The sequence below is a fragment of the Nostoc sp. DSM 114161 genome (assembly GCF_052692665.1).
On sequence record NZ_CP195141.1, the window covers coordinates 3,003,443 to 3,464,815 of the forward strand.

The window sequence follows — 461,373 nt, forward strand, 5'->3', positions numbered from 1 at the left end:
GACCAACGCTCTTTAGTAAAGCTCAATAAATCTCTAGACACTCCTCCCGAACCATCAAATTTAGAAATAACTACAGGAACTTCTTTAAACTGATAGCCAGCAACGTAAACCTTGGCCATAAAATCATGATCTGCACACCAAGTCAAGAAGGTATCAAAGGGATATTTAACTTGTAGTTCTCTTTTAACAAAAATACTTTGATGACAAGTAGGTATTTCACGCCATATTATAGCCAGATCGTATGGCTGGCGCTGATAGGTATGATATCCATATTTATCATTAACGACATATTCAAATTTTCCATAAACAACATCCACTGAATTATCAAGATATTCTGCAACTTTAGTCAGTGTATCTTCTGCAAAGAATTTATCGCCGCAATTCATAAAAATTAGCCAGTCTCCAGTAGCCGCTAAGGCTCCTTTGTTCATGGCATCATAAATTCCGGCATCTTTTTCACTAATCCAATAGGATATATCTGCACTATTTTCGTGCAGAAAATCTACCGTTCCATCTTGAGAACCACCATCAATGATGATATATTCTAGATTTGGATAAGTCTGAGAGATAATATTTGAAAATGTTTCTCTTAAATCTTGAAGTCTATTGTATGTAATTGTAATAATAGAAATACTGGGTAAGCTTTTGTCCCAAATTTTCGGTTTTTTGAATACTTTGGTTGTATTACTTGTTTCATTTAGCATACTTACTTTTAAATCACTTCAGCTATTTTTAATAATTCAGCTAATGCATTGATGTTAATTAATATATCTTCAGCCATGCAATGAGGATCGCAAAATTTTTCTGGTTCTTCTCCATCTCCGATTAGGTAATAATAATCAAGTTGTATATTATTTGAGAGAACCCAATAACAACCATTTACATAATTCGGTGAAAACAATTCAATAATTTTAGTTCCAGGTGAACAAAAAACGAGGTTTGATAAACCAGCACCATGAGGAGCCACAACGACGGACGCAGAAGATAGAACTGAAGCTTGTTCGACCACTGAGATTTTTTCTAGAAAAATAACTTCAAAGTTAAATTTATTTAAAAACTGAATTAATTCATCTTCATTGATAACCTTACGAAAGGCTGCGCGATCGCGACTTATATAAATAAATTTTCCTTTGCCTACTTTTTCAGTAGAGTCATTAACTAGAATTTTTGTTTTGAGAAAATCACAAGCCCATTTAGGGATATTACCTGTCTCTCCTGGTAGGGAAGGTATAACTAATTGTTTAGCTTTGATGTGAGGAAATTTACGACTTTCTATAATTTTTTCTTCAGGAATATTTAAAAGTGCTAATGTTTCTTTCTGGAAAGAAAGATATAAGCTATTAACTAAGAACTTGTCTATATGACTGAATGGAATTTCAGCTTGTTGGAGTAAATGAATGCGCGGTAAAACGTCAAACATCCAGTGAAAGTATCCTTCGCCTCCAGCAGCGGATAAAACAGCAACAGTTCCATCTACATAATTTATATTTGGTAATCTCCAAGATTTGAGTATTGAATGCTCGCTTATATCTGTACCAATTTCAAGAGACACATCACCCAGTAACTTATCATCTGGAGTTATAACAGTGCCGTTATGCCCCCATACACGGCCTTGTGGGATTACAGCAACAAATGTCTCTGGATATTCATGAGTACACTCTATCTCAAATTTCCAGTGAACTCCACTTTTTATAGTTTTAGGTAATTTTCTATGTATCGATTTTTGAGAATATATGCTAATAAAATTTACTTGACTTTCTTTGTTGTTTTCTTTTAGATTGAATAGATAGTAATCCTTAGTTTCTTTATAAAAGGATTTTGGAGGCCCTAAAATCTCAGAACTTATTGGTAGCTTACTAAGCAAATTTATCAATGAAAAATATATTAACTTGAGAGTTTTTTTTAGCATCTTCCAAAATAAAACTTAAGAAATATTTCTTTGACAGATTTTTTTGCTAAAAAACCTTTAGTTACCATGCCATCTACTGTCCTCAATATAACTTTATAAATTAAGCTATTCCACTAATCGCTAATCTCTTTGAGAGCTAGTCTTCTACCGCTTTGTCCAGCTTCATGGAAACGAGATATTCTTAAACCATATCTTAGACCTAAGTAGAGCGAATATATCTTTGACGATCGCCAAAAAGGTTGAGGTGAAATAGTACCTCGAAAATATGCCAGCATAGTTTGTGAGTAAGCTAACCCTTGTACTAAACGCAAGAGATAATCTTCTTTTAAACGGTTAGAAGGTATTATATGAGTCAGCTTGAGCGATGCAAACAGGCCTGTACCTAAACCGAGATCGCAGGCTGTAAATGCTAAGTCTGAGTCTCCACAGGAGGTAAGCATTTTACCCTTGCGATCCATATTTGCTCGTTGAGGATTTTCACGAACTAATTCGCTATACTTTTGTGCAACAACCTTACGGATGCAAAGCCCAGCGCCGCATGGGGTTGTTTCATATTGGTCTGTTAAATTAGACCAGCGATCGCCCTCAAATTCTCGAATTGCCAAATTCCCTAAATAAGGTTTTGCCCAAGATGGAGGTGGTACTTCAAATTCAGGTTTAATTTGTCCGCCCCAAGCACCAATAAATGGAAAATCTTTACTAATCCGCCATGCGGTTTCTAAATAATCTGAATCTAAAACGTTATCATCATCAACAAATACTATTACTCCAGCCGTAGCTTCTCGAATTCCTCTCAGCCGAGCCGCAGTCAGTCCTAGTTGTTCTTCTCGAATATGACGAGCGTAGGGATGCCAACTCAAATCAATTTCCAAAGCTAAAGGGCGATCGCTAGCATTATCAACTAACAAAAGTTCCCAAAAATCTTTAGATAATGTTTGGGATTTCAGCGCTTCTAAAACCCTCTCTAAATAATTTTGGCGAGGATTGTGGGCACAGATAATAATACTAAGGGGTAGTTCCATACAAAATGACTTTGGGATTTGTTTTAAAATGCTGAATGTTCAAATTCTAAACAACCTTTTTCTACTTTACGCAGCCAAAGAAGATTATCAACCTGCCCGCCAAATTTCCATTTACCACTAGCAAGAGCTTCACCAATTGTTCTAGCTACACCTTCAAAAGCAATACAATCATGAAATGCAAGTATACCTCCTCCTACAATCCAAGGAGTTGCTTTTTCGTAATCATTTTTGGCTCCTTTGTAACTATGATCGCCATCAATAAAGACAAGATTTAGAGGATTTTCCAGAAAATCTGAGGGTATAAGATCCTGGCTATTCTTTCTGATTAAAGTGATGCGATCGGCTACTGCTTTGGTATTATTTTTAAACTCCTTAAATGTATCTCTTTCACCCTCCGGCATAGTTTGATTTTCCCAAGTATCAACACAAAATAAGTGTCCCCCCTTTGGAGCCAAAGCAGCCGCAATATAACAACTAGATGCTCCTAAATAAGAGCCTATCTCTAAAGCTTTTGCAGATTCTCCAAGTTCCTTAGCTAATATGTAGAGCGTATTTAGCTCGCGAGCAGTCATGTGCGTGCTAATGTTTTTCTTATTTAAGCAACTTAATTTGCTAAGTTCCCTATTAATTGAAGAACTTTGGAAATCAGCTAATAATTGTTCTGCTCGCCAAATCAAGTGATATGATGCTCTATAAGAAAAATCACTTATTTGCATTTTCATTTTCTTAAATCTCCAAAAATCTGTTTTCACCAATCGATTCTAAATCAATATGAGTTACACTCACAACGAGTAACGAAAATTTATATTCGCTACTCTGCATTACGCGATCGCTTCCTAGTCTCTTATTTAAGTAAGCTGCTCAAAAATCGCATATCCATTACGTAGTTCCAGATTTTGAGTGAATACTAAATAATTGGAATCTAATAGTAGTTTTTGGTGATTTTTATAATTTTCAAATGTATTTATGTCATCCAATAAAACAAACTTATAGTCTTCCAATTCGTTATCTAATTCTTCAATACTTATGCTTAATTGAGAGCCATCGATTAAAACAATATCAAAAAGATTAACATTATTTTGTTCTTTAATATTTCTGATAACTTTACTAGTTTCTTTAGGTAAGTCTTCTGAAGAACTGGGCGGAATATCATAAAATTTAACAACAGACTCACTGATGAAACGCTTTTGTAACTTATCAAACTTAGGAGTAAAAATATTGATACAAAAGGCGGTTGGCTTGTTTGGGTTCTCTCTGATGCCTGTTAAAAGTGCTTCCGTAATTACCTCTCCACTAGATGCTCCAATTACTAAAGCTGTTTTGATATCTTCTTCCTTAACCATTTTGCGGATTGTCTGAAAAAATTCATCAGATTTTATAGTTGAAAATTCGTAAGGAAGGAAGTAACCAAATCTAGTTTCTAAACGAGATAGTGGCTCGCGTAGCATTGTTTTTAAATTTAAAATTAGCCACTGCTTTACCGAGGTTTTATAAGATTTTAAACTTATAAAATCAATCGATTTAGAAACCAAATTAGATGATTCTGTAAAAACTTTGGTTTGTTTGTTTAGCAATTGAGATTTTAAATAAGCCGGATCGCTCAACAATTTAGCAAATTCAAATTGTTGACATGCTGTAAGCAGCATACAGATTTGATTGAGCCAGTCTTGGAAATTTCGGCTAGGCAATCGGTGAGCGCTATAGCGGCATTTTAATGGGTCACTGTAGGGTAAAATGTCTCCACTTATGAGAGTATCAATAACCCAACGAGTCCGATTTAGTTCGGGATGGTAAAGAGAAGGAAACTTATTAGCATAGTTGACAGCATCATTTAATTTTCCTTGGCAAAGGAGAGTAATAATTAAATAAGCCCACTCTAATGGATCGGGATCTATAGCTTTTAGTAGATCGAGAGTCCATTCAATTGGCTGAATAATCCAATAATGTGCCGTTGCTGCATTGCCTTTGTAGAGGTTACATAATGCCAGTCGGAGTTTTGGTTGTGCTTGAGAGTCTACAAAGTTTAAGCATTTGAGATACAAAGCTTCTGCTTCATCATATTTACCCGCCCAGAGTTTTTCATCTCCTTGATGCAGCAAGGCTACATCCGATGCGTTCACAACAATATGTGAATTTTTAATTGCTGATGCACTGTCTACAACGGTCAAAGGCTCAAAAGGACTTTTTTGAACAATCCTTTGATTTGGTTTCAGAGCTTTGTGTAGATGAAACCATTGCAAAATTTGATCTCGTTGTTTCAATGTATGTTGAGAATGAACTAGTTGATAACCAGTATTAGTAATTTTCTCTAATTGTTCTCGGTTTTGAAATAGGTAATCTAGCTTATCTAATATCTCATCTCCATCGGCAAATACACAATTTTCCATATCAACAAATCCTGCTGCTTCAAGAGCTGCATTTTTTTCTGCGATCAAACAGGATTTAGAACCCGGAATTTCCAGAAATTTGCGAACAAATTCCCTTGCCATTGTGCCGCATGTAGGTGAAAACGAAGAAGCATTGAGCGTTCGAGCATACTGCTCGCCAAAAAGCATCCTTGATGTTTCTCGGTTTTGTATATATCCTAAGTGCGGACAAATTAGAGTGGGATAATACTTAGTAACAAGTCTATTAATTTTTTGTCGCCAAGGATATAGTGATGTTTGGCTGCCAGTAATCAGCACTGGGATATTTTTAGGCTGATTATAGTCTCTAAATATGTCAGGATCTATAAAATTTGGCCAGATAAATAAATTGTCAGCAATTTCTGGAAGATATTCAGCTAAAGGAATGGATATTGTAAAGACTGTCTCTATTCCCCAATGTTCGATATCAGAAAGAAAGGCTGAATGAAATCCACAAAAAGAATCTCCGTTATAAAAAGCTAACTTTGGTATTTCTGGATAATAATGAGTATTTTTAACTCGTCGTTTATCAGATGAGGCATTACCAGTTTCAAACAAAGTTAAATCTGGTTGATATTGTTCGCAAATTTGTTGATAGTCACTTTCATCGCTAATAACAACTACCTCAAAAAATTCCGATAGGCACTTAACATGTTCTTGTTTATGTACATTGTAGAACTTGGCTGAACCTTGATTATTCCATTGAAAGAAAACAAGTTTTGGTTTTTTAATGTTATTCATATTCATAAAAGTTTTTAATTTATATAAATTTATTTTAGCAAATAGCGATCGCTCAATTTTTCTGTATATTTTAGAATATTTCGCACGCTTTTAATACTAGTTAGTCTATTTTTTATGGCTTTGATTTTTTAGGAAGAAGCGAAGCGATTGCACGAAGGTTTGAATTCATGCGATCGCTTCTTGATAACTAACACCTATTCTCTAAAATTCGGTAACAGATTCAACCCTTGAAACCTGGATAAAATCTGAATTGATTAATTGCGTAGCTTGCTTTTCGCTGGAGGCTAGTATTGCGAATTGGTATAAACTTGTAATACTAGAGAGCGAACGTAAACTTTTCAGATTCAAAGTTCCTTACTCGCCCTAGCCTGCCGGTTTTCACGTCTACTGTAAATACGGCATTGCTTTTTCTATTAGTATCAGCAGCAACCGCATACAATTGACCAGAAGGAGAGAAACCCAAGTCTTTAAGATCGTTAGAAAGAGGGCGTCCTTCAAATATCAGTGGCGCCAATCTCTTAATTTTCGGCTTGCCAGTAATTAGGGCTTTCTCTTGTAAGTTGATTGAAATTAAAATCGGGATACCTTCTGAGCCGATCTCAGTTGCAAAAATATTTCCCTTGGCATCTTGGCAGAGGTTAGCGAATCGATGGTTGAGTGGTAGTGGAGGTAGATCCAAATCGTCTCGGTCAAGAACTTTACCTGTTGTGAAATCTATCGTTCTGAAACTAAAAGGTGGGACACCCTCAGTTCCCACCAAACACAGAAGTCGATTATTGGGAAGGCTCAGCAAACTTTCAACAGTTTGATTGGATTTCTTAAAGCCTAGTACTTTTTTCGCTTTAAATACAGGGACAGCAGCATTACCGACGGTAAAAAGCAGATGGTTGAAAAAACCATTTCTCGTGCTAGATACAGTAGAAATTACAAGACTCCCATCTTTAAGCGCGATCGCCTTTGTAACTCGCTTTGAGTTAGCAATATAGAAAGCTCTTTGTTTTTTCGGTACAGACAAAGGATTGTCAACGAACAGAGACAGGCGATTGAGCCTAGAAAGAACTTTCCCCGTTGCAAATTCGCCAGTACTTAACTCTATTGACGGAGTTTGGTCTTCCGGGTTTTCATTGTTGGATGTACTAAGAGGCTTTACTCCATAAAGAATTTCCTGTTTGAGTTCGCTCTTTTGAGCAACTGCCTTATTAGACAAACCAGCAACAACAGTAGAAGTCAAACTAGCAGCAGCCAGCTGGCCAAATTGTCGGCGTTTCAATGATGCCATTACGATACTCCTTGTGGGGTGCTTTAAGGAACAATCAAGCTTGCATTTGGGGCTTGGGGTTTAGCCCCCATATCTGCTAGGATATTGACGGTTATTTGCTTGGCGCGAATATCTTCCCGAAATGGGCTAACACCGTCACTGTCTAACCCCCATGCCCACTGAATGGTACCGGAGGCAAAAACTTTAGCCCCACTACTAGCTGTGTAGCGGGCTGAATGGGATTTGGTAAAATCCTGGTTGGCTGGGAGTGCTCTTTCTCCAACTGGTTCGTCGAAGTTTGGCAACACATCAGCGGGTGTCACTGGCGACTGAGACAACATCACCAGTCCCGGAGGAGTAGACCCATTATTAACGATAAAATCCCATTCATAACCTACTAACATAGCCAGCTGATCGCCATTCTTGAGTCCTGTGTTGGCATAGTAAGGATCGCTAGCGTTGGCAACGACAAAATTAAAACCGCCGTAGGTATCTAGGTCGCTACCATACATGACTCCTAACAAAGAATTTTCCGGCCTCTGGTTCTGAGCGCTGCGGAATTTATTAGTGGCTGCTGATGGCCCCTGCTGCTGGGCTACTGGATCTAATGCCCAATCAGGTTTGTAGCAGGCCATCACCCGGTTGGGCTTCACTTGTCCGGCAGCAAGAGTAGAATTTTCAAACCTCACTCGCCAATAACCAGTATTGGCTGAGAAAAATCCTAAATTAATTCCGGTATTGCGGGCAGCCTCGATGCGATCGCGCATTTCTTTAGACCAGTACTCATCGTGACCCACAGACAAGAATACTTTGTGATTGAGCAATTTTTGTCCGTTGGTGTGAACCTGCATACTGTCGGTGTAGGTAACATCGTAACCTAGAGATTCTAGCCACCGCACCATATTGTATTCCCATCGCAGAGGTGTGTCGGCCTCGTTGGAGTTTTGATAAGTTGCCTGAGCGAAAGGCCGGTCGTAGGAAACCTTAAAAGCCCGTTCCCCGCCAATGCTGTTAGAACTGTACAAGCTGTAACCCCCCGTTGAGCTATAGGCGAGGACAGTAGAAACCGCACTATTGAATAAAATATCAGCATTGCTGCTATCATCGCGGACGACAAACCACACATGAGCCACTACCCCAGTTGCTTTGTCAGTCAGTTTCGCTACATAAATACCACTAGTCCAGTTATTGCCTACCTGCAAGACGTAGGAAGTTGTCCAGTTGCACTCTACTAGGCGGGTATCAGGGTCTACGGTACAGGCGGCTTGGGTCGTGCCATTGAGTACCCCACTGCTTGCGATCAGCCTTCCTCCTGTACCGCCATAGTAGCCCAAACGGTACACATCGATGGTATACTGTCCGGCTTGTCCAAGAGAAACCTTAATGTCTAGCGATTCCCCTTTATTAACGCTGGTGGCCGAGGCATAACCAGCAATCTCGCCATTACCCCGGTTGTCAAGCTTCCAGTTAGTCGTGCCTGAATTGAGATTTTCCAAATACACGGGATTTGGGTTCGCCGGAATTGCTGTAGCCGAGAAGGTGGTACTGCCGATGCCTACTGCTGTGGCCCCTACTATCACCGCTCCAGGTGCGCTAGGAGCCTGTCCCAATGTCAAAATTGTACTTGCTTGACCGCTACCATTAGTTACTACGCTGGCAGGCGACACCGATCCCCCACCACTGATAATCTCAAAGTTTACCGTGACCCCTGATTGAGGATTGTTTTGAGCGTTTAGAACTTGCACAACTAGGGGGTTGCTCAGAGCTGCTCCCGTTTTTCCACTCTGATTGTCTCCACTGACTTTAATCAACCTGCTGCCACTGACAAAGGCTATGTCACGATAATAGTTAGCATTCCGGAAAGAAGCGGCTGGGAAAGAATTGGGATTTACATTAAATACCCCATTATTGCCGTCCGCTACTGAGCTAAGATCGCCATTAACTATGGGGTTGACCAGCTCGTCATATGTGGCAACGTAATAGGCGTTGACGTTGACAGAGACCACATAAATCGAATTGCCTTGAATGTTAACTGGCGTTTCTAGAAGCTGCTCCTGCCAGCCAGAAGCCGTCTCGTTAGTAAAAGTGACGCTTGCTATAAGAGTTCCCGCTGCCGTCCAGATTTTCCCAACATGAGTTCCTGTCTCACTAGCGGCTTTCCAAAAGCGAATGGCGGCAACCTGTCCGCCTCTACTACTGCGGAATTTCAAGCCTAATTCATAGGGGACGCTATCAGTAGAATTTGGAAAGCTGGGGACTTGAGTAGTCAATATTGTTTGGCTCGTCCCCGAAGGATTGGTAGTAGCAGAGAAGATAACGCTACCTATTTCTTGGGCGGTGGCACTTACAGTATTGGCGATCGAAGTTGTCGCACCGGGATTAGCTCCAAGGGTTAAGGTGGTACTAGCCTGTCCATTAGTACCAGTTACTGCGCTAGCAGGCGAAACCGACCCTCCACCACTGGTAACGGCAAAATTCACTGTGACCCCTGACTGAGGATTACCAGCAGCGTCTTTGACCTGAACAACCAAGGGGTTAGGTAAGGGAGTTGCACCTGCACCAGTCTGATTGTCGCCACCGATCTTTGTAATCGTAGGCAGGGAAACAGCTACAAAGTCGATGTCACGAAAATAGTTAGTATTGCGGTAAGAACCTGTTGGGAAGGCTCCTGGAGTCCCATTAAACACCCCATTGCTACCGTCTGCCACTGAGCTAAGATCCCCATTGACAATGGAGTTACCCAGTTCATCGTAAGTAGCGACGTAGTAGGCATTTATGTTGACAGAGACTACATATGTGGTATTAGCTTGAATGTTAACTGGCGCGGCCAGAGTCTGCTGCTGCCAGCCAGAAGCCGTCTCGTTAGTAAAAGTGACGCTTCCTAAAAGAGTTCCCGTTTCTGTCCAGATCTTGCCAACATGAGTTCCTGTCTCGCTAGGGGCTTTCCAAAAGCGAACGGCCAAAATCTTTCCCCCTTCGGCACTGCGGAATTTCAGGCCTAATTCGTAGGGAACGCTATCAGTGTAATTTCCAATGGTTGGAACTTGACTGCTAAAGAGGTTAGCCATAGTTGTTTGCCATAAAGTTATAGTTACTAGGGGCGATCGAAAGTAATTTCCCTAAATCTGACAAGCCATTTTCAAAACTTCCACCACATAGTCCTGTTCCTGTTCAGTCATCTGATGAAACAGGGGTAGCAGCACTGTGTGGTCTTGTGCCTGTTCGCTCTCAGAAAGGCGATCGCACTTTCCAACTCCACATTCACAAGCTTTCGGCTCAACTCCACACGACCAAGCTTCTTTTTCATAAGCAATTTCCCGGTGAGCGCACATAATTCCGCGTCGCGTAGCAATGCCAGCGTCTAACATTCGCTGCATTGCTTGTAGCTGGTCGTATCTCTCTGTAAGCCGTACACAAAAACTTTGCCAGTTACTCTTGGCCCAACTTGGCTCGGTGGGTAACTTTAATCCCGGCACATCTTGGAGTTTTTCCTGATATCGCTGTGCCAAATAACGCCGACGTTCTACAATCTCTGGAAGGCGTTTGAGTTGTTCTCGCCCTACTGCTGCTTGAATATCAGTCATGCGGTAGTTGTAACCCAGCATGGGGTATGACTCAAATATCACCTGTTTGGCACCGTGGCGTACAGTATCGGGAACGCTCATCCCATGTTGCCGCCAAAGCCGAAACTGCTTGTCCCATTGGGGATTATTTGTAGTCAGCATCCCACCGTCACCAGTGCTGATGATTTTCCGGGGGTGAAAAGAAAAGCAAGCGATATCTCCATGCGGCTTGCCAATTTTCTCCCACTGACCATTCCAGAGAATTTCACTACCGATGGCACAAGCCGCATCTTCAATTACTGGCAAACCGTGGCGGTGGGCAATATCCAAGATGGCTTTGAGGTCGCAAGGCATTCCGATCTGATGGACGATAAGAATAGCGCGAGTGCGATCGCTAATCACATCCTCAATTAACATTGGGTTGATGTTGTATGTCTGTGGTTCAATGTCCACAAACACTGGTATCGCCCCGCAGTAGCGAATGCTGTTGGCTGTGGCAATATAAGAATGGCTCACAGTAATCACTTCATCCCCTGGCTGCACGCCTACAGCTAAAAGCGCTAAATGTAATGCTGTGGTGCAGTTGGAGACGGCACAGGCGTAGTTTGCTCCGACATAAGTGGCAAATTCTCGTTCAAAAGCGGCGACTTCTGGCCCTTGTGTTACCCAGCCAGACATGATTGGACGTTTAGCCGCTTCAGCCTCCGCTTCGCCCATCCAAGGTTTGGTAATTGGGATATTGTGCATTTTTCTTAATAGTTATAATAGCTATTTCTTTGAACGCAATTTATGATTAGCTCGAATTTTTAAAACCGAACAATGTTCTAACTTTTTTACTGCCTAATGCTAAGTCGTCACGAATGTTTACGCGCAAGCACATACATATGACCATTCATCGGTACGCTTGGCAAACGTTTGGCAATACGAGCAAGCAAACCATCAACACGCCTTAAAGTCTGAAAAAACAGATTGGAAGGCAGAGATCGTTGCGGCTGAAGTCCAAGTAAGCGACCTAGTGCATTTGGTGTATACAATAGGTCATTGAAGTCATCATCATGGCGCGGACTTAAGAAATCTAGTTCATACACTAGGCTTGCAAAAAGTTTTTCCACTACTCCCCAAGACTGTTGTATTTCGATACGTTCTATATTGAAGCCAAAGCGTGACAGCAGACACATAAGTGCCTTCTTCGTAAACAAACTGATATGGCATGGTGCCGTGTAAGGTGCATCGGCATACCAGGGAAAGAAAAGACCAAGTAGGTTATCAACTGCGGGCGTAGCAATTAGTATGCATCCACCAGGTTTAACAAGACTTGCAATCTGTTTGAAGAAAACATCTGGTTGTGGAAGGTGCTCGATTACCTCAAGGAGTGTTACACAGTCATATAACTGATGCTGTAGCTCCTCAGGTGATAAGGTGATCGTCAAATCGTAATTCCGCTTAGCAATTATTACACTCTGGCGGTTCAGTTCGATACCTTCAACATTCAAAAAGTTGAACTTGTCACGCAAAAGTGACACAAACGTTCCTGGACCGCAGCCATAATCCAAGATTTTCAGCGATTTGTCATTTCCCAACCAAGTTGCGAGATGGTGCATTGTATCAGTACCAATGCTGATGCTGAAATGATGTCCTTGGGCTATTTGCTTTTCTTCAAGCTGCCTGTAATTACAATAGAAAGGGCTGTTATAGAAGGCACTAAGAACTTTGTCTGAAGGAACTGGATTTGCAAATCTAAAACCACAGGCGCGACAGCGGCTATATGGCATATGCCGTATTGTTGCGAACTTCGTAATAGAGCGCATCTGGCACGCAGGGCAGATATCGAGCTGACGCCACGATTTTATCTCTGTAACAAGCTCTTGATTAAACGCACTCAGAGTTGGCGTAGTAACGTAGCCTGGATTACTTACTGGTTGTGAAATATTGTTGTTTAGCATAACTTACTAGTAATTATTTTTACTTAAGTTTTCCTCTGTCTGCTTTTGAGAATGCCACCAACTAACCAATCTTTCTAATCCTTCTTCTAGAGATACCTGCGCTTTAAAACCCAAAAGCTCCTGTGCTTTACTCACATCAGCAAGTCGGCGTGCCACAGGGTTGACTTTGCGTTCTGGACCATATTCTGGCTGCAAATCTGAACCCATTACCTTAGCCAAGCTATAGGCTAGGTCGTTCAAGCTGGTTTCCACATTACTGGCAATATTAAACACCTCATCAGTGACATCAGCTTTAGCAGCCAAGATATTTGCTCTGGCAATGTCTTCGATATACACAAAGTCCATTGTCTGTTTGCCATCACCGAAAATCAGTGGTGGCTCACCTTTAGCGATGCGCTCCATCCAGCGAATCAGTACTTCAGTGTATACGCCGTAAATATCCATACGCGGGCCGTAGACGTTGAAATACCGTAATGCTACATAGTCCAGCCCATACATATCATAGAAACTGCGTAATAAACCTTCGTTAAAGACCTTTGCCGCACCGTAGAGAGTACGGTTATTGTAGGGGTGATGAGATTCGGTTGTTGGGAACTCCTCTGCCATACCGTATATTGAGGCTGATGAGGCAGCGACTACCTTTTTTACTCCAGCTTTCACTGCTGCTTCCAACACATTGAAAGTACCATCTGCTAAAACTTCCAAAGCTAGACGGGGTTCTTCGGCACATTGGGTAATGCGGATTGCTGCCTGATGAAAGACTATATCTACACCTTCCATGACTTCACTCAGGAGTTTTTGATCCCGGATATCACCTTCGACAATTACCAAAGGGCCGTGTTCCTTTGCCCAAGCAAGGTTTTTCAGTTGTCCGCGAGTGAAGTTATCTAGGATAATAATTTCGGAGACTCCCTCATTTACCAGTAAATCGGCAATATGGGAGCCAACTAAACCTGCACCACCTGTGATTAAAATTCGCTTATTTTGCATATTCTTCCTTTAATGTTTCATATCCTTCTCGCCAGCGCAAAAACTTAGCAGGAACGCCAGCAACGATCGCAAATGGCGCCACATCTTTAGTAACAACAGCCCCAGCACCAACGATACTGCCTTTGCCAATGGTCACACCTGGCAGAATTACCGCATTCATCCCAATATCGGCTCCTGTTTCCACTTTTACCGATTTAATTTCTAAATCGGTTTGGATAATCGGCACATCAATCGGCAAGCCAGTATGTGCTGAACCTAGTACTTTTGCACCCGGCCCCCATCCGACATAATCTTCAATAATTAAATTGCGGGCATCAAAATAACTCTGCGGCCCAATCCAAACATGGTTACCAATGATGCAAGTACCATCGAATCTTCCCTGAATGTAGCTTTGGGAACCAATAAATACCTGGTTCCCAATCTCAAAGGTTTCGAGATGTTTAAAGCCTACACCATTGCCAATGCGAACGTTGTGACCAAATTTGCGTGCTACCGCCCGCCAAATGGCTCGTCGCATTAGCCCATCAAAGTCGCCGTCACTTGTAACAAAGCGGGCGTATAATTCGATTAATGGTTTTTGTTCGTACTGAGTGCGTAAATATTCTGCTAGTTGAATTTCAAAGTCAGGGTCTAGCTTTTGAGCTTGTAAGCCGTGGACAGCTTTGACTATCTTAGTCTTACTTGGATCGGACATTGAACTCCTGGATTATGTGAAGCTAATTACCGCTTTGGCAACTTGAGTTTGTGACTCTTTGGTTAGTTCTGCATACATCGGCAGAGATAACACTTCTTTGGCTGCTGCTTCTGAGTGCGGAAAATCTCCAGCTTGATAACCCAATTCGGCGTATGCTTGCTGGAGATGAACCGGAATTGGGTAGTGAATGCCTGTTTGAATTTCCATTTCTTGGAGGCTTTGTTGCAGGGCATCTCTTTGAGGCGATCGCACTGCATAGACATGGTAAACGTGGCGGCTGTAAGGCATCACGGTGGGTGTACTAACACCAGATTCTCTTAAAAGTTCGTCGTAGTATGCTGCGTGACTTCTTCTAGCTTCTGTCCAGGCTTCGATGTAGCGTAACTTCACCCGCAAAATCGCTCCCTGGATGCCATCCATGCGATAGTTGTAACCTTTGAGGATATGGTGATACCTGCTTTCTTGACCCCAGTCGCGCAGCATTCCCATAGTACGGGCATATTCGGGATTGTTGGTGACTGCCATGCCTCCCTCACCGTAAGCCCCTAAATTTTTGCCAGGGTAAAAACTGAAACAACCAATATCGCCAATACTACCCACACGTTGTCCTTTGTACTCGGCGCCGTGAGCTTGGGCAGCATCTTCAATAACAGTTAAACCATAACGGCGAGCAATTTCCAAAATTGGCTCCATGTCTGCTGGTTGACCGTATAAATGTACGGGCAGAATGGCTTTTGTGCGCTCAGTTATCGCTTTTTCAATTTGGCTGACATCGATTGTGTAGGAAACAGGATCGATATCTACGAAAACGGGTGTGGCTCCGGTGTAACAAATTGCTGCTGTGGTGGCTACGAAGGTGAAAGGTACGGTAATTACTTCGTCTCCAGCACCTATGCCTGCTGCTAATAATGCTAAATGCAGCGCACTAGTACCTGTATTGACAGCAATGCCATAATCTGCATTGGAGTAATCTGCAAATTCTTGTTCTAATGCTTTGACTTCATTACCCAAAACGAATTGGGTACTTTCCAGGACTTTTAAGACGGCAGTATCAATTTCGTCTTTAATACTTAAATACTGAGCTTTTAAATCTACAAATGGAATCATGCTGCTACCTCTGCCACATTCAATTCAATTAATTGGCCTTGCTTTTTGAGAGACTGGGTTGCAGCTTCGAGAATTCTGACTACCCGCAGTCCTGCTTCTCCATCAGTCAGGGGGCGATCGCCTTTTTGAATACAATCAATGAAGTGTAATCCTTCTGTCTTGAGTGCCTCTGTCACATCCAACTTGGGCGACCACATATCTCCTGTGCGATAACCAATCATCATTTGGTAGACGCTTTCAGTATTGCCGTTGACTGTAATACCCTTGTCGTAAATCTTGAGTTTTTCACTCGGTTCTAAGTCATCGTAAACAATCATCCGTTGACTACCACCAATCAATGTGCGACGGATTTTCACTGGCGCCAACCAATTGACATTGATGTGAGCGATGAGATTTTTCTCAAAGAATAAGGTCAAGTAGGCAAGATTTTCTGGTTCTCCAGGAACGTGGCTGACGCCTGTAGCCGAGACAGCATAAGGCTGGGATGGCAATACGTAGTTCATAATCGATAAATCGTGGACTGCCAAATCCCAAATGACATTCACATCATGCTGAAAAAGTCCCAAGTTAACGCGTACAGAATCATAGTAGTAAATATCACCCAAAGAATTAGTGGCGATCAAATCGTGCATTTTGCGGACAGCACCCGTGTAAACAAAAGTATGATCGACCATTAACACTAAGTTGCGTTTTTCTGCCTCTTCAATTAGCCGCTTTGCTTGTTCGGAGGTAGTTGTCATCGGCTTTTCGACTAGCACGTGTTTGCCAGCCTGCAATGCAGCTAAAGCTAATTCAAAGTGAGTTGAAACTGGTGTGGCAATGGCTACAGCGTCAATTTTAGGATCTGTAAATATATCTTGACAATCTTGAGTAACTTGGATGGTGGGATATCGAGCTTGCACTTTTGCCAGTAGTTCTGCTTTAAAATCGCTGACTGTTCTTACCTGAACTCCTGGCATTTCGACAAAATTTCTGACTAAATTTGGCCCCCAATAACCATAACCAATGACACCGATATTAATCATATTTTTTGTTGCTTTTAATTAATCAGAATTTATTTTTGAGGCACTATCAACTACTACCAGACTGCCAATAATTGATAGCTGGATTGCAAGTTCTTGCTATTTTGAGCTAAAAAAGCTTTATGTTCGCAAACTTTAAGAATTCACTAAAAAGCTATCCAATGTCCAAAACTGAATTTGCTCAAACAGGACACAAGGAAGATTTTCACAAACTATTAACTGAGATTTGCAAGTTTTGGCGATCGCCTACGGCACGCACATCCCCTATAACACGAGCGGGGACTCCAACTACAATTGCATAATCAGGAACATCGCGAGTTACTGTAGCTCCAGAACCGATGATGGCTTTTTCACCAATAGTTACCCCCGGCAGGATGGTAGCGTTACTACCAATAGATGCACCATGCTTCACTAAAGTTTTGATTGTATACCAGTCATCAGCTGTTTTTAAACTACCATCTTCATTGGTTGCACGGGGATAAAGGTCATTAGTAAACATGACTCCATGACCAATAAACACTTCATCTTCTAGGACAACACCTTCACATAAGAAACTGTGGGATGAAATTTTACACCGACTTCCAATGGTGACATCTTTCTGAATTTCGACAAATGCCCCGATTTTCGTATCATCGCCGATAACGCAACCGTAAAGGTTTACAAGATCGGGATGAAAAATCTTGACGTTTGTGCCTAACTTGACATCATCTTTTACAGCCATTACTTAATCTGCCTTCAAATTAATACTTTTCTACTGTCTGCCAAATACCATCTTCTAAATAAGTGCACTCATCAGGTTGCCATTGATAATCTGGACGCTCGAAGTTGTGCATAGTCACTTCAAACGGGCAAATTTCTCTCAAGTTTTCTAGCAGAGTGTCGCTACGACGATTGGAGAACCATGTCGTCAATGTATATGAACCCATATACAGTCTCAATTTGGGAATCTCAAATCGCAGAATAAATGTTCCCGGCTCTCGACAAAAAGGAGCATCAGAATTAAAAAACCAGAAGATACAAATCCCTTGTTGTAAAAAATTGACTATCTGAAAGGAAAAACGCAGACTTTCATGAGGTTCGCTTACATGTAAGGCAAACTCAAAGGTAATGGGTTTTCCCCAACAGTGAATTCCTTGTTCTTCGGAGGTGTGTGCCTTTGCCCAAGCTACATAATTGCCAGTTTTATTGACAGGGGCTTGGTAATATGCTTGCGAGACAGAATCATCTTTCTGCCCAGCCATATATAGCTGTACTGCTTTGCTAGTATCGCCATCAAACTGAACGCTACCCTTAGAAAGTAGTATGCAACGTTTAGTGAGTTGAGCGATTGCTTGCATACTATGACTCACAAATAAAACTGTTCGTCCTTCTTTGGTGGCGACATCACCCATTTTGCCCAAGCACTTTTTCTGAAATGCTGAATCACCCACAGCCAAAACTTCATCGACAATTAAAATTTCTGGCTCTAAATGGGCTGCAACGGAAAAAGCAAGGCGCACATACATTCCTGAAGAATAGCGCTTAACTGGGGTATCTAAAAACTTTTCCACCTCAGCAAAGGCTACTATTTCATCAAATTTCTTTTTAATTTCGGCTTTGCTCATCCCCAAAACGGAGCCGTTGAGATAAATGTTCTCGCGTCCCGTTAGTTCTGGGTGAAATCCTGTTCCTACTTCTAATAAACTTGCCACCCGCCCTTTGATGGCGATACGTCCCCTCGTCGGTTCGGTAATTCGGCTGAGAACTTTTAATAAAGTAGATTTACCGGCGCCATTGCGGCCAATCACACCAATGGCTTCACCTTGTTGAATCTCAAAGGAAATATCTTTTAAAGCCCAAAATTCTTCCCGTGCTGGGTTGGGGATTTTTTTGCCACCAGGTTTAATAAATGTCTTGGCAAAAGATTTAGCACCATCGGCAATTACATCCCGCAGCGCTTTGTAGCGGCTTCTTCCCTCCTGTTGGTGAGCTATTATATATTTTTTGCTTAAATTTTCTACACTAATCATGTTCTCAGACATCTGCACAGCTCCTTGCTAAATTACGTCAGCAAATGTCCGTTCCACTTTGCGGAAGTACCAAATGCTACTTACCAGCAATAGAGCAACTAGTCCTAAAGATAAGGTGAATCCACTCCAATAAAGTTTGGATTCTCCTCCTAAAATAGCCCAGCGAAAGCCATCAATCACGCCCACCATTGGGTTTAAATAGTAAAGCAAACGCCATTGCTCTGGTATGATGCTGCTACTAAAACCGACTGGTGAGATATATAGACCAAACTGCACAATAAAGGGCACAATGTAACGGAAGTCTCGATATTCCACATTTAAAGCTGCCAACCACAGCCCTACTCCCAGTGAAGCCGCAAAGGCAATGGCAATAAATAACGGTAAGGATAATATCCGCCAACTAGGAACAAAGTTATACCAAGCCATTAGCCCTAAAAGGATCATCCCAGAAACGAGAAAGTCTACAAAGCTAACAATCACTGAACTAGCAGGCACAATTAAGCGGGGAAAGTACACTTTAGAAATTAAGTTGGCATTAATAATTAAGCTGTTACTACACTCGCTGAGGGCACTGGAAAAAAACTGCCAAGGTAGCAAGGCGGCAAATACCAATATTGGATACGGTGCTGTCCCTTCCGAAGGCAATTTCGCCAAGTTTCCAAAGATGACGCTGAACACAACCATCGTTAAAAATGGTCGAATCAGTGCCCAAAGCATACCAATTGCTGTTTGCTTGTAGCGTACTAAAATATCACGCCAAGACAGAAAATAAAATAGCTCTCGATAGCGCCATAGGTCTTTCCAATATTGCTGCTCTGTTTGTCCAGCTTCAATTATTAACTCTGGCTTTGACGTAATTCTTTTACTATTCATAATATTGATTAAAGACCACGCTTTTGAGCGTTAAGTGACAAACTGAAAATCTCGGATGCTGCGATAATTTAGCACTTTTGCCTGCCTGCGAGTGAATTCTCCGACGGAGGGGTTTCCCTGGGGATCGATCGCTCCTGTTACCTGTTGCCACAGTTCTTGTGGCGCTAGAGAAACTTTATAGGTGCCCTCGTCCGACTTGCAGACGTGATACCACTTTGTCTGCTGGCACTGTTCGCACCAAAAGGCCTCTAACCACTCTCCCTCTAGAGAAACTGCGGTTTGGTTGGCTACTAGCATCAACGCACTGCGGCGACTCATACCCCGCTGCTGCAACTGTCCTGCTTTATCGGCAAACAATTGATATTTTTGACTCCTACTTTCTAGGTAGCAACCATGATTTGGACAGTAGATAGCTCGCCGTTTTGAACGTTTCCGATTTCGGTCACACCTTCTCTGCAATTCGACCCCCCACTTGAATAAATACACAACAAATTCTGGAAGGTTACGTTGGAGGAACTGAGATCAAAAAGACCATCAAAGCTCATCTCCTGAAGTTACAAACTAAATACTATTTGATTAAAGTAAGCTGATTCAAAAAGATTATTAAATCGGGAATTTGTTTTTTGTAATGTGGCAACAGGTTAATCTTGTTTTTAGACAAGAATATTGATTGCCTATCTTTTTTAATTAAGTGATTATCGATCGCTGTCAATCTGTCTTAGAGCATAACATACTATGGTGGCTTCATATTATCTTAATCAAACTCATCACAATCCAAACACAAAACTATTTTTGCCATTACGTTATTTGGAGAATTTTAAGCACAAAAATAAGTAAGACTAATAAATTATTTATTGTTTATAAGTCTAACTGTTAGCTATTAGTATGAGTTGATTGTAAAAATTATTTTCTAGTTCAATTACGGATTAAACACAACCCTCCGAAAACTAAATTTTTATTGAATATGCAATTTTATTTAAGCAAGGTGTCGATCTAGCTTAAATAAAAAGGTAAACGTTTCTGGAAAAAAAGTATTTTGTACTTTGCCTATTGTGCCAGTGTTTCAAAATTGAGAAAGTACTGCCAAACTCAAAAGATGATGGCAAATCTTACCATAAAGTCGGGAGCTTGGACTGACCCTGCTAATAGGGTTTCACTGGTAGCAGCAGGAGCAAAGGACAAAGGAGAATACTTTGCACCCTGGATTTTTGAGGATTGGTATGAGGCTAAAGGCCTTTGCAGCCTACACCAATCTGTTGTCGATTATTTCTTCAAAAACTATTTTGTATGGCTTTGAGACATAGCGATCGCATCATCAGATAAGATTGCTTGCTGCAAAACATCAAGGTATTGTTGAGAGATAATCTTGGGTGTGAAATGCGATCGCAAGTATTGACGGCCTGATTTGCCCATACGCTCTCCCAATTTGCGATCGCGACTGAGTAAGCGAATAAATTGAGCTAAAGCATGACTATCTCCGTTGTCAAATGTGCCACCGCACTCAGCTTCAGCAACCAATTCTCTCAAGTATGAATACTTCGAACAAATCACTGCTATCGGTCGTCCCGATGCTAAAGCTGAGTAAAGCTTGCTAGGAACGACTAAGCTCTCGGTGGATGCGTCTACACTAACTAGTGAAAGATCGCAAGCCGTTAATGAATAAGGCAGCACTTTTTTGTCTTGATATGGTAAAAATGTAAAATTCAAGAGTCCTAATTCATTGACTTGTTGAATCAATTCATCGCGTTTGGCTCCACCACCAATGCAGACAAATTGAATTGGTTCATCTTGCAGTTCTTCAGCAGCTTCGAGGATAGTTGCCATATCATGGCAGCGTCCCATATTCCCAGAGTAGAGTACGGTAAATTTATCTACTAACTTATGCTCCAAGGCAAACCAATTTTCTTGCTTGGCGATTGGCACAATTAATTCCGGGTTCGCCCAACTGTGGATTACTGAAGTTTTATCAGCTACTTGCGGGCAATTTGCTAGCACTTGTTGTTTCATGGCTGGACTAAGAACCACAATTCCCTTGGCGTTTAGCCAAACCTGTCTGTTAATGCCACGCCATAACCTTGCTATCCAATTATCCTTTGAGATCACTCCCAAAGCGATCGCAATATCGGGATAAAGGTCATAGAGAATGCAAACATAGGGAATTTTAAACAACAAATAAGCCAGATATCCGATAACGGGCAAAAATGGTGGAGCCGTAGTTACCAACAATACATTGCTACGCTGCCTAGCTTTGAGTAGATAGAGCGCAGAACGTAAGGTATATAAGATCCCATTGACAGCTTTACCACGAATTCGACCCGGCCAAAGTTGGGCTGTGCGCGATCGTTGAACTCGGATTCTACCCATACGTTCAACCGGTAAAGCAGCCGTATGAGAGTCAAATGCATATCCTGGCTGACTTGTAAAAACCTCAATATCAACTCCTTGCTGTCCCAATTGTTTCACCAGTTCCTCAATCAACTGTCCCGTAGGAGCATAGTCTGGTGGAAAAAACTGCGTGATCACAGACAATTTGATAGATTGTTGGGTTTTTAGAGAATAGTCATTTTTTACGTCTATCCGTGTAGAAATGGATTGCAAAAGCTTTTGATTAATCCATTTATTCAGTTTCATCAGTTGTATCCTGTCTTATAAATCTTGTTCAATACACTACTGAAATGCTCAAGCCATTAATTACACACAAAACTTGTCTTAATTAAGAAATATTTTCATTTGCTTTAAGCAAGTTGATTAATTTACTGGTATACATAGAACCTCTTAATAAGCGGATCATACAGACATATATACGTTAACGCAGTGCTAATTTTAGCCGCTTAAGTATGTCTATATCTATACATATACTTTTTAACTTGTATACACGATCTTTTCGGAACACGGGAACACAACAAAAACTAAAAGTCTGAATCGGTATCGTTATATTAGACATGTAATATTGCTCTACAACAAAGCGTTTTACAGCTTTCTAAGCAACTTTACTTGATGTCTAGATAACTCTAAAAGCTACTATGCACTGGTTTAACCTAAAAAATAAAGCGTCTGCGGTCATTGGGTTTAGGATGTTTTGGTTTACTTAATTGCTTTTTGGGTTAGCAATATTTTTTACATATAAGTATTGAGTATTGTTTGAGATTCAATACTTTATTTTACATGTAACTTCCTACAAGAATACCATGACAAAAAAATGTTTCAAATCTACTGAGACACTTTACAAAAAATTTATGTTTTGACAATTTAGATAAACAAAGGCTTCACAAACTAGTTGATTTGTTGTAAAAATTTTGATAGGTAAAAATTTGTATATTTCTTCAATCTAAGTAGTCAGTTTTGCAATGTTACTGGTAAGACAAGCATCAATTTTTTTGGCGCTGAAGTAATCTAGAAACTTAAATTAGTATTAAATTTTACTCAAATAAAAGATAGTATAGTTTTGAGAATAACGATTGGCAACTGGCACAGCGACATTTAAATTACTTTAGCTACAATCGATGTCAAAGATTTGTCACCTGCTTTATGCAAACGACACTTTGGCGTAATTGGAGATTCATTTTGAGTTCAGCTACAATCTGGAACTAAAAAAATGTATACTTAAAAACAAAGATTTTGTCATCGTTGCTTACTCAGCGAGAATCTCAGAGAGTGAAAAACCTAAAATTATAACAATTTAAATCTAAGTAAGCGTTACCATAATAGAGGGCTAAAACTAAGCTAAAAGATGCATTGATATTTAAAAGTTATCAAAATCTTGATTTATGCCTCCCATTGATGACGGATTATACTAAGCAGTTTGCTAATTTTGGAGCTAATAATAAAACTTTGCATACTTATTCCTTTAACTCGGAAGTACCAAAGCTGTTATACACATTTTTTGTAACGTAAATTAATTAAGTATTTTTAAATAGATGGAGAATCATTCTTCTGAATCATCAAGTTATGGCCAGAATAGGAACTCTTTACCACCATTTCTTCAGTCTCAACCTTTACCGTGGTCGCAAGAGGAAGCAAATGATTCGAGTTTCGCACAAATTCTGAGTGTTATACGGCGACGAGCGCTAGTCGTTGCTGGGGTAACTATTACTGTAATGACAGTTGTTTTTGTCAATTTGATGCTAAATCGAGAGTTACCAGTGTATGAAGGCAACTTTCGCTTGTTAGTGGAGCCTGTAAATGATGACTCGAAAGCAGTAGATATTGTCAAAGACCCGAATGCAAACAAATCTGGTTTAGATTATCAAAGTCAAATTGAGGTTCTCAAAAGCCCTGAGTTGATGGGAGAGATTGTAAAACACTTACAAAGTACGTATCAAGATGTAAGCTACAGTTCGCTGATTGCAGATTTGACGATTTCTCGGTTTGGTGAAACCAAGATTATAGAAGTTCGTTATCGGAGTCACGATGCAAAGCAAGTTAAAATTGTACTCGACCAAATTGCTGAGGATTATCTAGATTATAGCCGAGAAAGGCGACAAACCAAGTTACGCCAAGGAATTCAATTCGTAGAAAAACAGCTGCCATCTATTCAAAATCGAGTCGATCAGCTTCAGAAAGAGCTGCAAACATTCCGACAAAAGTACGATTTTGTTGACCCAGACATCCAGTCCGAACAAGTTGCGAGTCGAATCAGTAGTTTGTCTGGGGAACGAGAAACCGTCAATCGGCAATTGGCAGAGGCTCGCGCCAATTTATCTTTCCTACAGGGGAAAGATGGTCAGGTGGCAACCCTCAAGGATGCTCCTTTGTATCAACAGTTGTTGGTTCAATTACAGCAACTAGACGTTCAAATCGCTACAGAGTCAACTCGTTTGCAAGATAGTAACCCAACTCTCCAAACATTGAAGCAGAAACGAGCAATGTTGTTACCATTGCTCAATAAAGAAGCACAACGTTTTCTGGGTACAAAAATAGCAGAAGTAACGACTCAGGTTCAAGCTCTAGAAGTGCAAAGCCAAGAGCTTGCTAAAGTAGAGCAGAAACTCGAACTACAGCGCAAGCAATGGCCAATTTTGGCACGACAATACACTGAGCTACAGCGAAAATTACAGGTTGCTACTGAGAGTTTGAATCGTTTTTTATCTACTCGCGAAAATCTGCAAATTCAGATATCTCAGACAGAACTTGGTTGGCAGTTACTTGAGGCACCAAGTGAGCCTAAGTTTCCGATCTCTGATTCGAGCATCAAACGTTATTTAATACCAGGAGTGTTTGGGAGTATAGCCTTAGCAATTGGTCTAGCCTTACTGCTGGAAAAGCTTGATAAGACCTACCATAGCATTCAGGCACTTAAAGAAGAAGTTAAACTACCGTTACTGGGAAATATTCCATTTGAAAAACAAGTCGAAAGCGCTCAAAAATACACAGCTACGGGGAAAGTTCCCATTATAAAAATACCAAGTCCGATTTTTAAAAGTATTTCCGGCTTAGATGGGTTCGGAAAAAAAGATCGTAGCAGCCATCGGGCAAAATTTTTAGAAGCTTTGCAGATGCTTTATACAAATCTTCAATTGCTCAGTGGCGATCGCTCTACTACTTCTCTTATTATTACCTCAGCTATGGATGGTGATGGTAAATCCACTATCGCCTTCCATCTAGCTCAAATAGCTACAGAAATGGGGCAACGAGTACTACTTGTAGATGCTGATTTACGCCAACCCAACATTCACACCTTATCAAATTTAAATAACTCACGGGGATTAAGCGATCTAATCTCGACAAACCTACCGATGAGTGAGGCGATCCGACAGCTGCCCTCGATGAATGGACTATCTGTAATCACTGCTGGGCCAATAACGTCCGATCCGATAAAGCTCCTCTCATCTGAAAAGATGAAGCGATTAATGATAGATTTTTATCATACCTTTGACTTAGTGATTTATGACGCTCCCCCTGTGTTAGAACTAGCTGATGTTAGCCTGCTGGCACCCCATACTGATGGCATATTGCTAGTAGTAAGAATTGACAAAACTGACTCATCAATCCTCAAGCGAACTTTAGAACATCTCAAAACTTACCGGATGAATGTCTTAGGTATGGTTAGTAACGGTCAGAGCAATATCAACGGTGATTAACCCAAGTTATATCAGCAAAGTAGGAAGGAAGCTACGCAATTCTCAATTAACAAATTCAAATTGTATTTAGGTTTAAAAGTTTGAATCTGTTGGTGAATTTTAGAGAATTGGTATTCCTAGTTAGCCATTTAGGTGGTTTAAAAGGACTAACTATTAAGTAATTAGTATGCTAAATCAACGTCAGTTCCAGGGATGGCCCCAATCCTCATTTACTGGGAGAATTGGGGAGAGAATATGTTATGGCATTCAATATATCCCTGATAAATTCCCCTGCCAAAATTAGCCGCCAATAGTTTTGCGTTCAGTTACAGAAGGTGCGCCAGAACCATTGCCCTGTGTCTGTCCAACGTTTGGCGTACCATGTAGTCGGAGGTCAGGCTGGGGTGGTTGTGGTTCTGGCCCCAGTGGTTGGGGATTTGCCACATATTGGAATTCACCTTTGCCATCTATCGATGGGCCTTTCGCCCAGCGACCTTCGGCGCTTTCGGTTCCTTCAGAATGATTCCAGAACTGATAAGAAAACTCGCGTTTCTCCAAGTCTAATGGGAAGGAACTAGGAACTGGAGTCTTTTCCAGTCCAGAACTTTCTAAATCTTCAATAGCTGCTAACCACAGGTTTTGATGCATCGTATCGCGGGCGATCATAAAGCTCAAGGTATCTTTCACACCAGGATCGTTGGTCATTTCATATAGTCGTATTGCCTGCAAACGCCCTTGACTTTCTGCGTGGAGATTAGAGCGAAAGTCTGCCAACAGGTTACCACTGGAAACAATAAAGCGACCGTTCCAAGGATAGCCAACGCTATCAGATGGTGTAGCACCCAAACCAGAGACAATAGCATGTTGGGGGTTCATAGCCGCAGCCATAATCGCATCTCGTGGATTACTACCACCCATCACTGCACCCACAACCGCATCTTTTACACTTTCTTCTTGCATTGTCAGCGGCGCTTTGTCTAAAAGATGGGCAATCATTGTAGCCAGCATCTCAATGTGGCCGATTTCCTCAGTACCAACATCTAGCAGCATATCCCGGTACTTGGCAGGCCCTCGACAATTCCAGCCCTGAAACAGGTACTGCATCATCACAGTCATTTCACCAAAAGTTCCGCCAATGAGTTCTTGAATTTTCATTGCGTAGACTGCATCTGGTTTTTCTGGTGGCTTAAAGTACTGTAGTTTCTTGGTGTGATAAAACATTTAGATTCCTTTTTAATTGCAGATAGTAGAAACACAAAATCAAATTATTGCCGAACTTTTATCCAATATTTGTGTTGCCTGTCTTTCTCTAGGAAACTAAGTAAATGCTCGATATTCATCAGCCTCTAGTCTGATAAAAATGTGACAGAATTTCAGTAAATTTAAAACTATAGATACATATAAAAAACACAGATAAAAAATTATCTGTGCTTAGTGGCGTTATTAATTTAATGTATCAAAATCATTGTAGAGAGTTGCGATTGTAATGTATCGAAATTTGGATTTCTACAACAATTCAGCAGCGCCTGTTTATCTAAAGTTTGATTTTCGATTTCTAATTTTCATCCCGCCCGTGAACTTGAGCGGGGGGGCTTGTTGCTTCAACAGCAGTGAATGGTTCTAGAATTTTATATGTGTGGCTAGCTCCTTTTGGTACTACCCAAGAACTCCCCGGCTCTAGTAAAATATTTTGTCCTTCAATGTGTAATTCTGCACGACCATTGATTACATAACCAACAGTTTCATATTCCCGTGCAGTTGGCTCTTTAGGTTCATTTGGTTGCTCATTCTCCCACAAACGCATGGAAATACTTTTGCCAGATGCCAGATATTTTTGACCTAGTTGACCTTTAGGAGAATAAGCAGAGTCTATTTTTGTAACGGTTTTATCAGGCATATTTTTTCCCTTCAATAATCTATGGTGTCTCTATCTGATTTGTGAATCTATTAAGTAGGCAATAGACAATATAAAATTGTCTATTGCCTACTCTGCCCTTACCTAAGGTGTAGATGCTTTTTTCACACAATCAAATCAGTATTGATATGTGAGTCGAAAATTAGACTGAAGACTTGCTAAAATTCTAGTCTGCGTCTCTGACTGGTGTGTTAGGAGAATATTGGTAATAGCCTTGTGTATCTCTCTGCGAGCGGCTAGTTTTGTCTGCGGCTTTGTTTTTTGTAGAATCAAAAAACTCTTTTGTAGCTCGTGGAGTTTCTTCATCCAAGTTTAACTTTTGGCGGACATTATCAACAGCATTTTTTTTCTTGTTCTGGCTGTTTCGGATTTGATTATCGTTTCTAATGTCACCTTGACCCTCTGGTACACCTTTATAATAAGTGCCTTCTGGAGTGATAACATCAGCTTGTGCTATATTACCGTAGCTAAAAGCTTGACCGAGCAAAAACATAAATCCTACCAGAAAGACCACAATGATCTGACGGATACGAATATTTTTTAGCGAAGAGATCAGTCGATTCATAAAAATCCTCATTACATTTATGTAGCGGGTAAAATTCACAAAATTGAATGAATATTTGCCATTCAATATTTGAGAACGATTTGGATCTAGTTGTCTTTCTTTGAAGAGGCAAAAGCCCCTATATCTGCATTTCCAGATTATTCCGAGAAAAGAGATTTGAAGAAAGTCTGTTTTATAGGGAAGCACAGCGGTGCTTCTCTACTAATGATTATTTACATCGATACAGCAGCGCCGGTAGTTGGTTTGGGAGGCTGAATTTGAGAAGCTGTTCGCGCTCGATACAACTCTAGTAATCGCTGTTCGTATTTCAATAAATCCTGGTAAATTTGTTTAAAAATAGCGGTTGCTACTGGGTCAGTGTACATTGCACACAAATTGCCAATATCACCAATACCCGTTTGCACATCTCCCAAAGCAGAACGTAATTGATAGATGTCGTCACTTCCTGTTAGGGCGCTTTTAACTTTGGCATACTGATTAGCGATATTTGCCCCTAAAGAAGGCTTTTCACCTAATGCTTGAAGATAGGTTTCTAATTTTTGAATATGGCGTTGTTTGTTGCCAATTATATCTTGGAAAACTGATTTTATTTCAGCATCAGATTCTTTTTCTGCGTATTTTTCTAAAGCTTCCAGCGAATAACGTTCTCCTGCAAGGGCAGTATTTAAACCTCTGCCGATTTCAGTTTTTGTCGAGCCACTCCAGGCATCGGCTAGTTTCCACCATTGGGCAGTTGTATCTTTTTCATTTGGTAGTGCAACATCTTTGCCACCATAACCCAACCGACTCAAAATGGCTGTGGTGAAAATTGCCAAGTCTCCAGGTTCGCGAGATGTAATTAAATTCCCATCTACTATTAAAGGTTCATCTAAATAATTTGCACCTGCATTAGTGATGTCTTTGCTAATAGCACTAAAGCCAGTAAGTTTTTTACCTTTAATTAAGTCGCCTTCAATCAAAACTTGTGGTCCGTGGCAAACCGCAGCAACTAATTTTCCTTGTTGTACAGCTTCTTGTACGAAGCGTACTGTATTGGGGTTGCGCCGCATTCTGTCGGGAGCCATACCGCCTGGAATTACTACTGCATCGAATTCGGCTGCGATCGCTTCTGTTGTTGTACCATCAGCTTGGATGCTTAATTTACCGCGTTTACCCTTATATTTTTCATTCATCCGGGAACCAAGGACTACTACCTCCATTCCCGCTTGTTTTAGACCATTATAAGGAACTATAAATTCTACATCCTCTACCGCTTGTTCAATGAGGATAGCAACTTTTTTATTACCAAAATGATTGTTATTCTGAGCCATAGTATGGTATCACCTGTTTCTTTCTAGTATTTAACTAGCTAGCATTTTCATTGAAAAGAACAATTAAACAACTAGGATTTCTCCCTTATAATGTTTGTTTAAATTGTCCGCTATGCAGGTACTTCGCCTGTTGGTGAAGTAGCAAACAATTCTTCATAATCATGAGACAAATAGGCATGAAGAGCAGCAAATGTTTGTGGATTGATAGCGTTTTGCAACACTGCAAATACAGCCCGGACATGAATCGCAGTCGTAGTTGGTTCTATATTTTCTTTTTGGCTCGCACGGACAATAAATTCTTGCAAGTTGAAAGAACGATCGCCATTTAGTTTTTGCCCTCGCAAATAATCGCCTAGTGGTTGAGGGAGGTTTGCAGCTAATTCTTCTGCCTCATCACTAGCTATGCGTTCTTTAAGAGTTTCTAATGTGGCACGGGTAGCGCGTTCTGCTTCTTCGCGAGAATCTGATTGAGCCAAGGTTTGTACGTGCGTAATAAACTCGTTGTATTCCACTTTGCTACCTCCGCCGTGCAAAATAATTGAGTGTATTATTGTTTAGCATTCAGGTAGTTAACAACATCAAAATGGGTAAATTAAATTCTATTTTTTGAGTAATAAAAAATAGTTACGAGCGAGAAGTTGACGGTCGAATAATTTCGGTTTTATAACTCCTAACTCATAACTAAAAACTTCAACTACAAGTTGCTTGACCATGAATTGATATTTCCAATTTACGCCGCGATCGCTAGTTTAGCTTCGTACTAAGGGGATAGATTATTTTACGACTAAAGCTATACATCTTTAGTAAGACAAATTTTTGGCGATAAAACGTTATTGTAAGAGTGCAGAAAATAACTAGTAATATGGCAAAAAAAAATCACAATGACGAAATAAAAACTGATGATTTGCCGCAAGAAATTACTGAATCTTACGGTACTGGTGTGAAAGACTTGCCAGGATACAATATTGGTGGGCGATCGCTGCGAGATGAAAGAAGCGAGTACACAGAAACTAGCCCGGAACTTACTGGCGGGGATGTTGATGCTTATTGGCAGGATGCAGATGCAGTTGGAGATGAAGCTGTCGGCGGTAGTGTTGCAACTCCCGATCAAAGTGTCACTGAAGATATAGAAGCAGCAGTAGGTCTGGAAATGGACGATTTCTCTTTTCTGCGTACCAACGATATTTTAGAGGAACGCGACGAGCGCCGTTGGGAGTTAGATCCCAAGTCTTCCGAAGATTATCAACAACGGCGAGAGTAAATTGAGTATGGGGCATAGGGCAAGCAGGAAGTGTGGGAGGTGTGGGAGGATAGGGAAGAAATCTTTCCTCCCACACCTCCCACACTTCCCCATCTCCCATCTACTTATTCTTCCTGGACATCAATCCAGATACTACCTTCTTCCACGCGAATTGGAAAAACTGGCAATGTTTTTTCCTGGGAAATCAAAGAGAATACTTTACCTACACCAGGTGGCCAGGGACACCATTGTTTTACCTCCCCAGTACTTAGATCAAAACTACTGCGATGGAAAGAACAAACAATCGCATTATCTTCAGTGATTTTTGCGCTTTTCAGCGGCAATTTTAAGTGGGGGCAGATGCCATCTACGGCATAAAGCTGATTTTCATGATTTAAAAGTAGGATTTTTCGGTTGCCAACTTTTACCACTTGTCGCGCACCTGGCGATAGTGCTTCGGCAGCAAGAACTTTAGTCCAGCTCATTAGGCTCTCCTTTCCTAACAGATCTGCTTTTAGTTTCTCGCAATTGTGACCAGTGCGATCGCTTTTTAGGAATCAAAAGGCGGGAGTGGAGAGTGAGAAGAAGACTCAAACCCAAGGTTTTGATTCAGAGCATAAGCAGTATCTGGATAGTCGCTAAATACCCCATCAATACCTAATTTGAAAAATAGATCGTATTCTCCTTGGGGGTTTCCTTGGAAATCCAATGGTAAAAAGTGGTCTTCATTGCGGAAAGTCCAGGCATGAACGAGCAAACCAGATGCATGAGCATTGATAATTAAAGATGTTGGTGAGAGCAATTTACCAGTGCTGTCTCTGGAAACTAAGAGGTTTTTATGAATTCCGATCGCCTGTGCATATTTAGCAATTTCTTCTAAACCTGAAGTCGTTATTAAATCTGTATAGGTACTACCATTGCCACTAACTATAAAATCATAAGGTTTACCACTATTATTCACCAATTGCACCAAAGGCAAATCAGTTTTTGTAGATAAATCTTGCAAATTACTCACTTCAAAAGACTGAATGAAAACAGGTGCATTAGCTCCTCGATAACCGTTTGCACTTAAAGTTGTTAATAAGGGTTTTTCTAGGGGCAATCCAATAGATTTAAAATAACTTGGGTGCTTAGTTTCTGGATAAATTCCGATCTGACGATTAATTTCGGCGCTTTTCTTTTTCACTAAATCGATGATTTCTTGAAATGTGGGAATTTCAAATAATCCATCATAAAAAATATTTTGTGGACGCAGTTGAGGAATTCGCTCTTTAGCTCGTAATGTTTTCAACTCTGCAAGAGTAAAGTCTTCAGTAAACCAACCTGTTTTTGGTTCTCCATCAATTATTTTGGTGGTTTTACGGCCAGCAAATTCTGTATGTCTGGCAACATCAGTAGTTTCAGAAATTTCATTTTCGTGACGAGCAATTAAAACACCGTCTTTTGTAGAAACTAAATCTGGTTCAATATAATCAGCCCCTAGTGCGATCGCTAATTCATAAGCCGCTAGAGTATGTTCTGGACGATAGCCGCTAGCGCCTCGATGTGCAATGATAATTGGGGGTTTGCCTGTGAATGTTTTTGTCACCTCAGTTTCAAAATCTTAATTTTTTTGCGATCGAGTTATCTTTTACAGCGTTTTTCAGGTAAATGAAGTACACGGGTAGGGGCTTTACAGCTGTAAGGCCCCTACTACGATCTGTACCTCACCAACTCGCAATCTGCTGTATGTAGTTTTTAATTCCCAATTAATTTCAAGCATTCCCAACTTTATTAGTTACAGCAAATTGCCATCACAAGCCAAATTTAGACATTTTTATCCTTCACCTACACTCCTTATTCTCCCAAAATAGTTACATCAGTATCTGCAAATTTAAGATTTAAAATTATTTATTACTCCTAAATCGATATATCTTAACATACCGGAAACTTTCCTCATTTTCTAAAGTATATAACTCGCTCATTTGCGTTTTAAACTTATCTTTTAATTCCCAGTAAAACTCGCGATTAATTATCAAAAATACTGTATTTGTATTATTGGTAGCTGTATTAATTTTTTCTCCTAAATTTTTTCCTTTTACTGTTTTGAGAATATATGGCGGTATATATAAAGTCGATGAATCTCCATAATATTTGAATAATCTAATCTGTCCTAAGAGTAATACAGATTTTGCAGATGCATCTCGATTTTTTATTAAATAGTGAACTGCCGAGCGATAGTCATCTTTTCCATATATTGGATCTAAATAGTAATTAAAGTTGGAATAAACATTCATAATTACCAGACAAATAGTAGCTATTTTGGCAAATTTAGATAGTATATCTATTTGACTTTGACCTTCTTCGTTTTGAGCTTGGTAATTATGCAAAAAGGCTGATGGTATCAAAATAAAAAGTGGAATACATAGATAAAAAGAATGACGCGGCAACCAATTAATTTTAGTAAAAATAGCAAATAGCAAATTTAGTAAAAATGATGAAGTCAAAATCAATGTAAAGAAATAGTCAGCACGTTGATAACTTCTTTTCTTTGACTGCCTTAAAAAACTCTTCACCAAAGCTATAATAATTACAGTAATGATAATAAAAAATATTAGGAAATGAGGCCAGTAACTAAGTAAAATGTCTATTTTATTATCACCGCGTAATTCTTCTAATGGGGGGCCATAGGATGTGCCGACTAATATGCCGTAGATCACAAACATAATATTCTGAATTATGGGCAACCCAGTACGAGTTACTGCTGTAGCTGTTGGATCTGATGCAGCAGGCGAAGACAAATAAAACCAAATCATTGGTAAGGAAAAAATTACTGAAGGTATCAACCATCTGAGCCATTCTTTGAAGTTTCTATAAACGATAGCATGAGATATATAAAAAGCTGATGTAAACATCATTGTTAAGACACTGCCAAAAGTTCCTATAGCAGTAAAAATCCCAAAAAACACTTGTGAAATAATCTTGTTATTTTTATCATCTTTGAGAGAATTGCTAAAGAAATATATCTGAAGCGAAGCTATGAATATTAATAATGAGTAGGGTCTAGCATCTTGGCTATAGAATACGCTAAAAGAACTCACTGCTAAGATAAGGGAAGACCAAAATGCATGTTTTTTGCCATAAATATTTAGGCAAGTAAAGTATACAATAATGACTGAACCTACTCCCAACAAAGCTGAGAGCGATCTAATCGCAAATTCACTCTCACCAAAAAACGAACGCCAATAGAATAATATTAAGTAATAAAGTGGTTGGTATTTATCACCAGCTTCTCGATTGACAATTTTATGAAAGTTTTCTTGCAAACTTGTAGCATCAGATAAAGCTAGGCTCCAGCCTTCATCAAACCAAAGACTTTGATTTTGCAATGAAAAGAAACGGGCAAAGATACTAATTGTAATAACTGCAAACAAGAAAAAATAATATTTTGATTGTTTCATACATATTTATCTCCAAAATATTAATCTACGCAATATCTAACTTTCCACTTATCAAAATTTCATCTATAGCGATACTAAACTGTTTGCGAACACCTTCTTTCTTATCTTCCTTTGTGTACTTAGCGACGGCAGTCGCTCATGGGGAGCCAGTGCGCCCTTGCGGCTCTGCCGACAGCCAAGCAACTGGCGTGGAGACCCCCTACGTACCCGTCGCTGCCTCTCCTTTGCGGTTGGTTATCATAACTTTTGTTCGTGACCTATTTGGGATGGCTGTAGACTCGACAAGATATCAAAATAAATATCTGTAATTTGGGGTAAGAGTAATTGGAGCTATGAAAGACTTTATCACATGAATGAGTATTATCTTTTGTTAATTCTTCTATTAAATAAAATAATTTATCGTCAATACATAAATAGAATAACCTATCGTCAATACAATTCGCAATTAATAATACTCGCCTTTGGCGATAAGTAAACTATGCAATTCACAATTATAATTAGGGAGCGCTTGAACCCAGCACTGATTAAAGAAAGACCACTGATTCTATAAAATCAGTGGGGCTTATACCCCTTAATTATCAATTAAAAAATTAGGAGAATTAGGAGATTTATTGTTTTTAATTGCAAATTGTGTAGCTTGGTTCCAGGTTTGCGGGTGCTGCGAATTGACAATTGTTGTGGTCAAATGATGCTCAAAATTGCTTGAGTTTAGACTCTTGTAAGCATTTATTATATGACGCTAAACCTTTAAAATCTTTAGCAGATGAGTCGGTATATTGCCATGAGTGAAAATACAGAAACGATTTTCAGTAAAATTATTCGTCGAGAAATTCCCGCTGATATTGTTTACGAGGATGATTTGGCGTTGGCATTTAAAGACATCCACCCCCAAGCGCCTACTCACATCCTTGTGATTCCCAAAAAACCTATTGCCACACTAGCTGATGCTGAATCTCAGCATCATGCACTGTTGGGGCACCTTTTATTGACTGCTAAACGGGTTGCCGAAGAAGCTGGACTGAAAAATGGTTATCGAGTTGTCATCAATACTGGTGATGATGGCGGGCAAACAGTCTCCCATCTTCATTTACATATCCTGGGAGGACGACAGTTCGATTGGCCGCCTGGTTGATAAAACCGGATGAATTGCACTTGCGAATGCAATTCATCTTTTAAATAAATCAGTTTCATAATTAATAGTTATTTAAACTATCTTTACAAATCTTAATTTTGAGTTTAGAGTACTAAGTATAGGTAAGTGAGTTTACTTACTGAAATCATAAATTATCAACCGCACTTATAAAACAATGACAGCAACCATTCAACGTCGCGAAAGCGCCAACGTATGGGAGCGGTTTGCAAACTGGATCACCAGCACCAACAACCGCCTCTACATCGGCTGGTTCGGCGTCCTAATGATCCCCACCCTGCTAGCCGCCACCGCCTGCTTCGTAATCGCCTTCATCGCAGCACCACCAGTAGACATCGATGGTATCCGCGAGCCAGTAGCAGGTTCCTTACTCTACGGAAACAACATCATCTCCGGTGCAGTAGTACCTTCTTCTAACGCAATTGGTTTGCACTTCTACCCAATTTGGGAAGCAGCATCCTTAGATGAATGGCTGTACAACGGCGGCCCTTACCAATTGGTAATTTTCCACTTCCTAATAGGCGTATTCTGCTACTTAGGTCGTGAGTGGGAACTATCTTACCGCTTGGGAATGCGTCCTTGGATCTGCCTAGCGTTCTCTGCGCCAGTAGCAGCAGCAACCGCAGTATTCTTGATTTACCCCATCGGACAAGGTTCCTTCTCTGACGGTATGCCCTTGGGAATCTCCGGAACCTTCAACTTCATGATTGTGTTCCAAGCAGAGCACAACATCCTGATGCACCCCTTCCACATGTTAGGTGTGGCTGGTGTATTCGGCGGAAGCTTATTCTCCGCAATGCACGGTTCCTTGGTAACTTCTTCCTTGGTTCGTGAAACAACCGAAAGCGAATCTCAAAACTACGGTTACAAGTTCGGTCAAGAAGAAGAAACCTACAACATTGTTGCTGCTCACGGTTACTTCGGTCGCTTGATCTTCCAATACGCTTCCTTCAACAACAGCCGTTCCTTGCACTTCTTCTTAGCTGCATGGCCTGTAATCGGCATCTGGTTCACCGCCTTGGGTGTAAGCACAATGGCGTTCAACCTCAATGGTTTCAACTTCAACCAATCCATCATCGACTCTCAAGGTCGTGTAATCAATACCTGGGCTGACATCATCAACCGCGCTAACCTGGGTATGGAAGTAATGCACGAGCGTAACGCTCACAACTTCCCCTTAGATTTGGCTGCTGCTGATGTTGCTCCTGTTGCTCTAACCGCTCCTGACATCAACGGTTAATTGCTAACCAAGTCAACTGAAAATTAAATAAAATTAAAAGCGCTCCCTCAAAAGGGGGGCGCTTTTACTAGCAACAGCACTTACGCAAAAATGACCAAAAAGCTTAATTTTAGGACTTATACCAATTCTGTATGAAGATGCATTTAATTTTTTTAACGAACCGCCAAGTACGCCAAGAGCGCCAAGGTAAGAGTTTGAAAGAGTTTGGCGCAGCTTCGCAAAGAAACGGTATTACACACTCAGATCCCCCAACCCCCTTTTTAAGGGGGCTTTAGACTTCCCCCCTTTTTAAGGCTACGGTGTATACACAAGTCTTCTAAAGTTGTGCTGCAGGCTTTTGATCCCCCCAACCCCCCTTAAAAAGCTACGGTGTATACACAAGTTAAAAAAACCATTACTACAAAAGATTTGAGTCCAGTAGGGTGCGTTATGGACGATAGTCCTAACCACCGCAAATTTCTGGCGGTGCGTTACGCTGGCGCGATAACTACAAAACAGGATTTGGGGTGATTAAATCAGTTGTGTATACACCGTAGCCTTAAAAAGGGGGGCAAAAAACTCTCAAAGTCCCCCTTTTTTAAGGGGATTTAGGGGGAGCTACGACGATTTTGGCTTTGTTCCACAGATGTGCGTACACCGTAGCCCTTTTTAGGGGGGATCGGGGTTTAAGGCTAGTGCGTAAGTCCTGAATTTATCGTAGACGCTTTGCGGCTTGCCGAAGGCGTAGCTTGCTCGTATTGTAGGGGTACGCGCAGCGTCTCGTAGAGAAGGATTAATTATTGATGGATATAAAATAAATCTCCAGCACAATTTTTCACTTCAGTGTGCGGTAGTGCAAGAATAACTCACTTCCAACTCGACGAGTTTCAATGAGTTCTAGTTTAGGCGCAGCACTCGGAAGAAAACCCTCGCCCTCTACAGGAGTAGGTGCACTTTTTCCTCCATAGATGACGGGCAAAATGGTCAACCACCAATCATCAACTCGCCCTGCTTGCACTAAAGAAGCTGTTAAAGAGCCACCTCCCAAAGCAAATATTTTCCGTATACCGCGCTGTGCTATTAATTCATAGGCTTTATCCCAATCCAAGTCTGTATCGCCCACTTCTATTAATTGAGCAAGCTTGTGTAGGGTTGTTGCATCAGAACTGCGCTCTATAGCAGTCCGTGTGGTAAATATCCAACGCTCAATGTCCTGGCGAAAAAAATCCATATCTGGCGATAGATTAAGTGAAGCTGTGACAACGCAGGTAATTGGTTGGGGAGGCTGACCTCGGAACTGACGTGCTGCCAATAATTCGGGATTTTCAATTGTAAAAGCTACTCCCTCGTTTCGAGCCGTCCCCGCTCCCATTAATACTAAATCGGCTAATGAAACTTGATATTCCAAGTGTTCTCCGTCTACTGGATAGGAATTACGAGGTGCTTTAGAATCTACAGGACTAATTTTCCCGTCAGCCGTCATCGCAAGAATTACAGTTGTTTGGATAGTTGACATAATTACGTTGTGAGAGTTGTGGCGCTTTTTAACTCAGTGGAATAATTATGAATATCATTTACTACAAGCATATCAAGTTCTTCTGCGATCGCTTGTTCTAAAAATTCTTGCGATCGCCGAACTTGAGGTTTTCATTTTGGGCAGCAGAACCAAATAAACCAGTAACAGGCTTTAGTGGCTGCTTTACAATGGTAGATCCCCAAAACTATAGAGCCAGAATACCTAATTAAAGTTATAACTTCGTTAACCTCTGCTAAGGTTGGCTTGGTTAGGCATCCTTAAATAACGCAATGTCATTGCCGTTGCATTTCTAGCTTTCTACTTGACCATTGTCTCAAAGTTCATGAGTGAAACTCCCTCGAAATCCATTGCAACAACCGCCTCTTTACCTGCAAATGAAGTAGAACGCTTAGAGGCGCTGCGACGATATAAGATTCTCGACACTCCACCGGAAGCTGCTTTCGATCGCATCACTTCCTTGGCAGCGCGTTTATTTAACGTGCCAATCGCCCTAGTTTCCCTAGTTGATGAATCCAGAGGCTGGTTTAAATCTTCCTATGGCTTAGATATGCGTGAGGTGCAGCGAGATGCAAGTATTTGCAGCTTGGTACTGTTATCTAACGAGGTACTGGTTATTTCTGACACTAAAGAAGACAATCGCCTCGCATCTAATCCATTTGTCCACAATGAACTAGGTTTGCGCTTTTATGCTGGTGCGCCATTGCTGACTCAAGATGGTTTCAACTTAGGCACTATTTGTTTGTTGGATACACAACCGCGCGATGCCTTAACAAATGAGCAAAAAGCTATGCTGGCGGATCTTGCTGCAATGGTGATGGATGAACTAGAACTGCGACTGGCAGCCCGTAAAATCGATCGAATCGATGCAGCGTTGCTAGAAATAAGTGGAGGCGTTTCTGCCGTTACGGGTGAAGCATTTTTCTTTGCTTTGGTGCAGTATATGAGCAAAGTGCTGGAGGTTGATTACACGTACATTGGTCTGGTGGACGGAGATAATCAACAAGCAATTCGGACGATCGCCGCCTGCGCCAAGGGGCAGATTATCGATAACTTTACATACCTGCTGGATGATACCCCCTGCCAGGAAGTACTCCAGCAACGAAAATTGTGCTGCTATCCCCATCGAGTCCGAGCCTTGTTTCCCAATGCGCCGCTTTTAGAACCTCTAAACGTGGAAAGCTACGTAGCGGTTCCATTTTTTGACACTACAGGTCTGCCCCTGGGTCTACTGGGCGTGATGGATGGCAAGGCTTTGACAAATGTTCAGCTTGTAGAATCTCTATTAACTATATTTGCCCTACGCATCGCCACGGAAGTGGAGCGACAGCAAGCACAATATGAGTTGCAGCGCTTAGTCGAACAACGAACGGCTGAATTATCCCAAGTAAACGAATTACTTTATTTGGAAATTGCAGAACGGCAGCAAGCCGAAGCAGCCTTGGAAAAAGAACAGGAGTTACTCAGAGTGCTGCTTGATAATGTCCAGGCAGGAATTGTAGCTTGTAATGCTCAAGGGATTTTGACTTTATTTAATCGAGCAGCACGAGAATTTCATGGCTTGCCGGAGCAACCATTACCGCCTGAAGAATGGGCACAGTACTACGATCTGTATTTGCCTGATGGTACGCGGATGTCTAAAAATGAGATTCCGCTATTTCGAGCGTTACAGGGGGAGACGTTGGAAAATGTTGAAATGGCGATCGCCCCCAAACAAGGAAAAGCGAAGACGCTGCTTGCCAGCGGCCAAGCAATTTGGGATACCCAGGGCAAAAAACAGGGGGCAGTGGTGGTGATGCATGACATTACCGAACGCAAACTCGCCGAAGCTGAGCTACAAATTTCAGATGTTGCCTTACAACAAATGCCCGATGCCGTATTTTTGACGGATTTGGCAGGTAAGATTCAACGTTGGTTGGGCAATGCCGAGCAAATCTTTGGCTATACAGCAAAAGAAGCGATCGCCAAACCGATGAACTTTCTCTATCGCTCAGACATGAAAACTGCAATGATGGCTAAAATCATTGAGTCTATTCAGGCAACAGGAGAGTTTTATGGAGAAATTCTTTGCGTGCGAAAAGATGGCTCGGCAGTACCCATCGAGACAACAGCCAAAACCGTGTCTGACAAAGTTGGGAATCCCATCTTTTTAATTTGTATCAACAAAGACATTAGCGAACGCAAACAAGCAGAAGCGGAACGCGCCCAATTGATGCAGCAGCAAGTCCAAGAACAAACTGCACGTAAAGAAGCAGAAGCCGACCAACAAAAATCCGCATTTCTGGCAGAAATCAGCACGGCGCTGGCATCTTCATTGGATTATGAATTGACTCTAGCTAGCGTTGCGAATCTGGTGGTGCCGTTCTTTGCAGATTGGTGTGCCATCGACCTATTACAAGACAATCAATTTATTCATCGGGTTGCTGTTGCTCACCGCGATCCTACAAAAGTAGAATTGGGCTGGGAAATTCATCGGCAATATCCCAGACAAATCGACGCGCCCCAGGGAGTGGGGAGAGTGCTGCGGACTGGTAAAGCCGAGATGGCGGCTGAAATTCCAGATGCTGCATTGGTGATGGCAGCTCAAGACGCCGAACATCTGCGAATCTTACGGGAGTTAGGGTTGAAGTCTGGCATTATTTCACCATTAATTGCCCGCGGACAGATTTTAGGCGCAATTTCCTTTATCACAGACCAAGACGATCGCCGTTATAGTCAGGCGGATCTCACCTTGGCAGAAGACATCGCTCATCGAGCTGCGATCGCCATTGATAATGCCCGCCTCTACTTAGAAGCACAGCAGTCGCAACAAGCCGCCATGCGCTCGGCAGATCGCATTACTCTGCTTCAGTCCGTCACGGCTGCTTTTTCGGAATCGCTAACTTTGCTGCAAGTGGCGGATGTAATTGTAGATCGAGGAATTGCGGCTCTGGGTGCTAACTTTGCCATGATTGCGCTACTCAACGAGACTAATACTGAACTCGAAATACTGCGAACTGTCGGCTGCGAACCCGACCAAATCAAGGATTGGCAGCGGTTTTCCTTGAATGAGGCTGTACCTTTGGCAGAAGCGGTGCGAACTGGAAAACCCATTTGGGCAGAAGCATCACAAACACGAGCAATCCGCTATCCGCACCTGGCTCAACAGTATAAGCAGTACAACTTCGATGCCTGGATTTCGATTCCCTTAATGGTTGAGGGTCGAGCAGTGGGAGGTATGTCCTTTGGTTTCATCGAATCGCAACAGTTAGATGAGGAGCAACAAGCGTTTATTTTATCGCTGGCACAACAATGTGCCCAGGCGATCGTCCGTACCCGCCTCTACGAAGCAGAACGCACGGCAAGAAACGCCGCAGAAGCCGCCAACCGAGTCAAAGATGAATTTTTGGCGATTCTGTCCCATGAGTTGCGTACACCCCTCAACCCAATTTTGGGGTGGTCGCGGTTACTCCAGTCCCAAAAGTTAGACTCGGCAAAAACAACTGAAGCTTTGAAAACTATCGAGCGTAACGCCAAGTTACAAGCCCAATTAATTGAAGATTTGTTGGATGTATCTCGAATTCTCCAAGGCAAACTGAATCTTAATGTTACTTCAGTCGATTTGACCTCGACAATTACAGACGCAATGGAAACAGTACGACTGGCGGCGGAAGCTAAGTTAATCAAAATACAGACTATGCTGCAACCAAATGTGGGGCAAATAGCTGGCGATGCTAGCCGCTTACAGCAAGTTGTGTGGAATTTGCTGACGAATGCGATTAAATTTACACCGTCAGGGGGGCAGGTAGAAATTAGGCTGGAACGGTGTGAGGGGTTAGCTCAAATTACGGTTAGCGATAATGGCAAAGGTATTCCTCCCCAGTTTCTTCCCTATGTATTTGATTACTTCCGTCAGGCTGATAGTACGATAACCAGAAAATTTGGTGGTTTAGGATTAGGACTAGCAATTGTCCGCCGCTTAGTCGAATTACATGGTGGTACTGTTGAGGCACAAAGCGCAGGAGAAGGATTAGGAGCAACTTTTGCGGTTAAACTACCACTAATGCTGACTCAAGGGCAAATTAATCAGGATGCTAAACAGACGGAGCAAACTTTAGATTTAAGTGGTATCAAGATTTTAGTAGTAGATGATGATGCTGACAGCCGCGAGTTTGTGGCTTTCGTACTAGAGCAGTCAGGTGCAAATGTGGTAATGGCGGATTCTGCAATTGAGGGGTTGAAAACTTTAGGACATTTTCAACCAGATGTTTTGTTAAGTGATATTGGAATGCCGCAGATAGATGGTTATATGTTCGTAAAGCAGGTGAGAAATTTACCACCAGAACAGGGAGGGAATATAAAAGCGATCGCCCTGACTGCCTATGCTGGCGAGATTAATCAAAAGCAGGCAATAGCAGCAGGATTCCAGTGGCATATTTCTAAACCTGTGGAACCAGAGGAGCTAATAAAAACTCTTACAAAATTACTTAAAAATTAGCATAAACAATTTGATTTATAGCACGTAAAATATTCTACTTTATCGCTATGGGCAAATTAGGTTTTAGATCGAGCAAACGTTATACAACTTGTCCAAAATTAAGCGACAAATGTAAACTATAAAGTTATTGCCGCATCTAACTTTATTATTTGGTTAGCTTGTTCCTGATGCAGCGGCTATTGCGAATTGGTATTCTTTCTAGTTTGGCGATCGCCAGAGTTTTCGCTAAACAATTATTAGCTCCAATTGCTTATTCAATATGAGAAATGAAAAGCGTAGATATAACAGCATAGCTAGCAATTATAGTGGCAAAAAGCAACATAAAAAGCTCCTTGTTCTCAAGTGTTACAAAGTATATTTTTAATTTAGAGTTATTGCTAAAAAGCAACATCTACTAATCAGACTATTCTCTAAAACATATTTTTTATACTTTTGATATTTATATACGTTTTTACCGACTACCATAAGATACTAGAGAGGTTAGCAAACATATCAGGTAATAATCTTGCTACTATCTAAAGATATACAATTTCAAAGATTTTATTTCATTCTTGGGGATGAGCTTGTTGGGAAAAAGATTTTATCTGTTATAAAACAATGACAAATGGTCATTATTGTCCGGCAAATCACTTGTAAATAATATGGATGCATGAATTAGTGAGATGTCTAAGGACAAGCCGCTTTGTATCTAGGCAACGCTAAAATACCAATATTTCGAGCTATAAGCTAGTTTATTTATTAACAATAACCAATAATTAGAGTATTATTTTTCAACTTCTTTAACAGACTGATAATTTGTGCCATAATAACTTTTAAATATTATTGACAATTGTTGTTACTGTAAGGAAAAAGTAAGGAGAAAAGTGACGTGAATCGCCAACGTACAACGCTTAACGTATCACTGACTCCTGATTTTAACGATTTTATAGCCTCGCTCTTAGGGTCAGGAAAGTATAAATCTTCAAGTGAAGTTGTTCGCCAAGGATTGCGATTACTTCAACAACAGATATCAACCTCAAAGCTGGGAAAAGAAACCACTTCACAAGAGCAATCCGTAATAAAAGATAGGCAATTAGATCCGTTTCCTGGTTCTGGTGAAATGAGGGAACGCATACGCAATTTTGACTGGGCAAGCACATCTGTTGGCTCTATAGAAACATGGCCGCAAAGTTTGAAATCAACGATACGTACTTTGTTAGGTTCGCGCTATCCGATGATTTTGCTATGGGGAGAGGATTTAATCCAAATTTATAATGACGCATACACTAGCCTAATTGGAGCGAAACATCCTCTGGCGTTGGGTCACTCCATCCGGAAAACCCAGTCAGAATCATGGGATGTAATTGGACCAATGATTACCGAAGTGATGACAACGGGTATTCCCAACTGGGTAGAAGACCAGATGCTGGTAGTGAACCGGGCTGATTATAACGAGGAAGCCCACTTTAGTCTGTCTTACAGTGCTGTGGAAGATGATGAAGGCGTAATTAAAGGTATGCTTTGCGTGTGTAGCGAAGTAACCCAGCAGGTATTAGGGGAACGTCGTTTGCGCTTGCAACGCGATTTGGCAGCAAAGGCTAGTGATACGCGCAGCATAGACACTACTTGTAAAGATATTCTGTCTGCCATAGCCGAATATCCTCTAGATGTGCCGTTTGCGCTGATGTACTTGGGCGAATCAGATAGTAAAACAGTACGATTATTTGGTAGCGTGGGTGTGGACGAAAGCGATCGCATTGCACCAACTACCGTCCTTATTCAAGAATTCAACGGTATATGGCCATTTGCAGAAGTGATGGCAGGTCAAACAATTCTAGTTGAAAATCTCAAAGGTCATATTACCATTGCTGGTGGCCCTTGGGGCGAAATTGTCGATCGCGCATTAGCACTGCCCATCCCCTCATCAAATATTACTGCGCCCCTTGGGGTACTGATTGCCGGCATCAGCCCTAGCCGCGCCCTAGATGAAGCCTATAAATCGTTTTACGAGCTGTTAGCAGGACAGGTTTCGGTTTCGCTCCGCAATGCTGGAGCTTATGAAGAAGAACGCAAAAAAGCCCAAGCCCTAGCTGAACTAGATCGAGCGAAGACAACATTTTTTAACAATGTTTCCCATGAATTCCGCACACCTTTGACATTGATGTTAGGGCCTTTGGAAGATGTCTTAAGTAGGGAAAACGGGTCGTTGACAACACAGGAACGCGGGCAATTGCAGCTAGTCCACCGCAACAGTCTGCGTTTACTTAAGCTAGTCAACACTTTATTAGATTTTTCCCGAATTGAAGCAAGCCGCATACAAGCAGTTTACGAGCCAACAGACTTAGCTGTGCTAACCGGCGAACTCGCCAGCGTCTTTCGCTCAGCGATGGAAAAAGCGGGTTTGCGTCTGGTGGTAGATTGTCCCCCGTTACCACAACCAATCTACGTAGACCGCGAAATGTGGGAAAAGATCGTCTTGAATCTATTGAGCAATGCCTTCAAGTTCACCTTTGTCGGAGAAATTACTGTTATCTTGCGGTGGTATGAGGAACGTGTGGAAATGGAAATTCGAGATACAGGTACAGGAATTCCCGCAGCAGAATTACCACACTTGTTCGATCGCTTTTACCGCGTCCAAGGATCGCGGGGTCGGACTTACGAAGGTTCTGGTATAGGGCTATCCCTAGTGCGGGATTTGGTTCAACTTCATGGTGGTGAGGTTCGTGTCACCAGCCAAGAAAACCAAGGAAGTTCTTTCGTAGTTGTACTGCCCACTGGTACCGCTCATTTGCCCCCAGAGCGTATTGGAGCAAGTCAGAATTTGCCTTCAACTGCTTTTGGAGCAGCAGCCTTTGTTGAGGAAGCATGGCGTTGGCTACCGGAAGAAAGTGTGGGGGGATGGGGGAGTGTGGGGAGAGAGGGGGGAAAGATTTCTTCACCATCTTCCCACACCTCCCACACCTCCCACACCTCCCACACCTCCCTCACCTCCCACACCTCCCACACCTCCCCTGCCCGCATCCTCCTGGCTGATGACAACGCGGATATGCGCGATTATCTCAAACACCTACTTCAGCCGTATTATGAAGTAGAAGCGGTAACAGATGGGGTAGCCGCCTTAGCAGCAGTCCGCAGACAACTACCGGATTTAGTACTGAGCGATATCATGATGCCAGGAATGGACGGCTTGCAGTTGCTACATGAGTTAAGAGCCGATTCCGCTACAAAAGAGATACCCATTATTTTGCTGTCTGCTCGTGCAGGTGAAGAGTCTCGTGTCGAAGGACTAGAAATGGGTGCAGATGATTACCTGATTAAACCTTTTTCTGCACGAGAACTGCTGGCGCGGGTACGAGCAAACTTGGAGTTGTCTCAACTGCGTAAAGATGCTTTAGCCCAACGAGCCGAACGAATACGGGAGCAGGCGGCACGGGTTGAAGCTGAGGCAGCAAACCGTATGAAAGATGAATTCTTGCAAGTGCTTTCTCATGAAATTCGCACGCCCCTCAATGGAATGCTCGGCTGGGTTAAGATGCTTAGTCAAGGCAAACTGGACTCGGCTATGACTGCTCGTGCTTTAGAAACTATTGAACGCAATGCCAAGGCACAAGCGAAATTAGTAGATGATTTGCTGGACGTGTCACGTATTATTCGGGGACAACTGCGACTGGAGAAGCGCCCACTTTCTCTAATCTCAGTAATTACAGAAGCCATTGAAACTGTAAGACCGCAAGCTGAGGCTAAAGATATTACTATCGAGTCCATGCTCGATCGCAGTGCCAGTTCTGTTTGTGCGGATGCTAGCCGTTTACAACAAGTGGTGTGGAATCTACTTACTAATGCAGTTAAGTTCACACCATCGGGAGGACGAGTAGAAGTTTGCCTAGAAGCCGCAGGTTCAGACGCGCTCCTATTGGTCAAAGATACGGGCATTGGTATTCAGGCTGACATATTATCATACATATTTGACCGCTTTCGTCAAGCAGATTCAAGTACGACTCGAACTTATGGAGGGCTTGGTTTGGGGCTAGCAATTGTCCGCCATCTAGTAGAAATGCATGATGGAACAGTACGCGCCGAAAGCCCAGGGCTTGGCCAAGGAGCAACCTTCAGCGTGCGCTTGCCCTTGATGAATAATTCAAATGTTTCTCATGGTGCAGAATCAATGTCTGCAAAAGCAAAGAATCAAGTTTTACTCAACGGTTTACAAATATTAGTAGTTGATGATGAAGCTGATGGGCGCGACCTTGTTAGTTTTATCTTGGAGCAACGTGGTGCTTTAGTAATTCAAGCAGCATCAGTAGCCCAGGCATGGTCAGCACTAGAGCGGGGAATGCCACACATACTGATTTCAGATCTGGGAATGCCAGAGGAAGATGGTTACAGCTTTATTCGTCAAATTAGGGCATTACCAGTAGATAAAGGTGGAAGAATCCCAGCGATCGCTCTTTCTGCTTATGCTAAGGAAGAAGACCGAAGACGAGCGCTGCTTACGGGTTTTCAAATGTACTTATCCAAACCATTCGATCCAGATGAATTATTAATAATGGTTGCGAGTTTGGCTGGTATATTTCAGCAGAGTTAACCTTTTAAGCTGATTTGACACTCCCTAACCTAATACCGTTTCACTTTCAGATTGATACATTTAGGCAAGCAGGGGAGCAGAGGAGCAGGGGAGCAGAGGGGAAAGAATTTGGGCGTTGCTGAATCATGGGATGAAACCCGAACTATTGAAATCTTAAACTCCTTATTCTCTCTGCGCCTCTGCGCCTCTGCGTGAGATAAACCCACATTCCGCTATTATGCAACGCCAGAATTTTTATCAGGATTTTAGTGAAATGGTATAACGAAAAATTAGGCTTTTTGCTCCCCTCTCGTTAAAGGCTACGGTGTACACACAAGTCTCTTGACCTGTAACTTTGTTGCATCGACTTACACCTTTGTTGCATCGACTTGCACCTTTGTTGCATCGGCTTGCACCTTTGTTGCATCGGCTTGCACCTTTGTTGCATCGACTTGCACCTTTGTTGCATCGACTTGCACCTTTGTTGCATCGGCTTGCACCTTTGTTGCATCGGCTTGCACCTTTGTTGCATCGGCTTGCACCTTTGTTGCATCGAAGAGCAAAAATTAACCTTCTGTGTCTAACACAACAGCTCTAAAAGACTTGTGTGTACGCGGTAGCTTATTAAAAGAGAGAGGCTGGGGGTGATACCGTTTCACTTTAAGCTTGATACATTTAGGCAAGCAGGGGAGCAGGGGAGCAGGGGAGCAGAGGAGCAGAGGAGCAGAGGGGAAAGAATTTGTATCAGGATTTTAGTGAAATGGTATGAGGTCAAAATCCCGTACAGCGAATTTACGTTAAATCCAAGTCTGTAACAGCGCCAACGCTGCTAGAGGAAACTAACTTAGAATATTTTGCTAAGACGCCTTTTGTATAACGGGGTGGACGGGGTTGCCATTTGGCGCGGCGACGGGCTAATTCTGCATCGTCTATGTTGATTTGTAATAACCGAGAATGAGCATCAATAGTGATAATATCGCCTTCTTCCACCAGAGCGATCGCACCACCAACCGCGGCTTCGGGAGCAACGTGTCCGACTACCATCCCGTAAGTCCCGCCGGAAAAGCGTCCATCGGTAATTAACCCGACTGTATCACCTAAACCCGCACCAATAATTGCTGAGGTGGGTGCAAGCATTTCCCGCATACCAGGGCCGCCTTTGGGGCCTTCGTAGCGGACGATAATTACATCACCGGCTTTAATCTTACCTGCAAGGATGGCATCTAAGCATTCTTCCTCGGAATCAAATACCCGTGCAGGGCCGGTAATGGTGGGATTTTTTACTCCAGTAATTTTTGCCACTGCTCCCTCTGGAGCGAGATTTCCTTTGAGGATGGCTAAGTGACCTTGGGGATACATAGGGTGATTCCAAGGACGAATCACATCTCCATCGCTTGGTGGTTCGTCGGGAACATCTGCTAGAATTTCAGCGATGGTTTTACCTGTGATGGTGATACAGTCACCGTGAAGTAATCCATGCACCAATAGCATTTTCATGACTTGGGGAATACCACCAGCTTGATGTAAGTCTGTGGCGACATATCTACCACTGGGTTTGAGATCGCATAAAACAGGGACGCGATCGCGGATTTTTTCAAAATCATCTAAATTAAGTTCTACACCAGCCGCGTGAGCGATCGCCAGAAAATGTAACACGGCGTTAGTTGAACCACCCACAGCCATGATTACAGAAATCGCATTTTCTATGGATTTGCGCGTGATAATTTGCCGGGGTAACAGTTGATTGCGAATTGCTTCTACTAATACCTTGGCTGATTCTTCGGTGCTATCGGCTTTTTCGTCATCTTGTGCCGCCATTGTGGAAGAATAGGGTAAACTCATGCCCATCGCTTCAAAGGCTGAGGACATAGTATTGGCTGTGTACATTCCACCGCAAGAACCAGCCCCAGGACAAGCGCGGCGTTCTACTTCCATCAGTTCGGTGTCGTCAATTTTGCCAGCGCTGTATTCACCCACAGCCTCAAAGGAACTCACAATAGTCAAGTCGCGGCCGTTGTAGTGTCCTGGTTTAATTGTCCCACCGTAAACAAAGATAGCCGGGATATTCATCCGGGCGATCGCAATCATCGCTCCTGGCATATTTTTATCACAGCCACCGATGGCAATCACACCATCCATATTTTGACCGTTACAGACGGTTTCAATGGAGTCAGCAATTACTTCTCGTGACACTAGGGAATATTTCATCCCCTCAGTTCCCATAGAAATCCCATCACTAATAGTAATTGTGCCGAATATTTGCGGCATTGCCCCAGCTAGTTTAATTCCGGCTTCAGCTCTTTGTGCTAGTTGATTAATCCCCATGTTACAGGGAGTGATGGTGCTGTAGGCATTAGCCACACCCACAATTGCTTTATTAAAATCTTCATCCCGAAAACCTACTCCACGGAGCATAGCGCGATTTGGCGATCGCTGCACCCCTTGTGTGACAACTTTACTTCTAAAATTCTCTGACATTGTTTTTTCACCCATTGCTTTGGCCTCGATAAAATCCCTGTACGAGCATCATAGGCAGACTTTTTTGAGATGTCCAATATATATTTGTTTAAATTTGATACTTATAAAGTATTAAAAAATCGAACTACGACACCTGCGCTAGTATCATGTCAGGAAAAATATCTAGTAAAACACCAAACAATTTGGCAGCAATGTATTTGATAAAAACTCTCTTGAGTTATGCACTTGTAATCTGCATAATTTGTATTTTCCCTATTAAGACATTAGCCGCAGAAAAACCCACGGCAATTGTTCATGCATTTAATTCACACTACAGCGATATTGAAAAGTTTGTATGTGAAATTGGCAAGCAAGGATATTCTCACATTCAAATTTCTCCAGCCCAAAAATCTAATCCCGCCCCAGAATGGTGGGCGCGTTATCAACCTGTAGACTACAGCATTATTGAAGGTAGAGGTTCGCTACTCAATTTAAAAAACCTTATTAATCAAGCTCACAGTTGTAATGTCAAAGTGATTGCTGACGTTGTTTTCAATCACATGGCTAATTTAAGTAGTGATGAGGATTTTGAAGATTTAACTCAATTTCCAGGTATTTCTGTAACTGACTTTAATTCAGATTCCAATCGATTAGGAAAAAAGCCTTGTAACATTAATTATAGTGATGGCAACAGAAATTCAGAAATTAATTGTTGGTTAGGTGGACTTCCCGATCTGATATTTACCAGTAACGTTAAAACAATTCAAAAAGCTCATTTAAAAAAATTACTAGATTTAGGAATTGATGGATTTCGGTTTGATGCTGCCAAACATATGCCAGCAGATGTTATTAAAGAGTACATCGACTATGTAGATTTATACAGTCAAGGAAAAGCATGGAATTATCTTGAGGTAATCACAGATAGCGACACCAGTGCAGAAAATTACAACTGGATTGCTGCTGTTACAGATTATGTTCTCTATAACTCAATGAAAAACGCCTTCAGCTTCGGTGGAGATTTGCGATCGCTGCGAGTTCCCACAAGCATAAACGATCCCCGTAGCGTCACCTTTGGCAGCAACCATGATACTATCCGCGAGATTAATTCTAATCCCATCAACCCCTATAGCGATTCTTCTGACTCTTTGCTAGCAACAGCCTATGTCTTGGCAAAAGAAAGTGGTATTCCTTTAATACTGAATATGGATAATACAGGAACTTCTTTTATTAAGTACGGTGTCAAATTCCGTCAAATTATGCATCAACGAGAAAATCAGGGAAAAAATATTAAAGAAAATGTTTTAGCAGCCATTGATAGTCCAACTGTATTGCTAATGGAACGAGGCAGCGAAGGATTTTTTGTTGTCAATAAAGGTGAAAATAAATTTAATATTCCAGCACTGGATTTAACTTTGACGAATTTAGATGGATGTTATCGGGAACTCCGTAACAATTTTACTGTTGCGATTGAACGTGGCGATCGCCAGAAAAAATTTATAACTCGTTGGGGAAGCTGGAATAGAGGCGGTATAGAAGTTGAAAAACGCGATGCACTCTATTTTATTCGAGAACCTTTTAATCAATGTCAAGTTTAGGAGAGCTAAATCATAAAATTGTATTAGCCTAGCTTTCCTGCTTTTACCCTACGAGCAAAAGCAACAAGGATACAATTTTTTAGCCACAATATCCCTGATACGGCTAGGCATTTTATTTTTTGGGTCGGCCTTAGAAAATGTTTGAAAAGTCCTATTATAAGTAGCAAAACGCAAAACATTTTAGATCTCCCTAAAACCCTATTAAAAAGAGGGACTTTGATTCTGGTTCCCCCCTTTTTAAGGCAGTAGGGGGGATCTAGAAGTACCTAAAATTACAACCAACCACTTTTCAAACAACCCCTTAGTTAAGTCCCATCATCTGATAAGCCACAAAAGCAGTATCGAATGATTTCATCGCACCTGTGTTTTGTGAGTAGTTTGGTAAAGTATAGTAATTATTTTCTGGTGCGCTGATAATTGTTTTATTACTACTGATGTTTGGATGTACTTTATTATCTGCCCTGAATAACAGAGTAATCTCAGCAATAATATTTCTATATGTGAGTAATGTAGGAAATTTCATAGTTCCTCTCATGTTTATTGCTCGATCGTAAAAAAATAACTACAACTGAAATCAGTTGTTGTAATACTGATGTTGATTTAACAGATGTTTTCTCAAGATTTATGCAATTTAACTAGAAAATCGCTTGTAAAACTCTGTAAAAGTCGTTTGCTGTTTGCTATTGTCCAGAACAGAAAAAATCACACTTTTAAATCTGCCCCAAAATTGACCGCTTGGTAATAAGAAATCTGCAAATATTTGGGCAACTATCGCTGGGTCATTTTTAAAGACCCCACATCCCCAAGCGCCTAAAATGAGAGCATCGCAACCACATTCAGACGCCAAGCTCAAAACTTTTGATGTACGATTCATAAGAACTTCAGGTATTTTTAGGCTTAACTGCTGTTGATTTTTTTGAATCATGCCTGCATTTGGCGCAGGACTGGTAATAAAATCTACAAAATACGGCTGTTCTAATAGCGTTCCATCATCGTCTTTAAAAACTGGACAACTCGGAGAATAAATCATCCAATTTGAGTAAAAAAGTGATTTTTCAGAGCGATGAAAATCATAATATTCACGACATTTCAACTGGCTTTTGTAGAGTGTGGAACTTCTAGCTAAACTCTCTTCTTGTGCTTGCGCTCCTTTGAGAAATCCACCCCCTGGATTTTTTGCTGAAGCAAAATTCAGAACACCAACTTTTTCAAATTTACCGCTTTTGGCTGTGCGTTCTGCTCCCATTAGAGTTGTTTCATTCCTAACTTCAAATTCAGTAGCTGAGAAGCGAGGAATGCTTTTGAGCGCTTGCGATTCAATTTGAGAAAGCTTGTCCGGACTGTAGCATTTTGTTGAATTCAAACAATGGTGTAATTCATGGGCGATATAAACTTGATTGCCATTAGAACAGATGTAGCCACCAATGTTAAGAATTTCTAGGGTATTTTCCGCAATAGCAATTCGTCTCATTGGTGTTATCTTTCTTACTTGTGTCTGATATGCCTTTTAAAGAGGCTGTAGTATTACACTACACAAATAATACAAAAGTGTCAAGCACATACTACAAACTTTGCAACTTGCCGCAGACATCGGCTGACAGCCGTTCAATAGACTTCTTGCTTTTATTGGGGAAAAGGATAAAACCAATTCAAAATTCGCGGATTATGTGGATTAGACCCTAAAATCCTTGGTTTATTATTATAGAGACGTTGCACTGCAACGTCTCTACAGGGCACACAATCCTTGATATTTCGTTGATTTGGATAATTCACATCAGACGTAATTCAGAAAAGTTTATCTTGTTTAATTTAAATAAATTGTTTGATTGGAATATAAGTATTTCTCGATATCGATAAAATATATATTTGACTGATTGTTCAAATATCGATTATTTAAAACTTCGACTCCTTCAAATTCTAGTTTATTTTTTTGATCTGGGACATATTTTATTAAATAGCCTTGAGAATCTAAAATTCTGTGAATTGGGTAATCATCAGCAGATGTTTTTTTCAAATATATAGGTATAGCTCTCATGTAACTATTATCTACACCAATTGCTTCAATTATTTGTTTATATGTTACTACCTTTCCTGATGGGACTTTGACTATAAAATCGAGAAAGCGTTCGTAAGGTTTTTCAGATAATGCTGGAAATTTATCGGTTTGAATCCGGACATTACTGCCGATATTAATTGTACCTGAATTGATAATTACGCCTAAAATGCCTCTTCGATATTGAATTTTTTTTAAAGAATCAACTAAATGAGCTACTCGCTTACATGGTTCGCAATAAAAAGTTAAACGAATAGTGCCACCATTATCAAAACTTATCAGAGAACCAGGAGTGAAATTTTCAGCTTTTATCCCCCCTATAACAATATTCTCTCGGAGTTCCCCTGGCGGAATTCCTAAGTCTACAATATCTTCATATCTAACAACTAAGACTTGCCTGGGGCTGATGGGATTAGCATTAATATCTCCTTCTATTCCATAACCCACTTTTAAGTTTAGTTCCTCAACTTCTCTCATTTTGGTACTATGGTTTTGTTTCTTGAAGAGATATGCGATCGAACCATCACTAGTAGACATAAACTAATAATTAATCTAAAAATAAATATTTTTTTAATATCAATTATATTAACTTGCCAACGGAAATGCAGATGCTAATACCCAACCAAAAAATAAACTACTACCAATTGCATAACCCCAAGGATTATTAAGCAGCCAAAAGCAAAAAGATAAAATAACCATAAATACAGGAAATAATGGTAGTAAAAGGTAAATAAAACCTAGTTGTGGCAAAAAAGCAAGCACTAAAATAAAACCACAAATTAAGGCTGTGCTTTGTCCTAGCCACCACAAAATTCGCTCACCAAAATTAAGATTTTGCTGTGCCACTCCAGAAGCTAAAAACCAAGGAAAACAAGCAACTGCCAGCATAGGAAAAATTTGCAAACGTGCCGGAATTAACCACCACTGCAACCATACTACTTGTGCCATTGCCCCGAAACCAACCCACAATATGATAAACAAAGTTATGCCAATGGCGAAAGATCTGGGTGATGGTAGTCGTAATGATGCCATAACAATCAGCCAACTTAAACCTGCTACCCCAAACCAAATACTAACTGCTCCACCTACTAATACTCCACCCAAGCCATTAATATCGCCTAGCCGATTGATTAGCACGAGTGTACCAGTAGCTACAAAAGGTGCTACTAATAAACCAATCCAGCTTTTTAACTGTGGTGTTTTGTTATTAATAAGAGGAGTAGCCAAAACAGGAGCGATCGCTCCTAGCATTGCTAACCATGCCAACAAGTGCAAAAAATACCACACCATTCGATAATCTGTATAACTATGGCCATTTATTCTGAAGGTACTATTAAGCCAATCTCTAGCAGCCTGATGACTAAAATTGCGAAATAAAATTGTAATATGTTCGGCATTGGGGATAATAAGAAACTTTCTTGCTTTACCCTGAGCAAAATTGGAATTTTCTCCACCACCGGCTTGGAGTAAACGCTTTGCATTAGCAACAAATCTACTTTCCCAACTTCCTGCTTGTAATAAAAGGTTTCGAGGAGCATTTGCTGTAATTGATGCGCCTGTAGGTGAAACTGCTACAGTTGCAGCATAACGCTCGACTCGATCGCTCGCAGCAGACATTACAGCACCACTACCCATTGAGTGCCCCAATACAGCCAAACGCGAGCGATCGACCTCTGGTTGCTCTATAAGTACTTTATATGCAACATTTAAATTCTGCTGGAGTGAATTTTTTTCTAGTGGTTTGGTGTTAGCCGCATGGCCATCAAAATCCCATAGCATGGTAGCATAACCCGCATGAGCCAAAGTGTAGGCATAACCGAGCATTAATTGTTTAGAGCCTGCATAACCATGCGCGATTAATACACCAGGAACATTTTGAGCATTCTTTGGCGCTACATATAATAACGGCACTTGTTGGCATTCCATCTGACGTACTATCAGAGAAGCCTGCACTCTCAGCACACCCCACCATGAAATGACAATTAATACTAATGCGATAAATGCTAAGACTAAACTTCGGTTTTTTTTCATATTTTAGCGTTTGAATAATTCCAAATATTCTGTCTGTTGCATTATCCCAAACATAAATATTTACTCAAACTAACTAAGGATATACACAGTTATGTTCAGTCCATTTCGCTAGTTATATTTTGCAATATCTCGTTAAAAGTTTGTGAAGTCATAGAACTAAGTCCCATTGACTCTAAATTTTCAATAGCTGCTTGATAAGCTTCTTGAGTTTCGTAATGCTCCTCAAAATATTGCTCGTCCGTACACCCATAAAGTATGTAGCTTGAGGCAATTTTATTGAAAAATTGTTGAGATGCTATTAGGAATTTTATACTATGAAAATAGCCTTCAAGATAACCATAAAAATAGCTAATAAAATTGTTGATTTCTTGACGAGAGAATTCTAGTTCAAAGGGTTCGCGTAAGATTTCGCGATCGTAACCTTCTATATCAACTTCCAAAATCCTGTACAAGCTGAAATAAAGTGTACCGCGATTGTCATATATATCCATTAAATAGAAGAATTTACCTTGAATTTTTTCTAGTATTAGTAATACAGGAAAATCAAAAGAACCTTTCCAATCATCAATTAAATCACCGCTTTCGCCAAACAAGTGTGTTAGAGCCACAAATATTTGAGCTAAGTTAAGCCGCTCTTGATTATTTTGTTCTGATAAATAAAATTGCATATAAAATATATAGTCATCTTTAATAGGAAGACTCTTTTGTCTGAGCTTTCTAAACTCAGTATCATCTAAACGCCAAAGCTCGTATTTAATTTCTTGACGTTTGAGTTCAACTTTCTTACGTTCTTTAATTTGCTTAACTACTTGTCTCATATATTTGAATTGACTTCATAAAAAATATTATAGTATTAATGTACTATTAAGGTGTTTTTACTTCCAGCCTTTTCAAAATGAGTGTTACATAGCAGTCCTAAATCATTCCCGAACAACAAGATCCCCGGCTTCTTAAAGAAGTCGGGGATCTGAAGCCCTTTGATTTTCACAAATCAAATAGGATTGCTATTAAGTAGAAACACTAAATTAAACTAAAAAAGAGGTTGCCGGGTTTCGAATCCGCGGAAGTTGAGCGTAGTCGAAACTCAACCCTCGTCTTCTCAGGGATCGGGCATTGAGCGAAGTCGAAATGCGTCTTCTAAATAATTGTATCCACTTACTTATCCGGTTCGGATGAATACTTATAACTAGGGCTGATGCAAAGACACGGAGATGCCGAGAATTTTTAATTATAAGTAATTAAGCGAACTTGATATTACCATAAATTTCAACAATAGAGGATGTGTAACAATTAAGAGCAATTTTGCAGCGTAGGAAACAGCCAGCATCATTGTAAGCTATGCTACCTGAAGGTATGGCAAACAACTATGCGTGCGATCGCATGTAGACTTATGCTCGTCGTATTAGCATTAAAGTAACCGTTATGCGATCGCCTGGTTTACCCCTACCAAACATCAGGATGGGCGATATTCCTGTGGTGCAAGAAAATCACTTATTAATCTCAACCAATCAATGCTTGTGATGATTTCGCATAGCTTTATGGATTTTCTTCCAGCGTTCTTTCTCGGCTAATTGCGCCCGTTGGTCTTGTTTGCGAACAAGATAGTTAAGTTCTTTTTGCAATTTTTGGTAGCTGAGAAATCTTGAAAAATCAAGTTCTCCCTCTAGTAATGCTTGTTGCACTGCACAATCGGGTTCATTGTTGTGTTGGCAATTACGAAAACGGCATTCTGCGGCTAAGGTTTCAATGTCTGCAAAGGTTTCTTGCAAACTTTCATCGCCTGCCCAAATTTGGATTTCTCGCATTCCCGGAGTGTCGATAATTAAGCCGCCTGTCGGCAGTAATATCAATTCTCGATTTGTAGTCGTGTGTTTACCTCGGTCGTCACCTCGACGCACTGGTTGGACAGCTTGTATTGATGCACCTTTGAGTTGGTTGGTGATGGTAGATTTACCTACACCAGAAGACCCAAGCAAAGCAACTGTTTGTCCTGGTTGGAGGTATGATTTCAAGGTATCCAACCCTTGATTAGTAGCCGCACTCAATATCAGAATTGGTACGCCAATGGCAACGGCTTCAACTTCAGATATACACTCATCTAAAGAGTTGCACAGGTCGGCTTTATTCAAAACTATAACTGGATTTGCGCCACTTTCCCAAGCCAGAATTAGATAGCGTTCAATTCTTCTGGGGTTAAAGTCGCCATCAAGCCCACAAACCAAGAACACAGTATCAATGTTAGCTGCAACAATTTGTTCTTCGGTTTTACTACCAACCGTTTTTCGTGAAAACTTGCTTTTTCTCGGCAAAATTCCGTGAATCGTAGCGCGTCCTTCTGACTCTCGCGCCTGAATGATAACCCAATCCCCAACAGCAGGAAAGCCTTGCCCTTGAGCAGCTTGATGCCGTAGTTTACCTGTAACTTCTGCTGTTAGTTCGCCCCGATCGCTATAAACTATGTAAGTATTTCTGTATTCAATAGCAACCCTACCAACACTAAAACCTTGTTGGCTATAAGGTGCAAAACTGTGAGTAAAAAAGTCACTCCAGCCTAAAAAATCCAAATTCATTGATGTTTCCTCGATGTGTGTTGCTTGCTGTGAACAAGGCGCACAGAGGTGGACACTTTTGTAGAGCGATTACTCTAGTGTCTGCAAATTCGAGTATCATTCCTGTAAATGAAGGACTTAACGAAAATCTCTGCGCCTTGTGGTGGTTGAGTTTTTGAAGGGAACCCGGACGGCTAGCAATTGAGTCATGATTGTTCCTCCCTGATGTAATACAGATATAATCTATATTATTACACTTATGTCATTCCAGCAAAACTGGGATCGAAACTGCGCGGTCTGGGTTCTATTGCCAATCTGGGCATCTCAGCAGCGATCGCCAGTATTTCTACCTTGGTGTTGTGGGTGGGTGCAGTTGTGTGGTTTCTAAAGTCAATTACATATAGAACTTAAAAATGCATTACATTACTTAGAAATAATCCGATGGCAATAAAACCTTTCGCCTCAAATGCGAGATTCTCTAGACTCTTAAGCAAGTAGAATTCCCTAGCAAATTAAGGAGATGAGTCAATTGCAAATTCGTGAAGATGACCTGACAGCTAAAAAGATCGCAGACCTTCTTTGGGAACATCTCGAAAATATGCATGAGATTACCCCGTCCGAAAGCGTTCATGCTCTTGATTTAGAGGCATTGCGATCGCCTGATATTACTTTCTGGACAGCTTGGGAGGGCGATGAATTACTCGGATGTGGAGCGCTCAAAGAAATAGATCCCAGAACTGGTGAAGTTAAATCAATGCGTACCGTCAAGGCTCACCTTCGTAGGAGCGTCGCCTCAAAGATTCTTGAACACATCATCAAAGAAGCCGAACGACGTGGTTACGATTGCCTGAATTTGGAAACAGGGTCTTTTCCTGAGTTCGCCCCAGCACGAGCGTTGTACGCACGGTATGGGTTCGAGTACCGAGACCCCTTCGCTGATTACATTGATGACCCGAACAGCGTATTTATGACGAAAAAGCTCAGTTGATTCGCTACTCGAAATTAGCCCATTTCTTGAAATGGCTGTGACATAAACAAGCCCTTAAGTTTTATATTTTTTTGATGAATTTTTACTAGTATATTTTTTCAACAATTATAGTATTAATTAAGACAAAGTAATTACTAGTTTGTAACAGGCTATCTATGATGGGAGGGGCAGAGAACGGGGAACGGGCAACAGTTTTTAGAGCCAGCAAAACTCCAGCAAAGCGCCTGTCTCTTTTGCCTTGGAAAAAAAATGAAACATTCGGCGTTGCTAATTGAGAGTATGAATTTGATTTCATGCAAAGTTCCAAAAATACGAGTTTGAAACACTTGATTTTGGAATTTCATAGTTCAAATCAGCAATACCAAAAACTCTTTCTCTTATACCCTTACACCTATTTTCAAGAGAGATGAGCAATTTTCATCAAAATGGAAAAGAAGATTCAACTCATAGCAGAGAGAATCAGCAATACGCCTCCTTGGTAGAGCAACTTGATTTGATGATTCGGGCACGGTATCCGTTACTGTATGTGATTTCCGTGGAAGAAGAACCTGTGGAAGAAGTGCTGTTCCAAGTTGCATCGCGTTCTGTGCCACAACGACAAATTTTATTTTGGGATATTGTTCGGGGTTGGAGTGACAATGGTGCAGATAAAGGTTCGGTGATGGCTGCATTAGCACGCATCGGCAAAGCTGATTCCCAAACAGCGGCGATGTTTGTGTTGCGAGATTTGCATCCATTTGTGAAAAACCCTACCACCGAGAAGAATGCACCCATTGTCAGGGAGTTGCGAAACTTGACGCGGGAGTTAAAGCGATCGCGTAAAACGATCGTTACCACTAGCCATACTTTAGAACTCCCTGATGAGTTACTGCAAGAGGTAACAGTAGTTGATTGTCCCTTACCTAGCGTCAGTGAAATCGATTATTTAATCCAACAGTTAGTAGTACCAGATAAGTTAAATGTTTCTGGCTTGGCGCGGGAACAGTTAGTCAAAGCTTGCCAAGGTTTAAGTCGCACTCGTATTTCTAGAGTTTTAGCAAAAGCCTTAGCTGCCAAACAGCAGGTAAACGAATCTGACATCGATGGCGTATTAGAAGAAAAAAAGCAAGCAGTTCGCCAAACTGGGATTTTAGAGTTTTTCACGCCGCAAGAATCACTCAAACGAGTCGGGGGATTAGATCAACTCAAACAATGGGTATTGATGCGTCAAGATGCTTTTACCGAAGAAGCCAGACGCTACGGTATTCCTAATCCCAAAGGTATGCTTTTGGTGGGAATACAGGGAACAGGTAAATCTCTCTCAGCCAAAACCATTGCCCATGAATGGCGCTTACCTCTACTCAGGTTAGATTCTGGGCGTTTATTTGGCGGGATTGTTGGTGAAAGTGAAAGCCGCGTCCGCCAAATGATACAGCTAACAGAAGCAATGGCACCTTGCGTTTTGTGGATTGATGAAATTGACAAAGCCTTTGGCAATATTACCAGCGGCATTGATGGGGATTCGGGGACATCGCGCCGGGTTTTTGGCAGTTTAATTACTTGGATGCAGGAGAAAACCAGCCCAGTATTTATTGTTGCCACTGCAAATAACGTGCAAATATTACCAGCCGAGTTATTACGCAAAGGACGATTTGATGAGATTTTCTTTTTAAATTTACCGACACAAGCCGAACGCCAAGAGATTTTTAAAGTGCATTTGCAAAGGTTACGTCCCAACCGCCTGCGAGAATTTAATTTAGCTGTGTTAGCCAAACAAACTGCAAATTTCAGCGGTGCAGAAATTGAACAAGTAATTATTGATGCCATGCACCAAGCATTTTCCACAAGAGTCGAGGGACAACGGCGAGACTTCAATACAGAAGATATTTTACAGGCTGTAGCCCAGACAGTTCCCTTAGCTGCGATCGCCCGCAATCAAATTGAAGCCTTAAAGCAATGGGCAGCCGAAGCAGGCGCAAGGCCAGCATCCAATGATGTTCAGTTAGTGGAGGAATTAAAGCACTATTCAACTCAACAAGGAATAGGGCCTTTAGAAGTTGATTAGAATAGAAAAAATCTGCATTTTAGCGGTTTATTTTTTCATCCAAAATCTCAAACACAAAATCAATTATGTCTCATTTCACAACTATTAAAGTTCAAATCAAACGCGGTGAAATTCTTCATGAAGTGTTGCAAGAATTAGGTTATCAAGTGGAGTCTAACACCAATGTACGCGGATATCGAGGCGATACAACTCAAGCCGAGTATGTAATTCGTCAAAAAAACGGTTATGACTTGGGTTTTCGCCGCAATGGTGAAAATTACGAAATAGTTGCAGACTTTTGGGGAGCAAAAATTAATCAACAACAATTTGTTAATTCCATCAGTCAAAAATATGCTCATAAAACCTTGATGGCAACAGTCCAAGAACAAGGCTTTAATGTTGAGGACGAAGAAGTATTAGCAGATGGAACTGTGCGAGTAGTTGTAGGACGTTGGGTGTAAAAACTTTGTAGGATGGGCATCTTGCCCGTCCTAGATATTTAATAGCAATTCGTAATTAGTATTACTCTGGTATAGACCAAATTTTGATAGTTTTATCGACACTTCCGCTAACGAGAGTTTTTCCATCAGGACTCAAAGCCATACACCAAACAATACCTAAATGTCCTTCTAAATCGTGAATTATCTCACCTGTAAGCAAATTCCAAATTCTAATAATGCCATTCTTTAAACCACCAAAGAAGGCTTTACCATCTTTGCTAACACATATTGACTGAATATCATTATCTGCTTCCAGAGTGAGTGTATAAACTTTCTCTCTTTTTTCTATATCCCAAACATCAACTTGATTTTCTCCTCCAGCAATCGCAACTGTTCCATCTGGACTAATAGCAACACAAGAGAGTCCTGGTACATAGTTATTTAAAGCCAATGTTTCAGTTCCCAGAGTTGCGATTTGTTGTCTTTGCTGCCAGTCCCAAATTTTTATTGCCCTATCAATACTACTACCACTAATCAAAGTTTTCCCATCAATACTAAGGGCAAGTTTAACAATATTCATTCCCCAAACGTGACAAGGATGCCCTCCCAATTTATAGTATTTTCCCGAACGAGGCTGTTCCCAAACGTGAATATTTTTATCTTGGCTACCACTAATTAGAGTTCCATCAGGAGCTACAACGAGGGATAAAGCAGCATCAGAATGTCCTTTAAGTGTCAGGATTTCTTCCTGGTTTTCTAAATTGAAAATTTTTATTTCATTCCAGTTATTAGCATACAAAGTATTTCCATCTGGGCTAAATGCAAGTCCATAAGGGGCTGATAAATTTTCGCTTAATGTGCAAATTAATTGGCTAGTTTGAATATTCCATAATTTGATAGTTTTATCATGGCTTCCACTAGCAATAGTTTCTCCATCGGAACTAAATGCTATTCCATATACATCAGATGTATGTTCGCTTAAAGTAGTCAAGCATTCAAAAAATTTATAATGGTGTGAATTTAAAGCTGTAATAATCTGTTCAACACTAAGTTTTTTCCTTTGATGTAATAACTTATATGCTAAGATTTGTAACTGTAATGATTCATTCTGCAAACTTTGAATGACTAACTCTAAGCCTGCATCACCATAGTTAATTGCATCAGCGATCGCAGCCATTTTTGCTTCTATATTATCGCTTAAAAGACGACGCTTAATGCCTTCAATACCGCCAATAACTAACCCATCTACAGGAGGTGGTGATTGTCCTCCAAGTACAGCATCATATTCTCGCGGTTGATTGGGATTATCTGGTATCATTTTCTTCCTCGACGCTAATACCAGTGTGCCCAATTTAGGAAATGCGATCGCATTTATTTGGAATCGCATCTATATTTTTATGGAACTCGCCATACTTGTATTAATTTCCTAGTGTAACTGACAATAGTCTGCCCATCTGGGCTAATAGTAACACTTGTTGCATAAGGGAATTCAGCAAGCAATTGTTGTGTCTGCAAATTCCAGATATTAATATCACCGCCACACTTCACAAAGATTTTTCCATCTGCACTGAATGTTAAAAAACTTAATTCACCACTATTAGGAAATAATTTATAAATTTCTTTACCATTGCTCAAGTCCCATATTCTCAGGAGTCTTGGCAAATTATCATCGCCAGTGATTAAAGTTTTTCCATTAGGACTAATTGCCAATGATGCAATAGTGGAATTATAGTCACTAGAATCATATCCTTTGAATGTGTAAATTTCACTTCCAGTTCTTAAATCCCAAATTTTAATAGTTTCATCACTACTAGCACTTGCTAGGATATTTACATCTGCATTAACAGCAACGGAAGTTATAGTTTTTAAATGTCCTTTGAAAGTGTAAATATTTTGTTTTATTTCTAAATCCCAAACGAGAATATTACCAGCTTCATTACCAATAGCTAAGATTTTGCCATCAGAACTCAGAGCAAGGGAGGTAATAGTATTGCGCTTTCTGTTTTCCCACAATGGTTGTCCGGTAATAACATAACTTAATTGCTCAGTATTGAGATTCCAAATTTCAGTTCTAATAGTATTGTCATGCTGAGAACCACCTATAGCTAAAGTTTGAGCATCAGCACTAAAAGTTAAATGTTTTGGATAATCATTTACTTTCGTACCAAACTTTTTATTGATGGTGCGAAGATTTCTTCCAGTATTCAAATCCCACTTTTTAAAGTCTATATAAGTTCCACCGACAATACTGCCATCGCTTTGAGGTTCTTCATAAGAACTACCGCCAGCATCGCAACATACTAGGGTTTTGCCATCGGGATGAATGGCGATCGCTGCATTATTTCTATTAAGCTCAATTGTATAAACACACTGAAAAAAACGATAGGGATTAAATTCTAAGATTGCCTGTTTTACTTTTAATTCTGGGATATCTCGCAATAATTTATATGCTGCTAACTGTACCCGTCGTGATGGATCTTTTAAAGCTTGAATTACTAAATCCCAGCCTTCGTGTCTATGCTGAATGAGTTGCGAAAGTGCTAAAAGGCGGTAATCTGAATCACTACTAGCGAAACGCTGTTTTGCACCTGACAATCCGCCTAAAACTACGCCATCAACTGGCGGAGGATTTTGGCCGCCAAGTACGGCATCATATTCTCTTGGTTGATTGGGATTATCTGGCATCGCTTTTTACCTCTGACTTATACCAGTGTTCCCAAACTTAGGCGATTTTGCAGTTGGCTAATTTCTGTGCAAGCGCAGACAGAGTTCTGCAACCTGTCCAAAAGTCACCTAACCCCCAACCAATAAATGCACCGCCACGGGGTAAGTTTCCCACCGGCGCACTCAAGTCGAATTTCAAGTCATTCCAATAGCACCAAGTACCTTGAGAAAACCATCCCACACCTTTACCAAAGCGACACCATGCTTCCCAGTCGGGATTTGAGGTACCACCAACAATTTGCCAGATATGGGTTTGGACAACAAAGCCAAAGCGTCCGTTGCTATATCTTTGCCAGAGAGTTTCAATGGTGCTTAAGTCTGCACAAGGGAATTTTTCGATGTCTGATGGATCTAAAAATCCTTGTGGTTGGCGATCGCATACCCGCAGCATTATACTAGCAGTCTCTTGGTCTGCATCTTTCCACTTTCCGGAAGCGAGTAAATTTTGCAAACGACTGTAGTTTAAATCAACCGCAGAGATTAATGGTATTTCCCTGTCTAGATGGGACTGTACTTTTGCTAATGCTTGTTGTCCCAGGAGTGACGATACTGTAGATTGCAACTTTTCAGATTCAGTATTTACAATCTCAAACACCAACTTAGTACCGGCTTCGCCATACTTTAGGGCTTCTGCTACGGCGAGAATTTGTTGTTGTGGAGATGTGGCGCTGCTTAAACGTCGTTTAACACCTTCAATACCTCCTAAAACTACGCCATCTTTTGGAGGTGGTAGTTGTCCGCCAAGCACAGCATCATATTCTCTTGGTTGTTTGAAATTTTCTGACATTGCTGTTTTTATTTAGAAAAGGCTTGCAATTTATCAATACAGCCCTGGTTTACTGCTTCTTTTAAAATATTTTTTGCTCCGCGTCGTTTAAAATAAAGTGCTGCATAATTACGTTGTATCTGCGTACCATTGAACAGGTAATGTCGAATTCGGTCTTGACCTTGAGGGGTATCAACTAAGCCGAGTGTAAAGTCAACTAACTTGTAGGTGGCGCTATTACGGTCATTTTCTAGATTCTCCATTAGTGTATCGATATCGGACACTCCGCCAGCACGCGCCATCGCTACGAAAGCATCATATCTGTCAATTTTATGACTATAGTCCTGAAGTATTTCTTGTACTATAGGTTCTGGTCGAGAAGCTAGTAGTGAATAAGCTGCTTGGCGTACTTTCCATAATTTATCGTCTAACGCCCAGATTACCAATTCCAAACCTGCTTCGCCATACTTGAGTGCTTCTTCTAGTGCTGCGATTCTTTGTTCAATTACCGGATTTGCCAAGCGTCTTTTAACACCTTCTAGTCCTCCTAATACTACAGCACCAGGAGGCGCTTTTTCTTGACCGCCAAGAACAGCATCATAAACTCTTGGGCGATTGGTATTTTCTTTCATCAGGTTTTTAATGTTGAGCCTACTACTTAGTATTCCCAATCACTGAGGTGAGGCGATCGCATTAAAATAAACATAATCATCTAATTTGAAAAATTCGCTCTCCAAACTTTGATAGTCTTATCCCAGCTTCCACTGACAATAGTTTGACAATCTGGGCTAATTGCTACAGTCCGCACTACTTTTGTATGCCCTTCTAAAGTACGTAGCAACCATCCTCCATTTAAATCCCAAATTTTTACAGTTTTATCATTACTTGCACTAGCAATAATTTTGCTATCAGCACTAATAGCAACAGCATTAACTTTACCCGTATGTCCTGCTAAGGTTTGTTTTAATTCTCCTGTTTGTAAGTTCCATATTTTAACAGTCTTGTCTTCACCACCACTGACAAGAGTTTTACCATCAGCACTAATAGCAAGAGTATTTACTTTACCAGAATGTCCTTTTAATAGGCGAGGAGTTGTTATCTTCAGCTTCCACCAATCCAAAAATTTACCCTTAGAAAATTCTCGTACTTTGATTGTATCGTAACTGTCATTAACAAAAATTTTACTATCAGGGCTAATTGCTAAGGAACTAATATAACCGTTTCCTTCTAACGTGCTAATTTCTTTGCCGTTGAGTAAATCAGCTACTTTTATATGCCAACTACTACTAATAATAATTTTGCCATCTGGACTAATGGCGATCGCATCTACAGATTTAGAATGAACTTCTTCTAAAATATTTACTAATTTTCCTCTTTGCCAGTCCCAAAATTTTATTGTGTTATCACTACTACAACTTACAAGCTTTCCATCTGGACTAAAAACAACAGCATTAACTTTATTAGTATGACTTGTTATAGTTCGTTGTACTTCTCCTGTTTGCAGCGACCAAATTTTGATATTTTTATCATTACTACCACTAGCAATAGTTAAATTATCTGAGCTAACTGCAACAGAGTTAACTTTGTCTGAGTGTTCCTCTAATGTGAATCTACAATCAACAAACAACCAAGGGTTTGAATTCAGAATTTTCTGCTGAAATTGGGGTTCTGTTCGGTTTTGAATCAGCAATTTTTCAGCAGCATTTTGCAACTGCCATTCGGTAGATTGTGTTGCATTAAACACTAAATCTAAACCGACATCACCATATTTAAGTGCTTCCCTAAGGGCAGAAGTCTGTGCTTTAAAAACTGCACTTTTTAAACGGCTTTTAACACCTTCTAACCCTCCCAATACTACACCATCAATAGGTGTTTCTGCTTGATTACCAAGGACAGCATCATATTTTTGCGGTCGATTATGCTTTTCTGCCATTGCATTTTTACTAATATTAGTATTGCTATATTTAATTTTGGTTTTTATAAACGAACTGCCAAGGTGCAAAGAGGAGATTCTTTAAGTTTGGCGATCGCACTTTTCATTCAAATTTTTTTCCTGTAAAAGCACGAATTTTATCAAACGCTACTATTTGATTCTAAAATTCCTACCAAAATCTTCATTAAATCTGGCAAATCATCGGGAATTCGATACAGCGAAATATCCTGAAAAATCTGCTGCTTGGTTTTTTCTAAGCGACCAAAACGCCAAGCATCACCAATTGTTACTGCACCATAAAAAATCTCACCTTCTTCTACTTCAGAAATAGCAATTAATTCTACTGCCATCTGCGTAAAGCCTCTTGTTAAGTCATCATTTTTCGCTTCAACTACTAATAAACTTAGATTGCTTTTCAAGAAATAATCTAAATTACCCTTTAACCAGTTGTTTACTGTCAATGGATACTCAATCCTGATTTGACATTGACAATAACGAGCAACTTCCAGCAATGTAGGTGCTACCAGTGTTTCACGTCGTGCTGTCTCGCTGCTCAAGCTAACTAGTGGTAAAGATTCATCAATTCGCTGTTGTAATTCCGGCAAACGTTCTAAATTGCGATCGCTACGTGGTAACTCCATTCGTGTTTTTAGCAAACCATAACCCAATTCCGCTAAAATTTCGTCTGCTTCATAAGGCATTTCAAAATAGGAGCGAAATGTGTAAGATTGCCCTTCTTGCAAAAGATGACGACGAGTCATGATTTTTTTATTTGCAGCTACACATTTAAAAATTACTATTCAATTTTAGCGTTTTAAGTAGCTAGTACAAAAAGGCTGAAGTTTATAGATATTTTTCTCGACTCGCTTTTTCTAGGACTTAATACCCCAGATTTTGATAGTTTTATCTCTACTACTGCTAACAAGAGTATTTCCATCTGGACTGATAGCTACACAATAAACCCCATCAGTATGTTCTTTGAGAATGCGTAGGCATTCCCCAGTTTGCAAGTTCCAAATTCTGATAGTTTTGTCTCTACCACAACTAATAAGAGTGCTTTCGTCTGGACTGATAGCTACACAATAAACCCAATCGGAATGCCCTTCAAGTGTGAACTGAAGCTGTTTTGTCTGTAAATTCCATACTTTAATTGTTTTGTCTTTACTGCCACTAACAATTGTCTGTCCGTCTGGGCTAATAGCTACAGACTCAACACCATCTGAATGTTTTTTAAAAGTGTGTATAAGTTCTCCAGTTTCAAAATTCCACACTTTGATATTTTTGTCATTACTACCACTAACGAGAGTTTTTCCATCGGCACTGATAGCTAACGCTTGAACTAAGTAGTGTGAATGCCCACTCATGGTACTTATAATTCGTTCTGTCTGCAAATCCCAGACATTAATTCCACTATACTCGCTGCCGCAGGCAACAGTCTTTCCATCTGGACTAATAACTAGGGAAAAAACGCTGTCAGTAGATTCTTTTAAAGTTTTTTTATGATATCCAGTATATAAATTCCAAACTTCTATTTTTCGTCCCCCGGCATAAGTGCCTCCTCTACTAATTAAAGTTGTTCCATCTGGACTAATAACCAAGGATTGAGTATTGAAATCTTTTATTGAAATAGGTTGAAGTTGTCCGCTATACAAATCCCAAATATTAATAGGGTTTCCAGTACTGACAAAAGTTCTCCCATTTGGGTTAATGGCAACAGATGTGATGCCTCTATTCTGCTGTAAACTATGTAGACAAGTGATATTTAGCCAGGGATTATGTTCTTGTAATGCTTGTTTTACTCTTACTTCTTCTCGGTGGCGAAGTAACGAATAAGCAGCCCACTTTAATTTTCCTGATTCATATTGCCAAGCCTGAATTACTAAGTCTAAACCTGCTTCTCCATAATTTAATGCCTCTTTTAGGGCAGCAATTTGCACTTCTATATCTACACTTTTCAAGCGGCTTTTAACACCTTCCAGTCCCCCTAAAATCACACTGCCAACTGGCGCAGAATTTTGAGTGCCTAAAACGGCATCATATTCTCTAGGTTGATTCTGTTTCTTTGCCATTATATTTTTACCATTTTACTATTATAAGAATCATGTTTTTGAATACGGTTATTTTTAATAAACCGCCAAGACGCGAATAACGCGAATATAAGATTATTTGAGTTTGGCGATCGCCCCTCTCTCCACTAACATTTTCCCCGTCAATAAATCTTTTACTGTTACTACTAATACTCGTTGTTCGTTGACTTCAAATTGTGCTTGGATTCTGTCTACTCCTGTTTGTCCGGGCGGTTCGAGATGGGCGACGCATACTTGTTGATGATGAGTTTCTAAAGAACGATAGCTATCTTGTTTTATTAAGTGGCTACTCGTCATTCTTCCTTGAGAATCGTAAGCAACTTCTGCTTGGGAAACTTCTGCAACTTCGCCAATATCAAGGCGAATTTCTCGCTGTCCTTCGGTGGCTACTTGCAAAGTTAAAGCTTCAGAACGCGCCCCTGGATACTTTGCTCCTTTTTCAATTAAAGTAAAATAAGAATAAGTTTTGCTGTGGGGTTCCCAAAGTCGGATAGCGTAACTGTGGCGCAGGTAATCATCAACTGCTGTCATTTCGCTTAAAGCTAATGCGCCATGTGCGACAGCTTCAAAGGGTTTATCTAATTTAACTTTTTGTCTGCCGAAATAAGAAATTACTAGTTGTTGAATCGCCGGAATTTGGCAAGTACCGCCGACTAATAAAACCTGTTCGATGGCAGATTTAGCGATACCTTTGGAAAGTGCGATCGCCAACACTTCATCTATCGCTTGTCTTAACTGTTCTAATAATTGTTGATTTTCTAAAATTTCGCCTAACTCGTCCCGATGTAACTGCAATTCATGGGACATAAAATTTTCATCATCAAACCAAGCTTCTTTCGCCTCATCTGTTGTCGAAAGTTGAATTTTTACCCTTTCTGCTACTTCCAATAAATTCATAAAACCGATTTCTCCTACTTCAGCGCGGGAGGAATTGATTTTTTGCAGATAATGTTCGACAATCCAAGTATCGATATCTACACCGCCAATAAAAGCATCAGATTTAGCAAGAACTTCAGCGCGTACTGCTTGCTGTTCGGAAGCGACGCTGACAGTCCGTACTAAACTTAAATCCAACGTTCCACCACCAAAATCGACTACCAAAACCACAGTCCCAGGACGCTTGATAGCATAACCAAGGGCGGCGGCTGTTGATTCATCGACAATTTGCACTGCGGGAATATTTAGCTTATCGGCTAAATTGCGAAACCAGTCAAGATATCGCTCAAATGCACCTACAGGAACCGTAAAAATAACGTGACTTGGCTGCAATTGCTGTTCAATCTGTTGCCAAATTTCTAACAAAAACAGTTCTGAAATAATCTCCGCACTATAACTATTACCATCCAAAAGTCGGGGAGGTGGCACAAAATCCGCTGCCAAATCCCGTTTAAAAGCTCGAAAACAGCGTTCCGGCTGGGCAAACCCCAAGCGTTTGGCACGTACAGATTCACCAAACAAAATGCTATTTTGCCCTTCCACAAACACCAAACTCGGCACCACGCTAACTTGTTCGCCCCCAACCTCAAACCGCCGCGACATCGAATCAAATCGCAACGTCCGTGGTTTTTGCGTAATCAAATCCGTAGTACAAACAACAGTATTGCTAGTACCAAAATCAATTATTACTGTAGTCATTAGTTATTAGTCATTAGTCATTAGTCATTAGTCATTGGTTATTCCCCGCGTCCCCGCGTCTCCCCATCTCCCCATCCCCCCATCTCCCCATCCCCCCATCTCCCTATCTCCCCCCTCCCGGCAAACTCCGACTAACCTTAGCAGGGCAAAGAATTCTTCCTTGATGCTGATAGCCAATAAATCGAATGTAAACTAATTCACCTTCGGTAATATCAGCGGTGTCTGGTTGATGAAGTTGGGAATTATAAGGGACTTGTTGCCAAGGTTTGCCTATCTGTTCGTAACCCCATTTACTAAGAAGATTATCTAGAGGAGTAAACATCGAAAGCAGATTTTTCACGGGCAATTCTGGTTTAACACTCACCATCTGGTGAATGCTGGGGTAGTTTGTCAGTAATGTCTGCAATTGCTCAAATGTGGAAGTGCGAAATTCTTCTGTTAGTTGTAGACGTTGCTGTTGCAACTCTTCATGGAGTCGCACGCCTTCTTGATGCAGTGCGGCTTTTTCAGAAATAAGTTGCTGTATTTTTTGCTCTAATTCTAAGTATTTTTGTTGAGATGTTTGGAGTTCATCTTCTAGTAATTTGATTTGAGATTGCGCCAACCCTAACTTATCAATTCGCTTGTTTGGTTGAGAAGCGATCGCCGCGTTAATTACTGGAATAATCAAAAGTAACGCCAAAAATCCGATTGCGATCGCTAAAATACTTTCCAGAGAAAACATTCCACTTCCCTGGATGTCTGATATGATGTCTGCAAGCATCTGTATCTCTCCTATTGTTGTTTGAGAGACTGTTGTTCTGTTCCTGTGACGTTTGCTTCTCCCTCGTAATATTCAGGAAGCAGTTCTTGAGTTTCTACGTCTCCCAAAGCATCTTCGATTCCAGACGTTGTGCTGGTACAACTTGCACCAGAAGCACCGATCGCTGTTTCCGTAATTTTTCCATCTTTACCGATGCGATACTCAATTTTTTGATACTCAGCCATAAGTAAAATATCTATATTTTCAAGGTTTTCAAGCAATACGCAGTTATTCCGTTGTATCACTTTTGCTAGTTAACTGCAATTACCATCTGGCACTAGCACAAACAAATAAATGTGTCAGGGCTTTACTAATTTACTAAAACAAATGTACTATTTTTGATGAGATTACACAAGCCTCAAAGAAACCGAGTCAAAATTATGAGTGTGTTATTTGTTACAAATTGTGGGCGATCGCTACTTTAGCAAACTTGTAATAAAGTTTTTGGGAACCCTAATTAAGACTTGAAAGGTAAAGCAACATGACTGACAATCAAAATCAACCCAGAGATTATGATGCTGTACTTGGCGGACAATCGCCGCCTCCTATAGATGGAGTTGTTCTTGGAGGAATTGAGGGAATTAAGCGTTGTTTATCAAATCCTGTAGCTAATGTGCGAATTGCTGCACTCAACGAAGCCTTGAAATATGGTGATGCAGGGTTGGATGTTTTGATTCAAGCGTTGCAAGATAAATCGAGATTAGTACAGCGTTTTGCTTATCGAGTATTAAAACAAAGAGTGGAACCGCAAGTTATACAAGCATTGCAAACATATAAACCTTGGAACTTGGAAGAGAGAATAGATAAGTATTATGTGTATAAAGCTACTCAATTTGCTAATCGGCAAGTTGTAGATTTTAATCCGAATATAAGTATTATAGAACCCGTTAACAAGGCTTACGCTCTTAGATGCGGTGATTATGAATATTATGATGAAGATTTACGTAGACTTGTACAAGAAGCTAATGAAGACAATTTGCTGAGTCAACTTAATAGACTTCTGCAAGAACCTAACGCCGACAAATTAGAAGCTTTAGTCTTTGGTTTGTGGCCGCAAGCTTATGAAAGGGGTTCAAGTAGTATTGTCGAAGCTTTAGTTAATACGAAAAAATATTTAACTAATCTCAAAGCTGTTTTTATTGGTGATATCGAACCTGAAGAATGCGAAATTTCTTGGATTCAGCAAAGTGATATCAGCCCGATTTTGCAAGCTTATCCCCAACTCGAAATTTTACAAGTTCGTGGTGGCGACGGTTTACATTTTAGTCCACCAGTGCGACACAATAACCTCAAAACTTTAATTGTAGAAACTGGGGGATTAAGTCGGGATACCGTCGCACAAATTTGTAATATGAATCTGCCAGCATTGGAACATTTAGAATTATGGTTTGGCAGTGAAGATTACGGTGGAGACTGTTGGGTTGAAGATATACATCCGATTCTTTTTGAAAATAAGTTTCCCAACTTAACTTATTTAGGATTACGCAATAGTCAATTTACTGATGAAATAGTCAATGCTATTGTGACTTCTCCAATTATTAATTCTATCAGCGTACTTGACCTGTCGATGGGAACGTTGAGTGATGCGGGGGCTGAAGAGTTGCTGAATTGTGAAGCTATCAATTATCTTGATATTCTCAATATCTCAGAAAGCTTTTTGTCTGAAGAAATGATTGAGAAATTATCTGGTTTAGATGTGCGTGTTTTGGCAAGTAATCAGAAAAAAGAAGATGATGATAGCTATATTCATGGTCGCTATTGTTCTGTAGCCGAGTAATTGCAGATTGTCAGTTTAGCGATCGCTATTACTCAGTCTGGGAATAAACTATACCTCAAAGTAGTACAAAAATACAGAGGTTATACATAGGTTTGATGCGTCGCAGATATTTTAAAAATCAGTAAAACCCAAGATGAACAACAATCCAAATCAACCCAGAGAATTTGATGCGGTGCTTGGTGGAGAACTACCACCTCCTGTTATTGGCGTAGTTTTAGGGGGGCTTGAGAGTGTAAAGAGTCGCTTGCAAAGTCCAATTGCAGAAATACGATGTATGAGTATTACTCAAGCAGCGAATTATGGCAAGGAAGGCTTAGATTTAATAATTGCAGCCTTAAACGATGCTTCAGGACAAGTGCGAAATTGTGCATATAATTTGTTGCTAGAAAAAGCACAAGATGTATTCTTACAAGAATCAGATTTAAAGATAAGGCAGGCTTTATTTCATAAAGTAAGACTAGCTTTATTTCATTTTGATAAATTCAAGATGTTTACAACCTTAAAAGATTGGGTAATTCATGACTATCAATATAACGATTGGTATGGCATAACAGAAAATATTGGATATAAGTTAAAGAATATTAACGAGTTAGATTTTTTAATACAAAAATCCCAAAACGTGGACTTCAGGCACTAGTAATTAATCTCTGTAGAGGTGCAATTGATAGTAATAAGGTTGTTGATATTTTATTAGATAACTATAATCGTTTTCCTGGACTCAAAGCTTTATCTATTCTGATTAACAACCATTCAATAATAAATGATGCTAGTAAGCTTTTAGAAGTTTATCCTTACCTTAGTTTATTAGAGCTTAGAGGATTTAAGAAGGTTACTTTTAAGAAATACATAAAACCTAATAATTTGAAAACATTAATTATTACTAGTGGTTATGTACAGCATTTTATCAATATTGAATTACCAGGATTAGAATATATTAATTTAAAATGTCGCAATTCAGCCCGAATTCATATTCAACTAGGTATAAATAATCAGCAATCAGATATTTCGCGTTTAAGGCGGTTTGGTAATTTTTTTCCTCAACTGAGATATTTAGGTTTAAGAGGTAGTGCAGGTTATAACACAATTGTTTCTCATATAGTAGATTCAGACATATTAAACCGCCTAGTTGTATTAGACCTTTCAGATGGAGATTTAGGAGATATAGAAGCAGAGACTTTATTGAATAGTCCCGCAATTAATTGTTTACATACTCTCAATGTTAGTAAAAATTGTTTATCTCCAGCTATGGTAAAAAAGCTATATCAACTCAAGTGTAAAGTAATTGCTGAACCACAGAAAGCTTAACATAGTAAACCTTAGCAGCAAAATAAACATATTTTATATTTAGCGATGCCAAAAATAAAATTAGTATTTTTTAAGCAAAATCATGAATAATCATCCAAAACAACCGCAAGAGTTTGACGCAGTAATTGGGGGCGATGCACCTGATAGTCGTGCTGTTCTAGGAGGAATTGCGGGAGTTAAGAGTCGGTTAAAAAGTGGAGTTTTTGAGTTACAGGTTGCGGCGCTGACTGATGCATTAAATTATGGAAATCCAGGTTTAGATTTAGTGATTGAAGCCTTGCAGGATTCCTCATATAAGATTCATAGAATTGCAGTTGAACTATTGCAACAAACAGAAGGTAAAGGAAAGCAAGCACTTTTAGGATGCGAACCTTGGTTATTTTTTACAACTTTGCAAGATTGGACATCTGAAAAATTTAATTCTAATACAGGTATCATCAACCCATTTGAGATAGCCTATATAGTCAATATCGAACAATTAAAGTTATTATTGCAAGACCCACAAGTTAGTCAAATTGAAGCTTTAATTTGTCATTTATCTGGGTACGACTGTTATTACGAAGTTAGCCCCGATTTTTATAGTTATGTTGATACCCTTTATGAAGCACGTCAGCAGTTAACTAATCTGAAAGCTTTATTTATTGGTGATAGCCGAGACGAATACTACAAAAAATCTTATATAGGTGTTGGAGATATAACTTTAATATTGAAAGCTTGTCCTAACCTAGAGGTACTACATATTCGTGGTTGCTGCAACGAATTGGAATGTGAAAAACTACAACATAAAAGTTTGAAAACTTTAATTATTGAAACAGCAAATCTCAGTGATGTAGCAATTTATCGTCTTTGTTCGCTCGATTTACCAGCATTAGAATATTTTGAATTATGGATGGGCAGAACTTCCGAACATAGTTCTGATGATACTATTGATAGTCTCAAGCCAATTCTTTTTAGTGAATCATTTCCTAATTTAAAATACTTAGGTTTGCATAGCGATTATGCTGATGCAATAGCCGATGCGATCGCTCAATCTTCTTTTATGGCTGAATCTCCCATTCTTGCAACTCTTGAAGTACTAGATTTATCAATGGGAAATTTGACTGACGCAGGTTTGAACGCTTTGATTGAATCAGAGGCGATTATTAATCTACATACCCTCAATATTGCTCACAACTACGTTTCAGAAGAGTTTATTCAGGAGATTAAACAATCATCCCTAATTGATTGTTTATTAATTGCTCATTCTCAAGAAAAGAGATATGAAGGATATAGCCCTTCTCGCTATTCGGCGTTATATGAATGAAAAATTTTTCCGATAAATTAGGATTAGCTAAAATGAACAACAATAACAATCAGCCGAGAGAATTTGATGTAGTACTTGGTGGAGAAGCACCACCTCCTATTAGTGGTGTGGTTTTAGGAGGAATTGAAGGAGTTAAAAATCGGTTGAGAAGTTCGGTTGTGGAGGTGCAAGTTGCAGGACTTTCTGAAGCTTTAAATTACGGGGATGAGGGTTTAGATTTAGTAATTGATGCTTTGAAAAATTCTTCACAACAGGTAAAGCGTATCGTGGTGAGGTTATTAAAAGAAAGGGGAGGAAAAAAAGGAAAGCAAGCAGTAATAGATTATGACATTTGGTTATATTTTCACTTGCTAACAGAGTGTAAATTTGAGAATTTTGACCCTGCTATTGGCATCACAGATGTAATTGATACAGCCTATGTCCTTGGATATGTTGAATACACTCCTTTCGACTTTAGCCAATTGGAAGCTTTGTTTAGTGATTCTCAAGCTAATAAAATCCAGGCTTTAGTTTGCCAAATATGGGCATGTCCCTACCGTAATACAAGTGCTGACGATATCATAAAAGCTATTTCTTCTGCATCTAAGAAACTGACTAGTCTTAAAACTCTTTTTATTGGAGATGGATATGATGAGCCATACAGAGTTTCTTATGTTTCTTTGGGTGATGTTAGCCCAGTGTTGACCGCTTATCCAAACTTAGAAGTTTTGCAAGTTCGTGGTGATGACTCTCTAAATTTCAGTCCGGTACAACACGATAACTTAAAGACATTGATTGTTGAAACTGGTCAGGGAATCAGCTATCAAACTATCGATCAAATTTATCTTCTTGATCTGCCTAATCTAGAATATCTAGAATTATGGCTGGGTAGAGATTATGATTATCATTATGAAGAAATAAATTTAGGTATAAGCAGATTGATGACTCTTCTGGAAAATCAATTATTTCCTAAACTAAAATATTTAGGTTTAAAAAGTTGTGAATATACGGACGAACTTACTAAATATTTAGTTAAATCTCCTTTAATAGATACTCTTAAAATATTAGATTTATCAATGGGAACGTTAACAGATAAAGGCGCACAAGTTTTATATAATTGTTCAAAAATTAATCAGCTTCATACACTGAATGTTTCCATGAATCGTTTATCCTCAAGTATGATTCAGCAGCTATCTCAACTCAATTGTCGCGTAGAAGCAGAACCGCAAGATACTGAAAGTAGTGTAGGGTTGCGCTACTGGTCTTTGTATGAATGAAATCAAAAATAGAAAATAAATAATGTTTAACTTTATCCTCATCGCCAACCCTGAAAATCGCCGTGTCGGTTTCTTCCAACAAGCACTAACTCATTTCAACTTACCACCAGCCACGGTAGTAGATTACGCAGATTTAATTTCAGATAAACAAACCCTCGAACAATTCAACGCACCCAACACTATTATCCGCTTCGATTCTCCAGAAAAGAACTTTGATATCGATAAAGCCATCATCGCCGCAGGTTTCAACCTATCAGATAACGGACAACATCAACGCATCAGTCCTGGCGAAGCTATGGAATTAGAATTCGACAAAGGACGCATACTTTACCCGCGACAGTGGTATTTAGGTTGGCGATATCTATTACAAAAATGGGAATCTCAACTTACTCCTCTTCAGGCTTACTTCATGAACCATCCGCAAGATATTGCTGTGATGTTTGACAAACCAGCCTGTCACGAAAGATTCAGCCATCACAATATTCCCGTTCCTCGTTCTCTAGGTAAAATTCACAATTACGAACATTTGCGCGAACAAATGCAAACCGAGGAAATAGAACGAGTCTTCGTCAAACTTTCCCACGGTTCCGCCGCTTCTGGAGTCGTTGCTTATCGCGCAAATTCCCGTTTTGAATCAGCCATTACCACCGTCGAACGAGTGCGCGAAAATGGGGAAACTCTACTTTACAACTCCCGGAAAATTAGCCACTACACTCATCATGAAGAAATCGCCGATATCATCAACATTTTGACAGCAGAAGGCGTACAAGTTGAAGAATGGCTACCCAAAGCACATTTACAAGGATGCGGTTTTGATGTGCGTGTCGTGGTTATCAATGGTGAAGCACAGCATATCGTTGTTCGCCTTGGTAAAAGTCCGATGACAAATTTACATTTAGGGAATGAACGAGGAGATGCAGAGGAGTTTTTAGCAAAAGTTGGTGTAGAAAATTGGGAGATGATGAAGCGAACTTGCGAACAAGCAGCAGCGTTATTTCCTGATAGTTTGTATTGCGGAGTTGATTTGTTAATTTTACCAGATTTGAAAACTCATGCAATATTAGAGATTAATGCTTTTGGCGATTTACTACCGGGTATTTTATGGAATGGTATGGATACTTATACGAGTGAAGTTAAGGCAGTTTTGGAACGAACCGCAGAGGCGCAGAGAACACAGAGAATAAAGAAAAATTTTTAATATGTTTAATATGAATCAAATCGTGGGAACTCACGATATCTTATTTATCACTCTAGACACGCTGCGTTATGATGTTGCCAAAAATCTACTCATACAAGGACACACACCTAATTTAGAAAAAGTTTTACCTAAAACAGGCTGGGAAGAACGCCATTCACCTGGAAATTTCACTTACGCGGCGCATCATGCTTTTTTTGCCGGCTTTTTACCCACACCTGTAACGCCAGGAATTCACCCCCGAATTTTTGCATTAGGATTTGAAGGAAGTACCACCACAACCGATAAAACTTGTGTGTTAGATAGCTCAAATATTGTTAGTGGATTAGCTGCTAAGGGATATCATACAGTTTGCATTGGTGGAGTTGGTTTTTTTAACAAACGTAACCCTTTAGGTAATGTAATTCCTGGGATGTTTGCTGAAAGTTACTGGAGTCCAGAGTTAGGTGTTACTAACCCAAAATCTACAGAAAATCAGGTAAATTTGGCGGGGGAAATTTTAGAAAAAACGCCACATAATCAACGGATATTTTTATTTATAAATATTTCCGCTTTGCATCAACCAAATTACTTTTACCTTCCCAACCCAAAGGATAAAATCGACACCATTGAATCTCACGCCGCAGCTTTGGAATATGTAGATAGTCAATTAGCCAAACTCTGGAATATTATACGCCAAAGACATTCTACATTTTGCATTCTGTGTTCCGACCACGGGACAACTTATGGTGAAGATGGTTACACTGGACATCGACTTAGCCATCCTGCGGTTTGGACTGTTCCTTATGCTGAGTTTATTTTATGAAAACCTCACGCAGAGGCGCATACTTCGACTTCGCTCAGTAACCAGAGGCGCGGAGAGTTTCTCTGTGTCTCTGCGTCTCTGCGTGAAACTTAATTCTTTTTAAATCCTATGCTGACAATTCAAAATCTCAAATCTAAAATTGCCCAGTCTCCGTATCAAGCATACGTTTATTCTTATCCCCACAAAACAGCTTATCGTCCTTTCAACCCACCTATATATCTCCCGGAACTTTGGACGCAGCAAGATAGACAGGCGCTATTTCTTTACATACACATCCCGTTTTGTGAAATGCGTTGTGGTTTCTGCAATTTGTTTACCACAGTCAGCCACAATGAAGATTTTATCAGTCAATATGTCCGCACGTTACAGCGACAGGCGCAACGGATGAAAGCGGTGTTGGGTGATGCGTCATTTGCGAGGTTCGCTATCGGTGGCGGAACTCCAACTCAGTTACCCATTGGACACCTCGAAACTGTTCTCGATATCGCTGAAAATACGATGGGTGCGAAATTACAGGAAATTCCGATTTCTGTGGAAGTTTCACCAGAAACCGCAACTGAGGAGAAGTTAAAGCTGTTACGATCGCACTCCGTTAATCGTGTTAGCATTGGTGTCCAAAGTTTCATCGAATCGGAAGTCTTAGCAACCCAGCGCCGTCAATCTAACACTCAAGTAGAAGCAGCTTTGACAAGGATAAAAGAAGCTGGATTTCCGACTTTGAATATTGACCTAATTTACGGTTTACCCGGTCAAACCGTCGATACTTGGTTGCAATCAATACATAGTGCTTTGCGCTTTCAACCAGAAGAAATCTATCTGTATCCCTTGTATGTACGGCCGTTAACAGGTTTGGGACGCACAGATAAAGAATGGGACGATATTCGTTTAGCTTGTTACCGCGAAGGGCGATCGCTCCTGTTGTCTGAAGGGTATACTCAAGTATCTATGCGGATGTTTCGACAAGGGGGACAAGGGGGACAAGGTAGCCATCTTTCTCCCTTGTCTTCCCCCTCTCCCATGTCTCCCTTGTCTCCCCTATCTCCCCCCTCCCCCGTCTACTGCTGTCAAGCCGACGGTATGGTTGGTTTAGGTTGTGGCGCACGTTCCTACACCAATACTTTGCACTACTCCAACGAATATGCGGTGGGAGCAAAGGGAATTCGTGATATTTTGCAAGCATATATTCAAACAGCCGATGAGTTATTTGACTACGCGCACTATGGGTTTCAACTAGATGCAGAAGAACAACGTCGGCGATATATTTTATTATCTTTACTTTCTAATGAAGGATTAAATCTCGTTAGCTATCGCCAGCGATTTGCTAGTCAAGTAGACGCTGATTTTCCAGAACTTTCAGAATTGCTGACTTTAAATTTGGCGATAAAAGATGAATATAGTTTACATTTAACTGAATTTGGTATTGAACGTTCTGATACTATCGGCGCGTGGTTATTTTCTGAAAAAGTTCAAGAATTAATGCATGATTATGAGTTGAGATAGTGAGTTTTTAATCATATTTGTATAGAAGCGATTAATAAGGAAAATATGACAAACAATCAAAATCAACCTAAAGAATTTGATGCGGTACTCGGCGGCGAAGCACCGCCACCAGTACAAGGTGCTGTTTTAGGTGGAATTGAAGGTGTTAAACAACGCTTGGCAAGTTTTCTAATCAAAGCCAGAATCGATGCTGTAAATGATGCATTGAAATATGGGAATGTAGGTTTAGATTTAGTCATTGCGGCTTTAAATGATGAGTCATCACAGGTGCAACGTTCCGCTTATTTATTACTCAGAGAAAGAACAGAATTACAAGTGCAACAGGCTATTAAAGCCTATAAAAGCTGGAGATTACCTGAGCGTTTAGAGTGGTATTCAGAGGATCGTGTTAGGAAATTTGCTAATAAAAGGGTTGAAGATTTTGACCCAGCAATTGGAATTATAGACCCTAGTAGAATAGCTTATGCTGTAAGATGTCATCAGATTAGCTCTGACGAATGGGAAGATGTAGAAGTTTTGAGAGAAAAACTGAATACATTAACTCGACATACCAATGCAAGTAAAGTTGAAGATTTGGTAATTGGTAGGTGGGATAATGTATGTTATGACATTTCCAATTCCAGTGTTGTAGTTAATGCTTTAGTTGAGGCTAAAGATAAACTGAAGAATTTGAAGGCTGTATTTATTGGTGATATGGATTTTAATGACTGGCCGATTTCTACTATAAAGCAAAGTGATATCAGTCCTTTATTAAAAGCTTATCCTCACTTGGAAATTATACAAATACGTGGAGGAGATGGTTTACAATTCAGTCAGTTACAACATGATAATTTGAAGGCGATTATCATTGAATGTGCGGGATTAAATCAGAAAACCATAGCACAAATTTGTGCTTTAGAATTACCAGCATTACAACATTTAGAATTATGGCTAGGAAATAATAGATACGGTCGTAATTCATCTATTGAGGACTTAATGCCAATTATTAGCGGTGAATTATTTCCAACTTTAAGTTATTTAGGGTTACGAAATAGTGAATATTCTGATGAGATTGCTCGTGCGCTAGTTAATGTACCTACAATCAAGTTTCTCAATATCCTCGACTTAGCAATGGGAACTCTTTCAGATGAAGGTGCAGAAGCTTTATTCAACTGCTCACACGTAAATAAACTTGATATTTTAAATCTTAATGAGAATTTTTTGTCTTATGAAATGATTGAGCGTTTATCCCAGCTAGACTGTCAATTAATTTATCGTCGTCATCAGAAACACTCTAGAGGCGGCCGCTACTGTTCTATTGCTGAATAATCAAATTTAATTATTAATATGCACCTCACCATCCTCTATCGCGGTTCTTTAATTAGTTGCAACTACGGTTGTGAATATTGCCCCTTTGCTAAACGCCAACAAACAACCGCAGAATTAGCAATCGATAAACAATCTTTAGAAAAATTTGTCAATTGGATTTCCCAACATCCCCAACATCAATTTTCAATCCTATTTACACCTTGGGGAGAAGCTTTAATCCATTCTTGCTATCAGCAAGCACTGATAAAATTAACGCAGTTGCCCAATGTTAACAAAGCAGCAATTCAAACTAATCTATCTTGTAATTTAGATTGGGTAGAGGAATGTAATAAAGATAAATTGGCACTTTGGGCAACTTTTCATTCAGAATGGGTGTCACGCGATCGCTTTTTAGCAAAATGCCTCAACTTAGACAACAAAAATGTCAAATTTAGCGTTGGAGTTGTCGGTTTTCCTAAGTTTAAAACCGAAATAGCCGCTTTACGTCAGGAGTTACCAAACCACATTTATTTGTGGATTAATGCTGTCAAAGCTGAACTTCCGAATTTATTACAAGCAGACAGAGAGTTTTTCCAATCTATCGATCCGTTATATGAATTAAATACTCATCATTATCCTAGCTTTGGGCATTCTTGTCGGGCTGGAAAATCAGCGATTTCTGTTGATGGTGAGGGTACAATGCGCCGCTGTCATTTTATTAAGGAACCAATTGGTAATATTTATAATTTGGAATGGGAAACAGCTTTAGTTGAGCAACCTTGTACTAACCAAACTTGTCACTGTCATATTGGTTACGTTCACCTGGATTATTTAAAAATGGATCGGGTGTTTGGTTCTGGGATTTTAGAAAGAATTCCCGATAGATGTCCCTAACACCCCACCCCCAACCCCTCCCCTTAGCAAGGGGAGGGGAGACAAAGCGCAGCTTTGGCTCTTTGGGGTTCTTATTTTCGGATATTTACAAGCGAGAATACAGTGCTATTTTAAAAGTAGAAAGTAGTTTGATTGAAAGTGCTTGTTATTACTATGAAAATTTTAAAATTAGTCCTGCCAATCCTATTACTACTAAGCACGCCTGCTATGGCAGTTGAATTGAAAGGGCAGAATATCGATGGTCAAAAGTTGCCTGCCACAGCTTACTATTATGCAACTGGCGGGGTATACAAAGTTCAGGTACGCTTTCACAAAAAACGAGCGACAATTTATTTTGATGACGGCAACCAAATAACCATACAGTTGAACCAGGAAGCGATCGCTGACTCAAAGAATATTCAAGGCTTTGGAATGCTAGGGCAATTTCCTATCAATGCAATATTCAGTGTTGGGCTAATCTATGGCAATAATTGGCTCGGCGCCAGCGATAATCAATTCCAACAGTCCAATCCTCTCTCCGGGTTGTGGAAAATTAGTTTGGAGTAAATACCAATGTTTCCTAATTTTCTGCCATCACAAGTTAATCGACTAACAGATCCAAAAGCGATCGCTTTCGTTCAAAGTATTCAAAGAATCGCCCTTGCAACTTCCCTGAGTCAACACCCAATCCTCACAACGTACATTCAAAAAGGTAACGGAGGAACGCCAATTCTACTGTTGCACGGTTTCGACAGTTCCATTCTAGAGTTTCGTCTGCTGTTGCCATTGCTGGCTACTCAAAATGAAACATGGGCAGTAGATTTGTTAGGTTTTGGCTTTACACAAAGGCAAAAAGAAATAATCTACAGCCCAACAACAATTCAAATTCACCTTTACGATTTTTGGAAAACTTTAATCAACAGACCGATTACACTAGTAGGTGCATCAATGGGAGGTGCAACTGCAATTGAGTTTGCTCTCACTTATCCTCAAATTGTAGAATCCCTAGTATTGATTAATAGTTTAGGTTATACTTGCGCTCCCACATTTAGCAAATACTTGTTTCCTCCTTTCGACTATCTTGCTGTAGAATACTTGCGTCAACGTAATATTTTGGCATTAAATTTAGCCAGTATTTTAACAAGCTTTAATAACACAGTAATTTTGGCTATTCAGTGTGCAATGCTACACCAAGAAATGCCTAATTGGCATGATGCTATGAGTTCTTATGTGAAAACTGGCGGTTATACTAACTTGGCAAATAGAATTGCCCAAGTTGATAAACCAACACTGATTTTATGGGGAGAAGCTGATGATATGCTCCCAAAGGAAGATGCAGAGAAATTTCACCAAGATATTCTCAATTCTCAGCTAATCAAGCTGAAAAATTGCGGTCATGCCCCCCAAATTGAACAACCCCAAATGACATTTCAATATATTTTACAGTTTCTAAATAATGGTAAAATTTAATCGCTTTTGAAGTAATACAGTTTCACTTTAATGATGATACAAATACGTTGGTAGGGAACATTGGCCATTGGTGTCAATTTAACGTGAAACCTTTGTCATGACGTAGTTTTGAATTCACTCATTCAATATCACGATCCGCGTTACCCCACCCCGATTTTGTCTAAAGCCAAAATCGCCCCTCCCCTTAGCAAGGGGAGGGGTTGGGGGTGGGGTGAAACGCATGTGGGATAAGCCTTTGAGCTTAAGTTGACACCAATGGGCAATGTTCCCTACGCGAAATCTATATGTATCAGGCTTTTAATGAAATGGTGTAAACTTTTAGCCTTCATTAACAACCCTTTTCTTCCCTGCTTCCCTGCTTCATAAATGATAAGTCTCTTAACAAACACGATCTTACACACTTAAAGAGGGTACTAGGGCTAAAGTTTTCGACGGATCGCTAAGGAGAAAGCGATCGCAGAGGCTAAACAATTCTAACTCGGTAGAGGTATGTCGCATTAAGCGCAGGAAATGACCTTCGGCATCAACGCTCAAAGCAATGTAGTTGAGGAACATTTTCAGGTAGCCAAGACGCGATCGCTCTGGCATATTTGAGGCTGTGGGGGTTTGCCATAAACGATCGATATAATTGCGTACCTCTATTAAAGGAACAGGTGCGATCGGCTCGAAGCGCAAGGCTTGGCGAATTTGATTAAAAATCCAAGGGTTGCCAATGGCCCAGCGTCCCACCATCACGCCTGCCGCGCCGGTTTGAGAAAGCACTTCAATAGCAGCTTTCGCCGAGTGGATATTACCATTGGCAAGCACCGGACAACGGACTCGTTTGACTGCTTGAGCGATTAAATTATATTTCACCGCTCCGTGGTACATGTCCTTGACGGTGCGACCATGTAAACTCAGCAAATCAATGCTGTGGCGATCGATTAGATCTAAAATTTCGTAAAAAGTATCTGTATTTTCAAAGCCTACGCGCATCTTGACGGTTAAAGGGCGATCGCTAACTGCCTGCCGCAGTTCTGCCAAAATCCGATCTACCTTTTGTGGCAAAAGCAGCAATCCACCCCCAACATTTTTACGATAGATTCTAGGTGCTGGACAGCCCATGTTCAAATCAACTCCAGCGATATTATAGTGGCACAGTTCCTTGGCTGTTCTTACTAAGTCTGGAATGCTTTCGCCGATCATTTGAGCAAAAACTGGGCGACCCGTATCGTTTTCGGTAATTGCTGCCAGAATTTTACCATTGAGGCGTGAGGTCTCATTAACGCGGAAATACTCGGTGAAAAAGTAGTCAGGACTGCCGTAGTGGGCAATGACCTTCATAAACCAGAGATTTGTCACATCTTGCATGGGCGCAAGAGCAGTCAGAGGTAGGTTTTTGTGAAGCGATTGGGGGAGAGATACCTGGGACATAGAGATTCCAGCGATGTGCAATATAAAACTGCCCTGGCTTTTGTCCAGAGCAGTTTTTCATAGAAGTAAATTTTAATAGGAGACTTTTAGTATTGTCCCCTAGTTTATGCATAGTTAAGTATTGTTATACAATACTATTCACCTCAAGTTTCAAGCTTTACGCAAAAAACGAATAATCTTGAAGTTGCCATTATAAAGTTAAGAAGCGATCGCCTTTTCTGGCACTCAACACCCCTAAGCAAAGCTATTCATCGCCAAACTCCCGCAGGACGAGCATTTTCGGGTACTAGCACCAGCTTTGGAAGCTACATAATACTAAATCACAATCTTCTTTCAACTATTAACATTCGCCAATAAGATAACCATCCACCTAAAACCATCATCACAGCAAACACTACTAAAAACCAAAAGTGCGATCCAATTTTATCGAGTTCATCGCCTTTTGCTGATACTGCTACCAGGGCTTCATTCATGTGATAAATCGGGTTAAATTGGGCGATATTTATTAATGTTTTCGGAAACAATGAACTGGGTAAAAAAGCTCCCCCTAATATTAATAAAGGAACCCCAAAAGCTGCTACCAGAGCATTTACATCTTCAATTCGCCGTGCTAATTGTGTTCCTAAAATAAAGCCTAAGCCAACGTAAGCAACAATACACATTAAAATAATTGTGAATCCTAAAAAAAGTGAGCCTTTGAAGGTAGCGCCCCAAAAGCTGGCAATAGTATAAACCAAAAGTGTTTGCCCAATGCCAATACAGCTATGAGCGAGAAAAATTCCTAAAAAATAGGATGTACCACTCAAAGGAGAAATAAATAGGCGTTTGAGGGTTTTTTGTTCTCTTTCTGCAACTACAGTGGCGACGCTACCACCCAAGCAACTAAAAAATAGTGCTGCACCTGCTAAAGTCGAAGGTGCAGTATATTCAAAAGCAACATTGAGGGATAATTTTGCTCGTTCGGCTAATATAAAGCCACTCAGAATTAATACTGAAACTGGGAAAATACTCCAAAAAATTAAGCTGCGTTTGCGGCGTAACAGTTCAGTTAAAATACGCGCAGCTACAGCTATAGTTTCACGCCAATACTTCATTATGTCAGGGATTGGGAATTGGGCATGGGGCAAACAGGGCAAACAGGGTATGGGTAAAGGGAAAGGGGTAAGGGGAAAAGGGGAAAGGTTAAATTTATTCCTTTTCCCTTTAACCTTTTCCCCTGCCTCCCCTTGTCCCCTTGTCTCCTGTGCCTCCCGCCCCTCTGCTCCCTCATTGTCTCATTAGCCTTGTCACGCCACTATAGATACTGAGATTTTTTCATACTAAGCCTGTGCGTCTCTGAACGCTGCGATTTTAAGGAAGCGAATACTGTAAAATTTATAACTCAGTAACTTGATGAGCGATGCGATCGCAGTTTTTGGCGACGGTTCAATTCATCATAGCCAGTTCAACCAAACAAAGCTAAATTGATTTGTTGTCATTAACAGACTAATCTTGGCAATGTAGATATTAGGTAAAGCACAATAACCCAAATTATAGGAAATTCTGATGAGTCGTTCAAAATTAGTTGCCATTATTACAGGTGCGATTTCTGTTATTTTAGCGATCGCCTACCTCATCCTCGTCCAACTGTTAGACTACCGGGACATGAAACCCGCCCCCATTAGCCAATTTGACCCAGCGCCTGCGATTATTTCTCAGCTTTGGCAGATTGACAAAATTGCCAAAGTATAATCTACATTCAGTTTATTTATATCTGTTCTTATTTGCGGCAGTTTTCATCAAAATAGGGACGCACAGCTAGCTAGTGCGTCCCCTGCTTAATGTCTATCGATAAAACTAATGATGACTATTGATTAATGCCACGGTCGATTCATAGATAAATAACAATAGCTATTATTTTTTGCTTCAATACCATATATATAAGATTTAGTTACCATAATTATCTTAGATTTATTTAAATAAAGTAATTCCATTTGGACGCAGATAACGGTAAGCTGTTTCTAACAAAATTAAATAAATATAAATTCGCGTTAGTTGCGAGTGCTGGAATTACAGGGATCAACGCAAGTTGATTTAAAACGGCAAAATTGGAATGAAATATATAGAGGTTTATTCATGGCTCAGTTTCTATTGGAGACTGTTTGGCTAGTCCCGTGCTATGCCTTAATAGGGGGATTATTGGCTCTGCCTTGGTCGCCGGGGATCATTCGCAAAACAGGCCCAAGACCGGCGGGTTATGTCAACTTGTTAATGACATTTTTGGCATTCCTACATAGTCTCATTGCCTTACAAGCAACTTGGAATCATCCACCCCAAGAAGTATTCATTCCTTGGTTATCTACAGCTGGTTTAGATTTGACTATTGCTTTAGACATTTCTTCCATTAGTGTCGGGGCTATGGTAACAATCACTGGGTTGAATTTGCTGGCGCAAATCTATGCCATCGGCTACATGGAAATGGATTGGGGTTGGGGACGCTTCTATTCCTTATTGGGATTATTTGAAGCTGGACTTTGCGCCCTTGCTTTGTGTAATAACTTGTTCTTCAGCTATGTAATTCTAGAAATCCTGACGCTGGGAACTTACCTATTAGTTGGCTTATGGTTTAGTCAGCCTTTGGTGGTTACAGGTGCTAGAGATGCTTTCTTAACCAAACGGGTGGGAGACTTGTTCTTACTCATCGGTGTGTTAGGGTTATGGCCTTTAGCTGGAACTTGGAATTACACAGAATTAGCCGAGTGGGCGACTACAGCCGATGTTAACCCAACAGTCATTGGATTGGTGAGTTTAGCTTTAATTGCCGGGCCAATGGGTAAATGTGCCCAGTTCCCGTTGCATCTGTGGTTGGATGAGGCGATGGAAGGCCCTGTTCCCAGTACGATTTTGCGGAACTCGGTAGTAGTTGCCAGCGGTGCATGGGTGTTGATTAAACTGCAACCGGTGTTAAGTTTGTCACCAATAGTTTCCTCAGCAATGGTGGGGATTGGTGCGGTTACGGCCTTGGGTGCTTCGTTAATTGCGATCGCTCAAATCGATCTTAAACGCTGTCAATCCTATTCTGTCAGCGCATACATGGGTTTAGTATTCATCGCTGTGGGAGTGCAACAAGAGGAAGCAGCATTATTGTTAGTCCTTGCGAACGCCATATCCGCAGCACTATTGGTGATGAGTACTGGCGGAATTATCTGGAATAGCATCACCCAAGACGTAACCCAACTTGGCGGACTGTGGAAACGTCGCCCAATTTCTGCAATCGCTTTTATTGTCGGCAGTTTGGGGTTAATTGGGTTTCCGCCACTGGGTAGCTTTTGGGCGCTGATGGAATTGGCAGATGGGTTGTGGGAAACTCAACCTTGGTTAGTCGGAATAATCATTGGGGTAAATGCTTTAACCGCAGTGAGTTTAACTAGAGAATTCGCTTTAGTTTTTGGTGGTAAAGCCAAACAAATGGCTCAGCGATCGCCTGAAGCTCACTGGCCGATGGTTCTACCGATGATGATTTTACTTGGCTTTAGTCTAAATCTACCTTTTGTGTTGCAAAGCTTATCACTTTTACCAGATTGGGTAGACCTAAATAAAGATGTGGCACTACTTTTAAATTGGTCGAGTATTTTTGGTTGCACTATCACTGGCGCGATCTATTTCAGCAATATTCCCAAACCAATTCGTTTGCCTTGGAAAGGTTTACAAGACTTAATCGCATACGATTTTTACACACCCAATATCTATCGGATGACGATTATTTTCACCGTTGCCCAAATTTCGCAACTTGCCGATATGATTGACCGCTTTGTAGTCGATGGCATTGTTAATCTTGTCGGTTTATTCTCCCTTTTGGGTGGCGAAAGTCTCAAGTACAGCACCTCTGGTCAAACCCAGTTTTATGCCTTCACCGTACTGTTAGGAGTGGGTGTTTTAGGAATGTGGGTAAGTTGGCCATTTTGGGGCGTACAGTTCTTAGATTTGATTTTCTAAGATTGACACATTTGGGTGGTTAAGACTCGTTTTTTAGAAGCAGATTTTAATAGTGTGAGGAGAATGATATGAGCATACAACAACCCAAAATCAACGTTTCCCGAAGAAATTTGCTCAAGTTTGGTGCAGGTGCGATCGGTACAAGTGTAGTAACTGCTGGACTTGGTTCAAACTTAGTTGCACCGGAAAAATCTGTAGCACAACAACCTCCGGCAAAACCAAAAGAAGAAGAAATAACTCCCGATAAAGCACTCCAAGAATTACTAGATGGGAACGATCGGTTTGTTAAAAGCAAACGTAAAAACCCCCACCAAAGTTATTCACGTTTAGCCGAAGTAGCCAAAGGCCAAAAACCGTTTGCTTCTATTTTGAGTTGTGCAGATTCGCGAGTTCCTTCGGAAATTGTCTTTGACCAAGGACTTGGAGATTTATTTGTCTGCCGTGTAGCTGGTAATATTGCCACACCAGAAGAAATTGGCAGCCTAGAATTTGGCAGTTTAATATTAGGTACAAAAGTGATTTTGGTGATGGGTCATGAAAGATGTGGTGCTGTAGATGCCACAATCAAAGGCGCTCAAGTACCAGGAAAAATTGGTACTTTAATTGAGGCAATAAAACCAGCTTTAGAAAAATCAAAAGATCGACCAGGTAATCAGCTAGAAAACGTTTGTAAAGCTAATATCTTGTTGCAAATTGAAAAATTGAAATCATCGCCAGTTTTATCTCAATTAATCGAGACAGGCAAACTCAAAATAGTCGGTGGTTACTACGATTTGGATACTGGTAGAGTTAGCCTGGTTAGTTAGTTTTTTCATCCATTGTCATTGGTCATAAGAACAAAGTAAAACTGACCAATGACAATGGACAGCGGACAACTGGCAAAGAACAAAGGACAAAGTTATCATGTTAAGTGTTTTAATTTGGCTACCAATTCTATCTGCTATATTCATAGCAATATTACCTGCAAATATCCCTAATCATCGCATTCGTTTAGCAGCACTATACTTTTCTGGAATAGTTTTTGCATGGAACGTTGCCATCCTGTTGAAATTTGATATCAACAATCCAGCAATGCAATTCCAAGAGTATTTACCTTGGAATGAAACCCTTGGTTTGAATTATCAATTAGGCGTTGATGGACTTTCTATATTAATGTTGGTGTTAAATAGCTTGCTCACTTGGATTGCTATTTACAGCAGCAGTAGAGATACCGAACGTCCCCGGTTGTTCTACTCGATGATTTTATTAGTGAGTGGAGGAGTTGCAGGTGCTTTTCTAGCAGAAAACTTACTGTTATTCTTCTTGTTCTACGAATTAGAATTAATTCCCTTCTACTTACTAATATCTATTTGGGGAGGGGAAAAACGGGCTTATGCTGGAATTAAATTCCTGATTTATACGGCTGTTTCGGGAGCATTAATTCTGGCAACATTCTTAGGTATGGCCTGGTTGAGTCATTCTACCAATTTTGCTTTTGATGCATTCTCTACAGAAAATCTCTCAATCACAAAGCAAATCCTTTTACTAGCAGGAATAGTATTAGGTTTTGGCATCAAAATTCCTTTGGTTCCCTTCCATACTTGGTTACCGGATGCTTATGTTGAAGCTTCAGCGCCAATTGCCATTCTTCTAGGCGGCGTGTTGGCAAAGCTAGGAACATACGGACTATTGCGATTTGGGTTGGGTATGTTTCCCCAGGCTTGGAGTATTATTGCACCGACTTTGGCAATTTGGGGAGCAATCAGCGCTATCTATGGGGCGGTAATTGCGATCGCTCAAAAAGATATCAAGCGCATGGTAGCATACAGTTCCATCGGTCACATGGGTTACGTATTGCTAGCTAGTGCCGCCAGCACTCCCCTGGCACTCGTTGGTGCAGTCGCCCAAATGTTCAGCCACGGTATCATCCTAGCCATCCTCTTTCATTTGGTGGGAGTTGTGGAAGCCAAAGTCGGTACCCGCGAGTTAGATAAACTCAATGGTTTAATGAGTCCCATCCGTGGTTTACCTTTAATTAGTGCCTTACTCGTTTTAAGCGGTATGGCTAGCGCTGGTATTCCCGGTTTAACAGGATTTGTCGCTGAATTTATCGTCTTTCAAGGCAGCTTTTCTGTCTTTCCTCTCTCGACAATTTTGTGTGTAGTAGCTAGCGGCTTAACCGCAGTTTATTTTGTCATTCTTCTCAACCGCACATGTTTTGGCAGACTTGATAACTTAGCCTACTATCCCAAAGTTCTTTGGTCTGAGAAAATCCCAGCATTAATTTTGGCAGCTTTTATCATCTTTTTGGGAGTACAACCCACTTGGTTAGTGCGTTGGAGTGAGTCCACAACCACAACAATGGTGGCTGCAATTCCCTCCATAGAAAAAACTACCATCTCTCAAGTACCACTGGAGTATAAATAGGAGTCAGAATTCAATGCTTAACGCGTACCTTTGTTAACAGTTGTTTTTGTCCAAATAGTGTGGTGGTTGGTGAATTTAGTCAAATATGGTAAACCCGCCAGCTATCACACTTACTCAGCAAAAGTTTGGGTAATTACTCTTTTTATTGCCATTATTGCTCTGTTTGGCTTTAATTATGCCGGAGTAACTTTATGGATAACTTGTATAGCTGGCACAATTTATAGCATTGAAGAAATAGCGATGACGCTAATATTGCCAGTTTGGACACATGATGTTTTAAGCATTTTTCACGCGTTGAATATTCGTCAAGAATTAATAACACCAATTAGCGATTACCATGACAGCAATTAAAACAGCTACTAAATTACCTCCTTCCACACATGAATTTGCTGAAGTAATTCATCGCCTAGAAGCTGGTGGTGCAATGTTACCCGATACCCCAGAAAATTTGATGCAAATTATCGGGTTATACAAAGCTTATGCTGTGCCAATGGACTTTTATTGGCGAGACTTACTTTATATTGCGGAAAACGTATTTTTAGATCCTTTGCCTTTCTTTAAATACTTCTTGCCCCAAGAGTATTTAGACTTACATAATCATTACGCTGGTGATGATGCCGATTTACGAATTTGGCGCGGCCAAGCTACAGCTCACCCAGAGCTTTTGGCATTTATTGAGAAAGGTGAAACTTTCAAAATGCCCAAGTTATTGCATCACTTATTCCACGATCGCATTAACATGGAATTTGCCGAAGCTTGTATGCGGGCAATGTTGTGGCACCGGGGTATGGGCGGGCAATTTGACCCTTACCTAGATTCCGACGAATACAAAGCCAACGCCGATAGGGCAATTAAAGCTTACTTCCAAGGCAACCCAGCGATGCTGGCACTTTACAAACTGTTCCCCGATATGTTTTTGGAACAGTGCCGCCAGATGTCATACTACGCCAACTTGGGCTTGTTCTGGGAAGTCATGGCGCCTGTGTTTTTTGAAATGTCCGACCGCTATGACGAAGGCACCATCAGCACTGTCCCAGAAGCAATGAGTTTCTTAGTTAATGGTATATTTGCGATCGCAGGCCGTCCAATTTACCATCACGTTTATATTCGTGGCGAATGCTACGAAATTATCCCTAAATCTAAGGGTTTCATGTGGTTATATGAAGCAGCGTTACCCTACGTCGAAGCTGTTTTCTACCGCACCGCACCTTTTAGGGGGACAAAATCTTATAATGCCCAAGCACGTCAAGTACCAGAAGACCAAAAAGACTTTCACTATGGCATTCTTTACGCTGATGTATTTCCAGTAGGAACTGCTGGCATACCCCCCACATTATTAATGCAAGATATGTTGCATTTTTTACCCCCCTATCTTGTTGATTATTACAAACAACATTGCCGGGGTGAAGAAGATATGTTGATTCAGTTGGGAGTTAGTTTTCAACGGTCAATGTATTGTGTAACTTCTGCGGTAATTCAAGCCTTAAGAACTGCACTTTTATATCCATTAGATGACCCAAATCCCAAACATTTACAAGCCAATCGAGACTTCTTTGAAATGCAGCTAAATCGCTTTACTCGTTCTGAATATAATATCCGTGATGCTGCGCGTTTGGGGAGTATTCAAAGGCAAGATTATCGATAGGAGATCCCCCCAACCCCCCTTAAAAAGGGGGACTTTTTTATGCTTTTTTTCCTATTAGTGTATTTACGGTTTCACCTAATAATAACTTTAGACTAAATTCAAAGTATTTTTTAAATAATCAACACTCTAATCCCCCCCTTTTTAAGAGGGGTTAGGGGGGATCTTCGCCGTCATTTACAAATGTCTAACCAAAAAAGCTTACTCAACTCAGATTTTCACTTACCCTACAACCCGAAACTTGTGGAAAGGGCAAAGTAACTGCGAAAAAACATGACCTCAGCAGAAAAAAAGCTGTGGAACAATTACCTAAAAAACTTGAAATTTCGGGTTTTAAAACAAAGACCAATTAATAACTTTATTGTTGACTTTTACTGTGCAAACTCCAAATTAGTAATTGAGGTTGATGGTGATAGCCATTTCACACAGGAAGGCAAAGATTATGATTCAGAAAGAACAGCCATACTAGCAGGTTATGGACTAAAGGTTATGAGATTTACCAACGATGATGTACTTAATAATTTTGAAGCTGTGTGTCAAAAGATAGATGAGGCGATAAATATCAACAGTTAGTTTAGCTAGAAGATCCCCCCAAACCCCCTTAAAAAGGGGGGCAAAAACCTCTCAAAGTCCTCCTTTTTAAGGAGGATTTAGGAGGATCTACGAGGATTTTGGTTTCCTACAGAGATGTGTGTACACCGTAGCCTTAAAAAGGGGGGCTTAATTACCTGCATTGAAAAGTAGACTAATTCTCTTGAATGCTGTTGGCAGTTAACAGTCAACCGTCAACAATCAACAGCGAATACAAAAACATATTTACTCCACTCTTTGTAACTGTGCTACTCTTGGGTCAATGATTTTTTGCCCCAAACTGGCAAATTTAATCGCTACAGACAACTTATTACCTGCTCCGAAAACGTGGGTTATTTCACCTAGACCAAAAGTTTTATGTAATACCCGATCGCCTACTTGCCAATTATGCGTTGTATCTGGCTTACTGCTTGAATTAGAAGCACTTTTGGTATAAGTTTGACGGCTTACGTGTTTGGTAGATAATAACTCTTCTGGTAATTCGTCGAGAAATTGCGATCGCACTGCGGGTTCGCGAGAACCATACAAACGACGTTCTCTAGCATGTGATAAGTACAACCGTTCTTGGGCGCGAGTAATACCGACGTAACACAAGCGGCGTTCTTCTTCCAAAGCTGCGGGGTCGCTTAGGGAACGATAACCAGGAAATAATCCTTGTTCTAATCCCACTAAAAATACTACGGGGAATTCTAGCCCTTTGGAGGCGTGTAAAGTCATCAATGAAACAGCTGTTTGTCCTTCTTTTAAGTTATCTAAATCGGAACTGAGGGCAGTACTTTGGAGGAATGCTGTTAGCGAAATATCTTCGTTTTCTTCTTGAAATTGCAATGCGGCGTTGTAAAGTTCCTGGACGTTTTGTACTCTATCTGTAGCTTCATCTGTGCCTTGATTCATCAAGTCTTGGACGTAACCAGAATCTTCTAATATACCTTGCAAAACTTCAGTTACCGGAAGCGTGCCGATTTGTCCTTGCCAACTGCTAATCATTTCGGCAAAGCTATTTACAGCTTTTGTTGCCCTTCCAGCTAATGTATTAACTGATGTTTCATCGCTGAGTATTTCCCACAAAGTTGTGCCTAATTGTTGAGAGGCATTCACCAAAGCATCAATGGTAGTTTTGCCAATACCGCGCCGGGGAGTATTGATAACTCGCAATAAACTTACTGTATCAGATGGATTGGCGATCGCTCTTAAATAAGCAATTACATCTTTAATTTCTTTGCGATCGTAAAATTTCATTCCTCCCACAACGGTGTAAGGAATTTGATATTTAACTAGCAATTCTTCAAAGGGACGAGATTGGGCATTTGTCCGATAAAGTATGGCAAAACTACCCCAATTTAATTCAGGGTTTTTCTGTTCTAAATTGCGAATTTGACCAATTACAAAGTCAGCTTCTTCTAGTTCATTATCCGCTTTGTGAGAATAAATCTGTTCCCCAGCCCCCCGCGTTGGTTTGAGAATTTTATCAATTCGTTGGGTGTTATTTTCAATTAGTTCGTTAGCCGCTTGCAAAATATTTTCACAAGAGCGATAGTTTTCTTCTAGCTTGACCATCGTGCGGGTATCATCATCTGCCAAGCCATCGCCAAAATCATTCTGAAATTCTAGCAAGATTGTGAAATCTGCCATCCGAAAACTGTAAATAGATTGGTCTGCATCGCCGACAACAAAAACTGAGCGATTTTGCCATTCCCATTCACTCTTTTTGGTTTCGCCATTAGTTACCAATAAGTTAATTAATTGATATTGAGTCCGGTTAGTATCTTGGTATTCATCTACGAGGATATGGCGAAACTTGCGATGCCAATAATCTAATACTTGTTCGTTTTGTTGAAACAATCTAGTAGGTACGAGAATTAGATCGTCAAAATCCAGAGCATTGTTTTCTGCTAACTTATCTTGATAGCGATTATAGACATCAGCAATCACCCGCCCGCGATAATTGGGTTGGTCGTTTTCAAATTCTTGGGGCGATAAGCCTTGGTTTTTGGCGTTACTAATAGCGTACCGAACAGAACGAGCGTCAAATTTTTTATCGTCTAAATTTAACTGTTTGGTGACAATTTCTTTAATGATACTTTGAACGTCAGATTCATCAAATATAGAAAAATTACGATTCCAACGACGTCCTTTTTCGTCTTGATATTTTTCAATATCAAAACGGAGAATCCGAGAAAATAGACTGTGGAAAGTACCGCACCACAAATTTTTAATAGTCTTTTTGTAAACTTGCGATCGCAATTGCATTTGTTGGTATTCTGTCAACAAATCCAACCGTTGACCGTGTTGTTTCATTGCTTCTTCTTGGGCAAACAGCCGTTGAATCCGGTCTTTCATTTCCCGTGCGGCTTTGTTGGTAAAAGTAACCGCCAGAATATTTTCCGGATCGACACGGTGTTTGAGAATCAGATTAGCAATGCGGTAAGTTAGCGCTCGTGTTTTACCCGAACCCGCACCAGCAACAACTAGCAACGGGCCGCAGTAATGCTCGACAGCTTGGCGTTGGCTGGGGTTAAGGTGACTGAGAAAGTCAATGGTTGTTGTCATGGATGTGAAAAAGCGATTGCTAGGCGTCACATCAATAAAAGTGTGGCTATTGCCCAGGTTACAATATCCTAACCAAACTTGGTTAATAAAGATTGTCAGGCAATGTTGTTAACCAAAATGATACTTTATCACGATTGAGGAAAGTTGACACAGGATTAGCTTTCTACCGATAATCCTAGAATTGTAATGAGTGCGATCGCTAACTCTCCCATATAGCTATCATCCAAATGACCAATTACCTTAACAATTCTGGATTTATCTACAGTTCGCACCTGTTCGCAAAGTATTACAGAGTCTTTATTTAAGTTCCCAACTCCCGCTGGAACAAATACATGAGAAGGCAAAATTGCACGTCTAATTTTAGTAGTAAAAGGCGTAACGATAGTATGAGGGCTGGCAAAATTAGCTCTATCAATTTGTACAATTACTACAGGTTTGATGCCGGCCTGTTCTGTACCTATTACTGGATTAAGATCGCATAACACTACGTCCCCTCGTTGAAACTCTACCACTGGATTTCTCCTTTATTAAGACGCTCTTCATAATCTTCCAAATTTTGCAAATAGTCAGAAAAATCTGATTCCACTATTTCTGCTTCTTCTGTAAACTCCGTCCAAGATGGCTGAAGAGTGCTGTTATTTTTCATCAGTAGGAAGTCTATGAAGTCATTCACTTGTTGAAGCAGCGGCTCAGGTAGTTGACGAATCTTGGCTATAGTTTCTTCGTGTACGCTCATTTGACCTGGGGATGATAATCATCGTGCATCTATGTTTATAGAGTAGCTTCAACCAGTTCTAAATTTACACATCTGTGGCAATACTAAGAGAATGTTGATTTTTCACAGCTTTTGTATGGCTACATTCTTTAGTTGGTTTAGACAATTACTTCAATATCTGCGTACCTTGCCAGCAATAGGTATACTATGTTTGCTTATCGCTTGGTCACTTCCTGCACAAGCCGCTACCCGCATCGACGCGCAACTAGAACAGCAAGTATTACAAATTATCCGCGAACATCCAGAGGTAATTATCGAATCTGTTCAAGCATATCAGCAGCAACAACAACAGAAACTTAATCAAGTGCGGCAAGGATTTTTACAGGATTTAAAAACAAATCCTCAAACAATAATTGGTGAGTCTCCAACTACAGGTTCAACTAATTCAAAAATTGTGCTGGTGGAATTTTCAGATTTTGAGTGTCCTTACTGTGCTGAGGCGCATAAAACTTTGAAACAATTATTAGCAAAGTACCCAGACAAGATAAAATTAGTTTACAAGAATTTACCGCTTACTTCAATTCATCCTCAAGCATTGCCAGCAGCAACGGCAGCTTGGGCAGCACACCAACAAGGAAAATTTTGGGAATATCATGATGCCCTGTTTGCGAATCAAAAGCAACTGAGTGAGACGCTGTATTTAGATATTGCTAAAAATCTAAATTTGGATTTGGTGAAATTTAAACGCGATCGGACTATTGCTACTCCGGCAATTCAAAAAGATATTCAGCTAGCGGAAAAATTAGCTGTTGCTGGCACACCTTTTTTTGTAATTAGTACTCCAACTATTTCACGAGTAGTGCAACTACCAGACATCGAAAATATATTGGCTAATACTAAGTAAATTTGTGTGTTCGCTGATGAATAAAAGAGACGTTGCAATGCAACGTCTCTACAATCATTTTTATACATGCGATCGCCAACATACTAATTCTGTTTAGTTATTACTTTTACATAAAGAATCAAGAACAAATCATAAAGGATAAATGACTAATAACTTTAAATTTAATGATGTCTAATAAACAGCAATAAACTGGCTCAATATATACTGAGTAACTATCTATATTCATACTATTGGTTTAGATAAATACTTGGTTTTTTAACATAAACTGCATCTTTAGTTAGAGGCTGAATGTATCAGCAACTGTTGTACTTGAAGCAAGTGTAAGGAGTAGCTTTATGAGGAGTAAGGGGGAGAGATTTTCCTAACTCCTCATGTTCTTAAAAATATGATAACTTCACGGAGTTAGATAAAATTTAGTACTCAAACATTGCAATAAATTACTGATATTTCACATCAAAAAATCGCGTATGACTTGTTATTTGCTCTTATTGTCTTTATATCTACGCAACCTCACCAAAGCTCTAACCCGCCCTTTAAATAGTTCAAATTCTTCGGCGCTTAATTTAGTTTTCTGCCATGCCGGACGTTCCATCAAGCGATCGCACCACTCATGTATTTTGGTGTAATTATTAAGATTAATACCTAAATTAGGTAATGAAAGTACGCCCACTCCCGCAACAATATCCGCTAAAGTTAACTGTTCGCTACCAAAAAAAGATCCATCGCCAAGCACTTGTGTAAAAAAATTCAGTACCTTATCTATATGCTCCCTTGCTTGTGCAGCTTGTGGTGAATCTTCGCTTTCATAAATAAGTGAAACTATTTGTGGAAATAATTCATTACCAGTGACTAATTGCACCATCCTCACTGTAGCTAATGCTTGAGGTTCAGAAGGTAGCATCGCAGGTGTGGGATATTTAGTTTCTAAGTAATCCATAATTGCCAGAGATTCCACAACTCGAAAACCATCATCCACCACAACCGGAATATGATGAAATGGGTTAGTTTCCACAAATTCTGGTTGTAATTGATCGCCATCCAACTTTATTAAAACTGGTTCAAAAGAAATCTCTTTTTCCAGTAAAGTCAGCCACACACGACGAGCATTTGGCGAGATAGGATTGTAGTAAAATTTCAGCATTTTGAAGCCTTGATAAATAACTTGAAGAAGAATACAGAATTCAGAATCAAGAGGCTCTCTACGAGACGCTACGCGAACGCGGACACGGCGAATCGCTGCTCTATCAGTTTTCATCTCGTAGGGTGTGTTATGCCGCAGCACCATGTTAAATAGTGATGTTTCATATACTGAATCCTGAATTCTGAGATTCATCCTGAATCAGTTGCTGATAATGAAAATATTTCTTCTGTAATTCTTCTGGAATTCTAATCGGGCGACCATTTTGCAAACTAATAAAAGCACCTTTTTGTGTAGCTACTGCTGCTAACTCATCGTTAGATAAAATTTCAGCTTTCACAGTCCATTTTAAGCGGCCTACATGACTCAACCATAAACGCCCAATCACGCGATCGCTAATTTTTATCGAACGTTTATATTCAATTTCTGTTCCAGCTAAAATAGGTGCGTATCCTTGCTCAATTTGTTGATTGAGTTGCCAATGTTCATCTAAAAATTTTAGACGTAGATCCTCTAGCCATCTGATATAAACAATATTGCTCACAATTCCTACAAAGTCGATATCATACGTCTTCACAGGAATTGCTAATACTACTTCTAATGGTCTCTGTAATTTCTCATCTACTAACATAATTTCTCCTCAATAAAATACTTTTACAGACCAATCGGTCTTTAAAACAGAAAAATTATCCTTCTTAGAGAATTGCGGTCAATTCTTTAAGCTGAACTAATTAGGTTAATTTTAAACTTCTACTTTGTAGTTTAAGACTAACTCATCACCAGGTAAACCTCTAATTCCCCAGTTATGTTTAGGTGTTTCAAAAATTGTAATTTCAATATCTGTAAGAGAAATATTCAATTTTTCATGAATATTTTGAATCAGGAGACGAATTAGTTGTTTTTTAGTTTCCACCGCCCGTCCCTCAAATATACTAATTTCAATAATCAGATAATTGTTAGATCGATCGGGTGGATAATAAAAGTCTGATTCGTCAAGTGGCAAAAAACGGTGAAATCTCTTATCAGGAGGAAGCTGCAAAATCTCGATCGCACAGTCATGGATAATATTTGATAGCTTTGCTTTAATCGGATTTAATCGATCTCCTAAACCATATACCTTGATTTGCGCCATATATTTAAAGGTGAGTTTTCATGTATTGATTGAGATGATTAATTACCCTGTGCATGTGAATTGAATCTCCATAAAGCTTGCTCATCATCACGGCTCCTTCTAAAGTTGCAATGATAATGCTAGCAATTTCATCAGCATCCACATCAGGACGAATTTCACCTTTTGCTATTCCCGTTTCAATAATTCGACGAATCAGATTCAGCCAAGAGTTCATCGCTTGTTGAGCGCGATCGCGCAAAACCGGATGAGTATCATCACTCTCAACAGCAGTATTTAGCAATGGACATCCCCCCTTGATAGGTGGATTTTCTGCAAAGCTGCTAAAAACTCCAATTATCGCTTGCAGCCGTTCCACTGCATGGCGTTTGTTTCGCAGAGCCGTTCTAGTATGCTCTTGGATGCGAGCGATCGCAAACTCAAAAGCCTGGAGCGCTAAATCATCCTTGCTTTGGAAATGATTATAAATTCCTCCTTTCTGCAACCCAGTGACACGCATAATGTCAGACATCGATGACCCTGCATATCCCTGCTGATTAAACAGTTCGGCTGCTTGCTGGAGAATTCTGCTTTTTGTTTCTTCACCTTTAGACATGAAAATTACCGACCAATTGGTCTGATTTAAAATACCATTATCAAATTTATAAGTCAAGTATTTTTCAATATAGAGTATTCAAGGCTGTTGACCGTTGACTGTTTAACAAGCAGTCAATAAATTATTCTGTCCATACCCCATAGTCAATGCCCCATACCCAATGCGCCATTCACTATACAAACCAAATACAGTAGACGTTCGTTCCTAATTGCTATTAAAATACGGTAAGCTAGTCGGATTACCGGGTTTTATGTGTAAAACTGCAAACAAATTAGTTAGGAGTCGTAATTCAGTAATCGGTGAACAGTGAACAGCTATCAAGGCTTAGTTTGCGGATTTTAACCCAGCTTAGTCTCCTCACTGATAACAATACTGCGATCGTGCGGACACTTGATAACTGATTCTTGAAATTCCCGAAGAATATGCACTATCTACTATTACCATTTTTAAGCTTCTTCGTTGGCATCATTGTTGGTTTAACGGGAATTGGCGGAGCCTCTCTGATAACCCCAATGTTGATTTTTTTCTTTCAGGTTCCGCCTTCCATTGCTGTGAGTTCTGATGTTGTGGCTGCCACACTAATGAAGATTGTCGGTAGCGTCAAGCATTGGGAACAGAAAACCCTTGACACAGAAATTGTCAAATGGCTGGCATTCGGGAGTGTTCCAGGCTCACTGTTCGGTGTAGGAATTTTGCACTTCATTAAACTTACCGGCGAGTATAACCTGGATCGGATTTTGCTTCGTTTGCTTGGGGTGATGATTCTCCTAGTCACCTTGTTAGCATTAGTACAATTGTTGCTATTGACTTTTTTCCCTAAGTTTAATTTACCCGAACTACCAAAATTAGACTTAGAAACTAACTTTGGTCGTTTCCAAACAATGACTTTGGGAGCAATTTTAGGCTGCTTAGTTGGCCTGACAAGCGTCTCCTCTGGTTCAATGTTTGCCCTAGTAATGATTGCATTTTTCCGTCTTGATGCCCGTAAGTTAGTCGGTACAGACATTTCACACGCAGCGATTTTGTTGCTGTTTACCTCCTTTGGACACCTCACCCTTGGAACAGTTGATTGGAGTCTAGTAGTGCCTATTTGGTTAGGTTCTGTTCCAGGAGTATTACTAGGTGCTAAAGTCTGCCAATTAGCTCCACAACGCCCACTACGGTTTATTATTTATGCAATCTTGATGATGGTGAGTTGGAAATTAGTTCATCAAGTTTGAAGGGAATGGGGAAGTGTGGGAAGGCAGGGGAAAAGGTTAAAGGTTAAAGGGAAAAGGAATAAATTTAATCTTTCCCCTTTTCCCCGGTTGGTGAGCTTGCCTGTCCTGAGCTTTGTCGTTGGCGAAGCCTCTCGTAGAGAAGAGTCGAACCATACCCCTTTCCCTTTCCCCATACCCAATGCCCAAATTTAAAATCTAAAATCAATCGGTAATAGGCTAAATGTGCCTCGTTCATACATAATAAATACACCCAACGCAATTAATACAAAAGGTACGAGAGCGTGACCATAGCGACTTAAAATATTCGCAATGGTAGGTTGACGGCTTAATAAATAAGCGATCGCACACCAAACCCCTACCATGATAAAAAATATACCCAAAATCACTGCCAAACTCGTAAAATTCTGACCGGCAAATAAGGGGATATATATACTAATATTGTCACCACCGTTAGCGATCGTTACTGCTGCAACCTTATAAGTTTGGGGGTGCAAAACACTCAAAATAAAAGTCAATATCGGGTTAGCAGGTGTAGTAGGCTGCCTAAAATCAGTGCTTACTGTCTGAACTGTTATACTTTCTTCTTTTTTAAATACTAATTGCTGAACACCAATTCCTATTGGTAACAGTCCTAATAATCCTATCCATTCTCGCTGGATCGCTAAACCACCAAAAAATCCTGGTAAACTAGCAATGATAATGGCTGAAAAACCTAAATATTGACCGAGTAAGATATGCCGCCGTCGAAAATTAATATCTACTTGTGAGAAAAATACTAATAAGATAATGATGTCATCAATATTGGTCGCTGTAAAGGCAATGATTCCTTCAGTGAAAGCTGTTACAAGCTTACTCATGCTCGATGCAAATAACACACAATTTATGTAAGAATTCAGGAGTCAGAAGTCAGAATCCAGAACGATCGAAAAATCAAGCTTGCTATGGCTTTGTCATTTTATTAAGCTGATTCAGCTTAGTATCCTTAGTATCAAAGTATTTTGAATTCTGAATTCTGGATTCTGAATTCTGAATCCTTACTAATTTATCACTATACCAAGTTAATGTCCTGGAATAACTATGTTACTGCAATTAGTACAGGGGTAATTACATTTATTGCCACTAATATTGATGATATTGTTATTCTTTTGTTATTTTTTTCTCAAATAAATTCTAATTTTCGTCCTCGGCATATAGTTACTGGTCAATTTTTAGGTTTTACATTTTTGGTAATCCTGAGTCTTTCTGGTTTATTTAGTGGGTTAGTTTTATCAAAAAGCTGGATTGGATTACTTGGTTTGCTACCAATTGCCATAGGTATCGACAGTTTAGTTAATCGGGAAGAAGATTCATCAGAAGAAATTTTAGAAGAAACCGAAGAATATCAAGTAACAATAATTCCTAATTTGTTATCTCCTCAGATTTACAGCGTGGCAGCCGTTACGGTTGCTAATGGGAGCGATAATATTAGCGTCTATGTGCCATTATTTGCTAGCAGTAACTTAGAAAGTTTTGTGGTAACTATAATAATGTTTTTTATCTTGTTAGGAATTTGGTGCTACGCAGCATACAAACTAACTAAGCAAAAAATCATAGCTGATATCTTAACTCGCTACATCAACCATGTTGTGCCTTTTGTGCTTATAGGATTAGGCGCTTTTATTGTATTAAAAAGTGAAGCTTTGAGTCTGATAAAATTAGTCGCTAGTTGTTTTTGTTTGGTAATTTTAGTTAAAAATAATGAAATTGAAGAAAATTAAAGTACTTAACCTACTATAAGAATACGATTTGATTATTGAAAAAATCTAAGTATGTGTAGGGTGTGTTATCAAGAAAGAATTTATAACAAAGCACAACCCTGTGAAAAATTTTTCACAGGGTGTAGGACTAGCGGTCTGTCATTGAAAAAGAACTCAGAAATCAGAATTTATAAGCCACTCCCACCATTGCGGTCGCGCAGTATCCGCAAAATTTCATTGAGTAATTGGCTATGGTTGTTCAGAATTTGGGTGTGGCTGTTGAGAATTTGAGTGTGTTCTGTTTGAGTGTTAAGGATTTGGGCGATCGCTACTTGGCTTGTACCTATTGTCCCTGTTAGTAATTTAAGTGAATTTACCTCAGATTCAAGAGTGTCCAGACGCGAGTAAAGGTCTTGGATTTGTGATTCTGTCATGCTGATTTTTCCTGATGATTCTGCTGTGTATGGTCATCAATTGCTTTTTTGGTTAAAGCCAAAACCAAGCTAGGAACCGTTCTGTAATCTTTATCTGCCCATGCTTGTAAAATTTTGTACTCTTCGTCTGTCACACGAATTGTGATAGTTGGTTTTTTAGAAGGCATAGTGTAGCACTTATCAGTTTTTATAGCGAGTAATTATAATTATCCTTCCTGAAAACAAATAGGTTGGATTGTTGATAAGTGTTTTATCCGCTCTTATTTATCTACAGGTGCAACACCTGTCAGATAGTATAACACCATGAAAGCAATCGCTCCATAACACAGTAAAATCCAAAATTCGTCTATGGAATCAAACTTTGCTCAACCACTCATTTTCCTCTGGGTCTTTAAACAGTGAGGTACTGAGGTAGCGTTCGCCGAAGCTAGGTTGCACCATAACGATTAGCTTACCTGCATTTTCTGGTCGCTGTGCGACTTGAATAGCTGCATACAAAGCAGCGCCAGTAGAAATGCCAGATAGCAATCCTTCTTCTTTTGCTAGGCGACGGCTGTAGGCGATCGCTTGCTCATCTGCTACCTGAATCACTTCATCTACCAGTTCTGAACGATAAATCGCTGGGACAAATCCCGGCCCGATACCTTGGATTTTGTGAGGCCCTGGCCTACCACCAGCTAATACCGGACTACTTATTGGTTCAACTGCGATCGCTTGAAAACTTGGCTTGCGCTGCTTAATAACTTGGGATACTCCTGTAATCGTCCCGCCAGTACCGACTCCCGCCACCAGAATATCCACCTCTCCATCGGTATCGTCCCAAATTTCTTCTGCGGTGGTTTCGGCGTGAATTTTGGGGTTTGCAGGGTTGCGAAACTGCTGCAACATATAAGCATTGGGGGTTTGAGCTAAAATTTCCTCTGCACGAGCGATCGCTCCTCGCATCCCTTCTACCCCTGGCGTTAACTCTAGTTGTGCGCCGTATGCTCTGAGCATGGCTCGCCTTTCTTGGCTCATTGTGTCAGGCATCGTTAGAATAAGATGGTAACCTTTAGCGGCTGCCACCATCGCCAAGGCAATTCCTGTATTCCCAGAGGTTGGCTCCACTAAAACCGTCTTTCCAGGGTGAATCAAACCTTTTTCTTCTGCCGCGTCCACCATACTTGCGCCAATCCGGTCTTTGACAGAAGACGCTGGATTCATGCTTTCTAGCTTCACCACAATTCGAGCAACCGCTCCCGAAGCTTGGGGAATCTTGTTTAATTGAACTAAAGGAGTCCGTCCGATTAATTCTGTGATATCTCTTGCGATCCGCATATAAGCACTCCTTTGTCAAACAATTTTCGATGAAAGGATTTTAGATGGACTTCATACCTGTCCGTTGCCAGTTAGCTCTTTTTAGGTAGGAGCTTGAGTAAAGAATCCTAGATTTGGGATGAGAGAATTGTTCCACAAATAAAGCAAGCTTGTTCAAGAACCTTTCTAGATTTTAAGTTTTGAATGAACAATCAAAAATTTGAAATCTCAAATCTAAAATTCGCTGACTAAATGTAATACATCGGACTTTGCTGAGCGCGAATTTCCCTTTCCTGGCACAAATCTTGGAGCGTATAGCGACCCAAAACTTCAATTGCACCGGCATTAGCTTGCTCCCAGATTTCATAAACCAGAGTCCTTTCCAGAGTGGGAGATTCAGAGGTATCTTTCTCTTTGCGCTCACCTTCAACCAAAGTCACAATTTCTAGCAGAGTGATCTGCCAAGGTTCGCGAACTAAGATGAAACCTCCTTTAGAGCCACGTTGACTCTGCACCACACCAGCACGCCGGAGGTTGGTCAAAATTTGTTCCAGATAGCGCTCAGGTATGGGTTGTTTAGCGGCGATTTCACTCATGGTCAGAGGAACTTTTTTCCCGTGGTGGCTTGCTAGTTCTAAAAGTGCCAGCAGCGCGTATTCCACTTTGGAAGACAGATCGAGGAGAGAGTAGTTTTGGCTATTCAAGACTGTACTCAATATACTACGGTTAATTGGGGGATTTATCGCATTTTAGGCGAAATTTATTTTTTCCAAGTGTCGGATGTGATAGCATCCCACTTATGACCTAAAAAACACTATAATCTATCGACTTACCGTAGTTTATCATTTAAGAAAATTCCCATGAATACTAGATTTTTGAGTGGGAATTATCTGAGTTTGGGAAATCCAAAAATCAAACGAAAACTCAAAAAATATGCTACTAACTGATTTGCGAACCATTTTTGAGCGAGATCCAGCAGCGCGTAACTGGATAGAAGTATTGTTCTGTTACCCAGGATTTCAGGCGCTACTGTTTCATCGAGTAGCACACTGGCTGTATAAAATTGGAATTCCCTTTCTACCCCGATTTATTTCTCATATTAGTAGGTTTTTAACTGGAGTTGAAATCCATCCTGGGGCATTAATTGGCAAGGGAGTGTTTATTGACCACGGGATGGGAGTAGTGATTGGCGAGACAGCGATCGTCGGCGACTATGCCTTGATTTATCAAGGTGTTACCCTTGGTGGTACTGGCAAAGAAAGTGGCAAGCGCCATCCGACTTTAGGTTCTCATGTGGTTGTGGGAGCCGGCGCCAAAGTATTGGGAAATATTCAAATTGGCGATCGCGTCCGTATTGGAGCAGGTTCAGTAGTGCTGCGAGATGTACCCAGCAACACCACCGTTGTCGGGATTCCAGGGCGCGTGACTCGTCATAACAATTTATCTGGCAATCTAGATCATGATAAAGTCCGGGACGTTGAAGCCGAAGTCATCCGAGCTTTATTTGAACGAGTCAAAGCTCTAGAAAAACAGTTAGACGAATTAGAAGATCGACCGAGCCTCTTGCCAAATGAGCTTGGCGACGAACAAATCGACAAACCCAAGTGCAATAATTCTGACGGCATGATTGAAGATTTTCTCGATGGTGCGGGAATTTAGGGAATGGGGCATGGGGAGATGGGGAGATGGGGAGCAGGGGAGCAGGGGAGAGTTTTTGTACAAGTTCTTTCTCTTCCACCCCTCTGCCCCTCTGCCCCCCGCCCCTTGCCCCTCTCTAAAAACATTAATAATTTCAATATGCACAAGCTTTTATAACCTGATATATATATACTACGGTTAGTTTACCAAAAAACAGTATTATGCATTATGGTTTCTTTATACACAAATCTTACTAACTTACCAAGTAATAATACTAAGCAAGTTTTTGCGCGTCGTTCATTTCTGCCAGAGTATCCAAACGCTCTTTGGAAGATTGAAACAGGTTTTGTCAGGACTTTTACTTATCTGGAAGATGGTACAACTGTTGCTCTGGGATTGTGGGGCCCTGGAGATGTTGTGGGTAAAGCTTTGTCAAAATTAGAACCTTATCAGATGGAGTGCTTAACTAAAGTAGGGGCGACAGTCTTACCTGTAGAGGAGTGGACTGAACTCACACAAACTCTACTTAGCCATATCCAACAGGCTCAAGAATTGATGGTAATTCGTAGCCATAAAAAGGTGGATACCATGCTCATCAAGCTATTAGCATGGTTATCTAAAAAGTTTGGTTCGGAAGTTGAGAAGGGGCGTTTAATAGATATGCGTCTAACTCATGAAGACCTTGCAGAAATGCTCGGCTCAACTCGTGTAACCATAACTCGCGTTCTTGGCCAATTTGAGCAAGAGGGCTTGATCGATCGCCTCTCCCTACATCGAATTGTCCTACGAGAAGAAGACATTTGGTACTACGAAATTTAGGTTACTTGCTAATTCTGACTTCTGAATTTAGCGATCGCCATAGACGCTAGATAAATCCAACCAAATCGGTAGTCCGAGTTTTTCTAAATAACTCAGGCTGGAGTAGAGTTGCTTTGTTCTACCCCATAAATCTAAATCAAACCAGCCATCATCTTGGCTGTCGGGTTGAAGTATAGCGCTGGTGATATTGACTGTTAGTCCATAACGAGAAACTAACTTGGAAATCACTGGTTGTTCGTAGTAGGTTTTCAACACACACAGCTGCAAGCGCAATCGATTGGTCTGACCTAGAGACATCCATTGTTGAAATTGTTCTTGCCATCGATCTGTTAGCCATGCAGAGTCTTTAGGGCTGAGTTTGTAAGCTGAATCTGGAAAGGCTAGGGAGTTGTCGGTGGCTTGAATTTGGTTGGCGATCGCTAGTTGTACTAGATTTACTCCCAATCCTTGTAAGTAAGATAGGCTATTTGTCAGCTTTTGGGGATTTCCCGAAAGTTCTAAATCAAACCAGCCATCGCTTTGACTATCTAATGTCAAGGATGCAGCTTTGATATTGACGGTTAAATCATAACGAGACACCAGCCGCGAAATGACAGGTTGTCGATGATACCGCCCAGGCACGAGAATTCGACTGTGGACTGAAGCAGGTTTTACAAATTTAGTGGCAGACATAATACCATTAGTGTGATTTCAGTCTTACAATGATTTTCATCCTTTTAGCTTCGATCAAAATACGGTAAGTCGATAGATTTATAGTATTTATTGTGATGTAAAGGAGAGTCTCATAAAGTCCAGAAAAAAACAATGAGTAAATTTACGTAAAATATGCTCAATTTATGTAAAGTAATTGTCCGCTAAAGAATTGACAGATTAATTTATATGTGATGATGGTGTCTTGATAAGAATTAAGTGTTTCCAAAGATTGAAACGCAATTTTAAGGTTTTTTAATCGAAATTAAATGACTGGCTACTGAGCGATCGCATTAATTCTGATGGGTTGCGAGTGTTCAGCTCCCCGACTTCTTTAAGAAGTCGGGGAGCTATAAGCCTCATAACTAATGCGATGAACTACTATAGGACTTACGCATTGACAAGAAATACCAAATATAAGTAATTAAAAAACTACATTTGTTGTAGGGGCACAGCACTGCTTGCCCTTAGAGGTTGTTTGAAAAGTGGTTGGGTGTGATTTTAGGCACTTATCGATCCTCCCTAACCCACGCCAGTCGCTCATGGGGGAAACCCCCAAGACCGCGCTGGCTCCCCTTAAAAAGGGGGGAACAAGAATCAAAGTCCCTCTTTTTAAGAGAGATTTAGGGAGATCTAAAACGTTTTGCTACGGACAAAAGGACTTTTCAAACATCCTCTTAAGGCTGACAGTTAACTGTCAACCGTCAACTGTCAACAACCACTAATTTTCAACTTTTCGCCTGACGAATTGGCAGTTCAACCACAAACTCTGTGCCTTTGGAAGGTTCAGATTGGCAGTAAATCTTACCTTTGTGTTTCTCTGTGACAATTTGGTAGCTGATGGAAAGCCCTAGCCCTGTGCCTTTACCAACAACCTTGGTTGTAAAAAATGGATCGAATAAGCGAGAGAGTATTTTTTCATCCATACCAAGTCCGTTGTCGGCAATGCGAATGGCAATCCAGTCTTTATCGATTAGTGAGGTAGAAATTCGGATTTCGCTGGGGTTTGCTGCTAAAGCTTCGGAAGTTGCTTGGGCATTTCGTTCTTCTAAAGCATCAATGGCATTAGACAGCAAATTCATAAATACCTGATTCAACTGACCGGGATAGCATTCTATTGGAGGTAAAGTATCATAGTCTTTGGTCACATGAATGGTAGAGCCATCAATTGACGACTTCAAGCGGTTTTGCAAAATCATTAACGTGCTATCGATGCCTTCGTGAATATTTGCTGATTTGAAATCAGCTTCATCTAAGCGAGAGAAGTTCCGCAGCGAACTGACAATTTCACGAATGCGTTCAGTCCCGACCTTCATGGATTGGAATAATTTAGGTAAGTCGTCGAATAAAAATTCGATTTCCGCTTTCTTTAAAAACTCTTGGATCTCTTGTGTAGCGTTGGGATAATTTTTTTGATAAAGCTGGACACAACGCAACAAATCTTGGGTGTATTGGTGGGCGTGTTCTAAGTTACCGTGGATGAAATTAACTGGGTTATTAATTTCATGGGCTACACCCGCCACTAGTTGCCCCAAGCTGGCCATTTTTTCAGTGTGAATAATTTGCAGTTGGGCAGTACGCAGTTCATTTAGTGCTTGGGCGAGTTGATTTGCTTCTTCACGGGTTTGACCGAGCAAACTTGATTGTTGGAACAACTTGGCTTGACGTAGTGCTACACTCAGTTGAGCTGCCACTTGGGTAACAAATTCTAATTCAGCTTCTTCCCAATCGCGTGCATGTGTGCATTGGTGAATGCATAACAATCCCCATAGTTCATCGCCTTCCATTAGTGGGACAATAATCTGTGCTTTGACTTGGAATCGCTCAATGACATCAAGGTGAGGCACTTTCGAGCCAACGCTGTTGACATCAGAAATCACTTGCACTTGTCCTTGACGATAGTGCGGTGCATATTGGTCGCCAAAGCAATAGTCTTGCACCTTCACGGCGAGGGCGGAATCAAACTTGGGAAGCACATCTTCAGCGATAAATTCACCGCTGCAAAAGCCCACATCAGGTTCAAAGCGGAAGATGCCGACTCGATCTGCTTTGAGCGATCGCCGCACTTCCTGTACTGTAGTCTTAAAGATTGTCTCTAAATCCAAAGATTCCCGAATTTTGACAACTAAATCGAATAAAATCCGTCGTTGTTCGGCTGATTTGTGCAGTTCGTCAGCGCGAGTTTGGATTTGGGTCACCATCTCGGAACTTTGCATCGCTACTCCGAGTTGGCTGGCTACTTGTGCTAAAAATTCCACCTCTACACTACCCCACTGACGCGGTGCAGAATGTTGATAGGCAGCCAGCAATCCCCACAGATTTCGCCCGACAAAAATTGGAGTCAAGGCATAGGCACGAATCTTGAACTGCTCTAAAACATCTAGGTGACAGCGCGAGTGTCCAGCTTGGTAGATGTCGTCCACCGCAAAACTTTCGTTATTGCGGTAGCGTCCGCCTTTGGTTTCTTGGAGGTAAGTATCCTCCCAAACTAGATTTTTGCCAAATAAATTGATGCTGTCCCACTGTGCCTCTACCATACCGAAATGACCGACAAATTCGCCACTCCAATCTTCATTAAAGCGATAAACGCCGACTCGCTCAACTCTCAGCAGTTTACAAACTTCCTGACAAGTAGTTTTCAGAATTAAATCAATGTCTAAAGAGGAGCGAATTTTGCCGACGACTTCCGTGAGTGCGCGTTGTCGAGCGATCGCATTTTCTAAAGCTGTGGCCTGTTGTTTCGACTGCGTTAAATTTTCGGCTTGCTGAATCGCCACTCCCAGTTGTGCCCCCACCTGTCCCAGGAACTCGACTTCATAATTTGCCCATTGACGCACCCCTGAGTGTTGATACGCTGCTATGAGTCCCCACAGTTTTGGCCCGATAAAGATGGGTGCTAAGGCATAAGCCCGAATTTTAAATTGCTCCAAAATATCTATATGACACCGTGAATGTCCAGCCTGATAAATGTCGTTAACAGCAAAACTTTCGTTATTGCGGTAGCGCCCACCTTTGGTATCTTGCAGGTGGGTATCTTGCCAAACGAGATTTTTGCCAAATGGATGGGTTCTATCCCACTGCGCCTCAACCATACCAAATTGGCTGACAAATTCACCACTCCAGTCTTCATTGAAACGATAAACTGCTGCTCGTTCTAACTTCAGGAGTTTGCAGAGTTCCTGACAGGCAGTATCCAGAATAATTTTGGTGTTTACAGAGGAGCGAATATTTCCCACAACTTCTGTCAAAGCACGTTGCCGCGCAATTGCATCTTGCAATTCTGCTGTGCGTTGTTTGCTTTGTTCTAAGATTTCTGCCTGCTGCATGGCTACGCCGAGGTGGCTGGCGGCTTGAGCTAAAAACTCTACTTCGTCAGGATGCCATTGTCGGGGTGTGGAATGTTGATAGCCTGCTAGTAAACCCCAAAGTTTTGCACCAATGAAAATAGGCGCGATCGCATATGCTCGAATTTGAAACTGTTCTAATACCTCAATATGACAACGAGCGTGTCCGGCATCGTAAATGTCAGCTACAGCAAACGGCTCATTTTTGCGATATCGTCCTCCTTGAGTTTCTTGCAAATACGAATCTTCCCACACCAAATCCTGTCCAAAAGGATTGAGTGTATCCCAGCGTGGTTCTGCAAAGCCAAAACTATTGATAAAACTACCACTCCAGTCTGCATTAAATCGATAGATTGCTACTCGCTCAATCTTCAATTGTCGGCAAATATCTTGGCATGAAGTCGAACATAAAGATTCTAAGTTTATAGATGCCCGAATTTTCGCTAGGATTCTCCCCAAAATTTTTTGATACTGAACCGTTAACTGTAGCTGTTTTTGACACTCTTCTACATTTTGGATGTTTAAAGCTTTATAATCGTTTGTTGTCATAAACTGTAGGGAATCTTAAAATGCCTTATTTCAGTATTCCCAGTTTATTTTTGCGATCGTCAGTTGCAAGGAAAACCCAGATGCGATCGCGTAACTAACAAGCCTGTCACTGTGTCGCTATTTCCGCGCTTTTGTAGTCAGATTAGCTCTGACTACACATATTATTTTTAGTAAAAATTTATTTATTTTTGCTTAAGCTTCACATTAGCAACACACATTTACCGATATCAGTCAGTTATTGCTAAAGATGACATACAGTTTTTTAATATATTAAGTATCTGCTAAAAGACAGATTTTTTACAGAATATTCTGAAATTTATCTACGAAGCTGTCGATCGACAAATCCTAGCAGAATGTTTTGCACAAAATCGACATGTTCGGAATTTGATTCGAGTGTAATTGCCAGCTGGAGTCAGATGGTATCGACCTTCAAGCAAACAATTTTTGAACTGCTGGTTAATATTTTGAATCTCACTGCACCAGAACCTAGTAATTGAAGAAGCGATCGCTCTTTTTTCGATATAATTTTGACCGAGCGATCGCAGTCAAACAACTTTACCAATCACTTGTTTTCGTCTCGTCCCAAACTTCTAATTCCAAATCATGGAGATAAGCTAATCCACTTTGAATTTGTGCCTCTGTTCCTTTGAGTTCGAGGTCAAACCAACCATCGCCGACAGCATTGGCTCCCAAAATCGCTGCTGTAATATTCACAGTCAGATTGTAATCAGACACCAAGCGAGAAATCACAGGTTCCTGATGATAGTCCTTAGAAATTCTGAGTCGAATGCGTTTATTGGTAGTTGTATTGTCACTAGTCATAGAGGAGAGTGGGGAGGTGGCTTCGCTAAAGGAAAAGGGTAAAGGGAAAAGGGTAAAGGGTAAAGGTTAAAGGGAAAAGAGAGATCTTTCCTTTCCTCTTTCCCCCTTCCCCTTTGCCCCATGCCCCATACCCACCTTATTCAACATCTTTAATGCGGGTTTTGCGTTCTAAAATCTCTTTCAGCACTAAGGTGACTACTGCTAGTAAGGCTAACAGTACAGCGGCAGAAAAGGCAGCTTCGGTTTCATATTGTTTGTAAGCGTCTTCCACAAACAGTGGCAAACTCTGGGTTTGGTCGGCAATGTTGCCTGATACCACTGAAACTGCGCCGAATTCACCCATTGCTCTGGCATTGGTCAAAATTAAACCGTAGAGTAAGCCCCAACGGATGCTGGGTAAGGTGACACGCCAAAATATTTGCCAATCTTTAGCACCTAATGTTCTGGCTGCTTCTTCTTGATCTTTGCCAAATTCTTCTAAAACCGGAATTACTTCCCGGGCCACAAAGGGCATACTGACGAAGGCTGTAGCCAGCACCATACCTGGAAAGGCAAAGATAATTTTGATATCGTGTGCTTGCAGCCAAGGGCCAAACCAGCCATTGCGTCCGTAAAGTAGGACAATCATCAATCCTGCGACTACGGGGGAGATGGAAAAGGGCAGGTCAATGATGCTCAAAACTATGGCGCGTCCGGGAAATTTATGACGAGCGATCGCCCAAGCCGCACACAAACCAAATACTGTATTTAATGGGAGAGCGATGGCAGCTAATAATAGTGTCAACCAAGCTGCATGGAGAAAGGCTGGTCGTGTCAGGTTAGATAAAAACGGCCCGACTCCTTTGCTGAAGGCTTGGTAAAATACGTTAATTGCAGGGAGATATTGAACTAAGCTTAAATAAGCGATCGCTATACCAATTAAAACTATTGGCACCCACTTGTTCTGCTCTTTCGGCTTGGGTATATCTGTATCGTCAGATGCAGATGAGTGAAAACTTGGCTTATCTACTGTCATATCGCCTTGCCCATGCTTGTAAGAAATTAATTGCCAATAGCAATATTAATGAAATTGATAGTAGAACTATGCCAATTACTGTTGCACCAGAATAGTCATATTGCTCTAATCTTTGGAAAATCAACACGGGTGCAATTAAGTCTTGGAATGGTGTATTAGAAGAAATAATCACTGTTGAACCATATTCTCCAACTGCACGGGAAAAACCCAAGGCAATACCTGTCAAAATTGTCGGAAATAATGGTGGCAAAATCACTTTCCAAAAGGTTTGCCATTGAGAAGCACCCAGACACCAGGCGGCTTCTTCAATTTCATGTTCCATTTCTTGAAGTACAGGTTGCACGGTTCTGACGACAAAAGGCAATGAGATAAAAATCATTGCCACCGCTACCCCTGTGCGAGTAAAAGATACTTTAATTCCTAAAGGTGATAGCAGAGAACCTATCCAGCCGTTATCGCTATAAACTGTTGCGAGTGTTAAACCTGCTACCGAAGTTGGCAATGCAAACGGTAAATCTACTGTGGCATCAATCAAGCGTTTCAAGGGGAAGTCGTAGCGGACTAAAACCCAAGCAATCAAGGTACCAAACACACCATTGAGCAGGGCAGCAAATATTGAAGTAACAAAGGTTACATTATATGTTGCTAAAGCAATATCGCTAGTTGCGATCGCCCAAAACCTTGCTGGAGGTTCGGTACTTGCTTTGAGAAACATAGCAACTATGGGCATAAACAACATCACAGCCAGGTATGCAATGGTGATTCGCCAAGTCCACGGAACTCGCTGTAATGTCTTCCAAAATGATGTTTTACGTTCGACTTCTACAGAAGGAGATACAGTCGTCATAGTCAAAAATGCAAAATTTAAAAAGAATTCAGGAGTCAGAATTCAGGAGTCAGAATTCAGTAGGAAAGCTTCACACACACTAGCGCGGAGAGATTTTAATGAAAAGTGATTAGACAAGCTTGATATGAAACACTCGCGCTTAATTGAAAATTTTGTGATTTACAATTTCTAATTCTTTAATTCCGAATTCTCTTACCGCAGTGGGGCGTAGCCCATTCTGAATTCTGAATTCTTCTTTATTAATTATCTTTTCTTTTGGGCTTGTATCTTATCAAACACACCCCCATCTGCGAAGAATTTTTTATCAATTTCTTCCCAACCACCAAAGTCCTGAACTGTACCCAGAGTTTTCACCTTGGGAAACTTATCTGTGACTTCTTTAGTTTGAGCTAAAGTTTCATCCACAGGTCTGAATCCTAATTTAACAAACTCTTGTTGTGCTTCTGGAGTATAGAGGTATTTCACAAAACCTTCAGCAACTTCCCGCGTACCGTGCTTATCGACGTTTTTATCTACTACAGCGATGGGATTGTCGATGGATATATTTACGTCGGGAACGACATAATCAACTTTCTCACCTTTTTGTTGTGCCAAAATAACTTCGTTTTCGTAGTTAATTAAGGCATCTCCTTGACCCTGCTTGGCAAATGTGTCTGTAGCTTCCCGTGCATCTTTAGTTAGGATTGGCACGTTATTGTAAACTTTGGTGACAAATTCAGTAGCCTTAGCATCATCTCCACCAGTTTTAATCACGGAGTTCCACAGTGCCAAGAAATTCCACTTAGCAATACCTGAGGTTTTCGGGTCAGCGGTAATCAGTTTTGTATCTCCTTTCGCCAAATCTGCCCAAGTTTTGATGCCTTTAGGATTGCCAGGGCGAGTTATTAGCGCCGCCACAGATTTCGAGACGATCGCATTATTGGGGACTTCTTTTTCCCATCCTGGCTGAATCAATCCAGCCTTTTCAATCTTGGTGGTGTCTCCTGCTAGTGCTAAGTGGACAACATCTGCTTCCAAACCATCGATGACGGCGCGAGTTTGAGAACCAGAGCCGCCATAGCTTTGTTTGAAGGTGACAGTTTGGTTATGGTCTTTCTTCCACTGTTGTACAAATTTAGGAATGATGGCTTCGTGAGCAGCTTTGGTAACTGCAAAGGAAACGAGGGTTAGCTCAACATTACTTTTACTTGCAGCCACAGGACTAGCACTAGGGGTTTCTGTGGAAGAGCTGCTCTCATTTCCACCGGAGCAGGCGGCAAGCGCCACACTCATTAATGCTCCTACCAAAAAGAGCGATACAAAACCTTTGAGCGAATTCAGTCTGAACCGATTATGTTCAGCGATCGCTTGTAATATTTTTAGTGGGCGCTGCCACAAACTCATCCTATTGCCTCCGCTAAATCTACACTTACTAGATGGGAATACAGTTATATACTGTAGTATATTACTAGGTTTTTGCAGCGATTTGGTTACAAATACACAAAAACCTCATATTCTCTATCGAAAATATGGTGATTTTATCAGTTCTGCGAAGAATTAGAAATAGTTTGAGTTTCAAATATCAAATTGCGATCGCAATAAACCAACAACTCATCAAGCAATTTGCTAGTAAATAACTAATTTGTAAGGCAATACTTCGCCAAATTACGAGGGTTCAAGATGTCACTGAGTCGTAGCGATCTCGAAGCTGGAAACGAACAAACGAGACTATTAGAAGCATCACACTCTGGAATCAAGCTTACTACCCTGAGCGAAGATGAGTTACAGCGATCGCTCCATCAAACACTACAACAGCAACCAGCAAATTCTGATATTTGGATATTTGCCTACGGTTCGCTGATTTGGAATCCCTTAATCAAATATGTTGAGCGCCGTGCTGGAATAATTTATGGTTGGCATCGCCGTTTCTGTACCTGGATGATTCTCGGTTTGGGAACTCCAGAGAATCCCGGATTACTCTTAGGACTCGATCGCGGGGGTAGTTGTCGTGGTGTGATTTATCGAATTGCTGCTGCCGATGTCCCAAAGGAATTATTGTTGATTTGGCGACGGGAAATGGTGGCTGGTGTTTATCTTGCTCGTTGGGTAAGGGTGTTTGATGGTACGCAGGAATTCAAAGCGATCGCTTTTGTTGCCAATCGTCAACATCCCAGGTACGCTCATCGCATACCATTAAAAACCACTATTAATAGTATTGCCACTGCGTCTGGAAAATTAGGTTCCTGCGCTGATTATCTGATGAGAACTGTCGATGGGTTGGTTACAGAAGGCATTAAAGATAGAAAATTGCTCTCATTACGCGAACAAGTGCTGGCAAAACAACAAGCACGTTTAGTTAGTAGCAGTTCAACTCAAATTACTAGTTGAGAATTATGGGCGATCGCTTTTTGTTAACGTAGCGCAGAAAAATCAAATAAGGTCTTGATTCCAAGAGCAATTACTGTGGTGATAAATATACGCCTTAACCAGATATTGTTGAGTTTGAGGGCAACCTGGGAACCCACTATTCCGCCAATAAACATAGTAATACTCAGAATAATACCAAGCTTATAATCCACTATTCCTTGTGTTAAGAAAATCATAGTGGCAATTAGCGAAGAAAAAATATTAATCAACTTTGTATTTGCTACTGCTTGTACAAATGTCATCCGAAATAGGCTGACATAAGCTGCTGTGAGCATTGTGACATAGCCACCACTAAAAAAACCGCCATAAACACCAAGTACAAAGGTTGCTATATATCCACCAATTTCTACTATTGGTGATGGCTTTTTTATTGCCAAAATGATTCCAGCATGACGATTTACGATTGAAAATACAGCCACTATAATCATCAAAATAGAGATAATTATAGGCATCGATTTTGAAGGTATAGCTAAAACGAGTAATGCACCAATAATTGAACCTAAAATCGTTAAAAAAATGATTATTCGCAACCGATTATAGTCAAGTAATTTTTTCCCAATAAAAGGCAACGTACCACCAACACTCATAAAGGTTAATGCCAGCATATTAGTGGCAAGAGCAGTACGCGGTTCAATACTAAATTGCAACATTACAGGGACGGTGATTAAAGAAGTGCTTCCTGTAATCACGCTGATGACACTTGTTACAAAGAAAATTGCTATGAGCAATATTAATTGGATGCCATACATAAAAATATTTTTTGTTGTTACCAATACATTTTTAGCAAGTGCTTATAATTGGCAATAGATATTTTTAGCTATAAAAATTAAAGCCTTGATTTTCACTATATTAATACAGCTAAAATCCAGTGTAAATTTATTTTTTATACCAATAAAAACGGTATTTATTGTGAAAAGATTGGTAACAACTAAGTTGGGTATATTCTGAAAAATTGGTAAATTGTGGCGGTTTTTAATAGGTGAATTACAGCAATATAACAGTGTCTGTAAAAGTATTGTTATACAGCGTTTTCAGGTAAATGAAGTACGCGAGTAGGGGCGAACGTCCGTACTCTGCGGGTTCCGCTTGAGCGGTACGCCCTGACAATTATCTGTAGCTTTAATCGTAGGGGCACAACATGTTGTGCCCCTACCCGTGTACTTCATTTGCCTATTTGCCTATTCTCTGTTGCCTGCTATGAAACTACGAAGTATTTGTTGAGTAATAAGTAAATAGACATAATTAAATGTAAAATACAAAAGTTAAAAACCCGATAAAAACTGGCTTTTCCCTTCTGCCTTCTACTTGTTATTTATTTACCCAACCTAGACCAATTATTAACTGGAAGCATATTTCAAGGGTAATCCGTCGTGAAATACTAGCAATTCTCCGGGTTGGATTTGTGTCCAAACTTCGTTGTCAGTCAGGGGAGTGGTAGCGATGACGGCGACGCGATCGCGTTCGGTTGTCACTTCCCGAAAATCAACAGTCATATCTTGGTCAATCAAATGGGCGGCAGCAAAGGGCGCTTGGCGTACAATATAGCTGAGTTTGGTTGAGCAATAAGCAAAAAAGTGTTCTCCATCTGATAGTAAGTAGTTAAAGATACCTACATTGGCAATAACAGCAGTAATTTCTTCCAGCACACAATAGAGTTCCTTAATGGAAGGCTCACCTTCAGGAAAGCGTTCTCGTAATGTTTCTAACATCATACAGAATGCTTTTTCGCTATCGGTATCACCTACAGCTTGATAAAAACCCATATTTTCTGGCTGAAAATCTGGTAAATTACCGTTATGGGCAAATACCCAATACTTACCCCACAATTCTCTGCGGAATGGATGGCAGTTATGTAAGGCAACTTCGCCCTGAGTAGCTTTGCGGATATGGGCGATGACATGGGTTGAGTGGATGGGATAACTCCGCACGAACTCCGCGACTGGAGAAACAACAGAAGGTTGGGCATCTAAAAACATCCGACATCCCTTTCCTTCAAAGAAAGCAATACCCCAACCATCGCTATGATGATCTGTTTTTCCTCCCCGCGCAGAAAAACCTTCAAAAGAAAAGCAAATATCCGTTGGGACATTGCAATTCATTCCAAGCAATTGGCACATACATGTTGCAGCTTTCAATTTTCGACTAAGGCCTCAGGATCAAGATACTTCAGAATGTTGCCTTGATTCTGGAGCGATCGCTTCAATCTGAAAATTTGGCTGAAATAGGCAATAGACTTAAAAGTTTCTTGGCGATTGGTTTAACGTGAATTCGACGTATAAGGATTTTGACCTCACCCCCAACCCCTCTCCTTCAAGGAGAGGGGAGTAAAAAGCCTAATTTTTCGTTACTCCTCCCTCTCCTTCAAGGAGACGGAGGCTGGGTGGGTGAGGTCTTTATAATTCACGTTGATTTAGTTCTTGCCCTATGCCAAAAGATGGTAACGGCGGATATCTGGTGTACTAGCTACCAAACCTTGGATTTTAGCTGCTGCTGCTTGGAAATGGGGTGAGTCCATATGAGTATTCAAGGCTTCGCTAGAAGTCCACTCTTCCACAAAAGTAAAGTCTGTTGGGTCATACTGATTTTGCAAAAGTTCATACTTGATTGCATCTGGTTCCTGTCTGGTTGGTTCGATAAGTTCTAACAATACAGCTTTAAGTTCTTCTACCTTGTTAGGCAAAGCAATAACACGAGCAACAACGCGAATAGTTTGGTTAGTCATTGGGGATTGGGGATTGAAAAAAGAATATTTTCATCCGTTCTGGTGTACTCAGTTGATGATGACTATTTAAGTTAGTGGCACAACAGCACGATCGCTTACTAGTTTGCCATCTTCCATGTGGACAATGCGATCGCCAATATCTAAAATCCGGTTGTCATGAGTAACTAAAAGAATTGTAGAACCTTGTTCTTTTGCCAATTTTTGCATGAGGTTAACTACATCTCGTCCCGATTTACTATCAAGGGCGGCGGTGGGTTCGTCTGCTAAGACAATTTTAGGACGACTGACCAAAGCACGGGCGATCGCAACTCTTTGTTTTTGTCCCCCTGATAAGTCATCAGGATAATAATTGAGGCGATGTTCTAATCCTACCTCCTCTAACATTTGGGCTGACCGAGCTTTCATTTCTGAGGGCGAAATATCCTTGTGTACTTCCAAGCCCATTTTCACGTTCTGGAGTACGGTGAGACTACCGTGGAGATTGTGCGCTTGAAAAATATAACCGTTACTGCGTCGCGCTTTAGTGAGTTGTGTTGCCTTAGCACCACAAAGTTCTTGTCCTAAAACCTGCAAACTACCAGATTGAGCAGAACGCAACCCACCTACCAACGTCAGCAATGTAGTTTTACCAGAACCAGATGGCCCTGTCATAATAATAATTTCACCAGCATTAATTTCTAAGTTGATATCAAACAGAACTTGTTTGCGAAGTTGACCGCGACCAAAGTAGTGGTCGAGATTTTTAACACAAATCACAGGAAGCATAAGGATTTTAGATTTTAGATTTTAGATTGGGCATAGGGCATGGGGCATGGGGCATTGGGCATTGGGAATAGTGAATAGACCTGTTGCAAAAGTCCCTAACACCCCACCCCCAACCCCTCCCCTTGCTAAGGGGAGGGGAGACAAAGCGTAGCTTTGGCGGGGTGGGGTTCTTATTTTCGATTTATGCAAAAGGTCTAATGAGCCTTTGAACTGCATTAATGAGCCTTTGAACTCCATTAATGAGTATTTGAACTCCATTAATGAGTATTTGAACTCCATTAATGAGTATTTGAACTCCGTTAATGAACCTCTGAACTCCGTTAATGAGTATTTGAACTCCATTAATGAGTATTTGAACTCCGTTAATGAACCTCTGAACTCCATTAATGAGCCTTTGAACTCCATTAATGAGCCTTTGAACTCCGTTAATGAACCTCTGAACTCCACTTCTCTACCTCAATGCCCAATACCCAATGCCCATTTTTTAAAACATATCTGCGGGGTCAGCAGACTGTAGTTTACGAGTGGCGATCGCACCGGAAATGATACACATAATCATAGTCAGCACTAATACCGTTAAGGCTCGCGCTAAGGTCATATATACAGGTAAATTTGTGGCATTTCGAGTTAGGTGATAAAGTCCCAAGGGGATAATGGCACCTGGGATAAAGCCTAGTACTGCCAGAATTACTGCTTCTTCAAACACCACACCCAGTAAATAAAAATTGCGATATCCCATTGCTTTGAATGTGGCATATTCCTTTACATGGGCGTTTACATCAGTAGACAGGACTTGATAAACGATAATTACCCCTACCAGAAACCCCATCATTGCACCCAAGCTAAAAATAAAACCGATGGGAGTGTTTTGTTGCCAATAGTCTTTCTCAAAGGCAATAAATTCCTCTTTGGTAAGGACTTTAACATCATTGCCTAAGTATGATTTTAAGTTTTTTGCAACTTGTTCTGGTTCATAGCCTGGTTGTAATTGAATCAAGCCTAAACTGACACTGCTTGCCTGTTGTCTGGGAAATAGTCGCAAAAAATTCTGATCGCTAGCGATCAGACTACCGTCAGCGATAAAAGAAGCCCCGACTTTGAATAAGCCACCAATAGTAATTGTTCGCCGTTCTATTTCGGTTGTAACTGGTTTACCTCGTTCAATTTGGGCGATCGCCTGTGTATAATCTCCCCTAGAAGCACTGTCGAACAACACAGTATCCGGTAGCTTAATTGCCTCTAAGTTGCGGTTAACTTCTGGCAAGTCAAGCATTTGGCGATCGGGATTGAACCCTATAACTAGCACTGCTGTATCCTGGCGTGTTTGGGGATTCTTCCAATCGATAAAGCTGATATACATTGCTTCTGCTGACTTTACCCCAGGTATATCCATTGCTTGGTACAGCCGCCGCCGCGGAAAGGTAGACATATTAGCTAGGTTACGTGCCTGGGGACTGACTAACATAATGTCTCCCTGCATACTGCCATGTAACCTAGTGTTACTGTCAAACAGAGCATTCTGAAACCCTAGCTGCATGAACATCAGAACATCAGCAAAAGCAATGCCTGATAATGCTACTAAAAAACGCCCTTTCTCGTGACTCAGTTGCAACCATCCTAGAGGTGTTCGCCGACGCAGTTGTTTAATCAATCCCATAATTACGAATTGGGGAGGGGGCAGGGGGGCAGAGGGGCAGAGGGGCAGAGGGGCAGGGGAGGCAGGGGAGGCAGGGGAGGCAGGGGAGGCAGGGGGGCAGAGGGGCAGGGGGGCAGAGGGGCAGGGGAGGCAGGGGAGGCAGGGGAGGCAGGGGGGACAAGGGGAATAACTCCTCACTGTTTACTCCCAATGCCCAATGCCCAATGCCCAATGCCCAATGACTAATGACCAATGACCAATGACTAATGACTAATGAGTAATTTCACAATTCAATTACCGCCTTGACTTGCAGATTTGTGAAGCTAGAAGCTTTAATGCTGGATATTCGATTGAGTTGCACGTGGACTTCCACTACTCTGGAATCGATATTGCTAGAAGGATCGGCGTTGATGATGTTTTGCCGCTTTATCTGCATTCCAACCCAATCTACTTTGCCTAATAATTCATTGGGAATAGAATCGCTGGTTACCCGTACCTGCTGCCCTGGCTGCACTTTGTGGATATCACTTTCGTAGACTTCTGCTACTACATACATTTGGTCAGTTTGACCGAAATCTACAATTCCTTCATTACTAACTGTTTCTCCCGATCGCGTATTAATATTTAAAATTTGACCGGATTCAGGAACTCGAACGTATGCTTCCGCCAGCTGTACTTTAATTTTATCGACTGTGGCTTGAGCGCTTTCTACTTCTGCTTGGGCGATGGCTACATCTGTGGGACGGACTTCAGCTGTCTGGTTGAGGGTGGCTTTTGCTTCGTTAATTTCCTGTTCTAGGGTAGCGATAGTTCTGTCTCGGTTGGCTTTTGCTTCTTTAATTTCCTGTTCTAGGGTAGCGATGGTTGTTGCTTGGGTGGCTTGGCTTTCTATTAACTGCTGAGTGGTGGTTGCTGCACTCAAGCGTCTCCTATCAAATTCTTGACTGGAAATTGCACTTTGTTTGTATAAAGCTTCGTAGCGTTGGGCATCAGCTTGAGCATTACTTTGTTCGGCTGCTAAACGAGTTACTGTTGCTTGTAACTGCTGCTTTCGCCCTTTTAGTTCGGCTTCTAGGCGATTAATTGTGGCTTGCTGAGTTCTAATATTTCCTTCTAATTCCGCTTGCAGACGGCTAACACCAGCTTCCCGTGCCCCGATTTCTCCCTGTTTTGCTCCTGCTTTGACTTGAGCTAGACGGTATCTCGCTACTACGACTTGTTTTTGTGCTTCGCGCAAAGTTGCTTGTAAGCGATCGCGACTATCCATAATTGCAACTACTTGCCCAAATCTTACCCTATCGCCCTCGTTAACCAACAGTTTTTCAACACGATTGCCTTGATTAGAACTAGGTGCAGACAGCTTGATTACCTCTCCCTTTGGTGCTATCCGCCCTAAAGCTGTAACTGTTTTTACTATTGGTTGTGTGGCTGCTGGTGTTTCTTCCTTTTTATTTGCGGTGCTTTGAGACTTCTGCACCATATAAATGCTTATTCCAAAGGTAATTAAAGATGCAATTATCGCTAATAGCACAGGCAAGCGAAAAATATTCTGGGAAGACCGTGATTCCTCTACCTGTAAATTTGGCTCCATACCGCCCCCTCTTACCAGCGGTCAAAAAAACTAAACCGTCTAGTTATAGAATACTAAACTAAACCGTATAGTTTAGTCAATGTTACGGATCTAAATTTCTATTGATTTGCCCTAAACTAAAAGCTCTATAAAAAATATTTAGGAAGTTGGCATAATAAAACCAAACTAAGTAAAGAAAAATAAACTCAACTAAAACCTTGCTCAGTCATGCTTCCTACCTCTTTTTTCCAGTTAGATCTACCAACGAATATTTACGCCGTTCTAGTTTGTTTTAAGTAGCTAGACATAATTAAATGTAAAATACAAAAGTTTAAAACCCTGATAAAAACTGGCTTTTACTTATTTAATCCTTCATAAAGTTGCCAAATTGTTTGAACTATAAATTTTATTTGCAAAAAAAGAATATTCTTAATTCAAGTTATTTTTTGAGTATTAATTAACACTACAGGATAATTATAAATGGCACGTACAAAAGCTAGTGAAATTGAGCGAGAAAATGGAAGCGAGAAAATCGATAAAATTTTACAAGGGTCAAAGCAAGAGTTTTTAGCGCATGGCTACACTGGCGCAAGTATGGATAGAGTAGCGATAGCAGCAGGCGTTTCCAAAGCAACAATTTACAGCCATTTTCAAGATAAAGAAACGCTTTTTAAAGCCTTGATAGAGCAGTTAGCAATAAAAAGATATGAGTCAATTTTTGGCGCACAATCTTTAGAAGGAGAACCCAATATTGTACTACGGCAGTTATTAGCTAAAGTATTGACACAAATGCTCGAAGACAAGGAATTTCAGGCATTTCAGCGTGTCATAATTGGGGAATCCGCTCGTTTTCCTGATTTAGCTCAGATTCTCTTCCGTTGCATTGCTAAACCTGCAAGTGAGATTATCAGTAAATATTTGGCTTCTCGCTCAGAACTCGATATTCCCGATCCTGAGGCAATGGTATGGGTATTGATGGGGTCAATTGTGCATTTAACCATCGCTCAAGAAATTATGCACGGCAAAGATATTTTACCAATGGAAAGCGATCGCCTAATCGATGCCTTAACACACCTGATTAATAAATGCAGTAAATAGACTTCTTGCAGAAGTCGGGAAAAGGGGAAAGGTTTTGTATTTTCCCTTTCCCCTTTAACCTTTAACCTTTTCCCTTTCCCCACAAAAGTGCAAAAAGCAATTGATTGCAAGAGGTCTAATGAATCCACATTTAGAGACATTGCAATTGCTAGTCTCTACAAGGATTTTGAGATCGCGCACAATCTTCATAGATGAAATCAGCAGTACCCCCCACTCTCCGCGCAGCTACCACGTACCGAAAAATGTATTCTACCAACTCAATGTAATTACGGGCAGACTCAGGAGAAGATGCCCAAACAGTAACGCCGTGGTCGCGGATGAGTAAAGCTGGTACTTGGGGTGGGGTAATTGTGAAGCGTTTTTTGATGTCAGCGGCAATTTGGGAAACCTGTAAATGGTTGGTGAAGATGGAAATTAGACAATTGGGATTTTCTTGGTAAAGTCCCAAACCTTTGAGCATTTCCAGAGGTGGTAAGGGTAAAGAGTCTCCAGTGACAAAGCGAGAAACCAAATTTGCCTCTACTGAGTGGACGTGATAGCAAGCTTTTGCTTCGGGAAATAAGGTATAAAGTACCTGGTGAATGGCGGTTTCGGCGGAGGGTTTTAAATTATTTGAGGAATCGCCCTTACCATCTGGATAAATACGCACAAAGTCACTGAGTGATAATTCTCCCTTAGAACGGCCACTGGCTGTAATCCAGAAGCTACCATCAGGTAAAAGCACTGAGAGATTGCCGGCAGTTCCCACCATCCAACCTTGTCGATAAAACTGACGGGCTGTAGCGATTAACTCAAGACGAGGGTCAGCTAGGGTTTGCTGTGTCATTTTGACTTCCATAATTTCCCTAAATAATCGCGGATCTGTGAGAAATTATTCCAGGGAATATACGGTTTTTGGTGTTCTTTAAGATACTCTGCTAGGCGATCGCGAGCAAATACTAAAGATGCCTCCAGCCCCATATTCAAATCAGTCAGCGAGTCACCAATGGCAATTTTGTCATCAGCGGGATACTCTGCCATTACCTGTACCTTCGCCACCAGTTCTGTTTCTCCCTCATAATCGGAGTGGACTTTTAACAGAGTACCGCTGGTATCCACATCAACGGCGTGGATAGCACGAACTCGCTGTTGCGTCCCACCCAAAACAATTTCTACCATTCCTCGCAGTCCCCCAGAAACCACCACTAGGGGTACTCCTTGAAAGTCGAGAAAATCCAGCAATTCTAAAAATCCTGGGCGCGTCGGTTGGAGTCGAGTAAATTCTAGAATTTCGGCATAGCTGGAAGATGGAATTGATTGCAGGATTTCTCGAACACCTTCCCGGAGTGTGAGCCGTTGCGCGTACATTTCTGGTATCAATTTTGCAGACAGTTCCGGAGCAAACTTTTTCAGAACTGCAACAAAGGTTTCCTCAACTGTGATGGTACCGTCAAAGTCGCAAAAAATAATCCGCTTCACTTTTTGTCCTGCCAGTTCTTCATTTTTCGGCATTTTTCAAGCTACTGCGCGATGAAGGCGAATTTGTTTATTTGTATACTGAGGAACCCAACCTTCAGTGCTGATAAAATAGCGTACCGCTTTAATTCGCCGTACTGGGGTGAGATGAAACCAATGTTCGGTTCCGGCTGGTACGTTGATATACTCTTGTTTTTGGACTGTTAATTCTACCTGGCTACCATCGGGACGCACAAAGCCAAAAATGGCTTCTCCATCAATGACGTAGCGTACCTCATCATCAGCATGGGTGTGGATTTGGTCAAACTTTACCATGAGTTCATCGAGGTTGGGAACTCTCGGATGGAGAACAATCAGATCCCGTGACTGATAGCCTGCTGTTTGTTGCAGTTGGTTAAAATAGCCATCGAGTGCTTTTAGTACCTGTTCTTTTTCATCATCGTTGAGGCTATCTTGTGCCAGCAAATGATGTAACTCTGGATTATCTCCCACAGTCCAGCGGTTGAGTTGAATGTTTAAGGGTGCGAGTTCTTGACCAATATCATTGATATCCGTGAGGATTGTATCATCTTCTAATTTGAGAATCGCCATAGCTCACCTGATATTTCTTAATTTTAGCCAGAGATAATCTTCAGGCAAGGCTTCCTGAGATCGAACTTCTCTGTTGAGTACTTCAGTGTTTAATTAGTAAAATATTGACATTTTGTATTAAAAGCAACGCAGATTTACAAAATTTTTCTTGAAATAGTGGATTAATGGAGCAATTTACTAACAGGTTATCACAACTTTACTCAGAGGCGATCGCTACTTAAGGGATTAGAGACTGGTGACACTTTCACTACTTTTCTCAACCAAACCGAGTTTAAAGTACCTGTAATATGGGAGACTTGGCAATATTCCCTATCAATTGCGATTCCAGATGAGTAACACAATTTCTGATATCGTGGTCAAAACCATCAACGGTGAGGACAAGCAATTAAACGACTACGCAGGAAAAGTACTTTTAATTGTGAATGTGGCTTCCTACTGCGGTTATACATCCCAATACAACGGGTTAGAAGACTTGAGCCAAAAGTACAAAAAGGCTGGATTACGGGTTTTGGGATTCCCCTGTAACGATTTTGGGGCGCAGGAACCCGGAAGCAACGAACAGATTGTGAAATTCTGCACAAGTCAATATGGTGTTACCTTTGAATTATTCGATAAAGTTCATGCCAAAGGCTCAGAGCAGCACCCACTTTACGAGCGACTTACCAAAGCTGTTCAGCCAACGGAGCCTGTTGCTTGGAATTTTGAAAAATTTTTAGTGAATAAACAAGGTGAAGTGGTAGCTCGATTTAAGAGTAGTATTCACCCATCTTCACCGGAGCTAATTAACGCAATTGAAAGTGAATTAGCACAATAGTCATTAGTAACATAGTTTGTATTATTGGCTATTGGCTGTGTTAATTTTAGATTTTAGATTGATTTTTCCCATACTCGATTAGCGTTTGGGATGCTAAGACGCTTTGTAAATAACACAAATCCGAAATTTATAATCTAAAATCTATTGGCTACTGAATTTGGATTGTCAAATTTATTTACGTCCACTTTCTTAATTGAGAATTTTGTTTGTGAGGAGTATTTTAGTTTAATTGTGTCAATAAGTAGACACAATTAAACTAAACTATGTGAAGAATGACAAAGTAGCTTAACATCATTTTTTGTGGTGCTTATAGCATAGCTGCTGGCTCTCTACCCAACGACAAATTTTTACGCAGAACTACTTAACTTGTCATGAATGTTGCAATTATTGGTTGTGGTTATGTAGGTTATAAAATTGCTCAATATTGGCAGCAAAATATGAATTTTGTTGTCACTGCAACCACAACTTCTCCTGAGCGTATTCCCGTCCTACAATCAGTAGCCCAAAGAGTTGTAGTCACTAAAGGTAATGACCTAGATACCCTAAAATCAGTTTTACAAAATCAAGATGTTGTACTTTTGAGTGTTGGTGCAAAAAGCTCTGAGGTTTATGAAGACACTTATCTGCAAACCGCCAATACTTTAGTTTCAGTATTGCGGCAGATCCCCAGTGTAAAGCAATTAATCTACACAGGAAGTTATGCAGTGTATGGCGATCGAAATGGGGTGTGGGTAGACGAAGAAACGCCGCTTGCACCGGCTAATTTAAATGCCCAAATTCTCCGCAAAACAGAGGATGTGTTGTTATCAGCATCTAGCGAAAATTTGCGGGTTTGTATCTTCCGTTTGGGAGGAATTTATGGCACTGGCAGGGAATTGGTGAAGATATTTGGTAGATATTCTGGTACAACTCGTCCCGGCAATGGCGAGGATATTACAAATTGGATTCACCTGGATGATATTGTTGGCGCGATCGAATTTGCCCGTCACCGTCGCTTGGAAGGGATTTATAATTTAGTAGATGATGCACATCTCACCAGTCGAGATTTACTCGATCGCTTATTTGCCAAGCATAATTTACCGCAGGTTATATGGGATACTTCTGTCACCAGTAATCGCCCATATAATGCTTGGGTATCTAATGAAAAGCTCAAAGAAGCTGGATACGAGTTGATTCATCCACAGATGATTTTTTAGCGAGTATTAAAACTAGGAATTATGCAACCATCTGCTGTAGCTAACACAACCGATTTGACAGCATCTCCTAGCCAATTTTACACTTGGCAAAATTATCGTTGTGCTTACGAAGTTCATCAACCAAGTAATACAATACCTGAGGGTATTCCTTTAGTATTAATTCATCCGATTGGTGTGGGTTTATCGCGGCAATTTTGGCGAAGATTTGAAAGCGAATGGTATAATTTAGGGCAGCGGAATTTGATTTACAATCCCGATCTACTAGGATGTGGTGAAAGTGATATGCCTCATGTGGCTTACACTCCTAGTGATTGGGCAGAACAATTGCAATACTTTTTACAAACAGTAGTGCAAAAACCTGTGATTTTAGTGGTACAAGGTGCTTTGCTTCCAGTTGCGATCGAATTAGTTCAAAAGGCATCAAATTTAATCGCTGGACTTGTACTTTCCGGGCCGCCGGCGTGGCCTGTAATTACGAAAAAATCACCCAAATGGCAGCAAAAACTCCTTTGGAATCTGTTAGATTCGCCTTTTGGAAATGCTTTTTATCGTTATGCACGCACGCCAAACTTTTTACGTTCTTTTTCGACTCGTCAACTATTTGCTTCTGATAATGCTGTCGATACAGAGTGGTTAAATACATTGGTTGCAGGTGCCCAAAATCTTGCTAGTCGTCATGCAGTTTTTTCTTTTTTAGCAGGGTTTTGGCGACGAGATTATGGTAGTTTGATTGCTTCCATCCAGCAGCCAACACTAATAGTTTTAGGACAAACAGCATCAAGTATTAGCGAAGAAGGGAAAAAAGAAACTCCAGATGAACGCTTGGTTGACTACTTGGCTCGTTTAGCTGAAGGTCGAGGTATCAAAATAAATGGGCGCAATGTTTTACCATACGAATCAACTACTGAATTTGTAACAGCGATCGCTTCATTTATTAAGAAGAATTCAGAATGAATTGGAGTCTAGTCCATTTGGGTAACGAACATTGGTTGAAAACCTTACACCTTGTGGACAAAACGAAATTCAAATATTCTGACTTGTTAAGGCTTCATTCATTGATGAGTCGAGCCTTCACCCATTCTCAATTCTCAATTGGTGAATTCTCACTACTGGTTTATTAATGAAGTTTTTTAGCTAATTGATAATTAAAGTAGTCTAATAATCTCATCATACGTTATTACTGGTATTGATTACTTCAGAAAGTAGAATTATGTTGCCTAATCGCCGAGGACAAAGAGTTCCAAACGTGACTTTTCGTACACGTAAAGACAACCAATGGGTAGATGTCACAACTGATGAGCTATTTGCAAATAAGACAGTAGTTGTCTTCTCATTACCAGGTGCTTATACCCCGACTTGTTCGTCAACTCACCTCCCTGGTTACAACGAGTTAGCTAAGGTTTTCAAAGAAAATGGTGTCGATGACATTATTTGTATTTCTGTGAATGATGCTTTTGTGATGAACGAATGGGCAAAGGATCAAGAAGCAGAAAATATTACACTAATTCCCGATGGTAATGGTGAATTTACTGAAGGGATGGGAATGCTGGTAGATAAATCCGACTTGGGATTTGGGAAGCGATCGTGGCGTTATTCTATGCTGGTGAGAGATGGTGTCATTAACCAGATGTTTATTGAACCAGACGAACCAGGAGACCCCTTTAAGGTGTCTGATGCTGAAACAATGCTCAGATATATAAACCCCCAAGCAGCCAGACCAGAAATAGTTTCTCTATTTGCAAAAGTGGGTTGTCCCTTCTGCGCTCGTGCTAAGACGATGCTTAAGGAACATGGGATAGATTACGAAGAAATTACCTTAGGTAAGGATATTACCACACGCTCCTTACGAGCGGTTACAGGTGCAACCACAGTTCCGCAAGTATTTATCGATGGTAAATTAATTGGCGGTTCTGAGGCGCTAGAAGCCTATTTCGCAGCCAAAACCAAATAGGTTTAATTGGGTAGCACGGGTGTGCTACCCAAAGTGTATATTTGTACAAATTATTTATACATAGACTTAATCTAAGTTTCGCTTTGATGGGTGATTCGCAACCAATTTGTTGCCATTGCTGCTGTGCTGGTTACTGGGTAATTTGATGTTAGCTTAAGTTGGGGAATTCACGCACAGACGCAGAGGAGCCAGTGCGTTGGGCGGGTTTCCCGACTTGTACCCCTCCGGGGAAGCAAGCTACGCGCAGCGTCTCCGACAGGAGAAGCATCTGGCGTCGCGTGGAGAAAGAGATTGAGTTTTTGGAGTTTTAATTCAGTATAGATACAGTGATAATGTAGTTAAATTATCAGCGAATTATTTTATGCTGCCAGTTATTGAAACTATTCCTTTACGTCAAATGGCTTCGGGCGATCGCCTATACTTACAACTATACAAATTCATCGGCGCTCAACCTGGTAAAAAGGTTTACATTCAATCTAATTTACACGGCGCAGAAATCGCTGGTAATGCCGTTATTCACCAGCTAATTGAGTTTTTATTAACAATAAATGACACACAGTTAACTGGAGAAATTTCGCTTGTTCCCGTTTGTAATCCAATGGGCACAAATGAACGCGCTCAGCATTTTTCTCCTGGGCGTTACTGCGTTTACGAAGCTAAAGACTGGAATCGCATATTTTGGGATTACGAGAAAGAAGCTGATGATTTAGTAGCTTTTACTAAATCTCAACTTCAGGACGATCTAGAGGTCGTTCGACAAAATTATCTAACTATAATTAAGCAAGAATTCGCAAAAATTTTAGAAAAAATTAATTCTCCTAGTGCTGTGCCCTACACTGAGCTTTTTCGCTACAAATTACAAAGTATCAGTTTAGACGCAGATTATTTAATTGATTTGCATAGCTCTAACAATCAGGGTTTAGACTACGTTTATTACTTCCGAAATCGAGAAGAAAGTGCCAAATACTTCCTACTTGATTTGGGAATCTTACTCGATAAATATGATGGCGATGCTTTTGATGAAGCCTTTATTAAACCTTGGTTAGCTCTAGAAGCTTGTTTTCAAGAGTTTGGTAGAGAAATTAAGTTCGATGTGGAAGCCTGGACGTTAGAATTAGGAGCAGGAATGCAAATGAACCCTGATTCAGTTGCTAAAGGTGTACGAGGTGTGAAAAACTATTTAGCACAAAAAGGTGTATTGCAAATTCCCGATTATTCATCTGAAACCAAAACCCATGAAATGAATTTTGTATCCAGCCGCAACAGAAAAAAATATTATGCGATCGCTGGTGGTATGATTCAAGAAAGAATAAAATTAGGTAGCACTGTCAAAGCTGGAGAAAAACTGTATCAAATTCTCAGTTTTAATAAAGAAAATCAGTTACCCACTCTCATTGATGTGTGCGCTCAACAAGATGGATTAGTTTATGATGTTGCAACTAATCAAGCTGTGAATGAAGGTGAATTTGTATTAGGTGTTATTTAAGACAACAGACGCGATAAATCGCCGTCTTTATTATTTCGTACACCTAATTAAAAATATTTAGACAATAACCAAATAATCACTCCAGTTCCCAGCAAACAAATAATTCCTGCCAAACCAGCTAGAGGTTTTTTGTTCTTACCCGTGAACCAGTCAGAGACTTTACCTGTGTAAGTAATGAGTTCTGCTGTATCTATAGTAGCGATCGCCCATACCCATCCAGCGTGCAATCCCCAAGCTAAACCCAAATTACCGCGATCGGCAAACCGCGCCAGCACCAGCACCATTCCCATCAGCCACAATCCAGGGAGTTGAGGTACGGTTTCGCGTTGCTCCCAAACCAGATGTAACACAGCAAAAATCAAGCTAGAAATTATTGCTGCTAACCAAACCGGGTAATCCTGCAATAATTCAGTCAACAAAAAACCGCGAAAAACTAACTCTTCTATCCCACCAACTAACAAGGCGATCGATAAAATCGGTAGCAATATCGGTAGTAATAACTTGATATTCGAATTTTCAAAAGAACACCAACCTAACCCAAATTGCCCACTAAATACAATAGCTAGGCTCAGCACTCCTAAGGCGAAACCGAGTGCTAAAGACTCTACAATTGATAGATTGACAACAAAACCGTAATCTACAAAAGACCTATTCACCAACCAACTAACTCCCCAGAGAACCAGGGGAGCTAATAGGTAAAGTGACACCAACAACGGTATCTTTTGCTCTGGCTGTAAAAATTTTGTAGGTTGCCAATTGAGCAAGATGCCTGATATTGTTACCACTGGTAACCAACACCCTAACCAGCAAATTAGGAATACCATTACTACAACTAGTGCAGGGGCATTTTCCATAAATGCCAGTAAGGCGTTGACCGAAAGCTCAAAAAAATTTGTCAACACAAACAAAAAAACACGATAGACTTCTTGCACTATAGATTTCCTGTTGATTAATCAAGACTCTACCAAACTTACTGACTCCGGCAAGTGGTCTAATCGTATTTTTTACCTCGACAAAATTCTCTCAACAAGGCTACCAGTTAGCTGTCGCGGTAAGGAAAAGTTATCAAGTATTCACCTGAAACTTATCCCTACCACTAGCTTTATTTACTCTTCTTCGTCTAAATCTTCGTCTGATTCGTCGTCAACGTCGTCTATATCTGGTGAGGTTAGTTTTTTATCACTTTCACCAAGTTGAATCAGGTGAATATGCTTGTATCCCAACCTAATTTCAAACTCATCTCCAGGCTTTAAGCCCATTGCTTTGGTATATGTAGCACCAATGACAATTTGACCATTTTGATGGACGCTAACGCGATACGTCGGTTCGCGACCGCGACCATCTTTTGGTGCTTCAGGACTAAGAGGAATTCCCCTAGCTGAGAGCAAAGCGTCATAAAAATCTGTGAGATTGACGCGAACCTGATTATTCTTAGTAACAGTGTAATAGCCACACTGCTTAGCTCTTTCTCGGCGTGGTAAAGTGGAAAGTTCTTTTACTTTAGCAAGTAACGCTTTTCCAGTTAATGGCGCGGTTGCAGTTTCACTCATTATGCTCAATTTTTCCTTACTCTCTCCAAATTGATAAACGATGTAGTTTCATGCCAGTATTTGACTTTTTAGCATTTGCATAAAGCTACTTAGGACTCTAGTGTGACGGGTGAATTCCTGCCGAACAAAGCCAAAAGCACTTCTATTATGGTTGTTTACAACCTATTAGAGGTCATAGTTACCAAAGAGATTAATTTTGGTGATTTTACGGTAGTTTTAACCATTATTCGCCATTAAAAAGGAAACTATTTTCTCTTTTGGCGCTACTGTAGGGGTGTAATTTTCAGCCACCTTTACAAACTGGTAAGGTTCTACTACAAATGTGTCGTAGACCCAATAAATTGCAGGTTTTTCACTTTTAGTACTTGCCTTTCTTACCTTTGAGTTGTAGAGACTTCTCTACTCATACTCAAAAGCTGAGGACAGCATAGTATTTCAATAGAGTCCTATGGGTATACACCCTTTTGTCCCACAAGTAGAGACGCGAATTTTCTTGTCTCTACATTACGAATCAACAAAGCAGTAGTAGCCGCGCTGATGCGGCTATTGATTCTGGTTTTGTTACTTCGTAATTTTATATTAAATACTAGCATGGACTAATAATAGCAAAATACTTGTTTAATTTTGAATTAAAGTTGCTGGTAAATTTTTATTTAAATCACTGGACTTCAGGAAGAAAAACCAGTGACGATTTTTGTAACCCTTGATTGCAAGCACGAGCATTGTCCTATGGATTTTATAAAAATTTATCTAATTGAGACGAGCAGTTTTGACCAATGAGTGAAATCCAAGATTTTTTGATTCAGAGGAAGCAAAAAGCAAAAACTCTCGCCTATCTAGGTTTCCCGGTACAAGAACTTTTATTTAAAAGTCTTAAAAATTTTTTCTCGGTTTATTACCGTCAAGTAAAAAGTGGTCAGAGGATTCTGCACGTCTGTCTATGGGAAGAATAAATCTCTTAACATATGCTTAGCCCTCAATTTTTACCAGCATAATGTTGAGCGTGTGCTTTCACACTTCTATATAATCAAAAGATTCGGTCTTTGCCACTGCTTAACGGATTTTAATAGCCAGTTGCTCTGATACAACTTGACATACATTTAATTGGATATTATCGCTAGGTAGAAGATCGACAACAGTCACTCTTGAGGTAAACCACTTTTGCTTGGCACTTCCAAACAGATAAATTAAATCCAAAGCTGGAATGACAATTTTGGTGTTATAGGTCAAAACTGGGCGCAAATCTGTTCTACAGCAATCCTATTTGACTTATAAACTACTCATACAGGCAGCGAATAGGGAGTAGGGAATAGCGAGTAGATTTGTTTACAACTCATTTAGTAGTGCTGTATGGCAGTGCTACAAGTAAAAGTTTAATCGTTATCCTTAAACTAGAATCAGTTGCTCTTTTATCGTCAGCTTATTAACATCAGGCTTAAAATTCAGGGTAAAAAGAATATGGCTTACTTTTAGCGACTCCTGCCTTGACTGATGATTTTTAAGGCTGGTGAAGCAATTTTAAACTTTTGGTTAGCAGCAATGGAAGTTATTTTTAAGGTAATTCGACAGCAGCAAAATTCCTCACCTGTTGTGCAAACCTATATCGTAGAGGCTCAACCAGGTAATACAATCCTTGATTGCCTCAATCATATTAAGTGGGAGCAAGATGGAACTTTAGCATTTCGTAAAAATTGCCGCAATACTATTTGTGGTAGCTGTTCTATGCGAATCAATGGGCGTTCGGCTTTAGCTTGTAAGGAAAATGTTGGCAGTGAACTCGCCAGATTACAACAAATAGCATCATCCGAAAGCAAAGTAAATGCTACTCCTGAAATCACCATCGCCCCTCTCGGCAATATGCCTGTGATTAAGGATTTGGTTGTAGATATGAGTAGTTTCTGGAACAATCTAGAAGCAGTTGCTCCTTATGTGAGTACAGCAGCACGACAAGTACCAGAAAGAGAATTTTTGCAAACACCCGAAGAGCGATCGCGCCTCGATAAAACTGGTAACTGTATTATGTGCGGTGCTTGTTACTCTGAGTGCAATGCCCGCGAAATTAATCCAGATTTTGTCGGCCCTCATGCCCTCGCCAAAGCTTACCGCATGGTAGCAGACTCACGAGATAGCGACACCGAAAATCGTTTAGCAAATTACAACGAAGGTACTAAAGGTGTGTGGGGTTGTACCCGTTGTTTGTACTGCGATAGTGTTTGCCCAATGGAAGTTGCACCGCTAGAACAAATCACCAAAATTAAACAAGAAATTCTCACCGATAAACAAGCCACTGACAGTCGTTCAATTCGCCACCGCAGAGTATTAATCGATTTAGTCAAACAAGGCGGTTGGATTGACGAACGTCAATTTGGTTTACAAGTAGTCGGTAATTATTTTCGCGACCTCAGAGGACTACTCAGCCTCGCACCTTTAGGATTGCGGATGTTATCTAGAGGGAAATTCCCCTTATCATTTGAAGCTTCTGAGGGGACAGAACAAGTGCGATCGCTCATTGAATCTGTACAGGAAGAAGAGGGAGTGGGGAGATAGGGAGATGGGGAGATGGGGAGATGAGGAAGTTTGGGGAGTGTGGGGGGGAAATAGAATTTATGCTTCCCCCTGTTTCCCTTCCCTTCTTGCCACACCTCCCTACCTCCCCACCTCCCCACCTCCCCATCTCTAACGCGGTTCCTGGGGTATATTCAACGGTCGTCCATAACGGTCGTATACTAAAACATCCCACTGACCGTTATTACTAGACTCAAAAGCAATGCGATTGCCATCAGCGCTAATTGTGGGGTTGCGGACTTCGGCTAGTAAGTTAGAAGTTAAATTCCGTGATTGGCGCGTTTCTCGGTCGTAGAGAAAAATAGCCGATCGCCCTTGGCGACTAGCTGCAAACACAATAAAACGACCATCTTGGGAAACGCTAGGATGATTGGCGATCGCATCAAACGAATTTAAACCTGGTAAATCAACCAAATCGCGAGTTAGCGTATCAAACATATAAACATCTTGGCTACCCCGGCGATCGGTAACAAAAACAATATATCTTCCAGAGATTTGCGGATCTAATTCTGAAGCGAAACTATTAAGACCGCGCCCCCCTGGATCGAAGGGATAGCTCAAAATCCGAGGGTAACCAAAACACCCAGTTGATAAACTTAAGAATATAAATACAGGGATAAAAAGGATACGTTTGATCATAATTGTCATTAGTCATTTGTCATTAGTCATTTGTCAAGAGTTTCGTAACTCCTAACTCCTAACTCTTAACTCCTAACTCCTAACTCCCCATACCCTACGGAGGCGTTACAGTTGCACCATTAGGAATATCTAACTCTACATTCGGCCCGCGATCGAGAACTTCAATATCCCACTGACCGCGGCTGGCGCTTTCAAAGACAACATAACGCCCATCTGGGCTAATATTGGGCTTTCTGACCCAACCGCGATAGATTGGGGTGAGGATTTGCGACTGTTGGACGGCGCGATCGTAAAGTGCTACTACTGGTCTACCTTGGTCGCTAGTAATATAAGCGATGTAACGCCCGGTGTAGCTCAAGCTAGGACTTTCAGCAATGGTTTCCTGTCGGTTTATCCCTGGTGTAGAAATAAAGATTTGCCTTTCCAAATCGTACACCAGTAGCTGCTGATTGCCATTGCGATTTGATACAAACGCTAAAAAGCGCCCATTTCCACTCAAAGCAGGTTGCTCCTCGGTGTAGCGACTGTTGAGGGAAGTAGGCCCTATGGGAATATCGTTAGAACCACAAGATACAAGCAAACTTGTAAAACCAAAAACCAGGCTCCAATGAATTGGTCTTTGGAGCCAGAATCTAGGCGTCAATTTTTTCACCTCAAGTGTTTTCCATTGCCCCTAAATCTACCTCACACCAGTTATTTTAAACATCGTCATCAAAATCCGTTGAATTATTTGGCCCTTCATTAGGCTTTTCAATCGGATTGTATGGTACATATTCAGTTGGGATCGCATCATCATCTTCGCGGGGTCTTCGAGGAGCCGAGTCGGTGGCTGGACGACGCCTTCTTGGTCTGGGAGCAACATCATCTTCGCGGCTTTCTGTTCGCCCAGGCGCGTTATTACCGCGGCGAGAAGGTTTTCTCACTTCATCACCAGAACTTTCCCAATCATCAACTTCTCTAGATGAAGAACCCCAATTTTCATCTTCAAAGCTTTGAGAAGGACGACTCACTGGACGCCCAGAACTACGCCGACGCGTTCTATCGCTTGGATTTTGCCTTTCATTATTGTTGGTGCTGCGACGTTCTGAACGACGGGGGGGTTGATCTTCGTAATAGTCATCACGAGTTGAAATTTCATCTCTGCTACCGCGAATTCGAGGACGCACGGGGCGTTCTTCCTCCTCTTCATAAGGCAGAGGCTCTAAGTCTGCATCCATCTGAGCTTCATAGTTCTTGCGATTGCGCCTGTACTGATAATTTCCGCTTACCTCTCGCTCGTCATCAACAATGGGAGTGTTGCGCTTCGCTTGCTGGGTGGCTATACTTCGTAGTCGAATACTTTCAACTGCAAAAAACACAGTTGTGCCGACTAAAAGTAACTGACCAAATTGGAGAATCGGGTCTAGTCGCCATCCTTGGAAGATGAGAATAAAGCCGCACAACAATCCGACTGCTGCAAAAAAGATATCTTGATCTCGTGACAGTTCCGGGCGGACAGTGCGGAGAAAATACAGTGCTGCCCCAGCCACAGCCAGGAAAATTCCTAGAATACTGGCTGAGTTCGCCCCAAAATTTACCTGAGCCAGAACACTGGCTGAGTTCAGCCCAAAATTTATCATTGCTGTTTTCCCAATATCAAATCTATGTTAGCGAGTCACAATTAAAATCACTACTCTAATTAGTCATCATAATATTGAAGCTTCAAAGCTTCTGACTAAGAAGCTCTGAAGCTGTTCAGCGAAAAGTAAAAAAATGTTTTTCTCAGCTACAAATGCCCCAACGGCAAAAACTGATGCTTTTGGTGCAATGATTGAAGTAAATAGCTGAGAAATAATCCTTTGTGAGAGTCTATTCGACAATCCGAAGGATTATGAACGCTGGATTTTATCTTTTTGGCTAATGAAAATCAGAGCGCCTGTAACGGGGATCACAACAATTGCAGCACCCCAAAAGAGACTCCAAAGAAAATTTGCTAAAGCGGGCGTCATACTTCTCAACCTTTTTTTACACACTTCATAACTAATTTTAATAGTGTAGTACTTTCTTGAGAAGCCTTTGGGTGGGAACTGGCAAACTAGATCGTTGCACTTTCTCAAGCAGTGCTTAGTAAATTCAATGCCCAGTTCCTCTGTATTGAAATAAAATTGTAATGAGAGTACTTTACAAAGCTTCAAATTTGCTGGCGTTAGCGAAGCGCGGCTTGCCGTTCGCCCAAGTGTTTCTTATTCACAGATAGTTGCTGAAACCGATGACTGGTGTTGACCTGACTGCTTGGATTCTCGGCCCGGTGCTAGGGCTGATGACATTTTTATTTATATTTCGCATTATTCTCACTTGGTATCCCCAAGTGAATCTGAATCGTTTGCCCTTTAATTTAATAGCTTGGCCCACCGAACCATTTTTAATCCCTTTACGAAAACTCGTGCCACCCATCGGCGGAGTGGACATTACCCCCATTATTTGGGTTGGTATTTTTAGCCTGGTGCGAGAAATTCTTTTAGGCCAGCAAGGATTATTAACTATGCTGGCTCATGTAAATTAGGTATGGGTATGGGGAATTGGGCATGGGGCATGGGGCAAAGGGCATAGCGCAAGGGGCAAAGAAAGATCCCTCCTTTTCCCTTTTCCCTTTCCCCTTTCCCCAAGGCGTTGCCAGCCTACCCGTTCATCTCCTGCACAAAATTTGTATACACATTACCTTGTAAAAACTGTGGAGTTTCCATAATTTTTTGGTGAAACCCGATAGTAGTAGGTAATCCGGTAATGGCACATTCCCGTAGTGCGCGTTTCATGCGGTTAATAGCAGTAGGGCGATCTGGCCCCCAAACAATTAACTTACCAATCAAGGAATCGTAATAAGGGGGAATTTGGTAATCTGTGTAGACGTGGGAATCAATGCGAACACCAGGGCCTCCAGGGGGCAGATAGCCGCTAATTCGTCCTGGAGATGGGCGAAAATCGCGATCGGGATCTTCAGCGTTAATCCGACATTCGATCGCATGACCGCGTAAAACTACTTGGTCTTGGGTAAGCTTTAATCTTTCCCCTTGAGCAACCCGGATTTGTTCGGCAACCAAGTCTACTCCAGTAATCATCTCTGTTACTGGATGTTCTACTTGAATTCGGGTGTTCATTTCCATAAAGTAGAATTTACCGAATCTATCCAAGAGAAACTCGATAGTGCCCGCCCCAGTGTAGTTAATGAATTGGGCAGCCTTGACAGCAGCTTGTCCCATTTTCTCCCGCAGGTCTGAATCAAGAGCCGGACTAGGAGCCTCCTCTAATAACTTTTGATTCCGGCGCTGAATTGAGCAATCTCGTTCGCCTAAGTGGATAACATTGCCGTAGTTATCTGCCAAAATTTGAAATTCAATGTGCCGAGGACGTTCAATAAATTTTTCTATGTAAACGCCAGAATTACCAAAAGCTGCTCCTGCTTCCCCTTGGGCTGCTAGAAAAAGTTTGACAAATTCGTCTTCAGAATGCACCAAACGCATACCCCGGCCGCCACCACCTGCTGTGGCTTTAATCATCACTGGATAGCCGATATCCTTAGCGAATTGTAATCCTTCTTCCTCGGATTCTACCAACCCATTACTACCCGGTACTGTCGGAACTCCAGCTTTTTGCATGGTTTCTTTGGCAGTAGATTTATCCCCCATCTGCCTGATAGCTTCAGGAGTTGGGCCGATAAAAGCAATGTCATGGGCAGCACAGATTTCTGCAAATTTGGCGTTTTCCGCCAAAAACCCATAACCTGGATGAATAGCAGTGGCATTGCGAGTCAATGCAGCAGCAATGATATTGGGAATATTCAAATAACTCTTACTGCTAGCAGGTTCGCCAATGCAAACCGCTTCATCAGCAAGTTGAACGTGGAGAGCATTACGGTCAACACTGGAGTGAACCGCAACTGTCGCAATTCCCATTTCTTCACAGGCGCGGAGAATGCGAAGGGCGATTTCTCCCCGATTGGCAATTAATATTTTGTCAAACTTCATTTTGGAGTTTCGATATTAGTACCAGTAGATTGACATTTTCTCCCATCTGATTTGCAACAACGCTTTCGCGTTATTTCAAATTATGACAGGAGATTCCCAACCTTCATCTTCACCAAAGTCAAGAATTGGGCTTGCTGCCTCTACGGGGCTTAACTAGATTAACAACATTGCTGTTGCTAATCTTGCCAGTTTCCCGAATTAGTTTTTCCCTCAAAAGGCGTCACCTTTTAAACGACAGCTTTTGTCCCCCATTGTGCCTCTTACAGTAGCTCTAACCCTTTTAATATCACTTGTGCATCGGCTATATTTCTGTCAGTCTGATACCGCCTTGAGGAAATTTATAAAACCGTACACTTAAATTTTTTCCAACTGAAACCGAGAACTCACCTTACTATAATTATTTTCTTATGCTATAGTCTATATTTAGACAACCTGCGCGGATGTGGCGGAATTGGTATACGCGCACGCTTGAGGTGCGTGTGGCTTTGCCTTGCGAGTTCGAGTCTCGCCATCCGCATTTTTAGTTTATTCATCAAGGGTCAATAGTCAAAGGGTCGAAACACCTGAGACTGTTGACCCTTAAATCTAGGTGGGTATGGGGAGATGGGGAGCAGGGGAGCAGAGGAGCAGAGGAGAATAATAACTCGAAACTCCCAACTCCCAACTCCTAACTCTTAATTCCCAATGACTAATGACAAATGACTAATGACTCTATGATTTTTTATGCTTTTATAGAGATAGGTGAAGTTTTGTAAAAAACATTGACTATTACTTTTACGCCAACGAACAACTTAACACTGCCAGCGGGTTGGCATCGCCTGACTCCAATTTGGCAAGGAGGGGAGGAAGTAATTCAAAAAAGTTTGCCTCACACTCAGCTTGCACCAGCTTGGCAGCTACTACTTTTAGGGGACGGTTCACCAACGCGTCACTTAGAATTGCTCACAGGTGAGCCTACAGAAGTAGATGTCATTGATATGTCATTAATTGGTATGGACTTGGATAATGCGCCTGACTTAATCCAAGCTGTGCCAGGGCCGCGACTACGGCGACAAGTGTGGCTGCGTACTGCTTCTGGTCAGCGATTAGCCTATGCGACTTCGTGGTGGGAAGCCAGCCATGTAGATGAGTATTTGCAAAATCGCTCATTACCAATTTGGGCTAGTTTGGCTCGTCTCCGCACAGAGTTGTATCGGGATGTGCGAGGGATTTATTACGGTTACTCTCCAGCGCTACAGTCAGGTTTTAACGTAAACGGGCCTTTTTGGGGCCGCCACTACCTGTTTTGGCATCATGGACAGCCGCTTACCTTAATTTATGAAGTTTTTTCGCCTTATTTAACGAAATATTTGGGACCTATGCAGTTAAGCGCTGTGAATGCTGAGGTATAGCGACGAAAAAGCGAGGATTTGGGCAAGTTGTAGTAGAAACGCAGAATTTTGTGTCTCTACTCAAATATTGCCAATTCGGAGATTACTTAACCCCAAAAGCATGATTAATTTTTAATTATTTAATTTTTGATTTCAAAAAATTCGCAGTTAGTTCTCAGCAGAAATAACAATTTTTAGCTTCAAATAATACAGGTTGACGAAAATTATAATTACAAAATATATTTGGATTCCTTTATTGGCAACCAATACAAAATAATAAATACTGAATTATTCTAGGTTATATAAAGTCAATATAAAAGATAACAGTTCTGTAAATATAAGGAAGTGTAAGTTACTAATTACTTGCAGCTTTGCCAACTTAGTTATATCCTCGAAGTGCCTGAAATAAGGAATTGAACTATCGATGACTTTCCGTAGAGGCATCCTTTTAAAGGAAGCGTTCTGCGAAATTCAGCAAAGCGTGTTAAAAAAGGTAACTAACCACTAAAACAGCGCTTTTGAAACAGCAGGAAAATAAAATTGATTACGGAAATACGATCTATGTCTAGGGTGGAAAAATTTATCTACTTAGCTGCCCTAAATAACGAGAAACTTTTTGGTTGACCGTACCGATTTCGATTTTAGATTTTCAAATTTTAGATTATTTCGGTTCGTGCCCCGCCCTCGCGTGGGGAACAAATCCAAAATCAGTCTTGGAAAGTTAAGATCTGAACTTTCCGGAAAATCTTAAAATTCAAAATTGATTGACTGAACCAATCACGCAAGTAATGAGTTTGCAAGTATGAGGTATTAGGTTTCAATGGCACCGCCTCTTGTGTCTGTTCCCATGAAGAAAAAGAAGAAGCCGTCTCTGGTGCTGACGCTATCGTCTGCTGGGTTATTAATTGCTGCGGGAAGTGCAGCATATTGGTTGCAAAGGCAATCATCTTGGAACGATTTGCTAGTAGGTGCAAATATTATTCCTGGTGATGCTCTGTTTGCGGTTTCCTTAACAACAGATCCCCAGCAATGGCAGAAATTACGGGAGTTTGGGACAAAGGAAACCCAAGCAGAACTAGATAAAAATTTAGTACAGTTGCGCGATCGCTTTCTAACTAATAATGGTTATGACTTCCAGAAAGATATTGCTCCTTGGGTAGGCAATAACGTTACAATTGCGATTCTCGCACCAAAAACAACGAATAAATCTGTACCCAAACCAGTTACCACCAATGAAGATGTAACTGCGGATCAGCAGTCGATGGTAATGGTATTGCCAGTAAAAAACCTAGAAATAGCAAAAACCATCTTCGCACAACCTAAAACTCTCAAACAAGGCAAATGGGTTGAGCGTACTTATCAAGGAATTGCCATCAAACAAAATCAGGGACTCTCAGGAGAAAACTTTTCCGCAGCATTGCTAGATGGGCGTTTTTTAGTGATAACTGATAGCCCCAAATCTACAGAAAGAACGATTGATGCCTACAAAAGTCAAACATCCCTAGCCACAACAGGGGGCTTTGCGGAGAATTTCCCGAAAATCGCCAATAAACAACCCTTTGCCCAGTTTTATGTCAATGTACCAACAGCAGCCAAAATAGCCGCTGCTTCTCCAAACCGTCCTTTACCGACTCAAGTTTTAGCTCAACTGCAAAATAACCAAGGTTTAGCGGCGACAATGACCTTAGAGCCAGAAGGAATCCGCTTAAAAGGCGTTTCTTGGCTCAATCCTAATAGTCAACGCGTGCTAGCGGTGGAAAACAAAGCTGGGAAAATGCAAAGTCGCCTACCAGCAGAAACCTTAATGATGCTCTCTGGCGGAAACTTACAGCGGTTGTGGGGAGAATACGTTTTAACATCTCAGGGAAATCCTCTTTCACCGATCGCACCAGAACAACTACGAAGTGGTGTAAAATCTCTTACCGATCTCGATTTAGATAAAGATTTACTCAGTTGGATGAAAGGCGAGTTTTCGTTATCAATAATTCCTAATACACCAAAAGAAGGTTCACCAGATAATTTCCGTGCGGGTTTGCTGTTCATGGTACAGACAAGCGATCGCAAATCAGCCCAAGCAGCTATCAGCCAGCTTGATGAAGTGATGACAAATCAATACCAGTTTCAAGTCCAACCGGGGAAAGTTGCAGGTCAACCCGTTGTTAACTGGGTATCACCTTATGGTACTTTAACCGCCACTCACGGCTGGTTAGATGGAGATGTAGCTTTCTTCGTAATGGGCGCTCCCATCACTGATAAAATACTTCCCAAACCCAACATTCCGCTAGCTAGTTCTCTTTCCTTCGTGCAAACAGTTTCCACAGAACCCAATCCAACAAATAGTCAATTTTTCCTGGATGTGGAACGAACTGCGAAAAATTTTCCCTTACCAACTCTGATCCCCAATCAACAAACTTTGCTGGATGCAACGCGCTCAATTGGTATGACATCTGCTGTCAGCGACAGTCGTAGTAATCTTTATGACATTTTTATAGCACTCAAAAAAGTTACTAGATAGGCCAAACAGGGCAAACAGGGTATGGGAAAAGGGAAAGGGGTAAGGGGAAAAGGGGAAAGATTAGATTTATTCCTTTTCCCTTTTCCCTTTTCCCTTTAACCTTTAACCTTTTCCCTTTTCCCTTTTCCCTTTAACCTTTAACCTTTTCCCTTTTCCCTTTTCCCTTTAACCTTTAACCTTTTCCCTTGTCTTTCCCATTTCCCATTTCCCATTCCCCTCTAATGCAGATAGGATCGGAACAGTCAGAATCGATATTTTAAAGAATCCACGGAGAGAAGACTTTATGAATCTGGTTGTACTCCAGAACTGGCTGGACAATGCTTCCTTTGCCGTATTATTCCTGACAATGCTGGTGTATTGGGGAGGAGCGGCTTTTCCGAATCTGCCTTATCTAGCCGCTTTGGGGACAGCTGGGATGGCGATCGCTAATTTGTGTATAGCTACACTGTTAGGGGCACGATGGATAGAAGCGGGTTATTTTCCCCTCAGCAATTTGTATGAATCTTTGTTTTTCTTAACTTGGGGAATTACTACAGTTCATCTGATTGCTGAAAACAGCAGCCGTAGCCGCTTAGTTGGAGTTGCGACAGCTCCGGTGGCAATGGCGATCGTGGCTTTTGCGACGATGACGCTACCATCTCAGATGCAAATGTCAGAGCCTTTAGTACCTGCTTTGAAATCAAATTGGCTGATGATGCATGTCAGCGTCATGATGCTGAGTTATTCTGCTTTGATGGTAGGTTCGCTATTGGCGATCGCTTTTCTAATTGTCACTCGCGGTCAAAACATTCAACTACAAGGCAGTTCTGTTGGTACTGGTGGCTATCGCAGCAACGGCTACCGCTTGCACAAAGCAGGTGAACTGACTTCTGAATCATCAGCACCTCCTGTGGAAAATAACGGCTATGCTCGTTTTGAAAGTACTAGCAATGGCAACGGTAACGCTAACACCGCTGTTTTGGGTTTAGTCACAACAACCCCAATCGCAAATCCCAAATCCGAAATCCCAAATTCCGAACCTCTTTCACCCCAACGCCTTAGCCTCGCCGAAACCCTCGACAACATCAGCTATCGCATTATCGGGCTAGGATTTCCCCTGCTGACAATTGGCATTATTGCCGGTGGCGTTTGGGCTAATGAAGCCTGGGGTTCTTATTGGAGTTGGGACCCCAAAGAAACTTGGGCACTAATCACCTGGTTAGTGTTCGCCGCCTACCTCCACGCCAGAATTACCCGCGGTTGGCAAGGCCGTCGCCCTGCAATTTTAGCCGCAACTGGCTTTGTTGTTGTCTGGGTTTGCTATCTCGGTGTAAATCTTTTGGGTAAAGGTTTGCATTCTTACGGTTGGTTTTTCTAAAAAAACTCACCAAAATATAGCAATCTTATTTCAGTTGTCAAAAATATCAGTGATGACTGTTGGCTGTTGACTGTTAACAGTTGACAGTCAACACTTATCAAGAAAAGTAGATTACGCCGCCAAATCTACAAAATCATCATTTTATTTCGGATGCGCTGCTAAATCTTTGGAAAAGATAGATTTAGTGACAGGAGATTTTTATGATAGATGGATTTGAGAGACTAAATCACGATGAAGTTGTGTCCATAGAACCAGACACTTTTAATAAGTTAGACATTGCTAAAACTTTTAAAGTTCGCGATTTGATTACAGCAATTAAGGATTATATTGGGGCAGAAAATACAAATGAAGCTGATTTGTATACTCAAGGTTTAAATTGTGAAGTTTTACAATTTAGCACTCAGGGATGGAAAAAAGGAAAGGTTAGACTTGCTTTAGAATTTTGCCCTGAAGGTTCTGAATCACCACTTGATGAAATTTTTCAAAAGCTTAAACAAGTAGAAAATTAAATAAATACCCAATAATCAAAAGATTACCGACTTATTTAATAAGTCGGTAATCTGAGTTTTTCCATGTTTGCAAATAAATTAAGATGTGTTGAATTGCTATCAAAATTTATTTGTAAAATAAAGATGTACTCATAACTCAGTAACGGTAAATCAATCATGCTAAATTACGATCCATTAGCTTGTTTGCCCTCATCTGAGGAACTGCCAGACTCTGACGATACGCCAGTGGATAATGAATTACAAGATTTAATTCCAGGTTTACTCAAAGCAATACTAGCAATAGCTTGGGCAGAGCGCATGGATTGGTTTTTTGGCGTAGATATGGGTATTTATTATGACCCAGATTTGCCCGCAATAGTCCCAGATGGATTTTTGAGCTTGGGCGTTGAGCGATTTTATGATGAAAATCTGCGTCCGAGTTACGTGCTTTGGGAAGAAAAGATACTGCCAATATTAGTGTTAGAGGTGGTATCTCAAACATACCGTGGTGAGTACTCGACCAAAAAAGCAGAGTACGCAAAATTGGGAATTTTGTATTATGTAGTTTACAACCCATTTCGTCGCCGCAAACCACGTTTAGAAGTTTACAAATTAGTTAATAATACTTATGAATTACATAATGGTAATCCAGTTTGGTTGCCAGAAATAGGTTTAGGAATTGGCATCGAACGAGGAATTTATCTAGGCATACCACGGGAGTGGATGTATTGGTATAGTCAACAAGGACAAAGGTTTTTAACACCAGAAGAAGATAGAAAACTTGCTCTACAAGAAGCTCAGCAAGCAAAACAACAAGCGCAGCAAGCAGAACAAGAAGCTCAACAAGCAAAACAACAAGCCCAGTTATTACGAGAACGGTTGCGATCGCTCGGCATAGATCCCGATTCTCTCACCTAAATTGCTGTAATTACGAATTACGAATTAGTACGAATGGTATGGACTCCTCTACATGCAAAAATACATCGCACTTTGCGATCGCGCCATTTATTTGAGCGTCAGCAAAGGCTATTAGTCGCTGTTTCCGGCGGACAAGATTCTCTGTGTTTAATTAAATTACTGTTAGATTTACAACCAAAATGGGGATGGCATTTAAGTATTGCTCACTGCGATCATCGCTGGCGTTCTGACTCCCAAGCTAATGCTAATCATGTAGAAAACTTAGCTAAAAGTTGGGGTATTTCCTTTTATTTAGAAACAGCAAACGAACCTATAAATAGTGAAGCTGCTGCACGGGATTGGCGCTATCAAGCTTTAAGTGCGATCGCCCAAGCAAATAATTATCAATATATTGTTACAGGACACACGAAAAGCGATCGCGCCGAAACCCTCCTTTACAATTTAATTCGCGGTACTGGTGCTGATGGCTTGCAAGCCTTGACTTGGCAACGTCTCCTAACTACAGGCATTATGCTAGTGCGCCCACTTTTAGAAATTACTCGCACGCAAACACAACAATTTTGCCAAGATTTTCAATTACCAGTTTGGGAAGATTACACTAACGAAGATTTAAAATACGCTCGCAACCGTATCCGCCAAGAATTAATACCATATTTGCAGCAAAATTTCAATCCTCAAGTAGAATCAGCCTTAGCCCAAACAGCAGAACTTCTACAAGCAGAAGTGGAATATTTGGAAAAAGCTGCTCAAAAATTGCGGGAAGAGGCGATGGGATGGAGCATGGGGCATGAAGAAGATTCCGTTAACTTACGTTTAAATCGTCGGGTGTTGCAGAAAGCACCATTGGCGCTGCAACGTCGCGTGATGCGTCAGGTATTGCAGCAAATATTGGCTGATGCTCCTAGTTTTGAGCATATTGAAAAATTAACGGCTTTGATTACAGCACCAAATCGATCGCAAACCGATCCTTTTCCTGGAGGGGCGATCGCTCAAGTACAAGGCGATTGGATCTGTTTGAAATAGTTATTTCAAGTCTTTTTGTTATCAGGGACGATGCACATTATTAGTTTTAGAATCTTAAGAGAATATGCAGAAAATCATGCAGATTCTCAGGAAGTATTAAGCAATTGGTATAAGATTACTACTAAAGCTAAATGGTCAAATTTAGTTGAAGTACAGCAGGTTTTTCCTAAAGCTGAAGCTGTTGGCAATTTTACAGTTTTCAATATTAAAGAAAATAAATATCGTTTGATTGTCAGTATAGATTATAAAGGGCAGTTAATTTATATTAAGTATATTTTCACTCCTGGAAAATATGATAAGGAGAACTGGAAAAATGACCCTTACTTTTAATTTTGATAAATATAGAGAATTATTAATAGCTTATCTTCCCAAGCTGATAAAAACTGAAGCTGAAAATGCTCAAGCTTTAAAGCTTGTAGAAGATTTAATGCACCAGAAACTTACTCCAGAAGAAGACGAACTGTATCAGTTATTAATTACTTTAATTGAAAAGTTTGAACAAGAATATTATCAGCCAAGCCAGCAGAATAATTCTGTATCTATGTTGTTATTTATTTTAGAAGAATCTGAGAGAAGTAGAGATGATTTAGTAGCAGTTTTAGGGACAGAAGAGTTGGTTGATAATATTTTAAATGGACAAAAGAAGATAAATACAGAACAAGCGCGTAAGCTGGGAGAATTTTTCCATGTAGAACCTAGTTTATTTATGGAGTAATAACTAAGCCCGTAATTATACTAATTCTCTATTTAAAACTCCATCATAGTTTGTACATTGATATCTTCGGGCATTAAGTTCCTGGTATTCTTTGAGCCAACTCAAGTAGATCCACAAGAGCGATCGCGCTGCTTCTACCTTGCCATATCGAGGATAGAAAAAGAAATTATAAATGATATTTTAATTGATGAAATTTCCCCTCAATTAACAACTTCATGTGTGGCTTCTTATATAGATAATCTTAGAGAAGGAAATTTAACACTAATAGAATCCCAAGTTTCAGAATTTCTAAGTGAGTGTAAGAGCTTAAATATAAAAAGTTCTAAACTGGAACTGCTAAAGAATGAGTGGAATATTTATTGAAGAAAATATAAAAAATTAGTAATATACCCACAGCGTTAACCTTAAGACTAAAGTCTGATATTGTGTGGTAATTTTTCGATCGCGCAGTTTGGAACCAAGCGATACAAGAACTCATCGAATATTTTTGAATAGTGACCAAGTGCAGCACATTTATTTGGATGAGTTAGGCACTTTCAATACTCTGCCAATAGGCATCAATTTAATGCAGTTGACAATCGCCTCAGAGAAAGCGATCGCACAACAAGCAAAGCAATTAATTCAGCGGGTACAATTAGAGTCAACAGACGGACTGCCGAAAAACGAAATCATAGATATTATTACTACAATCGCTGTTTATAAGTTTTCGACCTTGAGTAGAGAGGAAGTAGAAGCTATGCTGGGATTGACTTTACAGGAAACAAGAGTTTACTAAGAAGCGAAAGTTGAGGGTCGAGAAGAAGATCGAGAAGAACGGGAAGCTGAAATACTGAAAGTTACCGTCCCCCTGTTACTAAAAACAGGGATGAGTGTAGAAGAGATTGCTCAACAACTCAATGTTGATGTAGCAGCTGTCAGGCTTGCTGCACAGCAGAATGCCTAGTCACTCGCCTTGAACTAAAGTTCAAGGCTAATAGCTAAAGTTATTCTTAGGAATTTCCAAATAAAAAAATCTCTCACTGTTCAGCGTCAACCGCGAACAGTCAACTGACTTTTCAAGAAGCTAACAATTCAGGTTGAGATATCAAACTTTGGAGAGTTTGGCGCAGCTGAGCGATCGCTTGGAGTTGAGAATCGCTATTTTCCTTGAATCCATTCAAAGATTCTCCAATTCCTTGGAGCTTTTGCCGTAAGCTGTCTAGACAATCTTGAAATGGTTGTAGTGCTTCTTCGTAGAGATTCACTCGACCACAGCATTGAGCGGTTGCTGTCCGTAGAGACAGTAAGTTTTCTTCGATCGCTTTGAGTTCTTGCTGCTTGTCTTCCAAATCGTGGGTTTGATTGTCAATCATTCCTTGAGCTAAATCGATACCAGCACGCGTCTGTTCAATCTCGCGTTCTAACTTTTGGATTTCCTGTGAATATTGTTGTCGCTGGGTTTCAATTTGTAACAGAATTGGCTCTAAATTAATTTGATTACCCTCTTGTTCGTCAGGAAGAGTATGTCCTTGTCGCCGCAGCAATATATTTTGATGTTGCTTGAGAAACTTCTGCCGCTGTAGCATGTTGCGGCGTTGTCCCACTAAACTAGAATTTAACATCTGATAGTGGTCGTTTTCATCCCTTAGTTCCAGTTCCAAATTGATGTGATCCTGGTCAGATGCTTGGTTTAATTTCTTTTCTAGTTCTTCTATAGCTTCTTGCTTATATTTCAGTTCTTGTTCTTGATCGTGAACAAAGCTTGCGTCTATTTCCAATTTCTGCTCTAAGTCTTGGACTATCTTTTGTAGTTCATCTAGAGGCATTTTCTGTAAAGCTTCTACATCAACTGGTTGGCCGAGAACCATATCACCAGATGTTGCAGCCAAGGTATGAATTTTTTGATATAAATCTTCTTGATTGCGTAGCTGTTCTTTAAGGATTTGAATATACTCTTGCTTGCTGTTAAGCTCTGCTGTACTTATCTGCAATTGCGCTGTTTGCTGGACTAGCGAATTTTGTCCTTGTTGCCATGCATTTTGCCGATCGCTAAATATTTGTGACAAGCGCTCAACTTCTTCCTGTTGTTGTGCGATCGCAGTTTTTTGTTGCTGTAGTTGTTCCCAGTGAGGACTTAGAATAGCTTGCTGCTTTTCTAGCAATTCCAAGCCAAGATCGAGGTCTTGTTTTACTGTTTCTGTAGGAACGCGACTTGATAAGCGATCGAGTAATTCACTCATCGCCCGACTTTGCTCCTCATCCAAAGTCGCCCCTTGTTTGAAATCTGCTTGACGCTCCTCTAAGCGACGCTGCTCCCCGCGCAAATGCTCCCAAGCGCCTTCCAATTCCTGACGGTTGCGCTCAATTTCTGCTTGTAAGCGTTCAATCTCCCCACGAGATGTATCAACTTCCTGTTTTTGCTCCTCCAGTTGATGTAACTCATCTTCCATGTTTTGCAGCTGTTCTAAGCGTGCTTCCATTTCCATTTCACGCCGATTCAACTCTTGCGCTTGAAACGTCAGCGACTGCTTCCACTGATCGATTTCATCTTCCTTGAGCTTAAATTTTTCCAATTGGCGGGAAAAATTCTGCAAAATATTGACTAGCGGCCGCCCTGCTTCTTGAATCCGTTGTACTTGGCGGTTCGGATTCAGTTCCACCAGTACCAAGGCGCCATCATTTAATTTACTTGCGTCCTCAGCGGCAATCACTTCTTCCGACACAGTACTCCAATTCTGGTCAGTTCGCTGACAAGCTAGTAGTTTCAGTTCGGCTTTGCCACCACCACTGAGTAAACCACCTTTCTGTTTTTGTACTTCTGCTAAATACAGCACACTGTTAGTCCTTATTGATGCACTTAAAGTTCGTGTTTTGAGATATACCTGAGATAATTCTGTTAACTTGTCTCACCTAACCTAAGTTAAGAGAACAAAACAGACAAAACTATTTATAGACGCGAGATGTTACGTCTTGATACTTATAAAAGCGAGTTGGCCGCGCCTTTATATTTTGTACTGATGACAGTGATGATGACTTCCGTGTTAACACTAGCTTTGTCAAAGTGTATTACGAAAGATTAAGGTTTATAGCTGTGCTGATTTCAGATTTGAGATTTGAGATTTTGGATTAAAAATTACCTTAGTACTCCTTTACTACGGAACACCATGCGTAGTTCCTTCCACGAAGTGGTACAAACAAACAAGCTATATACTCTGATGTAAGTTGATGAGAGTCTGCTCAAATTTGGAGACCCGTCCATTACAGTAGCTCCCCCGGAAATCCAAAATTCCAAATTTCAAATTCTCAAGTCCCTACCCAAAGCATCTATTTCAATCCAAAATCTCAAATCCAAAATTGATTGACAGACACAATTCACAAATAATATAAACGCCACTATTAGGAGTATTCTTTAACTCAATGCAAGGAAATTTAAATGAAATTGATATTTGCAGTATTTTGCAACTAATTGAGTTGGGACAACGAACTGGGCAATTATGGGTAGAAGCTTATAGCTATTACCATAACAACAAATCTGCTACAGACAAAGCTAGTAAATATCCCCCCAAACAACAGTCTTGGTTCGTTTTTTTCCTCAACGGTCAAATCATCTATTGCCAACAAGGGGAAAGTAGTTTATCCAGGATTAGCGATTATTTACATCATTACCGAGTTGAGATGCGACTTGCTGACAAACAAATTGCTTCCCTTTCATCAACCGATGCGCCAGAGTACGCGTATCTTTGGGCACTCTTAGAACAGAATATTATTAGCCCCAAGATAGCTGCTAGTATTATCCAGGGCTTGGTGCATGAAACCTTATTTGATTTGCTGAGCTTACATCAAGGTAATTTCATTTTCCGTCAAGGTGCGGCGCTCGCCCCACAATTAAACACTTTTGAGATTGCTCACTTTGTGACAAAAATTACTAAGCAGGTGCAAGAATGGAAGCAACTTTATCCGTACATTCAGTCTCCCGAACAATTACTGGTGCTATCTGACAAAGTTCATACACACTCGTCGCTACCAGCAGCAACCGTCAATAAACTACAACATTGGGCTGATGGTAAAACATCCCTGCGTCAACTGGCTCGTTATCTTAACCGAGATATTTTGACAGTGGCTAAGGCAATATATCCATATGTGCAGCAGAGTTGGCTTCAGTTAGTATATTCAGCGACAAATCAACCGGAGATTAACACTGATAACTCAGAATTGAATCAAAAAAGCAGGGGGCGGATAGTATGTATTGACGATGCGATCGCCATCGGTGAGACTATAAATTCCATCTTACAAGCACAAGGTTATGAAGCGATCGTTCTCACTAATCCTCTAGAAGCGATCGCTCTGGTTTTTCAACTTAAACCAGATTTAATTTTATGCGACATTGCTATGTCGGAATTAGAAGGCTACGAGGTTTGCGCCATGTTGCGACACTCAACAGCATTTCGGCTCACACCGATTATCATGCTTACCGGTAAAGATGGATTTATCGATCGAGTCAAAGCTAGCATGGTCGGCGCAACAGATTATTTAACAAAACCATTTACAGACAATGAATTACTAATGCTTGTAGGGAAATATATCAATAACTAATGGAAATGGGCATTGAGCATTGGTTTATTCCCCGCGTCTCCCTCATCTATGAGGCACATAAAAAGATCTCAAACTTGTGGATCTACTAAAAGATGAGGTAAAAGATGTTATCACAGAATGAGCCAACCCAGTGAAACCTCAATATCCAGGAAATTAGTGAAAAGCTAAATTTAATTTATACAGTTAATACTTGCGGGGGAATCAGGGAATGTTCCAAATAGGAACGTTACATCAGGAGGTAGATAGACACTTATGAGTACAGTTCTGATTGTAGAAGACAGTATCGCGCAAAGGGAGATGATTACAGACCTCCTGAAAGCAACTGGACTAACAGTCACCCATGCCAGTGACGGATTAGAAGCATTGGAGGCGATTCAAGTAGCACCTCCCGATTTAGTGGTGTTGGATATTGTCATGCCTCGGATGAATGGCTACGAAGTTTGTCGGCGGTTAAAGTCCGATCCAAAAACCCAAAATGTTCCTGTGGTTATGTGTTCTTCCAAAGGCGAAGAATTCGATCGCTACTGGGGCATGAAACAAGGTGCAGACGCCTACATCGCCAAACCATTTCAACCAACCGAGTTGGTAGGAACAGTCAAACAACTGCTGCGAGGATAAGGATAAAAGCAATATGGTCAGCAAACCGGACTTTTTAAGTGGCAGTGGTCAAGATCATTTCCGACCAGAATTACAAGTAGAAAGTCCTGAAGGTGAGTTACATTTGAGGTTTTACATTCCCTCGCATCAGGAGTTTGCACTACAAGCAACTGGCATCCGGGAAGTAATCGAACTAAGTCCTGATAGAATCACCCCGATTCCTAATGCTTCTCCTTTACTTTTGGGTACTCTAAATTTACGAGGTCGAGTTATTTGGGTGGCTGATTTGGGTCAATTTTTAGGCGAACCAAGTGTATTAAACACGGATAAAGCTGAAATTCCAGTAATTGCCATTGAAGAACAAGACACAATAGTGGGTTTAGCAGTAGAGGAAATCGGCGGTATGGACTGGCTGGATGTCCAGAATCTCATGCCACCAACTAGCGTTCCAGATACTATGGCCCCTTTTTTACGTGGTGAGTGGGTATTAGGTGCTAAAAATAATCAGTGTCTACGACTGCTCGATCAAACGGCTATTTTACGGAGTGCGCGATGGGCAGGATGAAATTGGAGGAGGAAATGGGAGCAAGTATTGACGATCGCGAACCAACATATCAACAGGCGATGACCGCCTATGTTCAAAGAAATTACGACGTTGCTGCCACTTTAGTTGACCAAGTGGTGCAAAGTTTACCAGATGATCCAAACTCCCATTTATTAAGGGGTCACATCTACTATGTTTTGCAGCAGTACGATGTCGCAAAACAAGAATATCAGCAGGTATTAGAGTTGACTGACGACCCAGAAATTATTGGTTTTGCCAATAATGGAATTGAGAATATTAATCAATACCTAGAGTCGTTTGGCGGTCAGCTTGATACATCCGCAAGCCAAGAGCAAATAAATTCCCTAGAAATGTCCGATCCGCTGGCATATAGCGAAGAATTGGAAGATTTGCCTGCTAATGAGGAATTTGACAGCCAAAATCTGGATATGAACTTTTTTGAAGATGTTCAACAAACTGTGAATACAGGTGAAGAACTACCTTCAAAGAATCCATTTGATATACCCACAGAGGGCAATATTAGAACAGAAGACATATCAGATTCTTCTATAAATTTTGGGCAAGATCCTTTTGCCTTAAATGAAGAATTAGAGGAACAATCAAATAGTAATAGTTTGGAGGAGGAAGCCGAATTAGATTTACCTGCTTTTTGGCAAGAAGATACTTCCCAAGCAGGTCTGCAAGAATCATTAGTGAGTAGTCATTTTACAGAAAATGAAATAAATTCCACTAACGAGAACTCAACTATTAACAATCATAACTACTCTGCAAATTCTACCTCAGGAATTGATAATGGTAACGATAATTTTGACGATTTTTTGAGCGATTCCCAGCCTCAAGATTATAGTGTTGAAAGTTTAGAACTCGAACAGCCTCATTTTGCAGATGAAACTGTATTGATTGCTGAAGAAAAACCGAACAATCGATTTCCAAACAATAACTTAGAATATAACACCCAAGAGAATTCATCACAAAATAAAGCAAAGAATTGGTTTGAACAAAAAGACTTGGATACAGAGCCAAAATTTCAACCAAGTTTTTCTAATAACTCTTCACTTGATGACAACAATTTCATTTCGGATCGAAAGCAGTTTAAATCAGTTGAATTCTCAGATCAAAATAGCTTTGATGAGGATGAAAGTTTTGATATCCAGGCATTTGAGTCTGCCTTTGGTTCAGATAGCTTTGACTCTGATGAAGAACCAAACAATATAATGAATCGAGAAAATTCTAAGAGCAATATAGAATTTTTAGATGACTTTGAGGAATTTGATGATTTAGGCAATATTCCAGGGTTTGACCTAATTGAAGGAGATTCAGACTTCGGTGATGTGGCGATGCATTCTGCCGCAGCAGAAACCGGTAGTACTGGACGCGCTCAAATCCTGGAGGCTTTTCCAAGTACTACAGCAGATCGGGAAGAGGAACTATTTACGATCACTGGTTCGCACGAACCAGTTCCAGCCTTTACCCAAGCAGAAGTCTCGAAGGTAGAACCCAATGTCAGCGTCGAGCAAGGCTGGTTAGCACCGTTAGAAAATGCCCCCATCCAAAGGAAGCAATGGTTAATTGCTGGGACTGTGGGTATTGCCTCAGCACTGGTTGTAGCTACAGTTAGCTTTGTTGCTACTACGTTTTCTCCAGCCCAACAAAGGGAAAGTGTGCGGAATACAGGTTGGGCAATGGCACTAGCGGCTGGCCTGACGGGGTTTGCTACCGCAGGCTTTATGGGAAATATCACACTCAAGCAAATTCGGCGCACAACCAAGGATTTGCAAGCTCAGTTTGACGCTGTAAGTCAAGGAAATCTGAATGCTCAAGCCACAGTGTATTCGGAAGATGAATTGGGGCATTTAGCTAGTGGCTTTAATGAAATGGCGCGAATTATTTTCACGACCACAAATGAAGCCCAACGCAAAGCCGACGAACAAGAGGAAGCCAAGGAAAATCTGCAACGCCAGGTAATTCGGTTGTTGGACGATGTGGAAGGAGCTGCCAGAGGCGATTTAACGGTGCAAGCTGAAGTCACAGCCGACGTACTCGGAGCCGTAGCTGACGCCTTTAACCTGACAATTCAAAACCTGCGGGATATTGTTCAACAGGTAAAAGTGGCAGCCAAGGAAGTGACAAAAGGTGCAACCAACTCAGAAACCTTTGCTAGAGCCTTGTCTAGTGATGCTTTGCGGCAAGCAGAAGAGTTGGCAGTAACGCTGAATTCCGTACAAGTGATGACCGACTCGATTCAGCGGGTAGCAGAGGCGGCGCGGGAAGCCGAAACCGTCGCCCGCGATGCCAGCACGATCGCTCTCAAGGGTGGCGAAGCAGTAGAAAATACTGTGGCAGGGATTTTAGAAATTCGCGAAACCGTTGCCGAAACAACTCGAAAAGTGAAGCGGTTGGCGGAATCTTCCCAAGAAATTTCTAAAATTGTGGCGTTAATTTCTCAGATTGCTTCCAGAACAAACTTACTGGCACTCAACGCCAGTATTGAGGCGGCAAGGGCGGGAGAAGCCGGACGCGGGTTTGCAATCGTAGCAGATGAAGTGCGCCAGTTAGCAGACAAATCTGCCAAATCCTTGAAAGAAATCGAACAAATTGTGATGCAAATCCAAAGCGAAACAGGCTCCGTAATGACCGCGATGGAAGAAGGCACACAACAAGTAATTAAAGGCACAAAACTGGCAGAAGAAGCCAAGCGATCGCTCGAAAACATCATTCAAGTGGCAAATCGCATCGATATCTTGGTGCGTTCCATCACTAGCGATACTGTGGAACAGACGGAAACCTCCCGTGCCGTCGCTCACGTAATGCAATCGGTAGAACTCACAGCCCAAGAAACCTCCCAAGAAGCACAGCGAGTTTCAGGTGCCCTACAACACTTAGTAGGTGTATCCCGCGACTTAATCGCCTCCGTGGAACGTTTCCGAGTGGAAACCCTTGAAAGTAGATAAATTATCATTTGTCATTCGTCTTTCGTTATTTGCTAATGACCAATGACCAATGACTAATGACCAATGACCAATGACTAATGAGTAATGACTCTTGACTAAAAAACTATGCTGCCGGAACAACAACAGCGGATTTTGGGTTACTTTATTGAAGAAGCCAGGGATCACCTGAATACAATTGAACAGGGGTTGCTGAATTTAGAGAGTACCCTTAACGACCCGGAAATGATTAGCGAAGTCTTCCGGGCGGCTCACTCCATCAAAGGAGGAGCGGCAATGCTTGGATTGACTAGCATCCAGCATACATCCCACCGTCTGGAAGATTGTTTCAAGGTTCTTAAAGAACATCCGGTTCAGGTTGACCAAAAGTTAGAGTCTTTATTCCTCGGTGTATCTGATACTCTGAAAGCGCTGTTAGAGCATTTGAGCGGCCCCTATGGTCTTTCTGAAGAGACAGCTAATACATTAATGTCAGAAGCTGAGCCTGTCTTTCAGTGGCTGAATGAGCATCTAGAACAACTTGTAGAACAAGGAAATAGTGGAGTAGTCGGCTCATCTGCAACGGAACATGGGGGTTCTGTGGAGAATGTCTCCACACTGACAGAACTTTTCCTGCGGCGAGATATTCCCAGTTTGGCAGAAGACGGGCATCAAGAATCTACAGAAGTATCTTTCGCTGTAGCATCCCAAGAGGTGTCATCTTCAGCCAGCGCCAAAGAAAATCTTGATTGGAACGAGTTTCAAACCCAGGTGCTACAAACACTGCGGGAAATGTTGCAACTGTTTAAGCAAACAACAACATCTTCAACTCGGCAAAACCTCCAGGACTGCTGTCATCAGTTAGTGAAACTTGGCGAGGCTTGGAATTTGTCCAAGTGGTGCGGTTTGTGCCAAGCGGCGGCAAGTGCGATCGCCAATCCCGAAAATACTTATTTAACTTTAGCTAAAATCGTCATTACCGAAATCAAGCAAGCTCAAGAATTAGTTCTGCAAGGTAAGGAAGCCGAAATTGCAATTAGTCAACACCTAGAAGCACTGTTGAACTTTGCAGAAATTGAGTTGTTAGAAATTTCCCGTGATTTAGTTGACGAACAGTCTCCAGCAGAATCAATTGCTCAAGAAACAACTAACTTATCTGAGCCAATTGAAGAACTGAATCTAGAAAGCGATCGCGCCTCTTTGGAGTTACAACAATCACCAAACGCTGCAACTGAGGCTAGCTTTACATTTACTCTACACGAAGAAGTACATCCAATCAGTAAGAACCATGACCCCAACGGGCCAGAGGTAGGAATAGCTGAGTTAAATACCCTTGCCGATTTATTTGAAGGCGAGACTCCCGATCTAGATGAACCTTGGCATCAAGAAGAAAGTTTAGAGATTACTTCTACTGATGAATTGGGAATTGGTTTCAACAGCAATGAAACGGAAGATTCTGATGGAGATTTATCAGATTTACTTTCATTTGATGAAGATGCCAGCAACGAACAGCAGACCACAACCACTGCTAAAACAGAAGATTTATCGCTGTTATTTGGCGACAACTTCCTAGAAAAAGACAATTCGGAACCGCGAACTCAACAAACTCCTGCTACGAATGTAGAGTTCAGCGATATTAATGAACTCGATTTTAATTTAGATGCAGGTTCTGAAGCAATTTTATCAGAACTTACGGAACAAAAAAATGAAGAAATTGTTCCAAATAATGTTGATGATAACGATGTAGTTGCAGACTTATTATCACTGACAGTAGATGAGAATGAGCTATTGATTCCAGGCGAAGTCACTCAGCCTGAAAATGACAACTTTGCTAGTGTAGAACTATCCAGCAACCAAGAAAACACTCTCGATAACTTATTTTTAGAACCTGAAAATAAAAATTGGGTAGAAGAAATTACCCCTAGTGACTATATAGAATTACCTCAAGCAACAGGCTTGTCTTTAGATAACCTATTTGCTGACAAACAAGAACATGCATTACTGCCAAATAGCAATTCTGAAATTGCTGATTTATTTGATATATCTTCGATAAATACATCTGAATTCTCTCCAGCAGAAGATGACTTGAGCAACTTCTGGAGCCAGGAAAGTACAGAAGAATCAAAGGATGAATTCGATGCTTTAGCTGAACGAAATTTAGAAAATATATTAGAAAATAATTTATTTACTGCTAGCGCTGATGACATTTTTACTGATAATCGGGATTCCAATAATTCTGCGATAAGCAGTTTCGACATAGAAGATTTCGCTCTTAATTTACAAGATGAAGAACACCTCGCTCTAACATTATCATCAAATGCTGGGGATGATTTATTTGAAGAATTAACACCTGTTAATTCAACGATTTTATCTGAAATTAACGAAGTAGCAACATTAGAAGAATCAGCCCAGTTGTTCGCAGCACATCTTGTAGAAGGGGAAATTCATAGTTTATCTCAACAGCCAGAAACTCTTGATTTCATTCCAGAGTTTACTAATCAGATCCCAGAGATATCTGCTGTTGATTCTAATCAAACATCTCCAGAGCTAGAACTTAGCCCCTTTGATGAAAATCCCCAGTCACTGTTTGAGGATGTAGCGGTTGACAGTTCCACCTACATTCAGATGGAGATTCCAGATGATTTGGTGAGCGAACTAACGGGTTCAGAAACTTCAGAATTAACCCAAGCACAGCCAGATGATTTGTTTGGCTCTTTTGATGAAAATCCCCAGTCACTGTTTGAGGATGTAGCGGTTGACAGTTCCACCTACATTCAGATGGAGATTCCAGATGATTTGGTGAGCGAACTAACGGGTTCAGAAACTTCAGAATTAACCCAAGCACAGCCAGATGATTTGTTTGGCTCTTTTGATGAAAATCCCCAGTCACTGTTTGAGGATGTAGCGGTTGACAGTTCCACCTACATTCAGATGGAGATTCCAGATGATTTGGTGAGCGAACTAACGGGTTCAGAAACTTCAGAATTAACCCAAGCACAGCCAGATGATTTGTTTGGCTCTTTTGATGAAAATCCCCAGTCACTGTTTGAGGATGTAGCGGTTGATAGTTCGACCTACATTCAGATGGAGATTCCAGATGATTTGGTGAGCGAACTAACGGGTTCAGAAACTTCAGAATTAACCCAAGCACAGCCAGATGATTTGTTTGGCTCTTTTGATGAAAATTCCCAGTCACTGTTTGAGGATGTAGCGGTTGATAGTTCGACCTACATTCAGATGGAGATTCCAGATGATTTGGTGAGCGAACTAACGGGTTCAGAAACTTCAGAATTAACCCAAGCACAGCCAGATGATTTGTTTGGCTCTTTTGATGAAAATCCCCAGTCACTGTTTGAGGATGTAGCGGTTGACAGTTCCACCTACATTCAAATGGAGATCCCAGATGATTTGGTAGGTGAATTATCGACTCCAGAAACTTCCACGTTATTCCAGACAAGCTCAGAAGTTTTAGATACTGAAGATAATAATTTAGAAACTGGTTTTGAATTTGCGGAAAGCACAGATTTAGAAAATTCAGAACTGAGTTTTACGAATGATTTATTGTTTACAGAAACTCCTTTATTAGAATTAGAAGAAAACCTAGCAGCAATTGAATCGTTAAGCGTAAATGAATTAGCAGAAACGATTATTTCCGAAAGTGGAGAAACAAATGAGAACCCGGAAGCAAATTTATTTAATTTAGGAGAGACATCTGAAGCTGCACCAGTGTTAGAGTCGGAAAATGCTGTAGCTTTGACTGAAGAATTGACAGAAACAGAAACTGTTGAAGAAGTTGCTCCAGAAGATGAATTTGCAAACTTGGAAGCATTATTAGGAGAGGAATTAGCACCTGTTCCCAAAGCACAAGAAATACCAGAATTAGATTTTGCTGCCCTGGAAGAATTGTTGGGTACAGATAAAAATGAGGCTGCTGCATCTAGCGATGTCTACGACGGGGTAAGCCAACGCCAACCCTTAACTCAACCAATCGCAGCAACAACTCCCCCTCCAGCAGCACGCGTAGATGAATTTAGCGATTTGGAGAAGTTGCTAGCAGAAGCAGATCAAACAATATCACATTCAGCACTGACAAAACCGAACACAAATAAAACTCCACGTCCCTCTAATCGTCGTACTGCGAGATTTGAAGAAACCATGAAAGTTCCAGTTAAGCAACTGGACGATATGAGTAATTTAGTTGGGGAGTTGGTGGTAAATCGCAATACCTTAGAGCAGGATCACGAACGGTTGCGGCAATCACTAGATAACTTGCTGATTCAGGTACAACAACTCTCGGATGTGGGAGCGAGGATGCAAGAGTTGTACGAGCGATCGCTTTTAGAAGCTTCTCTGTTAGCCGGACGCAAAGCCAAAGAATCTGGCGCTCATTCCCAGGACTCTAATTCGGACAGAGGTTTTAGCGAGCTAGAAATGGATCGCTTTACTCCCTTCCATACACTCTCTCAGCAGATGATTGAGCGCATTGTCCGAGTGCGTGAGTCTGCTAGCGACATTGATTTTGTCACCGAAGAAACCGAACGAGTCGCACGGCAATTCCGTCAGGTAACCACCCAGCTACAAGAGGGACTCACAAGAGCGCGAATGGTGCCCTTTGCCCAAACTATCGATCGCTGGCGGCGGGGTGTGCGCGACAACGCCATCAAGTGTGGCAAACAAGTAGAGTTGGTAATTGAAGGTGGCGATACTTTAATTGACAAGATGATTTTAGATCATCTCAGCGATCCGCTAACGCACATGCTCAATAATGCGATCGCTCACGGTATCGAAACCCCAGAACAAAGACAAGCTGCGGGTAAGCCACCCGTAGGCATCATTACTATCCGTGCCTTCCACCAAGGTAACCAAACTGTAATTTCTGTAGGCGATGACGGTGCAGGTATCGATCCCGCACGGGTTAAAGCTAAGGCAGTCAAAATTGGTATGATTACCGAAGCTCAGGCGAAAACCATGTCTCGCCTGGAAGTTTACGACCTATTATTCCAATCTGGTTTTAGCATCAAAGACCAGGCAGACGAAATTTCTGGTCGCGGTGTGGGTATGGACGTGGTGCGTTCTGCCATTAGCGAAATTCGGGGCACAGTGAACACCGATTCTGCAATTGGCAAGGGAACCACTTTCACAATTCGTTTGCCGCTGACTCTGAGTATTTGTAAAGCTCTGTGTTGTGTCTCCGATAGAGCCAGAATTGCCTTCCCGATGGACGGTGTAGAAGATACCCTCGACATCCCAGTCAAAAATATTCAGCATAACGCCAACGGACAATCGTTTATTTCTTGGCGTGATACGCTGCTGCCATTCCGACCTTTGAAGGAACTTTTAACCTTCAATCGCCAAATTAGTCGCGGTAACGTGTATGGCGGTAACCGAGATGATGATATGGTTTCTGTGGTTGTGGTGCGATCGGGGAATACGCTCATTGCCCTACAAATCGATTTGGTGTTGAGCGAACAAGAAATTGTAATTAAGCAATTTGAAGGGCCGGCACCTAAACCTATTGGTGTAGCCGGCGCTACAGTTCTGGGCGATGGTCGCATTATGCCCATCGCTGACGTGCTAGAAATCATCGATATCTTCCAAGGACGAATTTCTACACAAATTAGTGGTAGTTCTTGGCAACAGAAATCAACTCCCACAGACACTCCTGCTGCGAAGATCGATCCAACGGTGCTAATTGTTGATGACTCAATCACAGTCCGAGAATTGCTATCTTTGACCTTTAACAAAGCAGGTTATCGCGTAGAACAAGCGCGTGACGGTCAGGAAGCTTGGGATAAACTCCGCTCCGGTTTGCCTTGCGACATCGTATTTTGCGACATTGAAATGCCCCGTTGCGATGGTCTGGAGTTACTCTCTCGCATTCAGAAAGACTCTAACCTTAACCACCTACCCATTGCGATGCTCACCTCAAGAGGTGCAGACAAGCACAGACAAATGGCAGTTCAACTAGGCGCAAGTGGCTACTTTACTAAGCCTTATCTTGAAGAAGCGCTACTAGAAGCTGCATCGCGGATGCTCAAAGGAGAGAAACTGGTTAGCTAAACCAACTAAAAGACTCGGATTTTACGCAGGCAAAACTCTACACGGTCTTAGGTTTTGCTTTTAATAGCGTTTTGTAGTACAATTGTTCTATAAGGTGAAATAGCACGTATTCGCCCCGGCTTCTGACGGGGCTTTTTGTTTGAGAATGATTATCCCAAAAATAATTGTAGATTTAAAATAAAACCAGGCAAAATATCTTCACCAGATAAGTAACTCTAAAGTTAAAACAGTCATAATTAATTCGTCTCCACTCAATCGCATAATTACTTGATTGGTCATTAGCAAAAAACAAAGGACTAATGACAAATGACAGTCTTAAGCATATAATCTGCAACTTCGGCGCACACTAGCATAGTATATAGTCCAAATCTGGGGTCTACCTTTGTAATATGTAAAATAGTACTTTTAACCTGATATTATGCCGTCGTCTGAAAAATCCCTCACTTACCCATCCAGCCACAAGAGCGATCGAGTCGATAATTATCACGGTACTGTAGTTGCAGATCCCTACCGTTGGTTAGAAAATCCTGATTCCCCAGAAACAAGGGCTTGGATTGAATCACAAAATCAAGTTACTTTTGGCTACTTGGGTGAAATTTCGGCTAGGGAAAAAATTAAACAACGCCTGACGAAACTTTGGGATTATGAAAAATACAGTATCCCTTTTAAAGAAGGCGAACAATACTTTTATTTTAAAAATGATGGGCTGCAAAATCAAAGTGTCCTCTACACGCTAAAATCTCTCGATGCTGAACCTAGAGTTTTACTCGACCCGAATAAATTATCCGAAGATGGTACTGTTGCGCTTTCGGGATTGTCCATTAGCGAAGATGGTAAACTTTTAGCTTATGGTATCTCGACATCTGGTTCTGATTGGCAAGAGTGGAAAGTTCGGGATATCGAAACTGGAGAAGATTTACAAGACCATTTGAAATGGATTAAGTTTTCTGGTGCATCTTGGACACGCGATCGCCAAGGTTTTTTCTATAGTCGCTACGATGAACCGAATGAAAAAACTCGATTAGAAGATGTTAATTACTATCAAAAACTTTACTATCATCAACTAGGCAAACCCCAATCAGAAGATGTACTAATTTATCATCGTCCCGACCAAGAAGAATGGGGCTTTAGTGGTGGAGTAACTGAAGATGGGCGCTATTTGATAATTTCTGTTTGGCTGGGAACTGATTCTAAAAATTTAGTTTTCTACAAAGACTTGACTAATCCCAATGCTGAAGTTGTAGAACTAATTAACGAGTTTGAGGCAGATTACAGCTTTATCGATAATGATGGCAGCGTCTTTTATTTTCGTACAGATTTAAATGCCCCACGGGGAAGATTAATTGCCATTGATACCAACAAACCTGTACCGGAAAATTGGCAAGAAATTATTCCCCAGTCAGCAGAAACTTTGGAAGGTGTTAGTATTCTCAATAACCAATTGGTTGCTGATTATTTGAAAGATGCTCACACCCAAATTAAAATTTTTGACCTCAAGGGTGAATTCATACGCGAGGTAGAATTACCGGGACTTGGTTCCGCAGGTGGCTTTGGTGGTAAGCGTTACGATACTGAGAGTTTTTATAATTTTACTAGCTTTACCATACCAGGGACTATTTATCGCTACGATATGGTAACTGGAAAAAGTGAGATTTTCCGCGCACCAAAGGTAGATTTTAATCCCGATCATTATGAGACAAAACAAGTCTTTTATCACAGCAAAGATGGTACTAGAGTGCCAATGTTTATCACTCACAAAAAAAGCATTAAATTGGATGGAAATAACCCGACTTATCTTTATGCTTATGGTGGTTTTAATGCTTCCATGACACCTGGTTTTTCTGTGAGTTTGTTGGTATGGATGGAAATGGGTGGTGTCTATGCAATGCCGAATTTACGTGGTGGTGGCGAGTATGGGGAAGAATGGCATCAAGGAGGAATGAAGGAGAAAAAACAGAACGTCTTCGATGATTTTATTGCGGCGGCTGAGTGGTTGATTGCTAACAAGTATACTAAAACTGATAAACTGGCGATCGCAGGTGGAAGTAACGGCGGTTTATTAGTGGGTGCTTGTATGACCCAGCGTCCTGATTTATTTGGTGCAGCTTTACCAGCAGTCGGCGTTATGGATATGTTGCGATTCCACAAATTTACCATCGGCTGGGCTTGGACTACTGAATATGGTTCCCCAGATAATCCAGAAGAATTTCCTGCGTTGTATGCTTATTCACCATTGCACAATCTCAAACCAGACACAGCTTACCCTGCAACTTTGATTACCACAGCCGACCACGACGACCGCGTTGTTCCCGCTCATAGTTTCAAATTTGCCGCCGCTTTACAAGCAAATCACACAGGTGATGCGCCAGTGCTAATTAGAATTGAAACTAAGGCAGGGCATGGAGCAGGTAAACCCACAGCTAAAATTATCGAAGAAGCCGCGGATAAATGGGCTTTTTTGGTGCGTACTTTAAATGTTGAAGTTTAAAAAAACATAATCACCAAAGGCGCAAAGTTTTTTATTGGCGACTTTGCGCTGCCAGTTGCTACCCTGCGGGTTCTCCGAAGGAGTACAAGTCAGCACCGCCCAACGCACTGGCTCGCCTTTGCGTGAAATTTTATCTCTAACAAGTATTAATTAATAGTTCAGTTAAAATTAAATTAATCACTCTAGCTAAATATTAACTATGAGATGGGAAGAAGTTTGCGAAAACAAACAATTACAAGATTTACCCTTCAAAATCGAATTAAATAAATGGGGTCAAATCGTAATGAGTCCAGTAAAAATTAAACATTCTTTTTATCAAGGCAGAATTCAACGTTTATTAGAATCTTTATTGCATACGGGAGAAGTAATGCCAGAATGTGCTATTAACACATCAGACAGCGTGAAAGTTGCTGATGTTGTTTGGTGTTCAGAGGAACGTTTTACTCAAATTGAAAATGAAATATCAGCGTCTATTGCACCAGAAATTTGTGTAGAAGTTAAATCCAGTAGTAACACTTGGGAAGAAATGGAATTTAAAAAAAATTTGTATTTAGAAGCTCAAGCTGTGGAAGTATGGTTATGTAACGAACAAGGTGAAATGAAGTTTTATAACGAGCAAGGTGAATTAGAGCGATCGTTGTTAGTTCCTAACTTTCCTCAACAAATTAAACGTTAATTAAGTGAATACACCAGTATTTAAAACTTCATCGTTGCCATTCTTCTTGCAAAATAGCGAACCATAGTTCGTCTACCCAGTGGCCTTTAAACCACAAACTTTTGATAAAGTGTCCTTCGCGCCTCATACCAACTCGCTCTAAAAGTTTAGCGGATGCGATGTTTGCACGATCGCAGTTTGCACGTACACGATGCAGTTTGTATTCTGTAAATAAATATTCGAGTAACTTGGTTACAGCCTCAGTTGCACAGCCTTTACCTTGGTGCGATCGCATTAGTGTGAAGCCAATTTCTGCCTGTCGTCCGTCATCAGCTAAAATGCAAAAGGCGCAGTCCCCAATCATTTCGCCTGTATCCTTCAGTTCAATCGCTAGCTGATACCACTCACCCAATACGCCTGGTATTGACTGCTTCATAGATTGTATAAATTTCAACGCTTCCATTTCTGAGTAAGGCGTATCCCAACTTTGATACTTCGCCACTTGGGGATCGGAGCGATAGGACAAGAACGCGGCTATGTCGCTATCCTGAAATCCACGTAACATTAACCGTGATGTTTCCAGCCAAATCGGAACTTGAGACATGAATTAGGATGAAATAATTACTAGTTTATAAAGCTCAATTAGTAGGTAGAAAAATCTTTGGTAATAGGACGCTGATTTACTTCCTGGTTTTTCCTTACCGAAATCCAAAATTAAAAATTAGAGGTTGTTGAACTTGGTCAAAACTAGAGACCTCTTGCAAAAAGCACTTTTGCAAGAGATGGGAAAAGGGACTCATGTTAAAGGGGAAAGGGAAAATACCAAACCTTTCCCCCTTTCCCCTTCCCCTTTTCCCCACTTCTGCAAGAAGTCTTAGGTATTTCTTCTGAAATTGTATTTTGTCAACTTGAATTTTTCATTTCCCACTGCTTATGAAGCTACGCGCATACATGCTTATTGGATTTTTTCTGAGTCTTCTCCTCACCTTAGTGCCGTTTTCGGGCAATTTTACTATTGCTGCAACACCAACAGCCACTGCACCCGTATCTGCACTCTCATTCACCCAAGGAGTGCAAAAGACGGTATTGGATAATGGTTTAACCGTCCTAACCAAAGAAGTTCATACCGCTCCCGTGGTGAGCGTGCAAGTTTGGTATAAAGTCGGTTCGCGCAACGAGGTTAAGGGAGAAAATGGTATTTCCCACCAGCTAGAACATTTGATGTTCAAAGGCACAACTGACCGTCCAGTGCAGTTTGGGCGCTTGTTTAGTGCCTTGGGCAGCCAATTCAATGCCTTCACCAGTTATGACGAAACAGCCTATTTTGGCACAGTGCAGCGAGACAGACTCGAAGCATTGCTGACATTAGAAGCCGATCGCATGAAAAATGCTTTAATTAACCCTGAGCAACTCACAAGTGAAAAGCGAGTAGTAATCTCTGAATTACAAGGCTACGAAAATTCACCTGAGTATCGTTTGAATCGGGAAGTCATGCGGAATGCTTTCCCCAATCGAGCCTATGGCTTACCAGTGGGAGGTACAAAAGCAGATGTTGAGAAATTCACGGTGGAGCAGGTACGAAATTACTACCAAAAGTATTACAGCCCAGAAAATGCCACTTTGGTGATTACCGGGGATTTTGCCACAGAACCTGTGCTGAAAGTTGTGCAAGCAACTTTTGGTAAGGTATCGCCACAAGCAAAACAAGATAAGGTGCTTGATGACGCAAGCAAAGCGCTGGATAATTTCTTGACATCTTCCTCCCTTGCCGATGCTTCCTCAGCTACTCCTGCTAATCAAAAAGCACCCATCGTTCTCAAGCAACCTGGAAGTGCAGCACTACTACAAGCACTGTATCCTCTACCAAGTCTCAACCATCCCGATGTGCCAGCGATTGATGTGATGGATGCTGTTCTCACAGGTGGGCGTAGTTCTAGGCTTTACCAAGCCTTGGTAGAATCTGGACTCGCTAGTTCAGTTAGCGGTGGTGCTGTAGAACTCATCGAACCCGGTTGGTATGAAATTAATGCTACGGCGGCTCAGGGTCAACAGTTAAGCAAAATTGCCCAGGTACTCCAAGAATCTTTGACAAAATTGCAACAGAAGCCTGTGAGTGCCGAAGAGTTGAAGCGAGCTAAGACGCAACTCCAAGCCTCATATATATTGGGTAACCAGGACATCACCAGTCAGGCCAACCTCCTGGGATATAACCAAACTGTAGCCGGGGATTATCATTTTATTGAAAAGTATCTCGCTGCGATCGCCAAAGTCACCCCAGACCAAGTACAAAAAGCAGCAAAAACTTACCTCAATCCTGCTAAACAAACCATTGGCTACTTTGAACCCACCCAACCGGATGGTCAACCAGGAACTTCTGGCGCTGGTTCTGGTCGCACAGTGGAAAATTTCAGCCCTGGTAAACCAGTAGACCCAGCAGAACTAGCTAAATATCTGCCACCTGCCACATCAACTACAGATTCCAACAAACAATCGCTTCCACAAGAGTTTACCTTGAATAATGGTTTGCGAGTTCTGTTGTTAAGCGATCGCAATGTTCCAACCATTAATCTCAGCGGTCAAATTGATGCTGGTACTGAGTTTGATGGCAATCAAAAAGCCGGATTAGCGAATCTCACCGCAATCAACTTAATGAATGGAACCAAAACTAAAAATGCTCTCACCCTAGCAAAAACCTTAGAAGACCAAGGAGCCGGTTTAAACTTCAGTGCTAGCCGCGAAGGCGTAAACATAACTGGTGAGGGTTTGTCAGCAAACCTGCCAATATTGATTCAAACTCTGGCAGATGTCTTAAAAAATGCCACATTCCCCGCCGACCAGTTAGAACTCAGCCGCCAAAGGGCGCTAACAAGTCTCAAAGTCCAGTTAGATGACCCCAACGGTCTGGGAAGACGGGTATTTCAACAGGCAATTTACCCAGAAAATCATCCATTCCACAGTTTCCCCACGGAAGAAAGTTTAAAAAGTATTACTCGTGATGATTTGCTTAATTTCTACCAGACAAATTACCGACCAGATACTACAACCATCGCATTAGTGGGAGACTTCGATCCAGTTAAAGTCAAAGCATTGCTAAATCAGGAATTTGGCAAATGGGAAGTCACAGGGAAGCCACCTGTTCTCAAAGTTCCGTCCGTGGAATTACCGCAAAGTTTGACACAATTAAACAAAGTAATTCCCGGTAAAGCCGAGGCTGTAACTTACATCGGCTACAACGGTATTTCCAGGAAAGACAAGCGTTTCTATGCAGCATTAGTGCTGAATCAAATTTTGGGTGGCGATACCTTAGCGAGTCGCTTGGGTACGGAAGTGCGCGATCGCCAAGGTTTAACCTATGGTATTTACAGTGCTTTTGCTGCTGGAGTTAATCCCGGCCCCTTCTTGATTCAAATGCAGACTGCTCCCGGAGATGCCCAAAAAGCGATCGCCAGTACTATTGCTTTACTCAAACAATTACGCGAACAAGGAGTAACTGAAGCTGAATTCAACACAGCAAAACGCTCAATTACTAACAGTTACCCTGTGGATTTAGCTAATCCTAGTAATGTATCTAGCATCATTTTAGATAATGCTGTCTTAGGTCTTTCACGAACAGAAATTCGAGAATTTCCGCAGCAAATTCAGGCAGTTAGTATGGCTCAAATCAAACAAGTAATTCAGGATTTAATTCAGCCGGAAAACTTGGTGATTGTCACAGCTGGCCCTGGAGATGCTGTGCCCAAGGGTAGCTAAGAGGATGTCTGAGAAGTATTAAATATTTAGCTCGATCCCCCCTAGCCCACGCCAGTCGCTCCACTTGGGGAGACCCCAAGACCGCGCTGGCTCCCCTTAAAAAGGGGGTAAAACTTCTCAAAGTCCCCCTTAAAAAGGGGGATTTAAGGGGATCTACAAGTCTCGAATACAACTCTGACAGTGAATAGAAGAGATATTCTTTGGTATTAAAGTGTTGAAGAATACATCCACCAGTATATTGATTAGCTATTTATCTACCTCACGGAGGAATTAAGAAAGATAGTATCAAGACAAAATAAACAGATATTCCGATCACCTGACGAACTTTAACTCCACATTCCCCCATTTCTCAACCGAAATGGGGAATTTTTTTCAAAAGCTACCAAGATAGCATTTTCAGCAAATATTTCTCTATCTTCAGGAGGAATAAGATTAAGTTGATAAATAATAAAAACTTAAATAGCCCGATTACCCTACCGGACTTTAGTTTTAGCTCTCCCCTTGTTTTTATCTAACAGGGGGGAGTTTATTTAAAAAAAACGATAATATCTAGCTCGTAGCCCAAGATAAGATTACTTTTAAAGTGAGAATTTACAGAAGATTAATTTCTATAAAATTGAGAAATAATTGGACATTAGTAAAGATTTTGCTTGCAAAAACTATATTTTTTAACTTAAGAATTTACATTATGAAGTTCAGATAGTAGATAAAACTGCACGAGGGCAAAATCAAGTGGGCAATACTACGAATCTAAGCCAAGCTGTACACGTAATTCTCGATCGTAATGGGCAAGTTCCCAATTTTTTGCAGCTTTGATTTGTTCTACACTTAAGTTATAAGCACGTAGTAAGTCAGCTTCTTCTAAGTTAGCATCAACTAAAATAGCTCCTGCCATATTTGTATTGCTTAAATTTGCACGACTTAGGTCAGCTAGCTTAAAATTCGTTTCTGTACAATTAGCTTCAGCTAGAACTGCTTCCTGGAGATTGGCACTGCGAAACTGTACTCCACAAAGCTTAGCTTTTCGGAACGATGTGCAAGATAAATTTGCTTTAAAAAAATCAGTTCCAGTAAAATCTATTTTTGCCCAATAGGCGTTGGCAGCCTGTACTTCAGATAAATCAAGTTCTTGCAAGTTAGAGTCCTGCGCCAGGGAAGTAGTTAATACTTTGCGAACTTTGGGTTCAGATTCGTTAATTAAAGCTACTACTAATATCTGTTTGGTTAAATGAATCAGTTGCTTCTTTCTGTATTCAGGGACATTCCATTCACTAGGAAATTCTTGCAAAAGTGAACCTAGCTTCATCGCTGCTGCTGCACGTAACAATGGTCGCTCTGGTGTAGTCAATTCCTGTATGATGCCTTGGTAAGCTGTATCTACATCTTTGCGATGTTCAAAATCTAGTCGCTTTTGTTCTTTATCAGTTTCAAATTTTAATCGGTCTTGATTTGTCTCTTTTTGTGCAAGAACATAACCTCCAACAGCCCCTCCTACAGTAACAAAAACTCCCAGTAACTTCACCCAAAATAGGCTTCCCGCAGTCTCACTTCTAATTTGTCTAATTTCAGCTGTAAGTTTGTCAATCTCACGCTGTGTTTTTTGTTTTCCTACATCATTTAATAATCTAGTGTCATAACTACTAAGAGAACCTTGCTCTACTACCAGTTGGGAGACAAAAGCATCTCCACCCAAAGCAGCTGCAAGTATATCTGCGGTTCTACCACTACCAGCAATCACCAAGACTAACCTACCAGTATTAACGCTAGAAAATGCGTCCTTAAAGGTAATTTCGCCACCGTTCAAAAGTACTGTTAACGAAGGTGCGCTACAAGATAGCACAGTTGCAACATCAGATATCCAAGGGGACTCATCACCCCAATTATTTCCAGGAACCAGCACAAAATGAGTATGGTTCGGCTCTAACGGTGTCAAATCAGCAGCAACTTCTAACTGATTAGGTAAAGTCACTTTGCTTTCGGGTGTCACACCAATCAAAGTAAACTTAGCACCTATCTGGTTACGAGCTTCACCCATTAATCGCATCGGTCCCCCATCCGTACCTCCATCCACGACATAAGCCCCCAAATTTTCGGCAATGGGGGCTAAAACTTCCACAAATAACCGTTGAATGCGGAGAAATTCAGCTTCACTTATATTACTTGCACCCCCCACCACTACTAAAACCGGACGCGAGTCACTAAGCCCTATTTGCTTAAAAGCATTTGGCAATTCTGCTTGCTGTTCAACTCGAATAGCTAATGCTGTTTGCCCAGTGTCAAAGGTAAGTTTCAAACCATTTTTCATTTGTCAAAAATACTCACTGCCTAAGTTTTCCAGCGTAGAGCTTCGCAGTTATATTCTGCTTCAGATGCGATCGCAATGGTAGTGTTGATCGTGAAATGGTGTGAGCAACTTATCTATGACTGCTGCTGTCTTCCTAGAAAACGTCTACAAGTTTTACAACAACGTCCCTGTAGTCAACGACCTGTCATTCCAAATTGAAGCAGGAGAAATATTTGCTCTACTCGGCCCCAACGGTGCGGGAAAATCTACCACTATTCGGATGCTGACTACACTAACCAAACCTTCCCAAGGACGGATAGAAGTCAATGGATATGATGTAGTCAGCCAACCAATGTTGGCAAAAAAAAGTATTGGCGTAGTTTTGCAACAAGTCAGCGTAGATAATGATTTAACTGTTTGGGAAAATATGGAACTGCATGGGAGGCTACATCACATTAGCAACCCGCAGCGACAACAATTAATTAATCAATGGCTGGAATATGTTGAGCTAACGGAAAAACGTAACGATTTGGTCAAAACCCTGTCTGGCGGTATGAAACGACGGTTGCAAATCGCGAGGGCGTTATTGCATCAACCCCAAATGTTGTTTTTGGATGAACCAACGGTAGGACTAGACCCCCAAACTAGACGACGCCTTTGGGAAATTATTCGGGATTTGAATAAGCAGGGGATGACGATGCTACTAACGACTCATTATATGGATGAGGTCGAATTTTTGTGTGATGCTTTCGGTTCCGCCAAACCAGGACGCATCGGTATTATGGATGGCGGTAAACTGATTTCTTTGGGAACGCTAAAACAACTGCGTTCTACCTACGGTGAAGGTTTGGTGATGAAGCAATTGAATTTATCTGAAATAGGAAGTGACAGCGCCCGGAGTTGGGAATATTTGTTTTTCCCTTCGTTGGAAGAAGCAAATATTTACTTGAATGAACAGCCCGATAAAACCGGAATGATGGTGCGTCCCTCTAACCTGGAAGACATTTTTGTGGAATTAACGGGACGCCAGTTGGATTAATCTCATCCTCCTAACTGCCGCAGCATGGCTTCTACTCTGTCCACCCCATCTAAGTCATTGCGGCGCTTATATAAGTCGCGGGCTTTTTGAAGGGCAGTGTTCGCTTGTTTGGCCTGCCGTCGCTGTTTATACATCGAACCCATCAATTCATAAGTTTGGGCATTGTTTTTATCTAAGCTCAGTGCTTGTTCGTATGCCCAGCCAGCAGCGGTATAATCTCCTAGACGAGATTGAGTTACAGCTAAGCCTAAGTAGGCGTTAACATTGTTACGGTTTAACTGTATGGCACGACGGTAACCTTCTTTTGCCCCGGCGGTGTCTCCCAAATTGGCTTTGATGTAACCGACAGCGTAATAAAAATCACTATTGTTAGGGTTAATTGCGATCGCCTTACGATAAGCCGTTAATGCCGCTTGATAATTTCCTTGTTGAGCGTACAAGTAACCAATACCGGAATAAATTTTAGCATTCTTAGGATCTAGGCTAGCTGCTTGTTGATAAACAGCGATCGCGCCACCATAATCACCTGTATCAACTAACCTCCGCCCTTCTTCTAGTAATTGCTTTAATTCGGGGTTTTTATTTTGCGCCACTAACACCTGAGCCTGAACCGACGTAGGCATAGTAAAAGCAAAACATCCTACTAGTAACACCACACTAAACACAAATGATGTTGGCTTGTACACAGTAAATTTCCTGAAATTTTAGACGACTTTTTTCTTGTACATTAAAACAAAAATGTGGACTTTTGAAAACTGTATTTTTTCGCATTGATTGAGATGTTAATTGTTCATTTGCTGTTTCCTTTACAATCAGCATGAGATAACAGAGTTTTTACTGAATGGTGGAGTCTAAGCTCTCAATAAGCAAAGCAAATTCTTCTACAGATAAATCATTAAAATAATAAAGATTACACTTTTTCCTCAGTGCTTATACGTATTTCCGAAAATTGCAACATGGTCAATCAACTTCCAAGAGGCGATGCACTAATATTTGTAGACAATAAAACATTCATACTTGTTAGTTCTTTTGTTTAAAAATTTGCTGAGTTTGTATCAATTTTTCTCAAATTTTAGCCTTTGATACTAACTTTCGTAGACCGATATCCAGACGTTTAGACACTTTTTTAGTGATTACACGGTAAGATCGCTCGAACAAACAAAATGTTCCTGAAAGTCCTATTTGTAGTTAGACAATACTCTAAAGTAAAGTAGCGATCGCTTTTCTCAATTGTGTAAAACTATATATATTAAGCTTGTCTACAACACAAGATAGTTGTCTAGGTATAAATTACTTTTAATCGCTAGTTTAATCATGTCTACCTAGTTATCAAAAGCGAATAGGTAGAGACACAATTAATGGTTTCTCTATTCACTACTAAACTACGCAAATTTAAATAGCAGAGTTTTTATTCCCAATCTTACTACGCAAATGACTGGAAACATCAAAGCGAATTACTAGATATAATATTGATGCATATTGATGAGGTTAATTTATGATTATAACTACCACGGATGTGATTCAAGGAGCCGTTATCGAATCATATTTAGGGATTGTGACAGCAGAAGTCGTCTATGGAAGCAATTTTTTGCGAGATTTTTTAGCCGGAATTCGGGATATTGTCGGTGGACGCACTGGTAGTTACGAGCGTCTATTTGAACAGGGTCAACGCAAAGCGCTAGAAGAATTAGAACAACGAGCGCAACGTTTAGGAGCAAACGCTGTAATCGGTATTGAAATTGATACTGGCACAATCAATGTTGACCAGTCAGGAGTTTTAATGTTGATTACCGCCACAGGTACTGCTGTGAGAATACGTTAATTTGCGATCGATTCTACTTTTGACAATGTTTATAAAGTTTTGTATTCAGCCTAATTGCAGATACAACTAGGCTACTTTACCAGAGAAATTAATAATTGCGTTTTAATTTAAAAAATTTTACATAAGCATTTTCTGAATAATTATTCAAAAACTGAATTAAGGCTAGATTGTATTACAAGCTATTAAATAAAGAAAGCCTCTTTCTTATGACTAAAGATAGACCTATTAGTTATTTCTATTGATAGATATTAAAAGAGATAATTTAGTTATTTAATTTTAAGCATAGAAGGAACATAAATATACCTGAACAAAAACTTTGCTGGAACAGCACTGGAGAATATAGGCTATGTCATACGTAAATCGAACAGGCAATGAAGCTATTTCTACTGAGCCTGTGGTAGCAGGCCGAGTAGGCGAATATCACGATCTTGTTCGCTGGGGCCCAATTATTGCTGGTTTGTTAGTTGCTTTAGCTACTCAATTAATTTTGAGCGCCATAATTGGTGCTGTTGCAGCAGGTACAGTCGAAGGTTCAGGCGCACCCAGGTCAATTGCTCCCAACGCTGCGGGTAATGCGGGGCTTTGGTCAACCATCGCTTTATTAATTTCCTTATTCACTGGTGGTTGGGTTACAGCCCGTGCTTGCGGGCCAATGAACCGCAATACAGCTCTTCTTAACGGCGCAATTCTTTGGGCAACTACTTTGGCAGTTAGCTCCTGGCTATTGGCAAATGGAGTAAGTGGTGCTTTTGGTGTTGCTGCTTCCAACGCTGGGGAAGTCATAAACCAGGTTGGTACCCCCAATCTACCCCAGGCAAATGTAAGTGCTCAAGAAGCTCGTAATATTGCAGGAAATGTGCGTTCGGGGTTGTGGTGGTTTGTATTTGGTTCGTTGTTGGGTTTAATAGCCTCGATGATAGGATCTGTAAGTGGTGCCCGTAGTCCCCGCACTAACAGTTACAATGCTTGAAGAAGCGAAATGGCAATAAGCGACAGGTAATAGCAATTCAGAGAATCTTTCCAATACATCTATTGTCTGTAGGGCGTACAGCTAGCTGTACGCCCTACGCAATGTATTTGTCGTATTTTTTTAAAAGCACCTTGAAAAAAGGTGCTTTTTGTTTATTATCAGAACTTACGCACTCAGATCCCCAACCCCGTTAAAAAGGGCAGGGCTGTTTCATTCCCTAAAAGACTCTGATTTACAAGCGTTTCAAGCAAAAAAGTCAGGTGACTAAAAAATCTGATTGGGCAATAAAATCGCGATGCCTTTTCTACGAGACGCTCCGCGAACGGCAAGGCTTTGCCAACGCACTTAAATTTACTCGTTAACGTGGTAGCTTTTGTTTTCCCCAATCAAGCAAATTTCTGACTCATACTCTTAGACATTATCTTTAAGAGATCGAATGAAACAGTCCTGCTTTACAAGCGGAGGGTTAGGGAGGGGTAATCGCGTCTCTACCCTTACAATCGCCGAATCCCCATCTCCAAACCTTTACAAACACCGCTAAGAAAATCCAAATCCAAACTTGCAACGGTGTCACTAGGTTTGTGATAATGTGGATTCCGTAAAAATGCCGTATCTGTGACCATCATTGCCGGATAACCCAAATCCCAAAAAGGTGCATGGTCGCTAAGTCTGGTTTGAGGAACTATTAAACCTCTATTTGGTACGGGTAGCCATTGACTAGGTACGCCAACTTTACGAATACTACGACTCATACCAATTAAGTCGCCAATTGTCCGCCAATTGCCAATTAAAGCAATAAAATCGCCGCTATTAGGGTAGAAGCGGTCTAAAAAAGGTGGGTAGCTTTGAGAACCGGCTGTAGAATCTTTATAGCCGAGCATCTCTAGCGAAATCATTAAACGTAACTGTTGCTTTTGTTCGCGCAACAAAGCTGCATAGTCAGCGCTACCCAGTAAGCCATATTCTTCCATATCGAAAGCAACCAACCTTAAGGGATATCTGATTGGTTCGGCAGCAAACTTTCTCGCTAATTCCAGCAATACTGCTACACCTGTGGCGTTATCATCGGCGCCTGGTGTTCCAGGAACAGCATCATAGTGGGCACCAATTAAAATAGGCGGCAAATCTTTTTTTTGCTGTCCAGTTTGGGAAGGTAAATTTAAGATCGAGTTCTTACAAGCTTTACCTCTAACTTGGAAGGTGTGGATTTCCACACTTCCCCATTGGGAAAATTGCTGGCGAATATATTCTTGGACAAAAAAATGGCCAGCTGTTGCTATGTAAGGATCGCGTTCTCGCGCTATCTCGTTGAGGTGAGTTTGTAATCGCTCTGTTAAATTCAAATTTGTGAACTATTTAGCAATTTTATAGATACTCTAAACACAATTAGCTAGATAACAACAATTGAGGCTGCTTGGACACACCAAGCATGGTCAATGCTATCCTAGTCTTGCAACTATCTCGTCTAGCTGAACTTTTTAACTTACTACCTTAATGACGACTATTATACCATTGAGGTGTTTTTACCCTGTAGCACAAAGCTAGAGGTAGTTCCACCCAATCATAATAAATATATAAAACACTTTAGGCACTTTAGGAGAAGAGTAACGCATGGGCAAGGTAGTCGGCATCGACTTGGGTACAACCAACTCAGTAGTCGCCGTAATGGAGGGTGGCAAGCCGGTGGTGATTGCCAATGCAGAAGGAATGCGAACGACCCCCTCCGTTGTTGGCTTTAGTAAAGATGGCGAAAGGGTGGTTGGCCAAATGGCACGGCGACAAACCGTCCTCAATCCCCAAAATACGTTTTTTGCAGTCAAGCGGTTTATTGGGCGCAAGTATGGCGAACTTAGCCCAGAATCCAAGCGCGTACCCTACACGATTCGCAAAGACGAAGTAGGTAATATTAAAATAGCTTGCCCCCGGCTGAATAAAGATTTTGCCCCCGAAGAAATTTCAGCAATGGTGCTGAAAAAATTAGCCGACGATGCTAGTCGCTATTTGGGCGAACCTGTCACAGGGGCAGTGATTACAGTTCCCGCTTATTTTAACGATTCTCAGCGGCAAGCAACCCGCGATGCTGGTAGAATTGCTGGCTTAGAGGTACTGCGGATTCTCAACGAACCAACTGCTGCATCTTTGGCTTATGGATTAGATCGGGGCGACACGGAAACGATCTTAGTATTTGACTTGGGTGGTGGCACGTTTGACGTGTCGATTTTGGAAGTGGGCGATGGTATTTTTGAAGTCAAAGCTACCAGTGGAGACACACAACTTGGTGGCAATGATTTTGATAAAGTAATAGTAGATTGGTTAGCAGAGCAATTTCTGGAAACAGAAGAGGTAGACTTAAGACGCGATCGCCAAGCTTTGCAACGTCTGATGGAAGCTGCGGAAAAAGCCAAAATTGAACTTTCTGCTGTCAGCGTTACCGATATTAATTTACCTTTTATTGCTGCCGACCAAGAAGGCCCCAAACATCTAGAAACTCGTCTCACTCGTTCCCAGTTTGAAGGCTTATGCGGCGATTTGATCGGGCGATTGCGGATGCCAGTTAAACGCGCCCTCAAAGACGCGGGACTCACACCTAGAGATATTGAAGAAGTTGTGTTAGTTGGCGGTTCCACAAGAATGCCAATGGTGAAGCAGCTAGTACGCGACTTGATTGGCATCGAACCGAACGAGAATGTCAACCCCGATGAAGTAGTGGGAGTGGGTGCAGCCATTCAAGCAGGTATTCTCGCAGGCGAACTTAAAGATGTGCTGCTTTTGGATGTTACACCGCTGTCTTTGGGACTGGAAACCATCGGCGGCGTGATGAAAAAATTGATTCCCCGCAATACCACTATTCCAGTACGCCGCTCTGATATATTTTCCACATCAGAAAATAATCAAAATACTGTGGAAATTCACGTAGTCCAAGGCGAACGGGACATGGCAGCAAACAACAAGTCTTTAGGACGGTTTAAGCTGTATGGCATCCCACCAGCGCCACGGGGTATTCCCCAAGTACAAGTGTCCTTTGATATCGATGCCAATGGAATTCTACAGGTAACAGCTTTAGATAGAACTACTGGTAGAGAACAGAGTATCACGATTCAAGGTGCTTCTACCTTGACCGAATCAGAAGTCAATCGGATGATTCAGGATGCTCAAAAATACGCCGATGTTGACCGGGAACGTAAAGAACGAGTAGAAAAACGCACTCGTTCGGAGGCTTTGATTTTCCAAGCAGAACGCCAACTTAGAGAAGTGGCCTTGGAATTTGGGATGCAGTTTGCCCGCAACCGCCGCCAAAGAATTGATAATATTTGCCAAGAATTACGAGAAAGTCTCAAAGAAAACGACGATCGCGGCATTGACCAAGCCTACGCCGACCTGCAAGATGCTTTATATGAGCTAAATCGAGAAGTCCGTCAGTATTACGCTGAAGACGAAGACGACGATTTATTTGGTACTATCCGCGACATCTTCACTGGCGGCGAAAAAGAACGGGAACGCGATTCTTTTAGAGATACATATCGCGATCGCGACTCTTATAGTAGAGACTATAACAGAGACCGAGACTATGGCAGAGACTATAGCCGAGATAATCGTTCTTCCTCCTATGACAATCGTCCTCCCCGCAAATCCCGTCCAAGTTACCAAGATAACTGGGATGATGAAGAAGACAATGATTGGTTGTAGTTTTTGATAAAAGTTAGGAGTTAGGAGTTAAGAGTTAGGAGTTAAAAGTTAAGAGTTAGAAGTTAAAACTGAAAACTGAAAACTGAAAACTGAAAACTTTCAACTCCTCACTCCTCACTCCTCACTCCTCATTCCTTACTTTTAATTGATCTAAAATTTAAATAACTCAGCTATGCAAAATTTGCAGAATTTCCGCGATTACTACGAAATTTTAGGAGTATCTAAAGACGCCTCAAATGAAGAAATTAAAAAGGTTTATCGGCGATTAGCAAGACAGTATCATCCCGATCTCAATCCTGGAAATAAAGCAGCCGAGGATAAATTTAAGGATATCGGCGAGGCTTATGAAGTACTTTCAGATCCAGCCAAGCGATCGCAATACGACCAGTTTAGCCGCTACTGGAAGCAAAAAGGCTTTGCAGGCAATAAACAGACGCCGAAATCTAAAACCTGGCAAACTGGCGCTAACGGTCGCAATGATAAACAAGACGTAGATCCAAGCCAGTTTTCTGACTTTGAAAGCTTTATTAATCAAGTTATCGGTGTCAAAAATCAAAATGGCACAAGTAAATCTAACAACGGTGCTACTAGCGATCCGTTTCGTTCGCCGAGAACAAAAGTTGCGTACAAAGTTAACAACCCACCCCGCACTGCGCGTAGAGACATAGAAGCTCGATTGACTATACCATTAGAAAAAGCTTATCAAGGTGGTAACGAACGCATTCGTTTAGAAGATGGGCGATCGCTAGAAGTTACTATGCCTCCAGCGATGGTTACAGGTCAAACAATTCGTTTGCGAAACCAAGGCGTTGGCGGTGGCGACTTATACTTAAAAATTACCGTTGAGCCTCATGCATTGTTTAAGCTAGATGGTTTCAACATCCTCTGTCAAGTACCTGTGACTCCCAGCGAAGCAGTTTTAGGAGGACAGGTAGAAGCACCCACCCTCGACGGCCCTGTAAAAATGACCATCCCTCCCGGAGTTAGATCTGGTCAGAAATTTCGACTAGGCAACAAAGGCTACCCTAATGATGATGGCAAACGTGGCGATCAATTGGTGGAAATTCAGATAGTTACACCGAAAAATATTAGTCAAGAAGAACGAGAACTTTACGAAAAATTGCGGCAAATTGAAACATTTAAACCCCGTGCTGACTTAATAGGTTAGAGATGAATAGTGAGATAGAATTTCTTGACCGCAAAACAACAGTCTTGTCTGCGTTTCAAATAAACCGAAATTCTAACTAAAATTCAGTTGACTATTGGATGAGGCGGAATTCAAGAGGGAATGTAAATATCTCACCCACCCAAACATCTTCTATTTTGATAATCTTAGGTGGTAGGTAATTGTTTCTTGGCTGCTTTTGCATTGGCATTAAAGAGATAATTCCATCCCCCCAACTAGCTTGCTCCCAGGCAGCATAAGGATTTTCATATATGACATTAATCGAGTATGTACCAGATTCAAAATTGCCATACCACCAGTAGGTAGCATCTTTTCTCATACATACAAACTTCAGTTCATTTTCAAACCATTCAAAATATCCTTCAATTAAGAAAGTCACACTTTCTCCAGGCATCAATAATTTAAAATCAGATAATTCTGGAGATGCGTTTGTGTTAGCATTAGGGCCAAACTGTGGCATCTTTTGGTTGTTTGCTTGGACGAATTCTGGACGCACTACGAAGAGTAAGAAATTACAAGGATTTGCTGTATTATTAGTGATACAAATGCCAAACTGAACCTGAGTTTTAGCATCAGACTGCTTTGGTGGAATTCGCAGTACACGCTCAGGCATCACCGTTTCAAATTGAATTCCATTTACTTGAACGGTATTATTACTGTCTGATTTAAAAGATGACATGCAGGCTACCCTCTCAGCTTCTACTTTTTCATCCGCGTAATCAATACACGTCTTCAGCAATTGACAAACGATTTAAAATATAAAAAATATCTTTGAGCAAAGTGACTCAAACAGCCGTGAATCAAAAAGGGAAAATGGCACAAAGCAGTGAACCAACTTATTACTCCCTGCTAGGACTGCATCCCTCGGCATCCGTAATCGATATTCGTCGGGCTTATCGGCAACTGAGCAAACGCTATCATCCTGATACTACTGAATTGCCTGCTGCTGTAGCTACTGCCAAATTCCAGCAACTCAACGAAGCCTACGCCACCCTGAGCCATCCAGAACGTCGATTAAGCTACGATTTAAAAATTGGCTATTCCCGGTTTGGAGTGATTCAATCACCTGCTGATTTAAATCATCCAGTGTCAGCCTCTTATGACTTCTCAAAATCAGCTTATCTCGATGCGAGCGATCGCCCACTCTCATCTGGCGAAATCTTCGCTTTATTTATGCTGGTGTTAACATTTGTAGGTTGCCTGTTACTAGCAATTGCCATTGGCTTAACTCGTGGTGATGCTGTTTTGCAAACGCATTTACAGCAACCAAACCTATCTGTACAGCAGAATTCAGGAGCAAAGCCGGAGACGCTCCGCCAAGGCGCCACAATTCAGAATGGGTTACGCCCCACTGGGCTAACAGAATTCAGGAATCACAAGTAAAACAGTCTTAATGTTTGACACCAAGCTGAGTTTGTTTACTTTACGCTTCTTGAAGTTTCTTATAATTACCATGACGGTAATTAAATATTAAAAATTAAAAAATTTCCTAATCCAAAATCCAAAATTCTATGTCTCTTCTTCCGCCAGATACCCCCTTGTACAATCATCCCCTGCCACAAATTGAGCAATGGCTAAAAGACCAAGGTTGTCAACAAGATGAAACACAGAGACATTGTTGGCGCGTGCAACGACCGAGTTGGCAAGCTGAACTGTGGCTTGATGTCGAACAAATTGTAGTGCGATATATCCAATCTGCGGAAAACGGGCAAGATATCCAACGCTCATTTAAGTATTCTCTGAGTCGGGAAGATATAGAACAAGCAGTATTTTCTGGGCCATAAGTTAAGTGCTGAGTGCGGCTAGCTCACCGTAAAAAGCCCCAATGAAAAGCGATCGCTTACAATTAGAGTTACTCCTACTCGTCCAAAATCCATGCAAATCGTCTGCCACCTGAAGTAGAAGCCCTAGTTCAAGGTCAACTAACTAGCGGTAAGTATCAGAACGCGCTTGAAGTTATTCTTGCGGGTATAAAACTTCTAGAACAACAAGAAGACATCTATCAAGGACAACTGCAAGACCTTCAACAAGAAGCACGCATAGGGTGGGAAGCTTCCCGACGGGGCGAAGTCGTTGATGGCTCGATTGCAATGGCTCAAATTCGCGCCAATGTGCGTAGTTTACCGCCGCAGGCATCGCGCGCGCTACGGTGTTTCAGACGAAGCATGACCAGTGAGGGAGATAGGGAGATGGGGAGATGCTCTGACGCAAAGAAAAACTAATGCCCAATGCCCCATGCCCCATGCCCTTCTTTAAACTTTCCCAAACCGCCGTTCCCGTTGCTGGTAGGCACACAAGGCGCGGTGAAATTCAGCGCGGTCAAAATCAGGCCAGAGGGTATCGGTAATGTAAATTTCCCCGTAAGCCATTTGCCAGAGAAGGAAATTAGAAAGACGCATTTCTCCACTGGTGCGAATTAACAAATCTGGGTCAGTAATTCCCGCTGTATACAAATGGCTTTCAAATATTTGTTCGTCAATTTCATCAGGTTGTAGTAAACCTTGCTGGACTTGTTTGGCGATCGCCCGACAAGCTTGTAAAATTTCTTGCCTTCCACCATAATTAGTTGCCACTGAAAACCGGATGGCGCGGTTATTTTTGGTTTCTTCCATCGAACGGGAGATTTCTTGTTGGAGCGTGCGCGGCAAGGCCTGTAAATTTCCCACAAAATTAATTTGCACATTCTCTTCAACCATTTCCCGCAGTTCTTGACGTAAAACTTTTTGGAAAAGAGTCATCAAAAAATCTACTTCTTCCTGGGGTCTTTTCCAGTTCTCGGTGGAAAAAGCATAAGCCGTTAGTGCTTGGATTCCCCAATCCTTGCAGCAATGAAGCAAATCCTTGAGAGCATCGACTCCTCGCTTATGACCCATAATGCGTGGTAGACCTTGACGTTTAGCCCACCGACCATTGCCATCCATAATCACTGCAACGTGCTGCGGCAATAGCTCTGGTTTCAAATCAGTGGGCAAATCTTGGAGTTTAGTTTGTTGTAATGTCATTTTTTATCTCGAGAAGCGGTCGATGGTAATCCGAGTAAACGTGAAACCAATGCTAGTGCCTTTCCACCTATCTGACGACCCAAGCTCAAAAGACCAGGGGCAACAGCTTCCCGATCTACCGTTGGGGACAACACAGCCTCTAACGACTCTTTGAGCTTCCTAATTGTCAGCGGTCTATTTAGGGTTCCCCGCTCCGCTAAGGAAATAGAACCCGTTTCTTCTGATACAACGACACAAATGCAGTTTTCGACCCGCTCAGTAATTCCCATTGCCGCCCGGTGGCGTGTTCCCAGCTGGCGCGAGGCTGTGCGTCCCGAAAGTGGTAAAATTATACCCGATGCTATAATCCGCGAACCACGGATTAATGTCGCTCCATCGTGTAACAAAGTTTTCGGCTGAAAAATTGTTTGGATTAGTTCTTTAGAAACTTCCGCGTTTAGCTTTACCCCTGGCACAGAAAAATCCCGTTCATCAATTGGGCCTGTGGTTTCCAAAATTAGTAAAGCTCCTATGCGGTTTTTTGACAATTCTTTAACAGCTTCAACAATTTCATCAATTACACTATCAGATTTGGGGATTGCCAAGCGATCGGGTTGGAAGAGCTGACGAAATTCACCGCGCCCCAATTGCTCTAAAAACCGTCGAAACTCTGATTGCAGAGCAACTGCCATCGCCACAGCACAACCAATCACCAATTTTTCCAAAACAAAATTTAGCAAGGGTAGGCCGAATCTGTTACTTAGTGCTGAGGCTAACATCAAAACAATGAATCCCCGCACCATCCATAGTGTCCGACGCTCGCTAATAATAACTAGTATCATGTACGTCAGCGCCAGCACTAATACAATATCCAGAGTCCCAAGCAGCAAGGACTGTGACCATCCCAGGTTTATCAGCCATTGCTTCCACCAATCTCTCATGACATCTGGATTACACTTTTGCCGCTAATTACAGTTAGTCATTAGTCATCAGTCATTAGTCATTTGTCGTTTGTCCTTTGTGATTTGCAAATGACTAATGACCAATGACCAAGGACAGATGACTAAATTTTCAGTCTTTGGGGTAGGCGATCTTGCCGAATTAAGTCTTGATAAGTTTCACGTTGCAAAATTAAATTTGCTTCGCCATTCGCCACTACCACTGCTGCCGATCGCGGCAAGCGGTTGTAGTTAGATGCCATACTGTAATTGTACGCACCAGTTCCCATAACTAGGAGAATATCTCCCGGTTCTGTCTTTGGGAGTAGGGCATTTTTAATCAGAATATCTCCTGATTCACAATGTTTACCAGCAATTGTGACGGTTTCGGTTAGGGGAGAGGACATTTTATTGGCAACTACCGCCCGATAAACTGATTGATAAGTAATCGGACGCGGGTTGTCTGACATGCCTCCATCAATTGCTATGTAGGTGCGAATTTCGGGGATAACTTTGGATGAACCAATAGTGTAGGCTGTAACGCAAGCTGTAGCAATTAGCGATCGCCCCGGTTCGCAAAGTAATTTTGGCAAGGGTAAATTTTCGGCTGCACAAGCTTCTTGAATTACCTCGCAAATCGGCTTCACCCACTCTTCAATGCTAGGGGGATCGTCTGATTCTACATACTTAATCCCTAAACCACCACCGACATTTAATTCGGTCAAATTTAAACCATACTTCGCCGCATCACTGAACCACTGCACCATCAGAGCAGCTAAATCTCGATGCGGTTGGCGCTCAAAAATTTGAGAGCCAATATGAGCGTGTAACCCTACGCAGTTAAGAACAGATTGTTTACTGACAAAAGTAAATAATTCCTCTAGTTCATTCGGGTCAAAGCCAAATTTACTATCTAGCTGCCCCGTGCGGATATACTCATGTGTGTGACATTCAATACCTGGAGTCAGACGCAACAAAAATCTAGGCTGTAGGTCAGGGGAATTTGCTGTCTCAACAATTTCCACCAAAGTACGTAACTCGTGCCAGTTATCCACCACAATAGTGCAACCGACTTCTGTGGCAAAAATCAATTCTTCACGAGATTTATTATTGCTATGAAGATAGATTTTTTCAGGATTGACGCCTGCTTGCAGCGCAGTGTAAAGTTCACCGCCTGATGCGACATCGATTCCTAAACCCTCAGAAGCAGCGATCGCACAAACAGCGAGACAATTCCAAGCTTTTGAGGCATACAATACTTGAGATTCGCCTTTGTAGTATTGCTTGAAAGTATCTCGGTATTGCTGACAACCCAAACGCAGGGTTTCTTCATCTAAAATATACAAAGGCGAACCAAACTGCTTAACTAGGGTTGTGACATCACACCCACCAATTTCCAAGAAGTCGCGATCGTGAACTCTGGCTGTTAAGGGTAAAAGTTCCTGATTAGGCGAGGAATTTGCTTTGCTGCTGGCCCTTTGAGGTAAATATTGACTTCCAGAATGTTGAACCCCAGTGGGGTGAGTCCATACCATAACTATAATTAATTGTCCTTGTTCAAAATGCTGGGGTGAGTGAGTCTCCCGTTTCCCAGTTTACAAAGGGTTTGTAATCTTATTCAACTCTCTTTAAAAGAGGGAAAAGGGAATGGTCAAGGAACAACATCAAGAAAATTTGAGGCAAGCAGAGGTTTGTTGCTCGTTCGTTCCCTCTTGATGTATGGTCTTGAGTCGTCCGCTTACACTAAACAAACCTTAATGATGGAGTTGAAATCCCCCATCGCAACCCCTGTTGCCTTTTGCCTTTTGCCTATTCCCTGTTCCCTCTTAATAAATGTGAGCTTATTAGACTTAGAAATTCAATTACTCAACAAAGACCATCTAAGTGCATTACTGCAACTAGATGAAGCTTGTTTTGGCGGTCTGTGGACAATGGAGGGTTACCAACGAGAGTTGGACAGTCCCAACAGCGATTTGTTGGGTTTGTTTTCCCCTGTCTCTGGTTCAAAACTGCTAGGAATGGGTTGCTTTTGGTCGATTTTAGAGGAAGCTCACATTACCATTTTGGCGGTTCATCCCCAATATCAGCGCCAAGGTTTAGGACAGGCTTTACTATATTCGCTCATCAAGACAGCGTGCGATCGCGGTTTGGAGCGAGCCACCCTCGAAGTGCGAGCTTCTAACTTAGGGGCTATATCTTTATATCAAAAATTTGGCTTCAAAACAGCAGGCCGCCGTCGGCGTTACTACCAAGATAACGGCGAAGATGCACTCGTTCTCTGGCTCGGTGACCTCCAACACCCAAAATTTCACACAACTTTAGACCGCTGGCATTCTATTGTTAGCGATCGCTTGAGCAAATCTTCTTGGAAGTTGGTTTTTAAATAAAATTGGGCATGGGGCATGGGGCATGGGAAGAATGACTAATGACCGATCGCTAATGAGCTAGCTTCAGCAAAAAAGTGCAACTTTGCTGGCTTTTTACTATTTAAATATCTAATACAAAAAAAATATTTAATATGTATTATGTATATTAATATTTGTGTCTTGAACTAAATCAAGAAAAATGTTAAGAATAAATGTTTGGGATAAAGTAAAAACTCGTAAAATCAACAGTTAACTATTTGTCACAAATCCCAAAAAGGCTGGTGAACTACGGCTCCTCAGTACACTAGCCAGACAAAAGCAGTCAAAAGGTAGTAATTTCCGCATAATCCTAAATCATCAGCTTTGGATGTCTATAATCTGTTATACAGGCGTCCAAAAGCTTAGCCTGTGCTAAAATCAGCGTACCGGCACGACGCAGGTGATAGGATAAAGCCATGTTTGAGCGCTTCACAGAAAAAGCCATTAAGGTAATCATGCTGGCCCAAGAAGAGGCCCGCCGTTTAGGCCACAATTTTGTCGGTACCGAGCAGATCCTCCTGGGTCTGATCGGTGAAGGCACCGGTGTGGCCGCGAAGGTGCTGAAATCAATGGGCGTCAATCTCAAAGATGCTCGGATTGAAGTTGAAAAAATTATAGGCCGGGGATCGGGCTTTGTGGCCGTGGAAATTCCGTTTACGCCACGGGCAAAGCGAGTTCTAGAACTCTCCTTGGAAGAAGCACGCCAACTGGGGCATAACTACATTGGCACCGAGCATCTGCTGTTGGGCCTAATCCGCGAAGGGGAAGGTGTAGCAGCCAGGGTGCTAGAAAACCTCGGTGTGGATCTATCCAAGGTAAGAACCCAAGTCATCCGTATGTTGGGAGAAACTGCTGAAGTTTCACCAGGTGGTTCATCCGGTCGCACAAAAACCCCGACTCTGGATGAATTTGGCTCTAACCTGACCCAAATGGCCACAGACAACAAGCTCGATCCTGTAGTAGGACGCGCCAAAGAAATTGAGCGGGTGATTCAGATATTGGGTCGCCGGACAAAAAATAACCCAGTGCTGATTGGGGAACCAGGTGTTGGTAAAACAGCCATCGCTGAAGGTCTAGCTTCACGCATTGCCAACAAAGATGTCCCTGACATTCTGGAAGATAAACGCGTAGTCACACTGGATATCGGTTTGCTAGTAGCAGGTACCAAGTACCGGGGTGAATTTGAAGAACGCTTGAAAAAAATCATGGATGAAATCCGCTCTGCGGGTAACGTCATCCTGGTAATTGATGAAGTTCACACCCTAATTGGTGCAGGTGCAGCGGAAGGTGCCATCGACGCAGCCAATATCCTCAAGCCAGCTTTGGCCAGAGGTGAGTTGCAGTGCATCGGTGCGACAACCCTAGATGAATATCGCAAACACATCGAACGGGATGCAGCCCTAGAGCGCCGTTTCCAACCAGTGATGGTGGGCGAACCCAGTGTAGATGAAACAATTGAAATTTTGTATGGTCTACGCGATCGCTACGAGCAACACCACAAGCTGAAAATCTCCGACGAAGCATTGGTGGCCGCAGCGAAATTGTCAGACCGTTATATTAGCGATCGCTACCTCCCAGATAAAGCCATCGACTTAGTGGATGAAGCTGGTTCTAGAGTGCGGTTGATTAATTCCCAACTTCCACCCGCAGCGAAGGAGTTAGACAAAGAACTGCGTCAGATCTTAAAAGAAAAAGATGATGCAGTCCGTTCTCAGGACTTCGATAAAGCCGGGGAATTGCGCGATCGGGAGATGGAAATCAAAGCCGAAATCCGGGCGATCGCTCAAAGCAAGACCAATGCAACTGGCTCTGAAAGTGAAGAACCCGTAGTTACAGAAGAAGACATTGCCCATATTGTCGCTTCCTGGACTGGGGTACCGGTGAACAAACTCACCGAATCTGAATCTGAAAAGCTGCTGCACATGGAAGACACCTTGCACCAACGTTTAATTGGTCAAGACGAAGCTGTGAAGGCAGTTTCACGTGCTATTCGTCGCGCTCGTGTCGGTTTGAAGAATCCCAATCGACCCATTGCTAGTTTTGTCTTCTCCGGGCCTACTGGCGTAGGTAAAACCGAGTTAGCGAAATCCTTAGCTGCTTACTTCTTCGGTTCCGAAGAAGCCATGATCCGCTTAGATATGTCCGAATACATGGAGCGTCACACCGTCAGCAAACTGATCGGTTCGCCTCCAGGTTATGTAGGTTATAACGAAGGTGGTCAACTAACCGAAGCCGTGCGGCGGCGTCCTTACACTGTGGTGCTATTCGACGAAATCGAAAAAGCGCACCCCGATGTATTCAACATGCTGCTGCAAATTTTGGAAGACGGTCGGTTAACTGACGCCAAAGGCCGCACGGTGGACTTCAAGAACACCTTGCTGATTTTAACTTCCAATATTGGTTCTAAGGTAATTGAAAAAGGCGGCAGTGGTATTGGCTTTGAATTTGCCGAAGATGTTACCGAGTCAGCTTACAACCGGATTCGCTCTTTGGTGAACGAAGAATTGAAACAATACTTCCGTCCAGAGTTCCTCAACCGACTCGATGAAATTATCGTCTTCCGTCAGTTGAGCAAGCCAGAGGTGACACAAATCGCCGAAATTATGCTCAAGGAAGTATTCGGTCGTCTAACAGAAAAAGGTATCACCTTAGAAGTCAGCGATCGCTTCAAGGATCGTTTAATCCAAGAAGGTTACAGCCCCAGCTACGGCGCAAGACCATTACGCCGAGCAATTATGCGCTTGTTAGAAGATAGCCTAGCAGAGGAAATTCTCTCTGGTCGCATCAAGGATGGCGATGTAGCCTTAGTTGATGTTGATGAGAACGGTACTGTTCAGGTGAGCGCTCAAGAGCGTCGGGAATTGTTACCCCAAGGCGTTGAGTAAGATTTAAGATTTGGGATTTTAATCTCAAATTTCAAGTTAAAAAACGGTAGAGTATTGATTACTCTACCGTTTTTTTGTGTGAAAATCTTGAGAGCTAATGTTGTATAGCTATTTTCAATTGAATGAAATACACCCCTTTTTGCTTCTTTCATTATTTTTATTGATATGGGTATCGAATTGAGTTACAGGCGCGTTACTCCTGAAGAATTTGAAAGATTACATCAAGATACTGCCTATGCCAGCATTTATTTCGGCGATTATATAGAAACAGATGAAGAGATTTATGTATATTTTGAAGCATTAAAAGCTAGCGATCGCTATCTAGACCTCGACAAATATTGGCAGTCACTTCACTTTTTATTCACGGAAGAATTTCCATACGAACGCAAAACTAAGACTGAAAACTGGCTTCATAAAGTGTTTATGGGAGGAACCCCAACACAGTGGGAATCAACTTATGGAATGGTACGTTATTTCACAGCAAGTGAAGTTCAAGAAATAACTAAAGTCTTAAACCATATCTCTACCGACCACTTACAAAACAGTCTGAATAAATTATTTGAATCTCAGGAAATCAGAGCCTATATGGAGCCACATTATCTCCATTTATATACTCAGTTAGTTAAGTTGTTTAGTAGAGCCGCACAAGAAGGTGAGATAATACTATTATCATTTAACTAACTAAACAAGGCAAAAGTAAAAATTTTTGCTCTCAGAAAACCTGAGCTTTAGACTGATATCTCAACTTATTTATGGGAATTATCTTTTTACTTTTTAATTATTCTTCTCAAGCTGTAATGCTAAAACTATGAAAATTTTTACTGCAATTGTTGAGCGAGATTCTGATACAAAGCTCTATGTTGGCTATGTTCCCGGATTTCCGGGGGCACACTCGCAAGCAGAATCCTTGGATGAATTACAAGAAAATCTGCGTGAAGTAATTGAGATGCTTCTAGAGGACGAAGATTTAGCATTCGAGACAGAGTTTGTTGGTACACAACAAATTGCGATCCAATAAATTATGAGCAAGATACCCATTTTGAAACCGCAGGAGGTTGTTCGGATACTAGAAAGCCTTGGGTTTGTGGAGGTGCGTCATACCAATTCTTTATGAAGCTGCGCTAAATAAGGCTTCAAGAATAAAGTCGTAAGAAGTGAGAGAGGCAATCATCGAAGGTGTAATTTCTTTGAGGACATCAGTTAACTTGTGCTGTAGTTGTGTGAGAGTTTTACAATTTTCCCATTGGAGTTGAGATTTGAGAAATTCCCAAAACCGCTCAATTGGGTTGAGTTCAGGAGAGTGAGGAGGTTGAAAAATCGGGATAATGTTATCTGGGATATCGAGAGCTTTAGCTTTGTGGAAAGATCCTTGGTCGAACTGGATAACCGCAATATCATCACCAAGATCAGCAGATAGCAACTTCAAAAAGTGTTGAAAACAATCAGCATTCAGGTAGGGGAACTCATAGAAAAAGCTGTATCCACTTAGAGGTTCTACAACTCCGTATAAATAAAAATTTTCACGTTGCCATTGACTTAAGCCCACAGGTTTAACTCCTCTAGCTGTAATCAAACGTCCTGCAATTGTCTTTAATCCTAAACGTGTTTCATCCTGACCGGAGGCGGAGCGTCTCCGGCTCCGCACAAGTACCTCAATCGTTTCCCCGCTCCAAATTCCTCCTGCAAGAATTTGAATGCTAAAGGCAGTTTTTTTTAAAGTGAGATAGACTTTGTGGGTGTTGTTTGGTACTTTGAGGACGAGGCACTTTTAACTTCGCACCCAAACGCTGGCGAACAATTTCATAGACTGTTTTGTAGGCAAGTGAAACCCCTAATTCGCTCTTGAGCCATTGTTGAATTTGGCCATAGCTAGTAAACCCAGATGGCTCCTGTAACCGCTGTTCCAAGCGTTCTAAGTCTGAACCAATAATGCTCGGAGCTTTTCCGGGTGCATGTTTGACTTCAAGCAAGCCCCTTGTTCCTTGATCTTTATACTTCCTTACCCAACGAGTTATGGTTGCTACCAGAGCGTCCTAAACGTTCTGCAAGCGATCGCCTGCTGCTAACTTGACCACTCTTGAGCCAATAGAGCATTTGTAATCTTTCTTTACTGCTTGCCGTGGTGGCATGTTTGACAGCTTTCTCCAATTCTTCTTGGCTTTCTGAAATCTCAATTTGGAATGGACGACTCATCACAAAGTTACTCAATGCACCCATCTATAAGTTTGACCTAGTTTGGCGCATCTTCATACAGAATTGGTATCAGAAAGGTTCACATAAACAGTTTCGCCACGAAGATGGTCGAGGAACAACCGTACCTTTTCACAAGGGACGTGATATTTCACCTAGATTGCTACGGCAAATTGCAAGTGACATTGGTTTAACCGTTGAAAAAATGTTGGAGTAGCAGTAAAAATAATACGGAGACATAAAATCAATGGAGACAACCAATACCACCTCATCCCCTGCACAAGACTGTTAGCTGCGGAATTAGCCTGAGTTACTAGAGAGTGCTGCACAGCACTATCAAATTCGATAAAAGTTTTAATCTGAGAACGCTCAGTAATTGTAGAAATAAAATCAAGACAATCAGTCAAAAACTCAAGATGCTGTACTCTCAGCAGCAACATACCCTAGTGACTATGTAGGCTGAATTATTTTTGAATTAAGCAGCGATCGCTAAGACTAACTGATAGTAATATCATTTGTGCATTTATTATATGTCGGGGTAAGTAGGTGAGTCAGTTATCTGATAACGAGATTTATCAGGAAGTCGGTAAAATAGTCGCAAAATTTAATCTTTATAAATGTGACGAATGCGCTACTGCTGTAAAGCAATGGTTAAAAGAAAATGGTATTGAGGGAAAAATTATTTTTCTGAGAACGAAAAAGCGTAAAGAATATTATATTCTGAGTAAGCGCTTAGAGCGTTGCGGGATAAATGAGTCAATTACACTTAATGGTAAACACAACGGCGTAGAAGTTCGCGGGCGAGTATTTGATAATCTCTCAACAGATGGATTGACGAAAGAAGATTGGATTAATGATTTTATCTGTCCAAGCGAACAATTTATCGTTCAAGAATTGCCACAGTTATAAAATACTTTTATAGCTTTAAATGGGGGTTTTATATGGGCGGACTATATGAAGTTTTGCAAAAAATTAAGTCTAAGCCGGGGATGTATATTGGTAGGGCTTCTGTGAGTGATTTATTTCATTTTCTTGTTGGATATGAATTTGCTAGAGGAGAGTTGGATATTGAACCCACAGCATGGGAAGATGATTTCCATGAAAATTTTCAGCCTTGGGTACAGAAAAAATATCATGTGTCAACTTCTAACTCTTGGGCAAAAATTATCATGCTCCACTGTGGGAATGAACAAGAGGGTTTTAATACTTTTTATCAGTTGTTAGATGAGTTTCAAAGTCGAGACAAAAGTTTAGAACATCAACAGAAGGTAACTGCTAGTTATGAAGTCAGTAAGAAAAGTTGATGTCTTCGTAACACACCTTAATTTACTAGTGGTGCGTTAGCCTACGGCATAACACACCCTACTAGATACTTTTTTGCTTCCCTTTTTTTTGATTACGATTTGGGCTTATATGTCGAAGCAACGTGCAATTCTTTGAGTTGCTTGGCATCTACGCCAGAAGGTGCATCTGTTAACAAACAACGGGCTTGTTGCGTCTTCGGAAAAGCAATCACATCGCGAATGGATTCTTCTCCAGCTAGCAACATTACTAAACGGTCTAAACCGTAGGCGATGCCACCATGAGGCGGTGTACCATATTCAAATGCTTCCAACAAAAAGCCGAATTTATTTTGCGCTTCTTCAGGAGACAAACCGATCGCATCAAATACTTGTTGTTGAATTTCTCGCTGATAAATCCGCAGACTGCCGCCGCCAACTTCCACGCCGTTAAGTACTAAGTCGTAAGCTTGGGCGCGTGCTGTTTTTAAGTCACTCAAATCATCAGGGTGGGGTGCTGTAAACGGGTGGTGCAGTGCTTCGAGGCGTTTTTCGTCAGCGTTCCACTCAAACATGGGGAAATCTGTAATCCACAGCAAGTTAATTTTTTCTGGATCGATTAATCCAAATTCCCTAGCAATAACTTGCCGCAATCTATCTAAAGTTTTGTTAACGGTAGCAGCATCGCCAGCCCCGAATAACAACAAATGTCCAGCTTTGGCACCTGTGCGTCGGAGAATTTCCTGTTTTTGTTCTTCGCTGAGGTTGTCTTTAATTGCGCCAATGGTGTCAATTTCGCCATCGTCTCTTACCCGGATATAAGCTAAACCTTTAGCACCGGCTTCGCTGGCTTCTTTGAATATATCGCCACCTGGTTTAATGCGGACATTAGAAATTACATCGTTGCCGTTGGGAATGGGTAGGATTTTAACGACACCACCATTAATTACAGTGTCTCGAAAGACTTTAAAACCAGAGTCTTTGACGATATCTGAGACGTTAACTAATTCCAAACCATAACGGGTATCTGGTTTATCGCTACCGTAGCGTTCCATTCCTTCGGCGTAGGTGAGACGAGGAAAAGGCCGCTGTAATTCAATGCCCTTAACCGTTTTGAAGATATGGCAAACTAACTTTTCGTTGAGTTCAATAATTTCTTCTTGGGACATGAAGCTCATTTCCATGTCCAACTGGGTGAACTCTGGTTGTCTGTCGGCGCGTAAGTCTTCATCACGGAAGCAACGGGCAATTTGATAGTATCTATCCAAACCGGATACCATCAGCAATTGTTTAAATAGCTGTGGTGATTGTGGTAGAGCAAACCATTCACCAGGGTTGACGCGACTGGGTAAGATATAATCCCTAGCGCCTTCGGGAGTAGAACGGGTAAGTATGGGTGTTTCGGCTTCGATGAAACCTTCCAAATCTTCGAGGTAACGGCGCATGGCTTTGACAATTTGATGACGCAACTGCAAATTTTTTGCCATACGTTCGCGTCGCAAATCTAAATAGCGATATTTCAGCCGCAAGTCTTCCCGTACCGTTTCGCTGTCGGCTATGGAAACTTGGAAGGGTAATTGTTTGCGGACAGCGTTGAGTAGTTGAATTTTATCTGCGTAAATTTCTACTTCACCTGTGGGTAGACGGGGATTTAGAGATTCTTGGGGGCGTTGCGTTACCCTACCAACGATTTGGACAACATATTCATTTCGCAGGGCGTTTGCCTGTTCGTAAGAATCGGGGGTGCGTTGCGGATCGCTGACGATTTGAACAATGCCAGAGCGATCGCGTAAATCTAAAAATATCACGCCCCCATGATCGCGGCGACGGTCTACCCATCCGTAAAAGGTAACAGTTTCTCCAATATGTTCTTTTCGGACTTCGCCGCAATAGTGAGTTCGCATAATTGTTAGTTCTTGTTTCCAGGGCTAGATTGGCAAATAAATGTCAAAGCTTCCCCATTATCTAGCATCAATAGTAATTGTAGTAGTTCCAGTTCCACAAAAAACGGAATAATCTAACTCCTCTATATATCTAGGTAACTCATGACCGAAGAGGATGCGGCTGGCGAATGAAAGTCAGATCCCTCGTTATCCACAAAATGGTTGGTAGAGACGTTGCAATGCAACGTCTCTACATCGGCTAACATTTAAATTTGGCGTTTCAAAACTACAGTGTCAAAGAGTGAGCATTTGTCTCAATCAATTTTGCCAAATCTTGCAAGAATGCCGCAGCATGGGCACCGTAAATAATCCGGTGGTCAGAAGTAATATTTACTTGCATTTGTTGGCGCACGGCAAATAAACCGTCGGGTGTTGCTACCACTTGCGGACGGGATGCACCGATCGCTAAAATCGAACCTTGTCCTGGTGGTAAAATGGCATCAAATTTATCTACGCCAAACATCCCTAAGTTGGACAGAGTAAAAGTACCGCTGTTATATTCTTGGGGTTGTAGTTGTTTTGTTCTGGCACGTTCTACTAAAGACTTCCAAGTACGCGATAGAGAATAAATATCCACTGCGTCTGCATTTTGCAGCACGGGTGTAATTAATCCGCCATCATCCATTGCCACAGCTACAGAAATGTTGATATCAGAATGATAAACAATTCCTTGGTCTGAGTAGCTAGCATTCAAAAGTGGATGTTTTTGTAATGTTACCGCTACAGCTTTTGCCAGTAGCGCCGTCATTGTTACGCCTTTGGATTTAATTTGTTTATAAAGTTTGTCTAACTCATCAGTGGTAATGGTGTAACCAACACGGAATACAGGCACAGATAGACTAGCTACCATGTTCCGTACTACCGCATTTTGGAAGGTAGTTAGAGGCACGATTGAACCAGGAACAGCTGCCACGGCTGGTGTGGGTGCGGCTGGTGGTGTCGGTAGTGCAGAGGGCGCTACTGGGGTAATTGGTGTTGGTGGGGCAGCAATTGGAGCGGGGGCGGGTTGCTTACCTTTATTAGCAATTGCTTCCACATCTTCGGCAACAATGCGACCGTAGGGGCCACTGCCTTGGAGTGCAGTCAAATCAACTTTGAGTTCTTTGGCTAACTTACGGGCGCGGGGTGAAGCTACAAGTCTTCCTTCGCGATGGTTAGAGCCGTTTTGAGACGCCAAAGTAGGAATTCCAACCGAAGCAGCCACAGGAACTGGTTCGGGAGAAGGACTAGCAGCAGCACCGCCAGAATTGGCAAGAGATTTCGCAGTTTCGATTTCAGCTTCGGTTTCGGCAATGAAGGCGATCGCAGATCCTACTGAGGCAGTTTCACCAGCTTGCACTATGATATGGGCAAGAAACCCTTCATAAAAGGTTTCTACATCCATATCTGCCTTATCTGACTCTACAACCACCACTGTTTCGCCTTTTTCCACTTTGTCCCCTGGCGATTTCACCCAGGAGACTATTTTGCCTTCGGTCATGGTGGAACTCAACGCCGGCATAAATACTTCGTGAATGCTCATAGGGTGGTTTGGGAATCAATGGTTAATGGACTTTAACAGCTTTTGTCAGATCGAATTGTATCTTGATAAAAGAATTTTAGATTGGAGATTTTATATTTTGGGCATTGGGCAAGCAGGAGGTGTGGGAGGTGTGGGAAGTGTGGGAGGATAGTGAAGAAATCTTTCCCCCCTCTCTCCCCACACTCCCCACACTCCCCCATCCCCCCTCTCTCCCCACACTCCCCACACTCCCCCATCCCCCCTCTCTCCCCACACTCCCCTGCCCCTCTGCTCCCTGCCCCTGTGCCCCATACCCAATGCCCAAATTCAGGAACTTAAATCTGATTTAAAGGTCTATACTACAGAATTATTGTTAAAGGATAGTTAATATCTTGTTTTGGTTGATGGCTTTCAAAAACCTTCAAGAGTGTCTCACAAATCAAATGAGATTGCTACAGATAAATACATTTATATTCCTCATACCACTGCTTGAGATCGAGGAGCTTCTTCAAGGTAGAGGATATGGGATATAGTTCAATCTAGAATTCAAAATTGGTAATCAACCTGTTTGAAATTCCTGTTTACTTTTATGTCGGCAAAGTTAAGATTGTTTTTGATTGTGGTATTCACCGTCTTTGCCACTGCTGGCGCTGGAATTTTGATGACTGGACGCCAGGAATCTCCAGTGATTGTTGATAATATCGATCGCCAACCACAGCAGGTAAGAGCGATTCATCAGTCTCAGGAGGTTGTAGCATACCCAGGGCGTTCCAGCTATAAAACTATACCTCTAGAAAGTATTAACTCATCTCTCCAAGGAAGCGACCCTGCTACACTCGCTTTGAATGCTTTTGAGGACATACCCTTAGTGGGAGGAACGCGAAAGGTAGAGGTGGCTTATCCAGAACGAAATCAAGCCTTGGTGACCATTACACAAACCAAGCCCGGTAATAATTCTGTTGATACAGTTAAATATCGAGTGGAGATGACGACCTTTGGGCGATCGCTTTTTATTAGTTCGCCCCCAGTGTGGCAAATTGTTTGGGCTGGCTCCCAGGTGGAATGTTGGTCTGGAAGCCGCCCCCACACGAAGTTAAATCAGATTTGTCATTAGTCATTGGTCATTGGTCATTTGCAAAGGACAAAAGACAAAGGACAAAGGACAAATGACAAATGACAACAGACAAATTTAAATGTCGCCGCGAATTTCTTCGACAACGCCATCGCGCAGAACAATTTCGACTTGCATTTTGCTAATCAAGTTATCTCCAGTTTCTACTTTGAAAAAGCCTTCCATTTGAAATTGGTTGACTTCTTGATCCTGTTGGAGAAACTGCACTTGCTGGAGGTTTTGCAGCAACTGATTTTTCTGCTCTAGGAATTCACTTTTCTTTTGATTGACTTGGAGTTGAATATTGTCAATTTGTTGGAGGGTCTGGGGGCCTGGTGGTTGCAGACTCTGTTTTTGAATTGCACTAATCGCTCTTTGTCCTTCAACATCTAGCTGTTGCAGCTGCTGGTCAAGTTGATTAATCTGCGCTTGCAGCTGCTGTTGTACTTCCTCTTTCCAGAGGGGAGTAACAATCACTTTAACGTTGACGACGCGTTTCAACAGCAAATGAGATTTGGAGACATCCATAAATATTTCACGTTCACTCTTATATAGTTGGCGGGTGGAATCATCAGGCAAACATGCCGTCAATAATATCGCGATACCGTTCCACAACGATGTGTCGTCGAATTTTCAATGTTTGTGTCATCAAGCCGTTTTCGATGGAAAATGGTTCCAAAATGAATTTGAACGGCCCGATGCGGTCATCTGGTCGATACCCTGGACGATTCTGCACTTCGCGATTTAATTCTTGGCGAAATAAATCCTGGATCATTTTACTCTCCAAGTCTATTTTTTGACTTGATGAGGAAATTTCGCGATCGCTTGGTATATCCAGTGTCAAATTCTGAGTTGCTGCCCATTTTTCTAAGGCTTCGAGATTGGGGACAATTAAGGCTCCCAAGCTGCGTTGGTCTTGGCCCAGAAGCATGATTTGATCGATGTATGGCGATCGCAAACACGCATCTTCGATGGGTTGCGGCTCGATGTTTTCGCCGTTAGTCAAGACAATGGTATCCTTCGCTCTACCAGTTAGCACTAGGTCGTTTTGTGGTGTTAACCAACCCAAATCGCCGCTATCAAACCAACCTTCAGAGTCAATTGCTTTGGCTGTGGCTTCGGGATTTTGGTAATAGCCTTGCATAATCTGGGGCCCCCTTAACAATACCAAGCCTCGTGTTTCTGGTGGCAAAGGCGCTTTTGTCTCAGGATCTACGATTTTAGCTTCTGTTGCCGGGAGTGGTAGCCCCGATGCGCCAATCAAATTTCGCCAAGGACGACGCACGTGGGTAACCGGAGAAGTTTCTGTCAAGCCATAACCTTGCAAAATCTGGACGCCAATAATTTCAAAGAAGTTATCGATGTGTCTGGGAAGCGCACCGCCGCCGCTAATCATCTGCTTGACTTCTCCGCCTGTGGCTTCCCGCACTTTGGCATAAACTAGTTTTTCTCCCAACTTATGCAGGGGTAATAAAGCTGATGCTTGTATGCTAGCTGCAAATCGTTCCACGCCTGAGGCATGAAGATTATTTAAATCCAATCCCTCGGCAACTCGCCGCGCTTTAATATATTTCTCGCTGATGCCTAATAAAAATTTAATCAGGCGTTGCTTGTTGGCTGGTTGTTCGCGGAACTGTTTTTGCACTCCTTCATAAATCGATTCCCACAAACGGGGCACACCCACCATATAGTTGGGCTTAAATTGCCGCAAATCTGCTTTGACCGAGCGCAAGTTAGTATAAACTTGCGTGCAACCTTGAGATAATAGGTAATATTCAACAGTTCGTTCGTAACTGTGCCATGAAGGCAAAATACTGAGAACCATATCGCCTGGATTTGGTTGCAATACTGTGCCAAATGTTGTGACTTGGTGCATCAAATTGCTATAGGAGAGCATCACACCTTTGGGTTTGCCGGTGGTGCCAGAGGTGTAAATTAAGGTTGCTAGGGCATCACGATTTTGGTTGACTGGGACAAAATTATGTTTTGCTCCAATTTCATTTAATTGGGCAAAATTTAAGACTTTTAAGGGCGTTTCCGTGGGTGGTGCTTCATCTGAAAGTAAGATGACGAATTGAATCGGCAGATCGTTGAGGCGTTCTTGCAGTTTTTTAAGTGTCTTCAAATCTTCAATTACCACTGCTGTACTGCCACTGTTGGCGATGATGAACAGCAGTTCTTCTTTTTCAGCTTGGGAGCTACGCACCGCATCAACTCCTCCAGCAGTCATGATACCTTGGTCGGCAATAAACCACCGAGGACTGTTGTCAGCAATTAAGGAAATGCGATCGCCTAGTTTTACTCCCAACGCTTGCAACCCAGCAGCAAATAGTTGTATTTTTTCTGCTAACTGAGTATAGGTAATCGTTATTGCTGGTTTAGCGTGGGGGTTTTGCAGGGCAACGATATCACCAAATTCCCCAGCTGCCAAAGGCCAAATTTCTGGTAGCGATTGCACATTTGTATAATCTACCAGCTTCTTTAATGCTTGGCGTTCTTGCTCGCTGATATCAGATAAAAAAGAAGACGCTGTTTGAGTTTTTGACATAACACCTTAACTAAACATTTTCAAACGATCGCTTTTGGAGCTTGTTTTGTTATTAGGCTACAATAACCGTCCTCATTATCCACATTCTCTTTTGTGTACGATCGTTCCAGGAATTCCACCTTTATATTTACAAAAATTTATGTTAATATTGATTTACATAGACTGCAAGCTATGGATCGCGTTTGCAGTTAAAAACAGCGATCTCTACGACGGGCTACGCCTACGCCTACTTTTCGCAGGGGATGATTACCTATGAATTCGATAGACGCAACACTGTTAACGCTGATAAACATTGCTGCCTGTATAGCATTACCTAAACTGATAGCTATCTTTACGGCTAATAAAAGTAAACTTAGTGAATTATCGGCAAATAGTTCAGAATTACAAACAGCCAAAGTTCAACTTACAAGTTTTCCCTATTGTACAGTTTACCCATTGACGGGTAGCCAATACTGCAAATTTAGTCCTGATTTTTGCGATCGTTGTTCGCCGAATTAATAGACTATTTGCAAGTAAAAGTTTTTCAGTGCTTTTGACGAGCAGCTATTCTAATTAACTGTTGAACGCATATTCATTCTAATTTCGTAGAATCTCTTTGAGATGGGGATTCTTATTTCCATGAGCTACGCAGCTGGAGTGGCATCGCTGTGATACCCAGCAATGACCTACAACAGACTTGAGAAGTCAAGGGTTGGAGGCGCTGACTACAGAAAATTTAATTAATTTTACATTATTTAATTTAGTTTAATTGATTCTTGCATACTTACTTAAATCTAAGTAATTTTATATAGGATTCATATTTGATTGTTGAATACACGTAGTAGCGTATCAAGGCTGAAATAGTGCATAAAATTTAGCTCTTGTGGGGTGGGCATCCTGCCCGCCCGGACGAGTGAGGACGTCCATGTCACAATAAAAGTTATTGTGATATTTAATGCTTGTTATGGCAGTATATATATTGATATGTTTCAAAAATCAAATCGGACTCTTATAGCTAAGCCAGTATAATTACTAATTGAAGCCAAACTACATATATAACTAATATAACAATTAACATAACGATTGTTAAATCTATTACACGTCAAATAGCTTGTATGCCCAAGCAGCAAGAATTTAGCTGTTTATTTAGAAAGTTCACAGACTACTAGTACTGTCTCTGTGCTCGGTGTGGTTCGTTCCTTAGCCCTCAAATTTGGGTTGTGAGACTACTTAGTAGTCTATAAATCAACAAATGATGGGTACGGAGAGTATTGGCACAGGCTTAATCAGATGAGGAGTGGTGAGTAAACCCATAACCAAAGGCAAAATTGAAATCGGGACGCTTTGTGTTTTGTTGTTAGCAATCTCGACAAATTATTAGTTGAAAATAACAGGTTTCACTATGAATCGGAAACAAATTGCAGAATTTTTTCTCGAAGATGGCACAAAGTTTTTAGCTGAAGTTGATGAGTCAGAAAATAGCAATGCTCTAACACGTGTCGCCAGACCAGACACAGGGCAAATGGTAGTCGAAGCTAAAAAGAAATTTGATGAGGTATTAGATCAAATACAACCTGTAGCTTCACTTATTATCACCAAATTGAGCCAGTTGAATACACCAGCCGATGAGGTAGAGGTGAAGTTTGGGATTAAGTTAAATGCTGGTGTGGGTGCAATTTTCACTTCTGTAGGTGGTGAAGCTAACTACGAAATTACCTTGAAATGGAAGCAGGACAAGGGATAGTAATGTATGGTAGCGAGTACAGATAATTATATTCAAACTTTTAGATCGGCGATCGCCAGAATTTTTCATGCGAATGGTGCGGTAGTTGGTGTAGGTTTTTTAGCTTCTGGTCGCACTCGTAATTATATTCTGACATGCGCTCACGTTGTAACCTCAGCTCTATCTTTACCAGAGGATATAGTTGAAGCTCCTAGTAATAATATTTATTTAGATTTCCCTTTAATTGCATCAGGGCAACAACTAAAAGCGAAAGTTGTTTTTTGGCAACCTGTTATTAGTAATGTATCAATTTCTAAGCTTGAAGATATTGCTGGGTTGGAAATAGAAGGCCCCTTGCCTAAAGAAGCTCAACCAATCAAGCTAATCTCAGCTAGGAATATTTGGGAGCATCCTTTCCGGATATTTGGTTTTCCTCACGGACACAATGATGGCGTTTGGGCCACAGGAGTGTTGCGAGACAGCCAAGGCAAGGGATGGGTGCAACTCGAAGACAGTAAGGTAACTGGCTACAGGATAGAACCAGGCTTTAGTGGTGCGCCTATATGGGATGAAACCCTTGTGGGAGTGGTTGGGATGGCTGTGGCGGCGGAGAAACTGCGAGAAGATACCAAGACTGCTTTTATGATTCCTGTGGATGTATTGAGTCAAGTATGGGATGAAATAGCTTTGTCGGTTTCGCCAAATGCTCATAACCAGACTATTAAAAGCAGAGTGCAACAACTCAAAATCAAAACTTTGCAACAACGCTTTGACGTTCTAAGTAGTGATTATGAAGCAGCTTACAATCAACTCAACTATACACTTAGTGCTAGCGATCGCAATATCATCCAACGCCAAATTAACAGCATACTACAAGAACTTGAGCGAGTAGAAAGCGAACTTAATATTATCAGCAATTAATTTAACTTTTAAATACAATGAACAATTCTTCAGAATTACGCAAAAACTATTTAGAACAGTTAATAGCTCATTTAAAAACTGATATTGAAACGATCGGCAGGCAAATATCGCGTACCCTCGATGATGTAGATAAGAACAAATTACAAAGGCAAATTGATGATAAATTCGATGAGATGGCAAAAGCTGAATCAGAATTAAACGAGCTAAATCGAGAATCTCTAGAGCGCGAACCCGATAAAATTCCATTCACTAATCGTGATGATGCAATTAGTGAGATTACAGCGATTAATTCTCCTCCTTATCGTTTGGTAACTGCTCCTAAAGGCTATGGGAAAACAGAATTTCTCAAACAGATTATGGGGCGGTTTCAAGAATTGCAATGGTGTTGTGCTTATGCTTCTATGTTTAGTGATGAAAGTAGCGAAGACTTAGAAAAACGATTAGCAAGCTCTCTGCAACTTTCCCTACCAGAAGGATATGAATTAAGTTTGGGAGAGGGTTTAGGCTTACTATTACATAGAAGTTGGGCTAAATGGCAATCCCAGGGGAAAAAAGGTATTGTACTGCTCATCGATTTGGATGGAAATGCCCCACCAAAGCAACGTTTAAACGAAATTTTTAACGATCTTAAGGAGTTTACATGGAGAATTGAAAGATGTTTGAAAGAATTACAGTTCTTTAAAGATAATTCCCGGAGGCTTCGAGTTGTGATTGCAGCTCGGTGTCTGATTGATATCCCTTTAGATCGTACTTTTCCAAAACTAATCCTTTCTCCTTTTAACTGGGAAGTGATTCAGGATACAGCAACAAAATATCTCAAGCCAATCGAGATGACTTCCGAAAGTGTTGCTCTCCTTGCAGGACACTTACTGTATTTAACTGGCGGACACCCAGGGGGAATTGCTGAAGCACTAAAAGTTTATCGCAGTGGTGGTTATACAGTCAGTTGGTTTTTAAACAGTTATGGAAACCAACTATGGGAAAAAAACCTCAAAAAGTGTAGAGATCAAATTAAAGAAACCTTGACAACAGAAAATAATCATCTCTACGAATCAATTGAAAAATTAAGTATATTTCCCATACTCAATGGTACTTGGGTATTAAAGGAAGCGGTTCGGAGATTTCAGTTACCTTTCAGCGATGATAGTTTTAAATTAAATGCTGAACTGACAAAGACATCTATTTTTACTCGCGATAAAACTATCATCAAAAATGGCATGACGCGGCGGCTACTAGTTATTGGTCTTCTGAGAGAAACTTCGCCTGATAACTTTCAAAAACTTTGTAGTGAAGCGGCTCAAATTTGCTGGGAATATATTCACGAATTGAAATCAAAAAATAATTCTGCTGTTGCGGGTACTTGGTCTATGCAGTATTTTTTTCAAAGCCTCCAACAACACGCTGGATTTATTAATTTTGGTGCTAATAGTTTAGCTTATAGACAAAAACTCCGCAAAGATTTTTTTGATAAAACCGTTGAAGAAACTCTGGGAATATTTCGCAATACAGACCGAGAGCAAGTACATGAATTTCTTTATACGCTGAAATCTGAAGTAGAAAATGACTGGGAATTTCAGTTTCTTGTCAATTACTATCTACACAATGATGAATATAATGATACACCCTATAGAGATTTAATTCAAAAGCTTGATGAAGCGATTCAAAATAATTAACTGGGGAGTAGAGAGTAGAGAGATATTGCATGACTTTTTGCAACAATTAAATAGGAGTTTGATATTATGCCTGAACTAGATAAATTAGAGTTTGTTGGTCGTGAAGAACATCTAAATAGAATCATTTCCCTTGTTCAGCAAACTAATAAGCTGCGTGTCATCTTGGTAGAAGGTAGAGGTGGGATTGGCAAAACTTGGTTGCTGCGTGCATTACAATCCCGCCTAAATCGAGTTCAAGTTGGGACGACTGAAATTATTGATTGCGATATCCCCGTTTTTAATGATGCAGAAGATTTATACACTCAAATCGCTAAACAATTATACGATTCTACATATCAAAAATGGTTGCTGGAGTTACGACAACTGCGAGAAGATGAAAATTGCATCAGCCAAACCGCATATAAACAGGAACGCAGACAACTTGAAAAGTTCTTGGTCGATGAAATTAATCGAAAATCCAACCAACAGAAACTAGTATTTCTAATTGATACTGTTGAAAAACTAGGACAACCAGAAGCCAGAGAGGAAGTTTGGCAACATGTTGGCGATTTATGCCATCAATTAGATAATGCCGTGTTTATTTTAGCAGGTCGCCCTAGTATTGCGCGCCAAATTCTGGAAAAGTCATTCAACAAAGAAGAATTAATTTATTTGGAATTAAATGAATTTACTCGTGAGGATGTGCAGACATACATTGCTTCTAAAGAGGAACAGCTTCACTTTACTCTAGGACAAGAGTTGGCTCAAAAACTCATAGTTCTTTCTGGTGGCAGCCCGATCATGATTGAATTTGGAGTAGAGTATGCTTATCGGGAAGTCATACCAGATTGGTTAGAGAGTGAAGATATAGAAACTATTCCAGGTAGGTTGGAAAAAACTGGTGGATTTGAAGCTGAGATGGTTCGACATATTACGCAGCTTCGCACATCAATGGATCGGCTAACTCTGTTACTTTCACGTATCTACCCATTAGATAGTTCTGATATTGCGAATTTATTAGAAATATCTCCAGAAGATGCTCATAGATTATTTATTGATGCACAGACCTACTTTTTTATTAAACCAGTAGTAGGTGGTTCTCAAATATCATTGCATGATATTGTACGAGACTTGGTTGAAAAATATGTATGGACAGATATTGACCCGGATTTGGAATGGAGAAAACGAGATAGTCGGATTGCTGCTGAATATTTCAAGCAAAAAGATTATAAACTAGGGCCGCAAAAAAGCGTATTGAATATTCAAGATTCCTCTGATAATTCCCAGAAAAGCACTAGCATTGAATTTCTCATTGAAGAAGTGAAACAACTGCGGGAATTTAATACTACGCGATGGCTATGGAATGCTTTATATGCAGATGCGATCGCTGGTTTTGAAACTTGGTATGAAGTTACTAACACCATACGCACTCAAGCCAAGAAATTTAGCTTTGTCAATCAATTATTGGCAATCGCCAAACAATTTGAAACAGAGCTAACCCCTGATAAAAAACTGAAAATGATTATTTTTGAATCAAGGATTGTTCACGCACTCAAAGACAAGAAGACAACAGAAAATGAGGTAAGAAAATTAGAGGGAATACTATCTGAACAATCTGCTAATTCTACTCATAAAGCAGATATTTGCAATGTGTTGGGAATGCTGAATGCGAAGTTACATCTTTATGACGAAGCTTTAAAATATCAGCAAGAATGTTTATTGCTAGTCCAACGCAACAAACTATCAGCTATTCCTGGTGTAGCTAACCAAGTTGGCTATCTTTATCGGCAACTCAACAACTTTGAGGAAGCTGAGAAATATTACAAACTGGGTTGGGATGCTGCTATGGAAGTTGACACTCCTAATAAAGGCTTAACTCAAGTGATGGCTAGCATTCAGAATAATTTAGGATTTTTATACGGACAACAAAAAAATTATGTCAAGGCCGAACAGTGTTTTAAGGCTGCTATTGATATGTGGTCGAGTGTTGAGAGCGAACGCGAAATAGCCGACGCCGAAATTGCCTCTGCTAGTATTTGGGTAGATGACGGTAACTATGTTAAAGCTAAACAACTACTTGAGAGAGCGTTAAGTCGTTGTGACAATGAGGAAAATGATAATCGAATATTGTGTAGGGCATACTTTCAGTTAGGTTTAAATCAGTGGTTTAGTGCTGAGATCCCAAATGAAGATGTTTGGGATGTGACACAGGTAAAATGGGATCTCAATCTGCTTTCTCAGGCTCAAGATGCTTTAGAAAAAAGCCTAAAACTGGCAGAGAAATATGGACGAGAAGAGGAGTTACCTGGAATTTTGCATCAAGCTGCCAGTGTCTATTGGCTTCTTGGGTTTCAAGAAGGCGATCGCTCTTTGTGCGAACAAGCTCTAAAACTCAACGATCGCTCTTATCACACTAGTTTAGAATACAACGATATGCGATATGCCATCGATAGCTTAGTAGGTAAAGCAGAGTTTGATTATTATGCAAAAGCCTACGAGCATATTTGTGATTATGCACGAGAACTTAGCGATCGCTTCCGATCCTATGAAAATATCCATACGCTATACTTTGGTCGTATATTACGAATAGAAGGTGATGTTGCATTTCAACAAGCCAACTACGATTTTGCTTTTAGCAAATATGCTCAAGGAATACCTAAAATCTTTCAACATGGAGGTTTTGGCCCCTATTCTATCCAACATGAGCTAAATTTACTGCAAAAGAAAATCGAACGGTTGCCTATAGAACTTTCTAAAACTTTGCTCCAGCAACTCAAATCTCAGTGGCAAGATCGTAAAGCTCTCAAGGAATGGTGCGATCAACAAATGTTTCTGACTAGAATCCGCGCAACAAAACAGCCATCTTCTCATGCGTAATAAAAAAAGCGATCGACCCCAAATTTTAGTTTCTCTCAATTCTACCTACGTACCAACTGGACAATGCGACTGTGATGGAGGGGACTGTGCCTGTGACTTATCTCCGTTAACAGAATTAAGCTCGGATATGCCATTATCTCTGGGAATGTTGGAAACAGAGTTTGTGAGAGTTCCCAACTCCCAGATTATGAATTTAGATAATACTTATTCTATTTGTTACGGTATTTATCATCAAGCAGCAGTTCTGAATAAATCAGCACTAGATTTATTAGATAAGTTTACAATTCCTCATAAGTTAGATGATATTCCAATAGAGGATTTTCACCTCGAATTAACAGATTTACAGACAGCTATTAGAGAACTATATCAAGCACGTTTAATAGTACCTAAGAATAATTGCTCGTTTAACCTAAATGAAATCCCAGAAACTTTAACAGCATGGTTGCATATCACCGATCGCTGTAATTTAAGATGTGACTATTGCTACCTTCCTCATTTAGCAAAGGATATGTCAATAGATATAGGTAGAACAGCCATTGAATCTACATTTCGCTCTGCCAAGTTAAATAATTACCGCCGCGTCAAACTCAAGTACGCAGGAGGAGAAGCATTACTCTGCTCTCCTTTAATTAAGGATCTCCATTTGTACGCTCAATCCCTTAGTAAACAAACAGATATCATATTAGATGGAGTTGTTCTCAGTAATGGAATATTAATTACGTCTGAGATTATTGAGATGCTGCAAACATTGAATTTACGTCTCATGATTTCCCTAGACGGATTAGCAAATTTCCACAATATCCAAAGAAGTTATGCAGGCAAAAAAGGATCGTTTCCAGATGTCGAACGAGGTATTAAAATTGCTTTAGAAAATGGTCTGATACCAGATATTTCCATCACAGTTACTGGGCGTAATGCAGAAGGTTTACCCGATGTTCTGGAATGGATATTAGAATATAATCTGCCCTTTAGTTTAAATTTCTATCGTGAAAACGAACTGTCAGCTTCTTACGAAGACTTGCAATTAGAAGAATCTAGGGTGATTGAGGGAATGCTGGCAGCGTTCAAAGTTATCGAATTCAAATTACCTAATCGTAGTTTACTAGGTTCATTGATCGATCGCGCCAATTTATCGTCTCCTCATAAACGCACTTGTGGAGTAGGGCAAAGTTATCTCGTATTTGATTACAAAGGAGAAATTGCTAAATGCCAAATGCAATTACATAAAACTGTATCCTCAGCTAATATTCACGATCCTTTAACTGTTGTGCGACAAGATAAAGCAGGTATTCAGAATTTGGCAATTGAGGAAAAAGAAGGTTGTCGTACATGTGAGTGGAGATATTGGTGTACGGGTGGTTGTCCTTTGGCAACGTTTAAGGCTACAGGTCGTTACGATATTCAATCTCCAAATTGCAATATTTACAAAGTTCTTTACCCAGAAGCTCTGCGATTAGAGGGCTTACGCCTTATCAAATATAGTGACCCAAGTAAACTACCTACACTGACTCTTTGAGTACAGTTTAGGCTTCCTGTCCAACACAAAGCGTAGTAGTGGATTTCTTGCGTCAGTCCTAAATCATTGTCAAAAAAATAATTTTTGTTAATTTAATGATAAAATTTAACCATTAGTGTTATTGGCATTTAAATTTAATTAGTCTGTATGTGGCACTAAATTGCAAAAAGTCTTCTTTTGAAAAACATCTTTAAAAATTGATATTTACCATAGGATAAAAATATATTTATTTAGCTTATAACCAATAAAAGAAATCTAAAATACTGTTTTCAGTAATTGTACTAATTTTGCTGCAAACTAGTAATTATGTGAAATACATCTTTTTTAAACAGGGGAGATAACATAATGAGTTTAATAGATGGTTTATTAATGACCCTGCTTAGTGCTGTTGCTTGCCTAGCCCTACCTAAGCTATTGTCTGTAATCCTGTCTGCCAAAAACCAGAACACTGCACTGTCGCCAGCTACTGTAACTTCCCAAGATTCCAACTAATGAAATCTCCAGCTATTGTGAATCTAAGCTGACGAACTGTAGGTATCGCCTTGATGAGGGGAAAAGATCGGTGCAAGGCGATATCTAACGAGCAGAAGTCAGAATTCAGAATTCAGAATTAAAATAGGCTATGGGTTTAGCTACCACACCTAGATAGCGTACTTGATTAAGTTGAAATTTGGTGTAGTATTAATTTTTTCTGGTTGTAGTTAGTTTAGGTCTGACGATAATAAAAAATGCAAGTAGAGTCAGAACTAACATTTGCCAAGTTACCAAATTCCAGCCGCCGAGATTCCAGCAGAATAGACCAATGCTAGTACCTACAGCACCGCCGATAAAATAGGTAGTCATGTAAACTGTGTTGATGCGACTATTGGATTGAGCATCAAGGGTGTATATCCTGGCGAGATTGGTAACCTGCATTGCCTGTACGCCTACATCTACCAACAATACAGCAAAAGCGATCGCCAGTGCAGAATTAGCAGCAATTTTAGCAATTACTAAACTTGCAATTACCATCGATACAGCAAGAGTCAAAGAACGTTGTGAATTACCGCGATCGGCTAGTTTACCAAAAACTGGAGCCATCAATGCACCTGCGATCGCCACAAACCCATATATCCCAATTGTGTCAGATTGAAAATAAAAAGGCGCTCCGCTGAGATGGAAAGTCAGCGTCGTCCAAAATGAGCAAAAGACACCAAACAATAAACCACCAATCAAAGATGCTTCTCGTAATAATGAGAAACGTTTTAATTGGTGGAGTGTTGATTTTAATAACTCCAAATAATAACCTTCAAAATCATTTTTGACATTAGGCAAATATATTTGTAGTAAAACAGTAACAATTAAAACCATTACTGCTGAAAATCCATATACATAACGCCAACTCAACCATTCAGCAATATATCCACTAAAAACTCTTGCACCTAAAACTCCAATCAATACCCCAGTAAAAATGTTGCCTACAGTTTGCCCTGTAGTTACTCTATCTATACTGGCTGCTAATGGGAGAATAACCTGGGCTGAGACTGTGGTAATTCCAATTGCTATGCTCAATATCCCAGCTTGGACGATGTTTTGTGAAAATGTCATCGCTATTAACAAACAAAACAAACATCCCAGTAAGGTAAGAATTAATTTTTTCTTGTTAATTTTATCGCCCAAGGGAATTAAAAAGAAAAGCCCAAAACCGTAACCAACTTGTGTAAGCACAGATATGCTACCGACTTCGGCTTCGCTAACTCGAAAAGAAGATGCAATATCTTTGAGGATTGGCTGATTATAATAAACGTTAGCAACACAGACACCAGCTGCGATCGCCATAATCAGTACCTGGACTTTAGTTAATCCGTTATTTGAGATTTGTGTTTCCATTTATTTTAAGGTAATTGTTGACTGTTAGCTGTTGACCCTTGACCAATTAACTTTTCACTTGCCATTTTCGCGCCGCCATTTACTCGCAGAAAGTAATTTTTGACTCATGCCTAACTCTTGGAATCTCACTCTTAATATTTTAATTAGAAAATCTTAACAATTTAGCAGTCACAATACCTTATAGCATCTTGCTACAGAAGCCACAATAGTTAAAGAATTAGAAAAACATTTGATGCATAAATAATTAATCAAAAAAATTACTCAATTTGTAACCCTTCTCTTAACAAGCACTTAACGTCCACTAACTAGATAATATGACTCAAGTCCAAGTCGAACCCAAACTATACAGCTTCGATGAATTTATCAGTTGGTATCCCGAAAATTCAGAGGTGCGATACGAATTGCATGATGCAGTAATTATCGAAATGCCCAAGCCAAGGGGAAAACATTCAAATCTCACAGGTTCCCTGATTGAGCAACTATTGATAATTATCAGGCAGAGCGGCTCTGGCGGTATATGGACTATTCCCAGAGAATCAATCGTCAAACCTAAACGGGAAAAATCAGGTTACGAGCCGGACATCATTGTTTTAAACAAACAAGTTCTTGGGGATGAACCCCGGTGGGAAAGCGAATCGATTATCCAAAATCCTGATTCTGTGAAGTTAATCGTCGAGGTCGTTTCAACTAATTGGCGTGACGATTACTACGATAAACTTCGAGATTATGAGGAAATGGGCATCGAAGAATATTGGATTATCGATTATGCAGCACTGGGGCCAAGAAAGTTCGTTGGTAACCCCAAGCAACCCACAATTTTTGTTTGCAACTTGGTTGATGAAGAATATCAAATGACTCCATTTACGGGAAATACGACCATTGTTTCCCCAATTTTCCCGCAATTCAACTTAACCGCACAGCAGATTTTCGATTTAGCTTCGTAAGAAAGCATTAAAAAAGTCATACCATTTGTAGAGACGCGATGAATCGCGTCTTCTAGTTTTTCAGGTTTAAATGTCTTGCAAATATTTTTGGAATTGGTATCATTTCCGATTTTCACGCCGCCACTTACCCCGCACTAAGCGAATTTCATCAAAAGTATAGCTTTCGCCTAGTTGTTCTCGAATGGGTGTCAAAGAAATATCACCAAGCACTTCTAAAACTTGCCAAATTTTTTGCTGACGTTCTAAAGGCACTAACTGATTTAAATCTACAGGCTGATTTTTCTCGATTAAATCTGCAAGATGGCGAATAATTGTAGTTGGTCGAATGTTGCGTTTTTGGGCAATTTCAGCAACACTCAAACCTTGTTTGTGCAATTGAAATGTAAAAATTTCGGTGTCTGAAGGCAAGCTATTAAAAGGTACAAAATTATCCTGCGGTGGATCTAAAAAACCTCTTTCTTGACGGTAAGCGCGAATTTCTGCGAGGAACTTTTCGCCATATTGGGCAAGTTTGTGAGTACCTACACCAGAAAGTTTACCAAATTCTGTCATTGTTTTAGGCTGTACCTGTGCCATCAATTTCAAAGTAGAATCTGGAAAGACAATATAAGGTGGAACAGATTGTAGATCGGCGAGTTGTTTGCGTAGCGATCGCAATCTTTGCATTAAAACTTCTGCTTCGGCAGCTTTTTCACTTGTTTGTGTCAAAGCAACATTTTGGGTTACAGTCACAGCCAGGGAAACTGTGCGTTGTCGCCGCATCACTTCCCAACTTAGGGGGTTAAGTTTTAAAACCGAGTAACCATCGTTAGTCTGTTCTAATAGTCCTTGATGTAAAAGCGATCGCGCCAACATCCGCCACTCATCTACAGTTTTATCTTTGCCAATTCCGTAGGTAGAAAGTTTATCGTGTTGATTTAAAATAATCTTTTGGTTTTTGGCACCGCGCAACACATCAATAATATAAGTCATGCCAAATCTTTCTTTGCAACGCGCCACACAAGATAAAAATTTCATGGCTTCAATTGTCCAATCTTCCATTGGTTTGGGATTGCGGCAATTATCGCAGTTACCACAATTCCCAGGAAACCGTTCGCCAAAATAACCAAGCTGAATTGTCCGCCGGCAAACAGTACCTTCAGCATAATCAATTACCTGCCGCAATTGTTGTTTGGCAATCAATTGTTCTTGGGGGTCAGTTTTTTGGTTAATACTCCATTCAATGGTTTTAATATCAGCAAAGCTGAAAAAAAGCGTACAACGTGATGGTTCGCTGTCCCTTCCCGCCCTACCTGATTCTTGATAGTAACTTTCTAAATTACGCGGTAAATCAAAGTGAATTACTAAACGCACATCTGGCTTATTAATTCCCATTCCAAAAGCAATTGTCGCCACCATAACGCGCACATCGTCGCGAATAAATCGAGTTTGATTGCTGCTGCGTTCTTCGTCAGTTAATCCAGCATGATAAGGCAAAGCTGAAATCTTATCATTTTGGAGTTTAAATGTGAGTTCATCAACTTTTTTGCGCGTCAAACAATAAATAATGGCTGAACCCTCGCTTTCCCGGACGAGTTCTAATAATTCGGCGTATGCAGACTTGCTTTTAGAACGAACTTCGTAATAAAGATTTTGGCGATTGAAGCTGGCTATGTGAATACTCGGCTGCTTCAATCCTAATTGTTGAATGATATCACCACGGACGCGATCGGTGGCTGTGGCTGTGAGTGCAACCGTAGGAACATTGGGGTAGCGTTTTCGCAGAGATATCAACTGGCGATATTCTGGACGAAAATCGTGTCCCCACTCAGAGACGCAGTGTGCTTCGTCAATGGCGAAGGTAGAAATACCGATTTGATGATGGACTAAATCGAGAAACGGCAGAAATCTTTCGCTTAACAAACGTTCTGGGGCGACGTAAAGTAATTTAACTTTGCCGTTGCGGATAGCTTCTTCCCGCGATCGCACCTGATACTGATTCAAACTACTATTGAGAAACGTAGCACTAATATTATTATTTCGCAGTGCTTCCACTTGGTCTTGCATCAAAGCAATTAATGGCGATACTACTACAGTCAAACCTTTTTTAATTAATGCAGGTAGCTGAAAGCACAAAGATTTTCCACCGCCCGTAGGCATCACCACCAATAAATCCCGATTTTGCAGCGCATCTTCGATAATTTGTCGTTGTCCGGGGCGAAATCGATCGTAACCGAAGTGATATTTTAGCGCTTGTTCGAGATTGGGATACTGAAGCATAGCGATCGCTTTTTCAGAGGCTTTTGCCTAAATTAAGTAAGTTTTCTGAGGAAAGTAAGATATATTTTTAATAATCTTAGCTCGTTGATTTTGTGTAAGTTGAGAATTTCTAATTTTCAGCGATCGCAAAAACTTAGGCTAAGATTATAAAATTCGGTAGCAGGTGAGGCTGTCAAAAACTTCTCCATCATAGCTTGTACCAATCCTACAAGTTAAAACAGCACTCTTCAATAGTGCCTGGAAAAGTTCTAACAGCACGCTCTAATACCGTTAATCTTACTCAACCTGACTTTTCACGGGGTCTGGAAACTCTATTTGAGAAAAAGTAAGGGTGTGACAAAGCTGGAAGGAATTTGTGAAATTCCAAAATGAAAGCTGAATAAGTGTGTGTTTTCCCTAAATCCTTACGCCTTTTTTCATATGCCGTGAAAAGTTAGACGGTATTAACTTACCCCTACCGAAAGGTACGGTGATTCAAATCTGTTGCTCCAAGTAATGGTTCTAGCCAACGCTTGGAGCTTTTTAACGATACCAAGCAAGTCGGCGGTAATACAATTTCACTTTAAGATTCATACATTTAGGAGGCAGTGCGGTCTTGGGGTGTCCCCAAGTGGAGCAACTGCCGTGCAAGCACGGGAAGCAATAAAGGAAACTAGCTGCTTAATTGGGTGTCGAATTATTATAGCGATCGCCAGTTTTCAACGCTACTAAAAATCAACACAATCAAAAATATTTTGCCTGTATGATACTTGACTAATTAACAATAATGTAAAATTATGTAGATTTCTATAGACTTTTTAAGTAGTTAGTAATTTGTATCGAGGGTCAATTTTATAACAGCTGAAAATTTCTGAATATATATAAATTAATATTCGTCCATGATTGGCAGATATTTGGCAATTTGGCAGTTTGCGATTTTGGTATTTTGATATATTGCAGAAATTACCAAGATGTTTTTACTTATTATACAAAGCACGGTCTAAATCCCGTGCTTTTTATTCATAATTATTTGGCATTTTGGCATTACATTAAAATTTATATGTGATATATTAATTTGAATAACTATAATTCAACTGCAAAGAATTTAGCAACTTACGATTTTTTAAACTGATATTATTTGCTAGCTTTTCAACCTATTGAGTTTTATTTGTGCTGTTTTTTCTAGACACCAAGGCGTGCTGCCTCTTTCAAGCTATTGAGGCGGGATAACTAATTTCGTCTTTTATTTTGGCTGCTAATTCTCACCAGCGCTCTTGAGTAGATATTTGTAAAGTATTATGTTGTATGGAGATCCCCTATAACTTCCCTTAAGAAGAGAAGGGTATGGCTCTGAAAGTCCCCCTTCTTAAGGATGATTTAGAGGGTTATGAAAGTGTTTTATACGCTATCGAAGGCTTTTAAAAAATTTGATTAGTATCTAAATTGTTCTGCGATCGGCTTCCTGGGATGGCAGAACAATTTTCTTTTCCAAGTATTCAGTGATACTAGAAAAGTGTCTTATCAGGTTTGAGGGTATTTGAATACTTCCTATAGGAAGATGCTCAATAAATATAATTATGAGTAAATTAATTCGGGATGTTGTTATGCACTGGATTTATATTGAGGTTTGGCTCACCACCAAACCTTTTTTATATCTCTTGAAAATAGGGTATGGGGCATTGGGCATCGGGCATTAGTAAAGATACAGCAGAATTCTGGATTCTGGATTCCCGACGACACTAAAAAGTAAAAGTACTCCGCAGAATACCAATGGTAACTGAGTCGCTATCTGGTGTATGACCCGGTTGCAAAATATGAATAATGCCTGGTGTAATGCTAATGTTATCGTTTAGCTGAAAACGATAAAATGCTTCAATTTGAGTCGTCGTCCCTGGTTGTCCTCCAGCGCGTCCCAAACCTGTGTTGATAAAATCAGGGACATTATTCCCTATAGGTAGATTACTACTAGTAATTTTCGGAGGTTGTCCGACATAAATTCCGCCCAAATTACCCTTGGCAAATAAATCAGGGAAATTTAAAAATACCATATAATTTGTTGTTTCAACATTTCCCGGTTGCCCTGGAATATAAGATTTAGTATAACCACCCCATGCACCTGCACTAAAACTCTTGGAAATTTGCCAAGTTACAGTCGCACCTACAGCATTGGTTTGTAGTGGTGCCGCTCTACCGGTAGTGCTATTAACAGCAGTTAAGCATTCATCGCCAACAAAAGTTAGTAAGCAACCATCAGAAGAATAATTATTAACGTAATACAAACTTAAATCTAAACTATCAGTTGGTGTCACCAACAATTGTACGCCCGTAGTGGTGTTTCCATCAAATAAACCGCTACGTTGGCCAGGATTTCCTGGTTGATAACTAGTATAAATTGCCTGCAAACTAGCACGTTTAGCAAATTGCCAATCAATAGCAATACCACCGTGACCGTATCCTGTATTTAAAATCGGGTTTCTTTGGGCAAAATAAGACAGCGGGCCTGTTGCAGCGCTTTCTACTCTATTTGGCCCTCTAAAAGCAGCTGGTATACTTACGCCTTCTGTTCCTACCATCACTGCTAATTTATCTGTCACCAACCAATGAAAATTGAGGTCGCTGACAATCAAACTATCTGTAGGAAATTCGTAGCCAAGTAAAACATCATTCCGAGAAACGCTATTAGTAAATCTCGGTGTAGTACCACCTCGCCCAGCTAACAAACCTGTGAACAAATAACTACGGGGAGTGATTTGGCTAGTTAAATATAACTGCGCTAAGGAAATAACATTAATGTTTGTTCCAGCATCATCTGTGTCTTTTTGTCCATCTCTAGGATTAACATCACCACGATTTTTAGTCCGTCCTTGAACTCCAACTATTAGTAATCCACTAAGTTTAGTTGTTGTTGAGAATTGGTTGGCTTCAATTTCGGCAGTTCTAGCTTCTAAATTATCGACGCGTCCTTGTAAAGTTGCTAATTCAGCTGCAAATTCTTCCTGTAACTTTTGTAATATTGTTAAATCTTCACGGCTAACTAAATCATTTGTGGCCGTAGCAATTAATTCATTGATTCTATCTAAACAAGCATTTACACCAGCAGCAAATTCGTACCTAGTTAAGGCGCGATTACCGCGATAGTTGCTATCAGGATAACCCGCTATGCAACCATAGCGTTCCACCAAAGACTGCAACGCAGCGAAAGCCCAATCACTCGGTTGTACATCGTTGAGTTGGGAAACCGATGTCACTTGCGCCATCGAATCTGCTGGCGAGGAGGATGCTCCTATAATATCGCTCTTAACTCCCGAATTCTGAGTAGTTTCTGTCTCTGTGGGAATAGCGATCGCTTTTTCTACAACTGTGTTGACTCCCGCAACGAGTAACCATGCGAGCATCCAGATTTTGCTATTGCTGCGGCTAATAAGTTTACCTTTCAATTTTTTATACTCTGCTCGCATACTTAAGTGAAGAGTGTATTCGCGAATGTTTGATGCTCACATGAGTAAATTTACGTATTTTGTAGAAAATTAGACATAATCCTTCTGGGCAACTTCACAAAGGGCGAGTATAACTATTAGGGAATAGGGTGCGGGGATGAGGGAGTTGACTGTTGACTGTCAACAAATGATTGATGATAAATGCCTAAAAATAATTGATTGTGAACGAATATGGCAAAACGCTCGCGCAAGTTGACGCCAAAAACTTCTAAAGAAAATAAACAAAATCAACCTCATGCTGGTGTGAGGAAACGTGTAGTTAAAAAAACGCTTCAAAAACCAAAACCAGGAAGTTGGTTGTCATCAACGCTAGCGATCGCAATTTTATTGAGTAGCGCTGGTTTAATTATTACTTTTGCCTGGATTAGTGTTCTGTTCATCTTGAATCCAGACCAAGTAAGCTGGGTGAATAAAATTCTACCAGCATGGATACAAATTCCCCTGGGTAAACACGAACGCCCGCAAACTTTAAAAAAAATTGAACTCGATTTAACTCAAAAAAACCTAATAGTGGGCGAACTTCTACCTTTGTATCAAGATACGAAAAACTCATTTTTCATGCCAGTTTTTCAGCAGCGTGCTAATTGCGAATCTGATTGTCAAAAACTTGTTGAAATTAGAGTTTATCAGCGATCGCAAGAGTTAGAGTTTAAGTCTGAGCCGGAAAGTTACTACTATTTAGAAAGTCAATTACCAATAACTGGGCCGGAAGAATCCTTTGTGATTTCTTCGTTGGCTGATGCAACATTAGAACCCCAAGATATCAGCGTTCCTCTACCTTTAACTAAGGTACAACGCTTTGAAGGTCAAACACCATCAGCAGGGGTTTGGTTTAATTTACGGGGCGAACGCCAACAGGGAAATAGTGCTTTGGCTTACGGTCACATCGTATACTACAATCCAGAACGCAGTAATTTACAACAAATGTTGTCTTGGACAAGTCCCACCGGTCAATTGCCCAAATGGCAACAAGTAACTGGTGATGCGACAAAAGAGTTAGTTATCGATGGAACTCTAGGTTTAGAACCGCGCTTAGAGGTTTACCAAGTCAAGCCTTTAAAGTTATTCCTCAAACCAATTCAATTAGAGGCAATTAACCTTAAATCACCAGTCCTCAAGGATTCTGGATACCAAAATGCCTTATCAATTGCCCGTAGCGGACTTTGGACGCCAGCTTTTGAATGGTTGAAATTTATCAAAAAACAGCGTAAAGGATTACCACAGGAGGCGCAAGCCCAAATGGATTTAATTCGCTTGCACTCCCAAGTGACTAAATCCCAAGCCCAGAAAAGTTGGGCAAGTCCTAGCGAACAAGTACTAGCAGATTTAATTGATGGACGCTGGGAAAAAGCTTTGCAGGTGTTTGAATCGGCACATAACGTCCAAGAGATTGCTACTCTACTCAAAGGCGATGAAAAACGTTTGTGGAATCGCACAGTAGCAGCGTTGCGAGTCAACCCAAATAGACAAGAAGTGCAAGCTTGGTTCGCCTTAATTTTAACTGTCCAACGAGGGCGAGAAGCTGCTAATTCTTGGTTGGAGACACAACCACAAATCGCCAAAGATCGTCTTGCTTATATTCAAGGTCTGTTAGCAAAACTCGATGGTGAGGTTGCAAAATCGCAGATATCCCACCCCAGCCAAATTGTTGGTACAGTGCAACCAATCGCTGAAGTTACTAGCAGCGAGTGGCTACAACCAAATTCCACAGCAGACTTGAAACTTACAGATAACCAAGTTTGGTATCAGGTGGAGGTTAGTGCATTTTCCGATGGGAAACGGTGGCTAAATTTTCCTTTTGAAAATTTGAACCCACCTAAAACTTCAACAGCAGGATTTTTCTGGAAAACCTTGGGAATTAATTCTGACCCGCAAATGCAGATAGTGGTGTGGCAACCAAACGGAGAACAACAAATTACCATCGCTACTATCAAAGCGGTACAACTACGAAATAAAGTTTTGCGCTTACTAGTTGCTGCGCCAAAAATTCCAGAAAATCAAAACAATGTTCTCCAACCGAAACCCTTAGCCCTGACGAATGCAGCACTGGAATGGGTACAACCATTTCCGATCACTCTTAGAGAACTGGACGCACAAAATCCGTCAGCAGTCAAGGTAATAATATCGAGTGTGTGGGAATCTTTACAAAAGTCTGGAGAAGTTCCGCCTGGTGATATTCCTAGCTTTGAACAGATGCAAGACAAGTTAGGTGATTGGCCTGTTCAGACTATTGATTTAACAAATAATGGTCAGCCGGAAATAGTACTGACCATTTCAGGAACAACGATCGCATCTTTGAATCAACCTCAATCTGGAACTGGCGAGGAAAACGCAAATCAATCCCCTGAACGTACCATCATTTTGTCTGACAGCGATGAAGTTATTTATACAGATTTTCAACAAAATTCTTTTCAAAAATTATCTGCGATCGCCAAGCTTCCAGGGGTGCAATCTTTAGCTTTACTAGTAGAAAACGCTGAAAAATACAGCCTCAAGCGCTGGTCAGATAAAAATCAGCGCTTTGAATAGCACGCAGTTACCAAAAATTTAGTCTACAGAGGTGCTGGCGATCGCTAGCTCAAAAACTGAGTTATTCTTTTGGGCTAGAAGCAGCTAAACGTTGCTGTTTCAAGTTTTCCAACTGCTGCAACAGGGACTCTACCTCTGCTTGTAAATTCATAAATTTAGCTTGCTGATCGTCTTGATAATAAGCCTTGGTTAACTTGGTAACCAAACTAGCTTGGGACTCGCGATCGGAAACACTGGATAAACAAGTAGGCATCTTTAATTAAATCCGCTTTGTTAAACTCACACCATTAGCAATATTATAATAAGCCTATTTTAAGCTTTGTTAAATTATTGTGTATTTTTCATCATTTAGTTTAATAGGTTTGGGGTTCGTTGATAAGAGACGCCGATCGTAGTTGGTCTGTTCCAGCAGGGGGCAGGGGGAGCAGGGGAGGCAGGGGAGGGGGAGAAATAACCAACAACTAATGACTAATGACCAATGACCAATGACTAATGACCAATGACTAATGACAAATGACAAACTCCCCACTAGTTATGATAAAGTGACACCCTGGATAAAATAAAAATCGCAAGTTAAGACGCCTTGCAGCACAAAAAATAATATTCTGAAATAATATTCTCTTTAGAATTCAGGGATTGGAGACTGGGTACTGGAGACTGAGAGAATAAGCAATCCCTAATCCCTAATCCCTAATCCCTAGTCCCTACTTCCTAACCCCTAATTAAAAAACTTTAAATCCCGTGACTTTGAGCTTGTCTGCTGCTAAATCTTATCGCCAACCTTGGCCCGGACTGATAGAAGCCTATCGCGAATATTTGCCTGTCAGCGAAACAACGCCGGTTGTGACTCTGTTGGAGGGAAACACACCCCTAATACCAGTGCCAGCGATCGCACAACGCATTGGCAGACAAGTACGTGTATTTGTCAAATACGATGGTCTCAATCCCACCGGTAGCTTCAAAGACCGAGGGATGACTATGGCAATTACCAAAGCGAAGGAAGCAGGGGCAAAAGCAGTCATTTGTGCCAGCACTGGCAATACTTCAGCCGCGGCCGCCGCTTATGCTAGGCGTGGCGGGATGAATGCTTTTGTGCTGATTCCCGACGGCTATGTGGCATTAGGTAAGTTAGCCCAAGCTTTAGTTTATGGGGCAGAAGTATTGGCAATAAAAGGTAATTTTGACCAAGCTTTAGAAATTGTCCGCGAAATGGCCGAAAACTATCCCATCACTTTGGTGAATTCGGTCAATCCTTACCGCCTAGAAGGACAAAAAACAGCAGCTTTTGAAATCGTCGATGTGTTGGGTGATGCCCCAGACTGGCTATGTATCCCTGTGGGTAATGCGGGAAATATAACAGCATATTGGATGGGCTTTTGTCAATATCATCAAGCCGGAAAGTGCGATCGCCTACCGAAGATGATGGGATTCCAAGCCGCAGGCGCAGCACCTTTAGTGCACGGTCAGCCAGTAGCCAATCCCGAAACCATAGCTACAGCAATTCGCATTGGTAACCCTGCTAGTTGGGAATTGGCGATCGCTGCCCAATCTGCCAGTCAAGGAAAATTCCACGCCGTTACTGACGCTGAGATTTTGGACGCTTATCGACTTTTGGCAGGATCGGAAGGTATCTTCTGCGAACCTGCTAGCGCCGCTTCTGTAGCTGGGTTATTACAAGTCAAAGACCAAATTCCCACAGGGGCGACAGTGGTTTGCGTTCTCACAGGCAACGGTTTAAAAGACCCAGATACGGCCATTAAACACAATCAAAGCCAATTTAAACAAGGTATTCCAGCAGAACTCAAAGCAGTAGCCGAAGCAATGGGATTTTAGCTTTTGAGAGATTTTTCCTTAAGCCCTACTGGCTTTAAGCCCCTGACTTGAGGATACTATCTTGAAAATAGGGTTAACTAAACAATTCATAATTCGCAATTACGTTGGCAAATTGCGAATTGTCTTGACGACTGTTGGAGAATTAGCGGCCACACCTCACAATTTTTCGCTATTCCAACACCAACAGATGTAGAGACGTTGCAATGCAACGTCTCTACCTGCAAACCGACAGAGGATATTTGAAAAATCTTATTTATTACTAGCGTTGGTACAGCTGCGGCTATACAAACCAAACCCACCGACATGGGTTAAAAACTCTTGATTTTCTATTAGTCCATCTCCGTGGACTACCCTTCGGGAACGGGGCGAACACTTGTGTAGTAGCGAATTATATTCGCCTAATACTTTCCAAACATCCTCTGAGGAAAATTCGTAATTTTTGGGTTAATGTCCACCAATAAACTGTAAATTTATTGCTCTTAAATTGATTGAAAATTGCTAACCCAAGGAAAAAAATTACAAATTACGAATTATTAATTAGTAATTATTTTAAACGTCTGTCTCATCATTTATAGAGTCAGAATTATCTTGAGAATTATCTTGAGAATTATCTTGAGAATCTGCCTGTAAATCTTGTTCGTTATCGATACCAAAGGCTCCCATAATACCTGCAACAATTACACCAGCAACAACTTGACCAGCTTGACCAGTAAGACCACGAACTAAACCATTAAAGAAAGGTTTCATAAGATTACCTCATCAGTAATATTTTTGTTGATTGGCTGACAGACTTAGCTACCAATCAACATTAGAATATTCCGGATAAATCAAACTTTGTTGGGAACAAAATATCTTTCATAGAGTCGAAAGCCGCTCTAGTTAAGATATATATGATTAAGTTTTATTCAGAGAATTTTAGGTATCTAAAAACTCTGACATTTTGCAAGTAATCTCATCCGTAAAATTCAAACTGCGCTATGTAGTTCCGGTTAGTAATGATTTTTCTGCTAAATAATCGGAGATTTAGTGATGGCGATTATTCGTGATGTAGTTCTTCTAAATGTAGTTACCTTTATTTTGGGATTTCTTCTAGCATTTGCAATGCCTAACTCCACTTTGGAAGAAATGATGCCAACAATTGCTCTGTTTAATTTCGTTATTCTCACTTTAAGCTTTTTGATTAGTGGTTGTGTTGCTAAAGTAAATCGATTTCGACATTTGAGGGTTGTCGCAATTCTAATTTGGTTAGGAAGTATTGTTAATATCTATATTGTTCCCGGAGCAAGTTTATTAACGTGGTTGATATCTAGTATTCCAATAGCCATAACTATGCTAATTGGAGGTGGTTTATCGTTTTTAGTTGTACCAAATACGGCAGCTACCAATGCCAGCGATAAAAAAGAATACAAGTCTGCTAAATCCTTTAAAACTTGGTTCTTTGGATTCGCAGCTTCAGTTGCTACATCAGTTACTACATCTGTATTAAAAGAGTTAATTATGAATACGATCGCAAATCAAGCTTAATTATTCACCTCTGCTCCCCTGCCCTTTTAAGGGCAGGTTTTTTACATTCCGAAATATTTCCCCGCGTACAGCAAAACGGGAAATTTAAAAAACCTACCTCTGCCCCACTTCGGCTACGCGGAAATCGAGCGAAGTCGAGATTAGACCTCTTGCAATCAATTGCTTTTTGCACTCTTGTGGGAAAAGGGACTCATGTTAAAGGGGAAAGGGAAAATACCAAACCTTTCCCCTTTTCCCCTTCCCCTTTTCCCGACTTCTGCAAGAAGTCTATTCAGCCGCCTGCCCCTTGCCCTCTGCCCTCTGCTCGCTCCCGTGTTAAGCTATCGATCGCATCACCCAAAGCGGTAGTAAGGCTTTTACGAGTTTGAGCGTGGTTTTCCTGTTCAGTTTTCAAGGCTTGCAAAAGGCGATCGCGTTCTTTGATTGCAGCCATCAGTTGAGTTTGCAATTCTTCCACAGATTGTAATTGTGCTATTTCTTCTTGGATCGCTGTGACTGGTGTAGCAGGTAGTGTCCCTGTCTCAATACCTTGGAGTTTATGCAAATCTGCCTTGAGAGATGCGATCGCTTGTTGGGACAATTGAGCATCTGTCCGTCGTTGTTCTGCTTCTGTGTTGTAAAGCTGACGCCATTTTTGGGCACTTTCCCAAGCCGCATCGCGATCGTGTTGAAGTTCCACCATCTGCTGTTTGAGTGTCTGAATTTCTGTCAGCCACTGCTGTGTTAAAGCTGTAGTTTGATTAATATTTTCAGCCATTTTTATCCTCATAGATACTATTAAATAAGTCCAAAGTCAGAAGTCGGAAATACGCTTTTGTGGTGCAAATTTAAATGCCAACAAAAAACAAGCAACTCCTACCAGATGGGGTACACTTTTTTGTTAAATAGGAACTTCAGCATAAAATTCCCATTCAGCGCTGAATAAAGAATAGAGGCTAGCAATTTTCAAAGAATTACAAAGAAAGGCAGAGGGCAGAGGGCAGAAGGCTTTTATGAAAGAAGTATTAATAAAAACTTTAGTTCTGGGTATAAAGCCCAGTTTAAAACAAGAATTGTATCGAGACGCATAGCGTGAGATACAAAGCGTCCTTACTTCAATCCCACGTTTTTAAACGTGGATTTCCTTCTGCCTTCTGCCTTCTCCTTCGGAGACGCTACGCGAACGTACTTCTGCCTTCTGAAATTTAAGGTCTGCGGCATTAATGCTATTTTCTTTTTGATAAAAAAGCAACAATTTTATTGGGTGCTGGAAATGAGGAAGCTACTTGTTCTAAAGCTAGATGGCGACCTAGAAAAAGGTGTACGTGTGACGCTGAGGGTAGAGGAAGAGGATAATCGCCCCAGTACGGAAATCACTGGCTATCTGCCTTTAAACCCAAACCTAGCAACAGCAATTGACCAGTGGCGGTCTACATATCGCAGTTTGCAAAACTCTACCCGCATGAAAGTAGGTAAAATTACTTACGACACTTCCATTGCTGAGTGGATCTCAAATTGCAAAAAATCAGATACTGAGTTGCGTAAGCATCTCAATCAATGGCTAGTATCAGACTCCTTTCGCCCTATCCGCGACCGATGCCTCCTACAATTTACCTCGGATGACGAAGTGCAGTTGCTGATTCGCACTTTGAATAAAACGCTGTTGAAACTTCCTTGGCATCTATGGGATTTGGTTGATAATAACTCTTTTGTGGAAGTGGGTTTAAGTGCGCCAGATTCACAACCTACAATCAAAGCAAAAACACCCACATTAAAAACTAAGGTAAAAATTTTAGCGATTTTAGGTAATAGATCTGGGATAAATATTCAAACTGACCAACAGGTGCTAAAAAATTTACCAGAGTCCGAAACTACTTTTTTAGTAGAGCCGCAACGTAAAGACATTAACGAATATCTATGGAAGCAACCGTGGGACATCCTGTTTTTCGCAGGTCATAGCAAGACCGAGGATGATAAAGGCCACATTTATATCAATCAGACACAGAGCTTAACTATTGAAGAACTCAAATATGCTCTGAAAAATGCTGTTGACAATGGATTGCAGCTAGCAATATTTAACTCCTGCGATGGCATGGGATTAATGTTTGAGCTACAACAGCTGCATATTCCCCAAGTTATTGTCATGCGGGAACCAGTGCTGGATGCCGTAGCACAACAGTTTTTAACTTATTTTCTCCCAACATTTGCTAGTGGTAAATCTTTGTATTTAGCAGAACGAGAAGCAAGAGAAAAGCTCCAAGGTCTAGAGAATGAATTTCCCTGTGCTAGTTGGTTACCAGTAATTTTTCAAAATCCTGCGACTGCGCCGATGACTTGGCAAGAGTTAGGTCGGCGTCCCACTAATCTTTGTCCCTATCGTGGCTTGTTGGCCTTTTGCGAGTCAGATGCACAGTTCTTTTTTGGACGGGAAGCTTTTACAAATATCCTGGTGGAAAGTATGGAAAAGCCACTGGTTGCCGTTATTGGGCCGTCTGGTAGTGGTAAATCTTCAGTGGTATTTGCTGGTCTGGTTGAGCGCCTGCGCCATCGCAACTGGCAAATTGTGTCTTTCCGACCAGGCGATCGACCTCTGCATGCTCTAGCTGCTGCGCTGATTTTACACACCTCGCCGCAAATGAGTCAAAGCGATCGCCTGCGAGAAATCGAAAAAATGGCAGACTATTTACAACAGGAAAATGATGCCTTGCGGAATATAGTAGACCAAATTGTTAGGGAAAAAGGCACTCGCCTGTTACTGATTGCAGACCAGTTTGAAGAACTTTACACCTCAGTTCAAGAACCACAAGAACGTCAGCTTTTCTTAGATAGATTGCTAACAGCAACCAATAATTGTCAGGATTTTACTTTTGTCATCACCCTCAGAGCTGACTTTGTAGGACAGGCACTCTCTTACCGCCCATTTGCTGATGCCTTACAGTATGCTGACCTCAAACTTGGCCCAATGAACCGGGAAGAACTAAAAGCAGCAGTAGAAAAGCCAGCCGCCCTGTTGGGGGTAACGATTGAAGAAGGATTAACGGAACGAATTTTAGCAGCCGTCAGTTGCGAACCTGGCAACTTACCATTATTAGAATTTGCTCTGCATCAACTCTGGGCACAACAGCGAGACACTGAGCTGACTCATGCAGCTTACGATGACATTGGTGGCATCGAAGCGGCTTTAGCTGTTTACGCACAAAAGGTATACGGCAAATTGAATCAAGTGCAAAAGGAACAGACACGGCGAATTTTCCTTCAGTTGGTGCGTGCAGGCGAAGGAACTGAGGATACACGTCGCGTTGCCACATTGATGGAAGTGGGGGAAGAAAACTGGAGTTTAGTCACACACCTCGCTTCCGAACGTTTACTAGTTACAGGACGTAATGAAAGTACAGGCAAAGAAACCGTCGAGATTGTCCACGAAGCCTTAATTCGAGAATGGGGAAGTTTACGCCAGTGGATTGAACAAGACCGAGAATTCCGTACTTGGCAGGAGGGATTACGGACTCTCATGCGGCAATGGGATCGTAGTGGGCGAGATGATAGTGAATTATTACGAGCCAAACGTTTAACTGATGCAGAAGAATGGTTCCAAAAACGCCCAAATGAATTGATAGCAGAACGGGAATATATTCAAGCTAGTTTAGCACCTGGAGTTTAGACTAAAGAGCCGACCTCAAAGGAAAAAATAAGGGGTGTGATTGAACACAGTCCCCCTATTAGCAGAAGCTGAGAGAAGAACCACCAACTCTCACCTGCCAATATGAAAAGTGCCTTACTAGAAGAATTTCGTCAAGCAGCGTACAGATATCTAGGTAGAGCGCATGATGTGACTTTTGAACTGACGGATGCAATATTGCTGACTCGTAACGCCTACAGTTTGGCAGATTTATCGCTATCACCAGTATTTAGACGTAAGTGGCCAAGCATCTACGAGGCATTACAAGATAGCAGACCACAGCGACAAAAATTGATGCAGTTATACATCAAACAGATGCCAACGCAGAGCCGTCCGTTGTTAGCAGGCGACCACACAGCTTGGTCACGCCCAGATGCGGTAACTTTGCAGGAGAGGACAATTGAACACAGCAGTGTCACCATAGCCGGAAACAAACCAATTACCGTTGGTCAGGGATATAGTACCATTGCTTGGATACCAGAGGATTCGGGCAGTTGGGCGTTACCTTTGAGACATGAGCGAATTAGCAGTTGGGAAAACCCGATACAAAAGGCAACCTGGCAACTACAGCAAGTGTGTGAACATTTACCAACTAGACCAATTACAGTTTGGGATAGTGAGTATGGCTGCGCTCCTTTTGTGTTGAAGACGACCAATATCAAAGCAGATATTCTGGTACGTTTGCGTTCAAATCTTTGTTTATGGGGCGCACCACCACCATATTCTGGCAAAGGGCGACCCAGGAAACATGGTGACAAATTCAAACTCAATGAACCACTCACATGGAGTGAAGCCAATGAGAGTATAGAAGTCAACCATCCTAAACTGGGACGGGTGAAGGTGAGCTTGTGGTTTAATTTACACTTTCGTCAAACTGCGACACGCCCAATGTCCCTGATTCGAGTTGAGCGTCTGGATGCAGAAGGCAACCTACGTATATCAAAACCTTTATGGTTGGCTTGGGTGGGGGAAGAAATGCCACCACTAGAAGAAGTTTGGCAACTCTACCTCCGACGTTTTACTGTTGACCACTGGTATCGTTTTTTGAAGCAACGCTTGCACTGGACATTACCTAAATTGAGTAGTCCCAAGCAATGTGAGCGTTGGAGTGACCTCATGCCTGTGATGACTTGGGAATTGTGGTTGGCTCGTGATATCGTTGCTGATAACCCTTTACCTTGGCAGAAATCATTAGATAATTTGACTCCTGGCAGAGTTGCTCAAGCAATGGGGAGCATTTTTGCGGTGATTGGTACTCCTGCCCGTTCGCCTAAACCTCGCGGAAAGTCTCCAGGCTGGAAACCAGGAAAACCACGACAACGTAGAATTCGCTATCCCGTAGTCAAAAAAACTACAACTAAGCCCCGCAAAAAGCAACCAGAATCTGCTTAGTACCTTAGATTTTCATCTTTAAAGCCTGTTTCTTTTCAACTCAGCGTTGCTGGGTCGTTTCTTGTTGCTTAGTCTAAACTCCAGTTAGCACTGCAAGACCGGGAAAAGAAAGAGCAAGAACGCCTAACGAGACAACGCAAAAAAGTATTTGTAGTTGTGAGTTTGGCAATAACTAGTGTTTTTGCTGTAACCTTTGCAGTTGCATGGTTGTTAACAGAAAATCAAAGACAAAAAGCAGAAAAAAGTGAAATTAGCGCCTTAAATGTCTCTTCCGAAAAGCTCTCAATAGCGAACCAAAAATTTGAGGCTTTAATATACGCTTTGAGAGCAGGCAAAAAACTTCAGCGAGCAATTTGGAGAGACTCTACAATATATCAACAAGTTGTCAATACGTTGCAACAAGCAGTTAATGAAATACAAGAATACAACCGCTTAGAAGGACATACAGATTGGGTTTATGGGGTGAGCTTCAGTCCTGATGGAACTCTTATTGCCAGTGCCAGTTTAGATAAAACGGTCAGACTTTGGCATCTAGATGGCAGTATGGTTGGAGCAGCGATGCAACACGATGGTAAGGTTTTTGATGTCAGTTTTTGTCCCCAAGGTCGGATGCTGGCTACAGCGAGTGCCGATCAAACCGTCAAAATTTGGGGTTTAGATGGTGTGTCTCAACTTAAAACGTTGAAGCATGATAGTGCAGTTTTGGGAATAAGCTGGAGTCCAAATTGCAAAACTCTTGTGAGTGCCAGTGCTGATGGGGTTACACTCTGGGATATGAGTAACTACAAATCAACAAAAATCCAAAAAGGTGCGGTCAATAGTGTAAGTTTCAGCCCCAATGCTCAAATGATTGCGATCGCTACAGATGATGATGCCAAACTTTTAAGATTAAATGGTACTATCATTCAACGTTTTAAAGGTCATACAGACAAGGTTAATAGGGTTAGCTTCAGTCCAGATGGTAAGACTATTGCTACAGCCAGTTTTGATAAAACGGTTAAACTTTGGAATCTAGATGGTACTTTGCGTACTACTCTTCAAGGGCATACCGATAGAGTTTTTGATGTGAGTTTTAGCGAAGACGGCAATACAATAGGTACAGCTAGTTGGGATGGAACTATTAAGCTTTGGAATCTAGACGGTACTTTGCGTACTACTCTCAATGGTCCTGGCGGTAGATTCAGTAGTATTAGTTTTAGCCCAAAAGGCAAATTCCTAGCTTCTGGTAGTACAGACAAAAGTATAAAAGTTTGGCAGGTTGATATTAATTCTCTGCCCATTCAAGGACACAATAAAGCAATTCGTAGCGTTGCTTTTAACCCCAAAGATAATAGTATGTTGGCAACTGCTAGTGAGGATAAAACTGCCAAGATTTGGAAAGATGGAATGTTTAAATCTGCACTCAACCATGAAGCAGAAGTTTATGGCGTCAGTTTTAGTCCTAATGGCAAGATGTTAGCTACTGCAAGCACAGATAAAACTGTTAAGCTTTGGAATAGCGATGGTTCTTTGCGTAAAATTCTCAAGGGACATCAAAAATTGGTATTCTATCCTACCTTCAGTCCTGATAGCAAAACCATTGCTACAGCTAGTGGTGATAAAACTGTTAAATTTTGGAATCTTAATGGAAAAGAAATTTTACGACCTCTAGTAGGACATACTGACAATGTTGTAGATGTAAAGTTCAGCCCGGATGGCAAGATGATTGCCACTGCGAGCGATGATGGAACTGCTAAAATCTGGTTATTAAATAGTACTTTATGTACGACATTGTTAGGACACACTAGTGAAGTGAATGGGGTTGCGTTTAGTCCAGATGGCAAAATGATTGCTACTGCCAGCGATGATGGCAAGATAGGAATTTTGAAAATAGATAGTAATTTATGTAAAACTCGACCGAAGTATCTTACACTCCATCCAGGTCATCAAGAAAGAGTTATTAGTGTGAAGTTTAGTCCAGATAGTCAGTTAATTGCTTCTGCTAGCTTTGATAACACTGTAAAAATATGGGACAAATCTGGTAAATTACTACATACTCTTCAAGGACATAAAGATTGGGTGTGGAGTGCAGATTTTAGCCCTGATGGCAAGAAACTTGTCTCGGTAGGTAACACCAAAGATCTAACTATTCGATTCTGGAATTTAGATAAAATTAAAACTCAAAATTCAGATTTAAATAATTTGCTCAAAGAAACTTGCCGTTATGTCAGCGACTATCTCAAGAATAATAACAATCTTAGTAATGAAGATAAACACCTTTGCGATCGCTAACGTCAGAATTCAGAATTAAGTAGGTGGACACAATTATTTAGAAGACGCATTTCGACTTCGCTCAATGCTCGGTAAGCTTATTTTTTGAGGGTTGAGCGCAGTCGAAACCCAGCGATATCGAGTTAGGTTTAATTTAGTCCTTCTACTTAACAAGGTTTGACACCAAGAAAAGTACGCGGGTAGGGATTATCTGTACCTCACTGTGCATACTGTAACTAAGCTTAGGCGTAGGTTGGCTTGAGGCACGCAACCCAACCTATTAGCTGAAAATTGCTCTAAACTACAAGCACTATGAATCGGATTGTGTCATAATTCGATTTTATAATTTTGAACTCTGTATTTATGCCTTGTTCTGCCACCCTTACTCAACTGGCCGAAGTGCTTTCGGTTCGTCCTTTAAACTTATATGAAGCTGGTTTGACACAAGTAAGTAGCGGTATACAAACAGATACTCGTATCCTCAAACCGGGCGAAGTGTTTGTGGCTTTACGAGGCGATAAGTTTGATGGACATGAATTTGTGCCAACAGCGATCGCTAAGGGTGCCATAGCTGCAATTGTAGATTTGGAATATGAAAATCCGGGATTTCCTGTATTGCAGGTATCAGATACCCTCAAGGCATATCAGAAAATTGCTAGATGGTGGCGCGATCGCTTTGATATTCCGGTAATTGGCGTTACAGGCTCCGTAGGTAAAACTACGACTAAAGAATTAATTGCGGCAGTTTTAGGAACAAAAGGAGCAGTTCACAAAACTTATGGCAATTACAATAACGAAATCGGCGTGCCGAAAACTCTCCTGGAACTGGGTACAGAACATGACTACGCCGTCATCGAAATGGCTATGCGGGGTAGAGGACAAATTGCCGAACTCACACAAATAGCGCGTCCCACCATTGGAGTGATTACCAATGTGGGGACGGCGCATATTGAGTTACTAGGTTCCGAAGAAGCCATTGCCGAGGCAAAATGTGAGTTATTAGCCGAAATGCCTGCTGATAGTGTCGCAGTTTTGAATTACGACAATCCCCTATTAATGACCGCGGCGGCGAAAGTTTGGACAGGAGAAGTTATAACTTACGGTTTTTCCGGCGGGGATATCTCAGGAGTATTGATTGATAACGAAACTGTGGAAGTCGCAGGAATGCAACTAACTTTACCGTTACCCGGCCGTCACAATGCGACTAATTACTTAGCGGCTTTAGCGGTGGCAAAGGTCTTGGGAATTGATTGGGTGAGTTTGAAAGCAGGCGTACAAGTGGATATGCCCACAGGGCGATCGCAACGGTTTAATTTAGCCAATGACGTGGTAATTTTAGATGAGACGTATAATGCTGCACCAGAAGCGATGTTAGCAGCATTACAATTATTGGCAGACACACCAGGAAAACGAAAAATTGCGGTGTTGGGTGCAATGAAAGAATTAGGAGAACGATCCGAACAGTTGCACCAGCGAGTGGGAGAAACAGTGCGAAAGTTGAATTTAGACGGCTTGTTGGTGTTGGTTGATGGAGAAGATGCCGAAGCGATCGCTAAAAGTGCCGGCGGTATTCCATCGGAGTGCTTTGCAACTCATGGAGAATTGGTGGCGAGGTTAAAGACATTTGTACAACCAGGCGATCTTTTACTGTTCAAAGCCGCCCACTCAGTGGGGTTAGATCGCGTTGTCAATCAGTTACGTGCAGAATATCCCAAATGATACCACTAGAAACTGAACGTCTGATACTGCGAGATTTTGTAGAATCAGATTGGCCGGCTGTTCATCAATATGCTGGCGATGGTGAAGTTGTACGTTATTTGACTTTTGGGCCTAATAGTGAAGAAGATACCAGGAATTTTTTGCAAAGAGAAATTTTATTGCAAAAACAAGAACCACGTCAGCATTTTGCTTTGGCGGTAACTTTAAAAAATCAAAAGCAATTAATTGGTATCTGTCGAATTTCTACGTTAGATACTGTTAATAAAACAGGCTCTATTGGCTACTGTTTTACTAAACAATTTTGGGGACAAGGATATGCAACTGAAGCTGTAAGAGAAATTATATCTTTTGGTTTTCAAGAATTAGGCTTACATCGCATATTTGCAACTTGCCATCCAGCCAACATTGCCTCGGTACGAGTAATGCAAAAAAATGGAATGCAACAGGAAGGATATTTGCGACAACACCATTGGATTAAAGGAGAATGGAGAGACTCTTGGCTATACGCTATTCTTGAGGATGAATGGAAACAAGCCAACTGATTTTAAATTTAGACGTTGCCCAATTGTAGTAGAGGCGTTGCATTGCAACGTCTCTAGCAAATCATTAGACCTGTTGCAATCAATTGCTTTTTGCACTTTTGTGGGAAAAGGGAAATGGTTAAAGGGGAAAGGGAAAATACTAAACCTTTCCCCCTTTCCCCTTCCCCTTTTCCCGACTTCTCCAAGAAGTCTATTTTTCCCGATACCCCCCAGCGTAGTTAATCACGCAAATTGTTCTATATGATTTGTGAGTTCCAAAAGCAACACCAGAGACTTTAAAATTGCCGTTAAAAATGTTTGTTCGATGACCGCGATCGGGAACACCATCATCAATAATTAATTGCATAACGATATCTTGGGCAGTGTTTGGCCCGTAACTGATATTTTCGCCTGCGGTTGTCAGCCATCTACCATAGCGGTTGATGCGAGTAAAAGGGTTGCTACCATCGCTACCATCATGACCTGTGGCACCTTTTGGCCCTTGGTCTTTAACGTGGTCTTTTGCTGCTAAAGACATACCTTTAGACGCACTCAAAGCGCCTACAGGACGCGCTGATTTGAGAAATGCGATCGCCTCATTGACTGCTTTTCCCCCTTCTTGAGTTACCAAATAAGTATTACCAGAAATTTTGACTCGCTTACCTTGAAAGCGCTTGCGATAGTCTTCCAAAATCGGCACATAAGCCTGGGGATTTGTTCTCACTTTATTGGTTTCAACAATTACCTGTTGTTCCAACGGTGAAAGGTAACTCGCTTTGGCTAACAAAGTCGGGCTACTTTCTTTAGTTACTGCTGGTTGGGACTTGGCTACAGTCGGACTAGATTGAAGCAATTGATCTGAACAACCAAATATTAGGGTAAGTGGAAAAATTACCCAAAACTTAATTCGATGCATTGATGACCTCACGATTTTTCTATCAATTAATTTAGTCAATTAGAAGGAATAGCAATTTTCAAACTGCAGAAAATGTCAACGTTTTTACACCTTCTCTAAGATCGAGGTAGATGAAGACACTAGTCATATAGATAACACTGCTATTCTCTTTGTTCCTGAGATACTACAAAATCCTCACAACGAATTTTGGAGCTTTAACGCTTTGTAAAAGGATTCCCCAGTGTGTAGTTCGAGTTGCGATCGCCACTTTATGCACTGATTATTAAAATATCAATAGCTGATAAAGTTAAATTAGGCAAAATAGAACTAAAAAAAGAGCAAATCTAACAATATAATTAGGTATCGATCGAAGAAATTTTGCATAACTGCGATCGCACCTGAAAAACTTTGTAATAGTTAAATTTAAGCTGAGCAAACAAATGCGGATACTTGGAAATATTAACTACAAAAGGTACTAGCCATGAGTTCCCGCGCACTGCTATTAGTAAATCGTCATGCCCGCCACGGGCAAAAGGGTTTGTCTGAAGCGATTGATTATTTGAAGACACTCGGCTTTATTTTAATTGAAGAGTCTACAGAACATCCGAAACAACTTCATGAAATTATACTCCGCTATCAACATCAAGTTGATTTAGTAATAGTTGGTGGTGGCGATGGCACTCTGAATGCCGCCGTAGATGCTTTAGTTGAAACTCAGTTGCCCTTAGGAATTTTGCCCCTCGGAACCGCCAATGATTTAGCAAGAACTTTAAATATTCCCAACTCTCTTAATGAAGCTTGTAATATTATTGCCCAAAGAAATTTACACCGCATTGATTTGGGTTGGGTTAACGGCAAACACTTTTTTAATGTTGCTAGTCTGGGATTGAGTGTAAAAATTACCGAACGACTTACCAAAGAAGTCAAACGCCGTTGGGGAGTATTTGCTTACGCCGCTACTGCATTGCAAGTGATTTGGTCAGCTAGACCTTTTAGTGCTGAGATTGTCATCAATGGGGAATCGATTCGTGTAAAAACGGTACAAATTGCTGTAGGTAACGGTCGTTATTACGGCGGTGGTATGACAGTGGCAGATGACGCTGCAATAGATGACCAAAGGCTGGATCTTTATAGCTTGGAAATTCAACACTGGTGGCAGATTATATTATTATTACCTGCGATGCGACAAGGGCGGCATATACATTGGCAGAGTGTACGCTCTCTTCAAGGTCAGGAAATACGGTTGTCTACTCGCAAACCACGTCCTATTAATACAGATGGGGAAATCACTGCTTACACACCTGCCCATTTCCGAGTTATACCTAAAGCTGTAGCTGTTTTAGTACCCGCAGAAGTCAAAATTTAAGAGTTAGGAGTTAGAAGTTAGGAGTTAAGAGTTATGAGTTTGGAATTATTCTCCTCATCGCCTCAACTCCGTACAGACAACGGTTAACCCTTGTCTGTACTGACTCTCTTCGATCTGCCTTTGATAAAAAGCATCAACTGACGCCAAATGCATCTGAGATTTTCTCAAGATATAAAATCTTTATTAGAACGCCTAGCCGAACAACCCCTGACTCTAGGTGATATTCTGGGTGAAACCTCAGAACGAGGGTTTAGCCTAGTAATTACATTATTAGTATTGCCGTTTTTGTTTCCCATGCCACCGGGATTAACTGGCCCTTTTGGTGGTGCTTGTTTGCTGTTGTCAGTGCAAATGCTTTTAGGAAGGCGATCGCCTTGGCTACCAAAAAGAATCGCTAACTACAAATTTCCTCGTCGCTTTGCCGAATTACTTTTACAAAACCTAGGCCGCCTGACTAAAGTTTTACAGAAAATCACCCGTCCTCGATTGAGAAAAATAGCTCATAATCCTTTGACTTGGCGAATCAATGGGCTTTGTATAACTTGGTTAACAATATTACTCATCTCACCAATTCCCTTTACAAATCCCATTCCCACTGTAGGTATTTTACTTTTGACTGTTGCTACCATCGAATCTGATGGTTTATTAATTTGTATCGGCTACGGAATTACAGGTTTGATTACTTTACTCTTTGGATTTATTGGATATGCTTTGTGGTTAGCTCCTGGTTTACTACCATCTATATTTAAATAATAAAAGCCCCAACCCAAAGGCTGAGGGCTAAGACTTATGTGATTTATTAGAGTGCATCTACCTTTTATTAATCCTCTTTAATTATTGTTGTATCCGGGAAAAATTGATTTTTTAAGCATTTTTTACTTTCAAAGCAAAAATTATCAACAATAAATAAAGCCCCCAACTAAAAGCTAAGGGCAATAAATTTATTAAGGTGCATCTACTATTTATTAATTCGCTTTCACTCTTACTTTATCCGGGCAAATTTGACTTTTTTAGAAAATTTGAATTTTTAACAGGGCTTACGCAAAAGATAACGAAAGTAGTGGTAATTCATGAATTACCGCTACGCAAGAATAAGGTTTTAAGTCACATATTGCGTAAGTCCTGTTTAAGAATAAAATCATCGGCAATAAATAAAGCCCCCAGCTAAAAGCTGAGGGCTGTGATTTAATTAAGGTGCATCTACTATTTATATATCCGCTTTAGTCCTTACTCAATCGGGAAGAATTCAAAAAAGAATAGATAGTTGTGGGATTGATTTTATTATCTATAACTAAGTGCTAACTTCAACCAGAACAACCTGCGGTATTTGACTAAGTAAGTATTGCTCATCTTCATAATAATTTTACAAAAAGTTCAATTTTTCCCTAAGTACGCAAAGTTTCTGTTAATATCTCTAATGTGATATCCGCAATAGTACGAATATAGTTTACTAGTTGGGTATATAACTGTGAAAATTAGACACACCCAACTCGATGAAGCGATGTCTACGACGGGCTATACCTACGCATATTATCCAAGTTGCCGCGATCGTTCTATTTTCCCTTGGCAGCCTTGGTATTGTCGGAGGAAGCTTTTTCCTCAGAAAAGCTTTTAGCAATACTAGCGAACCTGAAATAATAACTGATACAACACGCTACACAGAAATTCGCAATCAATTATGGTCTGACTCCAGCCAGCTAAAACATTTTCCGAATCAGATTCCCACAGATGCTAAAGATATCCGCATTGCTTACTCTCCTGGATTTCTACAAGGAGGTAGTTTTTTTCAAATTAGATTGAAACAGTCCCCAGAAAAAATAAAAAAACTACTTGCACAATATAGAAATAATGCAAAACATAAATATAGAGGTGGCGACACAAACAACCATATAAATCAACCTAACGGTGTGCCGACAACTTTTTTCTACACCAATGATTCTTCTGGGGAAACTTTTCCAAATGCATATGAAATATTAGTATTAGATGCAACAGACAGAGGTAACTCCGGTTTCAAATGGAATCATGGAGATAGCTATGGTGTTGCAATTAATAGTTCTGCCTCAGAAATTATCTATTGGGCTGAACAATGGTAGTTATTACTGGATGTTAGTTTTATTCTTTTAGGTATATAACTTTGGATAGTTAAAATTTATATCCTTTATGGATAATATCTAAAAGATGCTAAAAACTAATCTGAATATTTAGAATGTCAACTGCTTTAATTACTGGTGCCTCTAGTGGTATTGGTAAAGCTTTCGCCCAGGAATTAGCTGCACGCAAGCAAAATCTTGTACTTGTTGCTCGCTCTGAAGATAAACTAAACCAATTAGCTAAAGAATTAAAAGAAAAATATAAAGTTCAAGTAGACGTTATAGCTAAAGACCTTACAGAAGCTAATGCCGCTGCTGGTGTATTTGATGCCACAAAAACAAAGGGGTTAACGATTGATTTATTAATCAACAATGCCGGTTTTGGTTGTTATGGGGACTTTGCCGAATCAGATGGGGAAAGACAAGTTAAAATCGTACAATTAAACATTTTGGCATTGGTAGATTTAACCCATAAATTTCTACCAATCATGCGGCAACGTCGTTCTGGAAGTATTATTAACGTATCCTCAATTACCGGATTTCAACCAATACCATATCTTTCTGTTTATGCTGCTAGTAAAGCTTTTATTCTTAGCTTTAGTGAAGCACTCTGGGCAGAAAATCGTCAATATGGCGTTCGTGTTTTAGTTACCTGTCCAGGCCCAATCGAAACAAACTTTTTTGCAGAAGCTAATTTTCCTCCAGCTTTAGCAGGAAGCACAGAAAAAGTCTATTCTTCTGAAGAAGTAGTCCGCGAATCTCTGAAAGCTTTGGAAGAGTGGCAGCCTACGGTTATTATTGGTGATGTTGCCACTCAAATTAGAAGTACATTAGCTCGATTAGTACCGCGAAAAGTTCTGCTGAACATTTTGGCAAAAAGATTCAAAACTTAATACTATTTTGGACGTCTTTTTTAAAATTCCCTAATTTGAATTATAGGGATCTTCCAATTACCTTTTAACCAAAAATCACATATACCGAGTTAGTTGGACACGGTAACGGTCTTTTTTAGTAACAGCAATTTCTCCAACTTCTAAACGTCCTTTAGAACGAATGGCGATTAAATCGCCTGATTTAACTTGAGAACTAGCTTGAGTTACTTCCTTCCAATTGACGCGCACATCACCGGAGTCGATTAGATCGACCATTTTACTGCGGGACATACCAAAACCAGCAGAGGCGATCGCGTCCAATCGCAAAGACGCTTCCACAGTAGTTAATTCTTTTTTCTTCGGTTCTCGTACCTTTAATTCACTAATCTCAATTCGTTGAGTTTTCACAGGAACCGATCGCACCTGTTTGAGATTCATTTCCAAAAATTCCACCAACTCTGGTGCAACGATCGCCTGGGCCCCTCTTTCTCCCAAAACAATAATATCTCCCGTCTTTTCGCGCACAATTCCCGTCCCTAGCATTGCGCCTAAAAAGTCGCGGTGAGTGGCGGTATCAAATAAGAAATTGCCAGCAATTTCTAGTGCAACAAGGCTGACTTGAGATGAATCTAAGGGAAGTTCAGAACGAGCGATCGCTATTCTTTGGCGTTCAGCTTGCGGATATCCACCCCATACAACTAATTGCACCTCTGTTAATCGGCTAAATACTCGTTGAATTTCCGCCAACTCTGGAGGAGATAAAAAATCCGTCCCAACTACTTCCCAAGTTTTAATAGCTTGCTCTGCTTGGTCAATTACACGAGCTACACTATCTCGATTTTCAACACCCTTTAAAAGTTCTTCTCGTGGCAACATTCTGAAAAATTATGAATTAGTCATTGGTCATTAGTCTAAATTCAGAATTCTGGATTCTGGATTCAGAATTCTGAATTCTTATCTTTGTGTCGTAATGTGTAGACTGTGATTCATTTGCTACAGGCTATTTGTGTCCCCATAACCCTGAATATTTTCTGGTTCAAATTGACGTAATATCTTGGTTGCCTGACGAGTTAAAGTTTCAGAACCTTGAACTGCAATTAAGTATTTACCCGCATCCAAACGATTACGATAGGGTAAAGCATCACCACTACCTACGAGTAAACCAACTCCGCCACCGACAAACACACCACCCATAGCACCACTAGCAGCACCCAGCAGTCCCCCAACGATGTGATTGCCAACTTCCCCCGCCCAGGCAAAAGTTTGCAAACCAGTAATTAGGCTGAAAGTAAAGCCTGCAAAAAAGCCGAATGGTATCAGCCAGGTTGCCATAAGCCGTGCTTGCTTTTTGGCTTGGTCTTTGGGGTCAATTAAGCCAAACTCGTCAGCAGTTTTATACCCCTTCCCCAGGATAGTACTGTTTATGCCTTCTTTTTCTAAAGCTAAGTAAGCAGCTTCAGCTTGAATGCGGTCTGGTAATACGGCAACAAGGTAATTCATTGATTCTACAATACTTAATCTAATAAAAGTTTTGCCTTAATTAACAGCGTATCAGTACTGTGGGTAGGAGTCAGAAGTCACAAGTCAGAATTCAGAATTCAGAATTCAGAATTCAGGAGTCAGAATTTAGTCATACTTACGTATTGAGATGAAATACAAAAGTATAAAAGCAAAGCCACATCTTATCGTAGGGGTTTAGCAATGCTTCATACGTGTCAACTTAACGTCAAACCCTTGTAAAGATGTGATATTCAGTACTCTGACTTAGCATCAAGATCCGCGTCACCCCCACCCCGGTTTTGTCTAAAGCCAAAACCGCCCCTCCCCTTAGCAAGGGGAGGGGTTGGGGGTGGGGTAAAATGCCTGTGGGATAAGTGTTTGAGCTTAAGTTGACACCAATGAGCAATGCTTAAACCCCTACATAATTTTTACGCTGATTGCCCAATCCCCACTCCCCAATCCCCAATCCCTTTTATTTTAAAGAATCCAGTGGCTCACAAAAATTGTTTACACCTTGCTTGAGGACATAAATTAAAACCGGCGTTGCCAAAATCTTCGGAAACGTTGGCGTTGTTTTGAGATGTTCCATCATCTTCCCAAGCGAACTATTGAGCAAATCTTCCCGATATTCTTGTTCGCAAATGACCGCACGCCATTTTCTAGCCAAAGCATCTAACCATTCGGAATTTGCTCTTTCTGGTTCTTGTCCTGCGCGGATAGCTAGCGTCATCGCTGCATCCTCTAAATCTCCGTCACAGTCTTCAATCAAGTCCAGCGCTTCCATATCGCTGGGATCGTCAGCCAATTGAGAGCGAAACTGTGCAATTTCTTTCGATGTTACTTTAGTCATGAGTCTTTGACAAGGCGAGCGATGCCTACGGCGGTAAACTACGAACACTCAGTTATGTTAGTTCAATTTTGACACTTCACATGAAAATTGAGCATTGGGCATTGGGCATTGGGCATTGGGATTGAGTTTGTGAACTCCATTAATGAACCTCTGAACTCCATTAATGAACCTCTGAACTCCATTAATGAGCCTCTGAACTCCATTAATGAGCCTCTGAACTCCATTAATGAACCTCTGAACTCCATTAATGAGCCTTTGAACTTCATTAATGAACCTCTGAACTTCATTAATGAGCCTTTGAACTTCATTAATGAACCTTTGAACTTCATTAATGAACCTCTGAACTCCATTAATGAGCCTTTGAAGAAAATGAACAAGTCCCCAATGCCCCATGCTCCATGCCCAATTTTTGGCAAAAAGCCTCATTTCACAGTCTAATTACTGAAAAAATGAGGCTTTTAGGGGCTTTTCATGAGAAAGCTACTCAATTCTATGATGCGGTTGAGTTTTGGGTAACTACCGTAGTCCTCTGAGGGTAACAGACCTTTGCAGTTGAGCTAAAGCACGGTTGTAATCTAAGATTGCTGTGACTCGATTACCTTCAGCTCTTGTTAAGTCGTTTTCAGAGTTAATCACATCAGTTTGAGTACCTACACCAGCTTGGAATCGCAAACGCGCTAAACGTAGAGCTTCTCTGGCTTGTTCTAAAGCGGTATTAGCGGTTTGAACATTCTCCAAATTAGATTGCTGGTTAGAAAAGGCTTGTTCTACTTGAAAGCGAATTTGGTTACGCTGTTCGGCAAATTGAGTTTCAGCGATCGCAATATTAACTCTTTGCTGAGATGCCCTCGCTCTTGCTGCTCCGCCATCAAACAAATTTAGGGTTGCTCGAACTCCAAATGAATAACCATCTGTAACACTAACGCTATCATCAAACTGATCTAGCAAGTCATAGCTGGCTACCAAACTAATTTGAGGGCCGAGTTCTGCAAGGGCTTGCCGACGCTGTTGCTCGTTAATATTACGTTGTGCCAACTGTTGTTGGAGTTCTGGACGGTTTTGAAAAGCTCGCACGATACTTTCTTCTAACGTCAGATCCCAAAGACCAGCTAATTGTACGGGGTCGGCGGCACTGATATTTATCGCCTGGGGCAAACTGATCCGAGTCGCCAACTGACGACGAGCAATTGCTTGCTGAGATCTAGCATTAGTTAAATCTTGCTGGGCGTTTGCTAAATTCACCTGAGAACGAAGCACATCAAACCGCGTACCAACACCAGCTCGCTCTAAAGCTTCTGCATCCCGCAAACTAGCCTCTGAGTTCTGCACAGCCGACAAGGCAATACGTACTTGTTCGTCCGATTGTTGTAAATTGTAGTAGTCAGTCGTCACATTCAAGCGAATTTCCTCGGACTGAGTTTCTACAGCCAACTCATTGAAGCGTACCTGTTCCCTAGCTGCGTTTCTCCGGGCTTTATTTAACCCAGAAGTATATACGTCATAAGAAAGTTGTGCTTGCCCAGAGAAACTTGTACTTGGTTCATCATTAGAGCTGTTTGGGCTTAATCTATTTTGAAGCTGGCTACTAGAAGATTGACTGCGAGTCAGATCCGCATTTACCCCCAGAGTCGGCAATAAAGTAGCTTCCGCCTCTTTTAGGGCATATCGACTGCGTTCTAGCTCCAATAACGCCACTTGTAAATCCCGATTGTTACGCCGTGCTAATTCTAGAGCCTGTCCCAAGGTAATGGGCTGATTTTCCTGGAGTCTCACTTCCTCGGTTTTGGTAGGAAATTGCAAGGGATTTGCATTTTGAATCAGCTTCTCAGGAATTTCCACCGCACCTGAAGGAACAGGAGTTACGGTTCCTGGCACAGTGGGAGTTGGTGTCGAACCAGCTGGTGCAGGAGTTACGGTTCCTGGCACAGTGGGAGTTGGTGTCGAACCAGCTGGTGCAGGAGTTACACTTCCTGGCACAGTGGGAGTCAGCGTCGAACCAGCTGGTGCAGGAGTCACGCTTCCTGGTACAGTCAGAGTCGGCGTTGAATCTGTGGGAGGTGTGGTATTACTTTGAGCTACACGTTTTTCAACAGAATTTTGTTGTAGGCAAGTGTTTGAGGTCACCAGCAAAGGAGCCAAATCAGTTTTACTTTTTCTTAACTCCTGCTGCGGACACCTCTCGGCTGACAACAGTTTTGCTGCTCCTACACCTGTGGGTGAAGTTTGTAAAAATGTCTGCAAATTAGTAACGGTATTTATCTTTTGAACCACTGGCTGCTGTGAAGCAGACAAGGACAAAATTTCTGTTTGGGCAGACGCGGGTTTAGAAGTGTAGTCAGGAACTACTATCTTCTTTAATTTTTGCCAATAGGGACTTGAATTGCTCTTTGTTTGATTGCTTTCGGCAGAACGCTTGATATCTGGCTGTTGGGAAGAACCAGAGGTAGGCGTTAAATTCAAAATACCTTTATCTTTTTGAGCTACTTGTTCTATTGACACATTAGTATTTCCAGCCAGAAAAACTGGAATACTCTTATTAATTAAAGGCTTCACACTCAACTTAGTAAAACCAGGATCGGGTAATAGGGTTGGAATACTAACATTTGCTGTTTTAGGCAATTGCGTATTCATGAAATCTACAACCAAGGTTTGACCATAGGTAGAGGTCGAAACACTTGAAGAAGATGCCAGCTGTACCCCACTTACTTTCACAGTATCAGCCCACGCAGGCTGAGTTGTTAAGACCGCTGCTGTCACACCAGGCAAGAAGCTATGGAATAATTGCTGTCCTTTCACCGCATCCCCTCACACGAAAATCAATCTAGCGGCAGAAAACCTTTCTTCACCACAGAATATAGCACGATACTAAATTTAGGAATGAATATACTACGATACTAAATTTAGGATTCGGAACTCTGTTTATCTTCAAAACGTTTGACAATGCGAGAAAGTTCCGCTTTTTCATCGATACTAACGCGAGTAGGAGCACCACTAACAATCCGTTCGTAGTTCCGGAATGAATCTTTAATTTCTGGCCCGTCGGCAGTGATATTATACTCGCGGATGCCCTTGTCGTGCCAAGACCCTCTCATTTTAAATACGTTAATTGCCCGCGACATTTCTCCGCGAATTTCTACGTACTGTAGCATCAAAATTGTATCGGTAATTGTAGAAATATGAGAGTCTGTAATTGAATGCGATCCCATAAATTGGTCGGTTGTGTTAGTAAAGAAACCCGTGATTTCTTCTTGTTTGGCGTAACCAGTAACACCAATTACAAACTGTCGAAATGCATTATTACTCACTCCTCTAGCTAGTGCTGAAAGTGAATCAATTGCTATACGAGCTGGTTTAAAAATCGCGATTTCCGATTTAATAATTTGTAAGTGGTCTTCTAAGCCAGTTGATTCGGGATAGGTACAAATTATTTTGAGCAAGCCTTGATGTTCTAATTCCTCAAAATCAATTCCCCAAGAGGAAGCGTTGCGAGATAGTTGGGCGCGTGATTCTTCATAAGCAAATAAAATCGCCTGTTCTCCATTGAGACAGCCATCTTGAATAAACTTACTTACTAATAGAGTTTTGCCTGTACCTGTGGCTCCTGTGGCTAAGATGATTGAATCTTTGAAGAAACCACCACCGCACATTTGATCTAAGGTTTTGACGCCAGAGGATACTCTGACATTAGAAGAACGTTGAGTCAAGCGCATTGCGCCCAGTGGAAAGATGTTGACTCCTTCGTTGGTAATTGTGAAGGGATACTCGCCTTTCATGTGAGTTGTACCGCGCAATTTGAGAATTTCAGCTGTGCGACGGCGGCGTTCGCCTTCTAAAACGTTGCGAACAATTACAACATTATCGGAAACAAATTCTTCGACTCCAAAAGACGCAACGGGGCCGTATTCTTCGCTGCGTTCGGTGGTAATAACAGTGGTGACGCTCAGTTGTTTGAGGCGTGCTACCAGACGAAAAATTTCGCGGCGCACTACTCCCATTGCTTCATACTGCTGAAATACTGCTGTGATTGAGTCTATGGAAACTCGTTTAGCTTTATATTTGCGAATGGCATATTGCAAGCGTTCAATTAATGCAGAAAGGTCAAAGTTCCCAACGATATCTTGACCTTCTGGATCGGGAGATGCATCGAGAATAAATAACTTGCCTTCTTCTATTAGGCGTGGCAAATTCCATCCAAAAACATGAGCGTTTTTAATAATATCACTGGGCGATTCTTCAAAGGTAACAAATACTCCTGGTTCGTCAAAGTAAGTAATACCGTTATACAAAAACTGAAGAGATAATAAAGTTTTTCCCGTACCTGAGGTGCCGCTAATCAAGGTAGTTCTACCAATAGGTAATCCTCCATGACTAATATCGTCAAACCCCTCGATCATCGTGCGAATTTTTTCTACACCTACAATTAACGGCGGTTTCTTTGGTTCTATTTGCTCGTTTTGACTCATTGGTTGATAACAAATGGGTATAAAACCCTCTTTTTATTACTAACAAACAGTTTGAATGCAATTTTCTCTGAAGAATAATTCAGGACTCAGAATTCACCAATTCAGTATGAATTTCAGTATAACTTGGCGATCGCCCAACTCAACCGCCTCCATGAGCGTCTGAATATTGGTTTAAAACCTTGCCCCTTGCGATCGAAAAAATTTAAAATTTATTTCTTATTAAAACTCTATCCTTTTATAGATAGAGGATTCGGAATTGGTGAATTCTGGCTCCTGTTTATGATTAAGTATTTTATTCTGTAAAATCTTCTTCACTTAATTCTTCATAAAGTAAATCTAATCCAATTAATACTCTTTCTCTGTCTGAAAGATCGCCGATAATTTTGCGAACCGGTGGGGGCAAAATTTTAGATAATGTTGGCGTCGCCAATATTTTATCTTCTTCGGCTAGTTGCGGGCTTTTGAGTACATCGATTACTTTTAAAGCATAAACACCTTCAAACTCCTGTTCTAAAATATTTTTGAGTGTTTTTAATGCCCGTACTGAATTAGGAGTGTTCCCTGCTACATAAAGCTTGAGAACATAGGTCTTTCTTGCTTTATTCATAGGAGTTACAGGCTAATTATCATAAGAAAAATACAAGATGCAAACACGCATTTGGAGTAATTAACAGCCGGAGATTGTGCCGATTTGAACATCGATAAAATTAATTTATTTAGAAATCGAAGATCTATATACTTCGCATAAATGAGCCAGGATATCTATCAACGTCAGACGGTAATCCAGTAACGTTTCATCGCTCCTGCCTTCTAATTTTAGCTGTTTGGAAAATTCATCTATTACTTCCATGTGAATTTCGATAATTTGGGGCACAGGAATATTAGCATAAAATATAGTGTTGATAAATTTGTCAATTTTTTCTTTGAGGGTTTGATCTGTGGTAAAGTAATCTATAAGAATTTGACTATAATCCGATCTCAGATGGTTTAATAATTCTTGACGTTCTCCTAGAGTCATCTGCTGAAAAACCTGTTGTCTTTTTTGCGAGTGACTAGCAAAGACGTAGAAATGCTTACCATTATCTGCTTGGCTGGAATGGCGCTGCAACCAATTTAGTGAATATTTTATTGTTCCAGAGGTAGTTACACCAACAGGTAGATAACAAAATTGCCCAATCAGGTCGAAAATAAAGTTATGTATCCAAGCAATTACACCATTTTGGTTGGTTAAATTAGCTGGATTTTTTAAATATTTATTAACATTGCGTTGCAAAATCAATATAGGTAATAACATTTATTGTCTATCTATCTCCTCGATCGGCTTGACCAAGAAGCGTGGGCTGATAAGTATGGCAAACGCTTCTAAGGTAATACTGGGTGTGCAGTAAGCTTGTGGTTCCACCCCAAAAAACGCTCTGTGTCAACAGATAGTTCTAGCAACTCAACAACCTGGTGCAGCGACTGAGTAGTAGCACTGAGTAGGTCTTAGATGAATTATGTATCGGCGATTTATTATTTGTTTGTATATGCATATCTATGTATACAGATAGATAGACTTTTTTATTTTTCTCCTTGATAAGATACTTAAACGAACTTAAAGGAATGTCGCATTCTAAATCATTATAATTCCTCAAGGTTCTAAAGCGAATCTTTGGAGCCATAATTGTTTTAGCCGTGGCTTTCGATGAGGAGTTTAAATACCAGTGAGACACTGGTTAGGCTATTTGCTAGAAATGAGGAACGGCAAAAAGAAAGGTTGCCTCTCTTTATAAAGGTTAGATGCCAGCAAGTGTCCGTAAGTCAAGTCCTATTGTTTTAATGGCGTTGAAATCGTAACCAAAATTGCTTATATGAGTCTTCTGAGAGGATATGGCTTCAGGCGCAAAGAACATCGGCAGTTGGCAGATGGGAATGCCGGAGGTTTCCGCAGGAAGAATGACCCCCAAAGCCTTATGTCAATGCTAGATTATCCGCTTTATAACTTTCAAGCAATCGTACCTAGCTGCCCCCAAACAACTACTCTGGCGGTGGTGCTGGAGATTTTTGAGAAAGAGCAGTGCGATCGCTTGGTAGTAGTTAATCAACAGCAATACCCCATCGGATTGCTGTACTCTGTCCGTTTAATCCAACAATTATTAGGCCATAGTGACGATAAAAATTTAAATTTACAGCAATCACTTTCCATCTGGGGGCAAGCTCTCATTGACCCAATACAGACAATACCAGTTTCTGAGCGTGTAGAGCAATTGAGTTGGCGTTTCTCCCAACAACAAGCCCAAAAACAGCAGAATTTGGATTGGGCGTTGGTTGATAGTGATGGCAAATATTTGGGACTGGTGGATACGCCACGGCTGTTGCGATCGCTCGCTAAAGAAAAAATGGCTGGCTCACTCAGTTATGGCGAACATCCCCATAAATATGATGCCCTGCCGGCTCACTCCCCAGCCCAGACGCCAAATCAACCCCAGCCATTGGCACAGAAACCGCTGGTGAAGTTGTTGGAAACATTGCCTTGGCCTTTGATGTTGGAAACGGGTACTGGCGAGGTAGTAGCCAAAAATCCAGCTTGGTGGCAGCAATTAGGAGTTTTAAAAGATCCAGAAGGAGTCAGACAACAGGTGGAGGCAATACTAGCCCCCGTCCGAGCCAAAAAACCAGAATACATCAAGCAACGAGGGATCAAGGTTCATCCCAATGGTGACGAAGAACAATCAACGCCACGGGTGTCGATCAAAAGCGAACCAATGCCCCAATCATGTTTGCCTACTCTTAATAACCTCAGGGAACAAGAGACAACCACAGAAACGACATCGAGTCGCTGCTTTTTGGATAGCCAACTAGGTACTTGTACTTGCGTTGTCGAAGTGCAAAACGGCCAGGAACGAATCTGGCAATTCGCCAAAATTCCATTAGATAGTCCAGAGTTGAAGGTTATGAGTGCTGAATCTGAAATGGCACTCAACACTGATTTGTGGTTAGTTTTAGCGACTGATGTCACCGAACAGCAGCAGCTTTGCAAAGAACTCGCAGCGAAAAATGCCGATTTAATTCAACTAAATCGCTTGAAAGATGAGTTTTTAGCTTGTATTAGTCACGAACTGAAAACTCCCCTAACTGCTGTTTTGGGATTATCCAGATTGCTAGTAGATCGGCAGTTGGGAGAACTCAACGAACGCCAAGCGCGTTATGCAGGGCTGATTCATCAAAGCGGGCGCCATCTGATGAGTGTGGTCAATGACATTTTAGATTTGACCAGGATGGAGACGGGACAAATGGAACTCACACCAGCCCCAGTCAAAATTCGGGCAGTGTGCGATCGCGCTTTATCGGAGGCCAAAGGCATTCACACTCAAAGCAGCAAAGCCACAGCTACACCTGCAAATCCAAATGCCCGTTCATCTGCTCCCCAATTCAGCCTTTCCATTGAACCAGGACTAGACCAAATTGTTGCCGATGAATTACGCCTGCGCCAAATGCTAATTCATCTACTTTCCAACGCCTTTAAATTCACTGAAGTCTCAGGGGAAATTGGGCTGCGGGTGAGTCGTTGGGAAGGATGGATTGCTTTTACAGTTTGGGATACAGGCATTGGTATTCCCGAACACCAGCAACATTTAATATTTCAAAAATTCCAACAACTAGAAAATCCCCTCACCCGCCAGTTTGAAGGCACGGGTTTGGGGTTGGTATTAACTCGTGCCTTGGCTCGTCTCCACGGAGGAGATGTCAGCTTTTTATCTCGTGAAGGTAAAGGTAGCCAGTTCACACTGCTGCTACCGCCGAGTCCGCCCAAGGCAGGTTTTTCAGAGCCAGATCTGGAAACCACAGAAGACACAGAAAAACTAGACCAACAAACTCCAGAAATTCTTACAGCAGCTCGTCAGCATATCGCTACGTCCCCACAATATCATGCTGCTAGTTCCCAACGGTTGGTCTTAGTTGTGGAAGCAGTAGCCCGATATATTGAAGATTTGACCGAACAACTCAAAAGTTTAGGATATCGCGTAGTGATTGCGCGATCGGGGACAGAAGCAGTAGAAAAAGCTCGGCGATTGCAACCAATAGCGATATTTCTCAATCCCTTGCTCCCCTTGCTCTCAGGCTGGGATGTGCTGACTTTACTGAAATCTGACACTGCAACTCGTCATATAACCGTAATTCTGACGGCAACGGCAGCAGAAAAAGAACAAGCATTTGCCAACCGAGCCGATGGCTTTTTAAGCTTGCCAGTAGAATATCAGGTCTTGGCACCACTCCTAGAAAAATTATGTACTTCGCAAGCCGCTTTGCCGTTGGGGTCAGACAATAACGCCATCCCAGCCAATACGCCACTGCGAATTCTTAGGTTGGTGAATCCTGAGTTTGAATCGGCCAATCCCCACTCCTTACTGCGAGAACATCGGGTGATTGAAGTTGATGATTTAGATCAAGCAGAACTCTTGGCGCGGGTGTGGCAATTTGATGTGATTTTGCTCGATGTCGAAACTACTACTGCACAAAATTATTTGCAAAAACTAATTCAACACCCACGTTTGGCGGCCATACCGTTAGTTACTTGCGATGTCGCAACTACCCTAAAAGCCTCACAAATACCAGGATTATCTGTATTTCCTTACTTAACACCATTAGGAAAAGACAGCAGCACTCCCACCGAGAAAACAGATGCCCTAGTATCAGTACTGCAAATTGCTTCTGGTATTTGCTGCCCTCCCAACATTTTAGTAGTGGATTTGGCTATGTTGCGTGACTTACCACAGGTAAGACGCAAGCAAGCCAAAGGTTATCGTACACAAAGGAATTCCTCCATCACAAGTGAAACACCGGAACGGGGGTCTGAGTGGTTCCAAGCTTTAATTCAATACCTACAAACAGCAGGCTTCAAAGCGGCGATGAGTCCGTGTTGGGCGGAAGTTTTACAACAAATTCGCCATCAAAGCGTTGATTTGTTATTAATTTGCTTAGGAAAATCAGCTATCCATAAAGATGTACTCAAAGCATTGAAAACATTGGGAGATTCGCCTTTAGAGTTACCACCAATTGTAGTACTCAACCAACCATTGAATCGCTCAGAAAGTGTTTCTCTGCCTGGGGTTACTGACAGCGAAATCGATAAACAAAAGAAGAATGGATTGGAATCAGTAGAAACTATTGTCAGCGCGATCGCTACTCGGATATTACCGCGATCGATCTCAATGGAAGATTTGTTAAGCCAAATTAATCAAACTTTAGCTATCAACAGTCAAAATGAAAAATGTTGATCGGGTCATTGGTCATTGGTCATTGGTCATTGGTCATTGGCAAAGAACAAATGACTAAGGACAAAGGACTAATGACAGTTTTACGATATGTCTAATTTTTCGTTTTTCTTTTTCAAGAAAGGAATGCGAATTAAATTATAAGCGCCTTTGGTGGATAAATTTTTGTAGTCATCTGGTTGTAAGTCCATTTGCAGAAATTTTTTCTGTTCGGCCAACAGCAGTAACGAAGGTGGTTTTAGACCCTTGGCTGTCTGGTTTTGAAGATGTTCTAAAGCTTCTTGGGGAAATCTGAAATAATTTACGTGAGTTTGACTATAAAATACTACGCTCGGCTTTTTAAAGCCAAGCATGACCAATTCTTCATTTGGTTGCCTGACTTCCTGTATAGTTGCAGACAACTCTCTTAAGGGTAATTGACGTTCGCGATCGATAAAAAATGAAGCAGGCGTCAGGACAAAAATTAAAAACGCTACAAATCCTACTACATTTACACTGATTATAGAATTCCAGCGACGCCTCAGTAGTAATCCCGCAACCAAAACAGCACAAACGAGCCAAATTCCGCCGCCAATAACTGGTAAACCAGATTGTTTAATTAGTTCGTGGAAGTTGGTTATAGCTGGATCGCTACCTAATATATTGGTGATGTTAAACAGTGCGGTTGCCAGAACTGATAAAAACGCTACATTCACCCAGCCGCTCCAGAGGAAGAAGGAAGCGGGGACGCTCTGACACTCTGACGCAGGGAGTAATTTCTCCGTCTGTGCGTGTCCCTTTGTCTCCGTTTCTGATTTTTGTGTATTTACAAAAAAGTCGCTCCACAATAGCGCTACTAGGATAGCTGCTGCTGGCATTAGAGGTAATACGTAGCTGGGAAGTTTGGTGACAGCAATGCTAAAAAAACCAAAGACGCCAACAAACCAGAACCCGGCAAATAAACTCAATTGCTGAAAACGTTGTTGAGAGAGCCAGTGCGATCGCTGCCAAAATTTCAGTCTGAATAAGGCTATAGGTAAATACACTGAATATGGTGCAAAGCCCAGCAACACTATTAAAAAGTAAAAATACCAAGGTGCTGAGTGACCATTAACTACTTCTGTAAAGCGTTCTATATTGTGATAACCAAAAAAGGCATTAATATAATTCCAGCCATTACGCCAAATCACTAAGGCATACCAGGGTACTGATAACCCAAGAATTATCAGTATGCCCAATAACAAGCGCATTTCCCGAAATACTTCTCGCAGCTTGCCCACATAAAGCAAAAAGGCTATAACAATCAGCCCTGGTAAGACTATTCCCACAGGGCCTTTAGTTAAAATCGCAGCAGCAATTAACACATAACAAGCTAAATACCAATTATTGGGGAATGGCACATTAGTTATTCTTTCTCCCCCTGCTTCCCCTGCTTCCCCTGCTTCCCCTGCTTCCCCTGCTCTCTTCCTCCCCCCCTTCGCATATCCCAGGAAGAAACATAATAAAGCTGATGCCATGCAGCCGGTAAGCAACATATCAGAGACGCCAGTTCTCGCCCAAATTATGGTTTCGCCATTGAGCGCCATGAGGGCTGCTGCCAAAAAGGATATTAAATAGCGGCGAGTAGGACGTGAAACTTGCTCGAATTCGTCTTGTTTAGCCAAATACCACTGCACAGTGTAAAAAGCTAAACAGATTAAGCCAAATGCAGCGATCGCAGAAGGAAGGCGTACAGCCCATTCATTCACTCCAATAATTGCATAGGCGATCGCTTGACACCAGTAAATTAAAGCAGGTTTATCGAAACGAGTGTCACCATTAAAAAATGGGGTAATCCAATCACCTGTAATGAACATCTGGCGGGAAGCTTCGGCAAACAGTGGCTCTGTCTCATCAATCAAGCCAATATTGCCCAAATTCCACCCAAAAGCTATCCAGCCAATCATCATCAACCACAAAATCGACGCGGTTATCCCAAGCGTTGAATTTTTTCCCATTTTGTTGAACCACTGATCGACAGTGTTCTTAACACTCAATTTCATTTTCATTAGTCAATAGTCAACAATTACTAATCAATAGTCGTTGGTTATTTATATTTTGTTCTTGTTGAAAAAAACAAGTGCTGAATAAATGATTGAGCAAAATTAATTATACGTGCTTAAGAGTAAGTTTGAAGAGACACCAAGGCGATCGGGGAAATGAGGAGTGTGGGGAGCGTAGGGAGAGAGGGGGGATGGGGGAGTGTGGGGAGCAGAGGAGACAAGGAAGTCTGGGGAGTGTGGGGAGTGTGGGGAGCGTAGGGAGAAAGGGGGGATGGGGGAGTGTGGGGAGTGTGGGGGGAAAGATTTCTTCCCCATCCTCCCACACCTCCGACACTCCCTGCTTGCCCCCTCTGCCTCTTTCCCCATGCCCATTCAGCAAATTAGGGACTCAGTACTAGTTGCCATTCTTTAGTTTGGGAATTCCACTTGGGTAGTTGAGTTTCTCCAACAACATAGGGGCCCCAGTAACGGCGGGAGCCATCTTGTGCAAAGGCAACTAAAATATCTCCCTTTTCCACCTTCAAATTATTCTGAGGTAGAGATAAAACCAGTCCCTTGTCGCCACCTTCTTGAGGAGCAAAATCCCAATGTGCGGGGACATCGTATTTAACCTCTTTAGCACCAGAGCCTTTTGCTACAGACTCTCGCGCCAGTAGGGCTAGTCGCACGGGCTGATCGGTTTGATTGCTCATCCGCAAAGTTCCCCGATCCTTGGCTTTGGTAGCTGATTTATCGCGGTTTGCCAAGACAGGATAAGTATTCTCTTTAGTGCTATTTTGCACTTTATTATTTGTGTTTATTGCTACAGTCGGTAGGTTATTATGTAAGATATTCTTTTCTGGTGAAATCGCTGTAGATGAAGCTGTGCCCCACTCAGAAGTATTAGGCGGTACTTCCGAAGATGTATCTGGGTTCGTGGACTCAAAGGATACGCTGACTCCCAAGCATCCTACCAAAGCAACAAGCAGTCCCAAGCAACAAGCTGTAACACTGAGGTTACGATACACAGAAGATTTCATATTGATTAATAGTTATTAGAAATAAATATTTTGTCTAGGCTTAACCAAATAGTAGCCCTTTATCATAAAAGGCGATCGCACTAAGTAGCCTGATATAAATTTACCTCAAATTATAGTGAGGAATGTATGATAAATATCATTTCAAGTGACAAACATTTCAAGGAAAAAATTCCTTTGGTGTTTGAATAACAAGGGGTGTAGAGACCGACTACTTAGTTTTTGTCCGTAAGCTTCCATAAAAAATGAAAATTAGATACTTAATCAGGAAATCGATTTGTATGAAACAACAGAAATTTTGTGAAACCGCTAGCGGTGTCAACAAAGCGTTCATTGCCAAACCTGAGATAAATCTAGGTAGTATATTCGATCTTGAATGTGGAAATATAGCCCTTTAAGAAGCTATGTACTTCCCTCAAGATGATAAAATTTACGAAAAATTTGAATAGACACTGAAAGGCCAGTGGATACCTATAATATTAACAAATAAGCTGATGCTAAAACCAATTTATTTGATTTAAATATTGATATATTTCAAGGGATGTTGACTTTTTCCCAAAAGTCCCTTTAATGCAAAACACACGTCTTAATAACTTGTTCGATGCCATTGTTAGACAGTTGGGGCAATGGTTTCTAAATCCTTGGCGGCGAATGTCGTTGCTGATAATTAGTTTTTTGTTCGGTTTTTTTCTCGGAAACGCAGCTTCCACCACAGCCGGTCAACGGGCAGAATTAGATATTGTAGTAGCTGGTTTTTTAGTAGTATTGACGGAAATTACTAGCAGAATATTTTACCGCCAGCCTTTTTTCACTAGGCGATCGCTCTTGGTAGACTCATTAAATCTCCTGAAAGTTGGCTTCACCTACAGCTTGTTTCTTGAGGCCTTTAAGTTGGGATCGTGAAGAGAGGTAGGGAGCAGCACTTCGGCTACGCTCAGTGACCGAGGGGCAGGGGAGCAGAGGGGCAGAGAGAGGAGCAGGGGGGGAAATTATGAGTTTTTGGGTGGGTGAAATTTTGGTTTTAGAAGTTACTGGAAGCTGGCAGGAGGAAGTAAGGGAAGCATTGCTGGCGGATGGGTTAAGGGCAAAGGCTTTTGGGATTACGGCGGAAAATGTTGATGAGGTAATTGAAAAGCGATCGCATTTACTAAAATCTGTGTTGCCAGCTTTTAACGAGTTCTGCCAAACTACCCTGCAAAGAGAATCCAAGGAGATGTTACAAGTTTTGTGGGACTTGTGGTTGCCTTTGGGAATCAAACTCGCGTCGCAGCGTCAAGAGTTGGGACGGCCTTTGATTCAGGGCATTTTGGGAGGACAAGGGACTGGGAAAACCACGATGTGCAAAGTTCTGGGCTTGATTCTCAATCAGTTGGGATACCGGAGTGTGAGTTTGTCTTTGGATGACTTATATAAAACTTACAGCGATCGCTTACTCTTAACACAACAAGATTCCCGCTTGATTTGGCGCGGCCCCCCAGGAACCCACGATGTAGATTTAGGTTTAAATGTACTAGATGAAATCCGCGAGTTTCAAAGCCCAGTCATGATTCCCCGGTTTGATAAATCTGCGTATGGGGGTGCTGGCGATCGCACTAATCCAGAAATCGCTACAAATATAGATATCTTACTATTTGAAGGTTGGTTTGTGGGTGCGCGACCAATCAACCCAGAATTATTTGATACTGCACCACCACCAATTGTTACAGACGAAGATAAAGCATTTGCCCGCGATATGAATCTTCGCCTCCACGATTATCTCCCACTGTGGGAGCGATTAGACAGCTTAATTGTGTTGTATCCCAGTGATTATCGCTGTTCTTTGGAGTGGCGAAAACACGCCGAACACCAGATGATTGCTGCGGGTAAATCGGGGATGAGCGATGCAGAGATAGAGCAATTTGTCAATTATTTTTGGCGATCGCTTCACCCGGAATTATTCATCAATCGGTTAGTAAAAAATGCAACAGTGGTTGATTTAGTAATTGAGATTAATAGCGATCGCAGTATTGGTAAAGTAATTCGTAATTCCTAATTCTTGTAGAGACGCGATTCATCGCGTCTAACTCCTACGGTTTTGCTCCTGAATTAGAACCATTACTAAACAACCAAGATAAAAGATTAGCAACCGTAGCAGCCCCAAAAGAGAACAGCGCAATAATCGCATCACGAGGTAAAACACCATCTAACCAACTACCGCTGATTCTCGAAACCGGAAAATCAGGATCTAAACCAATTTGAATCTCCTTAGTTTTCCCAGAAAACCGGGCTTCTATTCCCTTTTCCGCCACAATTCCTAGATGCCGTATTTCTTGAATATTTAGAGGAGTCTTAGCATCTTCTCCCATAAGAAACTGATTTTCTTTAATCTCTTTCTCTTGTTCTGCCATGCGGATTTTACCTTCTACAATAGTAGAAACTTTTAAATCGTCTCTGACATCTTTACCAGTTCTATCTACATCTAAAAATTGCAGATTTTCAGCTTTTATCTTTCCTCTAAACCATTGTTTTGATGCATATTTAGTAATTTTACCTACAGTAATATTAATACTGGCATTTTGCGTTAACTCTAAATTAACTTTATTATTTGGAGTTAATATAAATTCTAATGGTGTTTCGTTATCCAATTGCTTTGCTAATTTTAAATCTGCTAATTCGTAACCTTCTACTAGAACTTTGATAGATTGGTTACCTAAATTTATATCTAGTGTATTTGGCTTGATTTTTTGGTTTGAATTGTAGTTCGGTCGCAGAGAAAAAGCCAGTTGGTTGCGATAAAAATCGTAACTGAGTCCAGTTACTTGCGTATTTGGTTGTAGCCGTAGTTCATGAAGGCTGATTTCACTCGTATCTTGAGTATTAATAGGAGTAATAATCCATCTACTATTATCGTCTTTAAGTTTGATTTTTAAATAGTCTAACTTATTCAATTCCGGCAAAATTTCACTTTGAAATTTTCCTGTAAAAGTCAGGGTTTGTTTACCTTGATTTTCCAATTCTTTGATATCACCAATATCTTGCAGAAAAAGTTTGTTTTCTTCTCCCTTATAGATAAAACTGATTTTTTCAGCAATGATATTACCTTCAAATGTATGAGTGCCAGGTACAATAGCGGCAAAGGTGAGGAAAGTAAAAAATAAAATTAACAGCAGCACCAAAAATAAATTTTGATGTTTTGCAATAATTCGTAGCAAGCGTTTTAGTGCTGAAATGATAGTTAAAAACCCAGCAATTAGATATGTTTTCAGAAAATTCAACCATTGGCGAATCTTGATGAAGTCGGGAAATTTTGGTTTGGCTTTTTGCCGGGATGCCATGTTATTTCAACCAATTTGGGTTATGTTCAAATATAATTTGTCGTGAAATGCGATCGCTAGGTTCATTTCTGCGTTCAATATTAGCAACGTAGCGCAGTTGATAGCGTCCTGCTGGGGCGTTGCGTCCATCCCAGCTAAAAATAGTTTCACCTTTTTTCGGGTTAGGCTGCTTTGTCTCGTATATCGTTTCTTTACCTGGAGAAAGGATTTTAAAGCTAATAAACTTTACTCGACTCTCAGAATAAAAAGCAAATTCATACTTACCAGAACTTTGTCCTAGAATGACTGGAACATAGACAGGCTGGGAACCAAGGTTATAAGATGCCACAGCGCGGAGTTTATTTGCTGGTATTTTGGCTTGCCTGAGAACGTAAGTATCCCAACTAAAGCTGAAACGCGAACCATTTTTAGACAATAACAAATCATCTAATTGATAGTGATAATTATCATCGTTAGGGTTAAGTTGAATTGCTTTTTGGAAACCGGCAACTCCGGCATCTAATTTCTTCTGGTTACTGAGGGCAACACCGAGATTGTTGTAAGCAGCGGCTAAGTTGGGGTTGAGTTGAATTGCTTTTTGGAAGGCGGCAACTGCGGCATCTAATTTCTTCTGGTGTCTGAGGGCAACGCCGAGATTGTTGTAAGCATCAGCATAGTTGGGGACAAGTTGAATTGCTTTTTGGAAGGCGGCAACTGCGGCATCTAATTTCTTCTGCTCGCTGAGGACATTGCCGAGATTGTTGTAAGCATTGGCATAGTTAGGGAGAAGTTGAATTGCTTTTTGGTAGGCGGCGACTGCGGCATCTAATTTCTTCTGCTCATAGAGGGCATTGCCGAGATTGTTGTAAAAACCAGCGAAGTTGGGGTTAAGTTGAATTGCTTTTTCGTAGGCGGCAACTGCGGCATCTAATTTCTTCTGCTCTCTGAGGGCATTGCCGAGATTGTAGTAAGCATCAGCATCCTTGGGGTTGAGTTGAATTGCTTTTTGGAAGGCGGCAACTGCGGCATCTAATTTTTTCTGCTTATAGAGAGCAACGCCGAGATTGTTGTAAGCATTGGCATAGTCGGGGAGAAGTTGAATTGCTTTTTGGAAGGCGGTAACTGCGGCATCTAATTTTTTCTGCTCGCTGAGAGCAACGCCGAGATTGTAATAAGCAGTGGCATAGTCGGGGAGAAGTTGAATTGCTTTTTGGAAGGCGGCAACTGCGGCATCTAATTTCTTCTGCTCGCTGAGGGCAACGCCGAGATTATTGTAAGCATCAGCATTGTTAGGATTGAGTTGAATTGCTTTTTCGTAGGCTGTGACTGCGGCATCTAATTTCTTTTGGTCGCTGAAGGTATTACCAAGATTGTTGTAAGCATCAGCATTGTTAGGATTGAGTTGAATTGCTTTTTCGTAGGCGGTAACTGCGGCATCTAATTTCTTCTGCTGTCTAAGAGCAACGCCGAGATTGTTGTAAGCAGTGGCATAGTTGGGATTGAGTTGAATTGCTTTTTGGTAGGCTGTGACTGCTGCATCTAATTTCTTTTGTTTGCTAAAAATGTAGCCAAGAAGGTTATGAGTTTTAGCATCTTGTGAGTTAAGTTGAAGAGATTTTTCACAAGCTGTTATTGCTTCATCAAGTTTGTTCTGGTCATCCAAAACATCACACAACTTATAGAAAGCAGTGGCATTATTTGGTTCAATTTGAATAATCTGGCGATATGTTGCCTCTGATTGTGAGTATTTACCCGCTTCTTGGGCAGTCTTGCCTTGTTGAAATAGCTGTTCAATATTGTTTTGAGCAACTACAAGCTGGGGTATGGTCGCTAAAGATAGAGTTAAAAATAAAGTAGTGAATATACGGTTGTGCATAATCGTACTACAAGTTTCTCAGATTTTATCAGGAGTTAGACGAAAATCGCTTAAAACCGCATGAATCTTTAATAGATACTCGCAAATGAGTCTTTAATACTCGCCGACGAGTCTTTGATACTCGTGAATGAGTCTTTAATACTCGCCGACGAGTCTTTAATACTCGTGAATGAGTCTTTAATACTCGCCGACGAGTCTTTGATACTCGTGAATGAGTCTTTAATACTCGCCGACGAGTCTTTGATACTCGTGAATGAGTCTTTGATACTCGCCGACGAGTCTTTGATACTCGCCGACGAGTCTTTAATACTCGTGAATGAGTCTTTGATACTCGCCGACGAGTCTTTTATACTCGTGAATGAACCTCAAAGCTTCGTCGCTGAATATCTGAGGTTTGGCGATGAATATCTGAGCTTCGTCAATGAACCTCAGAGCTTTGTGAATGAATCTTTGATAAGTAGTCGGACAGAATTAATTACACAACGTCATTGCGAATGGAGCGAAGCGGAATGAAGCAATTCGCTAAGTGAATTCTAGTAATAAAATTACCATAGCCGTTGGTTTCGGCTTCGCTCAACCAACACAGTGGTCGAGAGTTGAGCGAAGTCGAAACTCGTCAACATAGATATTTTTTTCATCAGAAATCACCTTAACTACTTGGGAAACCTCCAGCTTGAAAAATCTGTTCTGCCGTTAAATTCAATTCTGGGAAAGTAGGCGAGACGATGCGATCCGTACCTCTAAATTGAGTAACTTGGTATTCACCATCGATTAATTGATAAATAGACATGGTAGGCTGTTTGGGGTTGCCAGTAAACTTTTTAGCACCTAAACCGAGATAATCTACAACCCAGTATTCAGGAATTCCAATAACCTCATATTTACCTTGTTTTGTGTAGTAGTCATCATCCCAATTAGTACTAACTACCTCAACTACCAAGGGAATTGATGCCGCATAACATACAGTTGATTCTTTTTTCCATAGCGGCTCATTCACTAAATTCAGACGATTTAATATCAATACATCTGGAGAGTACGCAGATACCGAATTCGCAGGTTTTATCAGCGCAGTTTTAGGGATTGTATAAGGTAAATTGAGACGTTTGATATCAGCAGATATTTCTAGTGCTATAAAACCCACAACATCTTCATGGTCGCCGGTTGGTTGTGCCATTTCAACAATTACGCCATCATGTAATTCATATCTTCCGCCTTCAGGTCGCCACGCTGCAAAATCTTCAAAGCTTACTAGTTTAGGTATGGCTTGACTCATAAATTATTGCCTTAATACTTGCTTTTAAAGCTGACAAATTGCTTTTAAAATTTGTAGCAACTGACTCGATCGCTCTCTTTCCATTAAATTTAATTCTGGCAACAGATAATAAATAGGGGGATTTCCTTGTTCGATATAAACAAACTGATAACTTCTACCATTACTCGTTAATCCCCAAACTAATTTTTGATTCTCTAAATTTTTATAAGCGTAGGTGAGTAGCTGAGGTAAACCTGTTGATATATCAATTTGACTATTCTTAGATTCAATTAATAGTACCCAGAAATATGTTTGAGATTTTGTATGTTTAGCTTTACTAATAGCTAAAATATCAAATCTGCCTTTAATTTTGATATCTTCATCTTCAACTTCAATATCAGCAATATTCTCTTCCAAAAGAATCTCGATAGGATAGCGATAAAAACCAGCTAATCTTAGTAAAGGCGCAACTGCAAGAAACTTTACCTGACCTTCAGAAACTTTACCACCTCTCAGGTAGCGTCGAAAGTCATTTCTAATTTGCACAAGTTCCTGTTGTTCTGTTTCCGTTAAAGGTTCCAGAGATAAGTAGTTAGAAAATGATTCACTGTACTGTTCTTGAAAGCCAAATAGGCGCTCAACTTCTTCTAATGATAAATTACGAGCATTAAGAATTGTCATATATTTTTGGTTGATTCAGGCGTAACTCAATCCAAATTCTCTATATAAAACCTATCTTAAACCATGACTGATTACATGAAATACAAATAATTCGTAGAGTAGCAAAGTACACGGGTAGGGGCACAACATGTTGTGCCCCTACGATTATCTGTACCTCACCAAGTTGCAAACTACAGAGTAAATGGTTTGCGGTTACGTTCTATCAGCCTATCCCATTGCATAGTTAACGTGCTTCCCATTTTTTGCTGTTGTTTTGCCCACATCGATAGTAGGTCTAAACAAGAGTGATCTATATACGCCAAGTCGTGTAAATAAACATGCAATTCCCTTCCTGGAGGCACAAGTTCTAAAATGTTCGCCAATTTTGGTAATCTCACAAATGTTGCTGCACCTTGTAAATGAATGTCTATTCGCCGATCGTTTTCGTGCTTAATTATTTGGACATTCAGCACTGACATTTTGTGAATTAGTAAAACGGCTGTTAACAGAATCCCAATTAAAACACCTGTGATTAAGTCAGTAACAACAATCCCTATTAAAGTAGCCGAAAATATTACCAAAGGAAAACGTCCATACTTCTTTAACTGACGAATATGTTCTACTTCGATTAATTTAAAACCAGTAACAACTAGAATTGCTGCCAAACTAGAAATGGGAATTATTTTAAGCAACGTTGGGGCTGCAATTACTAAAATTAACAGCCATACACCGTGAAGTATGGTTGATAATCTCGTTTTAGCACCGGCTTCTACGTTTACAGAACTGCGGGCTATCACTCCTGTCATCGGCAAAGCACCCAAGAATCCACAGATAATGTTGCCAATTCCTTGGGCTGTTAACTCGCGATCGAAATTGGTTCTTGGGCCGGTATGCAGTCGATCTACTGCTACGGCTGAAAGCAAACTTTCTGTACTAGCAATGAAGGCAATGACGATCGCATCAATCAAAACTGGTGCTTGAATTAAACCTGGTAAGCTGGCAATTGTTGGTAATTGAATTGCTTGTAACAGGTTTGCAGGTACGTCAACATACTGAATCGGTAATCGATATACTGTGGCGATCGCAGTGCCAATGACAACGCCGACAAGGGCACCAGGTATCAATTTTAAACTCCTGGGTTTAAATTTTTCCCACAGCAAAAGGCTGATAATTGTTGTTACACCGATGAGTGCTGCAAGGTGATGGGCGCTACCATCAATAGGAAAGAAAGCTTTGTAAATGGCGTTGGGAATAGATAGTAAATTCTCAATCCCATGTATGCGCGGTTTGTCGTCTAGCATGACATGAAATTGGGAAGCGAAAATTAATACCCCAATACCTGCAAGCATTCCATATATAACAGCCGGCGACATGGCGCGAAACAACTGGCCGAGTTTAAATATACCTGCGAGTAATTGAATTAAACCCGCTAACAAGAGAATCGGCCCAACCATTTCAATGCCATATTGTTGAACTACTTCTGCAACAACCACCGCTAGTCCAGCAGCCGGGCCGCTAACAAGCATTGGAGAACCAGAAATCGCACCAACAATAATTCCGCCGACTATTCCCGTAATTATGCCGCGGGATGGCGGAAGTCCCGAAGCGATCGCAATACCCATACAAAGAGGGAGGGCGACAAGAAATACCACAAATGATGCTGGTATTTCAGTAGTAAATGAGCATTTGTCTACGATCGTTTTCAAATTTCTCATTTGCTTATCCTCCTATGAAAAGTTTTCAATTTTTTAATGGCAAAATGAACCATGACAATGCAGCACAAACTAGGTTTGCATTGAATAGTTGACACATATTTACAGGGTTTTAATTACATCATGGCTACAGCGGTATATTTAGCTCTCAAATAGCAAATACGCAATCATCAAGATAAATCGATTTGTATTTATAGCTACTATTTACATTTCTTAATGTTTACAAACCTATGATAACAACGCAGCTGTGGAATCGAGAATTGATAACTTTTTCTATTGGGTTTGCAGGAAAAGGTAAAGTAAATTTGGACGATCGCTTCAATTCCGGGGTAAATAAGGTATAATAACGCCCCTCAATCGCGATCGCTATCTTTTCAAAATCGAATCTATCATTATGAATTAGGTCTAAACTAATAATTATTAGCTTGCAAAAAAGTGAAACTATATGACAAATAACAGTAAACAAGCTTATAACTATACGGTTCTTCTAGAAAAAGAACAAGATGGTGGTTACCATGCTTTTTGTCCTATTCTCAAAGGCTGTCATTCTCAAGGCGATACTTTTGAAGAAGCTATTGAGAATATTACAGAAGCTATTGAACTATATCTTGAAAGTTTAATGGCTGATAATCAACCTATTCCTAAAGAAGATTTAATTGTCAAGCCATTAAGTATTTTAATATGAGTACTTTTCCTAGTGTCAAAGCTAAAGACTTTATTAAAGTTATTGAAAAATTAGGTTTTTATCTAGATCGTCAAAAGGGTAGTCATGCCATTTATAAGAATATTCATGGGAGTAGAGTTGTTGTTCCAATTCATTCTGGTAAAGACATCAAACAAGGTACTTTGATGGGAATGATTCAAGATATTAGCATTGATAAAGAAACATTCTTAGAGTTATTACTACAAAAATGATATACACAAGACAACTCAATCAATTAAAATAGAAATTGTGATGCTAATATTTACTTTATTCAGCTGGGTTAGCTTACGGCATAATACACCTATAAAAAATTATTAATCATCCTATTTACTCTGGCGTTTTACGGGATTCATCCAAGCTTCCAATAGGCTAAATGCTTGGGAAGAAAGTAACGTCAAACATAAATAAACCACCGCTACACCTGCATAAATTTCAAAGGCGCGATAGTTATCAGCAACAATTAGCTGTCCTTTGCGGAACAATTCTTCAAAACCAATCACTGCAACTAAACTTGTATCTTTCAACAAACTGATAAACTCATTACCCAAAGGTGGAATCATCCGCCGGAATGCTTGGGGAAAAATCACAAACCTCATGGTTTGCACGGAACTCAAACCTAGCGATCGCGCTGCTTCACTTTGTCCTACTTCAATAGATTGAATTCCAGCGCGGACAACTTCTGCAATATAAGCAGCACTATTTAAACTTAAAGCAATGACTCCCGCGACTAAGCGATCGAAAGTAAATGTGGAACCAAGTTGTTGCAAAATTGCAGGTAATCCAAAGTAAATCATAAAAATTTGCACTAGCAAAGGCGTTCCTCGGAAAAAATCTACATAAGCCCTCGCTAGCCAACGCAAAGGTGCAATATGAGAAAGGCGAATAATTCCAATCAAAGAACCGCCAATTAAACCAAATACTACAGAAAGTATCGTCAATTGCAACGTTACCAAAGCTCCCTGGAATAAAGTCGGAACAGCCTGTAAAATTACATTAATTGACGTAAATATTTGCGGAACACCCGCGCTAGTTTGATTCTCAAATGGTGATGTAACTGGTAATGATGATGGCGGTTCGGCTTTAAACCATTTTTGGTAAACTTGCGAATAAGTGCCATTTTTCAAAACATTATTCAAACCTTCATTGATTAATGTCAAATAAGGCGAATTTTTAGCAGTAGCAATTCCATAAAATTCTTCTGTCAGCAATTTTTCTACAACTTTAATTCCCTTGAGATTGCCTGTGTTGATAGCATATAAAGTTACAGGTGCATCGTTAATTACCGCATCGACATTACCATTGAGTAATTCTTGTAAAGCTAGAGGTGCAGAATCAAAACTGCGAATTTGTACGCCAGGAATACTCTTAGCTTTGGCTGCGCCAGTTGTACCAATTTGTACGGCAATTTTTTGATTTTTGAGACTGTCAAAGCCAGTAATATTTTGATTGTCGGCGCGAATGGCGATCGCCAACCCTGCTTTAAAATAAGGACGGGAAAAAGAAATCGTCTTCGCCCTCTCTTCTGTAATCGTGATGGAACTTATGGCTGCATCTACGGTTTTGGCTTGGAGTGCTGGGATAATCCCATCAAAAGGCAGGCTTTGAAAATTTACTTTAAAGTTAGCAGCAGTGGCTATGGCATTCATCAAATCAATGGAAAAACCTTGTAATTCTCCACTTTGTCCTTGAAACTCGAAAGGTGGAAACGCCGGTTCTGTAGCAACGCGTAGAGTTTTTCCTGCACTGTGGTTGGTACTACAGGTAGTGAGTAATAAACAACTGAAAGTTATAACTAGACATAATTGCAAGCAACGGATAAAACGAAATTTAGGCATATTTGTTTAACCTTTTTTTCACGCAAAGGCGCAAAGACGCAAAGAAGAAGATTAAAGACTGTCTTGGCTATTTGTTAAAAATCTTACAATTAACTTTAGAGCAGCTTGATATTAGCAATGAACAATTGCAAATAATTCGTAATTAAATACTTTCTTTAAAGTCTCCATTTCGTACAGACAAGGGTTAACCCTTGTTTCTAAACACTTCCCATTTTTTAAAGATATTCACGCAAGAAATCAAACGGATCGTCTTCCCAACAAGGTTCAGGTATCAGCCAAAACAAATTAGTGTGGATGTCGGCTTCAATTTCATCACCGTCATCTCTGTCGAATAGTTCTATTAAAGCTGTCCAGTCACGGTCTCTAAGTGATGTTAAAGATGGGGTATATACTTGGAGATCAGTTGGGTAATTCACGCGCTAATTCGTAATTTAGTGCTGCAAAAAGTTAGTTTAATGGGAAGAATTCAGAATCCAGAATTCAGAAGTCAGAATCAAGAAGGCTTTGATACTCAAGCTTTATAATTTCAAAACACCAAGCTTTTTAAAGACTCTTGATTTTTCAATTATTCTGAATTCTGACTCTTGAATTCTTATATTTAATGCTTTGTAAATAATTAGATTGTACGTTTGATAACTCTAGTTTAATAGCTACTTTGATACTACAAACGATAGATGACCCTTATGAGTGTGTCACAATTTTAATCAGACTGGTATAGTATTTACAGCTAATTTTAAGTTGATTAAGTACACACTCTCAACTCTTAAAGCTAAACAGAGAGCTTGTTTTAATTCTGAATTCTGTTAGTGCAGCGGGGCGTAGCCCATTCTGACTCCTGAATTCTGCTGTATTACATAATTTGCAGCTGAATTTATTCATCCTGAAAAAATCCTTCGAGCTGTGATTCTACTACTTCTACTCCAAATACTTCTGCAAAGGACTGTGCTACATAAAAACGCACTTCTTCGCAGGTAATATTTGGAATCCATTCGGCTAAACTGCCTACAGGTTTATCAGAGATGCCACAAGGTACAATGCGCTCAAAACCTGTCATATCTGGACAAACATTTAATGCAAAGCCGTGCATGGTAATCCAACGGCTGACTTTAATGCCAATAGCGGCAACTTTTCGTCCTTGCAACCAAACGCCAGTAAAAGCCGGAATTCTTTCTCCCTGCAATTTATAAACTGCTAATACGCGAATTAACACTTCTTCAAGTTGCCGTAAGTACCAGTGCAAGTCCTTTTGATAGCGTTGCAGATTTAAAATTGGATACCCGACTAATTGACCGGGACAATGGTAAGTAACTTCGCCACCTCGTTCAATTCGATGCACATCATATTGGCTTTTGTCAATATCAAATTTGAGAAAATCTGAGTTGGCTCCTTGTCCCAAAGTGTAGACGGGTGGATGTTCGAGGAGAATTAACACGTCATCTAGGCTGGGGTCGTGGAGGCGTTGAGTAAGGAGCGATCGCTGCCATGCATGAGCGTCTAAGTAAGGCATTAATCCTTGGTTATACAAAAAACAACGGTGTTTGGGTGGCTTATTACTATGGATCATGCCAAAAATCAACTGTGAAAAGAACGAAATATATTTCAACTTAAAGGAATAGAATCAAAAAATGTCAAGCTTTGCAAAGGATTTTAAAGGAAAGTCAAGGGAACATGCATCTTAAAATACAAAGTGCTAGCTTGAATATATAACCTTAATAGGTGTTGGGAGGAATTCTCTACAATCAGCATCAGACCAAGAGAATAGAAATAATATGTTGGCTGATGACTCTAATAACATTGTTTGCATTTCAAACAAAATCTACTTCCACAAAACTTGTGTTCTTTATCAACAGCAAGCAAACCTCAACCGGACGCACAAGGAGCAACTATCAAAAGTTCTTTAAGCCTTGCTTTAAAGGAGAAAGTAGTCATAGCTGTCAGTGTTAAGATTTCTTCACCAAAGAGTTCTAAGTGGATATCTTATTGGATATCAGCGCAGAGATGAGGAAATAAATCAAATCTAAGGATATGCTTGGGAAAAACTCAGATGCAACGAGTTTAGAGACAGCACAGCAGTAAATGATAAAAGTTCACAATTTGTTTTGGCGGGAGTGAAAGACCTTACCGCAACTTCTTTTCATACAAAGCAAATTCACACATCAAAATATTCAGCGGGAGAGTTTACATGAAGCTTGTCATCCACGGCAAAAACATTGAAATTACCGATGCAATTCGTGAGTATGTACATCAAAAAATTGAAAAAGCAGTTAATCATTTTCAGAATATTACAAATGAAGTGGATGTACATCTTAGCGTTGCCCGGAATCCCCGAATTAATCCTAGACAAGCAGCTGAAGTAACTATTTTTGCTAATGGTAGCGTTATCCGTGCAGAGGAAAGCAGCGAAAACTTATACGCCAGCATTGACTTAGTAGCAGATAAGATTGCCCGTCAACTGCGGAAATACAAAGAACGGCGTCAAGATCAGAAAACTCATGCCCAACCAACAGAAGAAGTTGTTGCAGAGTCAGTAGTCACAGATTTAATTGGCGATCGCACTCCCGAACTACCCAACGAAGTCGTCCGCACCAAGTATTTTTCCATGCCTCCCATGACCCTTGCAGAAGCCTTGGAACAACTGCAACTCGTAGGACATGACTTTTATATGTTCCGCAATTCTGAAACAGGCGAGATAAATGTCATTTACGAACGCAACCACGGCGGTTATGGCGTAATTCAACCCCGCAATGGTAACGGTCATACCAACGGTAAGAATGGCAAGTCAGCCCATGCGAACGTTGCGATGTCGGAAAAGTCGCATTCGGGTAAATAGGGATTGGGGAGATGGGGGGATGAGGAGATGGGGAGATAGGGAGATGGGGAGAGAATTTCACCCCACCACCCCATCACCCCATCACCCCACCATTCCCCACTTCCCTACTTCACAGCAAACTGTTGCAGCGTTTTTAAGGCTTCTTCAACGTGACCTTTAAAGTTAAACATTGAATCAAATACGTATTGCACAACTCCTTGTTGGTCAATGACGTAAGTAACGCGACCAGGGAACAAGCCAAAGGCTGCTGTTGCACCATATAGCTTGCGTACTTGGTCGCCTTTGTCGGTCAATAGGGTAAAAGGTAGATTGTACTTGGCAGCAAATCGCTGGTGAGATTCGGTAGAGTCGCCACTGACGCCGATAACTTCAGCGCCAGCACTTTTAAAAACTTCATACTGGTCGCGAAAGGCGCAGGATTCAGCAGTACAACCGGGCGTGTCGTCTTTGGGGTAGAAATATAAGACAACAGCTTTTTTGCCGCGAAAATCTTGCAGGCTAACTGTTGAGCCATTTTGAGCGGGTAGACTGAAATTAGGGGCGGTATCTCCAACTTTGACTGACATAGCAAGTAGTGATAGTTAGTTGACAAAATTTTACCTTGTATACAAGTCTATAAGTTTTCCTTGATTAGCTGCATTAAGCGGGTTACCTTAGATACTCATCAAGGAAAAAATTCCGCTTATGCGCCTGACTTCACTCGATGTTTTTCGCGGCATTACCATTGCTGCGATGATTCTTGTCAACATGATGGGAGTCGCAGATGATGTCTATCCTCCCTTCGCCCACGCTGATTGGCACGGCTGTACGCCAACTGATTTGGTATTTCCTTTTTTTCTCTTCATTATCGGTGTAGCGATGACTTTTTCTCTATCGAAGTACACCGAAGATAATAAACCGACCTCAGCTGTTTACTCGCGGATATTGCGCCGCGCCGCCATTCTCTTTGTTTTGGGATTGCTACTAAATGGCTTTTGGAATAAAGGTGTTTGGACTTTTGATTTAAGTAGCATCCGGTTGATGGGGGTGTTGCAACGCATCAGCCTTAGTTATCTGCTGGCTTCTTTAATAGTTCTCAACATCCCGCGCAAAGGTCAATGGATACTAGCAGCAGTGCTACTCATCGGTTACTGGCTAGCGATGATGTATGTACCAGTACCCGATTATGGGGCGGGAGTTCTGACGCGGGAAGGTAATTTTGGTGCTTATGTTGACCGCTTAATTATTCCCAAAGCACATTTATATAAAGGTGATGGTTTCAACTTTCTGGGAGATCCAGAGGGATTGTTTAGTACTATCCCTGCGATAGTAAGCGTCCTTGCTGGTTATTTCAGCGGGCAATGGATACGCAGCCAGCCTGTACAGTCACGCACAAGTATCGGGCTAGGATTATTTGGAATTGGTTGTTTAATTATTGGTTGGGCGTGGGGCTGGACATTTCCCATTAATAAAAAATTGTGGACGAGTTCTTATGTAGTTTTTACAACAGGTTGGGCATTATTTTTGCTTGCAACTTGTTACGAACTCATCGAAGTACGGCGGATACGTCGCTGGGGTAAAGCTTTTGAAATTATGGGTTTAAATGCGATCGCTCTTTTCGTCGCGTCTGTTTTATTGATTAAAATCTTAGTCAAAACCACTATCGGTACGGGAGAAAACGCTCCTAGTACTTACAATTGGATTTACCAGAACTTTTTCGCATCTTGGGCGGGGGCGCTGAATGGTTCCCTGTTTTTTGGCATAGTTACCGTGTTGTTGTGGTGGGCTGTTGGTGTTGTGATGTATCGCCAACGCTGGTTTTTGAAAGTGTAAGTAATACCAATTCTCTAAAATTCGGCAACAGATTCAAACCACCAAACCTAGATAAAGTCTGAATTTCTTAATTGCGTTAGCGTAGCCCATTGCGAATTACTATTACACCGTCCTTGTAAGAGCTTCTGTCTTCCCTGGAAGAGCTTCTGCCTTGACGTTTAAGTATATCGCGCAGCCTGCAAGAGCTTCCGTCTTCCCTGTAAGACTTTCTGCCTTGGCGTTTGAGTATATCGCGCAGCCTGCAAGAGCTTCCGCCTTCCTTGTAAGACTTTCTGCCTTCCCTGCAAGAGCTTCCGCCTTGACTTGATGGCAAACAGACTTGTATTAATCCATAGATTTACGGTGCGTTGCGCTATGCGACAACGCACCTACGAAAGTGTAAGTAAAAATCAGCGATATTCGGTAAGCTACGCTAACGCACTTGTAAAGGCTACGGTGTACACACAAGTTATCGAATTACCCCACCCTAACCCTCCCCTTGGAAAGGGGAGGGAACAAGATCTCTTTTTCCCCCCAATCCATCGGGGGGATTAAGGGGGTAATGTCCGAGATTTAAGAAGAAATTCGAGTTGTGCGTACACCGTAGCTTGTAAAGAAGGGAAACAAGAAAAATCCGGTTCCCTCTCCAATACATCGGGGAGGGTTAGGGTGGGGTAAAAATATATTTGATACATCAATCATGACTTTTCAAACATCCTCTCAAGTGCAATCGGCTTCAAAAAACTAAACTATGTAAATAAAATAAAATAAGTGAAAACCCTGTTTCCTTATGCTTTTAGCATAGTTGTATTCTGTTTTATTGCAATGATAAATATTCACGCCCACCTACTCAAGTTTGCATATCTATCAGTTCAATTTGGTATCAAAGTTGGCAGGTTATAGAAAATTAATATTAGAACTTAACGATTGCGATCGCTGGCAGATTTATGTGAAATTATTCAGATTTTTGAGTCAAAAATTTCTAAGTTTCCATTAACTTTTAATGAAATTAGTTTCAATACGCAAGATTTAACCGTAGTGTAATATTGACGAGTTATCGTCAATAAAAATTACTAAATAATTGGGTGCTGTTTCCATACCTTTACTTTTTAGGGGTAATGGAAACAATTTTGCTTTGTCAAAAAAATAATCAGCAATTAATAAAGTCTTGTATGGAAAGTTTTCTGCCGCGCAGTCACGCCATGCCTTCATCGACTGCGCCCGAACTAGAAATCAAGTATTTGCGGCACTTTATACCCTGGTTGCAAACGCAGTTTATTAGCCTAGCTTTCACTACTTATCAAACTAATCGCCTGTTTTTCATGGGTTGCAATGAGCAAGATAGGGTGAGCGCTCGCGAGCGATTGTTTGATAAACCAATGGGAATATATGCATCAAACAACAGTATATATGTTAGCACGCGTTATCAAATTTGGCGATTTGAAAATTTACTCAAACCACGGGAAATTTATCAGCAAAGCGTAGACGCGTTCGCGGAGCGTCTCGTTCGCGCAGCGTCTCCAACAGGAGAAGAGAAGCGGCTTGTCGCTAGACATCACCTTTATATCCCTCGCACGGCATACACCACTGGCGATTTAAATGTCCATGATGTGGTGCTGGATGATGCAGAAAAGATTGTATTTGTCAACACAGATTTTAGCTGCCTTGCCACCATCAGCAACGATTACAGTTTTGTTCCCCTGTGGCAACCAAGCTTTATTTCCAAGCTAGCTGCCGAAGACCGCTGTCGCCTCAACGGTTTCGGATTGCGCGATCTTGGGACTTTACAGAAGCCCACTTTGCTGTGCTCAGCCTGTTCCTAAAGAATTGCTAAATCGCCTCTAGTCGTTAACTACTATGTCTTCTAACCAAAATTCCAATTCTTTAAATCACAGTATTGCAACGGTTTCTCCTAATTTTGCTGATGCTCTCTGGCCGCAACCCGTTGATTTCAAACCGCCTTTAGTATCGATTATCATGCCGGTGTATAACCGCGATCGCTACTTAGAAGTGGCAATCAGCAGCGTGCTGAGCCAAACCTACCGAGACTTTGAACTGTTGATTTGGGACGATGGCTCAACCGATCGCTCCCTAGATATTGCCAATCACTATGCTCAACAAGATGCCCGCGTTCGCGTCATTGCTGCCACTCATCAAGGTGCCGCTCATACCCTCAAAGGGGCTTATGCTGCGGCTCAAGGCACCTACATTGGTCAGGTCGATAGCGATGATGCTTTAGACTTCCGGGCGCTGGAACTCACTGTTCCAGTGCTGAACTCCCATCCGGAAGTCGGTATGGTCTACACCGACCATTGGCAGATAAACGCAGGCGGACAGGTACAAGGGTTGGGGCATCGCTGCCAAATCCCCTACAGCCCAGACCGACTGCTAATTGACTTCATGACGTTTCACTTCCGGCTGTTGCGCCGTTCGGTCTATGAGCAGATTGGCGGCTTTCGAGAAGCGTTTGAATCGATCGAAGACTACGACCTGTGTTTGCGCCTGTCAGAAGTGACCGAGATTTGGCACTTGAATCAGCCGCTCTACTACTACCGTTTGCATCCGACTAGTGTCAGCAGCACTCGCACGATTGAACAAGTGCTGAAATCGCAGCTTGCCATTAACGAGGCCATTGTTCGACGCGGCTTGAGCGATCGCTATCAACTGCGGGTAGAAGTGCAAGCGAGATTCTTTATCGATAAAAAGCCAACCGATGCTGGTGCTGTACCTGCTACTTCACAGCGATTGCAGCAGTCCGATTCTATCCCCGACGAGGAGAGCGACAGGGCTTCTTATGCTTCTTACTCTCACGCTGCCTGAAGCTGTTCCTAGCAATCGTTCGCCTCCCAAACCAGAGGGGGAAGGGAACATCTCAACCCTAACGATTCCATTTGACCAGTATCTCGACCGATTAACTCGTTGATAGCTTAGGAGATTTTAATCATGGCAACGTTCACTGTAAACACCATCAATGACGAAAACGACACCAGCAACAACGCTGATTCGCTGCGAGAGGCGATCGTTGCCGCTAACAACACGGCAGGCGATGACATCATTATCTTCGATGTGCCTGCCAATTCTACCTTCCGCCTGACTAGTGCCTTACCAACCATTACAAGCAACATCAGCATTCAAGGCACGAGTGGCAGTAATCTCACCATCAGCGGCGATGCCAACAACAACAGCATTAACGACGCAGGCGATGTGTCATTGTTTTCTGTCAATCAAGGTATTGTGTCTATTGCGAACCTGACGCTAGCAAATGGACGGGCGCAAGGCAGCAATGGTGTCAATGGTGCGGGGGGTAACGGTGGGTTTGGCGGTGCTCTGTTTATTAACAATGGCACTGTCACCATCAGCAACGTCAACTTCACCAACAACCAGGCGATCGGCGGGGACGGTGGCACTGGTAACACGGGTGCGAATGGCGGGGACGGCGGCAACGGCAGCGGCAGCACTAGTAGTAGTAGTAGCAATGGCGGAACTGGCGGCAACGGCAGTCCTGGTGGCGATGGCGGAACTGGCGGCTTCGGCAGCGGCGGTAGCGGCGGCGGTGGTGGTGCGGGTGGTGGCAGCGGCGGCGGCGGCTTGACTTTCGTCTCCCCTGGCTCTCTCAGCTCCCCTAGCACTTTCGGCTCCCCTGGCAACGGCGGCTCCGGTGGCAACGGCGGCTCCGGTGGCTCCGGTGGCTCCGGCGGCTTCGGCGCTGGTGGTGGCGGTGGTGGTGGTGGTGGTGGTGGTGGCGGTGGTGGCGGCGGCGGCTACAACTCCGGCGCTGGTGGTAGCGGTGGTGACGGCAGCAGCGGTGGCAGCGGCGGGATTGGCGGCTTCGGCGGTGGCAACGGTGGCAACGGTGGCAGCGGTGGTGATGGCATCAACGGCCGCAACAGCTTCGGCGGCTTCGGCTACGGTGCCGGTGGCAGCGGCGGTACTGGCGGCAGCGGCGGTATTGGTGGCGGTGGTGCAGGGTTAGGCGGTGCCATCTTTATTCGGTCAGGCAACCTCACCCTTTTCAACACCAGCTTCACCAGCAACTCCGCCACAGGGGGAGCTGGAGCGAATAATGGACAGGGCTTCGGCGGTGCTATCTTTGCCGTGACGCCAGGACTAGCTACCCAGGCAGGCGTGACGACAGCTCCCGTAGTCGGGGGAAGCAACGTTACCTTTTCAGGCAACACTGCCTCGACCAGTAATAAAGATGTCTATGGCACCATTAACACCATTCCCAATACCCCTCCCACTGCCATTAATCTGCTCAACCAAACCAAGAGTCTGGCAGAAAACACCAATACTACCAGCCCCATCAAACTGGCAGACATCAGCGTTAGTGATGACGGTGTAGGCAACAACAGTCTCATCCTCAGCGGCACTGATAGAGCCAGCTTTTTCATTCAAAACAATGCTCTCTACCTCAAAGAAAACACTGTTCTCAACTTTGAAAGCAAAAATGCCTATAACATCACTGTGAGCGTGGATGACCCTACTGTAGGCGGTATACCTGATGCATTGACTAACTATATCCTCAACGTCAGCGATGTTAATGAAGCCCCCAGTGCCATTGCCTTGAGTGCCAACACCGTCGCTGAAAATGCGGCAGGGGCGGTAATTGGCAACCTCACTGTTACCGATGCAGATACGCTCAACGCGGCATTTCGCAACAACACCCTGAGCGTTGATGACAACCGCTTTGTGGTGGACAACGGACAACTCAAGCTCAAAGATGGTGTTTCCCTCAATTATGAAGCAATCCCCAACGCTCAACTGAATCTCACTGTCACGGCTACCGATGCGGGGAACTCATCCCTAACCAAGTCTCAGACTTTTGTTCTCAACGTCAGCGATGTTAACGAAGCCCCCAGTGCCATTGCCTTGAGTGCCAACACCGTCGCTGAAAATGCGGCAGGGGCGGTAATTGGCAACCTCACTGTTACCGATGCAGATACGCTCAACCCAGCATTTCGCAACAACACCCTGACCGTTGATGACAACCGCTTTGTGGTGGACAACGGACAACTCAAGCTCAAAGATGGTGTTTCCCTCAATTATGAAGCAATCCCCAACGGTCAACTAAATCTCACTGTCACGGCTACCGATGCGGGAAACTCATCGCTAACCAAGTCCCAGGCTTTTGTTCTCAACGTCACCGATGTTAATGAAGCCCCCAGTGCCATTGCCTTGAGTGCCAACACCGTCGCTGAGAACGCGGCAGGGGCGGTGATTGGCAACCTCACTGTTACCGATGCAGATACGCTCAACGCGGCATTTCGCAACAACACCCTGAGCGTTGATGACAACCGCTTTGTGGTGGACAACGGACAACTCAAGCTCAAAGATGGTGTTTCCCTCAATTATGAAGCAATCCCCAACGCTCAACTGAATCTCACTGTCACGGCTACCGATGCGGGGAACTCATCCCTAACCAAGTCTCAGACTTTTGTTCTCAACGTCAGCGATGTTAACGAAGCCCCCAGTGCCATTGCCTTGAGTGCCAACACCGTCGCTGAAAATGCGGCAGGGGCGGTAATTGGCAACCTCACTGTTACCGATGCAGATACGCTCAACCCAGCATTTCGCAACAACACCCTGACCGTTGATGACAACCGCTTTGTGGTGGACAACGGACAACTCAAGCTCAAAGATGGTGTTTCCCTCAATTATGAAGCAATCCCCAACGGTCAACTAAATCTCACTGTCACGGCTACCGATGCGGGGAACTTATCGCTAACCAAGTCTCAGGCTTTTGTTCTCAACGTCAGCGATGTTAACGAAGCCCCCAGTGCCACGGGGGAAACAGTCTCTACTAGCAAGAACACGGGCAACCCAGTGACAAAGGTGACAGTCGATCTCAACGATAACATCTCTGACCCCGATCGCAATGGTCTAGTCGGTGCTAAACTCTCTGTCACCAGCACCACTAACGGCACTGTCGCTCTTTCCGACATCGATTCTGATGCTCGCCTGATTACCTTTACCCCGACCGCAGGTTTTAGTGGTACTGCCTCATTTAAGTACACCATCACCGATGCCGGAGGACTGACCTCAAATGAAGCTACTGTGACGGTGGAAGTGGGAGACATTCTCTCAACAGGCAATAAAGACCAGAATGTTTCCGGCAACGCAGGCAATGACTATATTGCCGGCGGCAATGGTAACGATACGATTCGTGGCTTGGGCGGCAATGATACACTCTATGGCAACAATAGCAACGATACGCTTTACGGGGGAGTAGGTACTGATATTCTTAATGGTGGTAACGGCGATGACGTACTCTATGGCGGTACTGGTAACGACACCTTGACTGGCGGCAATGGGGCAGACCGCTTTGTGCTAGCAGCGGGGGAGGGTAAAGACACGATTACTAACTTCCAAGATGGCACTGACTTGTTGGTTTTAGCTGTCGGCTTGAGCTTTGGGCAGTTAACGATTAGCAACAGCGGCAGCAACACGCTCATTAGCCTTAGCAACGGTGGCGAACAATTGGCTGTACTGACAGGTATCAATGCCAGCAAGATTACTAGTGCTGATTTTATCACCCTCTAGTAACCAAGAGAGCGATGTCTACGACGGGCTGCGCCTACGCACTTTGGGGAAACTTGAAGTGCGTCAGCCCCATTTTGAAGAATTTGGTGGGTTACACCGTCCTTGTAAGAGCTTCTGCCTTCCTTGTAAGACTTTCTGTCTTGACGTTTCAGTATATCGCGCGGGCTGTAAGAGCTTCCGTCTTCCCTGTAAGACTTTCTGCCTTTCCTGTAAGACTTTGTGCCTTGACGTTTCAGTATATCGCGCAGGCTGTAAGAGTTTCCGTCTTCCCTGTAAGAGCTTCAGCTTTGACTTGATGGCAAACAGACTTAGGTTACATCAATTTTTACCCCCCTTAATCCCCCCTTGGAAAGGGGGGAAACAAGAATATCTGGTTCCCTCCCCTTTACAAGGCTAGGGTGTACACACATCTCTGGAACAAAGCCAAAATCGTCGAAGATCCCCCTAAATCCCCCTTAAAAAGGGGGACTTTAACAGCTTTTTGCCCCCCTTTTCAAGGGGGGTTGGGGGGATCGAAAGCCTGCGACACAACTTTAGAAGACTTGTGTGTACACCGTAGCCTTTACAAGGGGAGGGTTAGGGAGGGGTAAAACCTATGCCGCCTAAGCATTTGAGCTTAGGTTAACACCAATAGCCGTACTACTACCATAAATGTGGTTTCAATTGGTAAACAATGCTGGAAATCACTGAAATTTTAGGTTTTTGCAAAAAAATCAACAATTTTACGTATGACAACTTTTTATACAATTGTCCACCATAGATATGTAATAATTTAGTCTGGCTGGTGTTAATTATGGCAAGAGCAAAACGTAATTCACGTACACTTGAAAAAGCTGAAGTACGACTAGCAAGTGTTAAATCTATCAATCCAACTCTTGAGGTGAGAGAGGGATTAACAGTTAAAGATTATACTGACAGAATAGAAAGCCTGCGAGAATCTATAGAAGAATACAATACCGCCCTCTCTAATATTGATATATTACTAACCCATATTGTCGAAAGTGAAAAAGATTTAGCAGATTATTCCGATCAATTTTTGCGCGGTATAGCTTATAAATTTGGTCACAATAGCGACGAATATTATAAAGCTGGAGGAGTTCGCAAAAGCGATCGCAAGCGTCCTGTACGTCAAAGTGTGGTTTTGCCCGCAAGTTAATCGTAGGGGCACAATATATTGTGCCCCTATCTGTGTACTTCAAGTTAACCTACATCATCATGGGCGAAACGGTTAAACAGGAAGTCTAAGGCATAGTTACGCAACTGATAGTATTGTGGATCTTCCATGATACGGGCGCGATCGCGGGGACGCTGAAAAGGAATTTCCATAACTTCGCCAATCTTGGCATGAGGCCCGTTAGTCATCATCACCAGTTTATCTGCTAAAAATAGGGCTTCGTCGATGTCGTGGGTAATCATCAACACTGTGCAGCGATTTTCATTCCAAATTTTCAGCAGTTCTTCTTGTAACTCTTCTTTGGTGATAGCGTCCAACGCCCCGAAAGGTTCGTCTAAAATTAGGACTTTGGGACGAATTGCCAAAGCGCGGGCGATGGAAACTCTTTGTCTCATCCCCCCAGACATCTGCGTTGGTTTCTTTTCCATCGCGTCAGCCAGCCCCACCATTGCCAAATGGTCGCGGACGATCGCTCTTTTTTCAGCTTGTGGTTTATTAGGATAAACGGCATTAACAGCTAAGTAAATATTGTCGAAAGCAGTCCGCCAGGGTAGCAAGGCGTAGTTTTGGAAGACAACCATTCTGTCGGGGCCTGGTTTGGTAATGGGCTGTCCTTCTAGTAATACTTGCCCGGAGGTGGGAAAGTTAAAACCGGATACCATGTTTAACAGGGTGGATTTACCGCAGCCAGAGTGACCGATGACACAGATAAATTCGCCTTGTTCGACGTTGAGGTTAACGCCATCGAGTACGGTGAAGGGGCCTTTTTTTGTGGGATAGACTTTGGTAACGTCTTTGATTTCTAGGAAGGGGCGATCGATGGTGGCTGTATTTTGTAGTGGCTTGAGGTCGGTAATTGTTGAGTTGCGGTTTTGCATGGTGATTTGGTTATTGGGTATGGGTGGCTGTTGACTGTTGACTGTTGACTGAGGACTAGGGATTAGGGAATTAATTCTTTCTCCCCCTGCTCCCCTGCCCCTCTGCTCCCCTGCCTTCTATGAAGCTAGTCTTCTTCTAGGGGCATCGAGAATGACTTCGGCGACTGAGAAATCGCGTTTGATTTTTAAGCTGTTGAGATAGGCGATTGGGTCGTCGGCGTTAAAGGGAGTACCATCGAACAGTTGGATGGGTTGGCGGATGTAGCTGATATCTAAGCCTAATTCTCGTGCGGCGGTGCTGAAAACGCGGACTCGGCAGACGCGTTCGACGACTTCGACCCAATTTCTGGGGAAGGGAGTGTCGCCCCAACGGGCTAATTGACTCATAATCCAAATTTGTTCGGTACGGCTGGGGCGGTTGATGGCAGACTCGGAATAAAACTGGTGGTGGGCGTAGTCTCGCAGGGGATGGTTGATGTCGCAGGTGAGACTATTCGGATCTTCGAGTTGGATGTATTCTAAATCGGTGCTGACATACTCTCGACTTGCTAGAATTTGGCGAATCTCTTGGGCATTGTTAGGATTTGCACAGTATTGACAAGCTTCTAGCAAGGCTTTGGTTAAGGCGATGTGGGTATTGGGATAAGTTTCTGCCCAGTCTTCCCGCACTCCCAGAACTTTACCGGGGTGTCCTAGCCAAACTTCCAAGTCGGTGGCGATGGTAAAGCCAACATTTTCGGCAGCGGCGCGGTAGTTCCAAGGTTCGCCAACGCAGTAACCATCGATGCTTCCGGCTTGCAAGTCGGCTACCATCTGGGCTGGGGGAATGGTCTTCATGTCTACATCGCCGTCGGGGTCGATTCCACCAGCGGCTAGCCAGTAACGCAGGAGTAAGTTGTGCATAGAGGCGGGATGCACTACTCCCATTGTGTGCCTTTGGTCGCGGGTGCAAAGTAAGTATCTTTTGAAGTCTGATAAGCTTTGCACGCCTTGGTCGTAAAAGCGTTTTGCTAAGGTAATGGCGTTACCGTTGCGAGTCATGGTGAGGGCGGTGACAACGGGGAAAGGTTGGTTGTTGTGTCCTCCCAAAGTTAGCCACATGGGCATTCCTGAAGGCATTTGCGCCGCATCCAAATAACCGCCAGTCATGCCGTCAACGATACCCCGCCAGCTACTTTCGCGCACGAGATGAACTTCATCTAAACCATGTTTGACAAAGAAGCCTTTTTCTTTAGCAACTGCTAAGGGGGCGCAAGCGGTGAGGGGTAAAAAGCCGATTTCTAAGTTAACTTTTTCTAAGCCGTGACGGGAAATGTCGGCTGTTTTTCTGGCGCGAATTTTCTTAATGCGTTTTTGCTGGTTGAGGAAGTAAATCATTTCGCTCCGCAAGCTGTAGTAGCTAGGATGTTCTACAACTTCCATGCGCTTACGGGGTCTGGGAATATCGACTTCTAAAATGTCACCAATTTTCGATTCGGGTCCGTTGGTGAGCATGACAATTCTGTCAGATAATAGCACTGCTTCATCTACATCATGGGTAACCATGACAGCAGTAACTTCGTTTTCTTCGCAGATTTGCATGAGTTGTTCTTGCAAATTCCCGCGAGTGAGTGCATCTAAAGCGCCGAAGGGTTCATCTAACAATAATAACTTGGGGCGAATTGCTAAAGCGCGAGCGATCGCTACACGTTGCTTTTGTCCCCCAGATAACATTCCCGGCTGTTTGTCAGCATGGGGACGCAAGCCTACCATGTCTATATGTTTTTCGACAATAGCGTTGCGTTCGGCTGCGGGTACGCCTTTCATTACTGAGTCTACCGCTAGGGCGATATTTTCTCTGACTGTCCGCCAGGGTAATAGCGAATAGTTTTGAAAAACCACCATTCTATCGGGGCCTGGTTGCCTGATTTTTTGTCCTTCTAAGGTGACAATACCTTCAGTGGGCAAATCCAAACCCGCAATCATGTTTAATAATGTAGACTTGCCGCAACCAGAGTGACCAATTAAGGAAACGAATTCTCCTTTTTTGATTTCGAGGTCAATTCCTTTGAGGGCAATATATTGACCGCCACCGGTTAATTCAAAAACTTTATCAATGCGATCGACAGCAACAAATGTAGACATAATAACTTGGTATTGGTAATTTGGTTAAAAAGTGTGTAGGGGGCATGGGGCATTAGGCATTGGGCATGGGGCATCGGGGATGAGGGAGATGAGGGAGTAAGGGAGTGAGAGAGAAATAACTAATTGCCAATGCCCTATGCCCTATGCCCAATTAATAGTAGCTGCCGGATTTACGGTATTCTAAGGCGGTTAAGCCATCGGTTTCTAAGACTTGACCTTTATCAACTACGGCGTAAATTAACCATCTGTCACCACATTTGATTTGATTTTGTACGGTGCATTCTAAATAGGACAGGGCTTCGGTGAGAATTAGGCAACCATTGTCAGCTGTTTGTGTGGAGAGATTAACAAAAGGATTGTTTCCTAAAACGCTATTGCGAGAAAAATAGCGGCGGATATTTCTACCTTCTTTGAGGATATTCAAGACAAATTTATCGCCGAGATGACACATTAAATCTGCATTTTGTTCTTCAGCAATGGCAACCATAATTCCTGGTGGGTTGAAGGTTGCTTGAGAAACCCAAGAAGTTAAAACTCCTTTGTGGCTTTCTTCATCACGAGTTGTTAAAACACATAAGGAACCGATGATACGGCCTACGGCTTGTTCGGTGCGGTCTACTTTTGCTTCTGTAACAACTTGACGCGCTGTCCGCAATTTTTTAGTTTTCTTCAAGTTTTGGGCAAAGAAAGCACCTGCTTCTTTGCACTGTTGAAAGATTTCATCTGTGGGTGTAAAGCGGACTCGAATTGTTTCAAACCCTAAAAGATAATTGGCATCTTTGAGCTTACTTTCCAGTAAATCAATTGCTTCTCCACTCCAGCCGAATGAACCAAATACGCCTGCTAATTTTGTTTTAGCTGCTGTGGCTAGAACTATTCCTAAAGCTGTTTGAATTTGGGTTGGTGCATGACCGCCTAATGTGGGCGAACCAATAATAAATCCGTCGCAAGCTTCAATAATGCGAGTAATTTCTGCTGGTTCAGCTAGTTCGCAATTAATGGACTCTACATTAACTCCATTTTCAATTAAACCTTGAGCGATCGCATTAGCTACAATTGCTGTATTTCCATAAGCAGAGGCATAAAGTAAAGCAACGCTCAATTCTTGTAATTTTTGTTTTTGGCACCATTGACGATAATCAAAATTAAATCGACTCAGGCTGTAACGAACAACAGGGCCGTGAGCAGGAGCATAACATTTTGCGGGGAAAATTGAAAGCTTTTCTAAAGCAACTTCGACTTGTTTAGCTTGGGCTGCGTGGAGACAATCAAAATAGTAATGACGTTCTGCATCTAAACGTTTCCAGTCTTCATCGAAGAGGGTATCTTCGCAAATATGAGCGCCAAAAAATTTGTCTGTATAGAGAATTTTGGTAGCAGCATCATAAGTACACAATCCATCTGCCCAGCGAGGAGTAGGTACAGTAATAAATGTGAGATTATGTCCTTGTCCTAAATCCAAAGTATCCTCTGAACGCACAGCTTGAATGCGCGATTCCCATTCTGGAAAAGCAGTTTTCAAAGCATTAGCAGCAGGGCGAGAACAAATTAAAGTAGCTTGAGTAGCTTGAGAAAATAGTACTTGTAGGGTGGCTCTGCGGTTCGGATTTACATGACCGAGAACAATGTAATCTAGGGTAGTTAAATCTAGATGTTGTGCTAATTCTTGGAGATAAATTTCCGTAAAAGATTCGCCGGGAGGATCGATTAAAGCTTTTTTATCAGCTTGAATGAGATAAGAATTTGCCGTAGTTCCCCGTTGGCGGGAATACTCAACCTCAAATTTTAGTCTTTCCCAAGTCCGCGATCGCAAAACCAACGTATCTTTACCAATTTCAGCAACCTGCACGTCTCTCGGACGGCTGGTAATTAAAGTATTAGCAGACATAGTAACCTCTCTTTGGGTATGGGCATAGGGCATGGGGCATGGGGAGTGTGGTGAGTGTGGGGAGAGAGGGGGGAAAGATTTCTTCCCACACCTCCCACACCTCCCCATCCCCCCATCTCCCCTTTCTAGTTGCCGTTGCTTTCGATTAATTCGGATTTCGATCGATTTTTATAGCGTTTAGATATTGCTTGTTCGGGGTCGATACCATCAAAGGTGGGAGGTAGCCAAACTCGAACAACTAGTATTACTCCTAAAACTAATAAGAAGGCACAAGTGGCTAAAATTTGACTCCAATTAGTTTCTAAAACTCCTTTAACAATGACTTCTCTTAAGGCAGAAACAATGGAAACTTCGACGGCTACGCCAATAGATATTCGTTGTTCTTGCAAGTAAATAATCAGCAGTCGAAATAATTCAACTAAGATGAGCAAAAAGAGAATATCGGCAGTAACAACATGAAAATCCAGTGGGGGAAGCAGGGAGAAAAACATATCTCTCACCTGAATTACCATGAAGCAAAATAAACCGAGACACAGAGAAACGACAATCAAATCTTGAATCAATTCCAAGCTTTTTACGATGCGTTTCCGATGGATTTCATAGGTGAGAATTGGGCTATCTTGAGCAGGTTTATACATAGCTTTGTGTTGGGGAGTGGGGGGTGGAGGAGCAGGGGGAGCAGGGGAGGCAGGGGGGCAGGGGGAGAAATAACCAACAACTAGTGACTAATGACCAATGACTAATGACCAATGACAAATTTAGTAATGATTGCCAATTTTGCGATGATGGACGGCAGTTAGTCCGTTGACTTTGGCGACTCTTCCAGTTTGGACGGTGCTATAAATTACCCAATGGTCGCCACAGTCCATGCGGCTGGTAATTTCACATTCGAGATAAGCTAAAGCTTCAGCTAAAATGGGGGATTCGTTGGTAGCAGCAGGATAAGTTTTGATGCCGGCAAAGCGGTCTGCACCGGGAGCAAAACGCTTGAGGAAATGTTTCATTAATCCTTGATATCTGCCTTCTTCTAAAATATTTAGAACAAAGCGATCGCCAACGTGCATTAATGATTCTATTGCCCTATCTTTAGCTACAGCTATCGCTACACCTAAAGGATTTAAGCTTGCTTGCGTTACCCAAGAAGCCAGCATTGCACTTTGAACTTCGTCTTTTTTGGCGGTAATAATATATAGTCCCGTGCTAATTCGCCCCAAGGATTTTTCTAATTCGTTATCAATGGATTTGATTTGTTTGATTGTGCGATCGCGGTTCAACCATTGACCCATATCTGTCCCCGCTTCATCACACAATTGTTCTGTAACTTTGGTGGGAGTTTCCTTAACTAAAATTGGGCTAAAGGCTTCAATTAATCCCAATTCTTGAAACTTATTTCGTAACGGAAAAACAGGTTCATCTTCTCCTCCTCCCGACTCTAATAAACCAATAGCTTGTTTATTATGAGCAGCAGCTAAGATAGTCTTGAAAGCTGCCTGAATAACATCTGATGATTGAGGAGGCATTGCAATAACTAAACCAGCAGCTTGGTCAACTAATTCTCTGACTTCTTGAGGTTCGGTATTATTTAATGCTACTAATTCTACTGCTACATCTGTCTTGGCAATGCCATGTGCGATCGCTCTTACTAAATACTCACTATACCCGTAATCTTCAACGTAAAATAAAGCTACTAATGTCTCTGTTTTCGCTTGTTCCGAACTCCAATTTTGATAGCGTCCCAGCCATTCGGAAATATACTCTTTTAATAAAGGCCCGTGTCCTGTAGCAACTGTTTTGATTTCTAACTTTTCGATTCTTTTTAAAGCCGCCAATACAGACCGAGCATTAGGAGCCATCAGGCAATCATAGTAATATTGAAAATCGTCTTCGATGATGTCCAGATTTTCATCAAAAGTATGGTCATCACAGTAGTGCATTCCAAACACATCGCAGGTGTAAAGAGTGCCTGTTTTGCGATCGTAAGTCAAGATTGTATCGGGCCAGTGTAAGTTAGGAGCCGAAATAAATTCTAATTGATGCCCATCGCCCAAATCTAAGAACTCTCCACTTTTTACCAGCTTTGATTTAAAAGGCTGGTGAATCATATTTTCTAAAAATTGAATCGCTATCTTTGCAGCAACAACGGTAACATCAGGAGCGAGTTCTAAAATATTTTTTACCAAGCCACTATGGTCTGGTTCTGTGTGGCTAATAATCAAGTAATCTATCTTAGTTGGGTCAATTAAACCTGTCAGTATATCCAGATATAACTCCTCAAATTTGCCGTGAGAAGTATCAACTAAAGCTACTTTTTCTCCTTGAATTAAGAAAGAATTATAGGTCGTGCCATTCCGTAAACCAAACTCGACATCAAAACGTTCTCTATCCCAATCAAGACAACGAATAGCAGTTGTTTCCGGAGCAATTTCAACAGTTTCAATTGTTAAACGTCCGGTGTTGGGAATAACTTGAGTAGGCTGTGTGAGTGCGACCATTGGGGTTCTCCTATCAAGAGATTATTTAGAGCAACTGTGCTTATTTCTTATATTTACTTGAAACCTTTGATTAGTAAAATGCCAATTTCTAAAGTTAGCTATCAAAAAGATTTATCATTCATTTTTATTGATTTATCATTGAATAAATCAATGGTTATTATTGTTTTTTAACTAGAGATTGAATTACTGGAAGAAAAATACGCTTGGGTTAGTAATATTTAGCAGCTAAAGAGTTCCCCAGCTTCCTTGAAAGGTGATACTTAATTTCTTCCTTTTTCAAGAAGCATCGTGAAAATCAAGCTTGAACCCAAGCGTATTACAAGGAGCGGTGAAAAATTTACAGCAGATAGGAAGTTATTAAACTACCAACCTAAATTTGGTAACTTGGTGCAAAGACTGTTTGACTTCCTAATTCTGAATTATGCTGTCTTATTACTTCTGTTCTGCTGGTAAAATCTTGTTTTGCAGCCAAGCCATTGCTTTATCTAGGAGTAAGCCAACGACACCGATATAAACTAGAGCTAAAATTACTTCGCTGACGTTGTTATTTTGATACGCATCCCAGATAAAGAAGCCAATTCCCACAATACCGGACATGACGATTTCAGCCGCGATAATCGCTAACCAAGCTAAACCGATCGCAATTCTCAAACCTGTGAAAATATAAGGTAATGCCGCAGGAATCAAGATATTAGTAAAGTACTCTTTGCGGCTAAGTTGTAGAACTTTGGCAACGTTATTGTAATCTTGGGGAATTTGGGTAACGCCAACAGCAGTGTTAATTAAAATCGGCCAAATTGCAGTAATGAAAATTACGAATAATGCTGCCGGTTCGTTTTGTCGTAAAGCTGCCAAAGAAATTGGCACCCAAGCTAAAGGTGGTACTGTCCGCAGTAATTGGAAGATAGGATCTAAAGCCTTGGACATGGTTTTATTAACACCAATTAAAATGCCTAAGGCAATACCCACAACTGCTGCAAGCGTATAACTGATAGCAACTCGTTGTAGACTAGCAAAAATTTGCCAAAACAGGCCTTTATCGATACCACCCCGGTCATAGAATGGCCAGAAAATTAGTACCCAAGTGTCTTGTATAACTTGTATTGGGCCTGGTAATGTCGCACCGGGAGTCCAAGCAAATAATTGCCAGAGAACCAGAAAAATAATGATGGCAATGATTGGTGGTATAAGGTCAGGAAATTGCTTTTGTAGACGAGATATAAAGCCATTATTAAATCTAGGGCTTGTAGAACGTCTTTGAGCTATTGTCATAATGTCGGATTTCCTTAGCTTTTATTTGGTGTTTGTTGTTTGTCCTTTGCCATTTGTCAGTTACTAATGACTAATGACTCTTCTACAGACGCAATTAATAGCGTCTCTACTAATGGCTAAATACTGACTTTCTTGATTTTCAAACTCTTGAGATATTCTTCTGGTTTTTCTGGGTCGAATTTTGTGCCATCAAAAAACTCTTCGACACCACGGGATGTATTTGTAGGGATGTCAGCAGCGGCAATACCAATTTCTTTCGCTGCTTCTTTCCAAATATCTTCGCGGTTAACTTTATTAATCAGTTCCCTCGCTTTGGCAGCATTATTGGCAACATAATCTTTGGGTAAAAATCCCCAACGGACGTTTTCAACTATGAACCATAAATCATGGCTCTTGTAGGGATAAGAAACATTACCTTTTTCATCTTTCCAATATAAAGCTGCCATTGATTTATCATCAATTTTGCGGCCATCACCCATGTCATACTTGCCTTGGTATGGCTCTGCAAGAATGTCAGCTGAAGGTAAATTGAAATAATTTCGTCCAGCAAGAATTTGAGCTGCTTCTTTACGGTTGTCAAAATTATCCAACCATTGTTGGGCTTCTATAATGCCTTTTAAAAGTGCTTTGGTTGCCTTAGGATTTTTATCAACCCAGTCGGCTCTCATGGCAAGATATTCTTCAGGATGATTCTTCCAAATTTCTGCGGTTAAGGCTGCTACGTAGCCGATTTTGTCTTGAACAAGGCGATAAGGCCAAGGGTCACCAGTACTAAAGGCATCCATTGTTCCTGTTTTCATGTTGGCAACAGTTTGTGCTGATGGTACTGTGAGCAATTTCACATCTGCATCTGGGTCTAAACCACCTGCTGCTAACCAGTAGCGAATCCATAAATCTTGGTTAACGTGGGGAAAGGTGAAGGCTGCTGTGAAGGGGGTTGAAGATTTGAGTTCGGTGAATAGAGATTTAGCACTGGCCAGTTGTAGGCTGATACCTTTACCTTGATGCTTGTTGGCGATCGCAATTCCATTTCCATGTGTGATTAATTGACATAATACATACATGGGAATTTTTTGATTGCCTTTGGTAATTAAACCTTCTGTAATTAAATGTGGCATTGGCATCTGCCATTGACCGCCATCAATACCACCACCCGCAGAACCAATTTCTACGTTATCTCTAGCCGCACCCCAAGAAGCTTGTTTAGAAAGGTCAACTTTGGTCATGCCATATTTGGCAAAGAAGCCTTTTTCTTTAGCAATAATTAAAGGAGCCGCTTCTACAATTGGAATATATCCTAATTTAACTGTAGTAGTTTCTGGTGTTTGTTCGGGACTGACATTAGCAACTGATTGAGCAGTTGGCTGTGCTTGAGTTGCTCCACCAGTGAGGTTTTCGGGAGGATTGCCCAAACAACCTTTGAGGAATACAGCACTCGCAGATGCTCCAGCTGTAAAGATGAATTTGCGCCGAGAAATTCGATTAAAAAATTCTGTCATAATATCTCCTGAAATGTAAATTTTATTTTTATAGCTATGACAATTGAGGCAAGAAAATATTAGATTTCTTGCGGTTCAATGATTAATCAAGCTATATTTTGCAAGGCAAAGCTGACCATTTTTCAATGGCTATTGCTAATGCCTCAAACAAAATTTCAATGAATTGATTAAATCTGCTCTGGTGTGACGCAGAAGTGTTATTCACCTGGTTGAAATAAGTTTACAGCCTTTAGAGGTAAATTAGTTAATTACTTATCGCCATTTATTAAATAAATATTAGATTAGATCTATAAGGAAAAGTTTATCTATCTGTCTGGACTGTAGTAGTAATTCTTAATATATAAACTCTGATTTATGAACACTATTAAATCGAGATTATCATTCAGTTTTTTACTATTAACCAAAATCAATAGTAATCATAGTAAAAAAGCTTAATTCACTATGGCAGTTGGTAATGCTCTCAAGTACGGATAATTTGCAGTAAATGTAGGGTGTGCTACTACAGAGGATAGGGCATCATCAACATTTGAAGGTGTGCCGCTTGGCGACAACATATCCTATATCTAGTAGTAATTTTAAATATATAGGACTCATATTTGATTTTTGAAATATACGTAAGGGAGCCAGCCGCATGGGTGGGTTTCCCGACTTGAGCGGACTGGCGTTGCGTAAGCCTTTGGCGTAACGCACCAAATCCTTAAGAATGGCGCGTTATGCTTCGCAATAACGCACCCTACACATACTTAAATTTTTTCAATAATCAAATCGATTCCTATATAAGAAGTAATTTATGAATACTATTAATATGGAGTTATGATTGACAAGAAACTAAATAATAAGCTTAATCAATCGCAATCATAGCTAAAAAGCTGAATAATTTAGAATACACAATTCAGAAGACTTTGATATTAAGATTAATAATCAGCCAAATTTGAAATAAGAATGTAGCAGATATATATGTAGGGGTGTACAGCTGTACGCCCCTAAAGCCGATTGATTTGTTGCAAAAGTTTTTGCGAATAGTATAAATAAAGCGGTGCGTTACGCTGAAGGCTAACGCACCCTACCAAAACTGAATTCTGAATTCTGTATTCTTCAAGTCGTGTATTCTGCGTTAATCCTCACGTAGTCATAACTCAGATCGCAACCCCAAGCTTTACCGACACCATGACCATTGCCAACGCTAACGGAAATTAATACTGTATCCTCTTGGAGATAAGCGCCTTTGGCTGCTCGTTTCAAATAGGTGCTGGCTGCTGCGCGATCGAATGGTAATGGTTGCCCGTTTTCTAACATTAAGAAATTTCCTAACTTAATTTGCAAGTTTTCTTGCTCAAAGGGTACACCTGCGCGTCCGGCGGCGGCAGCGATACGTCCCCAGTTGGGGTCGCGTCCAAAGATTGCAGATTTAACTAAGGAAGAACCAGCGATGGTTTTGGCTATTTGTCTGGCTGAGAGTTCATCGTGTGCGCCAGTCACTTCCACTTCTATGAGACAGGTTGCGCCTTCTCCATCACGAGCGATCGCTTTGGCTAAATGCTGGCAAACTGCTGTTAACATTGCTTCTAATCTCTCTGACTCTGCACCCACTTCCGTAATTGCTGGGGTGCGAGATTGACCGTTTGCCAAGGCGATTAAGCTGTCGTTAGTACTCGTGTCACCATCTACAGTAATGGAATTAAAGCTTCTATCAGCTGCCCTAGCTAACATTTGCTGCCAAAGACCTGGGGAAACAGCTGCATCGCAAGTCACAAATGCCAGCATGGTTGCCATGTTGGGGTGAATCATGCCCGAACCCTTGGCAATACCGCCAATTCGCACGGGGCGATCGCCTATAGTTGTCTCTAAAGCAATGGATTTTGTGACTAAATCTGTAGTGATAATCGCACCTGCGGCGGCATCTGAACCGGTTTCGGATAATGCTGCTACTAGCTTGGGAATCCCACTTCGCAAAGCATCCATCTTAATGCGTTGACCAATCACGCCAGTAGACGCCAACAACACGGATTCCGAAGGAATGTTCAGTGCTTGAGCTATTGTCATCCCAGATTCTAAAGCATCTATCCAGCCTTCATTTCCTGTAGCGGCGTTTGCTTGTCCGGCATTGCAAAGGATAGCACGAGCGCTATGTTTAGCTTGCAAGCGTTGGCGACAATATTCCACACAAGCAGCTTTCACCTGGCTAGTGGTGAATACACCAGCTGCGATCGCTTCCACATCTGAATATATCAAAGCTAAATCCGGCAACCCCGAAGGCTTCAGCCCTGCGGTAATTCCCGCCGCTTGATACCCCCTTGGCGCTGTGATGCCACCTGTTATTTTTTGCCAATCTGCCATGATTGTCTCCCACAACCTGCTGAGTGCTGAGTGCGGAGTACGGAGTGCTGACTGTTGAACGCCAGTTGCTACACTAAGGCAGTTGCTCCACTTAGGGAGACCCCTACGTATCCGTCACTGCCTCCCCAACGCACTGGCTCCCCATGAGCGACTGCCGTGGGAACCCCAGCAACGCACTGGCTCCTGTTGACGGTTGAGTGTGACTGTTGAGTTAGGAGTTAGGAATTCTGCCTTTTGTTTGCCCCTTATCTGCTCACTCCCCACTCCCCACTCCCTACTCCTAATTGTTTTTATTATGAGTTTATTAGCTGATGGCAATAAATAATAATGCACTGCTTGGCCCTTAGCATAATTATTTTTACGTTTCTTATGACGAAATTAAAATGCGAAAAAGGAGAGCTACTTAAGTCGCTCTCCAGATCATCAGGGTGCATCTACTTACCAGAGCATACCATTTTTGGTATGAGGGTTGTCACCAATTTTATTATGAAGATTCTGTGAAGAAGCACCGGGAAAATACTTAGGTAATGGCTATGGGGCAAGCTGGGAGTGTGGGAGGTGTGGGAGGTGTGGGAGGTGTGGGAGGTGTGGGAGGTGTGGGAGGATGGGGAAGAAATCTTTCCCCCCACACTCCCCATCTCCCCATCTCTCCATCTCTCCATCTCTCCATCTCCCCATCTCCCCAGTCCCCACTCTAGCCGTTAAGTTTTTTCTCGACCAATTCGTTAGTCAGTTTCGGATCGGCGCGTTTGGCTGTCTTTTTCAGAACTTGTCCGACAAAGAAGCCTTTGAGGTTGGTATTACCGTTGCGATACTTTTCTAGTTCTTTGGGATTGGCGGCTATGACTTCATCAACGATGGGTTCTAGTACGGTAGGATCTGTAATTAGTTCCTGGCCCGCAAAGGCTTTTTCCGGAGAAATACCACTGAGTAAGTCTGGCAGCTTTTCTTTAGCTTGGGCGTTACTGATTTTGCCCTTTTCAATGCGGGTGATGACATCAGCTAAATTGCTGGGAGTCAGGGCGATTTCAGCGATACCGAGTTTTTGCTTATTGAGGTATGCAGCGATATCTTGAGTAATCCAGTTAGCAGCAGCTTTAGGATTTGCGCCAGCAGCGATCGCTGCTTCAAAATATTCGGATACAGGACGATCTTCTGTCAAGACTCGCGCATCATAAGGTGAAAGCCCCAATTCATTTTCGTAGTGATGGCGTTTTTGGGCTGGTAGTTCTGGTAGTTCGCTGCGCCATTTTTCTAACTGTTCCTTTGACACCTCAATTGGTGCTAAATCTGGTTCGGGGAAGTAGCGATAATCGCTGGAACCTTCTTTCACCCGCATGCTGCTTGTACGTTGTACGCCTTCTTCCCACAGCCGAGTTTCTTGGATGATGCGCTCCCCTGCTTCGATGGCTGCGATTTGCCGCTCAATTTCGTAGTCAATGGCCCGTTGGATGGCGCTAAAGGAGTTCATGTTTTTAATTTCTACTTTCGTGCCAAACTTCTCTTGTCCCACCGGACGCACAGAAATGTTGACATCGCAACGTAGAGATCCTTCTTGCATGTTCCCGTCGCTGACGCCGAGATACCGAACAATCCGGCGTAGTTCTTGGACATATTCAGCAGCTTCGATTCCAGAACGCAAGTCTGGTTCCGAGACAATTTCTACTAACGGTACACCTGCGCGGTTGTAGTCTACCAGAGAATAGGAAGAACCGGAAAGGCGATCGCTACCTGCGTGTACCAATTTTCCAGCATCTTCTTCCATGTGCAGACGCGTGATACCAATGCGTTTGCGAGTGGGGTTACCGTCAGCATCTACCAACTCAATTTCTAACCAACCATGTTCGGCGATGGGTAAATCGTATTGAGAAATTTGGTAATTTTTTGGTAAATCTGGATAAAAATATTGTTTACGGTCGAATTTGCTATATTTCGCGATTTGACAATTCAGTGCCAAACCAGCTTTGACGGCATACTCTAATACCTTTTGATTTAGTACAGGTAAAACCCCAGGTAAACCCATACAAACCGGGTCGATGTTAGTATTGGGGTCAGCGCCGAATGCCGTCGAGCTAGTAGAGAAAATCTTGGTATTAGTACTGAGTTGACAATGGGTTTCTAAACCAATAATCGCTTCGTACTCAGTTTTTACAGTTGTAGCAGAGGTCATAATATCGCTTATTTAGGCACAATCCTTTCTAGTGGTACTATTGTAGCTGTGTCTGGAGTTGCCCTAAAGGCGGTTAATTGGTGAATTATCTTGACTTGAAAAAATTTAGTCTGTTTTAGCCATTAGTCATTAGCAAAAGACAAAGCGTAACAATTTCCTACAGCATATTTCAATAAGTATAAAGTATACTCTCTGGGTCAGAGTAACTACATAGAGAGCCTATTCTAATTCTGAATTCTGCAATACCATATAGTTTGACTAAATAAATATTCCTCAAGGATTGGTTTGGTATTTCTTTGCAATACTTAACTACCTTCTAATTAAAAAAAATTAATATAGATTAAAAATAATAACTAACATCATAATTTATTAAGTTTATCAAGCTAAATTGAGAGTATGCTTAATCATTGAAGTCTGGTTGAAAAATTAAGTAACTAGGTGCAAATAAAATTAAACATTTGTTTCAATGTTGAATACTAAAAACAAAATTTATTTGTGCCAACTTACTAACTAGATTCTCAAATAAGGCGGTGAAAACCCGACCAAAAGCAAGGAATAATAACGAAAGCAAAAGTAAACTTAACAACAATCACGTAACAATGATAAAAAAAATTTTGCTGGCTGTATCGGGATTAGGACATGCGGAAGAAATGCTCAAAACCCTCAGAGAAATCCCTTCAATTCAATCTGCAAAAATTACAGTTTTGCATGTAGTTCCAGCAAAAAGTACTGCTGCTAATATGACGGCTAAATGGGAAGAAGGCGGTAGAATTCTCGCTAATGCTATTCAAACGTTGAACTTAGATGCTAGCGAGGTTTCTTCAATTTTGCGCCAAGGCGACCCTAAAGATGTAGTTTGTCAAGTAGCTGATGAAATCGACGCTGATTTAATTGTTATGGGTTCGCGCGGACTCAAGCGGCTACAATCGATTTTATCCAACTCCGTTAGCCAGTACGTTTTTCAGCTATCTTCTCGCCCCATGTTGTTGGTCAAAGATGACATTTATGTCAAAAGAATTAAGCGCATTATGGTGGCAATAGACAATTCTGATGCAGCTAAAAACTGCTTGAAATTGGCACTATTTTTGCTGCGAGACATTCAGGGTGGTGAGTTGATTTTGGCAAATATCGCCACAGACTTTGGTGGTAAAAAATCAGAAATAACTCAGGTTACTTCCGACAAAAATCCTGTTTTGGCAACCGCAGTTGCAGAAGCTGAAAAATACGGTATCAAACCTCGTTGTTATATCAGCAGTGGCAAACCTGGTGAAGAAATTTGTCGGTTAGCAGAGGAATTGAGTGTAGACTTATTATTGCTCGGTTCTCCAGACCGTCGTCCATCCATCGCTAAGAGTTTTGTTGATATCGACCGACTCATTGGTGCTTCTTTGTCTGATTATGTTCGAGTTAATGCTAGTTGTCCGGTACTATTAGCGCGAACCCTTGATTAAGGTAAATGCTGAGTATCAAAAATATAGGACTTACAGCAAAATTCCGAATTAGAATAGGCTTTGGGTCTAGCTACCAGACTTAGATGGTTTACTTCACACTTTTTTAAATCTGTTTTAGATACTAAACAAGCCAGATTTCAATACTGCTCACTTTGTGCATTTCTAACTCGTAATTGGGTTTGGGGAAAAGGTTAAAGGGTAAAGGTTAAAGGTTTTTTCTTTTCCTTTTCCCCAAAACCCGACAAGTATTGAGCCAAATTTTGTCTCTATTAGTGGGCACATTGATAAATAAAAACCCCTACACTAACAATGTAGGGGCTTTATTTTATACACAGACTCTTAACTATCTTTTCCACCTTCGCGGCTAGCAGTTTGGATGTACAGAATTAATAAAAACACAGAGGGCACAAGTACGAACAAAATGCTCGCTACGAACCCCAGGTCATTCACTTGCATGGCAAGAAAGCCTCTCTTAAATTTTTAATCAACAACATTAGGATATCATCATCGATGACAGAGTTGACTCAAATTTTTTACTTGCTTAAATGCTAGCGAAGGATAATTCCAAAAAACTTAAGGCTTTGTGGCTACGCTGACAGGCCCATTTACCAAAGTTTGACAAGCGAGACGGTAATTTTCAGGCTTTTTCTTTAGTTTTCGGTTTTCTACATCTGTACGGGGGGAAAGATTTTGTTGTCCTTCCACTATCTCGACAATGCAAGTACCACATTGACCGTAGCCGCCGCAATTTGTCATCTTGCCAATCAATGTATATATATCAATGTTATTTTGAATCGCTTTGAGCCGGAGATTTGCACCATCCGCTGCCACTACTTCTTTATTTTCTTTAACAAATTTGATATTACCCATAGTTGATTCCTCCTTGACTTTCAGCTTGGCTTTCAAGGCTTAATATTGACATGGCTTAGCTTATATCTTACTTATTATAATAATTCATTACAAAATATTAATAAATGTTAATTTATTAAATATAGCTCGTAAAAATAGGACAGGCATTGTGCCTGTCCTAATAAAAAGATTGAAAAATCAATTAACTTACCTAAACCCTACTGCTGCTTGCCAAACGAAAGCGAGCAACAAAAAGAATACGGGAATAACTGGGAGAACATCGACTAAAGGATCGAAGATTTGGTAAGCTTCAGGCAGTTTTGCTAATAAAAGTGCTGCTTCCATGTTTGTTTAAATCCACCTATCCAACACAGCGTTAATAATTGAGAAATATCTTAACATGGTTTGGTCATTGGTAATTTGTCATTAGTCATTGGTCATTGGTCATTAGTCATTGGTCATTAGTCATTGGTCATTAGAATGTTGACTATTGACTGAAAAGTTACGAGTTATTCTTGTCTCCCTTATCCCCCTTGTCTCCCTCATCTCCTCATCTCCTCATCTCCCTCATCTCCCCATCTCCCCATCTCCCCACTCCCTCAAGCCAGTGACCAAATTCTGTGGTAAAGCGATCGCTTAATATTGCTTCTCTAATATGCTGCGTAAAGCGAATTAGTTCAGTAATGTTGTGAATGCTTAACAAGGTGTAAGCTAAAATCTCTTGCGATCGCACTAAATGAGATACGTAAGCACGGCTGAAATTTTGACAAGTGTAGCAAGGACAAGTTTCATCTATAGGCGCAAAATCTTCACGAAACTTTGCATTTTTCAAATTCCAGCGATCGCCTTGAACTATTGCCGTCCCATGTCTAGCCCAGCGCGTGGGAATTACACAATCAAATAAATCTACACCGGAGGCGATGGCGATCGCCATTTCTCGATAAGTACCTACACCCATCAAGTAACGTGGTTTTTCGGGGGGTAGAAGTGGTGCTGTGACTTTGACAATCTCAGCCATCAATTCTGGTGGTTCTCCCACGCTCACCCCACCAATGGCATATCCCGGCAAATCCAACTTAGCCAAAGCTTCAGCCGCACGACAGCGCAAATCTAAATATACGCCTCCCTGTACAATCGCAAATAACGCTTGATCGGTGCGTTGATGAGCTGTTATGCAGCGTTCTAACCAGCGGTAAGTGCGATCGGTAGCAGTTTCTACCTCTTGGCGAGTAGCGGGGTAGGGCGGACATTCATCAAATGCCATGATCACATCTGCCCCTAAAGTATTTTGAATTTCAATGGAGCGTTCTGGTGTTAAATTAATAATTTGCCCATCATGGGGGGAACGAAAAGTTACGCCATCTTCAGTAATTTTCCGCATCTCACTTAAACTAAAGACCTGAAACCCACCGGAATCTGTGAGCATCGGCCCGTTCCAACCCATAAATTTATGCAACCCACCACCTCCAGCAACGATCGCTTCTCCTGGTTGTAGGTGAAGATGATAAGTGTTCGATAATATCATCTGTGCCCCAGTATCTCGTAGCTGAGAAGGGGTGATGGTTTTGACATTTGCTAGTGTCCCCACTGGCATAAATCTTGGGGTTTCTACAGGGCCGTGAGGGGTAAAAAACACTCCTGCTCTAGCTTTTGTCTGACTACAGCAAGCAAGACATTGAAATGAAAAATTGGCACTCATACCATTTTGAATTTTTGAAGATGCGCTTATAGAACTTACGCAAAACTACATGATGTAGGGGCAATTCACGAATTGCCCCTACATCAATAAAGCGCAGCCTTACATAAAATTTATATAACAGTTACACTTCCAAGTTACATATTCTGGGGTTAAGACCGTCCTTTGTCGGTTGTTATTCACTAATGACCAATGACTAATGACCAATGACTAATGACAAAGCACATCCCCCATGAGTGTTTTAGCTTAATTTAGAAAGAATCAGAACAGTCATCGTCAATTTCTGCATCCCATCTAGCTGAAAGTACTTGCTCCATCATCGCTTCTATGGCGCTGACATTGAAGCTTCGTTCTCGTCGCTCTTGCAGAGGGGTTGACCGAGGAATCAACCTCAGACAAACTCCTTCTTGCATCAAATCAAAATAAGTTTCTTGTTCCGACGATTGTTTGAGTTCTAAATAGTCAAAACTACAAACATTCAAATATAGTGCGTGGTTAGCCACTAAGGTAGACCTTTGCGGGTTGGCAAAAACCTCCATCACATCCCCTTCACCCTCGCTCAGTACCTTATCTTCTTGGGTGTAGATGTAGTGGACTCGACCTAAATCTGTCAGCAATCGCCGCATGTCGAGCTTATTCACAATGATGCCCGCGTTCACAATGCACGGAGCTGGTATGCTGGTGTCGGGTAGATGGTGACTCATAGGGAAATAGCGATTGAGCTACGGAGAGTAGAAAACATAGGCTAAACAGTCATATTGAATAGCTTAATTTACTCCCTAATATTTTAAAAAATATCATTTGTGGGGCAATCGTCTATTGACAAGCGTCTACTTCTTAGATAGCAATAGACTTTTTTCAGTGGTTGATTACCGTTTCCACTATTAGCATTTTACCATGTTGAGGCTTTCTTAAAATCTGCGTTAGTGGTAGATATCCTCCAATTTAAAGATGTGGAGTTTTGCACCTATCGCGCGAGTCGAAAATCTCAACTAAGTTCCTAGTTAACTAATACAAAACACGAATTTTGCTCCTTGATGCAATTGTAATGTTTTTAATCAACCTAGTTGTATAAAATGGTACTGTTAAGCATTGGACTACCACTGAGAACAGCATAACAAAATTTTCAGGGATAATCTCTAATGGAAGTAAATCTTATTTAAAGCTTTAAAGTCTCCAGATGTGATTTCTACTGAAACTCAGACTGTTATCGAGCAATTAACAATGTAACTCAAATGATGAAACAGCAACAATGGTGGAAAAACCTGCTGTTCGATCTAGCAGCGAGTATTATATTTTACACAGTTATTCCCCTGCCGTATTTGAATGGATTAGATTTTCGGGGAGTGGCGCGTCTTGCTTCAACTGTAGGGTTGATAATTGGGGGAATTTTAGGGTTAGTAGATACGGTGACGAATTACATTGGTATACCAGTGCTAACTCGTAGTGCGTTAGTAGTCAGTCTTTGGATTGCCATAACTGGAGGACTGCATTTAGATGGGGCAATGGATACTGCCGATGGTTTAGCAGTGGGCGATCCAAATCGGCGATTGGAGGTGATGGCAGATAGCGCCACAGGTGCCTTTGGGGCAATGACCGCGATCGCCTTAGTACTATTAAAGATAACAGCCTTAACGGACATACCAGAAAACCGTTGGCTGGTATTGATAGCTGCTTGTGGTTGGGGACGCTGGGGACAGCAAATAGCGATCGCCCGATATCCTTACCTAAAACCAACTGGCAAAGGTGCCTTTCACAAACAAGCCATTCGTTCTTATAAAGATTTGTTACCAGGATTTTTGTTGCTGTTGAGTTTGAGTGCTTTAGTGTGGCTGATGGATAAACAGCAGTTATTTTTGCCAATAGCAATGATACTTACTGGAAGTGCGATCGCCACTTTCACAGCCGCCTGGTTCAACCACAAATTAGGCGGACACACAGGAGACACCTACGGCGCAGTCGTCGAGTGGACTGAAGCCCTATTTCTCTGTGTGTTGACTGCTGTAGGAGGTTAGGAGTTAGGAGTTAAGAGTTAAGAGTTGTGAGTTATGAATTTTTAACTGTTTACTCCTCACTCCTCATTCCTAACTCTTAACTTCACTTCATTTAATCGGTTGCAATTTCGTCACCTTGAGTTTAAAAGCCCCAACCCCAGTTTCTCCAAAAGACCGGACGCGGATAACATAAGTCCCTGTTTCTGCGATGCGAGTAAATAGTAGAGAATTGCTACTACCATCAGGGCCGTCATCATTTTCTGCTAAAGTTGAACCATCAGGTGCTAGCAGCGTGATAATGCTATCAAAGCTTTCGGACGATAGATCGACTGCTAAATTATCGCCCTTATCTAGCTTGACTGTGTAATCGCGGGCAAATCCACCTTGACCTGTGGGAATGTCTTTGTCTGAAAGGCTATCTGAAAATTCAGTACTGTTAGATAAGGGAATTGGACTATATAACTTATTTTGAGCCAAGGCTGCACTTGCACTTGTAACTATTGCCAGCAAGGTGGCAGGAATAACGATCGATTGTTTTAAACCCGCCGCAAAAGCTTTATCCATAAAATTTCAAGCTATTTTTCCGCAAAATTAGGGTAGATTGGTCAACTCATACACTTTTGTGTCCAAGGTTGCCCATTAATTCTGGATTGATTCGTCTTTGACGGTAGTGGCTACTGCTACTAATCCTAAGACCACAATTCCATACTCACGAAGTGTTTGCACAGCAGATCTGGCAGTAGCACCAGTAGTATAAATGTCGTCCACTAAAAGTACTGGGACATTTGGAGGACTATGGCGAAATTCTTGCCCAACAGCAAAAGCTTCAACCAAGTTTTGTTCTCGCCCAGATACCGACAAACCAAATTGGGCTTGAGTTTGTCGCACTCTTGTTAATCCATTTAGTTTCAATTTTAATCCAGTTATTTCGCAGAAGCTTTGTGCTATTAAGGCAGCTTGATTGTATTTACGTTGATGCAGCTTGCTAGCGTGAAGCGGGATGGGAACTACCACGGTCTGGCTATTTCGCTTAGGTGAATTCAATAACCAAGATTCTCCTAACCATTGCCCCAAAGGACGGGCTATTTGGGGTTGATTTTCGTATTTCATCACCGCGATCGCCCTTTTGACTATACCCTCATACTTACCCCAACAAAATACTGGTAGTGGTTCTTTCCACAGAGAAATTGAATCTTGACGTTGACATTTTTGCAATTGTCTAGCACAGTTGTCACAGATTTCTTGGGAAGTTGAACGTTGGCACAGTGGGCAATGGGATTGGAGAAAAAGATTAAGTAACCTTGTAAGATTTTGAGTCAATCTGTGCATTTAGAATTGTCCTTTGTCATTTGTCCTTCGTCATTTGTCCTTTGTGATTTGTCATTTGTCCTTTGTGATTTGTCATTTGTGATTTGTCATTTGTTCTTTGTCCTTTATTGGTTAACAATGACCAATGACCAATGACCAATGACCAATGACCAATGACCAATGACCAATGACCAATGACCAATGACCAATGACCAATGACCAACGACCAATGCCCTATGCCCCATGCCCAATGCCCAATGACTTAAAATAAACGCGATCGCAGCGTTTTGTTTCTATTCCTGTTGCTGGTTTGTAGCCGTTGCTTTCATACAGCTTGACTGCTTCTACTAAAACGCTGGCAGTTTCAATCCAGATTTGCTCAAAACCACGTTCTGCGATCGCTTCTTCTAGCTGTTGTAACAAATATTTCCCCAATCCTAAACCCCTAATGCTCGGCAAAAGATACATTTTGCGGATTTCTACGGCTTTTTTGCCACGTTGGACGGGGTAGTATGCCCCAGTTCCTACTAACTGACTTTGGTGTTCAATTACCCAAAACTCGCCCCCAGTGTCTAAATAAAATTCCTCTACTTGCAGCACATCTCGGTCAGCACCGTTTGGTTCCCAACCCAAACCGTATTCTGATAATACATAATTGATTACTTGGGCAGCTCTAGTGCGATCGCTTTGTACCCAATCACGAATTAAAAAGTCTTGATAATATTTTTTCATACCATTTGCTGGTAAAGTTTACACAGAAAATTTTTCTGCCTCTATATCCCAATTTACTCAGCAAATAGCTTTTCTGGGAGATTTTAGTTCTCAGCCTTGCAATTATCTGACTTCTCTACACCTGGAGCGCTTGTGTATGATAAAGCAGATTGCAAGATGAACTACATAACCATAGTCTCAAAAGTCGCTGTGCAGATTCCGACTTCTTGAAGAAGTCGGGGATCTAAATCTGGGTTAAGTAAGTGCCATTCGTCCTTACAGAGAGGGAAGGCGGCGCCATCAAAGCAAAAACAGGCAAAAACAAAAGGAACATCAAGTGTTACCCGTTCCTTCTTAATCCCCAATTCTGAATTCTGCTGTAACTGTCATCGGTAATGCTAAAAATTCCTTAAAAACCTCACCACTCGTTGCCAAATTGCAGGTGACTTTCTATTACTCTTATTACTTTGGCTCAAATCTGATAAAGTGGGAAACGATGCAGATTGAGCATAAGGCCCATTTCGCAAAACTTTCGCTAGGGCATGATTATTTTCTCGTAACCCTTCATAAAAAAAGAATACTTCACCTTGAATACCAACTTGCCGATTGTATTCAATTGCCTGTACCAAATATTCTGGACTAATACAATAATTACCAAGCTTCATCAAAATTCCTGGCGCTAACTTTGACAAGTTTGTATCAGCAAACTGTTGAGTTACCAGTGTATCGGCGATCGCCTGATAACTACTAAAGTCACGGCGATAAATCTGCGGGCTAATTATATCAACTATTCCCCGATTGAGCCATGTGGGGGAGTCTTGCAGATATTCCACAAAAGCCCAATCATGAATATTAGGTGCGATCGCTACTAATAAATTAGGATTTACTGCTTTCACTTGCTGATACAGATGCGCCCAGAAATCAGTGAGAATATCTGCCCGCCACTGTAGCCATTGTGCATCCTTGAAATTTGATGGCGGATCGCGATGGAATTCCTGGCGATAGCGTGTTAGAGTTAGCTCATCGTAGCCACCTTCAGAGGGGAATGCTGGCAAGCGATCGTCCCCTTGGATACCATCAACATCATAATTTTTGACAACTTCTAGTACTAAGTTCAATAGGAATTCCTGCACTTGTAGGTCTAGGGCATTCAACCACTCAAAGCCGTTTTTGTTGAGTAAATTACCATTGCGATCGCGCCCAGCCCATTCTGGTTTTTTCTCTAAAAGAATACCACCATTCAAATTGTAGGAACTGGCAAAACCATATTCAAACCAAGGAATAACTTTCAACCCAACTCGCCGCGCCTCTACCACCACTTCCTCTAAAGGGTCGCGTCCTACAGACATGGGGTCAATTTCAACTCCAAAATTCTGTAGCATGGTTTGACTGGGATACAAAGTTACTGCCTGATTCCAAACAACAGGAAACACGACATTAAATCCCGTCTCAGCAAGAAAATCCATTGCCTGGGCAATACCTTCCTTCGATCTGAGAACTTGACTAGCAGTAGTGGTCAGCCAGATACCACGGGTTTCGATTATTGTCATTTTCAGAATTTAGATATCGTGGTTCCCTAACGATACAATTTTAGACCTATGGGGTAGTGGTTGGTGTTGGTGTTGCAGTTCCAGGATTAGCAATGGAACGAGCCTCTTGCAAGTGTTCTTGGAGAGCTGGTAGCGTTTGAGCCGCGAATGCTTTCAGGTCTGTATCTTGTCCCTGTTGAGCTTGGTTTTCAAATGCAGCGACATCCTTTTGATGAGCTTGAACCATTTGGTTTATATATTCGCGATCGAATTGGGCACCAGAAAGTTTAGATAAGCGTTGGCTGAGTTGCTTATTTTCATTGTTGAGAGTTTTTGGCAGCGTTACACCTTTTTGAGTTGCTAACTGTTGGAGTTGATTGTTCACCTGTGTATGATCTTGAACCATACGCTGTCCAAACTGCTTTACTGAGTTGCTAGCTGCACGTTCTGACGCCAGTTGTCCTAGTTGAACTTCTGCCAAACCATCTTGAGCCGCTTCATTTATAAACTGTCTGTCTAATGAACTGAGGTTATTTTGTCCTGGTGCAGTTGGTGATGGTGACGGACTTTCAGTCGCTTGTACAGGCTCAGTTCTAGTAGGTGGAACTTCAGATGTTGTATTCTGGTCATGCGGGGTAGTTGGCGTGCAACCGGCGGCCACAGATAAGGCGATCGCCGCTAGACCAGTAGACAATATTTTGAAGTTAGGCATAATCAATCTTCTCCTTGGATGAAGCTGTATTATAGAAAGCAAAATTGCAGCAATTCAGAATGTAAAACTTAGCTATGCATGAGTGTTAAATGCGATCTTTGGTGTTGAAGATATAAAATTGAAATCGCCAAACACAAAAAAGCTGATTAATTAAACTCAGTCTCAGATATACAAGTGCAGATTGCATACTAAAAAAAATGTTCTCTGAAAATACCTATCCTGCGGCTGAAGTTTTTTTTACCCAAAATAGAAGTCTTTATAACTGAAGAGGGTTCCCAAAACTGAAGTAATTTGTATTAGGTTGAATAGGCGATCGCCTTTTCCTTTGATACTCAAGGAATAAAAGCCATCTCTTAGCGATCGCTCGTAATACTAGGATTAATCATATCAAGCTAATTCTCAGAAAAATTGCTATCTTACTACTGTCTTTCAATAGATGTTGTCTGGCTGAAAATTATCTTAGATGTAATATTACTCTTGATAAAATTTAAATTCTATTAATTATGTCTGTAATACAAGCTTCTTGGCAACACGAATACATAACTACCAATGGGATAAAGCTACACTACGTTACCCAAGGTGAAGGGCCATTGATGTTAATGTTGCATGGATTTCCTGAATTTTGGTACTCTTGGCGGCATCAAATACCACAATTTGCCCAAGATTTTAAAGTCGTTGCTCTTGACTTGCGGGGTTACAACGATAGCGATAAACCAACAGATAAATCAGCTTATGTGATGGATGAATTTATCAAAGATGTTGAGGGAGTAATTAAAGGATTAGGATACGAAGAATGTGTTTTAGTTGGACATGATTGGGGAGGAGCGATCGCTTGGAATTTTGCCTATGCTCATCCCGAAATGATAGAGCGATTAATTATCCTTAACCTACCCCATCCTGCCAAATTTTCCCAAGGTCTACGCACTCCCCAACAATTGCTACGTAGTTATTACATATTTATTTTTCAACTTCCATTGATACCAGAATTAATTTTACAATCTTCAGATTTTAAAGTAATTGAAACAGCTTTCCAAGGCACAGCATTTAATAAAAATGCTTTTACACAAGCAGATATTAATGCCTATAAAGACGCTGCTGCAAAACGCGGTGCCCTCACAGCAATGTTGAACTATTACCGCAATATTTTTGAGCAGAGAATCCTCAATCCAAATCGGGGAATCTTGGAAGTACCAACCCTAATGATTTGGGGAGAAAATGATACTGCCCTTGGTAAGGAACTCACTTATGATACCACAGCCTATGTCAGGGACTTTCAAATCAAATACATCCCTAACTGTGGCCATTGGGTGCAACAAGAAGAGCCAGAATTGGTAAATCAGTATATGGCTGAATTTCTTAAAACTGAGGTTCAAAGTATTAGTTAAGCTAACCTACCTACACGTTATATTTTATTCTCAAAAGATTTCTTAGTCATTAGCCATTAGTAATTACTGATTTGTAAAGGACGAATAACAAATAAGCTGTTCCACATTTAACTTGCATAATTAGGGCGGGCTTTTCGACCCGCCCCACAAGAGTTGTATTAAATTAGATCGGGAATTACGCAAAATATCTCTCAAACTCTCATTTCTCCGTGAACTCTGTGCCTCTGTGGTAGCCTGCGGCAAGCCGCTCCGCGTCTACCTTTTTACGTGACTCGTGCGTAAGTCCTATAGATATGTAAACTAGATGTTGAACAGCTTAATAAAAGACAAATCAAAAGTGCAAATTCTGTAGCAAAATCCTTTAGAGTGCAGAAGTTTCTGACCATCAGAACTTTGTAACAGAGGACAAATAACCAATGCCTAATGACAAAAGGCAACCTCACAAATCAATGTGCAACTCAAAGGTTAATTTTTCAAGTATAAATACCTATTTATCTAGGACAACTTTGCTGATTGGTGTAAGAATTTCAAAAGATTTAACACTAATTTAACGGCAGCGGATTTTCCAGGTTTATTCCCGTAAAATAAGCAAAAATTAGAAGAAATAGGATTTTTTATTTTTTCCTCATCCTTGCTTCCTTAACACAATAAACTTTCCAGGTCAATCTGGAACCAGAAGAAGTTTGGTGAGATAATAGAAGTGTGAGGTAAAGAACGGACGCAACTTGAATAATCAAGGGGGAAAATTATGAAACTCCAGCTATTAGCGGCCACAGCCTTAGCAACTCCCCTATTTTTTATTAGCTCGGTTAGAGCTGAGAATCCGCAGGACTTACAAAAGCTGCTTTCGACTGGGGAATGTATCCAGTGCGATTTATCGGGAGCCAACCTTAGTGGCGCTCATTTAATTGGTGCTGACTTAAGAGGAGCTAAACTTCAAGGAGCCAACCTTGTAGAGGCAAACCTCGAAGGTGCGGACTTGACTGATGCTAACTTGGCAGGTGCTAACTTAACATCAGCTTATGTCACCAATGTGAATATGAAGCAAGCCAATCTCAATGGCGTAAATTTTACTCGCGCTACAATTCATGATTCTAATGTGTATAAAGCATCAATGAACGATCTCAATCTCACTGATGCCGAAATATTTAACACTGGAATCGGTATTGGTGGAGAAGATGCCGAGATTCCCGATTGGAAATAGACTTAACTCATTAGGTAGGTTCCAATAAACATAACTTAAGTTTTCGCGGATTTTAATCACAGAAACTAGTTATTTGCAAGCATTTTCCTGAGACCTGCCCTTACAAAAATATGTAAGATAAATAAAACCTCTGCCTTGTAGTTACTTCACTCTGATAAAGGCAGAGGATTTTTTTTATGAAAAATAGATTTACAATTAGTCATTATTGTTTAATAACTGTCTTAAAAGTTTTAACTATCTCCCTTAACTGTCTTAACTGTCTTAACTGTCTCCTTAACTGTCTTAACTGTCTTAACTGTCTTGTCAGTTTTCAATTTTCGATTTAAATATTTGCTTAATTTGTTGATTTTATGTATTGCTTTTTTTCTCTAACTGTGAAAAAGTTTGATTGTGCAAACAACGCAACAATAAATATTCGAGAGTATGTAGATATGGGATATGCAATCCTTTGAATTACAGGATGTTTATATGCCACCGCAAGGTCAATAACTATGGAGTGGTGGCCCAACATTTCTTCAAAAGTGATTTGCACAAAAAATGCCAATTTAACACAAATTAAATCAAGACAATGACCTGAAACTGATAGGTTTAAACAAACAATGAGTTCAAGCAACCAACCTTTTGAGTTGCCAAGTTTTTATGTACCTTGGCCGGCAAGGCTAAACCCAAACTTGGAAGCGGCACGGGTACATTCTAAAGCTTGGGCTTATGAAATGGGGATTTTGGGCGGGGCAGAGGGATCGGAAGATTATGGAATTTGGGACGAGCGCAAGTTTGATGCCCATGACTATGCATTATTGTGTGCCTATACTCATCCAGATGCCGATGAAGCTATGCTCAATCTGGTAACTGACTGGTATGTTTGGGTATTTTTCTTCGACGATCACTTCCTTGAGCTTTACAAGCGTACCCAAGATACGGCGGGAGCTAAGAAGTATCTGAATGGGCTACCAGCATTTATGCCTGTGCAGCCCCAAGAAACGCCGCCAGAACCTACTAATGCCGTAGAACGGGGTTTAGTAGACCTCTGGGCCCGTACTATCCCCAATGCTTCCCAAGATTGGGTAATCCGATTTACTGAGAGTACTATCAATCTTCTCAAAGAATCTCTCTGGGAACTGGCCAATATTAGCCAGAATCGAGTCGCTAACCCCGTTGAGTACATTGAAATGCGCCGTAAGGTGGGGGGAGCGCCTTGGTCCGCTAACTTGGTTGAACACGCGGTTAGGGCAGAAATTCCGGCAGCGATCGCCCGCACGCGACCCTTGCGTGTCCTCAAAGATACCTTTTCTGATGGCGTACATCTGCGAAATGACATCTTCTCCTACCAAAGAGAAGTAGAAGAAGAAGGAGAAAACGCTAACTGTATCCTGGTCTTAGAACGATTCCTGGGTGTGGGTACCCAAGAGGCGGCGAACCTTACTAACGACTTACTTACATCTCGGGTGCAACAGTTCGAGAACACCTTTGTTACTGAGCTTCCTTCCTTGTTTGAGGAATATAGTCTGACTCCTGATGAGCGTCTGAAAGTAGTTCTATATGCCAAAGGACTTCAAGACTGGCAGTCGGGGGGTCATGAGTGGCACATGCGATCGAGCCGCTACATGAACCAGACATCAGACAAATCTTCCATAGCAAGCTTGTTTTTAAGCGGCCCCACTGGGCTAGGCACATCGGCAGCCCGTTTAAGAGGCTTATACGATAGTTTGGGACTAAAACGCTTCCAAAGCTTTACCCATGTTCCCTATCAGCCTGTAGGGCCCGTAACCTTGCCTGAGTTTTATATGCCCTTCTCGACCAGTTTGAATCCCCATCTACAAGAGGCTCGACGGCATTCTAAAGAATGGGCGCGGCAAATGGGGATGCTGGACACACTGCCAGGGATGCCCAGCATTTACATCTGGGATGACCACAAATTGGATGTGGCAGACGTAGCTTTATGCGGTGCTTATATTCATCCCAATGGTAAGAGTGATGAGTTGAACATAACGGCTTGTTGGCTAGTTTGGGGAACTTATGCTGATGACTATTTCCCAGCACTGTATGGTTATAGCCGCAACATGGCAGGGGCGAAACTCTTTAATGCTCGGTTATCGGCGTTTATGCCCCTTGATGGGAGTCCCCCTCCCGAAGCGACTAACCCAGTCGAACGCGGTTTAGGGGATATTTGGGCAAGAACGGCAGGGCCGATGACAGCTAATGCTCGTCGTCTGTTCCGGCGTGCGATAGAGAGTATGACGGAAAGTTGGTTATGGGAACTAGCTAACCAAACCCAAAATCGAATTCCCGACCCCATCGACTATGTGGAAATGCGCCGTAAGACCTTTGGCTCCGATTTAACCATGAGCCTGTCTCGACTTTCCCAAGGGGACGAGATACCACCAGAGATCTTCGCCACCCGAACCATGCAGGGAATTGATAATTCAGCCGCTGACTTCGCCTGTTTAACGAACGATATTTTTTCTTATCAGAAAGAAATCGAATTTGAGGGCGAGATTAACAACGGCGTGCTGGTGGTTCAAAATTTCCTGAACTGCGATATCCCCCATGCTGTCGCAGTTGTTAACGACCTGATGACCTCCCGCGCCCTTGAGTTTCAACATATTGTTGCTACTGAAGTTCCTGTTTTATGTGATGATTTCGGTCTGGATACAAGTGCCCGAAAGAAGTTGTACGGATACATCAAGAAACTAGAGCAGTGGATGTGTGGGGTACTCAAATGGCATAGGGCGGTAGACCGCTATAAGGAATTTGAATTGCGGAATAACTCAAACGAAAAACGGTTACTCCAACAGCCCACAGGCTTAGGCACTGTCACTGGCCAGCAAACAACTCAAACCAATGTTCAGCCAGTAGTGCAGAACTTACCGAGCGGCCCGACAGGGTTAGGGACTTCAGGTATCAAAATCGGCTCGTTGTTAAGAACAAAAGATTAGCTCAATCTGAGTCGGTGGTCAGATAAAACTTGGTTTTTTTCTAGTAACTAAAAAGTAGAGGATTGAATTGTGACTTATTCTAGCGATCGCAATATCGATGCAGAAAATCAGCAGCCCCATTTAACCTTGAGTACAGCAGCGGCGCGTAATTTGGCGACAACAGCCAAATCTGCACCGCAGACCCAGGAAATTACATCCCGGTGGTTATTAAAGCTGTTGCCTTTTGTACAAACAAAAGGTGGCACTTTTCGAGTCAACCGTCGGTTGAGTTATACCGTAGGTGATGGACGGGTCAGTTTCACCAATACTGGAGCAGCAGTACAGGTAATTCCCCAGGAACTAACTGAATTGCCCTTACTGCGCGGATTTGGCGAAGTTGATGTCTTGACTGCCTTAGCAAACCAGTTTCAGCAGCAAGAGTACGCCCCAGACGATGTAATCGTTGAGATTGGTCAGCCCGCCGATCGCATAATTCTGATTGCTCGTGGTAAGGTGAACAAAATTGGTGTTGGCAAGTATGGTGAGGAGATCGTCTACGATGTACTCGCTGACGGCAACCATTTCGGCGATGAAACTGTAGCCCAGTCCGATGACACCTGGCAGTACACCCTCAAAGCAATTACCAGAACCATAGTTTTGTCCTTGCCCCAACAAGCATTTGAGAGGCTCGTCGGTCAGTCTGAGGCGTTGCGAACTCATGTCGAACAGTTCCGCACCCGCCTGGACCAGCCACAAACTCCCGAAGGTGAAGCTGCCATTGAACTAGCAGCCGATCATCCCCAAGAGACTCCTTTGACAGGAACCTTCGCCGATTACGAACTTGCACCCCGCGAATACGAGTTGAGCATCGCCCAAACGGTGTTGCGAGTCAGTACTCGCGTTGCGGATCTGTACAACGAACCGTACAACCAGACCGAAGAACAACTGCGACTAACTATCGAGTCAATACGGGAACGTCAGGAATACGAATTGCTCAACAACCGCGAATTCGGATTGCTGCACAACGCCGACTTGAAACAGCGCATCTATAGCCGTACTGGCGCACCCACACCCGACGACCTCGATGAACTCTTGACCACAGTATGGAAGGAGCCGTCATTCTTCCTAGCTCACCCCCGCACCATTGCAGCCATCGGCCGCGAAGCCAACCGCCAAGGCGTTTATCCACAAAGTATAGATATCAACGGCGTTCAAGTTACAGCTTGGCGCGGCGTACCTATCTTCCCTTCCAATAAGATTCCCATCACCAACAACCGCACCAGTTCTGTGCTTTTGCTCCGCACTGGTTTGGAAAAACAAGGTGTCATCGGCTTACATCAAACTGGTATCCCCGATGAGTACCAACCAAGTCTGTCTGTCCGCTTCATGGGTATCGATGAAAAGGCGATTATTTCTTACCTAGTTACCGCCTACTACTCCGCAGCCGTCCTGATTCCTGACGCGCTCGGCATCCTCGAAGATGTGGAAATCGGACGTTAAGCGATTGAATTTTAGATTTTGGATACTTCGGCTACGCTCAGTACAAGTTTTGGATTTTGGATTGAAAAATTCAAAATTCAAAATTTCAACACGTCTGTGATTTATACTCGCTCCCTAACAAGCGAGCTATGTGGAATAAATCTAAAATCTAAAATCGCTCGACTGAGCGTAGCCGAAGTCTAAAATCCAAAATCGTTAACTAGAGGATGAGGTAATGACGGATTTTATTGAATCGAACAGCTCTGGTGGGGACAGACAACCTCAACTGAGTTTGAGTAAAGACGCTGCGCGTAATTTATCAAAAACAACTAAATCTGCACCGCAGACGCAGGAAATTACGCCGCGGTGGTTGTTGAAGATGTTGCCGTGGGTGCAGACTAAGGCTGGCACTTATCGGTTGAATCGGCGGTTGACCTATACTGTGGGTGATGGGCGGATTAGTTTCACCAATACCGGAGCCGAGGTGCAGGTAATTCCCGAAAAACTAACTGAGTTGCCATTGCTGCGAGGGTTTAACGACGTTGGTGTATTGACTGCACTGGCAGGTCGATTTGTTCAGCGCGAGTTTGCGCCTGGTGAGATTATAGTGCAGGCAGGTCAACTAGCTAATGAGTTTGTGGCGATCGCGCATGGCAAAGTTAACAAGATTGGGATTGGCAAGTATGACGAGCAGCCTTTGTTGGATGTGCTGGCTGACGGTGATTATTTTGGCGAACAGGTATTAGTTGAGCCAGAAAGCAGCAATTGGAAGTTTACAATCACAGCTGTGACCCAATGCACGGTATTGGCGCTACCACAACAGCGATTTCGGGAACTACTCAATCAGTCCCGCGCTTTGCAGGCTCAAGTTGAGCAGTTTCGGACTCGTGCCGAAAAACCACAAAACAAGTATGGAGAGGCTTTAATTGCTTTATCGTGCGCTCATCCTACAGAGACGACGTTACCAACAACATTTGTTGATTACGAACTTTCACCCCGCGAATATCAATTAAGCATTGCTCAGACTGTATTACGGGTAAGTACTCGCGTTGCGGATCTATACAACGAACCGTATAACCAAACAGAAGAACAACTGCGTTTGACTATTGAGGCATTGCGGGAACGTCAAGAATACGAGTTGATCAACAACCGCGAATTTGGATTGCTGCACAATGCCGATTTCAAACAGCGCATTTATAGCCGTAGCGGCCCCCCCACTCCCGATGACCTTGACGAACTAGTTACCCGTCGGCGGAAGTCGAAGTTCTTCTTGGCTCACCCGCGTACTATTGCAGCTTTCGGTCGAGAGTGCAACCGTCGGGGCATCTATCCGCCAACCATTGATGTTGATGGCACTAAGATAATTACGTGGCGCAATGTACCGATTTTTCCTTCTAACAAAATCCCGATTACTAAAAACCAAACTAGTTCTATCTTGATACTCCGCACTGGTGAAGATGACCAAGGTGTGATTGGTTTGCATCAAACTGGTATCCCCGATGAATACCAACCGAGCTTGTCCGTCCGATTCATGGGCATCAATGAAAAGGCTATTATCTCCTACCTCGTCACTGCTTATTACTCAGCAGCTGTTCTCGTCCCCGATGCACTCGGCATTCTCGAAGATGTCGAAATCGGGCGCTGAGGAAACAAGGATGCCTCACCCTATCGATAAATGAGGGTATTGCCAATTTCTGACAATACCCTCAGATAAACAAGGTAAGTTTTGGTAAGGCTCGTTACTTAAAATTGCATCTTTGACTACCCGCGTCTTTATAGCGAGTTGAAGTATGCAATTTGGCGTAGAAGTTTAAGTTAATGCCTGAGCAGCAGCCGAAAGGAACTCATTTGCTGCTTGCTTTAACAATTCGGCTTTATCGGTCTGTTCCCAAGGCAAGTCTAAATCGCTGCGACCAAAGTGACCGTAAGCCGCGACGTCCTGATAAAAACGTCCGCCTCGTTCACTTGGTAAGTTGCGTAAGTTGAAGCTATGGATAATCCCCGCTGGACGCAGTTCAAAGTGCTGCTTGATTAATTCCAACAAGGTTTCTTCATCTACTTTGCCAGTACCAAAGGTATCCACTAAGATACTAGTTGGTCGCGCTACGCCAATAGCATAAGAAAGTTGGATTTCAACTTTATCTGCCAACCCAGCAGCAACAATATTCTTTGCCACATAGCGAGCAGCATAAGCAGCAGAACGGTCAACCTTGGTGGGGTCTTTGCCAGAGAAAGCACCGCCGCCATGTCGTGAATATCCACCGTAGGTGTCAACGATTATTTTCCGTCCTGTCAGGCCAGAGTCTCCTTGGGGACCACCAACAACAAATTTGCCTGTGGGATTGACTAAAAAGCGTGTTTCGTCATTTGGCTTAACGTCTATGTCGCCAAAAACAGGTTCAACTACAGCTGACCATAAGTCTTGTTTAATTTTGGCTTGTACTGCCGTTTCATCTGTGATTTCCCCAATAGTGGCTGTATGCTGGGTAGAAATCAAGATGGTATCAATCCCTACAGCACGTCCATCTTCGTAAACTACAGTTACCTGAGTTTTGCCGTCAGGACGCAAGTATGACAATTCACCTGTTTTGCGAACTGCTGCCAATCGCCGAGCAATGCGGTGAGCCAGACTGATAGGCAAGGGCATTAATTCTGGTGTTTCGTTGCTGGCAAAACCGAACATTATACCTTGGTCGCCAGCGCCAATTTTGTCGAATTGTTCGTCACTATCTTGCTGGCGGGTTTCTTGGGCGGTGTTGACGCCTTGGGCAATATCAGGTGATTGTTCGTCTAAAGCCAAGAGAACGCTGGTGCTGTTGGCAGAAAACCCGTTATCAGCGTTTGTATAGCCGATTTCGGCAATTTTCTTGCGGGCGAGATTGACGAAATTTACATTGGCTTTGGTAGTGATTTCACCAGTAATTAACACCAAGCCAGTATTAACTACTACTTCAGCAGCAACGCGGCTGCTGGGGTCTTGTGTCAGTAGGGCATCAAGGATGGTATCAGAAATCTGATCGCAGATTTTATCTGGATGACCTTCAGTGACTGACTCGGAGGTAAATAAATATCGACGAGACAAAGGTAGTTCCTCCTTGTTTGAGTATTTTGGCTAACTAAATGTAGGTATTTAGTTCGGCTACCTAATTTATGAAATCATAACAACATTTATACTGGAGTCGTTAGTGTCTTTTGAAGATCGATTAAAACTACTAACTACAAGTAAGGAAGATACAATATAAGCTAATTATTTTCTACGTAAAAAGTTTTGAAGAATACAAAAAAAGAGGGGCATTCCGAAAAGTGCCCCTGCAAGCTTTGACACAAACCTGCTGCTTTAAACTTGAATTGCTAACTTTGCTTCTTTAGCTGTCAACTGTTCGTAAGCTGCACGCATTTTTAAACCTGTAAGCACTTGGAATAAACCAGTTCCATTGTTGGAACCTGGATATTCACGGTGCTGGAGTAATAAGTGAGTCAACTCACCTTGATATTTGGTTGATGTATTGCTGAGATGGGTTTCGATGTAAATGACTTCTTCGAGGTTGTCAAATTGACCATCTACTTCTAATACTGAGACGTAGCGACCGTAGTAGACATCTGAACCGTAGTACAGCTGCATACCAGGGTAAGAACAGGTGAGTTTGCGTCCGCAGGGAGTCCAGTTAATTGTCGATCCTTCATCAAATAGGTAGGTTGGCTCAAAGCCTTCTTTTCCTTCTCGCTGGAGCATACGTACCCGTAAGACTCGACGCTCGGTGTCGTTTTTGATCAAGTTTGTGGGTAATACCTGAAGAACTACATCGGCAAATTCTCTTTGTGGTTCGATGAACTTTTCAAAGTCAGGTTTGCGGGAATTGATTTGTGCTAGGACATCTTCGTAGCGATGACCGCGTTCAGCCATATCCCGCTGGATTTTCCAGGCAATTTTGACTTCATCACTGATGTCGAAATAAACGCTAAAGTCGATTAGCGATCGCACCCGTTCATCATATAAAGGATGTAGCCCTTCAACCACTATGATATGATTTGGCTCTACCCGCTCTGGCGGATCGATTAAGCCAGTTTCGTGGTTATAAATCGGCTTATCAATCGCTTGACCGTTTTTGAGCGCTTTAATTTGCTCATACATCAGGTCAAAATTGTTCGCCCTGGGGTCTAGCGCAGTTATTCCTGTTTCTTTGCGCTGTTTGCGATCTAAGGAGTGATAGTCATCCAAACAGATGACTGTCATTAAATCTTCACCAAATAAATCTATCAAACGACGCAAAAACGTAGATTTACCGCAACCAGAGTCTCCGGCTACTCCAATCAGTACCACGCGTTCCGGCTTAGTTGTCATAAATCTCCTCTAAATACTAAAGTTGTGTCAATAATTTTTCACACAGCAGATTCTGAAGCCAGGAGTTTACCGCTTTGGTTTATCCTGCGTTCTTGCTACCCAGCACTGCTATAAGACATCAATAAGTAGACAACAAACTCAAAACTCATAAGTTGCTACTCATCGGACTAGCCTGAATCTTAAGTGCCGGTAAGTATTTAATCCTAGTGGTATATTTGATTTTAACAGAAGGGTGTATCCCATACAATATTTGATATCAACAAGAATTAGTGTGGTTTCCTAATCATTTTGACGATCGATCTGTTAATTTTCTAAGAGGGATCGAGAATACCCCTAAGTGTTGCAATGCTGTGTTGTCTGCTAGTTGTGACTTTATGCGATGGAGTTGTAATGGTATAATTGATTTCTTTGGCAAAGTTTTTGACGTTCTGAAATTTTATCGCGCCTAAAGGCTCAAGATATTTAAGACTAAAATCTATCCAACGAATGACTCCCTAAGTTGCATTAGTAAAATTCTTGGGTGTAAATTAATAGGCGTCTGAGTCTTATCAACATTCAATGATTCCATTGAGAAAAATAGTAAGCTATTACACTTTGAATTCGTTGACCGCTGATGGTTAAGTGTGAATTGTTAACACTCAACAGCCAACACTAAAAGATGTGCTGCGTTAAATGCTCTTAGGGGCTTAAAATTTAACCAGATACGTACCGCGATCGCCTTTAACCACTGAGTGAAAATACTGCTACCACAAGCTTGTTCTATTCAACATTGCAAGAGACTTCATTAGTTGCACTCACAACAAGCAATGAAAATTTATTTTCCCTACTCCGTACAAACAAGGGTTGATTACCTCTCTACCCATTCCCTAACCCTATTTTCAAGCTAGTCAAATGATAGATAAAACAGCAAGTAAATTTACCAATAGCGAGGAAATTACGAAAGATGCAGTAAGGAGATGCTTTTCCTCAGAAAACTGAGGGATTAGCAGTAATTCGATTCTTATTTGAGAGCCAAAAGTAAAATTACAAATTGTAATAGCAAGCTACTGATAGAGGTTGACAGATTTTTCACATCAAGTAAAACTGATTATAGTTGCTTAAATCGCAGTTCTCTGTGCCATTATGTTCCTAGCTCAAGTTGTACTAGTCATGTAGTTAGACATGAGCAAGTAATAAATATAGCTAAGAATATTTAATGAGAGTAGTAGATTTGGCCAAGTAAGGCCAAGGATAAGATGCTATTAAGTGCATCGATTGATACGCCTTGTTTCGTGCAGTATTATTATTTGTAGACAAAAGTTAGCAAAAAAGTATCGGTGGTAGTTAACGAAGAAAAGATTAAATTGATTCATTATTAACATTCTCCAAAAGACTTATCCTTTACCTTAGAAGGTGAACAGGTGTGTTTTTTACTATGCCTGCATGTCTTCGGTGAGTGTACTTAGCAAGGCATCGCTAAATGATGCCGTTTTTCTAGAAAGCCAGTTTTGTGAAACGAAAATCCGGTAAACTAAAGCTGGCAAGGTGGGGAATAGTTTTTTTTTGAAAAACGGTTAAGTAAATATCGGAGTGGTAGAACGAATGAACAATCGAGGTGCTGTTGAGGGTGCTGCCAACACACAATTAGGTAGCCGCGTCTTCCTCTATGAAGTGGTAGGTCTGCGTCAGAGCGAAGAAACCGATCAAACGAACTACCCGATTCGTAAAAGTGGCAGTGTGTTCATCAGAGTGCCTTACAACCGCATGAATCAAGAAATGCGACGTATCACTCGTCTAGGCGGCACTATTGTTAGCATTCAGCCCGTAGCTGCTTTAGGGCAAGTTAATGGTAAAGCCACACCTGTGAATAGTAAGACTGAAGTTAAAGCTGAAGAACAGCTAAAGAACAAGGACAAGAAAGGCAACACCATGACTCAAGCGAAAGCCAAAAAAGACCACGGTGACGTTCCTGTTAACACTTACCGTCCCAATGCTCCGTTTATTGGCAAGGTAATATCTAACGAGCCGTTAGTCAAGGAAGGCGGAATTGGTATTGTTCAACACATCAAGTTTGACCTGTCTGGTAGTAATTTGAAGTACATCGAAGGTCAAAGTATTGGGATTATCCCACCAGGATTGGACAAGAACGGCAAGCCAGAAAAACTCAGACTGTATTCTATCGCCTCAACTCGTCATGGCGATGATGTAGACGATAAGACGGTATCGCTGTGCGTCCGCCAGTTAGAATACAAGCACCCCGAAACTGGCGAAACAGTCTACGGTGTCTGCTCTACCCACTTGTGTTTCCTCAAACCTGGGGATGAAGTGAAAATTACAGGGCCTGTCGGTAAAGAAATGCTGTTACCCGATGACCCCGAAGCCAACGTTATTATGATGGCAACCGGAACAGGTATTGCACCGATGCGGGCTTATTTGTGGCGTCAATTTAAAGATGCGGAAAGAGCAGCTAACCCAGAATACCAATTTAAAGGATTCTCTTGGTTAATATTCGGCGTTCCTACAACTCCAAACTTATTATATAAGGAAGAGTTGGAAGAAATCCAACAAAAATATCCTAATAACTTCCGCCTCACTAATGCCATCAGCCGGGAACAGAAAAATCCCCAAGGCGGTAGAATGTACATCCAAGACCGCGTAGCCGAACATGCTGATGAATTGTGGCAATTGATTAAAAATGAAAAAACCCACACCTACATCTGCGGTTTGCGGGGTATGGAAGAAGGTATTGATGCAGCTTTAAGTGCCGCTGCTGCTAAAGAAGACATCGTGTGGAGTGATTACCAGAAGCAACTCAAGAAAGCTGGTCGCTGGCACGTAGAAACTTACTAAGTTGTCATTAGTCATTGGTCATTAGTCATTGGTCATTAGTCATTGGTCGTTAGTCATTAGTGAATAACAAAGGACAACTGACAAAAGACAAAGCGCAAAGTGTGAGCGGAGGTTACCTCCGTTGGCGCAGCCCGCCGAAGGCATCGGAACTTTGTAAGAGAGGACAATGGACAAAAGACAAATGACAATGGACAACTGACAAATGACAAAACACAAATGACAAACGAAGAAGGATAATCAGTAGGTAGGGCAAACGCTCTACCTACAATTTTTATTGGTAGAATTGGGTGCAAAAGTTGTGGGTGTGAAACTAGGAATACTGGGATTAGGAACCGTCGGGACGGGTACAGTACAGTTGTTGCAAGATAAAACTGGGCGTCACCCGTTGTTGCAAGAAATAGAAATATACCGGGTGGGAGTACGATCGCTAGATAAACCCCGTGCAGTAGAATTGCCTGCGGATGTAGTAACCACAGATTTAGAAGCCATTGTCAACGATCCAGCGGTGGATATAATAGTTGAAGTCATGGGCGGACTAGAACCAGCGCGATCGCTAATCCTCAAAGCTTTAAATAATGGCAAACATGTAGTCACTGCCAATAAAGCAGTAATCGCCCGCTATGGTGCAGAAATTTTCACTACAGCCAATCAAGCTGGCGTATACGTGATGTTAGAAGCCGCTGTGGGTGGTGGAATTCCGGTAATTCAACCTCTAAAGCAGTCCTTAAGTGTTAACCGCATTCAAGCTGTAACTGGCATAGTTAACGGCACAACCAACTACATCCTCACACGGATGCAAACAGAAGGCAGCAACTTCAGCGATGTTTTAGCTGATGCCCAACGCTTGGGTTATGCTGAAGCTGACCCCACAGCTGATGTTGATGGCTTAGATGCAGCTGATAAGATTGCCATCCTGGCATCTTTGGGTTTTGGTGGACGTATCAACCTCAAAGATGTATATACTGAGGGAATTCGGCAAGTCAGCAAAACAGATATTGCCTACGCCGAAAAATTGGGATTTGTAATTAAATTATTAGCGATCGCCAATAGAATTACACCTCCAGAGGAGGACGCGGGGAAATTTGCCCTATCTCCTCTGTCAGTGAGAGTTCATCCAACTTTAGTGCCAAAAGCACATCCTTTGGCTAGCATCAATGGCGTTTATAATGCCATTCTTGTGGAAGGAGAACCCATTGGACAGGTAATGTTTTTCGGCCCTGGTGCTGGTGCTGGTGCAACTGCAAGCGCGGTAACCTCGGATATTTTAAATTTAACTGCTAGTTTCAAATCGCAAAGAGTCAGCACTAACGAATTACATCAATCGGAAATCCCTTTGCTCAATCCATTATTAGCTTGCGGACATCACGAATACAGCGAAATCGCACCGATGGCAGAATTGATAACTCGGTTTTATGCTCGTTTCCTCACCAATGACCAGCCTGGAGTTATCGGTAAATTGGGTACTTGCTTTGGTAACTACGGGGTTAGCTTGGAGTCAATCGTTCAAACTGGGTTTCAAGGCGAATTAGCAGAGATTGTAGTTGTTACCCATGATGTGCGGGAAGGGAACTTTCGGCAAGCTTTGGCAGAAATTGAAAGTCTGGAAGCGGTAGAAAGCATTCCTAGCTTACTGCGCGTACTTTGATTTGAATTTTTAAACGCAAAGTCACGCAGAGGTTTACGCAAAGGGCTTATTGAGAGTTATTTCATTTTTGTGTTTTGAAAAATTGAGATGCTTGTGGATAATTTAATTTTTGGAATTGCCTAAAGGAGTTAGTTTTTTCAAATTTTTCTTTGGCTTTGTGCTTGCTAAAATCAACAACAGATGTCATTCCTGCGCGAGGTATTTTATGGCTTTTGCAACTGACTCATCCGCAGACCTGACTCCTTTCCCCGACCATACGCAGCTACCAAAGTCCAATGCTACTTGGCAAGAGCATCCCCAAAGCATCTTACTTACTGACTCTATTACACCTGTCCTCAAACAATTACATCCTAATGGTCAATATTGTATCGGTCAGAACTTAGGTATTTACTGGCGCCTGACAGATCAGCCAGAAAAAGGAGCAGAAACACCAGATTGGTTTTATGTAGGAAATGTACCGCCCTTGTTCGATGGAGAAACGCGGAGGTCTTATATATTGTGGCGAGAATTTATTGCCCCATTAATTGCCTTAGAATTTGTTTCTGGTGATGGTAGTGAAGAACGAGACAAAACTCCGCGGCAGGGAAAATTTTGGATTTATGAGCAAGTAATTCATCCAGCTTTTTATGGCATTTATGAAGTGAAGAAAGCCAATGTAGAAGTTTATAAATTAATTGGTGGACAATATCAGTTATTAACAGCAAATGAACGGGGACATTATCCGATTACGCGGTTGGGAGTTGAGTTAGGTATTTGGCAAGGAGTTTATCAAAACGTGGAATTACCTTGGTTGCGTTGGTGGGATTTACAAGGTAATCTGTTGTTGACTGGTGATGAAAGAGCCGATCGCTTGACTGCACAATTGCGCTCTCTAGGCATTGAACCGGAAGTTTAAGTATTTGGCAATAGCTACTAAAAAAGTCCCCTAAGAAGAGGACTGACACAAGGATTATCGAGGCTAGCAAAAAAATTAGTCTGCTAGCAAATCCATAACTTGCTCTAGCAGCAGTTTAGCCTTGTACAGGTTAAGCAGTTTCTCCTGCTGCCAGCGACTAGGTGCGCTTAGATGTTTGCCTTCTAAGCTTGCCTTGATTAATGCTGCTTGTTCGGCGGTCGGAGAATTCATTTCATCTAGTGCCGCGCCGATGCACTGAAAGCTACCAAACGATAATCTTCGTAATCCTTTCCCTTCTTGTAGCTGGTTAAGTGCGATCGCTGGAAATGCAATCAATGATGTAATATAGCTTACCTTCTGCACTGATTTACCAGTCGGTTGTAATCCATAACGTTGGCAGAGCAAGCGTAGTTCAGCAATGGTTTTGATTTCAAGTTCTGAACGTGTAAACATAGAATTACCATTTTCAAAAGTGGTATCGGTAGGTAACAAGTTTTCCAGGCTTACGTACCTACCGATTTAAAACTCTATTGTTTTGCACGCATAAGTATCAAGCCTTATTTACATCTCTCAACAATGCCTAACCCTAAGGGTAATCCACAAAATTTTGAGCCTATTAAAACTGACAGAGAAGAACCGTTGATAGCAAATCTCAGCTTTCGGGTATCAGAACGGATGAAGGAAGAGGTGAAAGCACAAGAAGACCCTGCACAATTCTGTAGAGATGCTATTCAGGAAGCGCTAGACAAGAAAAAGAAAACTTAATCATTGTGCCATGATAATATTTGACTCCGATTTTGGGGTTAAAAGAAGGCGATGTCTACGACGGGCTACGCCTACGCAGACTCTTGCATGAGGGCGATCGCCTTTCTGATATCTGTACAATAAGTTGCATACTTATAATTATAAATACAATTTATTATGTATTTTTACATAGATTAAGCATGAGGAATCAGGGCGATCGTTTATTGAATTCGGGCAGTCGTTTGTTGAATTCGGGCAGTCATTTATTGAATTCGGGCAGTCATTTATTGAATTCGGGCAGTCGTTTATTGAATTCGGGCAGTCGTTTATTGAATTCGGGCAGTCGTTTATTGAATTCGGGCGAGCGTTTATTGAATTCGGGCGAGCGTTTGTTGAATTTGGGCGATCGTTTGTTGAATTTGGGCGATCGTTTGTTGAATTTGGGTAGTCGTTTGTTGAATTCGGGTAGTCGTTTATTGAATTTGGATACCCCCAGCAAATTTACGCAATCATAGAATATAGCTCGTATTAAATATTTTATATAATACTGAATATTGCGGGTGCTGATCGCTACAATTTTGTTTATCCTAATGGTGTAAAGACAAGGATAGAAGCCAGTTCTTATCCTAATGCACGATTAACAAAAGGAAAGTTATTTATGTCACGTCCAAAACGTGGGTCTAAAGTACTTGATAAAGCACAACGTCGGATTGCCGCTTTGAAATCGATTAGTCCCACCTTAGATTTAGGTAATGGAGTCACTATTGACACCTTTGCCGCCGCCATCAAAAACACACAGGACAAGTTGGAAGCTCATAACTCCACCCTATCCACGGTGGATCTAACTCAGGGAGCCTTTGAATTAGCCGAAAAGTCGCTGATGGAATTAACAGAACATGTGTTAGTCAGCGTAGCTGCAAAGTATGGCAAGAATAGCGATGAGTACAAAATGGCAGGGGGCGTTCGTCGCAGCGATCGCAAGCGTCCGGCGCGGAAGCCTAAGCAAGAGGTTGTTGCTTGATAGAGACAATACATTTAGGTTTTTTGACACTCTCCCGATTTACAATCGGGAGATTCTTGGTTACGTGGCAGCTTTATAAAAGCCTGAATTTGAGAGAAAATTTAAGAATTGTAATCAGAGTAAATTTAAATGCACGTTATTAGTCGCAGAATTCTACGAGAATTTTGTGAGGCACATACAGATGCAAGGGAAGCACTTTATGATTGGTATAGGGTAGCAACTAAAGCTGAATGGAAAAATCTGCTTGAAGTTCAGGCTATTTATCCAAAAGCAGAAGCAGTTGGTAATTTCACTGTGTTTAATATTAAAGGAAACAATTACCGTTTGATTGCTGATATTATTTACGAAACTCAAAGAATCTATATTAAATATGTCCTGACTCACGCTGAATATGATAAGGATAAATGGAAAAATGACCCGTACTTTTAATTCAGAATCTTATGGTAAATTGCTAGCCGAGTATCAGCCAAAAATCATTACTACGGATGCAGAAAATGAAGAAGCGATCGCACTCGCATTAACCTTAGAACATCGTCCCAATCGTACACCAGAAGAAGAAATGCTGTTGCAACTGTTGGTGACTTTAATTGAGCAGTTTGAAGAAATCCATTACCCAATTCTCCAAGGTACACCCAATTCGATGTTAGTGCATCTAATGGACGCACGCGATACTACAACCGAAGCATTAGCTGAGGTAATTGGTTCATTGGAAATTGCCTTGCAAATTGTTAATGGCGGTACCATTAGTAAAACTCAAGCAGAAGCGTTGGCAAATTATTTTAATGTAGATATCAGTTTATTTATTTAGCTTATGTTTCATAACAACGCTTTTAAAACTAGCACTTGGTATTGAGCCGGAAATTTAATATTTTGGTATCAGGTCAAAGGTGCGTAGACGCGGCTTTTTATTTGGACATTGCTTTTCCACCCGATACAACAGCTACAAAATCTTTTGTCATTTGGCTTCTAGAGCTTAAGTAAGCTATGAACCTGTATTAAAAATTCTATGTGTTAACCATCCCAAACCCAAGCCTAGACTAGAAGTGCTAGCTAAAATTAAAAAAGTATAAAATTTGCTAAAAGATTCTAGTAATTTATCTCCAGCCCCAGCCCAAGCCACAGCTCCAGCCACAGCCACAGCCACAGCCCAAGCCCCAGCCCCAGCCACAGCCACAGCCCAAGGTACAGCCCAAGGTACAGCCCAAGCCCCAGCCCCAGCCCCAGCCCCAGCCCCAGCCACAGCCACAGCCCAAACCACAGCCACAGCCCAAGCCACAGCCCAAATTATGTACGGAGCGTTAGACGCTGCTAACAAGTAGCCTATCAATAGGTAGCTTAACAATACACCAATCAACCAGCCCCAGGGAATAATTCTAGATGATTTAGTACTTGGTTTACTTGGAATTGGCTCTAATAGCTTGGCTTTGGAACGAACAACTTCTTTTTTATGGACTGGAGCAACAGATGGTGGAGGCGTTGCTTTTGGTGCTTCTAGCATATTCAACCATGCCTGCATTGATTGGGGACGGTCTTTTGCCTCCAGCGCCATACCCTTGAGAATTGCTTGATTTAATCGCTCACTAATGCCTGAAATAATTTGTTTGGGTGGAGTTAGAGGAACATCATGAAGCTTACGAGCCAAAGAAGTTGTGGGGTTTTGACCTGTCACTGCATAATAAAGTGTAGCTGCCAAACAATAAACATCAACAGTTGGCTCTCGACTCCCCCCACTCATCTGCTCATAGGGTGCAAACCCATGATTACCCGCATTGCCTGTTGAACTCAAAGTTTTAGGCAAAAGTTCCTTAGCAATACCAAAGTCAATCAAAACCGCTTTGCCATTACTCCGCAGCATGATGTTACCGGGGTGAGCATCTCTGTGTACTAGACCTGCTTGATGTACCACCATCAAAGCTTCCCCGATCTGGCGGATACAGGGTATAATCTCTGCTTCTGGTAAAGCTCCCCTGCGTCTCAATATCTCAAATAAATTTTCTCCTGGGACAAAATCCATCACCAAACAGTGGGTTGCACCTTCTTTAAACAGGTCAATTACTCCCACAATGTGAGGATGTGGGTCTTGAGACAAGCGTGCCAGCGTGCGGCCTTCTTGGATAAATCTCTCTATATACCTTTCATATTCTGGGTCATGGCTGAGATATTCATTGGGTGTCTTGATGACAACTGTCTGGTTTAGGTCAACATGCAAAGCCTTATAAGTAATCCCGAATCCCCCCTGCCCCAGGACTTTATCAATTACATATTTGCCACCTTGCAATTGTTGTCCTGCTATCCAAGGCATGAATACCTCTAAATAATTCGTAATTCGTAATTAAGGCACGCTCAACAATATATAAAACAATCTCTTTAGATAATTGGGTATGAGTCAAAATTATTACTTTAATATCAACACCCTGATGAAAGTTTACCTAAATCTACGGTGTTTTGCTAGATGAGGGACTGGGCGACAGTGATGGTGGACTGGAAGACGGAGAAGGTTTGATAAAAGGAATCCAAGAAGGTATGGCTGCAAGTAAGGCTATAAAAACTCCGATCGCAGCTATCACCACAGTCCAAAACTGAATTTTTTTATCCCAGTTCGAGTTAGTATTCGAGGATACAGTTGGCACAGGCTGAGGAGTTTCCGCAGTTAATCCCAATAAATCAAGCCATTCCCGCATTGATTGAGGACGCTGTTTAGCATCTAGCTGCATACCTTTTAAAATTGCACGGTTAGTGCCTTCGCTAATCTGAGGATTCCATTCTTTTGGAGATACTAAATGCTCGCCGTCCACTTTGCGCTTTACTGCATCAACAGGTGTTCTTCCTGTCAGAAGTTTATACAGAGTAGCTGCTAGTGAATAAATATCGCTATACGCACGAGTTATAGTACCTCTAGCGTAAAGTTCAGGGGGCGTAAATCCATCAGAAGTTTCCTTAGTTCGGCTTGTGGTTAAAATATGGTCAAAGTCTAAAGCTAAACCAAAATCGATTAGCACCGCTTCTAGCTGTCCCTCTCGATTCCGCAACAATATATTTCCTGGATGCACATCCCGATGAATCAGTTCATTTTCATGTACAACTATCAGTGCTTCTCCAATTTGTTGAATGTAACGTAGTGCATCTGGTTCTGAAAGTGTTGGTGGACGCAGGTCAGCCAAACTCACTTCATTTACATACTCCATTACCAAACACAAACAGTTTGCTTCCTCAAAGGAGTCTAAGACCTCCACAATATACTTATGCTTACACTTTTGAAGCTTTAAAGCCTCCCGCAAAAACATTGTCTTTAGCCGTTCGCGCTCCAATTGACTAAGGGAATTTAGCAAGTCATCATTTAAGGTTTTAATGACAAAGCGATCGCCATTCCTATTACTTACCAAATAGGTGATGCCAAAGCGTCCTCTTCCCAACTCTCTCTCAATAGTGTATTTTCCACCTTGCAAGCGATCGCCAGCTACCCAAGCCATCTTTGCAACTCCCAAAATGCTTAGATTAATTCTCACACAACAGAGCCTTAATAACTTGAGCCTAGCTTGGAACAACTGGTGCGATGTCTACGACGGGCTACGCCTACGCTTTTTTCTCTCTATTGCTAAACTAAAAACAACCTTTAGCTAGTGCAAAGGTAACTTTATGACCTCTGCCATCAATGCCACTGACCTCACCCCTTTCCCAGACCACACGCAGCTACCAGAGTCCGATGGCACATTTGTAAAAAACTTCCAGGAACATCCCCAAAGCATTCTCATTACCGACTCGATTCAACCGATATTACAAAAACTTCACCCTGATGGGCAATATTGTATTGGTCAAGATTGTGGCATCTACTGGCGGATGACTGACCCCCCAGAAAAAGGTGCAGTCGCACCAGACTGGTTCTATGTCGCCAATGTCCCGCCCTTACTTGATGGACAAATCCGCAGGTCTTATGTAATATGGCGAGAATTTATTGCCCCATTAATTGCCTTAGAATTTGTCTCTGGTGATGGGAGTGAAGAGCGAGATCAAACACCTTGGAAAGGCAAATTTTGGATTTATGAGCAAGTAATTCGTCCTCCGTTTTATGGCATTTATGAAGTGGATAAAGCCAGCGTAGAAGTGTATCACTTAATTGAGGGCAAGTATCAGCCATTACCAACAAACGAACGGGGACATTATCTCATACATCCTTTAGGCGTTGAGCTAGGTATCTGGCATGGAGTTTACCAAAATATGGAATTGCCGTGGTTACGTTGGTGGGATTTGCAAGGTAATTTGTTGTTGACTGGGGATGAAAGAGCAGAACAAGAACGCCAACGAAATGAGATTCTAATTGCTCAATTGCGCTCTCTAGGCATTGAGCCAGATGCATGATTTTGACTAAAAGTCAACTATTTATTGACCTCTAGCAACTGGGAAGTTTCTAAGCGACTCATCCACTTTGCGAAATAAACTCGATTCGCTTTTTCCTCGGATGGATCTTTAGTATCTATAGGATAAGGCGCCAGTCCTAAAATCGCGGCTGTGGTCACGCAAAACATCGATTTTTGGAAAGTCATACAAATTTGCACTCGCAAATCATCTTCACCCCGGAGGCTGCCACGATAAATTTCATGCAAGTATTCTGGCAAATAATGACGCATATCTTGCATCAACAAGGTGGGAGGAATACCTGCGCCGCCGATGGGTAAAGGATCGGCGTACAATGCGCCATATTGGAATCGACTTTGATCTGGTGAGATTTGATAAGCTTGAGCGTTATATGAAACAGTACCGTGGAAAGGTGTTCCTCTAAAGAAAACAGCCTCTACATAAGGTATTGCTGTGTCTGCTAAGAAGGTTAAACCAACGTCTTTGGGAATGATGTCATAGAGTTTTCCCTTTATTTTGACGCTGTAGGTAATTGGCTTGGCTGCACTTTCCACTAACCCGGCTTTAATGTGGTCTACAACTTGGGGAATCGATTTGATTTTGCCTTTGTCGTAAAGGTCAGATAAGCTCAAAAAAATGTCAGCCATGACTCGCCAAAATTGACCTAAACCACTGTAGTAAGCAGAAACGCGTAACTGTTCGGTTAAAAAATCTGGAAACAGTTGATTGATGCCTAAAATTATTGGATTATTTTTAAATTTAGCTGTAATTACAGCTTGCGCTCTTTCTTGAAATTCTTTTGTATCTAAATATTCATCTAAGCCGCCGCCGCCGTGCCACATCATGGATTTCATGCAATACTCGGCATATTCAAAATTAATGCGATCGTGCCACCAGTGACGCAGTAATTTCTGAAAAGATATTTCTCCATTAAAGTATTTAAAAAATGGGAAAAATACTAAAAATTGATGCTCGGCAATGTAAATCAGATTTATTGAATAGGCATCTAAAACTACGCCATAGCTTTTGAGAATACCAACTACTTCCACAACATTTTGTGGAGTATCGCTGAGTAATGCTCCTCCTGTTTGCAAGCGTTCAATAAACTCAGGTAAAGGTTCGTTGCTGGATTTATTTCTAATAGTTACCATTGCTAGTTCTCCATAAATTATAGGGATTGGGAATTGAGGATTGGGTACTGGGTATTATTTGGAATACTATTCACCAGTCTCTAGTCCCTACTCCCCACTACCTATTCTCTTATCCAAAGAGACTACTACTACGTTTTGGGTATCGATCATTGCTGTAATTGTTGGTTCAGTCCAGCGTGCTAACCAACCCGGTTGGATGCCAAAAATCACAATTAGCAAAGCTAAAATTGCAGCTGGCATCCGATCGCTCCAATACACGCGTGGTAAGTTAACAACAGGTGCAGACAAGCGGCCAAAAAAGGCGCGGTTCATAAGTAACAGGAAGTAAACTGCTGTTAACCCTGTACCAATCATGCACAGCAGAGTTTGTACTGGGAAAACTGCAAAACTACCCCGATAAATGATGAATTCGGAAATAAACCCTAACATTCCAGGTATACCTGCGCTGGCCATCACTCCGACAATCATCAAGCTACCGATTACTGGCATACCGCGTTCTGGGTTCAGCAGTCCTCTGATGATTTCTAAATCGCGGCTGCCGGCTTTTTTATATACAACGCCTACCAGTAAAAACATCATTGCCGAAATCAAGCCGTGGCTAATCATTTGCATGACAGCACCCAAAACACTTAAAGGTGTAGCCGCAGCTGCTGCTATCAGGACGTAGCCCATGTGTCCAATGGAACTGTACGCCACCATTTTTTTCATATCTGTTTGGGCGATCGCACAGGATGAACCATACAATACACTTACTGCTGCCCAAATTGCTAACCAAGGAGCAACATAACTCCAAGCTTGTGGTAACAAGTTCATACCAAATCGCAGTAAGCCGTAAGTTCCCAACTTCAACAGTACACCAGCCAACAGCACGGAAATCGGTGTGGAAGCTTCAACGTGAGCATCTGGCAACCAAGTATGGAAGGGAACTAAGGGAATTTTAATTCCAAAACCTACCAAAATACCCACTAGCAGTAAAATTTGTGTTGCTAAAGGTAGAGTCTTGGGGTTCAAGGTTGCTAGTGCAAAGCTAGACGAACCACTCAGCCAAACCATTCCTAAGAAACTTGCTAAAATTAGGATTCCCGAAACGGCAGTATAAATCAGAAATTTTGTTGCAGCATAACCCCGTCTTGCACCGCCCCAAATAGCTATCAGCAGATACAGGGGAATCAACTCCAATTCGTAAAACAGGAAAAATAGCAGTAAATCCTGTGCTAAGAAAGCTCCTGTTACGCCAACGCTTAACAGTAGTATCAAAGAGTAGTACAATTTCGGTCGCGCAAGGGATTCATCGCTACTGTAGATGGCAATGGAAGTCAACAGTCCATTCAAAAGCAGCAATAGCAAAGATAAACCATCTACTCCCAGGTTATAGTTCAAGCCTAAGACATCAATCCAAGGAACAGACTCGGCAAATTGTTGACCCACTTCCCCAGGACGGAACTGAATTGTTAATACAACTGTCAACAAGAAAGCGACAATTGCAAATACCAAAGCTACCCCACGGGCGAGTTTGCCACTAATGCCAGAGGGCCAAAAACCAATTAAAGCTGCGCCAATCAAAGGCACTAGAATTAAAGCACTAAGCATAGACTTCAGGTAAAGGGATGGGGGATGAGGGGATGAAGGAGAATAACTCTTGTACAGACGCGATTTATCGCGTCTGTACTCACCACTGCTAAAAAGGCAATTTGTCTAATAAACCCAATGACCAGCTGATGAAAAAGCCCAAGATGCTGACGACTGCTAGGATGGTCAACATATAACCTTGGGATTGTCCGGAAATGCTGTACTTCAAACTTTGGCCGCCGAAAATTGTGACAAACCCAACTAAATTCACTATACCGTCAACCAAATAGCGATCGCTCCAAGCAGAAATCTTCGATAGCAGTGCTACTGCACTCACGACGGTTGTTCGATAAACTTGATCGATGTAAAAGTCATAACCCAACAAATCTTGGAGAAATCTCCATGCCAAAATTCTCGATCTCGACCAAGCTTTGTGGAGATAAATTGTAGAACCTACACCTACTCCTATTCCAGTAGAAGCAAATAAGGCTAATGCTACATACCAATTGATACTTTCCCAATCGGGTAGCAGATACCATTGCTGTAGCATCAAAGGAACAAGCAAGGTCAATATTGTTAAAGTTACCATTGGCAATGCCATCGACCAACCAACTTCTGGAGTCCGGCGGGTCTTCGGTTGGGGTTTACCCCAAAAGACTAATCGAAATACTCTGGTCAAGTTCAATGCTGTCAAACCATTGACTACCAATAAAACTCCAATCACCCAAGGGCTAATAGTCACAAAACCGTCAGCCCACGCTAACATTGCCCAAAAACTTCCCAGCGGTAGAAGCGTAACCATTCCTGCGGAACCAACTACGAAAGCAGTAGTGGTAGCAGGCATCCTCGACCATAAACCGCCCATTTCTGTCAAGTCTTGGCTTTGGGTAGTTAAGATTACCGAACCAGAACTCATAAATAATAATGCTTTAGCGATCGCATGGGTTAAGAGCAACATCAAGGCGACACCACCTTGCTGCAAGCCTACTGCCAAAAACGCTAACCCCATGTATGCACTGGTTGAATGAGATAAGGCTCGCTTAATGTCGATTTGAGCTATGGATACTAATGTTGCGCCAATTGCCGTCACCGTACCCATAATGACTAAAGCATTCAGGGCAACTGGTGACAGGGCTAACAATGGTTGCAGTTTAAATAGTAAATAAGCACCACCAGCTACTACCAAGGAATTTCGCATTACTGAGGCGGGGTTTGGCCCTTCCATTGCCTCATCTAACCACAGGTGCAGTGGAAACTGGGCGCATTTACCCGCAGGCCCGGCAATTAACGCCAGCCCTAATAATGTTGATGTGACTGGACTTAAATTAGCTGTTTGCGCCCACTCATATAAATCGGAAAAGTTCAAACTCCCAGCCAAGGTGGAAAGCGTGACTACAGCCATCAGCAGTAACAAGTCTCCCACCCGTTTAGTTAAAAACGCATCTCGCGCAGCGGTCACTACTAACGGTTGAGCGTACCAGAATCCCACGAGCAAATAAGTCGAAAGTGTCAGGACTTCCAAAAGAGCATAGCTCAAAAACAAAGAATCGCTGATTGCTAGACCGCTAAGTGCTGCTTCAAAAAATCCCAGCAGCGCAAAAAAACGTGCTAACGACCAGTCTTTTTCCATGTAACCCAAGGCATAAACTTGTGCCAGTAAGCTTATGCCTGTAATTAAAACTGTTGCCCCAATACTCACTGGTGAGAGTTCCAAGGCAAAGGATAAGTCTAAATCCGCAGCTTTGAACCAGCTAACCAACAAATTTACTGGTTCTTTATCCCAAATATCTTTAAATACAAACAAGCTATGGACAAAAGCCAAAAGGGTCGTCAACAAGTTGAAGTATGCCGCGGGTCTTGGCCCTGTGCGCCGAATTATTCCCAACCCCCAAGGCAAGGTCAAAATTGCACCAAATAAGCTATATAAAGGCACAAACCAACTCGTTAAAAATAAAAATTGACTCATTTAAATTTCCCTTGACGACTTGACCTGAATTTTAAAAAAGCTTTCAGAAAAATATTGAATTTTATAAAATTGATTTGCCAAAACTCCTATGTTTGTTTAATATTGTTTCAAATAAAACTTCGGAGTATTTTTCCTTAATTTTACCTTATTAAACTTTCCTAACATATAACTTCATATAAGCAAAAGTATTTGCTTCCCTTAACACCATCCTTAGTTTTTAGATTTGTATTTCTACTTTGACCAGAGTAATTTATACGATATATTTGAAAAAATTATATGTTTTTTACCTAGTCATTGTAGATGTAGCAAAAATTGGGGAAATATAGAGATAGCATAAGATACAGCCACTGCTATTTCCTTCACACATCAGATTAGCCTTGGCTATGAATCTTGTTTTGTAAATGTGATAAAAAAATTATAAAGCATAAGTGGCTGCTCTAGGAATCAGTGAACTTTAATTGCTTGTGGAGACAGATAAATTTTTGTTAAGTTTTTTAAAACTTTTTTATCATAAACTATTATAGTGATTTATATTGCCAGGGACGCCAAGCTTTCCTATGCTTAATTTGGAAGTGTTTTCTTAGCTCTTAAGATCAAGCTCTCCCCGTCAAAAATTTCAAATAACAGTACCGATCGGATTAATTTTGTAGGAGTTCTGCGATGCCAATTGCAGTTGGAATGATTGAAACGAAGGGCTTTCCAGCAGTCGTGGAAGCTGCGGATGCGATGGTGAAAGCAGCCCGTGTCACTTTAGTAGGATACGAGAAAATTGGTAGCGCTCGCGTCACCGTGATAGTTAGGGGAGATGTATCGGAAGTTCAAGCCTCCGTGGCTGCTGGCGTGGAAGCGGCGAGAAGAGTTAATGGTGGTGAAGTTTTATCCACACATATTATCGCTCGTCCTCACGAAAACCTAGAGTATGTCTTGCCGATACGTTACACAGAGGCTGTGGAACAGTTCCGTACCTAAAAGGTGTTTAACACAAAGTAATTAGCATTTTTCTCGCTTTTTTGAGCATATCTAAGTGTGTCCAGGGCTAAAACTTTAAATAGGGATTAAAACTAATGTCGATCGCAGTAGGAATGGTTGAAACGCTGGGCTTTCCAGCAGTAGTGGAAGCTGCTGATGCGATGGTGAAAGCAGCTCGCGTAACTCTAGTGGGTTACGAAAAAATTGGTAGTGGTCGCGTAACAGTAATTGTGCGCGGAGACGTATCGGAAGTTCAAGCTTCTGTGGCCGCAGGAGTTGAATCTGTCAAGCGAGTCAACGGCGGACAAGTACTGTCTACCCATATCATTGCTCGTCCCCACGAAAACTTAGAATACGTCCTTCCAATTCGTTATACAGAAGACGTAGAGCAATTCCGGGAAAATGTGAATGCGATTCGTCCTTTTGGTAGAAGACCGTAATTTGTAATGCAAGTTGCCAAAGTTCGCGGCACAGTAGTTAGCACCCAAAAAGACCCAAGTCTTAGAGGTGTAAAACTACTGTTATTACAATTAGTGGATGAAGACGGAAATATCTTGCCACAGTATGAAGTAGCAGCAGATACTGTAGGAGCAGGAGTAGATGAGTGGGTACTTGTCACTCGTGGCAGTGCCGCTCGTCAAATTGATGGCAATGAAAAGCGTCCGTTAGATGCAGCAGTGGTGGCGATTATAGACACTATTCACGTTGCAGATCGCCTAATTTACAGCAAAAAAGATCAATATAGATAGTCATTAGTCATTGGTCATTGGTCATTAGTCATTAGTGAATAACAAACGGCAACTGACAAAAGACAAAGGACAAACGACAACTGACAAATGACAAAAGACAAATGACAAATGACAACAGAGGAGGAATCTCGCAATGGTAGTCCGCAGCACGGCGGCACCCCCAACCCCGTGGTCAAGGAATTTAGCCGAACCCGACATCCATGAAACTGCCTTTGTACACAAATTTTCCAATTTGATTGGAGATGTACGTATAGGTGCAAATGTAATCGTTGCTCCGGGGACTACGATTAGAGCGGATGAAGGCACACCTTTTTATCTTGGCGAAAACACTAATATCCAAGATGGCGTTGTGATTCATGGGTTAGAGCAAGGTCGAGTAGTTGGCGACGACCAAGACAAATACTCGGTGTGGATAGGCAAAAATGCTTGCATTACCCACATGGCTCTAATTCATGGGCCAGCTTATGTTGGAGACAATTCCTTCATTGGCTTTCGCTCCACAGTGTTTAATGCCAGAGTAGGTGCAGGTTGCATCGTGATGATGCACGCTTTGATTCAAGACGTAGAAATTCCCGCAGGAAAGTATATACCTTCAGGAGCAATAATTACCACCCAACAGCAAGCTGACCGCTTGCCAGACGTACAAGATCGGGATAAGGAATTCGCTCATCATGTGGTTGGGATTAATCAGGCACTACGAGCTGGTTATCTCTGTGCTGAGGATATAAAATGTATTGCGCCGATTCGGGATGAAATTGCTAAATCTTATACAGGTAATGGTATTACTGTTTTAGAGTTGGAAAGGAGTAATGACGTGGCGAGTAATAGCTTGGGTGCCCAAACAATAGAGCAGTTGCGCTATTTATTACAGCAAGGATATAAAATTGGCACGGAGCATGTAGACCAAAGACGGTTCCGCACGGGTTCTTGGACTAGCTGCCAGCCAATCGAACCGAGATCTTTAAATGAAGCGATCGCTTCTTTGGAAAGCTGTCTGAGAGACCACAGCGGCGAATACGTGCGCCTATTCGGCATTGATAAAGGTAGACGCCGGGTATTAGAAACCATCATCCAACGTCCCGATGGCGAAGCCAAACCAGCTACCACCTTTAAAGCTCCTGCTAGTTCTAGCAATGGCAGCTACAGCAGCAATTACAGCAGCAATCACCATAGTAATGGCAACGGCTCTGGCAGCGGCAAAATTAGTAATGAAACTGTAGATCAAATCCGGCAACTATTGGCTGGCGGTTATAAAATTGGCACCGAACACGTAGATGAGCGCCGCTTCCGTACTGGTTCTTGGAGTAGCTGCAAGCCAATTGAAGCAACCTCGGCAAATGCAGTGATTTCAGCCGTAGAAGAGTGTATAGACAACCATGAAGGCGAATATGTGCGTCTAATTGGCATTGACACCAAAGCCAAGCGGCGGGTGTTAGAAAGTATTATTCAACGTCCCAACGGTCAAGCAGCTTCCTCTGGTAGTGGTAGTCAGAAATCGTCATCATCATTTTCTAGCAGCAGTAGCGGGTCTTCCAAAACCACAACAGCTACCAGCACTCGTTTAAATTCTGAAGTAGTAGACCAGCTAAGACAATTGTTGGCTGGGGGATATAAAATTAGCGTCGAACACGTAGACCAAAGACGCTTCCGTACAGGTTCTTGGACGAGTACAGGCCAAATTCAAGCCTCCTCAGAAAGAGAAGCGATCGCAACTGTAGAAGGACTCCTTGGCGAATACCAAGGAGAATATGTACGCTTAATTGGCATTGACCCCAAAGCTAAGCGTCGAGTACTAGAAACGATAATTCAACGTCCGTAGAAGTTAGGAGTTCGGAGTTCGGAGTCCGGAGTTGGGAGTTCGGAGTTGAAAAAGATTGTTAATTTATCACTCTAAACTGAAAATTTATAACTCCTCGCTTTTAACTAACTCCTCACTCTTGACTCCTAACTCCTAACTCTCCCATTTCTTCTGCCTTCCGAGGTTAAAATTTCCATGTCTGTGCCGCCACTGCGCCTCAGCAATAACTTTGATTCTTACATTAGTGGTGAGGTGACTGTTCATCCAAGCGCGGTACTCGCACCTGGGGTAATACTCCAAGCGGCTGCAAATAGCAAAATCGTTATTGGCCCTGGGGTCTGTATTGGTATGGGATCGATTCTCCAAGTCCATGAAGGAACCCTGGAGGTAGAAGCAGGCGCAAACCTGGGAGCCGGTTTTTTGATGGTTGGCAAGGGAAAAATTGGAGCAAATGCTTGCATTGGTTCGGCGACAACAGTTTTCAATTGTTCGGTTGAACCCGGACAAGTGATTCCACCTGGATCGATTTTGGGAGACACCAGTCGGCAAATTAGCGAAACAAAACAACTCAATCCCTCCCCAGAGAACCCAACTTCTACAAGCAGCCAAGAAAGCAATAATGGCTTAGGGACAGGTGAAGAAAAAGTAATTTCCTCAACTAACTTCTCGGCTTCGGCTTTTGTAGAGTTGAAAGGGCGATCGCTTTCTTTCTTTAAATCTTCCAACACTGGTGAAAGCCAGTCTCCTCCAGCATCTGAGCCTGTTAATGAGGCTGAACCTAATTTAGAACCAGCCGTCCCAGAAGAACCCAGCGAACCAGCTACAGAATCCCCCAATAGCTTCGGGACTCAAATTTATGGGCAAGGCAGCATAAACAGACTGTTGACCACTTTGTTTCCCCATAGACAATCCTTGAGCAACCCAAACTCTGACGATTAGTTCGAGTAAGTGTTAATTGTAAGTTGTCAGCTTTTTCCGTATCTTGGAAAATTCACATGGAAACATATAATCAACGGTCTATGAGTACCATGCATTCATCGGGTCAGTTTGACGACCTTAAGGATACTGCCTTGGGCTTAGTTTCTACCCTCAGCTTCCCCGCCATAGTTGGGACAGCGGATATGATGCTCAAATCTGCTGGAGTCCACCTCGTTGGTTATGAAAAGATTGGTAGCGGTCATTGTACCGCGATCGTCCGGGGTGGGATTGCTGATGTGCGTCTTGCTGTAGAATCAGGCGTGCAAACTGCCGAACAATTCGGTCAGTTGGTTTCTAGCTTGGTGATTCCCCGACCTTATCCCAACTTAGATATAGTGCTTCCCATCACAGCCCGTTTCACTAAATTGATGGAAGAAGGCGCTCATAGCCGTTTGAGCAATCAAGCAATTGGTTTGGTAGAAACGCGAGGATTTCCGGCGATGGTGGGCGCCTGTGACGCCATGCTCAAAGCTGCTGATGTCCATTTGGCAGCCTATGAGAAAATTGGTGCGGGTTTGTGTACGGCGATTATTCGTGGTTCAGTAGCTAATGTTGCTGTAGCAGTGGAAGCAGGGATGTTTGAAGCAGAGCGCATTGGGGAGTTAAATGCAGTGATGGTGATTCCTCGACCGCTGGATGAAATGGAACAAACCTTGCCACTAGCAAGCTGCTGGATAGAACAAAGCCAGCCGTTAAACTTGCCAGTGAATATTAAAGAGAAAGAGCAAGTCGCCGAAATCGAAGTGTTAAGATTACCAGATTTAACTAAGCTACCAACAAAAGTTGCAGAAGAGATATGGAATGATGAATGATGAATGATGAATTGTGAAAAATCCACATTCATTATTCAACATTCATCGTTAGCTAGAAGGCATCTTACGCTTTTCTTATTGTTTTGATAATAGCTTCTCCAACCCATAAGTAAAAGATTTTTCTTCTAATAGCGAGAATAGAGTTTTATCTATCAATATTAAAACTCGTGACTTTCTATAACCATCGCTTTATCATTGGCATCTGTTCAGTAATAATAGATATATATCTATGAATCGCTATTTGCAGGAGAACTACCCTTGAATCAAGCGACGCTGCACCAGTTAAAAGTCTTCGAGGCAGCGGCACGGCACAGTAGCTTTACTCGTGCTGCTGAGGAATTATTTCTCACTCAACCCACCGTTTCGATGCAGATTAAGCAACTGACAAAATCGGTAGGATTGCCATTATTTGAGCAGGTGGGAAAACGGTTGTATTTGACGGAGGCAGGAAGGGAATTATTTGCCACTTGTCGGCAAATTTTTGATAACATAGCCCAGTTTGAAATGAAGGTGGCAGATTTAAAAGGGCTAAAACAAGGGCAATTACGCTTGGCTGCAATTACAACAGCTAAATATTTTGTTCCCCGTTTGTTAGGAAAGTTTTGCGAACTTTACCCAGGGATTGATATTTCCTTACAAGTGACCAATCACGAACAAATTTTGGAACGGATGTCTCAAAATCTGGATGACTTATATATTATGAGTCAAATTCCAGACAATATGGATATAACTTGCCAACCATTTTTAGAAAACCCTTTAATAGTCTTTGCACCACTTAATCATCCTTTATCGCAAGAGAAAAATATTCCGATACAGCGCCTAGCTGAAGAACCTTTTATTATGCGGGAACCAGGTTCGGGAACCCGTCGTGCTGTGCAAAGCTTATTTGACGAACAAGGGGTGAAGGTAAAAGTTAAGCTGGAATTAGGAAGTAACGAAGCAATTAAACAAGCAATAGTTGGTGGTTTAGGAATTTCTGTTTTATCTCGTCACACCTTACTATTGGACGCTTCACAGTTCAGCATTTTAGATGTCCAACATTTCCCCATTCACCGAAATTGGTACATGGTTTATCCATCAGGTAAACAATTATCTATCGTCGCTCGTGCCTATTATGATTATCTACTGGCTGCGGCGAAAAACATCGTAGAGCAAAACGCTACTTATAACTATAGTGCGGTTGAAGCGGCTCATAGATAAATATTTATTGGGTATGGGGCATGAGGCATGGAAAGAGGACAAGGTAGACAAGGTAGACAAGGGAGAAAGATTGCTACCTTGTCACCCTTGTCCCCTTGTCCTCTGTCCTCTTCCTATGCCCTATTATCAGATTTTTGATTTTGAATTCCTCAAAGGGGTTGACGCCTAGACCAGGAAACATTAACAATTAACCAGCAGAACCATTAAAATGGGGGAAAACTCGTGGTGGTTAACCCGGAAATACAGTCTTGGCGCAAAACAGTAGAAAGCGAGATTGTAGCTGTCACAGTCTACACTGATAGAGCATTGGTTACACGGCGAGGTGTAGTTTCTTTAACAGGAATTGAACGGGAATTAGTAATTACCCCAGTACCATTGACTCTAGAAACTGAGTCTGTGAGGGTTAGCGGTACGGGTACGGTGGGGGTGCGGTTGTTGGGAGTGAGTAGCGATCGCATTTACACTACCGAACCTGTGGCAGAACGCATAGTACATTTGACCAGACAAATTCAGCAACTAGAAGCAGAAAAACGCCATTTACAAGCCCAAATCGATGCTTTGGCATTGCAATCTAGTTTTATCGAAGGTTTACGTGAAAAAACAGAAGAACCTTTTTCGCAGAGTTTGTCGCGGAAAAATCTGAGTCTGAGCGAAACATTAGACTTTCTCAACTTTCTTGGCAGCCAGTATAGCGAATATGCGATCGCATCTGGAGAATGCAAAGTTCAACAACAGGAATTAGACAAACAACTGCAAGCACTCCACGCCTCATTGCAAAAAATTCAAACACCGCATCCTAAAGAAAGTTTGAGCTTAGTTGTAGCAGTTGAAGTTGCTGGTGAAGGCGAATTTGAGCTAGAAGTATCATACTTGGTGAATCGCGCCAGTTGGACTCCGTTATATGACTTGCGCTTTAGCACCACCAGCGATATCGTACATTTGAGTTACCTGGCAGAAATTACTCAAAGCAGCGGCGAAGATTGGATTGGTGCAAGTCTCACCCTTTCGACTGCAAAACCGGGACTAGGTACGCTCCCGCCCAAACTCGATCCTTGGTATATTGATAGCCCTAGTCAACAATTTGCCAGACGAAGGCTAGCTCGTCCCTCTTTACCTGCGATCGCAGTTCAAGCTGCTGCTCCTGCTGGTGGAGAAAATTGGCAAGAAGAAGACGAAGTTGCACGGGATAGTCCCATCCCAGCAGAAATTGTTGCAGCAGAAATATCGAAAGAAGGGAGTGTAGTTACCTTTAAATTAAATGGTGGCGGTAACATTCCTAGTGATGGCGCACCCCATAAAACAACAATTTTTAATGATGATTATCCTTGTAACTTTGATTATGTGGCAATGCCGCGCTTGGTAAGTTTTGCTTATCTGCAAGCGAATGTGAAAAATAGTCCTAACGGTGCGACTTTGTTACCAGGTAAAGCCAATATTTTCCGGAATCATGTTTTTATTGGTGCTACTGAGTTAGAAAATATTGCACCAGATCAAGAATTTAAACTGAATTTAGGGATTGATGAAGGTTTAAAAATTGAACGCGATCTAGTTGAACGTCTCGTAGATAAAAGACTAATTAGCAACCAGCGCCGGATTACTTATAGTTATCGCTTAATAGTTACTAATTTGCTCGAAAAACAAGCAAATTTAAAAGTAACTGAGCAATTACCTGTTAGCCGCAACGAACAAATTAAAGTGCGTTTGCTTCGTACTAACCCGCAAATTCAACTTGGGGAAATGGGTATTTTAGAATGGCAATTAACTCTTGCACCACAAGAGCGGCAAGAGATATATTATCAGTTTAATGTTGAACATCCACCAGAGTTAACTGTTGTGGGCTTAGACATATAAAGCAATACGTGTAGTATTTGTGAAATTACTCACAGCTTACTTTTATCAGTCATAATTCAAGGACTTATGTCTGATTGTTAGTTTAGCTAAAAATATTACTATCATGGGGCAATACATTTGAGTTCGGCCTGTTTTTGTTTCCTCTGTTAAGAGTTAAGAGTTCCCTTGCCTCCACAGATCAATTTTCTTAACCCAAGCATATTGTATTATGGAAACTTTCAACTATTATTGGCGGTTTATTGCTATTTTATAGCAGTTGCCAGTTAGGTTAGGATATAAACCTATCATAAAACACCGACACCAAGAGACTTACAAGCTTGTTTTTGGCCTGTTGCATCGGTATGGTTTTTGCTGCAAATTTAATCAAATGCGATTCTGAATTTATCGCTGAAAGCAAATAAAAGGTGAGAGCTATTATTTGCAGATTAATCTGTAAAATATCAAATATTCCCATAAATAAAATCTATTTATTTGTTATTTAATTGTCACGAACTGAATATCTAGAGACAAAATGAACTTAATTATGTCTAACTAACCAATCACAAAGCCTTGAACTACTAAATTCGATTTGCAAATATCAAATTTAAGGTTAGATAAAATCTAGCCTCATTTACTTTTGAATGGAACACTCTCATATTACAGAGGAACCGATAATGGCTAATATCCAACTATCCCAACTTTATTCTGATGATTACGAAAGGTTGGACAATTCTGAAAGTTTTCTTTATGAAGTAGCTAATAACGAAATACAAATGCTCAATACAAGCGGCTTAGGCTATGGCGGCTATGGCAAATATGGTGGCTTAGGCGGCTTAGGCTATGGTGGCTTAGGAGGTTATGGTGGCTATGGTGGCTTAGGAGGTTATGGTGGCTATGGTGGCTATGGTGGCTTAGGCGGCTTAGGCTATGGTGGCTTAGGAGGTTATGGTGGCTATGGTGGCTTAGGCTATGGCCTCAGTTATTAACTTTTTGCAACGAATTCTCACAAATCAGATAGGATTGCTATATGGGATTCATATTTTATTTGTGAGAAGCTAGGTACACTTTTATTCATTTTTGCCTGTTAAGAGTTACCTGTTAAGAGTTCCCTGTCTCTACGAGTAGTTCTCCGAATCAAACCGGATTCCTATGTATAGCATTTCCCGTTGTAGTAAGGTAGGGGCGCAAACAAAGCTTTGTTTGCGCCCCTCCAAATTTCTGTACCTTATTAATCATTGGTGAAAAATTCTATAGCCTATTCCCTACCTCCAGGATTAATTTCACAACTCATTGAGGAAGGCTATGGAACCATAAAGCAATTTTAATTGCTGTAAAATGCTGAAATCTTAATTAATATAAATGCTGAAGGCTAAGTATCTTCAGGAAAAACCCATTTTGGCGGTTCCATCATTTTTTTCCGCAGACGTTCTTCAGCCATTTCCAACATTTTGTCTAAAGAAGTCTCTTCAACAAATTTGGCAGCTGCTTCTCTAAACTCTATGTTGGGGCATTTATCCCCTAAAACGCAGCCGTTAACACAGGCTACAGCGCAGTTAATTTTTTGCTCCACAGTCAATTCCTCTCTTATTAAAGTTATGAGTTATAATTTCAACTCTTAACTTTTTAACTCTCAAACATTACCTTCCAGATAAATTTTACCTTGCCTGTTGCCATCCCAACGGTCTAAATACTTACCATTTAATAAGTTAGGAGTTATGAGTTATGAGTTAAAAGTAAAAATCATAACTCCTAACTCCTCACTCTTAACTCCTCACTTTCATAAAAAACGCTGATGTCCGAACTCTTTGCCACTACTGGAACTATCGCCGCGATCGCCACTGCTGTTGTCCCCCAACAGGGTAGTGTTGGGATTGTGCGCGTATCCGGCGCTCGAGCAATGTCCATCGCCGAAACTTTGTTTCACACGCCAGGGCGACAAGTTTGGCAAACTCACCGGATTCTCTACGGTTACATCCGCCATCCCCAGACGCAAGAATTGGTAGATGAAGCTTTATTGCTAATTATGAAAGCACCCCGTTCTTACACCCGTGAAGATGTGGTGGAATTCCATTGCCACGGGGGAATCATGGCAGTGCAGCAGGTGTTACAACTGTGTTTGGAAAATGGTGCAAGATTGGCTCAACCAGGAGAATTTACCCTCCGCGCCTTTTTGAATGGGCGATTGGATTTGACTCAAGCTGAAGGCATTGCCGATCTGGTGGGAGCTAAATCGCCCCAAGCTGCCCAAACTGCTTTAGCTGGTTTACAAGGAAAATTGGCTCATCCAATCCGGCAGTTACGCGCTAACTGTTTGGATATTTTGGCAGAAATCGAAGCTCGAATCGATTTTGAGGAAGATCTTCCTCCGCTGGATGATAAAGGGATTATATCAGAAATTGAGAAAATTGCCGTAGAAATTTCTAGGTTGTTGGCGACCAAAGACAAAGGTGAGTTGTTACGCACTGGGTTAAAAGTGGCAATTGTCGGGCGTCCGAATGTTGGTAAATCGAGTTTATTAAATGCTTGGAGCCGGAGCGATCGCGCCATTGTCACAGACTTACCCGGTACAACCCGCGATGTAGTGGAATCCCAGTTAGTTGTGGGGGGAATTCCCGTGCAGGTGCTAGATACTGCCGGAATTCGGGAAACAACAGACCAAGTAGAAAAAATTGGCGTCGAGCGATCGCGCCGTGCGGCAAATGCAGCTGATTTAGTTCTATTGACCATTGATGCTTCAGCAGGTTGGACTCAAGGTGATGAAGAAATTTACGAACAAGTGCAGCACCGTCCTTTGATTTTAGTAATTAATAAAATTGACTTAGTAGAAGAAAACCAAAGGCAAAATCTTCAATCTCAAATCTCAAATCTCAAATCTAAAATTTTCACTTCTGCTGCCCAAAATCAAGGAATTGATACTTTAGAAACAGCAATTTTAGAGATAGTTAAAGCAGGTAAAGTCCAAGCTGCTGATATGGATTTAGCGATTAATCAAAGGCAAGCCGCAGCTTTAACTCAAGCTAAAATTTCCTTGGAACAAGTACGAGGAACAATTGAGCAGCAGTTACCGCTTGATTTTTGGACAATTGACTTACGAGGTGCGATTCAAGCACTAGGAGAAATTACTGGAGAAGAAGTTACAGAATCAGTATTAGACAGGATTTTTAGCCGCTTTTGTATTGGCAAATAAACTAATAAATGTTTTAAAATAGAGTTAATAATTTATTGGATATATAGTAATCCAAAATCATTTATGAGAAAATACTGAAGAGTAATAAACAAACATATTTTACTTTCCTGTTTTGTTTAAGTACCGCTAACAATCAAAAGTCTACTCATCGTCCACGTCTGCAAATATAGATTCCAAATCCCGATAACCGCTAATTACCCGCACAATCACAACACTATCTTCAAAAACTCGATAAAAAATAATATAGCCAGACAACGGTATGCCTCTCAGCCTGGGGTCAAAGTTAGCGTAACTTCGTCCTATATTCGGGAATTGAGCTATGTTTAGGCACTTCTTATTAAATTCTCAAATAAATCGTTCCCCAGCATTGACATTGCGAACTAAAAAATAATCCAAAATTTCATCTAAGTCTTGGCTGGCTTCCTTGGCAATAAAGTATTCCATTATCCTTGAGTCTCACGAGCCTTACGTAATTTCTCCTCCAGTCGTGCCATCACCACTTCACCATCTACTACGTCTCCACGTTCGATAGAAGCTAGTCCAGCCGCTATTTTTTTCTTAGTTTCTTCTTCCCATTCCTGATAACCCTTCTCCCATTCCTCAAGCAGTTTTAACGCTTTGACAATCACATCTTCAGCATTTTCATATCTACCTGAAGCAATTCGGGTTTGTATAAATTGCTCGTATTCCGCTTGAAGTTGGATGTTCATAGTTTTTACCTCTAGTTAAATAAGAGCGTTACCTAGCCACATTTTCTCTGGGCTAGAAAATTCATTCTTTGGTTATTGCCCTAATCTAATTTGTAAACCATTGTTCACCTCTGGTCACTCAAAAGCCCCCGGTAATGTACCATTCGCTTTTAGTTTCTGTCTGCTCTCAGGCGTTCTGTCTCTTGCTATGTCTACTAATTCCCTTGCTATATAAGGATTCTGTATAAATAGTGCGTTACGCTCGTATTAATGTAACCTACTTTATTTGTAAGTAAAGCCTATGAAGTTTTTTGTACCAGCAGCTAAGGACGATGTGAAAGCCGAGCAGGTGTATAACGCTTTGGCTCAGTCTGTCCAAGCACCAATCACCAAAAAGCGTATTTGGAAATTACAGTGGTGTGACAATGAAACTGAGATGAAATGCGAAGTAGGTAAACCTTTACCATCCTCTTACCAAACAGGAAAAGAGTTAGTTTTAGCAATCTTTGAGTGTGAAAACTTTTATAAAATTTGTACTCTTACCCGTGGAGGAGTAAAGGGAGAACCTATCTTGGCTGTGAAAAACTCTCAATCTTCGGCTACATATTTTTCAGATAATGTAAATAACTGACTAGATATTTTTAATGTGCGATCGCCTATTTTGATGTCAATGCGTAGGCGTAGTCCGTCATAGACATCGCCTTGGTAACATAGTAGATAAAACTAGTTCAACGGAACTTTCAAGGTTATGACCAACTTTCAGATATCGTTACCTGAATCGATGAAAGCTTTTGTTGACGAACAAGTGGCTAAAGGGGGTTATGGTTCAGTCAGTGAATATCTTCAAGAGTTAATTTTTCAAGTGCAGCTAAGAACTAGGAAACTCTGAATTAGCACTTTCTCCCCCCAGTGCTGTCTCACATGGTAAGTGTCGCTCCAACCAATTTTCTAAATCAGCCAGCACCTCTTGATAATTCAGGTCGCTTTGAAGCTCGTGATAAGCACCTGGATACTCGATTCTTAGTTTATCCGAGCAACTCACCCGCTCTAAAAAAATTTTCCCACCCTCAGGTAGAGTTACTCTATCTGCTCCACCGTGAAGAATTAACAATGGTAATTGCCAATCACTAGCATGGGCATTAACCCAATCAACGGTAGCAAAAAATTCTGTAGCTAGACGCGCACTACCTCTAGTATGGCGCAAAGAATCTTGGGCATAAGCGGCTATAATTTTCTCATCCCGCGAACCACCAGAAAGATCGAGTCCGGTATTTAAGCTAAAACGCGGCCAAATTCGTGAGAGCAGTTTTCCTATCAATAACCGCGTTTTTGACACACCAACTTTTCCTAAAGCTGGTGCTAAGGTAATTACACCTTGTAATGCAGATGCTTGTTGAGGATAACGCAGAGCATAATCCAAAACAATTACTGAGCCTAAGCTATGACCTAAAAGAAAAATTGGTTTTCCTGGGTGTTGGGTTTTAATCAATTCTAAAAATGCTCGCAAGTCTTCGCGAAAGTCACTCCAACGATTAATGTAGCCTCGTTGACCAGGCGAACGACCATGACCGCGCAAATCAAAACCGTAGACAGCATATTGCTTGGGTATGAAATGTTGAACTAGGTTATGGTAGCGATCGCTGTGCGCTCCCAATCCATGTACGATCGCTAATATCGCCTTCACCTTTTCTTCTGGATACCAGCTTTGGTAATACAGTTTTAGCTTCCCCGCACCTTCAAATGTATCTGCTTTATAATGGCTCATCAGAATAATTTGTTACGCTTGTTCCCAATTAGCTACTAGCTTATCAAGTTACATTGTCAAGAAAATCACTTCTATCTTTAGGAATAATTACTTTTTTAAACGGAACTTACGAAATAAGACGACACGAGCTTGATTTTTGAGAGATTCTGCTAGGATGAATGCAGATAAAGCCGCCATACGTTTACCGGTGCGGTCAATGCAAAATCCAAAATTTAAAATCGAAAATCTTTTGACATCGAGTCATCAGCAAGAAAATAACACGCAATCAGAAACTTTACTGCCTCTGAGTGATGCTAGTATTGAGCGGGTAAAAGAAGGTGTAGCCGCAGCAGGCGATCGCGCCGTTCGTCAAATCGTTGAGGAAACTCTCAATCGTCTTGAAGCTACAAATCAAGAGGGTTCTGAACCTAGGGTTAATGGTTGGTTGCGTCGGTTTGTAATGCGATCGCTTATTCATATCCTTTTCCAAGTAGAAATCGAACATCCCGAAAGGATACTTCAACAATCAGCAATCTTAGCAGTTAACCACCTCCACCATATCGATCCGTTACTCCTGTTAGCCGAACTTCCCACCCAACCTTATTACTATATTCTGGGCGATGCTCGTACTCTTTATAATAAGTGGTGGAAACGCTTCATCTTAGGTTTTGCTGGAGGTGTAATTCCTTTAAAAAGGGTGTGGAAAGAAGAAGTCGCTGTGATGAAAGCGGCTAAAGTAGGGAGGGAAGATTTAATCGAGCTAGCCGCAGCAATCGAAGATACAGTAGCCACAGGTGAAGATATACAGACATTGCGACAGATAGACCGTATTATTTTATCAATTTTGGCTCGTGGCGATGGGATGATTCTGTTTCCCGAAGGACGATTGGGAACAGCTGAGGCTCAGTTGCATCTACCCCTCAAGCGTGGAACTATAATTTATGCTTTGCGTGCTGGCGTACCAATTATTCCCATTGCACTCATTGGAACTCATGACCTTTATTTGAGAAAAAAATTAACTCTAAGGGTGGGTGAACCGTTACAATTTGCCTCAACAACCAGGCCAAAACGACAAGAAGTAGACGTAGCTTTGCAAACCCTAGAGAAAGCAATGTTGAGTCTGTTACCAACTAATTATCAGGAACCAACAGGCCTAAAACCTTTACGTTATTTCCTCAATCACATGTTGTGGTGAAAAATTATTTCCCTAAAAACTTGGTAATTTTGAAATTTGAAGTTCCCTCCCAACAGTGGTTTAAAAATGCACTTACTTGAGCATCTGCTGAATCAGCCGATTCTTTAGAAGCATTAAACTGAACTGCTGTCACAATATACTCAAAAATAATCACAAACTGCTTTTGGGGTGAAATTCTCTCAACAACAATTGTTTCACCTACTTTAGGAATTTGACATACATCCACCACAAACGTTTCAATCTTTGGTTTTTCTAGCGGATTTTTGAAATTGAAATATTTACAGTAAACAATAATTTTCACTTTATTAAGCTACAAGTAACATTAAACTATATCTATATATAAAGTGCGTTGCGCTGCACGACAACGCACCTTGAAATTTTAGCGGTAGGTTAGCTTAAAGCATAACGCACCTACGTTTACTATTTTATTATTCTGAATTCTGAATTCTGAATTCTTCTATATCACTTACTTTGCCAAACTCGTTGTAACGACTGAAAAAGTTTCGCAAATGTTTCTTCTAGCCAAAGAATAACACGATCGAGCCATTGGAGAACTTTCTCTAAAGGGTGCTTTTCATAACCCATTGCAGTCGCTTTGGTTTCTATCCAGTCTGGCTGTGCTTCAACTTCGGTGCTTTGAGAAAACCGCCGTTGGGAAATTTCCCCTTTATGATTCTTGCTATCAGATTGGGAAATCGCCGCTTCAGTTTGTTGGAAAGAGGTAACTTTTGCAGATGTTTTGGGAATTGAGGCGAGATTACGGGTTGTTTTTTTCCTTTGTACTAACTCAGATTTGCCTTTCGGCTGTTGTCGATGCAAATTCTTTGGCCAAGAAATCCCTGCTGATAAACCTGAAGCTAAAGCAGGAGTTGTGTTTTCAAGTGTAACTGCATTGTCGCCAACTTTTTCGCGATCGCCAAACAAATCATTCCACGTTAACCAAGGATCGTCTGTTAAATCCTGATTTTGGAAACTCCGATTTTTAAATAAACCTTTTTTTGGATAACTAGATAACAGTCTCTCTGGCTGATTTTCAGCAGTTTTTGATTCAAGCGTTTTTCGATTTCCAACACCAAAAAAGTAATTCAGCGCTGCTTCAATTAAAGCTTGAAAATTTAGTGCGTGAGTTTCTAAATCGTCACCTGTAACTGCAATTTCTCCCTTAGCAGTTAACTGTTCTTTTCCATAAAGAAATATATTTAACTGAGTTTGGGCTACTTGAATAATTTCTTGACTGCGTTGTTGAACTGGTATTAAAGCATTTGATTCGACTTTAGCAATAGCTACATCTAAAAATGTTAATATTTTACTTGAATCCAGTAAATTCTTCGATGTTGTTCCGCTGAGGATTGGAATATTAACTGAATTGTCTCCAGTTAATTTTGCTAATAAACCGTCGATTTTTGGTAATAATTCCTTTTGTCTTTTAGCTTCCGATAATCGCCAAAAGTGCCAGTAATTAGCAACTTCACTAATAATCCTGTCTTCTAATTTTGCCTGCTGCTGGGGTGTTAAAATATCGAGAATTTCATTCTCAGCAGTGACAAGTACCAAATTACGATTCAGTAAATTTGTGGCAACTCCCCGAATTGCTACAAGATGCTGCTTCAGAAGATTTTCTGGTTGTGTGGATTTGATACTTGCGGCTGAATTATTTGTAAGACTTGGAGAATTAATAATATTAGTATCTGCGGAATTTTGAGGGATAGATTTTTGCCAAAAACCTCCTAAAAAGCTCAAAGCATTAAAAGGTTGAGAGGTTTTTTGAGGAGTAGCCATTGCCTCCTCCGATGACAGATAATTAACTGTCTCTAATACATGCTCAATGGGAGTATCAACATTTAAATCAGTTTCCGGCTGAAAATCGGTATCATTTGATGGTAAATTCAGCCTGGATCGTGGTTCTTTGGCGTGTAAAGTTTTAGCATCTGATTCAGATGACACAAACAGTAGATACACTGGGTAAAGTAGCAATTCCACACCCCACTTAGTGGCAACTTGCAAATGCCGGAAGGTGTTTTCCCACCGTTGTGTCAACCGCCGAGATTGCTGGTTGACAAAATTAAATAGTTTGCTTTGATAACGACCAGAAGAACCAGAAGACATAATAGTAATTTTTGAGTTCGAGTCTTGTTTAGTTGTGAGACTCCCGCCGAACAATAAAAACCACAAACTGTTAATTATTGTGTGCCCTCATTTTAGCGAAAATATGACTCAAATTATCTCTGAATCTCAGTCCAATTTAATCTCGCAAGCAATTGAGCAACTACGCTCTTTTTCTCAGGTTAATCTTCAGTCTACTTGGTTATACCGAGAATCTGACCAGATGATTACTGATGTTACAGCTGCTAATTTATCTGATTGGCAACCTGTAGAGTTGAACGCTAAAGAACATATTGCTTGGACAGGGGGGAAAAAAGTCCTATGGCTAGCGCAAAAATTGGTGGTTCCCCAAGATATACAGGGTTATCCTTTAGCTGGGTTATCTTTGCGGCTGGCGTTAGCTTGGTGGTCCGATGCTGTCCAGATTTATGTGAATGGGGAGTTAGCGCTGGAGGGTGATTTATTTGATTCTTCACCAAGAGTGCTTTTGAGTCGCAAGGTGACGCCAGGGGAAGAATTTATTGTTGCATTGCGGTTAGTGAGTCCCGGACATTGTGATGGCGCTTTAGTGCGATCGCTCCTTATATATGAGTCTAATGATGATGATAATCCCGATCCGGGTTTTGTGGCTGATGAATTGGCTGTTTTGCAACTTTATTTGCAAAAATTTGCACCAGAAAAGTTGGGTGTTTTGGTGGAGGCGGTAGAAGAGGTAACGAACCGCCAAGGCGCCAAGGACGCAGAGAGGGAAGAGTTAGTTAGGTTATTACGTCAACATCTAATTCAATCTGACATCTTAGCCCCCCTTTTGAAGGGGGGTTGGGGGGATCTAAAATCCAAAATCCATTTATTGGGTCACGCTCATCTAGATTTAGCATGGTTGTGGCCTGTGAGTGAAACTTGGAATGCAGCACAAAACACCTTTGAATCGGTTTTGAAGTTGCAAGCAGATTTTCCAGAGTTAATTTTTTGTCATTCGACTCCGGCGCTTTATGCTTGGATTGAAGAACATCGCCCGGATTTATTTAGGGCAATTCAAGCACAAGTAGCAGCTGGAAAGTGGGAAGTTATCGGTGCAACTTGGGTAGAACCAGAACTTAACTTGATTGCTGGCGAATCGATTGTCCGTCAGCTATTGTATGGTCAGCGATACATACAAGAAAAATTTGGCAAGCTTTCGCCTGCGGTGTGGGTTCCAGACTCTTTTGGTTTTTGTGCAACTTTACCGCAGTTTTTCGCTAATGCTGGAGTTGAGTATTTTGTCACCCAAAAGTTACGCTGGAATGATACTACTAAATTTGATTATGGTGCTTTTTGGTGGCGATCGCCTGATGGTAGCCAAGTCTTTACTTTCATGTCTGCACCCATCGGTGAAGCGATCGACCCAGTTAAAATGGCATCATACGCCCTAGAATGGCAAAGCCAAACGAATTTACCAGAATCTCTCTGGCTTCCCGGTGTCGGCGACCACGGCGGCGGCCCCACCCGCGATATGTTAGAAACCGCCCAACGCTGGCAAAAATCACCTTTCTTCCCGGACATAGAATTTACCACCGGTGAAAAGTATTTACAGCAAATTCAATCAGAATTCAGAACTCAGAATTCAGAAGTCAGAAGTTATGATTCTCCCTCATCCTCCCCATCTCCCCATACTTCGGCTCCGCTCAGTACAAGTCTCCCCATCTCCTCTGCCTCCCCTGCCTCCCCTGCCTCCCCTGCTCCCCCTGCTCCCCACCTCCCCACTTGGAATGACGAACTATACTTAGAATTCCATCGCGGCTGTTACACTACTCACGCAGACCAAAAACGTTGGAATCGTCGTTGTGAAACTTTGTTGTATGAAGCTGAACTATTTGCAACTTTGGCAAACATCAGTTGTGGTGTGACGTATCCCAAAGCCGAAATTGAAGCAGCTTGGAAACAGGTATTATTTCAACAGTTTCATGATATTTTACCTGGTTCTTCCATTACCCAAGTTTATCAAGATGCTTTGCCGGAATGGCAACAAGTCGAACAAACGGGAACGAAGATATTACAAGAATCATTGCAGGCGATCGCATCTCACATTACCCTACCACAACCAACGCAACCCAATAGTTTACCTATTTTCATTTTCAATTCTCTCAATTGGCAGCGTTCTGAGGTTGTTTCCATCACCTTACCCGCACCAGCAACAACTACCCAGCAATGGCAGATTTACGATGCTTCCGGGAAACTGCTTGTCTCCCAATCATCTCAACCATCAACCCTAGTATTTTTTGCCCCCGACATCCCACCCGTAGGCTACCGCCTCTTTTGGCTTTCCCCCTCATCCCCTACATTGCAGGAAGCTAAAGCTACATCCCCAGAATGGGTTTTGGAAAATGAATTCCTCCGAGTTGTCGTGAACCCTGAAACAGGAGATTTATCAAGTGTTTTTGATAAAACTTATCAACGGGAAGTTTTGAGTGGTGCGGGGAATCAACTGCAAGCTTTCAAAGACAGCGGTCAATATTGGGATGCTTGGAATATAGACCCCAATTACGCCCAGCATCCCTTACCCCCAACCAATCTTCAATCTATTGAATGGGTAGAACAAGGCGCCCTACAAAATCGTTTGCGGGTAGTGCGTCAATTGGGCGAATCAGAATTTTGCCAAGATTATATTCTGCAAACTGGTTCGCCCGTGCTGAAAATTTCCTCTAGGGTTAACTGGCAAGAAAATCAAGTATTGGTAAAAGCTGCTTTTCCTTTCAACATTGAAGCAGACTTCGCTACCTACGAAATTCCCTGTAGCGCAATTCGCCGTCCAACTAAACCCAAAACACCCGCAGAACAAGCAAAATGGGAAGTCCCAGCCTTGCGTTGGGCTGATTTAACAGGCGAAACAAATCAAGGTTTATACGGGATCAGTTTGCTAAATGATTGTAAATATGGTTACGACGCTAAACCGAATCAATTACGCTTAACACTGCTACGTAGCCCCAATTGGCCAGACCCTGAAGCTGACCGAGGTTTGCATGAATTCACTTACGCCTTGTATCCTCATGCTAATACTTGGGAATCAGCCCATACAGTACAGCGTGGCTATGAATTGAATACACCTCTACAAGCAATAATCAACCCAGTCACCAGTCCCCAATCCCCAGTCCCTAATCCCGACAGAGCAAGCTTTTTAAATTTATCATCTGAAAATCTGATTTTGATGGCTTTGAAGCCAGCAGAAGATGACCCACAGCAGTTGATTCTGCGGTGTTATGAATGTCACGGAGAAACAGTCGAGTTATCTTTGCAAACCGATCTAGGAATAAGTCTCGGAAATAGGGTAGATTTATTAGAGCGTTCTAGCGATCGTGCTCCTGAATTCTCATCTGAGCAACAAATCTTGACGATACAGCCTTGGAAAATCGTCAGTTTCAAGGTCAATCCCAATAAGTAATTCTAGACCCCAACAAATCATTACTCTAGAGTTGAGAGTCCAGAGTTGTTAACCTTTGACTCTTGACTCTTAACTCCTAATTCCTAACTCCTAACTCCTAACTCCCCTAGTCTTCGTGATCTTCAAAAGGATCGCTCAACTGCTTGCTGGGAGGGCCAAAGGAGGTATAAATTCCATAGCCTGTAATGGCAATCAAAACAGCTGCTACAGAAATGCTAAGAACTATTGCGGGTTCCATAATTTTAAGATTGATTATGAGTGCTATTCTTATAGAATATTACAGAAGATTAAAAAAAGCTTGGGCAAGTAATCTTAGGTGAACTATGGCACAAAGGACTAGGTTGGGAGATATCCTGAGACCACTGAACTCTGAGTATGGAAAAGTGGCACCAGGTTGGGGTACTACCCCTGTGATGGCTGTTTTTATGTTGCTGTTTTTTGTGTTTCTGTTGATTATTCTGCAACTTTACAATAAAACAATCTTGGTTCAGGATGTAAATGTCGATTGGCGGAGTTTAGGACGCTAATGGATACACAGTTATCTAGTTTGGATAACAAGTGAACTCACACCCGGCTAGTCCGGGTTTTTTTGTCAGTAGTAATTCAGAATTCAAAAGAAATTTAGGTGTAGGTTCTGCTTTCTCATTACCCATTATGTTGATTACACCTATACAGTGGGAACTCTAAGTAGTGAAGTTAAGGAAAGTTTTCTAGACCCACTACTTATGTTCCATCACGATAGTACAGTGCTGCATCAAACATCATCCCGTGGTTTGCCACGTAGCTTGAGTTCTTGGGAAACTTGGGCTTTTGGGTTGACATCGCATCTTGGTTGGACATCAGTAGTGCCGGCTGTTCATGCCGCTTTGGGAACACAAGCTATTTTTGTTTGGGTTCCTGGTGTAATTGTTGGGATGTTACTGAATTATCAGATAAAGCATTTAGGTAGAAGTTTATTTGATGTCGCTGGAGGCACTCCTAACTATACAACTAGGCTGTGGCAGGGCTACCCAATAATTGCCCGCTACGCAGCAATAGGATATCTTTTGGGTTGGCTTTCTTTTCTCTCTATTAATGCTATTGTCCTGACAGATATTATTAAAGTAAATCTTGAAGTATTAAATATTAACTTTCCAGACGTAATTCTCAAGATTAGCTTTATATTATTACCCTTTATCGTTGCCTTCAGCGGTACACGTGCATTAAGCATTCTACACTTATTTTTTGCTATTCCTGCCTGTGTCTTGCTATTTACTTTTTGTCTACAAGGTGTAGGATTTTTAGCTTTTTCTGGTGATAGTCCTGGCTTTTTTCCTAGTAGTTGGTCATCTTTAAGTTTTGTTGATTGGGCAAAATGGTTTTATTTTACTAGCTATGTAACCTACAGTTGTGAAACTGCCTCATCCTTTGTTGCTGATAGTTGTGAACCTCATAAAACTTTAAGGTTTCTAGATATTGCTGCTTGGTTAATGTTGCCTGTGTTTGTGGGTGGTTCTTGGACGATCGCGCGTTTAGCAACAGCCCCAGATTTAGGGGATAATAGTTTTTTAAACTTTGTTGCAGCTTCTACACCATTTTGGGGAAATTTTGCTCCAGCCATCGCCACTTTTTTACTAGCTGGTTCTTGTTTATTAGGTTCAGCCACAACAGTTTCTAATTGCCCGCGGATTATTTATCAGTTAGCTGTAGATAAACATTTTGCACCAGTATTTTCTGTAGTTTCATCTCGTGGAGTATTTGGGCCATCTCTCGCCCTGAGCCTGATTTTAGGACTAATATATTTTATTTTGGGAAATGTACCTCACATCGTTGCAGCTGCGAATGCTGGTTGGTTTATATCGTTTATACTTATGCATTTAGGTCTATGGCAACAACGAGATAAGTTTAATGTACTACTTCCAAAATTGACTTTAGGTATCTTTTTGCTAGAGATAATAATCTTCTTAGCGGCAAGCTATGCTTGGGGCTGGCAAGATTCCCTTATCGGATTATTAGCCCCGTTTTTTGTATTAGCTATTGATGGGTTAATACGCTGCGTTCCTATTGCTATTTTTCGTCCTCACTGGTGGTTAAAAATTTATAGATCGCGGCGCTCAAAGCAATTTAGAGATTCGGTAATGCTACAAATAATTATCTTAATTTTTCTTTTGTGCAGTGCTGTATTAGTTGGTAGCTTATTTGGTTGGTATTTGAATAAAGTTAGAACTACAAATTTTGAAAATTTGGTTGTTGTTTTGCTGATGACTGTAGCATTTGTTGGAGTAGCGATCGCTTGTTGGACAAGTTTACCTCAGGTAGTGGCGATCGCTGAAGCAAGAGAGGCGGCTGAACACCTTTTTCATATTGCTCAAGATGGTATCGTTGTCACAGATGAACAAGGTATAGTCTGGCAGGCAAACCCAGCAATTGAATTTTTTTTTGGTGTCAATCCATTTGCTCTTTTAGGACATCACCTCAATGAATGGTTGCCAGAATTACCTTACTATCCCAAACAATGGACACAGCATAGCGAACACAACATAGCTTATAACTCTAAAATCAAAACTTTAGAAGTTTCTATCTCAGACCGACCACACCAGGATTTTCGAGAATATGTCGTCATTCTCCACGACATCACCAAACGCAAACAAGCAGAAGAAATATTGCGACAATCAGAGGCAAAATTACGAGAAGAGGCCAAACAATTAGCTACTCAACTGGTGCAGAGTGAAAAAATGTCTAGCTTAGGACAGTTAGTAGCAGGAGTAGCACACGAAATTAACAACCCAGTCAACTTTATTTATGGTAACCTCACCCCTGCTAATGAATATATTCAAGATTTACTCAAATTAGTGCTACTTTATCAAAAAAATTATCCCAACCCGGTAGCAGAAATCCAAGAAGAAGCAGAAGGAATTGATATTGATTTTTTACTTACAGATTTGCCCAAATTGCTAACTTCGATGAAAGTTGGAGCGCAGAGAATTAAAGAAATTGTACTATCTCTGCGAAATTTTTCTCGCTTGGATGAGGCAGAAATGAAAGAGGTGAATATCCATGATGGTATTGACAGTACTTTGATGATTCTTGAGCATCGTCTTAAGGATAAAGCTAAATGTCCAGCAATAGCAATTATCAAAGAATATGGCAAAATCCCATTAGTCGAATGCTACGCCGGACAACTGAATCAAGTATTTATGAATGTTTTCGCAAATGCTATTGATGCTTTAGAAGAAGCATTTATTAATGGGCAAAATATTAATACTCCTCAAATCCGTATCAAAACTGAATTGATAGATAATAAACACGCAATCGTTCGCATTGCTGATAATGGCCCTGGTATGCCAGAAACTGTGCAAAAGCAATTATTCGATCCTTTTTTCACTACTAAACCCATTGGTAAAGGAACTGGTTTAGGTTTATCAATTAGTTATCAGATTATTACACAAAAACATCAAGGGAAATTGTATTTTATTTCTTTACTAAATCAAGGAACAGAATTTGTAATTGAAATTCCCCTGCGTCAATGCGTTACTACTGTTGATATGAGATGACAGTTAAAATTCAATTTTGGATTTTAGATTTTGCCAAAAACTTAGAGCGTCGGCTTCCGGCGTTCCCCGGAGGGGTTGCCGCAGGCATCTAAACTTTTCAAGCTGCCGTAATCGTTTTTCAAATTTGTTTGAGAAGGGAATTCAAACCCCTCGTATTTATAGAGCGACCAAATTAAAAATTTAGTCGGGGTTTTAAACCCTTGTTCTTTACCCTGAGGCAATGCTACGCGTAGCTTGCTCGTATTGTAGGGGTACGGTCGCGCTCCAGGTCACAAGTCAGAATCCCATAAAAGCCAACTGAGCCTCCTGGAGCCTTTCTTCGATAAAGCCAGCACTAGAAGCATTAACAGATATCAACCATCACTCGCTCGTGAGGCGATCGCTTTCTATAATAGGCAATTATTGAGTAGACTACATAAATATGTGAGTCTATATTGTGGTTTTAGAATTTATCGGAGATAAAAAATGAATATATTTGGTATCGGTCTGCCAGAAATGGCTGTAATTATGGTAGTGGCGCTGTTAATCTTTGGCCCAAAGAAGTTACCAGAGATTGGCCGCAGTGTAGGCAAAACAATTCGCAGTTTTCAAGAAGCTTCTAAGGAGTTTCAAAGCGAGTTTCAAAAAGAAGCCGAACAATTAGAAGAAGCTGTGAAAACTACCGCTGAATTGGAACCTAAGCAAATCGAGCCTGCTAAATCACAGCACGATACTGCTAATTCTTCACAAGTTGGCTAGAAAAACATACCAATTTTGCATTGGGCATTGGGCATTGGGCATTGGGCAGAAGAGGCGGAGGGGCAGAGGGGCAGAGGAGAAAGAACTTGTACAACAACTCTCCCCTGCTCCCCTGCTCCCGTGCCCCATGCCCCATGCCCCATGCCCCTAAAATTGATTAACTGTAGCAAAATGACAGAAGCTGTTACACAACCAGCTTTGGTGATTCCCCAGCTGATTGTCGGGTTGGGGAATCCAGAAAGCAAATATCACCAAACACGCCATAATATTGGCTTTGCTGCTGTGGAAGCTCTTTGTAGTGCTTGGCGCATTACCCTAGCGGAAAATCGCAAGTTTCAAGCAGAGTATGGCGAGGGTACGGCACCAGGTGGAGGTAAAATTCGCTTGCTCAAGCCCTTGACTTATATGAATCGCTCAGGACAAGCCATACAAGCTGCGACCAGTTGGTATAAATTACCGCCTGAGTCGGTGTTGATAATTTATGACGATATGGATTTACCTTTGGGTAAGACTCGTCTGCGCTTGTCTGGTTCTGCTGGGGGGCATAATGGAATGAAAAGTGCGATCGCACATCTTAACACTCAAAATTTTCCCCGTTTGCGAATCGGTATTGGTAAACCCAAAAATGCAGCGAGTAATGATGATTCAGATACTATCTCCCATGTACTAGGGCGATTTTCTGCTAGCGAAAATCAGCTGATGTCTCTTGTACTTCAGTTCGTAGTTGAGTGTGTAGAGCTAAGCCTGAAGCAGGGAGTAGAAAAAGCGATGAATATTTGTAATAGCCGTACCATTAATCATTCTGAGTCTTAAAATTCGACAAGAGTGTTTACCTGTGTCCCCTTGTCCCCTATACGGCGCTTATCTTGGTTGATGGGCAGCGATTTTAGCTTGCTCCATCCAACCAATATAAAGCTCCTATACACTCTGTGCATAGGTAAATTGACTCATCGACACCCTAACAAAGGGGTGCGTCATATCTTGCTTAATTTTTGTAAGAATAATGGCGATGTCTACGAAGGGCTATGCCTACGAGCCGTTGCCTGTTGTAGGTTATTACCTCAAGCAACGTCAGTACCAAAGCAAATAAGTTTATTTAAAACGTCTTTTGCGTCTAGCTGCCACTGCCTTACGTTTGCGTTTTTCTAACGGTGTTTCAAAGTGCCGATGATATTTTACGTCAGCTAATATGCCAGCTTTGGAAACCTGGCGTTTAAATCGACGTAAAGCTGAATCTATTCCTTCGTTCTCTCCTAGAACAACCTGAGTCATTCTTGCCTTGTCCTCATAATCAATAGTTTCCATTGTAATAGTAGCCTCAACCTTAGTAAAACCCCCCCGAATAAAGCCACGATTAGGAGGCTATTGGTCTGGTTGAGATCGGTTATGTGTACTTTACACTTGCTTAAATCAGCATTTAGCTACAAGTTTAATCGAACTACCTTAATACACTCTCAGGGGCAGTAGAGAACTATAGAAAAATTATAGCCGTTCCCGATCGCATGAAATACAGAAATTTGTCAGCAGGCCAACCTTGGTTGGCACCCCTATCTTTCACCTCACAAAAGCCAGAAACGCTATATTATGTTAAATTTTTTTGACAGTACTTTTTTATAAGCTCAGAATTCACGAGTCTGGATCTTTAATCTAGAATGCTCGAAAAATCTAGCCTACCATAAATTATTTATTTTTATTAAATTGTTAAGCTTGGGTGTTGAAGTGTTATTAATTTTGCATTTTGACTTGTGAATTCTCAATTCTGGCTTCTGACTTTAAAAGTTAATTCTGCCCTGATTGAATAATTTATATCCCACCGTTAATGCAGTGAAGGCAACCAATAAATTCCATAAGCTAGTCGATCTAAAAATTATTCCACCGCTCAAAAAAACTAGTACTATACCAACACCTAACAAAATCCATCCCAAATTGCTAGCCTCTCTGTGAAAAAAGACTAGTGTAAAAGCACCTGCCATGATTGCTAAAACTGAGGCTGTAGCAGGTAAGCTACGGGAAAAAGAATAGTAACCTGTGACAAATATGATGTTTTGAGTAAAAAAATATAAGCCTGTAAAAAGCAATATTAAACCTATAACTTTGATCGACAGCCTGCCCATAGTATTTGTATATTATTTTTATGTGGCTGAACCTAATTTTATTCCGAATTATACTGGAATTTTTAAATTAGTACTATAAATCACGTAAAATTATTTTAAATTTAATTAAGTAAATGTACGTAAACAATCTGGTCTGTATGGAGGTGTAGGTGTAAGTAAAGCTGATTACAGAAAGTACTTCTTGCCAGGGTGCGATCGAGGTGCTTTAATAGCGATCGCATTCTGCAAAAGTTTCCTACATACAAGACGCCCAGCGAATCGATATCAGACATTGCTGCTGGTGTTGATAAAATTACAGACTCAAAACATTTAACTCAAAGGTATGACAAGCTAGTAGCATATCCTTGATACTAGATTCTCCCAAACAGCTAAATAGGAGCGTATATGGAGCCAATCATTGCTATAGTCTTAGCCCTTATAGGCTATGCCTTAGGTTCTGCCAAACTGATTAATCAAGGTAATGAAGCTTTAGTGGAACGGCTAGGACGGTATCATCGAAAACTTAAGCCAGGGCTAAACTTTATTGTTCCCTTGGTGGATCAAATTGTTATGGAAGATACCACGCGAGAGCAATATATCGACATCAAACCCCAGAATGTAATTACCAAAGATAATATTTACGTAGAAGTAGACGCAATTGTATACTGGCGGATTATAGATATTGAGAAAAGCTTTTACGCTATTGAAGATCTTCAAGGAGCATTGGTGCAGCTGGCCACAACTACGTTGCGGGAAATTATTGCTCAAAACACCCTTGAGCAAACCAATGTTTCTAGAGCGGAAATGGACAGAGCTATTCTAAATCAGTTGAATGAAATTACAGCAGATTGGGGAGTACAAATTCTGCGCTTAGATCTTCAAAGAATTACTTTACCTGAGAGTGTACGTAAATCTAGGGAAGATGAGCAAGCTGCTGAAATCCGAAAACGGGCATTAATTACCGAAGCGGAAGGACAAAAAGAAGCCGCCATTCGCAAAGCAGAAGGAACTATGACTTCAGTTGAAATCATTGCTCAAGCCTTACGTTCTAATCCAGAAAGTAAGGAAATTCTGCGCTATCTCGTGGCTCAAGATTACGTCAAGGCTAGTCAGCAACTCGGCGAGAGCAATAATGCCAAAATTGTTTTTGTCGATCCAGCTAACTCAACTGAGATGTTTCAGGAGTTAATTGCTGAGTCAGTAAATAACGAAGATCGCCCCAAAAAATCAGAAAACGGGACTACTTAAGATTTACGCTGTGCGGTTTGTCGGAATATTGCATCAGCTACCAGGGAAACATCGCGCATTTCTTGGACATCGTGAACCCGCAGGATATCAGCCCCATTCACGATCGCAGCACAACAAGCTGCTGCGGTTCCCCAAACTCGTGCTTTGGGATCTGGTCGATTGAGAATCTTACCAATAAAGCTTTTACGAGATGCTCCTACTAGGATAGGACAATTGAGTGCCCTGAGCGATCGCAATCGCTGAAAAATTTCTAAATTTTGCTCATAATTCTTTGCAAAACCAATACCAGGATCGATAATCACTTTATTTAAATCGATGCCCACAGCAGTTGCAGCGGCGATTTGTTTTTCCAAAAAACTAAAAATCTCTGCCATCAAATCCTGATAATCAGTCATCTGTTGCATGGTTTGTGGCGTTCCTCGGATGTGCATTAAAATAATCGGCACGCCTAAATTGGCGACGGTTGGCAACATTTCCCAATCAAAGCTACCGCCAGAAATATCATTAATCATATCTGCCCCAGCCTCTACAGATGCCCTGGCTACAGCAGCACGGGTGGTATCTACAGAAATGGGTACTGAAATTTTTGGTCTGAGTACCTCTAACACCGATAGCACCCGGTCAACTTCCTCTTCGAGAGTTATTTGTTTTGCTCCTGGTCGAGTTGATTGACCGCCCACATCGATAATGTCAGCACCAGCAGCCACCAATGCTTGCGCCTGGACTAAAGCCCTTGAGGTCGTGTTAAACTCGCCCCCATCGCTAAAGCTATCAGGCGTTACATTCAAAATGCCCATCAAATAAGTCCGCTGTCCCCACTCGAAACAGCGTTCTCGAATTATCAAGTTACTTGGCATAAAAAGAAGTCACCAAATAAGGCGATCGCATTGATAGCAGATGCGATCGCTTTTTATTATTGCTATGCTCTACCTATTCGTTTAAGCAATTCGGCTTCAAATTCTTCATCTGTTGTGCAAAGCACACCGGGGCGAGCGCTTAGTCTGTCCATGTATTTGTGAAAAGCAGCTGTGTCCTGTGGATGAGTTCTCACATACGCTAGCAACTCTTTATCTGACATCTGGTCAAAATCAGGCTGGGTCATTTGATGAATACCTCCCCGTTTGGAAATATTTCTACTTCGATTGTCTCCCCAATCAACACGAAAAGTCTTCTGTTTCGCTCGTCTAAACGAACTACATTGATTGACTGCATTAAATTACTTGCTGCTACGCATCTTCGATATAACGCTTTTAACTGCTCTACCGTTGGCTCCAATTAATCCCCTCCTTTCCAGTCAACATCTGTTTATTGGTGCGGTCGGTTGTTTGCCTCCTTGCAGAGCAGGGGAATGAGAATAAGGCAATACCGTTCAGTTAAGTAAGGAAATTAATCTGTTAAGGCACGCAGGGGAGGCAGGGGAAGCAGGGGGAGAAAAAACCTTAACTGAACTGTATTGCGATAAAAGGCACATCAGACTGACTTATAATTGACAATCCGAGCGAAACTCTCAGCTTCGAGACTTGCTCCTCCTACTAAAACGCCATCAATTTCTGGTTGAGCCATGATTTCATCAATATTATTTGGCTTGACTGAGCCACCATATTGAATTGATACATTTGGATTGCTCAATTGGCTGCGAATTAAACCAATTATTCGATTAGCTTCTACAGCTTCACAAGTATCACCAGTGCCAATTGCCCAAATTGGTTCATAGGCGATAACCAAATTTTCTTGATCTATATCTACCAAGCCTTTGTCGAGTTGGAGACTAATCAGTGATTCTGTTTCTCCCTTATCTCGTTGTTCTTTGGTTTCGCCAACACAGAGAATTGGGGTCAAACCAAACCTTTGAGCTGTTCGCAGGCGCAGATTTACGGTGGCGTCCGTTTCGCCAAAGTATTGGCGTCGTTCGCTATGACCGACAATCACAAAGCGTGCGCCAATTTCTGTCAGCATAGGGGCAGAAATTTCACCCGTGTAGGCTCCATATTCTTCCCAATGAACATTTTGCGCCCCCAGTTGTACGCGACTACCATGTAAATTCCTAGACAAAACGCTGAGATTAGTGAAAGGAGGGCACAATAGTATTTCACGTTCTTCAGGCGTTTCCTGTAGGTAGGGCAGAAATCCTTGTAAAAACTCTTCGGATTCTGCCTGGGTTTTGTACATTTTCCAGTTACCGGCAATAACTATTTTCCGCACGGGTAATTTCGTCAAGATCCTAACGCTACTAGATGCATTTTTCACTCTACTACTTTTTCGTACACTCCTCGTCGCTTAAGGACTGAAACTAGCTCTTTGCATAGCCTCGTCAGGTATAGCCCAACAACTACAATAAATTTAAAATCCTCAGCAAGAGTTAACTCAAATGGGTAAGCTAGTACTGCCAAATCTTCAGGGTAAGCAGATGGGACAAGTACAAGTAATAGTTACCCTCACTGTCACAAATCGAATCGATCGAGTTCTGGCTGAGCAAGGCTTTATTTCTTTGCAGGAAGTACGCTCTTGTACGCTCGACGATGTTTTAGTTGATACAGGTGCAACATTACTGTGTTTACCTGCTAGCGTTATTAGTCAACTAGGTTTAGTTCAAGGTGGAGAAGCTCAGGTAGAAACTGCGGCTGGAGTGGAGCAAGGGCGAATTTTTCGAGATGTTGAATTAAGTATTGGAGAAAGGCAAGGAACTTTTGATTGTTTGGAACTTACAGAAGTACCATATCCGCTATTAGGTATGAGGCCAATGGAAGTTTTAGGCTTAGAACCAGACCTTAAAAATCGAAAATTGCGGGTTTTGCCGATGAATTCTGAGCAGACATATCTAAGCTTATTGTAGCTGAAGCGTAAGCTTCTAGAAAAACTGCTGGCGCAACTGGAGGCATTAACGGGTGTTGAGTAAGTTTACGGTATAGGTGCAGGAGAAGGATGTTTCCCTGCATAATAAACAACAACTTTCAACTGTTGAGCATCAGGAACATAAAATACTCTGTCCCCTTTTGTCACTTCGTATTCCCATGCCCCCTTGTAGAGTTTGCCCTTCAAAGGGAAAACACGCCCTGGCTGTCGAGTGGTTGGTGCAGTACATAAATCCTCATAACAGCGAAGAGTGTTTTCTGGATGACGCTGCATTAAGGCTTCCCAATCACGATTCACCCGACGATTTTTAGCTACCACCAGCCAAGTGCTTTCCATCTCAAATAATTCAGGAGCCGTCAATTTAACATTTGGCGGCTCTACATTCTCTACTATGGGATTTTCTTCTTGATTATCTGACATACTCTCTCACACACCACAAGAAGCAGATGGTAAGGTTAACGGGACTTCATCAGTTTCAGCACTAAAAGCTGCTGCCAGTTCTGGGCTAGAGATGGCAATTGCACTTTCATGCCATTCATGGATGAGCGCGTCAATCATCTCCCATGCTGTAGTTGAGGAATCTATTAATCTAAAAGCCTCACTTAGTTCCTTAATAAACTCTTCCAGATCGTCCGTGTCAAACACGCTTAACCATCCATAAGGGTGTTCAACACCGATTTCTTTACCTAGTAACAGAGAAAAAGCTACGGTTAATGCTTCAAAAACCGCTTTACTTTGAGTTGCTGCCTTGACGAGAGAAGTTACTTCCTCCCGACGCAACAAGGCAAAAGACTGGTCATTACGAGTAATTGTCACTGGATGTTCTAAAGCTTTGTCTAGAACTCGTCCAGGCTGCCGATTTAACTCAGTGGCAGTAATTAGCTCATCTGAGTAAATATTGCCAAAATTGCCTATAGCCATAGGTTATGCTTTTTCAGCCAAGCCGATTTAATAAATTTATCTGTGACTACGTATAATTGTACGTACTATTGCTCAGGAATCAATAGGGATTAGAACTTGCTTGTGCTGAAACTATTTCTGTCAAAAGATTAAACCTACATAACTATGACAAGACTCGAATTAAAAAATCATCAAATTTGGCAAGATTTAACATTCTTCAATGCTTAAGATAAGTTGGATTTCAGTCATTTAATATTCCCTTCAAAGGATAGGAATACGTTATGGGTGTTGATGGTTTTTGGTGGTTTTACAAAGTCGAAAAGCCACATTTCTCCATTATTCAATCAAAATTTACTCAAGCTGCTTCCGATGCACCCAGCCTTCCAGAAGTTCCATCACTTGCACCTCGACAACAAGCTCCTCCGGTGACGCAGGAATATATCAATTCCGTACTTGAGGGGGTGCTTGCAGGTCGATATTTGAGTTCAGCAATGTATCACAAACCTTTTGAATCCATTGCTTATCAAATTGTGAAAGATGAGTTTCCACTGTCACTTGACAGTTGCGTTGGAATGGTAATGCAATCGCGTACACTACCAACTGCTATCCTTTTGATAGGAATAGGTAGTGACAGATTTTCACAACTTCCTGGTTGCCTTGGAAATATGTTGATTCATCCAGATGAGATTGAGCAAACACTAGCATCTGTTTCACAAATCCTTACTGTTGATTGGGAATCTTATTTTAAAAGGGCGAAGTTGATTCTTGACTATGCTGGTTTTGATGATGACGCAGCCAGGGATGTTTTGGAAGTTCTCCAAGCCCTTCCTAGAGCTTTGCAAGAGGTAAAATCTCAAGGAGCAGGTCTTCTTGCAATCACATCTCTTGGTTGTCCTTGACAACATTAAATAATTCGCTTGGAGTGTCAGGTTCAACTGCATTAAGAAAAAAGTAAGCCAGGAATTTTTCTCATTTCTCAAAGTGCTTTATTTATAAAAGTTTGAGATAGCTTCGACTGCCCACTTTTCTTGTGCGGTCGCGGCTACTACAGAGGAAGACCTGTGTTCAACTACACCCCTTATTTTTTCTTTGACAGTCGGCTATTTAGTCTAAACTCCAGTAGCTGAGCTAATACAGCAAAAGGCAGCTATGCTGGAGGCAGGAGGTAAAACTCTTACTGTTTCTAGCATTCACGGTTTCAAAATGTCCTAACCTATGTGGCTACGCCTATACAATAGAAATAGCAGTCAATAGGTCTGACTTTTTGAGGATGAATTAGCAGTCAAAGACAGCCTTTTAATGAAAAAGCTTTTATTTATTTGTAGCCAAAATAGGTTGCGAAGTCCTACCGCTGAAGCTGTGTTTGCTGAATATGAAGGGTTAGAAACGGACTCCGCAGGTTTAGATCGCTACGCCCAAGTACCAGTTTCAACAGAGGCGATCGCCTGGGCTGATATTATCTTTGTTATGGAAAAGTCGCATAAAAACAAGCTATCAAAAAATTTTCAGCACTGCCTTAAAGATAAAAAGATTATATGTTTAGATATACCGGATGCATATGAGTATATGGAACCAGCTTTAATTGAGTTGTTAAAACAAAAGGTGCTACCTTTATTAAAAATTAAACTTTAATTCATGCATCAAAAGTATTGAATAAATAAAGCAAATATATATTATTTGTTAACAATCTGATTTTTTGGGTTATTCTACCACCCAGTAATTAAAAATTACCAGTTAACAGTTACCAATATTCCCTGATAACTGTTGACTGTTTACAGTTTTAATATGGTAATCTTTAATTTTTATTTCAATATAGACATAGTAATCTTATGTTACTACCTCATTTCAGGAGTTTGTTGCAGGATTAATAAGGTATTATATACCTCCTTTTTTAAGTTAGTGTTATTTTGCAGTTCTATAGTAATTTTGTTGAAGCGATCGATGCTTAGACCATTATCTTCGACAATTTTTTGAGAACGAGTACAGTAATTTACTGCAATATCTTGAGCTTTTCTGGGAAGACCATTGATGCTGTTAGAATCATTACAAACAATCTTCGGAATTTCTCCACTGCCAATAAGTTTTTTAATTTCTTCAAATGCGTTTTGACGCGCTGGTTCCATTGCTAGCACAGCTTGGGCATAGCTTTTAATTTCTGTATTGTTTACTGGTGGAGTTTGGCCGTAAGCTTTTGAACTTGATGAAAAACCGTTGGAAATCAAACCTACAGTGGCTACAAAACCGAATAAGAATGATTGGGAAAGGATTCGCTTTCGGTTAGATTGAGAAAAGAAATGAGAAATTTTCTTCATATTGTGTGTAATACAGAACTACATGAGGGATCTTATAACAACTTTGAATTATTTTCGGAGTAGGAAGTTCCAGTAACTGCCCAATATATCAACCTTTTATATTTATTGTGAACTTGCTCGGCATATTTGACAAAGTTCAATTACTTTAGTTTGGAGTGCTGACATTTCTGATGCTCCTTGTTTCAGGCTCACTTCTAATTCCAGTAGTAGGGGTAAGCAAGAGATTAACTGCTCTAAAGAAAGGAGCCTAATTTCTTGCTGTAGGAAGTAGATGCGCTTGGGGTTACCGATATCAGCAGCTTGAGCGATCGCTTGTTGATTTCGCTCGCCACTTTCCATCATAATCTTTACCCATAGCCAAGTGCGAAATTGTCCAATTAATGTAGCAACTATCCGTAATCCTGGTTCGGCAGCATTGATGAGATCGGCTAACGTAATCAAAGCTTTTGCGGTATCTCCTGTTCTAATTGCTGCTGCTAATTGTAAACTATTTTGGGTAGTATTTCTTACTAACTTACTGACAATATCTACGTCTAAAGGTTTGTTGCTACCTTGGGCATATAGACGCAGTTTTTCCATTTCATTGTAAAGAAGGCGTGTATCATTTCCTACAGATTCAGCCAACAACTCAGCAGTTTTGGCAGTCAGTTTTACCCCCAGAGTTTGAGCAGCTTGGTTAACAGATTGCACCAACAATTCTGTTTTCCAAGGGGGAATAAGTGGAAATTCTTTAAACTCGGTAGCAAATTGTTTTAATAATTTCGTAGACTTGAGGCGTTCATCGGGTTTGTTACGGTTGGTGAGTAATAAAAAAGAATTTTCCGGAATCACTGGAAGCGATCGCCCTAATTCTGCCAACACATTCTCTGGACAGTGCTGGCAAACACTGGTGTTAATCAGCCAAACCAAGCGCCCACCAGCACCAAAAGTTGGCGTCATCGCCTGATTTAACGCCTGGATGACAGCATCATCTCCATCTGGTGGAAATGCAGTGTAGTTAAAACTAATCCATTGGGGATCGAGGACGCGATCGCGCAGCACAACGATCGCTTTTTCCATCGCAAAATCATCCTCACCCCAGTAAACGTAGATTGGCATAGATTAATCTCCTAATGGGCATAGGGCATAGGGCATTGAGAGTAGAGGATGAGTCCTTGATACTCGTGAATCCAGTTCGGCTTTCCATGCCCCATGCCCAATGCCCCATACCCAAAAACTAAATACTTTTGAAATCATTCTCTTAATCTGGATAATTTTCCCTAAAATCTATCAAGTGAGAGCTTGAGGCTATGAAGATTGGACGACAACTATCAAACTTACTTAAATCGGTTGGCACGGTTGACGTTACCGGAAGCCCACAGATCCCAAGCCCAGCATATCCAGGAATCTTCTAAATTTCAGGCAAACTCTGGGACTAGAGAAGCAGTTTCCTTTCCTGGCTATACGTTAATTACGCCGCCTGCTGAAGAAGAATCAGAAAACTCTGCTTTCTATGGCAAATTACAGATTTACCAACAGGAACTTTTGCAGTTACCTGTAAACCCTGATTTGATTGTGCCCATACCTCCTGCTAGCTTCCATCTGACTTTAGCGGACTTAATTTGGGACAATGCCTTTGTTGATGCCCGCGAACAAAATCCCCAATTCGATCGAGAGTTACACTCTTGTGTAGCAGAAATCTTTCAGCAATATCAACAATCGATGACAAACAGGAATCATCCTATCAAATGGGAAATGCTGGGATTGATACTGATGCCAAGAGCTATAGCTGTTTGTTTAGTACCTAAGGATGAACGCTCCTATGATGAAATTATTCAATTTCGCCGAACAATTTATCAAAACCCGAAGTTAATAGCTTTGGGTATTGAGCAGCACTATCACCTTACAGCACATATTACATTAGCGTATTTTGGCGAAGTTCCATCTGATTTAGACCGTACAAACTTCAGTACGCTCCTTTCTCAGTTGAATCAAAAATGGTTGTCGAATTTGCCAGAATTTTTGATTAATCGCGTCGAGTTGCGTAAGTTCGACGACATGACACGCTATTATCGCGAACCAGACTGGCCAGTTTTAGCTTTTTGACCTGAAAATTGGGCATTGTACTTGCAATACTATTTTTAAAAACACACGTTAAAATTAACGTACGTTAATTTTAACGTGTATTTTTGAGGGTACATATATGGTCGTGCTGTTAAGATTGAGGGCAAATCCAGGGGGACAAATCTCGCCGGATGAGGTTATTGGACGAGATAAACTAATTGAGCAGTTTTGGGAAATTTTGGAACGACAGAGCTTGATGCTGAATGCTGAACGAAGGATGGGTAAAACTTGCGTGATTAAAAAAATGCAAGCAGAAGCACCAGAAGACAAGTTGCCCATATACCATGACTTAGAAGAGGTGCGATCGCCTTTGCAGTTTGTGGAGAGAGTGTTGCAAGATGTAGAAGAGTATTTAAGCGGGTTAAAACGAACAGCAAGGCGGACGCGTCAGTTATTAACGCAGTTGAGTGGTACAGAATTTATGGGTGTCAAGTTGCCCGAAGTTGCTGCTGCTCATTGGAAAAGACTGCTAACTGAAACTATTGCAGATTTAGTTGAGAATCAAAACCGCAAAGTCATTCTATTTTGGGATGAAGTGCCGTATATGCTGGTTAATATCGGCGGTAATGCGGCGATGGAAGTTTTGGATACATTGCGTTCCATCCGTCAGATGTACCCAGATGTCAGAATGGTGTTTACTGGTTCAATTGGCTTGCATCATGTGATTGCTTCGTTGAAAAAAGAAGGATATACCAACGAGCCAACAAATGATATGTACGCAGTCGATATACCGCCGCTTTCTCAAGCTGATGCCACTGATTTAGCATCTAGAATACTTCAAGGTGAAAATATCCTGACAAATGATTTAAGGGGAACTGCTACTGCAATAGCTCAGGCAATGGATGGTATTCCCTTTTACATTCACCACTTGATTGCCAAACTAAAAATGCGTGGTGGGGTTGTGAATGCAACAACTATTACTGAAACTATTGAAGATTGTCTCAGAGATCCACTTAATCTTTGGAAAATGGATCACTATCGGGAGCGAATTGATAATTACTACAATGACGAGCAACGTACCTATGCTCTGAGTCTACTGGATATTTTAGCTTCTACAGATCAGCCTTTGTTGTTTGATGGATTGTTTAATCGTCTTCAGCAAGAGCCAGCAACACAAAACAAAGAAACAGCACGGACTGTATTAAGACTTTTAGAACGAGATTATTATATTCTTCGGCATAGCAATGGATTTAGTTTTCGTTATTCGCTGATTCAACTTTACTGGAAATTATTGAGAGGTTAAGAAGATGAAAAATACCTTACTCTCTCGCTTTACCCCCAGTTTGATGGCTCCAGAAACTTTAGAAGCTATTTTTGTTCAGCGCCATCAGTTGGCAGATTATTTAGTTGAAGTGATCCGCGAAAGTGCGCTGACAGCAAATAAACATTTTCGCTTATTGGTTGGGATGCGCGGTATAGGCAAGAGCCATATGATAGCACTGATTTATCACCGTGTCTCCAAGATGGATGACTTGCAAGATAAATTACTCATCGCATGGCTTAGAGAGGAAGAGTGGGGCGTTACATCTTTTCTAGAGTTGCTGTTAAGAATATTTCGATCGCTACAAGAAGAATACCCAGCAGAATATAATGAGAAGTTAAATCAACAAGTTAAAGCACTTTATCAGCTATCTCCTGAAGAAGCTGAACATCAGGCAGCAGTATTGCTCAGGGTCTTTGTGGAAAAACGCACGTTATTGCTGTTAATTGAAAACCTAGATGATGTGTTTAATGCTTTAGGTGAAATTGGACAAAAGCAACTTCGGGCGTATATTCAAAATTATTCATTTTTGACAATTCTAGCAACAACACAAAGTTTATTTGATGGAGTTAGAAAAAAAGACGATCCATTCTATAATTTTTTTCATCCTCACCTATTAGAAGATTTAAAGCTAAATGAGGCGATAAATTTATTGAGGCATATTGCTAAATTAGAAGGGGATAGCGAGTTAGAATATTTTATTCAAACTTCAACAGGACAGGAGCGCATCCAAGCAGTTCATCATTTAGCTGGGGGCAACCCCCGCGTCTATGTTATTTTCTCCCGGTTCCTCAGTCGCAAGTCGCTGGATGAATTGGTAGAAGCATTCATGCAGATGCTAGATGATTTAACACCTTACTATCAACAGCGAATGGCGTGCCTTTCCCAACAGCAGCGAAAAATTATTGAGTTTCTATCTGACCGCCGCCATGCTGTTACTGTCAAAGAAATTGCCCAATACTGTTTTATTACCCATCAAACTGCATCTAGTCAACTTAGGGATTTGAAAGAGAAGGGTTACGTTCGTTCTGAAGCAATCGGGCGTGAATCATTTTACGAACTGCGGGAGTCGCTAATGCGCTTTTGTATGGAGGTGAAGAAGCAGCGAGGCCAGCCGATACGATTATTTGTAGATTTTTTGCGGTTGTGGTACACGCAGATAGAGTTACAGCAGCGATTAGAGTTGCTTTCGCTCGATAGCTCTATAGAAAAAGACTATGTGCTGTATGCACTAAAGTTAGTTGAAGAGGAAATAGAAGATCCACGCGTGGCAGCTTGTCTAGAAGAATACAAAAGCTGTATCAAAAAAGACGATCTTATCCGTGCTTTACAACCTTTGAACAAACTAGTCAAGATTCGTGGAAAAGTAGAGGATTGGTTCAGACAAGGCTACTGCCTTGCCCGTTGTGGATATCTGGATGAAGCATTAATTTCTTGTGACAAGGCAATTAAAATTGATCCAAAAAATTCGATGGCTTGGGGCATTAAAGGTAGAGTACTGGAATATCTGAATCGTTACGATGAAGCATTAAAATCTTTCAAGAAAGCAGTTGAACTCGATCCGAATAACTCATTAGCTTTGGAAGATCAAGGGATAACTATGATGAGGCTTAGACAGTACGATCAAGCATTGATATCTTTTGACAAAGTAATTGAATTAGAGCCAAGTCATGCACCGATTTGGACTCTTAGAGGTATAGTACTGTCTGCTATTGAACATTGCGATCGGGCACTAATATCTTTAAATAAAGCAGTTGAGCTTGATGCAAGTGATAGTCTTGCCTGGAACGTTCGCGGTAGAATACTCATTCAGAGCGAACAATATGATGAAGCATTGGCATCTTTTAATAAAGCGATTGAGTTGAATCCCAATGATACACAGATATCAAGCAGACAAGTTGCATTGCTACTAATGATGCAGCATTGGGAAGAAGCAGCCATATCTCTAAAAAGAGCTGTTTTATTAGATCCAAAGATTGGTTTATTTTGGCAGGAAGCAAATAAAGATAAAGTGATTATTTACTTGTGGCAAAAGCCAGAGAAAACAGTCGAAGAAGTAAGTTCAAAACTTATTCAAGGCAAGATTGATATTACTGTGCAATGGAAGGTAAAGGATTTTGAAAATTTATTATCTAGGTATTTTAAAGAAGACAAATCAGACGTAGAAAAATCAAACATAGTAGCGAAATATCTACGTAGTTTGCTTAAAAGAACATCTGATGCTGAAACATGGTATTTACAAATTTCAAATTTGCTAAAGCTATACGATGAACAACAAAAAGATACATCTTCATTAAAAATAGGACTTGTACGCTGTATCGATACATTTAAATCACCTGTGTTTAGTAATGCTACAGCACAGGCGTGGCGAGATACGTGGGAGAAGCTGGTAGGCAAGCGAGATGAGTTCCAACTTCCACTGCGACTTCTTGATACAGCCGTCCGATACCGCGATCGGCAAGATCGGCGTATCTTGCTGGAACTTCCGATTGAGGAGCGTGAGTTATTGAAACCTTTACTAGGAGTAGATGTTGAGCATAAAGAGTGAACTTACAGCAGATTGCTCTCAAAGTGAGGTACAGATAATTGTAGGGACACAACTTGTGCCCCTACCCACATACTTGATTTATCTGAAATATGTTGTATTTGTTGAGTTTCACATTCACTGGGTGTATATCGAAGCTAGCGAGCGATCGCCAAATTAACTGCGGCGATCGCACTCGGCAATGCGGTATTGTATTATCACCTAACTTATTTAGCAGAATAATTCCGTCTCAATTTCTGAAAAATCCAGGCTAGACATTGCACTTTTGAGAAAAATCCTTTCGCAATCAGGAATAGAAGGCTGGGATGAGACAACCCGAAAGTCAAAAAAGTATTACCTATACACGCGTTATCCACCTAAGTCATGTCATTGACTTGGATATTCCTCAATGGCCTGGCGATCCCCCAGTAGAATTTGAAACTGTGGCTGAATCGAACAACGATGGCTATTACCTGCGGCGTTTTTCTTTGGGGGAACATAGCGCCACCCATATCAATGCTCCTAATAGTTTTTATAGTCATAGTATCGGAATTGACCAATACCCAGCGCAGTCTTTAGTTGTACCTGCGGTAGTTATAGATATTCGTGAAGCTGTGAAAGCTAATTTTGATTATGCATTGACCATTGCTGATATTCTGGCTTGGGAACAACAATACGGTGAAATTCCTGCCGGGTGCGTAGTTATATTGAATACTGGTTGGCAAAAGAAGTGGTTTGATAAAAATGCATTCCTCAATCAGGATGCTCAAGGAATCAGCCACTTTCCAGGGTTTGGCAGTGATGCCGCCCGATTTTTACTCGATCGACGGCACATTGCTGGAGTAGGAATTGATACTCATGGTGTAGATCCAGGACCCGATACCAGCTTCGCTACAAACCGCTTGGTGTTAGAACAATCGCGCATTGTGCTAGAGAATCTCACCAATTTAGATCAACTGCCACCTAATGGTACTACTCTAGCGATCGGAATTCTCAGGTTGCGTGGTGGTTCTGGTTGTCCTGTGGGGGTTTTGGCATTTGTACCTTAAGGGAAAGAATTCAGGAGTCAGAACTCAGAATTCACAAGTCAGAACTGAGAAGTCAGAATTTAGAATTGAGTCCGGCTGGCTAACGAATATTGGTTTACAACAGTTTTCATGTTTTGAAATCGCAATCTAATTTCCTCCTTTACACCTTTGCGCTTAAGAAAGCGGGAACCTCTAAAGGCGAATGCATGACATAAAAACCTAACTCGTGAATCCTGGATTCAGAATTCTGAATTTTGACTCCTGAGTTCTGACTCCTGAATTCTGAATTCTGATTCCTGACTTGACGATAACGTAGAAAGCAAGCAAACTTAGTACCAAAATCCACTGAATTATCAGTCGGAGGTCTTTGTGATGATAACTCCGCTATCTTGCCGCAATTTTATAGACGGTCAATGGTTGACCGCTGTAGGGGAAGCAACTCTCGAAAGCCGCAACCCCGCTGATAGAAACGAACTTGTTGCCACATTTCCCCGTTCCCAAGCCAAGGATGTAGATACAGCGGTAGCCGCCGCCCGCAAAGCCTATCAAACTTGGCGCAAAGTCCCAGCCCCAGCCAGAGCAGAATACATTTTTCGCGTTGGGGAAATCTTACTCGAACACAAAGAAGAACTTGCCCAGTTAATTAGTCGAGAAATGGGTAAACCCCTGACAGAAGCTAGGGGAGATGTGCAAGAAGGTATTGACTGCGCCTTTTATAGTGCTGGCGAAGGACGGCGACTTTTTGGGCAAACCACACCCTCGGAAATGCCCAATAAATTCGCTATGACGGTGCGAATGCCCATTGGTGTCTGCGCCTTAATTACTCCTTGGAATTTCCCAGTGGCAATTCCTTGCTGGAAAGCGATGCCAGCATTGGTGTGTGGGAATACAGTCATCCTCAAACCTGCTGAAGATACATCTGCTTGTGCAAATAAATTAATTGAAATTTTCCAACAAGCTGGTTTACCGCCAGGGGTAATTAACCTCGTGCATGGTGTAGGAGAAGAGGCGGGGAAAGCTTTAGTCGAACATCCTGGTGTTGATTTGGTGTCCTTTACTGGTTCTTCCCAAACCGGCGCTTTTGTCGGCGCGACTTGCGGACGCACTCACAAGCGCGTCTGTTTGGAAATGGGCGGCAAAAATGCCCAAGTGGTAATGGAAGATGCCGATTTAGAATTGGCTTTAGATGGTGCGGTGTGGGGTGCTTTTGGCACAACCGGTCAACGCTGTACGGCTACGAGTCGCCTGATTTTACATCGGGACATCAAAGAAAAATTTACTGCTATGCTTTATGAGCGTGCCAGTAAGTTACGCTTGGGTGCTGGCAATGACCCCGATACAGATATTGGCCCCATAATTAATGAAAAGCAACTCCAACAGGTAAGCAAGTATTTAGATATTGCCCGCGAAGAAGGAGCAAAAGTTTTAATTGGTGGGGAAATCGCATCTGAAGACGAATTAAACAATGGTTACTTCTTTCAACCGACTATTTTGGATGATGTAACTCCCGATATGCGCGTTGCCCGTGAAGAGATATTCGGCCCGGTGGTGGCATTAATTGAGGTGAGTTCTTTTGAAGAAGCGATCGCCATTCTCAATGATACCAATTACGGCCTTTCTTCTTCCGTTTATACTCGCGATATCAACCGCGCTTTTACTGCTATGCGGGACATCGAAGCAGGTATCACTTATATTAACGGCCCCACCATTGGTGCAGAAGTACACTTACCTTTTGGTGGTGTCAAACAAACCGGCAATGGACACCGCGAAGCTGGAACCACTGCTTTAGATGTGTTTACTGAATGGAAAAGCGTTTATGTTGACTTTTCTGGAAGTTTGCAACGCGCCCAAATAGACAACAGAAATTCGTAATTGGGCATGGGGCATTGGGCATTAGTCATTGGTTATTGGTCATTGGTCATTGGTCATTGGTCATTGGTTATTGTTACGAATTACCAATGACTGTAAATAATTGGATTTCGCAGTTTAATTATTCAGTAATTCTAAAAAACTATGTTAAGTATTCCTGTTAATTTAAATTTACCTCGGACACCGCGAATAATTACTTCTTTGCCTGGAACTCGCGCTCAAGAAATTATACAACGCGATCGCGCCGTGACTTCTCCTTCTTATACCCGCGATTATCCCTTAGTAGTGGCTCGTGGTGAGGGTTGTATGGTGGAAGATGTGGACGGCAATGTGTTTCTGGATATGACCGCAGGTATCGCCGTCACCGCCACGGGACACGCCCATCCGGAAGTCGTCAAGGCAATTCAAGAACAGTCGGCGCGTCTGCTGCACATGTCGGGGACGGATTTTTATTACGAACCGATGGTGGAATTGGCAGAAAAATTGGCTGTTCGCGCCCCCTTTCCCCAGCCACAGGACAACGCTGGATTTCCCGCCAAAGTATTTTTTAGCAATTCCGGGGCAGAGTCTAACGAAGGGGCGATTAAATTAGCTCGATATTACACCAAGCGATCGCTAATCGTCGCATTCTTAGGCGCATTCCACGGACGCACCTATGGCGCAATGTCTCTGACTGGTTCCAAAGTAGTGCAGCGAGCCAATTTTGGCCCTTTAGTTCCAGGGGTGACTCATATACCTTATGGCACTCACGCCAGTTTAGATTACTTAGAAAAACAGCTATTTACCACAACTTTACCACCGCAAGAAGTAGCGGCAATTGTAGTCGAACCGATTCAAGGAGAAGGCGGGTATATCGTACCAGAGGATGGCTTTTTAAAACGCATTCGGGAAATTTGCGATCGCCACGGTATTTTAATGGTGGTGGATGAAGTACAAGCGGGTATGGGGCGCACTGGTAGATTATTTGCGATCGAGCATTGGGGAGTCATGCCTGATATTATTACTACCGCCAAAGGTATCGCTAGCGGTCTGCCTTTAGGGGCGATACTTGCCAGACCAGAATTAATGACTTGGCCTCCTGGTTCTCACGCTACCACATTCGGCGGTAATCCCGTAGCTTGTGCGGCTGGTATTGCTACCCTAGAACTACTAGAAAACGGTTTAATGACCAACGCTACCCAGATGGGAGAGTTGTTACAAACTGGGCTTACCGAATTACATCATAAATTTACCAGAGTATCGCCGCCACGAGGAAAAGGTTTAATGGTTGCGGTGGACTTATTGGATGAAGCAGGTAATCTTGATAAAAAATTGCGCGATCGCATTATCCAAGAATCCTTCTTACAAGGTTTATTATTACTAGGTTGTGGCAAAGCCGCCATTCGTTTCTGCCCGCCCCTAATTATCGACACCGACCAAATCCAAACCGCCCTCCAAATTCTCTCAAATATCCTCACTCAATAAACTCTCCGCGTCTCTGCGCCTCTGCGTGAAAAAATCATTCATCCCCCATCAACATTATGAAACCCCAAATACCCCTCCATCTCTGGAAACTACTCTGGCAACAATACAGCACCAGAGTAAATTATGCCCGTACCTACCAGCAAATGATTACCGCTGCTGGCGGAAACGTAGCCAACGACCACATCGCCTTTCGGTCTTTGCGTCTATTAATAGATACTCCACAGGGTGAAGTTAATCTGGGAATTAACTACCTCGGACAAGTTGTAGAAGCTTTAGGTTATGTTGCAGCTGGAGAGTATACCTTTGCCAAAACTCATCTTTATGCCCGTCATTATCATCATCCCCAGCAAGAAGAATTTAACTTACCTAAACTGTTTATTAGCGAGTTAATTGTTGATGAATTGCCTAGCAATATTGCTCAAATAATTTCTCAAACAGTAGCTTCAATTGAATATAAACTCACTCCATCTGTTAATTCTCTTCTAGAAAAAGAAGAAAACGTTGAAATCATAGCCAAACAACTCCAACAAATATTTACCCGTCCTTGGCTACCTCCCCGGCGTTCCGTTGTCGAAGAGGTGAACCAGGTTAGTCAGTATGGCGCTTGGGTATTGCTGCACGGTTATGCTGTCAACCATTTCACAGGCTACGTTAACGGCCAGAACACCGCAAAATATCCAGATATAGACATTACTGCTACTAGTTTGGCTAACTTAGGCGTACCAATGAAAGCAGAGATAGAGGGAAATGTTGCTTGTGGTTTGCGTCAAACGGCGACTCAAGCAGTAACGGAAATGGTGACGGCGCTAGATGATAACAGTGGTCTAGAGATTCAGATTCCTTGGACTTACGCCTATTATGAAATTGCCCAACGCTATCCTGTGGAAGTCGAACCTGGAAAGCAGGTACTTTTTGATGCTTTTTTAGGAAGTAATGCTCAGCAATTATTTGAAATGACGCGTTTAATTAAATAGGAATGGGGTATGGGCCATGCGGCATGAGACAGATAGAAAGCTGAATTGCATTGACGAGTATTAAAGACTCATCGGCGAATATCAAAGACTCGTCGGCGAGTATCAAAGACTCGTTCGCGAATATCAAAGACTCGTCGGCGAGTATCAAAGACTCGTTCGCGAATATCAAAGACTCGTCGGCGAATATCAAAGATTCGTCAGTGAATATCAAATTATGATGTGGGTATCGCAACTATGAAAGCACATTCAGACTTGATACCAAATCCGCTTTTATAATGCCATGCTTTCCTGCTTACTACCCTAAATGCGATCGCGTAGCGTCCCGCAGCGATCGCATATTTTTTTAATTGAAAGTCTCCTATGTCATGTAACAATTATTTTGCTATGAAATAGAGATTAAATTGTGAGTTTTGACAACGTTTGTAAGGTTTTAGCCGAAAAATACCCAAGAGAATTTGGTAGTTGGCTACTCCCCCAAGCACCGACTTTAGTTAAGGTGCTTAAGACCGAATTGAGTTTAGAACCAATCCGTGCAGATTCTGTGACATTTCTGCAAACAGCCAATCGAATTTTACACATCGAATTTCAAACTCGCACCATCTCAAATCCGCCGCTTCCATTCAGGATGCTGGATTACTCGGTGAGGTTAATACGTCAATACAACGTCCCAGTCACCCAGGTTGTAATTTTTTTACAAGAGACAAATAACGAAATTGCTTTTACTGAAGAATATGTAAATGAAACGACAACTCATCGTTATCGAGTCTTGCGGATGTGGGAACAAGAATCAGCGCTATTTCTTGATAACCCTGCATTATTACCTTTAGCACCATTAACACAAACAACCTCACCCCAAAGGTTGCTATCCCAGGTTGCCCAGAGTGTTGCTAGAATTCCCGATAGGAATACTAGACAGGATATTGCAGCTTACGCAGAAATTTTGGCTGGTTTAAAGTTTGAAAAGGAATTGATTCGTCAATTTTTAAGGGAGGATGTGATGCAAGAATCGGTAATTTATCAAGATATTTTACAGAAGGGACAACAACAGGGAAAACAACAGGGACAACAAGAAGAAGCCTTTCGGTTTTTAATACGTCTATTAACTCGGCGGTTTGGTGAGATAGATTCGTCGATAATTGAACGCATTCGAGGATTATCCACCGAACAATTGGAAGTATTAGGAGAGGAATTTATAGATTTTTCTGAAATATCCGATCTAGTAGTTTTACTAGAACAGCAAGAGAGTAGTTAAAAATTGAAGAAGAATCATTTGTCACTCATAAGACAATACGGTTCAGTTAACGGTATTTAGCTTAAGAAGATCCCCCCAACCCCCCTTAAAAAGGGGGGCTTAGTTCCCTCCTTTTTAAGTCCCGTTAGGGAGGAACGAGTCTTAACTGAACTGTATTGACTCATAAGAATGATTCTTCTTCAATACTTGTTTAATTCAGAAATTGACACAAGAAGGGCAATTAAAAATCCTAGATGCGATCGCACTTTAAAAATACCTTCACTCTAAGCTTTCGATCGCAGCGATCGCGTCTAAAATTGCCCCATGCCCTATTTTCATTTAACAAATTCTGGTAGTTCTATCCAAAAACGACTGCCTTGGGAGACTTCTGACTCCATACCTACTTGTCCGCCCATGCGTTCGATGCCTTTGCGGACGATCGCTAGTCCAATTCCTGTGCCAGGATAGGCTTCAATGCTGTGTAAACGCTCGAAAACACCAAAAATCCGCTCCCAGTGCTGGGGCAAGATGCCTATGCCGTTGTCTTGTACCCACAAACGCACCCAGACTTCGCGGCGTTCTGTCCAGATTCTGACTTGGGGTTGAACTCCAGAATCTACAAATTTAATCGCGTTGGTTAGTAGGTTTGTAATAATTTGCTCGACGGTGCGGTAGTTTCCCACAACTTCTAACAATGGTTCAACAATTGTCACTTGTGCTTGGTTTTCTTGTAGGGATACTTCTAATTGCGTCAGCACTTGCTTGACTAGTGAGTTGAGGTTAATTGGTTGCACTGGCAAGTCAATTCGGCTCAAGCGGCTGTATTCTAATAAATCTAGCAGTAAGTTGTCCATCCGCTCGACGTTGCTGGCGATGCGATGGACTAAATCTTGCCCGCCTGAATTTAATACGGTATCGTAGTCTTCTAAGAGAATAGTGGCAAATCCCCGAATCGCACGCAGAGGTTCTTGTAAGTCGTGGGAGATGGAATAGGCAAAGGCTTCTAAGGCACTGTTGGCTTCTTCTAGCTGTTGTGTGCGGTTGTGAACTAGTTGTTCGAGTTGTTCGGTGTAGCCCTGCAATTGTTCGCGCAGGCGAGATTGCTGAATGCCGATCGCTAACTGATTTGCTACCTCGCGGGCAATTTCTACGTCTTCCTCAGTTAACGATCGCGGTTGAATTACTCCTACGTTCAAAGAACCGATTAGCTGTTGTTGAGCAATTACAGGTACATTCATAATTAAGCGAATGCCTTGGTCGAACAGCTGTTGTTGAACGCGATATCTAGGATGTTCAGCCAGGTTTTCAATCATCATCACCTGGTTTTGTTGCAAGTTTTCAATGTTGCCAAAATCATCTAATGAGAAAGTTTCGCCTACGGCAAAGCCAATGCGATCGCTAGACTCAACAGCTAAGACAGTGGCTTGTTGCTGTTCCAAATCAAACAACGTCACATCCATTAATTGGCACGGAAGTAAGGGATAAGTCCAAGCAAGAGCCGCTTCGGCAATTCCTTGGGGAGAAATTGCCCCCAAAATCGACCGATCTAACTCTTGGAGAGTTTGTAATCTTGTGGCGTAGCGCTTGAGTGCTTCTTCTGAGCGTTTGCGCCCGGTAATATCTTCCACTAGACCATCAATCACCTCCTCTCCATTAGTAATATTGAGAGTTTCATTCACTGATACCCATATATAGCTACCATCTTTTCTACGTATTCTTAATTCCCGTTCTCGTCTTTTGTTTGGTGTAATATCTCCCGCTCGGGAAAAAATCTCATTAAAGTTAGTATTAGACTCAATTTCTTCTAAAGAATCAAGCCTCAAAAGGTTGAGAAATGCACTGTTAACTTCTAATAGGCGTCCGTCGGGAATTGCCCGAAATACACCAACATCTAATCGATTGAGTAAAGATTGCAAGCGATTCTCTAAAAAGCTGGCTCTACGGCGAGTTTCGTTGCGTTCTAACACAGACCTCACCGTTGCGGACAAACGAACTAAGTGTTTGGGCGACTTAAGAATATAATCATCAAGTCCGCTTTTCATTGCTTCAACGGCGATTTCTTGATTGCCTGTGTTAGTGAACATAATCACCGGGCGATCGGGATAGCGGTTCTTTAAAAGATGTAATATTTCCAAACCATTGTTCCAACGGAGTTGATAATCGGTAATTGTTAGGTCAAAGCGACCTGCTATCAATGCTTGCTCAAAGTTTTCTGGTTCACCCACTTCCTCTATTTCTACATCAGGAAATTCCCGCCGCATCTGGCGAATAATCATGAAACGGTCATTTGGGTTATCGTCAATAATCAGAATGTGCATGAGAAGCAAAAAAATTTATGCTTGAGAAGCCCTAAGTGCAGAATTCTTACTAAAGAAAGTAGATTTAATAACTTACAATTTCTGTAGTATCAGTTAAGAGTGTAATGCGTAAGTTCTAAATCTTTCGATGTCGTATTCTCAGCAAGAACACACCCTACTAAGCAATCTCAACTTAAAGCTATTTTCAGATAAATAGACCATGCTTTATGGGTAAAGCGCAATCCTCGTTGGTGTTAACTAGTGTTAACTATAAGATAGAAATAGCTTAACTGTTCTTTTGGTCACTAACCTTACCTAGTAGCAGTTTCAGTCGGTGTAACAGCCCCCTTCAAGAAAATGTCTTTAATTCTTAATTTTTAATTGTTAATTACACTCCCACCCTTTTAAGGCACGGCATTGCAACGTTTGAGCGAATCAACTTGTCTAACTGAGGTAAACCAACGGCTGTTGATTTAAATTTAGCCAATAAGCATCAAGTAACTTTATCATTGCCGTTAAATCACTGAATGCCACGGGTTTAACTAAATAAGAATTAACGCCCAAGTCATAAGCTTTATGAACGTCGGTTGTTTCTTTAGAAGTTGTCAGCACAATTACTGGTAGGCGTTTGAGTTCGGGTTGTTGCTTGAGCCACTCCAAAACCTCAAACCCAGATTTGCGTGGCATTTTCAGGTCTAACAAAAACAGTATCGGCAAAGGGTAGCGTTCTCGATCGCCATATTCTCCTTCACCACAGAGGTAAGAAATAGCGGCTTCTCCGTTGCTGACAACTTGTAGGGGTTGCATCAGATTAGCTTTGCGTAAAGCACGACGAATTAACAGAACTTGATTTGAGTCGTCTTCTGCCAGTAAAATTGTCTGCTGCTCTATGTTCATGTTTTCATCGAAAGTTTTTTTGTAGTTCAATCCAAAAGCGGCTGCCTTTACCTACTATTGACTCTACACCGACCTGTCCCCCCATACGTTCAATACCTTTGCGGACAATGGCTAAACCAATGCCAGAACCAGGATAACTTTCTTGAGTATGCAATCTTTCAAATACATTAAAAATTCTCTGCTGATGTTCTGGTGCAATGCCAATACCGTTATCTTCTACCCAGAGGCGAACGGAGGACGCGGGGGATGAGGAAGACAAGGGGGACAAGGTAGAATTTTCTCCCCTTTTTACCTCATCTCCCCATCTCCCTATCTCCCCATCTCCCCCGACGATTTCTGCCCAGATACGAATTGTTGGTTGTCTGTTAGCGGGGACGAATTTAATTGCATTACTCAGCAGGTTTACGAGTACTTGGATTAAAATTGTCCAATTGCCTATAACTTCTGGAAGTGGTTGCTCTATGTTTACTTGAGCTTGTCGCGATCGCAATTCTGCTTCTAGTTGGTTAAGGGCTTCTGTAACAATGTCTGTTAAGTTAAGTACGCCAAAATTAATTTCTACCTGACTCAGGCGCGAGTAGTCAAGCAAGTCTTGAATTAGTCCATCCATTCGTTCGGCAGAGGCGAAAATCCTTTGGATATAATCTTGTCCAGTGCTGTCCAAGCGATCGCTATAATCTTCCTGTAGTGCTTGAGCTAAACCTTGCATTGACCGCAAAGGAGCGCGTAAGTCATGGGAGACTGAATAACCAAAGGTTTCCAGTTCTTTGTTGGCTTCCATTAGGGCGGCTGTACGTTGGGCGACTCGTTCCTCTAATTCATTGGCGTAGTTCTGCACCGCCTCTGCCATTTCCCGATAGCGAGTTTCGCTTTCTCGTAACTTCAACTCTGTACGTCTCCAAGCTGCATTTACCTCAGTAGTTAGCAGCGATACGATAACAAATAACCCCAAGCGGATAAAGCTATCGAGGGTTAAAATACTCGGTGAAGAAGTTGGTTTTAAGAAAAACAAAGCGATCGCCAAGCTACACAGCACGGTTGCCAATAAACTTGAGCCGCGAGTCCCATACCACGAACTCAGCACCACGGCTGCAAAAAATACTGAAAAAGTAATGTTCTCTAACAGTGGCGATATCAGTAGAGAAAATAACAATGCTAAACCGCTAGCGAGTACAGCAATGCCGTAGCTTTGTTGCCAGGAGCGATTTCTATTGTGCATTAGACACCTGCTGGCGTGGTCTTATCCGTTTCACTTTAAGATTGATACATTTAGGGAGGCAGGGGGGCAGGGGAGGCAGGGGGGGCAGGGGAAGCAGGGGAAGCAGGGGAGGGTTGGGGTGTGGTTTTGAAGATTTATGCAAGAAGTCTATTGCATCGACTTGCACCTTTGTTGCATCGACTTGCACCTTTATTGCATCGGCTTGCACCTTTATTGCATCGGCTTGCACCTTTGTTGCATCGACTTGCACCTTTATTGCATCAACTTGCACCTTTATTGCATCGACTTGCACCTTTGTTGCATCGACTTGCACCTTTATTGCATCGACTTGCATCTTTGTTGCATCGACTTGCACCTTTGTTGCATCTTGCTACTACATACCGTTAACGTTAACCGTCAACCTTGCACTAAGTTCGCAATAGTTTCAATTAACTGCGCTGGATCTATTGGCTTGCTAATGTGGGCTTGAAAACCGGCTGCTTTGGCTCGTTGTTCGTTACCTTCTCCAGCATAGGCTGTCAGAGCGATCGCCGGAATTTTGCCTCCTTGTTCTGGACTCATTAACCTAATTTGTCTCAATAACATATAGCCATCCATTTCTGGCATTCCGATATCGCTCACCAGTAAATCTGGTTTCCACTGTGGCAATATTTCTAATACTTCTTTTGCTGATGATACAGCAGTGACAGTAGCTCCAGACTGTTCGAGTACAAAACTAACTAACTCTAACGAATCAGGATCGTCATCTACAACTAAGATTTTCAAATCATCAAAAGCTGGAGTATTGGTGGCTACTATATCAATTCCTTTACTGCTGTCAACGGTATCACTAAATATCATCGGCAAGTTGACAATAAAGGTTGCTCCGCGGCCTTCTCCTAAACTTTCTGCCAAGACAGTTCCACCATGCATTTCTGCTAAATAACGGACAATTGCCAATCCTAAACCCAAGCCACCAAATTTCCTAGTAGTTGCACTATCGGCTTGACGAAAGGTTTCAAATACATAGGGCAGAAAATCTGGGTTAATTCCTTTGCCTGTGTCTTTAACTGTAATTTGCACTTGAGAATCGATTTGCTCTAAATAAATCTCAACTTGTCCGCCTTCAGGAGTAAATTTGATGGCGTTGGAGAGGAGATTCCAGACAATTTGTTGCAAGCGCCCTGGATCTCCAAATACCTGACCAACAGCGGGATCGAGAGCAGAGTGAATTTGAATCAATTTGGTTTCCGCTGATAGCCGTACTGTTTCTATTGCGGCTCGAATAATGGTTGCCAAATCAACTGGGCAAACATTGAGACTGAGTTTACCTCGCAAGATGCGGGAGATATCTAACAAGTCTTCAATCAGTTTAGTTTGTAACTTAGCGTTACGTTCGATGGTTTCTAGAGCTAAAGCAGTTTTTTCTCGATCTAACTTGTTGGTACGCAGAAGTTTTGCCCAACCCAAAATCGGATTTAGGGGAGTTCTGATTTCGTGAGACAGAACAGCTAAAAACTCATCTTTAATGCGATTTGCGTCTATTGCTTGCTGGTAAAGGCGAGCATTGTCAATGGCTGTAGCTGCCCGCAAAGCCAGCGCTTGAGCCATATTTAAATTAGCTGTAGTGTAGCGACGGTTCGCTTGAGTAGTAATCAAAGTAATTGTACCTAGCTTGCGTAGGTGCATTGGGCCGTAGGCATCACGAGCCACTAAGGGCACAATTATGTAGGATTGAATATCCATCTGGCGCATCAACCGTTGGGTTTCTGCGTCCTGCTTCATCGTTAATAAAAAAGAATTCGCCCTTGCATCAGTAACTAATTCTGGTTCGCCTGTTTGCAAAACTTTTCTGACACCAAAATCAGCATCTGCGGAAGTAGAATAAAACCGTCTGAGTAAGAGGGCTAGTGCTTCTTTTTCGGGAGTAGCCGCTGCAACAACTGGTTCTTCAAATACTATTAAATTAGCCTCAACAATATCAATTAAACAGCAATCAGCTAATGTAGGAACTACTAAGTTGGCTAATTTTGCCAGAGTCGCGCGGTAATCGAGGGAAGATACTAGCAATCGGCTAGCTTCAGACAATAAACTGTAATTTTGCTTTTCAGCTTCAGCTTCCATGCGGGCGGCTTGTTCGCTGATGAGTAGTTGCTCTCGCTCTAATTCTACTCGTTTGCGATCGCTAATATCTTCTACCAAGCCATCGATGATACCTTTGCCATCAATTTTGGTGAAGGTTTTGCTGACACGTACCCAAATCAAACTACCATCAGCTCGTCGCAATTGAATTTCTTTGTCGCGCACTTCGCCGTTTTCTCGCAGTTGATTGATTAGCTGAGTATAATCTTCTGGCTGAAAATAAAGCTCTATGAAACGACTTGCTTGTTCTTGGGGTAAGCTTCCCAACCCAATCAAACGCAGGAATGCTGGGTTGCATTCGAGTAAAGAACCATCGAAAGTTGCCCGATAAATGCCAACATTAAGGCGGTTGAGCAGAGTTTGAAAGCGAATTTCTAAATTTGCCGCTTTTTGGCGAGTTTCAGCTCGTTCTAGCGCCGATCGCACTGCTATTCTTAAGCGTACTTGGTGCTGAGGAGATTTGATTACATAGTCATCCAACCCAGATTTCATTGCCTCCACAGCAATTTCCTGAGTGCCGCTGTTGGTGAACATGATCGTTGGGCAGTTAGGATAACTAGCTTTAATTGCGTGTAATACTTCTATACCATTACTCCAGCGCAATTGATAATCGGTGACAACCAAGTGAAATTGACCCCTCTCCAGTGCTTGAGCAAAGTCTTGTGCTGTGACCACTTGTTCTACTTCGAGGTCAGAAAACTCGCGTTCCAATTGCCGAATTGCTAAGAGGCGATCGTTCGGATTGTCATCAATCAACAGAATTCGTAACATTTGATTTGGCTACAAGTCCGATAGCATTCAAATCATAAGCCTAAAAGTAGCCTAAACGTACTCCACATTTAGGAAGGATTTTAGGAAACAAAGCAAAATATTATGATATATGGCAATACTAGCAATTACTACGGTGCCGAGCGATCCCTTTTTCAAAAGGTTGTGGTTGGGTTGCGATCGTCTGCCGATTTACAAGGGACACCTGAGCTAATTTGTATAGAATTTAAGTACAATCAACTTGGCTTGGCTGTTTTATGAATTCCCGCCGCATTCTCAAAGTTCCAGAAAATTTATCGCTGCTTGTAAAAATACTTGTAGGAATTATTAATGGTTGATAGTTGAGTGTTGACTGAAGAGTTAAGAATTATTCTTATTGTCTCCCTTGTCTCCCCATCTCCCCATCTCCCCATCTCCCTTTTCATCTTTTCTTGCGGCTACAATACATTACCAAAAGTATAAACAATCCCATTCCTGCAAGATATTTAATCGGATCGGGTACGTTAGGATTAGGCGAAAAAAAGCCTTCGATCGCACCTGCAATCATCAACATTGGTACAATCGCAAATACTAACTGCGCTGCCTGATTTCCATAAAATTTCAGTGCATCTCCTCGGCGATATTTGCCAGGAAATAAAATTGCTCTTGCTAATAAAAATCCCGCACCTCCAGCAAAAAATATCGCTGGTAGTTCTAAGGAACCATGCGGAAATACAAACGCCCAAAAAGGATAAGCCAGATTATTTTGACCGACTAAAGTACCAACGGCACCAATTAATAAACCATTAAATACCATCAAATAGGCTGTGTATATCCCAGCTGTAATTCCACCAGCAACAGCCCCAAAAGACACCGCCAAGTTATTAATCGTAATGCCGCTGGATGCTAGAGGTTCGATGCCAACAATTGACCCCATCCATAATTTATGCTCATCTCGTACTTTGGTTATCAAGTTTTCAGGTACGATTAAGGACATGAAGCTGGGATTTTGCCAGGAATACCACCAAGCAACTACTCCACCCACTAGAAACAGCGCCGTTGCCGCAGCTATGTATGCAAATGTTTTTTGGACTACAGATGGTAATCCCCAACGGTAAAATTCTAAAACTGCCTGCCACTCCTGTCGCCGCGAACCCTGATAAATTTGCGTATAAGCACGAGTTGTTAAAGATTGTAAACTTTGTATCAAAGTATTACTGATTTGCTGGGTACGGGCGCGGGCTAAATCTGCGGCTACCGAACGATATAAAGAAGCCAATTCTCTAATTTCAGCTGCCCGTAGAGACTTTAGCCCTTTTTTTTCTACCTGCTTTAGTAGGGCATCCAAACGCTGCCAATTCGGTTCTCGTCGTGCAATCCAACGTTGAATATTCATGAATTTTGGGAACACTGACTTTAACTTAGCTTAAGATAGCCTCAAATTCAGATCCGTACTTTCAAGGGAATTTGGTATTATGTCTGAAAATTTTGGATCTCCCGGACACATACAACCACTGAGTGTCGGTAACGTTGTCAGTGCTGCGGTGCGGCTGTATCGTTCTCATCTTAAGAGTTATCTTAATTTAGCTGCGATCGCTCACTTATGGATTTTAGTCCCGATCTATGGCTGGGCGAAATATGCTGCGATTTCTGGATTAATTTCACGCTTGGCTTTTGGAGAATTGGTTTACCAGCCTGAAAGTATCCAAAGCGCCAACAATCACATCAATCCGCGTTTGTGGTCATTTTTCAGAGTTGCTTTCCAAGTAGGGATATCTTTACTGATCGTTTATTTTGGGTTGGCGATCGTTGGTGGTATCTTCGCTGCTTTGATTGGGGTAGTATTCGGAGGAATATTAGGCAGTTCAGCCGTTGTAGTCGTAACTACATTGGCGATCGTTGTCACAGTAGGGATTGTGCTTTTAGGACTAACGTGGTTTTACTCGCGTTGGATTGTTGCTGAAGTCCCCCTAGCAGTTGAAGAAAATATTAATGGAGGCCAAAGTGTTGATAGAAGTTGGGAGTTAACTAAAGCTTCAGTATTTCGCATTCAAGGCGTAGTATTAGTTGCTTTTTTGGTGACGCTACCAATAGTATTTGTGTTTAACTATATACCCAGCTTGTTCCTTTTAAGACTTGAGCAAGGTACTGCTATTTACTCACTTGTGTATTTTATTTCTTGGATTGGTAGCTTAATAGGCGGAGTTTTTGTGATGCCATTCTGGCAAGCACTAAAGGCTGTTTTGTATTTTGACTTGCGTAGTCGGCGTGAAGGTTTGGGTTTGCAATTACGACAACCTCCTTTGTAGGATTTTTGTTAACTCAATACCTGAATTCAACTTTATTAGTTTTTCATTACTTCAAATATGCGCTTTTTTAATCGCATCTCATTCCAGACTCCAGAAAGTGTAGAACTGGAATTTACTTTAGCAGGAATCGGCAATCGAGCTTTAGCATTGCTGATTGACTATACAGTGTTGGGTATAAGTTTGCTGTTGTTTGTATTAGCCTGGACTTTTTTCTCAACACAACTGTACAATTTTCTCGAAGATTTAGTTACAAATCCTCGAAATATAGGACTTTGGTTATTAGCGATTTTCTTCTTTATTGCCTTTGCAATTTATATCGGCTATTTCGTATTTTTTGAAACCTTATGGTTTGGACAAACTCCTGGTAAACGCATCGCTAAAATTCGCGTGGTTAGAGATGATGGTAGACTCATCGGGTTACAACAAGCAACATTGCGTGCTTTGCTGCGACCATTTGATGAAACTTTCTTTATTGGCGCTTTTTTAATTATGTTGGGCAACCGCGAAAAGCGTTTGGGCGATTTGGCTGCTGGTACAATTGTGATTCAAGCCGAACCAAATGCTGCATCTGCTTTCACAATTTCAGAACAGGCAAAGATACTCCACGACCAATTACTACAAACTGCCAACTTATCCCAATTATTACCTGATGATTTTGCAGTGATTCGTGAATATTTACAGCGACGTGGTGCAATGTCATTAAAAGCAAGAGCATCGCTATCTTTAAACTTAGCCGAGCAAGTTAAATCTATTATTAATTTAGAAAAATTGCCAGAAAATTTTACACCTGATGTATTTTTAGAAGCTATTTATCTTGTTTATCAACAGCAGGAATTTTAAGGAAGAACTTTGGTGAGGTACAGATTTCCGTAGGGGCTTTACAGCTGTAAAGCCCCTACCCGCGTACTTTGTTTATCTGAAAAACGCTGTAAATAATCCCTCCAACTCCTGTAAATTTGCAGTTGTTGGAGGGGCGTTCAAATGTTGCAGCAAAAAGTGAATTGATATCAGTTAACAACTAATAGGTTAAGTTTTGGTTAATTTAAGATTAAAAATTGTATTAGCGATCGCCCTTACTGATTTAGCGGAATCACGATCGCAAACTCAGCACCTTCTCCTGGTGCTGAAATACACTCAAGTTTTCCAGAGTGTTTTTTCACAACTATTTGGTAACTAATTGATAACCCCATACCAGTGCCTTTACCTACAGGTTTAGTAGTGAAAAAGGGATCGAATAAGCGTTTGCATACTTTTTCGCTCATTCCTAACCCATTGTCGGCAATGCGAATTATTACAGAATTTTGATCGATGTAAGTACGGATGCGAATTTTCGGTATTGGACATTGGGCGCTTGTACCGATCTCATCTTCCCATCCCCCTATCCCCCCATCTCCCCATACTTCGGCTCCGCTCAGTACAAGTCTCCCCACTCCCTCTTCTAATGCATCGATCGCATTTGTCAGCAGATTCATAAATACTTGATTCATTTGTCCGGCGTGACACACTACTCGTGGCAGGTTGCCGTACTCTTTAATTAGTTGGATTTCGGGATGTCCTGGTTTTGCTTTCAAGCGATTTTGTAGTAGTAGCAAAGTGTTATCCAAACCTTCATGGATGTCCACTGGTTTCATGCCGTCTTCATCAAGGCGAGAAAAATTGCGTAAAGATAAGACAATCTGGCGAATGCGTTCGGAACCCATGTTGATAGAATTGAGGACTTTGGGCAAGTCTTGTTTGAGAAAGTCTAAATCAATGGCGTGGATTTGTTGGTGAATTTCTGGCGCGGGTGGGCAGTAATGCTGTTGATAACGTTCTATTAAGTGCAGCAAATCTTCGATATATCCACTGGCGTGGCTAATATTGCCATAGATAAAATTGACGGGATTATTGATTTCGTGGGCAATTCCCGCTACCAGCTGTCCCAAACTAGACATTTTTTCAGTTTGAATCAGTTGCGCTTGGGTATTTTGAAGTTCTAGCAGTGCTGCTTCTAGTTGCTGGGCTTTGTCTTGGGCAGTTTGGGCGGCGATGCGACTTTGAGTATAAAGTTTGGCTTGGTCGATGGCGATCGCTATTTGATCTGTAACTGCTTGGAGTAATTCTATTTCGTTGTCTAGCCAAGGCCGAAAGCCATTACAATAACCACAGCTAAAGGCGCCAATTTCCCCAGATTGGGTATGTACGGGCAACGACATAAAAGCAGTAAAGCCGAAATCGTTCAAAAATTCCCGTGTAATGCCATGACCCACTGTTTTAACATCATCGATGCGGATCATTTCTCTGTTCAAAGTTTTGCTGGCAATGAGTTCGATTTCTGCATTATTTCCTTGGTCGTTCAGCAGACATGGTAAAAACGAACTTTTAGCCTCATACACTCTTTCCCAGTAGGGGATTTCAGCGTTTTGTCGATACCAAAAGAAGGCACAACGATCTATTTGAAATAAGTTGTGAATCTCCCGCACTGCGGTTTCCACAATGTAATTGAGATCTAAAGAAGCTCGAATTTGGCTAGAAAGGCGATTGAGTAATCTTTCCCGCCGGACGCTTTCTCGAAGTGCGATTTCTGTTTGTTTGCGTTTGATGCCAATGGCAATCTCTTGGGCGGCAAATTCCAGTGCTTTAAAAGTTGATTCTGTGACTGCTTGGCGGGAAAACATCGCTATCACCCCTACAGTTTCACCTTCAACAATCAGAGGATAGCCAGCAAAAGCAACCATACCTTCTCGCTGCGCCCACTCTTTGTTATTCACGCGGGGATCTGTCTGTACGGAGTTAGTTAGGTGGGGTTTGCCTTGTTGGGCAATCAAACCAATCTTGAGTTCGCCAACACGGACGCGTCTATGAGGTCCATTAATATGGGTGTAAATTCCAGAACTGACTTGCAACTCTAGTACATTTTCCCGTTTATTAAGCGTCCAAATCCGAGCAAAGGCCACATTCAGATGTTGAACTAAAGCCTCTGTGCAGCGACGCATCATGTTTTCTAAAGTGTTACCCTGGGTGAGGGCTGCGTCTACATCTGCACGAAAATTTGCTAAACGGGCGCGTTCTGCCAGCGTTTCTTCTGCTTGTTTGCGGTCAGTGGTGTCGTAGCAAATGCCAACGAAGCTCAAAACATTACCGTTGGCGTCTCTAGTAGCAGATGAGTTGCTTGTGTGCCATCGCCAACTGCCGTTTTTGTGTTTTATCCGATATTCAATTGCATCTTGTTTTTCGCCTGTTGCCACAACTCGTTGCAAATATTCTGCACACATAGACAAATCGTCAGGATGTACAAACAGACTAAAGGATTTGCCTTCCACCTCGGCAACTTCATATCCTAAAATATCAGTCCAGTTCGGAGAAACGTAGGAAAATATTCCCTCAGGGGTCAGCGCAAAAAGAATGTTATTAGCATTCTCAATAATCGTGCGAAACTGGGTATCTCTTTTGAGGGATGCAGCTTGTACTTTGTCTTGGTTTTCCCGGACAAGAACTATAATTTGCTGCTCTGGTAATGGTAAGAATCTAGCTTCAAAGTTACCATTTACTACTGTGTATTCAAAACTAACTTCACATTGACTTGCAAGTACTTGGGTGATTGCTTGTTGAAAGCGATCGCCTACAGCAATCGGTAAGCATTCTCGCAAACTCTTGCCGCGTTCAACTCCTTGTGCAATATAGAAATTTGGCATTTTTACCGGTCGATAATCCAGGATGGTTCCATCAGCATCAACACGAAAATAAAAATCAGGAATTACTTGCAAAATCGCTGCACATTCTGATGTCTTTTGGCGCAACTGTAGTTCAAATTTTTGGCGTTTTACAGTTTCGTTTGCCAGCCGCCTTAATACTTTTGTTAATTCTCTCGCTTGTGTTTTTTCTGTAAATTGACTTTGTTTTTTAAAAAATTTCTCGTCTTGTTGTATCTTTTGTTTATCAAGGTTGATTTGGTTAATGTAATTTTGGACTTTTCTAGAAAACACTTTTGCCTGCCTGCTCTGCCTAAATTATTAAAGTAAAATCTCTGAAATTAGATTTGTTAAAAAATGTGTATAATATTTTTATCTCAGCCTGGTAATTATCTTAATACTTTATTTCTTTTTAGATATGCATCAATTCCTCTTTTTGTGTAAATAAATTGGAGAAATGCTGAAGTTTTGATTAAGATGAACTTCACCATTTTTATTCAAACAGAAAATTTATACACTTCAGTAAAATTACTTAAATATATTTTTTCCTTAAAATCATCGATAAATTTATACTGATTATCTAATTTAATGGCTGAAAATCTGAATTAGCTTTACTTGGCTGTGTTTAGATCCCCGACTTCTTAAAGAAGTTGGGGATCTGACTTTTCACGAATTATTCACAACTGCTATATGAGGCGATTATGTCTTCATCAAAAGTTCACAAACTTCAAGATTTCCTATATCAAAGCAAAGAGTAGGGAGTGTGGGGAAAAAAATAATAATTCAATCAACAGCCTTAATATCAGTCTGTTGTATAGCTCCTTGGCGATCGCATTTTATATGTTATAAAGCTCAGAGAAATTTATGTTAGGCGGAAACTACTCTATGGAACCAGACAAACTGGCTAGTTTTAAAGAGTACAGTGAATTCATCCTCCGGAAGATAGATTCTGTACCTGAATACCCTTCACAACAAGAAGATTGGGTTCCGGCTAGCCTTGATGATTGTCTCCGTCGTCTGCGGGAAGCTGCCGAAAAAACTGTAGATCTTGCCACTTCGCCTGTGAAAATTGGTGTGATGGGGGAATTCAGTAGCGGCAAAACTTTACTTTTAGGCAGCTTGATTGGATATGCAGATGCTTTACCAGTCAGTGAAAACCCGACTACAGGTAATGTCACTGCCTTACACATCATACCCCAAGATGGTTTTGCAACTACACAACTCAGTAATTTTACAGTAGAATATCTCTCCCATGAAGGAGTACACGAGTGTCTGCGTTTCATGCTGGGGGAAGCCAATAAACGGACAACAGCAGCGGGGCTTCCTCCCATCCCAGTGTCGAAGCTCAATTCTGGCAAAGATATTATTGATTGGTGTGAGGACGCATGGAACAGTTCTAATAATTTAGAATTACGGTATTTACTCAGAGAGTTAGTATTATTCCTGCGGGCTTATCAAGCGTATGGCGAAGTAATGTGTAGTGGGCGCTACCAGATTGATGCTACCACCGCCCGCGAAGGGTTACAGCTAGTGGAACAGCCAATGGCTATCCAGACTCTCAAATTTGAAGATTTACCGCCAGCACATATTCGATTACCGAGTCCACCCCAGAGGCTACCAACGAAATTATTACAAAACAGCTTTCCACTAATTCGTCGCGTAGATATTGATGTCAAAATCTCACGGGAAATTTGGGATGTTACGGGTGCTGCTAAATTTATTCTCATCGATTTTCCCGGATTGGGAGCTGCTAATTCGGGTGCTAGAGATACGTTTTTGTCACTGCGAGAATTGGCAGAAGTACAGACAATTTTAGTACTGCTAAATGGTAAATCTCCAGGAAGCGATCGCGCTAATAAAATCTTTACCATGATGCAGCAGCAGCGACCTGGACAAGATCTCAAAGATTTAATTCTCGTTGGTGTGGGTCGCTTCGATCAACTACCTTTAGAGAGTGAGGGAGGTGAAAGAGAACTCGATCGCTTAACTGAAGATAGGGATTTGCACGAAGAAATTGTTTTGCAAAAACTCAAAGTTCTGCAAACAACTATTGATGGTGCAAAGGCATTTACAACTCAAAAAGACCGCATTGTTTTACTGTCGCCACTGTTAGGACTGGCTGATTTAGCGAAACGTTCAACTAAAGTCAAAGCAGGTTCGTCAGAGTTTTTAACTAACTTGGATTATCCCGATTACTTAGACAGATCTAAACGGCTACAAGAAAAATGGGGACGCTTAAGCCAACAGCTTTTAGACTCTGATACTCGCAGCTATTTGGGCAGACAATTAGGTTACTTTGCTCAAGATGGTAGCCTTGCAAAGCTACGAGAATTGATTCAAAATCACGTCGCTACTCATGGTCTTAAGCAATTGTATGAAGATACTAAAAGGGCTGCTGATGTAGTTAGCCGACAACAAGATCATTTGAAAGATATCATAGATGAAATTCACGAGCAAGGCATCCCTACAGGAGATAGCCCCGCTTTTATCGAGTTGCGGTTTGTGGTGGAAAATTTAGATAAAATCTACAGAAATTTTCAAAAAAATTTAGCTAAAGAACCACTTAAAGACCGACGCGGTGTAGTTGTTAGCGATATAGTTAAAGACGAACTTACCTTTAAAATAATTAATTGGAATCAGTGGACTTTACTCTTTAATAAAGTCAACAATGGTAGCATCGCCCTCACTGAATCTAAAGGTGCAGCAGGTAAATTATTTGATAGAGGAAACCGTCTGAATAGTTCTCTACCGACAAAGAGCGATGATTTTTATCCAATATTTGAAAAAACCGTTAAAGAAGTAGAAGAATTTGCCCGCGATCGCATTCGTCAGGCTGTGATAGATTTGTTGAATCAATTATCAAATCAGGTAGCCCCAGAACGCGACCAATTGAAAGCAATTCTTAACCCAGAAATGGAACAAGAAATCGAATCCAAATTTGGTGTGGAAGAAGCCGACCTGTTTTATAAATTATTACTAGGATGCGACCCTAACGAATGGAAAGAAGCAATCATTTCTGAAATTAGTAACAATGACAAAACTGTTGCACCCGAAATCATTTTTCCCCTAGCGCGTCAAGACGATAAACACAACGTTGGTCAAATCTTTGATTGGGCACCAGAAAAAAGCCAAGGCTTGGCTAGATCTAGCAATCACCAACTTTTAGTCCTGCGACTGCGAGATGAAATTACTGCTTGTGCCAGCCTTCATCTCGTGCAGTATGTTAGTGAAATAAATCAGCAAATTAATTCGGAACTAGAAGGCATTTTGGATCGAATTATTCCGAGTTTGCAAAACCTCTCCAAAAAAGAAGCATTACTGAGATATTTAACAGCTGGTGACATGGCATCTGAGGTAGCAGTTCCTACTTGGTTGCAGCTGCTTTCAGATATTGCTGCTGTTTCTTATTAATATTTTGGACTGAGAATTTGCAATGCTTTTTCAAAGCGATCGCCCTAAATCAAGTCAGCCCTAACAGAATTATTTCATACTAGAATGAACCCTTTTGAATTGAACGATTATACTGCTAAACAACCAAGCGAGAAACAACAAAAAAGATTTCCGGGATGGTTTGCGTTAGATTTTGGTACGTCGAATTCCACAGTTACACTTTTCGATCCCATTGAAGTACCCATCGCGGAAATTTTACCGAAAGAACAAGAAATTCGATTGCGCGATCGCTTATCACAATGGTTGAGTTCTCCCGCTTCTATAGCTTTGCCAGATGTCAGTGATGAGGATTGGGAAAAGTTTATTATTGAAATTAGCAAAAACCTGGAAATAGAACCAAGAAAGTTAAGTGAAGTTTTTGAAACTGATAACAAAGAACGATTTTTAGAAGCGATTCGTCAAATTGAACTTTGTTTAGGAAATAGCGAAAGATTCCGTCGCGCTGTCAGCAAAAAACTCTATCAAATCTATCATGAAGTTTTCCGCGTTCCGACTTTAGAATCGCAAAATCTCATCCCAGTTGTGTTGGATATAGATCGCCGTGAAACAGAAATTCCTAGCGAGTCGGAAATTTCCCATTTAGGCGAATTACAACTGCGGATGGGTAGAGAAGCTAGAGATAATAGAAAAAAAGCGATCGCCCAAGGTACAAGTAGTACTTTAAAAGAAATTATTAGCAGGTTTTATCATTCACCAAAACGCTATTTTGGTCAAGAGCGATCGTTTTCAGTTATTTTGGATGGAAAGGAAGAAATAATTACTGCCAAAGAACTAATTCAATCTGCTTGGGCGCATTTAATAAAGTTAACTGAAGATTACCGCCAAAGGGCGCGACGGAGATTTTCTGAAGGGGATTTGTTAACAGCAGTTGTCACCTATCCAACAGTTGCCCCACCGATTGTTCGCAAGGAAGTTAAAGAATTAGTTGAACAATTAGCCATTGATGATGTCCAAACTGCTTATGATGAAGCTGTATCTGTGGCGATATTCTTTTTGTGGCGAGAATTCGGCGGTAATTTAAATATTGGTATCGAATCATTTAAAACTCGTTGTCGCCAAACTGGAAATAAATGGTCGCAAAATGTTCTCGTTTTGGATATCGGCGGCGGAACCACAGATTTAGCTTTGATTGAGTTAACTTTGTCAGATAAAACGCCAGCTTTTGGTGATTATGAAGACAGAGGTTTGGGAGGACGTTATTATAAACTGACTCCTAAACTATTAGGTTCATCTGGACATTTACAGTTAGGTGGTGAGTTAATTACACTGCGAATTTTTCGACTTTTGAAAGTGGCGATCGCTGACTTTTTATTAACAGCAGTTACCACAGGTGACATCGAAAGCGAAAAGCTAGAAGATTTAATTAATTCTGAGTTAAACGAGCGATTCTTAGAACAAGGTAAATTTAAAACTGGCAGTCTTTTGAAATGTCTGGATAAAGAAAATCCAGAAGGTGATGTTGCTTATAAAGATGCTCTCGATACTGCCGAAAAAGTATTACCTACCCGTTGGCAGCAAGCACCGCAACGCCTACAAACATTTTATCTTCTGTGGGATTATGCAGAAGCAGCTAAACTCAAACTTGGGCAAAAACCACCCACTGATGATTCATTATTAACATTCACACTTTCGGAACAAGAAATTTCTGAACTCCTAAACCAAAGTACCGTTAAATTGCAAGTAAAAGACCCAAATAACATCTGCGTCATCTTAGACAATCATCAATTTGAACGAGCCGCCGTTTCAGGAATTAAAGAAGCGATCGGCATTGCCAAAGGATTGATGGAAAGCCGTTTGCGTCCCGACGATCTTACCAAAGATTCTTGGAATTCTCAAAAAGTGGATTGGTTAATTCTGTCTGGAAAAACCTGTAATCTCGACTTAGTACAGCGGCAAATTTATCAAGAATTTAGTAATTCGCCCTATTTTGTTTGGAATCCAGAACGCATTACTTTTGTCTTGGAATTTACTAAATTAGCGACCTCCGCCGGTGCTTGCTATGCCGAAAAATTACGCAGGTTGAGATTCGATCCAGAAGAATCAAAAACTTTGCTACGTAAGGGAGCCAACCAGCTAGAAATTGATGTCAAAAATCTATTTTATTATTTGCCTTGCAACTTCAAACGTAAAACCCAAAGCAACGATTTATTAACTATATTTAAAGCCGGTCAAGAACTTTATCAACTAGCATCTTGGGAAACTGTCGCCAAAGTTCGTACTCCTTGGCAAGGGATACAATTAACTAATATCATCTACCGCCAAGATTACGAAGAAGGAGATTTACGACTTTGGGGTAGCTTCGATGGCAAAAACCTGATGAATAAATTACGGATAGAAGAATCAGAGTTCCTGAAAAAAGTCAAAATTCAGTTTGAAATCGACCAAACTCTCGAATTTAAGGTGTTGCTTTGTCAGGGAAATCCCCATTACTTAATTGATGTTCCCGGCATTGATTTAAGAGAAGTATTTTCAGACAGTTCAGTGTTATTTGCTGATGGTAAATTGAAGTGGAATATCGCTGTAGAGCGCCCCAATAAAGACTTAAATAACGGTGATATTGCCGTCAATGTCATTGAATCTGCAACTGTGGATCGAGCAGATGCCTATCATTTAGTATTTGAAGTTGGAAATAACGATCGCTCCTTCCACGAATTTCATTACTTGCGTGATGGCGTCACACAACCAGGAATCGGATTAATTAGTAATCCCTTACCTCCCTTCCCGAAAACAGGCCAGCACACTTTCTATGTTTATCAAACAGACGCCGAAACCCAAACAAAAAAATGGATCAGAATTGGCGCACTCAGTAAACCAGACATCACAACAGATTATCCTTGTCAATATCGTGTGACTCTCGATAACCAAGGTATTTTACGGATGCACGCAGGTGAAGTACCTTATTGGACATCAACAAATGAAGAATGTCTTAAAGAAGAAGGATGCGTTTATCTGACTGAATTAGAATTACAGCCTAATGAAGTTGATAAGGAACGCGATCCATTTTGCGGTATACATTAGAATTTATTCGCGCTCCAGACGCAGAGACGCAGAGTTTTTTAGTATCTTACGTCTTAGGTGTGAGATAGAAAAAAGCTCTTTCTCTCCGCGCCTCTGCGCCTCTGCGTGAGATAAAAAAGGTAATATTAATGCACCATTTCCGTCAATTATTAGAACTACAAAACTCACAATTAGCCCAATTATTACGGTTTACTCTTTACGGACTTGAAACTACTTTAAATCAGGCTCGTGCAGAATTTCCGCAAGATCCAGGAGTTAAGTTATGCGATGAGTTGCTGCAAGAACTTCATAACTTATTGCAACCTGCACCTACACCTTTACACCCACATATTGGTTGGGAAGATGTTATACCTTCCCAAAATACATTAAAACTCGATCGTTTAAGAGAAGCTTTTAATTCTGATTTAGAACTTAATTATTATTTGGGTAATTCCCAATTGCAAAGCCAAACTGACCCAGATTTATGGAATGAGATTCAATGCAAGCTGTTGCGAATACCAGAAGATTTAGCTGCATCTTGGCGACAGCGTACTTTAGATATGGCTCAAGAAATTGGCGCGATCGCCGACAATTCTAATCTCTATGAACTTCCTTTTATCCGCGATGAAATTATCTACCCTGGACTTAGCGGTAGCGTTCAAACCCAAGGCTTAAGTTTATCTCAAAAAGCATTTTTAAATTATCAAAATTTGCAAAATAATGAATCCGATTTATCAACAGGATTCTTACTTTTATATACGAAATTTATTGAAATAGAACCAAACTTATATCATGCTTTAAAGAGTGTTTGTAGCTTTGATATCATCTCGCTAAATTCTAAAGCAGAACAACAGAGTCAATATATTAATGCTTTGAGCGATCGCTGTCAACGCACCCAAAAAGCCGAAGAAAGTGCCGATCCCCTGTCTATTTTGCGTGCGTGGATTGACATGGATGAAGCAATACACTCCTTGGTGTTTGTACCACCAGCGGAACGTTATTCCTGGTGGGGTAAACTACAAAACGAATCACGCCGCATCCTCAAGAAAATCGCTGATAAAGCTATTAATGCGGGTCATGAAGTGCGGATTCGCCAATTATCTGGACTTTACGCAGATATCTGCACTTCATCCAAAGATGACTTACAGCTAGATTTTGGCGGTACTCCTGGCGAAGTGTTAACTTGTCTGCGGGTTTATGCGCGAATCAACCACGAAGAATCACCAGGCCGTGTAATATTCCGCTCGTCACGTTAGATACTGGCAATAGTCATTAGTCATCCGTATTTACAAAGGACAAATAACTAATGACTATTGACTAATTATAAAATGCCCCAGAAATGTAAAATCCCTTGACCGGAAAACGCTTCAATGAGAATGGCAGCTAAAAAACCAATCATCGCCAAACGACCATTCCAGTTTTCACTCTGAGGAGTAAAGCCCCAGCGTAAAGCGTTAGGATCTTCCGAAACCGAAGGCACAGTCTTGTTAGCGTCTGACATAATTAACACTCCGAGCTTCTATATTGTAACGGTTTTAAGCTTATGTAAAGTAATGTATCAGATTTTTACGAAATTGCAACATAAACTAAAAAAATCAATCACCTAGTAATATTACGGTTACGTAGTTTTTTGTACTACGGTGGCGATGCCTACGGCAGCAAGTTACGCCTCAATAAAGAATTACTTAAGACTCACCGCCAGGGAAAAATACAGGCAAGACAAAGGCTGTCAGAATTCCACCCAACACAATCACCTCAATAATTCTGAGGTAAAAGTTATTTTGCATAAAATTACTTAACAGCGCACCAAAGTTAGCTGACCTACTCAACCAACCACGGAAACGGCTAGACCATTTTCCAGGACTATCTTCTGGTCGAAACTTCCAGGACAACATCGAGAGTAACAACGGCGCACCACCCACCTTAGTAGACATCAAAACATGAATTGCCACACAGCAAACCATAACAACCCAAGCACTAAGGTGAAGAGAGTACCAAATATGATACAACTCTCCTCTAGGCAGCCACTCTTCCTTCATCATTCTCCCGGAGTTCACAGCCAAAATAGCAGCGATGAGCATGAGAGTGTTTGCCAAACGTTGCAAGCTAACCCACCAAATCGGCTTGCCAACTTGGCTCAATTGCTGTAAAGAATCAGATTGAACAAGGCGCTTTTGTCCAGCATGAAAGCTATAGAGGGCAAAAGCAGGTAGAACAAGCAAGAAGCATAACGCAAAAGTCCCGTGAATGCCTTGAATATCTGGAAATTGAGGAAATGGTATGCTGCCAAAACGGCGATCGTAAGTGTTGTAAACTAGAAATCCAGTAATAATTGCTGCGATAACTAAAATTCCACTCCCGCCATGAAGAATTCGCAATAACAAAGGTTGATAAGGTGCAGAACGAGTCATAAGAATGAACGTTAGTTAGAAGTTAATATTAAAAATTTTAGAGCTTATTAGGATTCCTATTTGATTGACTCAAAAAACCTCCTACAACTAAAAAAGCCTGATTTTCCACTCACTATTTATATAGATAAGTTAAAAATAACAAGCAAATTACTATATAATTTTAGGCTATGCTCAAAAGTCCTCTACGATATCCCGGTGGTAAGTCAAAAGCAATAAATCAAATATTTGAATACTTACCAGAAAATTTTTCTGAATTTCGAGAGCCTTTTGTGGGTGGTGGTTCCGTATTTATCTATTTAAAACAAAAATTTCCCGACCTCAAGATTTGGATTAACGATTTAAACCGCGAACTCTTCTTATTCTGGAAATTTGCCCAAGCTGATATAACTCAGTTAGTTAAAGAGATTCGGCATATTAAAGTCAAACACACGGATGGTAAATTACTCTTTGCAGAATTGACTAGCGTAGATGTCAATAATTTATCTGATTTTGAAAGAGCAGTTCGCTTTTTCGTCCTCAATAGAATTACCTTTTCTGGCACTGTAGAATCAGGCGGTTTTTCCCAAGAAGCTTTTCATAAACGTTTTACTGATTCTTCAATAGAAAGGCTAGAAAAATTAGAACATATTTTGGCAAAAAATGTAACAATTACTAATTTAGATTATAGTTATTTATTAGAAAAAGAAGGCAAACAAGTATTTTTGTTTTTAGATCCGCCATATTTTAGTGCTACTAAATCAAAACTATATGGAAAAGATGGTAACTTGCACACCTCATTTCAACATCAAAGATTTGCCGAACTGTTGCAACAATGTCATCATCCGTGGCTAATCACTTACGACGATTCTCCACAAATTCGAGAAAATTTTCAATGGGGTAATATTTCAGAGTGGCAATTGCAATATGGCATGAATAACTATAAGCAGAGTGGTGCAGCAAAGGGAAAAGAGTTGTTTATTACTAATTACAAACTTCAACTTGATTTAAAGAAAAAATTACAAAATCAGAATCTTATGAATGCGGGTTTGGAGTTAAGCCTCGATCTTTGAATTGAACTTTGATGAAAGCCAATTTTCCGGTAGGATAGCTCCCATGCCCTGCAACGTAGCTACACCCTACAACAGACACAAACCTTAGCTATGACTACTTCCCCAACCCCTACACAAGAATCCTATTATGTTCTGCTGCAACAATTAATAGATGGCCAATCATTGTCGCGTACTCAAGCTGCTGAATTAATGCAAGGTTGGCTTAGTGAAGCCGTTCCTCCAGAGTTATCGGGAGCAATTTTAACAGCACTTAACTTTAAAGGCGTTTCTGCTGACGAGTTAACCGGTATGGCTGAAGTATTACAATCGCAATCAAAGTCGGGGACTGGGGATAAGGGAGATGGGGAGATGGGGAGATGGGAAGATGGGGAGAGAATTTCACCCCACCACCCCACCGCCCCACCCCTCCCACACTCCCAACCCCTTATTGACACCTGCGGCACTGGTGGAGATGGTTCGTCAACTTTTAATATTTCGACAGCGGTTGCTTTTGTTGCCGCCGCTTATGGCGTACCGGTCGCCAAACACGGCAATCGTTCAGCCTCAAGCCTCACCGGCAGCGCCGATGTGTTAGAAGCCTTGGGTGTAAATTTGAGTGCCCCTAGTGAAAAAGTGCAAGCTGCTTTACGGGAAGTAGGGATAACTTTCTTGTTTGCCCCTGGTTGGCATCCGGCACTCAAAGCAGTCGCCTCATTACGCCGGACTCTCAGGGTGCGAACAGTGTTTAATTTATTAGGGCCCTTGGTAAATCCCTTGCATCCAACTGGGCAAGTAGTGGGGTTATTCACACCGAAACTTTTAGCGACGGTTGCCCAAGCTTTACAAAATTTGGGCAAGGAAAAAGCGATTGTGTTACACGGACGAGAAAAACTTGATGAGGCTGGGTTAGGAGATTTAACTGACTTGGCGGCGTTTTCTGAGGGAGAAGTGCAGTTAACTACCATTAATCCTTTAGATTTGAATGTCACGCCTGCCCCCATAGGTATGCTTCGGGGCGGGGATGTGCAAGAGAATGCGGCGATTTTGAAAGCTGTACTCCAAGGTAAGGGAACTCAAGCGCAACAGGATGCAGTCGCTTTAAATGCTTCGTTGGCGCTGCAAGTTGCGGGGGCTGTACCTTTCCTTGATCATGCCCAAGGTATTAAAATCGCTAAGGATATCCTGCAAACTGGGACGGCTTGGACGAAGTTGGAGCAGTTAGTTCAATTTCTGGGGAATTGATTTGCGATCGCAATTGCGGGCGAAACTCTACCACATTACGCTTGATTGTGACATCGTAATTGCCAAAAAAGTCATGTCCTAAAAGTCCGGTTTCGAGTTCCGTACCAGCGATCGCCACAGGCACTCGATTCACTGTCACGCCGCCAAGTGCCATTGACTCAACATAACCCACAGGAAATTCTACAGCTCTAGAACTGGCGGTGTTTGCCTTAGCTCTCCCCACTGGCACTATTCCTAAAGAATCTGCCATGTCTTGGGTGATCACAGTGCCACTGGCTCCTGTATCTACAATCATTTCAAACTTTCGCTGCCCATTGAAAGTAACTTCCACAATTGGCGTACCACCAGCTCGCCTTTTAATTGGGGCTGTAAACACTGGTTGCTCTGGAATCACCACTGCTGACGAAGCTGTTTCTGTTTCTGGTGGTGATAACTGTTTTTGTACCGGAATCGATAGAGGCGAGGTGAACCTTGGTGTAGTAGCTGCTTGGGGAACCACAACTACTATTTTTTGAGGTTCCCTAATTGGCACAGGGCGAGGAGCTGCTTTTTGCTTGGCATAATTGATTTGCCGCTGATATTCTGTGATTTTGGATTGAGCGAAGGCAAACTCTGGGGTTTGTCGCTCTACTTTTTGCATCAGAGCGATCGCATCTTGGTATTGACTCGCCACCAAATTCCAATCATCTGGAGATTGAGCAGATTGGCTGATACTCCAAGCACTGACAGCTTTATCTAACGCCAATTCAAAAACACTAGGTTCGGTTTCAGACGGCTGTGGCGGCTGTGCTTCAGGCGTAGCCGCTGGTGTTGCTGGTTCGGTCGCGGCAGGCTGTACTGATGCCAAATCGCCAATTGTCGCAGGTTGTTCGTTGCCAGTAGTCGTAGTGTTTCGTTTGTCTTCACTACAGGCAACACTCAAAACCGCTAGAGCGCCGAATGCAAAAATTAGGGTTGCGCGGGATAAAAAAGTGGGAAGCATAATTAATATTAACTGCCCAAGCTTATGCAAATCCACTCTTTAAAGATTTTAAGTAAAAGGCAATAGGCAATTTTAATTTTTAATTAACAACCTGAAAACTTTTAATTGCTCAACTTGTGGCACAATCAAAGATTGCAGTCTTCGAGAGTAGGAATAGGAATTAAGAACTAGAGACTAGAGAAAAATTTTCTTTAGTACCCAGTACCCAATCCCCAATCCCCACTCCCCACTCCCCACTCCCCAATCTATGTCCTTGTCTGACGCAATACCAGCTTTACTTGTCTTGGCAGATGGAACCACTTATCGCGGTTGGTCTTTTGGTGCTACGGGAACCGCGATCGGAGAGGTGGTATTCAACACTGGTATGACGGGCTATCAAGAAGTACTGACCGACCCTAGTTACTGCGGTCAGATTGTGATTTTTACTTATCCAGAATTGGGGAATACTGGTATCAACGCTGAAGATGAGGAATCAGAACGCCCGCAAGTGCGGGGTGCGATCGCCCGTAACATTTGTAATCGACCAAGTAACTGGCGATCGACCCAATCCTTACCTGACTACCTCAAACAGCATCAAATACCAGCTATTTATGGCATCGACACCCGCGCCCTCACCCGCAAAATCCGCATCTTCGGAGCCATGAACGGCGGCATTTCCACAGCCATTCTGGATGAAGCAGAATTGCTAGAGCAGGTGCAGGCAGCTCCGAACATGACAGGATTGAATCTGGTTCGGGAAGTGACTACGCCAAAAACTTATGAATGGTCAGATCCCACAATTCCGGCTTGGGAATTCAACCCAGAAACTACCAACAATATTGAGCAACCCTTTACGGTTGTTGCCCTTGACTTTGGCATCAAACGCAATATTTTGCGCCGCCTAGCAAGTTATGGTTGTCGGGTGATTGTTGTACCTGCCGATACGCCACCAGAGGAAATTCTCAACTACAATCCTGATGGTGTGTTTCTTTCTAATGGCCCTGGCGATCCTGCTGCCGTCACCGAAGGAATTGCAACTGCCAAAGCGCTACTGACGAGTCAAAAACCCATCTTTGGGATTTGTATGGGACATCAAATTTTGGGTCATGCCCTGGGAGCAGAAACCTATAAACTCAAATTTGGTCACCGCGGTTTGAATCAGCCTGCCGGCCTACAACAAAGGGTAGAAATTACCAGCCAAAACCATAGTTTTGCGATCGATCCAGATTCTCTACCCGCAACAGTTGTGGAAGTTAGCCACCTGAATTTAAACGATCGCACCGTTGCCGGGGTACGTCACAAATCCCTACCTGTATTCTCTGTACAATATCACCCAGAGGCTAGTCCTGGCCCTCACGATGCTGATTACTTGTTTGAGCAATTTGTTCAAGCCATGCGAACAGCACGTCAAGGTGATGGGAACTAGGGAATGGGGACTGGGGAGATGGGGAGCAGAGGAGCAGGGGAGGCAGGGGAGATGAGGGGATAGGGAAGTGTGGGGAGTGTGGGGAGTGTGGGGGGAAAGATTTCTTCCCCATCCTCCCACACCTCCCACACCTCCCACCCCTCCCACACTTCCTGCTTGCCCCATACCCCAATCCCCAATGCTCCAGTAGATTGTAGACAACACGCTCAAAAACCATCTATACTTGAGCGTTCACTTTAACTTATGAGGAGGGAATTATTGCTGAGCCACTGAATCTAACCGTGAGCCTGAGGGGCACTCGTGAAGTCCGGGATAACTGTCAGCTATTCCGCCTCACAGGTTTGTTAGATGCCTTTTCTGAGCCGACATTTCGCAAGGTACTTGAGGGCAAGATTGATGAAGGTCCTAAGCATATTATTTTGGATCTCTCACAAATCGACTTTATTGATAGCTCTGGCTTGGGTGCTTTGGTGCAAGCAGCCAAGAAGGCTCAAAACGCTAATGGCACTTTGCAAATTGTCACGAATGCTCGCGTCACTCAAACCGTCAAGCTTGTTCGCTTAGAGAAGTTTCTCTCCCTGCAACAAACAGTTGAAGCGGCTCTAGAAAACGTCAAGCAGTCTTGATTGCTCGACCTCTTGAGATTAACTTGGCTATTCAGATTCAAGATCGGATAGCTGAATTTTTAAAACTTCTGGCAAAACCTCTCTCCTTGTGGGAGAGGCGCTCAGCCAGTTGAGTTATTATATTTAAAACTAACCAAGCTAAAGATATCAAGACCCAAACAATTATTAGATTTTGGATTTGTTGACCTTACTAAGGGCAGTGCATATAGTTTGCTTGTTTGCAAGACTACTAAAGTAGTTTTTAATCTAAAATCTAAAGTTTAAAATTAGCACGTCAATTTTCAGAAGACGTTTGTCAAGTATAAATGTTTAGCTCGATCCTCCTTAACACCCATTGAAAAGTAGGTAAATAAACTTCAAACTCTACCTAAAAGAGGGAGATTTAGACAGATTCTCTAAGTTCTTTGCGTATCATCAAAAACTTTTCGAGTATTCTCTTAGAGATATGACTGTTCGCTAGGATATTCGATAAAAATCAAAACCAGAGAAATCAAGACATAAAAGGAAACCGATTAATCTGGATATAAACTTGACTCGATACTGTATAATTAGAGATTAAGTCCCTACTTAGTAAACATAGCAATTTAGCCAACTTCAACGCGAGCTACTAGATCGAAATTTTCTCTCATGATAAGTAAATCCAGACCGCAATAAGTACGCAAAATTACCTTGGCAGATGTTGAAATCAGGGTAATCTAAAATGCCAAGTTTTAATCAAAAAGATAAAATTTAGTAAGTATTTCTGATAGTGTTGATTATGCTAGGTATACTATGATGGCATACTTCAGAAAAATCACTCTTTGCGAAGAATGCCTGCACAATTGAGCTAGTCAAGGAATGATTTATTTGTGAAGTCAAAGGAAGAAGGGTTATTAAATGGACAAGATGAAGCTGCAAAACAGAGTTTATCTTGGACTCAAGCACTGTTGTTAACCACAGTGCCTTTATCCCAACAGATTTCTTTTTCACAAGTACAAGAAATTTCTCCCTCTGCTTTAGCTTATTTGGGGGATGCAATCTATGAACTTTATGTTAGAATGTTCTATCTACTGCCACTACAGCGGGCAAACACTTACCATAGTCTGGTAGTGGCACAGGTAAGAGCGGAAACACAAGCGCTACATTTGCGATCGCTGACTCCTCATCTGAGGGACACCGAATTAGAAATTGTCCGCCGCGGTCGAAACGCTGCTACAGGACGCCCTAAGCGACTCGATCCCGAAATATATCAACAGGCTACTAGTCTAGAAACCTTAATTGGCTACCTATATCTCACTGATTACCAGCGCCTAACCGAACTGTTGGAGATACTCCATCTAGAGAAATAGTGAAACTTAAATTTCACAATTATCAAAACAGTAGAGTAGGTCTGGTAAATTGTTGAGGCGACCGGGATGCCCACCATACGCTATATCCTAAAACTAAGATGTCAAATAAACCAAGAAAAATCAAGACTTCTAGCGAACCAAATCGGGGGCAACCCGTAAAACTTCAGGGAAAGCGTGTTATTACCAATCCAATTCGCAATCCCAGAAAGAAAATAGATATCAACCCGATTTCCGCTAATTCCCGTCCACAAAATAGCAACTTCTCCCATCCGTCTCTACCTGCAAAAACAACAGAAGAGAGCGATTTAATCTACGGCCGTCATCCAGTATTGAGTGCGTTGCAAAGTCAGCGCGGTCTCAACCGCATCTGGATTACTAGCCGTCTGCGCTACGATCCCAACTTTCACCCTTTGCTTTTGCAAGCCAAAGAAAATGGCACGGTGATTGACGAAGTTGAACCCAAGCGTTTAGACCAAATTACCAATCATTCTAATCATCAAGGTGTAGCGGCTCAAATTTCTCCTTACACTTATATTGAATTGCCCGATCTCATTGAAAAAGCAAAATCTGTCACCGATCCCGTAATTGTTGTGGCTGATGGAATTACCGATCCCCACAACTTGGGGGCAATTATTCGCACTGCTGAGGCAATTGGCGCTCAAGGATTAGTTATACCCCAAAGAAGAGCTTCTGGGATCACTTCCACTGTTGTCAAAGTTGCGGCAGGTGCTTTAGAAAACTTCTCTGTAGCCAGAGTTGTTAACCTCAGCCGCGCCTTAGAAGAATTAAAAACAGCTGGATTTTGGATTTACGGCACTGCTGCCACCGGTAGCGAACCCTTACACACAGTCAATTTCAGCGGCCCCATCGCTTTGGTAATTGGCTCTGAAGGTGAAGGTCTGAGTATGCTAACTCAACGTTCCTGCGATGTCTTAGTATCAATCCCCTTACAAGGTAAGACACCTAGCCTCAATGCCTCGGTAGCAGCCGGGATGGCACTCTATGAAATTTATCGCCAGCGATCGCTAAATACGTTGCATTTAGAGAAATTACAAAAAATCTCTTTGAAAAAATAGCAGTAAAAGAGTATAAAGAAATGTAAATGATAATAAAGTAACATATCCCTTAACACCCTGTAGCACGTTTACAAATCAGCGAAAACCATGAAAACCATTTGGCATAACCTCAAGGAAGGGTTGATTAACACGTTCAACTACCTCGGCTTGGCTTGGTGGGTAGAAATTGCAACGCAAAATCCCCGCTGCACATACTACTTTGGCCCATTTCTAAATTATTCTGAGGCAAAATCGGCCAGCGTTGGATACATAGAAGATTTGGAGACTGAAGGAGCGCAGGGAATTGTTGTGAATGTCAAACGCTGCAAACCCAACACTTTAACAATCGCTGAAGACTTGGGGGAAAGATTTGACCGCAAAGTACAGCCTGCCTTTGGCGGTCAAATTTAATTTAGGCAAGAGAAGGAAGAGGACACGGGGACACGGGGATGGGAGGACACGGAGAATTCTTTTACCATGTCCCTATATTTGTGCATCTTCGCATCTTCTTCTTTCGCCGCGTCACCCTACCCTTCTCCTAACGGAGACGCTGCGCGAACGGGAACGCTTTCAGCGAACGGGGGGAGCAAGTGACGCTACCGCTAACGCTAACGGACTCGATGGAAACTGCCTTTCCTGCGGAACGCTTCGCGAACGCGCAGCGTCTCGCACAGAAAACTCCGACTTCCTCACCGCGTCAGAGCGTCGCCGCGTCCTCTTACCTGGGGATGTTCTTCCAGCCAACGGTCAATATCACTCAGTACGAGTTGGGGAACTTCCCACGGGAAAAGGTGGGCAGTATTGGGGTAGCATTTCCATTGGCAATTGTTGAGGTGTCGAGCTGTTTCTAAGCTGGAATCAACTGTGATGTGACGGTCTTCAACGCCAGCAAGTACTAAACTAGGACATTGAATTTGTGACAAGTCTAAAAGTCTGTCATACCCTGCTTGAATTGCACTATAAAGAGCGCGAGTAGCAGCAGGAGAAGTTTGTAAATATGCAGGCACCGCTTCGGTGGCAATATAGCTGTAACTAGTGGATGTATGTTGTTGAATTAAATAGCGAAAAAGCGATCGCTTGCCAAAAGTTTCAATATTCCATTGCCAACTCGGTTTTATATAATTCAGTAGGCCTGCAACGCCAGTATATAAATTATCTTGCCAAGTGATGGGAGGATGGCTACCACGAGGTTTTGCGGCTGTCGCTACCAAAATCAGACCCGTAATGCGCTTTGGCAAACGTAGTGCCAGTTCCATTGCCAGAATACCGCCAAGCGACCATCCCAATACTAAGCATTTTTCAATTTCAAACCGATCTAGCAACACTTCTAAGTCGGTCAAATGATCGTTCATATCAAATTTACCATTCCAGCGACTTTTGCCGTATCCACGTAAATCTGGTGCAAAAGTTTTGTAGTGTTTTGATAAATGATTGGTGAACACAGAAAGACTACGACCAGAACCAGGATGACCGTGTAGGGCTAAAATGGGGAATCCTTGACCTTGGATGTAGACATTAAGATTTGCAGCATTATTAGTATAACTGTGGCGATCGCTCATTATTCGCCCTTCTCCTGTCTACCAAATAAATTTTTTAATATACGTTGATTTTCAATTTTCAAATCTCTGATTTCCGAAAACGCTTCAATTCCGTCTAGCCTTTGTCTCATAGCAATTTGTTCTCCTATTCTTCTAATTGTGTCATACCGCTAGGAGTGAAGGGTTCCAGTATTAAATTAGACTTAAAAACACAGGCTTGCTCATTTTAATTAAAGTTAAAAATACAACAATAAAATTTATTTTTTGCGTAATTTAGCTTTGATTGATGCAACCTAAACCTTTTGCAGATTTTAACTTCAGTTTCACATAATCGTCTTGAAAAGCTTAAAAAACAGATTTTTTTAAGCTTTTGTCAACTAGGCATTTAATACCAATTTGAAAAAAGAATGCGACAGATGGGTAGGGGCACAACAATGTTGTGCCCTTACGGATAATTGATGTGTCGCAAACATTATTTAGTTTGGTGTTATTTAATACTTTAATAAGTATATGTGGTTTTACTAAGGACAGCTTTGCAGAACTTTGTAGATAAAAGTTAAATAAATTTCTTTATTTAGCTTTAAATATTAGCGCCGACTTACTTAGTTTAAGAAATCGCTTCAAAAACCATTTGCGGGATCAACACTTCGTTTTGTAATTCTCCAATACCTAAAAAGCGAATCTCTTCATCATAAACTCGCACTATTCCAGAAACATCGACAGTTAAAGCAATTCGCTGACCTTGACACCATTTTTTAGCAGATGTTAGTGGTAAAGTCACAGATGACAGATGTTGTAATGGTGCATCAACAGAAATGGGTTGAAATGTTCCGGCTTGTAGTTGTGTTTCTAAATCTGTCAAGGTGAGACTATCTGTTAAATGAAAACCACTGCTTTCGGTACGAATTAAAGCGGCAAGGGTACCACCAGTTTCTAAAATTTCACCCAAGTCACGAGCGATCGCTCTAATATATGTACCACTACCGCAGGCGATCGCCACATCCAATTCTGGAAAATCTCCTTGACGCCAGTCCAAAATTTCTATCTGAAAAATCTCCACTGTCCGCACTGGAACTTCCACCGTTTTACCTTGACGCGCTAAGTCGTACAGGCGTTTTCCATCCACTTGAATTGCACTGTAACTTGGTGGAATTTGTTCGATTTTGCCTTGGAATTTTGATAGTGCAGTTTTTACTTGTGCGAAACTCAATTCCCCACAAGCTTGAGAATTAATAATTTCACCTTGTAAATCATCGGTTGTGGTACGCACGCCGAGGCGAATTGTCGCTTTGTAAGCTTTGTTTTCTGGTAAATATTGTAATAATCTGGTGGCTTTACCAAAGGCGATGGGTAACACTCCGGTAGCTGCCGGATCTAAAGTTCCTGCGTGTCCCACGCGTTTGAGGCGCAACAATTTCCGCACCCGCGCCACACAGTCGTGAGAAGTCCAGTCAAATGGTTTGTTTAAGTTGAGAAAACCTTGAGATAACACAAAATCAATACTTCCAATTGTTAAAGTCTATATAAATGTTTAAAACATCAATATAATTTAATTTTTGTATTATACAGCAGATTTAAAGTTAGTGAAGTAAACTAGATTAGCTTCAAAGCTAGGTATAAATCCTGTTTGAGTTATGAATTATCCTATATTCTCAGTCCGAAAAGCCGCAATTCAATGAATATGAATAATATGAAAAAAACAATCTTGACTATTACATTATTTCTTTGTTCTATCTTGGCTGTAAGTTGTGGTAATAGTAATACTGCTTCTCAAGAAAATAAAACCGATCGAGACAATACTGTAACAGCTAGTCAAAGTAATTCTAAATTGAATTCCGACAATACAGAAAAGCTAACTCAGCAAAAAAATCCAAAAGCAACTAATGATTCGATTGCATCCGAACAGGCATCTATTAAAAATTATAAGCTGCCTTTTGGTACTATTAAAGAGATGCAAAACGGGGATTTAAAATGCTATGTTTCTCTTGTCGATCGCAATGGTAAATTACATGAAGGCATTGGCGCGACATTTGATGTTTGCGAACCAGATAAATACGTTAATAAAAATGTCAATTTATTTTACGAAATAGAAGATGTCAATGATTGCCAAAGTGCTGAACCTTGTGGAAAAACAATCAAAGAATGGCTGATTACTAAAATCGAAATTCGAGATTAAAAACACAATATTGGTATCATGGAGTTGTAATCTTAAATTCTTCTGATGGAGATACTTGATTTATTGGAAGAAGCTTCGGTAAGGTGACTGTAACTTTAGTTCCTTGTCCTACTTCACTGGATAAAGTGATGTTACCGCCATGTAACTCTACACAAGCTTTGGCGATCGCCAACCCTAAACCTGTGCCAGGAATTGTATCGACGTTACTTGCCCGACTGAAAGATTGAAATAAATTTTCTTGCTCTGCCATCGGGATACCAATTCCCCAATCTTGGATGGAAAAAATGACTTGTGATTCTTTACCAATCAGGTGGAACTCTACAGTACCTCCATCTGGAGAATACTTAATTGCATTGGACATTAAGTTACTAAATATTTGCTGTAAAAGCCCGCGATCGCCCCAAAAGCCATGATAATTACCAGTAATCTTAAAAATTAATTCGTGGCGATCGCCTGCTGTTTCTCGCTCTTGTTCTATTAAATCGGAAAAAAATTGCAATAAATCGAGCTGTATCGGCTTGGGTTTGGGTTTTTCTAGTTCAAATTGATTAACTAAAAGCATATTGTCCACAAGTTTGGACATGTACCTTGCTTTTTGTTCAATAATTCCTAAAAACTTTTGCTGTTTAGCTTCATTAAGTTGCTGGGTATGTTTTACCAAAGTCGATGCCGCAGCCAAAATTGAAGTCAAGGGCGTTCGATACTCATGGGAAACCGTTCCAATAATTTGGGATTTAAATGCATTGAGTTGTTTTTCTTTTGCCAGGGCTGCTTGAGTTTGAGCTAGCAATTCCGCCTGTTGGATAGCAATAGCTAATTGCACCGATACTTCATTTAACATCTGGGCATCATCAGCTTGCCACTGTCGTTCGTAAGAATTATGGTGAGCAATCAACAAACCCCAAAGCTTGGGAGTTGGATTTCCATTGTTACTGAGATTAATCGGAACTACCAGATTCGATTCAGTGTTCAATTGCTCTCTCAGGCTCAAATGATTGCACAAGCCAAGCTCATAAATATGAGGGGTTAGGGATTGGGGATAGGTTATTCCTGTTGTCCGCCCGATCTCTGTTGTACCCTCATCCCCCAGTCCCCAGTGCCCAGTCCCGACGCGGCGATCGCACAGCGCTACGGTGCGGTATGGCTCAACTGAGGAGGCGACTATTTTACCATCTCTATCTGTGGCAAACTGATATACCATCACGCGATCGCATTTCAGAAGTTGCTGCACCTCCGCTACAGCAGTATTCAAAATTTGCTCTAGGTTAAGAGACTGGCGAATTCTCAGAGCAGTTGTAGCAATTAATCGCTGTCGCTCCTGATTTTTACTGAGTTGAGCTTGCAAGTATAATTGCTTGATGGCGTTACGGACTGCTAGTTGCAGTACATCTTGTGTCAGGTGTTGCTTGACCAAATAATCCAGCGCACCTCGTTTCATCGCCTGTACAGCAACTTCTTCATCACCACGTCCTGTCAACATAATCACAGGTACAGAAGTCTTAAATATCTCTTGCTGTATCTGGTCGAAAAGTTCTAACCCACTTCGATCGGGCAGACAATAATCCAGCAGAATGACATCGCAATGTATTTTTTGGCACAATGCAAGTCCTTCTTCTGCACAGTCAGCCTCCAAAATTTGGTAGGACTGGTGCGGATCTTTCAAAAGATATCGACGATAGATTTTCCGATCTGCTGCACAATCATCGATGATAAGTAGCGTCCATGTGTCCAACATATTAAGTATGAGGATCGGGGAGCTATGTAGATCCCTTTTATCCAGATTGTGGTTTATTGCATAATTCTAAAAATAATATAAAATAAATATAAATAAAAACTAAATTCTTTACTAATTCTAAAGCGATCGCAAATACTACAAGGCAGTAAGAAAAACAGGAAAATGGGGAAAACCAATCTCAGACAGACAAGCAAAAACAGTGACTCAAAGACGAAAATGTCTGTGTGCCCTTCAAGCCGTCCTCTTTGTAATCCCTTTGTCCTTACTGCCTCATCATTGGAAAATAAACAAACTAATCCAACACAGGCGGCGTATTCGCTTCAAGCCAGTAGTCTACAAAAGCCTGAATCGTCTTTTTTAGTTCTTGAGCATCCATCGGCTTTACTAGATATCCATTTGCGCCCTTTTGGTAGCACAACTCAATATCCTTGGGGTTCGATGACGTAGTAAAAACAACGATGGGGATTTCCCTAAAAATCTTGTCTTGCTTGAGCCGGGTGAGGATGTCACGGCCATCAATACCTGGCAAATTGAGATCGAGCAAGATTACAGAGGGTCGTAATGCTAGTTGAGAGTTGCATGGTTTTTCGTCCTTGTCGTAGGTATCGCTCCTTTGTTGGTAAAGGAACTCTATAACCTCATCCCCATTAGTACAACGATGTATGGGGTTCTGGACGGACATGCGCCGCATCAGACGTTGTAGCATCCGAAAATCTTCATTGCTGTCCTCAACAACGAGCAGAGGTTCATGAAGTTTTTTTGTCATTCGCGATCTTAAAAGAACTTAACAAAAATATATATTTGGAGACTATCTTAAACTATTCGAGCGTAAAATAGAATATCGAGCCAACACCTACGGTAGATTCGACCCAAATTTGACCGTTGTGCAGCTCGACAATTTTCTTAACAATAGCTAGTCCTGCACCAGCACCTCCGCCGTATTTTTCCTGAGAGTGCAGGCGCTTAAATAGGCGAAAGATAGTTTCTAGATGATGTTCTGGAATCCCAATACCGTTATCGCGGACGTAGAAGATTGGGTATTGGGCATGGGGAGGAGGCAGAGGGGCGGAGGAGCAGAGGGGCGGAGGGGAAAGACTGCTGTAACTTCTCCTCTGCTCCCCTGCTCCCCTGCTCCCCTGCTCCCCATCTCCAGAGAAGTAGCCAATCTCCACCCATTTTTCGGCTTTATCGTTGTATTTGAAGGCGTTACCAATCAGGTTGCTGAAGACTTCGTTGACAAGGACGCGATCGCAGTTAACTATGGGTAAAGGTCGAGGAATGCGAATGTCGATAAGCCCAGAGTCTTGGCGACTAGCATTAAAGACTTCAATGACTTGAGCGACTAATTCGTTGAGGTCTGTTGCTTGCTCTCGTAGTTGTGCTTGTCCTAACTGGGAGAGCCGCAGCAAAGCATTAATCAGTGTTTCCATACGTACAGACAAGGAAACTACTGTCTGCAAACACTCAACGCCGTCATCATCTAATATTTGGGCATAGTCTTCTAGCAGCACAGTCGAAAAATTGTAAATCCCTCGCAAAGGTTCCTTGAGGTCATGGGAAGCAGCGTAGGCAAAAGAGGCTAGTTCTTGATTGCTGCGTTCTAACTCTAAGTTAATTTTGGCTAACTCATCGGCTTTTGAAAGTACAATACCAACGATCGCATTTCTCAAACTCACAGCACTTTCAAGTTCGCACGCCCTCCAAGGTAAAGAAGTTAATCTCACTGTTTCTTGCCAAGCAGCAAAAGATTTTCGTACAGAAAAAGTCAGGCTACCATCTGCCTGGGTTTGAATCGATTCGTTGGGATTACCTGCCCAGTTTACCGTTTGGATAACTTCAGGACGAAACCACAGGATGTAATAGCGCCGGACTTGAGAAATCCGTAGCAGCAACAAGCCGCTAGCAGTATCTTTAAATATCAATGCCTCTGGGTAAAGTTTGGGCAAAGAATCAGTGGAAAACAAGTTGTCATGAACTTGCGTATCCGCCCATTCAATCAGCGCCCGCACTTGGTCAATATTTGGTGTTGCTCCCACGAGGGTAACTTCATTATCCAGACAAATCGCTGCTCCTGAAGCACTGACAAGATCCAATAAACGGATTTCAGGTTTGATGAGGGCATCGATAAAATTGTCTGCTTGGGAAATCGACTGGAGAAATTCAGATTGTAGCGATTTGAGCTTTACTTCATAGTCCCATTCCGAATGACTAATTTTGTGCGCTAATTCTGAAGAAACAATCTGTGCCAAAAATTCGCACATCTTCAGCACTTCGTAAGGAATATACTTCGGTGTTTGATGATGGCAAGATATTAATCCCCAAAGCTTTTGCTCTTGAATCAGCGAAATCACCAACAGAGCCGTCACTCCCATGTTTTGATGATATTCAATACAGCAGGAATCAAAACTTCGTAGGAGAGAGTACCTTAAGTCAAGATGCCAATCGGTTGTAGAATCTTCCGTGGAAACTAGCTTCACAGGTTCGACAGTCAAATCTGGTATGAATCGCACCAACGAACGTGTGTATAATTCCTTAGCTGGGGCAGGAATATCTGTAGCGGGATAGTGAAGTCCTAAATAAGGTGATAAATCTTCTCGTTTGACTTCTGCAACCACAGAACCGGCTCCGGACTCGTCAAATTGATAAACCATCACGCGATCAAAACCAGTGATTTCTTGGAGTTTCTGTGCTGCAACGTGCAAAAATTCTATCAGATTCGATGTGCTTTGCATTTTGGCGATCGCTTCACCCGCCAAATCGTGAAAGCCCAAAAAACTCAACTCCGATTCTGAGTCTCTTGGTTGTAGCTCGACAATTACAGCCTCTTGTGTGCGATGAACAATAGCGTCAAAATATTGTTGCTCGTTGGCAGTGTTGATTAATACTTTAAATGCACTACAACTACCAATATTTTTCGCCAAGCACTGCTTAACAGCTTCCACTTTTGTGGCATCAAGCAAATAGCCGAGGGGTTGACCGAGCAAATCGTCTGGCTCTTTACCCAAAAATACTTGGGTATTATTGCTGACTTGTACTATCTCTAGCTGGGTATTGAGTGCTAGTAGTACGCCATGAGGTTGAATAGAGCCAGGTCTATAAATAGGTTTGCGATCGTGGTTAGTCAGAGCAGTAGCTTGGGCAGTGTTCTCTTCAGACTGGCTCATAAATCAACTGATGTAAAGCTGATTTTTACAATAGCGCAATTAAATGTCACATTTCTTTAAAGTATATGCTGATTTGGGCATGGGGCATGGGGCATTGGGCATTGGGAAAGGGGAAAGGGGAAAGGGAAAAAGGGAAAGGCATTGATTTTTAATTATTCTCCTCTGCTCCTCTACCCCCCCATCCCTTCATCTCCCCATGCCCTCATTACAAAGAAACTTCTAGCTGGTAATGCTGACAGAGAGTTTTAAGTTTCTCCAGTATGAGTACTTGGACGTTTTCTGGCGAAACGATGACACAATCAGGAGTGTATTGCATGATTTCTCGAATAAACCAGAAGGTACTAGAGACACGCCTAACAACTCGTTTCACTCGCTGCGTATCTGGTAGCCATTCATTTGTCTTATCTTCCGGTTTGGCTTGGTAAGCAAAGCCTAAATTACCCAGTAGATGCATTTCTACGTCTATCTCTGCCAACCCAGTACTACGCCAATCACCAGCAACAGGTAAAACAGCAGCGTCTTGAATACGGTCTAAACGCAAACTCCAATTATGGTGTAATTCTTTCACATCAAAATTACCCTCTGTCTCTTCACACCAGCAATCTAAGTATTGACGCTTTTCGTGAGGTGTAACTTTGGCATAACGAACAGTAAAATCAAATACTTGTTGTCTGGCATCTTGATAACTGAGTTGAAACGCTTGCTGGCGTAGAATATAACGGTCAATTTCCAAACGCCACTGTGGGGCTAAATTTCCTAAGAAACTTTCGATTTCGGCACGTAGAGGTATGGGTATTTCGCTACGTTCGAGTAACAATTGTGCTAGTATCTGCGCTTGGTCGTTTTGCCCATTGTCGGTTAATAGACGCATTGCGCGGTCAATGGCACGGATACGCGCTTCTGACCAGTCATGATTTTTACCAATAATTAACTGATGGCGAGCGATCGCTTCTATTAGCTTGGAGATGTTCGGGCGATCGCCCCACATCATACCAAACTCCAGCGCCAGGTTTTCTAATTCGGTTTTATCCTGTTCCCGCAGAGATAGAGTTATCGATTGACCTTTACGACTCATTTTATACGGACACTTTATACAGTATTTTCTTGCCAATTTATATTTTGCGTGCCAATATAGTTTTTAACAACCAGTTACGGACACTATTTAAGTGTATGTCCAACGATTACACAATAACTCTCAAGCCTGTGTATTCTCAGACAGTGGCGACACCATCAGGCTTGAAAATTCCTGATGGGTGGTCATTATCTTGGCATCAAGTTGAAACTTTCAAAGCACTGCAAGACCCAAATGTTGATGTAGTATTCAACACTGCTATGACTGGTGATGGTAAAAGCTTGGCTGCTTATTTAGAAGTGCTTCAAGGTGAATTTTCGGCTATTGGACTTTACCCAACTAATGAATTGGCACGCGACCAAGAAATACAAATTCAAGGATATATTGAAGAATTTCAACCCAGAGATAAACCGCGTGTAGTGCGGTTGAGTGGCGCTGATTTAGAAATTTATGCTGAAAATGAAGGATTGAAAAAAAGTGCAGCGATCGCAACTCTCACAAATCAAAGAGAAGCATTATTAACTAACCCTGATATTTTTCATTACTTACATCGAGGTGCTTATATAATTCCTGGTGACAGTCCGGATAAATTATGGGGAAGAATAGATAAAGACTTTGACTTATTTATCTTTGATGAATTCCATGTTTTTGCAGCTCCTCAAATTGCTAGCGTAATTAATACAATGCTGTTAATTCGCTGTACAAACCGCCGGAAGAAGTTTTTGTTTCTTTCAGCAACGCCAGACAAAAATTTAATTACCAGATTGCAAGCAGCAGGTTTTCGCTGTCAAGAAATTAACCCGTTAGAGAAAAATAAATATCAATTACCTGATACAGTAGAACAAGAAAACGAACTGCGATTGCAAGGATGGCGGCAAGTAGCACGAACAATTTCATTGAACTTTATTCCTTTAGAACCTGCTCTTAAAGCTTCGGAAACTTGGTTAAGAGAAAATAGTAATTTGATTTTGGCTCAGTTTCAGCAGTATCCAGGAAGTAAGGGAGCAATTATTCTCAATTCCATCGCAGCAGTCAAGCGCCTGACTCCATTTTTTCAAGAACTTTTGCAGCCTCATGGCTTGACGGTAGGAGAAAATACAGGGTTATCAGGAAAAGCGCAAAAAGAGTTAAGTTTAGTTGCTGATTTAGTTCTTGGCACGAGTACTATTGATGTTGGCGTTGATTTTAAAATCAATTTTTTAATTTTTGAATCATCGGATACAGGTAATTTTATTCAGCGTTTGGGACGCTTGGGTAGACATGATGGCTACGAGAAAAATGGCAATCTAATTAAGTTTGAAAAATTTAGAGCTTTGGCTCTGGTTCCTAACTTTTTAGTAGAGCGATTATTTCAGGTGGAGTCACCACCTTTAGGAGTTAATAGTATTTGCGATCGCCCCACTCTGCAAAACATCATTAAAGAGCAATATCGCCAAATCAATGATTTTCATGGTTACTATCGCCGTTGGGGTGCCGTGCAATCATTTTGGTTGGCTTACAAATTAAGCGATCGCACCATTAAACAACAGTATGCCCAAAGCCGAGAGCAGTTTCAAGTAACTTGTGAAGCAGTATTTGAAACCAGTTTAAAATCTCTAGCCGGACGTATTCAAGGATGGGCTAAAGATTGGCAAGTACTTTCAGGTAAATCAGGAAATCCGATTGCTGACGATGCTGCTAGTTTTCGAGGTTCTAGCCCTCTGCAATGCGGAATTTACGATTTAACAGAAAAAAACGAAGTAGACAGATTTAAAACCTATGATTTACCGGGAATTTTAAGCAATTTAGAAATTGAAATGTGGACAGAAGCGGCGTTTATACGGACACTCCAAGAAACCGCCAAACGCACCGGACAACCCATAGCCAAAGGTAAATTTGCTCATTGTCTGGCATTTATCAAGTTGCGTTCCTATCGTGAGGAACGGCTGAACTGGAAATTTACCTATTCAGGCGACTTGCAGCCAAAAGCAGACGCTTGGAAAGTGCAGGTTTTAAAAGGTATGGAAATTTGGCAACCTGAAAACTACTGGATTGGGGAAATTAACAAACACCTGAAAAAAGAAGGTTTGGTTTGTTATGTGATTCGCCGCCCAGTTGCAGAGGTACGGATGCGGCTGCGGCTACCGATGCATTTTCAGATTTACCCAATCAGCGACCAGTACAGCTTTCATGATGTTACTGCGCCGTATGCGATCGCTTTCGGTCATTCTGCACTACTGCTGGATACGCTTGCTTATACATTTAAAAGCAAAGGAGATGAGATATGGGTTGCTTGAGGTTTCAATCCCTAATAGGGATTATTTTTCAGAAAAAAGCTTACGGTTTTAAGCACAGACTTATTCGTTTCAATCCCTAATAGGGATTTTAATAAATTGTTGTTTGTGCGCGTTAAGCCTTCTACATACAAGAATTCCATAAATAGTCAGATATATCAAGACTTAGATTTTTAAGCACATTGGATTACAGACCTATTTGTTTCAATCCCTAATAGGGATAAGCTGGTTGAATACGTCAAAGCTTATAATGGTTGAATATCTCTGAGCTTATATATTACTTATTAAAATGCTTGACAAGAGTTATCGCATTATGTAGCTTCAGATTATATAAATCGCTGAAGCCCTTATATGACAACTAGTTTGGGCTGAAAGATTTCTATGGCAAATATTTTGAAAGGAGGTGATAATCATGCTTGTTAAATTGACAAATCTTGAGCGACTGATTTCAGTCCTCAAAGATGGTAAATGGCATTCAAGCGACGAACTAGCTACAAAAGTTAGCTGGCGATTTGGACACACGGTCTTTGAAGCTCGCAAGAAAGGCTATTTTATTGACAAACGGAAGGTTGCTCATAACCAATATGAGTATCGGTTGTTAGCAGCATAACCGATTTGATAACTGAACTGGGGATATCTCTAGCTAAATTAGAGAATCCCCTTGCAAGAGGGAAGCACCAGCTTGCGGTATTAAGCTCAGGCGTAAGCAGTCTTGATCCCCAAAAGCTTGGCTGATGGTTGAGTAAGTCACTTAGAAGCCCACATCTTAAGACAGTAAGTTTTAGTCAAGCTTCCCTCTGTCCTCCTACCTAGAAGGAAAAAACTTCAAAATCTTTTGAGGTCAGTCATGAACGAACAAAAACTTTTGGAAAGAATTACATTCAACCCCAAAATCTTTGGAGGTAAACCAATTATTCGCGGTCGTCGCCTCGCTGTTGAACATATTTTAGGGATGCTTGCAGCAGGAGATACTATCGAAACCTTGCTAGAAGCTTACCCCTGGTTAGAACGGGAAGATGTACAAGCCTGTTTAGTTTATGCGCGGAGGCTAGTCGGTCATGAGCGAATTGAACCGTTATTGATAGAGTAAGCGATGTGAAAATACTGCTAGATACTTGTGTGTGGTTTGGGGTGCGTACCAATTTACTTGCTGCTGGCTATGACGTGGTTTGGAGTGGAGACTGGCCAGAAGATCCCGGTGATGAGGAGATTTTAGCAACTGCGTACCGTGAAGGTCGAATTTTAGTAACGCTTGATAAAGACTTTGGAGAGTTAGCGATTGTGCGAGGTAATCCTCACTCTGGTATTTTACGCTTAGTTAATCTCACTACCAGAGAACAATCAGTTGTTTGTCTGCGAGTACTTCAGCTTTACGGTGAAGAATTAGCGTCAGGTGCAATTATAACTGCGGAATTAGGCAGAGTGAGAATTAGACCGCCAGAAAATGATGGCTAAAATCCAACAAATGAAAAACTCGCACCATTGGTGCGAGAAATTAACTGCTTTCATAATTTAGTTTTTCTAAATTGTTTAAAATCTACGACAAATTGTAAGCAATAATTGCAAAATTTTGTTGTCCTCAGTTATACGGATTTAAAAACTGCCACCAATAGTGGCAGAAATTTATTCAATTCATAACTCGGTCATTCGTTTAGAGGTAAAAAATGATTGATGATGATAATTGGTTATCGGGTAATTTTGGTTTTGATGGTGACTCTTCAGACCGGACTATTGAAACTGAAGGTGAATTATTAACACTCAAGCTATTGCGTGAAGCAATTCAGGCTCAAAATCCAGGCGATAAAGTCATGGCGGATTTTGGCGAGTATGTTTTACCAAACTTGCTGCGAATAGCAATTGGTGTGACTGCTAAAGGTGGTAAGTTTTTTGATGAGATTGACCAAAAGCGAGAAGCAGACGGAAAAAGTAAAGTCAGGCGAGATAACGCGGCTGACCAATCACTTAATACTCACTTACTTAATGGTTTATTTCCCGCAAATTTAATTGAGAAACGATTAGAAAATCTCGATACTACCATCCGGCGAGTAGTGAAAGAACGGGAACGGCGATTAGTAATTGCTGGATTTATTCTACATGACTTTGAAAAATTTCCTGATGCACCTGAAGAATGTCGCAAATTACCTTTAGAAAAACATCGCCAAATAGTTGAAGAAAAAGTTCAACAATTAGGACTAGATAAATTTATCAATCCAGAGCATCCCGAAGGGTATAAAGAATATATCGATGATTTGTTGTGTATGGCTTACAATGCACAAAGTCGCTGGGATACTAATTGGAATTTTTCTGAATTTGGTCTAAATCCTGTTCTTAAAGACCGCACTATTCGCAGTTTATCCGATCTAACTCGTTTAGCTGATTTACTTGCATCAGTTATTAAACATCCCCAAGATGCAGAACATAGAGGCTTAAATGATATTCTGCATAGTCTTAGTGATGGGCAATTACAATTTACCTATCATCGTATTGCTGAAAATCGGGGTGTTTTAACTAATGTGGTAAATAATGCTGTAATTCAAGCTTATACTAGCTTGAATACTGATGAACATACATACTATGAACCTTTACTTTATCTGCCTACAGGTGTAATTTATCTAGCTGCGCGTAATGCTCCTCATATCTCAGCAAAAGATTTACCAGACCTTGTAGTTAACAATATTAAATCTCTATGTGCGGGGCAATTACGGCTTAGACAAACAGGATTTGGTCGAGATGGTAAAGGTATGAAATATGCCGAATATTACAACTTATTTTTTGATTGTCCAGGCTTAATGGAAGTGGCTTTAGATGCAACATTACGCATTTTAAATTCTAATAAACCATCTGTTGCTAAAAGCCGGAGTGAAAATTTAGTCAAGTTTCAACAACAAGGAGTTTTACCAGGTGAATTTGATTTTAACTTTGCTGATGATATCCGCATTGACCAAATTGCAGAGTTTGGTGATTTAGTGAGTCGGAAGATTTGGGAAGAAACTGTTAACCGTATTGAAGCTATTCGCAAAAAAGATAAAAAGTTACCAGAAGTACCTGCTTTAGATTTGACTCATAAGGTAGCTGAATTTTGGAATTTAACAGAATATCTTCCCCAAATTCGCTACATTCAGCGCATTAATGAAAGCCTGAAAGAAAACAAGTTAAAGGGAAATACAGGCGGAGTTCCTTATGAATGGTATTATCTAGCAGCTAAATATCTGGAAAAACATCCTGGTATTGAAATTGTCAGAGAAAATTGTCAGCAAGTTATTCACTATTTGACAAACTTAATTTCTCCTATTCTTGCACAATATGAGTTACCTGATGGTTGGGATGATTTAAGAGAATGGGTAACACGAGTGGTTATGTTACCAACTGCAAATCAGCAGCCATTACCCAAAACTCAAACTGAGAATTTTTTCAATGAATTAAATAACTACAATGCTGCTAAAAAACCAGGACGAGGACGGCAATTAATTTGTTCAATTTCTCATTCTGCTTACACAGTAACCGAGCAGATGGAATCAGCAGTTTTATTTACACCCCAAGTTTATACAAATAAACAAATGTTGGGTGGTTCCAATGCCAAGCGTAATATTTCTAGCATTGCGGGTGTAGAAATGATGCTCAGGCAAATTTTGATGAATCAAACCCAAGCAGTAGGTAAAAGATTTGAAGATGGTAAATATCGCTATCTCTACTTTTATCCCACTTATTATTTTACACCAGAAACTAATAAGTTTTTACAAAAAGCTTATGGTGGGATTGCTCAAACTCGCTTTGATACGAGCGTTCGCAATCATTTTATTACCAAGGATTTGCAAGCTCATTTGGCTAAGAGAGATTATCAAAGTGTGGATAGTTTTTTGATTGATGAAAACTTAGAAGACGATAAAGACCGCACATTTAAGCTTTCCTATCCTGAAGACCAACCTTTAACATTTTACTTCATGGCGCTACCACCGGGACGAGATAGCACTGATACAGAATCTTGGGTAATGCCTAGCTGGTTAGCATTTGCTTTCCCGATGATTTTGGATGTGAAAACTGTAGTTTCTGAGTCGCCAATTCCACCATTTAATGATGGTGCTGAGTTTGAAGAAAGCGTTTTTCTTGATAGTGCGCCTCATGCGTTTCGCGCTTTGGTAAGAAGAGACAGATTTCGTCTCGATTACATTCTGGAAGGTTGGCGAGAAAATAGTATCGAATATCCAGCACCTTTAAATGTACTTACTGCTGCTTACGCTATTCATTTAGATGTGAATGCGCGACAAGGAAAGTCTGGTTATGATGCCAACTGGGGAAGATTTACGGAACTAGCAAAGGATTTTGAAACTAGTCCATTGTATGTTTTTTCTTATCTTAATCGTTGGGTACGTAACCAGGGAGTTGAAACAGCCAGAATTGAAAAAATTCGGCTTTATGCCTATCATTTTTATCCTTGTTTTGACCCTTATACAAAATTTGACCATACTAATGAGGAATTAATTGTGGGAGAAGAATCAAATCTCAATCATCCTAAGAAATTAACCGAACTTTATCGCCGTTTTTATAGAGCAAATAAGCGTTATAATCCCAAGTCTAATGCTGTATTGAAACCGATTGATATTGCAGCTGAAACTATACTTAAAGCTGAGTTAAGTGTGTTTCATGGTGAAACCTTAGTTGCAGCAGTTGCAGCAGAGGTTTTTAAACTAATGGATCGGGTGCATTCTTCGACAGCAGAGGGACGCTGGATAATTAGTAAACGCGAAGAAGAACGGCTGGCTGTTTTAGAGTTTGCACGGTATTTTGTAGTGGAGGTGTTTGAAAAATCTTTTGCAGGCGATCGCGCTCGTTTGGCAGGCCGCCAACTCAACTTAATTCGAGATACTTGTGAATTCCTCTACCGCCTAGAAGACGACAAAGAAAACTTAGAAAAAAATGAAAAAATTCCTGAATCTGAAAATGAGAATGAATAAATATCATATCTCATTATCTCCCTAATATATTTGAAGCTTTTTGTACAGATAACATCATTTTGGAGACATATTATGGCATTGCTAAAAGCAGTTGATAGCAAATTATTTCAAGCTGAAATTCCCTACAAACCGATGGGTAAATATGCTCATTTTTTAACGGTTCGTATCACAGAATCTTATCCACTATTTCAAACAGACGGAGAACTAAATAAAGCAAGAGTAAGGGCTGGAGTAAAAGATAAAACCACAATTAGCCGTCTATCAATGTTCAAACGCAAACAATCAACGCCAGAACGTTTAGTTGGTCGTGAATTACTGCGTAACTATGGCTTAATAACTGCTAAAGAATGCGAATATAACGTTAATTTTGCAATGGATAATCCTGATTGCATTATTTACGGTTTTGCAATTGGTGATTCTGGCTCTGAAAAATCTAAAGTTGTTGTCGATACAGCATTTTCAATTACAGCTTTTGATGAATCACACGAAACTTTTACATTGAACGCTCCTTATGAAAATGGGACAATGGCTTCTAAGGGAGAAGATGGTTCTAAACCTGGTGAAGTTACTAGCAGAATTAACCAACAAGACCACATCAGACCGCAAGTTTTCTTCCCTAGTATTGTCACACTAAAAGACCCTACTGAAGCTAGTTTTCTTTACGTCTTTAATAACATCCTGCGGACTCGTCACTATGGAGCGCAAACCACCCGTACAGGTCGCGTAAGAAACGAATTAATCGGTGTTGTCTTTGCAGATGGAGAAATTACTAGTAACTTGCGTTGGACTCAGGCAATATACGACAATATGCAGTCAAACAAAACTATTAATTCTCCCGAACCTTTAGATGAAGATGATGTAATTACTGCTGCTAAAAGTGCAATTGAGAATTTAATGGCTGATGAATTTATCGTTCATACCGACTTTATAGGCGATGCTTTTGTACCCTTGCTGAATGAAGTGAAGGCTCTCACAGGTAGCGAAACAGGAATCAAGTCGATTTTACAAAAAGCTGATGCGGAAGCTAAAGAATACGCCAACAAACACATCAGCAAAAAGAAAACTGCTGCTAAGGCTGGATAATAGCTATGCCAATCATCTATTGCTGTCAATTAGAACTTCATGACAGTTTGTATTATGCAACTCGTGAAATCGGACGACTTTACGAAACAGAACCAGTAATTCACAACTACGCACTTTGCTACGCATTAGGGTTAGTGGATAGCGAAATTTACTCTACTACTGTTAGTGAAGAAGATTCCTATCGTTATTTCTGCCCCGAACAAGTTCCTAAATATGAGGCACATTTAACGCCGCTAAATCAACAAGGAATTTATGTAACACCTGCGCGTGCAGTTAAACATACTGCCGTTCTCAATACCTGGAAGTATGCTAACAATAACTACCATGTAGAGATGGAGAAAACGCAAAAAAATATTCCTAGTTTTGGTAGGGCAAAAGAAATTGCACCTGAAAGTCAATTTGAGTTGTTGATAATTTCTCAAAACCAATTGAAGCTACCAAAATGGATTCGCTTGGGTAAATGGATGAGTAAAGCTGAACTCACTATTCAAGAAGTTACCAAAATTGAATTAAAAACAGGTGACTTCACTTTTTCCTACCCATTAAATCCTTTGGATGTAATGTTTACTCATCAAGTTGTTAGTTACGATGTGGTAAATATGCCTCCGGTGAGTCTGATTCAAAATGTCAGCATTAGCCAAGGGCAATATTACGAATTCGATAATCCCAACAAAACTGAAAAATTGCGCTTACCTGCAAAAATGCAGTATAGATTTAAAGCTTAATTTCAAGTGGTGGGCATTGCCCACCCTACATCTACCATTTTAATTTCTTCATGCCTCACAGCCTCGTCCTCAACCTGATTCCCCAATCTCCCATTTACCCGGAATTTCTAACAGGGAGACACTACCACGCGCTATTTCTCACTCTCATCAATTCTGTTGATTCTAGCTTGGCAGACTATCTGCACTCTTCTAACGCAGATAAAGCCTTCACTCTCTCGCCATTGCAAATACAACGACAAAACAAACAACATCACCAGACGTTGCAATTTAACCATCAAAAACCGATTCCGGCTGGTACTCCCTGTTGGTGGCGTATTTCTCTACTCGATGACACTTTATTTAGTAAACTAACCGGACTTTGGCTAAATCTTAACCCCGATCGCCCTTGGCATTTGGGTTCTGCAAACTTACATATTACCAGTATTCAAGGTACTCCGCAATCAACGCAACCTTGGGCTAATGCTTGCAGTTACACACAATTGTACGAGCAAGCATCCGAAAGCGATCGCACTCTCAATTTCACCTTCGCTACACCTGTATCCTTCCGTCAAGGTGGGTATGATAATGTCCTCCCTATCAAAGAATCTGTGTTCAACAGTCTTTTGAATCGTTGGAATAAATACAGTGGAATTGAATTTTCTAGCCTTGCTATTGAATCAATTTTTCCTAGTGCTTTTAATATCAATACCGAAGTTATAAGCAACTATGAAAGTAAGTTTATAGGTTGCGTTGGCAGCATTAGCTATCGGATTTTGGGAGATGTTGAAGCCGTGGTAATTAAGCAAATTAATACTTTGGCTGACTTTGCATTATACGCAGGTTTGGGGCGTAAAACAACGATGGGAATGGGAATGGTACGCCGAGTATAACCATTTTAAATTTTGGTTTTTTAAATAGTTAATCAAAGATATGAATGAAAGTGATTACGTTCCTATTGCTGCGTTAAATCAATATAGCTACTGTCCGCATCGCTGTTGGCGAATGTTTTGTGCTGGAGAATTTATTGATAATCAATACACAATTGAAGGCACAAGTTTACACGATCGCGTGCATACAACTGGAGACATTAACCGCGAAGATACTTGGCAAATCAGAGCGATTTGGTTGAAATCAGATAAATACAAACTAATAGGTAAATCAGATTTAATTGAATCTGAAAACGGTGAATTTTATCCAATCGAATACAAACGAGGGTATAAGGGCGAATGGGATAACGATGAATTGCAAGTTTGCGCTCAAGCTTTATGTTTGGAAGAAATGACAGGTAAAGTTATCAATACTGGCTATATCTACTACGCACAGTCTCATAAACGGCAATTAGTGGAGATTTCTGAAGAATTACGTGAAAGTGCGATCGCCACTATTGAAGCTGTACAAACACTACTATTTACAGGCGCAATGCCGAAAGCTATCAAATCCAAACGCTGTGAAGGATGTAGTTTATATTCACACTGTTTACCTCAAACTACAGAAAAACTACAACGCTATCAAGAAGGGAATTAATCAGAATTCAGAATTCAAATAGAGTTTCTACCTAAATCCGGTTCAGTTAACCGTAAAAATATTCGGCGTTGCATAAATGCGGGATGATTTTTCTCACGCAGAGGCGCAGAGACGCAGAGAGGATAAGGAGTTTTAAATTTCAATACGTACAATTTCATCCCTAGATTCAGCAACACCAAATATTCTTGTAGAGACGCGATGAATCGCGTCTAAAATACCAATTTTTTTATCAACAATTAATTGCAGAGGTAATTATGGGTACAGTATACGTCACTCAAGAAGATGCTTTCATTGGAAAAATTGACGAACGACTCCACGTCAAATTTGAGAAAAAAACAATTTTAGATATCCCATTAATCAAGATAGACGGAGTTGTAGTTTTAGGACGCGCAACTGTTTCGCCAGCCGTCATATCTGAACTACTAGAACGACATATACCTGTTACTTTTCTCACAGAAAATGGCCGTTATTTAGGAAGGATAGAACCAGAAGTGACCAAAAATATCTTTCTGCGTAAAGCCCAATGGCAAGCAGCTGGTGAATCAGCGCAAGCAATTCATGTAGTACAAACCTTTGTACGCGGAAAGTTAAAAAACTACCGTAATCTCCTGAACCGTCGTCAACGTGAAAATCCAGATATAGATTTATCTGTGAATGTAACACGTTTAGAGCAAGCGATCGCACCCATCGAAACTACTCAAAATATTAATTCATTGCGTGGTTTAGAAGGTGCTGGAAGTGCTGCTTATTTTGGTTGCTTCGATCAATTAATTAGGACTACAGAATTTAGTTTTAATAAGCGTGTCCGTCGTCCTCCAACCGATCCGGTTAACTCTTTACTCAGCTTTGGCTATTCATTATTGCGGCATGATATTCAAGGTGCAATTAATATTGCCGGATTCGATCCTTATTTAGGATATTTACATTGCGATCGCTACGGTAGACCATCATTAGCATTAGACTTAATGGAAGAGTTTCGTCCCTTAATTGTAGACGCAATAGTATTGTCTGTATTAAATAGACAATTGTTAACAAAAGCAGATTTCATCACAGAACCTTTGAGTGAAGCAGTTTCTCTTACCGCAGAAGGACGAAAAATATTTTTACAACAATATGCACAAAAGAAACAATCCCAATTTAAACATCCTGTTTTCGGACGCAAATGCACTTATCAAGAAGCATTTGAATTACAGGCTCGATTATTAGCGAAATACTTGATGGGTGAAACCGAAAAATATCCACCATTAGTTTTGAAGTAGGAATTTAGTTATTAGTAGAGACGCGATCAATCGCGTCTGTACAATATTCATTAATGTAGAAAGTGGAGAAAAAAACTAGCAATGAATGTTGTTGTGTCTTATGATATTTCAGAAGATAAACGCCGCACAAAAATTCACAAAATTCTTAAGTCCTATGGACAGTGGGTACAGTACAGTGTGTTTGAATGCCATCTGACCGATACTCAGTATGCAAAATTGCGATCGCGCTTGAACAAGTTAATCAAGCCGGAAACCGATAGTATCCTATTTTACTTTTTGTGTGCTTGCTGTCTAGGTAAAGTAGAACGTATTGGTGGGGAAAAAATTCGTGATGACTCTATTTTCTTTGCCGAGTGCGCGGATGGGTAGGTGTTCAAAAGGAAATTGCAGGAAGTAACCTTGAAACCCTCCTGCTGCAATAGTTTTGGAGAAAATAGCTAATAAAGTACCCGCGCACCTTACACAGCCTACGTTCTAGCTATTTTCCTAAAACTCAATCTCAATCGTAGATGCTATGATTATCTCGTCCGCGCTACCGAACCTTGAAAACCCTATACAAACTGTGTTTCAGGCTACCTCCGTTGAAATTTCACTTAATCCCTATTAGGGATTGAAACTTTGAAAAATCATCAACTGCAACATCTATTCGAGGTTGAAATTTCACTTAATCCCTATTAGGGATTGAAACTGCTTGCTGAAAGGGGAAGAAATCTGTATTATCTGTTGAAATTTCACTTAATCCCTATTAGGGATTGAAACAAAAGCTAAGGCGTATCTGACAACTACTAATCAGGTTGAAATTTCACTTAATCCCTATTAGGGATTGAAACGGACTTGGGCTTGGGGAAGGATTTGGATTTGGGGAGTTGAAATTTCACTTAATCCCTATTAGGGATTATAAGTAGAAGGACTAAATTAAACCTAACTTGAGATTACCGGGTTTCGACTTCGCTCAACCCTCGTCTTCTCAAAGGTCGAGCATTGAGCGCAGTCGAAATGCGTCTTCTAAATAATTGTGTCGACTTACTTAAACTGATTGCAAAATCAAATAAAAATCATCACATTCAATAGTGAAACACCAATATCCAGCATCCAAAATCCGAAGCTGACTATGGTGTTAGGAACTTTTTTTTTAAATAATTACCTCCTTGAATCTCCAGCATTTGTGCTAATTCAATTGTATTCAATGACTTAACCAGACTCAAACCAAGAGACTTATTAGAAATGCTTTGACTGTAACTGGCGTTGAGATAACGAACGTATTGTGACTTTCCTGCAACATAAGTTTGGAAGAAAGGCAAACTTAAAACATTCATGTAACGACGCGCTTGGGAAGCATCGCCAATCATTTCAGCAGGTAATGATAATTGTTGATTTTTCGGATTAGCGTTACCAATGGTGGAAAAGTGGGTGGCACCTGCAAGCATGACAAGATATTTTTGTGGATTTGCCAGCCACGAAAAAGGTAGAATTTGCTCGTATAAAGCCGGTGCAACAGTGTCATCGCTACTGGTGACAATCATCACTGGAGTTTTGATTTGATTTAAGCCAGCTTGGCCGAAAATAGAACTAGTAATTGGATTAACTGCGATCGCTGCTTTAACTCTCTCATCCCGCAGGTTATAATCTCTGCCAGAATTAGTAATATTCAATTCCAAAGCACGACACTGAAGCAGTAAAGACATATTCCAGGTTTTTTTCAGCCCTGTTAGTTGACAGTCTTTTTTTAACTGCTCAAAATTAATTTTAGCGCCTGCCAAGGCCAAAGCTGTGTAGCCTCCCAAAGATTGACCAAATACGCCAACGTTTTGCACATTTAACCGATTTTTAAACCGTAAATCAGATTGGTTAGCTTTTTCCAATTGATTCAATATATATGTAACATCTAAAGGTCGGTCTTTAAATTCACTCGGTTGTGCTAAATCATTGGCGTGTTTATTCAACAGCAAACGCAATTTTTTAGTATCGCTAGCAGGATGATTGGGAACAGCGACAGCAAATCCATAAGAAGCTAAATGAGTAGCTAAATATTGAAAATTACTGCTGTCTAAACCCAAGCCGTGAGAAATCACAATTACAGGTGCGCGAGTTGAAATTTGGGGAATGTAAACATCAGTTAATAAAAGGCGATCGCGGTTTGAATCAAAAAACTTTAACGTATATTTTTGTGACTTAAACTTTCCCGGAATTTCTAAGTTAGGTAATTGTGATAAATTTGGTTTTTGAATGCTAGCAGCTTCGATCTTTGACCTTTGGGAAACTGCCGCGATCGCTCGATGGGTTTGATTGACAAGTTTATCCAATTCTGTAGCTATTTGAAAAGTCTGTGCTACATCAAGATGAATGCTGTTGCTAGGATATTTACGTAACACATTTAAAAGTGTTAAGCCTCCTGATTCAGCAGAGGCTAAAATGAGTGCTGAACGCAAAGCACTAAATTCTGATTCTGGCTGAAGAGATTTTGTTTTAATCACTTCCGCCAACCGATGCAGCAAAAATTCTCCTTGGGATGTGTAGAGAAGTTGTGAAACTACTTCCGGACTAACTTTCACACGATTGAGTAAAATCCGTCGTAATTCTTCAAGCTTTTCAACAGGTAAATATTGTTGATATGCTGCTAAATCATCGTCAATTGCACCTGTTTTAGCGTAGTTTTCTAAAGCTGTCACAGAAATCGAAAGCTCTAGAGCTGAATAAGATGCATAAATGCGTTCTGCTGCCGAAACGGAATTACTAATTCCAAACGTTGGCAGCACCATTGAAAGAACCAGCAATAGGGAATTTTTTCTCAGGGTGCTGGCCCAATTACCAAACAAACTATTCATCACTCAATTGCTTCGGTGGTCTGATTTTGATGTGTTGGCTTTGGTAGTTTTTCGGGCGCCCTGCTTGGTTTACAAAAGAATTCACGAGTCAGAATTCAGGAGTCAGAATTCAGAATTTGTTATGATTTGTGTATCAATTGCAGATAGCACAGCATTAGCAAGTCCGCCAGCATCTGAATAAATGGGTTTTAAACCCTACAAAATCATAGATTTGATATTGACACTCTCCACGCCTAGAAGCCGGGAAATTCGTGGTTCACAGTCCAATCGTAACCCGTAGGATTGCTCTAATACCAATTTTCTGTGAAGTTGAGCTTAATCCTACCCCCCTGTAGTCCCCCCTTGGTAAGGGGGGACGCCGAAGGCGGGGAGTAATCATTAAGCGCATTGTTGCAGAGAATTGCTCTAACGCATATCAACAGTCAACAGTCATCCGTTAACCATCAACGTTAGATTCCACATTCTGAATTCTTCTTCAAACATTTTTTTGTTGGCTATCAATTGAACAAATTAGATTGCTACAGAGTCAAACTTGTGGGAAAAGTATCGATTTTACAGAAGCATGACTTCAGTAGTTCGCCTTCACGAGAAAATCATAACAAACCAAAAAATATGCTGCCTCAGTATCTATGCTGTAACTTTGAATGTGCGACAACTTTACTAGGTTAAAAAAATACTAAACATTTTGAAAAAAATTCCTAATAATTATTAAAATTATTCTCAGAAAAATTAGCATTCACCTGAATTCATTTATCATTACCATTAACACACAGCAATTTCACTGTTGATTTTTTTACATTCTGAATTCTGAATTCTGATTTCTTCAATCACTTTTCCCCAAGGCGATCGCCACTGAACCTGCAACTACTAAACCTGCTCCAAATATTCCTAGAAAAGTGAAGCGTTCTGGTGGAATTAAATCAGGTGCGATCGCTGATACAACGGCAACTGATATTAATGTCACAATGGGAGCTAAAGCTAATACTGCACTGACTCGCGATGCTTCCCAATGTTCTAATGACTCTGCAAAAGCTCCGTAAGCAATTAGAGTATTCAAAGCACAAAAAATCAACATTCCTGAGTGCAAAACATCAAGTGTAAAAATTGATTTTACCTTAGCTAGAGGAGTGAATAATAAAGCACAGCCTCCGTAAATAATAAGCATGATGCTAGCGGAAGATAAAGATTGTAATAATTGCTTTTGTGCCAAGGCATAAATAGCCCATGCTGCTGCCCCTAGCACAATCAAAATGCTACCTAATATATAGGTATTATGCGCTGTAATTAAATTCGTTAGCTGTTCCCGAAAAAATAAAAAGTAACCACAAGTCAGTACGCTGACACCAATCCATTGATACAACCGATAACGTTCGTGAAAAATTACTAAACCGCCCAAACCTAATAAAAGCGTAGCTAATTGAATCAAAACTTCAGCATTAGCGGGTGATGTTAACGCTAAACCTTGCATGAATAAGAAGTAATTAATCGCTAAAAAAAGTGTAGCGATCGCTAATAATTTCCCAGAACCGGAAGGCAATTGTTCCAGCTTTGGTAATTTATCACTTATGAATAAATAGATAAAAAGCAGTACAAATGATGCTAGGAAACGAAACCAAATAACTGTATATACATCCAATACTTGCAGAGTTACCGAAAGAGCAATTGGTAAAATTCCCCACAATAATACTGTCAACAATGATAACGCTAGCCCTAAGCGCCAGCGACCAGAACTTTGATGTAGTGACATTTAAATCTGCTATGGAAACTATCGTTAATAATAAACTTAAACATATATCTTCAGATATCTAAATTTTATCAAACTCTTACTAGCTAAGCATAATAAACGCTATTTTTTATAAAAAAAGTGTAAACAAAAATTGCTGAGTTTGCTTAACTGAGCTATGCCTTCAAGAGTTTTTTGTTTACATAAAATTAGTAATTATTTCACCTAAACAATAAATTTCACGCTTTTTAGCCAATGTATAATTTTTTCCAGTCTTAATTTATAACCAACAACTATGGGGACTATACCCGTAATAGTATTGGTGCTAGTTTTGGCTAGCTTACCAATTTATTTTCTATTCAATTCAAAAGGTCGATTTTCGCTCAAATTTCTGGCCGGCAAAACTAAGCAAGCAGTCCCAGGCTTAGCTAATCAGCCAAAATTGCTGCCTTATGACCTTAATACATTTTCTAGAGCAACGCCATCATCCAAATTACCTGTTGACATCAAACCCCAAAGGCAAAGATATAGATCTGGTAAGTTTAATCCTCTGAGATCGAAATTTTCCAAAACTATAGTAATTGCTGTCATGATTATGGTGGCAGTAATAGCTGGAAATAGTGTCTCAGCGCAGATTACCCCATCATCACCTTCGCTCAAAGGTGTGCCTGTTCCAGAACCAGATAATCTTGCAGAGTTTGTAAAAGACAAAGCAGCCGCCATTAAATTAGGCAAGGCTCTTTTTTGGGATATGCAAGTGGGTAGCGACGGCGTGACCTCCTGTGCGACTTGTCACTTCCATGCTGGAGCCGACAATAGATCCAAAAATCAGATTGCTCCTGGACTGTTGCGGGTTAACGCTAATGGTACAGAGAACCCGGATACAGTTTTTGATATAGGAGGACTACCAAACTATCAACTCAAGCCAGAAGATTTTCCCTTCCACAAACTAGCAGACCCCAACGATCCTAACAGCGTCATACTCGATCGCAACGATGTCAGTTCCTCCCAGGGGGTTACCAATACTAAGTTTGTTGATGTCGTACCTGGTAATGCGGAAGACCAAGTAAAAACTGAGCCAGATCCCGTGTTTAACGTGGGAGGCATAAATGTGCGCCGCGTCCAGTCTCGTAACACTCCAAGCGTAATTAATGCAGTATTTAACTTCCGCAACTTCTGGGACGGAAGAGCGCAGAACATCTTTAATGGCGTGAATCCTTTCGGTTTGAGAGACCCTAACGCTTCTGTTGTCAAAGCAGAAACTCCAAACCAGCTAAACTTTGTCAAAGTCAGCCTGAATAATGCGTCTTTGGCTTCCCAAGCCGTCGGCCCGCCACTGAGTTCCTTTGAGGTGTCTGCTGATGGTCGGACTTTTCAAGAGATTGGTGACAAGTTTGGGCGAACCAACGGTGTTAAAGGTAAAAAACTCCCCCGAAAACTTGCGAAAAAGTTATTCCCTCTGAGGCCGCTAGGTAAACAGCTTGTGCACCCACAAGATAGCGTTTTAGGTGCAGATAGTAGATGGCCTAAAACCGGACTTAAAGATAAAACCTACGATGCCATGATTCAAGATGCCTTTAAGTCGGAGTGGTGGAAGTCTAATAAACTAATCCAAGTTGATGCCGAAGGGAGACGCACTTTTGTCAAAAAGCCCGATCGCTCCTTGGAGACTAATGAGTACACATTGATGGAGTACAACTTCTCGCTATTCTTTGGTCTAGCAGTTCAGTTGTACGAGTCTACACTCATTTCCAATGACACGCCCTACGATCGCTTCGTAGAAGGCAACACCAGTGCCCTCACCCAGCAGCAGCAACTAGGTAAAACACTGTTTGAAGGGAAAGCTCTGTGCATTGGTTGTCACATTGGGCCAGAATTCACGGCTGCTTCAGTCAGCAATGTAACTAAAAACGGACGAATCAAACGTGCGCCGTTCCCGCCAAACAGCCCTGAAGATAATGGCTTCTTCAGGATTGGCGTTAGACCTAACACAGATGACCTCGGCTTGGGCGGTAATGACGGTTTATTTGGTAACGGTCAAGGTAATCCGCTCTCAGAGGCGCGATTGGCGCAGTTAGGGAAATTTCAGGTTCTCCTTGGTGAAAACCCGACTACTCTCAATCCACCTTTGAAGCCTACGGAAACTGCGGTTGCAGACGGAGCTTTCAAAGCACCTGGACTTCGCAACGTGGAACTCACTGCTCCCTACTTCCACAATGGAGGTCAGGCGACTTTAGAACAAGCGATCGATTTTTACAATCGCGGTGGTGACTTTGGAGCGCTTCCCCGCCTGAATCTCTCACCAGAAGAAAAGCAGCAATTGGTCGCCTTCTTGAAAGCACTAACTGATGACCGAGTTCGGTATGAGAAAGCACCTTTTGACCACCCGCAACTGTTTATCCCCAACGGACATCCGGGTAATTCTACGAAGGTTACCGACGACGGTACTGGCAAAGCTACAGATAGCCTATTGGAAATTCCTGCTGTTGGTAAGAATGGTGGTAACGGTACACCCAATTTCCTAAGCTAATACCATTTTGGGAAATACCTGATATATATAGATACGTAGGGGCGTACAGTTGTACGCCCCTACTTTATTGCTAGCGAGTGCGGCCGCCAAAAGTCGGCTCTATATTGCTGACTTTGGTTTGGTCTAGGTAATTGTAGACTCTTCTCGAAACTTCACGGACAAAATCTCCAGCTTTGGGATCGTAGTTTGGTCTTTGTACCAAAACGCCCGCTAAATAGCTTTTGCCGTTGGGCATTTGAATAATACCCGCGTCACCAATAATGAATCTCAACGTACCGGTTTTGTGAGCGATGGTAGCTCCTTGACCGATACCAGCTGGTAGTAAACTATTGGTTTTGACATGGCGCATAATATCTAAAACTCGATCGCGGCTATTTGGCGAGAGCAAACGATTATTAGAAACTAACGCCGCCAACCTCACCAAATCTTTGGAACTAGTTGTGTTTGTGCCAGCAACGTCTGGAAGTAAATTCCGAACTGCTGTATTTTGCAATCCCCAGCTACGAAAACGTTGGCTAACTTTTGCTGCACCACCCAAGCGATCGAGAACTAGATTTGTTGCGGTATTATCGCTGATTGTCATCATCAAGGTAGCAGTTTCTAGGACGCTAAACTTAGTTCCGATGGGTTTGTATTGCATAGTTCCAGATTCACCAACCCTTAAATCGCGCCGCATCACTAGTTTATCTGTGAGTTTGATTTTGCCAGCGTCTATATCTTGAAAAAGAGCTACTAATAAGGGAAATTTGATTGTGCTTGCAGCAGCAAATCTTTTCTCACCATTAATATCTATATAATTTCCTGTTGCTAAATCTAAGAAAAAGATTCCGGGATTTAATGATTTATAACTCGCTAACAGACTGCGAATTTGAGAACTCAGACCGACCATCTCTTGACCAAGATTCACAACTCCCGCAAATGTAGTCGCATCTGTGGATTTAATCGCAATATCTTCTCTATTTTCCCCAACAATGGGATTAGTTTGGCGGTTAAATGAATTGAATTTAAAAATCCAATGAGAACGGGAATCTCCCTTGATTGAAACATTCTGGGAAGTAATATCATAACCAGGCGCTAATTCTACGACAAAACGAGTGGTTTGAGAGTCTGGTTTGCCAAGGCGTATTTCTCTGATTGCATTCCCAAAACTTTGTTTGACGGTATCAGAATTAAAAGTAGTTCCGGGTAAATCAATTACCAATCTGTTGGGATTATCTAATACAAATGCCTTTGGTTCTATTCCAGAAGTGGTAGTTAGGTCTAATTGGTTTTGGCTAGAATCAAAATACCAAGACTGTAATTGTGAAGCTTTAGCTTGTCCGGCAAGCAGAACTAAACTGCTCAAACCAATGGCGAGTAGATGTGATTTCATGTTGAGATTGTGTGTGTGCAAGTAAGTAGGCAAGTAAGTAGCAAGTAATCAGCTTTACTTAGATTGTTTTCTGACGAGTGTGTTGAACTTCCGGATAAAAACTCTAAATCCCATCGAGTTATTTTTTGAGATGTCTTTGGGATTAGATAAGCACAACAAATCATCATTACTCATCAAAAGTAAATCGCCGAGAATTTTGTTTGTGACGTGAGTTGACAACAACAGAAATTGTTAATCTAGCGCAAGGACGAGCCAAGGGTCAATTATGTTTCCAACTTTATTTTTGTTGATTCACAAGTAGAGACGTAGCAGTGCTACGTCTCTACATTGTTTTTCACCAAATATCTAATGACATCTTAGATTTAATCATGACTATCTACTTATGAGGTATGGAAAAGAGGCAGAGGAACAGAGGAGAATAATTAATAATCTATGCCCCATACGGGTTTTGGGAAAAGGGGAAAGGGGAAAGGGAAAAGGAAAAACCTTTAACCTTTACCCTTTAACCTTTTCCCCAAACCCAATTACGAGTTAAAAATGGACAAAACGAGCAGTATTCCCCCATACCCATTAAAAGAAATCAGCCACCCAAGGAGAACTAGCTGCAAATATTTGCGTAGCTGCTGAAATAGCTGTTTCTGTGCCATGCACTTTTCCAGCTATTTGCAGATGGTAGGGAGAAAACAAACCTGTATATAGTGGTGCTAGTTCTCGAATATTTAGTTGCAACTCTCCTTTTCCACCTTTTGTAACTTCACCGCGTCCATTGGCAACAGAAAGAATGAATTTACCGTTGTTTGCATCTATGACATTATCTTGAATATCTAAATGGAGTTCTGTTTGCAGCCCCAATGGATAACCGCGCAGGGACAATGCTTTGACAACATCTACTATTCGTAGCATCCAGCGAAACTGAGTCGAAATCTTAGCAGTTTGTTCTGGTAACGCCAATGTCAGAGTATCAATTGCAGAACTCTTCCAACGTACCTGCTGAATTTGGGAGCGATGGCTGGCTAGAAGAGACCAAAAAGTTTGTGTCGCAGCAGCTGTTTTTACTACCCAATCTTTGACAAAGATAATTTCACCATTGTGTGTTCGTTGTTGAGCGAAGATAATGTAACCTTCGGGTTTGTCTTTTGTACCAATGAAATAGGCATAGACTTGTTCGTTTTCATCTGGTTCGATTAATCGCCGCCAAATTGCGGGATGTCGGTCTAAATATCCGTGGGTGAGTTTGGCTTGCTGGTGATATAGTTCGTGAAAGACTCGATCATTTATGGGAACTACTGATTGCAAAGGTAGGGGTTGCTCCCGTACTCCAATGGCGTTGGTTGCGACTTCCCAAATGTACCAGCTACCCCCTTGTTCGTACCCGACTTTTCGATACAGGGTTTGCACAGCTGGATAAAGAGCAGACAGGGGTATACCTCTGGCATAAAGTTCCTTGAGGGTGTGCTGCATGAGAGCGATCGCTCCTCCCGAACCACGGTATTCTGGAGCAATACCCACTACGGCTATTCCCGTCATTGGTAAACGCTCGCCACCCCACCACTGACCCATATTCAGAGTTGCTAATCCACCAATTAATTGCCCTGACTCGCGAATAATCCGAAAGTTTTCTACGCCAATTTGGTTCATGTAAGCTTCCTCACCACCAAGTGCGTTGACAAAACACTGCTTAAGGATAAACGCAAGCTGCTGAATATCCTGGGGCTGCGCTAGAGTGCTGTATTCAAATTGGGGTGTCATCTCTTATACGTTTAATAATACAAAAGGAAAATTATACTACAACGCAGGTTGTTTGAATTCTTACTAATTAAATATACGATTCAATTTATAAAGCTTAAGGTTGAGGCGATCGCACATTGAGTTTATCTCTTTGAAGCTCAACGTTGACCTTCTGAGGCTCAACTTTGACCTTCTGAGGCTCAACTTTGACCTTCTGAGGCTCGACGTTGACCTTCTGAGGCTCAACTTTGACCTTCTGAGGCTCAACTTTGACCTTCTGAGGCTCGACGTTGACCTTCTGAGGCTCAACTTTGACCTTCTGAGGCTCAACTTTGACCTTCTGAGGCTCAACTTTGACCTTCTGAGGCTCGACGTTGACCTTCTGAGGCTCAACTTTGACCTTCTGAGGCTCGACTTTGACCTTCTGAGGCTCAACTTTGGCTTCAAAACCTGGCTAATATCAAAATCTAGATTATAATTCCTGAGACATATTTCTGGCTCAAGAAAATTCTGATGAATGTTCTCATCAATTTATTGCTTTTTTTACTGCCAATTCTGAGTAGCCTGTGGATTGCTCAAAGTTTCAATCCTTTATCTTCTTATCTGCCTCTCCAAAAGATAGACGGTGCAGCTTTATATAGAAAAGAATTAACCAACGGTAACGAAGCTTATTTACAAGTTATTGACCTCCGGAAAATGCACATCGACCAAATCGTTGGAGAGGTGGATAATATGGGTGAAAAGCAAGGTAAATATTATCGAGGAGAAGGTGGACATTACAGCCCTTTTTTCAAGAACAAATTATTCTCTGAAGTTGCAAATGAATATCAACAGCTTTATGCTAATAATGTTTTTTCTATCATTAATTGTTCTTTTTTTGAGCAATATCAACCCAGCACGCAATTATCTTTTCCGATAAAACTCAATGGTGTAGTTATCAGCGGCGGTAATAGTCCCTACGGCCCCGTCAAAGAACCAAAAGATAAATATTATAGTAATATTCGCCTCAAGGCTTTAGTCTGGGATGATAAGCAGGCATACATTACAAATTACGATCGCCTTAGTGGTGCGCCCCTAAATCAAAAAGCAGTAAAAAACGCAATCGTCACTTACCAATACAGCGACCATCCCGCAAAAGTATTGGCTCAAAATCAAGCCAATAAATACCAACTCATCGGTACTCTTAACAAAGATGGTGTTAAAGGTGACGAGTTATTGTTGATTATGACGGTGAATCAAGCAACTTTAGACGAAGCAGCGGATTTACTACGTAAATTAGGAGTCAAAGGCGATATCATTACCGTTGACGGGGGCAGATCGACTTATTTGTTCAATCCCCAAAGAGGAAATATTATCGTTCCACAACTATCTAATGTGCAAGAAAATCCTACTTTTCGAGATTTACCTCATTATCTAGGATTCCGTAAGAAAAGTAAAAATCAGGTTGCACCAAAAATTTTCCTCACTCAGCCAGCAGGCAAAGTCATTGCAAACAAAGATCGACCTTTTTTAATATTGTGGCGAGACAATTTTGATGGCGATGTCTCGATTAGGTTGTACTATGAAAAGAAACTTATGCAAAACATCTCTTCGCGTACTGGTAGCGATGGGGTTTATGAGTGGACACCACGCATTCCTGTAAAAGAGGGCTATTTTGTTCGGGTTTCTAACTCCAAAGACGGGAATATTTTCGGGCAGTTGCAATTTTAGCTCAATGGGAAAATGAAATGGATAACTGGCCGATCGCAAACCTCTCAATAAGATTGGCGGTGTGGCAGTGGTCGGAATTGTCATAGTTTCTCACAGTAAACAACTAGCTTTGGGCGTGCGGGAACTCGCCGCGCAGATGGTTCGGGGTGAAGTCCCGATCGCTATTGCAGCAGGTATTGAAGATCCGGAAAATCCTTTGGGTACAGATCCCATCCAGGTTAGTGAAGCGATCGCTGCTGTTTTCTCTGATGATGGTGTCTTGGTGTTAATGGATTTGGGTAGTGCTTTACTCAGCGCAGAAATGGCACTGGAGTTTCTGCCAGAGGAACAGCGGCAAAAAGTTTATTTGTGCGAAGCGCCTCTGGTGGAAGGTGCGATCGCTGCTGTGGTAGCTGCGGCGGCTGGCGGGAACATTCAGCAAGTAATGTCCGAAGCACGGGGCGCATTACTAGCAAAAGCAACTCAATTGGTTGGAGCTAGTAGCCCTGCGTCGATTGTGGATAGCAACATCCAAACCAGCAATCCAGAATCCCCGACGCGAGAAATCCGGCTGATTGTCAGCAATCGTTTAGGTTTACACGCCCGCCCCGCAGCCCAGTTTGTAGCAACCGCAGCCAGATTTCAATCTCAAATTCTGGTGCAAAATTTAACTAGAAATACCGGGTTAGTCCGGGGCGACAGTATTAACCAAGTCACAACTTTAGGGGTGCGTCAAGGACACGAATTGCTAATTACTGCCACTGGTTCAGATGCAGATGCAGCACTGGCAGCATTGCAAGTATTATTTGCCACTAATTTTGGCGAGGATAATGCTGCTTTTAATCATCCACCAGTCTTGCAACACAAAGTTGCCCCAGCTACTGAGGGCGAACTCTCTGGAATTCCGGCTTCTGCTGGAGTGGCGATCGCACCTGTGGTTCGTTATCAACCCGCCCCAATTGCCATTACGGAATATCGCGTAGATGATACCGAAGCAGAGTGGCAACGTTTACAAGCTGCTATTCACATCGCCCGGCAAGAAATTCAGACGGTGTTCTCACAAGCATCTTTTCAAATTGGCGATGCTGAAGCTGCCATCTTTGACGCCCATTTACTATTTTTAGAAGACCCAGTTCTTTTAGAAGCGGCTCATCACCGCATTTTAGAACAGCATATAAATGCCGAGGCCGCTTGGCAAGCCGCAGTCGATGAAGTGGCAACTTCCTATCGCACACTTGAGGACTCTTATTTGCAAGAGCGAGTGGACGATGTTGTGGATGTGGGGCAAAGGGTGATGCGCTTACTAACTGGGAATGCCCCTGCTAACTTACATCTGGAGTCACCAGCGATTTTGGTAGCCAGCGATTTAACGCCTTCGGATACCGCCGGACTAGACCCCACAAAGGTGTTAGGGATTTGTACAACTTCTGGGAGTGCCACTTCCCACAGTGCAATTATCGCCCGCACCTTAGGGATTCCCGCAGTTTTGGGAGTAGATGCCCAAGTGTTGTACTTGGCAGATGGGACGTTGATGGCACTGGATGGTGAAAGCGGCACAGCTTGGGTAGAACCAGAGTTAGATATTCTAGAACACCTTCAGGCAAAGCGAGAAGCTTGGCAAAGTGCCCAGCAACAAGCACGAGCCACGGCACACCAGCCGGCAATTACTTCTGATGGTCGGCAAGTGGGCGTTTTTGCCAATATCGGTAGTATTAATGATGTCCAAGCTGCTGTAGCTAATGGTGCCGAAGGTGTGGGGCTACTCCGCACCGAGTTTTTGTATTTGGACAGGACAAGCGCCCCCACAGAAGAAGAACAATTAGCAGTGTATCAGGCGATCGCTGAAGTTTTGGAGCATCGTCCGCTGATAATTCGGACTTTGGATATTGGCGGCGATAAGCCACTTCCTTATCTCAGGGTAGGGTTTCCCGAAGCCAACCCATTTTTAGGTTGGCGGGGAATTCGTTTTTGCTTGGGCAATCCAGAAGTTTTCAAAACTCAGTTGCGGGCAATTTTGCGAGCTAGTTTTGGGCGCCAAATTCAAATCATGTTGCCGATGATTGCTACTGTAACGGAGGTGCGTGCAGCTAAGGCAATTCTCGGTGAAGTCCAGGCTGAACTCAAGCAAGCTGGTATTCCCTTCGATACAGGAATAAAACTAGGGATTATGGTAGAGGTGCCGTCAGCAGTGGCGATCGCCGAACGGTTAGCCGCTGAAGTAGACTTCTTTAGTATCGGCACTAATGACCTTAGCCAGTATGTCATGGCAGGCGATCGCACTAACCCACGCGTAGCAAATTTAGTTGATGCGCTGCATCCAGCGGTGTTAAGGATGGTAAAGCAAACCGTTGAGGCTGGCCATGCGGCGGGAATTTCCGTCGGTTTATGTGGCGAATTGGCAGCAGATCCTTTAGCAACAGCGATTTTATTAGGTTTGGGGTTAGATGAATTAAGTGTGAATCCTCAAAGTATACCTGCAATCAAGCAGGGGATTCATCAGTTAAGTTTAGCCGAGAGTGAAGCGATCGCGGCATCAGCATTAGAACAAGATTCCGCACAACAAGTGAGAGAAATAATCTCAACTACTCCCCCTCCTGCATGAACTTATCCTGCTAAGTAACGTGTGTGTAAAAAAAACAAAATATATCACCAAAAGTAAAGTTGCTCAAAAAGCTCTTTAATCGTGCCTTCTGCCTTGTCATAACGACAATTTTCAACACTAACCTACTTAATATAAATTATGGTAATCTAGTTTATACAGGAGTGGAGTGTATTAGTTGATGATGGTACATTTCGAGGCATTGAGTAACCTTATTTACATAAACGGGACATTCAACCCCAAATACCAAAACGAGCTTGGAAAACAAAGAAAAACAGAGGTAGACCCATCAAAATTTCTGCTCCGAGATTTCAGCAAGAGCTTTGTTTTGCATGGCATCAAAGCAAATATCATCGTTTCGTTGTCCGCTGGAAACGATATAAAGTACATTTTGATGCATTTATTGACCTTGCTACTATACATATTGGGATTCAAAGAATACCATTACTGGAACAAGTTTAAGGAAAATACCGATCTCCTTTATGTCTTTTCCTAATTGTATTTATACTTTAATCAAAAGTATTTTTTGTTACATATAAGTTCGTAATTTGATTTCTGAAGAAACTCAGTAGACTTTAGGGTGTCTTGTTCCCTGTTTGCTGACTGCGTAGATCGTTTCAGAAATCAAAGTGATTCTTATATGTATATTTCATTCACTTACAGCCACTACCAGGCCATCTACTGCCAAGTGCGATTTCAACACTTGTAAGTAGATTTTTTGTGCTGGCAGAATAAAAATATACAGGCTGTAGACGTTTGGCAGACATCATCAAAGATTTATCTCACGATAGCGCCAACAGCTTTTTGCTACGTGAGCCACACGAACCCAAGGATTTATTGAAATGTTAATTGCAGATAATGAACTTATAGAACTAGAGTCTGCCCTTAAGATAGCTGATGACCGTAGGCAAGATTTTTTGATAGCTCTAATCGAGCGTACTATAAATAACACTCGCTTTCCAGGTTTAGTACAACCTTCAGATACGAATGAATGGTGGCATATTAGCTGGGAGCGGTTAAGCGATGTAGCGTTTATCTGCTTTTTAGCAAATAAGTCAAATAATTTCCATCAAGTAATTAAAGCTTGTGGCTTAACCCCTGAAACAGAAATTGTCAGGCTCAGAGAATGGTTGAAGTCGGTTGTATTAGATACAATACGTAAATCTCCAGATGAGTGGGTAGGCCCGTCGTATAGAAGAAGAAAACGTATTAAACGTCTTTTAGCGCACCTGGAAACTGCTCATGCGGGTATTGCTGTGGCAACTGTTTTCGATCTTTGCCCAGATATATTTACTGCTACTGAGTTAGATGAGATTCGTGAAGCTTTGATAAATAAGCCCCAGAAACTTTGTCAAGAATGGCTCAACAATACCATTAAAAGACAAAGAATTGCCAATAACTGGTTTATGGTTCTGCTGAATGGCTACGGTACGATATCTGCAATTATTGGCGATCGAGTTGGTGTAGAAAAATCGGTAGAAAACTATGAACTGGCTACCAAGCTATATAACCAAGATAGCTATGGCGAATCTCTACAATATTGGAACTACGCAACTTTCAATCTAGCGCACTTATTTGAAGTGCTTGTACGTTATAACCCTTCTTTAGAACACGAGCTTGATATATCTTGCTATACGCGCAGTATACCTTGGGTGGTGTCATCATTTCTTGAGATGAAACAGGTTGCAGGCTGGGGAGACTTAGCTTATCCTCATTCTTTAAATTGGGGTGATTCAGCAGCTGTTTTTCGACCTACCGCCGATCTTTTGCTTCATATCTCTCGACGGGCAAAAAAAAGTATGCCTATAGAAGCGGGTCTTGCATCTTGGATTTTTCATGAAACTTATCAAGATCCAAAACTAGGCCCTGACGATCGAGCAACCTTCGGCTTTTTTAACAATTTTCTGTTCCCGACCATACTCAACTGGAAATATGCTGAAAATTCCATAACACCTGAACAGGCTAACCTTCCTCTAGTAAAACGATTCGAGAACGGTAACGTTATCGTCCGTGATTCCTGGCATAATCCATCTATAGTTTTATCTGTTCAAGCAGGATACGAACCTTTAAGGTCTGATGGACATCGACACGAGGATCAAAACAGCTTCATACTCTCCTATGGTGGAGAAAACTTCTTTGTAGATCCTGGACATTGTTGTTATCGTCTTGATATCCAAGCTCAATCAAAATCCGCAGCTTCTCACAATACTTGGAGTTTTATCACCAAGACTGGCTCAAGGTTGAAACAAAATCTTGTACAAGGCAGTATCTACAAAGATATACCGGCTCTAAATAAGTTTAAACTTCTTTATCAAGAAGGAAATATGACTGTAATCGAGTCTGATGCCGCAGATGTTTATGGTAAGCCTATCCAAAAAGCTCAGAGAATGTGGATTGTGTGTGGTACGAATAGTATCTTCCTTGTAGACACAATTAAATCCAACCAACCTGTAGCAGTTGAAACATCTTTTTTGTTGAATAATCGAGAAGGAAAACTTCAAACTCAAGCGATCTCGCCTCGTCATTTAATATTTCGCCGTAATAATGTTGCCATAAAGTTTGTACTAGTAACTGCAATTTCGAGAAACTACTTTTGGAATCAAGATGATTCTCTATTTTTGGACGAAAACAATCCTGATACTGGTGCAACTTTTTCCCAAAGATGTGGTTACGTTCATGAATTTTATCACCCCCTACCTAACCAAAAAGGTCAAGGGGCTGAGGGATCGGGCATAATATCTACATGGACTACCCCTATTGCTAGCGAGCATCTGCTTATCTATGCTATTGCTATGGATAGCATTCAGCATATTTGGGATTGGAAAATTGAGACTTTAAATAACAATACAATTATGCTTTATGCTCCTTCAAAAAAAGGAAGTTTTCAATTAGAAATGAAACAAGACGGCAGCTTAATAGTTGAAGAATCCATTTATAAAACACGCATAACTATTCCTGATTAAGAGGCTGTTTTAGTTGATTAGGGTGTGTGCTAGGCTAAAGCCATAACACACCCTATTTAGACTTTTACTAGTCCCCAATCCCCAGCTATATCTCAATACGCTTGGTGTTAAGGAAAATTGTAGGTTGGGTTGTAGCTTGCTTCCCCGTAGGGGTACGAAGTGAAACCCAACAAAGCACCTAATATGTTGGGTTTCGTTCCTCAACCCAACCTACAGGAGTTTAGTTTTAGGACTTACGCACTCAAACCTGAAACCTCGATCCCCCCTAGCCCTCCTTAAAAAGCTATCCATTAGTCACATCTTTCTTTACAATCTGCTAGTTTAAATTCCCAGCCTTTTCAACAACACTCTTTAACTCTTCAAAGGTGATACTGCCATCTTTATCTCCGTACATACTCACCAATTCCTGGGGACTGCTGACACCTGTTTCTGCTGAGATGACTGCACTTAAGCCTGGGCTTAAAAAAAGCTCATTTATCGAAACTTTACCATCTCCATCGCTATCCAAGGTATTAAAAAGAGATTGAAGCTCTTGCTCGGTTGCCATAATTTTTCTATTTGAATTAATTGTTCTTCGATCGTACAGGACTAGGGCGATCGGCAAAATCATCCTTAGTATAAAAAAACTGCAACATCCCTCTATCGTTCGATTGGCACTTTCAGATGTCAACAAAAAGATTCTTCCCCAGTCCCTTGCTATATCTGCCAAATTTTGATGGTTCGATCTGTACTACCGCTAGCGAGTAACTTACCATCAGGACTCAGGGCTAGAGAATTCACCGTTTCTGAATGGCCAGTAAGGGTTTGCAGCAGTTCGCCTGTGGAAAGTCGCCAGATTTTGATGGTTTTATCTGCACTACCGCTAATTAGAGTTTGTCCATCGGGAGTAACGGCTAAGGATTTTACTGTTTGTGAGTGTCCAGTTAATGTGTGCAGCAGTTTACCAGTAGCTAAATGCCAAACTCTGATGGTTGTGTCAGCACTACCACTGAAGAGGAGTTGTGCGTCGGGACTCATAGCAATTGAATTGACTTCGCCATCATGACCGTTTAGCGTGCTTAACGGGTCGCCTGTCCGTGGATTCCACAACCTGATTTTGTTATCAGAGCTACCACTGGCAAGAATCGTACCATCAAGGCTGATTGCTACGGCATGAACAGCCGATGAATGCCAAAGGGTACAAATGCGGTCGCCTTTATCTAAATTCCAAATCTTGATTTTATTACTGCCACTGGCGAGAATTGTACCATCTGGGCTGATTGCTACAACATTGACGGGTTTTTGATGCCCTAAAAGTGTGTGCAATACTTTGCCTGTTTTCAAATGCAAGACTTTGACATTACTTCTGGGGTGTTCGCAGCTACCAATAGCAAGGAAATTACCATCGGGGCTAATTGCTAGAGATGAAACTTCACCTAAATTCTCTGTGAGAGTACGAATTAGTTTGCCAGTTCGCAGATTCCAGAGATTGATGGTTTTGTCTGCACAGCCGCTAACTAAAATCTCGCCATCAGGACTAACAGCCACAGAGGTGACTTTACCAGCATGTCCGGTGAGGGTGTACCTGAGATTGGCATTTTCTAAGGTAAGTTTATATTTGAGAGTGGCGATCGCATCTAAGAGTTTTTCTACAGCTAAAATATTTTGGCGATCGCTCACAGTTGTAAAATATTCTTTTAAGTTTTGGAAATACTCTTCATCTTCAATTCTCACAGCCGATTGCATCGCCTCTAAGGGGTTAGCAAATTCCTGTGATAAGGCTTGACGCAATTCCAACCATGTGCTTATTGAATAATCAATTTGTTCTTGTGCCCAAGAGCGATCGGGTAAATGAGATAAACTTTGAGCTAGTTGCAAAGCCAATTCTGGAACCCAGTAACGTCGTTCCTCTTCTAGAGCTTGGTACACTTGTTTATAACCCGTGGCTATTGCTTGCACAGATTGTAAATCGAAAGCATCTTTGAGCAAACTTGGCAGCAACTTTGGCAGCAAAGGCGGTACATCGTAATGAACTAAATGATAAATATCCGCTACCCAAGCAGCAACCAGAAAGTGACAAGTAATCAACACCTGGCAAAGCTTTTCAAAATCTTGATGATTAACTTGATATTGCAAGGATAACTTGCTCACATCAATCCCTTGAGCCTGCCATTTTTCTGATTTTTCTAAAATAGCCAAATTAAATACATTATCTCTACCCAAGAGATTGATTTCTTCTAAATTTTCTCCTAACGCTAATAACTCATCTCGAATTTTTTTCCACTCCAGAGCGCGACTTTTAGCAGATTCCTGAAGAATTTCTTTATAAGACAATCGTGCAATTGTTTTGTAATAATATTTATCTTGTTTCAATCCCCAATAAGCAATCCGAAAATTTAGGTAATCTCCATCATTTTCTGACTCTAAAATTAAAATAGGCTCTGTTTTTAATATGCCATACAGAGCCTTGATACTGGATTCACTATGAAAACGTTTACTATCCCAAGCCCCTGCTAAAAATTCTGTTGGTCTAATGGGATTGTGTAAAGAATAATGCTGATTGAACAATTTTCTTAAACCTTCAGCCAACATTAGCTCTATTTCAGATATCCCATCAGTCTTATGTTCAAATTGGTCGAATTTGATTTCGGGAGGAGCAAGAAAAACTTTTATCGGAGTGCGTCCTTGATTTGTATGAGATTCTAAAATTTGTGACGGATATAATCTTAAAGGCCAACTATCAAAAATTTTATATACTTCTGGTAACTTGAGAGCAGTTTCTCTTTCTTGATTTGCTACTTTTAATTGTGTCTCACGCTGATAAACAGCTAATTGTTGTTGCAGAAGTTTTGTTTGTTCAAAACTTGAGTCATAGCTATCATTTTCTGCCATCATATTCTTGCCAAACCTGACAGCTTCATTGACAACTGTTGGCAATAGATAATTAGTTGTAGTCAGACTTTCTTCTTTTCTCTTTTGTATCAAGTCTACAATTACAGGTGCAAACTCTAATACCAATTGAATTAGTAATCTTAGCCCTGGCTCCATAAGGAGATTCCTGTTAAATAAATAACACTAACAGCGTGCAGAAAATCTGAATAATAGCCGAGTGTTAGACATTGTATAGACAATACATGTGACTCTTTGTCTATAGAATGTCATCTATCCAAAAAGATAACATGTATTGTCCAAATTTTCCTGGAACAGTTATCCGGCGTATGATGTGGGATTGAGACGCACCATCTAGTATTTCGTTTAACCGATGTGTGTTACCAAGCTATCAAACGATTATAGCCATCCTAAATCATTTCAAGACGGATTTTAGATTTTGGATTACCCCCACGGATAAACCTAAAGGAGGAGCCATTGATTAAAAAAAATCTATCGCTTGTTCCGTATTATCTATTCCTAAAGATTACCAATAAATCAATTATTCAATTTTGTAAAACCTTGTGGGGTGGGCGTCTCGCCCGCCCCTAACTCTAAGCACACAAAATATCGATTGACAATAATAATTTCGATATTTTTTAATTTGCAAATCCCCTATTGCCCATTGCCCATTGCCTAACTCAAGACGCCGTTAAAATCTGATTCCCACTTGCCCATTAAAACCGCGAATAGAATTGTAACCAGCACCTACAAAAACGTTATCAGTAGCGCTTACCTGAACGCCACCTGAAACCGCAACACCTTTATCTTCTGAATAAAGCCCAACTCCTACATAAGGTGAAACTACAGGCAAACTGATAAATTTCAAAACATCTACTCCTGTAGCACCATCAGGGCCTGTTCCTAGTTCAACTCCAAAATTCAAAGCCCTAGCTCCTACAGCATAAGTTAGATCGCCATCTTTACCACCCACTGAAACCCAAGGTTGCGGTATCAGTTGAGCCGATGCTTGACTGGGAGCAAATAAAGTGAAAAATCCTATGGATGTAATTAATGTTTTAGCAATAAACCCTATTTTCACGTTGTTTTCCTACACTAACTGCCGCATTTTAATAGTTTTCTCAGAACTCGCTTATTCCAGCACTGCTGTTAACTAAGGTTTGTCCATCATGGCTAATGCTGACGGAATGAAGCTCATCTAAGTGCCCGCATTCAGACAAAAAAATACAGCGTCTTTCAGGTAAATGAAGCACATGGGTAGGGGCTTTACAGCTGTACATTGGTGTCAACTTAACGTCAAAACATTGTAATGACGTTATATCAAACTTAACTCAATTACCAATTAGTCCGGACTTACCCCACCCCGGCTTTGCTGACGCAAAACCTCCCCTCCCTTGCTAAGGGGAGGGGATTGAGGGGTGGGGTAAACGGCTGTGGAACAAAGCTTTGGGCTTAAGTTGACACTGATGACAGCTGTAAAGCCCCTACGATGATCTGTACCTCACTCGTTTGCAATCTGCTGTATTTATCCAATTAGCATTACGAGTCGCAAAAGCAGCTTTTCAAGTCAGAAACTTGATTTGGGGTCTGTAAAACATCTTAAATTAGACTTATAGCTTGATAATCCTACAACAAACGCTTAATTAAGATTAACTAGTCAGTTTTTAATCCAAAATCTCAAATCCCTGCTACTCCCAAGTGGATACATGTCGCAACACATCGGGAATTTCCCCTTGGGACAACGGAAACTCTAACATAGTTTCTCTATAACCCAAATACCCAGATTCAGCGAACGATAGCAGCATCCGCGAAAGCGCCAGCCAAACCTCCGGTTCGTATTCCCAATCACGATACCGCGAAGCTTGGCCAGCAATTGAACGTAGTGCCCAGAAATATGAATTTCTCACGACTGAACCGCCCTTTTTGAACTCTGGCAAATCTTCATGGTGGATAAAAAGTATTTTATTTTCAATTTTCGCTCTCATTGAAATTTTAGATTTTAGATTTTAGATTTTGGATTAAAACTAAATGTTAATTAAGGTAGGTTATAGCTTTAGCCTAACGCACCTTATATAAAATAGTGCCTAAAATGTTCCGATCGTATTTTTAATTATTAGGACTTACGCAAACTCTACGAAATATTGGCGTTCTTCTCTACGAGACGCTTCTCTACGAGACGCTACGCGAACGCGTTCGCGAAGCGTTCCGCAGGAAAGGCGTCTTGGCGGTTCGATAAATTAAGCTTTTTGGCTATTTTTGCGTAAGTCATGATTATAAATAATCGCTAAACCAGCATAATTATTTACAAAATAAAAATAGGCAATAGCTCTTGCTTATTGCCTAACTTGAATATTTATCTTGCTGAACTACTTACCTACAAACTTGAGCTTAAACCTATACGAAAAGTAAAACCAGGGCTATATATGCGATTAACTCGCTCGTATTGTTCGCCTAACAAATTTTCGAGATAAACTGTCAGTCCTAAATTGCTAGTTAAAGGTATACGACCGGTAAAATCTAAATTCACAAAAGATGGTGCAAAATCTGTAATCCTATCACCAGGGTTCGTAAAGATAGATCTGCGAGCGCCACTGTTGTAAGTAACATATAAGTTAGCTTGCCATCCTGCATTTTGATAACCTACACCAGTTTGGAGTACAGAGTAAGGAATTAAACCCAACTGCAAACCTCTTTCTGCTCCTGTTTTGATTTGGGCATCTGTATAAGTATAGTTGAGAAAAGTTGACCAGCCAGCAGCAATTTTTAATTGCAATGCGGCTTCTAAACCATTGGTATCTACTAATCCAATGTTTGCCCATCTTCCTGCTATGATTCCCAGGCGATCGCGTATACTACTACCAAAGTAAGTAAATTGTCCAATCAAATTGTCAGAAAATTTGACATCCACTCCTGCACTCCAAGTGGAACCGATTTCTGGCTCTAGATCTGGGTTAGGTTCCCAACCATGAACCGTATCATAAACATATAACTGATCTAACCCAGGATTGCGCTGTCCCCCGGCCCAACTTCCACGCACTGCTACTATTGGTGTAACTGCATAACGTAAACCGGCACTAGGATTTAAATAACTTCCAAACTCGCTATCAAAGCTTTGTCTTAGTCCCAAATCTACCAGAAAACTTTCGCCAATATTCAAAGTATTCACAGCAAATAAAGCTGTATTGAATAAACTCCTATTTTCAGTTTCGTTAGTGCCAATCCTACTAGGATTTGTACTCAAAACATCACCGTTTAAGTCGGTGTTTTTCAAATCTAAACCCCAACGCAATTTATTATTAGCAGTAATCCTCCATTCATGATCTACTCTAGCTGAGAGTTGTTGTGTATCTAAAACTCCTGTACGGGAAAATATTCCTGTAGGCCCATAGGTGCTGAAATAATCTTGGTTATAACCAATTGTTGTTGTCAGATTAGAGTTTTCTCCATTACCAAGCCGACTTTTCCAAGATAAGCCAACATTTAAACCGTCGTGGTCTAACCTATCTTGCTGGAGAGGAAAACCAAAATAAATTAAGCCGCGACGACTGCTGAGTTTAGTAATATCTAAGTTCAAAGAATTTCTTCGATCTAAATCTAGACCAATGCTACCAAAGTAAGTACTTGTAGCTGTGTCTGCATTCGATAAAAACCCTTGACTATCGCGATTTGCTGCACCTACAGGTACGCGATAACGGTTATCTGAAAAGAATCTTTCAAAGCTAAAGTTGTATTTTACAGAACCAACCGAACCACCATAGGTTACTTGTTGATTATTTAAACTCAATGAGCCAAATTCTGTAGTACCAGAAAATCTCGGCTGTCCATAACCTTCTTTGGTGATGATATTAACAACTCCCCCAAAGGTTGAGGAACCATACAAAGTTGATGCTGTGCCGCTATATAATTCTACTCGCTCGATCGCTTCTACAGGAATGCTATTTAAATCAGTTGCACCGTGATAGGTGTTGACATTATTATTAATTGGTCTGCCATTAATCAGATATACAGATTGGTTAATTGAAGCTCCCCGGTAATATGTTCCTGTGTGAATATCTGCGCCAGGGCCAACATCATTGATAGCAAAACCAGGCATTCTTTTGAGAACATCAGCTAAACTGCTTGCACCTTGCTTTTGAATCTCTTCTTTCTCAATTACGTAAGTTGGTGTAGACTGAGGCAGGCTATCTGGTTCTGCGATCGCTTCTATATTAATGTCTTCATCATCGCTAGGTTCTGACTCTGTTTCCGGCTGAGTTTCTGACTCGATTTCACTCGGTGTAGATTCTTGAGTTAATAATTCAGCATTAGTCGCCGGTAAGTCGATTTCACTCAAACTCGGAATATTTGAAATAGCTTCGGTTGATTTATTCGTATTTCTCTGCTCAATTTCAGTATCAGCAGCTAAACCAGGAAATGCTATCAGTAAAGTCGGTAAACCTACTGTTAGCAAGGAAAAATACTTTTTCACGTTCTCTCACACCAAGTTAAAACAGTCACCACGCGTATTCTTGCGGTTGCATAACAACTATGTCAAAAGACACAGTGTCATATTTGCAGCAATTAGATCTACAGCACCTCAGATTTTGCAGCAACTTCAAAAGCTCCTACTCCAAAAGAAGTAGTTGTATGTGTTTTTAATTCGGAAGTTCTTAAATCAGCGATCGCTCCTCATACTGAACTCTATATTATTTTAGATACATAAGCGCTATTGTCTATAATCCTTTTGCAAAGCATTTTTAGGAATTTATATCAGAAATTAAGTAATAGCTCAAGTAACAAATAGATATATCTTTACTGATATTTCAGACTTAAATACACACAATCAGTCTAGTTACGCATTTATAACCATATTTTATAGCTTTTGTCAATCTATAAACATAAATATAATTTTATACTGTATTTATTTTATACTTTAATTTTATGTATATATTAATATCTTTCTTTTGATAGAAGATTATATCTATTGCCAGGTTTTTAGCTTTTTATTCAAATAGGATACATCTTTTTATAAAGTTGTTTATATCAAGAAATCATGACTTATAAGTAAAATTACTTATACTGCCCGTATATAAATTGAGAAATTTGTTTTTTATCAAATATTATTAAAATATCGATACATAAAAACTTGCTTATATATCTATCAATTAAGCAAAATATTTAGGCTGGCTAAGTAGATAAAAGTAATTTTATTGACAAATAATTTTTATTTAATTTTAAAAATAACTACAGACTATATGCATTTAAGTTAAGAAAAATCAAAGGTAATATTTTTGACAACCACAGAAAAAACAGTTTAATGAAAATAAGAAATTAATCTATAGAATAGGTAAGTCGAGCTTTTAGGCTATGACTGAAAAAAATTATTAACAGAGCAATATTTATTTTATATAGAAAAAATGCTCAAATGGATTATTCAAAAAAGAGGATTTATCTGTAGGATTTTCCATTTTTAATTATGCAGATAGTCAACAGCTAAGCTTTGTGGAGTACAAAACTTTTTAAAACAAATTTTGAATTAAAATCCGGGGCTAAGCTGTTAAGTAAGCTCTTATAAAAGTTAGAGCTTTTTATAATATATTTTGCTAATTTTAAATATTGGTCTAAGTGCTTAAAGCCTAACTAAGTATTACAAAGTACACATTGTAGTAAAAATATCTGTCAGTTAATTAAAATTGCTTAAGAATACGGTTACGATTATAAAAAAAAAGTTAAATAATCATTCATAAGTTAAAAAGTTCAACCGAACACCACTAAAAAACAACTATTATACTTGACTACTATAGTAGCCAAGGGATATTTTTCTCATAAAAAAATTCTTAAATCATTTGAGATTTTAATAAAATGGTAAAAAACTAATTATTCATATAAATCTACAATAAAAACCAATTTAGGGTATCTAAATATTCCAGTTTACCAAAACATATTATACCTTAAATATGCTTTTTAATGCTGCTTTTAGCAGAATAATTTAAAAACTAAAATAAATATGTAGATATAGTAGTTGAAATTTTACATCTACATATTTGGATATCAGAATTTTAGTTAAAAGCTTCCATTTTCGAGGGTTTGGATATCTGATTTAGTAGAAACGATCTCATTTTGGAAGACAGATTAAGAAATTTAATTTAGTAGTCATATAGAAATAGTAGTTTCTTGCTCGGTAGCTTTTAGTAAAAAGCTCTTTTGATGATACTGCTCGCTATTTATTACTACAGCAATCCTAAATTAATTGCGAACACTAAAGATTTTTTGCGATCTCTTGTCTAGGCATACCTGTCTAGGAAAGTTTTGATGCAACGCTAGTTTGGTACAAGTCGAGGAATCTGCCCAAGCGACTTGTTAAACCTGGCGCTGAGTCTGATGCGCGAGATTTTTTTAAAATCTATTGTTCGTAACCTAAATAGATAGCTGTACTACTAATTGGATTTGAAAATTACTTAAGGATAGAAAAAACAATGGATGCACAAACTAGAGTTGTATCTTCAAATTTTGCAGCAATAAATTTATCCAAAAGTCTGCTTCGAGAGTTGCATTTACTTTGGCAATTTACCGGGCGTGATATTTCGAGTACGATCGTACCGCCAATACTATTTATAGTAGCTGCGTGGCATTATGTACAATCATCTTTTAGTGAATTTCTTTTTGCATTGCCATGTGGCACATTATTTGTTTGGTTGTACCTTTTCTCTTTTTGTTTATCTAACCAAATAGCCGGTGTAGAAGAGGATCGAATCAATAAGCCAAATCGCCCACTAGTAACAGGAAAAATCTCCGTTCATGGAGCTTTAGTGAGATGGTTTTTGAGTATGGCCTTATTTACATTTGTAGGCTGGTACTTTGGGGTTCTAGAATGGGCTTTAATCTGCCAGATGGTTGTGATTCTGCATAATTTTGGCGGTTGGGATAAGCACTGGATTACCAAAAACTTCTTAATTGGATTAGGTACATTCGCGCACTTGGCGGCAGTCTGGCAATTAATGGCGCCAATTACACCGATTGCCTGGCGCTGGCTATTTCTCATCGGTGCCATCTGGAGTACATTAGTCGCGGTTCAGGATCTTCGAGATATAGAGGGCGATTTGGCTGTTAACCGAAGCACATTTCCCATCGCTTTTGGAGAAAAAGCAAGCCGATTTCTACTGAGTCTGGGCTTTGGATTACTACCATTTATCATCCATTTCATATTGATGATGCCCACGCAAAGTACTGCAAGTACTTTATTGTGCGATGTTGTACTGGCAGTATTTAGCTGGTTCATTGCAGCCCGGATTGTATTTAATCGCTCTCCACAAGAAGATCATCAGACTTACATGTTCTTTACTTACTGGTACTGTCTTGTTCTGGGTAGTGCGATCGTTGTTCTTTAACTCATACGACAGAATTCACGAGCAAACTTTTCTCAAAAGGTAAGAAGCATGACTAATTTAGAAGTATTGACTTTATCTTTACAATCATCTGTTCGCCGTCCTCGACATGCTGTTGTTATTGGGGGAAGTATCGCAGGACTGCTAGCTGCAAAAGTACTGACTAAGTATTTTGAGCGAGTAACTGTTATCGAACGGGATAACTTCAGACAAGAAGCAGAACATCGCCACGGTGTACCCCAATCTCCTCATGTCCATACTCTGCTCAAGCGTGGTTTGCAGGCGTTGGAAGAACTTTTTCCTGGTATAGAGGCTCAATTAGCTGACTTAGGTGCATCCGCCATAGATTGGGGAAATGACTTGCCCTGGCTGGGTTTTGCAGGTTGGGCACCCCGTTTTAATTCTGGTTTAATTACCCACACTTGCAGTCGCAATCTTCTAGAACAAACTATCCGCCAGCGATTAGCTGCTCAAGACAATCTTGTGTTTATGCAAGAAGGACAGGTAGTTTCTTTATTGTCTAGTTCAGATCGGACTGGTGTTACAGGTGTACGAGTGCGTTTTCGCAACCAACCAGAAACAGATTTAACTGCTGATTTGGTTGTGGATGCGAGTGGACGCAATTCACCGGCGCCTCAATGGTTGGAAACAATGGGTTATACACCGCCTCAAGAGACAGTAATCAACTCTTTTTTGGGCTATGCCAGCTGTTGGTATGAGCCTCCAAAAAATTTGCAATATGATTGGCAATGTTTGTACGTAACAGTACAACCACCAAATCACAATCGCGGTGGCGTAATTTATAAAGTTGAGGGTAATCGTTGGATTCTCACACTTATAGGTGTAGGTAAAGATTATCCACCTACGGATAAAGATGGCTTTTTAGAGTTTGCTCGTAGCTTGCGATCGCCAGCTATCTATGAGGCTATCAAAGAGGCCCAACCACTTTCATCCATCTATGGATACCGGCGGACAGAAAATCGCCTGCGTCATTATGAAAAACTTAAAAGATTGCCAGAAGGCTTTGTGTTGGTGGGTGATGCTGTCTGTGCTTTTAATCCAGTCTACGGACAAGGTATGACGGTTGCTGCTTTAGATGCATTGACTTTAGATCGATGTTTAAATCAGCAATTATCTAACCATCCCGACGGTAATTTAATCGGTTTATCTCGACACTTTCAAAAACAATTAAGCAAAATAATTGCCGTACCTTGGCTAATGACAACAGGCGAAGATTTACGCTGGCATACCACTGAAGGAGGACAAACCGACTTCATCAGCCGACTCATGCAACTTTATCTCGATCGAGTGTTATTACTACAAACTGAAAATGCCGAAATTCACAAGACATTTTTAGAAGTAATACACATGTTAAAGCCACCTACTGCATTTTTCCACCCCAGTATCAGCACAAAAGTGTTGAAGCAAGCGATTAATTGGCAAAGGAAAAATGAGCAGTTTACTGATGAACAAAATGTTCCGAAAAAACTCTCTGCGATCGCACAATCATAAAAGGGATTGGGGATTGGGGGCTGGGAAGATGAGGTAAATGAAGGAAAGGGATAGAGGAGAATAAGCAATGCCCAATGCCCAATGCCCCATGCCCAATCCCCATTTATTGCCGTATCGGTATCTCAATGATGAAATCAGTTCCTTCTTCTGGAACAGAACAACAAGTTAACTTACCTTTGTGTTTGTCCACAACAATTTGATAGCTAATCGACAACCCCAAGCCGATACCATTTCCTATAGATTTAGTGGTAAAAAATGGGTCAAAGATTTTTTGTTGCACTTGAGAAGTCATCCCACAACCATTATCAGAAATCCGAATCATCACCGTATTGGAATTTGTGAGTTCAGTAACGATGCGAATTTGTCCGTGAAATTGCAATCGCTGTAAACTTTCTGTATGACTTCTCTGTTGGTCTACCAATGACAGATGACCAATGGCGAATGACTCTTCCAAAACATCGATCGCATTATTTAAAATATTCATAAACACCTGGTTAAGTTGACCTGCATAACAGGTAACTTCTGGTAGATTTCCGTATTCTTTGATGACTTGAATTTCACAGCGCCCACTCCTTTCTTTGAGTCGGTGTTGTAAAAGCATCAAAGTGCTATCAATACCTTGATGAATATTTACAGGCTTCATTTCCGATTCATCTAAGCGGGAGAAATTGCGTAATCCCAAAATAATATTTCGGATACGCGAACTTCCCAGCTTCATAGAATCAAGAATTTTGGGTAAATCATCTACTAGAAAATCGAGGTCAAACCTTTCAGTTTTTTCCTTAACTAAACTAGAAACATTTGGACATTCCTGCTGATAAGTGTTAATTAAATCTAGCAAGTTATGGATATACTCATTTATATGAGTGATATTTCCATGAATAAAGTTAATAGGGTTATTAATTTCATGTGCGATACCCGCTACCATTTGTCCTAAAGAAGACATTTTTTCGCTTTGAATCAATTGAGTTTGGGTACTGTGTAATTCTTCGATAGCTTTTTCCAAGCATTGATTTTTCTCGTTTAATTCGTGGGTTCTTTCATTAACTTTTTCCTCTAGAGTTTGGCTATATATTTCTAAGTTTTTATAGAGGAGCGCATTCTCTAAAGAAATTGCGGCTTGGGTGCTGAGGAGATTAATAATTCCGATGCGATCGCACGTAAATGCGGCCATTGTTAAATTGTTTTCTAGGTAAAGAATACCCAGCAAATTACCTTGATTAATAATCGGGATACACAAGAGACTCTTGGGTTGCTCTTGAACAATGTATGGATCGTTTACTAAAAAGTTAATAGTCTTTGCATTATCGCTAACAAAGATTTGCTTTGTACGTTTGACGTAATTAATTAAAGTAATAGGAACGTCTGAACTTAAATCTAAATCAATTGATGGAAACTGTGTGGAAATATTCCCAGACGTTGAACTTAAACCGACTGCTGCAACAGTTAAGTTGGAGCGATCGCTTTCACTCAAAATCATCGCGCACTTAGAAGCTCCTGCATTTTCGATTACAACTGCTATTAATGCAGAAAGCAGTTGTTCCATCTCGATTTTTCCGGAGATTGCTTGAGAAGCTTTAATTACAGATGCCAAATCTAGCATATCTGAAATACTAGTACTAAAAACGGTTTCATTATTAGTAGCAATTGAATGCGATATGCGTATAGAAGCAGTACTGCGATCGTTGATTTGGATATTAAGTTTTTCTTGCTGGATAATTTGAGCGAGTAATTGAGAATAGCGTTTTTGCAAATCTTCAACTTTAGCTAATGCTCCCCACTTCATATAGTTATAGTAGGCATCAGTCAGATAAGCTTGGGCAATCTTTTGTTTATTTATTCCTAAATAAAACTTAGCTGCAAGTTCTTGAGCCAGAGCTTCTTCATTGAGATATTCATATTCTTTAGCATAGGCAATAGCTCGCTCGTAATCATCCATTGCATCCAGATATTCACCAATAACTCGATGTCGTTCTGCCTCTACTAAATAAAACTTATGTAAATAGTTCATTGGGGCATACTGGGCCCATTGATTCATCTTTTCTTGATTAGCGGCTACCTTTTCGAGGTTTTGTTGTTGTTCAATTTCCGAAATATTAGGATATACAGCTAATCTCGCTAGTGAATCATAAAAATAAAAAACAGGCACAACTAATTGCCCTATTCCGCCATCTAAATATTTTTCTGCCAAAATTGCATTTTCTACTGCTTGAAAATATTCTTGAAATAAATAGCACAGATGTAACTTACCTAAATATAAATATAAAAGACCTACTCCATCTTGAGCTTCCAGATGAATAGACAGCATTTTGTTTTCGTCATAAGCTGCACCAATTAAACAATATGAATTTTCTGAATTTTGAAGCAAATTTAAAACAATTTGTCTATAGATATTACTCCAATTAAAAGGCCTTTCTTGTTTTATTTGACTAATGGCATTATTGTAATTCTCCATTTCTCGATCTAATTATGTCAATTCTTTGCCAGTCAAATATGAAAAGCTAGAATAATACATTAAACAATAAGCTGCAAACTCTAAATCACCAGTTTCTAATCCGGCAGA

381 protein-coding genes, 1 tRNA gene, 4 pseudogenes and 1 CRISPR repeat array (2 of these 387 only partly in view) are annotated in these 461,373 nt (G+C 41.3%); of the genes and pseudogenes, 191 read left to right on the top strand and 195 right to left on the bottom strand.

Annotation, left to right across the window (positions count from 1 at the left end):
* From NSTC745_RS13265 to NSTC745_RS13350, 18 genes are all read right to left on the bottom strand, one after another.
* On the bottom strand, positions 1-704 hold the 5' portion of the coding sequence (locus NSTC745_RS13265; RefSeq protein WP_445637548.1) for a glycosyltransferase family 2 protein. 160 nt of this gene lie to the left of the window's left edge; only the first 704 of its 864 coding nucleotides appear in the window; the start codon lies at positions 702-704; its stop codon lies off the left edge, out of view.
* An 8-nt stretch (positions 705-712) separates the two neighbouring features.
* Positions 713-1,909: a glycosyltransferase family 61 protein gene (locus tag NSTC745_RS13270; protein WP_445637549.1), complete on the bottom strand. Its 1,197-nt coding sequence runs from the start codon at positions 1,907-1,909 to the stop codon at positions 713-715.
* A 113-nt stretch (positions 1,910-2,022) separates the two neighbouring features.
* Complete coding sequence (locus NSTC745_RS13275; protein ID WP_445637550.1) at positions 2,023-2,931, bottom strand: glycosyltransferase; 909 nt, start codon at positions 2,929-2,931, stop codon at positions 2,023-2,025.
* 23 nt (positions 2,932-2,954) lie between these two features.
* Positions 2,955-3,683 (bottom strand): class I SAM-dependent methyltransferase, encoded by a 729-nt coding sequence (locus NSTC745_RS13280; protein WP_445637551.1) that lies wholly within the window; start codon positions 3,681-3,683, stop codon positions 2,955-2,957.
* A gap of 96 nt (positions 3,684-3,779) precedes the next feature.
* Positions 3,780-6,077 carry a glycosyltransferase family protein gene (locus NSTC745_RS13285; RefSeq protein WP_445637552.1) on the bottom strand — a complete coding sequence of 766 codons (2,298 nt, stop codon included), beginning with the start codon at positions 6,075-6,077 and terminating at the stop codon, positions 3,780-3,782.
* 316 nt (positions 6,078-6,393) lie between these two features.
* Positions 6,394-7,356 carry a hypothetical protein gene (locus tag NSTC745_RS13290; protein ID WP_445637553.1) on the bottom strand — a complete coding sequence of 321 codons (963 nt, stop codon included), beginning with the start codon at positions 7,354-7,356 and terminating at the stop codon, positions 6,394-6,396.
* Positions 7,357-7,379: 23 nt separating this feature from the next.
* Entirely contained in the window at positions 7,380-10,403 is a 3,024-nt protein-coding gene (locus NSTC745_RS13295; protein ID WP_445637554.1) for a N,N-dimethylformamidase beta subunit family domain-containing protein, read from the bottom strand.
* Positions 10,404-10,454: 51 nt separating this feature from the next.
* A complete protein-coding gene (locus tag NSTC745_RS13300) occupies positions 10,455-11,645 on the bottom strand; it encodes a DegT/DnrJ/EryC1/StrS family aminotransferase (protein WP_445637555.1) in 1,191 nt (396 codons plus the stop codon).
* 107 nt (positions 11,646-11,752) lie between these two features.
* Positions 11,753-12,841, bottom strand: a complete 1,089-nt coding sequence (locus NSTC745_RS13305; RefSeq protein ID WP_445637556.1) for a class I SAM-dependent methyltransferase — start codon at positions 12,839-12,841, stop codon at positions 11,753-11,755.
* A gap of 6 nt (positions 12,842-12,847) precedes the next feature.
* The gene (locus tag NSTC745_RS13310; RefSeq protein ID WP_445637557.1) at positions 12,848-13,831 is read right to left on the bottom strand and encodes an NAD-dependent epimerase/dehydratase family protein; all 984 of its coding nucleotides are present in this window, start codon (positions 13,829-13,831) and stop codon (positions 12,848-12,850) included.
* Positions 13,821-14,525 (bottom strand): acyltransferase, encoded by a 705-nt coding sequence (locus NSTC745_RS13315; RefSeq protein ID WP_445637558.1) that lies wholly within the window; start codon positions 14,523-14,525, stop codon positions 13,821-13,823. Before NSTC745_RS13315 ends, NSTC745_RS13310 begins: the two co-directional genes overlap by 11 nt.
* Positions 14,526-14,537: 12 nt before the next feature.
* Positions 14,538-15,632 carry a DegT/DnrJ/EryC1/StrS family aminotransferase gene (locus NSTC745_RS13320; RefSeq protein ID WP_445637559.1) on the bottom strand — a complete coding sequence of 365 codons (1,095 nt, stop codon included), beginning with the start codon at positions 15,630-15,632 and terminating at the stop codon, positions 14,538-14,540.
* Entirely contained in the window at positions 15,629-16,657 is a 1,029-nt protein-coding gene (locus NSTC745_RS13325; protein WP_445637560.1) for a Gfo/Idh/MocA family protein, read from the bottom strand. The genes NSTC745_RS13320 and NSTC745_RS13325 overlap by 4 nt, the downstream gene beginning before the upstream one ends.
* 202 nt (positions 16,658-16,859) lie before the next feature.
* On the bottom strand, positions 16,860-17,375 hold the full coding sequence (locus NSTC745_RS13330; protein ID WP_445637561.1) for an acyltransferase: 516 nt from the start codon (positions 17,373-17,375) through the stop codon (positions 16,860-16,862).
* A gap of 19 nt (positions 17,376-17,394) precedes the next feature.
* The gene (locus NSTC745_RS13335; RefSeq protein WP_445637562.1) at positions 17,395-18,675 is read right to left on the bottom strand and encodes an ABC transporter ATP-binding protein; all 1,281 of its coding nucleotides are present in this window, start codon (positions 18,673-18,675) and stop codon (positions 17,395-17,397) included.
* A gap of 15 nt (positions 18,676-18,690) precedes the next feature.
* Positions 18,691-19,536 carry an ABC transporter permease gene (locus NSTC745_RS13340; RefSeq protein ID WP_445637563.1) on the bottom strand — a complete coding sequence of 282 codons (846 nt, stop codon included), beginning with the start codon at positions 19,534-19,536 and terminating at the stop codon, positions 18,691-18,693.
* Positions 19,537-19,566: 30 nt separating this feature from the next.
* Positions 19,567-19,995: a hypothetical protein gene (locus NSTC745_RS13345; protein ID WP_445637564.1), complete on the bottom strand. Its 429-nt coding sequence runs from the start codon at positions 19,993-19,995 to the stop codon at positions 19,567-19,569.
* 819 nt (positions 19,996-20,814) lie between these two features.
* Complete coding sequence (locus NSTC745_RS13350) at positions 20,815-22,167, bottom strand: glycosyltransferase family 4 protein (RefSeq protein WP_445637565.1); 1,353 nt, start codon at positions 22,165-22,167, stop codon at positions 20,815-20,817.
* 1,286 nt (positions 22,168-23,453) lie between these two features.
* On the opposite strand from NSTC745_RS13350, the gene NSTC745_RS13355 reads away from it, so the two are divergent.
* The gene (locus NSTC745_RS13355) at positions 23,454-25,616 is read left to right on the top strand and encodes a GumC family protein (protein ID WP_445637566.1); all 2,163 of its coding nucleotides are present in this window, start codon (positions 23,454-23,456) and stop codon (positions 25,614-25,616) included.
* 279 nt (positions 25,617-25,895) lie between these two features.
* On the opposite strand, the gene NSTC745_RS13360 is transcribed toward NSTC745_RS13355, so the two are convergent.
* The 5 genes from NSTC745_RS13360 to NSTC745_RS13380 all read right to left on the bottom strand — a co-directional run bounded on the left by NSTC745_RS13360 (position 25,896) and on the right by NSTC745_RS13380 (position 29,897).
* Positions 25,896-26,816, bottom strand: a complete 921-nt coding sequence (locus tag NSTC745_RS13360) for a manganese catalase family protein (protein ID WP_445637567.1) — start codon at positions 26,814-26,816, stop codon at positions 25,896-25,898.
* 334 nt (positions 26,817-27,150) lie between these two features.
* The gene (locus NSTC745_RS13365) at positions 27,151-27,492 is read right to left on the bottom strand and encodes a cupin domain-containing protein (protein ID WP_445637568.1); all 342 of its coding nucleotides are present in this window, start codon (positions 27,490-27,492) and stop codon (positions 27,151-27,153) included.
* Between the two features lie 184 nt (positions 27,493-27,676).
* The gene (locus NSTC745_RS13370) at positions 27,677-28,075 is read right to left on the bottom strand and encodes a hypothetical protein (protein ID WP_445637569.1); all 399 of its coding nucleotides are present in this window, start codon (positions 28,073-28,075) and stop codon (positions 27,677-27,679) included.
* A 212-nt stretch (positions 28,076-28,287) separates the two neighbouring features.
* Entirely contained in the window at positions 28,288-29,385 is a 1,098-nt protein-coding gene (locus NSTC745_RS13375) for a DJ-1/PfpI/YhbO family deglycase/protease (protein WP_445637570.1), read from the bottom strand.
* Between the two features lie 110 nt (positions 29,386-29,495).
* Positions 29,496-29,897, bottom strand: coding sequence for a DUF2267 domain-containing protein (locus NSTC745_RS13380; protein WP_445637571.1), 402 nt, complete (start codon positions 29,895-29,897; stop codon positions 29,496-29,498).
* A gap of 350 nt (positions 29,898-30,247) precedes the next feature.
* On the opposite strand from NSTC745_RS13380, the gene NSTC745_RS13385 reads away from it, so the two are divergent.
* Positions 30,248-30,646: a DUF6335 family protein gene (locus NSTC745_RS13385; RefSeq protein WP_445637572.1), complete on the top strand. Its 399-nt coding sequence runs from the start codon at positions 30,248-30,250 to the stop codon at positions 30,644-30,646.
* Between the two features lie 104 nt (positions 30,647-30,750).
* On the opposite strand, the gene NSTC745_RS13390 is transcribed toward NSTC745_RS13385, so the two are convergent.
* The 3 genes from NSTC745_RS13390 to NSTC745_RS13400 all read right to left on the bottom strand — a co-directional run bounded on the left by NSTC745_RS13390 (position 30,751) and on the right by NSTC745_RS13400 (position 34,065).
* Positions 30,751-31,110: a Rieske (2Fe-2S) protein gene (locus NSTC745_RS13390; RefSeq protein ID WP_445637573.1), complete on the bottom strand. Its 360-nt coding sequence runs from the start codon at positions 31,108-31,110 to the stop codon at positions 30,751-30,753.
* Between the two features lie 65 nt (positions 31,111-31,175).
* Entirely contained in the window at positions 31,176-32,213 is a 1,038-nt protein-coding gene (locus tag NSTC745_RS13395) for a glycerophosphodiester phosphodiesterase (protein WP_445637574.1), read from the bottom strand.
* Between the two features lie 298 nt (positions 32,214-32,511).
* A complete protein-coding gene (locus NSTC745_RS13400; RefSeq protein WP_445637575.1) occupies positions 32,512-34,065 on the bottom strand; it encodes a glycosyltransferase family 39 protein in 1,554 nt (517 codons plus the stop codon).
* Positions 34,066-34,846: 781 nt separating this feature from the next.
* Between NSTC745_RS13400 and NSTC745_RS13405 the strand changes: the two genes are divergently transcribed.
* Both NSTC745_RS13405 and psbA read left to right on the top strand, forming a co-directional pair.
* A complete protein-coding gene (locus tag NSTC745_RS13405) occupies positions 34,847-35,197 on the top strand; it encodes a histidine triad nucleotide-binding protein (protein ID WP_445638597.1) in 351 nt (116 codons plus the stop codon).
* A 175-nt stretch (positions 35,198-35,372) separates the two neighbouring features.
* Positions 35,373-36,455 carry a photosystem II q(b) protein gene (gene psbA / locus NSTC745_RS13410; RefSeq protein WP_445637576.1) on the top strand — a complete coding sequence of 361 codons (1,083 nt, stop codon included), beginning with the start codon at positions 35,373-35,375 and terminating at the stop codon, positions 36,453-36,455.
* A gap of 814 nt (positions 36,456-37,269) precedes the next feature.
* Here psbA and NSTC745_RS13415 read toward each other — a convergent pair.
* Entirely contained in the window at positions 37,270-37,950 is a 681-nt protein-coding gene (locus NSTC745_RS13415) for a RibD family protein (protein ID WP_096534769.1), read from the bottom strand.
* 16 nt (positions 37,951-37,966) lie between these two features.
* Here NSTC745_RS13415 and NSTC745_RS13420 point away from each other — a divergent pair, with 16 nt between their 5' ends.
* From NSTC745_RS13420 to NSTC745_RS13430, 3 genes are all read left to right on the top strand, one after another.
* The gene (locus NSTC745_RS13420) at positions 37,967-38,107 is read left to right on the top strand and encodes a hypothetical protein (RefSeq protein ID WP_445637577.1); all 141 of its coding nucleotides are present in this window, start codon (positions 37,967-37,969) and stop codon (positions 38,105-38,107) included.
* Positions 38,108-38,293: 186 nt separating this feature from the next.
* Positions 38,294-42,445 (top strand): GAF domain-containing protein, encoded by a 4,152-nt coding sequence (locus NSTC745_RS13425; protein ID WP_445637578.1) that lies wholly within the window; start codon positions 38,294-38,296, stop codon positions 42,443-42,445.
* Between the two features lie 868 nt (positions 42,446-43,313).
* Entirely contained in the window at positions 43,314-47,009 is a 3,696-nt protein-coding gene (locus tag NSTC745_RS13430) for an ATP-binding protein (RefSeq protein WP_445637579.1), read from the top strand.
* 347 nt (positions 47,010-47,356) lie between these two features.
* On the opposite strand, the gene NSTC745_RS13435 is transcribed toward NSTC745_RS13430, so the two are convergent.
* A complete protein-coding gene (locus NSTC745_RS13435; RefSeq protein ID WP_445637580.1) occupies positions 47,357-47,551 on the bottom strand; it encodes a hypothetical protein in 195 nt (64 codons plus the stop codon).
* 229 nt (positions 47,552-47,780) lie between these two features.
* A complete protein-coding gene (ilvD, locus tag NSTC745_RS13440) occupies positions 47,781-49,466 on the bottom strand; it encodes a dihydroxy-acid dehydratase (protein ID WP_445637581.1) in 1,686 nt (561 codons plus the stop codon).
* Between the two features lie 146 nt (positions 49,467-49,612).
* Here ilvD and NSTC745_RS13445 point away from each other — a divergent pair, with 146 nt between their 5' ends.
* Complete coding sequence (locus NSTC745_RS13445) at positions 49,613-51,040, top strand: alpha-amylase family glycosyl hydrolase (RefSeq protein ID WP_445637582.1); 1,428 nt, start codon at positions 49,613-49,615, stop codon at positions 51,038-51,040.
* 301 nt (positions 51,041-51,341) lie between these two features.
* On the opposite strand, the gene NSTC745_RS13450 is transcribed toward NSTC745_RS13445, so the two are convergent.
* The 6 genes from NSTC745_RS13450 to rsgA form a co-directional block, all read right to left on the bottom strand.
* Positions 51,342-51,563, bottom strand: coding sequence for a hypothetical protein (locus tag NSTC745_RS13450; RefSeq protein WP_445637583.1), 222 nt, complete (start codon positions 51,561-51,563; stop codon positions 51,342-51,344).
* Between the two features lie 108 nt (positions 51,564-51,671).
* The gene (locus tag NSTC745_RS13455) at positions 51,672-52,511 is read right to left on the bottom strand and encodes a TIGR02452 family protein (RefSeq protein ID WP_445637584.1); all 840 of its coding nucleotides are present in this window, start codon (positions 52,509-52,511) and stop codon (positions 51,672-51,674) included.
* Positions 52,512-52,844: 333 nt separating this feature from the next.
* The gene (locus NSTC745_RS13460) at positions 52,845-53,570 is read right to left on the bottom strand and encodes an MGMT family protein (RefSeq protein WP_445637585.1); all 726 of its coding nucleotides are present in this window, start codon (positions 53,568-53,570) and stop codon (positions 52,845-52,847) included.
* Positions 53,571-53,678: 108 nt separating this feature from the next.
* Positions 53,679-55,124, bottom strand: a complete 1,446-nt coding sequence (locus NSTC745_RS13465) for an alpha/beta hydrolase (protein WP_445637586.1) — start codon at positions 55,122-55,124, stop codon at positions 53,679-53,681.
* A gap of 95 nt (positions 55,125-55,219) precedes the next feature.
* Entirely contained in the window at positions 55,220-55,942 is a 723-nt protein-coding gene (locus NSTC745_RS13470) for a hypothetical protein (protein WP_445637587.1), read from the bottom strand.
* A 690-nt stretch (positions 55,943-56,632) separates the two neighbouring features.
* The gene (gene rsgA / locus NSTC745_RS13475; protein WP_445637588.1) at positions 56,633-57,694 is read right to left on the bottom strand and encodes a ribosome small subunit-dependent GTPase A; all 1,062 of its coding nucleotides are present in this window, start codon (positions 57,692-57,694) and stop codon (positions 56,633-56,635) included.
* Positions 57,695-58,193: 499 nt separating this feature from the next.
* On the opposite strand from rsgA, the gene NSTC745_RS13480 reads away from it, so the two are divergent.
* The 3 genes from NSTC745_RS13480 (at position 58,194) to NSTC745_RS13490 (ending at position 61,145) form a co-directional block, all read left to right on the top strand.
* A complete protein-coding gene (locus tag NSTC745_RS13480) occupies positions 58,194-58,661 on the top strand; it encodes a GNAT family N-acetyltransferase (RefSeq protein ID WP_445637589.1) in 468 nt (155 codons plus the stop codon).
* Positions 58,662-59,067: 406 nt separating this feature from the next.
* Positions 59,068-60,705: an AAA family ATPase gene (locus NSTC745_RS13485; protein ID WP_445637590.1), complete on the top strand. Its 1,638-nt coding sequence runs from the start codon at positions 59,068-59,070 to the stop codon at positions 60,703-60,705.
* A gap of 65 nt (positions 60,706-60,770) precedes the next feature.
* Positions 60,771-61,145, top strand: a complete 375-nt coding sequence (locus NSTC745_RS13490) for a DUF1257 domain-containing protein (RefSeq protein ID WP_185566825.1) — start codon at positions 60,771-60,773, stop codon at positions 61,143-61,145.
* A 61-nt stretch (positions 61,146-61,206) separates the two neighbouring features.
* On the opposite strand, the gene NSTC745_RS13495 is transcribed toward NSTC745_RS13490, so the two are convergent.
* The 10 genes from NSTC745_RS13495 to NSTC745_RS13540 form a co-directional block, all read right to left on the bottom strand.
* The gene (locus NSTC745_RS13495) at positions 61,207-62,511 is read right to left on the bottom strand and encodes a WD40 repeat domain-containing protein (RefSeq protein WP_445637591.1); all 1,305 of its coding nucleotides are present in this window, start codon (positions 62,509-62,511) and stop codon (positions 61,207-61,209) included.
* 8 nt (positions 62,512-62,519) lie between these two features.
* Positions 62,520-63,809, bottom strand: a complete 1,290-nt coding sequence (locus tag NSTC745_RS13500; RefSeq protein ID WP_445637592.1) for a hypothetical protein — start codon at positions 63,807-63,809, stop codon at positions 62,520-62,522.
* A 37-nt stretch (positions 63,810-63,846) separates the two neighbouring features.
* Positions 63,847-64,635 (bottom strand): GUN4 domain-containing protein, encoded by a 789-nt coding sequence (locus NSTC745_RS13505; RefSeq protein ID WP_445637593.1) that lies wholly within the window; start codon positions 64,633-64,635, stop codon positions 63,847-63,849.
* Between the two features lie 8 nt (positions 64,636-64,643).
* Entirely contained in the window at positions 64,644-65,246 is a 603-nt protein-coding gene (locus tag NSTC745_RS13510) for a hypothetical protein (RefSeq protein ID WP_445637594.1), read from the bottom strand.
* An 80-nt stretch (positions 65,247-65,326) separates the two neighbouring features.
* Positions 65,327-66,547 carry a WD40 repeat domain-containing protein gene (locus NSTC745_RS13515; RefSeq protein ID WP_445637595.1) on the bottom strand — a complete coding sequence of 407 codons (1,221 nt, stop codon included), beginning with the start codon at positions 66,545-66,547 and terminating at the stop codon, positions 65,327-65,329.
* Positions 66,548-66,687: 140 nt separating this feature from the next.
* Entirely contained in the window at positions 66,688-67,308 is a 621-nt protein-coding gene (locus NSTC745_RS13520; RefSeq protein WP_445637596.1) for a hypothetical protein, read from the bottom strand.
* A gap of 111 nt (positions 67,309-67,419) precedes the next feature.
* Positions 67,420-68,616 (bottom strand): WD40 repeat domain-containing protein, encoded by a 1,197-nt coding sequence (locus NSTC745_RS13525; RefSeq protein WP_445637597.1) that lies wholly within the window; start codon positions 68,614-68,616, stop codon positions 67,420-67,422.
* 93 nt (positions 68,617-68,709) lie between these two features.
* On the bottom strand, positions 68,710-70,269 hold the full coding sequence (locus NSTC745_RS13530; RefSeq protein WP_445637598.1) for an Hsp70 family protein: 1,560 nt from the start codon (positions 70,267-70,269) through the stop codon (positions 68,710-68,712).
* A 103-nt stretch (positions 70,270-70,372) separates the two neighbouring features.
* A complete protein-coding gene (locus tag NSTC745_RS13535) occupies positions 70,373-71,032 on the bottom strand; it encodes a hypothetical protein (protein WP_445637599.1) in 660 nt (219 codons plus the stop codon).
* 11 nt (positions 71,033-71,043) lie between these two features.
* On the bottom strand, positions 71,044-71,256 hold the full coding sequence (locus NSTC745_RS13540; protein ID WP_445637600.1) for a DUF2997 domain-containing protein: 213 nt from the start codon (positions 71,254-71,256) through the stop codon (positions 71,044-71,046).
* Between the two features lie 296 nt (positions 71,257-71,552).
* On the opposite strand from NSTC745_RS13540, the gene NSTC745_RS13545 reads away from it, so the two are divergent.
* The 12 genes from NSTC745_RS13545 to NSTC745_RS13600 all read left to right on the top strand — a co-directional run bounded on the left by NSTC745_RS13545 (position 71,553) and on the right by NSTC745_RS13600 (position 83,842).
* Complete coding sequence (locus tag NSTC745_RS13545; protein WP_445637601.1) at positions 71,553-72,848, top strand: STM4015 family protein; 1,296 nt, start codon at positions 71,553-71,555, stop codon at positions 72,846-72,848.
* Between the two features lie 133 nt (positions 72,849-72,981).
* Positions 72,982-73,485: a hypothetical protein gene (locus NSTC745_RS13550; protein WP_445637602.1), complete on the top strand. Its 504-nt coding sequence runs from the start codon at positions 72,982-72,984 to the stop codon at positions 73,483-73,485.
* 224 nt (positions 73,486-73,709) lie between these two features.
* Positions 73,710-74,153, top strand: a complete 444-nt coding sequence (locus NSTC745_RS13555; protein WP_445637603.1) for a hypothetical protein — start codon at positions 73,710-73,712, stop codon at positions 74,151-74,153.
* A gap of 82 nt (positions 74,154-74,235) precedes the next feature.
* On the top strand, positions 74,236-75,456 hold the full coding sequence (locus NSTC745_RS13560; RefSeq protein ID WP_445637604.1) for a hypothetical protein: 1,221 nt from the start codon (positions 74,236-74,238) through the stop codon (positions 75,454-75,456).
* Positions 75,453-76,712 (top strand): STM4015 family protein, encoded by a 1,260-nt coding sequence (locus NSTC745_RS13565; protein WP_445637605.1) that lies wholly within the window; start codon positions 75,453-75,455, stop codon positions 76,710-76,712. Before NSTC745_RS13560 ends, NSTC745_RS13565 begins: the two co-directional genes overlap by 4 nt.
* Before the next feature lie 22 nt (positions 76,713-76,734).
* Complete coding sequence (locus NSTC745_RS13570) at positions 76,735-77,910, top strand: STM4014 family protein (protein WP_445637606.1); 1,176 nt, start codon at positions 76,735-76,737, stop codon at positions 77,908-77,910.
* Between the two features lies 1 nt (position 77,911).
* Complete coding sequence (locus NSTC745_RS13575) at positions 77,912-78,712, top strand: STM4013/SEN3800 family hydrolase (protein ID WP_445637607.1); 801 nt, start codon at positions 77,912-77,914, stop codon at positions 78,710-78,712.
* Positions 78,713-78,820: 108 nt separating this feature from the next.
* A complete protein-coding gene (locus NSTC745_RS13580) occupies positions 78,821-80,212 on the top strand; it encodes an STM4012 family radical SAM protein (protein WP_445637608.1) in 1,392 nt (463 codons plus the stop codon).
* Between the two features lie 45 nt (positions 80,213-80,257).
* Positions 80,258-81,520: an STM4015 family protein gene (locus NSTC745_RS13585; RefSeq protein WP_445637609.1), complete on the top strand. Its 1,263-nt coding sequence runs from the start codon at positions 80,258-80,260 to the stop codon at positions 81,518-81,520.
* A gap of 18 nt (positions 81,521-81,538) precedes the next feature.
* Entirely contained in the window at positions 81,539-82,393 is an 855-nt protein-coding gene (locus tag NSTC745_RS13590; RefSeq protein ID WP_445637610.1) for an STM4011 family radical SAM protein, read from the top strand.
* A gap of 207 nt (positions 82,394-82,600) precedes the next feature.
* A complete protein-coding gene (locus tag NSTC745_RS13595) occupies positions 82,601-82,939 on the top strand; it encodes a hypothetical protein (RefSeq protein ID WP_445637611.1) in 339 nt (112 codons plus the stop codon).
* Between the two features lie 6 nt (positions 82,940-82,945).
* Positions 82,946-83,842 carry an alpha/beta fold hydrolase gene (locus tag NSTC745_RS13600; RefSeq protein ID WP_445637612.1) on the top strand — a complete coding sequence of 299 codons (897 nt, stop codon included), beginning with the start codon at positions 82,946-82,948 and terminating at the stop codon, positions 83,840-83,842.
* Between the two features lie 393 nt (positions 83,843-84,235).
* Here NSTC745_RS13600 and NSTC745_RS13605 read toward each other — a convergent pair whose 3' ends face one another.
* Positions 84,236-85,255 (bottom strand): tRNA-dihydrouridine synthase family protein, encoded by a 1,020-nt coding sequence (locus NSTC745_RS13605; RefSeq protein ID WP_445637613.1) that lies wholly within the window; start codon positions 85,253-85,255, stop codon positions 84,236-84,238.
* Positions 85,256-85,575: 320 nt separating this feature from the next.
* Positions 85,576-86,349 (bottom strand): ABC transporter permease, encoded by a 774-nt coding sequence (locus NSTC745_RS13610; protein ID WP_445637614.1) that lies wholly within the window; start codon positions 86,347-86,349, stop codon positions 85,576-85,578.
* Positions 86,350-86,800: 451 nt separating this feature from the next.
* On the opposite strand from NSTC745_RS13610, the gene NSTC745_RS13615 reads away from it, so the two are divergent.
* The 7 genes from NSTC745_RS13615 to NSTC745_RS13645 all read left to right on the top strand — a co-directional run bounded on the left by NSTC745_RS13615 (position 86,801) and on the right by NSTC745_RS13645 (position 93,851).
* Positions 86,801-86,986, top strand: coding sequence for a hypothetical protein (locus NSTC745_RS13615; protein ID WP_445637615.1), 186 nt, complete (start codon positions 86,801-86,803; stop codon positions 86,984-86,986).
* Between the two features lie 384 nt (positions 86,987-87,370).
* Positions 87,371-89,230, top strand: a complete 1,860-nt coding sequence (locus tag NSTC745_RS13620) for an NAD(P)H-quinone oxidoreductase subunit F (protein ID WP_445637616.1) — start codon at positions 87,371-87,373, stop codon at positions 89,228-89,230.
* 68 nt (positions 89,231-89,298) lie between these two features.
* On the top strand, positions 89,299-90,036 hold the full coding sequence (locus NSTC745_RS13625) for a carbonic anhydrase (RefSeq protein ID WP_445637617.1): 738 nt from the start codon (positions 89,299-89,301) through the stop codon (positions 90,034-90,036).
* Positions 90,037-90,133: 97 nt separating this feature from the next.
* Complete coding sequence (locus tag NSTC745_RS13630) at positions 90,134-91,636, top strand: NADH-quinone oxidoreductase subunit M (RefSeq protein ID WP_445637618.1); 1,503 nt, start codon at positions 90,134-90,136, stop codon at positions 91,634-91,636.
* Positions 91,637-91,666: 30 nt separating this feature from the next.
* Entirely contained in the window at positions 91,667-91,987 is a 321-nt protein-coding gene (locus NSTC745_RS13635; protein WP_445637619.1) for a hypothetical protein, read from the top strand.
* Positions 91,974-93,281 (top strand): CO2 hydration protein, encoded by a 1,308-nt coding sequence (locus NSTC745_RS13640; protein WP_445637620.1) that lies wholly within the window; start codon positions 91,974-91,976, stop codon positions 93,279-93,281. The genes NSTC745_RS13635 and NSTC745_RS13640 overlap by 14 nt, the downstream gene beginning before the upstream one ends.
* Positions 93,282-93,551: 270 nt before the next feature.
* Positions 93,552-93,851, top strand: coding sequence for an endonuclease domain-containing protein (locus NSTC745_RS13645; protein WP_445637621.1), 300 nt, complete (start codon positions 93,552-93,554; stop codon positions 93,849-93,851).
* Between the two features lie 243 nt (positions 93,852-94,094).
* Here the strand turns inward: NSTC745_RS13645 and pcrA are convergent, their stop codons facing one another.
* From pcrA to NSTC745_RS13660, 3 genes are all read right to left on the bottom strand, one after another.
* Positions 94,095-96,419, bottom strand: a complete 2,325-nt coding sequence (pcrA, locus tag NSTC745_RS13650) for a DNA helicase PcrA (protein ID WP_445637622.1) — start codon at positions 96,417-96,419, stop codon at positions 94,095-94,097.
* A 155-nt stretch (positions 96,420-96,574) separates the two neighbouring features.
* Positions 96,575-96,931, bottom strand: coding sequence for a type II toxin-antitoxin system PemK/MazF family toxin (locus NSTC745_RS13655; protein ID WP_445637623.1), 357 nt, complete (start codon positions 96,929-96,931; stop codon positions 96,575-96,577).
* Complete coding sequence (locus tag NSTC745_RS13660) at positions 96,925-97,155, bottom strand: hypothetical protein (RefSeq protein WP_445637624.1); 231 nt, start codon at positions 97,153-97,155, stop codon at positions 96,925-96,927. The genes NSTC745_RS13655 and NSTC745_RS13660 overlap by 7 nt, the downstream gene beginning before the upstream one ends.
* A gap of 115 nt (positions 97,156-97,270) precedes the next feature.
* On the opposite strand from NSTC745_RS13660, the gene NSTC745_RS13665 reads away from it, so the two are divergent.
* Positions 97,271-98,038, top strand: coding sequence for a DsbA family protein (locus tag NSTC745_RS13665; protein WP_445637625.1), 768 nt, complete (start codon positions 97,271-97,273; stop codon positions 98,036-98,038).
* Positions 98,039-98,513: 475 nt separating this feature from the next.
* On the opposite strand, the gene NSTC745_RS13670 is transcribed toward NSTC745_RS13665, so the two are convergent.
* From NSTC745_RS13670 to NSTC745_RS13685, 4 genes are all read right to left on the bottom strand, one after another.
* Positions 98,514-99,371: a glutathione S-transferase family protein gene (locus NSTC745_RS13670; protein ID WP_445637626.1), complete on the bottom strand. Its 858-nt coding sequence runs from the start codon at positions 99,369-99,371 to the stop codon at positions 98,514-98,516.
* On the bottom strand, positions 99,340-99,807 hold the full coding sequence (locus NSTC745_RS13675) for an acyl-CoA thioesterase (RefSeq protein ID WP_445637627.1): 468 nt from the start codon (positions 99,805-99,807) through the stop codon (positions 99,340-99,342). The genes NSTC745_RS13670 and NSTC745_RS13675 overlap by 32 nt, the downstream gene beginning before the upstream one ends.
* Before the next feature lie 111 nt (positions 99,808-99,918).
* Positions 99,919-100,308 (bottom strand): tautomerase family protein, encoded by a 390-nt coding sequence (locus NSTC745_RS13680; RefSeq protein ID WP_445637628.1) that lies wholly within the window; start codon positions 100,306-100,308, stop codon positions 99,919-99,921.
* 4 nt (positions 100,309-100,312) lie between these two features.
* Positions 100,313-100,900, bottom strand: a complete 588-nt coding sequence (locus NSTC745_RS13685; protein WP_445637629.1) for a TetR family transcriptional regulator C-terminal domain-containing protein — start codon at positions 100,898-100,900, stop codon at positions 100,313-100,315.
* Positions 100,901-101,322: 422 nt separating this feature from the next.
* Here NSTC745_RS13685 and NSTC745_RS13690 point away from each other — a divergent pair, with 422 nt between their 5' ends.
* Positions 101,323-102,120, top strand: coding sequence for a sulfite exporter TauE/SafE family protein (locus NSTC745_RS13690; protein ID WP_096534817.1), 798 nt, complete (start codon positions 101,323-101,325; stop codon positions 102,118-102,120).
* Positions 102,121-102,308: 188 nt separating this feature from the next.
* Here the strand turns inward: NSTC745_RS13690 and NSTC745_RS13695 are convergent, their stop codons facing one another.
* Positions 102,309-102,977, bottom strand: a complete 669-nt coding sequence (locus NSTC745_RS13695; protein WP_445637630.1) for a cadmium resistance transporter — start codon at positions 102,975-102,977, stop codon at positions 102,309-102,311.
* Positions 102,978-103,181: 204 nt separating this feature from the next.
* On the opposite strand from NSTC745_RS13695, the gene NSTC745_RS13700 reads away from it, so the two are divergent.
* The gene (locus tag NSTC745_RS13700) at positions 103,182-103,877 is read left to right on the top strand and encodes a cadmium resistance transporter (protein ID WP_445637631.1); all 696 of its coding nucleotides are present in this window, start codon (positions 103,182-103,184) and stop codon (positions 103,875-103,877) included.
* Positions 103,878-104,044: 167 nt separating this feature from the next.
* Here the strand turns inward: NSTC745_RS13700 and NSTC745_RS13705 are convergent, their stop codons facing one another.
* The 4 genes from NSTC745_RS13705 to NSTC745_RS13720 form a co-directional block, all read right to left on the bottom strand.
* The gene (locus NSTC745_RS13705; RefSeq protein WP_445637632.1) at positions 104,045-104,290 is read right to left on the bottom strand and encodes a hypothetical protein; all 246 of its coding nucleotides are present in this window, start codon (positions 104,288-104,290) and stop codon (positions 104,045-104,047) included.
* A complete protein-coding gene (locus NSTC745_RS13710; protein ID WP_445637633.1) occupies positions 104,287-104,457 on the bottom strand; it encodes a hypothetical protein in 171 nt (56 codons plus the stop codon). Before NSTC745_RS13710 ends, NSTC745_RS13705 begins: the two co-directional genes overlap by 4 nt.
* A gap of 187 nt (positions 104,458-104,644) precedes the next feature.
* On the bottom strand, positions 104,645-105,607 hold the full coding sequence (gene cysK, locus NSTC745_RS13715) for a cysteine synthase A (RefSeq protein WP_445637634.1): 963 nt from the start codon (positions 105,605-105,607) through the stop codon (positions 104,645-104,647).
* A gap of 227 nt (positions 105,608-105,834) precedes the next feature.
* Positions 105,835-106,317 (bottom strand): RrF2 family transcriptional regulator, encoded by a 483-nt coding sequence (locus tag NSTC745_RS13720; protein ID WP_445638598.1) that lies wholly within the window; start codon positions 106,315-106,317, stop codon positions 105,835-105,837.
* Between the two features lie 202 nt (positions 106,318-106,519).
* On the opposite strand from NSTC745_RS13720, the gene cysE reads away from it, so the two are divergent.
* Together cysE and NSTC745_RS13730 are read left to right on the top strand one after the other, a co-directional pair.
* On the top strand, positions 106,520-107,245 hold the full coding sequence (gene cysE / locus NSTC745_RS13725; RefSeq protein WP_445637635.1) for a serine O-acetyltransferase: 726 nt from the start codon (positions 106,520-106,522) through the stop codon (positions 107,243-107,245).
* A gap of 207 nt (positions 107,246-107,452) precedes the next feature.
* Positions 107,453-108,043, top strand: a complete 591-nt coding sequence (locus tag NSTC745_RS13730; protein ID WP_445637636.1) for a Crp/Fnr family transcriptional regulator — start codon at positions 107,453-107,455, stop codon at positions 108,041-108,043.
* Positions 108,044-108,070: 27 nt separating this feature from the next.
* Here the strand turns inward: NSTC745_RS13730 and NSTC745_RS13735 are convergent, their stop codons facing one another.
* From NSTC745_RS13735 to NSTC745_RS13765, 7 genes are all read right to left on the bottom strand, one after another.
* Positions 108,071-108,715 (bottom strand): NIL domain-containing protein, encoded by a 645-nt coding sequence (locus NSTC745_RS13735; RefSeq protein WP_445637637.1) that lies wholly within the window; start codon positions 108,713-108,715, stop codon positions 108,071-108,073.
* A gap of 746 nt (positions 108,716-109,461) precedes the next feature.
* Entirely contained in the window at positions 109,462-112,626 is a 3,165-nt protein-coding gene (locus NSTC745_RS13740; RefSeq protein ID WP_445637638.1) for a GAF domain-containing sensor histidine kinase, read from the bottom strand.
* A gap of 412 nt (positions 112,627-113,038) precedes the next feature.
* Positions 113,039-113,188: a hypothetical protein gene (locus tag NSTC745_RS13745; protein ID WP_445637639.1), complete on the bottom strand. Its 150-nt coding sequence runs from the start codon at positions 113,186-113,188 to the stop codon at positions 113,039-113,041.
* Positions 113,182-113,448 carry an NIL domain-containing protein gene (locus tag NSTC745_RS13750; RefSeq protein ID WP_445637640.1) on the bottom strand — a complete coding sequence of 89 codons (267 nt, stop codon included), beginning with the start codon at positions 113,446-113,448 and terminating at the stop codon, positions 113,182-113,184. The genes NSTC745_RS13745 and NSTC745_RS13750 overlap by 7 nt, the downstream gene beginning before the upstream one ends.
* A 136-nt stretch (positions 113,449-113,584) precedes the next feature.
* Positions 113,585-114,463, bottom strand: a complete 879-nt coding sequence (gene cysW, locus NSTC745_RS13755; RefSeq protein WP_445637641.1) for a sulfate ABC transporter permease subunit CysW — start codon at positions 114,461-114,463, stop codon at positions 113,585-113,587.
* Positions 114,450-115,310, bottom strand: a complete 861-nt coding sequence (gene cysT / locus NSTC745_RS13760) for a sulfate ABC transporter permease subunit CysT (RefSeq protein WP_445637642.1) — start codon at positions 115,308-115,310, stop codon at positions 114,450-114,452. The genes cysW and cysT overlap by 14 nt, the downstream gene beginning before the upstream one ends.
* Before the next feature lie 243 nt (positions 115,311-115,553).
* Positions 115,554-116,693 carry a sulfate ABC transporter substrate-binding protein gene (locus tag NSTC745_RS13765; protein ID WP_445637643.1) on the bottom strand — a complete coding sequence of 380 codons (1,140 nt, stop codon included), beginning with the start codon at positions 116,691-116,693 and terminating at the stop codon, positions 115,554-115,556.
* A 276-nt stretch (positions 116,694-116,969) separates the two neighbouring features.
* Between NSTC745_RS13765 and NSTC745_RS13770 the strand changes: the two genes are divergently transcribed.
* Entirely contained in the window at positions 116,970-117,677 is a 708-nt protein-coding gene (locus NSTC745_RS13770) for a gamma-glutamylcyclotransferase (protein ID WP_445637644.1), read from the top strand.
* 23 nt (positions 117,678-117,700) lie between these two features.
* Here NSTC745_RS13770 and NSTC745_RS13775 read toward each other — a convergent pair whose 3' ends face one another.
* The 6 genes from NSTC745_RS13775 to NSTC745_RS13800 all read right to left on the bottom strand — a co-directional run bounded on the left by NSTC745_RS13775 (position 117,701) and on the right by NSTC745_RS13800 (position 124,430).
* Entirely contained in the window at positions 117,701-118,489 is a 789-nt protein-coding gene (locus NSTC745_RS13775) for a sulfite exporter TauE/SafE family protein (RefSeq protein WP_445637645.1), read from the bottom strand.
* A gap of 564 nt (positions 118,490-119,053) precedes the next feature.
* On the bottom strand, positions 119,054-119,833 hold the full coding sequence (locus NSTC745_RS13780; RefSeq protein ID WP_445637646.1) for a class II glutamine amidotransferase: 780 nt from the start codon (positions 119,831-119,833) through the stop codon (positions 119,054-119,056).
* A 305-nt stretch (positions 119,834-120,138) separates the two neighbouring features.
* The gene (locus tag NSTC745_RS13785) at positions 120,139-120,438 is read right to left on the bottom strand and encodes a putative quinol monooxygenase (protein WP_445637647.1); all 300 of its coding nucleotides are present in this window, start codon (positions 120,436-120,438) and stop codon (positions 120,139-120,141) included.
* Positions 120,439-120,504: 66 nt separating this feature from the next.
* Positions 120,505-121,203 carry a DevA family ABC transporter ATP-binding protein gene (locus tag NSTC745_RS13790; RefSeq protein ID WP_445637648.1) on the bottom strand — a complete coding sequence of 233 codons (699 nt, stop codon included), beginning with the start codon at positions 121,201-121,203 and terminating at the stop codon, positions 120,505-120,507.
* 484 nt (positions 121,204-121,687) lie between these two features.
* A complete protein-coding gene (gene devC / locus NSTC745_RS13795) occupies positions 121,688-122,863 on the bottom strand; it encodes an ABC transporter permease DevC (RefSeq protein WP_445638599.1) in 1,176 nt (391 codons plus the stop codon).
* Positions 122,864-123,122: 259 nt separating this feature from the next.
* Positions 123,123-124,430 (bottom strand): HlyD family efflux transporter periplasmic adaptor subunit, encoded by a 1,308-nt coding sequence (locus tag NSTC745_RS13800; RefSeq protein ID WP_445637649.1) that lies wholly within the window; start codon positions 124,428-124,430, stop codon positions 123,123-123,125.
* Positions 124,431-124,889: 459 nt separating this feature from the next.
* Between NSTC745_RS13800 and NSTC745_RS13805 the strand changes: the two genes are divergently transcribed.
* Positions 124,890-125,507: a TetR/AcrR family transcriptional regulator gene (locus NSTC745_RS13805; RefSeq protein WP_445637650.1), complete on the top strand. Its 618-nt coding sequence runs from the start codon at positions 124,890-124,892 to the stop codon at positions 125,505-125,507.
* A 148-nt stretch (positions 125,508-125,655) separates the two neighbouring features.
* Here the strand turns inward: NSTC745_RS13805 and mtnB are convergent, their stop codons facing one another.
* From mtnB to NSTC745_RS13820, 3 genes are read right to left on the bottom strand one after another with little or no spacing between them, the layout of a single operon-like run.
* Positions 125,656-126,333 (bottom strand): methylthioribulose 1-phosphate dehydratase, encoded by a 678-nt coding sequence (gene mtnB, locus NSTC745_RS13810; protein ID WP_445637651.1) that lies wholly within the window; start codon positions 126,331-126,333, stop codon positions 125,656-125,658.
* On the bottom strand, positions 126,330-126,965 hold the full coding sequence (locus NSTC745_RS13815) for an HAD-IB family phosphatase (RefSeq protein WP_445638600.1): 636 nt from the start codon (positions 126,963-126,965) through the stop codon (positions 126,330-126,332). The genes mtnB and NSTC745_RS13815 overlap by 4 nt, the downstream gene beginning before the upstream one ends.
* Before the next feature lie 36 nt (positions 126,966-127,001).
* Positions 127,002-127,553: a 1,2-dihydroxy-3-keto-5-methylthiopentene dioxygenase gene (locus NSTC745_RS13820; RefSeq protein WP_445637652.1), complete on the bottom strand. Its 552-nt coding sequence runs from the start codon at positions 127,551-127,553 to the stop codon at positions 127,002-127,004.
* A gap of 328 nt (positions 127,554-127,881) precedes the next feature.
* On the opposite strand from NSTC745_RS13820, the gene NSTC745_RS13825 reads away from it, so the two are divergent.
* From NSTC745_RS13825 to NSTC745_RS13845, 5 genes are all read left to right on the top strand, one after another.
* Positions 127,882-128,367, top strand: a complete 486-nt coding sequence (locus tag NSTC745_RS13825; protein WP_445637653.1) for a glutathione peroxidase — start codon at positions 127,882-127,884, stop codon at positions 128,365-128,367.
* 371 nt (positions 128,368-128,738) lie between these two features.
* Complete coding sequence (locus NSTC745_RS13830) at positions 128,739-129,563, top strand: SDR family oxidoreductase (protein ID WP_445637654.1); 825 nt, start codon at positions 128,739-128,741, stop codon at positions 129,561-129,563.
* A 21-nt stretch (positions 129,564-129,584) separates the two neighbouring features.
* The gene (locus tag NSTC745_RS13835; protein ID WP_445637655.1) at positions 129,585-130,517 is read left to right on the top strand and encodes an alpha/beta fold hydrolase; all 933 of its coding nucleotides are present in this window, start codon (positions 129,585-129,587) and stop codon (positions 130,515-130,517) included.
* Between the two features lie 256 nt (positions 130,518-130,773).
* The gene (locus NSTC745_RS13840) at positions 130,774-131,514 is read left to right on the top strand and encodes a redoxin family protein (protein WP_445637656.1); all 741 of its coding nucleotides are present in this window, start codon (positions 130,774-130,776) and stop codon (positions 131,512-131,514) included.
* A 361-nt stretch (positions 131,515-131,875) separates the two neighbouring features.
* Positions 131,876-133,000 carry a succinylglutamate desuccinylase/aspartoacylase family protein gene (locus NSTC745_RS13845; RefSeq protein WP_445637657.1) on the top strand — a complete coding sequence of 375 codons (1,125 nt, stop codon included), beginning with the start codon at positions 131,876-131,878 and terminating at the stop codon, positions 132,998-133,000.
* Positions 133,001-133,047: 47 nt separating this feature from the next.
* Here the strand turns inward: NSTC745_RS13845 and NSTC745_RS13850 are convergent, their stop codons facing one another.
* Together NSTC745_RS13850 and NSTC745_RS13855 are read right to left on the bottom strand one after the other, a co-directional pair.
* Positions 133,048-133,854: a lysostaphin resistance A-like protein gene (locus tag NSTC745_RS13850; RefSeq protein ID WP_445638601.1), complete on the bottom strand. Its 807-nt coding sequence runs from the start codon at positions 133,852-133,854 to the stop codon at positions 133,048-133,050.
* Positions 133,855-134,106: 252 nt separating this feature from the next.
* The gene (locus NSTC745_RS13855) at positions 134,107-134,550 is read right to left on the bottom strand and encodes an AbrB family transcriptional regulator (RefSeq protein WP_096534519.1); all 444 of its coding nucleotides are present in this window, start codon (positions 134,548-134,550) and stop codon (positions 134,107-134,109) included.
* A gap of 1,539 nt (positions 134,551-136,089) precedes the next feature.
* Between NSTC745_RS13855 and NSTC745_RS13860 the strand changes: the two genes are divergently transcribed.
* On the top strand, positions 136,090-137,097 hold the full coding sequence (locus NSTC745_RS13860; RefSeq protein WP_445638602.1) for a succinate dehydrogenase/fumarate reductase iron-sulfur subunit: 1,008 nt from the start codon (positions 136,090-136,092) through the stop codon (positions 137,095-137,097).
* 129 nt (positions 137,098-137,226) lie between these two features.
* On the opposite strand, the gene NSTC745_RS13865 is transcribed toward NSTC745_RS13860, so the two are convergent.
* From NSTC745_RS13865 to psbX, 4 genes are all read right to left on the bottom strand, one after another.
* Positions 137,227-137,754, bottom strand: coding sequence for a TolB family protein (locus NSTC745_RS13865; protein WP_445638603.1), 528 nt, complete (start codon positions 137,752-137,754; stop codon positions 137,227-137,229).
* A gap of 94 nt (positions 137,755-137,848) precedes the next feature.
* Positions 137,849-138,406 carry a TolB family protein gene (locus NSTC745_RS13870; protein WP_445637658.1) on the bottom strand — a complete coding sequence of 186 codons (558 nt, stop codon included), beginning with the start codon at positions 138,404-138,406 and terminating at the stop codon, positions 137,849-137,851.
* A gap of 46 nt (positions 138,407-138,452) precedes the next feature.
* Positions 138,453-139,373 (bottom strand): Ycf66 family protein, encoded by a 921-nt coding sequence (locus NSTC745_RS13875; RefSeq protein ID WP_445637659.1) that lies wholly within the window; start codon positions 139,371-139,373, stop codon positions 138,453-138,455.
* A gap of 249 nt (positions 139,374-139,622) precedes the next feature.
* Positions 139,623-139,742 carry a photosystem II reaction center X protein gene (psbX, locus tag NSTC745_RS13880; protein ID WP_099069025.1) on the bottom strand — a complete coding sequence of 40 codons (120 nt, stop codon included), beginning with the start codon at positions 139,740-139,742 and terminating at the stop codon, positions 139,623-139,625.
* Between the two features lie 260 nt (positions 139,743-140,002).
* Here psbX and NSTC745_RS13885 point away from each other — a divergent pair, with 260 nt between their 5' ends.
* Positions 140,003-140,296, top strand: coding sequence for a YggT family protein (locus NSTC745_RS13885; protein WP_445637660.1), 294 nt, complete (start codon positions 140,003-140,005; stop codon positions 140,294-140,296).
* A 115-nt stretch (positions 140,297-140,411) separates the two neighbouring features.
* On the opposite strand, the gene accC is transcribed toward NSTC745_RS13885, so the two are convergent.
* Entirely contained in the window at positions 140,412-141,755 is a 1,344-nt protein-coding gene (gene accC, locus NSTC745_RS13890; protein WP_445637661.1) for an acetyl-CoA carboxylase biotin carboxylase subunit, read from the bottom strand.
* 436 nt (positions 141,756-142,191) lie between these two features.
* Between accC and NSTC745_RS13895 the strand changes: the two genes are divergently transcribed.
* The 10 genes and pseudogenes from NSTC745_RS13895 to NSTC745_RS13940 all read left to right on the top strand — a co-directional run.
* Positions 142,192-142,272 (top strand) — tRNA-Leu (locus NSTC745_RS13895).
* A 244-nt stretch (positions 142,273-142,516) separates the two neighbouring features.
* Complete coding sequence (locus NSTC745_RS13900) at positions 142,517-143,146, top strand: chorismate lyase (protein ID WP_445637662.1); 630 nt, start codon at positions 142,517-142,519, stop codon at positions 143,144-143,146.
* A gap of 799 nt (positions 143,147-143,945) precedes the next feature.
* Entirely contained in the window at positions 143,946-145,640 is a 1,695-nt protein-coding gene (locus NSTC745_RS13905) for a DUF3352 domain-containing protein (protein WP_445637663.1), read from the top strand.
* Between the two features lie 283 nt (positions 145,641-145,923).
* A complete protein-coding gene (gene ccsB / locus NSTC745_RS13910; protein WP_445637664.1) occupies positions 145,924-146,997 on the top strand; it encodes a c-type cytochrome biogenesis protein CcsB in 1,074 nt (357 codons plus the stop codon).
* Positions 146,998-147,197: 200 nt separating this feature from the next.
* On the top strand, positions 147,198-147,506 hold the full coding sequence (locus tag NSTC745_RS13915; protein ID WP_096534509.1) for a KGK domain-containing protein: 309 nt from the start codon (positions 147,198-147,200) through the stop codon (positions 147,504-147,506).
* Between the two features lie 156 nt (positions 147,507-147,662).
* Positions 147,663-148,403, top strand: coding sequence for a Uma2 family endonuclease (locus tag NSTC745_RS13920; protein ID WP_445637665.1), 741 nt, complete (start codon positions 147,663-147,665; stop codon positions 148,401-148,403).
* Between the two features lie 33 nt (positions 148,404-148,436).
* Complete coding sequence (gene tilS, locus NSTC745_RS13925; protein ID WP_445637666.1) at positions 148,437-149,426, top strand: tRNA lysidine(34) synthetase TilS; 990 nt, start codon at positions 148,437-148,439, stop codon at positions 149,424-149,426.
* A 30-nt stretch (positions 149,427-149,456) separates the two neighbouring features.
* Complete coding sequence (locus NSTC745_RS13930) at positions 149,457-149,756, top strand: type II toxin-antitoxin system HigB family toxin (protein ID WP_445637667.1); 300 nt, start codon at positions 149,457-149,459, stop codon at positions 149,754-149,756.
* On the top strand, positions 149,740-150,141 hold the full coding sequence (locus tag NSTC745_RS13935) for a helix-turn-helix domain-containing protein (protein ID WP_445637668.1): 402 nt from the start codon (positions 149,740-149,742) through the stop codon (positions 150,139-150,141). The genes NSTC745_RS13930 and NSTC745_RS13935 overlap by 17 nt, the downstream gene beginning before the upstream one ends.
* Before the next feature lie 421 nt (positions 150,142-150,562).
* Positions 150,563-151,084 (top strand): annotated as a pseudogene (locus NSTC745_RS13940) (DUF2887 domain-containing protein); the annotation flags it as partial.
* Between the two features lie 112 nt (positions 151,085-151,196).
* Here NSTC745_RS13940 and hmpF read toward each other — a convergent pair.
* Entirely contained in the window at positions 151,197-152,954 is a 1,758-nt protein-coding gene (gene hmpF, locus NSTC745_RS13945) for a pilus motility taxis protein HmpF (RefSeq protein WP_445637669.1), read from the bottom strand.
* 583 nt (positions 152,955-153,537) lie between these two features.
* Here hmpF and NSTC745_RS13950 point away from each other — a divergent pair.
* From NSTC745_RS13950 to NSTC745_RS13980, 7 genes are all read left to right on the top strand, one after another.
* Positions 153,538-154,713 (top strand): response regulator, encoded by a 1,176-nt coding sequence (locus NSTC745_RS13950; protein WP_445637670.1) that lies wholly within the window; start codon positions 153,538-153,540, stop codon positions 154,711-154,713.
* A 252-nt stretch (positions 154,714-154,965) separates the two neighbouring features.
* Complete coding sequence (locus NSTC745_RS13955) at positions 154,966-155,331, top strand: response regulator transcription factor (RefSeq protein WP_012412195.1); 366 nt, start codon at positions 154,966-154,968, stop codon at positions 155,329-155,331.
* Positions 155,332-155,344: 13 nt separating this feature from the next.
* On the top strand, positions 155,345-155,875 hold the full coding sequence (locus tag NSTC745_RS13960; RefSeq protein ID WP_096534503.1) for a chemotaxis protein CheW: 531 nt from the start codon (positions 155,345-155,347) through the stop codon (positions 155,873-155,875).
* Positions 155,876-155,889: 14 nt separating this feature from the next.
* Positions 155,890-158,826, top strand: a complete 2,937-nt coding sequence (locus NSTC745_RS13965; protein ID WP_445637671.1) for a methyl-accepting chemotaxis protein — start codon at positions 155,890-155,892, stop codon at positions 158,824-158,826.
* 105 nt (positions 158,827-158,931) lie between these two features.
* A complete protein-coding gene (locus tag NSTC745_RS13970) occupies positions 158,932-164,862 on the top strand; it encodes a response regulator (protein ID WP_445637672.1) in 5,931 nt (1,976 codons plus the stop codon).
* 418 nt (positions 164,863-165,280) lie between these two features.
* Complete coding sequence (locus NSTC745_RS13975) at positions 165,281-167,350, top strand: prolyl oligopeptidase family serine peptidase (RefSeq protein ID WP_445637673.1); 2,070 nt, start codon at positions 165,281-165,283, stop codon at positions 167,348-167,350.
* A 199-nt stretch (positions 167,351-167,549) separates the two neighbouring features.
* On the top strand, positions 167,550-168,026 hold the full coding sequence (locus NSTC745_RS13980; protein WP_099067281.1) for a Uma2 family endonuclease: 477 nt from the start codon (positions 167,550-167,552) through the stop codon (positions 168,024-168,026).
* Between the two features lie 28 nt (positions 168,027-168,054).
* Here the strand turns inward: NSTC745_RS13980 and NSTC745_RS13985 are convergent, their stop codons facing one another.
* The gene (locus NSTC745_RS13985; RefSeq protein WP_445637674.1) at positions 168,055-168,609 is read right to left on the bottom strand and encodes a GNAT family N-acetyltransferase; all 555 of its coding nucleotides are present in this window, start codon (positions 168,607-168,609) and stop codon (positions 168,055-168,057) included.
* Between the two features lie 347 nt (positions 168,610-168,956).
* Here NSTC745_RS13985 and NSTC745_RS13990 point away from each other — a divergent pair, with 347 nt between their 5' ends.
* Complete coding sequence (locus NSTC745_RS13990) at positions 168,957-171,755, top strand: M16 family metallopeptidase (RefSeq protein WP_445637675.1); 2,799 nt, start codon at positions 168,957-168,959, stop codon at positions 171,753-171,755.
* 742 nt (positions 171,756-172,497) lie between these two features.
* Here the strand turns inward: NSTC745_RS13990 and NSTC745_RS13995 are convergent.
* A complete protein-coding gene (locus NSTC745_RS13995) occupies positions 172,498-174,060 on the bottom strand; it encodes a pentapeptide repeat-containing protein (protein ID WP_445637676.1) in 1,563 nt (520 codons plus the stop codon).
* 115 nt (positions 174,061-174,175) lie between these two features.
* On the opposite strand from NSTC745_RS13995, the gene NSTC745_RS14000 reads away from it, so the two are divergent.
* Positions 174,176-175,078 (top strand): ABC transporter ATP-binding protein, encoded by a 903-nt coding sequence (locus tag NSTC745_RS14000; protein ID WP_445638604.1) that lies wholly within the window; start codon positions 174,176-174,178, stop codon positions 175,076-175,078.
* Positions 175,079-175,080: 2 nt separating this feature from the next.
* Here the strand turns inward: NSTC745_RS14000 and NSTC745_RS14005 are convergent, their stop codons facing one another.
* The gene (locus NSTC745_RS14005; protein WP_445637677.1) at positions 175,081-175,764 is read right to left on the bottom strand and encodes a tetratricopeptide repeat protein; all 684 of its coding nucleotides are present in this window, start codon (positions 175,762-175,764) and stop codon (positions 175,081-175,083) included.
* 809 nt (positions 175,765-176,573) lie between these two features.
* Here NSTC745_RS14005 and NSTC745_RS14010 point away from each other — a divergent pair.
* Together NSTC745_RS14010 and NSTC745_RS14015 are read left to right on the top strand one after the other, a co-directional pair.
* The gene (locus NSTC745_RS14010; protein ID WP_096534469.1) at positions 176,574-176,900 is read left to right on the top strand and encodes a YbjQ family protein; all 327 of its coding nucleotides are present in this window, start codon (positions 176,574-176,576) and stop codon (positions 176,898-176,900) included.
* A gap of 346 nt (positions 176,901-177,246) precedes the next feature.
* Positions 177,247-177,870 (top strand): hypothetical protein, encoded by a 624-nt coding sequence (locus NSTC745_RS14015; RefSeq protein WP_445637678.1) that lies wholly within the window; start codon positions 177,247-177,249, stop codon positions 177,868-177,870.
* A 494-nt stretch (positions 177,871-178,364) separates the two neighbouring features.
* Here NSTC745_RS14015 and NSTC745_RS14020 read toward each other — a convergent pair whose 3' ends face one another.
* Positions 178,365-179,213, bottom strand: a complete 849-nt coding sequence (locus NSTC745_RS14020) for a M28 family peptidase (protein ID WP_445637679.1) — start codon at positions 179,211-179,213, stop codon at positions 178,365-178,367.
* A gap of 268 nt (positions 179,214-179,481) precedes the next feature.
* Here NSTC745_RS14020 and dnaK point away from each other — a divergent pair, with 268 nt between their 5' ends.
* The gene (dnaK, locus tag NSTC745_RS14025; protein WP_445637680.1) at positions 179,482-181,557 is read left to right on the top strand and encodes a molecular chaperone DnaK; all 2,076 of its coding nucleotides are present in this window, start codon (positions 179,482-179,484) and stop codon (positions 181,555-181,557) included.
* A 172-nt stretch (positions 181,558-181,729) separates the two neighbouring features.
* On the top strand, positions 181,730-182,725 hold the full coding sequence (locus NSTC745_RS14030) for a DnaJ C-terminal domain-containing protein (RefSeq protein ID WP_445637681.1): 996 nt from the start codon (positions 181,730-181,732) through the stop codon (positions 182,723-182,725).
* Between the two features lie 91 nt (positions 182,726-182,816).
* On the opposite strand, the gene NSTC745_RS14035 is transcribed toward NSTC745_RS14030, so the two are convergent.
* A complete protein-coding gene (locus NSTC745_RS14035; protein WP_445637682.1) occupies positions 182,817-183,422 on the bottom strand; it encodes a hypothetical protein in 606 nt (201 codons plus the stop codon).
* 134 nt (positions 183,423-183,556) lie between these two features.
* On the opposite strand from NSTC745_RS14035, the gene NSTC745_RS14040 reads away from it, so the two are divergent.
* From NSTC745_RS14040 to NSTC745_RS14050, 3 genes are all read left to right on the top strand, one after another.
* Positions 183,557-184,126: a J domain-containing protein gene (locus NSTC745_RS14040; protein ID WP_445637683.1), complete on the top strand. Its 570-nt coding sequence runs from the start codon at positions 183,557-183,559 to the stop codon at positions 184,124-184,126.
* A 128-nt stretch (positions 184,127-184,254) separates the two neighbouring features.
* On the top strand, positions 184,255-184,527 hold the full coding sequence (locus NSTC745_RS14045) for a DUF3143 domain-containing protein (RefSeq protein ID WP_096541112.1): 273 nt from the start codon (positions 184,255-184,257) through the stop codon (positions 184,525-184,527).
* A 102-nt stretch (positions 184,528-184,629) separates the two neighbouring features.
* Positions 184,630-184,965: a ribbon-helix-helix domain-containing protein gene (locus tag NSTC745_RS14050; RefSeq protein ID WP_445638605.1), complete on the top strand. Its 336-nt coding sequence runs from the start codon at positions 184,630-184,632 to the stop codon at positions 184,963-184,965.
* Between the two features lie 30 nt (positions 184,966-184,995).
* Here the strand turns inward: NSTC745_RS14050 and NSTC745_RS14055 are convergent, their stop codons facing one another.
* The 3 genes from NSTC745_RS14055 to lysA form a co-directional block, all read right to left on the bottom strand.
* A complete protein-coding gene (locus NSTC745_RS14055) occupies positions 184,996-185,745 on the bottom strand; it encodes an isoprenyl transferase (protein WP_445637684.1) in 750 nt (249 codons plus the stop codon).
* Entirely contained in the window at positions 185,742-186,665 is a 924-nt protein-coding gene (cdaA, locus tag NSTC745_RS14060) for a diadenylate cyclase CdaA (protein WP_445637685.1), read from the bottom strand. Before cdaA ends, NSTC745_RS14055 begins: the two co-directional genes overlap by 4 nt.
* Positions 186,666-186,787: 122 nt before the next feature.
* Positions 186,788-188,197, bottom strand: coding sequence for a diaminopimelate decarboxylase (gene lysA / locus NSTC745_RS14065; protein ID WP_445637686.1), 1,410 nt, complete (start codon positions 188,195-188,197; stop codon positions 186,788-186,790).
* Positions 188,198-188,497: 300 nt separating this feature from the next.
* Between lysA and rimI the strand changes: the two genes are divergently transcribed.
* From rimI to NSTC745_RS14085, 4 genes are all read left to right on the top strand, one after another.
* Complete coding sequence (rimI, locus tag NSTC745_RS14070) at positions 188,498-189,049, top strand: ribosomal protein S18-alanine N-acetyltransferase (RefSeq protein WP_445637687.1); 552 nt, start codon at positions 188,498-188,500, stop codon at positions 189,047-189,049.
* A 434-nt stretch (positions 189,050-189,483) separates the two neighbouring features.
* Positions 189,484-191,952 (top strand): ATP-dependent Clp protease ATP-binding subunit, encoded by a 2,469-nt coding sequence (locus tag NSTC745_RS14075; protein ID WP_445637688.1) that lies wholly within the window; start codon positions 189,484-189,486, stop codon positions 191,950-191,952.
* Between the two features lie 177 nt (positions 191,953-192,129).
* A complete protein-coding gene (locus tag NSTC745_RS14080; protein WP_445637689.1) occupies positions 192,130-192,633 on the top strand; it encodes a DUF1877 family protein in 504 nt (167 codons plus the stop codon).
* Between the two features lie 127 nt (positions 192,634-192,760).
* A complete protein-coding gene (locus NSTC745_RS14085; protein WP_099072443.1) occupies positions 192,761-192,970 on the top strand; it encodes a type II toxin-antitoxin system HicB family antitoxin in 210 nt (69 codons plus the stop codon).
* 90 nt (positions 192,971-193,060) lie between these two features.
* Here NSTC745_RS14085 and NSTC745_RS14090 read toward each other — a convergent pair whose 3' ends face one another.
* Genes NSTC745_RS14090 through NSTC745_RS14100 form a run of 3 tightly spaced genes read right to left on the bottom strand, consistent with a single transcriptional unit; the run spans position 193,061 to position 194,145 of the window.
* Entirely contained in the window at positions 193,061-193,597 is a 537-nt protein-coding gene (locus NSTC745_RS14090; RefSeq protein ID WP_445632652.1) for an IS630 family transposase, read from the bottom strand.
* A 52-nt stretch (positions 193,598-193,649) separates the two neighbouring features.
* Positions 193,650-193,922 carry a winged helix-turn-helix domain-containing protein gene (locus tag NSTC745_RS14095; RefSeq protein WP_445632651.1) on the bottom strand — a complete coding sequence of 91 codons (273 nt, stop codon included), beginning with the start codon at positions 193,920-193,922 and terminating at the stop codon, positions 193,650-193,652.
* 19 nt (positions 193,923-193,941) lie between these two features.
* Complete coding sequence (locus tag NSTC745_RS14100) at positions 193,942-194,145, bottom strand: hypothetical protein (protein ID WP_445632650.1); 204 nt, start codon at positions 194,143-194,145, stop codon at positions 193,942-193,944.
* Here NSTC745_RS14100 and NSTC745_RS14105 point away from each other — a divergent pair.
* Positions 194,075-194,359: a type II toxin-antitoxin system HicA family toxin gene (locus tag NSTC745_RS14105; protein WP_445637690.1), complete on the top strand. Its 285-nt coding sequence runs from the start codon at positions 194,075-194,077 to the stop codon at positions 194,357-194,359. The genes NSTC745_RS14100 and NSTC745_RS14105 overlap by 71 nt on opposite strands.
* Here the strand turns inward: NSTC745_RS14105 and NSTC745_RS14110 are convergent.
* Positions 194,298-194,582: a hypothetical protein gene (locus NSTC745_RS14110; RefSeq protein ID WP_445638786.1), complete on the bottom strand. Its 285-nt coding sequence runs from the start codon at positions 194,580-194,582 to the stop codon at positions 194,298-194,300. The two genes, NSTC745_RS14105 and NSTC745_RS14110, sit on opposite strands and share 62 nt — an antisense overlap.
* A 106-nt stretch (positions 194,583-194,688) precedes the next feature.
* Here NSTC745_RS14110 and NSTC745_RS14115 point away from each other — a divergent pair, with 106 nt between their 5' ends.
* Together NSTC745_RS14115 and NSTC745_RS14120 are read left to right on the top strand one after the other, a co-directional pair.
* The gene (locus tag NSTC745_RS14115; RefSeq protein WP_445637691.1) at positions 194,689-195,051 is read left to right on the top strand and encodes a papain fold toxin domain-containing protein; all 363 of its coding nucleotides are present in this window, start codon (positions 194,689-194,691) and stop codon (positions 195,049-195,051) included.
* Between the two features lie 32 nt (positions 195,052-195,083).
* Positions 195,084-195,446: a hypothetical protein gene (locus NSTC745_RS14120; RefSeq protein ID WP_445637692.1), complete on the top strand. Its 363-nt coding sequence runs from the start codon at positions 195,084-195,086 to the stop codon at positions 195,444-195,446.
* A 92-nt stretch (positions 195,447-195,538) separates the two neighbouring features.
* On the opposite strand, the gene aspS is transcribed toward NSTC745_RS14120, so the two are convergent.
* Positions 195,539-197,326 (bottom strand): aspartate--tRNA ligase, encoded by a 1,788-nt coding sequence (gene aspS, locus NSTC745_RS14125; protein ID WP_445637693.1) that lies wholly within the window; start codon positions 197,324-197,326, stop codon positions 195,539-195,541.
* A gap of 265 nt (positions 197,327-197,591) precedes the next feature.
* Complete coding sequence (locus NSTC745_RS14130; RefSeq protein WP_445637694.1) at positions 197,592-198,887, bottom strand: dihydrolipoamide acetyltransferase family protein; 1,296 nt, start codon at positions 198,885-198,887, stop codon at positions 197,592-197,594.
* A gap of 25 nt (positions 198,888-198,912) precedes the next feature.
* Here NSTC745_RS14130 and NSTC745_RS14135 point away from each other — a divergent pair, with 25 nt between their 5' ends.
* Complete coding sequence (locus NSTC745_RS14135; protein WP_445637695.1) at positions 198,913-199,038, top strand: hypothetical protein; 126 nt, start codon at positions 198,913-198,915, stop codon at positions 199,036-199,038.
* A gap of 417 nt (positions 199,039-199,455) precedes the next feature.
* Positions 199,456-199,980 carry a hypothetical protein gene (locus NSTC745_RS14140; protein ID WP_445637696.1) on the top strand — a complete coding sequence of 175 codons (525 nt, stop codon included), beginning with the start codon at positions 199,456-199,458 and terminating at the stop codon, positions 199,978-199,980.
* Positions 199,981-200,055: 75 nt separating this feature from the next.
* Here NSTC745_RS14140 and NSTC745_RS14145 read toward each other — a convergent pair whose 3' ends face one another.
* Both NSTC745_RS14145 and NSTC745_RS14150 read right to left on the bottom strand, forming a co-directional pair.
* Positions 200,056-200,505, bottom strand: coding sequence for a YlqD family protein (locus NSTC745_RS14145; protein ID WP_096541063.1), 450 nt, complete (start codon positions 200,503-200,505; stop codon positions 200,056-200,058).
* A 43-nt stretch (positions 200,506-200,548) separates the two neighbouring features.
* Positions 200,549-202,525: an AMP-dependent synthetase/ligase gene (locus NSTC745_RS14150; protein WP_445637697.1), complete on the bottom strand. Its 1,977-nt coding sequence runs from the start codon at positions 202,523-202,525 to the stop codon at positions 200,549-200,551.
* 252 nt (positions 202,526-202,777) lie between these two features.
* On the opposite strand from NSTC745_RS14150, the gene NSTC745_RS14155 reads away from it, so the two are divergent.
* From NSTC745_RS14155 to NSTC745_RS14185, 7 genes are all read left to right on the top strand, one after another.
* Positions 202,778-203,023: a hypothetical protein gene (locus NSTC745_RS14155; RefSeq protein WP_445637698.1), complete on the top strand. Its 246-nt coding sequence runs from the start codon at positions 202,778-202,780 to the stop codon at positions 203,021-203,023.
* An 883-nt stretch (positions 203,024-203,906) separates the two neighbouring features.
* The gene (locus NSTC745_RS14160; RefSeq protein ID WP_445637699.1) at positions 203,907-204,248 is read left to right on the top strand and encodes a CU044_2847 family protein; all 342 of its coding nucleotides are present in this window, start codon (positions 203,907-203,909) and stop codon (positions 204,246-204,248) included.
* A 6-nt stretch (positions 204,249-204,254) separates the two neighbouring features.
* Positions 204,255-205,148, top strand: coding sequence for a trypsin-like peptidase domain-containing protein (locus NSTC745_RS14165; RefSeq protein ID WP_445637700.1), 894 nt, complete (start codon positions 204,255-204,257; stop codon positions 205,146-205,148).
* A 17-nt stretch (positions 205,149-205,165) separates the two neighbouring features.
* Positions 205,166-206,821, top strand: a complete 1,656-nt coding sequence (locus NSTC745_RS14170; RefSeq protein ID WP_445637701.1) for a hypothetical protein — start codon at positions 205,166-205,168, stop codon at positions 206,819-206,821.
* A 66-nt stretch (positions 206,822-206,887) separates the two neighbouring features.
* Complete coding sequence (locus NSTC745_RS14175) at positions 206,888-209,677, top strand: tetratricopeptide repeat protein (RefSeq protein WP_445637702.1); 2,790 nt, start codon at positions 206,888-206,890, stop codon at positions 209,675-209,677.
* Positions 209,670-211,193: a radical SAM protein gene (locus NSTC745_RS14180; RefSeq protein WP_445637703.1), complete on the top strand. Its 1,524-nt coding sequence runs from the start codon at positions 209,670-209,672 to the stop codon at positions 211,191-211,193. Before NSTC745_RS14175 ends, NSTC745_RS14180 begins: the two co-directional genes overlap by 8 nt.
* 345 nt (positions 211,194-211,538) lie before the next feature.
* The gene (locus NSTC745_RS14185; protein WP_445637704.1) at positions 211,539-211,685 is read left to right on the top strand and encodes a hypothetical protein; all 147 of its coding nucleotides are present in this window, start codon (positions 211,539-211,541) and stop codon (positions 211,683-211,685) included.
* Positions 211,686-211,874: 189 nt separating this feature from the next.
* Here NSTC745_RS14185 and NSTC745_RS14190 read toward each other — a convergent pair whose 3' ends face one another.
* Positions 211,875-213,062 carry an MFS transporter gene (locus NSTC745_RS14190; RefSeq protein WP_445637705.1) on the bottom strand — a complete coding sequence of 396 codons (1,188 nt, stop codon included), beginning with the start codon at positions 213,060-213,062 and terminating at the stop codon, positions 211,875-211,877.
* Between the two features lie 314 nt (positions 213,063-213,376).
* Here NSTC745_RS14190 and NSTC745_RS14195 point away from each other — a divergent pair, with 314 nt between their 5' ends.
* Positions 213,377-214,006, top strand: a complete 630-nt coding sequence (locus NSTC745_RS14195) for a Uma2 family endonuclease (RefSeq protein ID WP_445637706.1) — start codon at positions 213,377-213,379, stop codon at positions 214,004-214,006.
* 99 nt (positions 214,007-214,105) lie between these two features.
* On the opposite strand, the gene recQ is transcribed toward NSTC745_RS14195, so the two are convergent.
* Both recQ and NSTC745_RS14205 read right to left on the bottom strand, forming a co-directional pair.
* Entirely contained in the window at positions 214,106-216,265 is a 2,160-nt protein-coding gene (gene recQ / locus NSTC745_RS14200; RefSeq protein WP_445637707.1) for a DNA helicase RecQ, read from the bottom strand.
* A gap of 1,718 nt (positions 216,266-217,983) precedes the next feature.
* Complete coding sequence (locus NSTC745_RS14205; RefSeq protein ID WP_445637708.1) at positions 217,984-219,639, bottom strand: iron uptake porin; 1,656 nt, start codon at positions 219,637-219,639, stop codon at positions 217,984-217,986.
* A 273-nt stretch (positions 219,640-219,912) separates the two neighbouring features.
* Between NSTC745_RS14205 and NSTC745_RS14210 the strand changes: the two genes are divergently transcribed.
* Positions 219,913-222,270 carry a hypothetical protein gene (locus tag NSTC745_RS14210; RefSeq protein WP_445637709.1) on the top strand — a complete coding sequence of 786 codons (2,358 nt, stop codon included), beginning with the start codon at positions 219,913-219,915 and terminating at the stop codon, positions 222,268-222,270.
* Positions 222,271-222,331: 61 nt separating this feature from the next.
* On the opposite strand, the gene NSTC745_RS14215 is transcribed toward NSTC745_RS14210, so the two are convergent.
* Positions 222,332-222,523: a hypothetical protein gene (locus NSTC745_RS14215; RefSeq protein WP_445637710.1), complete on the bottom strand. Its 192-nt coding sequence runs from the start codon at positions 222,521-222,523 to the stop codon at positions 222,332-222,334.
* A gap of 488 nt (positions 222,524-223,011) precedes the next feature.
* On the opposite strand from NSTC745_RS14215, the gene thrC reads away from it, so the two are divergent.
* Positions 223,012-224,103, top strand: coding sequence for a threonine synthase (thrC, locus tag NSTC745_RS14220; RefSeq protein WP_445637711.1), 1,092 nt, complete (start codon positions 223,012-223,014; stop codon positions 224,101-224,103).
* A 549-nt stretch (positions 224,104-224,652) separates the two neighbouring features.
* Here the strand turns inward: thrC and NSTC745_RS14225 are convergent.
* Positions 224,653-224,850 (bottom strand): hypothetical protein, encoded by a 198-nt coding sequence (locus NSTC745_RS14225; protein ID WP_445637712.1) that lies wholly within the window; start codon positions 224,848-224,850, stop codon positions 224,653-224,655.
* A gap of 282 nt (positions 224,851-225,132) precedes the next feature.
* Between NSTC745_RS14225 and NSTC745_RS14230 the strand changes: the two genes are divergently transcribed.
* Entirely contained in the window at positions 225,133-225,627 is a 495-nt protein-coding gene (locus NSTC745_RS14230; protein ID WP_445637713.1) for a hypothetical protein, read from the top strand.
* Positions 225,628-225,898: 271 nt separating this feature from the next.
* Here the strand turns inward: NSTC745_RS14230 and NSTC745_RS14235 are convergent, their stop codons facing one another.
* Positions 225,899-226,384 carry a hypothetical protein gene (locus NSTC745_RS14235; protein WP_445637714.1) on the bottom strand — a complete coding sequence of 162 codons (486 nt, stop codon included), beginning with the start codon at positions 226,382-226,384 and terminating at the stop codon, positions 225,899-225,901.
* A 495-nt stretch (positions 226,385-226,879) separates the two neighbouring features.
* Here NSTC745_RS14235 and NSTC745_RS14240 point away from each other — a divergent pair, with 495 nt between their 5' ends.
* The 5 genes from NSTC745_RS14240 (at position 226,880) to NSTC745_RS14260 (ending at position 235,188) form a co-directional block, all read left to right on the top strand.
* On the top strand, positions 226,880-229,267 hold the full coding sequence (locus NSTC745_RS14240) for an nSTAND1 domain-containing NTPase (RefSeq protein ID WP_445637715.1): 2,388 nt from the start codon (positions 226,880-226,882) through the stop codon (positions 229,265-229,267).
* 102 nt (positions 229,268-229,369) lie between these two features.
* Positions 229,370-230,677, top strand: a complete 1,308-nt coding sequence (locus NSTC745_RS14245; protein ID WP_445632291.1) for an NF041680 family putative transposase — start codon at positions 229,370-229,372, stop codon at positions 230,675-230,677.
* 162 nt (positions 230,678-230,839) lie between these two features.
* Positions 230,840-232,948 (top strand): WD40 repeat domain-containing protein, encoded by a 2,109-nt coding sequence (locus tag NSTC745_RS14250; RefSeq protein ID WP_445637716.1) that lies wholly within the window; start codon positions 230,840-230,842, stop codon positions 232,946-232,948.
* Between the two features lie 342 nt (positions 232,949-233,290).
* The gene (locus NSTC745_RS14255; protein WP_445637717.1) at positions 233,291-234,646 is read left to right on the top strand and encodes a UDP-N-acetylmuramoyl-tripeptide--D-alanyl-D-alanine ligase; all 1,356 of its coding nucleotides are present in this window, start codon (positions 233,291-233,293) and stop codon (positions 234,644-234,646) included.
* Positions 234,643-235,188 (top strand): GNAT family N-acetyltransferase, encoded by a 546-nt coding sequence (locus NSTC745_RS14260; protein WP_445637718.1) that lies wholly within the window; start codon positions 234,643-234,645, stop codon positions 235,186-235,188. Before NSTC745_RS14255 ends, NSTC745_RS14260 begins: the two co-directional genes overlap by 4 nt.
* A 190-nt stretch (positions 235,189-235,378) precedes the next feature.
* On the opposite strand, the gene NSTC745_RS14265 is transcribed toward NSTC745_RS14260, so the two are convergent.
* A complete protein-coding gene (locus NSTC745_RS14265; RefSeq protein WP_445637719.1) occupies positions 235,379-236,083 on the bottom strand; it encodes a CAP domain-containing protein in 705 nt (234 codons plus the stop codon).
* Between the two features lie 460 nt (positions 236,084-236,543).
* On the opposite strand from NSTC745_RS14265, the gene NSTC745_RS14270 reads away from it, so the two are divergent.
* From NSTC745_RS14270 to NSTC745_RS14285, 4 genes are all read left to right on the top strand, one after another.
* A complete protein-coding gene (locus tag NSTC745_RS14270; protein ID WP_445637720.1) occupies positions 236,544-237,428 on the top strand; it encodes a lipid kinase in 885 nt (294 codons plus the stop codon).
* A gap of 147 nt (positions 237,429-237,575) precedes the next feature.
* A complete protein-coding gene (locus tag NSTC745_RS14275) occupies positions 237,576-238,181 on the top strand; it encodes an exopolysaccharide biosynthesis protein (RefSeq protein ID WP_445637721.1) in 606 nt (201 codons plus the stop codon).
* 740 nt (positions 238,182-238,921) lie between these two features.
* The gene (locus NSTC745_RS14280; RefSeq protein WP_445637722.1) at positions 238,922-239,521 is read left to right on the top strand and encodes a hypothetical protein; all 600 of its coding nucleotides are present in this window, start codon (positions 238,922-238,924) and stop codon (positions 239,519-239,521) included.
* A 113-nt stretch (positions 239,522-239,634) separates the two neighbouring features.
* A complete protein-coding gene (locus NSTC745_RS14285; RefSeq protein ID WP_445637723.1) occupies positions 239,635-240,411 on the top strand; it encodes an SDR family NAD(P)-dependent oxidoreductase in 777 nt (258 codons plus the stop codon).
* Between the two features lie 75 nt (positions 240,412-240,486).
* On the opposite strand, the gene NSTC745_RS14290 is transcribed toward NSTC745_RS14285, so the two are convergent.
* The 8 genes from NSTC745_RS14290 to NSTC745_RS14325 form a co-directional block, all read right to left on the bottom strand.
* Positions 240,487-241,266, bottom strand: coding sequence for a photosystem II S4 domain protein (locus NSTC745_RS14290; protein ID WP_445637724.1), 780 nt, complete (start codon positions 241,264-241,266; stop codon positions 240,487-240,489).
* Positions 241,267-241,383: 117 nt separating this feature from the next.
* Positions 241,384-241,890 (bottom strand): hypothetical protein, encoded by a 507-nt coding sequence (locus NSTC745_RS14295; protein WP_445637725.1) that lies wholly within the window; start codon positions 241,888-241,890, stop codon positions 241,384-241,386.
* Positions 241,891-242,362: 472 nt separating this feature from the next.
* Entirely contained in the window at positions 242,363-242,740 is a 378-nt protein-coding gene (locus NSTC745_RS14300) for a hypothetical protein (RefSeq protein ID WP_445637726.1), read from the bottom strand.
* 62 nt (positions 242,741-242,802) lie between these two features.
* Positions 242,803-243,156: a hypothetical protein gene (locus NSTC745_RS14305; protein ID WP_445637727.1), complete on the bottom strand. Its 354-nt coding sequence runs from the start codon at positions 243,154-243,156 to the stop codon at positions 242,803-242,805.
* Between the two features lie 100 nt (positions 243,157-243,256).
* On the bottom strand, positions 243,257-245,536 hold the full coding sequence (locus tag NSTC745_RS14310; RefSeq protein WP_445637728.1) for a TolC family protein: 2,280 nt from the start codon (positions 245,534-245,536) through the stop codon (positions 243,257-243,259).
* 104 nt (positions 245,537-245,640) lie between these two features.
* Positions 245,641-247,203 (bottom strand): circadian clock protein KaiC, encoded by a 1,563-nt coding sequence (gene kaiC / locus NSTC745_RS14315; protein ID WP_445637729.1) that lies wholly within the window; start codon positions 247,201-247,203, stop codon positions 245,641-245,643.
* Between the two features lie 292 nt (positions 247,204-247,495).
* A complete protein-coding gene (gene kaiB, locus NSTC745_RS14320) occupies positions 247,496-247,810 on the bottom strand; it encodes a circadian clock protein KaiB (protein ID WP_073642657.1) in 315 nt (104 codons plus the stop codon).
* A 105-nt stretch (positions 247,811-247,915) separates the two neighbouring features.
* Positions 247,916-248,497 (bottom strand): KaiA family protein, encoded by a 582-nt coding sequence (locus tag NSTC745_RS14325; protein WP_445637730.1) that lies wholly within the window; start codon positions 248,495-248,497, stop codon positions 247,916-247,918.
* A 658-nt stretch (positions 248,498-249,155) separates the two neighbouring features.
* On the opposite strand from NSTC745_RS14325, the gene NSTC745_RS14330 reads away from it, so the two are divergent.
* Positions 249,156-252,461 (top strand): ATP-binding protein, encoded by a 3,306-nt coding sequence (locus NSTC745_RS14330; RefSeq protein ID WP_445638606.1) that lies wholly within the window; start codon positions 249,156-249,158, stop codon positions 252,459-252,461.
* Positions 252,462-252,541: 80 nt separating this feature from the next.
* Here the strand turns inward: NSTC745_RS14330 and NSTC745_RS14335 are convergent, their stop codons facing one another.
* Together NSTC745_RS14335 and NSTC745_RS14340 are read right to left on the bottom strand one after the other, a co-directional pair.
* Entirely contained in the window at positions 252,542-254,485 is a 1,944-nt protein-coding gene (locus NSTC745_RS14335) for an ArnT family glycosyltransferase (RefSeq protein WP_445637731.1), read from the bottom strand.
* Positions 254,486-254,859: 374 nt separating this feature from the next.
* Positions 254,860-255,498: a hypothetical protein gene (locus NSTC745_RS14340; RefSeq protein WP_445637732.1), complete on the bottom strand. Its 639-nt coding sequence runs from the start codon at positions 255,496-255,498 to the stop codon at positions 254,860-254,862.
* A 567-nt stretch (positions 255,499-256,065) separates the two neighbouring features.
* Between NSTC745_RS14340 and NSTC745_RS14345 the strand changes: the two genes are divergently transcribed.
* Positions 256,066-256,398 carry a DUF565 domain-containing protein gene (locus tag NSTC745_RS14345; protein ID WP_445637733.1) on the top strand — a complete coding sequence of 111 codons (333 nt, stop codon included), beginning with the start codon at positions 256,066-256,068 and terminating at the stop codon, positions 256,396-256,398.
* A gap of 88 nt (positions 256,399-256,486) precedes the next feature.
* On the top strand, positions 256,487-257,527 hold the full coding sequence (locus NSTC745_RS14350) for a glycerate kinase (protein ID WP_445637734.1): 1,041 nt from the start codon (positions 256,487-256,489) through the stop codon (positions 257,525-257,527).
* Positions 257,528-257,561: 34 nt separating this feature from the next.
* Here the strand turns inward: NSTC745_RS14350 and NSTC745_RS14355 are convergent, their stop codons facing one another.
* Positions 257,562-258,809, bottom strand: coding sequence for a hypothetical protein (locus NSTC745_RS14355; RefSeq protein ID WP_445637735.1), 1,248 nt, complete (start codon positions 258,807-258,809; stop codon positions 257,562-257,564).
* 1 nt (position 258,810) lies between these two features.
* The gene (locus NSTC745_RS14360; RefSeq protein WP_445637736.1) at positions 258,811-260,664 is read right to left on the bottom strand and encodes a tetratricopeptide repeat protein; all 1,854 of its coding nucleotides are present in this window, start codon (positions 260,662-260,664) and stop codon (positions 258,811-258,813) included.
* Positions 260,665-260,787: 123 nt separating this feature from the next.
* On the opposite strand from NSTC745_RS14360, the gene NSTC745_RS14365 reads away from it, so the two are divergent.
* Complete coding sequence (locus NSTC745_RS14365; RefSeq protein ID WP_445637737.1) at positions 260,788-261,177, top strand: hypothetical protein; 390 nt, start codon at positions 260,788-260,790, stop codon at positions 261,175-261,177.
* A gap of 136 nt (positions 261,178-261,313) precedes the next feature.
* On the opposite strand, the gene NSTC745_RS14370 is transcribed toward NSTC745_RS14365, so the two are convergent.
* The 3 genes from NSTC745_RS14370 to NSTC745_RS14380 form a co-directional block, all read right to left on the bottom strand.
* Positions 261,314-261,937: a Uma2 family endonuclease gene (locus NSTC745_RS14370; RefSeq protein ID WP_445637738.1), complete on the bottom strand. Its 624-nt coding sequence runs from the start codon at positions 261,935-261,937 to the stop codon at positions 261,314-261,316.
* Between the two features lie 24 nt (positions 261,938-261,961).
* On the bottom strand, positions 261,962-262,597 hold the full coding sequence (locus NSTC745_RS14375) for a restriction endonuclease subunit R (RefSeq protein WP_445637739.1): 636 nt from the start codon (positions 262,595-262,597) through the stop codon (positions 261,962-261,964).
* Between the two features lie 170 nt (positions 262,598-262,767).
* On the bottom strand, positions 262,768-264,291 hold the full coding sequence (locus tag NSTC745_RS14380; RefSeq protein ID WP_445637740.1) for a SulP family inorganic anion transporter: 1,524 nt from the start codon (positions 264,289-264,291) through the stop codon (positions 262,768-262,770).
* Positions 264,292-264,733: 442 nt separating this feature from the next.
* Here NSTC745_RS14380 and NSTC745_RS14385 point away from each other — a divergent pair, with 442 nt between their 5' ends.
* Positions 264,734-264,973 carry a type II toxin-antitoxin system HicB family antitoxin gene (locus NSTC745_RS14385; protein ID WP_445637741.1) on the top strand — a complete coding sequence of 80 codons (240 nt, stop codon included), beginning with the start codon at positions 264,734-264,736 and terminating at the stop codon, positions 264,971-264,973.
* Positions 264,970-265,203: a type II toxin-antitoxin system HicA family toxin gene (locus tag NSTC745_RS14390; protein ID WP_445637742.1), complete on the top strand. Its 234-nt coding sequence runs from the start codon at positions 264,970-264,972 to the stop codon at positions 265,201-265,203. The genes NSTC745_RS14385 and NSTC745_RS14390 overlap by 4 nt, the downstream gene beginning before the upstream one ends.
* Positions 265,204-265,314: 111 nt before the next feature.
* Here the strand turns inward: NSTC745_RS14390 and NSTC745_RS14395 are convergent, their stop codons facing one another.
* The 3 genes from NSTC745_RS14395 to lipB form a co-directional block, all read right to left on the bottom strand.
* On the bottom strand, positions 265,315-266,826 hold the full coding sequence (locus NSTC745_RS14395) for an ABC transporter permease subunit (RefSeq protein ID WP_445637743.1): 1,512 nt from the start codon (positions 266,824-266,826) through the stop codon (positions 265,315-265,317).
* A gap of 215 nt (positions 266,827-267,041) precedes the next feature.
* On the bottom strand, positions 267,042-267,242 hold the full coding sequence (locus NSTC745_RS14400; protein ID WP_445637744.1) for a hypothetical protein: 201 nt from the start codon (positions 267,240-267,242) through the stop codon (positions 267,042-267,044).
* A gap of 455 nt (positions 267,243-267,697) precedes the next feature.
* A complete protein-coding gene (lipB, locus tag NSTC745_RS14405) occupies positions 267,698-268,390 on the bottom strand; it encodes a lipoyl(octanoyl) transferase LipB (protein ID WP_445637745.1) in 693 nt (230 codons plus the stop codon).
* Between the two features lie 618 nt (positions 268,391-269,008).
* Between lipB and hpf the strand changes: the two genes are divergently transcribed.
* Entirely contained in the window at positions 269,009-269,656 is a 648-nt protein-coding gene (gene hpf, locus NSTC745_RS14410; protein ID WP_445637746.1) for a ribosome hibernation-promoting factor, HPF/YfiA family, read from the top strand.
* 104 nt (positions 269,657-269,760) lie between these two features.
* Here the strand turns inward: hpf and NSTC745_RS14415 are convergent, their stop codons facing one another.
* Positions 269,761-270,222 carry a peroxiredoxin gene (locus NSTC745_RS14415; RefSeq protein ID WP_445637747.1) on the bottom strand — a complete coding sequence of 154 codons (462 nt, stop codon included), beginning with the start codon at positions 270,220-270,222 and terminating at the stop codon, positions 269,761-269,763.
* Positions 270,223-270,340: 118 nt separating this feature from the next.
* On the opposite strand from NSTC745_RS14415, the gene NSTC745_RS14420 reads away from it, so the two are divergent.
* From NSTC745_RS14420 to NSTC745_RS14440, 5 genes are all read left to right on the top strand, one after another.
* On the top strand, positions 270,341-271,468 hold the full coding sequence (locus NSTC745_RS14420) for an acyltransferase family protein (RefSeq protein WP_445637748.1): 1,128 nt from the start codon (positions 270,341-270,343) through the stop codon (positions 271,466-271,468).
* A gap of 1,151 nt (positions 271,469-272,619) precedes the next feature.
* The gene (locus tag NSTC745_RS14425; protein ID WP_445637749.1) at positions 272,620-273,270 is read left to right on the top strand and encodes a DUF4915 domain-containing protein; all 651 of its coding nucleotides are present in this window, start codon (positions 272,620-272,622) and stop codon (positions 273,268-273,270) included.
* A gap of 34 nt (positions 273,271-273,304) precedes the next feature.
* The gene (locus tag NSTC745_RS14430) at positions 273,305-274,267 is read left to right on the top strand and encodes a glycosyltransferase (RefSeq protein WP_445637750.1); all 963 of its coding nucleotides are present in this window, start codon (positions 273,305-273,307) and stop codon (positions 274,265-274,267) included.
* Positions 274,268-274,390: 123 nt separating this feature from the next.
* Positions 274,391-277,987, top strand: coding sequence for a beta strand repeat-containing protein (locus NSTC745_RS14435; RefSeq protein ID WP_445637751.1), 3,597 nt, complete (start codon positions 274,391-274,393; stop codon positions 277,985-277,987).
* Between the two features lie 793 nt (positions 277,988-278,780).
* Complete coding sequence (locus tag NSTC745_RS14440; RefSeq protein WP_445637752.1) at positions 278,781-279,143, top strand: hypothetical protein; 363 nt, start codon at positions 278,781-278,783, stop codon at positions 279,141-279,143.
* 44 nt (positions 279,144-279,187) lie between these two features.
* On the opposite strand, the gene NSTC745_RS14445 is transcribed toward NSTC745_RS14440, so the two are convergent.
* The 8 genes from NSTC745_RS14445 to argJ form a co-directional block, all read right to left on the bottom strand.
* On the bottom strand, positions 279,188-280,039 hold the full coding sequence (locus NSTC745_RS14445; RefSeq protein WP_445637753.1) for a nitrate ABC transporter ATP-binding protein: 852 nt from the start codon (positions 280,037-280,039) through the stop codon (positions 279,188-279,190).
* A 117-nt stretch (positions 280,040-280,156) separates the two neighbouring features.
* The gene (locus NSTC745_RS14450) at positions 280,157-282,163 is read right to left on the bottom strand and encodes a nitrate ABC transporter ATP-binding protein (RefSeq protein WP_445637754.1); all 2,007 of its coding nucleotides are present in this window, start codon (positions 282,161-282,163) and stop codon (positions 280,157-280,159) included.
* Between the two features lie 151 nt (positions 282,164-282,314).
* On the bottom strand, positions 282,315-284,051 hold the full coding sequence (locus NSTC745_RS14455) for a diflavin flavoprotein (RefSeq protein ID WP_445637755.1): 1,737 nt from the start codon (positions 284,049-284,051) through the stop codon (positions 282,315-282,317).
* A gap of 125 nt (positions 284,052-284,176) precedes the next feature.
* Positions 284,177-284,689 (bottom strand): phosphate-starvation-inducible PsiE family protein, encoded by a 513-nt coding sequence (locus NSTC745_RS14460; RefSeq protein ID WP_096540903.1) that lies wholly within the window; start codon positions 284,687-284,689, stop codon positions 284,177-284,179.
* 120 nt (positions 284,690-284,809) lie between these two features.
* On the bottom strand, positions 284,810-286,543 hold the full coding sequence (locus tag NSTC745_RS14465; RefSeq protein WP_445637756.1) for a diflavin flavoprotein: 1,734 nt from the start codon (positions 286,541-286,543) through the stop codon (positions 284,810-284,812).
* A 432-nt stretch (positions 286,544-286,975) separates the two neighbouring features.
* A complete protein-coding gene (gene ntrB / locus NSTC745_RS14470) occupies positions 286,976-287,815 on the bottom strand; it encodes a nitrate ABC transporter permease (protein ID WP_445637757.1) in 840 nt (279 codons plus the stop codon).
* Between the two features lie 116 nt (positions 287,816-287,931).
* The gene (locus NSTC745_RS14475; protein WP_445637758.1) at positions 287,932-289,314 is read right to left on the bottom strand and encodes a CmpA/NrtA family ABC transporter substrate-binding protein; all 1,383 of its coding nucleotides are present in this window, start codon (positions 289,312-289,314) and stop codon (positions 287,932-287,934) included.
* 1,095 nt (positions 289,315-290,409) lie between these two features.
* Positions 290,410-291,651: a bifunctional ornithine acetyltransferase/N-acetylglutamate synthase gene (gene argJ / locus NSTC745_RS14480; RefSeq protein WP_445637759.1), complete on the bottom strand. Its 1,242-nt coding sequence runs from the start codon at positions 291,649-291,651 to the stop codon at positions 290,410-290,412.
* Between the two features lie 533 nt (positions 291,652-292,184).
* Here argJ and NSTC745_RS14485 point away from each other — a divergent pair.
* Positions 292,185-292,349 carry a hypothetical protein gene (locus NSTC745_RS14485; RefSeq protein WP_445637760.1) on the top strand — a complete coding sequence of 55 codons (165 nt, stop codon included), beginning with the start codon at positions 292,185-292,187 and terminating at the stop codon, positions 292,347-292,349.
* On the opposite strand, the gene gatB is transcribed toward NSTC745_RS14485, so the two are convergent.
* On the bottom strand, positions 292,346-293,821 hold the full coding sequence (gene gatB, locus NSTC745_RS14490; protein ID WP_445637761.1) for an Asp-tRNA(Asn)/Glu-tRNA(Gln) amidotransferase subunit GatB: 1,476 nt from the start codon (positions 293,819-293,821) through the stop codon (positions 292,346-292,348). The two genes, NSTC745_RS14485 and gatB, sit on opposite strands and share 4 nt — an antisense overlap.
* Before the next feature lie 599 nt (positions 293,822-294,420).
* Between gatB and NSTC745_RS14495 the strand changes: the two genes are divergently transcribed.
* Positions 294,421-295,272, top strand: coding sequence for a universal stress protein (locus tag NSTC745_RS14495; RefSeq protein WP_445637762.1), 852 nt, complete (start codon positions 294,421-294,423; stop codon positions 295,270-295,272).
* 339 nt (positions 295,273-295,611) lie between these two features.
* On the opposite strand, the gene psbM is transcribed toward NSTC745_RS14495, so the two are convergent.
* From psbM to NSTC745_RS14520, 5 genes are all read right to left on the bottom strand, one after another.
* Positions 295,612-295,728, bottom strand: coding sequence for a photosystem II reaction center protein PsbM (gene psbM, locus NSTC745_RS14500; RefSeq protein WP_096540882.1), 117 nt, complete (start codon positions 295,726-295,728; stop codon positions 295,612-295,614).
* 117 nt (positions 295,729-295,845) lie between these two features.
* The gene (locus tag NSTC745_RS14505) at positions 295,846-296,142 is read right to left on the bottom strand and encodes a 2Fe-2S iron-sulfur cluster-binding protein (protein ID WP_096540879.1); all 297 of its coding nucleotides are present in this window, start codon (positions 296,140-296,142) and stop codon (positions 295,846-295,848) included.
* A gap of 186 nt (positions 296,143-296,328) precedes the next feature.
* On the bottom strand, positions 296,329-296,466 hold the full coding sequence (locus tag NSTC745_RS14510; RefSeq protein WP_006195022.1) for a photosystem II reaction center protein K: 138 nt from the start codon (positions 296,464-296,466) through the stop codon (positions 296,329-296,331).
* A gap of 205 nt (positions 296,467-296,671) precedes the next feature.
* Positions 296,672-297,820, bottom strand: coding sequence for a tRNA guanosine(34) transglycosylase Tgt (tgt, locus tag NSTC745_RS14515; protein ID WP_445637763.1), 1,149 nt, complete (start codon positions 297,818-297,820; stop codon positions 296,672-296,674).
* A gap of 248 nt (positions 297,821-298,068) precedes the next feature.
* Positions 298,069-298,521: a hypothetical protein gene (locus NSTC745_RS14520; protein WP_096540876.1), complete on the bottom strand. Its 453-nt coding sequence runs from the start codon at positions 298,519-298,521 to the stop codon at positions 298,069-298,071.
* Between the two features lie 531 nt (positions 298,522-299,052).
* Here NSTC745_RS14520 and cobS point away from each other — a divergent pair.
* The gene (cobS, locus tag NSTC745_RS14525) at positions 299,053-299,832 is read left to right on the top strand and encodes an adenosylcobinamide-GDP ribazoletransferase (RefSeq protein WP_445637764.1); all 780 of its coding nucleotides are present in this window, start codon (positions 299,053-299,055) and stop codon (positions 299,830-299,832) included.
* 87 nt (positions 299,833-299,919) lie between these two features.
* Here the strand turns inward: cobS and NSTC745_RS14530 are convergent, their stop codons facing one another.
* The 5 genes from NSTC745_RS14530 to NSTC745_RS14550 all read right to left on the bottom strand — a co-directional run bounded on the left by NSTC745_RS14530 (position 299,920) and on the right by NSTC745_RS14550 (position 304,071).
* Positions 299,920-300,375, bottom strand: coding sequence for a PPC domain-containing protein (locus tag NSTC745_RS14530; RefSeq protein WP_096540870.1), 456 nt, complete (start codon positions 300,373-300,375; stop codon positions 299,920-299,922).
* A 75-nt stretch (positions 300,376-300,450) separates the two neighbouring features.
* On the bottom strand, positions 300,451-301,140 hold the full coding sequence (locus NSTC745_RS14535) for a ComF family protein (protein WP_445637765.1): 690 nt from the start codon (positions 301,138-301,140) through the stop codon (positions 300,451-300,453).
* A gap of 213 nt (positions 301,141-301,353) precedes the next feature.
* Positions 301,354-301,851, bottom strand: a complete 498-nt coding sequence (locus NSTC745_RS14540; RefSeq protein WP_445637766.1) for a GNAT family N-acetyltransferase — start codon at positions 301,849-301,851, stop codon at positions 301,354-301,356.
* A 377-nt stretch (positions 301,852-302,228) separates the two neighbouring features.
* The gene (locus NSTC745_RS14545; protein ID WP_445637767.1) at positions 302,229-303,380 is read right to left on the bottom strand and encodes a glycoside hydrolase family 10 protein; all 1,152 of its coding nucleotides are present in this window, start codon (positions 303,378-303,380) and stop codon (positions 302,229-302,231) included.
* A 46-nt stretch (positions 303,381-303,426) separates the two neighbouring features.
* Positions 303,427-304,071, bottom strand: coding sequence for a DUF4142 domain-containing protein (locus tag NSTC745_RS14550; protein ID WP_445637768.1), 645 nt, complete (start codon positions 304,069-304,071; stop codon positions 303,427-303,429).
* A gap of 503 nt (positions 304,072-304,574) precedes the next feature.
* On the opposite strand from NSTC745_RS14550, the gene NSTC745_RS14555 reads away from it, so the two are divergent.
* From NSTC745_RS14555 to NSTC745_RS14575, 5 genes are all read left to right on the top strand, one after another.
* Positions 304,575-305,456, top strand: coding sequence for an alpha/beta fold hydrolase (locus NSTC745_RS14555; RefSeq protein ID WP_445637769.1), 882 nt, complete (start codon positions 304,575-304,577; stop codon positions 305,454-305,456).
* A 748-nt stretch (positions 305,457-306,204) separates the two neighbouring features.
* On the top strand, positions 306,205-306,660 hold the full coding sequence (locus tag NSTC745_RS14560) for a pentapeptide repeat-containing protein (protein WP_096540853.1): 456 nt from the start codon (positions 306,205-306,207) through the stop codon (positions 306,658-306,660).
* A 599-nt stretch (positions 306,661-307,259) separates the two neighbouring features.
* Entirely contained in the window at positions 307,260-309,596 is a 2,337-nt protein-coding gene (locus NSTC745_RS14565; protein WP_445637770.1) for a family 2 encapsulin nanocompartment cargo protein terpene cyclase, read from the top strand.
* 69 nt (positions 309,597-309,665) lie between these two features.
* Complete coding sequence (locus tag NSTC745_RS14570) at positions 309,666-311,075, top strand: family 2B encapsulin nanocompartment shell protein (RefSeq protein WP_445637771.1); 1,410 nt, start codon at positions 309,666-309,668, stop codon at positions 311,073-311,075.
* Between the two features lie 214 nt (positions 311,076-311,289).
* Complete coding sequence (locus NSTC745_RS14575) at positions 311,290-312,699, top strand: family 2B encapsulin nanocompartment shell protein (protein WP_445637772.1); 1,410 nt, start codon at positions 311,290-311,292, stop codon at positions 312,697-312,699.
* A 165-nt stretch (positions 312,700-312,864) separates the two neighbouring features.
* Here NSTC745_RS14575 and metK read toward each other — a convergent pair whose 3' ends face one another.
* Positions 312,865-314,136 carry a methionine adenosyltransferase gene (metK, locus tag NSTC745_RS14580; RefSeq protein ID WP_445637773.1) on the bottom strand — a complete coding sequence of 424 codons (1,272 nt, stop codon included), beginning with the start codon at positions 314,134-314,136 and terminating at the stop codon, positions 312,865-312,867.
* Between the two features lie 255 nt (positions 314,137-314,391).
* Positions 314,392-315,396, bottom strand: coding sequence for a phosphoribulokinase (locus NSTC745_RS14585; protein WP_096540839.1), 1,005 nt, complete (start codon positions 315,394-315,396; stop codon positions 314,392-314,394).
* Between the two features lie 1,581 nt (positions 315,397-316,977).
* Between NSTC745_RS14585 and petH the strand changes: the two genes are divergently transcribed.
* From petH to NSTC745_RS14600, 3 genes are all read left to right on the top strand, one after another.
* The gene (gene petH, locus NSTC745_RS14590; RefSeq protein ID WP_445637774.1) at positions 316,978-318,225 is read left to right on the top strand and encodes a ferredoxin--NADP reductase; all 1,248 of its coding nucleotides are present in this window, start codon (positions 316,978-316,980) and stop codon (positions 318,223-318,225) included.
* A 298-nt stretch (positions 318,226-318,523) separates the two neighbouring features.
* Positions 318,524-319,870, top strand: a complete 1,347-nt coding sequence (locus tag NSTC745_RS14595) for a homoserine dehydrogenase (RefSeq protein ID WP_445638607.1) — start codon at positions 318,524-318,526, stop codon at positions 319,868-319,870.
* A 205-nt stretch (positions 319,871-320,075) separates the two neighbouring features.
* Positions 320,076-320,765, top strand: a complete 690-nt coding sequence (locus NSTC745_RS14600) for a Uma2 family endonuclease (protein WP_445637775.1) — start codon at positions 320,076-320,078, stop codon at positions 320,763-320,765.
* A 75-nt stretch (positions 320,766-320,840) separates the two neighbouring features.
* Here NSTC745_RS14600 and NSTC745_RS14605 read toward each other — a convergent pair whose 3' ends face one another.
* Positions 320,841-321,218: a hypothetical protein gene (locus NSTC745_RS14605; protein WP_445637776.1), complete on the bottom strand. Its 378-nt coding sequence runs from the start codon at positions 321,216-321,218 to the stop codon at positions 320,841-320,843.
* A gap of 123 nt (positions 321,219-321,341) precedes the next feature.
* Here NSTC745_RS14605 and NSTC745_RS14610 point away from each other — a divergent pair, with 123 nt between their 5' ends.
* From NSTC745_RS14610 to NSTC745_RS14625, 4 genes are all read left to right on the top strand, one after another.
* On the top strand, positions 321,342-321,530 hold the full coding sequence (locus NSTC745_RS14610) for a hypothetical protein (protein WP_445637777.1): 189 nt from the start codon (positions 321,342-321,344) through the stop codon (positions 321,528-321,530).
* 637 nt (positions 321,531-322,167) lie between these two features.
* Positions 322,168-322,530: a hypothetical protein gene (locus NSTC745_RS14615; RefSeq protein WP_445637778.1), complete on the top strand. Its 363-nt coding sequence runs from the start codon at positions 322,168-322,170 to the stop codon at positions 322,528-322,530.
* Positions 322,531-322,659: 129 nt separating this feature from the next.
* On the top strand, positions 322,660-322,959 hold the full coding sequence (locus tag NSTC745_RS14620) for a type II toxin-antitoxin system HigB family toxin (protein WP_445637779.1): 300 nt from the start codon (positions 322,660-322,662) through the stop codon (positions 322,957-322,959).
* Positions 322,943-323,338 (top strand): helix-turn-helix domain-containing protein, encoded by a 396-nt coding sequence (locus NSTC745_RS14625; protein ID WP_445637780.1) that lies wholly within the window; start codon positions 322,943-322,945, stop codon positions 323,336-323,338. Before NSTC745_RS14620 ends, NSTC745_RS14625 begins: the two co-directional genes overlap by 17 nt.
* 174 nt (positions 323,339-323,512) lie before the next feature.
* Here the strand turns inward: NSTC745_RS14625 and NSTC745_RS14630 are convergent, their stop codons facing one another.
* Both NSTC745_RS14630 and NSTC745_RS14635 read right to left on the bottom strand, forming a co-directional pair.
* Entirely contained in the window at positions 323,513-324,832 is a 1,320-nt protein-coding gene (locus NSTC745_RS14630; protein WP_445637781.1) for a serine/threonine protein kinase, read from the bottom strand.
* Positions 324,833-324,965: 133 nt separating this feature from the next.
* Complete coding sequence (locus NSTC745_RS14635) at positions 324,966-326,000, bottom strand: serine/threonine protein kinase (protein WP_445637782.1); 1,035 nt, start codon at positions 325,998-326,000, stop codon at positions 324,966-324,968.
* A gap of 166 nt (positions 326,001-326,166) precedes the next feature.
* Here NSTC745_RS14635 and NSTC745_RS14640 point away from each other — a divergent pair, with 166 nt between their 5' ends.
* Positions 326,167-326,886, top strand: coding sequence for a Uma2 family endonuclease (locus NSTC745_RS14640; protein ID WP_445637783.1), 720 nt, complete (start codon positions 326,167-326,169; stop codon positions 326,884-326,886).
* Between the two features lie 17 nt (positions 326,887-326,903).
* Here the strand turns inward: NSTC745_RS14640 and NSTC745_RS14645 are convergent, their stop codons facing one another.
* The 3 genes from NSTC745_RS14645 to NSTC745_RS14655 form a co-directional block, all read right to left on the bottom strand.
* Entirely contained in the window at positions 326,904-328,034 is a 1,131-nt protein-coding gene (locus NSTC745_RS14645; protein ID WP_445637784.1) for a CO2 hydration protein, read from the bottom strand.
* 87 nt (positions 328,035-328,121) lie between these two features.
* The gene (locus NSTC745_RS14650; RefSeq protein ID WP_445637785.1) at positions 328,122-329,624 is read right to left on the bottom strand and encodes an NADH-quinone oxidoreductase subunit M; all 1,503 of its coding nucleotides are present in this window, start codon (positions 329,622-329,624) and stop codon (positions 328,122-328,124) included.
* Positions 329,625-329,712: 88 nt separating this feature from the next.
* Positions 329,713-331,569, bottom strand: coding sequence for an NAD(P)H-quinone oxidoreductase subunit F (locus NSTC745_RS14655; protein WP_445637786.1), 1,857 nt, complete (start codon positions 331,567-331,569; stop codon positions 329,713-329,715).
* 660 nt (positions 331,570-332,229) lie between these two features.
* On the opposite strand from NSTC745_RS14655, the gene NSTC745_RS14660 reads away from it, so the two are divergent.
* From NSTC745_RS14660 to NSTC745_RS14700, 9 genes are all read left to right on the top strand, one after another.
* The gene (locus NSTC745_RS14660; protein ID WP_015209255.1) at positions 332,230-332,538 is read left to right on the top strand and encodes a carbon dioxide-concentrating mechanism protein CcmK; all 309 of its coding nucleotides are present in this window, start codon (positions 332,230-332,232) and stop codon (positions 332,536-332,538) included.
* Positions 332,539-332,633: 95 nt separating this feature from the next.
* Entirely contained in the window at positions 332,634-332,978 is a 345-nt protein-coding gene (locus tag NSTC745_RS14665; RefSeq protein WP_010995041.1) for a carbon dioxide-concentrating mechanism protein CcmK, read from the top strand.
* 6 nt (positions 332,979-332,984) lie between these two features.
* A complete protein-coding gene (locus NSTC745_RS14670) occupies positions 332,985-333,287 on the top strand; it encodes a EutN/CcmL family microcompartment protein (RefSeq protein WP_096540825.1) in 303 nt (100 codons plus the stop codon).
* Positions 333,288-333,420: 133 nt separating this feature from the next.
* Positions 333,421-335,106 carry a ribulose bisphosphate carboxylase small subunit gene (locus NSTC745_RS14675; RefSeq protein ID WP_445637787.1) on the top strand — a complete coding sequence of 562 codons (1,686 nt, stop codon included), beginning with the start codon at positions 333,421-333,423 and terminating at the stop codon, positions 335,104-335,106.
* Positions 335,107-335,280: 174 nt separating this feature from the next.
* Positions 335,281-336,024: a transferase gene (locus NSTC745_RS14680; RefSeq protein WP_445637788.1), complete on the top strand. Its 744-nt coding sequence runs from the start codon at positions 335,281-335,283 to the stop codon at positions 336,022-336,024.
* A 56-nt stretch (positions 336,025-336,080) separates the two neighbouring features.
* Positions 336,081-336,875: a BMC domain-containing protein gene (locus NSTC745_RS14685; RefSeq protein ID WP_445637789.1), complete on the top strand. Its 795-nt coding sequence runs from the start codon at positions 336,081-336,083 to the stop codon at positions 336,873-336,875.
* A 258-nt stretch (positions 336,876-337,133) separates the two neighbouring features.
* Positions 337,134-338,075 carry a LysR substrate-binding domain-containing protein gene (locus NSTC745_RS14690; RefSeq protein ID WP_445637790.1) on the top strand — a complete coding sequence of 314 codons (942 nt, stop codon included), beginning with the start codon at positions 337,134-337,136 and terminating at the stop codon, positions 338,073-338,075.
* Between the two features lie 225 nt (positions 338,076-338,300).
* Positions 338,301-339,926: a mucoidy inhibitor MuiA family protein gene (locus NSTC745_RS14695; protein ID WP_445637791.1), complete on the top strand. Its 1,626-nt coding sequence runs from the start codon at positions 338,301-338,303 to the stop codon at positions 339,924-339,926.
* A gap of 653 nt (positions 339,927-340,579) precedes the next feature.
* A complete protein-coding gene (locus tag NSTC745_RS14700; protein ID WP_445637792.1) occupies positions 340,580-340,891 on the top strand; it encodes a hypothetical protein in 312 nt (103 codons plus the stop codon).
* A 383-nt stretch (positions 340,892-341,274) separates the two neighbouring features.
* On the opposite strand, the gene NSTC745_RS14705 is transcribed toward NSTC745_RS14700, so the two are convergent.
* Positions 341,275-341,475, bottom strand: coding sequence for a hypothetical protein (locus tag NSTC745_RS14705; protein WP_445637793.1), 201 nt, complete (start codon positions 341,473-341,475; stop codon positions 341,275-341,277).
* A gap of 222 nt (positions 341,476-341,697) precedes the next feature.
* Here NSTC745_RS14705 and mnmE point away from each other — a divergent pair, with 222 nt between their 5' ends.
* Positions 341,698-343,092, top strand: a complete 1,395-nt coding sequence (gene mnmE / locus NSTC745_RS14710) for a tRNA uridine-5-carboxymethylaminomethyl(34) synthesis GTPase MnmE (protein ID WP_445637794.1) — start codon at positions 341,698-341,700, stop codon at positions 343,090-343,092.
* Between the two features lie 141 nt (positions 343,093-343,233).
* On the opposite strand, the pseudogene NSTC745_RS14715 reads toward mnmE, so the two are convergent.
* Positions 343,234-343,422, bottom strand: a pseudogene (locus NSTC745_RS14715) (type II toxin-antitoxin system RelE/ParE family toxin); the annotation flags it as partial.
* A gap of 113 nt (positions 343,423-343,535) precedes the next feature.
* Positions 343,536-343,802, bottom strand: a complete 267-nt coding sequence (locus tag NSTC745_RS14720; protein ID WP_096540804.1) for a type II toxin-antitoxin system ParD family antitoxin — start codon at positions 343,800-343,802, stop codon at positions 343,536-343,538.
* Positions 343,803-344,082: 280 nt separating this feature from the next.
* On the opposite strand from NSTC745_RS14720, the gene NSTC745_RS14725 reads away from it, so the two are divergent.
* A complete protein-coding gene (locus tag NSTC745_RS14725) occupies positions 344,083-344,412 on the top strand; it encodes a hypothetical protein (protein WP_445637795.1) in 330 nt (109 codons plus the stop codon).
* Positions 344,413-344,529: 117 nt separating this feature from the next.
* Complete coding sequence (locus NSTC745_RS14730) at positions 344,530-344,670, top strand: ribbon-helix-helix domain-containing protein (RefSeq protein WP_445637796.1); 141 nt, start codon at positions 344,530-344,532, stop codon at positions 344,668-344,670.
* Here NSTC745_RS14730 and NSTC745_RS14735 read toward each other — a convergent pair.
* Positions 344,650-345,546, bottom strand: a complete 897-nt coding sequence (locus tag NSTC745_RS14735) for an alpha/beta hydrolase (RefSeq protein ID WP_445637797.1) — start codon at positions 345,544-345,546, stop codon at positions 344,650-344,652. The two genes, NSTC745_RS14730 and NSTC745_RS14735, sit on opposite strands and share 21 nt — an antisense overlap.
* Positions 345,547-345,742: 196 nt before the next feature.
* Between NSTC745_RS14735 and NSTC745_RS14740 the strand changes: the two genes are divergently transcribed.
* A complete protein-coding gene (locus tag NSTC745_RS14740) occupies positions 345,743-346,720 on the top strand; it encodes a lysophospholipid acyltransferase family protein (protein WP_445638608.1) in 978 nt (325 codons plus the stop codon).
* 4 nt (positions 346,721-346,724) lie between these two features.
* Here the strand turns inward: NSTC745_RS14740 and NSTC745_RS14745 are convergent, their stop codons facing one another.
* Complete coding sequence (locus tag NSTC745_RS14745; RefSeq protein WP_445637798.1) at positions 346,725-347,021, bottom strand: hypothetical protein; 297 nt, start codon at positions 347,019-347,021, stop codon at positions 346,725-346,727.
* Positions 347,022-347,182: 161 nt separating this feature from the next.
* Positions 347,183-348,826, bottom strand: a complete 1,644-nt coding sequence (locus NSTC745_RS14750; protein WP_445637799.1) for a hypothetical protein — start codon at positions 348,824-348,826, stop codon at positions 347,183-347,185.
* A 103-nt stretch (positions 348,827-348,929) separates the two neighbouring features.
* Between NSTC745_RS14750 and NSTC745_RS14755 the strand changes: the two genes are divergently transcribed.
* Entirely contained in the window at positions 348,930-352,241 is a 3,312-nt protein-coding gene (locus NSTC745_RS14755) for an alpha-mannosidase (RefSeq protein WP_445637800.1), read from the top strand.
* A gap of 106 nt (positions 352,242-352,347) precedes the next feature.
* Here NSTC745_RS14755 and psbN read toward each other — a convergent pair whose 3' ends face one another.
* Entirely contained in the window at positions 352,348-352,479 is a 132-nt protein-coding gene (gene psbN / locus NSTC745_RS14760; protein WP_096540744.1) for a photosystem II reaction center protein PsbN, read from the bottom strand.
* An 85-nt stretch (positions 352,480-352,564) separates the two neighbouring features.
* Between psbN and psbH the strand changes: the two genes are divergently transcribed.
* From psbH to pth, 4 genes are all read left to right on the top strand, one after another.
* A complete protein-coding gene (gene psbH / locus NSTC745_RS14765; RefSeq protein ID WP_096540747.1) occupies positions 352,565-352,768 on the top strand; it encodes a photosystem II reaction center phosphoprotein PsbH in 204 nt (67 codons plus the stop codon).
* A gap of 198 nt (positions 352,769-352,966) precedes the next feature.
* Entirely contained in the window at positions 352,967-355,774 is a 2,808-nt protein-coding gene (locus tag NSTC745_RS14770; protein ID WP_445637801.1) for an ATP-binding protein, read from the top strand.
* A gap of 465 nt (positions 355,775-356,239) precedes the next feature.
* On the top strand, positions 356,240-356,512 hold the full coding sequence (locus NSTC745_RS14775) for a TatA/E family twin arginine-targeting protein translocase (RefSeq protein ID WP_096540749.1): 273 nt from the start codon (positions 356,240-356,242) through the stop codon (positions 356,510-356,512).
* A 171-nt stretch (positions 356,513-356,683) separates the two neighbouring features.
* Positions 356,684-357,325: an aminoacyl-tRNA hydrolase gene (gene pth, locus NSTC745_RS14780; RefSeq protein ID WP_445637802.1), complete on the top strand. Its 642-nt coding sequence runs from the start codon at positions 356,684-356,686 to the stop codon at positions 357,323-357,325.
* Between the two features lie 279 nt (positions 357,326-357,604).
* Here the strand turns inward: pth and rpsU are convergent, their stop codons facing one another.
* A complete protein-coding gene (gene rpsU / locus NSTC745_RS14785) occupies positions 357,605-357,784 on the bottom strand; it encodes a 30S ribosomal protein S21 (RefSeq protein ID WP_008226419.1) in 180 nt (59 codons plus the stop codon).
* A 500-nt stretch (positions 357,785-358,284) separates the two neighbouring features.
* Entirely contained in the window at positions 358,285-358,626 is a 342-nt protein-coding gene (locus NSTC745_RS14790; RefSeq protein WP_445637803.1) for a hypothetical protein, read from the bottom strand.
* Between the two features lie 384 nt (positions 358,627-359,010).
* Here NSTC745_RS14790 and NSTC745_RS14795 point away from each other — a divergent pair, with 384 nt between their 5' ends.
* Entirely contained in the window at positions 359,011-359,853 is an 843-nt protein-coding gene (locus tag NSTC745_RS14795; protein WP_096540755.1) for an SPFH domain-containing protein, read from the top strand.
* Here the strand turns inward: NSTC745_RS14795 and folP are convergent.
* From folP to tpiA, 4 genes are all read right to left on the bottom strand, one after another.
* Positions 359,850-360,710, bottom strand: coding sequence for a dihydropteroate synthase (gene folP / locus NSTC745_RS14800; protein ID WP_445637804.1), 861 nt, complete (start codon positions 360,708-360,710; stop codon positions 359,850-359,852). The two genes, NSTC745_RS14795 and folP, sit on opposite strands and share 4 nt — an antisense overlap.
* 62 nt (positions 360,711-360,772) lie before the next feature.
* The gene (locus NSTC745_RS14805; RefSeq protein WP_445637805.1) at positions 360,773-360,955 is read right to left on the bottom strand and encodes a DUF6887 family protein; all 183 of its coding nucleotides are present in this window, start codon (positions 360,953-360,955) and stop codon (positions 360,773-360,775) included.
* Positions 360,952-361,128: a DUF6888 family protein gene (locus tag NSTC745_RS14810; RefSeq protein ID WP_445637806.1), complete on the bottom strand. Its 177-nt coding sequence runs from the start codon at positions 361,126-361,128 to the stop codon at positions 360,952-360,954. Before NSTC745_RS14810 ends, NSTC745_RS14805 begins: the two co-directional genes overlap by 4 nt.
* Before the next feature lie 195 nt (positions 361,129-361,323).
* Positions 361,324-362,055, bottom strand: a complete 732-nt coding sequence (tpiA, locus tag NSTC745_RS14815; protein ID WP_445637807.1) for a triose-phosphate isomerase — start codon at positions 362,053-362,055, stop codon at positions 361,324-361,326.
* 166 nt (positions 362,056-362,221) lie between these two features.
* On the opposite strand from tpiA, the gene NSTC745_RS14820 reads away from it, so the two are divergent.
* Entirely contained in the window at positions 362,222-362,686 is a 465-nt protein-coding gene (locus NSTC745_RS14820) for an aspartyl protease family protein (RefSeq protein ID WP_445637808.1), read from the top strand.
* A gap of 65 nt (positions 362,687-362,751) precedes the next feature.
* Here NSTC745_RS14820 and NSTC745_RS14825 read toward each other — a convergent pair whose 3' ends face one another.
* Together NSTC745_RS14825 and NSTC745_RS14830 are read right to left on the bottom strand one after the other, a co-directional pair.
* A complete protein-coding gene (locus NSTC745_RS14825; protein ID WP_445637809.1) occupies positions 362,752-363,126 on the bottom strand; it encodes a hypothetical protein in 375 nt (124 codons plus the stop codon).
* Between the two features lie 6 nt (positions 363,127-363,132).
* Positions 363,133-363,627, bottom strand: coding sequence for a hypothetical protein (locus tag NSTC745_RS14830; RefSeq protein ID WP_445637810.1), 495 nt, complete (start codon positions 363,625-363,627; stop codon positions 363,133-363,135).
* A gap of 260 nt (positions 363,628-363,887) precedes the next feature.
* Here NSTC745_RS14830 and NSTC745_RS14835 point away from each other — a divergent pair, with 260 nt between their 5' ends.
* Positions 363,888-364,505, top strand: coding sequence for a hypothetical protein (locus NSTC745_RS14835; protein WP_445637811.1), 618 nt, complete (start codon positions 363,888-363,890; stop codon positions 364,503-364,505).
* Positions 364,506-364,905: 400 nt separating this feature from the next.
* The gene (locus NSTC745_RS14840; protein ID WP_445637812.1) at positions 364,906-365,238 is read left to right on the top strand and encodes a low molecular weight protein tyrosine phosphatase family protein; all 333 of its coding nucleotides are present in this window, start codon (positions 364,906-364,908) and stop codon (positions 365,236-365,238) included.
* Positions 365,239-365,441: 203 nt separating this feature from the next.
* Here the strand turns inward: NSTC745_RS14840 and NSTC745_RS14845 are convergent, their stop codons facing one another.
* Together NSTC745_RS14845 and holA are read right to left on the bottom strand one after the other, a co-directional pair.
* Positions 365,442-365,918 (bottom strand): DUF4168 domain-containing protein, encoded by a 477-nt coding sequence (locus tag NSTC745_RS14845; RefSeq protein ID WP_445637813.1) that lies wholly within the window; start codon positions 365,916-365,918, stop codon positions 365,442-365,444.
* A 102-nt stretch (positions 365,919-366,020) separates the two neighbouring features.
* Positions 366,021-367,016 carry a DNA polymerase III subunit delta gene (gene holA, locus NSTC745_RS14850; RefSeq protein WP_445637814.1) on the bottom strand — a complete coding sequence of 332 codons (996 nt, stop codon included), beginning with the start codon at positions 367,014-367,016 and terminating at the stop codon, positions 366,021-366,023.
* Positions 367,017-367,214: 198 nt separating this feature from the next.
* Between holA and NSTC745_RS14855 the strand changes: the two genes are divergently transcribed.
* From NSTC745_RS14855 to NSTC745_RS14885, 7 genes are all read left to right on the top strand, one after another.
* Complete coding sequence (locus NSTC745_RS14855) at positions 367,215-368,003, top strand: DUF1868 domain-containing protein (protein ID WP_445637815.1); 789 nt, start codon at positions 367,215-367,217, stop codon at positions 368,001-368,003.
* A 97-nt stretch (positions 368,004-368,100) separates the two neighbouring features.
* Positions 368,101-369,264: an ATP-binding protein gene (locus tag NSTC745_RS14860; RefSeq protein WP_445637816.1), complete on the top strand. Its 1,164-nt coding sequence runs from the start codon at positions 368,101-368,103 to the stop codon at positions 369,262-369,264.
* Between the two features lie 4 nt (positions 369,265-369,268).
* On the top strand, positions 369,269-371,830 hold the full coding sequence (locus NSTC745_RS14865; RefSeq protein ID WP_445637817.1) for a tetratricopeptide repeat protein: 2,562 nt from the start codon (positions 369,269-369,271) through the stop codon (positions 371,828-371,830).
* A gap of 302 nt (positions 371,831-372,132) precedes the next feature.
* Complete coding sequence (locus tag NSTC745_RS14870) at positions 372,133-372,855, top strand: cyclase family protein (RefSeq protein WP_445637818.1); 723 nt, start codon at positions 372,133-372,135, stop codon at positions 372,853-372,855.
* Positions 372,856-373,206: 351 nt separating this feature from the next.
* On the top strand, positions 373,207-374,706 hold the full coding sequence (locus NSTC745_RS14875) for an aldehyde dehydrogenase family protein (protein ID WP_445637819.1): 1,500 nt from the start codon (positions 373,207-373,209) through the stop codon (positions 374,704-374,706).
* A 141-nt stretch (positions 374,707-374,847) separates the two neighbouring features.
* Positions 374,848-376,167, top strand: coding sequence for an acetyl ornithine aminotransferase family protein (locus NSTC745_RS14880; RefSeq protein WP_445637820.1), 1,320 nt, complete (start codon positions 374,848-374,850; stop codon positions 376,165-376,167).
* Between the two features lie 56 nt (positions 376,168-376,223).
* On the top strand, positions 376,224-377,141 hold the full coding sequence (locus NSTC745_RS14885; protein WP_445637821.1) for a DUF1338 domain-containing protein: 918 nt from the start codon (positions 376,224-376,226) through the stop codon (positions 377,139-377,141).
* On the opposite strand, the gene NSTC745_RS14890 is transcribed toward NSTC745_RS14885, so the two are convergent.
* A complete protein-coding gene (locus tag NSTC745_RS14890) occupies positions 377,134-377,352 on the bottom strand; it encodes a hypothetical protein (protein WP_445637822.1) in 219 nt (72 codons plus the stop codon). The genes NSTC745_RS14885 and NSTC745_RS14890 overlap by 8 nt on opposite strands.
* Before the next feature lie 192 nt (positions 377,353-377,544).
* Between NSTC745_RS14890 and NSTC745_RS14895 the strand changes: the two genes are divergently transcribed.
* Complete coding sequence (locus NSTC745_RS14895; RefSeq protein WP_445637823.1) at positions 377,545-378,393, top strand: Rpn family recombination-promoting nuclease/putative transposase; 849 nt, start codon at positions 377,545-377,547, stop codon at positions 378,391-378,393.
* Positions 378,394-378,707: 314 nt separating this feature from the next.
* On the opposite strand, the gene NSTC745_RS14900 is transcribed toward NSTC745_RS14895, so the two are convergent.
* The 3 genes from NSTC745_RS14900 to NSTC745_RS14910 all read right to left on the bottom strand — a co-directional run bounded on the left by NSTC745_RS14900 (position 378,708) and on the right by NSTC745_RS14910 (position 382,785).
* Positions 378,708-380,690 (bottom strand): ATP-binding protein, encoded by a 1,983-nt coding sequence (locus tag NSTC745_RS14900; RefSeq protein ID WP_445637824.1) that lies wholly within the window; start codon positions 380,688-380,690, stop codon positions 378,708-378,710.
* Between the two features lie 423 nt (positions 380,691-381,113).
* Entirely contained in the window at positions 381,114-381,566 is a 453-nt protein-coding gene (locus tag NSTC745_RS14905; protein WP_445637825.1) for a response regulator, read from the bottom strand.
* Between the two features lie 4 nt (positions 381,567-381,570).
* Positions 381,571-382,785 (bottom strand): ATP-binding protein, encoded by a 1,215-nt coding sequence (locus NSTC745_RS14910; protein WP_445637826.1) that lies wholly within the window; start codon positions 382,783-382,785, stop codon positions 381,571-381,573.
* A gap of 120 nt (positions 382,786-382,905) precedes the next feature.
* Here NSTC745_RS14910 and NSTC745_RS14915 point away from each other — a divergent pair, with 120 nt between their 5' ends.
* On the top strand, positions 382,906-383,172 hold the full coding sequence (locus tag NSTC745_RS14915; protein WP_445637827.1) for a hypothetical protein: 267 nt from the start codon (positions 382,906-382,908) through the stop codon (positions 383,170-383,172).
* A gap of 9 nt (positions 383,173-383,181) precedes the next feature.
* On the opposite strand, the gene NSTC745_RS14920 is transcribed toward NSTC745_RS14915, so the two are convergent.
* Positions 383,182-385,677 carry a response regulator gene (locus NSTC745_RS14920; RefSeq protein WP_445637828.1) on the bottom strand — a complete coding sequence of 832 codons (2,496 nt, stop codon included), beginning with the start codon at positions 385,675-385,677 and terminating at the stop codon, positions 383,182-383,184.
* A gap of 102 nt (positions 385,678-385,779) precedes the next feature.
* Here NSTC745_RS14920 and NSTC745_RS14925 point away from each other — a divergent pair, with 102 nt between their 5' ends.
* Positions 385,780-385,935: a hypothetical protein gene (locus NSTC745_RS14925; protein ID WP_445637829.1), complete on the top strand. Its 156-nt coding sequence runs from the start codon at positions 385,780-385,782 to the stop codon at positions 385,933-385,935.
* A 160-nt stretch (positions 385,936-386,095) separates the two neighbouring features.
* Here NSTC745_RS14925 and NSTC745_RS14930 read toward each other — a convergent pair whose 3' ends face one another.
* On the bottom strand, positions 386,096-387,049 hold the full coding sequence (locus NSTC745_RS14930) for a stage II sporulation protein M (RefSeq protein ID WP_445637830.1): 954 nt from the start codon (positions 387,047-387,049) through the stop codon (positions 386,096-386,098).
* A 79-nt stretch (positions 387,050-387,128) separates the two neighbouring features.
* Between NSTC745_RS14930 and NSTC745_RS14935 the strand changes: the two genes are divergently transcribed.
* Entirely contained in the window at positions 387,129-387,962 is an 834-nt protein-coding gene (locus NSTC745_RS14935) for a hypothetical protein (protein WP_445637831.1), read from the top strand.
* A 57-nt stretch (positions 387,963-388,019) separates the two neighbouring features.
* Positions 388,020-388,802 (top strand): RDD family protein, encoded by a 783-nt coding sequence (locus NSTC745_RS14940; protein WP_445637832.1) that lies wholly within the window; start codon positions 388,020-388,022, stop codon positions 388,800-388,802.
* A 233-nt stretch (positions 388,803-389,035) separates the two neighbouring features.
* Here NSTC745_RS14940 and NSTC745_RS14945 read toward each other — a convergent pair whose 3' ends face one another.
* Positions 389,036-391,927, bottom strand: a complete 2,892-nt coding sequence (locus tag NSTC745_RS14945) for a GAF domain-containing protein (RefSeq protein WP_445637833.1) — start codon at positions 391,925-391,927, stop codon at positions 389,036-389,038.
* Between the two features lie 591 nt (positions 391,928-392,518).
* Between NSTC745_RS14945 and NSTC745_RS14950 the strand changes: the two genes are divergently transcribed.
* The 3 genes from NSTC745_RS14950 to NSTC745_RS14960 all read left to right on the top strand — a co-directional run bounded on the left by NSTC745_RS14950 (position 392,519) and on the right by NSTC745_RS14960 (position 399,336).
* Complete coding sequence (locus NSTC745_RS14950) at positions 392,519-395,044, top strand: proteasome protein (protein ID WP_445637834.1); 2,526 nt, start codon at positions 392,519-392,521, stop codon at positions 395,042-395,044.
* 84 nt (positions 395,045-395,128) lie between these two features.
* The gene (locus NSTC745_RS14955) at positions 395,129-398,101 is read left to right on the top strand and encodes a molecular chaperone (RefSeq protein WP_445637835.1); all 2,973 of its coding nucleotides are present in this window, start codon (positions 395,129-395,131) and stop codon (positions 398,099-398,101) included.
* A 128-nt stretch (positions 398,102-398,229) separates the two neighbouring features.
* A complete protein-coding gene (locus tag NSTC745_RS14960; RefSeq protein WP_445637836.1) occupies positions 398,230-399,336 on the top strand; it encodes a hypothetical protein in 1,107 nt (368 codons plus the stop codon).
* 65 nt (positions 399,337-399,401) lie between these two features.
* Here NSTC745_RS14960 and NSTC745_RS14965 read toward each other — a convergent pair whose 3' ends face one another.
* Positions 399,402-399,581: a high light inducible protein gene (locus NSTC745_RS14965; RefSeq protein WP_445637837.1), complete on the bottom strand. Its 180-nt coding sequence runs from the start codon at positions 399,579-399,581 to the stop codon at positions 399,402-399,404.
* 184 nt (positions 399,582-399,765) lie between these two features.
* The gene (locus NSTC745_RS14970; protein ID WP_445637838.1) at positions 399,766-400,491 is read right to left on the bottom strand and encodes a cytochrome b/b6 domain-containing protein; all 726 of its coding nucleotides are present in this window, start codon (positions 400,489-400,491) and stop codon (positions 399,766-399,768) included.
* 167 nt (positions 400,492-400,658) lie between these two features.
* Here NSTC745_RS14970 and NSTC745_RS14975 point away from each other — a divergent pair, with 167 nt between their 5' ends.
* Complete coding sequence (locus NSTC745_RS14975; RefSeq protein ID WP_445637839.1) at positions 400,659-401,540, top strand: DNA adenine methylase; 882 nt, start codon at positions 400,659-400,661, stop codon at positions 401,538-401,540.
* A gap of 90 nt (positions 401,541-401,630) precedes the next feature.
* The gene (gene trpD, locus NSTC745_RS14980; RefSeq protein WP_445637840.1) at positions 401,631-402,761 is read left to right on the top strand and encodes an anthranilate phosphoribosyltransferase; all 1,131 of its coding nucleotides are present in this window, start codon (positions 401,631-401,633) and stop codon (positions 402,759-402,761) included.
* On the opposite strand, the gene NSTC745_RS14985 is transcribed toward trpD, so the two are convergent.
* Positions 402,691-403,743, bottom strand: coding sequence for a retropepsin-like aspartic protease family protein (locus tag NSTC745_RS14985; protein ID WP_445637841.1), 1,053 nt, complete (start codon positions 403,741-403,743; stop codon positions 402,691-402,693). The two genes, trpD and NSTC745_RS14985, sit on opposite strands and share 71 nt — an antisense overlap.
* 247 nt (positions 403,744-403,990) lie before the next feature.
* Here NSTC745_RS14985 and carA point away from each other — a divergent pair, with 247 nt between their 5' ends.
* From carA to NSTC745_RS15010, 5 genes are all read left to right on the top strand, one after another.
* Positions 403,991-405,148, top strand: coding sequence for a glutamine-hydrolyzing carbamoyl-phosphate synthase small subunit (carA, locus tag NSTC745_RS14990; protein WP_445637842.1), 1,158 nt, complete (start codon positions 403,991-403,993; stop codon positions 405,146-405,148).
* A gap of 281 nt (positions 405,149-405,429) precedes the next feature.
* Entirely contained in the window at positions 405,430-405,774 is a 345-nt protein-coding gene (locus tag NSTC745_RS14995) for an STAS domain-containing protein (RefSeq protein WP_445637843.1), read from the top strand.
* A gap of 848 nt (positions 405,775-406,622) precedes the next feature.
* Positions 406,623-407,102 (top strand): Mini-ribonuclease 3, encoded by a 480-nt coding sequence (locus NSTC745_RS15000; protein WP_445637844.1) that lies wholly within the window; start codon positions 406,623-406,625, stop codon positions 407,100-407,102.
* A 98-nt stretch (positions 407,103-407,200) separates the two neighbouring features.
* Positions 407,201-408,178 (top strand): 23S rRNA (guanosine(2251)-2'-O)-methyltransferase RlmB, encoded by a 978-nt coding sequence (gene rlmB / locus NSTC745_RS15005; RefSeq protein ID WP_445637845.1) that lies wholly within the window; start codon positions 407,201-407,203, stop codon positions 408,176-408,178.
* An 87-nt stretch (positions 408,179-408,265) separates the two neighbouring features.
* Entirely contained in the window at positions 408,266-408,568 is a 303-nt protein-coding gene (locus tag NSTC745_RS15010; protein ID WP_445637846.1) for a DUF1816 domain-containing protein, read from the top strand.
* A gap of 278 nt (positions 408,569-408,846) precedes the next feature.
* Here NSTC745_RS15010 and NSTC745_RS15015 read toward each other — a convergent pair whose 3' ends face one another.
* Together NSTC745_RS15015 and truB are read right to left on the bottom strand one after the other, a co-directional pair.
* Positions 408,847-409,716 carry an alpha/beta fold hydrolase gene (locus NSTC745_RS15015; protein WP_445637847.1) on the bottom strand — a complete coding sequence of 290 codons (870 nt, stop codon included), beginning with the start codon at positions 409,714-409,716 and terminating at the stop codon, positions 408,847-408,849.
* A 586-nt stretch (positions 409,717-410,302) separates the two neighbouring features.
* Positions 410,303-411,187: a tRNA pseudouridine(55) synthase TruB gene (gene truB, locus NSTC745_RS15020; RefSeq protein ID WP_445637848.1), complete on the bottom strand. Its 885-nt coding sequence runs from the start codon at positions 411,185-411,187 to the stop codon at positions 410,303-410,305.
* Positions 411,188-411,385: 198 nt separating this feature from the next.
* Here truB and NSTC745_RS15025 point away from each other — a divergent pair, with 198 nt between their 5' ends.
* On the top strand, positions 411,386-411,871 hold the full coding sequence (locus tag NSTC745_RS15025) for a hypothetical protein (protein ID WP_445637849.1): 486 nt from the start codon (positions 411,386-411,388) through the stop codon (positions 411,869-411,871).
* Positions 411,872-411,887: 16 nt separating this feature from the next.
* Here the strand turns inward: NSTC745_RS15025 and NSTC745_RS15030 are convergent, their stop codons facing one another.
* The 4 genes from NSTC745_RS15030 to NSTC745_RS15045 form a co-directional block, all read right to left on the bottom strand.
* Complete coding sequence (locus tag NSTC745_RS15030; RefSeq protein WP_445637850.1) at positions 411,888-413,606, bottom strand: ATP-binding protein; 1,719 nt, start codon at positions 413,604-413,606, stop codon at positions 411,888-411,890.
* A gap of 292 nt (positions 413,607-413,898) precedes the next feature.
* Positions 413,899-414,372, bottom strand: coding sequence for a response regulator (locus NSTC745_RS15035; RefSeq protein ID WP_096540663.1), 474 nt, complete (start codon positions 414,370-414,372; stop codon positions 413,899-413,901).
* 52 nt (positions 414,373-414,424) lie between these two features.
* Complete coding sequence (locus tag NSTC745_RS15040) at positions 414,425-416,770, bottom strand: ATP-binding protein (protein ID WP_445637851.1); 2,346 nt, start codon at positions 416,768-416,770, stop codon at positions 414,425-414,427.
* 205 nt (positions 416,771-416,975) lie between these two features.
* Positions 416,976-417,845 carry a WYL domain-containing protein gene (locus NSTC745_RS15045; protein ID WP_445637852.1) on the bottom strand — a complete coding sequence of 290 codons (870 nt, stop codon included), beginning with the start codon at positions 417,843-417,845 and terminating at the stop codon, positions 416,976-416,978.
* A gap of 95 nt (positions 417,846-417,940) precedes the next feature.
* Between NSTC745_RS15045 and cas3 the strand changes: the two genes are divergently transcribed.
* From cas3 to cas2, 11 genes are all read left to right on the top strand, one after another.
* The gene (gene cas3, locus NSTC745_RS15050) at positions 417,941-420,118 is read left to right on the top strand and encodes a type I-D CRISPR-associated helicase Cas3' (RefSeq protein ID WP_445637853.1); all 2,178 of its coding nucleotides are present in this window, start codon (positions 417,941-417,943) and stop codon (positions 420,116-420,118) included.
* 409 nt (positions 420,119-420,527) lie between these two features.
* Positions 420,528-420,725 (top strand): hypothetical protein, encoded by a 198-nt coding sequence (locus tag NSTC745_RS15055; RefSeq protein WP_445637854.1) that lies wholly within the window; start codon positions 420,528-420,530, stop codon positions 420,723-420,725.
* Between the two features lie 237 nt (positions 420,726-420,962).
* On the top strand, positions 420,963-421,205 hold the full coding sequence (locus tag NSTC745_RS15060) for a DUF433 domain-containing protein (RefSeq protein ID WP_445637855.1): 243 nt from the start codon (positions 420,963-420,965) through the stop codon (positions 421,203-421,205).
* Between the two features lie 5 nt (positions 421,206-421,210).
* Positions 421,211-421,570, top strand: a complete 360-nt coding sequence (locus tag NSTC745_RS15065; RefSeq protein WP_445637856.1) for a DUF5615 family PIN-like protein — start codon at positions 421,211-421,213, stop codon at positions 421,568-421,570.
* Positions 421,571-421,779: 209 nt separating this feature from the next.
* Entirely contained in the window at positions 421,780-425,067 is a 3,288-nt protein-coding gene (cas10d, locus tag NSTC745_RS15070; protein ID WP_445637857.1) for a type I-D CRISPR-associated protein Cas10d/Csc3, read from the top strand.
* 72 nt (positions 425,068-425,139) lie between these two features.
* Positions 425,140-426,150 (top strand): type I-D CRISPR-associated protein Cas7/Csc2, encoded by a 1,011-nt coding sequence (gene cas7d, locus NSTC745_RS15075; protein ID WP_445637858.1) that lies wholly within the window; start codon positions 425,140-425,142, stop codon positions 426,148-426,150.
* A gap of 5 nt (positions 426,151-426,155) precedes the next feature.
* Entirely contained in the window at positions 426,156-426,875 is a 720-nt protein-coding gene (gene cas5d, locus NSTC745_RS15080) for a type I-D CRISPR-associated protein Cas5/Csc1 (protein WP_445637859.1), read from the top strand.
* 50 nt (positions 426,876-426,925) lie between these two features.
* Positions 426,926-427,744, top strand: a complete 819-nt coding sequence (gene cas6, locus NSTC745_RS15085) for a CRISPR-associated endoribonuclease Cas6 (RefSeq protein ID WP_445637860.1) — start codon at positions 426,926-426,928, stop codon at positions 427,742-427,744.
* 40 nt (positions 427,745-427,784) lie between these two features.
* Positions 427,785-428,378, top strand: coding sequence for a CRISPR-associated protein Cas4 (gene cas4, locus NSTC745_RS15090; protein ID WP_445637861.1), 594 nt, complete (start codon positions 427,785-427,787; stop codon positions 428,376-428,378).
* Between the two features lie 254 nt (positions 428,379-428,632).
* Positions 428,633-429,637, top strand: coding sequence for a type I-D CRISPR-associated endonuclease Cas1d (cas1d, locus tag NSTC745_RS15095; protein WP_445637862.1), 1,005 nt, complete (start codon positions 428,633-428,635; stop codon positions 429,635-429,637).
* A gap of 81 nt (positions 429,638-429,718) precedes the next feature.
* Positions 429,719-430,006 carry a CRISPR-associated endonuclease Cas2 gene (gene cas2 / locus NSTC745_RS15100; protein ID WP_099066222.1) on the top strand — a complete coding sequence of 96 codons (288 nt, stop codon included), beginning with the start codon at positions 429,719-429,721 and terminating at the stop codon, positions 430,004-430,006.
* 211 nt (positions 430,007-430,217) lie between these two features.
* Positions 430,218-430,539: direct repeats of the CRISPR family, unit length 37 nt; unit sequence GTTGAAATTTCACTTAATCCCTATTAGGGATTGAAAC.
* Between the two features lie 207 nt (positions 430,540-430,746).
* Here cas2 and NSTC745_RS15105 read toward each other — a convergent pair.
* Both NSTC745_RS15105 and NSTC745_RS15110 read right to left on the bottom strand, forming a co-directional pair.
* Complete coding sequence (locus NSTC745_RS15105; protein ID WP_445637863.1) at positions 430,747-432,462, bottom strand: alpha/beta hydrolase; 1,716 nt, start codon at positions 432,460-432,462, stop codon at positions 430,747-430,749.
* Between the two features lie 823 nt (positions 432,463-433,285).
* Complete coding sequence (locus NSTC745_RS15110; protein ID WP_445637864.1) at positions 433,286-434,209, bottom strand: DMT family transporter; 924 nt, start codon at positions 434,207-434,209, stop codon at positions 433,286-433,288.
* Between the two features lie 271 nt (positions 434,210-434,480).
* On the opposite strand from NSTC745_RS15110, the gene NSTC745_RS15115 reads away from it, so the two are divergent.
* Positions 434,481-436,715, top strand: coding sequence for a cytochrome-c peroxidase (locus NSTC745_RS15115; RefSeq protein WP_445637865.1), 2,235 nt, complete (start codon positions 434,481-434,483; stop codon positions 436,713-436,715).
* A gap of 70 nt (positions 436,716-436,785) precedes the next feature.
* Here NSTC745_RS15115 and NSTC745_RS15120 read toward each other — a convergent pair whose 3' ends face one another.
* Positions 436,786-438,087, bottom strand: coding sequence for a serine hydrolase (locus tag NSTC745_RS15120; RefSeq protein ID WP_445637866.1), 1,302 nt, complete (start codon positions 438,085-438,087; stop codon positions 436,786-436,788).
* A gap of 570 nt (positions 438,088-438,657) precedes the next feature.
* Positions 438,658-439,836, bottom strand: coding sequence for a GNAT family N-acetyltransferase (locus NSTC745_RS15125; RefSeq protein WP_445637867.1), 1,179 nt, complete (start codon positions 439,834-439,836; stop codon positions 438,658-438,660).
* 130 nt (positions 439,837-439,966) lie between these two features.
* On the opposite strand from NSTC745_RS15125, the gene NSTC745_RS15130 reads away from it, so the two are divergent.
* The 5 genes and pseudogenes from NSTC745_RS15130 to NSTC745_RS15150 all read left to right on the top strand — a co-directional run bounded on the left by NSTC745_RS15130 (position 439,967) and on the right by NSTC745_RS15150 (position 447,066).
* Entirely contained in the window at positions 439,967-440,293 is a 327-nt protein-coding gene (locus tag NSTC745_RS15130; RefSeq protein ID WP_445637868.1) for a hypothetical protein, read from the top strand.
* 35 nt (positions 440,294-440,328) lie between these two features.
* Entirely contained in the window at positions 440,329-441,525 is a 1,197-nt protein-coding gene (locus NSTC745_RS15135; protein WP_445637869.1) for a hypothetical protein, read from the top strand.
* 67 nt (positions 441,526-441,592) lie between these two features.
* Positions 441,593-444,106, top strand: a complete 2,514-nt coding sequence (ptsP, locus tag NSTC745_RS15140) for a phosphoenolpyruvate--protein phosphotransferase (RefSeq protein ID WP_445638609.1) — start codon at positions 441,593-441,595, stop codon at positions 444,104-444,106.
* 641 nt (positions 444,107-444,747) lie between these two features.
* Positions 444,748-444,943: pseudogene (locus tag NSTC745_RS15145) on the top strand (IS701 family transposase); the annotation flags it as partial.
* 2 nt (positions 444,944-444,945) lie between these two features.
* Positions 444,946-447,066 carry a heparinase II/III domain-containing protein gene (locus NSTC745_RS15150; protein ID WP_445637870.1) on the top strand — a complete coding sequence of 707 codons (2,121 nt, stop codon included), beginning with the start codon at positions 444,946-444,948 and terminating at the stop codon, positions 447,064-447,066.
* Positions 447,067-447,382: 316 nt separating this feature from the next.
* Here the strand turns inward: NSTC745_RS15150 and NSTC745_RS15155 are convergent, their stop codons facing one another.
* From NSTC745_RS15155 to NSTC745_RS15175, 5 genes are all read right to left on the bottom strand, one after another.
* Positions 447,383-447,613: an EF-hand domain-containing protein gene (locus tag NSTC745_RS15155; protein WP_445637871.1), complete on the bottom strand. Its 231-nt coding sequence runs from the start codon at positions 447,611-447,613 to the stop codon at positions 447,383-447,385.
* A 149-nt stretch (positions 447,614-447,762) separates the two neighbouring features.
* Positions 447,763-450,093, bottom strand: coding sequence for a WD40 repeat domain-containing protein (locus tag NSTC745_RS15160; RefSeq protein ID WP_445637872.1), 2,331 nt, complete (start codon positions 450,091-450,093; stop codon positions 447,763-447,765).
* 532 nt (positions 450,094-450,625) lie between these two features.
* The gene (locus NSTC745_RS15165) at positions 450,626-451,015 is read right to left on the bottom strand and encodes a hypothetical protein (protein ID WP_445637873.1); all 390 of its coding nucleotides are present in this window, start codon (positions 451,013-451,015) and stop codon (positions 450,626-450,628) included.
* A gap of 607 nt (positions 451,016-451,622) precedes the next feature.
* Entirely contained in the window at positions 451,623-451,919 is a 297-nt protein-coding gene (locus tag NSTC745_RS15170) for a hypothetical protein (RefSeq protein ID WP_445637874.1), read from the bottom strand.
* Between the two features lie 389 nt (positions 451,920-452,308).
* Positions 452,309-454,402, bottom strand: a complete 2,094-nt coding sequence (locus NSTC745_RS15175) for a TonB-dependent receptor plug domain-containing protein (protein ID WP_445637875.1) — start codon at positions 454,400-454,402, stop codon at positions 452,309-452,311.
* A 1,987-nt stretch (positions 454,403-456,389) separates the two neighbouring features.
* On the opposite strand from NSTC745_RS15175, the gene NSTC745_RS15180 reads away from it, so the two are divergent.
* Together NSTC745_RS15180 and NSTC745_RS15185 are read left to right on the top strand one after the other, a co-directional pair.
* Positions 456,390-457,301 (top strand): UbiA family prenyltransferase, encoded by a 912-nt coding sequence (locus NSTC745_RS15180; RefSeq protein ID WP_445637876.1) that lies wholly within the window; start codon positions 456,390-456,392, stop codon positions 457,299-457,301.
* A gap of 48 nt (positions 457,302-457,349) precedes the next feature.
* Positions 457,350-458,810 carry an FAD-dependent oxidoreductase gene (locus NSTC745_RS15185; RefSeq protein ID WP_445637877.1) on the top strand — a complete coding sequence of 487 codons (1,461 nt, stop codon included), beginning with the start codon at positions 457,350-457,352 and terminating at the stop codon, positions 458,808-458,810.
* A gap of 103 nt (positions 458,811-458,913) precedes the next feature.
* Here the strand turns inward: NSTC745_RS15185 and NSTC745_RS15190 are convergent.
* Positions 458,914-461,373: pseudogene (locus NSTC745_RS15190) on the bottom strand (trifunctional serine/threonine-protein kinase/ATP-binding protein/sensor histidine kinase); it runs 3,261 nt beyond the window's last position.

What these genes read in the sequence shown, in the direction of transcription:
- NSTC745_RS13270 (WP_445637549.1), bottom strand. Translation starts at nt 1,909, where the DNA reads ATGCTAAAAAAAACTCTCAAGTTAATATATTTTTCATTGATAAATTTG.
- NSTC745_RS13275 (WP_445637550.1), bottom strand. Translation starts at nt 2,931, where the DNA reads ATGGAACTACCCCTTAGTATTATTATCTGTGCCCACAATCCTCGCCAA.
- NSTC745_RS13285 (WP_445637552.1), bottom strand. Translation starts at nt 6,077, where the DNA reads ATGAATAACATTAAAAAACCAAAACTTGTTTTCTTTCAATGGAATAAT.
- NSTC745_RS13290 (WP_445637553.1), bottom strand. Translation starts at nt 7,356, where the DNA reads ATGGCATCATTGAAACGCCGACAATTTGGCCAGCTGGCTGCTGCTAGT.
- NSTC745_RS13295 (WP_445637554.1), bottom strand. Translation starts at nt 10,403, where the DNA reads ATGGCTAACCTCTTTAGCAGTCAAGTTCCAACCATTGGAAATTACACT.
- NSTC745_RS13300 (WP_445637555.1), bottom strand. Translation starts at nt 11,645, where the DNA reads ATGCACAATATCCCAATTACCAAACCTTGGATGGGCGAAGCGGAGGCT.
- NSTC745_RS13305 (WP_445637556.1), bottom strand. Translation starts at nt 12,841, where the DNA reads ATGCTAAACAACAATATTTCACAACCAGTAAGTAATCCAGGCTACGTT.
- NSTC745_RS13310 (WP_445637557.1), bottom strand. Translation starts at nt 13,831, where the DNA reads ATGCAAAATAAGCGAATTTTAATCACAGGTGGTGCAGGTTTAGTTGGC.
- NSTC745_RS13315 (WP_445637558.1), bottom strand. Translation starts at nt 14,525, where the DNA reads ATGTCCGATCCAAGTAAGACTAAGATAGTCAAAGCTGTCCACGGCTTA.
- NSTC745_RS13320 (WP_445637559.1), bottom strand. Translation starts at nt 15,632, where the DNA reads ATGATTCCATTTGTAGATTTAAAAGCTCAGTATTTAAGTATTAAAGAC.
- NSTC745_RS13325 (WP_445637560.1), bottom strand. Translation starts at nt 16,657, where the DNA reads ATGATTAATATCGGTGTCATTGGTTATGGTTATTGGGGGCCAAATTTA.
- NSTC745_RS13330 (WP_445637561.1), bottom strand. Translation starts at nt 17,375, where the DNA reads ATGGCTGTAAAAGATGATGTCAAGTTAGGCACAAACGTCAAGATTTTT.
- NSTC745_RS13335 (WP_445637562.1), bottom strand. Translation starts at nt 18,675, where the DNA reads ATGTCTGAGAACATGATTAGTGTAGAAAATTTAAGCAAAAAATATATA.
- NSTC745_RS13340 (WP_445637563.1), bottom strand. Translation starts at nt 19,536, where the DNA reads ATGAATAGTAAAAGAATTACGTCAAAGCCAGAGTTAATAATTGAAGCT.
- NSTC745_RS13350 (WP_445637565.1), bottom strand. Translation starts at nt 22,167, where the DNA reads ATGAAACTGAATAAATGGATTAATCAAAAGCTTTTGCAATCCATTTCT.
- NSTC745_RS13355 (WP_445637566.1), top strand. Translation starts at nt 23,454, where the DNA reads ATGGAGAATCATTCTTCTGAATCATCAAGTTATGGCCAGAATAGGAAC.
- NSTC745_RS13360 (WP_445637567.1), bottom strand. Translation starts at nt 26,816, where the DNA reads ATGTTTTATCACACCAAGAAACTACAGTACTTTAAGCCACCAGAAAAA.
- NSTC745_RS13365 (WP_445637568.1), bottom strand. Translation starts at nt 27,492, where the DNA reads ATGCCTGATAAAACCGTTACAAAAATAGACTCTGCTTATTCTCCTAAA.
- NSTC745_RS13370 (WP_445637569.1), bottom strand. Translation starts at nt 28,075, where the DNA reads ATGAATCGACTGATCTCTTCGCTAAAAAATATTCGTATCCGTCAGATC.
- NSTC745_RS13375 (WP_445637570.1), bottom strand. Translation starts at nt 29,385, where the DNA reads ATGGCTCAGAATAACAATCATTTTGGTAATAAAAAAGTTGCTATCCTC.
- NSTC745_RS13385 (WP_445637572.1), top strand. Translation starts at nt 30,248, where the DNA reads ATGGCAAAAAAAAATCACAATGACGAAATAAAAACTGATGATTTGCCG.
- NSTC745_RS13390 (WP_445637573.1), bottom strand. Translation starts at nt 31,110, where the DNA reads ATGAGCTGGACTAAAGTTCTTGCTGCCGAAGCACTATCGCCAGGTGCG.
- NSTC745_RS13400 (WP_445637575.1), bottom strand. Translation starts at nt 34,065, where the DNA reads ATGAAACAATCAAAATATTATTTTTTCTTGTTTGCAGTTATTACAATT.
- NSTC745_RS13405 (WP_445638597.1), top strand. Translation starts at nt 34,847, where the DNA reads ATGAGTGAAAATACAGAAACGATTTTCAGTAAAATTATTCGTCGAGAA.
- psbA (WP_445637576.1), top strand. Translation starts at nt 35,373, where the DNA reads ATGACAGCAACCATTCAACGTCGCGAAAGCGCCAACGTATGGGAGCGG.
- NSTC745_RS13415 (WP_096534769.1), bottom strand. Translation starts at nt 37,950, where the DNA reads ATGTCAACTATCCAAACAACTGTAATTCTTGCGATGACGGCTGACGGG.
- NSTC745_RS13425 (WP_445637578.1), top strand. Translation starts at nt 38,294, where the DNA reads ATGAGTGAAACTCCCTCGAAATCCATTGCAACAACCGCCTCTTTACCT.
- ilvD (WP_445637581.1), bottom strand. Translation starts at nt 49,466, where the DNA reads ATGTCAGAGAATTTTAGAAGTAAAGTTGTCACACAAGGGGTGCAGCGA.
- NSTC745_RS13445 (WP_445637582.1), top strand. Translation starts at nt 49,613, where the DNA reads ATGTCAGGAAAAATATCTAGTAAAACACCAAACAATTTGGCAGCAATG.
- NSTC745_RS13450 (WP_445637583.1), bottom strand. Translation starts at nt 51,563, where the DNA reads ATGAAATTTCCTACATTACTCACATATAGAAATATTATTGCTGAGATT.
- NSTC745_RS13455 (WP_445637584.1), bottom strand. Translation starts at nt 52,511, where the DNA reads ATGAGACGAATTGCTATTGCGGAAAATACCCTAGAAATTCTTAACATT.
- NSTC745_RS13460 (WP_445637585.1), bottom strand. Translation starts at nt 53,570, where the DNA reads ATGAGAGAAGTTGAGGAACTAAACTTAAAAGTGGGTTATGGAATAGAA.
- NSTC745_RS13465 (WP_445637586.1), bottom strand. Translation starts at nt 55,124, where the DNA reads ATGAAAAAAAACCGAAGTTTAGTCTTAGCATTTATCGCATTAGTATTA.
- NSTC745_RS13470 (WP_445637587.1), bottom strand. Translation starts at nt 55,942, where the DNA reads ATGAGACAAGTAGTTAAGCAAATTAAAGAACGTAAGAAAGTTGAACTC.
- rsgA (WP_445637588.1), bottom strand. Translation starts at nt 57,694, where the DNA reads ATGAATTTGGATTTTTTAGGCTGGAGTGACTTTTTTACTCACAGTTTT.
- NSTC745_RS13480 (WP_445637589.1), top strand. Translation starts at nt 58,194, where the DNA reads ATGAGTCAATTGCAAATTCGTGAAGATGACCTGACAGCTAAAAAGATC.
- NSTC745_RS13485 (WP_445637590.1), top strand. Translation starts at nt 59,068, where the DNA reads ATGAGCAATTTTCATCAAAATGGAAAAGAAGATTCAACTCATAGCAGA.
- NSTC745_RS13490 (WP_185566825.1), top strand. Translation starts at nt 60,771, where the DNA reads ATGTCTCATTTCACAACTATTAAAGTTCAAATCAAACGCGGTGAAATT.
- NSTC745_RS13495 (WP_445637591.1), bottom strand. Translation starts at nt 62,511, where the DNA reads ATGCGATTCCAAATAAATGCGATCGCATTTCCTAAATTGGGCACACTG.
- NSTC745_RS13500 (WP_445637592.1), bottom strand. Translation starts at nt 63,809, where the DNA reads ATGCCAGATAATCCCAATCAACCAAGAGAATATGATGCCGTACTTGGC.
- NSTC745_RS13505 (WP_445637593.1), bottom strand. Translation starts at nt 64,635, where the DNA reads ATGTCAGAAAATTTCAAACAACCAAGAGAATATGATGCTGTGCTTGGC.
- NSTC745_RS13510 (WP_445637594.1), bottom strand. Translation starts at nt 65,246, where the DNA reads ATGAAAGAAAATACCAATCGCCCAAGAGTTTATGATGCTGTTCTTGGC.
- NSTC745_RS13515 (WP_445637595.1), bottom strand. Translation starts at nt 66,547, where the DNA reads ATGGCAGAAAAGCATAATCGACCGCAAAAATATGATGCTGTCCTTGGT.
- NSTC745_RS13520 (WP_445637596.1), bottom strand. Translation starts at nt 67,308, where the DNA reads ATGACTCGTCGTCATCTTTTGCAAGAAGGGCAATCTTACACATTTCGC.
- NSTC745_RS13525 (WP_445637597.1), bottom strand. Translation starts at nt 68,616, where the DNA reads ATGGCAAAGAAACAGAATCAACCTAGAGAATATGATGCCGTTTTAGGC.
- NSTC745_RS13530 (WP_445637598.1), bottom strand. Translation starts at nt 70,269, where the DNA reads ATGACTACAGTAATAATTGATTTTGGTACTAGCAATACTGTTGTTTGT.
- NSTC745_RS13535 (WP_445637599.1), bottom strand. Translation starts at nt 71,032, where the DNA reads ATGCTTGCAGACATCATATCAGACATCCAGGGAAGTGGAATGTTTTCT.
- NSTC745_RS13540 (WP_445637600.1), bottom strand. Translation starts at nt 71,256, where the DNA reads ATGGCTGAGTATCAAAAAATTGAGTATCGCATCGGTAAAGATGGAAAA.
- NSTC745_RS13545 (WP_445637601.1), top strand. Translation starts at nt 71,553, where the DNA reads ATGACTGACAATCAAAATCAACCCAGAGATTATGATGCTGTACTTGGC.
- NSTC745_RS13550 (WP_445637602.1), top strand. Translation starts at nt 72,982, where the DNA reads ATGAACAACAATCCAAATCAACCCAGAGAATTTGATGCGGTGCTTGGT.
- NSTC745_RS13560 (WP_445637604.1), top strand. Translation starts at nt 74,236, where the DNA reads ATGAATAATCATCCAAAACAACCGCAAGAGTTTGACGCAGTAATTGGG.
- NSTC745_RS13565 (WP_445637605.1), top strand. Translation starts at nt 75,453, where the DNA reads ATGAAAAATTTTTCCGATAAATTAGGATTAGCTAAAATGAACAACAAT.
- NSTC745_RS13570 (WP_445637606.1), top strand. Translation starts at nt 76,735, where the DNA reads ATGTTTAACTTTATCCTCATCGCCAACCCTGAAAATCGCCGTGTCGGT.
- NSTC745_RS13575 (WP_445637607.1), top strand. Translation starts at nt 77,912, where the DNA reads ATGTTTAATATGAATCAAATCGTGGGAACTCACGATATCTTATTTATC.
- NSTC745_RS13580 (WP_445637608.1), top strand. Translation starts at nt 78,821, where the DNA reads ATGCTGACAATTCAAAATCTCAAATCTAAAATTGCCCAGTCTCCGTAT.
- NSTC745_RS13585 (WP_445637609.1), top strand. Translation starts at nt 80,258, where the DNA reads ATGACAAACAATCAAAATCAACCTAAAGAATTTGATGCGGTACTCGGC.
- NSTC745_RS13590 (WP_445637610.1), top strand. Translation starts at nt 81,539, where the DNA reads ATGCACCTCACCATCCTCTATCGCGGTTCTTTAATTAGTTGCAACTAC.
- NSTC745_RS13595 (WP_445637611.1), top strand. Translation starts at nt 82,601, where the DNA reads ATGGCAGTTGAATTGAAAGGGCAGAATATCGATGGTCAAAAGTTGCCT.
- NSTC745_RS13600 (WP_445637612.1), top strand. Translation starts at nt 82,946, where the DNA reads ATGTTTCCTAATTTTCTGCCATCACAAGTTAATCGACTAACAGATCCA.
- NSTC745_RS13605 (WP_445637613.1), bottom strand. Translation starts at nt 85,255, where the DNA reads ATGTCCCAGGTATCTCTCCCCCAATCGCTTCACAAAAACCTACCTCTG.
- NSTC745_RS13610 (WP_445637614.1), bottom strand. Translation starts at nt 86,349, where the DNA reads ATGAAGTATTGGCGTGAAACTATAGCTGTAGCTGCGCGTATTTTAACT.
- NSTC745_RS13615 (WP_445637615.1), top strand. Translation starts at nt 86,801, where the DNA reads ATGAGTCGTTCAAAATTAGTTGCCATTATTACAGGTGCGATTTCTGTT.
- NSTC745_RS13620 (WP_445637616.1), top strand. Translation starts at nt 87,371, where the DNA reads ATGGCTCAGTTTCTATTGGAGACTGTTTGGCTAGTCCCGTGCTATGCC.
- NSTC745_RS13625 (WP_445637617.1), top strand. Translation starts at nt 89,299, where the DNA reads ATGAGCATACAACAACCCAAAATCAACGTTTCCCGAAGAAATTTGCTC.
- NSTC745_RS13630 (WP_445637618.1), top strand. Translation starts at nt 90,134, where the DNA reads ATGTTAAGTGTTTTAATTTGGCTACCAATTCTATCTGCTATATTCATA.
- NSTC745_RS13640 (WP_445637620.1), top strand. Translation starts at nt 91,974, where the DNA reads ATGACAGCAATTAAAACAGCTACTAAATTACCTCCTTCCACACATGAA.
- NSTC745_RS13645 (WP_445637621.1), top strand. Translation starts at nt 93,552, where the DNA reads ATGACCTCAGCAGAAAAAAAGCTGTGGAACAATTACCTAAAAAACTTG.
- pcrA (WP_445637622.1), bottom strand. Translation starts at nt 96,419, where the DNA reads ATGACAACAACCATTGACTTTCTCAGTCACCTTAACCCCAGCCAACGC.
- NSTC745_RS13660 (WP_445637624.1), bottom strand. Translation starts at nt 97,155, where the DNA reads ATGAGCGTACACGAAGAAACTATAGCCAAGATTCGTCAACTACCTGAG.
- NSTC745_RS13665 (WP_445637625.1), top strand. Translation starts at nt 97,271, where the DNA reads ATGGCTACATTCTTTAGTTGGTTTAGACAATTACTTCAATATCTGCGT.
- NSTC745_RS13670 (WP_445637626.1), bottom strand. Translation starts at nt 99,371, where the DNA reads ATGAATCTCAGAATTCAGGATTCAGTATATGAAACATCACTATTTAAC.
- NSTC745_RS13675 (WP_445637627.1), bottom strand. Translation starts at nt 99,807, where the DNA reads ATGTTAGTAGATGAGAAATTACAGAGACCATTAGAAGTAGTATTAGCA.
- NSTC745_RS13680 (WP_445637628.1), bottom strand. Translation starts at nt 100,308, where the DNA reads ATGGCGCAAATCAAGGTATATGGTTTAGGAGATCGATTAAATCCGATT.
- NSTC745_RS13685 (WP_445637629.1), bottom strand. Translation starts at nt 100,900, where the DNA reads ATGTCTAAAGGTGAAGAAACAAAAAGCAGAATTCTCCAGCAAGCAGCC.
- NSTC745_RS13690 (WP_096534817.1), top strand. Translation starts at nt 101,323, where the DNA reads ATGCACTATCTACTATTACCATTTTTAAGCTTCTTCGTTGGCATCATT.
- NSTC745_RS13695 (WP_445637630.1), bottom strand. Translation starts at nt 102,977, where the DNA reads ATGAGTAAGCTTGTAACAGCTTTCACTGAAGGAATCATTGCCTTTACA.
- NSTC745_RS13700 (WP_445637631.1), top strand. Translation starts at nt 103,182, where the DNA reads ATGTCCTGGAATAACTATGTTACTGCAATTAGTACAGGGGTAATTACA.
- NSTC745_RS13705 (WP_445637632.1), bottom strand. Translation starts at nt 104,290, where the DNA reads ATGACAGAATCACAAATCCAAGACCTTTACTCGCGTCTGGACACTCTT.
- NSTC745_RS13710 (WP_445637633.1), bottom strand. Translation starts at nt 104,457, where the DNA reads ATGCCTTCTAAAAAACCAACTATCACAATTCGTGTGACAGACGAAGAG.
- cysK (WP_445637634.1), bottom strand. Translation starts at nt 105,607, where the DNA reads ATGCGGATCGCAAGAGATATCACAGAATTAATCGGACGGACTCCTTTA.
- cysE (WP_445637635.1), top strand. Translation starts at nt 106,520, where the DNA reads ATGCTACTAACTGATTTGCGAACCATTTTTGAGCGAGATCCAGCAGCG.
- NSTC745_RS13730 (WP_445637636.1), top strand. Translation starts at nt 107,453, where the DNA reads ATGGTTTCTTTATACACAAATCTTACTAACTTACCAAGTAATAATACT.
- NSTC745_RS13735 (WP_445637637.1), bottom strand. Translation starts at nt 108,715, where the DNA reads ATGTCTGCCACTAAATTTGTAAAACCTGCTTCAGTCCACAGTCGAATT.
- NSTC745_RS13740 (WP_445637638.1), bottom strand. Translation starts at nt 112,626, where the DNA reads ATGACAACAAACGATTATAAAGCTTTAAACATCCAAAATGTAGAAGAG.
- NSTC745_RS13750 (WP_445637640.1), bottom strand. Translation starts at nt 113,448, where the DNA reads ATGACTAGTGACAATACAACTACCAATAAACGCATTCGACTCAGAATT.
- cysW (WP_445637641.1), bottom strand. Translation starts at nt 114,463, where the DNA reads ATGACAGTAGATAAGCCAAGTTTTCACTCATCTGCATCTGACGATACA.
- cysT (WP_445637642.1), bottom strand. Translation starts at nt 115,310, where the DNA reads ATGACGACTGTATCTCCTTCTGTAGAAGTCGAACGTAAAACATCATTT.
- NSTC745_RS13765 (WP_445637643.1), bottom strand. Translation starts at nt 116,693, where the DNA reads ATGAGTTTGTGGCAGCGCCCACTAAAAATATTACAAGCGATCGCTGAA.
- NSTC745_RS13770 (WP_445637644.1), top strand. Translation starts at nt 116,970, where the DNA reads ATGTCACTGAGTCGTAGCGATCTCGAAGCTGGAAACGAACAAACGAGA.
- NSTC745_RS13780 (WP_445637646.1), bottom strand. Translation starts at nt 119,833, where the DNA reads ATGTGCCAATTGCTTGGAATGAATTGCAATGTCCCAACGGATATTTGC.
- NSTC745_RS13785 (WP_445637647.1), bottom strand. Translation starts at nt 120,438, where the DNA reads ATGACTAACCAAACTATTCGCGTTGTTGCTCGTGTTATTGCTTTGCCT.
- NSTC745_RS13790 (WP_445637648.1), bottom strand. Translation starts at nt 121,203, where the DNA reads ATGCTTCCTGTGATTTGTGTTAAAAATCTCGACCACTACTTTGGTCGC.
- NSTC745_RS13800 (WP_445637649.1), bottom strand. Translation starts at nt 124,430, where the DNA reads ATGGAGCCAAATTTACAGGTAGAGGAATCACGGTCTTCCCAGAATATT.
- NSTC745_RS13805 (WP_445637650.1), top strand. Translation starts at nt 124,890, where the DNA reads ATGGCACGTACAAAAGCTAGTGAAATTGAGCGAGAAAATGGAAGCGAG.
- mtnB (WP_445637651.1), bottom strand. Translation starts at nt 126,333, where the DNA reads ATGACACAGCAAACCCTAGCTGACCCTCGTCTTGAGTTAATCGCTACA.
- NSTC745_RS13820 (WP_445637652.1), bottom strand. Translation starts at nt 127,553, where the DNA reads ATGGCGATTCTCAAATTAGAAGATGATACAATCCTCACGGATATCAAT.
- NSTC745_RS13825 (WP_445637653.1), top strand. Translation starts at nt 127,882, where the DNA reads ATGAGTAACACAATTTCTGATATCGTGGTCAAAACCATCAACGGTGAG.
- NSTC745_RS13830 (WP_445637654.1), top strand. Translation starts at nt 128,739, where the DNA reads ATGAATGTTGCAATTATTGGTTGTGGTTATGTAGGTTATAAAATTGCT.
- NSTC745_RS13835 (WP_445637655.1), top strand. Translation starts at nt 129,585, where the DNA reads ATGCAACCATCTGCTGTAGCTAACACAACCGATTTGACAGCATCTCCT.
- NSTC745_RS13840 (WP_445637656.1), top strand. Translation starts at nt 130,774, where the DNA reads ATGTTGCCTAATCGCCGAGGACAAAGAGTTCCAAACGTGACTTTTCGT.
- NSTC745_RS13845 (WP_445637657.1), top strand. Translation starts at nt 131,876, where the DNA reads ATGCTGCCAGTTATTGAAACTATTCCTTTACGTCAAATGGCTTCGGGC.
- NSTC745_RS13850 (WP_445638601.1), bottom strand. Translation starts at nt 133,854, where the DNA reads ATGGAAAATGCCCCTGCACTAGTTGTAGTAATGGTATTCCTAATTTGC.
- NSTC745_RS13855 (WP_096534519.1), bottom strand. Translation starts at nt 134,550, where the DNA reads ATGAGTGAAACTGCAACCGCGCCATTAACTGGAAAAGCGTTACTTGCT.
- NSTC745_RS13860 (WP_445638602.1), top strand. Translation starts at nt 136,090, where the DNA reads ATGGAAGTTATTTTTAAGGTAATTCGACAGCAGCAAAATTCCTCACCT.
- NSTC745_RS13865 (WP_445638603.1), bottom strand. Translation starts at nt 137,754, where the DNA reads ATGATCAAACGTATCCTTTTTATCCCTGTATTTATATTCTTAAGTTTA.
- NSTC745_RS13875 (WP_445637659.1), bottom strand. Translation starts at nt 139,373, where the DNA reads ATGATAAATTTTGGGCTGAACTCAGCCAGTGTTCTGGCTCAGGTAAAT.
- psbX (WP_099069025.1), bottom strand. Translation starts at nt 139,742, where the DNA reads ATGACGCCCGCTTTAGCAAATTTTCTTTGGAGTCTCTTTTGGGGTGCT.
- NSTC745_RS13885 (WP_445637660.1), top strand. Translation starts at nt 140,003, where the DNA reads ATGACTGGTGTTGACCTGACTGCTTGGATTCTCGGCCCGGTGCTAGGG.
- accC (WP_445637661.1), bottom strand. Translation starts at nt 141,755, where the DNA reads ATGAAGTTTGACAAAATATTAATTGCCAATCGGGGAGAAATCGCCCTT.
- NSTC745_RS13905 (WP_445637663.1), top strand. Translation starts at nt 143,946, where the DNA reads ATGGCACCGCCTCTTGTGTCTGTTCCCATGAAGAAAAAGAAGAAGCCG.
- ccsB (WP_445637664.1), top strand. Translation starts at nt 145,924, where the DNA reads ATGAATCTGGTTGTACTCCAGAACTGGCTGGACAATGCTTCCTTTGCC.
- NSTC745_RS13915 (WP_096534509.1), top strand. Translation starts at nt 147,198, where the DNA reads ATGATAGATGGATTTGAGAGACTAAATCACGATGAAGTTGTGTCCATA.
- NSTC745_RS13920 (WP_445637665.1), top strand. Translation starts at nt 147,663, where the DNA reads ATGCTAAATTACGATCCATTAGCTTGTTTGCCCTCATCTGAGGAACTG.
- tilS (WP_445637666.1), top strand. Translation starts at nt 148,437, where the DNA reads ATGGTATGGACTCCTCTACATGCAAAAATACATCGCACTTTGCGATCG.
- NSTC745_RS13930 (WP_445637667.1), top strand. Translation starts at nt 149,457, where the DNA reads ATGCACATTATTAGTTTTAGAATCTTAAGAGAATATGCAGAAAATCAT.
- NSTC745_RS13935 (WP_445637668.1), top strand. Translation starts at nt 149,740, where the DNA reads ATGACCCTTACTTTTAATTTTGATAAATATAGAGAATTATTAATAGCT.
- NSTC745_RS13950 (WP_445637670.1), top strand. Translation starts at nt 153,538, where the DNA reads ATGCAAGGAAATTTAAATGAAATTGATATTTGCAGTATTTTGCAACTA.
- NSTC745_RS13955 (WP_012412195.1), top strand. Translation starts at nt 154,966, where the DNA reads ATGAGTACAGTTCTGATTGTAGAAGACAGTATCGCGCAAAGGGAGATG.
- NSTC745_RS13960 (WP_096534503.1), top strand. Translation starts at nt 155,345, where the DNA reads ATGGTCAGCAAACCGGACTTTTTAAGTGGCAGTGGTCAAGATCATTTC.
- NSTC745_RS13965 (WP_445637671.1), top strand. Translation starts at nt 155,890, where the DNA reads ATGGGAGCAAGTATTGACGATCGCGAACCAACATATCAACAGGCGATG.
- NSTC745_RS13970 (WP_445637672.1), top strand. Translation starts at nt 158,932, where the DNA reads ATGCTGCCGGAACAACAACAGCGGATTTTGGGTTACTTTATTGAAGAA.
- NSTC745_RS13975 (WP_445637673.1), top strand. Translation starts at nt 165,281, where the DNA reads ATGCCGTCGTCTGAAAAATCCCTCACTTACCCATCCAGCCACAAGAGC.
- NSTC745_RS13980 (WP_099067281.1), top strand. Translation starts at nt 167,550, where the DNA reads ATGAGATGGGAAGAAGTTTGCGAAAACAAACAATTACAAGATTTACCC.
- NSTC745_RS13985 (WP_445637674.1), bottom strand. Translation starts at nt 168,609, where the DNA reads ATGTCTCAAGTTCCGATTTGGCTGGAAACATCACGGTTAATGTTACGT.
- NSTC745_RS13990 (WP_445637675.1), top strand. Translation starts at nt 168,957, where the DNA reads ATGCTTATTGGATTTTTTCTGAGTCTTCTCCTCACCTTAGTGCCGTTT.
- NSTC745_RS13995 (WP_445637676.1), bottom strand. Translation starts at nt 174,060, where the DNA reads ATGAAAAATGGTTTGAAACTTACCTTTGACACTGGGCAAACAGCATTA.
- NSTC745_RS14000 (WP_445638604.1), top strand. Translation starts at nt 174,176, where the DNA reads ATGACTGCTGCTGTCTTCCTAGAAAACGTCTACAAGTTTTACAACAAC.
- NSTC745_RS14010 (WP_096534469.1), top strand. Translation starts at nt 176,574, where the DNA reads ATGATTATAACTACCACGGATGTGATTCAAGGAGCCGTTATCGAATCA.
- NSTC745_RS14015 (WP_445637678.1), top strand. Translation starts at nt 177,247, where the DNA reads ATGTCATACGTAAATCGAACAGGCAATGAAGCTATTTCTACTGAGCCT.
- dnaK (WP_445637680.1), top strand. Translation starts at nt 179,482, where the DNA reads ATGGGCAAGGTAGTCGGCATCGACTTGGGTACAACCAACTCAGTAGTC.
- NSTC745_RS14030 (WP_445637681.1), top strand. Translation starts at nt 181,730, where the DNA reads ATGCAAAATTTGCAGAATTTCCGCGATTACTACGAAATTTTAGGAGTA.
- NSTC745_RS14035 (WP_445637682.1), bottom strand. Translation starts at nt 183,422, where the DNA reads ATGTCATCTTTTAAATCAGACAGTAATAATACCGTTCAAGTAAATGGA.
- NSTC745_RS14040 (WP_445637683.1), top strand. Translation starts at nt 183,557, where the DNA reads ATGGCACAAAGCAGTGAACCAACTTATTACTCCCTGCTAGGACTGCAT.
- NSTC745_RS14045 (WP_096541112.1), top strand. Translation starts at nt 184,255, where the DNA reads ATGTCTCTTCTTCCGCCAGATACCCCCTTGTACAATCATCCCCTGCCA.
- NSTC745_RS14055 (WP_445637684.1), bottom strand. Translation starts at nt 185,745, where the DNA reads ATGACATTACAACAAACTAAACTCCAAGATTTGCCCACTGATTTGAAA.
- cdaA (WP_445637685.1), bottom strand. Translation starts at nt 186,665, where the DNA reads ATGAGAGATTGGTGGAAGCAATGGCTGATAAACCTGGGATGGTCACAG.
- lysA (WP_445637686.1), bottom strand. Translation starts at nt 188,197, where the DNA reads ATGGTATGGACTCACCCCACTGGGGTTCAACATTCTGGAAGTCAATAT.
- NSTC745_RS14075 (WP_445637688.1), top strand. Translation starts at nt 189,484, where the DNA reads ATGTTTGAGCGCTTCACAGAAAAAGCCATTAAGGTAATCATGCTGGCC.
- NSTC745_RS14085 (WP_099072443.1), top strand. Translation starts at nt 192,761, where the DNA reads ATGAAAATTTTTACTGCAATTGTTGAGCGAGATTCTGATACAAAGCTC.
- NSTC745_RS14100 (WP_445632650.1), bottom strand. Translation starts at nt 194,145, where the DNA reads ATGAGTCGTCCATTCCAAATTGAGATTTCAGAAAGCCAAGAAGAATTG.
- NSTC745_RS14110 (WP_445638786.1), bottom strand. Translation starts at nt 194,582, where the DNA reads ATGTTGCTGCTGAGAGTACAGCATCTTGAGTTTTTGACTGATTGTCTT.
- NSTC745_RS14120 (WP_445637692.1), top strand. Translation starts at nt 195,084, where the DNA reads ATGGGCGGACTATATGAAGTTTTGCAAAAAATTAAGTCTAAGCCGGGG.
- aspS (WP_445637693.1), bottom strand. Translation starts at nt 197,326, where the DNA reads ATGCGAACTCACTATTGCGGCGAAGTCCGAAAAGAACATATTGGAGAA.
- NSTC745_RS14130 (WP_445637694.1), bottom strand. Translation starts at nt 198,887, where the DNA reads ATGAGCATTCACGAAGTATTTATGCCGGCGTTGAGTTCCACCATGACC.
- NSTC745_RS14135 (WP_445637695.1), top strand. Translation starts at nt 198,913, where the DNA reads ATGGACTTTAACAGCTTTTGTCAGATCGAATTGTATCTTGATAAAAGA.
- NSTC745_RS14140 (WP_445637696.1), top strand. Translation starts at nt 199,456, where the DNA reads ATGTCGGCAAAGTTAAGATTGTTTTTGATTGTGGTATTCACCGTCTTT.
- NSTC745_RS14145 (WP_096541063.1), bottom strand. Translation starts at nt 200,505, where the DNA reads ATGGATGTCTCCAAATCTCATTTGCTGTTGAAACGCGTCGTCAACGTT.
- NSTC745_RS14150 (WP_445637697.1), bottom strand. Translation starts at nt 202,525, where the DNA reads ATGTCAAAAACTCAAACAGCGTCTTCTTTTTTATCTGATATCAGCGAG.
- NSTC745_RS14155 (WP_445637698.1), top strand. Translation starts at nt 202,778, where the DNA reads ATGAATTCGATAGACGCAACACTGTTAACGCTGATAAACATTGCTGCC.
- NSTC745_RS14160 (WP_445637699.1), top strand. Translation starts at nt 203,907, where the DNA reads ATGAATCGGAAACAAATTGCAGAATTTTTTCTCGAAGATGGCACAAAG.
- NSTC745_RS14165 (WP_445637700.1), top strand. Translation starts at nt 204,255, where the DNA reads ATGGTAGCGAGTACAGATAATTATATTCAAACTTTTAGATCGGCGATC.
- NSTC745_RS14170 (WP_445637701.1), top strand. Translation starts at nt 205,166, where the DNA reads ATGAACAATTCTTCAGAATTACGCAAAAACTATTTAGAACAGTTAATA.
- NSTC745_RS14175 (WP_445637702.1), top strand. Translation starts at nt 206,888, where the DNA reads ATGCCTGAACTAGATAAATTAGAGTTTGTTGGTCGTGAAGAACATCTA.
- NSTC745_RS14180 (WP_445637703.1), top strand. Translation starts at nt 209,670, where the DNA reads ATGCGTAATAAAAAAAGCGATCGACCCCAAATTTTAGTTTCTCTCAAT.
- NSTC745_RS14185 (WP_445637704.1), top strand. Translation starts at nt 211,539, where the DNA reads ATGAGTTTAATAGATGGTTTATTAATGACCCTGCTTAGTGCTGTTGCT.
- NSTC745_RS14190 (WP_445637705.1), bottom strand. Translation starts at nt 213,062, where the DNA reads ATGGAAACACAAATCTCAAATAACGGATTAACTAAAGTCCAGGTACTG.
- NSTC745_RS14195 (WP_445637706.1), top strand. Translation starts at nt 213,377, where the DNA reads ATGACTCAAGTCCAAGTCGAACCCAAACTATACAGCTTCGATGAATTT.
- recQ (WP_445637707.1), bottom strand. Translation starts at nt 216,265, where the DNA reads ATGCTTCAGTATCCCAATCTCGAACAAGCGCTAAAATATCACTTCGGT.
- NSTC745_RS14205 (WP_445637708.1), bottom strand. Translation starts at nt 219,639, where the DNA reads ATGCTCGCATGGTTACTCGTTGCGGGAGTCAACACAGTTGTAGAAAAA.
- NSTC745_RS14210 (WP_445637709.1), top strand. Translation starts at nt 219,913, where the DNA reads ATGGCAAAACGCTCGCGCAAGTTGACGCCAAAAACTTCTAAAGAAAAT.
- NSTC745_RS14215 (WP_445637710.1), bottom strand. Translation starts at nt 222,523, where the DNA reads ATGCCTACTTGTTTATCCAGTGTTTCCGATCGCGAGTCCCAAGCTAGT.
- NSTC745_RS14225 (WP_445637712.1), bottom strand. Translation starts at nt 224,850, where the DNA reads ATGAAACCTTTCTTTAATGGTTTAGTTCGTGGTCTTACTGGTCAAGCT.
- NSTC745_RS14230 (WP_445637713.1), top strand. Translation starts at nt 225,133, where the DNA reads ATGGCGATTATTCGTGATGTAGTTCTTCTAAATGTAGTTACCTTTATT.
- NSTC745_RS14235 (WP_445637714.1), bottom strand. Translation starts at nt 226,384, where the DNA reads ATGGCTGAAAATATTAATCAAACTACAGCTTTAACACAGCAGTGGCTG.
- NSTC745_RS14240 (WP_445637715.1), top strand. Translation starts at nt 226,880, where the DNA reads ATGAGGAAGCTACTTGTTCTAAAGCTAGATGGCGACCTAGAAAAAGGT.
- NSTC745_RS14245 (WP_445632291.1), top strand. Translation starts at nt 229,370, where the DNA reads ATGAAAAGTGCCTTACTAGAAGAATTTCGTCAAGCAGCGTACAGATAT.
- NSTC745_RS14255 (WP_445637717.1), top strand. Translation starts at nt 233,291, where the DNA reads ATGCCTTGTTCTGCCACCCTTACTCAACTGGCCGAAGTGCTTTCGGTT.
- NSTC745_RS14260 (WP_445637718.1), top strand. Translation starts at nt 234,643, where the DNA reads ATGATACCACTAGAAACTGAACGTCTGATACTGCGAGATTTTGTAGAA.
- NSTC745_RS14265 (WP_445637719.1), bottom strand. Translation starts at nt 236,083, where the DNA reads ATGCATCGAATTAAGTTTTGGGTAATTTTTCCACTTACCCTAATATTT.
- NSTC745_RS14270 (WP_445637720.1), top strand. Translation starts at nt 236,544, where the DNA reads ATGAGTTCCCGCGCACTGCTATTAGTAAATCGTCATGCCCGCCACGGG.
- NSTC745_RS14275 (WP_445637721.1), top strand. Translation starts at nt 237,576, where the DNA reads ATGCATCTGAGATTTTCTCAAGATATAAAATCTTTATTAGAACGCCTA.
- NSTC745_RS14280 (WP_445637722.1), top strand. Translation starts at nt 238,922, where the DNA reads ATGAAGCGATGTCTACGACGGGCTATACCTACGCATATTATCCAAGTT.
- NSTC745_RS14285 (WP_445637723.1), top strand. Translation starts at nt 239,635, where the DNA reads ATGTCAACTGCTTTAATTACTGGTGCCTCTAGTGGTATTGGTAAAGCT.
- NSTC745_RS14290 (WP_445637724.1), bottom strand. Translation starts at nt 241,266, where the DNA reads ATGTTGCCACGAGAAGAACTTTTAAAGGGTGTTGAAAATCGAGATAGT.
- NSTC745_RS14295 (WP_445637725.1), bottom strand. Translation starts at nt 241,890, where the DNA reads ATGAATTACCTTGTTGCCGTATTACCAGACCGCATTCAAGCTGAAGCT.
- NSTC745_RS14300 (WP_445637726.1), bottom strand. Translation starts at nt 242,740, where the DNA reads ATGACTAAAGTAACATCGAAAGAAATTGCACAGTTTCGCTCTCAATTG.
- kaiC (WP_445637729.1), bottom strand. Translation starts at nt 247,203, where the DNA reads ATGAGTCAAAACGAGCAAATAGAACCAAAGAAACCGCCGTTAATTGTA.
- kaiB (WP_073642657.1), bottom strand. Translation starts at nt 247,810, where the DNA reads ATGAATAAAGCAAGAAAGACCTATGTTCTCAAGCTTTATGTAGCAGGG.
- NSTC745_RS14325 (WP_445637730.1), bottom strand. Translation starts at nt 248,497, where the DNA reads ATGTTATTACCTATATTGATTTTGCAACGCAATGTTAATAAATATTTA.
- NSTC745_RS14330 (WP_445638606.1), top strand. Translation starts at nt 249,156, where the DNA reads ATGTCAATGCTAGATTATCCGCTTTATAACTTTCAAGCAATCGTACCT.
- NSTC745_RS14335 (WP_445637731.1), bottom strand. Translation starts at nt 254,485, where the DNA reads ATGAAAATGAAATTGAGTGTTAAGAACACTGTCGATCAGTGGTTCAAC.
- NSTC745_RS14340 (WP_445637732.1), bottom strand. Translation starts at nt 255,498, where the DNA reads ATGAAATCTTCTGTGTATCGTAACCTCAGTGTTACAGCTTGTTGCTTG.
- NSTC745_RS14345 (WP_445637733.1), top strand. Translation starts at nt 256,066, where the DNA reads ATGCAAAACACACGTCTTAATAACTTGTTCGATGCCATTGTTAGACAG.
- NSTC745_RS14350 (WP_445637734.1), top strand. Translation starts at nt 256,487, where the DNA reads ATGAGTTTTTGGGTGGGTGAAATTTTGGTTTTAGAAGTTACTGGAAGC.
- NSTC745_RS14355 (WP_445637735.1), bottom strand. Translation starts at nt 258,809, where the DNA reads ATGGCATCCCGGCAAAAAGCCAAACCAAAATTTCCCGACTTCATCAAG.
- NSTC745_RS14360 (WP_445637736.1), bottom strand. Translation starts at nt 260,664, where the DNA reads ATGCACAACCGTATATTCACTACTTTATTTTTAACTCTATCTTTAGCG.
- NSTC745_RS14370 (WP_445637738.1), bottom strand. Translation starts at nt 261,937, where the DNA reads ATGAGTCAAGCCATACCTAAACTAGTAAGCTTTGAAGATTTTGCAGCG.
- NSTC745_RS14375 (WP_445637739.1), bottom strand. Translation starts at nt 262,597, where the DNA reads ATGACAATTCTTAATGCTCGTAATTTATCATTAGAAGAAGTTGAGCGC.
- NSTC745_RS14380 (WP_445637740.1), bottom strand. Translation starts at nt 264,291, where the DNA reads ATGAGAAATTTGAAAACGATCGTAGACAAATGCTCATTTACTACTGAA.
- NSTC745_RS14385 (WP_445637741.1), top strand. Translation starts at nt 264,734, where the DNA reads ATGACAAATAACAGTAAACAAGCTTATAACTATACGGTTCTTCTAGAA.
- NSTC745_RS14390 (WP_445637742.1), top strand. Translation starts at nt 264,970, where the DNA reads ATGAGTACTTTTCCTAGTGTCAAAGCTAAAGACTTTATTAAAGTTATT.
- NSTC745_RS14395 (WP_445637743.1), bottom strand. Translation starts at nt 266,826, where the DNA reads ATGCCTAAATTTCGTTTTATCCGTTGCTTGCAATTATGTCTAGTTATA.
- lipB (WP_445637745.1), bottom strand. Translation starts at nt 268,390, where the DNA reads ATGATCCATAGTAATAAGCCACCCAAACACCGTTGTTTTTTGTATAAC.
- hpf (WP_445637746.1), top strand. Translation starts at nt 269,009, where the DNA reads ATGAAGCTTGTCATCCACGGCAAAAACATTGAAATTACCGATGCAATT.
- NSTC745_RS14415 (WP_445637747.1), bottom strand. Translation starts at nt 270,222, where the DNA reads ATGTCAGTCAAAGTTGGAGATACCGCCCCTAATTTCAGTCTACCCGCT.
- NSTC745_RS14420 (WP_445637748.1), top strand. Translation starts at nt 270,341, where the DNA reads ATGCGCCTGACTTCACTCGATGTTTTTCGCGGCATTACCATTGCTGCG.
- NSTC745_RS14425 (WP_445637749.1), top strand. Translation starts at nt 272,620, where the DNA reads ATGGAAAGTTTTCTGCCGCGCAGTCACGCCATGCCTTCATCGACTGCG.
- NSTC745_RS14430 (WP_445637750.1), top strand. Translation starts at nt 273,305, where the DNA reads ATGTCTTCTAACCAAAATTCCAATTCTTTAAATCACAGTATTGCAACG.
- NSTC745_RS14435 (WP_445637751.1), top strand. Translation starts at nt 274,391, where the DNA reads ATGGCAACGTTCACTGTAAACACCATCAATGACGAAAACGACACCAGC.
- NSTC745_RS14440 (WP_445637752.1), top strand. Translation starts at nt 278,781, where the DNA reads ATGGCAAGAGCAAAACGTAATTCACGTACACTTGAAAAAGCTGAAGTA.
- NSTC745_RS14445 (WP_445637753.1), bottom strand. Translation starts at nt 280,039, where the DNA reads ATGCAAAACCGCAACTCAACAATTACCGACCTCAAGCCACTACAAAAT.
- NSTC745_RS14450 (WP_445637754.1), bottom strand. Translation starts at nt 282,163, where the DNA reads ATGTCTACATTTGTTGCTGTCGATCGCATTGATAAAGTTTTTGAATTA.
- NSTC745_RS14455 (WP_445637755.1), bottom strand. Translation starts at nt 284,051, where the DNA reads ATGTCTGCTAATACTTTAATTACCAGCCGTCCGAGAGACGTGCAGGTT.
- NSTC745_RS14460 (WP_096540903.1), bottom strand. Translation starts at nt 284,689, where the DNA reads ATGTATAAACCTGCTCAAGATAGCCCAATTCTCACCTATGAAATCCAT.
- NSTC745_RS14465 (WP_445637756.1), bottom strand. Translation starts at nt 286,543, where the DNA reads ATGGTCGCACTCACACAGCCTACTCAAGTTATTCCCAACACCGGACGT.
- ntrB (WP_445637757.1), bottom strand. Translation starts at nt 287,815, where the DNA reads ATGACAATAGCTCAAAGACGTTCTACAAGCCCTAGATTTAATAATGGC.
- NSTC745_RS14475 (WP_445637758.1), bottom strand. Translation starts at nt 289,314, where the DNA reads ATGACAGAATTTTTTAATCGAATTTCTCGGCGCAAATTCATCTTTACA.
- argJ (WP_445637759.1), bottom strand. Translation starts at nt 291,651, where the DNA reads ATGGCAGATTGGCAAAAAATAACAGGTGGCATCACAGCGCCAAGGGGG.
- NSTC745_RS14485 (WP_445637760.1), top strand. Translation starts at nt 292,185, where the DNA reads ATGGGGCAAGCTGGGAGTGTGGGAGGTGTGGGAGGTGTGGGAGGTGTG.
- gatB (WP_445637761.1), bottom strand. Translation starts at nt 293,821, where the DNA reads ATGACCTCTGCTACAACTGTAAAAACTGAGTACGAAGCGATTATTGGT.
- NSTC745_RS14495 (WP_445637762.1), top strand. Translation starts at nt 294,421, where the DNA reads ATGATAAAAAAAATTTTGCTGGCTGTATCGGGATTAGGACATGCGGAA.
- psbM (WP_096540882.1), bottom strand. Translation starts at nt 295,728, where the DNA reads ATGCAAGTGAATGACCTGGGGTTCGTAGCGAGCATTTTGTTCGTACTT.
- NSTC745_RS14505 (WP_096540879.1), bottom strand. Translation starts at nt 296,142, where the DNA reads ATGGGTAATATCAAATTTGTTAAAGAAAATAAAGAAGTAGTGGCAGCG.
- NSTC745_RS14510 (WP_006195022.1), bottom strand. Translation starts at nt 296,466, where the DNA reads ATGGAAGCAGCACTTTTATTAGCAAAACTGCCTGAAGCTTACCAAATC.
- tgt (WP_445637763.1), bottom strand. Translation starts at nt 297,820, where the DNA reads ATGAGTGCCAATTTTTCATTTCAATGTCTTGCTTGCTGTAGTCAGACA.
- NSTC745_RS14520 (WP_096540876.1), bottom strand. Translation starts at nt 298,521, where the DNA reads ATGAGTCACCATCTACCCGACACCAGCATACCAGCTCCGTGCATTGTG.
- cobS (WP_445637764.1), top strand. Translation starts at nt 299,053, where the DNA reads ATGATGAAACAGCAACAATGGTGGAAAAACCTGCTGTTCGATCTAGCA.
- NSTC745_RS14530 (WP_096540870.1), bottom strand. Translation starts at nt 300,375, where the DNA reads ATGGATAAAGCTTTTGCGGCGGGTTTAAAACAATCGATCGTTATTCCT.
- NSTC745_RS14535 (WP_445637765.1), bottom strand. Translation starts at nt 301,140, where the DNA reads ATGCACAGATTGACTCAAAATCTTACAAGGTTACTTAATCTTTTTCTC.
- NSTC745_RS14540 (WP_445637766.1), bottom strand. Translation starts at nt 301,851, where the DNA reads ATGAAAAAATATTATCAAGACTTTTTAATTCGTGATTGGGTACAAAGC.
- NSTC745_RS14545 (WP_445637767.1), bottom strand. Translation starts at nt 303,380, where the DNA reads ATGACAATAATCGAAACCCGTGGTATCTGGCTGACCACTACTGCTAGT.
- NSTC745_RS14550 (WP_445637768.1), bottom strand. Translation starts at nt 304,071, where the DNA reads ATGCCTAACTTCAAAATATTGTCTACTGGTCTAGCGGCGATCGCCTTA.
- NSTC745_RS14555 (WP_445637769.1), top strand. Translation starts at nt 304,575, where the DNA reads ATGTCTGTAATACAAGCTTCTTGGCAACACGAATACATAACTACCAAT.
- NSTC745_RS14560 (WP_096540853.1), top strand. Translation starts at nt 306,205, where the DNA reads ATGAAACTCCAGCTATTAGCGGCCACAGCCTTAGCAACTCCCCTATTT.
- NSTC745_RS14565 (WP_445637770.1), top strand. Translation starts at nt 307,260, where the DNA reads ATGAGTTCAAGCAACCAACCTTTTGAGTTGCCAAGTTTTTATGTACCT.
- NSTC745_RS14575 (WP_445637772.1), top strand. Translation starts at nt 311,290, where the DNA reads ATGACGGATTTTATTGAATCGAACAGCTCTGGTGGGGACAGACAACCT.
- NSTC745_RS14585 (WP_096540839.1), bottom strand. Translation starts at nt 315,396, where the DNA reads ATGACAACTAAGCCGGAACGCGTGGTACTGATTGGAGTAGCCGGAGAC.
- petH (WP_445637774.1), top strand. Translation starts at nt 316,978, where the DNA reads ATGAACAATCGAGGTGCTGTTGAGGGTGCTGCCAACACACAATTAGGT.
- NSTC745_RS14600 (WP_445637775.1), top strand. Translation starts at nt 320,076, where the DNA reads ATGGCTTTTGCAACTGACTCATCCGCAGACCTGACTCCTTTCCCCGAC.
- NSTC745_RS14605 (WP_445637776.1), bottom strand. Translation starts at nt 321,218, where the DNA reads ATGTTTACACGTTCAGAACTTGAAATCAAAACCATTGCTGAACTACGC.
- NSTC745_RS14610 (WP_445637777.1), top strand. Translation starts at nt 321,342, where the DNA reads ATGCCTAACCCTAAGGGTAATCCACAAAATTTTGAGCCTATTAAAACT.
- NSTC745_RS14615 (WP_445637778.1), top strand. Translation starts at nt 322,168, where the DNA reads ATGTCACGTCCAAAACGTGGGTCTAAAGTACTTGATAAAGCACAACGT.
- NSTC745_RS14620 (WP_445637779.1), top strand. Translation starts at nt 322,660, where the DNA reads ATGCACGTTATTAGTCGCAGAATTCTACGAGAATTTTGTGAGGCACAT.
- NSTC745_RS14625 (WP_445637780.1), top strand. Translation starts at nt 322,943, where the DNA reads ATGACCCGTACTTTTAATTCAGAATCTTATGGTAAATTGCTAGCCGAG.
- NSTC745_RS14630 (WP_445637781.1), bottom strand. Translation starts at nt 324,832, where the DNA reads ATGCCTTGGATAGCAGGACAACAATTGCAAGGTGGCAAATATGTAATT.
- NSTC745_RS14635 (WP_445637782.1), bottom strand. Translation starts at nt 326,000, where the DNA reads ATGGCTTGGGTAGCTGGCGATCGCTTGCAAGGTGGAAAATACACTATT.
- NSTC745_RS14640 (WP_445637783.1), top strand. Translation starts at nt 326,167, where the DNA reads ATGACCTCTGCCATCAATGCCACTGACCTCACCCCTTTCCCAGACCAC.
- NSTC745_RS14645 (WP_445637784.1), bottom strand. Translation starts at nt 328,034, where the DNA reads ATGGTAACTATTAGAAATAAATCCAGCAACGAACCTTTACCTGAGTTT.
- NSTC745_RS14650 (WP_445637785.1), bottom strand. Translation starts at nt 329,624, where the DNA reads ATGCTTAGTGCTTTAATTCTAGTGCCTTTGATTGGCGCAGCTTTAATT.
- NSTC745_RS14655 (WP_445637786.1), bottom strand. Translation starts at nt 331,569, where the DNA reads ATGAGTCAATTTTTATTTTTAACGAGTTGGTTTGTGCCTTTATATAGC.
- NSTC745_RS14660 (WP_015209255.1), top strand. Translation starts at nt 332,230, where the DNA reads ATGCCAATTGCAGTTGGAATGATTGAAACGAAGGGCTTTCCAGCAGTC.
- NSTC745_RS14665 (WP_010995041.1), top strand. Translation starts at nt 332,634, where the DNA reads ATGTCGATCGCAGTAGGAATGGTTGAAACGCTGGGCTTTCCAGCAGTA.
- NSTC745_RS14670 (WP_096540825.1), top strand. Translation starts at nt 332,985, where the DNA reads ATGCAAGTTGCCAAAGTTCGCGGCACAGTAGTTAGCACCCAAAAAGAC.
- NSTC745_RS14675 (WP_445637787.1), top strand. Translation starts at nt 333,421, where the DNA reads ATGGTAGTCCGCAGCACGGCGGCACCCCCAACCCCGTGGTCAAGGAAT.
- NSTC745_RS14680 (WP_445637788.1), top strand. Translation starts at nt 335,281, where the DNA reads ATGTCTGTGCCGCCACTGCGCCTCAGCAATAACTTTGATTCTTACATT.
- NSTC745_RS14685 (WP_445637789.1), top strand. Translation starts at nt 336,081, where the DNA reads ATGGAAACATATAATCAACGGTCTATGAGTACCATGCATTCATCGGGT.
- NSTC745_RS14700 (WP_445637792.1), top strand. Translation starts at nt 340,580, where the DNA reads ATGGCTAATATCCAACTATCCCAACTTTATTCTGATGATTACGAAAGG.
- mnmE (WP_445637794.1), top strand. Translation starts at nt 341,698, where the DNA reads ATGTCCGAACTCTTTGCCACTACTGGAACTATCGCCGCGATCGCCACT.
- NSTC745_RS14720 (WP_096540804.1), bottom strand. Translation starts at nt 343,802, where the DNA reads ATGAACATCCAACTTCAAGCGGAATACGAGCAATTTATACAAACCCGA.
- NSTC745_RS14725 (WP_445637795.1), top strand. Translation starts at nt 344,083, where the DNA reads ATGAAGTTTTTTGTACCAGCAGCTAAGGACGATGTGAAAGCCGAGCAG.
- NSTC745_RS14730 (WP_445637796.1), top strand. Translation starts at nt 344,530, where the DNA reads ATGACCAACTTTCAGATATCGTTACCTGAATCGATGAAAGCTTTTGTT.
- NSTC745_RS14735 (WP_445637797.1), bottom strand. Translation starts at nt 345,546, where the DNA reads ATGAGCCATTATAAAGCAGATACATTTGAAGGTGCGGGGAAGCTAAAA.
- NSTC745_RS14740 (WP_445638608.1), top strand. Translation starts at nt 345,743, where the DNA reads ATGCAAAATCCAAAATTTAAAATCGAAAATCTTTTGACATCGAGTCAT.
- NSTC745_RS14750 (WP_445637799.1), bottom strand. Translation starts at nt 348,826, where the DNA reads ATGTCTTCTGGTTCTTCTGGTCGTTATCAAAGCAAACTATTTAATTTT.
- NSTC745_RS14755 (WP_445637800.1), top strand. Translation starts at nt 348,930, where the DNA reads ATGACTCAAATTATCTCTGAATCTCAGTCCAATTTAATCTCGCAAGCA.
- psbN (WP_096540744.1), bottom strand. Translation starts at nt 352,479, where the DNA reads ATGGAACCCGCAATAGTTCTTAGCATTTCTGTAGCAGCTGTTTTGATT.
- psbH (WP_096540747.1), top strand. Translation starts at nt 352,565, where the DNA reads ATGGCACAAAGGACTAGGTTGGGAGATATCCTGAGACCACTGAACTCT.
- NSTC745_RS14770 (WP_445637801.1), top strand. Translation starts at nt 352,967, where the DNA reads ATGTTCCATCACGATAGTACAGTGCTGCATCAAACATCATCCCGTGGT.
- NSTC745_RS14775 (WP_096540749.1), top strand. Translation starts at nt 356,240, where the DNA reads ATGAATATATTTGGTATCGGTCTGCCAGAAATGGCTGTAATTATGGTA.
- pth (WP_445637802.1), top strand. Translation starts at nt 356,684, where the DNA reads ATGACAGAAGCTGTTACACAACCAGCTTTGGTGATTCCCCAGCTGATT.
- rpsU (WP_008226419.1), bottom strand. Translation starts at nt 357,784, where the DNA reads ATGACTCAGGTTGTTCTAGGAGAGAACGAAGGAATAGATTCAGCTTTA.
- NSTC745_RS14790 (WP_445637803.1), bottom strand. Translation starts at nt 358,626, where the DNA reads ATGGGCAGGCTGTCGATCAAAGTTATAGGTTTAATATTGCTTTTTACA.
- NSTC745_RS14795 (WP_096540755.1), top strand. Translation starts at nt 359,011, where the DNA reads ATGGAGCCAATCATTGCTATAGTCTTAGCCCTTATAGGCTATGCCTTA.
- folP (WP_445637804.1), bottom strand. Translation starts at nt 360,710, where the DNA reads ATGCCAAGTAACTTGATAATTCGAGAACGCTGTTTCGAGTGGGGACAG.
- NSTC745_RS14805 (WP_445637805.1), bottom strand. Translation starts at nt 360,955, where the DNA reads ATGACCCAGCCTGATTTTGACCAGATGTCAGATAAAGAGTTGCTAGCG.
- NSTC745_RS14820 (WP_445637808.1), top strand. Translation starts at nt 362,222, where the DNA reads ATGGGTAAGCTAGTACTGCCAAATCTTCAGGGTAAGCAGATGGGACAA.
- NSTC745_RS14825 (WP_445637809.1), bottom strand. Translation starts at nt 363,126, where the DNA reads ATGTCAGATAATCAAGAAGAAAATCCCATAGTAGAGAATGTAGAGCCG.
- NSTC745_RS14830 (WP_445637810.1), bottom strand. Translation starts at nt 363,627, where the DNA reads ATGGCTATAGGCAATTTTGGCAATATTTACTCAGATGAGCTAATTACT.
- NSTC745_RS14835 (WP_445637811.1), top strand. Translation starts at nt 363,888, where the DNA reads ATGGGTGTTGATGGTTTTTGGTGGTTTTACAAAGTCGAAAAGCCACAT.
- NSTC745_RS14840 (WP_445637812.1), top strand. Translation starts at nt 364,906, where the DNA reads ATGAAAAAGCTTTTATTTATTTGTAGCCAAAATAGGTTGCGAAGTCCT.
- NSTC745_RS14845 (WP_445637813.1), bottom strand. Translation starts at nt 365,918, where the DNA reads ATGAAGAAAATTTCTCATTTCTTTTCTCAATCTAACCGAAAGCGAATC.
- holA (WP_445637814.1), bottom strand. Translation starts at nt 367,016, where the DNA reads ATGCCAATCTACGTTTACTGGGGTGAGGATGATTTTGCGATGGAAAAA.
- NSTC745_RS14860 (WP_445637816.1), top strand. Translation starts at nt 368,101, where the DNA reads ATGGTCGTGCTGTTAAGATTGAGGGCAAATCCAGGGGGACAAATCTCG.
- NSTC745_RS14865 (WP_445637817.1), top strand. Translation starts at nt 369,269, where the DNA reads ATGAAAAATACCTTACTCTCTCGCTTTACCCCCAGTTTGATGGCTCCA.
- NSTC745_RS14870 (WP_445637818.1), top strand. Translation starts at nt 372,133, where the DNA reads ATGAGACAACCCGAAAGTCAAAAAAGTATTACCTATACACGCGTTATC.
- NSTC745_RS14875 (WP_445637819.1), top strand. Translation starts at nt 373,207, where the DNA reads ATGATAACTCCGCTATCTTGCCGCAATTTTATAGACGGTCAATGGTTG.
- NSTC745_RS14880 (WP_445637820.1), top strand. Translation starts at nt 374,848, where the DNA reads ATGTTAAGTATTCCTGTTAATTTAAATTTACCTCGGACACCGCGAATA.
- NSTC745_RS14885 (WP_445637821.1), top strand. Translation starts at nt 376,224, where the DNA reads ATGAAACCCCAAATACCCCTCCATCTCTGGAAACTACTCTGGCAACAA.
- NSTC745_RS14900 (WP_445637824.1), bottom strand. Translation starts at nt 380,690, where the DNA reads ATGCACATTCTGATTATTGACGATAACCCAAATGACCGTTTCATGATT.
- NSTC745_RS14905 (WP_445637825.1), bottom strand. Translation starts at nt 381,566, where the DNA reads ATGAACATAGAGCAGCAGACAATTTTACTGGCAGAAGACGACTCAAAT.
- NSTC745_RS14910 (WP_445637826.1), bottom strand. Translation starts at nt 382,785, where the DNA reads ATGCACAATAGAAATCGCTCCTGGCAACAAAGCTACGGCATTGCTGTA.
- NSTC745_RS14920 (WP_445637828.1), bottom strand. Translation starts at nt 385,677, where the DNA reads ATGTTACGAATTCTGTTGATTGATGACAATCCGAACGATCGCCTCTTA.
- NSTC745_RS14925 (WP_445637829.1), top strand. Translation starts at nt 385,780, where the DNA reads ATGATATATGGCAATACTAGCAATTACTACGGTGCCGAGCGATCCCTT.
- NSTC745_RS14930 (WP_445637830.1), bottom strand. Translation starts at nt 387,049, where the DNA reads ATGAATATTCAACGTTGGATTGCACGACGAGAACCGAATTGGCAGCGT.
- NSTC745_RS14935 (WP_445637831.1), top strand. Translation starts at nt 387,129, where the DNA reads ATGTCTGAAAATTTTGGATCTCCCGGACACATACAACCACTGAGTGTC.
- NSTC745_RS14940 (WP_445637832.1), top strand. Translation starts at nt 388,020, where the DNA reads ATGCGCTTTTTTAATCGCATCTCATTCCAGACTCCAGAAAGTGTAGAA.
- NSTC745_RS14950 (WP_445637834.1), top strand. Translation starts at nt 392,519, where the DNA reads ATGGAACCAGACAAACTGGCTAGTTTTAAAGAGTACAGTGAATTCATC.
- NSTC745_RS14955 (WP_445637835.1), top strand. Translation starts at nt 395,129, where the DNA reads ATGAACCCTTTTGAATTGAACGATTATACTGCTAAACAACCAAGCGAG.
- NSTC745_RS14960 (WP_445637836.1), top strand. Translation starts at nt 398,230, where the DNA reads ATGCACCATTTCCGTCAATTATTAGAACTACAAAACTCACAATTAGCC.
- NSTC745_RS14965 (WP_445637837.1), bottom strand. Translation starts at nt 399,581, where the DNA reads ATGTCAGACGCTAACAAGACTGTGCCTTCGGTTTCGGAAGATCCTAAC.
- NSTC745_RS14970 (WP_445637838.1), bottom strand. Translation starts at nt 400,491, where the DNA reads ATGACTCGTTCTGCACCTTATCAACCTTTGTTATTGCGAATTCTTCAT.
- NSTC745_RS14975 (WP_445637839.1), top strand. Translation starts at nt 400,659, where the DNA reads ATGCTCAAAAGTCCTCTACGATATCCCGGTGGTAAGTCAAAAGCAATA.
- trpD (WP_445637840.1), top strand. Translation starts at nt 401,631, where the DNA reads ATGACTACTTCCCCAACCCCTACACAAGAATCCTATTATGTTCTGCTG.
- NSTC745_RS14985 (WP_445637841.1), bottom strand. Translation starts at nt 403,743, where the DNA reads ATGCTTCCCACTTTTTTATCCCGCGCAACCCTAATTTTTGCATTCGGC.
- carA (WP_445637842.1), top strand. Translation starts at nt 403,991, where the DNA reads ATGTCCTTGTCTGACGCAATACCAGCTTTACTTGTCTTGGCAGATGGA.
- rlmB (WP_445637845.1), top strand. Translation starts at nt 407,201, where the DNA reads ATGTCAAATAAACCAAGAAAAATCAAGACTTCTAGCGAACCAAATCGG.
- NSTC745_RS15010 (WP_445637846.1), top strand. Translation starts at nt 408,266, where the DNA reads ATGAAAACCATTTGGCATAACCTCAAGGAAGGGTTGATTAACACGTTC.
- NSTC745_RS15015 (WP_445637847.1), bottom strand. Translation starts at nt 409,716, where the DNA reads ATGAGCGATCGCCACAGTTATACTAATAATGCTGCAAATCTTAATGTC.
- NSTC745_RS15025 (WP_445637849.1), top strand. Translation starts at nt 411,386, where the DNA reads ATGAAAAAAACAATCTTGACTATTACATTATTTCTTTGTTCTATCTTG.
- NSTC745_RS15030 (WP_445637850.1), bottom strand. Translation starts at nt 413,606, where the DNA reads ATGTTGGACACATGGACGCTACTTATCATCGATGATTGTGCAGCAGAT.
- NSTC745_RS15035 (WP_096540663.1), bottom strand. Translation starts at nt 414,372, where the DNA reads ATGACAAAAAAACTTCATGAACCTCTGCTCGTTGTTGAGGACAGCAAT.
- NSTC745_RS15040 (WP_445637851.1), bottom strand. Translation starts at nt 416,770, where the DNA reads ATGAGCCAGTCTGAAGAGAACACTGCCCAAGCTACTGCTCTGACTAAC.
- NSTC745_RS15045 (WP_445637852.1), bottom strand. Translation starts at nt 417,845, where the DNA reads ATGAGTCGTAAAGGTCAATCGATAACTCTATCTCTGCGGGAACAGGAT.
- cas3 (WP_445637853.1), top strand. Translation starts at nt 417,941, where the DNA reads ATGTCCAACGATTACACAATAACTCTCAAGCCTGTGTATTCTCAGACA.
- NSTC745_RS15055 (WP_445637854.1), top strand. Translation starts at nt 420,528, where the DNA reads ATGCTTGTTAAATTGACAAATCTTGAGCGACTGATTTCAGTCCTCAAA.
- NSTC745_RS15060 (WP_445637855.1), top strand. Translation starts at nt 420,963, where the DNA reads ATGAACGAACAAAAACTTTTGGAAAGAATTACATTCAACCCCAAAATC.
- cas10d (WP_445637857.1), top strand. Translation starts at nt 421,780, where the DNA reads ATGATTGATGATGATAATTGGTTATCGGGTAATTTTGGTTTTGATGGT.
- cas7d (WP_445637858.1), top strand. Translation starts at nt 425,140, where the DNA reads ATGGCATTGCTAAAAGCAGTTGATAGCAAATTATTTCAAGCTGAAATT.
- cas5d (WP_445637859.1), top strand. Translation starts at nt 426,156, where the DNA reads ATGCCAATCATCTATTGCTGTCAATTAGAACTTCATGACAGTTTGTAT.
- cas6 (WP_445637860.1), top strand. Translation starts at nt 426,926, where the DNA reads ATGCCTCACAGCCTCGTCCTCAACCTGATTCCCCAATCTCCCATTTAC.
- cas4 (WP_445637861.1), top strand. Translation starts at nt 427,785, where the DNA reads ATGAATGAAAGTGATTACGTTCCTATTGCTGCGTTAAATCAATATAGC.
- cas1d (WP_445637862.1), top strand. Translation starts at nt 428,633, where the DNA reads ATGGGTACAGTATACGTCACTCAAGAAGATGCTTTCATTGGAAAAATT.
- cas2 (WP_099066222.1), top strand. Translation starts at nt 429,719, where the DNA reads ATGAATGTTGTTGTGTCTTATGATATTTCAGAAGATAAACGCCGCACA.
- NSTC745_RS15105 (WP_445637863.1), bottom strand. Translation starts at nt 432,462, where the DNA reads ATGAATAGTTTGTTTGGTAATTGGGCCAGCACCCTGAGAAAAAATTCC.
- NSTC745_RS15110 (WP_445637864.1), bottom strand. Translation starts at nt 434,209, where the DNA reads ATGTCACTACATCAAAGTTCTGGTCGCTGGCGCTTAGGGCTAGCGTTA.
- NSTC745_RS15115 (WP_445637865.1), top strand. Translation starts at nt 434,481, where the DNA reads ATGGGGACTATACCCGTAATAGTATTGGTGCTAGTTTTGGCTAGCTTA.
- NSTC745_RS15120 (WP_445637866.1), bottom strand. Translation starts at nt 438,087, where the DNA reads ATGAAATCACATCTACTCGCCATTGGTTTGAGCAGTTTAGTTCTGCTT.
- NSTC745_RS15125 (WP_445637867.1), bottom strand. Translation starts at nt 439,836, where the DNA reads ATGACACCCCAATTTGAATACAGCACTCTAGCGCAGCCCCAGGATATT.
- NSTC745_RS15135 (WP_445637869.1), top strand. Translation starts at nt 440,329, where the DNA reads ATGAATGTTCTCATCAATTTATTGCTTTTTTTACTGCCAATTCTGAGT.
- NSTC745_RS15150 (WP_445637870.1), top strand. Translation starts at nt 444,946, where the DNA reads ATGTTAATTGCAGATAATGAACTTATAGAACTAGAGTCTGCCCTTAAG.
- NSTC745_RS15155 (WP_445637871.1), bottom strand. Translation starts at nt 447,613, where the DNA reads ATGGCAACCGAGCAAGAGCTTCAATCTCTTTTTAATACCTTGGATAGC.
- NSTC745_RS15160 (WP_445637872.1), bottom strand. Translation starts at nt 450,093, where the DNA reads ATGGAGCCAGGGCTAAGATTACTAATTCAATTGGTATTAGAGTTTGCA.
- NSTC745_RS15170 (WP_445637874.1), bottom strand. Translation starts at nt 451,919, where the DNA reads ATGAGAGCGAAAATTGAAAATAAAATACTTTTTATCCACCATGAAGAT.
- NSTC745_RS15180 (WP_445637876.1), top strand. Translation starts at nt 456,390, where the DNA reads ATGGATGCACAAACTAGAGTTGTATCTTCAAATTTTGCAGCAATAAAT.
- NSTC745_RS15185 (WP_445637877.1), top strand. Translation starts at nt 457,350, where the DNA reads ATGACTAATTTAGAAGTATTGACTTTATCTTTACAATCATCTGTTCGC.